Source organism: Roseibium sp., assembly GCF_051016195.1.
Lineage (GTDB): Bacteria > Pseudomonadota > Alphaproteobacteria > Rhizobiales > Stappiaceae > Roseibium.
Genome location: NZ_CP134616.1, coordinates 5,830,738 through 6,292,110, shown reverse-complemented (window position 1 = coordinate 6,292,110; position 461,373 = coordinate 5,830,738). Strand labels below are relative to the sequence as shown.

The following is a 461,373-nucleotide window of genomic DNA, read 5'->3' as shown; positions in this document are numbered from 1 at the left end:
GATTGCTGCCAGGCATTATTCGGAATGCGGTAGCACTCTTGGCAGTCAGGCGATGGAAGACGCGTTGCGCGTACTGGATGCCCGGGCTGTCAACGAGGGCGAACAACACACTGTTTTTGTGCGCTCAGGACAAACCGAAGGAACGATCTGGATCGACCTCTGCGACAGGGATTGGCGAGCAGTCAAGATCACTCCCGGCGAATGGAGTGTTGTTGAACAGGCGTCTTGCAAGTTTCACCGCTGCCAGGCAATGCTCCCGTTTCCAGAACCCGACAAGGGTGGTTTTATTGAAGAATTGCGTAACTTCATTCGGGTTTCGAAAGAAGAAGACTTTTTGCTGATTGTCGCCTGGCTTGTCATGTCGCTACGGCCATACGGCCCTTATCCCATCATGCTGGTCAACGGAGAACATGGCAGCGCCAAGTCCACTACGAGCAAGATGTTGCGCAAACTTGCAGACCCTGCCCGCGCCCCATTGAGATCCGCGCCGAAGGATGATCAGAACGTCGCAGTGGAAGCGGCAAATGCTTGGGTGATTGCGATCGACAATTTGAGTGGGATGCCGAATTGGCTTTCGGACGCACTCTGCAAGGTTGCTACGGGTTCAGGGTTGACGACACGCAGACTTCACACGGACCGGGAGCAAGAGGTCTTTGACGCGGCGCGTCCGATTGTTCTCAACGGGATCAACGACCTGGCTGAGAGAGGTGACCTGGCTTCGCGCGGAATTGCGATCAATTTACCTGCCATTCCGGACAGTGAACGACGATCCGAGGATGAAATTTGGGCGGACTTCGATGAGGCCTGGCCACGTTTGCTTGGGGCGTTGTTCGTCGGTTTGTCCCGTGCAATGCAGCGCAAAAGTTCGGTTCAGTTGAGCCGACTTCCGCGCATGGCTGACTTTGCCAAATGGGCAGAAGCTGCAGCGCCCGCATTTGGCTGGGAAGAAGGTCAATTTCTAGCTGCGTATGAAACAAATTTGAAAGGTGTAACAGAAAGCAAATTCGAGAACGACGCTCTTGCCGTCGCAATACGAGACAAGCTTTTTGAAGAATTTCCGGAAGGGTTCACCGGAACGCCAACCTCGTTGTTCAATACAATAATGCAATACGCTCCCGATGCCAGGGAACAGCGACGCGGTTGGCCAACAAATCCCGCGACTCTCGGGAAGCAACTTCGGCGAATCGCCCCCATGTTGCGGACGGTCGGGATCGAGTTTGAAAGCGGCCATTCGGGAGATCGGATGTGCCGATTGTGGAGAAATCGAAAATAGTGGAAAACGTGACAGACTTGTTACGGTGACCTTTGTGACCTCCAAAGACACCTTCTTGGCTAACAAAAAGCCGTTTTGGGGCCGGAGAACGAACCCGCTGCGCGGGAGGTCGCGCGTGGCAAGGACACGGCAAATCCTTGACGGCTGTGTTTTGATTGAGCGTCGGCGGTCCTGAGCGGACCATTTGGTTCCTTTCAACCAGAAGGAACCAAACAATGACCGAAGTTACATCCATTTCCCCCGTCAGTCGGTTGCGGCAGCGACTGATCGAAGATATGAACCTGCGCCACTTCTCCATGGAGACGCAGCGCAACTACACGCGCGATGTCGGACGTTTCGCGACTTATCTCGGTCGACCTCCCGATACGGCTACAGCCGAAGACCTGCATCGATTCCAGATCGAGCAGCGCGAAGCCGGTGTCCCGGTGCCGACGATGAACAGCATCGTGTCGGCGCTGCGCTTCTTCTTCACCAACACGGTCGACCGGCCGGATCTAGCGCGCAAGCTGGTTCGAGTGAAGAGCATGCGCAAGCTCCCTGTTGTTCTGAGCCGGGACGAAGTGACCCGTCTGCTCAACGCGACCACCTGCCTCAAGCACCAGGCGGCCCTGTCGGTCGGCTACGGCGCAGGCCTTCGTGTCGCGGAGATATCGATGCTCAAGGTCCGCGACATCGATAGCGAGCGTATGCTGATCCGGGTTGAGCGCGGCAAGGGCGGACAATATCGCAATGCCATGCTGTCCAAAGACCTGCTCACCCTGCTGCGGCACTGGTGGAAGGTCGGCCACCAGCAGGGCGTGATGCATCGCGACGGCTGGCTGTTTCCGGGACAGCATTACTCTAAGCCGATCAGCACGCGTCAGCTCCACCGCATCGTCGTCGAAGCGGCACGGGCCGCCGACATCGGCAAGCGGGTCTGCCCGCACACTTTGCGCCACAGCTTCGCCACCCATCTGCTGGAGGACGGCATCGATATCCGGGTGATCCAGGTCCTGCTCGGGCATGCCAAGCTGGAGAACACCGCCTTTTATACCAAGGTCGCGACCCGTACGGTGCGCACTGTCATCAGTCCGCTCGACAAGCTCGGTATCTTCTCTGTCGCAGACACCGCGCCCGATGGCTGAGGCGTGTCCGCCTCACTTGAGGTCGCCGACATCTTCCGCGCTGCCGGGCCCGCCTACCGGGCTTCTCATGCCGGACACCTGAGCCTCGCCCAGCTCAGGGTGATGTCGGCGGTCGAACACTGCCGCACAGCTGCATTGGGCGGCCACGTCGAAGCCTGCGAGGACTGCGGCCACTGGCGCATCGCCTATAACAGCTGCCGCAACCGACACTGCCCCAAGTGTCAGGGCGCTGCCGCGCGCGCCTGGTTGGCCGAGCGGGAAGCTGACCTCTTGCCGGTCGGCTACTTCCATGTCGTCTTCACGCTGCCCGCCGAGGCCGCCGCCATCGCCTTCCAGAACAAGGCTCTGGTCTACGATCTGTTGTTCCGCGCCGCGTCGGAGACGATGCTGATGATCGCTGCCGACCCGAAGCACCTTGGCGCCCGCATCGGCATCACAGCCGTGCTGCATACTTGGGGATCGGCGATGACCCACCACCCCCATGTGCACATGATCGTGCCGGGCGGCGGCATCTCGCTCGATGGGACGCGCTGGATATCGTCGCGCCCCGCATTCCTCTTGCCAGTGCGGGTGCTGGGCAAACTGTTCCGCCGCCTGTTTCTGACCCGGCTGATCGCGCTTCACGATAAAGGACAGCTCGCCTTCTTCGGATCGATGGCCCCATTGGCCGAGCGGCGCGCCTTTCTGAAGCATCTATCACCGGTGCACAAAAAGCGGTGGGCCGTCTATGCCAAGGCCCCCTTCGCCGGACCGGAGGCGGTTCTTGCCTATCTCGCTCGCTACACGCACAGGGTCGCCATCTCCAATCGCCGTCTCATCGGCTTCGACGAGAACGAGGTCACCTTCCGTTACAAGGACTACCGCCGCACTGGTGCCGACCAGCGGCAGGTCATGACCCTCTCCACCGACGAGTTCATCCGCCGCTTCCTGCTCCATGTCCTGCCGCGCGGCTTCCACCGTATTCGCCACTACGGCCTTCTTGCCGGCAGCTCTCGCAAGACCAGCCTCGATCGCGCTCGAGAATTGCTGAGCGTTGTCCCACAGCCCGAGGATGACGAACCAGAGGTGTCCGATGCACGGCCGCCATGTCCTTGCTGCGGTGGGCACATGATCATCATTGAGACCTTCGCCCGCTGGCAACAGCCCCGGGCACCACCGCACTGCGCCGCGTCAAACCGGGAGACTGGGCCATGACCCGGCATCGACAGACTGGACACCATCCCGGAGCCTTTGCGCTCCGGCGAAGGCTCCGCTGTGCCCAAGCCGCCATTCCAACCGTTGCGATGATCATCAGCACCGCTCGGCCACATCACTGGCAACACACGAAACCGGTTGTTGGCGGTGCAAACGTATCAGACGATACGCTCCCTCAAGCGACCAACGTAGGGAACAAGACCAGCCGGAAATAGAAATCCCCATAACACAGTATCTGCGGCACGCGGGTTCGGTCCTCGGGGACTTTCGTACGCCTGACGGCACCCGAAACTCTTCACGGAAGCGGACTGGCGGGTTATTGTAGTAGAAACGTAAAGCGGACATGACAGCTGCGCCCGGATGCGGACATTAACGGCCCGGAGCGGACGTTGGTGTGAACCCCAGCGAAGGACCGGAACGAGCCCAAGGTGGTCAATGGAAATTTATGCTGCGGGCGCAAGCAGGAATTCTCTTGGATTTCGAACGGGCTTTCTATATCAGCTCGCCATCAACCTCGCGGCAACCTCCGAGTAGACCATTAGATCCGCATATTTCTGATCCATGTCGAATAGGTTGGCATCATGCGGTCCGATGGCCCGGTCACCTACGCAGTCTGTGACAACAATCGGTCTGAAATTGTAGCTCACCGCGTCCACCACACTTGCCCGAACACAGCCGCTTGTCGTGCAGCCAGCCACAATGACCGTATCGACCTGCCTAGCGATCAGATTGCCGGCTAAGCCGGTATCAAAGAATGCGGATGCCTGTCGCTTTCGCACGATGAGTTCACCGGATCTCGGGGTCAGTTGATCGACAATTTGGCCGGCTGGAGCCTGTTCTGTAAACTGCGGAAGTCCGGTCGCTTTCAAACAGAACATGCCAACATCGGAGCCATCTATCGCATAAACCATCCGCGTGAAAACCACTGGGATGCCAACACGGCGGGCCACGTCGAGCAGCTTTACCGATTGCGCGGCAGCCGCTGCAATATTACCGCCGCCGAACTGATCGGGATCGATGAATCCATTGACAAAATCGACAATAAGCAGCGCTGGTGATGTGCCAAAGCCGACGGAACCTCCGTAGCCTTGTCGCTGATAAATATCCGGACCGTTCATGGCAATCTCTGATCCATGGTTGCAACCCGTGGATCATACCAGCAAACCCTGCAGTTCCACTACCTCAACTTTGCGGTCGACAAAGCGAAAAAGCCAATTCTCCGCACAGCAAATTGGGCGCGTCAGCTTTGTCCGCACTACCGCCAATTGTTCCAGGCGCATCAAACGTCAGCTCCCCGCCCATCCTGTGAAATTGCTTCGCCTCAAATGGATGTTTGCTTTTGGGCGCAGGCTTCATGAGGCGAACGTCCGGAATGGCTAAGGTTTTCGGGTGCCGTTAGGCGTACGAAAACCTCTCATGCAGGAACCCGCGGTCCGCGCATTGCAGGCTATGGGGTTTTGTTTTTTTCGGCAGGTCTGGGGCAGTTACGATCAGCAACAATTGGTGGGCAGATCGGGGTGCGCAATGGCCTTTCCGGCGTTAGAGCAGCGCTTGTCGCATTGGCCTGTTGCGGGTTTGCGCGGCTGAGAGCCGTCCTGTTTTCGCAGAGCGCAAGCCGTCTCATCGGCTGATGCCGTTGCAGGGCGGCCGGTTGATCGAACAGGCCATGCCGGGTCATGGCGCAGTCTCCCGGGTTGACGCGGCACAGTGCGGGGGTGCGCGGGGCTGTTGCCAGCGGGCGAAGGTCTCGATGATGATCATGCGTCCACCACAGCAAGGGCATGGTGGCCGAGTATCGGACACCTCTGGCGCGTCGTCTTCGGGTACTGTAGCGACGCTCAGCAATGCGCGTGCACGATCGAGACTGGCCTTGCGAGAGGTGCCGGCAAGGAGGCCGTAATGGCGAATACGGTGGAAGCCGCGCGGCAGGACATGGAGCAGGAAGCGTCGGATGAACTCGTCGGTGGCGAGGGTCATGACCTGCTGCCGGTCGGTGCCGCCACGGCGGTAATCCTTGTAGCGGAAGGTGACCTTGTTCTCGTCGAAGCCGATGAGGCGGCGGTTCGAGATGGCGACCCTGTGGGTGTAGCGCGCCAGATAGGCGAGTACCGCTTCCGGTCCGGCGAAGGGCGGCTTGGCGTAGACGATCCAGCGTTTGCTGCGCACAGGCTTCAGGTGACGCAGAAAGACGCCGCGGTCCGCCAAATGGGCCATAGATCCGAAGAAGGCGAGCCGGCCGGCATCGTGGAGCGCGATCAGCCGGGTCAGGAACAGGCGACGGAACAACTTGCCCAGGGCGCGCACCGGCAGGAGGAATGCGGGGCGTGACGATATCCAGCGCGTTCCGTCGAGGGAGATGCCGCCGCCCGGCACAATCATGTGCACATGGGGATGGTGGGTCATCGCCGATCCCCAAGTGTGGAGCACCGCTGTGATGCCGATGCGGGCGCTGAGGTGCTTCGGGTCGGCGGCGATTGTCAGCATCGTCTCTGAGGCAGCCCGGAACAACAGGTCGTAGACCAACGCCTTGTTCTGGAAGGCGATGGAGGCGATCTCGGCGGGCAACGTGAAGACGACGTGGAAGTAGCCGACCGGCAAGAGGTCGGCCTCCCGCTCGGCGAGCCAAGCGCGCGCGGTGGCACCCTGGCACTTGGGGCAGTGCCGGTTGCGGCAGCTGTTATAGGCGATGCGCCAATGCCCGCAGTCCTCGCAGGCCTCGACATGTCCGCCCAAGGCAGCTGTGCGGCACTGTTCGACCGCCGACATCACCTTGAGCTGGGCAAGGCTCAGGTGTCCTTCATGGGTTGCCCGGTAGGCGGGACCGGCAGCGCGGAAGATGTCAGCGACCTCGATTGAGGTGCGCACTTGTTCACTCGGGCGGCGTCTTGCCTTCCATCAGCGCCATCAGCCGATCGAGAGGCCCCGCAACCGCGTGGATCGTTCGGGTCGAGACCTTGGCGTAAAGGGCGGTTGTCTCAAGCTTGCTGTGTCCAAGCAGAACCTGGATGACCCTGATATCGGTGCCGTCCTCCAGAAGGTGTGTGGCGAAGCTGTGCCGTAATGTATGCGGGCTGACACGTTTGCGGAGGCCGGCGACCTCGGCCGCTTCCTGCACTGCGCGATGCAATTGCCGTGACGAGATCGGATCGGTGCAACTGCGTCCCGGAAACAGCCAGCCATGGGGCAGCATCACGCCGCGCCGCTTTCCTTCGCGCCACCATACACGCAAAAGCTCCAGGAGTTGCGGTGAGAGCATGGCGTTGCGGTCCTTGCGTCCCTTGCCCTGTTCGACGCGGATCAGCATGCGGGTCGAGTCGATATCGTCGACCTTGAGATGCGCGACCTCGGAGACGCGCAGGCCCGCGCCATAGGCAACACCGAGCGCTGCCTTGTATTTGATGCCCGGTGCCGCCTCGAGCAGTTGAGCGGCTTCCTCCACACTCAACACCTCGGGCAGCTTGCGCGGGTTGCGGGTGATCACCAGAGTTCGCGACAGATCCCGTCGGTTCAGCGTTACTGTGAACAGGAAGCGCAGCGCCGAAACCGTGCTGTTGATCGTCGCCGGACCTACGCCGGTCTCATGCTGGTGCAACTGGTAGTGCCGGATGTCCTCCGTGGTCGCGGTGTCGGGAGGACGCCCGAGGAAAGCGGCGAAGTTCCGGACGTGGCGAACGTAATCCTGCTGTGTATGGGAGCCCAGGCCCCGCATCACCATGTCTTGCTGCATGCGCTGGCGTAGCTGTGTGATCGGGGCTTCGGTCTGAAAGGTCGTCATGTTGAGTTCCTCCGGTTGAAAGGAACTCCATGCTCGGACCTTTGCCTCTACCTGCCCAGAGCCTCAGAGAAATCCACCAAACCGCGCCACGTGCACCCTCCCGCGAAGCGGGTTCGTGCATGGGGGCGCAAAGCGGACTGGCAGTTCACAAGTTCAGCCCGTCTATTCTGGGACCGGATACTGACTGGCCAGTTGCGTCCGAAAAGTCATTTAAGCGGTCGTTCACGCTGAGCTAGTTCGCGGTTGGTTTTGGCCTGAGGCGGACGTTCAAGGACGAAAATCACACTCTGGAACACGTTTGCAGATAGCGAGCAGAACGGTTGAAAAACAGTCAATCAGCCTTCACCCTACCTTAGGTTACCAATGTGTCAGGGAATGCCACCATTCATTTTGTGAAGACGAATTCAAAAGACTGTTCTACTTTCGTGCATTCGCTCTTTGAAAGTTCCAGTTGTTTTGTAGCGACGATATTCTGTTGTGCAAGTAACGCAAGCATTTGGGTCAGCGCCATGAAAGTATGACTTGTTCCAGTTCCTGATTGAACCTCGTTGGTCGATTGTTGCTAGCGCATGCTGCGGGTATGCTGTAGCCTTGAGTAATTAAAGGGTGGTGACTGGAGAGGTTACCCATACCCGGCAGAACTACTTTCCTGATATGCGATGAGCGGCTGAACTCTCAGGGCGTCCAATTTTTCCCCTTCCATGGCTTCGACGCATTGCAACTATTTGGAGCAGTCTGTCGAGTTGTGTTGATGCCTAAGCAGCAATACGATCATGCGCCACGTTTAACAGACAAATGAAAATTCGTTCGAGCAAACCATGTCACCATCCAGCAGCAATTCAATAAAGATAGCCAGCTTGTTCTCCAGAACCGGTGTCACCGCGATCACTGAGAAGAGTTTGGGCAATGCCGTTGCTTTGGCGGTGAAGGAAATTAATCAAAACGGTGGTGTGAACGGCAGATTGCTTGATCTCGAGGAGTGCGATCCAAAATGTGATATCAGGCTGTACAGATCCGAAACGCAGCGCCTCATAGACAGCGGCGTTTCCACGATTTTCGGCTGCTACATGTCATCAACCCGGAAGGTCACGCTACCGATCATCGAACAGCAAGACAAACTGCTGTTCTACCCGACTTTTTACGAGGGATTCGAATTTTCCCCGAACTGCATCTACTCTGGCGCAGTTCCCAACCAGAACTCCATCTGGCTCGCAAATTACCTGCTCGAAAATTATGGCGACACGTTCATTCTTGTCGGTTCGAACTATGTTTTCCCTTATGAATCCAACCGTGTGGTGCGCGATTTTATTGCCAACCGCAATGGCTCAGTACTTGACGAAATCTATATTCCTTTGAGCCCCACTCAAGCCGAGATCGACAAGGTAATAGACAGGATCAAATCAGCCGGTCCCGTTGTGGTAATTTCCACGATCGTAGGCGAAGGCCTTGTGTCGTTCTATCAGTCCTATCAAAAGGCCGGCATTGATACATCCATAAGTCCAATCGGTAGCGTAATAACCGGTGAAGTTGAGTTCGAGGAGGTGGGGCTTGAGGCATCCATCGGGCACGTTACGTCCGCGCCTTACTTCAGTTCCATCAAAAGCACTCAAAATGCCAGATTTGTCGCGCTCTACCGTGAAAGTTTCGGTGCCGGGAGCCCAATCTCCGCGGCAACGGAAGCGGCCTATATGCAGGTGCACCTGTTTGCCGAGGCTGCCCGCTGCGCGGGTTCTAGCGATCGTGAGAGCATTCTCCGAGTGCTTCCGACTTTCAGCCTGGATGCGCCACAGGGTTCGGTTCGGGTCAGCCGAGAAAATCATCACACCTATCTGTGGCCAAAAGTGGCGGTTGTGAATGGCAAGGGCGAATTCGATATCGTGCAGAATGCACAGACGTCGATTCGACCCGATCCCTACCTGATTGATTTCGACCAGACCTTTGGCCAGGAATTTTCTTCGTCTCTGCCGCTACGCTCGGGCATTCCTAGCTGATGGCGTTCAAGCTCAAAGACCTTCGTGACCTTTCTGTCGTCGTTTTTCATCCGCCAGACAGGGATGGACAGGCTCTCCTGGACCAGCTCACGCGGATCGGTTGCCGTGCAGAAATACTCTGGCCACCGTCAAGGCCTCTTCCTGCGAGCACCGAAATCGTTTTTGCAGGCGTTTTTTTTGATACGCAGCGGGAACTAAAGTCAGTTCTCAGGAAATTCAAGGGCTCTCCGCCAACCATAATTGCCATTGTAAATTATGAAAATCCGGCGATGTTGCAGATTGTGCTTGAGCTTGATGCCTACGCGGTCATTTCCAAGCCGATCAAGGAATTCGGCATGCTGACCAACCTTGTGTTGGCCCGCTCGAAGTGGGAACAAGTCCGGCAACTTTCAAACAAAAACAATCGCTTGGAAAAAAAGTTACTGGCTCAGAAGAAGATAGCTGATGCCAAGCGGATCATCATGGATGCGCATGCTGTCAACGAGCAGGAAGCCTATAGCATCCTGCGCAGTGAGGCGATGACAAAGCGGGTTTCGATCGAAGAGATGGCCATTACCTTCATCAACGCAAATAATCTCTTGTCAAAGCGTAAAACTAATATATAGTTTAAGTATTGGCGGGCCAACGACGCCCCGCAAAACTCTCACAGAAAAACTGACTGATACTATTGCGATTAATGCGCCTAAAGAATAGGCATATTATTTGTAAAATAGGAAAGCTAGACTTTGGAAGCGCGAAGCCATCGCATTCGTGAGCAGTAATTCTGTGACTTTTGCTAAACTTTAAGTGATGAATACATGTGCTGCGATGCACAAATATAGATCATCACGCTCAGCAAGTTCCGCACGCTTGCCGCAAGCCTCAACTGAAAAATTTGTCTCATCAAATCAACCCCTTGCGACAAGAAACATCGCAATCGTTGGCGGTGACGGGCTCGAACAGGCTGAGGAAAAAAATTTCACTGTGATGAAAAATCAGGCTGGAGAAAGTCCGTACGACCACCCTGTATCCCGGTGACTGAGATTGATCGCAAACTGAGAGGACTAGCAGATATGTCTATCACTCGACGCAAGTTGCTGAAAACATCCGCGCTCGGCGCAACGGCCCTGGCAGCCCCACATGTATGGCTGCCCGGCTCGAAAGAGGCGTGGGGTGCAACGCTCAAGGACGGCGAACCGATCAAGGTGGGGTTGCTGTTCTCTCTCACCGGCGCTCTTGCGGTACCCGAAGAAGATTCCACCCTGGTCATGCAATACGCGATTGACGAAATCAACGCAGCAGGCGGTGTCGCCGGCCATCCGATCGAGCCGGTGATCGTCGATGCAAAATCCGATTTCAAAGTCTATTCCGAAAAGACGCGCGAGCTTATCCTGCGCGATAAGGTCATCTCGATTTTTGGTTGTTACACCTCTGCAAGCCGGAAAGCCATCCTGCCGATCGTGATGCAAAGAGACAACCTGCTTTTCTATCCGACTTGTTACGAGGGCGCGGAGTGCACGCAAAATACAATTTGCACAGGGCCGCTCGCCAACCAGCACTCGTTTGACCTGATACCTTACATGGTCAAGGAATTCGGACCCCGCGTTTTCTTTGTGGGCTCCAACTATGTCTGGCCGAAAGAATCCAACAAGAATGCGAAGGTCTGGCTGGAGCGTGCCGAAGGTGAGCTTCTTGGTGAAGAGTATATCCCACTTGGTTCTTCTGAATTCGGGCCGGTGCTTGAGAAGATCCGGGCCGCCAAACCCGATTTCATTTTCTCCACCGTTGTGGGTGCGTCCGACATTGCCTTCCATCGCCAATTCAAGCAGGCAGGCCTAGATGCCGAAACGATGCCGATTGCTTCGCTGACGACCGGTGAAATTGAAACCAAGGCGATGGGCGCTGAGTTTGGGGCCGGTCATTTCCTGTCCGCTCCATATTTCCAGAACATGATCAATCCAACGAACGAGAAGTTCGTCGAAGGGTTCCTCTCCAGCCCCTACGGAAAAAACGGCACGACTCATTACAATATGGAAGAAACCTACATCTCGGCATACGTGTTCAAATATGCGCTTGAAAAGGCAATTGCCGAAGTCGGTATCGATGACGTTACGCCGCCCAAAATTCGGGACTCCGCAGCCGGTGTGCGAGTGGAGGCGGATGTCTCCCCGGAAGGTCTTATCTGGATCGACGAAAACAACTTCAATACCTGGTTGGTGCCAAAGATTGGCCAGTGCCAATCCGACGGTAGCTTCAAGATTGTAAAGGAAGCCCCCGAGCACGTCGCACCGGATCCATATTCGATCTATCCGGATATCGGGACGTGTACTGCCGAGGGGCTCAAGGCGCCCGACGGCACAATAAAAACAGACGTTATCTAAGTTCCAAGACCGCAGGCGGGCTAAACCCTCCCTTGCCCGCCTGCAACCCGTTTGATCTGACTGAAAGCAAGAGGGATCCTGATGGATATCGGCGCGATTTTGAGTGCTTTGGTTCTTGGATTGAGCATTGGCAGCGTGTTCTTGATCGCTGCCCTAGGACTAGCGATCATCTACGGCACAGCTGGCGTGATCAACATGGCGCATGGCGAATTTATCATGCTCGGGGCGTACAGCACCTATACGCTGCAGACCTATATCGGATTGCCGTTCTTTCTTTGCATACCCCTGTCCTTTGTCACTGTTGCCATCATCGGGCTGATTATCGAAAAATTACTCATAAGCTATCTCTACAACCGTCCGCTTGACACTTTGCTGGCAACCTGGGGCGTATCTCTCGTGCTGATGCAGGGGGTGCGGCTGATATTCGGCAGTGACCCGAAATATGTTCAAATGCCCGCGTTCCTTTCGACTAATCTCGACTTTGGACTTGTCAACGTTTCGACGTTCCGAGTGTTCGTTCTATTCGTCTGCTTGCTGCTGGTTGCTGCAACCTGGTTCGTCTTTTACCGCACCACATTCGGAGTAAAGGTCAGGGCCGTCACGCAAAACAAAGAGATGGCAGCCTCGTTCGGAATAAACTCGAGCCGAGTCTACACCATGACATTCGCGATCGGAGCGGGTCTTGCCGGTATGGCAGGCTCGCTGTTCGGTGCAATGAACATCGTGCTACCGACGATGGGTACGAGCTACGTCGTTGAAGCTTTCCTCATGGTGGTCGCAGGTGGGGGCGGTCTTCTTGGCAGCATTCTGGCGAGCGGTCTAACCGGTCAGATCCAGTCCATCTTTGCCTTTGTCTACAACGACACGTTCGCGAGATTTCTCGTTTTCATTCTGATTGTCGTGTTCCTGAGGTTCCGGCCGCACGGAATGATCAGTACCGGAGCCACCCGGCGCTAAGCAGGCGTTCGCCGCAGGACATATGCACCGCAAAGCCGGTTTTACGGAGTTATAGAAATCGTGAGACAGAATCCATTTCACAACGCGAAACTGCAATGGGGGAGTTATGCTGTTTTCTTCGCGTTGTTGGCAATGATACCCACGCTGCTGGACGACGATTTCCTGCTGAATCAGCTGTCCACATATGGCGTCTACGGCATATTGGCACTGTCGCTCAGCCTCTGTTGGGGGTTTGGCGGGATCCTCAACCTGGGGCAGGGCATTTCTTTCGGGCTCGGTGCCTACGGCATGGCAATGACCATGCAGATGCAATCGCAAGACGAAGCGGATCCCATACCGCCTTTCATGCTTAATAACGGACTCGATGAACTGCCGACTATCTGGGAACCGTTTTCCCACACTGGTACCGGTATTTTTCTAGCGCTTCTGGTTCCGACGCTCTACTGCGTCGTGTTTGGCGCGTTGATGTTCCAAGCACGCGTCTCGGGGCCATTTTTCGCCATTATGACCCTCGCAATGTTGAGTGCGATCTACACGGTCTTTATTGATCTGCAGCCATACACAAACGGTGTCAATGGAATAACGCCACCGCAAATACTTGAGCTTGGATCATTGTCGGTTGATCCTTACTCGAAAACGTCTTTTTGGATGGTTTATCTCACTCTGCTCGTCTGCACGGTCGTGGCGAAACTGATCACACAGAGCAAGTTCGGACTGATTGTTCGAGCGCAGAAGAACGATGCTGAGCGTGTCCGTTTTCTTGGTTACAACGTCGCGGTCTACGAAACCTTCATCTATGCCATATCTGGCCTGATGGCAGCTCTCGCCGGATGCTGTTTTGCAGTTTTGACGCAATACGTCTCGCCCGGTCAATTTGACGTAAGTTTCAGCATCTCCATGGTGATCTGGGCAGCTATTGGCGGGCGTGGGTCCCTGCTCTGGGCAATTCTCGGTGCCTTCATCGTGCAGGGAGCACAAAGCTACCTCGGTGACGAGTTTCTCAATACCTGGATCCTCATCCTTGGCTTCTTTTTCATCCTAGTCGTGCGCTTTCTGCCCGGTGGCCTGGCGGGGCTCGTCGAGCTGATCCTTGGACGGTTGGCTTCTATAGGGCTAACCAGGCCCGGGGATGTCGGCCAAAGCGTCAAGTCTGCAGAATAAAAGGGCTGAACATGGTTGGTGTACTGGAAATCAGAAATCTGCAGAAAAACTTTGACGCAGCAAAAGTCATTAACGACTTCAGCATGTCCGTTATCGAGGGCACCCTTTGCTGTCTGGTCGGACCGAACGGAGCCGGAAAAACCACAACCATGGACCTGATAACGGGACGGCTGAAGCCGACTTCCGGCAACATTGTTTTCCGCGGCGCTGCGATCACGGGTGACAGCGAGCATCTTATCGCGCGCAGAGGCTTGGGGCGAAAGTTCCAAATTCCGTCGATCTTTAAGGAACTGACGGTCGCACAGAACCTTGAAGTCGCTTTTTGCCAAGAAGTCAGTGCGTTGCAAAATCTTTTCAGCTTTTCACGAAAGCAAAGCGATGAGCGAATGCATGCGGTGGCCAATATGGTTGGTCTCTCGGAGCGGTTGGCAGTGATTGCCGGTACGTTGTCGCACGGTGAGACCCAATGGCTCGAAATTGGCATGGTGCTGATGCAAGACCCGGCTCTTTTGCTGTTGGATGAACCTGTTGCTGGAATGACCGAACACGAAATCGCCAAAACAGTGGAGATCCTGAACGAACTGAAAAAGACCAAGACGCTGATTGTCGTCGAACATGACATGGGTTTCGTCAGGGAGATCGCCGATGAAGTGATCGTCATGCACATGGGGTCCCTGCTGGCACGGGGAACGATCCAGGACATCGAAAAGGATGAACGGGTCAGAGATGTTTATCTCGGAACGGAGGATCATTGATGCTTCTGGATCTAAGAAATGTCTCCTCCTACTACGGCGAAACCCGCATTCTGCGAAATGTCTCGCTTGGCGTTGCGAAAGGTAGTTGCTTGTGCGTGCTCGGCCGAAACGGTGTTGGTAAGACGACGCTGGTCAGAACGATCATGGGACTGACGGACAAAACAGAAGGTGCGATCGGTTTGTCCGGGACCGACATCGCGCAACAGCGGACAGACGAGCGTGCCAAATGCGGCATTGGCTACATTCCTCAGGGGCGGCAAATCCTCGGGAAGTTTACGGTTCGCGAAAACATCCTGCTGGGAACTTTTGCGCGTAGGGAAACGACTGAGAAGATACCTGACATATGCTTGGATCTCTTTCCCTATCTCCGGGAAAACCTGGGCCGTCGCGCAGGTTTGCTGTCCGGTGGCCAGCAGCAACAACTGGCCATTGCCCGCGCCCTTGCCGTCGATCCGCAGATCCTCCTCCTGGACGAGCCCACCGAAGGCATTCAACCGAACATCGTGGCAGAGATCGGCGAGACGCTGCAGATGCTCAACAAGGAGCTCGGTATCTCGCTCATTTTGACCGAGCAACACATCAAGGTTGCCCGGAATCTCGGTGATGCCTTTGTCATGATCGACAACGGGCGCGTGGTGGAATCCGGAGGTATTTCCGAACTGACCGACGATGTCGTGGAGCGTCATATGACGGTCTGACCGGCATCAGGCAATAAGCAAACTCAAGAGAGAGGGGAAGACGACATGATCAAGATACCGCCCAAAGGCAGCCCTGAACGGGATGCCCTGATCGCCGAGCACCGGGCCTGCATTGATTCCATGAAGGGTGTTGCCGGCTGTTCGATCCTCAAGTGTGGCACACCCGGAGACACGACCGAGATCAGCGGCGGTGTCCATGAAAGCCCTTTGCTGAAACGTGTCCTGATGCGAATGCGAGGCGAAAACACACCCGGCAAACTCATCGTCATCTGTACGAAGGTCGAAGAAGAATGGAAGATCGCGCGTCTATCCGGCATACGCGGTGTCCCACCCGAGTTCATTGACGACAAGGTCTATACGGACGAGCAAGAAATCCAGCACGAAATATTTCTTATGCGTCTGGACGAGTTGCCGGAGTCTGCAGGTATGCCGGAAGACTATCACGAAGGCTGGAAACGCCGGAACGACAACTGGCCAGCGACCTGAGCTTAGCTGTAGCTGCGGCCTGACCTGAAGGGCTGCATTTTTAACATTCTGCAAGAACGGCAACGCGCTTCGGCGCGAACGGGGAAGTTATGCCCGGTCGCAGGAAGCGGCCCCGTTCAGAGTTGGGAGAGTTTTTATGACTGCAATGAAACTGACGGGCTATGCCGACAAGTTCGGTGTGAACCCCGGTGGAACCATCAAGTTTTACGTCAATTGCGACGGGCCTACGAAGTATAAGGCCGAGATCGTTCAGATGATCAATGGCGACACCAACCCGAGAGGGCCGGGCTTCATTGAAAAGCCCGTACCGGGCGGTCTGGCTGAAACTTTTGCAGGCAAGAAGCAGATCATTCACAGCGGTTCCTACGGCTTTGTCGAGGACACGAAGGCGCTGAACGTCGAGAGCTTCACATTGCAGTGCTACGTTTGGCCGACAACGCCAATCACGCACCCGAAATACTGGAAACACGGCGCTCAGGGTCTCGTCACCAAATGGGCAGGCGGCAAAGGATACGGTCTTTTCATCAACGATAAAGGCCACGCTGAAGCGCGTGTCAATGGGGAGAAGGTTGAGAGTCCGACACCGCTGCGGGACCACGCCTGGCACTTCCTTGCAGCGACTTTCGATGCGGCGACCGGCAAACTGACGCTTATCCACGAACCCCAGATCCAGTATGCGCTCGATCCAGTGATTGAACCCATTGAAAAGACACTGTCGGGCGGGATCGAAAACACATCCCTTCCTCTGGCACTTGCAGCCTATACCGTGGAGGCGACCGATGATCCCTTGGCAAAGTCCTCGCTGCCGGCCGGCGTCGTGTTCGCTGGAAAATACAACGGCAAAATCGACTCCCCGCGTCTTTGTTCCAGGGCTCTGACTCGCACGGAAATCGAAATGATGAAACTCGGCGCACAGCCGGGTCTAACGGAACGGCGCAACAGCGGGCCTACCGGAGCACTTTCGGAGGTCACCGTCGGGGCCTGGGACTTCTCGGTCGGTATCGACAGTATCATGGCGACCGACTGTGGCCCTTATCGACTCGATGCAACACTCGTCAATTGTCCAACGCGCGCGATGACCGGCTACAATTGGTCGGGTACGGTGTTCGATTGGAAACAAGCACCCGAGCAATACGGCGCCATTCACTTCCACGACGATGATGTCGACAATGCGCGCTGGGATGTCGACTTTGAATGGACCGTTCCCGAGGATTGCTCGAGCAAGTTCTACGCTGCGAAGCTGACGACCGAAGATGGTGACGAGGACTACATCCCGTTCTGGGTAGTACCGGAAGTCGGCAAGGAACAGTCCAAGATTGCCTTCATGGTGCCGACGATCAGCTATATGGCTTACGCAAACGAGCATGTCGCGTGCAATGCCGGTGGCGCGGAACTGTTCATCTATCGGGTGCCAATCATGCAGCACCAGAACATGTTTCTGTCCGAACATAGGGAATATGGCGGCTCGATCTACGACACTCACACGGACGGGTCAGGCATCTGCCTGTCGTCGCGCCTTCGGCCGATCCTGAGCATCAGGCCTAAGTACGATCACTTCCTCGCGCAGGCACCGTGGCAGTATCCCGCTGATCTCCACCTGATCTACTGGCTCGAAACAATGGGCTATGAGTACGATGTCTTCACGGATGAGGACTTGACCTACGACGGTGTCGCCCGGATTGAAAACTACAATGTGATCATCACGGGCTCGCATCCGGAACACAACTCGGGCACCCAGCTCGATGCGCTTCACAACTACACGCAGCGAGGCGGACGGCTCATGTATATGGGCGCTGATGCCTGGTACTGGATCCATTCCTTCCACCCGGCCTACGAAGATCTCGGCCGGGGCGTGATCACAGAAATGCGGCGATGTGAGTCCGGCATACGAACATGGCGCGCCGATCCAGGTGAGTACTATCACCAAGGCACCGGCGAACTGGGCGGCATGTGGCGCTATCGCGGCCGGTACCTGCATTCCGTTGCCGGTGTAGGCATGTCGTCCGAAGGTTTTGATATCTCCTCCTACTTCTCCCGTACGCCAGAGAGCAACGACGAGCGTGTCAGTTGGGCATTCGAAGGTATCGAGTACGACGAGAAACTCGGCAATTTCGGTCTGGTCGGCGGCGGCGCAGCCGGTCTTGAACTCGATATTGTCGACACCATGCTCGGTTCGCCCCCGCACACGCTCACGGTCGCGACGTCTGCGGGGCGGCACACGGAAGCCTATCTGCTCGTGATGGAAGACTTCGGCTTCAACCAACAGGGGCTCGATGGAACGACACATCCGCGCGTCAGAGGTGACATTGCCTATCACGAAACGCCTAACGGTGGCGCGTGCTTCTCGTTCTCGTCGATTGCCTACTGCGGCTCTCTGCCCTGGAACAATTGCGAAAACAACATTTCGAAGCTGACGGCGAATGTTCTCGATCGCTTCATGGTGTCCGGACCGCTGCCGCCGCCGCCAGCGGACGCGATCAAGTATCGCGGTCGCGCTGACCACTGACCGTGCGATCTAAACCGCAGAGTCGCGGCGCATTTGTGATGCCGCGACCCCGCCAGGTCGTGCACAGACAGGAGACAGGAAATGGCGAGAAGACCAGACCTCGGCTTTTTCGAGGGTGATATCGACTTACAAAAAGCGTCCACATGGCAGGCAGCAAGCGGACCTTTTGAGGAAGCGCGGAAGATCGATCCTTTGATCTATCGCTCCCTCACGTTTTCGCTTCTGGAGAATGAAGCCATATGGACGCGAGACTGGATTTTTGTGGGGACCACCGACGACATTCCCGAAGCCGGAGACCTGCTCCCCTATACGATCGGAAATCACGGGATCCACATCCAGCGGATGCCCGACGGATCGCTGGAAGGCCGGTTCAACAATGCCCAACATGGCGGTTGCCGCTTCGTCCCATTGCAGTGCCAACAAGGCAGCAAAACGAAGTGTTCCTTCACCTCTTGCGGCTATAGCCGCGACAGGGGGGCGATTTCTGCGGCGCAGGGTGAAGCTTCCGAAACGTTGATGTACCAGTATGTCGGGTTGAGGCCCGAACGTCTTCTGCGCATTTCCGTGGCCCGACAAGACAAACTCCTGTTTGTCAATCTCAACGGCCCGAACGAGCGGTTTGAAGTTGCGCAACTTGCCGGGAGCGACATCTTGCAGGCTTGCCGCTTCTCTGAGCGGATTGGCGCAACGACAAAAGAATACAGATGTAACTGGAAGACATTGGCAAATGCCCTCTTTGCCCACGTCGAAAGTTGTTGTCGCGACGGTCTGGTGTCGCTCTCAGCAGACATCGCGGTTGAAGACGGCACTGGGGTACAAGAGCAGGTATCCGCAACCTGGTTTTACCCGAACCTGATCCTGCTGCAAGCCGGCAACTACGTTGCAACGCTTGGCCTTCAACCGACAGCGCTGGAAAAGACCTTGTGCCGCATCCAGCTCTTTGCCAGCGGCACCATGACGAGCACCAACCAGCGCGAAACCGCTGAACGTCTGATTGAAATCGTGGGCACAACCGCCGAGGCAGTTCAGTCAAAATCCACTGCCTCTAGCCCGTTGCCGATGGATGATGCCGAGACACGAGAAAACCTTTCGCTGCAGGCGCACTGGGCACAATCCGTGCTGATCAGCCGGGTCCTGGCCATGCCGGAAGTGGAAGCACATGACCCCATGTTTCAGCCGCTCAAGAACTATCTGATCTAGCTGTTTCCGGAGGAACGCTTCATGACTGACATGCCGACAGCACCGACCATTGCCGATGGCATCGCCCATTACGTCGAGGGTGCATTTGATGCGGCGGCGGATATTTTCTGCAGGCTTTCGAACGAAGGTGACGCCGAGGCCATGATGTGGCTGGGGTCGTGCTACGCCAACGGAGAAGGCAAGCCGAACTCCGTGAAGGATGCATTCAAGTACTATCTTCTTGCGGCTGAAGCCGGTCAGGCACAGGCAATGACCAACGTGGGCGCGATGCTCGTCAATGGGCAGGGTTGTAAACGGGATCTCGACGAGGGAATAAAATGGCTGGAAGCTGCTGCCAATCTGAATGACGCTGGTGCACAGTTCAACCTCGCCACACTTTTCTCCGCCGGCAAGGACGTGGACATCGAGATAGACCGGGCTGCGGGCTGGTACAAGAGAGCGGCCGAACAGGGGCATTACCCGTCGCAGGCACGTCTTGGATATTGCTATCAGCATGGCGCGGGTGTCGAGAAGAGCCGTGTAAACGCTTATCTCTGGTATGCGCTTGCCGCGCAACACGGAGTCGGCACCGCGCTCAGTTCCCTTGAACGCATCATGGGCGAAATGTCCGCGGAGGAAAAACGGGAGGGTGCAGCCCTCATCCAGTCCTGGCGGCGCAAGACGGCAGCAGTCTCCAGCCAGGCTGTCCTTGATCCGACATTGCAGTGAGGATCGAGATGGAGCAGACCTACAGCGTTCAGCAGATCAAATTCGAGCTTCTAACCTATCTGCGTGAATTCGGCAGCAATGGTCCTGACTGGACCATCCAGTTGGCAACCGGCACCGACGACGATGCTGTGCAGGCCCTTGAGGAAGGGGGGGCGGAACGCACGATCTGGATTTGCAAACCGACCCTCAGTCCCAAGGCCGCTGGCATTATTCGGGATCACATGGTGTCCCGTTTCGGAATGAAGTCTCCAGACGCGGCGCAACCCATGGAAACACCGGGCCCCGAGCACAAATGGATTTTGATGTACCGGGAGGCGACACCCGATGCCTTTGCCTGATGCTCGTCCCGGTTCACTTCGGCGCACTGCTCTGACTGTTGCCGCGTTGCAGGGAGGCGATCATGCTGCTTGTTGACCGCATCATCGGAGACAGATCCGACGCGTCGTTGAGCCATCAGCTTCACCAACTTGAACATGCCCATGCAGTCGACTTTCTGGTGCTGCCCAGGAATGAGCTGTCTCGCCGTAGGTTTCGTGCGCGCTCCGAAGACGGGCTGGACGTTGCCATAACCCTGCCACGCGAGGAAAAGCTGTTCGACGGTGCGATACTTGCGCTCGATACGAGCTCGGCGCTTGTCGTGAAGGTGGAGGCAGACAACTGGCTACGTCTTCGGCCTGCGGACATGGCTGCGGCATTGCAGGTCGGCTTTCATGCCGGCAATCTTCATTGGCGGGTACGCTTCGACGGCGACGATCTGCTTATCGCCGTTGAACAGGAGCTCAAATCCTACCTTGATCGTCTCGAAGACCTGATAAAAAACGGCACCGTGATGCCGATAGAAAGCGGGGAAGACGGATGACGTCTCCGCTGACATTGCTGCGGCTTCTGCAGTGCAACGACAGTTCGTTTCCTTCGGGTGCTTTCGCTTTCTCCAGCGGCCTCGAAACGCTTGTCCAGGAAAAGCGCGTCAGTGGCCGTGCGGACCTCGAACGCATCATTGCAACGCAGATTCTTCCGCGCTGGCTGGCGTTCGACCGTTTTTTTCTAAACCAGGCTTTCGATAGTGCGTCCTCCTGTGCAGATACTTCTCCCGAGGACTGGAAAACACTTTCGGCTGTGGATGCTGAATGCCACATACATAATACAATCGACGCATTGGCTGTGGCCTCACGCCGTATCGGGCGCTCGCTCCTAAATGTGCACGCCCGGATAGGCACACCAGGAGCGACAGGCTACAAAGACTACATCATCGCAGAGGCGGCCGGACACAGTGCCGGCTATGAGCCGGTCGTTCTCGGGCTGATCTCAAGCGCCCTGCAGTTCGACAGGTGTCACGCGGAAGCGGTGGCTCTCAACAATTGCCTGCTCGGCGTGACATCTGCTGCCATTCGCCTTGGACAGATCGGTGCGATTGAAGCCCAAGCTTTGCTCGCTGAAGTTTCTGGCCTGGCAGCGGAGGCGCTAACGCAGCCGGCGCCGGCTTTCCCTAGCAGTTTTTCCCCCCTGGGCGACATTGCCATCATGCGCAAGGCGCAAAGCGGCGCAAACCTTTTTGCAACATGAGTACCGGAAAAAATCATGCTTCTGACGCCGACCGAACTTGAGAGACTTACCATCTTTTCCGCCGCCGAACTGGCGCGCAAAAGGCGCGCGCGCGGTAGACTGTTGAACGCTCCGGAAGCTGTTGCGATCATCTGTGACGAGATCCTTGAAGGCGCCCGTGACGGCCGCTCTGTCGCCGAGCTCATTTCGTTCGGTTCGACTATCCTCTCGCAGGATGACGTGATGCCAGGAGTGGTTGACCTCATTCCGATGCTACAGGTCGAAGCGACCTTTCCGGATGGAACGAAACTCGTAACTGTTCATGATCCCGTCCGTCCGGGCAAAAACGAGCCAGACGTTTCTGTCGGCATACCGGGTGAAATCCGCGCTGCGGCGGGCACGATCGATCTGAATGCAGGCCGCGAAACAACGAAGCTCCATGTCGTTAACAACGCCGACCGACCAGTCCAGATCGGAAGTCACTTTCACTTCTTCGAGGTCAACAGGGCCCTGGAGTTTGACCGCGAGAAAAGCTTCGGATTCCGCCTCGACATTCCGGCGGGCACGGCGGTTCGGTTCGAACCGGGCCAAAGCCGCGAAGTCGCGTTGGTGCGCTTCGGCGGGGCGCAGAAGATCGGTGGTCTCAACGCATTGACCAATGGACCTACCACTGACGCTGAAAAACAGGCCGCGCTGGAAAAGGCGCGGGCCGCCGGTTTCAAGGGAGCATAGTCGATGGTTGAAATCTCAAGATCTGATTATGCAGCGATGTTCGGTCCCACCAAGGGTGACGCGATCCGCCTCGGCGATACGGAGCTCTGGGCTGAGATCGAGTTCGACCATGCGGTCTATGGCGATGAATGCATGCACGGGGGCGGCAAGACCCTGCGGGACGGTCTGGGTCTTGTGCCGGGCAAGACAAGTGCGGAAGGCGTTCTGGACATGCTCATCTGCAACGTCGTCGTGATCGACGCCGTTGTCGGAATCGTGAAGGGCGACCTCGGCATCAAGGACGGAAAGATCGTCGGGATCGGCAAGGCCGGCAATCCGGATGTTATGGACGGGGTTGATCCGAGATTGCTTGTTGGAGCGTCCACAACGGTTCGGGACGCGGAAGGGCTGATCGCGACTGCCGGTGCGATTGACGTTCATGTGCATTTCGACAGTGCTCAGCTTGTCCAGCATGCGATGTCCAGTGGCATTACTACCATGCTGGGGGGGTCTCTCGGCCCGATCACGGTGGGGATCGATTCCGGCGGACCTTTCAACGTCGGCAAGATGCTGCAGGCCGCCGAAAACTGGCCAATGAACTTTGGCTTTCTGGGACGCGGCAACGCCCACAAACCGGAGGCTATGGTTGAGCAGATCAACACAGGTTGTCTGGGGCTGAAAATCCATGAGGACTGGGGCGCCATGCCGGCCGCCATCGACTGCTGCCTGAGCGTGGCCGATGAGCTTGACTTTCAGGTTCAACTCCACACCGACACTCTAAATGAAAGCGGGTTTCTGGAAGATACGCTCGCCGCCATAGGCGACCGGACGATCCATATGTACCACACGGAGGGGGCAGGCGGCGGCCACGCACCAGACATCATCCGCGTCGCAGGTGTCGCCAACTGCCTTCCGTCCTCGACCAACCCGACGAACCCATTCACGGTCAATACGTTTGATGAACACCTGGACATGACCATGGTTTGTCATCACCTCAATCCGTCCATTCCTGAGGACGTTGCCTTTGCAGAAAGCCGCATTCGAGCCCAGACGATTGCGGCTGAGGACATTCTGCATGACATCGGCGCGATATCCATGTTGGGGTCCGACAGCCAGGGGATGGGCCGCATCAACGAGGTAATCACCCGCACATGGCAACTCGCGTCAAAAATGAAGGTCCAGCGCGGCGCACTTCCGGAAGAACAGCTCGCGGGCGCCGACAATGAGCGCATCAAGCGCTACATCGCAAAGTACACGATCAACGCAGCCAGGAGTTTCGGGATCGATGCCCATATCGGCTCGCTCGAAGACGGGAAGATGGCTGATATCGTGCTGTGGCGGCCCGCCTATTTCGGCAGCAAGCCGGAGCTGATCGTCAAGGGTGGTTTCATCGCCTGGGGGGCAATGGGTGATTCCGCCGCCAGCCTCATGACCTGTGAACCTCTTCTTTTGCGTCCGCAATGGGGTGCTTTCGGACGGGCCGCGCAGGATTTGAGCGCGTGTTTTGTCAATCCGCGCGCCATCGAGAACGGTCTGGACCAAACGCTCGACCTGAAAAAGGCTCTCTTGCCAGCGTCCGGAACAAGAGTGCTTGGCAAGTCCGACATGCTGCATAACGACGCCTGTCCGCAGATCGACGTTGATCCGTCGACCTTCGACGTCTTCGTCGATGGCGAGCTGGCGACCTGCGAGCCTGCAACCGAACTGCCACTGGCCCAGAGGTACATGCTGAGATGAATATGCGTGACAGAATCTCCGGCCTTGGCGAGGCCTCGGTGACGAAGCCAATGAAAAGCCAGTATGCGGCTCGTATTGGCATTGGCGGGCCGGTCGGATCCGGAAAAACGGCTCTGATCGAGGCCCTGATTCCCTTGTTTTTGGAACGGGGAACAGATCTGGCGGTGATCACGAACGATCTGGTGACCAAGGAAGATGCGCGTCGCTTGCAGGCAAGCGGCCTCATCGACCCCGAGCGTGTTGTGGCGGTGGAGGCTGGTGCTTGTCCTCACACCGTCATTCGGGAGGATCCGACACTCAACATCGCGGCAGCGGATGATCTTGCGGCGACGTTTTCAGATCTCGATCTCATTTTGATCGAGAGTGGCGGTGACAACCTCGCCTCAACGTTCTCCCTTGATCTTGTCGATTGGTGGATGTTCGTGATCGATGTTGCGCAAGGGGACGACATTCCGCGCAAACGCGGTCCTGGAACGCTGCAATGCGATCTTCTCGTAATCAACAAGCTGGACCTCGCACCGCATGTATTGGTTGATGCCGAAGCCATACTTGCCGAAGCGTCAACCATTCGCGGCGAAAGACCGACGATCGGATGCGTATGCAAAGGCAGCGCGGTGCCAACCGGGTTGGATGACATCGTCGACCTGATTTGCGACCAGGTTCTTTTCACGGAAGCGGAGACCGTCGGATGAACGCTCCGCTTCCGGCGAAAACGTTGCGGACCATTCGAACGCCGGGAAGAAAACCGGTGGCGGCAAGCCTTTGCTTCCGCAGATCGCGAGGCAAGACGCATCTGTCACACCAGCTTGCGCCACATCCCTTTCACATTACCAGACCGTTTTACATGCATGGCGATCCGGAAGGCATGGCCACGCTCTACCTGCAATCAAGCGCCGGCGGTCTCTACAACGACGACGATCACAGCCTGGCAATCCGTGTCGAGAACCAGGCAAAGGCGCACGTCACCAGCCAGGCCTCGACAATCGTGCACGCCGGACACAATGGCGAAACCCGTCTCAGTGTGGACCTTGATGTCGGCACCGGCGGTTGCCTGGAATTCTGTCCCGATCCCGCAATCCTGTTTCCCACGGCCCGCCTGAAAAGTTCCGTCAACGCGAGGGTTGGCCGCGACAGTGTGCTGATGGTCTGCGATGCGCAACTCGCGCATGACCCGGAAGAACGCGGATCAGGATTTGATTATCTGGACAACGAGATCCGCCTCTCAGACACACAGGGAAATGCGTTCTTTGCAGATCGCACGTATGTTACTGGCGAAAACTGGATCAACGCAACTGGCGGCTATGCATGTGCCGGCACGTTTCTCTTTTGCGGCAGCGAGCAAAGCACAGCCGTTTCGATAGCCCTGGAGGCCTGTATTGCCGGATTTGACCCGTCAAGCATCTATGCCGGGCAAACGTTTGACCGGCACCGTTCCGTAGCGCTGGTGCGTCTCCTCGCCGCAACGGGAGCGGATCTCACGCGTGCGCTGCAAACGCTCTGGATGACAGCACGCGTTGCCTCAACAGGAGAGCTCCCCGTCCACCGCAAGAAGTAACACCGGTCCAACGACCCGCGAATGGCGTCAACCTGAAAGGAATGGAAGATGTACCACGGAGATATTTCGAGCAGCAACGACACCGTCGGCGTTGCCGTCGTCAATTACAAGATGCCCCGGATGCACACCAAGGCCGAGGTCATAGACAACTGCCACCAGATCGCAAACATGCTGAAGGGAATGAAGGTTGGTCTGCCAGGCCTGGATCTCGTTATCTTCCCGGAGTACTCGACGCACGGCATCATGTATGACGAGCGCGAAATGTATGAAACAGCCTCCGCTATTCCAGGTGAAGAAACGGCGATTTTCGCCGCAGCGTGCAAGGAAGCCAATGTCTGGGGGGTTTTCTCGCTCACGGGTGAGCGACACGAGGAGCATCCGAAAAAGGCACCCTACAACACGCTGATCCTCATGAACAATGAGGGTGAGATCGTGCAGAAGTACCGCAAGATAATGCCTTGGGTTCCGATCGAAGGCTGGTATCCGGGCGACTGCACCTATGTTGCTGAGGGGCCGAAGGGCTTGAAAATCAGCCTGATTATCTGCGATGACGGCAACTACCCGGAAATCTGGCGGGACTGTGCGATGAAGGGTGCCGAACTCATTGTGCGTTGCCAGGGTTACATGTATCCGGCGAAGGATCAGCAAGTGGTCATGTCCAAGGCAATGGCCTGGGCGAACAACGTCTATGTCGCCGTCGCCAATGCTGCCGGCTTCGACGGCGTCTATTCCTATTTCGGCCATTCCGCCCTAATCGGTTTCGATGGCCGGACCCTGGGCGAGTGCGGCGAAGAGGAGATGGGCATTCAGTACGCGCAGCTTTCCGTTTCTGCGATCCGTGATGCCCGTGCAAACGGCCAGTCGCAGAACCATCTCTTCAAACTGGTGCACCGTGGCTACACGGGCATGATCAATTCCGGCGACGGCGACAAGGGCGTCGCCGCCTGCCCTTATGAATTCTATACAAAGTGGGCGGAGGACCCGGAAGGTACTCGGGAAATGGTCGAAGCCATGACGCGCACGACCGTCGGAACCGAAGAATGCCCGATGGACAATATTCCCAACCAGAAGACTGCGGTGCACCGCTAACAGGCACACCGGCCCGGACAGCGTTTACTTGACCACACCGTTCGGGCCGCTCTTTCGTTTCAAAATCTCAACAGGTTGGTGAGCGTGCTGAAACAGGATTACATGATCCGGGCCGAACCGCCCTACTATCCGAGCGGCGACGAGGTTCACCTGTACAAGGCCGCTTACGCGGCCCGAATACCGGTTCTGCTTAAGGGCCCAACCGGCTGCGGAAAAACGCGCTTCGTGGAGCATGTCGCGTGGTCTCTTGGCAAGCCACTGATCACCGTTTCGTGCCATGAAGACATGACGGCGTCGGATCTGCTTGGTCGTTTCCTGCTTGGCCCCGAGGGCACTTACTGGCAGGACGGCCCCCTTACGCATGCCGTCCGCCTCGGAGCCATATGCTATCTGGATGAGGTGGTTGAAGCCCGTCCGGACACGATCGTTGCAACACATTCGCTGAGCGACGACCGCCGGGTCCTGGCGCTTGAAAAGAAAGGCGAGCTGGTTGAGGCACATCAGGACTTCCAGCTCGTCATTTCATACAATCCCGGCTACCAGAATATCTTGAAAGATCTGAAGGAATCCACGCGGCAAAGGTTCTGCGCGCTCGATTTCAGTTATCCGGAGGGAGAAAAGGAGGCCGAAATAGTCGCGAAGGAGGGCGGTGTTACGCAGCAAATGGCGCGTCAGATCGTCCAGCTTGGCGTAAAATCGCGGGCCATGCGCGGCAAAGGGCTCGCAGAAGGCGCCTCGACCCGCATGCTGGTTCATATCGCGCGGCTGACACGGCACGGAATGCCTTTGCCAAAGGCGACGCAAATGGCACTTATCACACCGCTGACCGACGACCCCGATATGCGCAACGCTTTGAGCGCTGTCGCAGATGCGTGTCTTTGAGGTACCGGCGGCCATGGAAACCCTTTCAAGGCGAACATGGCAACCAACCGGCCCATCAGCGGCAACAGATTCCCAAATCGCAAATCTCACGAACCTGTTTCCGGGACCCTACTTGGAGACCTGGACACAAGCTCTCACCCGTCTGAAAGGGGCAGGCTACGGCGAGCGCATTGCAAGGTGCTACCGTGAGGCCTCACTGAAGGTTGCCGAAGAGATTGGCCCGCAAGGTGCCATAGACCTGGCGAACACACTTTCGTTCATGACGATCAAGACGGGTAGCAACACCTCGGAAACCTTCTTGAAAGCCACATGCCTCGTCGCAACGCGCTGCGCTGACGCACAAGGCTTTGCAAAGTGGCTCACGCTGATGGCGGACTGCGCGCGGTCCGCCCCAAGGGCGATCCCTGCGGTGCTGGACCGGATGGAAATGCTCGCCGGCAGGCTGGACGTAGATGCGCTCGATGCCTGGATCCGCTCCGGCCTTCGGAGCGCAGAGGCTGATCCCGTGCGGCAACTGGCCTATTTCCGGCTGCAGACGCCAGAATCCGTGCGTGCGCTGGCACAGGAAGCGGGCGACGGGTCTTACGACACATTCGAGAGGGAAATGCGCGCTTTCCTGATTGGGCTGTACGGTCTGGATCTTCAGATCAGGGAGTTTCTGCCTGCAAATGTTCAGCCCGCCGATCAGAGGGCAACATTCGCGGACGGGGCAATCGCGGTGCCGGTGTCTTTTCCGGGCTACAAGGAAGATGAACTTCGTATGCTCTACAGGGCCAGCCTGGCCCATATCGGAGCACATTTTGCCTACACAAAGGTGCGTTTTCAAAAAGGTGGTCTTCGGCCTGCTCAGATTGCAACCGCTTCGCTGGTGGAGGATGCCCGTGTTGAGCACCTGGCCATGCGCGACATGCCTGGCCTCAGACGCCTGTGGGCGCCGTTCCACGCTGCAACGCCGTCACCGCTCATCACGGCACCAAATCTTCTCGAGTGCCTTGCCCGCGCTCTTTTCGATCCGGATTTTGTTCCCGTTCACGGCTGGATACGCAAGGGCAGAGAGATGTTTTTTTCTGCGCGCGACCAATGGGACGACCCTTCTCTCAGCCGACACATCGGCAACCTCCTCGGCAATGACCTTGGGCAGATGCGCGTGCAACTCAATGCCAAGGGCTATGTCGTCAAACCTGTTTACAGGGACGACAACACCGGCCTCTGGGACTTTGGAGATCGCCCCGAAAGAGCCGGCGAGCAAGATCTGGAACTGCAGATTGACAGCGCCCGGCTTCGGCCGCCTGACGAGCAGCATGTGTCGCCGGCACAAAGCAAAGCAAAAGCAGCTACGGAAAATGTTGAACGCGTCCGTGCCGTTTCAGCTGAAGACACAGCAGGCCGTGTGGTTGGGCGTTATCCGGAGTTTGACGGCAGGCTGAACACGGAGCGCAGCGACTGGACCACCATACGTCATTATCCGGCCAAGGCCGGCGACCCGGGCCGCTATGATGCGCTCCTGGAAGCGCGTCAGCCGCTGATCGACCGGCTGACAACGTTGCTCAGTGGTGCGGAACTTGGCGAGGCCCGAAAGGCCAGGCGGCAGTTGAACGGGGAGGCACTTGATCTCGAAGCGGCAGTCGATGCCTTGATAGAACACCATAGCGGTAAGCCGCCCGATCCGAGGGTTTTTGAACGGCGCATCGCGCGGCCGCGCAACCTCGCCGTCAGCATTCTGCTGGATACATCGCAGTCGACAGCCGATCCGGTCGGCAACACAGGCAAATCGGTTCTTGAACTTGCCGTTGAGGCGTCGATTGTCCTGGCTGTCGCGTTGAAGTCGTCGAGAGACGCGGTTGCCATTGATACGTTCTGTTCGGCAGGCCGCCAGGATGTGCGGTTTACGCCTATCCTGAGTTTCCAGGATCCTCTGACCGCGGAAACCGGAGCGTTGCTGACCGGCCTGAGCGCCGGTTACTCCACTCGTCTCGGCGCGGCGCTGCGACATGCCGGAAGTGCTCTTGCCGCCGTCGCCGCCCACAGGCGCCTGATCCTGCTCCTTAGTGACGGTGAGCCTTCCGACATAGATTGCGCGGACCCGAACTATCTCTTCCTCGATACCAAACACGCCATTCGCTCCCTGTCGCAGTCTGCCATAGACGTTTTCTGTGTCGGGCTCGGGGAGGGGCCAACCGAAAAACAGGCAGCATTATTTGGCCGCAGCCGCTTTGCGCAGGTTGGCAACCTGCAACTGCTGCCGGAAAAACTGGCGGCCCTTTATGTGAGCCTGTCCCGATGAAAAGACGGATGCATCGTCAGAAACCTGCTGCGACTTCCCAGAAAAGGAAAAGACATGATGACCGGTACGATTGATCTTGAAACGCTTTCTGTGACAAAAATCGCCGACGGGCTGTCGGACGGAACATTCACCGCGGAGGCCTTGACCGAAGCAAGTCTGGCGCAGGTCGCGAAGCTCAACGGCACCTACAAGGCAATCATATTCGAAAATCCGGAAGCACTCGAAACGGCGCGGCAAATCGACAGACGGCGCGCCGCTGGCGAAAGGCTCGGGCCACTCGCCGGGGTTCCAGTCGTGGTGAAGGATCCGATGGACATGAAGGGGTTTCCCACGACCGCTGGCTGGCATCTCCTTTACAGCAAAACCGGGGGCACCGATCTCATGCCTGGAACCGACTCACCCGTCGTTGCCAGACTGCGGGCAGCTGATGCCGTCATTCTTGGCAAAACAAACGTGCCGGTGCTCAGCCACACGGGGACGCACGCAAATGACAGCTGGGCCGGGCCGACGATCAATGTCGTGCTTGAAGACCGGGTGCCTGGTGGCAGCAGTGCAGGGACGGCCTCGGCGGTCGCCTGCAACATGTGTGTGGTCGGTCTCGCCGAAGAAACCGGCGGCTCGATCCAGAACCCCGCCTCCGCGCACGGCCTGGTTGGCATCAAGCCGACAATTGGTCTTGTACCGAATGCCGGGGTTGTGCCGCTTTCCGACAACAGGGACGTTGTCGGTCCGATTGCCCGAACGGTTACGGATGCTGCGCTGTGTCTGGATGTTTTGGCAGGCTGGACCGCCGAAGACCCGAAGACGCTGGCTGGCGTCGGCAAGGTTCCTAAAGGTGGCTACACGTCAAGCTTGGCCAGGGACGCGCTCAACGGCAAGCGGCTCGGCCTCTACGGGCCGGGATGGCGGCCCGACGTCCTTTCGGATGAAACGCTAGCGCTCTATGAGCGCGCCAAAACCGAACTGGAAGCCGCCGGTGCGATTCTGGTTGCGGATCCATTCGCGGGAACGGAGTTTGCCGAATTGCGAAAGCCGACACCGCCAACATCACACTTCGACGGCAGGGGTCTGGAATCCATAGCCTACGATGTCGACTGCTACCTGAAACGCCTCGGCCCCGACGCGGCGCTGAAAAGCTGGCCGGAATTTGTCGAGGCAGTCAGCGAGGAAGACCCGTTCTCCGAGGGCGGTGTCCTCAGTTTCCTGCCGTCGCTTGCAGACTTTCGCAAGGCGATGGAAGCGCCACTTTCTCCGCCGGAGATGCCCGAATTCATGGCGCTGAAAGCGAGCTATCTCACCCTTTTGGACAAGGTGTTCAAACACCATTCACTGGATGCACTTGTGTATCCGCAAATGCAATATGAGCTGCCGGGATTGCACTCTGGCGAGGTGATCCTGGAAACGACCGTTGGAGAACTCAACATCGCCGGGACACCGGGTGTTACAGTGCCCGCTGGTTATTATTCGTCCGGCGCTCCGTTCGAGCTGATCTTTCTTGGGCGTCAATGGACCGAGGCCGAACTGATCGCAATGGCCTTCGCCTATGAACAGTGGACGCTCCATAGGAAACCTGCCGTGTAGTGAAGTTTGGGGTCCTACGTATCCAAGTCTGCGCAACCTCTGCCGAGCACCCGAAGCTTATTTTCATCCGCAACACAAGTAATGGCTGCCTCCTGCCCTAAACGGCTGAGCATGCGTTCGCCTGAGACCATTTTGCTACGGACGGCAATCAAACACCCGAGAGTGCATGACCGATCCTCCCCAAATTGGTGTGTTGGTGCTGTTTGGCATCGCCGGTGACGTGGCACAGTCGGGTTCCGACGAACGCGAGGTGCTAGGGAACTCGCCAGCCACAAGGCGGACATCAGTTCAAAAACACTCAGCGGTGACCACAATACTACACGGATATCTGACGGTTCGAGTTTCAGTTTTTGGTCGGTTGATTGGCAAAGTCCCTTTGCCTTTCCATTTCCCTCCCCCATTCCAATCCAAAGAGCAAGCCGTCTGAAAGTCGTTATGCTTGGACGCAGATGTTGGACAGTATGGACAATATTGGACAGCAAGTACGCCAACCGAACATCTTTGCAATTCTATCTATCTGAACGGCTCGGACAGCATGGACGGGAGATTTTTTGATAAGTCTGACAGGGGATGTCTCTTGTTTAATGGGTAGTTGAGAAGCTCTCTCGTGCTTCCCTATTGCTTCCCCAACACTAAGGAAATTCAGGTTTATCTGGATAAGTGATTGAAAAGTATGGAGCGGGTGAAGGGAATCGAACCCTCGTCTTAAGCTTGGGAAGCTCCTGCTCTACCATTGAGCTACACCCGCGCAGCCATACCCGATTACTGATCCGACAAAACAAAAGTGTCAAGCTCGGAACTTTGCGACTCCGGCGGTCCGGCATCTTGCGCTGCGGTGCAAAAATCGCCATGTTCGCGCCGGCGCGCAAGCGCTTCGGTTCACGGACAAACTCCAGGTCGGATACATGCGAAATCAGGTCAAGGCGCTGGTCAGCTCGCGCAATTGGGAATTCTGCATCATCGGGATCATCATGCTGAACGCGGTGACGCTCGGCTTGGAAACAAGCCCGTGGATGATGGACAGGTTCGGCACGATGCTCATGACGATCGATCGCATCATCCTCGGCATTTTCGTGGTCGAGTTGATGCTGCGTCTTTATGCGCATGGCCTGAAATTCTTCAAGGACCCGTGGAGCCTGTTCGATTTCGCCATTGTCGGGATTGCCCTCGTCCCCTCGACCGGTCCGATGTCAGTGCTTCGGTCCCTGCGTATTTTGCGTGTCCTGCGCCTGATATCGGTGGTTCCCTCGCTCCGGCGCGTGATCGGCGGCCTGATCGCCGCGCTTCCGGGCATGGGCTCGATCGTCGTTCTGATGGCACTGGTCTTCTACGTGTTCGCCGTCATGGCGACGAAACTGTTCGGCGAGACCTTCCCGGACTGGTTCGGCGACCTCGGGGCCTCGCTCTATACGCTGTTCCAGATCATGACGCTCGAGAGCTGGTCCATGGGCATCGTGCGCCCGGTCATGGAGGTCTATCCGCTCTCCTGGCTGTTCTTCGTGCCCTTCATCCTGTGCACCGCATTCACCGTGCTGAACCTCTTCATCGGTATCATCGTGTCCGCCATGCAGGAGGAGCACGAAGCGGAAGCCGACGCCAACCGGCAGGCGATTCACGACGACACCGGCCTGATCCTGGAAGAAGTGAAGGCACTGCGCGCGGAACTGAAGGAACTGCGCACGAAGGTGGCGGGTTGAGCGGCTGGACGCACGGCCCCCGTCAGGCTTGCGTTTCCAGCGGTCGCATGATTTGACCGTGATATGTCAGTCAGCTCGAACGACACTCCGAAAGGCAGCATCGCAGCCGGTCATCAGCTGACCGCGGAAGCCGGAGCACAAATGCTTCGCAACGGCGGCAATGCCATCGATGCCGCCATTGCCGCGCTCGCCATGTCCTGCGTGTGCGAACCGGTTCTCGCCTCTCCTGGCGGCGGTGGATTTGCCATGATCCGCAGCGGAGCAAGCGGCGAGACGATTTTGCTCGATTTCTTTCCGCAAACGCCAAGGCAAAAACGCGACCGCTCTTCCGAAGGTTTTCAGAGCATCACCGCCGACTTCGGCTCGGCGACACAGGTGTTTCACATCGGCCCGGCCACTGTCGCAGCACCGGGGTTCCTGGCCGGGCTGGCGGCCCTCCATGCCCAAGGCGGCACATTTTTCGTCGCCGATCTGTTCGCACCTGCTATCGAGGCCGCCAGAACCGGTCACATCATCACCGCGTATCAGCATTACCTGTCGACCGTAGTGCGCCCGATCCTGACAGCGACTGAGGCCGCCCGGGCCCTTTATGCGCCGGCAGGCGAGCTGCCCGCGGCCGGCTCGCTGTTCTGCAATCCGGGCCTTGGCGACATGTATGAGGAGTTGGCAGACGGCGACTGGCTCCAGACAGCGATCGCGGGCCAGATCCTGAAAGAGCAGGAGCTTGGTGGCCATCTGACACGCGCTGACCTCACCGGCTACCGGGTGGAACCACGTGCGCCATTGTCAATCAATCTCGGCGAAGCCACCGTTCATCTCAACCCGCCCCCTGCCGCCGGAGGTGCGCTGATCCGATATGCGCTGATGCATCTTGAAGGCAGGGACCGGACCGCCTTTGCCGGCGCGCTGGACGCGGCGGACCGGGCAAGACTGGCGGCGAAGGGGGATCTCAAGCTCCTTCTTGACCGTCCAATGCGCCAGCAAGGAACAACTCACATCTCGACAGTTGACGCTAACGGCAATGCCTGTTCGGTTACCGTGTCCAACGGCACCGGCAACGGCGAAATTGTCGGCGGTTACGGCTTCATGCTGAACAACATCCTCGGCGAAGCGGACGTCAACCCGCATGGATCGGCCGATTGGTCGATGAACCGGCGACTTGCATCCATGATGTGTCCTGCTCTGATCGACATGCCGGATGGGCGCCTCATTGCGTTGGGCTCAGGCGGATCCAGCCGCATTCGCTCGGCGGTCTTCCAGGTGGTTGCGCGCCTGTGCCTGGAAGAGGCGACGCTTGAGGACGCCGTGCGCACGTCGCGGCTTCACGTTGAAGATGGGCACCTTGATCTGGAATTGCCTGGCGCCGAAGCCGACATATCCGCATTGAAAGGCCTCTTCCCGGACCATCGTATCTGGCCGGAAGAGAACATGTTCTTCGGCGGCGTCCACGCGGTGAGCGCAGATGGTAAAGGCGTTTTCTCCGGCATCGGCGACAGCCGCAGGGAAGGCGCCGCGATGATCGTGGAATGAAGCCGGGCCGGGTACGCTGTGATTGTTCGATACAAAGGATCATGATGCTTTCGCTTTGAAATCGACGTCAGCCTTTCCATCGTCATACCGGCCAAGCGTCAGCGCGAGCCGGGATCGGGGAGGCTCGGTTCCGGCGTTATCGCAGTGCCATATCGAAAGACTTCGGCTCACCGGTCCCGGATCTCACTGCGTTCGTCCGGGACGACGAAGGCGGGGTGGCGTGCACTGGCGGATCACTGTCGAACAAGAGCCCTTCTTCACAAGAGACCTCATCCTGAGGAAGCGCGGAGCGCTGTCTCGAGGGACGGGCGGCATGTTCAAAGCTCAAGGCCCCTCACTTCGAGGCGCACGCAAGCGCGCTCCACAGGATGAGGGGGGGGGGGGGGCGGCCCCGGGCGGACGCGAAACACCGGACGCGCATGCCAACCACGTTCAAAGAGCCGCAAGAACCTCTTCCGGTCCCTCGACGATGAGTTCAACGCCCGCCTCTGTGTAATCCCGTGCCACGACGGTCACGCCCAGTGTCTCGATCTGGCGTTCAAGCTCCGAGCTTGAGGCGAAATCGGCGCTGACGGTCTTTGTCACCATCTTCTGAAAAGGCACCAGGTTGGCATGGCCGATCGCGTCCTGTGCTGCACCGGAATAGGCCCGGGCGAGCCCACCGCCGCCGAGCTTGGTGCCGCCGAAGTAACGCACGACAAGCACAGCGCAGTTGATCAGGTCAGCGCCCTGAAGGACCCGCAAGGTCGGCATGCCGGACGTGCCGGCCGGTTCTCCGTCGTCCTTGCCGCTTTCCTCGATCCGGCCGTCATCGAGCAGGCGGCGGTGCGCGGTCACGATGTGATTGGCTTTTCTGTGTTCCTTGCGCAGCTCTTCAAGACGCCGGTCGAACCGGTCGAACGGAACGAGATGGGCGAGGAAACGCGACTTGCGATCTTCCAGAAAGCCTTCGTATTCGCGGGTGACGGTCTTGAAGTTCATCGTGGCTGAACAGGTGGTGTCTCGATCCCGCCGTGACGGGCTCTAGCCGGAGGCCTTGAAGTGTTTCGACAGTTTGAGTGCCTGCCCCTGGTAATTCGAGCCGATGCCCTCGCCGTAGAGCGTTTCGGGCCGCTCGGCCATGTGTTCGTAGACAAGGCGGCCAATGGTCTGGCCGTGTTCCACGATGAAAGGCACGTCATGTGAGCGGACTTCCAGAACGGCTCTGGAGCCGACGCCTCCAGCGCCTGCATGGCCGAAGCCCGGATCGAAAAAGCCGGCGTAATGCACCCGGAATTCCCCGACCAGCGGATCGAACGGTACCATCTCTGCGGCATAGTCGGGCGGCACGTGCACCGCCTCCTGGCTGACGAGGATATAGAACGCGTCCGGATCGAGGATCAGTTCACCCTTGTTGCGCCGGTAGATCGGTTCCCAGAAATCCAGCGGGTCCTGAGCACCGACCACATCGACGTCGATCAGACCTGAATGGTGCTTAGCGCGGTAGCCGATCAGGCTGCCTGGGCCGTCGCCTTCGAGGTCGATCGACAACTGGACGCCACCGCCGATGCGCTCGTTTCCGCCGCTCATCAGCGTGTGGTCGCGATGAACGCCCTGAAGCACGTCATCGGCAATGAGGGCCTGCCCGCGCCGGAAGCGGATCTGGCTTAGCCGCGAGCCGCTGCGCACGAGGATCGGAAAGGTGAGCGGTGAAATCTCGGCGTAAAGCGGCCCGCTGTAGCCTGCCGGCACGGTATCGAAAGCAAGCCCGTTGTCGGTAATGACCCGGGTAAACACATCCAGGCGACCGGTGGAACTCTTCGGATTGGCTGTCGCCGAAATGTCAGGGGCGAGTGCGAGGCTTTCCTGCAGCGGCACGATATAGACGCAGCCTGTCTCGAGAACCGCACCGTCCTTGATGTGCACGGTATGAAGCTTGAGTTCTTCCAGCCGATCGGCGACACGGATGTCCGGACCGGGCAGAAAGCTTGCCCGCACGCGGTAGGCGAGGGGGCCGAGACGAAGATCGAGGCTGGCCGGCTGGATTTGCCCGCTGACGGGGCGCGCGTCAGCTGCGATTTCACCTGCGGCAAACATTGCGCGGATGACCCGCTCCGGCAAAATTCCGTTCGCTGCAACTGTCGCGCTTCCGGCCAAGGCCTGCCCCGTTGTCCCGTTCATGAAGAATTCCCGTCGTTTTTCCTTCTTGGAATCCTTAAAGGATTGGCTGGCCTGCGCCAACCGGGTTTGTTCGTTCACGGGAACTTTCGCCAAAGATGATTGACCCCCGCAGCATAATCGCATAGGACAGGTCCACTTCGTGGTGATTTGGGCCGGCCGGCTTGCAGCCACGTTAAACAAGTCGCTAAAAAAGGCCGGAGGTGCGAACCCCGGTCTTGAGGCTGGGGTTTTTTGCGTTTGGAGCGAATAGAAATGACTGAGTCCACCAACAAGAGCTGGCGTCCTGCAACCTCCCTGGTTCACGGCGGTACCATGCGGTCCCCCTTTGGTGAAACCTCGGAAGCCATGTACCTGACGCAAGGCTTTGTCTACGACAACGCCGAGGCGGCGGAAGCCCGCTTCAATGGCGAAGACCCGGGCTTCGTTTATTCGCGCTATGCCAATCCGACCGTTTCCATGTTCGAGGACCGCATCAAGACGCTGGAAGGCGCTGAAGCTGCGCGAGGCACGGCGAGCGGCATGGCCGCCGTCAATCTCGCGCTGATGGCATCGGTCAAGGCCGGGGATCACGTGATTGCGGCCAAGGCCCTGTTCGGCTCCTGCCGCTATATCTGCGAAACCCTGCTGCCGCGCTACGGCGTGGAAAGCACGCTGGTCGACGGCACGGACATAGACCAGTGGAAGGCGGCCGCACGCCCGAACACGCGCGCGCTTTTTCTGGAAAGCCCGACCAACCCGACGCTGGAGATCATCGACATTCCGGCGGTTGCGGGGATCGCCAAATCCGTTGGCGCGCGCCTGATCGTCGACAACGTGTTCGCAACCCCGCTTTACCAGTCGCCGCTTCAACTCGGTGCCGACGTGGTCGTCTATTCCGCGACGAAACACATTGACGGGCAGGGGCGATGCCTCGGCGGTGTTGTCCTGTCGGATGAAGAATGGATCACTGAAGAGGTGATGCCGTTCGTCAAGCATACCGGCCCGCACATGAGCCCGTTCAACGCCTGGGTTCTGATGAAGGGGCTGGAAACGCTGCCGATCCGTGTTGCCCGCCAGACGGAGAGCGCCAGCCAGATCGCTGACTTTCTTGCCGGGCAAGCCAAGGTCAGCCGCCTGATTTATCCGGGCCGGGACGACCATCCGCAGGCCGGGCTTGCCCGCAAGCAGATGAGCGGCGGTTCAACAATGGTCGCACTGGAGATCGAGGGCGGCAAGGAAGCGGCCTTCCGCTTCACCAATGCGCTGGATATCATCCGGATCTCCAACAACCTCGGCGACGCCAAAAGCCTGATCACGCACCCGGCAACGACGACGCACCAGTCCATCGGCGAGGAAGCGCGCGCCGAACTGGGCATCAGCGACGGCATTCTGCGCCTTTCCGTCGGTCTGGAAGATCCGTTGGACCTTCTGGAAGACGTGGAAAAGGCGCTTGCCGCTGTTTGAACTGCTGGCGCGCGGTCAGCCTGTCTGATGTTTTGAAAACGTCTTCAAAACAGGACAAGCCGACCGCGCGCTTCTTGTGGCCGTTTTGCCGGAAAACGGCAATATGAAACAGTGTTGCAAGCATGGACCGCGTTCGGCGGTTTTCCGGTTGCCTGGCAAGACCTAAGGTGTTTTCGATTCCCAGCGCGGTGAAGCGCCGATCTCGTCGAGCAGCTGAAAGAGCGACTCGCACCACTGGCTTTTGACCTTTCGCGCGATTTGGGACAGGGGCCTGTGGATGGGAGAGAGGATCGCATAATCGTATCTCAGACCACAGTCCAGTCGATGAAACGCAACCTCACCCCGGCTGCTCCTGAGTTCCATCTCGTTGACAACACTCAAAGGGTCCACGAGAGCAAAGCAACCGCCTTTCCGGACAAATTGCAGCAACGGCATAAATGTCTGGCTTTCAATCACTTTCCTGTAGGCTGCATCCTTTTCTGCGAACAGGGCGAGCGTTCGCTTTTGATGCATGTGCCCGGGCTGCAGACCACCCATGGGCACGCCGTCAAGATTTTCGATTCTTGTCGGATCCAGCTCGGCCGTGTCATGTGAAAACGGGACGGCGACAAAGCAGTCGGCGCTTATGATCTCGGAGTCAAATTGTGCGTTTTCCCGCTTCTTGACCGGTGCATCGCAAAAACCGAAGTCAATGCTCTGTGAGCGGGCGAGCTCCTCGATTTGCTGAGAACTGCGCGAGGTAATCGACAGATTGACCTTTTCGAGGTCGTCGATGACTGAGGCGACAAATCTGGGAAAAAGCAACGCTGCGGGACCGGGCATTGCGGTGACGTTCAAGTCGCCGGCATTGCCGCCGGCGAGGCTGCGCATGGTCCGGGTAACGCTTGAGAGACGATCCAGAATTTCCTGGGATTCCGCGTGGAGATAGTGCGCCTCGGGCACGGGCACCAGCTGGCGTCCTCTTCGTTCAAACAGGGCAAAACCGAGCGAGTCCTCCAAGGATCTGATCGCAAGGCTGACGGCAGGTTGCGTCCGGCCCAGTTTGCGGGCCGCTTCGGAAATCGAAGAAGACGTCATGACGGCACGAAACGCGGAAATCTGGCTGATATTCATACCGGCTATAATAAGGCAGACTTTGAAAAACTAAAGAATTTCAAATTTGTTTTTATCAGTCGAGTTCGTATCCTTCGAGGACCAAAACCGGCTTGGGCCAAGAAAGCTCCGGCAAATCGAGGGGAATCGACATGAAAAGACTGACGAAGTTTGGGGGCGCACTTGCGCTTGCAGCACTGTTTGCGGGGCAGGCCATGGCGCAGGACCCGACATTCTTCCGGATAGGAACTGGCAGCGCCGGAGGAACCTATTTCCCGATTGGCGGCACAATCGCAAATGGTATTTCTTCACCGCCGGGCTCACGGCCATGCGAGGAAGGTGGTCAATGCGGTGTCCCCGGCCTGATCGCGATCGCACAATCCACCACGGCGTCGGTGTTCAACAACACAGCCGTTCAGAACGGGGAACTCGAAGCCGGCCTTGCCGCCGCCGACGTAACCCGCTCGATGTTTCTGGGAGAGGGAAAGTTCGATGGCAAACCGCATGAAAAACTTCGGATCGTGGCCAACCTCTACCCGGAAGATCTGCATCTCGTGCTGCCTGATGGTGCTTCGATCGAAAGTCTTTCGGATCTGAAAGACAAGCGGGTTGGTATCGCACAGGCCGGATCCGGTACACAGGTTGCGGTATTGCAGATGCTCGATGCCTGGGGTGTGAACCGGGACAACATGAGCGAAGCCGAACTGAACAACAGCCAGTCCGCGGAACGCCTGGCTGACGGCCAGTTGGACGCCTATTTCTACGCAGCGGGCTGGCCGGTTTCCGCAATGGTCCAATTGGCCACGACCAAAGGAATGGAACTGCACAGTTTCAGTGAAGATGATCTTGCAAAGATCAACGAAATCATCCCGGCCTATATCCCGTCCAGCATTCCTGCCGGCGTGTATGAAGGGATCGACTACGAGGTGAAGACACCGGCTGTCTCCGCGCTGCTCGTCGTCTCGTCCGACCTGTCGGAGGATCTCGTGTACGGCATCACCAAGGCGATGTGGAATGACAACACGCGCAAATTGCTCGACAACGGCCACGCGAAGGGCAAACAGATCACCGCTGACACGGCGCTGGACGGCATCCAGGCACTTGGTGTTCCGCTACATCCGGGTGCGGAGAAATTCTATAAGGAAGAAGGGCTCCTCTAGGTCCTTGATCCGCCCTTTCTCCAGCCCTTCAAGGGGGCGGCGGTTGTTCCCGCCGCCGCCCTCATCCCTCACGTACCAATACCGGAGGCCGTCATGAGTGATCCGCAAACGCAACAAGTGCGCGAACTCAGCAACGAAGAACTGGCCGACATCGAAAAGAAATACGATGAAGGGGCGGCGGTGCGTGAATTGACCCCGGCATTCTCGGCGTTCCTGAGGGTCGTGGCCTTGGCATTTGCCATTTACCATTACCTGACCGCGGGCTTCGGACTTCCGCCGGATTACTGGCACATGGGGATCCATCTGTCCGGGCTGTTCATCTTGATCTACTCACTTTATCCGCATCACAAATCCGATACCGCGTTTGATCTGAACACTGGTGCGCTCAGGCTTGGCGGCGTGCCCTACCTTGACGTATTGCTGATGATACTGGGTGTGGCATCGGCGCTCTATCTCGGTTTCGCCTGGCACGGTATCCCATTCCTCGGGATCGAAGAGCAGACGTTCCGGATGGGCAATCCGAACGGCTATGATTTGCTTTTCGGTGGTATCCTGATTGTTCTGGTTCTGGACATAGCGCGCAGGACGCTGGGCTGGATCCTGCCGCTCATCATCTGTATTTTCATATCATATGCGCTGTTCGGTCCTTACTTTCCGGGCATTCTGCAGCACCCGGGCGTGAAGTTTAATACCTTTGTGTCCTCCATGTATTTTCCGCAGGAAGGCATTTTCGGCGTCACTCTCTGGGTGGTCTCGACCATTGTTTTCCACTTCGTGCTTTTCGGCGTCATCGCTCAGCGCACGGGGCTGGGACAGCTCTTCATCGACAACGCCACCATTCTCGCGGGCCGTTACACGGGCGGACCTGCAAAGGTGTCCGTGGTTTCCTCGGCGTTTTTCGGAACGATCTCCGGATCTTCTGTCGCAAACACCGTATCGACCGGGGCACTCACGATCCCCAACATGAAGCGGCTTGGCTATCCGGGGCATTTCGCCGGCGGTGTGGAAGCGGCGGCATCGGCAGGCGGTCAGATCACGCCACCCATCATGGGCGCCGCGGCGTTCATCATGGCTGAATTCCTCGAAGTGCCCTACACAACAATCGTGATTGCAGCGATTTTCCCCGCACTTCTCCATTATGTCGGGGTTTTCGCCGTGGTTCACCTGATGGCGCGCAAGCTGGGCCTCAAGGGGCTTGCCAGGGAAGCATTGCCGAAATTCGGAGCCGTCTGGCGCGAAGGCTGGGCCAACATCGTACCGCTTGTTGGATTGTTGACCGTCCTGTTTTCCGGCTACACGCCGTACATGTCTGCGTTTTGCGGTATCTCGCTGACCATCATTGCGGGCATGTCCCGCATGAAGGAGCCCGCCACACTCATCTACGCTGCCGCATTTATCGCCTTTGTCGTGTGGAAATTCGTCGGCGGCGGTTTCGACCTGACAATGACCATCACACTTGCCGGAGGTGCAATTCTTGCCACATTCAACCCGCAGCGCAGGGTCTCCATCCAGGAAATGGCGGATACGTTCGAGACCGGTGTAAAGTATGCCTTGGCGGTCGGCGCAGCCGCAGCTGCCGTTGGCATCGTGATAGGAGTGATCAACACAACTGGTGTCGGTTTTCGCATTGGTTTCATGGTCACCCAGGCAGCTTCCAACCTCGGCAACGATTTGAGTTGGCTGTTCACGATCGGCTCTTACGAACTCTTTTCGACCGAAGACCTGACGCTGTTCATCAGTCTCGTGTTCATCGCGCTGGCCTGTATTCTGATGGGCGCCGGTGTTCCGACGACGGCCCTCTACATCATGCTCGTGTCTGTTGCGCAGCCGGCTCTCGCACAACTCGGAATTCCGCCGATCGCAAGTCATATGTTCGTTCTATACTATGGCGTTGTTGCCGAGATCACGCCACCGGTGTGCACATCTGCATACGCTGCCGCCGCCATTGCCAATTCCAACCCGTTTCGCACCGGTATTGCGGCGTTTACGCTCGGCTTGGGAAAAGTTGTCGCTCCCATGGCATTTGTCTATGCGCCGGTCCTGCTGTTTGTGTCGTCCACGGGCTTCAATTTCGTGGAATTCAGTTATACGGCGCTGAGCTGTATCGTCGGGGTGGTCGCCTTGTCCGCTTCCGTTGTTGGCTACTGGCTTACTCCGATGGGTGTGATCCATCGATGGCTGATGGCGATCGCAGGCATTGTTTTCATCGCACCTTCGCCGCAGGCGGACCTGGTCGCGCTGCTCATAGCAGCGCCTGCCGTGGTTAGCCAGTTGCTGGCCCGGCGCAGCCTGACCGAAAGCAATGGCCTGGTTCAATGACAAAGGACGTGATCGTTCTCGGCGCTGGTATCGTCGGGATTTGTACCGCCCTGTCATTGCTGGAACGGGGAGCAAGGGTAACAGTTGTGGACCGGGGAGAGCCGGCTCAAGAAACGTCCTACGGCAACGCCGGCATCATCTCACCCTGGTCAATTATCCCCCAATCGCTGCCGGGTGTCTGGCGTCAGGTGCCCAGACTCATGCTGTCTCGGGACGCAGCGCTGTCAGTACGTGCGGGCGCGTGGACGAAAATGCTCAAGTGGGGCTGGGACTTTCTGAAACGCGGCAGACCTGACACCGTCGAAGAAACAGCCGACGCGATGGAAATCCTGTGTACGCCGTCGATCGAGCTTTACCGCAGACATCTGCGGGGCAGCGGAGCGGAAGATCTTGTCAGGGACAGCTACTACGTGCATGCCTTCCGCGACGCCCAAAAAGCCCATCTGGACGCAATCGACTACCGTATCCGGCGCGAGCGGGGGGCGGATCTTGCCCTGGCTTCCCGGGGCGATCTCAAACACCTTGAGCCCGCCTTGAGCGATGAGTTTGAAGCCGCCGTGCTGATCCGCGGTCAGGCACGGGCTGTTTCTCCCGGACGGATCGGAGAAGTTCTCGCAGGAAAAGTCAAAAAACTGGGCGGCGAGTTCATGCGCGGGGACATCAAGGCATTGAGAAAGACGGACACGGGCTGGACGATCGAATACGGGGCCAGGCGCATGACGTCGGAAACAATTGTGGTGTCCCTGGGAGCCTGGAGCCCGCAACTCCTGGAACCTCTTGGTATCCGCGTGCCGCTGATGGCTGAACGCGGATATCATGTCGAGTTTCCCCAGCCGGGCATTGAAGTGAACCACTCTGTCATGGATGTGGAACGCAAGGTCGTCGCAAGCAGCATGGAAGATGGGCTGCGGGTGGCGGGACTGGCGGAGTTTGCTCCGGTGGATGCCAAGCCGGACATACGAAAATATGCGCAGATGGAGCGGCATGCACAGGCCATGTTTCCCGATCTGGATTCGTCTGCGCCCCAACACTGGATGGGAAGACGTCCTTCCTTTCCTGACAGCCTGCCGGCCATCGGAAACTGGCCGTCTTTGGAAGGGCTGTTTCTGAACTTCGGTCATTCCCACTACGGATTGATGATGGCGCCCATGTCCGGTGAGATTGCAGCCGACATGATATTTGGCGTGCCGCAGAACAGAAACACGACGGCTCTTTCACCGGATAGGTTCGTCTCCTGAGATGTTCCCCGGTGCTGAGGCCCGAACGCAGGTTTGGGCCAGGTGGCCGGCGCTGCGCGGCATCGGGGAGGTTTCCGGCCTACCGGTCTGGATCGGCCCCCATGCAGCGGACACCGGATTGTGCATCTGATTCGGGCCAAAGGCACGGATCATTTGATCAACCACATCACGGTCTGGTACGTCGCTGATCTTCGAACAGCCGTTTGCGGGAAACGGCATCGATCAACGCGAGGGATAAATGATCATTCGTTGGTGGCGGGCGTTTGCAGGATCGGAAGAGGTCCTGCAGCAATATGCGGAGCATCTGGAAAGAACGACATTCGTGGAAATGGCGGAGCTTCCCGGGCATCTGGGGGCATCACTGGCCGTCAAGGTCAAGGGCGAGCATCAGGAACTGGTGGTGATGAGCCTCTGGTCGGACCTGGCCTCGGCAGGGCATTTCGAAAAGGGCGCGTTTGACGACGCGGTCGTCAAGCCGAGCACGCACAAGCTCCTGAAGTCCTTCGACGTTAAGGTGGAGTATTTCGAAACCCTCGTCGCTACGGGCAAGCTTTCCGATAGTTAAGGGTGCTCAAGCCGCAAGGACCCTGGTAGGGCCTCAAAAAGAGGCGTCCAGCATCTGGCGGTAGTCCTCTGCCGTTGCCTCGATCGGGTTGGTCTTGTGGCTGTGATCGGCAAGTGCTCCGGTGATGATCCTGTCGAAGAGATCCTTCGAAACACCCAACTCCGACAGGCTGACTGGCAAACCGATCGCCGCGGTCATGTCCCTTATCGCGGTTCTGACCTCGACGCCTTCAGGCAGACTCATGGCGTCTGCCATGCGCGCGTACTTGTCTTCCCCATTCCAGACGGGGGCGTCCCGGTTGAAATCCAGAACCGCCGGCATGAACACCGCGTTGAGCGTGCCGTGATGCAGCTTCGGGTTCAGCCCGCCGAGCGCGTGGCTCAGGCTGTGAACGCATCCGAGCCCTTTCTGGAACGCCATGGCGCCCATGGTCGCGGCAATCGCCATATTGGCGCGCGCATCCCGGTCCTGCGGGTATTCCGTCGCCCGGGCGATGTTGGTCCATGCGCGCCGCAATCCCTCGAGGGCAATCCCGTCTGCCGGCGGATTGAACGAGGGCGCAAGGTAAGTCTCGATACAATGCGAGATCGCGTCCACGCCGGTTGCAGCTGTCAGCATCGGCGGCAACGTCAGGGTCAATTCCGGATCAACGATGGCTGCCCGAGGGATAAGGTGAGGGGACAAAAGGCCAACCTTGCGGCCGTCTTCCAGAATGACGATCGCCCCGCGACCCACCTCACTGCCGGTGCCGGACGTGGTCGGGATCGCGATCGTGGGCCAGGTTTTGGCCGTTATCTTCTCAAGTCCGCCTTCAATGACGGCATAGGTTTTGAGCGCGCCGCCATGGGCCGCCAGAATGGCGACGGCCTTGGCAAGGTCGAGGGCTGATCCGCCGCCGATCGCAATGATCCCGTCAGCGTCAACGTCCTTGAAAAGCGCGGTTGCGGTTCGGACTGCGGCTTCGTTTGGATTGCCGGGGGTGTCGTCAAATATCCCCGCCGGGGCTTCGCCGAGAGCCGCCTCGATCCTGTCGAGAAAACCAAGCTGGCGAACGCCCTTGTCGGTCACAACCATCGGACGGGAAATCCCGGCCAGTTCCAGTTCCGCCTTCAAGCTGGCGAGTTCGCCAAACCCGAACCGGACGCGGGTCACATAGTTGATCAGAGCCATGGCATTCCCTTTTGAGTTTCTCAAGTAGAAATCGATTAGCCCGGTTTGGACCGCCCGAGCAAAGGTTTTTCGTTGGCCGGAAGAATGGTGCCGAATGACATCGGTGTAGACCCGTCGCAGATGCGCGAACACCGGGCCCTGGATTGCAGAGACGCTGACATGATCGGTTGTGGTCGCATCCTATTGTTGCCCAAAATTGAAACAGATTCTCAAATTCGAAAGCCAGTCTAAGTCGCTTGATGTTCATGAAAACTTTAAATAATTGAAAAATATAAAGAAAAAGGAACAAGAGAAGTTGGCACGTTCCTTGTGACGTCTACCCCAGTGCAAACAGAAAAGGGGTAAAGACATGACCAATCGTTTCTCGGACAACCAGACAGCGACCATTCCGACGCTCGAAGACATCATTGCGCGCAATGTGCGCCGGAGTGCGGACGCAGAAAGCCGGCCCCGGTTACACAAGGAATACGGCGACGTCGGCATTGCGGCCCTTTCCGCAGCGACGCTCTGCATGAAGTACGGTTCCAAATCGCGGAAGAACTGCACCAAACGACATCGTGTTGCCGCCTGAGCGACGCGCGGTTTCATGGAAAGTGACACATTTCCTTCTTGCTCCCGGGATATGATGTTGCTTCAAAGGCGGACTGTCGTCTCTCGATGATGACAGTCCGTTTTCCTTGAATACGGCCGTGAACCTTTCCCCTTTGATCAATGGCTGGGAGAAGGAGAAATGCAGACAGCATCCTCTCAATGAAAACGATACATGACACCGCAGAACGACCCTGACTACCGGGCCTATGTCATTTGCACATCACCGCACAGCGGCAGCACCTTGCTTTGCAAACTCCTCGCAGCGACAGGGCAGGCAGGGAAGCCGAAGTCCTACTTCCACGAGCCTGACCTGGATGCGTGGCAAACCTATCTGGATCTGGAGAAAACGCGTTTCGCGACAGACAAGGACCGGTTGACGGCTCTGTTCGCCGCCGCGCGCGAAAAAGGGTCTTCAGGCACCGGGATCTTCGGCTTGCGGCTGCAAAGGCACAGCTTCGACTTCCTTTTCCAGCAACTCGAAACACTGCACCCGGGCGAGATGCCTTTGGCCGCGAAATTCGAAGCGGTCTTCGGCAAGACGCTTTTCATTCACCTCACGCGCGCCGACAAAGTCACCCAGGCAGTGTCTTTTGTGAAAGCAAGCCAGACCGGTCTTTGGCACAAGGCGCCGGACGGCACCGAACTGGAAAGGCTGGCACCCACTGGCGAACCTGTCTACGACGCGGAACAGATCCGCGCGCAGGTTGATCGGATGACCCAGTTTGATGATGCATGGGCCGGCTGGTTCGCGGCAGAGCGTATCGACCCGCTGCGCATCACCTATTCGGAGCTGACCAGATGTCCCAAAAGACGACTGGGGACATTCTGGAGAAACTCGGCCGGGACGCTGTGCAGGCAAGAAGCCTGGAAGTTCCCGTTGCCAGACTGTCAGACGGTTTGAACGCGGCATGGATTGAACGCTTTCGCGATAGGCGCCGGGACTGACGACGCCTGCCATTTCGGTTCATTTGCCCCACCTCGCGAGACCAAGACATGCAACTGCGCAGCTTTGGTTTGCCCGAAAACCCGGGACGGCAAGGTATTGCGCCGCGGAGCAGTTCTGGCGTTTCTGCTGCCGCTACCCGATTGGCTAAATCGCGTTAGTCGCCGTTGCCGTTGTGGTCGAGAGACTTCACGCCGATCAAAACGCGTGCGCCCGCCGAGACGAAACAGACGGCGGCAAAACCCCAGGCCAGCACGGCAAACCAGTCCGGCAGAAGCGCCATCAGCAGGAACAGGACGATGGTTTCCGTGCCCTCTGCAAGTCCGCCGATATAGTAGAGAGACTTCGAGCCCTGGTGGTCGGTCGTAAGCCCGCGCCGCTCCGCCATGATCGCAAAGGCGAGAAAAGCCGAGCCGTTGGCGTAGAAACTGCAGAGCAGAGCCGCCGCCGGAAGCGCATTGTTGGCCGGGTCCTGGATGGCGAAGGCAAGCGGGATCGCGCCATAGAAGAAGAAGTCTAGCGAGATGTCGAGATATCCGCCCAGATCGGTTTTCTTGGTCACTCTCGCGATCGCTCCGTCCAGGCCGTCAGCGATCCGGTTGAGCGCAATCAGCACGAAACCTGCGAAATAATGGCCCGTTGCAATCGCGATGGCTGCGCCGATGCCAAGGGCGAATCCGATCAGTGTAACGCCGTTTGCACCGATGCCGGTCGCGGCCAGACGTGCTCCCAGGCGGTTCAGAACCGGGTCGATCACAGTGCGGATGCGGGCGTCAAACACTTGAAAAGCCACCTGACTTGGAGGAAACAGCGCTGTAAATGCAAAATCCTTCAGGAAATCACAAGTAAGACTCTTTCACGCTTATGTCATTCGCCCTATAAGCCCTTCCTGAAGTCGTGGGCGATTGCCCGGAAGTGAAGGAACAACCGTGTCAGGTAGTTACAGCGCCATTACGCAGGGGATCGAGGTCTCTGTGGAACCGTTTTATCTGGACGATGAATCGAAACCGGAAGAGAGCGAGTTCATCTGGGCCTACATGGTGGAGATCCACAATGGCGGTCCCGAGCCGGTGCAGCTGAAGACGCGCTACTGGCAGATCACGGATGCACTGGGCCGCCAGGAGGAAGTGAGTGGCGACGGTGTTGTCGGCGAACAACCGGTCATCGAGCCGGGAGAAACCTATGAGTATTCCTCTCACTGCCCTTTATCGACCGACAGCGGTATCATGGCCGGATCCTACGCGATGGAGCGGCCGGACGGAACGAGGTTTCATGTCGCCATCCCTCCGTTTTCACTCGACTTGCCGGATGCGATCCGGAGCCTGAACTGAGGGCACGCGAAACGCGGCGCTTTTTGTCAGCGCCGCAGATTTCCAGTCCAAAGCCGGTATTGCAGGTTCATACGGTCCGGTGACGGGCGATTGCGCCGCGCTCGATGGCGGCGACCGTCAATTTGTCCAGGCTGAACCGGTCGCGCAGCATTTGAAGGATGCGGAGTTCTTCTTGTTCCACGTGCAGATCGGCAGCGGCAACCTCGACAGCCAGTGCGTACGCCGTGTCGTAGAGCTTGTGCGGCAGGACATCGCCGACCAGTTCCAGAACCAGCGACAGGCCGTTTTCTTCCTGGAGAATATCGCCGCACCGCTGAGCCGCCGGAATGATCCGGTTGCCGTCATACTCGGCGAACACCGGCAACATCTTGATCATGTCACCGATCGTGGCCAGTTCCTTGTCGGTCATCGCATTGTCTGATGCGGACACAATCACCATCACGTAGATGAGGGCTTCCTGAACGCTGATCGGTTCATTGATAGACACTATTCATTCTCCAGTGCGCCGGTGGTGGGGCAAAAAACGCGGTCAGAAAGGTTCTGATTTGCGACCGGTGGTATAAAGGGTTGGCGGGAAAGCTTCAAGTCAGCGAGATGCGACATTTGATTGACCTTTGGCCCACGCTTTTCTAGTGTCGCGCCGCAACATGCGGCTGGCTGCAAGCTTCGCTGCCGGAAATTGCATCTTATCCATCAAATTGAACAGAATGAAACCCGAACATGACCGATCAATCCCTGCCCACGCTTGACCTTTCGCAAGACTTTGTCGAGGCGGCCGCCAAGTCGAAAGCCTGGCCGTTCGAAGAAGCGCGCAAACTGGTCAAACGCATCGGCAAGCGGGATCCGGAAAAACCGGTTCTGTTCGAAACCGGCTATGGCCCTTCCGGGCTGCCGCATATCGGCACGTTCGGGGAAGTCCTGCGCACGACGATGGTGCGCACCGCCTTCCGCCTGCTCACAGAAGACAGGCTTCCGACGCGCCTGTTGTGTTTCTCGGACGACATGGACGGAATGCGCAAGATTCCGGAAAACGTCCCCGATCGCGCTGCTCTGGAACCTTATCTTCAGATGCCGCTGAGTGCCGTGCCCAACCCGTTCGGCGGCGACTACGACAGCTTCGCCGCACATAACAACGCGATGCTGCGCCGGTTCCTGGATACGTTCGGTTTCGAGTACGAATTCGCGAGCGCAACCGAGTACTACAGGTCCGGAAAGTTCGATGAAGTCCTGGTTCGTGCGACGGAAAAGTACCAGAAGATCATGGACGTGATGCTGCCGACCCTGGGGGCGGAACGCCAGGCGACCTATTCGCCGTTCCTGCCGATCTCGCCCACATCCGGCCGTGTTCTTTACGTGCCCATGAAGGACGTCAATCCGACCGACGCAACGATCACCTTCGACGACGAGACGGGCGAGGAAATCACGCTGTCCGTCACCGGGGGCAACGTGAAGCTGCAGTGGAAGCCGGACTTCGGCATGCGCTGGGCAGCGCTCGATGTCGATTTCGAGATGTTCGGCAAGGACCACCAGACCAACGCGCCGATCTACGACAAGATCTGCAACATCCTTGGTGGCAAGGCACCGGAGCATTTCGTCTATGAACTCTTCCTGGACGACAAGGGCGAGAAGATCTCAAAGTCCAAGGGCAACGGTCTGACAATCGATGACTGGCTGACCTATGCCTCTCCGGAAAGCCTGGCGCTTTACAACTACCAGAAGCCGAAAACGGCTAAGAAACTCTATTTCGACGTCATCCCGAAGGCCGTGGACGAGTACTACACCTTTGTCCAGAAATACCAGCAGATGCCGGTTGAGCAGAAGCTGCAGAACCCGGCCTGGCATATTCACTCCGGAAATATTCCGGCAATCGACATGCCCGTGCCCTTCGCGATGCTTCTGAACCTGGTGTCCGCGTCCAACGCGGACAACAAGGACGTTTTGTGGGCTTTTATCTCCCGGTATGCGCCGGGCGTGACGGCTGCATCGCATCCGGAGCTGGATGCGCTCGTCGGCTATGCGATCCGTTACTTCGATGATTTCGTCAAACCGACAAAGTCCTTCAAGCAGCCGGACGATGTCGAAATCACTGCCCTGCAGCAACTCGACGCCCAGCTGGCAGCGCTGCCGGCCGACGCGGACGGTGCTGCCATTCAGGACGCAGTTCTTGATGTCGCGCGTGCGATCGAACGCTATCAGGACCCGAACAAGAAGGGTCCCGACGGCGGGCCGGGTGTATCCGTTGCCTGGTTCTCGGCACTCTACCAGTTGCTGCTTGGCCAGGAAAAAGGCCCGCGCTTCGGGTCGTTCGTGGCGCTCTACGGAATTTCCGAAACCCGGGACATGATCCGCAAGGCGCTCGCAGGCGAACTGGCTGCCTGAGATCTTGAAAAGGATGCAGCGTGAAGGCGGGAACCGTGTTTCCGTCTTTTTCGGGTGTCTCGAGACCCGACTGCAGTCACACACCTACGCGTGGGTAAATCGTGCTTGTGAGCACATGTTCTGCAAACGGCGAGGAAGCCTGAAAGGCAATCGTCACTGCTGAGGTAATGTGCCGGGTATCTCCGGTTCGGTTCCGAAGAACGGCTGGGTAGCCGGGTCGCTGTCGGTGCTCTGGCTCCATTCGACAATTTCCGGGGCAAGGTCCTCAAGGCCGGGCAGCGGTGCATCCGGGTCTGCCTCCCAGTTGGATCGCGGCGCTGCGACCTGCCACTCGTCCTTCCATTTGCCAAGCTTCCGCTGTTTCGCGAGGAGGGCGAAGTCGTCAAACCCCTCGGGTGCGCCGGGCGCCGGGTCGGCCCAGCCGTAGCGGACCATACGCGTGCTGAGATCGATCTTGCCGCGCCTGCAGGTGGCAACGATCTGCTGCGGACCGGTGTCGGCCAGTTTCTCGCACGTGACCTTGAACTGGCGGATCAGTCCGCGCAGGAAGGTGCGCGCGCGCGCACCGCAAGGCCACAGACCGCCTTGCCGTGCAACGCAGGTTTCATCAAGCTGGATCGGCTCGATATGGGCCAGGGTGACGACGAGCTCGCCGGATTTGATCCGTCCGCCATCCAGAACCTGAACGCGCCGGAGTTCCAGTGGTCCGTCCGGGACCGGTTCGACCGGAGGATTGATGAGCTCCTGATAGCGATCGGAAGGTTCGATCCGCGTCAGACCCCCGTCCACATCCGGTGCGGACACACCGTCCGGAGATACGTCGCGAATGTTGTCCGGAAGAGGGGCCGCGTTATCGCTTGCGGTGGGCGCGGTCCGAGCGGCCTGCCCGTCGACGGGCTTTTCGACGATGGCGTCAGCCGTGTCGCTGATCCCGGGTCTGAGCGCTCCTGCAAGCTGTTCTTCCGGAGGGGCCGGGGGGTCCACCAGAAACAGCCATCCGACGAGACCCGCAAATGCGGTCACCAGCAGCACAGGCACCAGTAAAGGCCGAAGCTTCATTGCGAGTCACTTGTTCCTTCTGTCACCGCATCATAGGACTGTTGCGATCGATTTCCGAGAACCTTACGCGGCGCTATTGTGCATTTTCCCTGTGAATTTGTCATGCATGCAGAAAGTCCGTGCACCCGGCTTGTTTGCGGGTCGGCCTGTGAGTAGTGTCCGCGCGGACATCGCACCTGCGGGAACTTCTCAACGGAACTCGGCAAATGACTCTGATATTCAAAATCGTTCCAAAGGCCATGTGGCAGACAGCGGAGGCCGCAGGAGTTTTCAAGGGCGCGCCGGTCGACCTGGCCGATGGCTACATTCACTTTTCAACCGCCGACCAGGCGCGCGAAACAGCCGCCAAGCATTTCAAGGGGCAGGATGACCTGCTCCTGGCCGCCTTTGAAAGCGAGCCTTTCGGCGAAACGCTCAAATGGGAACCTTCGCGCGGCGGTGCCCTGTTTCCGCATCTTTACGCGGACCTGAAGCCCGGCGATGCGATCTGGGTCAAGGCGCTGCCCCTGTCCGCAGATGGCGTGCATGTTTTTCCGGAGATGAGCGCGTGACAACCGGGCCGCTTCAAAGCCTCGCGTTGAAAGGCCTGCATCTGCTGGATGCGGAAAAAGCCCACAGGCTGACGGTACTCGCGCTGAAATCCGGCTTGCTTTCGGCAAAAGCCGCACCGCGTGATCCGCGTCTCAAGGTCACGCACTGGGATCTTGAGTTCCCCAACCCGCTCGGGATGGCGGCGGGTTTCGACAAGAACGCGGATGTGCCCGATGCCGTTTTGAACCTTGGCTTCGGATTTGCCGAAGTCGGCTCCGTAACGCCATTGGCGCAGCCGGGCAACCCGCGTCCGCGCGTCTTTCGTCTGGCCGCCGATGAAGGCGTGATCAATCGCTACGGCTTCAACAACGAAGGCCACAAGGCGATGCGGGAACGCCTGCTGGCGAGGAAGGTGAAAGACGGGATCGTCGGTATCAATGTCGGAGCCAACAAGAATGCGACGGACCGGATTGCGGACTATGTGTCCGGGATAAACGAGTTCGCGGATCTGGCGTCCTACTTCACCGTCAATATTTCTTCACCCAATACGCCGGGCCTCAGGGATCTGCAGGCGCGCTCCGCGCTCGCCGATCTTCTGCAAGGCGTGGTTGCGGCACGCGACGCGCGGGCCGAAGAGACGGGACGGCGCGTGCCTCTCTTGCTCAAGATCGCGCCCGACGTCGTCGAAGAAGACCTGAAAGATATTGTCGAGGAAGTCCAGGACAAGGCCGTTGACGGACTGATCGTCTCGAACACGACGGTCGACCGGACGGGACTGAGCGGCGAGGGCCCGCATCAGGAAGCGGGCGGGCTGTCGGGCAGGCCGCTTTTTCGAAAATCCACGATTGCGCTTGCACGGGCGCGCAAGCTGGCCGGACCCGATCTCCTTATTGTCGGGGTTGGGGGCATCGACAGTGCCGAGACCGCCTGGACCAAGATCGCAGCCGGAGCCGACCTGCTTCAGGTCTATTCCTCGCTGGTTTTCAAGGGTCCCGGTCTTGTCGGTGAAATCCTGACGGGTCTCGCCGACAGGCTGGACAAGCACGGCTTTGCATCCCTGCGCGAAGCCCGCGATGCCAATGTCGATGCTTGGGCGTCCGAAGAGCTCTAGGTGGCGCCTCGAACCTGTGTGCCTTCGAAGCCTCTGCTAGGTTTTCGGGAACGTCCTGTCGGCCCGGCGTTTGCAGACGGACAGCAGCGTCAGTCCACGCAGTCCCAGGAAAAGCGACATCGCGAGCCAGAGCCCGTGGTTGCCCAGGACCGGGAACAGCGCGTAGTACGCTGCGACGTAAAAAGCGAGCGAGAGGAGCATCATGTTCCGCATCGTGTCGGACCATGTCGCACCGATGTAAATTCCGTCCATCTGGAAGGCGAGAACGCCCAGCAAAGGCGCCAAGACGGCCCAGATAAGATACGTGTTGCCCAGGGAGCGAACCTCCGGCGAGGTGGTCATGAAATCGATCATCGCGGAACCGAACAACAGGAAAATCAGGGAGAGGATCCCTGCCATGGCGAAACTCCACACCGCGGTCAGTTTCACGGTTCTGTCGAAGGCTTGCCTGTACCTGGCTCCGACCGCGCGGCCCGCCAGCTGTTCTGCAGCCGTTGCCAGCCCGTCCAGAAAGTAGCCCGACACCAGGATGAATTTTTCGAGGACGGCATTTGCGGCAAGGACCGCATCGCCCTGGTCGGCTGATCTCGCCATGAAGAACGCGTAGGCGTAAAGCAGCGCGAAGGAGCGGATCATGATGTCGCGGTTCAGTGCCATCATGCGCATCAAAAGCCGTCTGTCGAAGACAACATGCATTGCTGGCCAGGTCCCACGCGGCGCACTTTTCAGAACAAGTGCGAGCCCGAGCAGCGTTGTTGAAATCTCGCTCAGGACGGTCGCAAGCGCGACCCCTTCCACGCTCCACCCCAATCCGACGACGAACCAGACACTGAGCGCAATGTTCAGACCGTTCAGGAAAAGCTGCAGCAACAGGCCGGTTCCTGCGCGCCCAAGGCCGATGAACCAGCCGAGGATTGCGTAGTTCGCGAGCAGGAACGGGGCACTGAGAATGCGGACATCGAAATACCGCGCTGTCACCGCTTGCACATCCGGACTGCCACCCAGGAACCACTGCCCGGCAAAGAGCAGGGGGGACTGCAGGATGATCACGAGGAGGCCGCCAAGCGCGGCAATGACAAGTGCCCGCGCGAGCGTTGCCTTTACCTCTTCGTTGTTCTGCCCTCCAACCGCCTGTGCGGTCAGACCTGTTGTGCCGGCGCGCAGGAAATTGAATGTTGTGAAGACGAGGTCGAAGATGATCCCGCCGAGCGCAATCCCGCCGAGAAGCGCAGCATCACCGAGGCGCCCGATAACGGCCATGTCGACAACACCGAGGATGGGCGTCGACAGATAGCCGAGCGTCATCGGAATGGCGATTGCCAGGACCGATCGGTGCGTTACGGAGAAAGGGCGGCGTGCGGGCTCGCCCGCTGCGCTGGAAGGTGCCATGAAAAGTCCGGTTTGACGTCAGCGTCTTTCTGTCTGCAGACCGGTCATTCGTCAATCGCTTTTGTCGGCACTTCCCGGGTCAGGGTATTGCGTTCCCCATTCGTACATTGCCTCCAGCACGGGGCCGAACCGGCGGCCCATTTCGGTCAGGACGTATTCCGCCCTTGGCGGATGACTGGAATACAGCTTCCGTTCCAGCACGCCAGAGGTTTCAAGGTGTTTCAGACGATTGGACAGGGTGTTCGGAGACAGGCCAAGCTCGTTCTGCAAGTCCTGGAAACGGCGTGTTTCGCCTTCCAGAAAGAATTCGCGAAGGATCAGGAACGACCACTGGTCCGTGAGGATGTCTGTTGCCCGGCGGATCGGGCAATGGGCGCGTGACATGATTTTCATGACGGGAAATGTAGGCAGTCCCTTGCAATTTGTGAAGTCACTACGAAGTAAGTAGTCACTTTCATTGAAGGAGTAAGGAGATACTACATGTTTTCGACGTTTCTTGAGTTCTACGTCCGGGCCTTCGCAACGCTGCTGCCAGTGCTCGCCGTGGCGGCTATCGCGGTGGCGGCGCATCGCGCCGGTTTGACCCGGGCTTCGACCGTTGTCGCTTTGGCAGTGCCCGGTCTTGTCCTCGGCCTCTGGTATGCCCTCGCGGCGCGTCTCGGCGAACTAGGGATCCTCGCGCCCCCCGAAACGGCTTCAGGGGTTCCCTACATCCTGTTTTTCCTGTTTGGCGGAACCGCCCTGCTCGTCCTGCTCGCCCTGGCGACTGCAACGGGGCGGAAACTGCTCGCAGCAGCCGACCAGCGCGAGATCATCGTCTTTCAGGCACCGCGCGTGATGGGGGTGGTATTTCTCATTGGGTGGGCCGTTGGAGACATTCCGTGGCAATTTGCGTTGCCCGCGGGTCTCGGCGATATCTGGGCGGGCATTGCCGGTTGGCAGGCCTTCAGGGCGCTCGAAGCGGGGCGGGCAGATGCCACCGCGCTCGTCTGGCGGGCAAACATCATTGGCCTGCTGGACTTCACGGTCGCGGTGCTGACGGGGCTCATGACGTCGGTCGGTTTCCTGCATGTCATGGCGCTGGAAAATCCCAACATCATCAACGAATTCCCGCTGGTTCTGTTTCCCGCGTTCTTCGTTCCGATCTTTCTTGCCGCGCATGTCTTTTCGATCATGAAGCTCCGCAGTCAGGCGCGGTTGGCGTCAGCAGGTGCCTGAAGGGATTGCCGCCGGCGCATGTCGCCCGGCGGCACTTCCGGTCACTGGCAAGAGCCTTTTGCCGCGCTATAGTGCATGTAATGCCTCTGCCGATCGTCCATCATCCAGCTTATTGCGCCGATCTTCCTGCAAATCACAGGTTTCCGATGGACAAGTTCCGTGCCGTTGCCGACTTGATCAGGACAGAAGACCTGCTTGATGGCGGATCATTCTATCGGCCCCGGCCGGCCCCGTTCGAATGGGTCGCGCTTGCTCATGATCCGGCTTATGTGGACCAGGTCTTCAACGGCAAGGTTCCCGAAAAAGTCGCGAGAGAAATCGGTTTTCCCATGCGGGAAGACATTGCACTGCGCGCCAGATGCGCCACGGGCGGAACGGTGCTCACCGGCTACCTTGCGCTCGAACACGGCATTGCCTGCAACACGGCCGGCGGCAGCCACCACGCGCGGAGACTGCACGGGGCCGGGTTCTGTGTGTTCAACGACGTTGCCGTTGCGATCCGGGTGCTGCAGGCCGACGGAGCCATCCGGAAGGCGCTGGTGATCGATCTGGACGTGCATCAGGGCGACGGCACTGCGGATATTTTTCCGGGTGATCCCGACATCTTCACGTTCTCGATGCATTCCCAGAAGAACTATCCCGTGCGCAAGGTGCCCTCCCATCTCGACGTCGGTTTGCCCGACGCAACGGGAGACGAAGACTATCTGGTGGCGCTGGAAGAAGTCCTGCCGGGCCTGCTTGCACGCGAACCGTGGGATCTCGTCATCTACAATGCCGGCGTTGATCCGTATCGACACGACCGGTTGGGTCGGCTGAAACTGTCACGCGAAGGTCTTGAGAGACGGGACAGGTATGTCATCGAAACGGTCAGGCACGCGGGACTGCCGCTCGCCGGTGTTCTGGGCGGAGGCTATTCAAAGGACATGGACGAACTGGCCGACCGCCATCTCATTCTTCACAGAACCGCAAGGAAGGTGTTGGCTGGAAAAAGCTCTAGCGGGACTTGCCCATCGCCAGAAGGCGCATGACAAGCCAGATGGGAATGACCACGATCGCGCCCACGACGAGATAATTTCCAAGTCTGCCAATGGCGTGGAAGCCCATATCCCATAGCCGCTCAACGAAATTGACGGCCATGTGGACCAGGTCGAGCGGGTCGAGGTTGAGCGCAGACAGGATGATGCCGACAACGAATGACAGAAACACAAGTCGCAAGAGAACCTGGGCGGGGGATCCGCCAAGAAATCGGCTCAGGCCGCTATCGGACATGTGTTCCTCCGGATGTGGTCTCTGTCATGGTTCCTGTTAGTTAGGATCAATTGCGGACAAATACAACGTATCGTGCAAACAAGTCAGTTTGTTATGTAATATCAGAACTTTGTCTGTTTTGCTGAATTCGTATGCAAAATGTCGCGAAAAGCCAAGAGCTGGTGCTCTCATGTTAATGACAATTAACTTTAGGTGGCATATTTAAATGGCATGGGTGTATGAAAAGCATGCCGAAGTGGGAACGCCCACTTCCCATAAAGGCATCGATACCCCCAACCTGTGGCGAAAGAAAACGCCGAACCGGAACCCCCCGGTCGTCGCAAAAAAGAGCACGCTGCAGGCCGGTCCAGGACCGGAAGGGATACCTCTTGCAGCTTGAGGGGGTCGCTTCCGCAAAAGAGTCGCTGCATCCGCTTGGAGTGACGGCTGCAGACAGGACCTCGGATTTATCTCAGGCACGGCGGTGGTTCAGCCCGGATTCACCACCGTGCCGGAATTCTTCGATCTCCGGATTTCCTGATAACTCGTGGAACTTGCGATCAGTCTGCGCGCACGCGGGACTTTCGTGGCAATGACTTCACGCGGCGTCCGGCCGGATGCGGGACATTCATCAGCCGGACGGACTCCGGTTTCTTGCGTGTATTTGCGCCGGCCCCCGCGTGTCTGTGCGATCCCTCCCTGTATTTTCGGGGAGACATGCCGAACCACGATTTGACGGCCCTGGAAAACGTACTGAGTTCCGAAAAGCCGATAAGATACGCGATCTCTTTCATGGGCAGATCCGTGCCGCGCAGATACCTGTCCGCGGCGGAACGCCGGATTTCTTCGCTCAGTTTGCGGAAACTTGTGCCTTCCCGTTCCAGCAGCCGCTGGACTGCGCGTTGTGACATGCCGAGTTTCGCCGAGATATGGGGCAGCGTGCACGCGCCGTGCGCAAGATTGGACGCGACTTCGTTGGCGATCCTGGTCAAAGGTGATTCCAGTTGCCCGAACGTGTCCAGTTCCTCCATAGCCGATTTCAGAATGATCTCGTAGAGGTGGTTGTCACTCTGGCGAAGCGGACGCGTCAGCAGCGCTTTCGGTATGAAAATGCGGTTGTGAGAAGCTCCGAACTTGAGACGCCCCTGATATTTCTTCTGGAACGCCGACTTTTTCTTGGGAGGTGAGGTCGCCAGCTCGATCAGGATTGGCGGAACCTGTTGTTCCAGCGCGCGCTCCAGCTGTTGGGTTGCCCAGCCGACCCGGGCGAACATGTTCTGCCGCCATTCACCGCGCCCCTCGAGGATCGGCCAATCGACATACCCGCCGGTTTCATCCTCTTCAAACACGATTCGATATGCGTTTGTCCGAATAGGTATGAACTTGACCCAGGCAAGACAGGCGTCCCTCAGGGTGGGGGCGCAGGAAAACACATAGTCGAACAGCGAAAAGCTGCCGATGTCGACACTGTTGAAGAGGTCGAACATGGCGGCGTCGTTGTCGAGGGCTTTGGCAACCTCTTCGAACACGCCGTGCCATGCGGGGATCGGCACGACACCCTGAGGGTCTTCAATGGACGCCAGGTCAAAGTCATAGCGTTCCGCGATTTGCGGCCAGTTCAAATCACACTTTGAACTGATGTCTCGCAAGACCCGGAACACGTCTGCGCGTGCCCATTCGCCTTCAAGCGGCATTCCTGTCTCCGGCTAACTCGTGCACAATTCACCGGAGAACTGTGCATGACTGAGCGTCAAGGATCAAGATTCGGTACGCATTTCGTGCGTCTTTCCAAATGAAACGAACCATCTCACCAAGTGAGATGGTTCACGAGAGTGCTAAGCCGCCTCCTTGGCCGTATCTCCGGCCTTGGGCGGAAACTTTCCATAAAAAGTCTCGTTTGCCTTGGCCATGTCACGCAGAAGCTTGTTCGGCTTGAATCTTGGTCCCCATTTGCGGGTGAACTTCTTGCAGATGTCGACGAAGGCAGGGGTGCCCATCATGTCGATATAGCTGAGCGTCCCGCCCGTGTAGGGCGCGAAGCCGAAGCCGAGTATGGAGCCGACATCGGCCTCTCGAACGTCGGTCAGGCACTGTTCTTCAAAGATACGCGCCGTCTCGAGTGCCTGCATCACCAGAAGGCGTTGCTTGAGTTCCTCGATATTGAAGCTGTCTGCCGGCTTGGGTTGGCCGGTCACGTCGGTCAGGCCGGGCCAGAGTTTCTTGTCCTTGCCCTTGTAGTCGTAGAAGCCCTTTCCGTTCTTGCGGCCAAAGCGCTCGCGCTTGACGACCATGTCCTCAAGAATGTTGTCGAGCGGGCCCTCGACATACTTCACGCCAAGGTCCTTGCGCGTCGCCGAGACGATTTTCCATGCAAGGTCGAGTGCGACTTCGTCTCCGAGGGAAAGTGGCCCGACAGGCATGCCCGCCATCTTTCCTGCATTTTCGATCATCGCCGCAGGGACACCATCGCCCAGCATCATCAGACCTTCGCGGATATAGGTCATGACAACGCGGGAGGTGTAGAAGCCGCGGCTGTCATTGACGACAATAGGTGTTTTCTTGATTGCCTTGATGTAGTCGAGTGCCATCGCCAGCGCGCGGTCCGACGTGCGTTTGCCGAGGATCACTTCGACCAGCATCATCTTGTCGACAGGTGAAAAGAAGTGAATTCCGACGAAATTCTTCGGCCGCTTTGAGGCCTGCGCCAGGGAGGTAATCGGGAGCGTCGACGTGTTTGACGCGAAAATGGCGCGCGACTTCATGACCGCTTCGGCGGCCTGAGTTACCGTGCGCTTGATTTCCCGGTCTTCGAACACGGCTTCGATCACGAGGTCGCAGTCGGCAAGCGCTTCGTAATCCGTTGTCGGGGTGATCCGCGCGAGCAGCTTGTTCTTCTGGTCCTCAATTGCCCGTCCCCGCTTGATGGCCTTGCTCATCAGCTCGTCGGAATGGGCCTTGCCCTTGTCCGCAGCTTCCTGGTCGCGGTCGATGAGCACGACGTCGATGCCCGCATTGGCAGATACATATGCGATCCCGGCACCCATGAAGCCGGCCCCGAGGATGCCGACCTTTTTGATCTTGTTGGGTCTCTGGTCAACCGGACGGCGGGCAAGCTTGTTCAATTCCTGCATGGAAACGAACAGCGAGCGGATCATGTTGGCCGCTTCCGGCGTCTGCAGCACCTTGGCGAAATACCGGCTTTCCACCTGGAGCGCGAGATCCATCGGCAACTGAAGGCCTTCAACGACGGCGCTCAAGAGATAGCGGGCGCCGGGATAATTATCGTAGGTCTCACGGCGGTAAATGGCGTTCGCGGCGGGCCAGAACTGGAAACCGGCCGGGGAATAGATCTTTCCATTCGGCAATTTGTAACCCTTCTTGTCCCAGTCCTTGACCGGGTCGACGCCGCTTTTGAGCAGCTTCTTTGCAGCTCCAACCAGCTTCCTGGTGCCGGTGACCTCGTTGACGAGTTTCATCTGCAATGCCTGGGGGGCGCGCAGGGTCCGTCCTTGCAGAAGGAACTGCATGCCCTGCTGACCGTCGGTCATGCGCATGACGCGTTGTGTTCCACCGGCCCCCGGGAAAAGCCCGACCTTGACCTCCGGAAGGCCCATTTTCAGGCCTTCGTCTGCAACGCGGGCATGGCAGGCGAGGGCCAGTTCCGTGCCCCCGCCCATGCAGGTTCCGGCGATAGCGGCGACAAACGGTTTGCCGCATGTTTCCAGTTTGCGGTAAATCAGCGTCAGCCGGCGGGAGCCTTCGTAGAGCATCTTGGCTGCCCCTTCCGGGTCGGCTCCGCGCTTCACATGAAAGTCTTTCAGGAGGCCTTCCATCATTGTCAGGTCCGCACCGCCCGAGAAGGCAGACTTGCCGGAATGGATAACGGCGCCCGTAACGGTGTCGTCCTGGGCAACCTGGTCGATGATCGCGTCAAGTTCATCCATCACCGTCAGGTCAATGACGTTCAGGGATTTCTCGGGCATGTCCCACGTGATCACGGCAATGCCGTCTCCGTCGGTTTCGAGTGTGAAATTCTTGTAGCTCATGGGAATACCTCCTCGGATCCGGCGCCGTTTGACTGCATTGTTTCGGTCTGCAGGTGGGCGCGCTGCTGCGCGGCCGACTTGGTGCCTTCGACGATGACCTCGCCTGTGTGTTTGGTTTCTGCGGGTTCGAAAAGCATGACCCAGCACTCGTCTTCCACGACCGGATTGTGCTGGACGCCCTTTGGAACGACGTGCAGGTCACCGGCACTCAGGACGGCGTCGTCCCGATCGCGATACCGGATTGTCAGTCCGCCCCTGACCACGTAGAACAGTTCGTCTTCATTCGCGTGGTCGTGCCAGACGAATTCGCCATTCAGCTTCGCAAGCTTCACGCATTGGCCGTTGACATCCGCGACCACACGCGGCGACCAGTAATCGGAAATAGCCTCGAATTCCTGTTCGATATTGCGGATCATCGGTCAGACGCGCTCAATGATGGTGGCCGTGCCCATGCCGGCACCGATGCAAAGCGTGACCAGCGCGGTGTTCAGATCGCGGCGCTCCAGTTCGTCGAGAACCGTTCCCAGGATCATCGCGCCCGTCGCCCCCAGCGGGTGACCCATGGCGATCGCGCCGCCATTGACGTTGACGATGCCCGGATCAAGGTCGAACGCCTGCTGATAGCGCAGAACCACGGAAGCGAAGGCTTCGTTGATTTCGACAAGATCGAGGTCCTTCATCTCCATCTTGGCGTTCTTGAGAAGTTTCTCCGTGACATCCACGGGTCCGGTCAGCATCAGGGCAGGTTCCGAACCGATATTGGCAAAGGCCTTTATGCGGGCGCGGGGTTTCAGGCCCGAAGACCGGCCGGCCGTGCTCGAGCCGATCAGAACCGCGGCGGCGCCGTCAACGATACCGGAGGAGTTGCCCGCGTGGTGCACATGCTTGATCGCCTCGATTTCCGGATGCGCCTGGACGCCGACCGCATCGAACCCGCCCATGGCCCCCATCAGCTCAAACGAAGGATTGAGCGAGGCAAGGGACTGCATGTCGGTCTCCGGGCGCATATGTTCGTCCCGGTCAAGGATGGTGATGCCGTTGATGTCTTTCACCGGCACCACCGATTTCGAAAACCGTCCGTCGTTCCAGGATTTTGCGGCGCGTTTCTGGCTTTCGACCGCATAGCCGTCGCAATCGTCACGGCTGAAGCCGTATTTTGTCGCAATCAGGTCCGCGGAGACGCCCTGTGGCATGAAATAGGAGGGAATGGCCACCTGCGGTTCGATCGGCCATGCGCCGCCCGAAGCACCGATACCGACCCGGCTCATGCTCTCCACGCCGCCGGCAATGACCAATTTGTGCTGTCCTGACATCACCTGGGCCGACGCCATGTTGACAGCGTCGAGACCCGATGCGCAGAAGCGGTTGATCTGCATGCCGGGGACCGACGTGTCGTATCCGGCGGCAAAAACCGCGGCACGGGCGATATCGCCGCCCGCTTCGCCAACCGGGTCAACGCATCCCAGGACCACGTCGTCAACTCTGGCCGTGTCGAGCCCGTTGCGGTCGCGAACCGCCTCCAGGGCCGTCGCCGCCAGGCGTACCGACGGCACTTCATGAAGCGCGCCGTCCTTCTTGCCTCGTCCCCGCGGGGTTCTGACGTGATCGAAGATATAGGCTTCAGCCATCTGGTCCTCCTTCGGACGGTGTCTAGTCGGCACCCGGTAACGGGTGTCCGGGCATCAGATCATAGGGGTGTTTCCAGCCGGGCAGCGCCTTGATCCGCTCCAGCCAGGCGGCAACGTTCGGGTAGGGAGTGAAATCCGTTCCGATCTCGTCGCGCACGAATAGGTAGCCACACAGGGAAAAGTCGGCGGTCGTAGGCTTGTCGCCGATTGCATAAGCGTTGGCCGCGAAGTGTTTTTCCAGGATCGCGAGCGCGCTCTTGAACCTGCCTTCGAGCCACTTCGTGACGTCTGTCTCGCCGGTTTTTGCATAGATGCGCAGAAATCTCAGCGGCCCGGCCACGCCTGAAATCTTCTGGTTGTCGAAGATGGTCCAGCGCAGGATTTCGCGGCGCTCGTCATTGTCTGCACCGCCGAACTTGTCAAACTTTTCAACCAGATAATCGAGAATGGTTCCCGATTGGGTCAGTGTCCTGTTACCGTGCACGAGGACCGGCACCTCACCCATTTCATTGAGCGAACTGCGGAACTCTTCGGACCGGGTCTCGCCGTTGAAGAAGTCCACCCATTTGGGCTCCCAGCCGGCATCGCACAGCTCCAGCATCAGTGCCACCTTGTACGAATGCCCCGACTGGGCCATGCAATAAAGAACGTAGTCGGCCATACCTGTTTCGTCTCCCTGGCTGGTTGCGTAGGCTGAGAACCTACACCGGCCAATGCGGATTCGCGCGGCTTAATCTCTCTCCGGTGAACCCGGGTCAGAACGCATCCGCGTCAAGCGACATCAGTGTTTCGGAACCGGCGGATATCCGCGCAAGGTGTGCGGCGGTCTCCGGCAACGTGCGTTCCATGAAAAACATGCCGAAGGCCAGCTTGGTCTTCAGCCAATCCGCTTTCTCACCCGCGTCACCGGCAAGTTGTTCCTGGATGGTCTTGGCCATTTTGGTCCACATGTAACCAAGCGCAACGAGCCCGAAGAGGTGCATGTAGTCGGTCGATCCCGCTCCGGCGTTGTCCGGGTTTTTCATGGCGTTGTTCATGAACCACATGGTCGCGCCCTGAAGATCGTCCATGCCTTTCTTGAGCGGACCGGTAAACGCCACCAGATCCTCGTTGTCCTTGTGTTCCTTCAGGAATGTGTTCACTTCGTTGAAGAAGCTCATGACGGCGCGGCCACCGTTGGCCGGCAGCTTGCGGCCGACAAGGTCGAGGGCCTGAATGCCGTTCGCGCCTTCATAGATCATAGCAATACGGGCATCACGCACAAACTGTTCCATGCCCCATTCGGCGATGTAGCCATGACCGCCATACATCTGCTGTGCGTTGACGGCATTGGCGAACCCTGTATCGGTCAGAACACCTTTCAGCACAGGCGTCATCAGTCCCATCATGTCATCGGAATACTGCCGGTCCTTTTCGTCGTCCGAGCGGTGCGAAACGTCGCCGTGAAGAGCAGTCCAGATGATCAGGGCGCGCGCTGCTTCGTTGAAGGCGCGGACGGACATCAGCGTGCGGCGGACATCCGGGTGCACGATGATAGGGTCCGCCGCCTTGTCCGGGCTCTTCGGACCGGTCAGGGCACGGCCCTGGAGGCGGTCCTTCGCGTAAGTGACCGCGTTCTGATAGGCAACCTCCGACTGCGATAGCCCCTGAACGGCAACGCCGAGGCGGGCTTCGTTCATCATGACGAACATTGCCTTGAGGCCCTTGTTCTCTCCGCCCACCAGCCAGCCGGTCGCATCGTCGTAGTTCATCACGCAGGTGGCGTTGCCGTGAATTCCCATCTTGTGCTCGATCGACCCGCAGGACACACCGTTGTTGTCACCGACGGATCCGTCCTCGCCGACACTGTTCCTGGGAACAACGAAAAGCGAAATGCCCTTGACCCCATCCGGGGCGCCCTCGATACGGGCGAGCACCAGATGGATGATGTTTTCGGACATGTCGTGCTCGCCGGCCGAGATGAAAATCTTCGTGCCGGAAATCTTGTACGAGCCATCAGCCTGGGGAACGGCCTTCGTGCGGATCAGCCCGAGATCGGTTCCGCAGTGCGGCTCGGTCAGGTTCATGGTTCCGGTCCAGGTGCCGGAGATCATGTTGGGAAGGTAGGTGTCTTTCTGGTCGTCCGTTCCGTGAATGGTCAATGCCGCCACAGCGCCCGCGGTCAGCCCCGGATACATGGAAAAGGCCATGTTCGCGGACGAAGCATATTCGTTGAAGATCGTTGCAAGCGTGTGCGGCAGGCCCTGACCGCCATGGTCCGGGTCGGTGGACAAGGTGCCCCAACCGTTTTCGCAGAAGGCCTGATACGCCTCGGCAAATCCTTTCGGCGTGGTGACAGACCCGTCTTCGTTCCGCGTGCAGCCCTCCTGGTCTCCGACCTGGTTCAGCGGCTGCAGCACCTCTTCGGCAAACTTGCCGCCCTCGCGCAGGATCGCTTCGACGAGGTCGAGCGGCGCATCGGAAAATCCCGGAAGGTTGGAATAGCGGTCATAGCCGAAAACATCTTTCAGCAGGAAAAGCGTGTCTTCGACGGGCGCAGTATAGCTTGGCATGCACATCCTCCCAGATCTGCCGATCGGTTCTAGGTTTACGTTTCCGTAAACGTCATCTGACGCTTATATACGCGCCTTGATTTCATGCGGCAAGTGGTGTCCCAACGGAAGGGATTGCAAAAAAATGTGCCCAAAACACGCAAATTGGAAGCGTTTTCGCGAATGCTCGCATCAAATTCATGTTGTGATGACGTTTTTTTGAGGGTTTTTGGTTCCGGCACATGCATGAAAATAGCCGCTCGAATTCCGACCGAGGGTCCCCAGACACAAAAACACCGGCTCGAAGGCCGGTGTTTCCTCTTAAGTCTGCGAAAGGAAAGATCAGCCTTCCTCCGCTTCCTTGTGCTTGAGCATACCTGATACGATCTCGACCGTGCGTGACAGTTCCTCGATCGCCTGTTCGATGTCTTTTCTCTGGTCTTCGAGAACGGCGATCTGCTCGTTGAACTTGGACAGGGCGACCCGGAGCTGCGTGACCTGACCGTCGCGCAGGTCATAAAGGTCCAGCATGTCGCGAATTTCCGTCAGCGAGAAACCGACCCGCTTACCCATGAGAACAAGCTTCAGCCGGGCGCGGTCGCGGCGGTTGTAGACACGGTTCAGGCCATCACGCTTGGGGTTCAATAGACCCTTGTCTTCGTAAAAGCGAAGTGTCCTCAGTGTGCAGCCGAATTCCTTGGCAAGGTCGCCGATCGTGAACTGGGTTTTCTTGGTGCTGTCGTCGGATGCGGATACGACATCGACAAGATCGTCTTCGTTGAGGATGGAAAGCGCTTCGCTCATGATGGTCTCTACTCGATTCTCTGCCGTTTTCCGGCAGTGTTGGTTTTTGTTGCTCTTTTTGTCTGCGCGGACGGGCAGACGGTTACCGTCTTGCATTTGCTGCAAAAACAGGTCTGCGCACCGGTGATTGGCGATTGTTTAGCTTACGTGCGCGTAAAGGTCTAGAGGGCTATGCAAAACGTTAAGAAAAATTAAGGTTTCTCCGGCGGTTCCCGGCGCGAAACGACATATAAACAGGTCATTTTCCGCAAAAAAGCTTGATTTTCGCATTTAGCAACGATGGTTAACTACCTGTTTACCCTAAGTCGACAAAGTTCGTTGAAACGCTGCCAGTCGTCCGTTTATTGACGGAAACGAATGGTAGTCCGCTCAAACCGCGGTCACGGTGACCGTCAGTCCAGGGTTGAGATATGCCGGCTTGGAATAAACACGAGGCAGGACGCCGCGGCCGTGATGCGTATGAAAGCGACGACTACTACAGAACGACGGGCAGGGAGCCAGCGCACGAGCGCATCGAGCGACTGACGCAGACCGCGACAGCTCTTGGCGGGGGGCATCCTTCCCGCGGCCGTGACGACGATCTGAACGCGGTCGCCGACGAACTTGACCGCATGTTGTCCGAGCGCGGCGGCGCCGGTGCCGGCCGTTCTAAACGCGCTGCAAGGCCGCAGAGGCCCGCTTCTTCAAGAAATGCTGCCCCTCACGCATCCGGCATGGACGACGTCATGGGCGCGCTCGATCGCCTTGACGAGCAGGTTCAGGGGCTCGCGAACGCGTCGCATGCGCAGGACTATGGCGAACTGCCGTCTTCGCGCGCCTATCCACAGGCGGGACGCTACGCCATGGACGCGTTGGAAGATCACGACTACCACAACAGCCTGACAGGATATCAGGCTCCGGAGCCTTCCCCGGACTTCGACGACGATGCTTTTGCTTCTCGACTTTCCAGGAGTCAGTCGTCTTACGCGCACAACGATGCTTCGCTTCACATCTACAAGGACCTTGGCCGGCGTATCGATGCGCTTCGCGCTCCGCAGGAAAAGGCGTTCAATCAGGTCCGGGAAGAGCTTGGATCTCTGCGTGAGGCTCTTGGCGGCATTTCTCGGGGGACCAGCGAAACTGTTGGCCGGCAGAATGCGGAACTGCGCCGGCTGGCGGATATGGTGGAGCGTTTGCGTGCAGACAAGCGCGGGGAACAGTTCGCCGTTGAAATCCGCAAGGAGGTCGCGGATCTGAAGTCCATGGTCGGGCGCACAAACGTGGAAGGTGCGCTGCAGACGCTTGAACATGGCTATTCCCACATTCTGCAGCGTCTCGACGAATTGTCCCGCGCGTCACTGGACCCGCGCGTCCTCAGGGGCGTAACGGCGCGATTGAATGAAATCGAGGACGCATTTTCCACGCTGCCGCAGTCAGAGCACCTCATGGTGCTGGAAGACAGGATAGCGAACATTGCAGAGCGTCTGGAGGAGCTCCTTCAGCGAGAGCCGCAGGTCGAAATTGAACCTCTGCGCGCCGAACTGCGGGAAGTCCGCGGCTACGTCGAGCAGATCGACATCAAGGGTCTCGTGGAAGGCATAGACGACCGGATGAAGTTTGTCTCCGGCCGACTGGATGACCTGGAAGTGCTGGCACGCGAGCAGCGCGGCCTTGACGCACGGCTGTCGGCGATGGAAGAGCGCATGCCGCAGCCGGAGACGATTGCCAGGCTGCAGGGCCGCCTTGAAGACATCGCCGGAATGATGGCGGACGACAAGGCAACTGCCCCGGATCTCGAACATCTGTCGCAGGTCGACAAACGTCTGGACGAAATCGTCGACAGACTGGAACGGATGGAACAGTCCGCACCATTGCCCTCCGCAGACAGCGGCGCTTTCCAGGCTCTTGAAGAGCGTCTGGAAAATATCGCCGGAAAGATCGACGCGATCGAAACGGAAGCCTCACGGCCCGCACCGGCCTTTGATCCGGAAGCGCTTCGGGCACTTGCCGGGCCGGATACGGAGTTTCTGGCGCAATTGCAGGAGCGGCTGACTGACCTGTCGGCGCGTCTCGACGAACCCAAGGACACGGTCACGTCGTCAGATCTGGACAAATTGCGCGAAGAAATCGGTTCGATGCGCGAAAGCGTATCATTGCCGTCGTCCACGGAATCTCTTGAAGCCAGGATTGCGGATCTTGCGCAACTCGTCTCGAAGAATGCGGACGTGACCGACGATGATCGCTTTGAACTGCTGGGTGAAAAAGTCGCGGCGCTTGCGGCGCAGATCGAGACCAGTTCTTCCGAAGCCCCGGGCCTTGACCAGGTCGCCCCCGTGCTTGAACGAATTGAACGCGGACTGGAGCAGACCCGATCGGATGTCACGGACATCGCCCGAAAGGCGGCTTTCGACGCAGTGGCAAACGCGCCCCAGCCGCAGGTCCCCCAGTATGACGAGACCATCTCTGCGCTCCAGGGAGACCTGAAACGCTTGGTCGATGCCGCCGAAGGCGGTGAGCAGCGCAACAGGAAGACCTTCGAAAGCGTCAAGTCAGTTCTGGGCTCACTGACCGACCGGCTCGACAGTCTGGAGCGCTCGGAAGCACGCGCGCCCGTTGCCGACGTGCCTGCCGGTACGCCCGTCATGCCTGGCATCACGCGGCCCGTGGCGCCGGCCATGAGCGAACACGAAACGTTCCCGTTCACCCAGGCTGCACGTATCAGCAAGGAGACGCCCGAAGTCGGCGCGGGCGAGGAGCGCTCAGTTGATACACAGCCGGAAGACAGGACAAGGGACCGTAAAGCCGACTTCATCGCCGCTGCGCGCAGGGCAGCGCAGGCCGCGTCGGCCGAAGCGGCCAAGCTTGAGAAGTCGAAATCCGCTAATTCCGGTGTTGAGGCAGCAGATGAGGGACGCGGCAAGGCACGCGTCGGTTGGCTGCGTAACGTCCTCAAACGTGACACCGCGTCCAAGGCCGAGGACGATGCACACGAGACGGCGGATGACCTGGAACTCAGCGAGGACGATTTCACCAGCGGCCACTCCGAGACCGATCAGCCGCCCGTGTTGCCGGGCGACCGCCCTGCGCCGGAAATCAAGGAACGCGGCGGTAGCCGGCGCAAGGCTATTTTGCTTGCCGCCGTCGCCGTGGTTCTTGCGCTCGGAACCTTGACAGCCTACCGCTTTGTCTCCGGTTCGCCTGAACAGGAAAATGTCGCTTCCGCCGGGCCGGAAACAACCAGTGTTGCCGAAACCGCACCGGTTGCCTCCGCGACGCAAAATCCGCCGGTGCAAAAAGCAGACGTTGCTGCAGTCTTGCCTGAGGAGGCACCCTCTCCACCTGCCGAGGCCATACCGGCTGAGGCCGGCGTCGTTGCAAACGCGCCCGGTGGAAAAACTGACGAAATCCCTGTGGTTGCCGAGGCAGCTCCCGCAAAGTCACCGGAACCGGTTCGTCAGAGCGAGCCGCTCGTCGCGTCGCAAAGCGTGCAGGCGACTCCCGCTACGGCTGAGGACGTGCCGGAAGCTGCGGCCGCCTTCGCCCCTCCTGCAGGTGTTACAAGCAGCTTTGGTGACAACCCGGTCTCCGATCCGGCAGAACGTGCGCCGGGGTCCGGGACGCAAACTCTCGATTCGTCTTCTCTTCTTGCCAACCTGCCGCCGGAAGCTGTCGGCCCGATGGCGCTGCGCAGCGCTGCGGCGAGTGGCAACCCGGCTGCCGAGTTCCTTGTCGGCGTAAAATATACCGAAGGCGATGGTATACCGCCCGATCTGGAAAAAGCAGCCGTCTGGTATCAGAAGGCGGCCAACAAGGGCCTTCCGCCCGCCCAGTACCGGCTCGCCAGCCTCTATGAAAAAGGGCGCGGCGTTGAAAAGGACATGGCCAAGGCAAGAGCCTGGTATTCGCAGGCAGCCCAAGCCGGCAACGCCAAGGCAATGCACAATCTCGCGGTTCTCTATGCGGAGGGCGGCGGCGAAGAGCCTGACTATGCCAAGGCGGCGATGTGGTTTGAATCCGCGGCCAATTACGGTGTTAAGGACAGCCTCTTCAACCTTGGCATTCTCTATGCCGGTGGCATTGGTGTCGATAAGGATCTGGTGGCAAGCTACAAGTGGTTCGCAATTGCCGCCGACAAGGGAGACCCGGAGGCTGCGAAGCGCCGCGATGATGTTGCCAACATGATGGATCAGCAGACGCTGGCGAATGCGCGCCTCGCTGTGGAAAGCTTCAAGCTCAAGGACGCGGATCCGGCGGCGAACAAGGTGACACTGGAGCCGTCATGGGCGGAACAGTCCTCCTTGCCTGCCGCAAACGTATCTGCTCCGGCGCAGACCGGGGATGTCGACATGATCCGCGAAGCCCAGGACAAGCTGAATTATCTCGGCTTCGACACGGGCACACCGGACGGACAGATGGGCCCGCGCACGCGCAGCGCCATCCGGGCATTCCAGCGCAGCATCGGCATGCCGGAAACCGGCGAGGTCGACGCCAAGCTGATTGATGAGCTCAAAAGTCAGGCAATCTGACGATTTTCGGGATTTCCGAACCAAAGTGAGATGCTGGTTGGTTGACACATCGACCGGCACGGGTTTTTAACCAGTTTAGTCTATTGTTCCTGCAGCCCCGTCTGCATCCTGTTCCGGCGTAACCCAGTGCAACTATATCTGCCCATAGCCGAAATTCCGGTCAATATCTTCGTGATATTTGCCATGGGCGGTGCCGTGGGTTTTCTGTCAGGACTGTTCGGGATTGGCGGCGGATTTCTGCTGACGCCCTTGCTGATCTTTTCCGGCATTCCTCCGGCGGTCTCCGTTGCGACCGTCACGACGCAGGTTGTCGCCTCGTCCGCGTCCGCCGTGGTGACCTACTGGCGGCGAAAGGCGATTGACCTGAAGCTTGCATCGATATTGTTGGCGGGCGGTGTCTTCGGATCGCTCATAGGCGTCATATTGTTCGACGTGCTGCAATCGGTCGGGCAGCTGGACCTTGTGATTTCCCTGTCCTATGTCACCTTTCTGGGCGCAATCGGCGGGCTGATGCTGGTCGAGTCCATCCGGGCGATCCGGCGGCGGAAATCGGGCGCGGCGCCTTCTGCACGCAAACCGGGTCAGCATAACTGGATCCACGGCTTGCCGCTCAAGGTGCGGTTCAGGCAGTCCAAGCTCTATGTCAGCGTCATCCCCGTGGTCGGGCTGGGCGCGATTATCGGTTTTCTGGGCACGATTCTGGGGATTGGCGGCGGCTTCATGATGGTTCCCGCGCTGATCTATCTTCTCCGGGTACCGACAAATATCGTCATTGGAACATCCCTGTTCCAGATTCTGTTCACGATGGCGGCGGCGACGATTTTCCACGCCATGGGCACCAAGACCGTCGATATCGTTCTGGCGATGACCCTGATGATCGGTGGTGTGATCGGAGCCCAGTTCGGGGCGCGCATGGGGCAGAACCTGCGCGGCGATCAGCTGCGCCTGTTGCTGGCGCTTCTGGTGCTCGGTGTCGGGCTGCGCTTTGCCGTCGATCTGCTGCTTATTCCCGATGATCTATACTCGATCGCCATTCGCAAGGGAGCGGGAGTATGATCCGGTCTCTGCTTGCCATCCTGTTCGCTTTCGCCGGTCTCTCGGCAGGCCTCGCGCAGGAGGATGACCGCTCGAAGGACCTTGTCACGGCGCTTTCCTCCGACATGGTGTCGATCCAGTCAAACTTCACCGGAACCGAGATCGTCATCTTCGGCCAGGCGAGCCATATTCGGGACAGCTCCGGAGAAGCGGACGATTTTCAGCTCGCGATCGTGGTTGAAGGTCCGCCGCAGGACATAACCACCCGGCGCAAGGGACGGTTTCTGGGCGTCTGGGTCAACCGGGAAGCAGAGCGCTTCCAGAACGTTCCTTCGTTCTATGCCGTCGCGAGCACCGCCGACATAGGCGAAATCGCGCACCGGAATGTGCTCGATGAGTACAGTATAGGTCTCAACCACATCAATCTGGCGGTTTCGGGCGTCTCGAACGTGGCGTTGTCGGATCGCGACGACTTCCGCCGGGCGTTTGTGCGCTTGCGTCAGGAAACGGGTCTTTACTCGGAACGGGAAACGTCGATCGAGTTCCTGACCGATACCATGTTCCGCACGAAAATACCGCTGCCGGCAAACATACCGGTCGGCGACTACACCGTGAAAAGCTACCTCTTCAACCAGGGAGAGCTTGTCTCGGAGACGCAGCAGATCCTCGCGGTGGCGAAAATCGGTTTCGAACAGGTGACCTTCGAACTTGCGCAGAATTACCCGCTTGTCTACGGCGTTCTGGCCGTGATCCTGGCGATATTCACCGGCTGGCTCGCGGGCGTGATCTTCAGGAAGGACTGATTGCCGGCTGCGGATGCATGACCGGTGGGCCGTCGCGCCATGTCCATGCCGGAACTGCGCCTGCAGGTATTATCATCTGGTGCTCGCACACCCTGCCGTTATTGTGATGAAGTGGCACGACCATGGAATCACAAGGTGGGGCATCATGACTGATCAGTCTTCTCCCGAACCGGCGGGCGGCAAAGCAGGCACGCGCGAGCCGACCCTCGATGCGAAGGTGATTGATATCGCCATTCGCCTGGGCGTTCTCGGCCTTTTTGCCTATTTCTCGCTGCAGCTCATCGCGCCGTTCTTTCTGTTCCTGCTCTGGGCGGTCGTTCTGACCGTGGCGCTTTACCCGGCCCATGACTGGCTTTCCGGGAAGCTGGGTGGGCGCAAGGTGATTTCCGCGATCCTGATTACCTTGCTGTGCCTTGCGATCGTCATCGGCCCGGTTGCGGTGCTCGTCGTCAGTCTGGTCGAAACGCTCAGCGGCTGGTTCCACGGCATTACCGGGGAGGGGCTCACCCTGCCGCCGCTGCCGGACAAACTGGCGGCGCTCCCCGTCATCGGTGACCGCATCGCCGAACTCTGGGGCCTTGCCAGCCGAAGCTTGGAGTTGTTTTTCACCAAAATCGGGCCGATGCTTGTGCCGGCTGGCGGGCGGATCCTGTCCATGCTCGCATCGCTGAGCGGGAGCGTTCTGTTCTTCATTGTCTCCATCATTCTCGCCGGTTGCCTGTTCGTGCCGGGTCCCGCGCTCGGCAGGGGCGCCAAGCGTTTCGCGGACCGGATCATGGCTCCCCGCGGCTCCGAGTTCGTCGACCTCGCCGGCGCGACCATCCGCAACGTCTCGCGCGGCGTAATCGGCGTTGCGGTGATCCAGGGTCTTCTGACCGGTATCCTGCTGATTGCGTTCAACGTACCCCTCGCAGGCGTCCTGACCTTCATCGCCCTCATCCTGTGCATCATCCAGATTGGCCCGGCGCTGGTGATCATCCCGACCATCATCTGGGCGTGGAGCTCCTGGGAATTCGTTCCCGCACTCGCCTTCACGATCCTGATCGTGCCGGTGATGCTGGTCGACAACGTCCTGCGCCCGATCCTGATGTCCCGCGGCCTCGACGTCCCGATGCTGGTCATCCTCATCGGTGTCCTCGGCGGCACCATCACCCACGGCCTGCTTGGCCTGTTCCTCGGCCCGGTTGTGCTGGCGGTATTCTATGAACTGGTCACCGCATGGGTGAAGGTGGGCGAGGAAGACTAGGCGACAGCTTTCCCAAGCACCTGTCGCCCTGCGACGCAAGGTTACCTCTCTCCCGGGGAGAGGTCGGAGCGCAGCTCCGGGTGAGGGGGCAGAACAGCGAACGATGGATTCTCGTCACGTGCACGGTCAGTGCGTACAGTCCGGGTGACCGCTTGTAAATGCGAACAGAACCACCACCTCAAATCGTGACCGGTGTTGCATCGCGACACCTTGCGGGATCTTGACGCGGGCAGGAACGGCGCTTGAGTGTGAACAGGAAGCTGAACCGTCTGATGTGGATGGAACGCGCACGGACGGCGCTGCTGATTGCGATGGTCGGCATACCGCTGGCCGTCGGAATAAGCACGATCATGGTGTCGCAGAGCGGTGTCGGCAATCATGGCGGCGAACCCATCACCGGTGTGCTTCTGCATCATTCCAGCGACTATCGGGACGACGGGTCCATCCGCACGACCTTGCGTGTTCAACTGGAGGACGGCAAGGAGGTCACGGTGCGGACACGGAACAAGGGGTTTCCTGCCGTTGGTGAGGAAATCGTTTTGATGAAGCGCCTGCGTGAGAACGGCCGGGCGTTCTACTACCTGCCCCTGGTGAACACGGCCGACGAATGACGGGTTGTGCCGTCAACGCCTGCGGCAGCCTTGGTGAACTGCCGGGTTAGTCCCCGACCAGGCGGCTTGCCGTGAAAGGATAGAGCCGGTCGTTGCCCAGCATGAACACCGAAAACTGGCGCCGGGTGAAGAGCGTTGAATAGGCGCGGTCGGCGACGTTGAGACCACCTGTCAGCGCACCGAAGGCCGGAAGCACCAGGCGGGTTCCATCGGTGATGAAGCAGGCGCGGCGGATGGACCGTCCGAAACGGCGCACTCGCGCGACCGGGTGAAGGTGCCCGCAGATCTCTCCGGCCGTACCATCCGTGCCGATTTCCTCGACCGGTTCGTGCCGGAATTTGAGCGGCCCGACGGATATTTCATCCACCGTCTCCCCGCAAAGACGCACGGGCGCGACCGGATCATGGTTGCCCGTCACCCAGATCCACTCGCGGCCGAGCTGGAGCGTCGTGAGCATGGCCCGGTAGGGAGCGGGCAATCTGTCGGACCCGTCCGCATCGTGGAAACTGTCGCCAAGACAGATGATGCGGGCCGGATCGAACGCGTCCATGACCCCTGCGAGCTTTTCCAGTGTCGCGCCGGTATCATAGGGCGGCAGCATGACGCCGCGGCGCGCATAACTGGAGCCTTTCTCAAGATGAAGGTCGGCAACGACCAGGAGAGATTCCTCCGGCCACCACAGAACACCGCTGTCATGCAGGCCGACCAGTTGCCCGTTGACCTGGATGTCATGACACACCGGCGCAGTCTCGTATTTGCGCAGATGGGATGTCAGAACATTCATGCCATTGCCTCCTGAACGAGATCATCCGCCGCGTCTTCAAGCAGCGAGTCTATCGCCTCGCCATAGACCGGTTCCTTGCCTATTTCCAGGAGGATCGGCACCGCAAGTGGAGAAACGCGCGTGAGGACACTATGCGTGATTCTGCCACGAACGCGTGCAAGAAGTTCACCCAGCCGCGAGATATCCAGAAGTCCTTCTGCGGCGTCTGCCCAAGTGGCCTTGAGCAGGATGTGATCCGGTTCATGCGTGCGCAGAACGTCGTAGATCAGGTCCGAGGAAACCGTAACCTGACGCCCGGTTTTTTCCTGGCCCGGGTGCCGGCGCTCTATCAGCCCGGCGATGACGGCACAGTTCCGGAACGTGCGCTTCATCAGGCTGGATTCCGCCAGCCAGGCATCAAGATCGTCGCCCAGAATGTCTTCTTCGAAGAGTGCGTCCAGCGATATGCGTCCGCTCGAGAACAGCAATGACAGATCGCCGAGTCCCCAGACCGACAGCGCATAGTCGGTGGCAACAAATCCCATCGGCCGTGCGCCAAGACGCTCCAGACGCTTGGTGAGCAGCATGCCGAGTGTCTGGTGCGCCAGGCGCCCTTCGAAGGGATAGCAGACCATATAGTGCTTGTTGGACCGCGGAAATGTCTCGACGAGCAGACCGTCGCGCGCGGGCAGCACCGATTTCGCCTTCTGGATTTCCAGCCAATCCCGGACCTGGACCGGTAGGTGTTTCCAGCTTTTGGGATTGGCGAGCATCGCGCGCACACCGTCTGCAAGGTATGTGGAAAGTGGAAACTTTCCGCCCATGTAGGACGGGATCATCGGGTTGTCGGTCTTGGCCCTCGAGACATAGGTTTCGTTCTCGCGGATGGCCTCGAAACGGACGACCTCGCCGCCAAAGAGGAACGTGTCGCCAGGCACCATCTGGTCGACGAAGTATTCTTCGATTTCTCCCAGGATGCGGCCGCCGCGCCCAACCGGGGTGCGCCGCCCGTCCGCCTTGGACCGGACCAGACGCACCTTGAGTTTCGGGGCTTCCACGATCGTGCCGACATTCAGCCGGTACTGCTGGGCGAGCTTGGGATGCGAGATCCGCCAGAGACCGTCCTTGCCCTTTTTCAGTTTGGCGTACTGGTCATAGCTCTTCAGCGCATATCCGCCCGTCGCGACGAAGTCGACGACGCGCTCGAAGGTTTCCCAGTCGAGATACCTGTAGGTTTCGCTGGAGCGGATTTCATCGAAAGTCGCTGTCAGATCGAGCGGCTCGGCGCAGGCAAGGCCCATGACATGCTGCGCCAGCACGTCAAGCGCACCCTTGCGCAGCGGCGGGGTGTCCTGATCGCCGCGTTTTGAGGCGGCAAGTGCCGCCTGGCATTCCAGCACTTCGAACCTGTTGGAGGGGATCAGGACGGCCTTGGAGGGCTCGTCCATGCGGTGATTGGCCCGGCCGATCCGCTGCGCCAGCCGGCTCGCTCCTTTGGGTGCGCCGATATTGACGACAAGATCGATATCGCCCCAGTCGATCCCCATGTCGAGAGAGGAGGTCGCAACGACGGCGCGCAGCGAACCGGATGACATTGCCGCCTCCACCTTGCGCCGTTGTCCGACATCGAGCGAACCGTGGTGAAGGGCGATCGGCAGCGTGTCCTCGTTGATGCGCCAGAGTTCCTGAAACACCATTTCCGCCTGACTGCGCGTGTTCACGAAGAGAAGCGAGACGTTGTGCGCCTTGATCAGCTCATAGATGTCACCGATCGCGTAGCGGGAGGAATGACCGGACCATGGCAGCCTCTGCTCGGAATCGAGAATGGAAATCTCCGGCATGGCACCGCCGGAGACTTCAACCACGTGCGACAGCGTTTTCCTGGTGACGTCAGGCTGGTCGACCAGATAGGCGCGCAGGTCGTCCGGTTTGGCGACGGTCGCAGACAGTCCGATGGTTCTGAGCCGCGGCGCGATGCGGCGCAGGCGCGCAAGGCCAAGGGACAGCAGGTCACCGCGCTTGGAGGTAACCAATGCATGAAGCTCGTCCAGGATCACAGTTTTCAGAGAAGCGAACAACCGCGTTGACGCAGGATCGGACAACAGCAGCGCAATCTGCTCGGGCGTCGTCAGCAGAATATCCGGCGGGTTGAGTTTCTGCCGCTGCCGTTTGTGCGACGGCGTGTCGCCGGTGCGGGTTTCCAGCCTGATCGGAAGCCCCATTTCGGCGACAGGAGCTTCCAGGTTCCGGGCGATATCGACGGCCAGGGCCTTCAAGGGGGAAATATAAAGCGTGTGCACGCCCCCGCCGGCCTGGCCGGGTTTCACCTTGCCCCGCAGCTCGAGTTCCACGAGGCTGGGCAGGAACCCGGCCAGCGTCTTGCCGGCACCGGTCGGCGCGATCAGCAGTGTCGAATGTCCCTGCGCCAAGTGATCGATCAGCTGCAGCTGATGTGGCCTCGGGGCCCAGCCCCGGGAAGCAAACCAGCTCTGAAATCGATTGGGTAGCAGCGCAACGTCCATGAGGCAGTTTTAGGATAGCGGCCCGGAAAAGGCGAGAGGGAGCGGTCAAAAATGTTCACTTTGTGTTCTTTGGTGTCCCAGCCACTTGAATATGCGGCCAATCCGCGAACTAATGCCCTAATGTCAGAACTCCTCACGATAACGCCCGAAGGCCTCTATTCGCCCGCAGCCGGTGCCCATATCGACCCGGTCCGGCCGGTCGAAAAGGCCATCGTCACCCACGGACACGCCGACCACGCCCGCGCGGGGCACGGTGCGGTTCTGGCAACACGGCAAACGCTCGACATCATGTCTATCCGCTACGGAGAAAACTTCTGCGGCACCGCTCAGGCCATCGGCTGCGGCGAGATTATCAAGGTGGGCAGTGCCGATGTATCCCTGCATCCGGCCGGTCATGTTCTCGGCTCGGCACAGATTCTCCTGGAGAAATCCGGCCGCAGAACAGTGGTGTCGGGCGACTACAAACGCCAGGACGATCCGACCTGTGCGTCCTTTGAACTGGTCAAATGCGACACCTTCGTTACGGAGGCAACCTTCGGGCTTCCCGTTTTCCGCCATCCGCCGGCCGGCCAGGAAATTGCGAAACTTCTGTCATCGGTGGATCTTTTTCCCGAGCAGACGCATCTCGTCGGCGCTTACGCGCTGGGGAAAGCGCAGCGCGTCATCGGCGAATTGCGCGCAGCCGGCTACGGCAGGGTGATCTATCTCCATGGCGCATTGGAGAGGCTCTCGGCCTACTATCAGTCCGAGGGTGTCGACCTTGGAGCTCTGGAGCTGGTCGGCAAACGCGGCAAGGAACTGAAAGGCGAAATTGTTCTGTGTCCGCCGGGGCAATTGAACGACAGGTGGGCGCGGCGTTTCGGCGATCCGGTCGCGGCCATGGCATCCGGCTGGATGCGGGTACGCGCGCGGGCGCGCCAGCGCGGTGCGGAACTGCCGCTCATTCTGTCGGATCACGCCGATTGGGACGATCTATGCCGGACGATACTTGAGACGGAGGCCGAGCAGATCTGGGTCACGCACGGAGCAGAGGAAGCACTCGTGCACTGGTGCGAATTGAATGGACGAAAGGCACGTCCGCTCAATATGATAGGGTATGACGATGGCGAGGATGCCGACGGCGTCGAGGTCTCAGGGGCAAACTGACCTCGGAGTAACCGTCCGGATCCTGAGGGAGGCGGTCATATGGACAACGGTGGTGTGGAAAACGCCGGCAACGGTCATGCAAACGGGGCAGGTTCGAACGAGGGCGCGGAAGAGGCGATTGCCCAGCTCTTCGACGACTACCAGGCCGGTTTCAACGATTATGACATCGACCGGATCTGCGACTGTTTCGCCTTGCCCGCCGTTATCTGGCAGCATGAAAAAGGTCATGTCTTCGCCGATGATGAAGAACTGATCGAGAATGTGGAAGCGCTCCTGAAAGCACTGGAAAAGGAAGGCGTCACCCACTCAGACTTTCAAGTCGTTTCAAGCCATGTCAGCGGATCTTCCGCGCTCGTGACCCTCGACTGGTCGCAGGAAAGCGCGGACGGCGAGACGGTGCTCGAATTCACATGTCATTATCAGCTGATCCAGGACGGCGTCGACTGGGTCATTGCGGCGATCGTCAATGAGTGAACATCGAACTGTGAAGCGTCAGGACAGCAACGCCTTGCAAAACGGGTAGGTGGTCATGCGCTCCACACCGTCATCCGCGATCAGGAACTGATCTTCGAGCTTCACACCTTCCTGCGCCGCTTCTTCTCCGATGTAACTCTCGATGCAGATCACCATGCCCGGTTCGAACTGTCCCTCGAAGGCGTAGGGGACATCGTCGAAAAAGTGGGGGATGTAGGGAAATTCACCGCATAGTCCGAGGCCGTGCCCCAGGCAGTAATAGCCATATCCGCGATTTTCGGCCGGGACCGGCCAGGCCGCGCGGGCGAAGTCTTCGTAGCTGACGCCCGGTCCCAGGAGCGCGGCATTGTGCGAGAGTTGCTCGTGGGCGAGGCGGTAGAGGTCACGTTGTTTCCCGGCGGCGGGCAGGTCTCCACACAGGAAAGTGCGGGAAAAGTCCACTGCATAGTGCAGATATCCGAGGGCGTCGGTGTCGAAACAGACGAGATCGCCGGTCTCCATGCGCCGGGCCCCGGCTTCCTGGAAATAGGGAAAGGTTCTGGAGCCCGACTGAAACAGCCGCGTGGAGATGTATTCCCCCTCCGTCGCGATCAGGTGACGGTGAAATTCGGACCAGACCTCAACCTCGCTGGCGCCCGGAGCAATCGCCGCTTCCAGCGAGCCTGCCGCGGCCTGGACGCGATCAACCGCTTCGCGCATGACAGCAACTTCCGTCGGTTGCTTGATGAGCCGGGCAGCGGAAAATACGTCTGTTCCATCGAGCAGTTCAAGTCCGGCACTGCGCATTCGGTCCGTGACAGGAACTCCAAACCCCTCGATCGCCAGAACGCGCTCGCTGCCGATGATGGAGATCAGATCCCCGACAAAACGCGTAATTTCTGGCACATATCCTCTGCCGGCAAGGGCGGTTATGCCGGGGGCCGGTCGGATTTCGGTCACAACGGGATTGTTTTGCTGCAGGTGCTCGCAGCCGGCGAACTCCCACAGGTAAGTTGCACCGCACGCCAGGACCAGCACAAAGCGGAAGGGCCCCATATGGCTGAAGACCGTCATGTTCCGGGCGCCGGTCGCGTAAAGGATATTGATCGGATCGGACGTCAGGAGAGCCGGAACGTCGCGTGCCTTCATCACTCTCAACAGGCGCTGGTGCGTTTGCCTGACAAGGGCGGCGCGATCGAATTCCACGGCAGTAGCCTCCCTTCCCAGGGGTACGGCAAGAGGATATTTCTCTTAATTCTTCGCCTTTGCCGCTTTCCTGGCCGCGCGCGAGGGTTTGTTTTTCTTCGCGCTCTTCTTCTTCGCACCTGTATCTTTCGACGCGGCACGGGACTTCGGCTTGCGACGGTCATCGCCGTCTTTGGCGGATCGCCGTTGCGGAGCGGCGCCGTCGTCCGCATTTCCGGCAAGAGCCTTCATGTCGAGAGGCTCATAGGCTGGATGGTGCGGTGCGGCCTCGTCATTGCCGCGGCGGCGCTTTTTCCCGCGCGGTGCGTCGAAGTCTTTTTTTGGCCCCGGCCGTGAGCGGCCGGGCTTCCTCGTGTCCTCGCGCCCCATGCTTTCGTAGTCGGGTGCGTCCGCTCCGCGTGGCCGTCGCTTGGGCGCCCCACCCCGGTCCTTCCGGTAGCCGTCTTCCTTTGGAGCTGCCGGAACCTTGCCGCCGCGGGCATCAAGAAGCGTGATCGTGACATTGTCTTCACCCGACCCGTCGCGCTTGATGACATCGGCAAAACGTTGGCCGTGACTTCCGGCGATCTCGAAGTAGAGCTGGTTCTGAAAGATCTTGATCGCACCGACTTCCTTTTTGGTCACATGCCCGGCGCGGCAGATCAGCGGAAGGATCCAGCGCGGCTCCGCCCGCTGACGATGTCCGAGTGACAGCGAAAACCAGACGCCATCTTCAAACTTTCCGGTGATCTCGGCATTGCGGCCGCCGCGCGATCCGGCGTCACGTCCCTTCAGCGAGGTTTCATCCAGCGCCGTGATGTCCTCGGGCGCCGGCATGCGGGATTGCCGCAATTTGACGAAAGCTGCTGCCAGTTGCTCGGGACTGTGAAGGGCAAGGAGTTCCATCGCCATCGCGCGCTCCTCGTCTTCGAGTTCCACCGACAGCGCGGGGTCCGCCAACAGGCGTTCCTTGTCCTTGGCACGGATCTGGTCGGCGGTTGGTGCGCCAAGCCATGTCGCCTTGATGCCTGCGAAATGAAGCACCCGCTCGGCCTGACGGCGGCGGGGAAAGGGAACCATCAGAACGCAGGTGCCCTTGCGTCCTGCGCGTCCGGTCCGCCCGGACCTGTGCAGAAGGGCCGCCTTGCCGGTGGGAAGATCGGCGTGGATGACAAGATCCAGGTTCGGAAGATCGATCCCGCGTGCAGCAACGTCGGTTGCGACACAGACCCGCGCACGGCCGTCCTTCATGGCCGCAAGCGCGCTGGAGCGCTGCTCCTGGCTGAGTTCACCGGACAGGGAAACGATCGAGAAGCCCCGGTTGGCGAGGCGCGAGGTCAACCGGCTGACGGCTTCACGCGTCGAACAGAAGACAATCGCCTTTTCCGCTTCGTGCAGCCTGAGCACATTGATGAGTGCGTTTTCGCGCTCGTTGGGCGCAACGGGATGGGCGACATAGTCGATATCGCCATGCTGCTCCCGGGCGTTGACGGTGGACAGACGCACCGCGTCCTTCTGGAACCTTTTGGCGAGTTCCGCGATCGGCTTCGGCACGGTCGCGGAGAACATCAGCGTGCGCCGCTCGCGCGGGGCAGCGTCGAGAATGAATTCCAGATCTTCGCGGAAGCCCATGTCGAGCATCTCGTCCGCTTCGTCCAGCACAACGGCCCGGATTTCAGACAGGTCGAGCGCGCCACGTTCAATGTGGTCCCTGAGGCGGCCGGGGGTGCCGACAACGATATGCGCGCCGCGCTCCAGCTGCCTGCGCTCCATGCGCGGATCCATGCCGCCGACACAGGAGGCGGTGACGGCACCGGCTTCTTCGTATAACCAGGCCAGTTCTTCCTTCACCTGAAGCGCAAGCTCACGCGTCGGAGCGATGGCCAGCGCGATCGGCGCGGCTGCCTTTCCAAGATGGGATTCGTCCTGCAGGAGCGTTGGCGCAAGAGCAAGGCCGAAGGCCACGGTCTTGCCTGATCCGGTCTGTGCCGAGACAAGCAGATCAGCATCTGGAGGGGCATCGTTCAGGACGCTTTCCTGGACGGGGGTGAGGCTTTCATAGCCCCGCTTCGCCAGCGCGGCCGACAGGGCCGGGGCGAGTGACATCAATTCAGTCATAGAGATCTTTCAACTGCTCCGGATCATCTGCGTCCCAATCAGCAGTCTACCGGATCGGCCCGGACATGCGCCGGGCAAGGGTTCGCGCGGCTTATATAGACAAAACGTTGCGCAGTCCACATCAGGACAATGAAGTATTTTTTGGCACACTTGAAAGGTGTGACAATGGCTGCGATTGCAACCGGAATGACTGACCGGACAAAATTACCGATGATGCGTGTAACATATTTTTTTTCAGCTTTTGGTTTGTAAATTTGTTAACCCGGTCTCCCTCAAATGTGTGCGAGTTGTTGTGATGGGAGTGTTCGATGCTGAAATCGATTCGCATGCAGATTGCCCTCCTGGCGATCGTGCCGCTGTTGGCTTACGTCGTGGCGACGTTCATTGCGCTCAACGAAGCCTACACCGAAAGCAAGATCGCCTCCGAAATCTATCCGACCGCGCTCGTTGCCGAAAAGTCGGAAGCGGTGCTCCACGAGTTGCAGAAGGAGCGCGGCCGGACGGCGGTGTTGCTCGCGTCGGGATATGCCGACGCGCCAAGACAGATGTTGGCAAAGCAGCGCGGCGCGACGGACACGGCGCTGGAAGAGCTTCGGCGCACGGTTGCAGGTTTCCGGGTCAGCAATACCAAGCTTGAGGACGAGGTGCACGCGGCCGTGAAAGCGCTCGACAAAGTCGCCGCCCACAGGTCCGGCATCGACGGCTCCACGTTGGGCGGCAAGCAAAACCTCGCGTTCTATTCGGGCAAGATCCGGGACCTGATCAAGATCGTTCAGGAAGCCCAGCATGCGAGTGCCGATCCTGAATACGCCGGACAGATGACCCCGTTCCTTCTCTTGACGGAGGCCATCGAAGCGGGGGGACTTGAGCGCGCCATCGGTGCACAGTTGTTCACCATGGTCGGCAAAACGGGCAAAGTGCCGAATGACCGGTTCCTGGCCTATTTCGATCGCCTTTCGGTCGAAGGAGCATTTCTGAACAATTTCAGAAGCGTCGCTAAGCCTGAGGAAATCGCAGCCTTTGACGAACTTGTGTCCGGACCTGTGGTCGATCAGGTCATGGAGTGGCGCACCGTGCTGCGAACCATGCCCGAAACGAAGGATGGGCAGGGAATCGAAGGGTCGGTGTGGTTCGGCAAGGCAACCGAACGTCTGAACCTGATCCGCCAGGCGTCGATCGGCATGTTGAAAGCGGCAGAGACACGTGCACAGGAACTGGCCGGCGCCGCGAACAGCCATCTCCAGTATGTCATGGCGGAAACGGTCGGCGTTGTACTCGTCACGCTCATCATCTGCATCTGGCAACTGCGCAGCGTCAATGGTCTTCTGGCCAGCCTGACGGCAAACCTGGTCAGGATTTCCAAGGGGGACGCAGATTTCAAGATGCCATACGCCGACCGCCGAGACGCCATTGGCGATCTCGCGCGTGCTGGCGGGATCTTCCAGGAAAATGCACGCGTCCGACAGGTGCTGGAGTCTGAGGCTGCCAAGGAACGTGACCGCGAACGCATGCGCCAAAACCATGTCGAAGAGCTGATCAACAAGTTCAAGGCGTTGATGGAAAGTGTCACGGGAGAGGTCCACGACAAGACCACATCCATGACCGACATTGCTTCCCGCGTCCGGTCGATTTCGCAGGATGCGTCATCGGCCGCAGGCCAGGCTCGCGATGCATCCACTTCGTCCTCCAACAACGTGCAGACGGTCGCCGCAGCGGCCGAGGAGATGTCGGCAGCGATCCAGGAGATCATGAACCAGGCGGAGAGGGCAAATGGTGTCATTGAGAATGCAACCGCGATTGCGAGCAGAACGGACAGCAACGTTTCAAGTCTTGCCGAAGCTGTCGAAAAGATCGGTACGGTCGTCGAGATGATCCGCGCGATCGCAGAGCAAACCAACCTCCTCGCGCTCAATGCAACGATCGAAGCCGCAAGAGCCGGGGAAGCCGGCAAGGGTTTTGCCGTCGTTGCGGCGGAGGTCAAGGAGCTCTCGACACAGACCGCGAAGGCCACGGAGGAGATTTCCAACCAGATCTCCTCTGTTCAGGGTCTGACGGATGAAGCTGTCGACTCGATCCGCAGGATATCCGGGTCAATCGAGATGATCAGCGAGGTCACCGGTGCGATATCGACAGCGGTCGGGGAGCAGAGCGTTGCGACCCGGGAAATCTCGCAAAGCATAACGATGGCGGCGACGGAAACAGGCAATGCGGTCGACAGCGCCGAGACTGTCGACAGTGCGATCCAGGCGACGGCGAACGAGGCGGAAACGGTCGACACCATTGCCGGCGACGTGAAGAGCGTTGCCGACACGATGGCGCAGGGTATCGAAGGTTTCCTTGAGGAAATGACACAGGATGTCGAGGAGCGGCGCCGGGCCTCGCGCAAACAGGAAACCGGTCAGAGCGTGACGCTCGTGACCGATGATGGCCGAAAGTTCGAGACTTCTCTGGTCAACAGCTCTGACGGTGGCATCGGCGTCACGGCGTTTGCAGGCGCGACGATAGGCCTGGCTGTCACGTATATTGACGACAATGGAGACGCGTTCCCGATGGAGGTCAGGTGGGTGCGGGGCGACACGCTGGGCCTTCAGTATCGCGCCGTCGAAAACCAGCATGACGTTGCGGCCTGACGGGGGCCGGTTTCGCGAAACAGGCCAGACCCATATCCGGTCCACTGCTGTCCGGTTCAATCCGAAGCCGACCTCAAGAGGCAATCACCAGTCATTGATCTTGTCATTCCGGCTGAAGCGCAGCGGAAGGCCGGAACCCAGTAACCACCTGTTTTCCTCCTTCTTCTAGTTTCAGCCACACAGCGTACGAGTTCCCGGTCTTGCCGCGCGTGCGACAAGCCGGGACGACAAATCGGGGAAACAATCCTGTATCCCGATTTGGCATCGCAAGGAATTATGCTGCTTTCTCAACTGCATAAGTTTGATAGTACTTTCCAAACCGGTCCGCAGTGTATCCGGTCCGGGAAAGACCTGCCCTTGAGGTCTTTCCCGGTATGTCTGGCGTATGCATGCTTTTTCCCAATTGCTGGACAGGCTTTCCCTCGAACCGCGCGGGCTAGCCATACTTCAATGTCTCATCTGCCTGCAGACGTAACAATTTTGTCGGTTAGGTCGACCGACGGTTTAGAGCCCCTAATGACGGTTGGTGCGTTTGGCATGAATGTCTGCTTCGTGCCCCAAGCACGAACCCGCTTCGCGGGAGGGTGCACGTGGCGCGGTTTGGTGGATTTCTCTGAGGCTCTGGGCAGGTAGAGGCAAAGGTCCGAGCATGGAGTTCCTTTCAACCGGAGGAACTCAACATGACGACCTTTCAGACCGAAGCCCCGATCACACAGCTACGCCAGCGCATGCAGCAAGACATGGTGATGCGGGGCCTGGGCTCCCATACACAGCAGGATTACGTTCGCCACGTCCGGAACTTCGCCGCTTTCCTCGGGCGTCCTCCCGACACCGCGACCACGGAGGACATCCGGCACTACCAGTTGCACCAGCATGAGACCGGCGTAGGTCCGGCGACGATCAACAGCACGGTTTCGGCGCTGCGCTTCCTGTTCACAGTAACGCTGAACCGACGGGATCTGTCGCGAACTCTGGTGATCACCCGCAACCCGCGCAAGCTGCCCGAGGTGTTGAGTGTGGAGGAAGCCGCTCAACTGCTCGAGGCGGCACCGGGCATCAAATACAAGGCAGCGCTCGGTGTTGCCTATGGCGCGGGCCTGCGCGTCTCCGAGGTCGCGCATCTCAAGGTCGACGATATCGACTCGACCCGCATGCTGATCCGCGTCGAACAGGGCAAGGGACGCAAGGACCGCAACGCCATGCTCTCACCGCAACTCCTGGAGCTTTTGCGTGTATGGTGGCGCGAAGGAAAGCGGCGCGGCGTGATGCTGCCCCATGGCTGGCTGTTTCCGGGACGCAGTTGCACCGATCCGATCTCGTCACGGCAATTGCATCGCGCAGTGCAGGAAGCGGCCGAGGTCGCCGGCCTCCGCAAACGTGTCAGCCCGCATACATTACGGCACAGCTTCGCCACACACCTTCTGGAGGACGGCACCGATATCAGGGTCATCCAGGTTCTGCTTGGACACAGCAAGCTTGAGACAACCGCCCTTTACGCCAAGGTCTCGACCCGAACGATCCACGCGGTTGCGGGGCCTCTCGATCGGCTGATGGCGCTGATGGAAGGCAAGACGCCGCCCGAGTGAACAAGTGCGCACCTCAATCGAGGTCGCTGACATCTTCCGCGCTGCCGGTCCCGCCTACCGGGCAACCCATGAAGGACACCTGAGCCTTGCCCAGCTCAAGGTGATGTCGGCGGTCGAACAGTGCCGCACAGCTGCCTTGGGCGGACATGTCGAGGCCTGCGAGGACTGCGGGCATTGGCGCATCGCCTATAACAGCTGCCGCAACCGGCACTGCCCCAAGTGCCAGGGTGCCACCGCGCGCGCTTGGCTCGCCGAGCGGGAGGCCGACCTCTTGCCGGTCGGCTACTTCCACGTCGTCTTCACGTTGCCCGCCGAGATCGCCTCCATCGCCTTCCAGAACAAGGCGTTGGTCTACGACCTGTTGTTCCGGGCTGCCTCAGAGACGATGCTGACAATCGCCGCCGACCCGAAGCACCTCAGCGCCCGCATCGGCATCACAGCGGTGCTCCACACTTGGGGATCGGCGATGACCCACCATCCCCATGTGCACATGATTGTGCCGGGCGGCGGCATCTCCCTCGACGGAACGCGCTGGATATCGTCACGCCCCGCATTCCTCCTGCCGGTGCGCGCCCTGGGCAAGTTGTTCCGTCGCCTGTTCCTGACCCGGCTGATCGCGCTCCACGATGCCGGCCGGCTCGCCTTCTTCGGATCTATGGCCCATTTGGCGGACCGCGGCGTCTTTCTGCGTCACCTGAAGCCTGTGCGCAGCAAACGCTGGATCGTCTACGCCAAGCCGCCCTTCGCCGGACCGGAAGCGGTACTCGCCTATCTGGCGCGCTACACCCACAGGGTCGCCATCTCGAACCGCCGCCTCATCGGCTTCGACGAGAACAAGGTCACCTTCCGCTACAAGGATTACCGCCGTGGCGGCACCGACCGGCAGCAGGTCATGACCCTCGCCACCGACGAGTTCATCCGACGCTTCCTGCTCCATGTCCTGCCGCGCGGCTTCCACCGTATTCGCCATTACGGCCTCCTTGCCGGCACCTCTCGCAAGGCCAGTCTCGATCGTGCACGCGCATTGCTGAGCGTCGCTACAGTACCCGAAGACGACGCGCCAGAGGTGTCCGATACTCGGCCACCATGCCCTTGCTGTGGTGGACGCATGATCATCATCGAGACCTTCGCCCGCTGGCAACAGCCCCGCGCACCCCCGCACTGTGCCGCGTCAACCCGGGAGACTGCGCCATGACCCGGCATGGCCTGTTCGATCAACCGGCCGCCCTGCAACGGCATCAGCCGATGAGACGGCTTGCGCTCTGCGAAAACAGGACGGCTCTCAGCCGCGCAAACCCGCAACAGGCCAATGCGACAAGCGCTGCTCTAACGCCGGAAAGGCCATTGCGCACCCCGATCTGCCCACCAATTGTTGCTGATCGTAACTGCCCCAGACCTGCCGAAAAAAACAAAACCCCATAGCCTGCAATGCGCGGACCGCGGGTTCCTGCATGAGAGGTTTTCGTACGCCTAACGGCACCCGAAAACCTTAGCCGAAGAGGACGTTGACCGCATTGACGCCTACGCCCGAAAGCAGACGTTCATTTGAGGCGCAGCAAATTCACAGGATGGGCGGGAAGCAGTCATTCGCTGCACTTTGTGCCAAGGTCCGGTTTACAGATTTGGTAGTTATCCAATCCCGGCCCATAGCGGTGCGAGTGGATCCCTCGTACTGCGGCACGTGGCAGCATGGTCAATCAAAGGTGACACCCGACATATGACAGTGTGTTTCAAAAGCTTTGTCGTCGGTTCAATGTCTCGTTCGGCAATTCACCGAAGATTTCTTTGTAATAGCCCGCCATTCGTCCAAGCTCATAGAAACCGTGCATATGGGCTATTTCCGCAACCAGCATCTCTTCGCGCTCGGCAGCTTTCAGGCTAGCTCGCAAAGCGTGGAGCCTCTTCAGGCGATGAAACGCCACCGGGCCAATGCCCAGACTTTCCCGAAATGCTTGATAGAGACTTCTGCGTGACGCACCAAGTTCACGACAGAGATTTTCGATTTCCAGTCTGGCCTCCGGGTCCCAGTCATTCATGATCGCTTCTGCGCGTGAGATTATCAGCTCGCGGTTTAGAGTTGTCGCATCTGATGCAAAAGCGGAAAAAACTGCCGCTTCTAGTACTCCACTAACTGCATGGAGAACCTGTTCTGGCGTCACAGAATTTTGCATTTCCTCTTTTCCGGACGCCATAAACGCCTTTTGCAACAAAGCGCTCAACTGGTCATGTGCCGCTCTTGCGGGATTCAGAAATGCAACGAAATCGCTGGGGAGCCCCGCATCGTCGACCAGTCTTTCACTTAGTACGATTTCGAAAGATTCAAAGTCTGGTTCCGAGACCGAGGCCACAGTGCCAGGGCCAGCGCGGCAGAATACATTTGAGGCGGTGTAAGACTGCCCATTTACGGTGGCCCCGGAGCGTGTATTTTTTGACGGAACAACAAGATGAACAGAGCGGTCGTTTCCTGTGTCGATCCATCGGTGCCGCGAACTGAATTTGGTTCTTAAAATCCTTATGTCAGCGAACTCAAGCAGGGTGGCATTGCACTTTGCTTGACCGGCGGAAAGCTGAAGAACATCAACCTCATGGCTTTGCGAACTGACAACCATATCAGTTATTTGTTCCAATCCGTGGACTGTTGCATGGGTCAGCATCATTGATATCGCTCAGAATAAATGCACGCGTTTCTTACCCCTAATTTTGCACAAACTGCATAAAAGAAAAGGCCGACGCATGATTTAGTTTGAACCTTGACAGTGGTGCTTTTCCTAATGGAGGCCGAATTGAAATTTTCCGTTTCTCTGATAGCTCTGACCGTCGCCGCTCTTGTAGCAGTTCCCGGTAACATCCACGCACAAGAGAACAGCGTCAACGGCATCCCATTCGAGTGGGCGCCCTGGAAAGATCCGAACAACCCGAATGTCTTGATTTACAAAGACAGTAAGGACGATCTGTTTGCTCGGCGTGACACGTCGGATGACCCCGAGCGCCAGCCGGGCTTGTTCTATCCTAACCGCTACGTGACCGGCCCGTTGTGGAATTCGATCCCGACTTTCATGGGTGCGCCCATTGCCATGTCTCCCGAAGATTTGGTAGCGGGAGAGGTGGATGTTGCATTGGTCGGCCTCTCGATTGGCGACCAGATGCTGCCGGGTGGTCGGTTTGCTGCGATGAAGATGCGGTCGCTTACCGATTATCTGTTTTACCCGTTCCAAGGCACAGATCAGGCACTTGGTGTCGATATTTCCAAGCTCGTGGTGGCCGACTACGGAACGATTGCTGCAAACTGGATGGTTGACAACCAGACCAATCTCGATGAAGTGCATAAAGTGCTCTCCGAGATAATCAATGCCGGGGCGGTTCCTATCGGGATTGGTGGAACCCACATCCAAAGCTACGCTTTCATGACAGCCCTCGGACAGAAACACGGCCCAGGCGAGGTTGCGGTCCTGCATATCGACGCGCATTACGACGCCTACAGCAAAGAAGCCGGTAACTTTGTTCATAACGGATCGTTTTTCAAACTGGCGGTTGATAGCGGCTTGCTGGATGGTGCAAAGCTTCACCACATCGGCCTTCGCGGATCCACGCCGGATTACAAAGACCTGAAATGGATGCGCGAAAACAAGCTGCGGTTCCACTTCCAGACAGAGATCGAAAAGGATGGATGGGACGCGGTGCTGGCCCGGTTGCTTGGCGAACTGAAGGGCATGAAGCTTTATGTCTCGTTCGACATGGACGGTGTTGATCCGGCCTATGCGCCGGGTGTTGGCACGTCGGAGCCCGGCGGTTTGACTGCTGAACAAGCCATTCAGTTGATGCGTGCGGTAGGGATACAGAATGAAATCGTTGCAGCCGAGTTCAACGAGTACAACCCGTTTCTGGACGACGCCCACCAATCCACGGGTATATTAATGGATCGACTTGCACGTTCGCTGATGGCTGGTATGCAGGGGCGGCGTGAAGGCATCGAAGATCCGCTGTATTTTGATCCCGAGCGTATCCTGCACAACGGCGGTGACAACTAGAGCACCAAACTGCCGGCTTTCCCTTGGCTGAGATGTGGACTGTTTAAGTTGAAAACTAAAGCGTCTTTCTGGCGCGAGCCCTTGTTTCATTTCCTAATCTTGGGGGGGCTCGTTTTTGCCGCCGACGCTTTTTTCGCGTCGGCGCGCAAAGAACAAATCATCGTCGACCAGAGCACCATCGACTACCTCGTGGCGCGGCAGGAAAATATTGAGCTGAGGGATATCCCCCCACAGGAGGTGGAAGACCTGATTACTGCGCATGTTGAAGACGAAATTCTCTATCGCGAGGCCTATAAGCGTGGCCTCAATGAGGGTGACAGTCGTATGCGCCGCAATATGATCCTGAAAATGAGAGGTCTCCTGGTCGCCGAACTGGACACGCCGACTGACCAACAGCTCAAAGACTTCTACCAGAGATCCCGAGAACGCTATACATCGGAAGAGCAGTTTCAAGTCGATCATGTCTTTTTTCGTGACGAAGCATCTGTCCCGGATAGCCTGCTGGAGCAATTGGACCAAGGTGCGGATTTCCGGTCTGTTTCCGAGCGCTATACGCCAACCTTTGGCCGGTCATCGGTACAGGCTACTCGCAGCGAACTCGCAGAAATCTTTGGCAAGGAAGCCGGCTTGACCGTTGTCAACGCTAAGTCTGACGCATGGATGGGGCCGTTTTCGTCTTCAAATGGTATTCATTTTGTGCGCCGAACCGGGCTGACCCCACCGCAACTTGCGAAATTTGAAGAGGTGGAGCCCTATCTCCTCATGGATTGGCAGTCAGAAGAAGCGCGCAAACTCATTGAAGTTGAATTGGAAACTGTCCGAAACGACTATGACGTTGTGGTGGAACGGGAATGATCAGAGGAATTCCTTCCGCAAAAGAGTGCAAGCGACTCGAAGAAAAGATCTGGAAACCCCGGTTCAAGTTTAAGTATTTGAAAGCGATGTGTGCGTTAGCGCTGCGCCATCAATTCCTGTTGGTGAGATGCCCAAAATCCGCGGCTGGAATTCTTGCTTTCACAGCGATGTACTTTTTTTGTGGAATTGCTCTTGCGCACGACATCGGAGTTTCAAAAACGGAACTTCATGAACTGTCGGGCAAAAAGTATACTTTGAGGGTTCTTACTGGAGCTCTTCCGGAGGCGACGTTCCCGGCACCAGAGTTGCCTGAAGGGTTTTGGTTTACAGCCAATCCACGCGGTACCCAGGCTGGACCATGGAAACTCTTTGAATTTACTGGCGAGCGCACCTTGACGGCGGAAGACACCCTTCGTCTTCCGTGGCGCCGAGATGGGGTCATGATCAATGTCGTCTGGGCAGATGGCAGTGAAGTGCGCGGTCTCTTTAAGAATGAATCCGGGTTCATCGATCTGCCGATGAATGAGCTCAGGGCGGGCTCTGGCTCTTGGTGGGCGGCGTCCGAGCGCTATCTATTTCTTGGCTTTGAACACATCTTGGAGGGCTTTGACCACCTACTTTTCGTTTTGGCGCTCATGATCCTGGTAAGAAACGGCTGGATGCTCGTCAAAACTATCTCAGCTTTCACCGTGGCACACTCCATTACACTTGGTCTTGCCACTTTCGGCTATGTGAAACTGCCCGCGGGGCCGGTCGAGACAGCTATCGCACTTTCGATCGTCTTTTTATGTGTCGAGATAGTTCATGCAGAACAAGGGCGCGTCAGTCTTACCTACCGGTTTCCTTGGATCATCGCATTTGCGTTCGGGTTGCTGCACGGTCTCGGTTTTGCTGGTGCTCTGTCAGAGATCGGTTTGGCTCCGGGAGAAATTCCGATCGCTTTGTTGTTCTTCAACATCGGCGTCGAACTGGGGCAGCTCACATTCGTATTCGCCATTTTGACCGCGATCAAGATGGTCGACGTACTTGGGGTGCGGATTCCACGCAGAGCCGAGCTGGTTCCGACTTACCTCGTTGGCACTTTGGCCATGTACTGGACACTTGAGCGCTCTGCGGCGATTGTCGGCCTTTAGCAGTCACTCGGACACTCCGGTAACTTCCGCGCAGTCTTGGGCAGGCGATTGACTAAGGATGGAGTAGAGCTTTGCGGAGGTTTTTTTCCGACTTTTGGGCCGAAACGAAATCGGACCCTGAAGACTATGGTCCAACGAAGCCGACTGACCTGATGCGCCGGATGAAACACGCCGCAAAACCGACTGTGGCGTTTTTCATAATGTTGTCTTTGAGCGCCATCCTGGCAACGTTGGGCCTCATCTCAAACAGCATTGCAACTGTTATTGGCGCGATGATTATCGCGCCTCTGATGTCACCCATAATGAGCGTGGCCTTTGGTGTTGCCGATTTCGATTTCCGGGTGATCTTAATTGCATCCCTGACCGTTGTGGTCGGCGTTTTCAGCGTCATCGGCATCGGATTTCTTGGTACGATACTGATCGGCGCTTATGTTGTGGGCTCAGAAATTCTCTCACGCACAAGCCCGTCGCTTCTTGATCTTGTCGTGGCGCTCGCTGCGGGCTGTGCGGGTGCGTACGCACAGACGCGACCCAAGATTGCCGACTCTATTGCTGGTGTCGCCATTGCCGTTGCGCTTGTTCCACCCCTTGCGGTAACAGGTATCGGATTGGCGTTAGGGGCAGATCTGGGTTTTGACGTCGGCGTCGGCTTTGACGGATTTGGACTGCAAAATGGAGGCTTTGATATAGCTGCGGGAGGGTTTCTGCTCTTCCTGACGAATTTCGTCGGTATCATTTTTGTTTCGACAATTGTGTTCGTTGTTCAAGGTTATGGACAATGGAAAAAGGGGTTGGCCGTCCTGTCCGCCCTTGTCCTTGGAAGTTATGTTTTGCTGCCACCGCTCCAGGACGCGTTTTACAAGATTTACGTCAAGAACCGTGTCATCAGGCTGATAGACAAAAATCTGGATAGGGATCGGTTCACTGCCATAAAGCGCAAGGGCTTGTTAATTCACACGATGGGTGTTGATTATCGTGAGGGTACGATTTTTATTGCCCTTGCGATTACAGCAGGCCGAGACGGTCTCGAATCTGCACAGGAGGATTTGGACCAATTCGCCTCTCAAATCGCGCGCGATGTAAAGGAGCCGGTTCGCATTAAAGTTGATGTCGGTGCCGTGGACATTCTCACCTTCGAGGCAATAGATAGTCCAAACTAATTGCCAATTCTTACAATTTATACCGGACGGTTTTTTGGATACTGGTACTTTTTGTGCACGATCTCAACTTGTGTTGCAGTTCTGCTAAACAGCAATTTAAAGAAGTGACCCCAAGTCCTATCAAAGAAAGTCTGCCAATGATCGACCTGCTCGCTTATATCGGTGGCCTTTTTGCGATGATCAGTTTTTTCCCGCAAATCCTAAAGGCGCTGGTCACAAAGTCGACCGACGACATATCATGGATGATGCTGGCGACAACACTCATTAGCGTTGTAGCATATGAATTCTATGCAATCGCTCTGGGACTTTTACCCGTTGTGATCATGAACGCTATCTTCTTCGTGACAGTGGTCATCATGATGATACTAAAGTACAGATTTGATAGTCTTCGGCCTAAACTAGCCTTTCAAAATGTGGCTGGCGAATGACCGCTCGGGGCCGAAACCAACCCCGAACTCTTTCTACTTGAACGTCTGCTTCCATGACTTTTTGGAGGTAACCGGACAGTCAGTAATTGGCCCCAAAACTGCCATTCATAAGGAACGCAAATAAGTGCTTTCCGTCCGCAATGCTGGCCTGCGCGTTTGATTGTTGTCTTCGGAGGTTCCGCCAAAGGCAGTCATTTGTGCGCGCTCGTTTATGAGTGCGCGCCCAAAACATGCCAGACCCATATCCGGTTCGGGAAGGACTTGCCCTTGAGGTCTTTCCCGGTATGTCTAGCGTATGCATGCTTTTTCCCAATTGCTGGACAGGCTTTCCCTCGAGCCGCGCCGGCTTGCCAAAGAGGCGCTGCTGGTCAGGTACTTCCGGGAGACGGCAGATCCCGATCGCGGCTATGCCCTGGCGGCTTTGACCGGCGGACTCAACTTCAAGAATGCAAAACCGGCGCTCTTGCGTGCGCTGATCAGCGAGCGCGCCGATCCGCAGCTGTTCGCGCTGTCCTATGACTTTGTCGGAGACATGTCGGAAACCATCGCCCTGATGTGGCCGGGCGCAGGTGAGCCTGACGGTGCCGAAAAGCCGGATATGCTGTCGCTGCGCGATGTTGTCGAGACGCTTGAAACGGCCGGCAAGACCGACGTTCCACGTTTGCTGACGGGTTGGCTGGACCGTTTGGATGAAACCGGAAGATGGGCGCTCCTCAAACTCGTCACAGGCGGACTGCGCGTTGGCGTGTCGGCACGGCTTGCAAAGACCGCCATTGCCCGCCTCGGCGAGCTGGAGGTCGCCCAGGTCGAGGAAGTCTGGCATGGGCTCAAGCCCCCGTACGAAACACTGTTTGCCTGGGCGGAAGGCAGAAGCGGCAAGCCGGAAAACCTGGATCCGGCACCTTTCAGGCCCGTCATGCTGGCGCATCCGCTGGACGCGGAACGCGAAATACCTCAACTGAATGCTTCGGAATTTGCCGTGGAGTGGAAATGGGACGGCATAAGGGTGCAGGCGGCAGCGGGACAAACCGGCTCGGGCGAAGTGGTCCGGCGCCTCTATAGCCGGACAGGCGAAGACATTTCGAAAGCTTTTCCTGACGTCATCGCATTGCTGAATTTCAATGCATGCATCGACGGTGAGCTCCTTGTGGTGAGCGATGGGATCGTGCGTCCGTTTTCCGATCTTCAAAAGCGGCTGAACCGGAAAACGGCCGGGCCGAAACTGATGCGCGACTATCCGGCCGCGATCAGGGCTTACGATCTGCTTGAGCTTGAAGGCGAGGACCTGCGCGGTCTTCCCTTTGAAACGCGCCGTGAAAAACTTGCGTCCTTTATTGAAGCCCTGTCCTTGCCGGCCATCGAGCTGTCGCCAATGCTGGAGGTCAATGACTGGGATCAGATCGCGGTGGCCCGTTCGGACCCTCATTCCATTCTGGACACCGGAAACGCCGATGCCGTCGAAGGGCTGATGCTGAAGCGCCGGGGTGCGCTTTATGTCAGCGGCAGACCGAAAGGCCTTTGGTTCAAGTGGAAACGGGAACCGCATCTCATCGATGCCGTGTTGATGTATGCCCAACGGGGGCACGGCAAGCGGTCTTCGTTCTACTCCGACTATACGTTTGGTGTGTGGCGAGGGGGAGAGGACGGAGATGAACTTGTGCCTGTCGGAAAGGCCTATTTCGGTTTCACCGATGACGAACTTCGCGAAATCGACCGGTTCGTGCGCAACAACACGCTCAACCGCTTCGGCCCGGTAAGGGAAGTGAAGCATGGCAAAACGGAAGGACTTGTCCTGGAAGTCGCCTTCGAGGGGCTGAACCGATCGAAACGGCACAAATCGGGGGTCGCCATGCGCTTTCCCAGGATATCGAGGTTGAGATGGGACAAGCCGCCGGACGAAGCCGATCGTATCGAGACGCTGGAAGCGCTCCTCCCGAACTCCGAAGAGCCGGTGCGGTGAGGTCTCCCGGCAAAAAGGCCGTCGTCGATTTGGCCGTGCTTTGGCCATGGATCTGTGGCACCTCTTGATCACGGAAGCATTGAGGCGTCTGGTCCTGCGGACCGCTGCCGGTATCGGAGAGATCCCATGACGAAGCCAATTTTCAAACATCTGTTCCTGTCTGCCGCTGCCGCGGTTTTCCTGGTTCAGATCGGCCCGGCGTCGGCGCAATCGGGGCTCACTGACGACGCCAAGGAGGCCGTTACGGAAGGGGACGCGAGCCGGTTTTCGCTGGTGGAGGCGGATGGCGACATTCTGAGGGTCGACAGGCAAACCGGAACGATTTCGATCTGTCTGAAACAGAATGAGTCCTGGCGTTGCAACCCCGTGCCCCTGGCCGAAGAGGCCTATCTTGCGGAAATCAACGAATTGGCCGCGGAAGTGGACCGCCTGACTGCGCGTCTTGAAGACCTGGACGCGGACGGCGGGTCTTCAAAGGCTCCGGATCTCTCGCAAAGGCGACCGAAACCGGACAGTGACGGCGACTCGCCCTGGACCGAGGACGAAGAAGAACTGGAGCGCGTCCTGACATTTACCGAAAGCGCCATGCGCCGGTTTTTCGGCATGGTGCGGGAGTTGCAGAAAGACTTCGAAGGCGAAGGCAACTAGAGCCTTGTCCGCAGCGACCTGCGCGGATCAGGTGTTCGTGCATGTTTCCAGAAGATAGGTGCGTCAGTCGATCAGCATCTTGGAAATTGCGGCATGCGCGCTATCGGGCAGCTCAACGGATTTGCGTGCAGACAAGTCCATCGGGAGAGCAACCACATCCAGCGTTGCGGCCAAACGCGAGGTCCGGCTTTCGAACAGGTGGTGCCGCATGGAAAATGTCCGTGCGCCCACGCTTGTAAAGCCGGTTGCCACAACAACGGCATCGCCGGTCTTCAGTGGCGTTGACCAGGTCAGCTTCATTTCGACGGCCACGCGGCCATACCCGTTTTCTGCAAGATAGGCCTGGTTCATGGGGCTCCGTTGCCAGACATGGGCGACCCCATCGGTGCAGCAGGCGAGCGCGTACTGATCGTCCGCCTTGCCGTCCGGACCGACGTCGCGCGGCATGACGGTTCCCCGGAAGCAGATGTCCGCACCCTGGCCCAGAAGCGACTGCAGGGTTCCACGCATTCCTGACGGTCCCGACTTGATCCCGCGCGGCGCGGCCTCGGCAATCATCGGCGTCTGGAAGTCCTTGAATCTTTGCCGCAGCGTCTTTGCCGAGTTCGGGTTGGGCTCGTATCCGTCCAGAGCAGTGGCAGCAAGTACCCCGGTGGCACCATCACGCATCTCATGCACCACGGTCAGCATGTGCGGGCCGTCAAAGGCAACACTGGAATGAATTGTGACAAGATCGCCTGTTCGCAGTTCCTTGTGGTAGCGCACATGCCGGACGCGCCGCGCACCTACGATTGTTTCGCTCAATCCGCAAATCAATCGAAATTGACGGTCCGCTTCTTCAAATCGGCTGAAATAAAACTGGACGTTCAGATGATCGTTTTCATCGCATTCCCAGCGATTAACAAATGAAAAAAGGGTTGATTGAATTGTCATTCTAAAACTTCGTGCAAGTGTTTAAAAACTAGATATTCGGGGTTCACCGTAAGTTCCTTTGTTGCCTCCTTTCCGGAAATTATCAATAGAAATGTAGACTGTGGAAAAAATATTTTTATTTCGATGGTTTATATTCTTAGGATTTGCCAGGATGCTGCGTAGAGCGTGATTTAAACCTCTGGTTGTGATGGTTTAGATGTAATTTTTCAAAGGATATACTTTTTCTTGTGTGGTAAATCCTGAAAAATTACTCTTTCAAGCGACCACAAGCCCGATTGATGTCGAGCGCACTGGCCAAATGGATTGTTTGACTTGCACCTGACCGGTGTTGCAAACATACTTCAACGCGGTAGCTCTATCAGATCAGAAGCCTAATAAAGGCCTAGAAGCGCTCGGCAACGGCCTGAGCGCTCGGCAAGCAAAGGATTGGTACAGCTACGAAAAGACCGTTGAGGGAGGAAAAACAACGTGTCGGCAACCTCGTATCGCTTTATCATCGCAGATGACCACCCACTGTTTCGGGGTGCTCTGCGCCAGACTCTCGAAAAACAATACCCGGACGCCTCGATCGAAGAGGCAGGCGCGCTCGAAGACGTAACTGCGCGTCTGGAGCAGGATGGCGACGCAGATCTCATTCTTCTCGACCTGACCATGCCGGGCATGCGCGGTTTCTCCGGCCTCATGTATTTGCGTGCCCAGTTCTCCGGCGTCCCGGTTGTCGTCGTGTCTGCAAATGAGGAACCGCAGGCAATCCGGCGGGCAATCGAATTCGGCGCGTCCGGTTTCATTCCCAAGTCGCACGGAATAGAGGTGATCCGGCAGGCGATATCGGACGTTATGTCGGGGAACGTCTGGACACCACCCGATGTCGACCTGAAGGCGGAAGACGGCAGCGACGATCTGGTTCAGCGGCTTTCAACGCTGACCCCGCAACAGGTACGCGTTTTGATGATGTTGTCGGAAGGGCTCCTGAACAAGCAGATCGCTTATGAACTGTCGGTTTCCGAAGCAACGGTGAAAGCGCATGTCTCTGCCATTCTGCAGAAACTGGGTGTTGAGAGCCGGACACAGGCGGTCATTGCTGCTTCCAAGATCGAGGCGGGCCAGTGGCAACTCGGTGGCGAGGAGCAGGAAGCCGCCGGGGCTTGAAGCGCTCAACAAACGATCGTTGCTTTGCCGTCTCACATCCGGCGGCGCTTTTCCTTCATTGCTCCTGCAATTTGACGATCGGGCGGCCCTGGTCAGGATTGGATAGTTCGTTAAGGTAAACGGGAGTTAGCGCTAAATTCTTCGAAAGACTCGCGAAACTCCGAAAATTTCACAAGGCTCTTTACCGGAACTTCAGGGAATTAAGGATACATCTGCGTCACAGGGAGCTGTGCCAAACACAGCGACAAGAAAGTGATGCGGAGAAGAAATGCGGCCCGGCGCCAATTGGAAATTGGTCCTTCAAACGATATTGCTGGCGCTTGTTTCACCCGGCTCCCGGGTGAAACACGCAGCGATGCGGCCGGATGGACACATGGATGCCAGCCCGGCGCGTGCGCTGTTGCTTGCGTTCGGTCATCCTGTCGTGGACCAGTATCTTGCCTGTCGCGTGCGCGCCGCGCAAATCGCCAGCATTGCGCGGCTGACGCCGCTCACGGTGTTTGCGAATATCGTCAACGTGGTCGTGGTCATCCCGGTCCTGGCGCAAGCTCTGCCGTTTGTTTATGTGATCGCATGGATCGTCGCGGCGATGAGCCTGATGGCTCTGACGACAATCAAATGGTTTCTGTCGTCTCGCTCCCCGATCGAACTGGCATCGCACCGGGCACTCAATGCGGCCGTCCGTCACGCGACGCTCCTGAGCCTCCTGTGGGCGGTCATTCCCGTCGCTGCGTTCATCAGCGGGAACATCAATGCCATCTGGATCGCATCGTGTGTGACGACCGGAATGATATGCGGCGGTGGTTTCGCGCTCGCGACTGTACCGCAGGCAGCATTTCGCTGGGTCCTTATCTTGTACGTTGCCACCGTTGTGGCTCTGGTGATCGATCAGAGCGTCATGATGTGGCCGCTTCTTTTCCTGCTGACGAGTTATGCCTTCGTCGTTATCGGAAGCACGACCGCCGCAGGATGGCTGTTCGCGTCCCATTTCCTGGCCGAAGCGGAACTTGAGAAGAACGGCGACCTGATCGCATTGCTGCTCAATGAATTCGAGGAAACATCCAGTGACTGGATCTGGGAAACCAGCAGCACGGGAAATTTCCGGAATGTTTCGGACCGGTTCCTCCATGCCAGCGGCCGGACCCGGCCGGAGCTTCATTCCATGCGCATGGTCGATCTTGCCTATTCGCTGGACAGCGAGGATGCCAGATCGCAGGTTGCCGATCTGGAAGAGGCCATGAATCTTCAGAAGTCGTTCCGCGAAACCGTTGTCGGGCTGACGGCAAACGGTGAAGAGCGCTGGTGGTCGCTCGCCGCGCGCCCCGTTTACGATGATCACGGCTCGTTCACCGGCTATCGCGGAGTTGCCTCCGATATCACCGAGGCCAGACGAGCGAGCAGGCTTGTGACACATCTTGCCGAGCATGATTCCCTGACCGGCATCGGAAACCGCAGCTGGTTCTTGCAACAGGCCGAAGACCTGCTTGCCGAGCAGGTCAAGTGTGGACAAAACTCCCTGACATTGTTCCTGATCGATCTCGACAACTTCAAGGTCGTCAACGACACCAGTGGCCACCCTGCAGGCGATGAATTGCTCAAACAGGTTGCCGACAGGTTCACGGCAATCAGCGAAGGCCGGACGTCACTGGCACGCTTTGGCGGCGACGAGTTTGCCGCGCTCGGACGGTTTGTCAGCGATCAGGCGGCGAGCGCCTTCGCAGAAGAACTCGTCAACGTTGCCCGGAAGCCGTTCAGAATTGGAAACCGCGACTTTGCGATCGGTGCCACTGTCGGCTTTACACGGCTGAGAGGGGCCGGCGACACGGTCGACGACCTGATGCGAAACGCGGACATTGCGCTTTACAAGGCCAAGGAAAGCGGGCGCGGACGCGCTCTGGCATTCGAGGCCGCCATGGAGCGCGAAGTCCGGGAAAGACGCGAGTTGGAAGCCGATTTGCGCGAGGCGTTCGAGTTCGGCAAGCTCAGTGTCGAGTTTCAGCCAATCGTCGATGCGCGTTCGGGCAAGGTTGTTTCGAGCGAAGTGCTGGTGCGGTGGTTTCATCCGACCCGGGGAGAAGTCACGCCTGATACGTTCCTGCCGATTGCCGAGCATGCCGGGCTCATTCTGCCGCTGGGCAACTGGGTTCTGAGAAAGGCCTGCGCAGCGGCGGCACAATGCCCGGATCTTGAAAGCGTCGCCGTCAATCTTTCGGCGGTTCAGTTCATGGATCCCAATCTCGTTAGCCAGATAACGACCGTGCTGGACGAAACGGGGTTCCCGCCCGAAAGACTGGTTCTGGAAATCACTGAATCCGTGTTCCTGCGCGATTCGGGAGCAGCGCCCGAAAAACTGAAGAAATTGCGCAATCTGGGCATCCAGATTTCGCTCGATGATTTCGGGACCGGTTACTCGTCCCTGTCCTATCTGCGCAAGTACAAGTTCGACAAGATCAAGATCGACAAGACCTTTGTCGACGAAATCGGCGAGCGCAGCGACGGGCTTGCCATTATTTCGGCCGTCATTGCCCTGGCCCATAATCTGGGCCTCGAAGTCACGGCCGAAGGTGTTGAACGCCGCTTCCAGGTGGACGCGCTGAGGACGCTGGGTTGTGATACCTTGCAGGGATACTTCTTCGGCAAACCAAGTTCGAACCCGATGCACATCATGCAGGCCGCGTCCGAGGAGTGGGACGAGCAGGCAGATGAACAGGTCCCGGACGGCCCGGAGGACGTGCAGAAGACCTCTGCGGTGATATCCTTAAACTGAAACCCGGTCGCTACTCGGCCGCCTGACCCGCGTGGCAGCGGGCTAACTGTGCCCGCAGCGCGGCCGGTTTGACGGGCTTGTTGAAGAAAGCGATGTCCTTTTCCCCTGCCTCGGACCGCACCGGCCGGCTGCGGTCGGCGGTAATCAGGATTGCCGGGATGTGGCGGCCGAACTTCCAGCGCAATTTTACGATGGCTTCAATTCCGGTGCCGTTGTCCAGATGATAGTCGGCCAGGATGACGTCGGGTGTCAGACCGGCCTTGTTCAGCTGCGCGGCCGCTTCATGCTCGTTGCCTGCTGTGACGACGAGGCAATCCCAGCTCGCAAGCAGGTGATGCATCCCGCTCAGGATGTCGGGCTCGTTGTCGATCGCAACCACGCACAGGCCGTCGAGATTGCCGATCGCGGCCGGGGCCTGTTTTGCGGGAAGCGTATCGGGAACGGCCGCGGCGCGTGGCAGTTCAACCGAAAAGCAGGATCCCTTTTCCAGCGCCGACCTGAGCGCCACCGGGTGATCGAGAACATGACTGATCCGCTCGACGATGGAGAGCCCCAGTCCGAGCCCCTTGGCGACACGCATGCCGTCGTCGAGCCTGTGGAATTCCTGAAAGATCGCCTTCTGTTTGCTTTCCGGGATCCCCATGCCCGTGTCATGGATTTCCACGATCACGCGGTTTCCCCTCCGGCGGCAGCCGACAAGCACGCGGCCATGCTGCGTGTATTTGAGCGCATTTGAAACAAGGTTCTGAAGCAGCCGGCGCAGCAGCCTGCGATCCGTGCGCACGGACATCGTCGTGGGTACGATGCGCAGTTCGAGATCCTTTTCCTTGGCCACTGGAAGGAAATCAAGCGCAAGCCCGCGCAGGATCTCGTCCAGCCGGAAAACGGTTGGTTCCGGTTTCAGCGCACCGGTGTCCAATCGCGAAATATCCAGAACGGCGCCCAGGATGTCCTCAACGGACTCCAGTGCGGATTCCACGTTGCGCACAAGTTCTCCGTCCTCTCCGGCCTTGAGCTTCTCGACCAGCACGGACGCGTAGAGACGCGCCGCATTGAGCGGCTGCAGAATATCGTGCCCGGCTGCCGCGAGGAAACGCGTTTTCCCGATATTCGCTTCTTCAGCGGCATGGGTCGCTTCCTGCAGGCGCTCGTTTACGTGGGTAAGCTCTTCTGTTCTTTCCCTGACGCGCCGTTCAAGGGTTTCATTGGCACGGGCGAGAGCTTCTTCGGCCATCACGCGTTCGGTAATGTCGGTGTAGGTGGTCACGATGCCGCCGTCCGGCATGGGACTGATCCGGACCTCGAAGACCGCCCCGCTCGATTCAAGACGCTCCTGAAACGTTTCCTGAACGACGACGAGTTTTTCGATGCGGTCTGCGACGATGCTTTCAACCGGCCCCGGTCCGTACTCGCCTCTTTGCGTGTTGTACCGCAGGATCGCATCAAGCGTGGTTCCGACCTGCCCGTATTCTGCCGGCAGACCCAGCAGATCGCGGAACTGGCGGTTCCAGCAGATCAGGCGAAGGTCGCGATCGAACACGCCGATACCTTGCCGGACCTGGTTGAGGGCTGTCTGCAACAGGTCCCTGTTGTACTGAATGGCGATGGAGGCATCGTCAAGAAGCTTCACCGCACCCTTGGTCGAGGGATCGTGCCGCTTGAGCATCAAGGTCAGCACAAGGCGCGACGAGGCCGCGCCGATGGCGCTTGCCAGAAGCTGTTCGGAAAAACGAAGCAGGTTGGCATCGGCAAGCGTGTTCGGATCGAGCGGAATGCCACGCTCGCTCGCAAAGCGGTGGAACGACCGCTCGGTGCGCTCTTCGCCGAGATAGCGCGCGACTGTCGATTGCAGGTCTGCAGCCGTTACCGACGTGCGCCAGTAGCGCAGGCTCGGCGACGGGGTCAGTTCCGCTGGCACGAAAACATTGGCCTGAAGGGTTTCCGCCGGAAGCGGTTTCCTGACAAATGACACGCCGACGAACAGCAGGATGTTGACACAAAGGCTCCAGAGCGTTCCGTGGATGAACGGGTCCATTTGCAGGCCGAAGAGCGATTGCGGGTTGAGAAAACTCAACCCGAAGGGCCCCGTTTCCAGGAAGTCGGTGGACAGCAGCCCGGATTGGGCGAAGGTGGGCAGCAGCAGCGTGTACCCCCAAATCAGAAAGCCGCTGCTGAGACCGGCGAGTGCGCCGACCGATGTTGCGCGTCTCCAGAACAGGGCACCGATGAACGCGGGCGCGAATTGTGCGATCGCGGCAAAGGACAGCAGGCCGATGGAAACAAGGGCAGCCGTGTCCCCGGCCGCTTTGTAATAGGCATAGGCCAGGAGAAGGATCCCGAAGATCGCCAGGCGTCTGATCGTCAGCAACTGGCGGCTCATGTCCCGTCCGCCGGATTTCATCAGGTCTGCTTCGCCCTGCCGGCGTAACAGAAGGGGAACCACGATGTCGTTGGAGATCATGATGGCGAGCGCGACGGTGGCGACGATCACCATCGCGGTGGCCGCGGACAGACCGCCGATAAAGGCAAACAGCGCAAGCCACTCCTGACCGGCATCGATCGGCAGCGCCAGGACGTAGGTGTCTGGGTTGACGTCCTGACCGAAGCGCAGCATGCCCGCAGCGGCAATCGGGATGACAAAGAGATTGATCAGGACCAGGTAGACCGGGAACATCCACGTCGCGCATTTGAGCTCCGAATCCGAGTTGTTTTCCGTGACCGTCACGTGGAACTGGCGCGGCAGCATCAGGACGGCAAAACCGGACAGGATCGACAGGATGAGCCAGTTGCCGACATTGATCGGCTGTTCGAATACCTCGGCGACTTCCGGTGCTTCGGAAATGGCGCGCACAAGGTCGAAAGGACCGTCGAACAGCCAGTAAGTTACCCAGAAGCCCACGGCAAGGAAGGCCAGAAGTTTGACGATCGCTTCCGCAGCGATGGCCAGCATCAGGCCTTCCTGGTGTTCCGTGGCGTCGATATGCCGGGTGCCGAATGCCCAGCTGAAGATGGCCATGCCGAGCGCGATCAGCAATGTGATGTCGTTGAAGAACGGCGCAAAACTGAAACCCGGGGTGATGAGGGGCCCGACCATGGTCGTGACGGAGAAAGAAACGGCCTTCAGCTGCAGCGCGATGTAGGGAATGACGCCGATGACTGCAATCAGGGTTGCGAGCGCCGCGACGGATTGGCTCTTGCCGTAGCGCGCGCCGATGAAGTCGGCAATCGAGGTGATGCTCTCGGTTTTCGAGATCTGGATGATCCGGCGCAGCAACGGGTAACCGAGCGCAAAGACCAGCAGAGGCCCGATATAGATCGTCAGGAACTCCGCACCGTTGCGTGTCGCGTTGCCGACGGATCCGAAAAAGGTCCAGGAGGTGCAATAGACCGAGAGGGACAGCGCGTAGATGAACGGGCGACCGCCCGCTCTGGATGGCGAATTGCGCGTCATCCTGTCGCCGAAACTTGCAATGGCAAAGAGCAGCAGGATATAGGCCGTTGCGACCAGTATCACGATCCAACCGTGCAGCATGTTGCTGTTACCGTCCTCCCGACCGGTTTGCAGACACCCGATCTGCCGCTTTTTTGCAATCCGACCACAGTGCCGGGCGCATGTCCATTCGCCTTGCGAACTAGGTGTGACTTCGATTATGGACCGGATTGCAACGGGTTGAAACCAATCAACTTTGGTGAAGTCTTGTTCACATCGTTTCATGCAACAACGCTCAGCAATCAGGGTATGGTGCGCCGGATTTGAGTTGAGAGGAAGAAACGGTGTCCGACTTGATGAAGCGCCTGAGCACGGGCGCACGGAACACGCCCGAAAGCGGGATCATTGAGATCTTCAATGCTGCCTCAGGCCACGAGGCGCTGATCCCGCTCTGGGCGGGGGAAGGGGACTTGCCCACGCCCAAATTCATCAACCGGGCCGTCAAGGCATCCCTGGACAGGGGGGAAACCTTCTATACTTATCAGCGCGGCATTCCGGAACTTCGCGAAGCGCTGGCCGAGTATCACGGGGACATCTATGGCCGGGCGTTTTCACCTGAAAGATTCTTTGTCACCGGGTCCGGCATGCAGGCGATCCAGCTTGCCGTCCAGGCGATTGCGGATGCCGGGCAGGAAATCATCGTGCCGTCGCCGTCATGGCCCAACATTTCCGCATCCGTGGAAATTCACGGCGCAAAGACGGTTTTCGTACCCATGCGCGAAGCGGACAGAGGCTGGACGCTGCACCTGGACGATGTTGAAGCTGCGATCACGCCGGAAACAGCCGCGATTTTCCTGAATTCACCGAGCAATCCGACCGGTTGGGTCGCGGAGGAGGGGCTTTTGAAGGACTGTCTTGCCCTTGCCCGCAAGCACGGTCTGTGGATTATTGCCGATGAAATCTACGCGCTTTATTTTTTCGGGGGTGCGGCCAGATCACCGTCCTTCTATGACGTTGCCGAAGATGACGACCAGATTATCTTCGTGAACTCCTTTTCCAAGAACTGGGCCATGACGGGCTGGCGGGTCGGCTGGATGTCCGCGCCACCTGCAATCGGGCAAGTGATTGAAAACCTTGTGCAGTACTCGACGTCCGGCGTGCCTCAGTTTCTGCAGCACGGCGCTCTTGCAGCGCTGCGCGAGGGCGAGGATTTTCTCGCGTCCCAGATCGAGCGCGCGCGCGATGGAAGACGCGTTGTCGTCAGCGGACTGCGGGAGAGCGGCCGGATCAGGGTCGCACCTCCCGAGGGCGCGTTTTACCTTTTCTTCTCGGTAGACGGTGTTGACGACACACGCGCCTTCGCGCTTGACCTCGTGCGCCAGACGGGTGTCGGTCTGGCCCCTGGAACCGCGTTCGGTCCCGGCGGCGAGACATTCCTGCGCTTGTGCTACGCGCGCGAGCGTGAGCACCTGGAAGAAGCGGTCCGGCGAATTAACGCTTGGCTTCCAGCGTTATAGAAACGCAACGGGTTGCTGGTCTACGTGAAACCCCTTAAACCTTGAATGGACGTGATTTCCATGTGGGTTGAGGGATGGCAGACGAGTTTCTAATTGATCGTGATGCGGAAACCGCTGCTGTGTCGGATGCACGGCTGTCGAGCGTCTTCGACACGGCGGTCGACGGTATCATCGTGATCAATGAAAGGGGTCTGGTTCTCGCTTACAACAAGGCGTGCGAACGTCTCTTCGGATACGAGGCGGCCGACCTCCTCGGGCGTAATGTCCACAAGATCATGCCGCGGGATTATGCGGATGCGCATGATCAATACGTCCGCAATTACATCGAGACGGGCGAAAAGAAAATCATCGGTATCGGCCGGGAAGTGAAAGCCCAGCACAAGGACGGGACCGTGTTTCCGATCGAGTTGTCCGTTGGCGAGGCTGATACGCCCTATGGGCGCCAGTTCATCGGCATCCTCCGGGATCTGAGGTCCCGGAAGGTTATCGAGGAGCGGTTGGCCAAGGCTCAGGCGCAACTGCTGCACATGACCCGCCTCAGCGCGCTGGATGAGATGGGGGCCGCGATCGCGCATGAACTCAATCAGCCCCTGACAGCGGTTCTGCTTTATCTTCAGTCGGTCTCCCGGAAGGCCCGGAACGACGGCTCAATGGATCCACAGTTTCTTGCAGTGATTGAAAAGGCCGAGCGGGAGGCGGAACGGGCGGGCGAAATCATTCAGCGCATGCGCCAGCTGGTAGAGAAAAAAGCGCCGGAACGTCAAACCCTCGACGTCGAGGAAGTCGTTCAATCCTGTCTGGAAATGGCGGAACTCGGCAACGGCGAACCGCAGAGCTATTTGTCGGCCAGCATTCAACCCGGTCTGCCGCCTCTGCAGGCTGATCCGGTGCAGATCCGGCAGATCCTGATAAATCTGCTCCGCAATGCGCGCGAAGCCGTCACCGATCAGGACGAGAAGCGTGTGCACCTGGCAGTCAACCTGAACGGAGACCTGCTCGAATTCAGGGTCTCCGACAACGGACCGGGCGTGCCCGCCGAGCTTGTGGACGGTCTTTTTCGAGCGTTCACCGGCGCGAAGCACAAGGGAGTCGGTCTCGGATTGGCGATATCGCGTTCGATTGCGCAAAACCACGGCGGTGACCTCAAGCTGGAGACCTTATCAGACGAAAGTGGGGCTTCGTTTCTGTTGACCTTGCCGGTTCACCCGCGCGAAGAAGCAACGGACAAAGATCTTTAACTGGCGAAAAGACCAAAGAACCAAGGACGGAAACAAATGGAAGCTGGCGCAGAGGCCGTTTACATCGTTGATGATGACCCCGCGGTGCGTGACGCGCTGTCCGTTCTGTTCAACATGGAAGGCTACGTGGTCGAGACTTTCTCGGACGGGGATACGTTCGTACAGTCTGCCAGTAAGTCCGTTCCCGCTTGCGTCATGCTTGACGTCCACATGCCCGGACGTTCCGGCATCGAGATATTGAAGGCATTGAACGCCGAACACTATCCGGCCCCCATTTTCATCATTTCCGGCCAGGGCGACATACCCATGGCCGTCGAGGCCATTCGCAACGGCGCCTTTGATTTCATCGAGAAACCGTTCTCGGCCGAGACGGTTCTCGAACGTGTCAAGGAAGCTGTCGCCGCCATGAAGCAGCGGCAGGAGATCGATACATCCCAGTCCTTCGAGGGAGCGGATCTCCTCACGCGCCGGGAACTGGAAGTCCTGAAGGAAATCACCGAAGGGGCATCGAACAAGGAGGCCGGCAGAACGCTTGGCATCAGCCCCAGAACTGTCGAGGTTCACCGCGCACGGATCATGGAAAAGCTCAGTGCGCGCAATGCGGCCGACCTGGTGCGTATCGTCTTGGGTCATCCGACGGCCGGTTAATCGCGGGCTCGCTCGGAAAGTGTTCCGTCCGTTCACGCAAGATTTTATCGATGAACGTATTTCTGCGTACATTCGCGGCACTAATTGTCGCGTATGTTTATTGTTGGTTTTGGCAATGTCGCCGGAGCCACCGGAAACACGTCTTTGGTTGTTCACATTATCGAGGATGATGAAGCTGTTGCCGATGCGCTGACGATCGCGCTCGAACTCCTGAATCATTGCGCCCGGACTTATTTTGACGGTGAAACCTTTATGGCGGAAGCGGACTTGTCTTCCGGCCACTGGGTTATTGTGGACCTTGGACTGCCCGGAATCAGCGGTGCTGATATCGTAAGGAAACTGAAAAGTCTGGCGGCGCCGCCGCGGATCATTGCGATTTCCGGAAAGTCGCGGACAAAGATCGTCCGGCAGGTCAGCGAGTTCGAAGGGCTAAAGGTTCTGCGCAAGCCCCTGTCCATCGACATGCTCACCGCGGCGATGGCCTGACAACCTGCCCGCATACGCATTTTCCTTCACTAAACACAATGCACGTTCGGGCTGCGGCCTTTTGCCATATGTAGTTCCTCTTACGCAGTCGACCGAATTCCTTCAATAGATTCCTCGTTTTAGAGTTAAGCCTGCAAGTTGCAAAACGTCGGACGGGGCGTTTTGGCGGCAGGGGGATTTTCTTGTTTCATCTGTCTTGGGGACGATCTGGTCCTCGGTGAAGCGGGACCTGCCGGGGTTGGCCTAGGCCGCGCAAGGAAGCGCGTAGGAGGGAAAGATGGCATATTTCGAAGCAGGTGTTGCAGGTCACGGTGCTGGAGCTCGCTCGGGTGTCGCGACGACTATGAAACCCGCTCAGGCAGGTTTTGCCGACGTGGGCGGCAAGGCAAGCGAGTACGACACGCATGCCGTCGTCTACTATGAGGGCGATCCGGCGAGACGTCTTTACGAACTGGTTCGCGGATCCCTGATGCTCTACAAGCTCCTGCCGGACGGACGCAGACAGGTGGTCGAGGTTCTGCGCCCCGGAGATATTTTCGGGCTCGCCAACGGTGACGAACACGACTGCACTGCCGAGACACTGACCAAATCGCTCGTTCAGGAAATCGATCTCAGGAAAGTCGAGCGTTCCGATGAACTGCAGAAAAGCCTGACAAAGTGTCTGACCAAACAGATGCGTGCCCTGCACGAGCACGCCGTGTTGCTTGGCCGCAAGTCGGCGGTTGAGCGCGTCGCCAGTTTCCTGATGCATATGGTCCCTGACCGCGGGGGTGTTGGCTGCGTCGGGCCAGTCGACGAGGACGATGACGGTTTTGACCTTCAGCTTCACATGACCCGGCAGGAAATTGCCGATTATCTCGGTCTGACAATCGAGACCGTCAGCCGTGTGGTTTCGGAACTGAAGCGGCGCGGCGTCATTCGAGTCGACAAGGCGGACAAGATCCACCTCAACAAGGTCTGCGGCCTGTGCCGCATGACGGGCATGCACTGATACCTACCACCTCCCGAAACTCAAGAGCCGCGCACATGCGCGGCCTTTTTTTGTCTTTTCTGGGCAAAGTCGCAAACAGCAGGGAAAGTTCTCGTTAGGGATGTTTGCGGTTTCAAGCTGTCCGGACGGCGCTTTCTGCGGAAACCCGTTTCTTTTTTAAGGTGGAAAGCTGCATAAAAACGCCGGTTTCAAGTTCCGGGCGCAATTGAGATGCAAATCCACTCCCTTCGCTTTGTTCACGACGCCAATCCCGTTGGCGGCGCCGACAAGCAATACACCGTGCTTGCCGACGAAAATGCATTTGTCCGCTGCGATCTGACAAAGCGGACGATCGCGAAACCGATCGAGCTTATCAATCTGACCGACGGGTCCCGGCGCACCCTTTCGCCGGAAAAAAAACTCCTGAACCGGCGCTGGCATCTTTCCGGCAACGATCCGCTTGAAAACGGAGAAATATCCGCCGAAGGTTCCGAAGCCTGGCTGGCCCGGGATGCGTCCCACGATGATTTGTTCCGGGTTGTAGATCCGCGCAAGTGTTCCACGAAGGCGCTGGAAACCGCCATGGGAAGCTGGCCAAACAGCTATGCCCTTGTCGCACGGGATGAATGCGTCGGCGTCGTCAGGCGCGCCTTGCGGCCCGGCGAGGAAGAACCGGCAACGAAGCTCCAGAAACTGGCCGGCCTCATGAAACCGCGTGACTGGGCGCTCGAACTGAACCAGCCTGTTCCGGCGCAGGCCGCCTATCGGATGATCGCCTCCGTCCTTCTTCTGGTCGAAGTGACCGTACGGGGCGCACGCGCCGGCTGAAAGACGGTGAACCGCATCTAGACGGCGGCGGAGTGCCGGGCTTTTCCGCTCGCCTGGCTATCGGCAAGGTAGGCATCGAAGGCCGCGGCTGCCAATCTTACATAGGGCCGTCCCGCATCGGTCACGCTGACCCGCGCTTGCTCGTCACCTTCGAGATCCAGCGTCACCAGTCCGTCGGATACAAGATCCTCCAAACCGTTGAAGGCGTCGCGCACGTGTCCGATCGACAGTCCGTGGCTTGCGCAGACCGGGCCGAGATCGCACGCATAGTTGGTCATCAGCTCCTCGATGATCCGTCCGCGCAACCTATCGTCCGCCGTCAGCGCCAGTCCTTTTGAGACCGGCAGCTTGCCGGCGAGTATGCTCCGGCGCCAGCTGCCGACATCGGGCATGTTCTGTATGAACCCGCCGGTCAGTTTGCCGATCGAGGAGACGCCTAACCCGATGAGCTGCTCTCCCTGATCGGTTGTGTAACCCTGGAAGTTCCGTTTCAGCGATCCGTCCGAAAGAGCGATTGCCATGCTGTCGTCCGCACGCGCAAAGTGATCAATACCGATTGCAACATAACCGGCCTTCAGCAAGGCGCCTCTCGCCAGATTGGCCAGTTCGAGCCGCTCCGCTGCAGATGGCAGGCGTGTTTCGTCGATCAGTCGCTGGTGTTTGCGCATCCACGGCACATGAGCGTAGCCAAACAGCGCGATCCGGCCCGGCGCAAGCGCCAGCGTTTTTTCGATCGTGTCGCGGATTGTCTCCGGCGACTGTTCCGGCAGTCCGTACATGAGATCGAAATTAAGGGCGTCCAGCCCCGCGGACTTCAGGTAATCCGATGCCCGCGCGACCGTTTCATAGGGCTGAACGCGGCCGATCGCCTTCTGCACGGCTGGGTCGAAATCCTGAACACCAAGGCTGGCGCGGTTGATCCCGATCATCGCAAGTGTTTCGGCCAGTTCCGCGGTCACGAGCCGCGGATCGAGTTCGATCGCGTGTTCAAGATCGGGTGAAAGGTCAAACAGGACGCGCATCAGGCCCGTCAGGTCAACAAGGCTTTCACGCGAAAGCAGGCTCGGCGTGCCGCCGCCCCAGTGAATGTGGCGAACCGGACCCGCGTTCTTCAGGTGTTCGGCGACAAGACCGATCTCCTGTCCCAATGTCGCAGCATAGACTTTCAAAGGCGCATCCTTGCGAGTGGCCTTCGTGTGGCAGCCGCAATAGTGGCAGAGTTCCCGGCAAAAGGGCGCATGCAGATAAAGCGACAGGCTGTCGTGCGGTGTTACCGCTGACAGCCAGTCGGCGTAGGTGCCTTCATTCACACCGCTGTGGAAATGCGGAGCTGTCGGATAGCTGGTGTAACGGGGTACGTTGCGCAGCGCGTAGGAAAGCGGGTCATTGGTCATGGGCCCATGATTCCGGCTAATCTCGGCATCGGCCTTGATATTGCTCAAGCCGGCAGTCTGATTCTGGAGAAGCAAAGTGATTGAGAGCGCTACAGGGACAGCTGGTGTTGCCGGAGGAGGCATCTACAGACTTCATGGTGCCCCCGACAATGCCAATTTCGTTGTCCGGATGGTCCTGGAGGAGCTTGGCGAAAGCTACGAATTCGTTTCCGTCGACAGAGCGGCGGGTGAGCAGAAGTCGGAGCAATACCGAAGGCTCAACCCGCAGGGCCTGATTCCCGTTTTGGAAGTGCCGGGACAGGACGCGGTGACTTTTGAAACCGGGGCCATCCTCCTGATGCTTTCAGAGCGGCATCGTTCTCTCGCTCCCAAACTGGATTCGCCCGGTCGAGGCAGGTTTCTCAAGTGGCTGTTCTTTCTCTCCAACACGCTGCATGCGGATTTGCGTATCTCCTTCAAACCGCACCGCTACATGCCCGACAAGGCGTGCATGCCCACGTTCAATGCCGCTCTTAGGAGCCGGATCGATGCCAGTTTTTCCCTGCTGGAACAGGAGCTTGAAGCGCGAAAGGGCCTCTTCCTGCTGGGCGCGGATCCCAGCTGCCTGGATTTCTACCTGGCGGCCTGCGCGCGCTGGGCACAGATTTACGGCACCTGCGGCCGTTGGCCTGCGGACCGGTGCCCCCGGCTGTTGAAACTCCTTGCGGAACTGGAAACCCGGCCATCAGTTCGAAAGGCGTGTGAGCTGGAGCTGATCGAGGGTGCCCCTTTCACGGCACCGGCTCCGGTTGCGGTCGCACGCGAGAAATAGGAATTTAATATTGATCCATGCAATCAACCATGACGACCATAATCAAGTAATATATTAGCCTCTACCGTACTGGCTTGAAACGCATACGGATCCTATGATTGAAGGAATGACAAACTCGACAGCAGCAAAACTCTTGTTGACGATCCTGCTCGCAGCAGGCGGCGGCCTTACCTTCTATTTGCTCGGATTGCCCGCGGCCTGGTTGTCCGGAGCCATGGTCTTTGTCGCGGTCGCGACGCTCGCGGGCGCTCCGACCGTGATGCCGAACCGGCTGCGGGATGCCTTGTTCGTGGTGATCGGCGTATCGATGGGCGGCGGTGTCCGGCCGGACGTGGTGGAACGGATTGGAGACTGGCCGGTTTCCATGGCGCTTCTGCTCGTCGTTGTCGTTTGCGTGACATTTGCCGGATACGCCGTCCTTCATTTCGGAGCCAAGTGGTCGCGGGAAACAGCCTTTTTCGGAGCGATACCGGGAGCGCTCAACTATGTGATCGCGCTGGCGACCGATCGCGGCGCGGATCTTCCAAGGATTGCGTCGAGCCAGTCTCTCCGGCTCTTCGTGCTCGTGGCAATCCTGCCTTTCGCGGTGGTCTCGTCCAGTGGAACGCTCGAGGGGGATGAGGGTGCGATCGTGGTCTCCACCTGGTTTGAAATCGTCATTGGTCTGCCGCTTTGCCTGCTTGCCAGCCTGATCGCGCAGAAGCTCAATGTGCCGGGCGGTTTGATGACGGGTGCCTTTTTCATGAGTGCCGGGCTGAACGCGTCCGGGGCCTGGACGCTGGTTCTTCCCGCCTATCTTGTCGTTCCGTGCTTTGTTCTGATGGGTGCAATGATCGGGTGCCGTTTCGCCAACATGACGATCCGCCAGTTTGTCAGCGTTCTCGGTGCCTCGATCGCGGCCTTCAGCGCCGCCTTTCTGATGTCCATCCTGGGCGCCTGGATCATCTCCACTCTGGTGGACATTCCCTTCGGACAGGCGCTTCTCGCCTATGCGCCGGGCGGTCTTGAAGTCATGACGCTGCTCGCGTTCATGCTCGATCTGGATCCGGCATTCGTTGCCGCTCACCAGATTGCGAGATTTACAGGGATGGTGCTGTTGCTACCGTTGATCACGGCGCTGGTGCTTGGAAGGAAAAAGGCAGAATAGCAATCGGGAAACCTCCAGGTTTCCCGATTGATTTCAGCGTTGCCGCTCAGGCTGCAGGTGCCAGAACGCGTTCTTCGAGCTGTATCCTCAGATCGGCGATATGATCCAGGTTCAGCGGGAACTGCAGCGTGGTGGTGTCACCCTCACTGACCGCGACCCGTGCCTCGATAGGCTTGGAGAGCTCGTCGCAGGCGAAGGTAACGCGTGTGCCGGGCATGACGTCGATCCGTGCACTGACGACGCAGTTGGCCGATGAAATCTTCACCGTTTTTGCCTGGACCTGCTTGTCCCCGATCGTGAGTATCGCAGGCCAGTTGACCTCGTAGATCCGGTAGGTCTCGTCGTCGCCGCGGTTGCCGATCGCATCAAGGAAGGTTTCCACCTCGTCGCCCAGAAGCACCGCCTCGTCATAGACAACCGAGCTGCCGTCCTTCACCAGCTTGGACGAATTGGCGGTATCCTCCGAGTTCTGGCGCATGACCGAGACACTGTCGCGCACACGCGCCGCGCTGCTGGACACCGTCTCCATGCTGCGGGCGATTTCGGACGTTGCGCTTTCCTGCTGGGTGACGGAGGAGGCGATGCTTGTGGCGACATCGTTGATCTCGCGGACTGTGCCGTAGATCTCGCCGATGGATTGCTCGGCGCTCTGCGCCGTGCGCTGAACCGCACCGACCTGGTTGCTGATCTCACCGGTCGCCCGGGAGGTCTGCGCCGCCAGTTCCTTCACTTCCGAGGCGACCACCGCGAAGCCCTTGCCGGCTTCACCGGCGCGTGCCGCCTCGATCGTCGCGTTCAGCGCCAGCAGGTTGGTCTGGTCCGCGATTTCGCGGATCAGGTCGACAACGCTCGTGATCTGATCGGAAGCCGTCACGAGTTCGGTGAAGTTCGACTTCGTCTCTTCCGCGCGGTCCGAAGCCCTGGCCGCGATTTCCGCCGAATGGTCCGCATTGCGCCGGATTTCCTGAATGGAGGAAATCAGTTCTTCCGCCGCCGAGGAAACGGTTGCCACCATCGAGGAGGTGTCGCTGGCTTCCTTGTCGAGAACTGTCGCCTGATTGGTTGAATTGTCAGATGTCTGCGTCAGCGTTTCCGCAGTCTCCGACATTTCCGTTGAGGAGTGGGACATGCGCTGGAAGATGCCGCGAATGGTATTGCCGAAGATACCGATCATCTGATCCAGTTCGTCGCGCCGCCGGTTTGAGGTTTCGCGGTTTTTCTCCTGCTGCTCGCGCATCGCCTGGCGTTCGACAAGGCCCTCGCGGAACACCACGACCGCGCGGGTCATCTCAGCGATTTCGTCCTTGCCATTGATAGCTGCGATCTCGGTTTCCAGACGATTGTGGGACAGATCCTCCATCGTGCGTGCAAGTCCGTTGATCGGCCGGCTGATCATCCGTCCCAGCATGATGGCTGCGGCAAGACCGATGACAAATCCGATCACGGTTCCACCGATTGAAAACAGAATCGAATTAGCGGTTTGCGCGTGAACCTTGGCCTCCAGCTTGTGTTCGGCAACGATCGCAAATTGCTTGATCGCGGCAAGGTCGTCGGCGATGATCTTGGCTTCAGCGAACATGACGTCATGTTCCAGGTGCCGAATGTCCTTTTCAAGCGTCCGGAATTCGTTGAGAGCGCTTACATAGACCTCGATCTGCTTGAGCGCATCGTCGACCAGTTGCTTGTCTTCGCCATCGAGCTTGGCCATTGCGTCGCTGGTCAGATCCTTTTTGACCCTGTCGATCTCGGAAAGCGCATACTCGAGCTCACTTTCCATTCCGGAATAGATGAACCGGTTGGCATGGTCCCGGGCGATCAGAAGATGGATCATGGCGTCTGTCACAAGCGCGACGGTTTCCGTCGGCTTGCCGTTTTTTGAGTCCTGTTCCTGCTTGTGCTTGAAGACTGTCACGATCTCGTATTGAAGCTTGTCGCCGGCCTTGTGCAGGCTGTTGTCGACAATGTCCTTTTGAAGCGCGCGCTCATGCGCGACCTTCTGGAAGTTCTTCCAGTAGATTTCAACATGTTTGCGAGCGTCTTCGAGGCGCTCGATCTCTTCCGGCACATGCAGCTTCTTGATCTTGACGTCGATCAACTCAAGTACATTCGTATGGGCAGCATCGACCGCTTGCAGCTTGTCATCCGACGAGTTCTCAACGTATTCGATCGCCTTGATCTCCATATGGGAGAAGGCTTGGGTGACGTCTGTCGCTGCGGCAAGCGCGTTGCCATGTTCGGTGAATTCAGTGAACTCTTGATCCAGTGTGTGGAACATCATCGCTGACTTTCCGCCGAGGAAAGCCATAATCAAGAGTAATGCACCGAAGGCAAGCAGAAGCTTCTGCGTCAGCCGCATATTGTAAAACCAGGCCACGATATCCCCTCCGAAAACGTGGTTGAATGGAAAGTCAGTAAGAGGTGAGTTCGCTCACGGTCTCGATCAGGACATCGTTCGTGAAGGGTTTCTTCAGAACCGCGTCCGCCTGGGTCGAGGAAAGCTGCAAGGCATTGTCAGCCGGGATGCCGGCACCGCCGCCCGACATTGCAATCACCTTTGGAGCCGCCGTTTTCGTCTTGAGCTCGAACACGACATCGGTTCCGTCCGAAGCCGGCATCATGATGTCGGTGATGACAAGATCGAATTGCCGCGACGCGGCAATTTCCAGTCCCTTGTTTCCGTCATCCGCTTCGACGACGTCGTGACCGGCCTTGCGGAGCGTTGCTGCAATGGCATGCCGGACCGGCTGCATATCGTCAATCAGTAGAATGTGGCACATAGTTCGGTATCTCCCAGATCTACCGAACTACAACCCTACGTAATTGTCGGTATATCTATAGTAAACATACAACCTCGTCCGTCACCATTAGGTTGTAAAAGGCCCTCTGCAACTATTATTTGTCCATCAACTTTATTAATAATTTGCAAAGCGACGGAAAGGCCAAGGCCAGTGCCATTTTTACTGATGCTTTTGGAGTAAAACGGATCAAATACTTTTTGCCGCAGGTCAAATGGAATGCCTGGTCCATTATCGGCAATCGAGATTTGTGTCCGGGAACCTTCGAGTTCTGCGAGTTCTATACGTATTGTCCCTGAATGCTTGGTCGCCTGGGAGGCGTTTGTGACGATATTGATGATTACTTGCGCAAACATGGTTTCACTGATCGGAATATTCATGTCGTTTGGAACGTTCCTGAAACCGGTTTCAATGATCACTGTCGGCGGCAGCATGAGGCGCACAAGTTCAACTGCGCGAATGAGGGCATCGGGCAAGGTTGTTACGCCTGATTCCTCTTCGAATCGGCCTCTTGAAAGGCCCAGCAGGTTGTTTGACAGTTCCGCGGCCTGAGTTGCACTGTAATGCGCCATCTCCAGGTCGGTCCGGATGCCCGGGTCGGAAATGTCGGGCAGGTGCAGTGAGATCAGGCTCGTGACAGGATGCAGCAGGTTGTTGAGCTGATGGGCAAGCGCACCGGACGCCGTACCGAGCGCTTCCAGACGGTTGCGTGCGATCTCGCTCTCGGCCCTGAAACGTTCCTCGGTGATATCCCGCTGTATACCCAGATAGGCGGACAGATCCCCCCGAGAATCGAAGATCGGCGCCATGCGCAGTGAATTGAGGAACGGTTCGCCTGTTTTCCGGTAGTTCAGCAGCACCACATCTATGGGTTCGCGGTTGTCGATCGCCTTCCGGATCCGGGCGACATCGTCGGCGCTTGTCTCGTCACCTTGCAGGAACCGGCAGTTCCGGCCCAGGACTTCCTCCGAGGCATACCCGGTGGTTCTTTGGAAGGACGGATTGACGTATGTGAGGGGCAGGTCCGGCTGACTGGCGTCCGAAACGCTGACCGTGTCGGGTGAGCCTTCAAGCAAGGACTTCAGGAGATCGGGCGATGTCCCGGCGATCTTTTCAAGGGCGGCGTAACCCTGATCCATGCGGTCTTGCATTTCAGTCTCCCCCACGAAGCGCTGACAAGCTCACTTGTGCAAGGTTAGGCGGAGAAGCGAAAAAACGGAAGAGCGCAGAGCTTGTGTTTCCCACAGGAAACAACGCCCGTTTGTTTCTTCCGAAATCCGCGGAGACGGGTATCGGCGTGCACAAAGCGGCGCAGTCAGGGCCTGATAAAGTGCAGTGTTCTGAATTCCTGCCGCCATGAGGACACTCTCTCTGCCAACGCCCCGGGGTCGTTGGCACGCAGGGCGTCCGCAATCAGACCGGCAAGGCGCGGCATGTCCTTTGACGTCATGCCCCAGCGAACCAGTTCAGGTGTGCCGATGCGCAATCCGTTCATGTCACCGTCGACCGGTGCGCAGGGCAGACCGATGCCACAGGCGAGGAACCCGGCCTTGCGCAATTTCTTCGAAGCGGCCTGACCTCCACCGTAGGCGGCCGCCTCCACCGCGAACTGATGCGATGCGGTCATTCCCTTCGACGTCTCGAACACAGGGATGCCCTCCTCTGCGAGGGCGCGGGCAAGCGCCTGCGCACTTGCAGCCATTTCTTGGGCGTAGCCAGCGCCGAAGTCGCGCCAGTCCAGCAGCGAAACGGCAAGCGCGGCGGACTTGGCGACGTCGAAATTGGCCGTCAGACCGGGAAAGGCAATGGCATCGAGCCTGTGCGCCAGATCCTGGTCGTTGGTGACGATCAGGCCGCCGGCGGGCCCGCCGAGGCTTTTGTATGTGCTCATGGTCATGAGGTGCGCACCGTCGGCGAGCGGGTCGGAAAAAACACCGCCCGCGATCATGCCGCATTGATGGGCCGCATCGAAAAGAACGAATGCCCCGGCCTCGTCCGCGATCGCCCGGATGTCTGAAACCGGATGCGGGAAGAGATTGAGGCTCATCCCGATGGTGATCAGCTTCGGTTTGAGACGGTGCGCCATCTCGCGAAGGCCCCCCAGATCGATCGTGTAGCCGTCGGCATCGACGGGAGCCTCGTGGATCTCAAGACCGTAGAGACCGGCACAGCCCGGCCCGTGATGGGTGACGTGACCACCAACGGAAGCGGGCGGAGCGATGATGACATCACCTGGCTTCGTCGTCGCCATGAACGCATAGAGGTTGGCCATCGCTCCGGAGGCCACCCGGATTTCGGCATGGTGTGCGTTGAAGATCTCGCAGGCGAGATCCGCCGCAATGACCTCGATTTCCTCGATGGCTTCAAGACCCATCTCGTATTTGTCGCCCGGATAGCCGAGAGAGGGGCGCGATCCCAGTCCGCTGGCCAGGAGCGCTTCGGCCCTCGGGTTCATGACGTTGGTCGCCGGATTGAGGTTGAAGCAGTCCCGTTCATGTATCTTGCGGTTTTCGTCCACCAACTGGTCGATCCGCTCCGCAATCAGATCCGAGGTCAGCGTCCGCATGTTTTCGCTGATCCCGTCGATCCGCGCCGCGACCGTCTGAGGCAGCCAGGGCCGAAGTTCATGTACTGACATTGAAAGTCCTCCAAAGCGTGTTGGCCCCAAGGTGAACCCGCGCTTGAAAAATCTCAAATCAGTTTTTAGAAAAGTAAGGGCTAGAAAAACTAGGTCTCATGATGCCCGTATCTCCACCGCCCCCCCGAATTCCTTCGCTCAACGCCCTGCGTGCCTTCGAAGCTGCGGCCCGCCTTGGCGGCTTCGCACGAGCAGCCGATGAACTCGGTGTGACACCGGGCGCAGTTGCCGCACAGATCAAGTCGCTTGAGGAAGACGTTGGTGCTGCCCTGTTCGCCCGCAATTCCAGGGGTGTGCAGCTCACATCCATCGGACAAAGGTCATTGCGGGCATTTGTGGAGGCATTTGATCTGCTGGGCGGGGCAGTGCGTGATCTCAGGCAGGACGCTGCACCCGGAAAGGTGCACATTGCCGCGCTGCCCGCCCTTGCACAGCTTTGGCTCGCACCGCGCCTGCCCTTGCTGCGCCAAAATATGCCGGGGGTGGACGTCTCAGTGACGGCGCTGGAAACGCCGCCCAACCTCAAGCGGGTGCCGTTTGACATCTGTCTTTTCTATGGTGACGACACTCAAAGCGGGAATGTCTGGACACAAAGCGACGAGCTGCTTCCGGTCTGCGCGCCCGAACTCGCAGAAATGCTCACTCATCCGCGGGATCTGAAATCCACGGTGTGCTTGACGGATGTCTCATGGGAAACGGACTGGACGCTCTGGGCCGCCAAGGCGATGCCCGGTGATGCGTTTGTGCCGAACGGTCCATCCTATTCGCTCTACGCGGTCGCAGTCGAGGAAGCGCTGAACGGGGCAGGGGTCCTGATGGCGCACAGGTCGCTTGTCGAGAGGCATCTGCGAAGCGGGCGTCTGGTGGCGCCGTTCACGCAGTCGGTGCCGCTGTCTCAAAGGATCTCGATGTGGATTCAGCCGGGCACCCGCAGGCCCGAGGTCATCGAAAACGTCATTGATAACCTCACAAAAGTGCTTCGTTAAAAACGCCCGGGCCGATGCCTGAACTCCGGCGCGCTGTGCCGGTGGCCGTCCTCGAACCGCCTTCTACGCAAAACTACGATTGCGACAACGTGCCTGCGCCGTGCGACATTGTGCGGGCAATTTTCACATCTTCGAATGCCGTAAGACCCCTCTTGATATGAATCAACGCGGCTCGTGGGGAGTCGTGCGCATGGTCGTCCCATCGTTGGCACCTTGCATGGATTCTAATAACTGGGGCGCTGAAATGGCACAAAAAAAGACCGGTTTGGTCTCGCTGGAGGAGGGTGGATTCGCCATCTTCCTCGTTTTGCTTGCATTCACTTGCATCATAATTGCGGGCAAAACCTTTGATCAGGTCATGGCTTTCCACGCTGGCTTGGGCGCGTTGCTCGCCGCTGTCAGTGTCTTCCTGATCTTCAAGAACTTCTTCGACGACGGCGGCGAGCCTATCCCGGCCGAAATCGACGGAAAACCGAATTACAACATGGGGCCGGTGAAATTCGGAACCATCGCCGCCATGTTCTGGGGCCTGGCCGGGTTCACGGTCGGTCTCGTGATCGCGCTTCAACTGGCCTGGCCGGCATTGAACTTCGATCTTCCCTGGACGAATTTCGGCCGCCTGCGTCCCCTGCACACCTCCGCGGTGATCTTTGCCTTCGGCGGCAACGTGCTGCTGGCGACGTCCATGTATGTGGTTCAGCGGACCTGCCGCGTGCGCATGCCGGGCAAGATCCTGCCCTGGTTTGTGATCCTCGGCTACAACGTGTTCATCCTTATCGCCGGAACGGGCTACCTGCTCGGCGTTACCCAGAGCAAGGAATACGCGGAGCCCGAATGGTATGCCGATCTATGGCTGACCATCGTCTGGGTGATGTATCTGCTCTTGTTCCTGGGAACGCTCTGGAAGCGCAAGGAACCGCACATCTACGTGGCCAACTGGTTCTACCTGGCGTTCATCGTCACCATCGCCATGCTGCACATCACCAACAACCTGACGATCCCGGTCTCGATCTATTCGACGAAGTCCTACATCGTCTGGTCGGGTGTTCAGGACGCAATGGTGCAATGGTGGTATGGCCACAATGCAGTGGGCTTCTTCCTGACCGCAGGCTTCCTTGCGATCATGTACTACTTCATTCCGAAGCAGGCCGATCGTCCGGTTTATTCCTACCGCCTGTCGATCGTCCACTTCTGGGCCCTGATCTTCATCTACATCTGGGCCGGACCGCACCATCTCCACTATACGGCGCTGCCGCAATGGGCTTCGACGCTCGGCGCGACCTTCTCCATCATCCTGTGGATGCCGTCCTGGGGTGGCATGATCAACGGGCTGATGACGTTGTCCGGTGCCTGGGACAAGCTCAGGACGGATCCGGTTCTGCGCATGATGGTCGTCTCCGTCGCCTTCTACGGCATGTCCACCTTTGAGGGCCCGCTGATGAGCCTGCGCTCCGTCAATTCGCTGTCGCACTACACGGACTGGACCATCGGTCACGTGCATTCCGGTGCGCTCGGCTGGGTCGGATACATCTCCTTCGGCGCGATCTACTGCCTCGTTCCGTGGCTGTGGAACAAACGGGGCCTCTACTCCCTGAAACTGGTGAACTGGCACTTCTGGCTGTCAACGCTGGGGATCGTGCTCTACATCACCGCGATGTGGGTGTCCGGCATCATGCAGGGCCTGATGTGGCGCGCCTACGACAGCCTCGGCTTCCTGGAGTACTCCTTCGTGGAAACCGTGGAGGCGATGCATCCCTTCTACATCATCCGTGCTCTCGGCGGTGCGCTCTTCGTCGTTGGCGCCGTGATCATGGCCTACAATCTCTGGATGACTGTCCGTCATGGTGAGGCTGAAGAAGCCGACACCACGCCGGTCGGCTCCCTGGCTCCGGCCGAATAAGGGAGGGATACTGAATGTCTGCATGGAAAAAACATGAAATCTTCGAGAAGAACTCCTTCGTTCTTCTCGTCGGAATCCTGGTCGCGGTCGCCATTGGCGGCCTGGTCGAAATCGCGCCTCTTTTTTATCTGAAGAGCACGATTGAGAAGACCGAAGGCATGCGTCCCTATACGCCTCTGGAACTGGCCGGACGCGACGTCTACATCCGTGAGGGCTGTTATCTGTGTCATTCGCAGATGATCCGTCCGATGCGCGATGAACTGGAGCGGTACGGTCACTTCTCGCTCGCCGCGGAAAGCATGTATGACCACCCGTTCCAGTGGGGATCGAAGCGGACCGGACCGGATCTGGCGCGCGTCGGCGGGAAATATTCCGACGACTGGCACGTCGAGCATCTGGTCAATCCGCGCTCGCTGGTGCCTGCCTCGATCATGCCGGGCTATCCGTTCCTGGCGGAAAATCGTGTGAATGCTCGGGACATCAAGGCTCACCTGTCGGCCAACGCGATCGTTGGTGTTCCCTATACCGAGGAGCAGATCGAGAACGCCATGTCTGACCTTCTCGGCCAGGCCATGCCGGACTCCGACGCGGCCTACGCGTTCGAGGAACGCTGGCCGAGTGCCAAGGTCCGCGACTTTGACGGCAATCCCAGGGAAGTCACCGAGATGGATGCACTGGTCGCCTATCTTCAGGTGCTCGGCACCATGGTCGATTTCTCCATCTACGATGACGCAGCAAACGCGAGGTAAGAGCGATGAACGAGACCTATAGCGCCTTCGCCGGCTTCGCACAGACCTGGGGTCTTATCTATTTCATGATCCTGTTTGGCATCGTCCTGGCCTACGCATTGTGGCCGAAGAACCGGAAAAAGTTCGACGATGCTGCTCAGATCCCGTTCCGTGAGGACTGATTCATGGCAGACACACATAACAAGGAAGTCGACCAGATCTCCGGGGTCGAGACCACCGGCCACGAGTGGGACGGCCTGAAGGAACTGAACAACCCGTTGCCGAAATGGTGGCTCTACATCTTCTACGCGACGGTGGTCTGGGCTGTGATCTACTGGGTGCTTTATCCCTCATGGCCGCTGGTCTCCAGCTATACCAAGGGAGTCCTAGGCGCAAACCAGCGTCAGGAAGCGATCGCCGCTTTTGACAAGGGCGTCGCGGACCGGTCCCAGTTCGCCGACAAGATCGTTGCCACGTCCCTGGAAGACATCACCAAGGATCAGGAACTGCTGCAATTCGCGCTGGCCAACGGCCAGGCGGCCTTTGGCGACAATTGTGCCCCGTGCCACGGGGCCGGCGGCACCGGATCGGAAGGTTATCCGAACCTGCAGGACGACACCTGGATCTGGGGCGGCACGCTCGACAATATCCACACGACGCTGCTCTACGGCATTCGTTCCGACAATGATGATGCGCGCTTCGGCGACATGCCGGCCTTCGGTGCCGACGAGCTGCTGAGCAAGGAGGAAATCGATCAGGTCGCCAACTTCGTTGCCTCGCGTGCGGGCGTTGAAACGGACGAGGGGATCGATCTTGCTGCCGGTCAGGTGCTCTACGAGGATAATTGTGCCGCCTGCCACGGCGACAACCTTGAAGGCATCCAGGACGTTGGAGCGCCCAGTCTCATGTCGGCCAACTACCTTTACGGAAACTCGCTGGACGAGATCAAGGCGCAGATTGCAAATCCGCGCAACGGCGTGATGCCGGGCTGGGTCGAGCGCCTTGACCCGGCGACCATCAAGTCGCTGACCGTTTACGTGCACTCCTTCGGGGGCGGGCAATGATGGCAGCTTGAAGATGCGGCATTTTCGCCGGATCACGCAGAACCTTTGATCCGGCGCAAGGTGTGACGCTTTGCGCCGGATTATCTTCAGGACGTGCCGGTTAAGGTCGGCACTCCGGAGCGGAAACACCGCTCTTTCTTTGACCAGGATCCTATTGGGGCAGGATCGCGTTTGAGAGGACGGACGGTATGTCTGCGGACACCGAAACGCATGAGGGCGAGCATTCAGAAGAGTGGTTTGCGTCGGCCAAGAAAATCTACCCCATGGCGACCCATGGCCTGTTTCGCAGGATCAAGTGGACGCTGCTTTTCATCACGCTTGGAATCTATTACTTCCTGCCATTCATCCGCTTTGACCGCGGGCCGAACGCCCCGGACCAGGCTGTTCTCGTCGATATGGAGCATCGCCGGGCCTATTTTTTCTTCATCGAGATCTGGCCGCAGGAAGTCTATTACCTGACGGGGCTGCTGATCATCGCCGCCGTCGCGCTCTTTCTGATGAACGCGGTCGCAGGCCGGATCTGGTGCGGGTACCTGTGTCCGCAGACGGTCTGGACCGACCTGTTTTTGTGGGTCGAGCGCCAGATCGAGGGCGACCGCCGCGAACGTATTGCACTCGACAAGGACCCGTGGACGTTCGACAAGGTCCGCAAACGCGCCACGAAACACTTCTTCTGGCTCATGATCGCCTGGTGGACCGGCGGTGCATGGGTTCTCTATTTCAACGACGCACCGACGCTGGTCTGGCAGCTTCTGACGTTCCAGGCGCCGATGGCTGCCTATGTCTGGATCGGCATCCTGACGGCGACCACGTATCTGCTCGCCGGTTTCATGCGTGAACAGGTTTGCATCTACATGTGTCCCTGGCCGCGCATTCAGGCAGCCCTGACCGATGAGAAAGCACTCAACGTCACCTATCGCTGGGACCGGGGCGAGCCGAGAGGCTCCCTCAAGCACAACAAGCAGCTGGAAGCCCAGGGCTTGCCTGCAGGTGACTGCATCGATTGCTACCAGTGCTTCCAGGTCTGTCCGACCGGTGTCGATATCAGAAAGGGCATCCAGCTGGATTGCATCCAGTGCGGTCTTTGCATCGACGCCTGCGACAACATCATGAAGAAGGTCGGCAAGCCGACGGGTCTGATCGCCTATGACACGGATGAGAACATCGAGCGGCGCCTTGAAGGCAAGGAACCGGTCTACGAAATCGTCCGCACGCGCACGGTCATCTATGCGGCCGTCATTGCGTTGGTCGGAGCGATCATGCTGTTTGCGCTGCTCAATCGGGACTTCGCCGATATCAGCGTGCTTCACGACCGGAATCCGGTTTTTGTCGAGCAATCGGACGGTTCCGTCAGAAACGGCTACACGGTGCGCCTGTCGAACAAGCGCCGTCACCCGAGGGCATTCATGCTGCATGTGGAAGGCATGCCGCCGAACACCTTGGTCGAGGCGGTCGGTGCCGATTCCACCTTTGCCGGCCGGCCGATCGTCGAGGTCGGACCCGACACCACGCGCGAAGTGCGCGTCCTTGTGAGTTCACCCCCCGACGCGGACATGCCGCATTCGACGCCTGTCGTCTTCCGCATCACCGAGAGTGTGATGGGCGAAGTCGTGACGGCAAAAGACACGTTCAAAGCGCCGGACAGGCCCTGAGGAGAACGAAATGACGATGGCTCAATCGAACATGAAGGATCCCAAGGCGATTACCGGCAAGACCGTGCTGGCCTGGCTTTTGTGCTTCTTCGGCGTGGTGTTCACGGCAAATGGCATTTTCCTCTATCTTGCGCTCGGATCCTTTCCGGGCGTGGTGGTCGACAGTTCCTACGAGGCCGGGCAGGCCTATAATCAGGAAATCGCCGCCGCCAAGGTGCAGGCAGGGCTTGGCTGGCAGGTGTCGGGCGAAATCATGCGCACATCAGCGGAAGGTGCGAAAGTCGTCGTGACAGCCATGGATGCGCAAAGTGTTCCCCTTTACGGCATCGCCATTAAGGCGGCGCTTCGGCACCCGGCACAGGAAAGCGAGGATGTGACCGCGGTGCTGCGCGCGGACGGCGGTGGCCGCTACGTCGGTGAGGTCGAGGCCCTGGCACCGGGCAACTGGACGCTTGTTCTGGAGATCGAGCAGGACGGCACCCGCCGGTTCAAATCCGAAAACCGTTTGTTCATCGGCGATTGAGGCGTGCATCGTGACGGTACATCAGCGTGACTGGCAGGCTTTCGTAACACCGGCGGATGACGGCGCGGTCCACATGGATCTGGCTGTCGAGGGGATCACCTGTGCCGCCTGCATGGGAGACATTGAGCGCGGTCTGAAGCGTTTGCCCGGTATCCGCAGTGCGCGCGTCAACCTGACCAGCCAGCGTCTGGCGGTGGATTGGGTGGAGGACCAGACGGGAGCGGAGGAGATCGTCCGGGAACTCTCCAGGCTCGGCTACACGGCGCATCCGTTTGATCCGGCCAGTCAGAAGGACCGCCAGGACAGGACCGGAAAACAGCTTCTGAGATGTCTTGCGGTCTCGGGCTTTGCCGGCATGAACATCATGCTTCTGTCGGTCTCCGTCTGGTCGGGCAACGCCACCGACATCACGCCCGAAACACGCGATTTCTTTCACTGGCTGTCTGCCCTCATCGCGTTGCCGACGGTTGCCTATGCCGGACGTCCTTTCGTGAAAAGCGCCTTCGGCGCGCTTTCCGCCGGCCGGCTCAATATGGACGTTCCGATCGTGATCGGTGTTTTTCTTGCCGTTGCGCTTTCCGTCGTGCAAACGCTTCAGCACCACCACCACGCCTATTTTGAATCCGCGGTCATGCTGCTGTTCTTTCTCCTGGTCGGCCGCTATCTGGATCACAACATGCGCGGGCGCACCCGGTCGTTCGCTGAAAACATTGCCGCCCTCAAGGCCGAAGTTGCCGCAAGACTCGGCCCGGACGGCAAGGTCCGCGAGGTTCCGTTATCGAAAATCGCCGCGGGGGATCTCGTTCTTGTCTCCGGCGGCGAACGGGTTCCGGTTGACGGTGTCGTCGAAACCGGAAGATCGGAAATCGATCAAAGCCTTGTCACCGGTGAAAGTGTTCTGGTGCCTGTCAAACCGGGACAGAGAATTTACGCCGGAACAATGAACGGCGCAGGGGTTTTGCAGGTCCGCGTCGAGGCGGCATCGGGGGCAACCTTGCTCGACGAGGTCAACCGGCTGCTGGAGACCGCGTCGCAGGCAAAATCCGCCTATGTGCGCATCGCCGACAGGGCGGCGCGTCTCTACGCGCCTCTGGTACACGGCGCCGCCGCGCTAACATTCCTCGGCTGGCTCCTGGCCGGAATGAGCTGGCAGCCGGCACTTGTCATTTCGATTTCCGTTCTGATCATCACCTGTCCCTGCGCCCTGGGCCTTGCCGTCCCCGCGGTTCAGGTGGTGGCGTCGGGGCAACTGTTCCGCAGCGGAGTCCTGCTCAATTCCGGCGATGCCATCGAACGTCTTGCCGAGGTGGATACGATCCTGTTTGACAAGACCGGCACCCTGACGCGGGCAGAGCCCGAGCTTTGCGCCGACATAGATCCTGCAGACGAAACACTCACACTCGGCGGACGCCTTGCGCTTGCAAGCCGGCACCCGCTGTCCGAGGCTCTGGTGAAGGCAACCGGCGCTCTGGTGCCGTTGCCGGACGTGGAAGAGATATCGGGAGCCGGACTGGAAACCACATACGAGGGGGCGAGACTGCGTCTTGGCAGTCCGCAATTCTGTGGCGCGTCCGATCTCGAAATCGAAGCAGCGCTTGCGCGCGTTCCGGGCGCATCCCTGCTGGCGATCCGTTATGAAGGCCGCCCTGTACGCCTGCTGACGTTCCGGCAGAGCCTGAGGTCGGATGCCAAAGAGGTCATCGATCGTCTCGGGAAGCTCGGCTACAAACTGGAAATCCTGTCCGGTGACACCCGCCCGGCTGTCTCCGATTGTGCCCGGACCCTTGAGATTGCCGAATGGAAGTCCGGCATGAAACCGGCTGAAAAAATAGCCCGACTGGAGGAACTGCAGTCAAAGGGGCACAAGGTTCTCATGGTCGGAGATGGTCTCAATGATGCGCCGGCACTTGCCGGTGCGCATGTGTCGCTTTCGCCCGTCTCCGCGGTTCATCTGAGCCAGGCTGCCGCCGATGCCGTTTTCCTGGGAGACAGGCTCATGCCGGTTGTCGAAGCCCTGCGCCTTTCCAGAAGCGCCCGTGCGGCAATTGAACAGAATCTCTGGATTTCCGCTCTCTACAACGTCGTGGCTGTTCCGATCGCAGTGGCGGGGTTCGTGACGCCGCTCATGGCGGCTGTCGCAATGTCCGCATCTTCGATCGCGGTCACGGCCAATGCTCTCAAACTCAGGTGGCGCGGGGAGGGTCGTCGCAGTCCGGCGGAAGCAAGTGCGGTCAATCTGCCGCGGCCGATGAGGAGTAACAGCTGATGGACGTTCTCATCTACCTGATTCCGATTGCGCTTCTTCTCGGGGGGCTTGGACTTGCCGCTTTTCTCTGGTCATTGAAAAGCGGCCAGTACGATGACCTCGAAGGTGCCAAATGGCGCATTCTGGACGACGATGATTTGCCCGGTAAAGGACACTAGGCTCAGAACCCAGAAATGAGGTCAATTTGGTTTGGATCGTTTGACCAACTGCGAGAAGCGAAAGCGCAGGACATGGCTTCCGCTTGTGACGTTCCACGCGCGGTTGGATTTCAGGCGAAGATGTTTGAAAGAGCCATGGCCACGGCCAGTAGCACCAGACCTACACCGGAGAACAGCAGCAAGTTCTCGCGCGAACCATTGGAGTCCGGCGCGGAAGGTTCATGACTTCCCGCGAGCTGTTCGTCCTGTGTGCTCTTGTCCGGATCTGTCGTCATAAGGCTCGTGATCATCGAAGGATTATGTCTCGTTTTTTTGATTGCAAGCCTAGGATGATCGACAGCTCTGAAAAGCACGTTAATCCGTTGCGTGCAAAAGAGTTAACTGCGAGCATCATTACCAAGAGATGAACCCGGCAGCTACCATTCCCGGCTGCATCTTCACGAATGCCGTTCCGCTTCATTCCAGCGTCTGAATTGATCGAAAAGGGATCAGGAGCTGCTCCTCCTGAGATGGGGCGAAGCGTCTGACAGCTAACCCAATCTTCAGAATTTCGTGTCAAGACGGGGTGAAACAGGAGGGTTTGGTGAGTCTCGATCTTGCCTCTTTGACGTTTTTGCTGGTCGAAGACAGCGCTTACATGCGCACGATCCTGCGCACGATGCTGCAGGGCTTTGGCGCGCGCCGTATTGTCGAAGCCGAAGACGGTGCATCCGGTCTCGAAGCGATGGATCGTGCCAACCCGGATATTCTGATCCTGGACTGGGTCATGCCGATTCTTGACGGTGCCGACATGGTGCGCATGATCCGCAGCCCCAACAATCCCTTCGCCTACATACCGATCATCATGGTGACAGCGCATACCGAACGGAGCCGGATCGTTGAAGCGCGCCGTCTGGGCGTCCACGAGCTGCTTTCCAAACCGATCTCGGCAAAGTCTCTTTATCAGCGTGTTTCAAGCGTGATCCTGCATCCAAGGGACTTCATCAAGACCGCGACCTACTTTGGTCCGGCGCCAAGAGAAATCCGGAATAGGCAGAAAATCTGGCAGGGCGGGCCTCCGGGCCAGCCTCAGGGGCAAGCTCCTGGCGGAGCTGAAGAAAACGTGACGGCGATCGGGTAAGTCAGAACCCACGCTGTTTCAGGCAGCCGATTGCGCTGCGGCGGAAGCGCCTTCCGGAATCGCCGCAGGTTCACTTGCCCGCACTTCCAGAGCATGCGCAAACTGCGCCAGAACGTCCAGATCAACCGTGTAGTTGTCGAGCAAGAACTGTGACAGTGTTTCGATTGGAAGGTGCTGGTATCCATCGATCGCTTCCATGAGCGCTTCCAGAGAGTCCAGTCTTTCACGCAGCTTTATCATGATTTTCCGTCGGATTGTGTTGCTGCCACCATGTATAATCATGGTTAATAGTACGTAAATACAACCGGTGCAAGACTCCATCCGCCAGGGGTGTGCGGCGGCGCAAATCGTCCACAGCCCTGTGGGGAAAATGCCCGGAATTGCTGGAAAAATGCAATAAAGGCACATCTAACGGGAACGATATCAAGGGACCCAAATGTCTAAAGTCGTCTATATTTTGAACGGACCTAATCTCAACCTGCTCGGGAAGAGGGAGCCGGAGATTTACGGTCATCAAACATTGGATGATGTCAATGGGATGTGCGCGGCACTGGCCGCGGAACTCGGGCTTGAGATCGACTTCCGCCAGAGCAACGCGGAACACGATCTGATCGACTGGGTGCAGGAGGCCCGGGAGGCGGCTCAGGCGATCATCATCAACCCGGCAGCGTACTCACACACCTCCATCGGGATCCTGGACGCCTTGAGCGCCTGTCAGTTCCCGGTTCTGGAAGTGCATGTGTCCAACATACACAAACGGGAGGCCTTCCGGCACTTCTCCTACGTCTCACAACGCGCGGACGCAGTGATCGCCGGGTGCGGCGTTGAGGGATACCTGCTCGCTCTTAGGCGTGCGGCGACGCTGCTTGAGGACGCTTAGGCGTTTTCAGTCTCATTTATGGGTCCGTCACCTAGGTACGGACCCATAAATGAAGCCGATTTGATAAAGCAGAATACAAAATTGAGACGAAATCCTGCTTGATCAAATCGGATACTCTAATAGCCGTTCCCGTGAAAGAATTCGCAGAAGATTGTCTGCGCGATAATCTTGAGGTCGAGCAGCAAGGATTGCTTTTCCAGGTACTCCAGGTCGAATTCGAGGCGCTTTCGCGCAGACAACGGATCCGCGGTCTCGCCGCGGCAGCCGTTGACCTGTGCAAGCCCGGTAATTCCAGGACGGACCCTGTGGCGGCACATGTACCTGGAATCGAATTCCTCATAGGCTCGGCCGGCTGCGAGCATGCCCGGGACATGAGGACGCGGACCGACAAGCGACATCTCGCCCTTGAGCACGTTCACGAGTTGCGGCAATTCGTCCAGATTGCTTCTGCGCAGGAATGCCCCGACCCTTGTGATGCGGGGATCGCCGCACACCGTCTGCGCAACCCCGGATCCATCTCCCAGATCAGTGTACATGGTCCTGAACTTGTAAATCGTGAAGACATCACCGTTCAGGCCATGCCTTTCCTGCCGGAAAATGACGGACCCGCGACTCGTGGCCTTGACCGCAACGGCAGTGGCCAGCAAAAGCGGCATCAAGAGAAACAGGCCAATGCATGCGCCGAAAATATCGAGGGCTCTTTTCAGTTTGCCGTAACCGGGTGAGGCAGACGTCGCAAACGGTGACGGCACATTGTCCTGATCGAAAACAGAACTGTTGATCGTGTAGTCAGAGCCTGTATCAGGGGGGCTGAGAGTTGCGCGCTGGTCGTATTGGAGTGATTTGTTTGCCAACCTTCGCAATCTCCACGCTATAATAAACGGACTGTGCGGAGCGTCTTCGAAATCGGTGAAGTCCACGCCGCCGGCGGTTTCGCTAACACAAGCCCAACGAAATGCTTAAAATTTTAGTCTTCAGTGTGGTGCCTAGCAGGTCGTCCGGTACGCTGCAACATCATCACGGAAGACGTGAACTGATTTCCTGTAAATACTGCGAGAGCGCTGCCGGTCTTGGAAGCGACCGGCAGCGATGTCTGACTTCGGGAAGGAATTCCCTGGCCGGCGTCAGTAACTGCGTCCGACACTGGTATATTCAAACCCCCGTGTGAGCATGTAGTCCGGTGTGTAGATGTTCCGGAGATCGACCACCTTCGGTGCTTTGACCAGCGTCTTTACACGCTCGAGGTCAAGCGCCCGAAACTGGTCCCACTCCGTGACAATCACGACGGCGTCGGCGTTTTCCAATGCATGGTAGGGCCCGTCGCAGAAAAGGACGTCGGACATCAGATGACTGGCTTCTTCCATGCTTGCCGGATCGTAGGCCCTGATGCTGGCGCCGGCCGACTGCAGCTTCTCGACGATATCGAGGCTGGGAGCCTCACGCATGTCATCGGTATTCGGCTTGAAGGCAAGGCCGAGCAGCGCAATTGTCTTTCCGTTCACATCTCCGCCCAGGAAATCGATGACCTTGTCTGCCATCTTCTTCTTGCGTTCAGCGTTGACGTCGATCACCGCGTCGACAATTTTCAGGTCGGACTTGGCGTCTGCGGCGATTTTCGAAAGCGCGAGCGTATCCTTGGGAAAGCACGATCCGCCGTAGCCGGGACCGGCATGCAGGAACTTGGATCCGATCCGGTTGTCGAGCCCGATGCCGCGTGACACTTCCTGGACATTCGCACCAACGCTTTCGCAGAGGTCCGCGATTTCGTTGATAAAGGTGATCTTGACGGCCAGGAAGGCATTTGCCGCGTATTTGATAAGTTCGGACGTGCGCCGCTTGGTGACGATGATCGGCGTTTCGTTGAGATAGAGCGGCCGGTAAAGCTCACGCATGACGTCCGCGGCTTCTTCGCTGTCGGTGCCCACAACAACCCGGTCCGGCCGCTTGAAGTCGCTGATGGCGGCCCCTTCGCGCAGAAATTCGGGATTGGAAACAACAGCGAACTTTGCGTCGGGGTTGGTCTTGCGGATGATGTCCTCCACCTCGTCGCCGGTTCCGACGGGAACTGTCGACTTGGTGACCACCACCGTGAAGCCCTCGATCAACCGGGCGATCTCTTCTGCGGCGGCATAAACGTAGGACAGGTCCGCATGCCCGTCACCGCGCCTTGTCGGCGTTCCTACAGCTATGAAGACGGCATCGGCGGACCGGATCGCTTCCGACGGGTCCGTTGTGAAATAGAGCCGTTCTTCTGCAACATTCTTGGCGACCAGGTCTTGAAGGCCTGGCTCATAGATCGGTATCTGCCCAGAATTCAGGGCATCAATCTTGGTAGAATCTTTATCAATACAGGTCACCACGTGACCAAAATCGGCAAAACAAGTGCCAGATACGAGGCCGACATAGCCTGTTCCAATCATTGCAACGCGCATGGCAAATTTCCAGTTCAAAATTCAAAAGCCCACCCCATGTGGACTGCGGGTACACGGATCCGTGCATCATCGTCAAAGCTGCACAGCCCCTAACACGACTGCGGACGTGATTTCCACCCATAAAGGGTAGAAGTGGGCCAATGATCGGTGCTTTATCTTAATTGGCTTTTCTGGCGGCTAGACCGTCAGATAGCGGCGCACCTCGCTTTCCGAAAGGTCCGCGCCCGACCCGGAGAGGACCACTTCACCGCGATCCATGACAGCATACGTGTCCGCGAGGTCGCGGGCGAACTCGAAATACTGCTCGACGAGCACAATGGCCATCGTTCCCTGGTCGCGGAGCCAGGCAATGGCACGGCCGATATCCTTGATGATCGAGGGCTGAATTCCTTCCGTCGGTTCATCGAGAACCAGCAGCTTCGGCCGAGTTACAAGTGCACGCGCAATGGCAAGCTGCTGCTGTTGACCTCCGGAAAGATCACCACCCCGCCGGTTCAGCATGTCCTTCAGAACGGGAAACAGCTCAAAGATCGTGTCGGGTATGTGCCTGTCCCTGCGTTTCAACGGAGCAAAACCTGTTTCAAGATTTTCTTTCACAGACAACAGCGGGAAAATCTCGCGGCCCTGCGGAACCAGGGCGATCCCGGCACGCGCCCGCGCGTGGGCCGGCAGATTGGAAATGTCGTGCCCATCCCAAACGATCTTGCCCGATGCAATGCCCTGCTGGCCGGCAATCGCCCGCAGCGTTGAGGTCTTGCCGACACCGTTCCGGCCCATCACGCATGTGACTTTTCCCGTCTCTGCCGACAGCGAGACACCTTTCAGCGCCTGTGCCGCACCGTAGAAGAGGTCGATATTGTCAACGTTCAGCATGGATCAGCGCCCCAGGTAGACTTCAACAACCCGCTCGTCGGCGGAGACATGATCAAGAGATCCCTCGGCGAGCACCGAGCCTTCGTGCAGGACAGTCACCTTGACACCGAGTGAGCGCACGAAATCCATATCGTGCTCGACGACAACAACCGAATGATCCTTGGCGATATCCTTCAAAAGGTCCGCGGTTTCTGCGGTTTCCGCATCGGTCATGCCCGCCGCCGGTTCATCAACCAGAAGCAGTTTCGGGTCCTGGGCGAGCAGCATCCCGATCTCAAGCCACTGTTTCTGGCCGTGACTGAGATTGGCGGCGAGTTCATCCCGTTTGTCGCCAAGCCTGATCAGTTCCAGCAACTGTTCGATCCGGCTCTTTTCGCCACCCGTGATGACATGAAAGAGCGTGTTGAACGGTCCCCTTGGTGCCTTGAGCGCCAGTTCCAGGTTGTCCCACACCGTGTGGCTTTCAAAGACCGTCGGCTTCTGGAATTTCCGCCCGACCCCAAGTTCGGCAATCGAGGCTTCGTCCTCGCCGGTCAGATCGATCGTTCCGTTGAAAAACACTTCACCGGTATCCGGCCGCGTCTTGCCAGTGATCACGTCCATCATGGTGGTCTTGCCGGCGCCGTTCGGACCGATGATTGCGCGCATCTCGCCGGGCGCGATCATGAGCGAAAGTTCATTGAGCGCCTTGAAACCGTCGAAGGACACCGAAACTCCGTCAAGATAAAGCAGGCTTGTGGTCCGGGTCATGCTTCACTCCGCAGGTTGAGGGTGCGCCGCCCCGGCGCGCGAGATGGATGAGGCCGGCTTTTCGACGTTTGCCTGCGCACCTGGCGATTGGGGCGGTTGCGTCGGCGGATCGCCGGATCCTTCGCCGAAATCGGAGGAGATCTTGCGCTGGCGCAGGGCGGTCCAGCCCTGGCTGACGGTGCCGACAATCCCTTTCGGCAGGAACAGGGTTACGAAGACAAACAGACCGCCAAGGGCGAATAGCCAGATATCCGGGAGCGCGGCCGTGAACCAGGTCTTTGCGAAGTTCACCAGAACCGCACCAAGCACGGCTCCGACAAGCGTGCCTCTGCCGCCGACCGCGACCCAGATGACGACCTCGATCGAATTCGCAGGCGCAAATTCGCCCGGGTTGATGATGCCGACCTGTGGCACGTAAAGCGCGCCGGCAATGCCTGCCATCATGGCCGACAGCGTCCAGACGAAGAGCTTGTAGTGTTCCACCCGGTAACCCAGGAACCGCGTCCGGCTTTCCGCATCGCGCACCGCGACAAGGACCTTTCCGAGCTTCGAGCGCGTGATGGACCGGCAGATCAGGAAGCAGATGACCAGGGCTATTCCTGATGCCGCAAACAGACCGGCGCGTGTTGTGTCTGCCTGGATGTCAAACCCCAGAATGTCCTTGAAATCAGTCAGGCCGTTATTGCCGCCAAATCCCATGTCATTGCGGAAGAAGGCCAGCAGAAGCGCATAGGTGAGTGCCTGGGTGATGATCGACAGGTAGACACCGGTGACCCGCGAGCGGAAGGCGAACCAGCCGAATACAAAGGCCAGCACGCCCGGCACAAGCAGAACCATCAGGGCCGCGAACCAGAACATGTCGAAGCCGTGCCAGTACCAGGGCAACTCCTGCCAGTTCAGGAATACCATGAAATCCGGCAGGATCGGATCGCCGTAAACGCCGCGGGTTCCGATCTGCCGCATGAGATACATGCCCATGGCATATCCGCCGAGCGCGAAGAAGGCGGCATGACCAAGGGAAAGAATGCCGCAATACCCCCAGACAAGGTCGACCGCGAGCGCAAGCAGGGCATAGGTCAGGTACTTGCCCATCAGCGTGACGGCATAGGTCGGTACGTGGAAAGGGGAACTTTCCGGCACGAAGAGATTGCAGGCAGGGACAAGAATGATCACCGCCGCCATGATGGCCAGGAATATACCGGCCCGCGCATCCATGGCCCGGAAGAGAAACGACGACATCATGCTTCAACTGCCCGGCCCTTGAGGGCGAACAGCCCCCGCGGACGCTTCTGAATGAACAGGATGATAAAGACAAGAACGAAGATCTTGCCGAGAACCGCCCCGGCGTAAGGCTCCAGGAACTTGTTGACCACGCCGAGCGTCATGGCGCCAACCAGCGTGCCCCAGAGGTTCCCGACGCCGCCGAACACCACGACCATGAAGCTGTCGATGATGTAGCCCTGACCAAGGTTTGGCGACACGTTGTCGATCTGCGACAGGGCAACCCCGGCAATGCCCGCAATACCTGATCCGAGGCCGAAGGTCAGCGCGTCGATCCAGGGTGTGCGGATACCCATGGACGCAGCCATCCGGCGGTTCTGTGTCACGGCTCTGGTATAAAGCCCGAAGGGTGTTTTCTTCAAAACCAGCATCAGCCCTGCAAAGACCAGCAGCGCAAACACGACGATCCACATGCGGTTATACGTGATCGTCATCTGCCCGAGCTCGAACGCACCGGACATCCAGTCCGGGTTGCCGACCTCGCGGTTCGTCGGCCCGAAGATGGAGCGGACCGCCTGCTGCAGCATGAGCGAGATGCCCCAGGTGGCGAGCAGCGTTTCCAGGGGACGACCGTAAAGCCAGCGGATGACGCCGCGCTCGATCGCGATCCCGATCAGCCCGGCGGTCAGGAAGGCGAGGGGAAGCGCGATGAAGAGGGAATAGTCGAAAAGGCCGGGCGCCGACGTCCGGATGATTTCCTGAACAACGAAGGTCGTGTAGGCCCCGATCATGACCATTTCGCCATGCGCCATGTTGATGACACCCATGACGCCGAAGGTAATGGCGAGCCCGATGGCGGCAAGCAACAGCACCGATCCGAGCGAAATGCCGTACCAGATGTTCTGTGCTGCATCCCACGCTGCGATGGATTTTTCGATTTTCGTGACAGCCGCTGCCGCGGCAGTTTGAACCGCGCCCTCGGTGCTCGACCTGACGCCGATCAGAAGTGAGAGAGCTTCGCGGTTGCCCATGTCGGAAAGGGTCTCGACGGCTGAGATCTTTTCGGCGTCGTCCAGGTCTGAATTCAGGACGGCAGCCGCGAGCGCCTGTTCCATGACGCGGAGCACATTTGCGTCCTGTTCCGCGGCAATCGCGGTGTTCAGGGCATCGATGCTTTCAGGATCTTTTGCCTTGAAGACAGCTTCGGCAGCCGCGATGCGAATTCTCGGGTCGGATGCCATCAGAGTAAGGGAACCGAGCGCAGACCGGATAACCCGTCGCAGCTTGTTGTTCACCTTGATCTTCTTGACCTCGCGCCTGCCGGCTTCGCCTTGCGCTTCCAGCGTCAGCGGGTCTGTCAGTTTGAACTGTTTTCCGTCTTTCTCTGCGATGAAGACCTGACCGTCGGACTTGCGAAAGTAGAGGTCGCCCGCCCCCAGTGCTTCAAGAGCGGGAGCAACCGCGGGGTCACCCGTCGCTGCCAGCGTGCCGATCTGCTGCTCCGTTTCGGCATACTTTCCCTTGGCGAGTTCATTGATCAGCGAACGGAGCGTTTCCGGATCTGATTGGGCGAGTGCCGGGCTGGCCAGCAGGCAAAGGATGAGCAAAAACGATTTCAAGAAGGACATAGGTCCACCGGCGCTGTGAATTGGAAAAACGCTTCATCCCGGGGAGCCGTTCAGACGGACCCGAAGGTCCTCCTCAGGATAAGTTCTGGGTCTCCCCTTTTCCCCGCCCTGCAAATTTGTGTCCGGGAGAACGGTGGAGACCGAAACGGACGGAGCGGGCCCGAAAGGCCCGCCCCGCTGGTTCCTCCCTTAGGACCCGGAACCGCCGCACTTGCCGGTGGCGGTGTTGAAGTTGCCGCAGGAAAGCGGCGCACGCCAATCAGCGATCAGATCCTTGGAGCCTTCCAGGTAGTCGGACCAGGCATCGCCAACAACGGTGCCGGAGGTCTCCCAGACGGTTTCGAACTGGCCGTCATCCTGGATTTCGCCGATCAGGACCGGTTTGGTGATGTGGTGGTTCGGCATCATGGCCGAGTAGCCGCCGGTCAGGTTCGGCACGGTGACGCCGACGATCGAGTCGATAACCGCATCCGGATCGGTCGTTCCGGCCTTTTCGACCGCTTCGACCCACATGTTGAAGCCGATGAAGTGCGCTTCCATCGGATCGTTGGTCACGCGATCTTCGTCACCGATGAAGGCGTGCCATGCATCGATGAATTCAGCGTTGATGTCGGTGTCGGCAGACTGGAAGTAGTTCCATGCAGCCAGATGGCCAACGAGCGGTTCGGTGTCGAGGCCGGCGAGTTCCTCTTCACCAACGGAAAAGGCGACAACCGGAATGTCTTCGGCCTTGATACCTGCGTTTGCCAGTTCCTTGTAGAAGGGTACGTTTGCGTCACCGTTGATCGTGGAGACCACGGCGGTTTTCTTACCGCCCGATCCAAACGTCTTGATGTCCGAAACGATCGTCTGCCAGTCGGAGTGACCGAACGGCGTGTAGTTGATCATGATGTCTTCTTCAGCGACACCCTTGGACTTCAGGTAGGCTTCGAGGATCTTGTTGGTCGTGCGCGGATAGACATAGTCGGTACCGGCAAGAACCCAACGCTCGACGCCTTCCTCGTTCATGAGGTAGTCAACGGCTGGTACGGCCTGCTGGTTCGGAGCCGCACCAGTGTAGAACACGTTGCGCTGGGACTCTTCGCCTTCGTACTGAACCGGGTAGAACAGAAGCGAGTTCAGTTCTTCAAATACCGGCAGCACGGACTTGCGCGAAACGGATGTCCAGCAGCCGAAAACGGCATCGACGCCGTTCACTTCGATCAGCTCACGCGCCTTTTCGGCAAAGAGCGGCCAGTCGGAAGCCGGATCGACGACGACGGCTTCAAGCTTCTTGCCGAGAAGACCGCCCTTTTTGTTCTGCTCCTCGATGAGCATCAGCATGGCGTCTTTCAGCGTTGTTTCCGAGATCGCCATTGTGCCCGAAAGCGAGTGCAGGATACCGACCTTGATCGTGTCGTCATCGGCAGCTGCGCCGCCGATCATGGTGGAGGCCATCAGGCCGGCGAGGGCGAATTTGGTGAATGTGTTTTTCATGTAAGTCCCCTTAATACGATGCGCCGGTTCCCTGCCGGCGCAGGACGGCTGGAAGGATTGCCGCCATCGGGGACGGATCGTGCGCCGGATCGACTGCACCGCAACATACGTCAATTGACGTAAGTGCCGGTTCGGAGGATGCGGTATTGCCGGCGGCGGTCGGCACGAATTGTGCTGTGTGAGTCGCCTTGGTCTGAAAACAGTGAAAGATGGGGTAATGCAGACGGCTTTCTGCCGAAAAAATAGGCATATGGCCAAAAGCAGGGCAGGTCGCCGACATTGACCGCCCGCCAGCGCATTCTGCCCATTCGACGCCAGTACAACAAATGGGTCAACAACCAGACGCTTGAGGACTATGCCCTTCGGTTCACGGCCAAGGGCGCGCGCCGGTTTTCTTCCCGCGCCATTTCCCAGACCGCGATCGGGGCGATCTCCTTTCTGGCGCTGGAAGCGATCGGCGGTGCCATCACGTTGTCGCACGGGACCGCGAATGCCTTCGTCGCCATTATGGTGGGCAGCCTTGTCCTCCTGATCGTCGGACTGCCGATCAGCCGCTACGCCATGCGTTACGGCGTAGACATCGACCTGCTGACGCGCGGTGCGGGTTTCGGGTACATCGGATCGACGATAACGTCGCTCATCTATGCGAGCTTTACCTTCATTCTGTTCGCCATCGAAGCCTCGATCATGTCGAGCGCGCTCGAATTTGCCTTCGGCGTGCCGCTTTGGCTCGGTTACATCATCAGCGCCGTCGCTGTCATTCCGCTGGTGACCCATGGCATCACCTGGATCAGCCGGTTCCAGCTGGCCACACAGCCCTTCTGGATCGTCCTGAACATTCTGCCCTTCGTGTTCATTGCTTTCACGGACTGGCAGGCCGTCGGACAGTGGTTGACATTTTCCGGGATCGATCCGGCGACCCAGGCACCCAGAACGGAGCCCGGCGGCTGGGAAAGCGTCAACCTGATCAGCTTCGGTGCTGCGACGGCGGTCATCCTCGCCCTGATGGCGCAGATCGGAGAACAGGTCGACTTTCTCCGCTTTCTGCCCGCGGAGGACTTTGCGCGCAGGCGGCACAGGCTGGCCCTTTTCCTTGCCGGACCGGGCTGGGTGGTTCTTGGTGCTCCGAAAATGATTGCAGGATCTTTCCTGGCCGTCCTGGTGCTGTCGCATGGCGTGCCTGTCGAGCACGCCGACGAGCCGGCGCGAATGTATACCGTCGCCTTCGGCTACATGATCCCCAACGAGACCGTCGTTCTTCTGCTGATGGCGGCCTTCGTCGTTGTCGCCCAGCTCAAGATCAATGTGATGAACGCCTATGCCGGGTCTCTTGCTTGGTCGAATTTCTTTTCCAGGCTGACACATTCACATCCCGGGCGCGTGGTCTGGCTGGTGTTCAATGTCGGCATCGCCCTGCTGCTCATGGAGCTTGGCATCTACGCGCTGCTTGAGGAGACGCTCGGAGTCTTTTCCATTGTCGCGATGGCCTGGCTCTCGGCGATATCGGCGGACCTGTTCATCAACAAGCCGCTTGGATTGTCTCCGCCCGGCATCGAATTCAAGCGCGCCCACCTTTACGACATCAATCCCGTCGGGACGGGCGCAATGCTGCTGGCGGCAGGGCTCTCGATTGCAGCGCATTTCGGTCAGTTCGGCGAGATACCTGCAGCGCTCGCGACTTTCCTGGCAATGGCGATCGCCTTCGTGGCGGCACCCCTGATCGCCTACGCAACCAAGGGGAAATACTATCTGGCGCGCAAACCGCGTGCGAGTTGGAAGGACAAGACGAGCATTGCGTGCTCGATTTGCGAAAATCCGTTCGAGCCGGAGGACATGGCCTATTGTCCCGCATACCAGGCACCGATCTGCTCGCTATGCTGCTCTCTCGACGCAAGATGTCATGATTCCTGCAAGCCGAACGCCCGGCTTTCGCATCAGGTCGGAAGCGTGGCTTCCGTGGTGCTGCCGGAAAGAGTGTTCGACTACCTGAATTCGCGTCTGGGCCGCTATGCCCTGGCGTCAGCAATATCCATCACGGGCATCGGTCTCGTCCTGTGGGTGATCTACGCTCAGGCAGTCGGCCGGTTCGGTGACCCGACCGGGATCATTGCGCAGACGGTCACACTGATATTCTTCGTTTTCACCATTGTCGCCGGAATCGCCTGCTGGTTCCTTGTTCTCGCCCACGACACGCGCCGGGTCGCCGAGGAGGAATCCGCACGCCAGAATGCGCTTCTGCAGAAAGAAATCGATGCGCATGGTGTAACCGACGCAGCGCTGCAGAAAGCGAAGGAAGACGCCGAGGCCGCAAACCTTGCCAAGAGCCGTTACGTGGTCGGCCTCAGTCACGAACTCAGGACGCCGCTGAACGCGGTACTTGGCTACGCACAGGTGCTGGAACGCGATGAAACCCTGCCGACGGCCCGCAAACCCGCGGTCAGCACGATCCGGCGCAGCGCCGAGCACCTCTCCGGGCTCATTGACGGGCTTCTGGACATATCGCGAATCGAGGCGGGACGTCTTCAGATCTATTCCAACGAGATCAACATTCACGATTTCCTCGACCAGATCGTCGACATGTTCGAAATGCAGGCAAGCGCCAAAGGGCTCGAGTTCAAATTCAAAGCCGCGCCCAACCTGCCGGTCTTTGTCAGAACGGACGAGAAACGGCTGCGGCAGATCCTTGTCAACCTTCTCACCAACGCGATCAAGTTCACCGAAAGCGGCGAGGTCTCGCTCAGCGTCGGCTACCGGTCCCAGGTCGCAAGCTTTGTCATCAAGGACACCGGGCCCGGCATTGATCTTGGCGAGCAGGTCAAGATCTTTGAACCGTTCGGCCGCAGTAAGGCACCTGCGAGCCGCGCGGCGCCCGGTCTCGGGCTTGGATTGACCATTACCAAGCTTTTGACGGAAACCATGGGCGGGGCCATCGCGCTTGCAAGCGAGCCGGGAAAGGGCGCCGCCTTCGAAGTCCGGCTCATGCTGGCCGCCGTCGACCGCCCGGTCGATATCGTTCGGCTCGAACACCAGGTGAGGGGCTATCTTGGCGCGCGTCGAACGATCGCCGTGGTGGATGACAATCCAGATCACCGCGCACTGGTGAACGCAATCCTGAAGCCGATCGGTTTCACGGTTCTGGAGGCGGGAAATGGAACCGAGTGCCTGTCAACACTGGTTGATCTGAAACCGGATCTTTATCTCATCGACATTCTGATGCCGGGCATGAACGGGTGGGAACTGGCGGACGCACTGCGCGAGAAAGATGATCACATGCCGATCGTGATGCTGTCGGCAAATATCGGCGACCAGTCTCTTCGCCCCGACGGCCCGTCGCGCCACGATGCGACACTGGCCAAGCCATTTGATATCGGCCAACTGCTCGATCTGTTGCAAAAACATCTCGGGCTGACATGGACTGAAACCGTTCAGCCTGACCAGCCGGAACCTGCCAGGAAGGTGCGGTTGCGGTCGCCGGGTGAGAAACACGTTGCCGACCTTATATCTCTTGCGGAAATCGGATATGTGGAGGGCATTGAGGCAAAGCTTGCCGAACTTGCCGTCACACCCGAGTATAAGCCTCTTGTCGAAACGCTTCATGGTCATCTTAACCGGTTTGATTTTGACGCCTACAATGACGTTCTGAGCGAACTGGAAACCAATGACGGATGACCGCCGCGATACAGTCCTTGTGGTGGACGACAGCCCGGAAACCCTGGGGTTTGTAACCGAGGCCCTGAAAAAGACCGGTGTCGCGGTTCTGGTCGCAACCAGCGGAGAGGCTGCCCTTTCGATTTGCGACAGGGTGACACCGGACACGATCCTGATGGACGCGGTCATGCCGGGGCTGGACGGATTCGAGACTTGCCGGAAGATCAAGGACAACCCGGCACTGAAGCATGTGCCCGTAATCTTCATGACGGGGCTTTCGGAGACCGAGCATATCGTGAAGGCGTTGGAATCGGGCGGCGTCGACTTCCTGACCAAGCCGATCGACGTCGACGAACTGAAGGCGCGCATCAAGGTTCACCTCAAGAATGCACGCTCGGTGCAGAGTGCTCATGTCGCGCTGGATGCGGCCGGACGTCATCTCGTCGCGGTGAATTCCGCCGGCAAAATTCTTTGGTCGACGCCGCAGATCCAGTCTCTTCTTGAGCAGGCCGGAAATGCCGAGACGAGTTTGCTGCAACTTGGGAAAGCGCTTGGCGACTGGCTCGAAAGCGCCGAACCGTCAGGCGCTTATCACAAGAGCTTCATGCTGGGCCTCTCCGGCACGCTTGCCGTCCAGTTGCATCCACTCGGGCGGGTGGGCCCCGACGAAAACCTTTTCCGTGTCACCGCCGAGGACGAGGCGGGTCAGGTCCGGGCTCTGCAGGAGCGGTTCGAACTGACCCAGCGCGAAGCGGAAGTGCTTATCTGGATCGCCAAGGGCAAGTCCAACAAGGACATCGGCGAGATTCTCGGGCTTTCACCGCGCACGGTCAACAAGCATCTGGAGCAGATCTTCGTCAAACTCGGCGTGGAAAACAGGGCGTCGGCGGCCGTGAGAGCGGCGGAAGTCATCTTCGCTTTGTAAAGGTGGTCGTCCTTCCTGTCTGAAGTCCCGGTCTTTTCTTTCGTCTGCAGAACGCTAGCTCCTCCATTGTTGCCGATCTTTAATGAGAATAATTCGCAACTGGCTTGATATTGCAAATGATTTGCAATATCAATTGCAGGAATGATGCGAAATCCCAGTTTGGAGTCCGGAATGATCAAAGCTTCTTTCATTGCCGTTTCGTTGACGTCGCTCGCCTTGCTCATGTCGCCATTTGCGCAGGCGGCCGACAAGATGAAGGTCGCAACCACCTTTACCGTGATCGCCGACATCGCCGGCAACGTGGCAGGCGAGGCCGCCGAAGTCGTGTCGATCACGAAGCCGGGCGCGGAAATCCATGGGTACCAGCCGACGCCCCAGGACATCGTGCGGGCGTCGGACGCGGATCTGATCCTCTGGAACGGCATGAACCTCGAACTCTGGTTCGAGCAGTTTCTGTCCAACCTTGGCGATATCCCGTCGGCGACGCTGACGGATGGCATTGACCCGATCGCCATCAGGTCGGGAGCTTATGAGGGCAAGCCGAACCCGCATGCCTGGATGGGTCTGGACAACGCCCTGGTTTATATCGACAACATCGTTGCAGCCTTTTCTGCCCAGGATCCCGTCAATGCGGCGACCTACGAAAAGAATGCGGAGGCCTATAAGGCCCAGCTCCGGGCAACCATTGAGCCCCTGCGTGAGGCGGTGGCTGAAATTCCCGAGGCGCAGCGCTGGCTGGTTACCTGCGAAGGCGCATTCAGCTATCTTGCCCGGGACTTCGGCATGAAGGAACTCTATCTGTGGCCGATGAACGCCGACCAGGTCGGCACGCCTCAGCAGGTCAGGTCCGTGATCGATGGTGTCCGGGAAAACGAGATTCCGGTTGTGTTCTGCGAAAGCACGGTAAACACCGCTCCGGCGAAACAGGTCGCGCGCGAGACCGGTGCCAGCTACGGCGGTGAGCTCTACGTGGATTCCTTGAGCGAAGCCGGCGGACCGGTGCCGACTTATCTCGATCTGTTGAAAGTGACCGCAACGACCGTTGCCGAAGGCTTGAAGTCGGCGTCGAACTGATCGCCGGCAAGCGGGCCGCCACCCGATTGTTATGTTGTGAAGAGTACTCTTTAATGGGGTGACCCGTGCTGCAAATCGTCAAGGACCCCGAAATGGATGCGACCGTGCCAACGGACGCCGGTGGACTTTCCGCAAAAGATGTGACCGTTACCTATCGTAACGGTCACACCGCGTTGTGGAATGCGAGCTTTTCCATACCCAAAGGCACGGTGACGGCACTGGTTGGCGTAAACGGGGCCGGTAAATCGACTTTGTTCAAGGCGATCATGGGATTTGTTCCCGCTGCCCGGGGTGAGATCCGCATTCTCGATCTGCCGGTGCGCGAGGCACTGAAACGCAACCTTGTCGCCTACGTGCCGCAATCGGAGGAAGTCGACTGGTCCTTCCCGGTGCTGGTCGAAGACGTCGTCATGATGGGCCGGTATGGCCACATGGGTTTTTTGCGCCGTCCGAAACCGGCCGATCACGCAGCGGTCGACCAGGCGCTTCACAGGGTCAACATGCAGGATTTTCGCCATCGCCAGATCGGCGAATTGTCCGGCGGGCAGCGCAAGCGTGTCTTTCTCGCGCGCGCACTTGCGCAGGACGGTCAGGTGATCCTGCTGGACGAGCCGTTTACCGGCGTGGACGTCAAGACCGAAGAGCAGATCGTCGCTCTCTTGAAGGAACTCCGGGACGAAGGACGGGTGATGCTTGTTTCCACCCACAATCTCGGCTCGGTTCCCGAATTCTGCGACCGGACGGTGCTGGTGAAAGGCACCGTTCTGGCCTACGGCGCGACGCAAACGACGTTCACGCGCGAAAATCTGGAACAGGCCTTCGGTGGCGTGTTGCGCCATTTCACCATTTCCGACGAAACGCTGCATACCGATGGCGACCAGCGCAAGGTGACGATCCTGACGGATGATGAACGCCCCTTCGTGCAATATGGCGACGAAGTCCAGACCACGGACGGCAGGCAATAATGGCGATACTGCTGGAACCTTTTTCCTACAACTACATGGTCAATGCCATGTGGGTCTCGGCCCTGGTCGGCGGCGTTTGTGCCTTTCTATCCGCTTATCTGATGCTGAAAGGCTGGTCCCTGATCGGTGACGCGCTGTCCCACTCGGTCGTTCCTGGCGTCGCCGGCGCCTACGTTCTCGGTCTGCCGTTTTCGCTGGGCGCCTTTTTGGCGGGCGGACTGGCCGCCGGAGCCATGCTGTTCCTTTCAGAGCGATCCGGACTGAAGGCGGACGTGATCATCGGACTGATCTTCACATCCTTTTTCGGGCTTGGCCTTTTCATCGTGTCCGTGAACCCGATGTCTGTGTCCATCCAGACGATCACGATGGGCAACATCCTGGCGATCACGCCCGAAGATACGCTTCAGCTTGCGATTATCGGTTTTGTCTCGTTGGCGATCCTGCTGGCGAAGTGGAAAGACCTGATGGTGACCTTCTTCGATGAGAACCATGCGCGCTCCATAGGTTTGAACCCGGGTGTGTTGAAAGCCATCTTCTTCGTTCTTCTGTCCGCCTCCGTCGTCGCCGCGATGCAGACCGTTGGCGCTTTTCTGGTCATCGCCATGGTCGTGACCCCCGGTGCCACCGCCTACCTCCTGTGCGATCGCTTCCCCAGGCTGATTGCGCTTTCGGTCGCGATCGGCGCTCTGACGAGCTTTACCGGAGCGTATGTCAGCTACTTCCTGGACGGGGCGACCGGTGGCATCATCGTGACACTGCAGACCCTCATCTTTCTGGCCGTCTTCCTGCTTGCGCCCAAACACGGCCTGCTGGCAGCGCGGCGCAAGGCAGCAGCAGCCTTGCGCGAAAGGCCGGCGGACACGGCGCCGGTCAACAGCGGCGAGGCAGTCTGATGGATCTCGACACGCTTTTGTTGCCGTTCCGCTTCCCGTTCATGCAGAACGCTTTTCTGATCTGCATAATCGTCTCGGTGCCGACGGCGCTTCTCTCGTGCTTTCTGGTCATGAAGGGCTGGGCGCTGATGGGCGATGCGGTCAGCCATGCCATCCTGCCCGGGATCGTGGTCGCCTACATCATCGGTATCCCGCTTCTGATCGGTGCGTTCGCAGCCGGAATGATCTGTGCCCTGGCAACCGGATATCTGGCGGGCAACAGCCGCGTAAAGCAGGACACCGTGATGGGTGTCGTGTTCTCGGGCATGTTCGGCCTCGGCATCGTGCTTTACGTCGCGGTCGAAACGAATGCGCACCTCGATCACATTCTCTTCGGCAACATGCTCGGCGTTGGAACGTCGGATCTCATCACCGCCGGCATCATCGCGATCGTTGTGAGCACCGCGCTCGTTCTGAAATGGAAAGACCTTGTCCTGCAAAGTTTCGACGCCGCACAGGCGAAGGCGTCCGGTCTGCCGGTCAATCTGCTGCATTACGGGCTTCTGGCGGCACTCTCGCTGACCATCGTTGCCACGCTTTCGGCAGCGGGCCTTATCCTTGCCATAGGCCTTCTGATCGCGCCGGGGGCAATTGCCTTCCTGCTTGTGAGAAGGTTTGGGACCATGCTCTGGGTGTCCGCATTCGTCTGCATGTCGGCCATGCTGGCCGGCACCTACGCCAGCTTCTTTCTCGATAGCGCGCCAGCGCCGACCATCATTCTGATCCTGACCTTTATGTTCGTCGTCGCCTTCGCACGGCGGCTCTTGCTGACGCGTGCGGCCTCTGCGGCAAAAGCGGCTTGAGCCGTTCGCGGGATTTGGCCACTGGCACCTGATGATCGATCAACCGGGCGACGGGATGTGAGCCGTGAAAACCGCAGACGGCAAAATATGCTCGCATCGAAAGCTCCAAAAACAGACTGTGCGTTATATCACCCGCACTCTCCGAGATAGTTGGCAACGCCTCCCTGACGCATGCTAGGCGCATTGCCGTAGACGCAATTGGCGGTCGCAATTGACACCAGTTCCGGCCTCGCATGCGATCAAAAGCGGCTGAGTATTCGTTGGGAGGAACGGATGAAGAAGCATCTCCTGGCCGCTGTCTCCGCGGCTGCATTTCTTTCAACCGGCGCAGCTTTTGCGGCGGATGGTCCCTTGAAAGTCGGCGTCCTTGCGACGCTTGAAGGCACATACACGGTTCTCGGAGAGGACGGTGTGCGCGGTCTCAAGACGGCCATGGCCGTCAGGGGTCCCAAAGCCGGTGGCCGTGATATCGAACTGATCATTCAGTCAACGGACGCATCGCCGGATAGCGCGGTACGCGGTGCACGCAAGCTGGTCGAGCAGGACAAGGTCGACATTGTGATCGGACCGCTTTCCGGATCCGAGGGCATCGCCATCCGGGATTATTCGAAAACACAGCCGCAGGTCACATTCCTGAACGGGATCTCCGGTGCGCAGGAAACAACCTACGTGACGCCGTCCGAGAACTTCTTCCGCTTCAACACGGACGGAGCGCAGTGGTCCGCGGGCCTGGGCGACTATGTGTTCAACGAAAAGGGCTGGGAAACCGTCGCGACGATCGGGGAAGACTATTCCTTCATCTATACGCAGGTTTTCGGCTTTGCCCTGGAATACTGCCAGGCTGGTGGTGAAATCACCGAACGTTTCTGGGTTCCGCTCGGAACAAAGGATTTCGGCTCGATCATTGCCTCGCTTCCTGACGATGTGGACGCGATCTATCTCGGTCTTGGCGGCGGCGACGCTGTCAACTTCCTGAACCAGTATCAGCAGGCCGGTGGCGATGCCAACCTGATTGGCGGTTCCATCATGGTTGACGGCACGGTCCTGAACTCCAAGGGCGACGCCAAGAACGCGCTTATCGGAACGCCGTCCGCAGGCCCGCAAGCCGACACCTGGGATGATGCAAACTGGAAGACATATGTGAAGGCCTACCAGGACGCATTCCCGCCGGACCAGCGCTTCCCGAGCCCATCGCTCCTTGCAACGGGCTACTACAACGCGACGACGGCCGCGATGACCTGTCTCGATGAGGTCGGCGGCGATCTGTCCGACGGGCAGGCAAAGTTCCGCGGCTGCCTTGCCAACCTGGAACTCGAAGCGCCGAACGGCAAGATCACGCTCGACGGCAACCGCCAGGCAATCGGTGCGAATTTCGTGTCCGAGGTCGCCGAGCAGGATGACGGCACGCTCGTGACCAAGCTGGTCGCGATCAAGGAAAACGTGCCGCAGACCCTCGGCATCGATCCTGAAGTCTTTGCAAAGATCGGCCTCCCAAGCCGTGAGACGCCTGAGTGCAAGTCGTCTTACTGACCGCAAAGCGCCGGGCGGCACACGCCGCCCGGTTCTCCTACCGGGCCGCCGCATCCAGCAGCTTCTTGTCGAGATCTGGCAATGACTCTCATTACCTACGTTACGCGAGTTCATTTTGCCGATGGCGTTTTGGAAGAGGCGCTATGGTCGGAAGTGGAAGTCAATCGCAAGAAACGGCCGCTGATTGTCACTGATGATGCGCACCTGAACAGCGAACTCTACGAACGGCTTCTTGCGGGGCTGCCCGTGCGGACCTCGGTCGAGGTCGTCAGCGACGTACCCGACATACCCAACGAGAGCGCCGCCCGCCGTATCGCAGACATCTACGAGCGAACGGACCGCGACCTCCTGATCGCGTTTGGACGCAACACCGCGATCGATCTTGCAAAAATCTCGAGAATATCGATCGCGCATGAGGAACCGCTCGAAACCTTCTCCTATGCCACGGGCGGCTCCCGGCGGATCGGCAACAATCTTCCCGATCTTTATGCCGTTCCGGGTATTCAGGGGTTTGGATCTGCGGTAAGCGCCCATGCGCCGGTCGTCCTGCAGGACGGCGAGCGGACGCGACTCATGTGCAAGAAGCTGGTTCCCGCCGTGACGATCTGCGACCCGACACTGACGCTGGGCGCAACGCCGGTCGAGAGTGCCAGCGCCGGGGCCGATGCGCTCGGGCGCTGCGTTGAAGCCTATCTGTCTCCCGGTTACAACCCGCCCGCCGACGGTATCGCGCTTGACGGTCTTGGTCGCGTGATTGCCAATCTGCACAAGGTGCTGGAGCACGACAGCGTCACGGCCCGAAGGGAGCTGATGGCTGCCAGCCTGAACGGAGCGCTTGCGCTGCAGAAAGGTCTCGGAACAATCCACGCCATCGGGTGCGCGCTCGAGACCGTCGTCGATCGCCGTCTCGACCCGGGTGCCTTGAGCCGGTTGCTGTTGCCCTCGGTCCTGCAGTTCAATGCCGGTGCTGCGCGCGAAAAGTTCAGCACTTTACAAGCTCTTTTTGACCCGCAGGGTGACCACGACCCGGCACAGTCCGTCACGGAATTTCTTCACAACCTGCCTTTGCCTGAAAGCCTCAATGACATGGGCATCGCCGAGGAGGAGCTGCGAACGGCCGCCGATCTGGCCGCGTCCGATCTGGCCGCCGTGCGCAGTCCGCGTGCGCTGTCCAGCTCAAGTCTCTATTCGATCATGAAGTCGGTGCACTTGGAAAGAACCCGGGTGGCCTGATGAGACCTCTGCTGATCAACGGGGAATGGGTGTCGACCGCCGATGCCGCGGAGAACCGCAACCCATCCGACCTTTCCGATGTCATAGATCTTTATGCGCATGCCGGTGTTGCCGAAACGCAGGCGGCGATCGAGGCGGCTGCCGAAGCCGCGCCGGGTTGGGCCGCTGCGTCGCCTCAACACCGGTTTGAAATCCTGAACAGGGCCGCCGACGAACTGGCCGCCCGGAAACAGGAAATCGGCACGCTTTTGTCACGTGAGGAAGGCAAGACGCTCCGTGAAGGCCTCCTGGAGGCGGAGCGGGCGGCGAATATCTTCCGGTTCTTTGCCGGTGAATGCGTGCGGCAGTCCGGAGATCTGGTGCCCTCCGTCCGCCCCGGTATCGATGTCGAGGTGACACGCGAACCGCTCGGCGTCGTCGGGATCATCACACCCTGGAATTTTCCCATCGCGATCCCCGCGTGGAAAATCGCCCCGGCGCTCTGTTACGGCAACACGGTCGTGTTCAAGCCCGCCGAACTGGTGCCCGGCTGCGCCTGGGTTCTCGCGGACATTCTGCAGAGAGCCGGTGTTCCGGATGGTGTTTTCAATCTCGTCACGGGAAAAGGCTCTGTTGTCGGCCAGGCCATGCTCGACGATCCCCGGATCGACGGGATTACCTTCACCGGATCGCAGACTGTGGGACACAGGGTTGCGGAGGCCTGTCTGAAAAGGCTGCGCAAGGTTCAGCTTGAAATGGGCGGGAAGAACCCGCTTGTCGTGTTGAATGACGCGGAACTGGATCAGGCCGTCGAAGTTGCGGTGGACGGAGCCTTTTTTGCGACCGGTCAAAGATGCACCGCGTCATCGCGCCTGATCGTGACCGAGGACATATGCAGCCGGTTCGTCGAGAAACTGGTCGAACGTTGCAAGGCGCTCGTGGTCGGCAATGCATTGAAGGAGGGAACTGAGATCGGACCGGTCGCCAGTGCAGACCAGCTCGAGACCGATCTGAAATATATTGAGATCGGCCGCGCCCAGGGCGGAAACCTGCGCTGCGGCGGCGAGCGCCTGCGCGGGGAGACCGACGGATACTTTCTGCGGCCCGCGATTTTCACCGACACCACCAACGACATGCGCATCAATACCGAAGAGGTGTTCGGCCCGGTCGCCTCGGTCATTCGTGTCAAGGACTATGACGAGGCGCTGTCGGTCGCCAACAAGACCGAGTTCGGCCTGTGTGCAGGAATCTGCACCACGAGCCTCAGGCATGCCAGCCACTTCCGCAAGAATTCGAAGGCCGGCATGGTGATGGTCAATCTGCCGACGGCGGGCGTTGACTATCATGTTCCCTTCGGCGGCAGGAAAGGATCGAGCTTCGGCCCACGCGAACAGGGCCGGTACGCGGCGGAGTTCTTCACGACAGTCAAGACGGGTTATATTCGCGCCTGAATACTGCGCCGCAGCATGAATTTCAGTCTGATTTCGTAACTCTGAGTCTCTTTGTGAGGCCGTTTGTCTTGCAAATCGGTATTTTTGCGAGGTTTACTTCATGAAACAAAAAAATAGACGATCGCGATAATCCTCGGGAGGAGGGGACTATGAGCGAAGCGATATCCGTTCACCACGGTGAATTCGGGCGCGCGGCTCTCTACAAGCTGGATAAGCCTATCATTACGCATGCCCACCGGGAGGGGCATCTGATCTTTTACCTTGGCGGTGCCGAGGCGAAAGTCAGTGTCTCCGGCAAGTGGGTTGCCGCAGACCGCAATACCGGCGTCGCCGTCAGTCCCTGGGAGCAGCACAGCTTCCATCTGAAGGAGAAGAACCCGGTTGAGTCCTGCATGTGCCTGGTGCTTTACATCAAGCCGATCTGGTTTCTTGAGAACAGCCAATCCGCTGAATTCGCACTGAATTTCGGCAGATCCTTCATCTCGATGACACCGGACGTCTCCAATTGGGTGAAACGACTGACGTCCCTGTTGCTGGACGGTGGCAACGATCATCTGTTCGATGGCTATCTCTATCGCACGACCCTGCAGTGTTTCGAGCAATCCTGGCGCCATGCGGATCGCAATTCCGTCCTCAGCGACAGCCGCCACAGGTTCACGGACTACCGTGTGCGTCGGTCTCTCCGGCTCATGCAGGAAAACTACACCGAGGAAGTCGAAGTGGAGTGGCTGGCACGCGAGGTCGGTCTGTCCCGTCCGCATTTCTTCAAGCTTTTCAAGAAGCAGATGGGAATTACGCCAAATCTCTATCTCAACACGTTGCGCGCGGAGCAGGCAATTTCCGACCTGATGACCACCGACAAGTCGGTGACTGAAATCAGCTACGATCTCGGGTTTTCCTCGCAGGCAAGTTTCACCCGTTTCTTCTCGTCCAACGTCGGGATCCCGCCGAGCGACTATCGCCGCGTGGCGCACGTCACTTAAGCGGTGCACCAGGTCGGCGGTGGAAATCAATTATGCCGATGATGGGCCAACAGAGAAGACTATCGGGTACGTCGATTCCGGAGCTTCGGACTTAGCCTTTTCCTGAGCCAGCGACCTCAATGTCGGAAGAGCTTAGGGAGGACGTCGCGTGTTGCGGCAAAAATACATCGGTTCGCGCACCGTTGCCGGAAGGAGTTTCCGATGAGAGAATTCGCATCGAAACATCCGGTCTGGACGGTCATCATCCTCTTGGCGGTTGCGGTGTTCATATGGCTGATCTTTGCCATGTGGCCGAAGGGGCTCGTTGACGTAATCGGGCGCAAGAAGGTTTTCCTGAACGCGGTCTTCAACGGCATCACGCTTGGCGGTCTCTATTTCCTCGTGGCAAGCGGCTTCACCCTGATTTTCGGCCTGATGCGCAACGTCAATCTGGCGCATGGATCTCTGTATCTCCTGGGTGGCTACATCGGCTATTTCGTCGCCAGTTCCACGGGCTACTGGCTGCTTGCGTTCCCGGTTGCCTTCATTCTTGTCGCCTTCGTCGGCATTCTCATGCAGATCTTCATCTTCCGCAGGATGGAGGGACAGGATCTCAGGCAAACGCTCGTCACGATCGGGATTTCCATCGTCATGGCGGACCTGATGCTCTGGGGCTTCGGAGGAGATTTCTACAACATTTCTCCGCCGAGCTGGCTGAGCGGACCGATGGAAACCCTGTTCGTGACGGGCGTAAAACGCTCTTCCGGTGAACTGATCTACCTGAAATACCCGGTGGTGCGCGTCGTCATTTTCCTCGCATCGGTCGTGATCGGGGTTGCCATGTGGCTAATCCTGAACCGGACGCAGATCGGAATGATGATCCGCGCCGGTGTCGATGACCGGGACATGCTGTCGGCAACAGGGGCACGTATTCAGCTTGTCTTCGTCGGTGTGTTCGCGTTCGGCGCAGGGCTCGCCGGTATCGCAGGCGTCGTCGGCGGTACCTTCCAGTCCGTTGCGCCCGGGGAAGACATCCGGTTTCTGCTGGCTTCCCTCGTGGTCGTCATCGTCGGCGGTATGGGATCCATAACGGGTGCTGCACTCGGAGCGCTTCTGATCGGGCTCGCGGAACAGTTCGGTTCCGTCTACTTCCCGACCTATGCCGTTGTTCTCACGTTCCTGATCATGGTGCTCGTGCTGGCCTTCCGCCCGCAGGGCCTGATGGGAAGGTCGTGATCCATGGCGCTGGCTGAAGGCAATCCCGCAACCAAGGTTCACGACGCGCGCGAGCGGGTCTGGTTCGAGCGCATTCCCGCGAGCTACTGGATCGTTTCGATCGCACTTCTGATCATGCCTGCCTTCGCAAGCGATTTCACGCTCTACCAGGTGTTCGGATGGTCGTTCATCCTTGGGATGATCTCGCTCAGCCTCATGTTCCTCGGAGGCTACGGCGGCATGGTGAGCCTGGTTCAGATGTCGGTTGCCGGGCTGGCCGGATACATGGTTGCCATCTTCGGCGACAGCGCCATCACCGATATCAGCCTGGGATGGCCGTGGTACATCGCCATTCCGCTCGCCCTCATCGTCGCGATGGCATTCGGCACGGTCGTGGGGTCTCTCGCCGTCCGCACCGAGGGAATCTACACCATCATGATCACGCTGGCGGTGGCGGCTGCGTTCTTCTACTTCGCCCGCCAGAATTACGTCGTCTTCAACGGGTTCTCCGGATTCAACGGTGTATTGCCGCCCAACCTTTTCGGCGTCGACTGGCGGCAGAGCATTCCTTTCTACTACCTGACCCTGTTCTGGGCAGCCGTCGCCTATTTTTCGGTGCTGTACGTTTCGCGGGCACCGTTCGGCCTCGCCTTGCAGGGTGTGCGTGACAATCCGCGCCGCATGGCCGCTCTCGGCTACAGCGTGAACGCGCACCGGATCGCGGCCTACGCCTTCGCCGCGCTGATTGCCGGAACCGGGGGCATTCTTCTGACTTGGCAGTCCGCACAGATCTCACCGGGTACTGCAGGCATCGGCCCGGCAATCGACATTCTCGTGATCGCGGTGATCGGTGGCATGAGCCGTCCCATCGGTCCGTTCATCGGTGCGTTCATCTACGTGCTCCTCAAGACCTTCGCAATCGACGTGCTTCTGTCACTCGGTTTGAGTGGAGAGCGCTTTCAGCTGCTCATCGGCCTCGGCTTTCTCGCCATCGTCTTCTTTTCGCCCGACGGTCTCCTTGGTCTCTGGGACCGTTGGCAGGAGTACCGCAAGCGTGATCCTCTGCTCGATCGCGGGGAGGACAGGCTGTGACGCTCGTTGAAGCTGCAGGCACCTCCGTATCCGATCGCCTGAGCGTCACCGGAACCGCGAACGCGCTGGAATTGCGTGGGGTCAGCAAACTCTTCGGGGCCCTGGCAGCGCTGACCGATATCGACCTGATCGTAAAACCGGGAGAGCGGCGCGCCGTCCTCGGATCCAACGGCGCAGGTAAGACCACCCTGTTCAACTGCATCACCGGCGATTTCGCGCCGACAACGGGCTCGATCAGGTTTTTCGGGGAAGAGGTGGCCGCGTTTCCAGCGCAGGAACGCATCCGGCGCGGATTGCGCAGAACCTACCAGATCTCGCTGCTGTTCGCCGGCCTGTCGGTCCTGGACAATGTCTACCTGGCCTGTTGCGGTGTGTCGCGCGGCCGGTTTTCCTTTGTCCGCCCGCGCCGCAACGATGCCCTGATGGCCAGCGCGGAAAATCTGGTGCATGTCGTTCATCTCGATGACGTCCGGGACACCAAGGTGTCGGATCTGTCCTATGGACAGCAACGTCAGCTGGAAATTGCGATGGCGCTTTCGGGTGCCCCGAGATTCATCCTGTTTGACGAGCCGGCAGCCGGTCTCTCCCCGACGGAGCGGCAGGAGCTCATCGAGATCCTCACCGGACTGCCGAGCCATATGGGCTACATCATCATCGAGCACGACATGGACGTCGCCCTGCGTGTCGCCGAGTCGGTCACGATGATGCATAACGGCCGGATCTTCAAGGAAGGCAAACCGGCCGAAATTGAAGAGGATGAAGAGGTTCAGGCGCTTTATCTCGGTGGTGATGAGGGGCTGGGCCATGGCTGAACGCACCACTGCTGCACTCGAGATCAAGGATCTCAATGTCTATTACGGCCAGTCCCATGCCCTGCAAGGGGTCAATCTGACACTGGATCACGGTGTCCTGTCCGTCGTTGGCCGCAATGGCATGGGCAAGACAACGACCTGCAAGGCGATCATGGGCCTGGTGCCTGTTGCCTCGGGCACCATCAGCCTCTTCGGGCAAAACCTGGCAGGACTTGGACCCGCGGAAATCGCGCGTCTGGGGATCGGCTACGTCCCCCAGGGACGGCGCCTGTGGAGATCGCTTACGGTCGACGAGCACCTGCAGCTGGTCTCGAGTAGGGGTGGGGCCTGGACACCGGAACGGGTCTATTCCGTCTTCCCGAGACTTGCGGAACGGCGCAGCAATGGCGGGGCGCAGTTGTCGGGTGGTGAGCAGCAGATGCTGGCCATCGGCCGGGCCCTTTTGCTCAATCCGAAGCTCCTTGTCATGGACGAGCCGACCGAAGGCCTTGCGCCGGTCATCGTCAATCAGGTCGCCGAGATGCTGGTGCGTCTCGGCCAGGAAGGCGACATCGACGTCCTGGTGATCGAACAGAATATCGGTGTGGCGTGCGCGGTTGCGGATCAGGTCGCGATCATGGTCAACGGCCGGATCAACCGGATCCTGCCCTCCAACCAGCTGGCTGCCGACAGGGACCTGCAGCAGGCGCTCCTCGGCGTCGGCCGTCATGCGCATGACGAAACACCCGCCCCGGCGCTCGAACCCGAAACCGATCACGCCGCGCCGGCAGCGCCGCATGTCCGGCGTGTTTATCTGTCAAATCCGAAAACACCGACCCGCTGGTCCCGGCCCGTTCCTGTCCGCGTGATTGAAAACACCGCGCGCACGAGCACAGCGGTCGCGGCATCGGCTGCAACGCCCGTCACGCCGCTCTTCGCACAGCGATCCGGAGGCGGCGCAACCGTCTATGTCGCCGGAACGCTCGACACGAAAGGCGAGGAGCTGCGCTATATCCGGGATATCCTTAAAGCGGAGGAGCTGACGGTCCGGCTTGTCGACCTGTCGACGAGCGGCAAGCCTTCCGGAGCGGAAGTCCCGCCGCATGCAATCGCGGCCTTTCACCCACGCGGTGCGAACGGTGTCTTTACCGGAGACCGGGGCACCGCGGTGGCCGGAATGACACTGGCATTCGAACGCTGGATGCAGGCGCAGACGGATGTTGCGGGTGTCATATCGGCCGGCGGATCGGGCGGAACGGCCCTTGTCAGCCCTGCGATGCGAACACTTCCGGTCGGCATCCCGAAGGTGATTGTCTCCACGGTCGCCAGCGGCAATGTCGAGCAATATGTCGGCCCGTCCGACATCATGATGCTCTATTCGGTCGCCGATGTTCAGGGCCTGAACTCGATCACGCGCGAAGTTCTCGGCAATGGGGCGGGCGCGCTTGCGGGTGCGGTCAGGGCCCGGTCGAAACGCAAGCCGGTCCGCAACGCCAAGCCCGCCGTCGGCTTCACCATGTTCGGTGTGACGACGCCTTGCGTGCAACAGGTGACGGCGGCTCTTGACGACGACTTCGACTGCCTGGTGTTCCACGCCACGGGCGTCGGCGGCAGGTCCATGGAAAAGCTCCTGGACAGCGGCATGCTGGCCGCCGTGGTCGATCTCACCACCACGGAAATCTGCGACATGGTCGCCGGGGGCGTGTTCGCGGCCAACGAGGACAGGTTCGGCGCATCGATCCGCGCGGGACTGCCCTATATCGGCGCCTGCGGCGCACTCGACATGGTCAATTTCAACGCACCCGAGACGGTCCCCGAGCGTTATCGCGGCCGTCTGTTCTACGAGCACAATCCGCAAATCACGCTGATGCGGACCACCGTCGATGAAAACATCGAAATGGGACGCTGGATCGGCAACCGCCTGAACGAGATGACCTCACCGGTCCGGTTCTTCCTGCCCGAGGGTGGTGTCTCGCTTCTGGACGCCCCAGGCATGGCCTTTCATGACCCGGCTGCGGACGAAGCGCTTTTCAGATCCCTTGAGGAAACCGTGCGCCAGACCAGCGAACGCAGGCTGATCCGTGTTCCCCACAATATCAACGACCCGGAATTCGCCGAGATCATCGTCGAAACCTTCCGCGGCTTCCATTCCAGCCGGCGCAGCCGTGCAGCAGGAGACTGACGATGTTCGAACGCAAGCAACTTGTCGAAAAATACCGGGCGATGATTGCCCGCGGTGAACCGATCATCGGCGGCGGCGCCGGGACGGGTCTGTCCGCCAAGGGAGAGGAAGCCGGGGGTATCGACCTGATCGTCATCTACAATTCCGGCCGCTACCGGATGGCCGGGCGGGGAAGCCTCGCGGGCCTGATGCCCTATGGCGATGCCAACAGCGTTGTCATGGAAATGGCGGGTGAAGTTCTGCCTGTCGTGAAGAACACGCCGGTCCTTGCGGGCGTCTGCGCTTCGGACCCGTTCCGGCTGATGGACAAGTTCCTGGACGAGGTCAAATCCGCCGGGTTTTCCGGTGTTCAGAACTTTCCGACCGTCGGACTCATCGACGGAAACTTCCGGGCCAATCTGGAAGAGACCGGCATGTCCTATCAGCTGGAAGTCGACATGATCGCGATGGCGCACCGGAAAGACATGCTCACGACGCCGTACGTGTTTTCGACGGAAGACGCGACAGCGATGGCAAGTGCGGGCGCCGACATCATCGTGTGCCACCTCGGTCTGACCACAGGCGGCAGCATCGGCGCGGAAACCTCGCTGCAGCTGGCGGACTGTCCGGCAATCGTCGACGAGTGGTCCGCGGCGGCCCTTGCGGTCAACCCCGACGCCGTCGTCCTTGTGCATGGCGGCCCTGTGGCGATGCCGGATGACGCCGAATTCGTCCTGAAGAACACGCGCAACTGTCACGGCTTTTACGGCGCCTCCTCCATGGAGCGCCTGCCGACCGAGGTCGCGCTCGTCGAACAAACCAGAAAATTCAAGGAAATCCGCGGCTCTTGAGCCGGGGGGGAGGAACGAACATGGCTGGTCAGCTCATCGGGCAATTGGTGCTTTGGCTCATACTCGCGGTCATCGTCGTCTTCATCCTCTATTGGGTGATGCACTGGCTATACCGGCGCTCGACCAAGGAAGTCGCCTTCGTGCGAACGGGTTTCCTGGGCGAGAAGGTCGTGATCGACGGCGGCGCGTTCGTCTGGCCGATCATCCACGACATCACGCCCGTCAACATGAACTCGCTGCAAATGGCGCTGACCCGGGAAAAGGAAGACGCGCTGATCACCAAGGACCGTCTCAGGGTCGACGTGGACGCGGAATTCTATGTGCGGGTCGGCCAGACGAAGACGGCGGTCAGCCTGGCGGCATCGACCCTCGGGCGGCGCACGCTTGAACCTGAACGCATTCATTCGCTGCTGTCGGGCAAGTTCGTCTCTGCGCTCAGAACCGTCGCCTCGGAAATGACCATGGAGGAACTTCACGAAAGCCGCCACGTCTATGTTGATCGTGTGCTTGAGGCCGCGCAGGTGGGGCTGGACAAGAACGGGCTGGAGCTTGAAAGCGTTGCGATCACCGATATCGACCAGACCGGCATCGAATACTTCAACCCATCCAACAGGTTCGACGCCGAGGGTCTGACCACCGTCATCCGCGAGATCGAGGACAGACGCAAGCTGCGGAACGATATCGAACAGGATTCCATGATCCGCATCCGCTCGCGCAACCTGGAAGCCGAAAAGCAGGTTCTGGACATCGAACGCGAAAGCGAAAACGCGCGCCTGGAACAGGAGCGCGAAATCGAGTTCCGGCGCGCCCAGCAGCACACGGATCTTGTCCGCGAACGGGCGGAGCGGGAGAAAGAAGCCGAACAGGCGTCTCTTCTGAGCCGGGAGGCGATCGAGACTGCCCGGATTGAAAACGAGCGGCTGATCTCCGAGGCGCGCATCGCCTCTGAGAAGGAGGTCCGCCAAAAGGAAATCGACCGCCAGCGTGTGATTGACGAAGCCGAGATCGTGACCCGCGAAGCGGTGGAAAAAGCCCGGATCGGACAGGAAAAGAACCTGACCGAGGAGCGGATCAAGACACAGCAGATGACCGAGGCGGCCGACATTGCCGCCAAGGAAGCGGTTGAAAAGGCCCGGATCGCGCAGGAACGTTCGCTGTCCGAGGCGCGTATCGCCAAGGACCGGGAAACCGAAGCGCTTGAGATCGAGCGCCGGAAAACCATTGAGGAAACCGACATTGCCGCACGCGAACTGATCGAAAAGGCGAAGATCGCGCAGGAAGAAGCGGTGACCGAAGCCCGGATCACCTTCGAGCGCTCGACCCGCGAACGGGAGATTGCCCGCAATCTTGCTGTCGAACAGGCCGAGATCGCATCCCGCGAAGCGGCTGAAAAGCTGCGTGTTGCCCAGGAGCAGACCGTGAATGCCTCGCGCATCGAGGCGGATCGCGAAACCCGGCGGCTTGAGATCGAGCGTCAGAAGATCCTGGAAGAGGCAGAAATTGCCAGTCAGAAAGCAACGGAAGCGGCAAGGATCGCCCGAGAAAAGGCTCTGTCTGCCGAGCGCATCGCGTCCGAGCAGGCAACGCGCGCGCTAGAGATCGAGCGTCAGCAGCAGATCGACATTGCCCAGATCGCTGCCCGCGAGGAAACCAACAAGACGCGCATTGCCCAGGAAGAGCGCATCAGGAACCTGGAAATTGCCTCCAACAAGGCAATCGACGAGGCCGAGATCGCAGCGCGCGAGGCGGTCGAAAAGGCACGCATCGCCCAGGACAAGCAGCTCTCGTTCGAACGCATCGCGGCACAGGAGGCGACCGACGAGCGTGATGTTGCCCGTCAGGCAGCCCTCGACGCGGCCAATATCGCCGCCAAGGAGGCAACCGAAGCCAAGCGCATCGCCCAGGAGAAGGTGATCGCAGCAGAACGCATTTCCTTCGAACAGGAAACACGCGGGCTGGAAATCGAGCGCAACAAGGCGGTCGAGGAAGCGGAGATCGCGGCGCGCGAAGCTGTCGACGCGGCCCGGATTGCACAGGAAGCCAAGATCACGCTGCAGCGGATCGAGAGTGAGGAGGCAACGCGGGAACGCGACGTCGCCCGCACCAAGGCGATCGAGGCTGCCGAAATCGCCAAACTGGAGGCAACGGAAGCGGCGCGCATCGCGAAGGAAAAGAAGGTCGCCGCGGAACGCATCGCCTACGAGCAGGATCTGCGCGAACGCGAGATTGCCCGCAACCGGGCGGTCGATGTCGCCAACATTTCCGCGCAGGAGCTTGTCGAGGCCGCGCGTATCGCGCAGGAGAACAAGGTGCGTACGGCGGAGATCGCAAAGGATGCCGATATCCGCACCCGCGAAATCGAGAAGACCGAGGCGATCGAAACGGCCGAGGTTGCCTCAAGACGCAGCGTCGAGCAGGCACGTATCGCGCAGGAACAGAAGACAACGGCCGAGAAGATCGCCAGGGACGAAAAGATCAGGTCGCTGGAGATCGCCCGCAACAAGGCCATCGACGAGGCACAGGTTGCCGCAGACCAGGCGGTCGAGGCGGCCAGGGTTGCCAAGGCAAAGTCCATCGATGCGGAAAAGATCCTTGCGGAACAGGAACTCGACGCGAAGAAGCTGGAACGCAAGAAGGTACTCGAGCAGCTCGAGATCGCCCGCGTCCAGGCGTTGCGCGAAGCCGAGATCGTCAGCCAGGAAGAGATCGAGCGCGCGCAGATCGCCTCCGAACGTGGTCTGGACGATGCCCGTATCGGACATCAGACGGAACGCAGGCGTCTGGAGATCGAACGCGAGAAATCGGTCGAGAGCGCCCAGATGGACAAGGCCATCGAACTTTACAAGAAGTCACTTGACGAAAGCGCTGCCGCAGTCGAAGCGGAAGCCGCACGGGCGCGCGCCACCGAGGCAGCGGAAAGAGTCAAGACGGCACAGGAGACGGAAGTCGCCACCCGCCGCAAGTCCGTCGATGTGGTTCTGGCCGAAAAGGAAGCAGAGGAAAAGCGCATCGCTGCAGAAGCCGAACGCATCCGCAGGGCCGTGGAAGCAGAGGCGCAGAAGCTCATCAACGAGGCGGAAAACGTGCTCACGGACGGTGCCCGTCATTCCCTGTTCAAGCGCAAGATGCTGGAGCATGTCGAAGGCATCGTCGCCGCATCCGTCAAGCCGCTTGAGAAGATCAACGATATCAAGATCATGCAACTGGGCGGCAATGGCTCGGGCGGTCTCGGCTGGGCTGACGGCAACGGCGGTGCGGCCGGCGGTGGCGGTGGCGGTGGCGGCGGCAGCCCGACCGACGAGGTCATCAACTCGGCCCTGCGATACCGGGTCCAAGCCCCGATGGTCGACAGCCTACTAAGCGATATCGGCATCGACGGGTCCAATCTGGCCAAGTCCGATGTCATGCGCACAGCCAATGACATGACCCGCGCGGCAAACGAGATGAAGCGTCTCAAGGCGGATGACAAGCCCAAGGGTTCCGGCTCCTCGAAGGAGAGCAAGTAATGGCCCGGGTCTACACGTCCTCCGTGATCAACGCGCCGGCGGCCAAGGTTTGGGAGCGGATCCGGGATTTCAACGGCCTGCCCAAGTGGCACCCGAGGATAAGGGAGAGCCGCATCGAGGATGCGCTGCCCGCGGACAAGGTTGGGTGTATCCGGAACTTCAATCTGCAGAACGGCGACAATATCCGCGAACAGCTGCTGGGCCTGTCCGACTACGACCTTTTCTACAGCTATTCGATGCTGGAAGGGCCGATGCCGCTCAGCGAGTACATCGCGACCCTTCGTTTGACCCCGGTCACCGAAGGAGACCGCACCTTCATCGAATGGTCTGCGGAGTTCGAATGCGATCCGGAAAACGAGGACGATCTCGTTAGCGGGATCGGGACGAATGTCTTCCAGGGCGGTTTCGATGCGCTGAAGAGGCATTTCGGGGGGTGAGTGCAAGGTTTCGTTGTCAAAAATGGAGGATGGACAATGACATACCGGACTATTTTGGGTGCAGTTGGACTTGGTTTTCTGGCTTCGGCCGCCATGGCGCAGGATCTGCCGCCGCTCGTGGTTCAGCCAAATGCCGAACTCGTCACTTTCGAACATATCGAGGCGCTGAACGCCTGTGACTGGAACCGGCTGATGGCCCAGTACCCAGAAGAGGTTCTGTTCATCCTGCCGAACGGGGTTTGGATCGAGGGCCGGAAAAACATTGGTGATGTCTTTGCGGGCTTCTGCAAACCGCGCGAAGAGGGCGGATTCAAGGGCGCGACTTTCATAGCCGAGAAAGTCAAGACGATCGGCGACACCGTCAACGTGTCGTGGCGCGTGGAAGCTGACTTCCTCGCCGAGCCTTACAAGGGTGCCGATGCCTACGTAACGCGGGACGGCCTGATGTATGCCCAGGTCACCACGTTCGATCCCAACGACATGAAATTCAAGTAATCGAAAGAGAAGCGGTCGTGGTCAAGGTTGTTCGCAGCACAGTTCTGAAGGCACCGGTCGATGCCGTGTGGGATGTCCTGCGTGACTTCAACGGCCACGACCGCTGGCACCCGGCCGTTGCCACCAGCCAGATGGAGCGGGGAGAAAGCTCCGACAGGGTTGGGGCAGTGCGCCGGTTCAGGCTGCAGGACGGATCGGAACTGCGCGAGCAACTGCTGACCATGTCCGATCTGGAACAGAGTTTTTCCTATTGCCTGCTGGATACGCCGATCCCGCTCTTCAACTACGTCGCGCATGTGCGCCTTTTTCCCGTGACCGACGGGGACTGGACGATGTGGGAATGGGAAAGCCGGTTCGACACGCCCAGGGGGCGGGACAAGGAACTGGCAGAGCTGGTCGGCAATGACATCTACGTCGCCGGCTTCAAGGCAATTGCTGAACAAATCGGGGTGGAGGCGTAACACATGGTGACGGTAACGACGGTCGATACGCTTCAGGAAGCGGCCGCGAGCAGCGCCGGTCAGGCGGTGTTTCTGGGAGGCGGAACGCTCGTGATGCGCAGTGTCAACTACGGCGAATTGTCGGCCCCGCAAATCGTCCGGCTGCGCAGCGTCACGGCGTTGCGCAACATCAGAGCGGACGGCGCGCGTGTCATTATCGGCGCGGCTGCGACGATGGGCGACGTCCTTCGTTCCTCCGACGTCTCCTTCCTGCATCCCGTCGCGCGGCAGGTTGGCGGTCCGGCCATCCGGAACATGGCGACTGTCGGGGGCAACATCTTCGCGCCGCACCCCTATGGCGACTTCGCGGTTGCGCTGCTGGCGCTCGACGGAAAGCTTCGCATGTCCGACGGCAGTGAGACCGATCTGGAAAGTCTGCTGGCCGCACGAGACACCGAAAGACGGCTCGTTGAATCCGTCTCGATCGCCAGACCCGCAGGTGATGATTTCAGGTTTCGAAAGGTCAGCCGGGTGAAGCCCAAGGGCGTTTCGGTGATGAGCCTTGCCGCCTGGCTGCCGCGCTCCGCCGGCCGCATCTCCGGCGCGCGCATCGCTTTCGGAGCCATGGCGCCAACACCCGTCAGGGCCAGGTCAGCGGAAGCAGCGCTTGAAGGCGCATCGCTTGATGAAAACGGGATCTCCGGTGCCCTTTCCGCGGCAACACAAGGACTAAGCCCGCCCGATGACGGGTTGGCGTCGGGCTGGTATCGCAGCCAGGTTGCGCCGGTCCATCTGAAACGTCTCTTGCTGGGCGAGGGGAGCCGATCATGACCAAGAAGCCGGTCCAGTTTCAATTGAACGGTTCACCCGCTGCTGTTTTTGCGGAGGAGGGGCAGAACCTGCTCGACCTTTTGCGTCGCGGCGTCGGCGACCTGTCACCCAAATACGGCTGCGGTCAGGGAACCTGCGGCAGTTGCACCGTGCTGATCGACGGGGAGCCGCACCTGAGCTGCCTGACACTTGCCGAATCGGTCGAGGGGCAGCAGATCGAGACCACCAACGGTCTTGGCAACGGCCCTAATCTCCACGCGTTGCAGGAAGCCTTCATGGAGAATTTCTCGGCGCAGTGCGGCTATTGCACGCCCGGCATGCTGATGGCCGCAAAGGCCCTGCTTGACCGGACACCGCGCCCGAGCCGGGAGGAAATTGTCGAGGCGATCTCCGGCAACATCTGCCGCTGCACGGGCTATGAGCCGATCATCGACGCCATTCTGGCCGCGAGCGGTCAGCCGACACGGAGGACCGGCTGATGTCATCGGTTGAATTCAGAAAAGACCTCTTCGCGGACGAACGCGATGACAACCTGCAGGAAATCGGCAAGCCGACGCGGCGCCAGGACATCCTGGGCCATGTGACCGGACGCTCGCCCTATTACGACGATCACCTGTTCGACGGTTTGCTGCACATGCGCTGCGTGCGCTCACCACATCACCATGCGCGCATCCGGTCCATCGATACCAGTCAGGCGGAACGCATGCCCGGGGTTGTGCGTGTCGTGCTGGCGCGAGACGTACCGAACAATCTCAACACGCTCCTCTCACTGATCAATTTCGGCAAGGACGAGGAGAAACTGATCCAGGACACGAAGGTCGCCTACGCCGGTGAGCCTGTTGCCGCGATCGTTGCCGAAACCGAAGCCCAGGCGCGCGATGCCTGCGCCGCCGTCAGGGTCGATTACGAGGTGTTGCCGCACGTTCTCGATCCCGAAGCATCGTTGAAGCCGGACGCGCCGGTCGTCAACGAGGTCTATCCGAACAACACCTTCGACTATCACGATCTCTACGACCACCAGAAGCTGCGGTTCGGGGATGTTGAGAAAGGCTTTTCCGAAGCCGATCACATCGTGGAAGGCGAATATCAGATGTCGCCGATCGAGCAGGCACCGATCGAAACCTGCGGCGCGATCGCCGCACCGGAAACCAACGACCGCTTCGTCTGCTACACCTCGACACAGGCACTGTTCTTTTCGCTGGGTACGACCGCCAAGCTTTTGAACATGCCGTCATCCCGCCTGCATTTTGTCGGTGGAACCGTCGGAGGCGGTTTTGGCGGCAAGGTCGACAGTATCGTCGAACCCCTGTCTGTCCTTGGCGCGGTTCTGACCGGGCGGCCCGTCAAGTTCATGTGGGATCGTGCGGAGGAAATGCAGGTTGGCGCGCCGCGCGGTGCGGAGCGCTGGCGCATCAAGGACGGTGTTGCGCGAGACGGCCGCATTCTGGCCCGGGCGTTCACCGGTTTCTTTGATGCAGGCGCTTACACGCGGCTTTCGTCCTACGCCATTATCAAGTGTACCGGCCATATTCCGGGACCTTATTCGATCCCGAATGTCGCCTCGAACGTCTATTGCGTCTTCACCAACCGGACACCGGCGACCGCCATGCGCGGTTTCGGCATCACCGGTGTCGATTTCGCCATCGAGTGTCACATGGACAAGGTTGCGGAAGCCGTCGGCCTGAACCCGATCGAACTCAGGATCCTGAACGCCTACCGGGACGGCGACATGAAGCCGCATCGCCGGCTGGCGAAGAACACGGCGCTGATCGAATGCTGCCAGGTCGCCAGCCAGAAATCCGGATGGGCGATCAGTGCCGACGCGGCGCGTCAGTCCAGTCTGACCGGCGGCGGCGGCACGCGGGCGGAGATCCCTGAAAGCATCACCGACAGCGTTGGCCGGATCGGCGAACGCAGACGCGCTGATATTCCGACGGAGCCCGGAGTGGGCGCCGCTTCCAAAGGCCGCGTTGCAGCCGGGACGCAGGGCATACCGATCGTCGCGGCGGCCCCTCAGGACGAGGACATGATCACGGACCCGGGGCGCATGGGCTTCCGGCACGCTCCGGCGGCATCGCCGCAACCGCGTACCACACCGTCGGCCCCGGTTCCGGCGGCCCCGGTTCCGCCGGCAGCGGCTCCGGCTGCTGCGCCCGTGCCGCCACAGCATGCTGTCGCACCACAGCCCTCCGCTGCGCAACCCGTGGCACCCCAGCCTCCGCAGGCGGCTCCAGATCCGGCTCCGGCACCCTACAAACCCGAGCAACCGTTCTCGCGCGGGGTCAAGCGGCCCGGCGTCTCCCGTTTCCTGTCCGGCTCAAGGAGGCGCTGATCATGGCCATTCACAAGGGACGCGGCTTTGCCTGCATCAACTACCCGATCGGCATGAACCTCGGTGGTGATCCGAGCCAGGCTCTGGTGCATTCAACCCCGGACGGCAAGTTCATGGTGTCGCTCTCCTCGATCGACCTGGGGCAGGGCATGAAATCGGTCACGCGCCAGATTGCGGCGGAAACGCTCGGGGTTCCGGTGTCGGACGTCTATGTCGACACGGCGGACAGCGACACCGGGCCTCACTGCATGGGCTCCTTTGCCTCGCGCGGAACGCACCGCGTCGGCAATGCCGTGATCCGTGCGGCGACCGAGGCGCGCAAAGCGCTGCTTGAGGCCGCGGCCGAAGAGCTGGAAGTCAATGCGACGGATCTCGAAACGGACGGCCAGGGCAATATCCAGGTCAAGGGGGCGCCCGGCCGCACGATCACCGTCGCCGATACGGCCATCGCAGCGCAGTTCAAGCAGGGTCGGACCCTTTCCGGGCGCGGTATCTTCCTGATCCCGCCCTCCGATGTTGATCCGGATACCGGTGAGATGACGCCGGTGTCCTGTTTCGCGCATGCCGCGCTGGTCGTCGATCTTGAAGTTGACGATGAAACCGGCGAGGTCTCGGTCACCGAGATCAATTCCGCCTATGAAGTGGGGCGGGCCTTGAACCCGCGTCTTGTCGAGCAGCAGCTGATCGGCGGTGCCTGGATGGGTGTCTCGCACGCCCTTTATGAAACCACCGAACCCTATTACCCGGACCGGAGCCACGGTCCTGTGGACTTCAACACCTATCTGATGCCCGGGCCGGGCGAGGTTGTGAACCACAACATCGCCGTTCTGGAAAGACCCGCCGAGGACGCGCCCTTCGGGGGCAAGGGGCCGGGTGAGATGTGCGCCAATCCCGTTCTTCCGGCGATTGCCAACGCCGTCTACAACGCCGTCGGCGTCAGATGCGATACGCTGCCCATCACGCCGGAAAAGGTCTTGCGGGGCATCCTCGCCAATGGCGGCGCACGTCCGCAGGGAGCGCGCTGACCCATGCCCGTCAAGCCGTCCATCGTCGGGATCGACAGTCCGGATCGCCTCCGGGATGCGCTCAATGCCGCGCAGTACATCGCGGGAGACGATCTGTCGACGGCTGCCTATCTCGCCCTGGCCCTTGGAAAACCGCTGCTTCTGGAAGGCGCGCCGGGTGTCGGCAAGACGGAAGCGGCAAAGGCCATCTCCTCGGTGCTCGGCAGGCGCGTTGTCCGGCTGCAGTGCTTCGAAGGGATTGATGCAGCGTCCGCGCTGTATGAATGGAACTACACGAGGCAGATGCTTGCGATCCGGCAGGCCGGGGATGATTACGTCAACATCTATGAGGACCAGTTCCTGCTCCAGCGTCCGATGCTGGAAGCGTTACGCTCTCCCGATGACTGCGTGCTCCTGATCGATGAGATCGACCGGTCGGATCAGGAGTTTGAGGCCTTTCTGCTAGAGTTCCTGTCCGACTTCGCGATTTCCATTCCGGAGACCGGAACGGTGCGCGCTGCGCGTCCGCCTGTCGTTGTTCTGACCTCCAACCGTACCCGCGACCTTCACGAGGCGCTTCGGCGGCGCTGCGTCTATCACTGGATCGACTACCCGGACATTCATCTTGAGGCCCGGATTGTCATGGCACGGGCGAGTACCGTAGCCGAGGCAACAGCAAACGCGGTCGCGGGCGCGGTCGCCAGGCTCAGGACGGAACCGCTCGCCAAGCCGCCCGGCGTTGCCGAAACGGTGGAGTGGGCGGAAGCGGCAACGCTGCTGCACAATCAGGGCGCGGCCTGGCCCGAGGCGTTCCGCCGCGCGATCGGCGTTGCGCTCAAGGACCACGATGACCTGACCTTTCTTGAAGGACGGCTCGACGGTTTCATGCCGCAGGAGGCCGCATGACCCTTCCCCGCGTCAGCAGACCCTTTGTCGAGTTCCCGGCAATTCTGCGGGCGCATGGCTTTGCCGTTGCGCCTGATCAGACCATCGACTTCCTGCAGTCGATCAGCCTCCTGGGCCCTCGCGACATCACCGATATCCGGCGCGCTGCTCTTGCCACCCTGGCGATCCCGCGCGAGCGTCACGTGGAATTCGATGCGCTGTTCCAGGCCTTTTTCCTCGGGCAGGCGCTGGCTGCACCGATCGAGGACGAGGACGGCGAAGAAGGCGTGGAGGCATTCGAACCGTCCTCTGAGACGATAGAGGTCGACCAGGACGAAAGCGAGGAAGAACCGGGCGAACTGGCAACGTCCGCCGAACTCCTGGGGCGCCGGCAGTTTGCTGAAATCGCCGATCCCGATGCGCTCAGGGATCTGGCCAGGCGCGCCCGGAAGGAATTGCCGCGCAGGCAGTCCTACAGGCGCTTCCTCGACAACCGCGGAACGCGCATAGATCTGCGCCGCGCCTTGCGGCAGGCCCTCCGGCGCGACGGCGAGGTCTTCGATCTGCCGAAGACAAGGCGCAAGACGAAGCAGCGCCGCATTCTTCTCCTGATCGATGTGTCCGGGTCGATGAAGGACCAGAGCGACCGCGCGCTTCGCTTTGCCCATGCACTGGTCCAGTCGGCGGACAGTGTCGAGGTCTTCAGCCTCGGAACGCGGCTGACGCGTATTACTGCGCCTCTCAGGATCAAGGATGCCGACCGCGCGCTCGATGGTGTCGGGGCGGCGGTCGCCGATTTCGACGGCGGCACGCGTATCGGCGAGGCCCTTGGGGCCTTTCTGGCCGTTCCGCGATTCGCCGCTTACGCGCGCGGGGCCGCGACGCTGGTGCTCTCCGATGGCCTTGAGCGCGGCTCTCCGGAAGCACTGATTTCGGCCGTACAACGGTTGTCGCGGGTGTCCTGGCGGCTCGACTGGCTGTCGCCGCTGGCCGCTGATCCTCTCTACGAACCGCGCACGGAAGCGCTGTCTGCGTGCCTTCCCCATCTCGATGCACTCGTGCCCGGCGACCGGATCGACGCCATGTGCACCCACGTTCTTTCCCTTGCGAGGCCCGCATGATCGACGCACACCATCATATCTGGCTTCAAAAGGACCTGCCCTGGCTCCTGGGCCCCGAACAGCCGCGTATCTTCGGCCCCTACGCTGCGATCAAGCGGGACTACCTGATCGACGAATTCCTGGCCGACCTGGATGGAACCGGGATCGGGAAGTCGGTCTATGTCCAGGCCAACTGGGCACCGAATTGGTTCGAGGACGAAGTCGCCTGGGTTCAGTCCGTCGCCGACCAGTCCGGCTGGCCGCACGGGATCGTCGGCTTCGCCGACTTTACGGTGAACGATGTGCGCCCTCAGCTGGACAGGCTGAAGAAATACCCGCTGATGCGCGGCATTCGCCAGCAACTGCACTGGCATGAAAACCCGCTCTACCGGTTTGCCCCGCATCCGGGCCTGCCGGCCGACCCGCTCGTGCGCCAGAACATCGCTCACCTAGCCGACTACGGCTGGTCGTTCGATCTTCAGGTTTTCGCGTCGCAGATGGAAGACGCCGCCGGCCTCGCCGAGAGCTGCCCGGATGTCCCGTTTATCCTGATGCATGCGGGCATGCTGGAGGACACGTCTCCTGAAGGTGTCAAGGCCTGGCGCAAGGGCATGCGCAGGCTCGCGGACTGCTCGAACGTCTACACCAAGCTGTCGGCCTTCGGCACCTTCATTCACAAGAACGATCCGGACTTCATTGCCTTCATGATCAAGCAGAGCATTGACCTCTTTGGAGCCGAGCGCTGCATGTTCGGGTCGAACTTTCCGATCGAAAAGCTCTGGACCACCTACGCAGATCTTTTCGCAGCCTTCCGGCAGGGCGCGAAGGGACTTTCGAAAAGCAAACAACAAGCGATTTTTCACGACACGGCTGAACGGATCTACCGGCTCTAGCCGCCGGTCAGCCTGCTTGCCTTTCATCTACGGGAGAAACACAAATGGCCCTTACCATCCATGTTCTGGACTACGGAGATATCGAGCTCGAGACTTCCTTTCTCGTGCTCGGCCACGAATGCGGCCGCATCCGGCGGGTTCCGGTCTACGGCTTCCTGATCCTGGGCGGCACGCACCCCGTTCTGGTCGACACCGGCTATCGCGACAACGCGATCATGGAAAGCCTCGGCATGCGCGGCCTGCAATTCCACGACAACATGATCGAAAACCAGCTTGCCAAGCACGGTCTTAAACTGGGCGACATCCGCTACATCCTGCACACGCACCTGCACATCGATCACGCGGGCAAGGACGACAAGTTCCCGATGAACACGACCGTTGTCCTGAACCGCAAGGAGATGGAGTTCTCGGTCTCCGGCATCATGTATCCGCAATATCCGAAACCGGACATCATGCACCTTGTCGAGCGGATCTACGAGCCGGAGGCCATGCGCTTCCTCGATCTGGAAATCACCGGCGCGGAGGAGATCATTCCGGGCGTCTGGTGCGAGGCGGCCGGCGCGCATACCGAGGGATCCATGAACGTGATCGTGGAAACGGCGGAAGGACTGGCCTGCATCTGCGGCGACGTCATCTACGATTTCAACGACCAGATCGTCAATCACGTCCACACCAACAACTGGATGGAACCGCGCGTCACCGGGAACCATGCCGGTTCCAAGCGCGAGGAAAAAGGCGCGATCAAGAAGCTCCTCAACAACTACACCTTCCTGCTGCCGGTCCATGACCGTCCGGCGAAAATCCAAAACCAGCAGGTCGTCGGACGCCTGTCCATGACCGTTCCGGGACCGATGACGGAGACCGTGCCAGAGCGGCAATGGTTCCCGATGTAACCGGCAGCATCAAAAGAAGCGTTTGCTTCTTCGGAAAGAAAAGACTGGGAGGGATCTGTGGCACATACCGTTGTCGACCCGAAATTCTTGGACCTGATGGACCAGCACGCCGCTGTTGAACGGATCGGCACCGGTTTCGTTTTCACCGAAGGGCCCATCTGGCATCCGGTGGAGCATCATCTCCTGTTCTCCGACATGCCCGGCGATGTCAGGCGCAAGTGGACGCGGCAGGAAGGGGTGAGCGAATATCTGCGCCCGTCGAACAAGGGCAATGGCATGACCTACGACGCGGAGCTAAACCTCCTCGTCTGTGAACATGCCACGAGTTCGGTGGCCAGGTTCCGCCCTGATGGAACACGGGAGCTTCTCGCCTCGCATTTCGAGGGCAGGGAACTCAATTCCCCAAATGATATTGTCGTAAGGTCGGACGGAGCGATCTTTTTCACTGATCCGACCTATGGCCGCATGGAGCATTTCGGTGTCCCTCGCGCGCTTCAGCAGGGCTTTCAGGGGGTCTACATGCTGCCTCCCGGCCACAGGCCGGGCGACGAGGCGGTCCTTGTGTCGGACCGCTACATGTTCACCCAGCCGAACGGGCTTTGCTTTTCACCGTGTGAACGCTGGATGTGGGTCAACGACACCGAACAGGCAAACATCCGCATGTTCGACGTCGGCGAAGACGGCAGGCTCAAGAACGGACGCATCTTTGCGTCCGGCATCAAGGACGCGGTGAAGGCCGGTGTCCCGGACGGCATGAAGGCGGATGCCAACGGCAACGTCTGGGTGACAGCGCCCGGCGGTGTCTGGGTCTATTCGTTCGAGGGGCTGCTGATCGGCAAGATCGAAGTCCCGGAAATGGTCGCCAACCTGCATTGGGGCGGCGAGGACTGGCAGACCCTTTTCATGTGCGCCTGCACATCCGTTTACACCGTGAAGACGAAAGTCCGGCCGCGGCTCGAGCCTTTCATGTCCGCGAAACCGGTCAGCCATTCCGCGGCCGACGGCGCTGTCCCGGCCGCCGCTGCTTCTCCCAAGGGATTGCAGTTGTCCGAGTGTCCCGCAATCGATCCGAAGAAAACAGCTCTTCTGATCCAGGATCTGCAAAATGACGTCATGATAGACGGAGGCGCTTTCGAGGGAACCGGTTCCCCCCAGCATGCGCGCGAACAGAATGTGGTCGCCAACGCGATTTCTCTTGCAGACGCGGCTCGGCGGCACGGAATTCCCGTCATTCACATCTGGATGGTCTGCGAGCCCGGCCACCCGTTGCTGGCCCAGCACGCACCATTGTTCCAAGGGCTCAAAGGGGAAAATGCCCTGGTGCGAGGCACATGGGGCGTTGCACCGGTGCCCGGACTGGAACCGAAACCGGGAGATCTCGTCTGCGAGAAGATGTCCATGAGTGGCTGGGAGACATCTCGGCTTGAAAGCTACCTGCGGCACGCGGGCATCGATACCATCATCAACACCGGGTCCTGGACCAACATGAGTGTGGAACACACGGCGCGCACGGCTGCGGACAAGGGCTTCAGGGTTGTTGTGCCGGAAGACGCCTGCTCTACAATGAACGCGGACTGGCACCGCGCGTCGATCAATTACGCCATGCAGAATGTGGCCCATGTCACGTCGGTTGCCTCTGTCATGTCCGCGCTTGGATAGGAGGCATTGAATGAGCAGGATCGCAATCGTTACCGGAGGTGCCCAGGGCATCGGCTTTGCCTGTGCGAAGAGATTGAAAAACGACGGTGCGCGTCTTGTTCTTTGGGATATGGATGAGGAAGTCCTTGGATCAGCCGCCGCGGAACTGGACGCAACGGCCATCAAGGTCGATCTTTCGGACTGGAACGCGGTTTCGGAAGCCTACGAGCGCACCAGGTCACTTGTCGGTGCCGCATCCATCGTCGTGAATTCGGCCGGGATTGCCGGCCCGAACGCGCCTGTCGAGGAGTATCCCGTCGCCGACTGGGCACGGATCATGGACATCAACGCAAACGGGTCGTTCCATGTGCTCAAGGCCGTTCTGCCGGACATGAAACAGGACAATTACGGCCGCGTGGTTCTGATCGCGTCGGTTGCCGGCAAGGAGGGCAACCCCAACGCCTCGGCCTACAGCGCCTCGAAAGCCGCTGTCATGGCGCTCGCCAAGAGCGCCGGCAAGGAATGCGCAGGCTATGACATTGCCATCAACGCCGTAACACCCGCCGCCGCGCGGACGCGCATTTTCGATCAGATGAGCCAGGAGCACATTGACTACATGCTGTCGAAGATTCCGAGAAACCGCTTTCTCGAAGTATCCGAAGCGGCGGACATGATCGCCTGGCTCTGCAGCCCTGAAAACAGTTTCACGACAGGTGCGGTCTTCGATTTGTCCGGTGGCCGGGCAACATACTGAGCTGCAGGGCTCGGCACCTGCGCCACCACTTTGATTTCCTGAGGTTGAGACCGTTGGCATACCGGTTTTGCGATCCGCACGGATTTCGCAGAACGGAAATCATTGTTTGCAGAACTGTAAACAGCTGTTGTTTTTTCGGAAGCAGTAAATCCTTCTGAAAAATAGTTAACATGTAAGTTGTTGAAAAATATAATAAAAAACTTCAGAAAAGTTACCTGGTTAATGGCCTCTTAACTGCAAAGCTCCGGCTGAAATTGCGCGTCTGCGCGTTATCAGAAGGAGTGCAGTAACATGCCTAGCTTACCCGCAACACGTCCCGTCATCGGGACAAATGAAGACGATGTTTTGAATGGCTCGAAACACTCCGACGTAATGTCCGGACGTTTCGGCGACGATCTCCTGACCGGCAAGAACGGGAATGACGAAATCTGGGGCGGAACCGGAGACGACACGCTCTATGGCGACAACGGCAACGACATTCTGTATGGATCGGGTGGCCCGAGCCTCGTGCAGGTGACGTCTGTCGAGATCGCCGACGACTACCCGGTCTCTGTGGTGTTCGAAGGCGAGACCGCAGGATATCGCAATACGTTCGGCTACTACAAGATCGCCGAAGACGGCACCATCAAGGATGTCGAATTCATCTGGCCGAACGCCTCGCTGCAAGGCAGCGGCGGTAGCCTGATTGCGGGCGAGTCCCGTGAATTCCTCGATGTCAGCGCCGGCGACCGTGTTGCCTTCTTCATCGTCTCCAACGGCTATGGCCGGAACGGTGGCTATTCGCATCTCGACATGGAGAACGGCACGCTGGAGTTCCAGAACTCCGATGGAAGCCAGGCAACGCTCAACAGCGACAGCCCGCGTCTGTATCACATCGCGCCTGACGGCACGAAGACGCTCATCAAGTACGACCCCTATCATACGTCCGCGTATGGCGACACGGTCAACCTGAACCCGGACAACATCCTGCATACAACCGGTGTCCTGAAGACCGATGCCGGCACCCTGACCCTCGGTTTCGAGGATCTCTTCAACGGCGGTGACCGCGACTTTGACGACAGTGTCTTTACGGTCGATATCGGCCTCGCCAATGCCTTGCTCCTGAATGCTCACTACAATCAGGGTGGTGGCGGCACCGATCCCGATCCCGGAAACGGTGGTGACACACCGGTTATCGTGGAGCGGTCCGACAACGACCACCTGCATGGGGGAACCGGTGCCGATGAACTCCACGGCCGTTCCGGAGACGACTGGCTCTACGGCAACAACGGCGATGACGACCTGCATGGCGGCAGCGGCAATGACAACCTCTATGGAGGGTCTGGCGAGGACAAGCTCTATGGCAATTCCGGCAATGATATCCTCTATGGCGGCCAGCAGAATGACGAGCTGAACGGCAACAACGGTGACGACACGCTTTACGGCGAATCCGGAAACGACACGCTCAACGGCGGCTCCGGAAACGACACCCTTGATGGCGGTAATGAGAATGACACGCTCAACGGCGGTTCCGGCGATGACGTTATGCAGGGCGGTTATGGCGACGATTCGCTCAATGGCGGCACCGGCGACGACACGATGGACGGCGGCAACGGCGTCGATATGCTCATCGGCGGTTCCGGCAATGACATCATGCAGGGCGGTTACGGCGAAGACATCCTCAAGGGTGGCGCCGGCAACGACGAACTGCGCGGTGGTCACAACAACGACAAGCTCTACGGCGGTCACGACGACGACACGTTCTATGGAGATGCCGGTAACGACTACATGCATGGCGGCCGTGGCAACGACACCGTCGACTATTCCGCCTTTGGTGTCGATCTGTCGATCCTGCTCCATAACAAGAAGGCGCACGGCCTGGAGATCGGAACGGACACGTTGCACTTCATCGACAACATCAAGTCCGGCTCCGGCAACGACATTCTGAAAGGAACCTCCGGTGTTAACGTGATCGACGGCGGTGCGGGCAACGACGAGATCCGGAGCCTTGGCGGCAGCGACACGCTGACCGGTGGCACTGGCATCGACACGTTCATCTTCCGCAGCTACGACCTGAGCGGGGTGGATCTCATCACCGACTTCGCTATCGGTACGGACTTGCTGGACTTCAGCCATCTTGCCGGAAGCGATGATGACCAGACCTTCCTCGGGAAGCTTCAGGCGACCGGATCAGACGGCGACACGCTGCTCTCCGTCGACCTTTCCGGCGACGGAAACTACAACGACATCTGCACCTTGAACGGTGTCGGAGAGCAGTCGCTGCAGTTCCTGTTTGACAATGATTGCTTTGTCTTCTGAGGACTGAACTCTGAAAATCCAACAGGCTGCGGACCTCGTTTTGCGGCCTGTTTCTGCTTCGATCGCCTCCGAAATCTTTGCAAAATTGGAAAACCCTCGGGCCGCTCTGGCTTCCGGGGGTTTTTCATTTTGCAAAACCGAAATATCGCATTTGCAGGCGGGGATTAATAAAAATTCAAAAAATCAATGAGTTAATCAGGTTTGGCCGCATGCCCGAACAGGCGTTAACCACGCGTCGTTGTTGGCATCCCAGTTGCAGAAGGTTCGCTGTCGACGCAACAATGGGAAGCAGAACTTGGAAATCATTCACGAAAGACCCAGCCAAAGGCTGCACTATCGGGTAACCGCGCCGATGCGCGTTGCCGTGGGAGAGCAGTCTTTCGACGCTGTCGATTGGGGTCTTGGCGGCTGCCGGATCGCAGGCGTCTTTCGTGATCTGCCCGAAGTCGGCACCAGCCACGAATTGCTTTGCACCCTCCCGTTCCAGGGTTTCAACATCACGCTGAAGGCAGACGCCAAAGTCATTCGTCTCGACGAAGAAAAAGGCGAGGTCGCCTACAGGTTCGTGCAGCTCGGCGAACGCGAAACCGCCCTGATGCAGCATTTCGTCGAAGATCTCGTGCGCGGCAAGATGACTGATGTCGCCGATACGATCGTCCGCATCGACACTCCTGTCACACCTGTCCCGACGAAACCCGATCCGAACCCGGTCGAAGCGATGCCGGTGCGTCGCTGGCCGGTTAGACAGATCGTCATGACGCTTTTCTATTTCGCTCTCGGCGCGGTGGTTTTTGGTTATGTTGGCCTTTACGTGTTCGCGACGTTGTTCCGCCTGGAAGTCACTTCTGCGGTCGTGACGTCGGAGCGGCAGGCAATCACCGCACCGGCGAACGGCCGGGTCCTGAGCGCGCAGCACGGCATCGGCGACATCGTCGCAGCCGGACAGGTTCTTCTCGTCATGGAAGACGGGCGGCATGAAGAAACGTTGCGCCGGGCGCAGACGGCGCTGGCATCGACCCGGGCAGAGCTTGCCGAAACGGAAGCCCTGCTTGCCGAGGAGAACCGGAAGGCCGAGGGTTACGCGCTTGTTGCACGCAACAACGTGCGCCAGGCCGGATCTCAGGTCGAAGGGCTTGAGCTTGCCAGGGAAAACGCGCTCCTCAAGGTCGAGCGCATGCGCTCCCTTGCGAAAAAGGGTCTTGCCCTTGCCGATGACGTCGAGGCTGCGGAGCTTGAACTCAAGTCGGTCATCTCGGACCTCGAACGAAAGCAGATCCATATCCGGGAACTTGAGGAACTGATTGCCGGCGGCGACAGCGTCCGCCTGTTTACGGGCAACGCCTTCGCCGGACGTCTTGAGGAGATGAAGGCAAGGGTCGCCCGGCTGAAGTCCCAGGAAACATTCCAGGCCTCCATGGTCGAGGATCTGATGGACAAGGAAACCCGGCTGAAAGTCGCGGCTCCTTTCGCGGGCCTTGTCAGGGAAAGAGACATACTGGAGGGCACGGCAGCCAAACAGGGGGAACCGCTGCTGGTGCTCGAAAAGTCAGGATCGGAAGAAGTGAGCGCGTATCTCACGCAGGATGAGGTGCTTCACATTCGCCTGGGCACGACGGCCAATATTTTTGTTCCGTCCGAAAATCGCTGGGTGACCGGCACTGTCGATCACATCGACCGGACGGACGGATTTGTCGACGAAGTCTCCGAAACCTTCCGTTTCAGGGCACCGGATGCGCGCTCCGCGAAAGTCACACTGATACCCGATGGCAGTGCATTTCCGGCCAGTGGAACACCCATTACGGTCTATTTCGAACGCCATCGGAACAATCTCGTCTTCCGGACAGCGCAGCAACTGGTGAGTGGGCGGTGATGGCACAGAACAGATCATCACTTCCCTACAAGGTCGACGAGATCATGCATCAGCCGCGAGGCTGGGCGAAGTGGACCCCCTGGGCGCTGTTCCAGATCGCGCTTTACTTCGGCTGCTGTTTCATCGGGCTCACGATCTTCGAGAACGTGTTCTTCAGCCCGTCCACGAAAGAGATTACCTTCGTGATCGGCCTCCTGGGCATCTGGCGCTACGGCTGGTGGTTCACCCATGCCGTGCGGGCGTGGATCTATGGCAAGTTCGTCTATCCGTCCATGCGCGATGCGGGCAAGAAGGTCTGGGACGACGGCTGGCGCCCGCGGCATTTGCATTTCATGATGACGACCTACAAGGAACACCGCGACATCACCGAGAAAGTCATCCGCTCGATCTGCCGCGAGATCAGGGATGCAGGTGTTCCCGGCACGATCTGGCTCGGCTCTGGCGACAGGTCCGACGAGGAGCTCATTTCCAATCTGCTCGTTCGCGAATGGTCGGATCTGGATGTCACGCTACATGTCGTGCGGCAGAATCAGCCGGGCAAACGGCTTGCCATCGGCCTGGTCCTTCGCGCGATGAGCCGCGGCAATGTTGAGGATGACGACCTCATCATTTTCATGGACGGCGACTTCATTCTGGCGCCCAACGCAGTTGGTGCCTGCCTGCCGCTGTTCAAGCTTTATCCCGATCTCCAGGCCTGCACGACAGACGAGGAAGTGCTCTGCATCGGACCCAGATGGGTCGGCAACTGGCTGACCATGCGCTTTGCCCAGAGGCGTCTTGCCATGCAGTCCCACTCCCTGTCCGGCCGGGTTCTGACGCTGACGGGCCGCATGTCCGTGTTTCGCGCCAACCACCTTGTCAAACTGAAGTTCATCCGTTTGCTGGAGGCCGATCACCTGGAGCATTGGCTCTGGGGCAAGTTCCGCTTCCTGTCCGGAGACGACAAGAGCACCTGGTACTACATGCTCCAGTCCGGCTGCCGCATGCTCTATGTCCCCGATGCCATGGGCTACACGGTCGAGGTGATCGAAGGTTCCGGCATGGACCGGATGGTGCAGAATTTCCGCCGCTGGTCCGGAAACATGCTCCGCAACGGCACCCGGGCGCTTGCCCTTGGGCCGCACCGCATGCCGTTCTTCATCTGGTGGTGCCTGCTCGACCAGCGGGTTTCCATGTGGACCATGCTCGTGAGCCCCGTGCTCGCGGTCTGTACGTCGTTCCTGTACGACCCGCACTATATCTTCGGCTACATTGTCTTTATCTGCATTACGCGCATGCTCTTGTCACTGTTCCTTTTCCAGTACGCACGCAAAGTGGATCTCAGCTACCCGTTCATTCTCTATTTCAACCAGCTCATCAATGCGTCCGTGAAAGTCTACTGCATCTTCCGGCTGTCAAAGCAGCGCTGGTCCAATAGAGGTGACCAGCGTGCGGGCGAGGGCGATGGCCTCATTGCAACGCTCCAGAACTGGATGGCGAGCTATCTGACGTTTCTCTATGTGACGCTGCTCTTCCTGGGCGTTTGCCTGATGGCCGGTCTCATCGATCCGCCAAGCAGCGGCATGATCACCTATCTGCTCGGGTGGACGGCCTCGGTCTGAATGCCGGAGCGGTTTTCGATTTTGCAAAACCTTCCTTTTCAATATTGGATAGTTGTCGACTTCCCAAAATCGGAAAAACGTCACAAGTAATTGTATTTATTGATTTTTATTTGATAAGTATGCGGTGGCCCGGTTCTTGTTTCTAAAGGCGCAGAAACAATTTCAGGGGCTTTGCCATGAGACCGACACCAAGATTCTACACTGCCGCCATGGCCATCACCGCGATGATCGCGCTGGCACCGGTCGCGTTCAATGTCGTGGTCGATGCATTCGATCACAACCAACTGGTTGACCTTGACCTGAACAAGAAGGAAACCAGCGTCAAGGCGCACTATCCGCTTTACAAGATGATCGAGTATCCGCGGATCAAGGCACCGACCGTAATCCTGGGAGACAGCCGTGCACGGGCGCTGCAGGACAGGTACTGGCAGGAACTCGGCCGCGACGACGTCTACAATTTCGCCTACGGCGGTGCGACCGTTTACGAGATCTACGACACCTTCAAATACCTGCGCGACACGGTCGACCTCGACACCCTGATCGTGAGCCTGCCGCTGAGAAGCATGGACGCCCGCTTCAAGGGCGGCATGAACCGCGTCCCGGAGGCGATTTCGCTCGCGGACAATCCGTTCGGTTACTACACCAACTGGTTCGTTACCAAGACGGGCTGGCGCCTTCTCGAGGAACGTTACCCGGCCCTGACAGGCTCCTTTGATGACGTGTCCTTCTGGCCGGTTCAGGAGGCCAAGGCGGCGGATTTCGACGCGATCGGAAAACTGTCCGTCGAGGCGCTGCTCGACCCGTCCCTTTGCGACGAATGCGCCCTGAGCGCATCGGTTTCCGCGCTGCGGCTTCCGGCGATCTATCACGGTCACGGATTCGGTCTGGGACGCTGGGCGGGGTACTGGCCCGAGATCACGATTGAACGCGATCTGCCGCAGCTTTTTGCGAAGCAGGTCGGCACAAATGGTGCGGCCGACTGGCGCCGCTTCAAGCAGTCGGATGAGCTGTGGGCGATGGTTGAAGAAATCGCGTCCTGGTCGGCCCAAAACGATGTCGAGCTCATTTTCCTGATCCCGCCGACCATTTCCGAGATGCAGCGCAGGATTTCCGATTTCGGTCTGACGGCCGCCAACCACAAGTTCCGCGAGCGGCTGTCAACGCTGGCTCCAGTTGTGGATCTGGATTTCGACACACCCTTTACCCGTGAGCTGGAGAACTTCACCGACGCCTACCACTTCGGTTCCAATCCCGCGCGCCGGATCGTCGGCGAACTGCTGATGCTGATCGACAGTGATCCGGAGCATGTTGCCTCGGCAACCAAGCGCCGCAAGGACCTGGTCTGCCCGCTCACACCTGCCGAAACGGCAAAGTCCCACAAGGAAGGCACGCTGGAACTCTTGGAAGGCGTTTCCTGCAGGATCTGGAGGCAGAACAATGGCTAAACCTTTCTTTCCATTCGAGGAAATCATTGTTGGCGCGACCAGATTGATCATGGGCGCCATCGCGGCAGCCGGGGTCCGGGAGACGCAGAACCGCTCACCCGAAACACCTGCCGAACTTGAATGTTCCTGCAACGAAAATCGTCAGCGTCTGAACAACTTTGACACTGGCCGGCTGGATACCGAACTCACCCTGGAGGTGTTGCTATGACCCGGATGAACAAGAAATCGCTGCTTTGGAAAGGGCTCTTGCTCGGAGCCGTGTTTGGTGTGGCCGGAGCGGTGGCGCTTTCTTCCGACACCACGCCTGTAAAGGCCAAGTCCGAGCGGATAGACCCGACCATCGAGGAGATGATCAAGCAGGCGCGCGGTCTGCAGAAAGTCGGCCGCTGGGAAGCAGCCGCGGATATCCTGACCCAGCTTGCCAATGACGGTCATCCGGTTGCGCTCTTTCATCTAGGCAGGGCCTACAAGAACGGCTGGGGCGTTGACACCGACCTGGACCAGTCCCGACTGATCTTCATGGAGGCGGTCAGGTACTCCTTTGCGTTTCGCGGTGAGACCGCTTACGAACTCGGCCGGCTGTTTCAGCGCTCGTCTGGAGACAAATGCGCCGAGATTGCTCTGCAGTGGTTCATGAAGGCGCTTGAGTGGGATTATCCCAAGGCGCATGTGCAGCTTGCCAAGCACTATGAGCGCGGCATCGGCACCGGGCGTGACCTGAACGCGGCCTTTGACCACTATGAACAGGCGGCCATCGCAGGTTACCCCTCGTCGACCATCAACTATGCGCGCATCCTGCTGACGGGGCGCTATGGCCTGACACCGGATCCCGACCGCGCCCGTTTCTGGGCGGAGCGTGCGATTGCCGGTCTGGAACAAAAGGCCCGGGACGGGTCGGCAAGTTCAGCAAAGACCCTCGGCCGGATTTACCGGGACGGTGAATTCATGGCCGCGGACCGGTCCCTTGCGGAAGACTGGTTCCTGCGCTCGGCAAATCTTGGCGACGCAGGCGCGATGCATGATCTCGCATTGATGCTCCTGGTCGGCTCTCCGGATGCAAAGGCGACCGCAGATGCTCTGAAGTGGCTGCGTCTTGCCGCCACTGCCGAACATGGCGGCGCTCTGACGGCGCTCGCCCGTCTTCACCTCAAACAGAAACACGGGCTTGAGCCGGAAAACGCGGTTGACCTGCTCGAGCGTGGCGTCGCCGTCGGCCATCCCGGTGCGATGCAGGAACTCGCGCGGCTCTTCGCAGCCGGCGATCTCGTGCTCCAGGACCGCCAGAAGGCGATCGAACTTGCTCAGAAGGGGGCCGATCGCGGCCACCAGGGCAGCACCAGCCTCTTGAAGGAGCTCCTTCAGGAGGACGAGGCGAACCTCACGATCATCGAGAAATCCGTTCAACCCGTTGCTGACAAGAAGGAGGGCTGAGTCATGGTCTTCAGTTCATTGGAATTTATCTACCTGTTCCTGCCCCCGGTTCTGCTGGGATACCTGATCCTCCGCCACTACGGCTGGGAAAACGGGATTATATGGTGGCTGATCCTGGCCTCGCTTGTCTTCTATGGCTGGTGGACACCGATCTATCTGCCATTGCTTCTGGGTTCGGTTGTTGTCAACTACGGTTTTCACCGTGTCCTGCGCGCTGTGAAGGACAAGTTCATCCTTGTCAGCGGAATTGTCTTCAACCTCGGACTGATCGCGGTGTTCAAGTATGCCGACTTCTTCATCGGCAATGCCAACTTCATTGCCGGGGCGGACATCCCGCTGTTGCACCTTGTGCTTCCTCTGGCGATTTCGTTCTTCACGTTCCAGCAGATCTCTTTCCTGATCGACACCTGGAAGGGCGAAGTGACGGAGTGCGACTTCCCGCGCTACATGCTGTTCGTCGTCTTCTTTCCGCAGCTTATTGCCGGACCGATCGTGATGCAGAAGGAGACCATTCCGCAGTTCAAATTGCCGGTTTTCAAGAACAAGCTGGTTCTCAATCTTGCTGTCGGCAGCACGCTCTTCGCCATCGGTCTGTTCAAGAAGATTGTTCTGGCTGACGGCATCGCGCCTTATGCGAACTCGGTCTTCAACATGGCCGAGACCACGTCGGGCGTTCCGTTCGAGGCAGCCTGGATTGGCGCACTCGCCTATACGTTTCAGCTGTATTTCGACTTCTCCGGCTATTGCGACATGGCGCTGGGTCTTGCAAGGCTCTTCGGCATCCGCCTGCCGGTAAACTTCAACTCGCCCTACAAGGCGACCAGCATCTCCGATTTCTGGCGTCGCTGGCACATTACGCTGTCGCACTTCCTGCGGGACTATCTCTATATCCCGCTCGGCGGTAACCGCAGCGGTCCCGTCCGCCGCTATTCCAACCTGATGATCACGATGCTGCTTGGCGGCTTGTGGCACGGGGCCAGCTGGACATTCGTCTTCTGGGGCGGTCTGCATGGCGCCTACCTTGCCATCAACCATGGCTGGTCGGCCCTGGTCTCTGCCGGATACGTTCCTTCGATCTTGCCGAAGCCGGTCGGCAATGTCCTCAGCCGTGGCATTACTCTGCTGGCTGTTGTTGTTGCCTGGGTCTATTTCCGCGCCGAGAGCTTTGAAGGTGCCAACAACATCATTCTCGGCATGACAGGTCTCTCGACGGTCTATGAACCTGCGCTCTGGTCAGCGATGGTCACCGGGACGGCACCGGTCTGGGCGGCAATGATCTGCCTTGCGGCAATCGTCTTCCTGTTGCCGAACTCGATCGAGTTTACCGAAAACTACAACCCGATCCTGGGCCTGAAGAAATTCGTGTCCCAACGGCGTTCGGACGGTTTCCTGCCGGTGCGCTGGAAGCCGACGGCGGGCTGGGCAGCAGCTGTCTCCGTTCTCTTCGGCGTTGCTCTCATCCAGACCTATCGCCTGGCCGAACTCACCGAGTTCATCTACTTCAACTTCTAGCCGGAAGGTCGCAATGCGATATCTGCTTCAGATACTTGGTCTCTCCGCTGCCCTGTGTGGCCCAATCGCCCAGGCAGCGGGGAGAGATGCAGAAGGCAGCACTCTCTCGCTGCCGGTTCAGAAGATGTCGGTCGATCTTGAGACCGGCATCGTCTCGCGCAAGGGAGAACGTGGGCTGTGCCTGGAAACAGTCTCCCAGGCCGGGCCTCACAAACTGGTCGTTCGGAAAAACCCGGGCGACGATCGTCCCACGGTCACGGTCAACGGGATCGAACAGGATTGGATCGTGGCGGCTTCCGGTCCGGCCCGCATGGGAGCGCTGCGGCTCGCACGCGATGGCTCCCTGGCCGCTCTGCGCACGTGGAAGACCGGGGAAAAGCAGACGGAACTCCTTCTGGACGGGCAGATTGCAAAGAGCTGGTCGCGCAACACGGCCGTGAAGCTGCTGCGCTACACGACTGATGCGGTGCTGCTTCTGGAAAAAAAGGCCGGGCATGCCTGGCATCTCAACAGGTATCCGATATCGCCGGACGCACGGATCATGACAGAGGCAGAAACGCTCGTCGATTTCAGTAGCTGTGAACCCGGTCGCATGCGGATTGCCGGCGATGTGCTCTGGGCCCAACTCGATTGCGGCACATCTGACACAAAGGGCATACACAGGATTGATCTCAAAACGGGTGCCATCGGCGAACCTGTGTTGGTTTCGCGACAGGCCGAATTGACGAAACTTCCAAAGTCATTCGAACTTTCGGGCGGACAGACCGTGATCGACGTATCCGGCACGCCCGCCGCCCTTCGGTTCTTTTATGCCGTTTCGGGCCTCTTCCTGTCTCAGACGGGCGAGGTTCGTGCGTGCTCTTCCGATGCCGAGGGCCTGCAAAGCTGGAACCAGAGTTACCGGCTGCGGGCACTCTCTTCCCTCTACCAGGAAACCGGCGCCGACGTCTTTGCGCGGCTGGCGCTGAAATCGATGCGTCTGACGCTTGCCGGAAACGACGCCTTGCAACACCGGGCGGACGCGAAAGGTCCGCAATGCGGATGGAGTTCGACGATCTACGGGACCAATCCCGGCGAACGGCTTTCGCTCATGATCAACCAGGCGATGATCGCGAACGCATTGACGCGATCCTGCAGGGCCCTTGGAAGCTTGTGCCCGCACGACCTGGCGGAAGAAATCGCTGAAACGAATGCCTGTCTTGCCGGGGCCTATGAGCGTGACTTCGATGCCGATCGCGGCCTTTACCGCATCAACACGGATATCGACTTTCGCTTCGCCGGCAAACTTGCCCCCTGGAATTGGCAGATTGCCTTTGCCGGGGTTCTGGATGCTCTGCCTGATACCGGTCTGCAGGAAAGAGCTCAGAACATGGTGCGGATCTTCCTGAGCGAATGGGACCGGGATGAACACGGCGGTCTTTGGCGCTATTGGCCCACGGGATACTATCTGGAGAAGGGCCTGGCGGCGGAAAGTCTTGCTGAGCAGAGATATGAGGATACGGGCCACGCGGGCATCACGCTTCTGACGCTCAGTGACTTTGCGTCCGGCTCCAGCGCGAGCATTTCCAGGGCAGTGCGGGATCGGCTCGATTTTCTGCTGACGTTCGGCAGCGAAATGCCCCGGGATCTGGATGGACATGGGCCCAGGGGAGAGCGCTGGTTCCCGGCGAGTGGCTGGAGCCACTACGCAACACCGATGTTCGGGGACATTTATTCGTCACCGGTTCCCGGACAGACCTCCGCCGATACGCTTTATGCCTATGCGCACCTGTTTGATGCATCGGACCCGTTCCGGTTGACGATCGATATCTACAGCTGCGACGTCAGTTGCACCCGGGAGAAACAGCTCTCCTTTGGAAGCCTGCAGGCCTTCATGAGCGGCAATCCGTTTTTCCGGGTTTCGTCGGAAACTCCGGCAAACTAAAGACCCGGGGAGCGGTATTTCTCTGCGTTAAATCGAAAATTCATAACCCATGGGAAAGGATGGTCCAAAGTGCGTGACCAAGGGGGGCGGATCCGGCAAAGGGAACCGAGGGTACGAAGAATGCGCAAGTGGATCCAGGAACTGACATACGACGCCACTTTCTGGCTGGTCCTGGTCTTCATTTCGGCTTCGGCGATCGCAGCTTACGTGATTGCCGTTGATTTCGGACAAAAGGCGAGAACGGCCGATCTCTCAGCGGCGGCCCGTGCGCAGTCGGAACTGCTGACGGCTGCGCGATCATTCTATTCGCGCGAGGTCGTGGACAAGCTCTATTCCTCGCAGGATGTCTCGGTCAGCCATGACTATCATGACAAGGACCTGACGATACCTGCGCCGGTGTCGATGACACTCGCGCTCGAAGACGAGTTGAAGGCGCAGGGCGCGAGCAGCGCGATCCGGATGCTGTCGACGCACCCGTGGCCATGGCGGCAGGACCGGCAGCTCGACGACTTTGAAGCGGCTGCCCTTGCTGCGATCGAGAAGGATCCCGACAAGCCGTTTCAGCGGCTTGAACAGCGCGACGAGGGAACATTTTTCCGCAGTGCGACGGCTGTGCGCATGGAAGAAAGCTGCGTCGCCTGTCACAACACTCATCCTGAATCGCCGCGCACTGTTTGGGAGGTCGGTGATGTGAGGGGACTGCAGGAGGTCATAATTCCTGCAAGCGCGCTCTACGGGACCGGGTTCACTTCGATCGACAACCTGATTTTCATGCTCGCGATTGCGTTCGCCGCAGCGCTTGCCTTGACCTTCGTGCTGTCGCTTCAACGCCAGCGCGCCATGCGGCGCCTCGCGGGTCTTGCCGAGGCGGAGCGGGAAAAGAACGATGCGCTCGTGAAGGCCACGTTGCGCGCCGAAACGGGCGAGGCGCAGGTCAGCGCAATTCTGGACACGATGCTTGACGGTGTCCTGACCCTCTCGCCTTCGGGTGAAGTCCTGAGCGCCAACAGGCGGGCTCTCGCCATGTTCGGCGCGTCCGAAAGCGGCGAACTGGTCGGCCGGCCGATCAGCGATTTTCTGCCCGACACGGGCGGCGAAGAACTTCCTTTCGAATGCTGTCCCGGCACGGCGACCTGCATTGAGACCTCCGGCAAACGGCTGGAAGCAACAGGCAGGCGGCTGGACGGCGGCGAATATCCGGTAGAGATGTCCCTTTCGGAAGTGGTCATCGACGGATCGGCCACCTTCACGGCGATCTTCAGGGATTTGACGGACAGGAAAGCGGCCGCAGCCAAGGTGAAGCAGGCGGAAACCCGTCTTGTCGATGCGATCGAATCTCTGCCGGACGGTTTCGTGCTCTACGACGCCGAGGACCGCCTTGTTCTCTGCAACAGCAAGTACAGGGAGTTCTACAGTTCCAGCGCGGATCTCATACAGCCGGGTGCGAAATTCGAGGACATCATCAGAAAAGGCGCCATGCGCGGTCAGTATCAGGTCTCGGAAGACATCCTGGAAGACTGGGTCGCCATGCGCATGGAACGTCACCAGAACCCGGGTGCGCCGATGGAGCAGCACCTGGATGACGGCCGCTGGTTGCGGGTCATCGAGACCCGCACGAGCGAGGGCGGAATGGTCGGGTTCCGCGTCGACATCACGGAACTCAAGAACCGCGAAGCCGAACTCAGGCGCAACGAAGACCTGCTGCGCAACGTCGTCGATGCATCCTTTGACGGCGTCATCGTCATGAACGGGGACGGCGTCGTCCTGGATTTCAGCCCTGCTGCCGAAGATGTTTTTGGCTGGACCGCGACCGAGCTCATCGGCAGAAAGATGTCCGACTACATTATTCCGGACCAGCACCGAAAGGCGCATGACGACGGCCTGGTCCGGTTTCTGAAAACTGGCGATGGTCCGGTCCTCGGGAAACGGATCGAAATCGAAGGGCTCCACAGGGACGGGCACGAAATCATTGTCGAACTGGCAATCCGTCATACCAAGGGGGCCGAAGGTCCGCTGTTTCTGGGTTATGTCCGGGACATCACCGAACGCAAGGCCGCCGATGCTGCACTCAGGGACGCCAAGGAAAGGGCCGAAGCTGCGAACGAGGCCAAGGCCAAGTTCCTCGCAATGATGAGCCACGAAATCCGCACGCCGATGAACGGCGTGCTCGGTATTTTAAGCCTGCTGCGTGACACCGAGCTGGACCCGGCGCAGGCCGACTACGTCAAGACGGCGCGTGAGTCGGGTCGTTCGCTCCTGGAGCTGATCAACGACATTCTCGACTTTTCCAAGCTCGAAGCGGGCCGCATGGAGCTCGACATAGCACCCTTCCGGCTCAAGACGGTGGTCAACAGCGTGGTCGACCTGTTCAAGCCGATTGCCCAGGACAAGGGGCTGCAGCTTGTGATGAAGTATCCGACAGAGCTGCCGCACACGGTTGTGGGTGACTCGGGCCGTCTGAGGCAGGTTGTCCTGAACCTTGTCTCGAACGCCATCAAGTTCACCGAGATCGGCTTCGTCGAAATTGCCGTCGATATCAAGAAGGACGACCCGGTGGAGCCGACGTTCAGATTCTCGGTGCGGGACTCCGGTATTGGAATTCCGGAAGACAAGCACGAAGCGCTTTTCGGAGACTTCGTCACGGTCGACACGAGCTATACGAAGAAACAGGGAGGAACCGGGCTCGGCCTTGCGATCTGCAGGCAGATAGCGCACCTGATGGGTGGCGAAGTCTTCGTCGAAAGCGAAGAGGATGTCGGCAGCACGTTCGAGTTTGTCGTTCCGATCCGGCTCGCGGACGATCAGACCGTTGTTCCGGAAGAAGATCACACGGAGGAACAGGCCGCACTTCCCGACAACCTGACGGTTTTGCTTGCCGAGGACAATGCAACCAACCAGATCGTGGTCAGTCACGCCCTGCAAAGTGCCGGCTGCGACGTCGATATTGCGAACAACGGCAGAGAGGCTGTCCAGGCCGCATCAAAACGGGACTACGACTGCATTTTGATGGATATTTCGATGCCCGAAATGGACGGGATCGAGGCAACGCGCCGCATAAGGCAAGGGCAGCGCAACCTGGAGACGCCCATCGTCGCGCTCACGGCCTATTCGCTGCGCGGCGACCGGGAACGGTTCCTTGATTCTGGCATGTCGGATTTCCTCGCAAAGCCGGTCGAAAAGGAAGATCTTCTGGCATGCATTTCCCGGAATGTTTCCACCAGTGTCGCCAGCACTCCCGAAACCGTAGCCTCCGGAACCACGGCATCGCTGGAGGCGGCCCGGGAAATCCTTGGAACCATGCCGGACGAGCTCAAGCAGAAGCTGCTGCAGCAGTTTGTCGATGATACTCTCAAACGCCGGACGTCGGCGCTCGACGCGGCCGAGGCAAACGAACCGGACAAGCTCGAACGGGCCACGCACGCCCTGAAAAGCGTGGCCGGAACTTTCGGTGCCATTGAACTTGCAACCATCGCGACCACGGTCAACACGCTGGTCCGTGACGGCAAGGAGACGGCAGCCATGGGTAAAATGGACGATCTCTCAGAGATCTGTGACCGTACACTAACGGAAGTTAAAGCATTGGCGGACGAAATAGGTGTAAAGATATCTCTAGAAACCTGATCGATGATCTGCGCTGCGGAAGGAGCACGAGGTGAAAGTTCTGATCGTTGAAGACGCTCTGCCGCTTGCGACAGTGTACTCTCATCAGTTGTCGCGCGCGGGTCTCGACACGCTTCATGTGGAAACGGGCACGGACGCCCTGTCGCGCCTGCGCAAGGGCGGCATCAGTGTCGTGTTGCTTGATCTGCAGTTGCCGGACATGAGCGGAATGGACGTTCTGGCGGCCATCCGCGAAGAGCAGCTCCCGGTAACCGTGGTGGTCGTCACCAGTTCCGGCTCCATCAAGACAGCGGTCGACGCCATGCAGGCCGGGGCGTACGATTTCATCGTCAAACCGGTTGCGGAAGAACGTCTCGTCACCACGACGCGCAACGCGCTTGAACGCGAAACCCTCACCGAAGTTGTCGAAGAAGTGCGCAAACCTGCTGCCGGCAAGCTGCAGCACGGTTTTGTCGGCTCGTCCCTGCCGATGACGGCCGTCTACAAGATGATCGAGAGTGTCGCCCGTTCAAACGCGTCCGTTTTCATCACGGGGGAGAGCGGCACGGGCAAAGAAGTCTGTGCCGAGGCGATTCACCGCTCCAGCCCGCGCGCCAAGAAACCCTTTGTTCCCTTGAACTGCGCCGCGATCCCGAAGGACCTGATCGAGTCCGAGATTTTCGGACACATCAAGGGTGCGTTCACCGGGGCGACGTCGGACCGGGACGGCGCCGCCGCGCGTGCGGACGGCGGGACGCTGTTCCTTGATGAAATCTGCGAACTGGAACTTGCCCTTCAGGCGAAACTTCTGCGTTTTTTGCAAAGCGGCACGGTTCAGAAGGTCGGCAGCGATGCGCTCAAGAAGGTGGATGTGCGCATTGTCTGCGCCACTAACAGGGACCCGCTCGGAGAAGTCGAAGCAGGAAGGTTTCGCGAGGACCTTTTCTACCGGCTTCACGTTTTGCCGATCGGATTGCCTCCCCTGAGGTCCAGGGGCGTCGACGTCCTGGAACTTGCGAAGCACTTTCTGACGCAGTTCGCCGGTGAGGAAGGCAAGACTTTCGAGGGATTTTCCGTCGAAGCGGAAGAGGCTCTGTTGTCCCATTCCTGGCCCGGCAATGTGCGCGAAATGCAGAACACGATCCGCAACCTTGTGGTCCTTAATGAGGGTCCGTTCGTGGAAGCTGACATGCTGACGACGCTGCAGGGGCGGGCGCCTGTGCCCAAGACCCAGGCCGAGCCGGTTTCGATCCAGAGCACAGCCGCTCGATCCATGCCCGCTGATGGGGGTGCCGCGGCGGTTTCGGGCGCATGGCCGGCAATCACGGTCACCTTGGGACAGCCCTTCGAACAGCTCGAACGCCAGATTATCGAGGCGACAATCAACGCTTGTGGCGGCAGCCTGCCCAAAACGGCGCGTACCCTGCAGGTCAGCCCTTCGACCCTTTATCGGAAGAAGGAAATCTGGGCGGAACAGGACATGGAAACAAACCCCGGCGACGACGCTCTCTCGGCGGAAAGCGCCTGACAGCCCCGCCCAAGCCCGTCCGTCTGATTATCCCTTGGTTGCCGCAAACAGCGCTTCGGCAATGCCGATCGTTGCAACATGCGACGTAACGGGAAGTTCCCCCCTCAGGATCGCTTTGCGCAGATAAGCGCGCTGCCGGGTGACCAGAACCGCATCCTCAAGATCATCCAAACAGGGTTCACCAAGCTTGATGACATGGCTAGCGACAAACACGTGCGCCCGCGCGATGCCCTGGTTGCCGTGCAGGACGAGCGCTGGACCGGCAATCCAGCGCCCGCCGCCATAGCCGGTCTCTTCGAGCAGTTCGCGACGCGCGGAAAATTCCGGATCTTCTCCCGGATCGACCTGGCCGCCCGGGAGTGTCAGACACACCTGACCGGCGCCGTGCTTGTATTGCTGTAACAGCAGCACCTCGTTTTCTTCTGTCACCGCGTAGACCGAGGAGAATGACGGAAGGTCGATCCGGAAGTAATCGTCGATGATCCGGCTGTCGGGCAACTGCACGGTCTGGCGCACAACCCGCAGGTGCTTGCCGGAATCGTAGACCGTGTCGCTCTGAAGCACCGACCAGTGCGGATCATCCAGGACGATCGAAGAGGCTTTCATTGCCAGGCTCCCTGAAACAGGCGGACGGGTGCTGCCGCCTTTGGCTTGATTGCGTTCATCGACCGTTTTTCGTAGCTCAGCAGCTGGCTGATATCGTTTGGGCCCGCAACGGTTGAAAGAACGTTCTGGCTCAGCAGCGCGTCGCACATCGGTTTGGCGTATCCGCTTGCCGCCGTCTTGCCGAGATAGGCGACGATGCGTGCCGCTTTGTGACGCCGCAGCATCTGGTTTTGCACCTGAGCCGTTGAAAACGAATTCGGTGCGATCAGCAGGCTGGTCTCGGTATCCTTGCAGATGACGTGATCCGGAAAACGGCGCGAGAACGACGACATGAAGCTATCGAGTTCCCGGTGTTCGTTCTCCCAGGTGAGGTAGGTCCGCTTTGCCGTTCTTCCGACACGCGTTCCGGCGAGACAGATACGCAGTGTCGCTGAGCCGCTGTCGATCAGCGGCGCCTGCTTTTGCGGATACGCGCTGTGGAGCACCATCCGGGCGACATACTCATACACTTCGTCGGAAAAATCGTGCTCGTGACGAACCAATAGTTCAGTTCCCCGCCAGAATTCCGTGCCGGCGGACGCGAAAATGCCGGCAAACCGTCTGCGCAAGCTTGACGGGATGCGCGAAGACGTCTCCGAATAGTTCAGGTTGGACAGGAGGTAGCAGGACCGCTGTTCCGCGAACTCCGCCAGGTAGTCCGCGAAAGTGTGATCCATGTCTCCATGGTTGGTGTCGAACAGAACGTTGGCATCAAAAAGAAAAACGTTCACTTGCTGCTTGTCCTGCGGAATGCCGTAAGGAACTGTCACCTTGCCGACCGTGTCGAAGTTTGTGTTCGAATACATTGCTTTGCCTCCTGGAATTTCGACTTGCAGAGGTCATTGCAATTCAGCGGCCAGATATCGAAAATAAAAATTATTATAAAAATCAGATATTTATTTCTGTCTTGGCACAGGAGTTCGCAGCCAGTGCGGGAAAGTTTTGCGAAATGGCAAAATGGAGTTTTTGATTTCGAAAATACCCTTCCCTGAACTGTCGTTCGCCAGGACGCTTTATATATAAGGGCTCGGTCAGCGGTCCTTATTTTGGTGTCGACCGGGACTTTGACCCTGTCTGGCTGGCATGGGATTTCTGAGCCTGAAACAGGTTTGCCGATTTGCAATCGGAAAATCGAAAACGGGAACTTTCTGTTGCCAAATTTGAAAACCGCAACAAAGTGCCAAAATTTGCAAAAATCATAAAGTATTGAAAAATATATAAAAAATGCGTGCAAACATGTTTGGCACGGAGATTGTTCTTGTAGTTCCCAGATACGATCACACGGGAGCAATGTCATGAACATGTTTGTTGGAAACTTCGAAACGGCACGCGAGATCGACGGAATTGAACTGAAGTTTGCGGACGAGAAAAAGGCGATCAGCGTTGTCGGACTGGGATATGTCGGCGCCGTGTCGCTTGCCTGCCTGAGCGACCTCGGCCACCGCGTTGTCGGCACCGACATCGACGATCAGAAGGTCGAGTCCATCTCCTGGGGCGAAAGCCCGATCCACGAAGACCGTCTCGGAGAACTGCTGACGCAGGGCGTCGCTGAGGATCTGCTGAGCGCAACCACCGACCTGAAGAAGGCGGTCATGGAGACGGACGTTACCTTCGTCTCGGTCGGCACCCCTACCAGTGAAGACGGCGGCTGCGACACACGCGCTATTGAAGCCGTTGCACGCGGCATCGGCGAGGCCCTTGCAGAGAAGGACGGGTTTCACATTGTCGTTCTTCGTTGTTCCGTTCCTCCGGGAACAACCCTCGACATCATGAAGCCAGTCCTGGAGCAGTATTCCGGAAAGAACGCGGGACGGGGCTTTGGCATCTGCTTTAATCCGGAGTTTCTGCGTGAAGGCACGGCAATTGCTGACTTCCACGAACCGCCGAAGACCGTAATCGGCGTCTCCGACCCGAGGACTGCGGCTGTGCTTGCTGAGATCTATGCACCGGTCGATGAAAACCCGATCGTCACGACGGTCGAGGTCGCCGAACTGGTGAAATATGTCGACAACGTCTGGCACGCAACCAAGGTTGTTTTCGCCAACGAAGTCGGGCGTCTGTGCAAGCCGATGGGCATCGACAGCCATGCGGTGATGGACATCTTCGTCCAGGACACCAAACTCAACCTGTCGCCCTATTACCTGAAGCCTGGCTTTGCCTTTGGTGGATCCTGCCTGCCTAAGGAAGTGCGCGCGGTGAACCACCTTGCGGAAAAGCTCGGCGTGGCAACCCCGCTGATGGACTCATTGACGCCCTCGAACGAAAAGCAGGTCGAACAGGCTGTCGATCTGGTCCGCGAAACCGGTGCGAAGAAGGTTGCTGTTCTCGGTGTGGCCTTCAAGCCCGGTACAGACGACCTGCGTGAGAGCCCGGCTCTTGAGCTGATCGCACAGTTGCAGGCAGAGGGCGCGGAGATTGTCGCCTACGATCCGGCGATCCAGCCCGGCCCGCATATCACGAAGCAGTTCGACTACATGCGTTATGCGGCTCCGCATCTCAAGAACGTGGTCGACGGTCTTGCGGACTTCATGCAGGAGACACCGGAAGACGCCGCACGCGACGCCGACGTCATCGTCGTTACCCAGAAACTGCCAGAGCTCCGGAGCGTGCTCAGGTCCAAGAAGGAAGAGGCACCGGTGGTGGATCTAGTCCGCATCTCCGACGAAGCCCGCAACTCTTCCCACACTATCGGCATCGGCTGGTAGACCTCACGCTCCCGTCCGCTCCCTCCCTCTTTGCCCCCATCGACACCCCACGGGAGGGAGCGGACACCTTCAAGATCACGGGCCGGTCAGGTGCATCGCAAACAACCTGACTGGCCCGATGTGCATCTGGGAGACTGCGTTCATGCGGCGAGTTTCCCGGAAATTTTCTCTAGTTTATTGGCAAATCCAAAGTATTGCTGATCGCAAATCAGATTATTTTGTTGAGTAAATTATTCAATTATAGATTGAAATGAGGTTGTATTTGCGAATAGATGAATTCATGGTCCTATTTTTAGAAAAAATATTTGAAGAGAAATAGTATTGTTTAGAAACATATTTCCAGGATTGCACAACCTGCTTCCATGCAATTTGCAACCATTGGAAGAAACTCGTACTTGACTTTACGTTAAGTAAGGCGTCACCCTCCGGACGTTTAGTTTTTTTATTTTCCATTTTCGGAGGCACCATGACTGGCACCCACCATGGCCTGACAAGGCTGGATCAACTCGTCAAAACCTGCATTCACGGTGAGGGCCCGTCGCGCCCTTTCGCTCAGACATTCGGGCGACTGTTCTCGGCAAACCCGGTGAAGATCAAGAACATCACGCACAAGGACGTTATTCACGCGCTCGATCATCTGGCGTCGGACATGGCTGCGACGGAAAACACGGACGGTCCGGCGGATGCCGGCATGACCTTCCTCGGCCAGTTTGTCGACCACGACATCACCCTCGACGCAACCTCCGCCTTGGGAACGCGCATCGATCCGGCAACGATTGCAAACATAAGAACGCCAAGCCTGGATCTGGATTGCGTCTATGGGTCCGGACCAGAAGCCTCTCCGCACCTCTACGGCTCAGGTGACGCGGAACACTTTCTGGTCTTCGGGCGAAAGGACAATCCGAGAGATCTTGCTCGGACATGCGCGGGCAAGGCCCTGATCGGTGATCCCCGCAACGATGAAAACATTGTCGTCGCCCAGGTTCAGGGTATCTTCATCGAGCTGCACAACCTCCTGATGAGCAAGCACGTTGAGAACGGGAGCACCGCGAACGATATCGTCGCCTGCGCGCATCACGGCATGAGCGACGACATCTGGCACGCGCATGTGCATCCGAAGCTGAGCGGGTTCGAAGAGGTGCGTCGCTTCATTCGCTTGCACTATCAATGGGTTGTGTGGAAAGAGTTGCTTCCGGCTTTCGTCGACCAGGCCTGTCTGGACTGGGCGTTGAAGGAAGAGGCGTTTGGCTGGAACGCACCTGTGATGCCGGTCGAGTTTTCCGGTGCGTGCTACCGGTTCGGCCACGCAACGACGCAGTTCAAGTATGCCTTGCATAAAGGTGGTGAGCCCAAGGGCCTGTTTGCACTGCCTGGTTTCGGCCCACGGCCCGTTGACGGAAACATCGAGCTGGGAATGTATTTCCAGCTGAATGGCGGCCCGGCCTCGCAAAAGGCACGTCCCGTTGGTCCCAAGATGGGAGCGCCGCTTCTGAACCTTCCGTTCGTGCACAACGAGATCGAGCTGGCCGATATTGAAGAGACCTTGACTGTCGATCAGGCGAGAAACCTCGCATTGCGCAACATGATCCGGGATCGATACACGTATCAGCTAGCAAGCGGCCAACACGTTGCGGCCAAGCTCGGAACACCCACGGTGCCGGTGCCGGAGCAACTCGCGGCGAAGGGCTTCACCCGGACACCGCTCTGGTTCTACGCTTTGCAGGAAGCCGAAACGCATGGCGGCGGCAAGCTGACAGGAGCGGGTGGCCGTATCGTGGCCTCCGTCTTCGCAAATCTGCTGAAGCGTGATTCAACCACGTTCCTGCATATCCCCCACTTCAAGCCCTGGTCCGGATTCGACGGACAGCCAAGCGTCTTTGCCGGCATGATCGACTATATCGAAGCCAATCGGGCGCACATGAAGCACACCGACGCACTCCAGTGCGGATGAGTTGAATAGTCTCTCTTGAGTGCCATCCAGGCCGGTATCCACCGGCCTGGATTTTTTGACCTTTCGGCCTTTACATGTCGCCCGAACGGCAAAATCCAGGAGATTTCAGGCTCTCCTCAGATATTCCCCACAGACCCCTCAGGCAATCTTCAAGCGCTCGGTGGCCGTCAGTGCGATCAATGCTCCGTCAACATGAACCCGAACGGAGCACAGTGATGAACGTTCTCAATCAGCCAGCCTTTGAAGGCCCGGATCTCAAGGCAGTCAAGCAGCGCCAGCAGACCGTCTGGTCAACCGGGGACTATCCCGCCGTCGGCACAACTCTCCAGATTGTCGGTGAGACACTTGCCGAGGAACTGGATCTCGCGCCAGGCGAGCGCGTGCTTGATGTCGCCGCCGGAAACGGCAACGCGACGCTGGCTGCGGCCCGCCGTTTTTGCGATGTCGTTTCCACCGACTATGTTGAAGCCTGGCTGCGGGCCGGCATGGAGCGCGCAAAGGCGGAAGGTCTGGCAGTCGCATTCCGCGAAGCGGATGCGGAGGATCTGCCTTTTGATGACGCAACGTTCGATGTCGTCACATCGACATTCGGCGTCATGTTTACCGCCGATCAGGAGGCGGCCGCACGATCGATGCTGAGGGTACTGAAGCCGGGTGGCCGCATCGGCATGGCAAACTGGACACCGGCCGGTTTCATCGGTCAGGTCTTCAAGACAATCGGCCGCCACATGCCCCCGCCCGCCGGTGTGCGTTCGCCACTGGAATGGGCATCGGAAGATCGCCTGCGCGAACTTTTCGCACGCGAGGCGGCATCCATCTCGGTCTCGTCGCGGAAGTTCGTTTTCCGCTACCGGTCGGCTCGCGAGTGGGTCGAGACGTGGCGCGAGATTTACGGTCCGATGAACAAGGCGTTCCAGGCGGTCGGCGAAAAAGGCGCCGAGGCGCTCGAAGCCGATCTGGTTGCGGTCGCTGAAGCGGCTTCGGTTGGAGGTGAGCGAGCGATGATCGTTCCAGCTGAATATGCGCAAGTGATCATTCACAAAGGCTGAAAGCCCGAAAATCGCAACACCCAAGAATGCGCGGGCGCCCCAGGCCCGCGCGTCTCCCTCTCCTCTCACGCACAGACACCGGCAACGGAGCAATCAAATGACTGGCAGCAAGCAGACACTTTACGAGAAATACGGCGGCTTTCCGGGCGTTCGGCAAGTCGTGACGGAGTTTTACGAGCGTGCACTCGACAATGATGTCGTCGGCCACTTTTTCGAACACGTCAACATGGCCCGGCTGATAGATCACCAGACGAAGATGATCGCCGGGCTGCTTGGCGGGCCGGTCGAGATTTCGGATGCGCGTCTGGCAACGGCGCATGCGCATCTGGAAGTTGAGCACCACCATTTCGACGAGATCGCGCTCATCCTGAATGAAACCCTCACCGACGCCGGCTTCGAGAAGCAGGACCGGGTCAAGGCGATTGCGGCCGTCGAAGCACGGCGCTCGGTAGTCGTCAGAAGGAGCAGGGCGGCATGAATATCGACACGATCAGCATGCGCATGCTGTCCAACATCGGGGTCGGTGTCGCGCTGGCCGATCCGGAGGATCTGACGATCCGTTACCGGAACCCGGCCTTTGCTGACTGGTTCGGTGTTGAGGAAAACGCGACGCTGGACGATGCATTTGAAAATGTGACACGCGAGGAACTGCTGGAGCGCCTTCAAGGGCAGGATGCGGTCAGGCTCGACGTCGCGTTAAAACGCCGGCGCCAGCTTCTGACAATCGAAACGGTGATCCGGCACGCCGAAAGTGATGGCCGGAAGATACTCGTTGTTGAGTGCCAGAACATTTCCAGGTTGCGTGAAACCGAAGCCATGATCGACAGCTATGCCCGCATTGCCGAGCGCAAGGCGCGTGAACTGGAACTGGAAAAGAACCGTGTCGAAAAGCTGCTGCTCAATGTCATGCCGCGCTCGGTCTACGAGGAATACACGGCCTTTGGAACGGTTACGCCGAAACTCTACGAGCCGGTTTCCGTTCTCATGCTGGATTTCGTCGGCTTCACGCAGATGGCCGCGGCTGCCGATCCGACCGTTACGGTCACCGAATTGAACGACATTTTTACCGCGTTTGACCGCATCGCGGAGATGCATGGCTGCGAGCGGATCAAGACGATTGGCGATGCCTATCTTGCCGTCGCTGGACTGCCGACGCCCGATCCGGATCACGCCTCAGCGGTCGCGCAATGTGCGTTCAAGATGATCCGCTATCTGGAAAGGCGCAACCAGAGCCATACACACAAGTGGAAGGCCAGGATCGGCGTGGCATCCGGATCGGTCGTCGGGTCCGTGGTCGGCGTGCAAAAATATGTCTACGACGTTTTCGGTCCTGCGGTGAACCTTGCGTCCCGCCTCCAGGCCCTGTCCAACCCGATGGAGGTAACGGCCACAGCCGAGTTCTGCGCCGATGGCCCGGAAGGGCTCGTCGCGGCCGACCCAAGGACGGTCGATATCCGGGGATTTGGCGACACGTCCGTTGCAACACTGCGGTCACGCGGCGCGCTCACGCTTGCCGCGTGAGGCGCCGCCGGCCATTTCCGCTTGATCGTGTCAGGCCCTATCCAGCGTGTCTTTCGTCTGCGACGACCAGTTCTATGCACACACCAAGAAAACTCTTGATCAGACGCAGGTCGTTCTTGTCCTTCGGTATGACGACACAGTCGCGGTAGTTTTCCGGCATCTCCAGAACCGGTATGGCGACAAGGTTCTGTGAAGGAAAAAGGCTGTTTTCCAGCAGCAGGCCAACACCCAGATTGTGCAGCAGGGCTTCCTTGACCATTGGAAATGTGGTCGTTTTCAAGATGCGCGAAAATGTCAGCCCGTGCTTGCGGATCTTGGACGTTGCCACCCGCTGCGTCAGCGACCCGTCTCCGGGCAGAACCAGCGTCTCGCTTTGCAGTTCCCTGAGCGACACCACGTCCTTTCTGGCCAGCGGGTGATCGCACCTCATGTAGGCCATGTACCGGGAGCGGCGCAGCTCATGCGTGACGAAAGTGGCACTGTCCGGAGGGTCCGTGATGATCGCCATATCAACCTGCCGCTCGTTGAGGAGAGACATTGCCGACGTCCAGTCATAAAGGGTGAAGTCGATCTGGACCTGCGGGTAGCGCTTTCCGTATTCGGCAATAATCGGCATGGCAGGGCGCGGCGCATTCGCGATTAGCTTGATATGTCCGTCGGTGAGAGCGCTGAAATCGCTGATCTTTTCGTTGACGAGTTGCTCGAGGGTCGTAAGACGGTCTGAAATCGCGAAGAGTTCCTTGCCCGCCCGGGTCAGTTCCAGTCCGCCCCGGCGGCGAATGAAAAGCTGGGTCCCCATCACCGTCTCGAGTTTCCCGACATGTTGTGTGACGGAGGACTGGGTAACACCGAGAACTTTCGCAGCAAGCGAGAAGCTGCCTTCGCGCGCAACATGCGTAAACGCTTTGATCTGATAGGGGCTTGGCGGGGTGTTCATGACAGTTCCGTGTTACCAGCGCTGCCAAACCTTAGGTGCCATTAGCAACACTAATATTACGTCACATCCGGTTCAATCAGTCTGAGTAGGTTGCCCGCGTAACCGGGGGCGACACATGACCGCGATATCCTTGTCGGCGATAAAGAAAAGCTTTGGAACCACGTCGGTTCTGAACGGGATCAATCTTGATATCACCGATGGAGAATTCCTGACACTCGTTGGACCTTCCGGCTGCGGCAAGTCAACCCTTCTTCGCATTCTTGCCGGACTGGAAGCACCGTCATCAGGAGAGGTCGTGATCGGCGGTCAGACCGTGAATGCCGTCCGCCCGGCCAGGCGGAACCTGGCCATGGTGTTCCAATCTTACGCGCTTTATCCGCACCTGACCGTTCTCCAGAACATGATGACGCCACTGAAGCTGAGAGACCTCTCGCTTGCCGGCCGTCTGCCGCTGCTGGGGCCCGTGCTTGCCCGCGGCCAATACAGGGCAATTGTCGAACAGGTGCGCGAAACGGCGGAGATCCTGAAGATCGACCACCTGCTGGATCGCAAACCCGGACAGCTGTCGGGCGGACAACGGCAACGGGCCGCGCTCGGCCGTGCCATGGTCCGGAAACCCGTGGCGTTCCTGATGGACGAACCTCTTTCCAACCTGGATGCAGCGCTGCGCATTCACATGCGCTCGGAACTCGCCGAACTGCACCGGTCGCTGAAGACGACATTTGTCTACGTGACCCACGATCAGGCGGAAGCACTGACCATGTCGGACCGGATGGCGGTCATGATGGACGGCGAAATCCTCCAGCTCGGCGCACCGCATACCGTCTACAACGATCCGCAGGATATCCGCGTCGCAGAATTTGTCGGTGCGCCCAGGATCAATCTCCTTCCCGGATCCCTCGACAACAACGGGTGTGCCCGCTGCGGCGAAATCGTTTTGTCACGCACGGCTGCAAAGGGTGTTGTCGGGTCGGTGTCGATAGGCCTGCGCCCGGAGCATCTCTCCCTGTGTGACAAAGGAACGCCAGAGGCGCTGTCAGGGCAGGTGGTGCACAAGGAAAACCTGGGTGCCGACATCTACCTGCATGTATCGGTTCTGAACGGGTCTCAGCGGCTTGTGGTGCGTGTGTCGCCGCATGAAGGGCAGGGGGCGTCCTTTGGGCAAACCGTCCATATCGTGCGCGAACACGGGCAGGCGCTCGTCTTCGGCAAGGACGGCAAGAGACTGGATCTCAAAAATGCCGATGACGGCAAAGTTGCCGAGGTGGCGTGATGCAGTCCACCAAGGCGCATTGGTGGTTCGTCGGCCCCGCCCTGTTTCTCATGGTCGTCATTCTGCTGATGCCGATCGCCATTGCAGGTGCGCTCAGTTTCACGAACTACAGTCTCGGAAATCCGGGGGCCGAATTTGTCGGCCTGGACAACTACGAGAAAATCTTCACGCGCTCGACTTACGAAAAGATGTTTGGGGCGACATTCCGCTATGTCTTCGTGGTCGTGCCGCTATCCGTCGGTCTTGGTCTTGGAGCAGCGCTCCTGATCAATTCCACCAGGCGCTTCGGCGATCTCTACAAGACGATCTATTTCCTGCCCGTCATGGCGGCCCTGATCGCAATGGCGATCGTCTGGGAGTTCGCCTTTCACCCAACGATTGGCATCGTCAATTCCACGCTTGAGCGGGGCTGCGGTTCGTTTCTGGAAAGCTGGTCCTGGTATGCGCGAGGGTGCGAACGGGGCTTTCCGCTCTGGCTGACGGACCGCGACTATGCGATCTGGACGGTGGCGTTCATCGGCGTGTGGCAGGGCTTCGGCTTCAACATGGTGCTCTACCTCGCCGGGCTGACAAGCGTGCCGAGGGAACTTTATCACGCTGCCGAGATGGATGGAGCCGAGAGCGCCTGGGACCGGTTCCGGCTGGTCACCTGGCCCATGCTTGGCCCGACAACCGTCTTTGTCGTCACGATCTCCTTCATCCGCTCCTTCCAGGTCTTCGACACGGTCGAGGCGTTCTACCCGCAGGGGGGAGGGCCGTCGAAGTCGGTCTACGTGATGATGTTCGCAATCTATGAAAAGGCGATCCAGCAGAACCTGATGGGCATCGGGGCCGCGATTACCGTGGTCTTTCTGGCCTTCGTCATGTTCCTCACGCTGATGCAGCGCTGGTTCGTTGAAAGAAGGGTGCATTACACATGAGCGAGGCGAGCCTTCCGGCCACAAGCACTGTTTCCCTTCCCGCTTTCCGGTTCTCGGCGGCAGAGACGATCAAGCATGTCGTCCTGCTCCTGGGAAGCCTGATCGTGCTGCTGCCGTTCTACGTGATGCTGAGTTACAGCTTCAAAAGCCCGGCCGAGATCATGCAGAACACGGGCGGCTTTTTCGGAGCGCAGGAGCTGTTCCGGGACGACTACTGCATCAAGCTCGGCAGGGACGTTGCCGACTGCATGGTGACGCCGTACATCTACAACTACACCACGGCCTTCGAAAAGGCGCCGCTTGTCCGCTACCTCTTCAACGGCGTTGTGGTGACGGCATCGATCTTCTTCATTCAGGTACTTGTTGCACTGCCCTGCGCCTACGCGCTTGCCAAGTTGCGGTTCTGGGGCCGGGAAGCGGTTTTCGGCCTGGTTCTGTTCTGCCTGCTCATCCCCGTCCATGCCATCGCACTGCCGCTCTACATCATGCTGGCAAAGCTCGGTCTGACCAACACCTATGCCGCGCTTGTCATTCCCTGGACGATCTCGGTCTTCGGCATATTCCTCATGCGGCAGTTCTTCATGACGGTTCCTGACGATCTGATCGATGCGGCACGCATGGACGGCATGAGCGAATTTTCCATCATCTGGAACGTGATGCTGCCGACCGCGATCCCCGCGCTTCTGGCCTTTGCGATCTTCTCGGTCGTGGCGCACTGGAACGACTATTTCTGGCCGCGCATCGTCGTCACCGGCGACCGGTCCCTGTTCACGCCGCCGCTTGGTCTTCGTGAATTCAAGGGCGATGCGGACGGCGACAATTTCGGGCCGATGATGGCCACGGCGACCATCATCGTCGCACCCCTGATCGTGGCATTCATGATCGCGCAGCGGCGCTTCATCGAAGGCATCACCCTGTCGGGGATGAAATGACCCGGCCGATTTGCGGGACCGCCCTCGGGCGGTCCCATCACCGAAATCCCGCTGAAGGGATCACAAGGGAACGGGCGAGTTTGGCGACCTGCCGTTCCCCCGGCAACAGACGGAGAGTTCCATGAAAAAGACCCTCACCGCAATAGCAATGCTGTTCGCGGCTTCCGCCGCACAGGCAGAAGACACCATCACCATCGAGTTCGCTTATCCTTACAGCCACTTGTTCGATGTGACCTATGAAAAGATCCTGCCCAAGTTCAAGGAGCAGCATCCGAACATCGACGTGAAGATCCGTGCAACCTACGAATCCTACGAAGATGGCACCAACACCATCCTGCGCGAGGCCGTCGCCGGCACGTTGCCCGACGTCACCATGCAGGGTCTCAACCGTCAGGCAATCCTCGTTGAAAAGGGCATTGCCAAGTCGCTTGAGCCGTTCATCCTGAAAGAGGAAGACTTCGCCAAGGACGGCTATCACGATGCCATGCTGACGCTCGGCACGTTCAACGACGACATCTACGGTCTGCCGTTCTCCGTTTCCCTTCCGGTCGGCTACTACAACATGGACGTGATGGCGAAAGCCGGCATCACCTCCGCCGATCAGCTTCCGAAAACCTGGGACGAAGTCGTCGAGGTCTGTGGAACGCTGCGCGAGGCCGGCGTGAGGAACCCGATGTTCTGGGGCTGGAACATCACCGGCAACTGGTTCCTGCAGGCGCTGATGTGGTCACAGGACAAGGCGACCATGGAAGGCAACGATATCCAGATTGCATCGCCGGAAGGCCTGAAGGCTCTTGAGACCATGAAGGGTCTCTTCCGCGGCTGCGACATGCAGAACATCGAATGGAAGGCAGCGCTTGCGTCCTTCTCAGCCGGTGAGATCGGCATGATGTTCTGGTCGACCTCCGCGCTTGGGGCGGTCGAGCGTGCCAAGGGCGATTTTGAACTGAAGACCAACGAGTACCCGGGTCTGGTTTCAAGCGGTCCCCTCGGTCTGCCGGCAGGCGGCAATGCCGCGATGCTGGTTTCCGGCAGCGACGATCCGAAGGTTCTGGATGCGTCCTGGAAATGGCTGAAATTCATCACCTCGGGTGAAGGTGCTGCCGACGTTGCCCGCACCACCGGCTACATGCCGCCGAACAAGTCCGCGAACGAAGTCATCCTTGCCGATTTCTACAAGCAGAACCCGAACAAGGAAACGGCCGTGCGCCAACTGCCGCTGCTGCGCGACTGGCAGGCTTACCCGGGCGACAATGGCCTGGCGATCACCCAGGTGATCTATGACGGTATCGAGGGCATCGTCACCGGTGAATTCGAGGACATGGGTGAACTGCAGGAAGAACTGACCGAAGAAGTTCAGGACCTGCTGCCTTCCAACTGATGATGCTTCATTGAAAAACGCTGCTGCCCGCGTGCGCGGGCGGCAGTGCAATCAGAACAACAATCGGAGGAAGACGTGAAACTCCTTCAACTGACCGATATCCATCTGACCACGCCCGGCGAAACAATCGGCGGACGCGAACCAAATTACAATTTCAAGAAGGCGCTCGATCATGCGATCGCCCACCATCGGGATGCGGACGCGCTGATCATCACGGGCGACCTGTCCGACTGGGGCGACCGTGCCGACTACGTGCGGCTCAAGGATCTGATGGCAACCTCGCCGATCCCGGTGTCGCTCTGCATCGGCAATCACGACGAACGCGATGTTTTCGCGTCGGTCTTCCCGGAACGGGTCGATGAAAACGGTTTTGTGCAGTCGGTTCTGGATCTTCCCGGAGGTCGCGCTCTCCTTCTCGACACATGGGGTCCGAATTCGCACGCCGGATACTATTGCGAAAAGCGCCTGCGCTGGCTCGATGCTGAGTTGAGCGTTTCACCGGACCCTGTCTTTCTTTTCATGCATCACAATCCGGTCCCGACGGGAATCACGCCGATGGACAAGATCATGCTACAGGATGCCGACGCATTCGGAGCTGTCGTCAGGAAGCACAAGTCCAGGATCCGGCATATTTTTCACGGACACTGTCATCTGCCGCTGAGCGGATCGTTCCACGGGGTGCCCTTCAGCGCTCCGCGGGGAACAAATCACGCCGGATGGGCAGACTTCGGCAATGAGGCCAAGCTCAGCGCGTCCGATCTTCACGAGAGCTATGCCGTCATTCTGGCCGGCGACACCTCGGTGATGGTGCATATGGTGGAGTACGGCTATCAGGGTGAAATCCGCCGTGAGGGCTCACCTGACTATGCCGACTGGAACCGGCTGACCATGGTGCGGTAAAAGGGTCCGCTCCGAACGCGATACAGCTGTCGGAGACAAAACTGTCGGGATGTCACAGTCTCTTCCCCAAACCGTCACAATAAGTAGCGTGTTTGGGAGTAGAAGGCCTCTTTCCTGAATCAACACGGCACGAATCGTAACTTGCGGGTCGGCTGTCACACCGGAGTGCGCCATGACCTTTGCCGACAAGACCCTGCCGACCGGAAGCGAGCTGAGCGTTCTGAAGAACGCAAGAATCGTCCTCGCCGACGAGGTGGTTCAGGGGCACGTCGCGATCTCGGACGGGCAGATCGTCTCGATAGACACAGGTCTTGCCCCCCAGGCTGGTCACGACCTTGAGGGAGACTATCTGATCCCCGGCCTTGTCGACATTCACACCGACCATTTCGAGAAACATGTCTATCCGCGTGCCCATGTGAAATGGGACCCGCTGCGCGCAGCCCTTGCGCATGACGCGCAGATCATCGGCAGCGGCATCACGACTGTGTTCGACAGCCTTTGCGTCGGCGCGACGGTGACGAAGCCTGAGCGCCGCGAAGTGCTCGGACCCATGGTTGACGCCATCGAGGCGGCTCGGGAAGCCGGGCTCTTCCGTGCCGAGCACCTTGTGCATCTTCGGTGCGAGATCACCGACGCGGAGACGGCACGCCTGACGGAGGAGAACATCGCCAAGCCGATTGTGCGCATGGTTTCCGTCATGGAGCATTTGCCGGGCCGCCGCCAGAGCAAGGACATCGAGGCCTATATGCAGCGGCGCATGGCCGACACCGGTGAAACACGCGCCGAAGTGGAGCGGACCACGCAGGAACTCTTGAATTTCTCCGATGAAATCAGCGCGACGGTGCGCCCGTCGGTCGTTGCCATGGCCCGCGATCGCGGCTTGCCCCTGCTAAGCCACGACGACACCGAATTGCACCATGTCGACGAGGCGCTTGCCGAGGGCGTTACGGTTTCCGAGTTCCCGTGCACACTGGCGGCGGCGCGCAAGGCCAAGAGCCACGGCATGTTTGTGGTTGGCGGTGCGCCCAATGTGCTGCGTGGCGGCTCGCAGTCCGGCAACGTCGCCGTCAAGGACCTTATGGCGGAGGGGTTGGTTGACATTCTCGCCTCCGACTATGTTCCGCGGTCCATGCTGGATGCGGCCTTCATGATCGCCTCCAGTGAGGACTTCAACGACGATCTTCCGAAAGCGATCCGAACGGTGACAAAGACACCTGCAGACGTGTCCGGCCTGGCGGACAGGGGCGAGATCGCGGTCGGGAAACGGGCTGACCTTCTGCAGGTCGGCCTCCACGCCGGTCATCCTGTCGTCAAACGGGCGTGGCTGAAGGCGCAGCGCGTTTTCTGAGACCGCCATTTGAGGAGCGGGCCCCGGCCCTGTTCTCTGGAAAGGTCTGTCAGCGAATTTTCTGCTTGATCTCAAGTTAACCTGAGGCCCTAGAACCAGCGGCTGTGGGCAAGATCGGCCAGCGGGCAATTGGTCTTGGCACGTGTTTTACGACCGACAGTCAAGACCGGAGATTGCCTGTGCACATACTGACCGTTCTGGATCATCCCAACCCCAAGTCCTTCTCTGCGGCCGTTGCCGGATCCTTCATGGAAGGGGCGCAGTCCGTGGGACATTCGGTCGAACTCGCGGATCTGCATGCCGAGGCGTTCGATCCGCGTTGGACCATGGCTGACATTGAAGCGGACGGCGATGCCGGCGCGATGGAAGACGTAGTTCAGGAACAGGCCAGAATCGGCAGAGCGGATGCGATCTGCCTTGTTTTTCCTCTGTTCTGGTGGGGCATGCCATCGATGACCAAGGGATGGATCGATCGCGTCTGGTGCTGGGGCTGGGCCTACGATCAGCTTGATGATCCGGAAGGATCGCTTCAGCGCAAACGCCCGGGCGTTCTGCTTGTGCCCGCAGGCGCACGTTCAGACGAGGTGGAAGAGAAGGGCTATCGTCAGGCGCTGGAAACCGCGTGGATAGACGGCACCTTCGGATATTTCGGAGTTGCGCCGCGCAAACTCGAACTGCTCTGCGGGTCTGACGGCTCAAGGGAAAGACGGGACGAGCTGCTCAAGAGAAGTTTCCAATCGGGCAGGGACCTGTGTCCCGTTCTCTAGACGCAGTTGCGTGTCAACAGGATTTCCAGAGCCGCAATCGAAGAAAGTGTTTTACGTCAATATATTGGCGGCATCGTTGCGAATATTTTGGACGTGTGTTCAGTGGCAGGTGGAATACCTTCCGCCGATCGGGTCCACGTCCGACTGAAATCTTGGGCTTTCAGATGACTGTTCGACTAAATTTTTGTGATTTTTTGTGTCGTTGAGTAAAAATTATTCTGCCGGAAAACAAATAAGTTCAAGAAAAAGATAAAAACAGAAGATGAGACGGTTTCTCTTGCTCTATCCCAAAGATTAAGATTAGTAAATTTCGTAAATTTTACATATTTGCTTCACATTCAGAGCCCTCCTCCTCGATAGGCTCACCCCGCTTTGCCGGTATCGACACGGCTTCTTGGGGAGTTCCTGATATGCGTTTCTTGAAATCCGCTGCGCTCGCGGCTGCTGCACTTGCGCTTTCTTTTTCATCCACTCTGGCTGACACCTACAGACTGGCGGTGACAGACGTCGAGGGGCTGGAGCGTCTGCAGCTTGAATGGGGCCCGTTCAAGGAGGCCCTGGAAAATGCGACCGACCACACATTCGAATTTTTTCCGGTTACAAGCCGCACGGCCGCTGCTGAAGCATTGCGCGCCGAGAGGGTCGACTTCGTGGTCACCGGGCCGGCTGAATACATCGTCATCAACAAGCTGACCGACGCCACGCCGCTCATCGGACTTGGCCGTCCGGACTATTATTGCGCAATCGTTGTCCGCGCCGACAGCGGCATAACGCGCCCGGCGGATCTGAAGGGCAAGAAAGTCGCGTTCGGCGATATCGGGTCCACCTCGAACATGCTTTGCCCGATGCAGCTCATGGCTGACTACGGCATCGACCCGGTCAACGATGTCGACAAGCTGCATACGTCCCGCAACATTGCGCATGAAGCCCTGAAAAAGGGCGATATCGACGGCATGGGCACCAACCACAATTCGTGGATCCGGGTCCGCAACAAGGACGAGAGCGTCCCCAACGGCTTCTTCCGTGTGATCGCCCGCTCCGGTGACCTGCCGAACGACATGCTCATGGTAGCCTCACATGTCGACGCGGCAGCGGCCGATGGTGTTCGCACAGCGATCCTTGACAACAAGGACGTCATCATCACCGCGATCCTGCAGCATGAAGAAAACGACAAGTATGGCGGCATGGATCTGGTTGCCATCGAGGACGGCGCTTATGACCTTGTGCGGTCCATGTATTCGACCGCCGGTTTCCCGCAATACGACAAGTTCATCGGTGAATGATGGCGCAAGCCCAGCAAAAGATCGCCGGCGCGCCAGCGCCGGCGGCATTTCCCGGAGCAATCGCTGAAAACAGCCGCTGCGACCTGTCGGTCGATGGTCTTTGCAAGTCATTCGGCAAGGACAAGAAGGTCTTGCGCGGTGTCTCTTTTTCGGTACGGAGCCAGGAAGCCGTTGCGCTGATCGGCTCCAATGGAGCTGGAAAGTCGACGGCCCTTCGCTGCGCCCTGCGTCTGATCGAACCGGACGAAGGATCGATGCAGCTTTTCGGCGACGATGTCACGTCCTTGCGCCTGAGCAGGTTGCGCAAGCTCCGCGCCGAGGTCGGCTTCGTCTTTCAAAAGCACAATCTCGTGCCGCGCGTTTCGGCGCTGACCAACGTGATCCATGGCAGCCTGGGCCGTTCCGGCGGCATAAGCGGATGGTCGCAGTTGTTCGCGCCCGCTGAACTCCGCGAAAAGGCAATGGACTGTCTGGAGCGCGTCGGCCTTGCGGACAAGGCCCTGCAGCGCGCGGACCAGTTGTCCGGCGGTCAGTCGCAGCGTGTCGCCATCGCAAGGGCGCTCATGCAGGAACCGAAGATGGTCGTTGCGGATGAACCTGTTGCAAGCCTCGACCCCGTCGCAGGACACGAGGTCATGGAACTCTTCCACCAGCTCATGCGCGAACAGGGGATCACCCTGCTATTCACGTCGCACAATGTCGAACAGGCCTTGAGCTATTCCAGCCGGTTGCTTGCGATCCGGCGCGGCGAGATCGTCCTTGACGCGGCAAGCAGTACGCTTTCGCCAACCGATCTGGGCAGGCACTATGGCTGACATCGAGCTCAAGAGAGGGAGGCTGCTTCCGGGCCGCTTCGAACGCCCAGGTGCACTTCAGTTCACCGTCTACGTGGCGATTGCAGCCTTCGTCATCTGGTCGTTTCAGGGTGCGGGTTTCTCGCTGTCGGCTCTGTTTTCCGGCGGTCCGGCAATGGCCGATTTCCTGTCACGCGCCTGGCCGCCCTCCGGCGAACGGCTGCCGCAGCTGTCGCTGGCCCTGCTTGAAACCTTCCAGATGGCGCTTGCCGGAACCATCATCGGGAGCATCGTCAGCCTGCCGCTCGCCGTTCTTGCAGCCAGGGGGCTTGCGCGGCAAACGATTGTCTCAAGAGTTTTCTACACCTCGTCGCGTTTGCTGATTGCATTGTTCAGAACGGTTCCCGATCTCGTCTGGGCGCTTGTGTTCGTGATTACGGTAGGATTGGGCCCCTTCGCCGGAACCTTGGCCATCGCGGTGGACACGATCGGGTTCTGCGGACGCTTCTTTGCAGAATCCATGGAAGATGTCGAAAAGGGTCCCAGCGAGGCGTTGACGGCGGCCGGAGCCGGAAAGGTCGACACGATCTTCTGTGCGGTCGTTCCCGCTGCGATGCCGTCATTCATCACGACTTCCCTTTTCGCCCTTGAAAAGGCAACGCGTTCCTCGGTCGTTCTCGGTCTTGTCGGGGCGGGGGGCATCGGCATCGAACTCAAGGTCGCGATGGATTTCTTCGATTACCAACTCGCCATGACGATTATCCTGATGATTTTCGTCCTGGTGCTTTTTGTCGAACGGCTGGGCAGCATTGCCCGCAACAAGATACTGGAAGGATCGCCCCGATGAGCATCACGCAAACGTTGGAAAAGACCGACACCGCCCACCTTGCCTGGGACAAGCGCTGGCAAACGGAAGAGGGGCGTGCCGACTGGCTGCGGCCCGCCGACGATGTTTCTGCACTGATTGCAAAGCTGGCCGAGAAGGGCCCGGTAACAGCTCTGGACCTTGGCTGCGGCGTTGGCCGTCACGCGCTGGCCTTTGCCAGGGCCGGCTTTGACACCCACGCCATGGATCTGTCCGAGGCCGGTCTGCAGGAGCTTCAGGAAAGCGCAAGCGCGGAGGATCTCAAGATTGCGACCCATCTTGCGTCGATGACCGAATTGCCGTTCGAGGACGACAGCTTCGATTATGTTCTGTCCTTCAACGTGATTTATCACGGCGACCCGGAGATTGTCCGCACCTGCGTCTCTGAAATCGCCCGTGTTCTGAAGCCGGGCGGGCTGTATCAGGGCACGATGCTGTCCAAGCGGAACGCCAATTTCGGCATCGGCACCGAAGTCGCACCCGATACCTGGGTGCGGGAAGGCGACGACGACAAGAACCACCCCCACTACTATTGCAGCGCGGGTGAACTTGTTGACCTCTTTGGCCGGTTTGAACTGAGCTACCTGGAAGACAAGGTGCACAGCAAACCGGGGTCGTGGCACTGGCATCTGGTCGCTGAACTGAATGGATAGTGCTCATGGTCTGCGCGGCCGGACCGGATCCTGGCAGCGCGCAGGATGACGTCCTGCTACCGCGCCAGAACCTCGCGGGATTTCTCCAGGGCCAGGGCGGCCTCGTCCGTCCGGCCCATGGTTTGAAGAATGCCGCCGTAGTTTTTCCAGGTCCAGCTGGAGTGAACCTTGTCCCCCAGCCTGTCGGCAAAAAGCGCCCGCGCCTTCAGGGCATCCTGGCTGGCCTTGGCGGCATCCAGCATGATCATCATGAAGACGTCGCGCTGTGCGGCACTTCCACCGATCCGGTTGAGGCTGTAGCGCACGGGTTCCATGCGGGCAACGGCGGCGGCGAAATCGCCGTCGCGGGCTCGTTGCAGGCCGTCGGCAATCGCAAGTCCGACATCGGCGCAAATCCGCGCCTGTGTTCCGTCCAGGCCGGACCATTCCCGCAGGCCGTCCTGAAGCTGATGCGCCGCGGCCCTGTCGCCATTGGCCACCAGGGCCATGAGATAATGCAGGGAGACAAAGATCAGGTCCTTGTCGCCAAGATGCTTCTGCGCAACCGACGACAGGTCTCTCCAGCGGTCACCGACGTCAATCCCGAACATCTCAAGCCGCCAGAGCAGGGATGAACAGTTGCAGATGTCCAGATAGAAGTCGGATTCGATATCCGAGGCCACCTGCTCGTCGTAGATCTTCAGGACCAGATCGAACTCGCCGCGTTCCAGGTGGTAGAGGCATTTGTGCCAGTAAAGGTGAAAGCGGAAATTGTTGACGGTCGACCAGTCCTTCTCAAGGCCGGCGACCCAGGCGATCCCCTCTTCGTGGCGTTCCGTCATTTCCAGCACATGCGCGATCGAGTGCACCGACCAGGCGTCCTGCGGATTGCGCGCCACCGCCGCGCGTCCGTAGTCTTCTGCCTTTGCGTATTCTCCCGATTCCTCAAGGCCGAACGCATACATGCCCTGGACAAAGCCATAGTCCGGATGATCCTCGGACCAGAGCGGCAGCACGCGCGCCAGCGAGTCGCGCATCTGTCTGCCGTTGCCGGAATAAAAATGCGTGAAATGAGCCAGCCGCAGTGCCAGGCCGTCGGTCGGATGCAGGAGCAGGATGTCTTCCCAGATGCGGGTGGTCTTTTCCAGGTCCCCGTCGCACCAGGCAGAGAGGGCCGCCGCATGCAGCTTCTCGCGTCCATTTGCGCCGGTTCTGGCAAGGTGATCGTTCAGGCTGTCGGAAACCTTCACAGCGCGCGCCGAATGGTTTGAGCTGCCCATCAGTTTTGCGAAATTGCCCTTGGCGCAGAGCGCCATGGGCATGTCCGGATCGTTTTCCAGAATGCCGTTCAGGATCTCGCCGGTCTCGCGGCGAAATCCCAGGTAGGCGGAAGTGAGTTTCGAAAACTCAAGGGCGCTTTCGGGCGAACTTGCGGTGTAGCTCAGCCCATTCGCATCATCATAGCTGCTCAGTCCCATGCGGATCGGTCTCCCCATCGCCGGAACTTCGCGTGCTGTGCCTCAAGTTCCCTGGCGCGTTTGCGGTGTCTTTATTCCCAGAACGGACCCGGCGACCTGTGTCTTCAGGATCTGCGCGGTTCCGCCGCCGATCGTGAACATGCGTACATCGCGGTACATGCGTTCAAGCGGCTCCAGGTCACCATAGCCGCGTGCGCCGAACATCTGAAGAGCGTCATTCACCACCTTGATGGCATTTTCCGATGCAAAGGCCTTCGCCTGTGCAGCCTTCGTGACGTCGGGAAAACCGGTGGCGGTAAAAACCGCCGAATGGGCGGCGTCGAACAGCATCAGCCTGGAGGCGTGTACAAGGGCTTCCATGTCGGCAATCATCCACTGAAGGCCCTGGAACTCGGCCAGTGGCCGGCCGAACTGCTCCCGCGTCCTGATATAGTCTTTGGCACGATCCAGCGCTCCGGCGGCAACCCCCATTGCAATGGTGCCGGCGCCGACCCGCTGGCTGTTATAGGCTGTCATCAGGTCCTTGAAGCCCTGTTCGAACCCGGACGGTGTGCGCAGGACCATGTCGTCGGGCACTTCAAGATCCTTGAAGCTGAGTTCCGCTTCCGGCATGCCGCACAGGCCCATGGTGCGTTCCAGGCGCACGACGTCAAAGCCGTCCGGCTCGATGCCTTTTGCCGGGTCAACGTGAACGAGAAAACCGCCAATCCCGAGTTCGGTTCCGTCTTCGTCAAAGGCGCGGGCAAAAATCAGATAGAGCTTGGAAACACCGCCGCCCGTGATCCAGTGCTTGCGGCCGTTGAGGACCCAGCGGTCGCCCCGGCGGTCTGCGCGGGTGGTCATTTGTGTCGCTGCGCTGCCTGCATCCGGTTCGGTAATGCAGATGGCCGGCTTGTCACCCGCCAGAACGAGGGGCGCCGCGAATGCGCGTTGCTTATCCGTGCCATAGGCCATCACGGCGCTGATGCCGCCCATGTTGGCCTCGACCAGGACTCGCGCTGTCAGCGTACAGTGGCGCGCAGCTTCCTCGATCACTTCGGCCACCTGGAGGTAGGATGCCCCGCCACCACCAAAACGCCGCGGGATCGACATGCCCATCAGCCCTGCCTCGGAGAGCTCGGCGATGTTCTGCCAGCAATAGCTTCTCTCCCGGTCCCAACGGGCAGCGCGATCTGAAATCGCGGGCGAGAGATCGCGCATCCGGTCGAGCCATGGATTGGCCGTCCGGTCTCTGGTGAAGAAGGCGGCGTGGGTGTTCATGGCATGCCTTTCCGTGGCCGGATATTTCGGGCCCGCCACACCCGCTGTCTTGCCCCCTGGAAGACGCGGAAACAGGATAATCGTTACAAAACCAATGGAAAAGCGATAAAAACTAAGATATAAAGTTAGAAAATCTAACACTAAAGCTTCAGATGAATCTTCGCTTTCTCAAAACCGTGATCGCGGTGTCTCAGCACAGTTCGCTGAATGCAGCCGCGCGAAGCCTTGGCTTGAGCCACTCCGCGGTCAGCCTTCAGATCAAGGCGCTTGAGCAAGAACTCGAGTTTCAGATCCTGGACCGCTCCAAACGTCCTCCGGTCCTGACGGCCGAAGGCCTGGCACTGGTGGAACATGCCAGGCGCATGGACGATATCTCCAGCGACATCGAGGCCTTGGCAGACAGGCGCAGGCTGCATGGCCGGGTGACACTCGGCGCCGTTCCGTCCACCATCTCCAACATCACCGCACCGGCCTTGGCCGCCATTCATGCAGAGCATCCCGATCTCAAGGTGGAGCTCATGGTTGCTCTCTCTCAGAGGCTGATCGATCTGGTGAGCGACGGCACCGTTCACGCTGCGCTGGTGACCGACCCGAAGATGGACGACCCAAATCTGGCGCTGGCCGGGATCTGCAATGAACCCTTTCACGTCATTACCTCTCTGTCAGAGCCGCTCGAATCGCTGGAGGAACTGCTCAAGCAACGCTCTTTCATCTGGTTTGATCGCCGGAGCCGCCTGTCGCAGCAGGTCGAGGCCTATCTGCTGGCCAACGGGCTGCGTCCGAAAACGGCAATGGAGGTCGACTCCTTCGAGGCGGTCGAAGCCCTGGTGCGATACGATCTGGGTGTTTCCATTCTCCCCAAGCGCGCATTGACGGAAGTGCCCGGCGGCATCCGCAGCTGGCCGCTCGATGAAGGCGCTTTCGCGCGCCGCGTGGTACTGGCCAGCCGGCGCAACGCGCCGCGAAGCAGGCTGATCTCCAAGATCGCCGAGGCCATGCGTTTGCCCTTCGGCTGAGGGTGTCAACGTTTGCCGGCTCTGCTTGGTGCTGGTTTCGAAGCAGCCTTCAATTCGGTTGAAACTTTTCGCTTAATTTGTTCGGGCGAAAATCCTATAAGGTTCGTGTTCTACCCGAGTTTTGGCACCTTCATGAAATTCAGACCCAGTCTTGGCGGCACGGGGCAAGGCATCTTGCTCATGATCGCGACGATGTTTTTGTTCAGCGTGATGGACGCGATGGCCAAGGAGGTCGCGCACCGTACCGACACCGTCATCGCGATCTGGGCGCGCTATACCGGGCAGACGGTGGTGGTGGCCCTGCTTGCTCTGCCGCGCATGAAACATGTCCTCAAGACCCGGTATCCGGACCTCCAACTGCTGCGGTCGATCCTCCTGCTCTTGGCGACGACCTTCTTCTTTTTCGGCTTCGTGACCATCGGTCTCGCAAACGCTGCAGCCATCATGTCACTCAACCCGGTGCTCATTACCGTCGGCGCGGCGGTGATCCTTGGCGAACGCTTCGGACCCCGGCGGGCTTTCGGTGTCGGCGCGGCGCTGGTTGGCGCCCTGATCATCATCCGCCCGGGCTCGGACGTGTTTTCAAGTGCCGCGCTGCTGCCGCTCTGCGCCGCCTTTGCCTATTCCGGCTATGCACTCACGACACGCTTTGTCGGCCGCAACGAGGATGCCTGGACATCACTGCTCTATACGGCCGCCTTCGGCACGATCGTGTTCAGCGTGATCGTTCCGTTCTACTGGGTGACCCCCGATCCGACGGCAACGATGCTGATGCTGGTCATGGGCGCCGTCGGCGCGCTCGGCCATTTCTGCGTGATCCGGGCGCTCATGGTTGCCGAGGCCAGTGCGATCGCACCGTTCACCTATGTCGGACTGCTCTTCGCGATCATCTGGGGCATGGTTTTCTTTGCAGACTTCCCGGATACCTTCACCTATGTCGGTGCTGCCGTGATCGTCTCCGCCGGTGTCTATGTCTGGCACCGCGAAACGCAGCGCGCACGCATAGCGCCGTAGCGTTGAGGGGGAGGGTTGGCGCAAATTGTGACGGTCCGGGACACGGAACAGGGGATTGGCGTCAGCCCGCCCCCCTCTCGGGCGCGGAGCCTTTGGGTGGCCTGCAGGGTCACGCCTTTTTGGCAACAAGCGGAGAACCCGTAGGCGCCACGCACGGACAGGCCCGAGCGTCCAGCACGCGACAGGACGCGCTTGCCCTACGCGATCACCTCAAGTCATGACACATTGTTTTCTCCCTGAGGACGTCACGCGTATTTTGCAGATTGGCACCATCCAGGAGGTCCTTGGGAACGGAAGATATGTGGCCAGTCATGCGTGACAGGCTGTTATGAAAGTGGGCCAGCAATTGTTCGCGCTTCTTTTTCAGAGCGGATCTGCCGAAAAAGGGGAGTTCTTCAGTCTCCAGGCATTTCAACGTGGAAGCAAATCCGTTGGCGGCTTTCAGCATCTCCGCCAACGACCTGTCGATATCCCCGCCGACACCCGATTTGGTGGTATCATCCTTGATCGCGTCGTATTTCTTGAAGTTGACGGAAAACGCGGTTCCATAGCCCTGAAGAATCTCGATGTACTGATCAATCATGCTTTCAGTTAGAGCCATGACATCCGCGCCTTCTAGGTGATGGACCCATAAATGAGGCCGTAATGGTTTGAGGCGGCTTGCTTCTCATCAAGGCGCGGAAGCGCAGGAAATGTGGCTCATTTTCAAGCCTTTCGCAACGCCGAGGAGGAGCAAGCCGGTCAAATCCGAAGGACATGGAAATGGCTTCACCCCGTGGCGTCAGCGTGCTTGACCGGGCAAAAAGCCCGCTCCGCACACCCTTCCTAACGGGATTTCGCCATTTCGCATGCCATTTCAGTCTCATTTATGGGTCCATCACCTAGTCTTCAATGCTCTTCACTCCAGCCACGATCAGGATGAGCTTGGAGATAATCAGCACGAGAATGACCGGAACGTGCCAACCGAAAACGAACGTGATCCAGCTGACCAACGCGAGGCAGAAGATCACCAGTGCAATGGCCGTCGCCAGAAGAGTCCCCGCGCGAATCCACTTCTTGCCGAGCTCCTGCTTTTCCCTCACGCGCCGGTCCTTGTCCGTTTCCGGGTAAGGAACCCACGCCTCAAGTTTGGTCTTTGCCATCCTTCAGTGCGCTCTCATGTCTGAGCCTTGTGCCCTGCCTGATTTGCCCTGGCAGGTCTTTCCTGATCGCAGGAGCTGAGTGAGCTCGCCGAGCGCCTGGGAATGCGGAGTGAGAGGGATGAGGTCCGGGACCGATGCAGGGTCGGTGCACAGGGGAAGCTTGCCCATCGCTTCACCTGGCAGGCCCCATATCGGGGTCTGGCTGCACTTGGGGACACCATCATATGCTGATCTGGCATATGCTGATCTGTCGCATCACCTTGTTCGCCTGGACCATGTGCGGCCGGTCTCCTTGTTCAGCTCGCGCACCAGCTGAACGAGATTGGCTCTCTTCATTCCAAAGGCCATGAAACAACCCCTTTGCCTGATTGAAGTTGCATCAACCTAGACTTGCAATTTGGGGCGGCGTTAGTCGGCTAGCGCAACATGTTGCAGGCTGTCCACAACCGGGGGCAGGTGCACGGTCGCCGTCTCAAGACTCGGGGAACTGGTAACTTTCAGGGAGAAAACGCAATGGTGTGCGGGGCGGGCAGAGCAAATACCGAAAGGGGGGCCTGAAACGGCCGCTCACTTTTTCGTCGAAGCAGGTGCATTGCCCCGATCACCTGTCTAGTGCGGCGAATTTGAAGTTCGCATCATTGCTTTTGCAGTCTCCGGAGCGAACTTCAGATTCAGGTGACCAGGTGATGGACCCGTAAATGAGGCCATCACCTAAGGGTACGGAACTGCGGCCCTTTCGTTCAGCGCGGCAGCCAGTTGGTTCGCGAACCTTGCAGAGGCAACGGAAAGCGTTCGTCCCTTCATCTGCATCAAGGTCAGGTTGCCATACGTAACATCACTCTTGGGCAGAGGGCGGAATACGAGGCGCTCATCCCCCTGCAGATTCAGCCCGATTGGAAACTGAAAACCGACGGCTTGTTCGTGCTGAACGTAGTGGCGCATGAATTCAAAGGAATCGGCTTCGGCAATCGGTTCCAGTTTCTGGGACATCCGGCTCACGGCAAGATCCAGAAGAAAGCGGATGCCGATCCGTTTCGGAGGCACGACATGCGCGAAACTGAGACAGTCCCGGAGCCGCAGATTTCGCTTTCCGACCAGCGGGTGATCCTTTGCCATCACGGCGAATACAGGTTGCTCCACCGAGAGCAGGACATCGAAGTCACCGAGGTGCACGGGTTCGAAAACGAGAGCAAGATCACTCTGGAATGCGCGCAGGTCTTCTTCGGCGGCCTCCCTGTCGCGGACCTGGACGGAGAAGGAAACGCCCGGATGCTCTGCCCTGTAGTCCGCGATCTGGACCGGCATGAAATAGGGCTGAAGAGCCTGGGAACACGCGATGCTGACATGCCCCCGGCGCAGGCCGGACAGGTCGGCGACCTGACTGCGCACGCGTTCGAGATCCGCCATTTGACCACGGATATGCTCGATCAGGAGTTCGCCCGCCGGATTGAGACGGACACCGCCATGCAGGCGCTCGAAGATCGGAGCGCCGAATTCCTCCTCGAATCCCAGGATGCGCCGGTTGAGTGCCGATGACGTGATGTGCATGTCCTCGGCGGCCTTCCGGATTGACCCGGCCTTGTTCACTGCGTCGATCAGCTTGAGTGTCTGAAGGTGCTTCATTTTCAGAGCCTTACGAGTTGCGCTGCAAAATTTGAAGCACAAAGATGCAAAAATAGCAATAGAAGTACGCACTGGTTCCGCGCATCGTGTCGACAAGCGGGGAGGGCGTATCGCCCCTTCCTTGCAAGAGGGGATTGACATGACCAATGAAACTTCACGCCGCGGGTTCCTGAAGGGTGCCGGCGCAACTGTGCTTGGAGCGTCTGTTTTACCGTTCCTGAAAGTGCTGCCGGCAACGGCTGCCGGCAATGACGTTGTTGTGGCCGTCACCGGTCAGACCATCAACAGTCTGGACATCCATCGCACGGGAACGAACCGGCCGAGCTATCAGGTGGCCGTGAATGTCTATGACCGTCTCGTCAGTTTCGGCACCAAGACGCTCGAAGACGGCAGCCTGTCCTACGACTACTCGGTGATCGAACCGGAAATCGCGGAAAGCTGGGAGTTTGCTGACGACGGCATGGCGATCGTCTTCAAACTGCGCCCGGACGGGAAGTTCCAGGACGGATCTCCGATCACGGCGGATGACGTGAAGTGGTCATTCGACCGGGCCGTCAGTGTCGGCGGATTTCCCACCGTGCAGATGAAGGCCGGTTCGCTCGAGAAACCGGAGCAGTTCGAAGTCGTCGACGACATGACCTTCAAGATCAATCTGCTGCGCAAGTCCAAGCTGACCCTTCCCGATCTTGCCGTGCCGGTGCCCATGATCATCAACGCCAAGGTCGCGCGCGAACACGCGACGGATGACGATCCCTGGGCAATGGAATACCTGCACAAGAATCCGGCCGGGTCCGGAGCCTTCAAGGTGGCATCGTGGAAACCGGGAGAACAGCTTGTCTACGAGCGCAACGACGGCTGGACTTCCGGCCCGGTTCCTTCCGTCAAGCGGGTCGTCCTGCGTGAAGTGCCGAGCCCGGCAACGCGCCGCGCGCTGCTGGAGCGCGGCGACGTCAACATGTCGTTCAACATGCCGAACAAGGACGCCAAGGAACTGTCCGGCGGAGACGACATCACCATCGCAACGACGCCGATTGAAAATGCCATCTACTGTCTTTGCCCGAACCTTTCTTTCGAGCCGTTCAAGGACAAGAAGGTGCGCCAGGCCATTGCCTGGTCGGTCCCGTACGAAGAGGTATTCCAGACCGCCGCATACGGAAGGGGAGCACCCATGTGGGGTGGTGATGCCGCCACGCCGGCCGATATCGCCTGGCCGCAGAAATTCCCCTACTCAACCGACCTCGACAAGGGCAAGGCATTGTTGGAAGAGGCGGGATACGGCTCCGGTTTCGAAGTGCCGCTGTCCATCTCGCTCAGCCAATCCGACTGGATGGAGCCCGCAGCTCTGCTGATCCAGGAGAACCTCGCAAAGATCGGGATCAAGGCAACCATCGAAAAGATCCCCGGAGCGAACTGGCGGACGGCATCCCTGGTCGAAAAGCGCCTGCCTCTGCACCTTGAAACCTTTGGCGGATGGCTGAACTACCCCTGCTATTATTTCTTCTGGGCCTATCTCGAAGGCCATCTCTTCAACTCGTCCAATTACCGCAATGAAGAGATCGAGACGCTCACCTCCGAGACGCTGCACATGAATGTCGATGATCCGGACTATGCGCCGAAGATCAAGCGGATGATCGAGATTGCCTGGGACGAGGTGCCCCGCATTGCGCTTTGGCAACCGGCACTGAATGTGGGTACCCGCAGCCTGGATGGTTACGAGTACTGGTTCCACCGTCAGCTTGACGTTCGCGGTCTGAAGAAGGTCTGAACTTGATGGCCGGGCGCTTGTCCACAATCGGGGTCAGGATCACACACGCCATTCCCGTGATCCTGGGGGTTGTCGTGGTCAGCTTCTTGCTGACCCGCGCCCTCCCGGGTGATCCGGCTGTCTATTTCGCCGGTGCGGCCGCAGATCAGGAATCGATTGCGGAAATCAGGGCAGCGCTCGGACTGGACAAGCCTCTTTACGAGCAGTTCATTATCTACGCGGGCGACGTCGCCACCGGTGATCTCGGGAATTCCCTTTCCACCGGACAACCGGTTTTGGAAGACCTGGCAAACCGGCTTCCCGCCTCGCTCGAACTCACACTGACAGCGCTGCTTATTTCGTGCTTGATCGCAATCCCGCTTGGCGTGCTTGCAGCCACACGCCCGGGGTCGGCAGTCGATCACCTGTGCCGCGTGCTTGTCACAGCCGGGGTATCGCTGCCGACATTTTTCACCGGCGTCGTTCTGATTTACGTCTTTTACTATCTGCTCGGGATTGCGCCATCTCCTCTCGGAAGGCTTGATTTCATCTACATAGAGCCTGATCACGTGACCGGTTTCTATCTGGTCGACGCTGCGATTGCCGGGGACTGGGAAACCTGGTTGGGGGCGCTCAAGCAGCTTGTCCTGCCTGCCGTGACGCTCGCTCTTTTTACGCTTGCACCGCTCGCACGGATGACGCGGGCCGCGATGCTCAGCGCTCTTTCCTCGGATTACATCCGCACGGCGCGCGCCGCCGGTCTGACGGAAGACAAGGTACTGTTCACCTACGCATTCCGGAACGCCCTGCTTCCGGTCATCACGACACTCGGAATGGTGTTTTCCTTCACCCTCGGTGCCAACGTTCTGGTCGAGAAGGTCTTTGCCTGGCCGGGGATCGGGTCCTATGCGGTCGAGGCGTTGGTCGTGTCGGACTATGCCGCTGTCCAGGGCTTCGTTCTGGCAATGGCGCTCCTGTTCGTCGCCCTCAACCTGGTGATCGATCTCACCTATACGCTCATCGACCCGCGCATCGGATTTGAAACCAAATGAGTGATCTGGCAAGTGCACCCGGCACGGTGAAGGACACCGACAGCACGTTCGCACATATCGTCTACGTGTTACGGTCCAACCCGGTGACGCTGCTCGCCTTCGCGATGTTCGCAGTCCTGATCCTCACGGCTGTTCTGGGGCCGGCGCTGGTGCCGTACGATCCGCTGGAATCCAATGCCGCGCGTGCGCTTCAGGCGCCGTCGTTCGATCACTGGTTCGGCACCGACAATCTCGGCCGCGACGTTTTCAGCCGGGTCGTGATCGCAACGCGGCTCGATCTTGCAATCTCCGTCGCGGCGGTTGCGCTCTCCTTCGTGATCGGGTCTGTTCTCGGCAGCGTCGCGGGCTATTGCGGCGGCTGGGTCGACGCCGTGCTGAACCGTCTGTTCGACACGATCATGGCGTTTCCGCTGTTTGTTCTCGCGATGGGGATCGTGGCAGCGCTCGGCAACACCGTTGAAAACATCGTTTACGCGACCGCGGTCATCAACATTCCCTTTTATGCGCGCCTCGTCAGGGCCGAGGTCAATATCCGGCGCGATGCCGGTTTTGCGCAGGCCGCGAAGCTGGCCGGCAACTCGGATATCCGCGTTCTTGCCCTGCACATCTTCCCGAACGCGCTGCCGCCGATGATGGTGCAGGTGTCTCTCAATCTTGGCTGGGCGATCCTGAACGCGGCGGGTCTGAGCTTCATCGGGCTTGGAGTGCGTCCGCCCACGGCAGAGTGGGGGATCATGGTGGCCGAAGGTGCGAACTTTATCGTTTCCGGGGAATGGTGGCTTGCCATCTTCCCGGGCCTGGCGCTCATGTTCGCCGTGTTCACCTTCAATCTTCTGGGAGACGGGCTGCGCGACATTGTCGACCCCCGGCAACGCTCATGAGTCTCCTTTCCATAAAGGATCTGAAGGTTGCCTTCAGCACGCGCCGCGGCAGCGTCGAAGCCGTCAGGGGTGTCTCTCTTGGGGTCGACAAAGGTGAGATTCTTGGCGTCGTCGGCGAATCCGGATCGGGCAAATCCGTCACCTCCTATGCCCTGATGCGCTTGCTGGACAAGAACGGGAGTATCACCGGAGGTGCGCTCAGCTACGGCGGCATCGACCTGAAAACCGTGCGCGAGAGTGACATGCGGGATCTGCGCGGCCGTGAGATCTCGATGATCTTTCAGAACCCGCGCGCCGCGCTCAACCCGATCCGGAAGGTCGGGCACCAGATCGAAGACGTTCTTCGCCGTCATTCCAGGGCAACACGGTCCAATGCGAGGGCGGAAGCGATCAAGGCGCTCGAGGCAGTCAAGATCCGGGACGCGCAAACACGCTACGATGCCTATCCGTTCGAACTGTCCGGCGGCATGTGCCAGCGCGTCGTTATTGCTCTTGCCCTGGCCTGCGACCCGAAACTGTTGATCGCAGACGAACCGACGACGGGTCTCGACATCACGACACAGAAGGCCGTGATGGATCTCATTGCGGAACTGATATCCGAGCGCGACATGAGTGCCATGGTGATCACGCACGATCTCGGCCTTGCTGCGCAATATTGCGACCGGATCGTGGTGATGAAGGACGGCGAAGTGGTCGAAGAGGGCAGCGCGGAACGCTTGTTCACGGCGCCGCAGCATGCCTACACCCGCAAGCTCGTCGACGCGACGCCAAGGGCCGGCGCGAGCATCCGCACACTCCTGCCGAAAGAGCAAAGAACACCTGAACCGGTCCTTCCGATATCGGACGTTCCGCTGCTGGAAGTCAGGGATCTGGTCAAGACCTATCAGGGGAAATCGGGCGCGGTACACGCGGTGAAGGGTGTTTCCTTTGCCGTCATGAAAGGTCAGAGCGTTGGGCTGGTCGGTGAATCGGGCTGCGGTAAATCAACGACATCGTCGATCCTCGTGCGCCTTGCCGATCCCACATCCGGCGAAATTCTCTTTGATGGTCAGGACCTGGCAAAGGCACCCGCAAAGACCTTTGCCCGGGATCCGCGCAGAGCGAAAATCCAGATGGTCTTCCAGGATGCGACGGACAGCTTCAATCCGAGACACACGGCGCGGCATTCCATCGAGGAACCCTTGGCCCGTCTCGGTGGACTGCCGCGCCGGGACCGCAAGGAAAGGGTTGGCGAACTTGCTGATCTCGTGGGGCTGCCGAGAGCATTGCTGGACAGGTTCCCGCATCAGCTTTCAGGCGGGCAAAAGGCGCGTGTCGGTATCGCGCGGGCCATTGCGCTTGACCCTGAATTCCTCGTTCTGGACGAGCCGACAGCAGCGCTTGATGTCTCGATCCAGGCAATTGTTCTGAACCTGCTGGTCGACCTGCGGGCAAAACTTGGCATCAGCTATCTTTTTGTCAGCCATGATCTCCATGTGGTTCGGCTTCTGTGCGATCATGTCATCGTTATGCGGGATGGAGAAATCGTCGAGGAAGGGCCGACGGCAAAGGTGATGCAAAACCCGTCCCACCCCTACACGCAGGAACTGCTGGCCGCAGCGCCGGTTCCGCCTGCTGTGCAAGAACCGGCCAGTTCTGCGGCCGAATGAGAATTGAAAGATTTTGAGGATTAAGATGTTCGACCTTCCTTTCACGCTTGCTTCGCTGAAGACCGCTTATTCAGATGGCATTAGCCCGACGAAGGTCGTCGAAGAAGTCTACCGCCGGATCGAGGCCGTGGATGATCCGGGAATTTTCATTCATCTGTGCGACAAGCAGGACGTGTTGCAGGACGCCGGCGCGCTGGGGTCCTACGACGCTGAAAAGCCGTTGTGGGGCGTGCCGTTTGTCATCAAGGACAATATCGACGCAGCCGGAAAACCGACCACGGCAGCTTGCCCGGCTTACGCCTACGAAGCAGACAACGATGCATTCGTCTTGAAACAGCTCCGCGACGCCGGCGCGCTGCTGATCGGCAAGACCAATCTTGATCAGTTTGCGACCGGCCTTGTCGGTGTCCGCTCTCCGTTTCAGCCGCCGAAGAACGCGGTGGATCCCGCGATCGTTCCGGGCGGATCTTCTGCCGGATCCGCTGTTGCGGTCGGACACGGCATCGTCAGCTTTTCCCTTGGAACCGACACGGCGGGATCAGGGCGCGTGCCGGCAGCCCTCAACAACATTGTGGGATTGAAACCGACGCTCGGGTCCCTGTCCGCAACCGGTGTTGTTCCGGCCTGCCGGACGCTCGATACGATCTCGATTTTCGCCCTGACGGTCGAGGACGCCTACACGGTGTTCAAGGCTGCCGCCAGCTTTGACGAAGAGGATGCCTATTCCAGGAAAATCGCCGTACCGGACCTTGCAGCATCACCGTCTCACCTGAAAATCGGCGTTCCGGATGCTGCATCAATCGAATTTTACGGCGACGGCATCCAGGAAAAATCCTTCCACGACACCGTGGCGCTTCTCAAGGAAAGCGGTGCCGATATCATCGAAGTCGATTTCACGCCCTTTTATGATGTTGCACACATGCTTTACGAAGGTGCCTGGGTTGCCGAGCGGCACACCGTGATCGAGGACCTGATGCGTGACAACCCGGAGGCTGTCCATCCCGTGACACGGAAAATCGTCGGTGCGGCCCTCGGTCTCAGCGCGACCGACGCGTTCCGGGGCATCTACCGGCTCAAGGAACTTGCGCGAAAGACGGAACCTGTTCTGGCAGCGCTCGATCTTCTTTGTGTGCCGACTATTCCGACCTTCTACAGCGTGGCTGATCTTGAAGCGGATCCCGTCGGACCGAATTCGCGCAACGGCACCTACACAAATTTCGTCAATCTCCTCGATATGTGCGGTCTCGCTCTGCCGGTCTGTGCGCGCTCGGACGGCCGTCCCGGCAGCGTCACCCTGCTGGCATCGGCGGGGCGGGACGGACTGATCGCATCGCTCGGCATCGAACTGGAGAAGATGGCGCCTCATTCGCTCGGCGCGACGGGCTGGATTGCACCGGAGCCTGCAGAGTTCTCAGCCTCTGAAGCACCGGACGAGATTGCCGTTGCGGTGTGTGGAGCGCACATGTCCGGAATGGCCCTGAATGGCGAGTTGACCGGTCGCGGCGGACGGTTCTTGCGGAGCGCCGCGACCAGTGATGCCTACGCGCTCTATGCCCTGGCAGGAGGTCCACCGAAACGTCCGGGACTTGTCCGCAGCGCACCGGGTTCCGGCCGGCAGATAGAGCTGGAAATCTGGACCCTGCCGAAGTCTGAGGTCGGCGGATTTCTTGCAGGCATTCCCGCTCCGCTCGGGCTTGGAACCGTTGAACTGGTTGATGGCAGCAAGGTCACCGGCTTTGTCTGCGAAACCGTTGGAACGGAAGGGGCGGAGGATATCTCTCATCTCGGCAGCTGGCGAACCTACATGGACGGTTTGAAACCGGCGCAGCCCGCGGCCGCTGAATGATCAAGGCGGGCAGGTGAAAAGATGACAGACCATGATCTTCCCGTAATCGATCTGGCACCTCTGGCAGCGGGGACGCAGGAAGGTTTGATGGCGGTTGCCGCCGAGATCGGTCACGCAGCACGTGAGATCGGTTTCTTCTACGTCCGTAACCATGGTGTCGATGCCGCATTGATCGAACGGGTGTTCAAGGCGTCACACCAACTCTTTGGCCAGCCACTCGATGCAAAGATGGCGCTCACCAGGGATTTCTTCAGAACCAATCGCGGCTATGTACCGATGAAGGGAGAAAACCTAGACCCGTCGAAACCCTCCGACCTGAAAGAGGCCTTCAACATCGGACTGGATCTTGCGCCGGATGACCCGAGAATACTCGCCGGGGAACCGTTCCGGGCGGTGAACCAGTGGCCGGAACTGCCCGGCTGGAAGGAGACCCTGCTAAGCTACTTCGATGAAGTCTGGGCGCTTGGCCGCAGACTTCACCAAGCCATTTCGGTCGATCTCGGCATTGACCGCAATTTCTTCGAGAACAAGCTCGACGCGCCGATGGCAACGCTCCGCCTGTTGCATTATCCGCCGCAGCCTGCGAGTGCGGAAGCCGGCCAGATCGGTGCTGGCACACATACCGACTACGGCAACATCACCATTTTGCTGCCCGATGAGGTTGGTGGCCTGGAAGTGCAACGGCGCGACTGCGCATGGCTGAAAGCTCCCACGATCGAGGGTGCCTTCGTCTGCAACATCGGTGATTGCCTGATGCGGTGGACCAATGATGTTTATGTTTCCACGCCGCATCGCGTCGTCAATACGAGTGGCCGGGAACGGTATTCGATCGCGTTCTTTCTCGATCCCAACCCGGACGCGGAAGTCGCCTGCCTGCCCGGTTGCGTTGGAGAGGGGGAGACACCGAAATATCCCGCTATTTCCGGTGCCGACTATCTGAAGACAAGGCTGGATGCGAGTTACGAACCGGTCAAACATGCCCGAGATTCGAACAGTTGAATGATTAAAAATTAGCCAAAAAAATAAAGCGGCTAACAAATAGTCAGAAACGTGAAGTCACGAGACTCCACGCGATCGAGACGTGCGCTCTCAGCTTTGCTGAAGAACTCAATAAAAATTATAAAAATCAATAAGTTAAATTAAAAAACTTGAAGTGACTTATCTTGCGGGGAAATGGCACAGGGATTGCAAAATCACGTCGAAGAAAAACGGAGCGGGCGATGACGCATGGCTTCGTCATAAAACGGAGGACGTAATGTCAAAGTTTGAACTCTCACGCCGCACAATCCTGAAATCATCTGCGGCCGGTCTTGCCGCTCTCTCCGCAGCTGGTCTGTCACGGCTCGCGCATGCCTCGGACCTCACGGTCGGGATCGTCTATGTCGGACCGCGCGACGACTTCGGCTGGAACCAGGCCCACGCCGTCGCCGCGGCGGCCCTGAAAGACGTGCCGGGGGTAACCGTCGTCGAGGAAGAAAATGTGCCCGAGACGGTCGCGGTCGAGAAGTCCATGGAATCCATGATCAATCTCGATGGCGCCAAGCTGATCTTCGCGACATCTTTCGGCTACTACAAACCCTTCGTTCTGGATCTCGCCGGCAAATACACCGACGTGGAATTCCGGCACGCGGCACCGCTGTGGACCGACGCCGACCCGAAGAATGCAGGCAGCTATTTCGGCTACCTTGACCAGGCGCACTACGTCAACGGCGTCGCCGCCGGCCTGTCGACCACCAGCAACAAGCTCGGCTTTGTCGCCGCCAAACCGATCGGCACCGTTCTGCGCAACATCAACTCCTTCCTCCTCGGCGCGCGAAAAGTAAATCCGGAAGCCACGGTCCAGGTGATCTTCACAGGCGAATGGTCGATGCCGGTGCGTGAGGCTGAAGCTGCAAACGCACTCGTTGACGCCGGATGCGATGTTCTGACCTGTCATGTCGATGGCCCGAAGGTCGTGATCGAAACGGCGGAGTCGCGCGGCATCAAGTGTTGCGGCCACAACGCCTCCCAGGCTCCGTTGGCGCCGAATGGCTTCATCACCGGGGCGGAATACAAGTGGGAAACCATCTACAAGATGTTCGCCGCCAATCTCGCCGAAGGCCAGCCCTTGCCGAACTTCACCGGCGGTGGGTTTGACGTCGACTTCGTCCGCTCCACACCCTATGGCGCCGGAGCCTCGGAAGCGGCGATCGCATCTGCCGATGCGGCGCGTGCGGATGTCAAGGCCGACAAGCCGATCTTCGTCGGACCCATCAACAAGCAGGACGGTTCGCCGTTGCTCGCCGCCGGCGCAAGTTTCGACAACTATGAACCGTCCCTCGATCAGACGGACTACCTGATCGAAGGCGTTGTCGGCTCGATCACCTGAGGACCAATCGACCCTTGCAACGGCGGTCTGCCTCACGAGGCAGGCTGCCGTTGCAGTGAACATTCCGGCGTGGCCGTAGTCGCTCGCGTTTGCGGCCACCCAAGTCTCAGGGAAACGGTATGGCAGATACCACGGAAACGCCCGGCATGGCCGTCCAGTCCGGCGTGTCGAACGATCTATTGGACAGGCTCAGACGCTCGTCCGAATATGTGGTCATTCCACTCCTGGCGCTTGTCTTTTCCGGAGCGCTGTTTTCTGTCTTTCTGTTCGCGCTCGGCAAGTCGCCGGTAGAGTTCTTTTCACTGGTCTGGCGCGGCGGCTTCGGAACCAGCTTTTCCTGGCAGAACACGCTCGTCCGTGCCGCTCCACTGATTTTCACAGCCCTTTGCGTCGCCATTCCGGCGCGCCTGGGTCTCGTCATAATCGGTGGGGAGGGGGCTTTGGTGCTTGGCGGGTTTGCCTCGGCCGCGATTGCAATACCGATGATCGGCTGGATGCCGGGATACCTGATGCTTGCCATCATGGCACTTGCGGGCATGGTGGCCGGAGGGATCTGGATCGGCTGCGTCGGGGCCCTGCGGCACTATCGCGGCGTGAACGAGACCATCGCCTCGCTGCTGATGTTCTATATCGCGGTTTCAATCCTCAATTTCTTTGTCGAAGGCGCCCTCAGGGACCCGTCCGACCCGAACAAGCCGTCCACGAAGCCGATCGGATCGGAAAACATGATCGGCGAGATTCCGGGAACGGATGTGCATTGGGGGCTTCTGATCGGTGTCCTGCTGTGCGGCGTGCTGTATCTGCTCATGAACCGGACCACGTTCGGCTTTGCAGCGCAGATTGCCGGCGGCAACCTGAGAGCCGCGCAGGCGCAGGGGCTCCCCGTCGGACGTCTCATGGTGATTTCCTGCGCGATTGCCGGTGCCTGTGCCGGTCTTGCCGGTTTCTTCGAGGTCGCCGCGATCCATGGCAAGGCCAACGCCTCGCTGATCGCCGGCTATGGCTTTACCGGGATCCTTGTATCGTTTCTTGCCCGTCACAACCCGCTCGTGATCGTGCCGGTCGCCATCTTTCTCGGCGGTATTGCAGCCTCCGGTGGTCTCGTGCAGCGGCGCATGGACCTCCCGGACGCAACGGTCCTTGTGCTGCAGGGGCTTTTGTTCCTCGTCATCCTCGTGTCGGAAACCTTCTACGGCCGGCTGTCCATATTCAAGTCGAAGGGAGCTGCGCAGTGACCGACGATGCGGGCCTTATGACCGTGCTGCTTGCAATGTTCGCAGGCGCGATCCGGGTGTCGACACCCTTCCTGTTCGTGAGCCTCGGCGAAATGCTCACCGAAAAATCCGGTCGCATCAATCTTGGTCTGGAAGGTACGCTGGTTTTTGGCGCCATGTCCGGCTACGCCATCTCCTATCACACGGGCTCGCCATGGTTCGGTGTTCTCGTCGCCGGTCTCTGCGGATCGTGCTTTGGCGCGTTGCATGGCTATCTTTGCAAGCTGCCGAAGGTCAACGATATCGCAATCGGCATCGCGCTGATGCTGTTCGGAACCGGTCTGGCGTTCTTCTTCGGAAAAGCCTACATCCAGCCGTCCGCGCCCCGCCTGCCCGCCATGTCCTTTGGCACGTGGAGCGATCATCCCGGCGTGCGCCAGGCGCTGGAGATCAACCCCCTGTTCCTGCTGGGGATCGTCCTGGCGGTCTTTCTGTGGTGGGCGCTCAGGAACACGCGCTACGGCCTGATCATCCGGACAACGGGCGACAGTGCGCCGGCTGCCCTGGCGCTGGGGATCAATGTCGACCGTGTCCGGCTTCTGTCAACGATGGCGGGCGGGTTTTTCGCCGGCATCGGCGGGTCGTTCCTGTCGCTCTACTATCCGGGAAGCTGGACCGAAGGCCTTTCGTCCGGGCAGGGGCTGATGGCGGTCGCACTTGTGATTTTCGCCCGCTGGAACCCGCTCTACTGCTTCTGGGCAGCCCTTCTTTTCGGTGCGGCGGGAGCGCTTGGACCGGCGCTTCAATCCATCGGAATTTCACGCGGCTACCACTTCTTCAACGCTGCGCCCTACATCCTGACACTCTTGATCATGATCGCGAGCACATCGCCGCGGCGCTCCCTGAAGGGGGCCCCGGGCGAATTGTCGATCACCAAATAAGGAGCCATGCAATGAACGGACTTGGAGGATTGAACAAAGCCCCGAACGGTGTGGTTCTGGGCATGGTGCAGCTGCAATTGCCGACCGTCGTGACCGAAATCGATCTGGCGAACCAGACGGAAGTCATCGTGAACATGGTGGCAAAAGCGCGCCGCAACATGCCGACGATGGACATGGTGGTATTCCCCGAGTACGCGCTTCACGGCCTCTCCATGGACATCAATCCGGACATCATGTGCTCGCTCGACGGCCCGGAAGTGGCCGCCTTCAAGAAGGCCTGTGTCGACAACGACATATGGGGCTGCTTCTCGATCATGGAACTCAACCCGGGAGGCATGCCCTTCAATTCCGGCCTGATCATCGACAACAAGGGCGAGCTCAAGCTCTATTACCGCAAGATGCATCCCTGGGTGCCGGTCGAGCCGTGGGAGCCGGGCGACCAGGGCATTCCGGTGATTGACGGCCCGAACGGCTGCAAGATGGCGCTGATCATCTGCCATGACGGCATGTTCCCGGAAATGGCCCGCGAATGCGCCTACAAGGGCGCCGAAATCATGATCCGCACCGCGGGCTACACGGCTCCGATCAGGGAAAGTTGGAAGTTCACCAATCAGTCCAACGCTTTCTGCAATCTGATGGTGACGGCGAATGTCTGCATGTGCGGCACGGATGGCACCTTCGACAGCATGGGCGAAGGCATGATCGTCAACTTCGACGGCACAATCCTGGCTCACGGAACCAGCGGGCGCGCCAACGAGATCATCACGGCCGAGGTGAGGCCGGATCTGGTGCGCGAAGCGCGCATCAACTGGGGTGTTGAGAACAACATCTACCAGTTCGGCCATCGCGGCTACGTCGCCGTGAAGGGTGGCGCTCAGGATTGCCCCTACACCTACATGACGGACCTGGCAGCCGGAAACTATCGCCTGCCCTGGGAAGACGAAGTCATTCACACGGACGGCACCTCCTGCGGGTTCGACGCACCGGTGCGCCGCTTCGGCGACAAGGTCCTGAGCGATGCAGCGGAGTGAACCTCATGAGCCTGGCTGACACACTTCCCGCCGACCTCAACAGTCCCGTTGCCGCTGATCCTTACCCGTGGCCTTACAATGGCGATCTGCGACCGGAGAATACGGCGCTGGTCATCATCGACATGCAGACCGATTTCTGCGGCAAGGGTGGGTATGTCGACAGCATGGGCTACGACATCAGCCTGACACGCGCGCCGATAGAACCGATCAGGACCGTCCTCGCCGAGATGCGTGCAGGCGGGTACCACATCATTCACACGCGGGAAGGGCATCGGCCCGACCTTGCCGACCTGCCCGCAAACAAGCGCTGGCGCTCGCAGAGGATCGGAGCCGGTATCGGCGACCCGGGCCCCTGCGGCAAGATCCTCGTCAGAGGCGAACCGGGTTGGGAGATCATTCCCGAACTCGCGCCTCTGCCCGGCGAGCCGGTCATCGACAAACCGGGCAAGGGATCGTTTTGTGCAACGGACCTGGAATTGCTGCTGCGGACCAGGGGCATCGACAACCTCGTCCTGACCGGGATCACGACGGATGTCTGCGTCCACACGACCATGCGCGAGGCCAATGATCGCGGATTTGAATGCCTCGTGCTGTCCGATTGCTGCGGCGCGACCGACCAGGGTAATCACGATGCTGCCCTGAAAATGGTAACCATGCAGGGCGGGGTCTTCGGCGCTGTTGCGGACAGCACGACCCTGCTTGCCGGTTTGAGGCAGGCGGCGGGAGCCGTGGGCTCATGAGCATTGCTGCGCAGACGGTCTCGCCCTCCCGCGCAATTGGTGTCGAAACCGTCGGCATGTCCAAGGCCTTCGGAAACCTGGTCGCATTGGATGACGTTTCGATCCGGGTGACGCCCGGATCCTTTCACGCTCTGCTCGGCGAAAACGGCGCCGGCAAGTCGACACTCGTCAAGTGCATGATGGGGTTCTACCAGCCGACGAGCGGGGCGATGCTGGTGAATGATGACGAAGCCGACGTGCCCAACCCGCGCGCCGCGCACGCCCTCGGCATCGGCATGGTGTACCAGCATTTCACGCTGGTGCCGTCCCTGACAGCGGCTGAAAACCTCGTTATTGCGCGTGCGGACGCACCGCGCGTGATCGACTGGAAGGCGGAGCGCAAGGCACTGAGCGCCTTTCTGGAAACAACCCCCTTCAAGGTGCCGCTCGACGTGCCCGTGTCCGGGCTTTCCGCGGGTGAAAAGCAAAAGCTGGAAATTCTCAAACAGCTCTACCTGGATCAGCGTTTCCTGATCCTCGATGAACCGACGTCGGTGCTGACGCCGGACGAGGCAGACGAAGTGCTCGGACTGCTGAGGGCGATGACCAAGGCCGGTGACCTGACAATCCTGATGATCACGCACAAATTCCGGGAAGTCACAGCCTATGCGGACGACGTCACGGTGCTGAGACGCGGACGGGTGGTCGGAAGCGGCCGGGTTGGTGATCTTTCCGTCGACGACATGAGCCGCATGATGATCGGCGAAACGGAAATCCGGGAAAGTGCTGCGCGAACAACGCACCAGCGGGCAGAGCTCAAGCTGGAACTTGCCGGACTGTTCGCCGATGATGACGAGGAACTGCCCGCCATCGAGGCCGTCAATCTGAAGGTTCACGCCGGTGAAATTCTCGGGATCGCGGGGGTCTCCGGCAACGGCCAGTCGGAGTTGATCGAAGTGCTGTCCGGTCAGCGGATGCTCAAGGATGGCCGGATATTCATCGAAAACAAGCCCTATGAGCCAGAACGTGGCCAGATGGACGCATTCAAGGTCTTCGGGTTCTCCGAGGAACCCCTCAAGAATGTGGCGGTGCCCCGCATGAGCGTTGCGGAAAACATGGCGTTCCGCACCTTTGACAAGGCGCCGATCTCGCCCTTCAGGGGCTGGTTGTCGCCACCGCCGATGCGCCGTCAGGCACGGGACCTGATCGCGGCCTACAGGGTCAAGACGCCGTCGACGGAAGAACCGATCGAGAACCTCTCCGGCGGCAACGTTCAGCGCGCGATCCTTGCACGGGAGCTGTCGGGAGATGTCGATATCCTGATCGTCGCAAATCCCTGTTTCGGGCTGGACTTTGCTTCTGTCGCAGAAATCAGGGCGCAGATCATGGATCAGCGCAACAACGGGGCCGCGATCCTGCTCGTGTCGGAAGACCTGGACGAGATCCTGGAACTTGCCGACACGGTCGCCGTGATGTCCGAAGGGCGGATCACTTACCAGTCTCCGATGGCCGAAACGGACAGGGCAACCATCGGCCATGCGATGGCGGGGCACCACTGATGCATAAGGTCGAGGCCGATCCTTTCACCTTCTCTTTCGATCCGGCGTGCACGGCACTCATTGTGATCGACATGCAGCGCGACTTCATCGAACAGGGCGGCTTCGGGGAAACGCTCGGCAACGACGTGTCGCACATGCAGCGGGCGATCTCGCCGACACAGGACCTGCTGCGCCTGTTTCGGCAGAAGGGATGGCCCGTCATTCACACGCGCGAGTGCCATGCCGCGGACCTGAGCGATTGTCCGCCGGCCAAACGGGATCGCGGCAACCCGTCGATGCGCATTGGAGATGACGGACCGATGGGCCGCATTCTCGTGCGAGGCGAGCCCGGGGCCGAGATCGTTTCCGAATGTGCGCCCGTTGAGGGCGAAATCGTCATCGACAAGCCCGGGAAGGGCGCGTTTTACGCGACATCCCTTGGCGAGGACCTTGAACGGCTGAAGGTCCGGAGCCTCGTTTTTGCCGGGGTTACAACGGAAGTTTGCGTGCAGACGACGATGCGCGAGGCCAATGACCGCGGCTTCGAATGCCTCCTTATCGAGGAGGCGACCGAGAGTTATTTTCCGGAATTCAAGGCGGCGACGCTCGACATGATCAGGGCGCAGGGCGGCATCGTCGGCTGGACCGCGCCGCTGAAATCATTTGCCGCCGCAATCAACGAATAGGACTAGGATCACATGAGCGAAGAGTTCGACGCCAGGTCCCATGTCGCGCACATGGAAAAGGTCATGAACCTTGCGATCGAGGAGGATTGGCGTCCTGTTGTCGAGGCGCACATTGCCGCCATTGAAAAGGCTGCCGCGCTTGTCCAGAGCTTTCCCTTGAACGAAGAGGTTGAAGCCGCACCGGTGTTTGAAGCATGAGTGGAGCCGACGTTACCGGGATGACTGCCGTCGGGATCGCGGACGCTGTCGGCAGCGGTATGCTGTCGGCAAAGGACGTCGCCCAGGCGTCGCTGACGCAGATCGAACAGCGCAACCCGAAGATCAATGCCTTCACTAATGTGACAGCAGATGCCGCTTTGGCGGACGCGCAGAAAATTGACGGCGCTGTCTCCGCCGGCACGAGACTGCCGCTCGCCGGCGTACCATTCGCGGTGAAGAACCTGTTCGATATAGAAGGTGTCATCACGCGGGCCGGGTCGAAGATCAATCGCGGCAACGCGCCTGCCACCGCCGATGCAACACTCGTTCAACACTTGCGCCGCGCTGGTGCCATCCTGATGGGCGGGCTGAACATGGGCGAATATGCCTATGATTTCACGGGCGAAAACATCCACGACGGAAACTGCCTGAACCCCCATGACCCGAGCCGTATGAGCGGCGGGTCGTCCTCGGGTTCCGGGGCAGCGGTCGCCTCCGGCATGGTGCCGGTCAGCCTCGGCTCGGACACCAACGGATCAATCCGTGTGCCGTCGTCCTTCTGCGGCCTCTTCGGTCTCAAACCGACCTATGGGCGTCTGTCACGCCATGGCACCTATCCGTTTGTCGGCAGCCTTGATCACCTCGGACCAATGACAAGGTCGGCCGCCGATCTCTCGCTTGTCTTCGATGTGCTGCAGGGAGCCGATCCGAACGACCCGGCGCAGGCTGCAAGACCTGCGCTCGCAACGCATGAACTGATTGGTCAGGGTGCGGACAGATTGCGCATCGCGATTGCCGGCGGCTACTTCCGGGAAAAAGCCGAGCCCGAAGCTCTTGCGGCCGTTGACACGGTCGCGCGTGCACTCGGGGCCTCAGCTGAAATCGACATTCCCGAAGCTGCCCGCGCCCGCGCGGCGGCCTACGTCATCACCAGTGCGGAAGGGGCGAACCTTCATTTCGACAGGATCGCGACGCGACCCACTGACTACGACCCTGACACGCGCGACAGGTTCCTCGCCGGAACCATGGTGCCGGCGGTCTGGGTACAGCAGGCGCAGCGCTTTCGCAGTTGGTTCCGTGACACGATGCGCAAGATATTTGAAGAGGTCGACATTCTGCTGGCGCCAGCCACGCCCTTTTCCGCACTGCCCTCCGGAACGAAGACCATCACGCTGGACGGTGTCACGATGCCGGCGCGTCCGAATATCGGCCTGTTCACCCAGCCTGTATCCTTCATCGGACTTCCCGTGGTCGCGGTTCCGGTCTGGCTTGAAGGAGCGGCACTGCCGATCGGCGTCCAGGTGATTGCACCGGCCTGGCGCGAAGACCTTGCGCTCAGAACCGCCTTCGAACTTGAGCGTGCGGGCATCTGCAGGGCACCTGTCGCTGCCTGAAAAACTTTTTGAGGGGATGAACATGGACGACGCACGCTGGTCGGGGAGGAACCGGGACAAGGACCGGATCAGGCATCGTGTCTGGTCCGGCCTGGAGACAAGCGGCACCAGCATTGGCCCGGCCCGGAGCTGCATCCCGAATTTCGCAGGCGCGGACCTTGCCGCGCGCAACCTCGCGCGTCTGCCGCAATGGCAGGCGGCAAGGGTGGTGAAGTGCAATCCCGATCCGCCGCAAATTCCGGTCAGGCTGCGGGCGCTTTATGAAGGCAAGATCGTTTACGCCCCAGTGCCGGAACTCCTGAAACCGTTTCCCTTCGTCCGCCTCGACCCCGAAAAGCTGGCAGACAAAGGCATTCAGTTCGAACTGGCCGCCACCTCCCAGGGCTTTGTCGAACACGGCGACCCGGTCGAATTCGAGGACATGGAGCCGCTGGATTTCGTGGTGGTCGGATGTGTTGCCGTCAGCCGCGCCGGTGCGCGGACCGGCAAGGGCGGCGGCTTTGCCGATCTCGAACTCGGCATTTTCCGCGAACTGGACAAACTGAAACCGGGTGCGCCGATCACCACGACGGTTCATTCCTCGCAGGTTGTCGGCAACGATCAGCTTGTCATGATGGACCATGACAGCGCGCTGGATGCGATCGCGACGGAAACCGGACTGATCGAAACCGGTACGACATTCCCGCAGCCGGAGGGTGTCGCCTGGAACGCCGTTCAGCCGGACCAGTTCCGGGACATCCCGTTTCTTGAAACGCTGCGCGACCGCCTGAACGGCACGGGAAGGGGAGACTGATGGAGATCAACATCGCGTCCGTGAAGGCGGAGGTCGAGGCGGTTTTTGCCGAATATGAAACAGCGCTTGTGACCAACGATGTCGCGACGCTCGACCGTCTTTTTCTCGATGCACCGACAACGATCAGGTATGGCGGTGGAGAAAATCTCTACGGCTATGACGAGATCGCAGCCTTCAGGTCGGCACGGAACGACGGCAATCTTCAAAGGCGATTGGAGAGGACGGTGATCACCACCTACGGCACGGCCTTCGCCACGGCCTCAACCCTGTTTTACCGTGACACGGCCCCCGGAAAGGTCGGCCGCCAGATGCAGACCTGGATGAAAACCGAGGACGGCTGGAAGGTGGTCGCCGCCCATGTCAGCGTAATCGCAGAGTAAAGCTCTTTGGGGCTTGCGCACATATTCTGTCGGGAAACAATGGTGCGGCCGGAGAGATTTGAACTTAAGACCGTTCCCATACCAGGGGACCGGAAATCTCCTTGACTATCGCCGGTATCGCAAAGCTCTCCCTGAAGACGGCCAGGTGGTCTGCAATCACGTTGTGCTTGAAATTTTCGCCGGCGCGAATTCACCAAAAAATTAACTGTTTTTTAACTGAACATATTAACAAAGAGCTAACTTGATGTTAAAGAGACAGCTAAATTTGTACAGGATTGATTCAATGAAGTTTCTAAAGACAACTTTGGTAGCTGCCGCTATTGCCGTCGCGCCGACCGCTGCATCTGCTGCAAGCATCATGCTGGATTTCTTCAGCAGCAGCCAGCTAAGCGAAGCGCGTGACGCCAAGAGTGCGTTTGACCACAGCGTAAGCACCGCGAGCGAAGATTTTGAAGGTTTTGCCGTCGGGACATCCACGCTGAACGGGTTGGACACGGGCATTGGCACCATTACGACGGTCGCAGGCAACAATCCGGGCGCTTCCGCGATTGGCATAACGTCGGAATCGATTGTCCGCGACTCAACGGCTTTTGGTCGATACAACACGACGTTCAGTGGAGAAAAGTGGCTAGACAGCAACGACAACGCCGACGTGATACTCGACATCGGCGATACGGGCGATGCAAACCGTTTGTCGCTGTTCATCACGGACGTTGACGATGTTGGTGCAATAGCCTTCGAAATTCTGTCCACAAACGGCGTTATGGACTTTGTTTTCAACGGAACTCAGAAACTCGCCAACGGCAACCTGATCCTCGCCATGTTCGACTTCGGTGCTTCGCTGGCGAGCGAGTATACGATTACGCTGTCGATCGATGCAGGTGACGGCTTCGGTATCGACGACGTGAACGCAACGGTTGTACCGCTACCGGCTGGTGGTCTTTTACTTCTGACCGCGATTGGTGGTTTGGCCGTATTCCGTCGCCGGAAAGCCTGAACGACAAAACCACAGGGGCCAACCGGCTCCTTTGAGCAACTCTGCAAACCCGGTGGTGTCAGATAACCTGGCCCATCGGGTTTGTTTTTTGTCGTGTTGATTAATGGGCACCACCGTGCCAGCGATCACGAGTGAGACGCAAACCTGCAGTCTCGCCGTCCTATCGTGCGATGGGATGTTTGAGTGGCACGGGACCAAAACGGCTTTGTTGTTTCCGATTGATAATGTCAAGCGGCACAACGCGTGGGTTATGATTCTCGCCTCGGCCGTGTTGGAGCAGAGATTTCCAATTGAACGCGCATTTCGAAGGAGCCCGATAAGGCTTTCCACGAAGGGGTGCTGCATTGGTTTTCCCGGTGCGATGTGATGCTATTCGATGCCGGTATGCTGACACCAAGTCAATACGGCATCGCAGGTCAATCCCGTTCCGTAGTACGTTGGGGAAACGGGTTGAAGATGGGTAATGGCCGCCAGAAGCAGACCTGGATGAAAACACCGGACGGCTAGAAGGTGGTCGCCGCTCATGTCAGCGTAATCGCGGAGTGAAGCCTTCGGAGATCAGTCGCTGGTTGCTATTGAGGATTCAGACCTGCTTTACTGCTTGGAGCGCATGCAACCTTGAGCTTTTTGACGTAGAGGAAATAGTGTTAGAAGCGCATATTAATGCCTGTTGGAAATAGATATCAGGGCAGAATGCTCTGAAGTATTTCAATCATAATGTGATTTAGGAAATTATTTTGCGTCTGAGGTTGGAAATTAGAGGTGCGGTACTTGGTGCGCTGATTGCCAAAGCAGTCTAAACACCATATCTTTTCCAGTAGACTTGAATTTTTAGGGTGATTTTGATTTGGAATTTTTTGATGTTCGACAAGATCAGAGCAACTCTCGCAGCGGGATTTGTCGTGATGGCAACCACCTCACATGCCGGAACCCTGGAACCTGCACGCCTTGCTGACGCACTGAGAGCTCAGCCTGACGCCCGGTATCTATTCGTCACCACCACGGAGGATGCAGCTGTCGCGCAGGCGTTGCTCGAGAAGCACGCCAGCTCTCTGGAAGGCGCGGTCGTACTTCCCGTTTTTGGTGGCTTCGCGGCAACGATGTCAGTCGCGCATGCCGTTGAATTGACGAATGAAAATGGCGTGCGAACGGTCTGGTACATGCACCCGGACGAGGCCCCCCTGACACACAGGGTGTTGCAGGCCCTGGAGGCGGTGGTTGCAAACGGTGCGTTGATCAGCAATTTGTCATTGGGGCCGCCCGCCAGTTTTTTCGTGACCAAGGCCGCCCCTGCCGCGCCCGTACCTCGTGCGCTCCAGGCCGTGGCAAGTCACGGCCCGCTTTCTGTCGTGGCGATTGGCAATGAGGGCAGCCGTGCACCGGGCTACGTCAATCCGTGGAGCGCGCTACCGTGGGTCATGTCGGTCGGCGCATGGGACCATCGCGACAATACGGTCTGGGCACACTCCTCCACCGGCACGCCCGAGGAGCCGGACACCTGGCCGGACGTGGTCGCGCATGGGGTCGATGTGATCGGCCCAATGACCGGTGGACGGCCAAAGACGCCCGCAGAGAAAGCCTATGACGAAGGGCATCCCCGTTTCCAGGAGGTTGTGGCGCCCGACAAACGGGATCAGTACACCATGAAGTCGGGGTCCAGCATGGCCGCGGCCCAGGTCAGCAACGCTGCTGCCCAGGTGGCGCATTTTCTCACGGGCCTGATAAATGAAGTTCAACCTGTCGAAGGCGCGTTCATGTTTGCGATCGAGGTCGGGCCGGAGCGGATCAGTGCGCATGATGAAGCTGCAAAACGGTTGACCGGAACGGCAAAGCCGCTGGAGGGTGGAGGAGTGGAGTATGCCTACACGCTTGACCTGCCATGGAAAATGATCAAGCAGATCCTGATCGATACGGCTATCCCGGTACCCGACGCTCCGCCTTGGGCGGCAGGAGCAGGAATTGTGGACCCGCAATACATTCGCGCGCAATTCGGAAAGTACGGCACCGTTGATACGCAGATACTGCCACTTAGAGTAACCGAGTAAGCTGAGGGTCTGATGTCACAAATCGTCTTTTCACTAGCCGTCGCGGCGGTGGCGTTTTGGGCCGCTTACGAACTCGCCTATCCCCGCCTGTTCCCCGAACCCGTTTCGGATGTTTCAGCTGTGTCCCTCGAAGAAACCATTGCGGACCTCAAGAACGAGCTTGTGGATTTAGGGGACATACCCGGCCCGAGCCTCGGACTGGAACTTGATGATATCAAGATCGAGTTGACCACCCAGCGGGACCAGAGTGAAAGCTCCAGTGCCGGTCTTGCCGTGCCGGTGTTCAAGTCGGCCACCCTGTCATCGGAGACCGTTGGAAAGGTCACGCAGGGATCGAAAGTCGCGGTGGTCTTTGCGCCTCCGAAGGGCGGCGTGGTTCTGGCAGGCGAAAGCACCGAGGGGCTGGACCTTTCTGAACTGGTGCTGGCCGCGCGTTCTGCAATCATTGCCACGTCGGCACAGCCGCCGGAATTGACGCCTAAGAAGATCGATATCGAGTTGAACTTCGTGCTGGTCCGGTCCAGCAAGACTGCCGGCAAGATCGAAGCTCATGTAATCGAACTGGGAGGCGGCTCGGAGGCCGTGAGCAACAACGGCAACAAGCTGCTGTTGAGTTTCGCCAATCCCGCGTTCAAGAAGGACGAGGCAAAGCCGGTGGCACCAAGGTGAGATCCGCCTTCGTGCCGGCTGTGCATTCCACCGCGTGCTGTGTCCGCGTTTCAGAAGCAAGCGGTCTTGCGTCAAACCTGAGATTGCGTGGCCTGGCAAGGAATGGAGCGCCGGGTGGCGACGTTCAGCGTTTCCTCGGTGTCAGGCTTTGCCAGGACAGGAACATCTCGTCCAGTTCCGCCTTCACTATCTGCCTCGCTTCATTTCGTTCAAGCGTGTGCCGCTTGAGCAACGCTTCATAGTCCGTCAGCCTGTGCCGAATGTAGTTGTGAGAGCAAATCCCCACCGCCTTGCCGAGACTGCAGTTCCGCCATTTTCGGGTGACGACTCGCCCGATTATTCTCTCCCGGTGGTCTCGGGGACAGTTCGGCATCTTTTCCCTCATGAAAGCTCGGACTTGACTTGCCGAAAATCTGCAGGTTTTGATTTTTGCCGCGGGTGCGTGTTCTGCTTGAGCCTGTTTTCCAGCCTCAGAAAGCTGCGCACCTACCGCTGGCAACAATGAGCCAGGCCGCGGGGGAGGCGGCTGCGCTCCTGTCCAGAACGAGATGGCTCCCAGAACCCAGTGCATGTCATCCTCTCATCGATCCCTGAGGCAATTGCCCCAGGAAGCGTCACCTTGGAGCCGGCGCGGTAAGCCGTGTTATGCGCTTGGCGCAGGAGGGCGGGAAAGATGCACAGAATTGCGCACTGCCTTCACATGAAAGGAGAGCATTTTGTAAATGGACAATGGGCGCGCCAGATGATTTCAATCAGCCTCCGTTTGTCAACGGCTGAAATCTCCAGGCGTCAGTTTCGTCGGGAAACGATGGTGCTGCCGGAGAGATTTGAACTCTCGACCTCTCCCTTACCAAGGGAGTGCTCTACCCCTGAGCTACGGCAGCGTTTGGGCAGTTTTGAAAGTGCCCGGCGTCAGGCTGGCTTTTGAGAAAGCTGCGGTTTCAGACGCAAGTCGCTGTTCCGGTCGGCAGCGCCGTCCGGAATGAGGGCGCTTTTGCCACAAGAGCCCCGGGGACGCAAGCTGTGTTTTGGTTTTTTTTGGTGGACACTGGCGGAGTTTCTGAAGAAGCTTCAGGAGCGCTTGCAGGGGCTTGATCTCGACCTGGATTTCAGCTGAAAGACCGGGTCCGGTGAAAAAGCCCGGACGCTGGAAGACCGATCCTATTGTCCGGTTGTCGACCGACCATGAGAGCGGTGCTGCGCGTGCATCGAAACGAGACGTCAGATAGGGCTTTCGACCGGAAAATGCGTGGAAAAGACAATAAAAACCGGGATGCTGGCGACCGGGCCCAAAAGACTGACACATCCGTCAATGCTGCCGCCAAAGACAAGCCTGCTGCTTCGAAAGAAGAGCGTCTTGCCGAAGCCTTGCGCGCAAATCTGCGCCGCCGGAAGGCCGCCGTGAAAGCCAGGAAGAGCGACTGACGGTTCCGGCGACACGCCGGGCGCTTTATTCCCATGCCACGAAATGGCCCGATCACGGACGTAGCGCTGCCTTGCATGGGCCGCAACTTGTGTGTAGACCGCAGGTTTGTGCATGTCTTCAAATGGGACGGCCGCTTGCAAAGGGCGGCCGGATGCGGGGTTTCATATGGATAGCATCAAGGTCGTCGGTGGCGCTGAGCTGAACGGTATCATTCCGATCTCGGGAGCGAAGAATGCAACGCTCCCCCTGATGATTGCCTCGCTCCTGACGGACGAAACGCTGACGCTGTCCAATGTTCCGAGGCTGCGCGACGTGGCGCAACTCATGCAGATCCTCTCCAATCACGGTGTCGACTATTCCGTCAACGGCAAGCGCAGCGGCCAGAACGATCTCTCCGGTCAGACATTGAACCTGACCGCCCGCGAGATCGTCGACACGACCGCGCCCTACGAACTCGTTTCGAAGATGCGCGCAAGCTTCTGGGTGATCGGACCGCTGGTCGCCCGCATGCGCGAGGCGCGCGTCTCGCTGCCTGGAGGCTGCGCCATCGGAACGCGTCCGGTCGATTTCTTCATCGACGGGCTGGCGGCGCTGGGTGCGGATATCGAGATTGAGGGCGGCTACGTGGTCGTCAGCGCGCCGGGCGGTCTGAAGGGCGCCCGTGTTGAGTTCCCCAAAGTTTCCGTGGGCGCGACCCACACCATCATGATGGCGGCGACGCTGGCAGACGGCGAGACCGAGCTGGTCAACGCCGCGCGCGAGCCGGAAGTGGTCGATCTCGCAAATTGTCTGAAAGCCATGGGCGCGAGGATCGAGGGGGCGGGGACATCCACCATCCGGATCCAGGGCGTTCCCCGGCTGCACGGCGCGCACCATGCCGTCGTGCCCGACAGGATCGAAACCGGCACCTACGCCATGGCCGTCGCGATGACAGGCGGCGACGTTCTGCTGCAGGGTGCACGCACCGATCTTCTGGAGAGCGCACTCGATACGCTGCGGCAGGCCGGCGCGGACATCACCCAGACCGATGAGGGCATCAAGGTCTATCGCAACGGCAACGGCATTCAGCCGGTTGATATCACCACGGAACCGTTCCCGGGCTTTCCGACAGATCTTCAGGCCCAGTTCATGGCGCTAATGACCAAGGCGGGCGGCCAGAGCCGGGTCACGGAAACAATCTTCGAAAACCGCTTCATGCACGTACAGGAGCTGGCCCGGCTGGGCGCGCAGATCCAGGTCGACGGCCGCACGGCCCTGATCGATGGCGTTTCGGAACTGCGCGGTGCTCCGGTCATGGCGACGGATCTCAGGGCGTCGGTCTCGCTGGTCATTGCCGGCCTGGCTGCCGAAGGCGAGACGACCGTCAACAGGGTCTATCACCTGGATCGCGGCTTCGAGCGGCTGGAAGACAAGCTGACGCGCTGCGGTGCTCAGATCGAGCGGATCTCGGGCTAGGTGACGCACCCGTAAATGAGACCGAAATGGCATGCTAAATGGCGAAACCACGTCAGGAAGGGTGTGCCGTGCCCGGACGGCTTGTCGCGGTGAGTGGTTCACTCCGCGTGGCGGCGTTCGATCACCCTGCCTCTGGTCGTAAAGGACGGCCCCGGTCCGCCGCTGCCGCTTGTCATGATTGCCTCCGCGATCGGGCTGAGCGCGGGCGCATCTGAACTCCACTCGACAATGAAGTTCGCACCGACACCGCCACTGGTGTCGTTTATGGGGATAAGAACCGTTTTTGACTGGAATGGTGCCAGCTCCAGCGGTTGTTCAAGCAGGCTGCGCAGCACCTTGCCGTCCTCGCCGTGATAGTCGACCCGCGTGAGAGTGATGGCTGTCTCGGGGTCGACATTGTGAACGGCAAGGGTCGCAGCAAGCAGGTCCGAGCGCTGCGGGTAGGAGAAGATCCTGGAATAGGCCGGCACATAGATGCTTTCGCCAAGGACCTTCTTGCTCATGTCCTGAGCCTGTCCGGCCGGTGCCAGAAGGATAGAAAGCGCTAGATAGAGGACCGGGAGCCTGAAATGCATTTGTATCCGCTGTGGTGTTGGAGAGCAAAGACCCGGTCACTGTCCAAGATGCCGCGCGTGATTGCAAGCTTGACCGCACAAAAGTGCAGGATGGAAACTCCGCTCCGGTGACTGCTGGATCGAGCATGGCAAAGGCAAGGGAAGCAACGTGATGGGTGCACAGACAATCCGGTTTCTGATCCAGGTATGCTTCGCCTTGGCCGGCATGCTGGCCGTTGTTTTCGTGCCGCCACCCTTCGGACCGACGGTCGGGTTGTTCCTGCTTGTCTTCGGGCTCTGGCTGGGCCGGCGCATGTTCAAGCGGCTCGCGACGTTGCAGGAAACAAAGGACGATCTGCGGCAACGCGTTGATGAAGGGCCTTGAGACCAAAATCCGCCGTCATTCGTGCGTTGCAAAATTCTCCAATCCGCTTTAGGTCAACACTCTTGGGATGCGGCAGGCTCCACCCTATATGCGGACTGCCCTAAAACGTACGAACGGATCAGAATTCGGACCGCCATGGCTCAACTGAAACTTGCCGCCCTCGACCAGGAAGATCTTGAGGTTCTTTCCGCACACATCCAGGATGCAGTCCTGACGGTCGCCGACATCCGCTTTCTTCCCAAGGAGAATAAGGCGGTGTTCGTGATGAACCGGTTCGTCTGGGACAAGAGGGCGGACAAGCGGAGCAAGGAACACGAACGGCGCAGATCCGCGCTTGCGTTTACCCAGGTCACCAACATGAAGGCGCAGAACATCCGCCAGGATGCAAAGGGTCTGGTCCTGGAATTGCTTGCAGTCACGTTCGAGAAGGGCGAGGAGCCGTCCGGCACGATCCAGCTGGCATTTGCAGGCGGCTCCAGCATTGCCCTGGAAGTCGAGTGTATCGAAGCACAGCTGTCGGATCTGGGCGCTGCGTGGGCAACTCCCAATCTGCCGCAACACGATCTGAGTTGACCGGCATCGCCGGTCGCGGCCGGCGCTTTGTTTCGCCAGCACGCCACAAACAAACTCTGAAACCATTATGGAGCCGCGCGTGGTCCATCGCCTGAACAAAACTGAAGCCGGCTTTGAAGCGCGGTTCGAGGCGCTTTTGTCGTCCAAACGCGAAGTGTCGGAAGACGTTGACCTTGTCGTGCGGGACATCATCGAGGCAGTCCGCAAAAACGGCGACCGGGCGGTTCTGGACTTTACCGCGAAATTCGACAGGCTCGACGCGGCTGACATGGCGGCCCTGACCGTTTCCGAAGAGGAAGTAGACCGGGCGGTCGGCGAGGTTCCGGCTCAAACGCTGGAAGCCTTGCAACTCGCGCATGACCGGATCAGCGCACACCATGCGCGCCAGATGCCGCAGGACGACCGCTATGAGGATGCGCTTGGCGTGGAACTCGGGTCGCTCTGGACTGCGATCGAGGCGGTCGGCGTCTATGTGCCGGGAGGTCTTGCGAGCTATCCGAGTTCAGTACTCATGAATGTCGTTCCGGCCCGTGTTGCGGGCGTGGAGCGCATCGTTATGGTCGTGCCCAGCCCTGACGGGGTTCTGAACCCGCTCGTTCTTGCGGCCGCCAAGGTTGCCGGTGTTACCGAAATCTACCGCATCGGCGGTGCGCAGGCGATTGCCGCGCTGGCCTTCGGCACCGAAACTATTGCCCCGGTCGCCAAGATCGTCGGCCCGGGAAATGCCTATGTTGCCGCCGCCAAGCGCCGCGTTTTCGGCACTGTCGGCATAGACATGATCGCCGGACCCTCCGAGGTACTGGTCGTCGCGGACGCTGAGAACAACCCGGACTGGATCGCTGCCGATTTGCTCGCCCAGGCCGAACACGACACGGCGGCCCAGTCGATCCTGATCACCGACAGCGCGGATCTGGCGCGAGAAGTCGAAAAAGCCGTCGAGGCTCAACTGAAGACCCTGCCGCGCGAAGAGGTTGCGCGGGCAAGCTGGGACGAATTCGGCGCCATTATCGTGGTCGAAGATCTGGATGCGGCCATGCCGCTCGCCAACCGGATTGCTCCCGAACACCTGGAACTGGCGGTTGCCGACCCCGAAGACCTGTTGAAAAAGGTCCGCAACGCCGGGGCGGTGTTCCTTGGGCACTATACGCCCGAGGCGATCGGGGACTATGTCGGCGGATCCAATCACGTGCTGCCGACGGCGCGCTCTGCGCGGTTTTCCTCAGGTCTTTCCGTTCTGGAATTTGTCAAACGCACCTCGATCCTGAAGTGTAATGCGGATAACCTGCGGGCACTTGGCCCGGCAGCGATAACGCTGGGCGAATCTGAGGGCTTGTCGGCGCATGCGCGCTCTGTTTCCATCAGGTTGAACATGTAATCGGGAGTTAAGAGGTTTCTCGCACATGAGCGATTCGCAACCGGACACCAGTTCGCAATCCGCCGGAGGGCGGTTGGTTGACGTTGTTCTGGACGAAGCCTCGATCGCGCGTTCGACACCGGAAGTGGAGCACGATCGCGCCGTCGCGATCTACGATCTCATCGAGGAAAATAGCTTCCAGCCCGTGGGGCATCCGGCGACAAAATACGTTCTCAACCTCGCTGTTGTCGAAAAGCGGCTCGTTTTTCGAATCAAGACGGAAAATGAGCAGGATGTCGTTACGCACGTCCTGTCGCTCACGCCGCTGCGCAAGATCGTCAAGGATTACGACCTGATCTGCGAGAGCTACTACGAGGCGATCCGCCATGCCACGCCCAGCCAGATCGAGGCGATCGACATGGGGCGCAGGGGTGTTCACAACGAAGGTTCCACGATCCTGATGGAGCGCCTGGAAGGAAAGATCGAAGTGGACATGCAAACGGCTAGGCGATTGTTCACACTCGTTTATGCCCTCCACTGGAAAGGCTGACACAGGTGACCGGGCCGGGCCTCCGTCCGACTGCGGTTCTTTTTGCCTGCGGGATGAATTCCGTTCGCTCCCCCATGGCCGAAGCCCTGACGCACAAGCTGTTCCCCGGCAGGATCTATGTCCGGTCGGCAGGCGTGCGCGAGGGCAAGACCGACCCCTTCGTGGATGCGGTGATGTCGGAAATCGGTATCGACATGAGCCGGCATCAGCCAAAGACGTTCGAGGGTCTGGACGAGTCCGGCTTTGACCTGATTGTGTCGCTTGCGCCCGAAGCCCACCACAAGGCCCTTGAGATGACCCGCACCGAGGCCGTGGACGTGGAATACTGGCCGACACTCGACCCGACGCTGGCAACCGGAAGCCGCGAGCAGATCCTGAATGAATACCGCGCCGTACGCGATCAACTGATGATGCGCATCAAGAAACGCCTCGACTGGTCACCGACCGCGGCAGACTGAATTTCTTTTTTGTAAGGAACCGAAAGAAAGGTTCACTTTCGCCTGCTAATCCGTTAGTTTCCCCGGCACCCGCGGGCAGGGCCCGCTTTAATCAGGATATCAAATGGCCAAAGAAGAAGCTCTGGAGTTTCCGGGCGTCGTAACGGAGCTGTTGCCCAATGCAACGTTCCGCGTAAAACTGGAAAACGATCACGAGATTATCGCCCACACCGCCGGGCGCATGCGCAAGAACCGTATCCGCGTGCTGGCGGGCGACAAGGTTCTTGTTGAAATGACCCCTTATGACCTCACCAAGGGGCGGATCACCTACCGCTTCAAATAGCGGGTCCGCGGTGTGATGCCGGCTGCAAGGTTCCTTCTCACATGACCGATGCTCCTCAGCTCATTCTGGCTTCTGCATCTCCGCGCCGCCTTGCGCTGCTGCAGCAGATCGGCCTTGAACCCGATCATCTCATGCCGGCGGACATCGATGAAACACCCAGGAAGCACGAAACGCCGCGGTCTCTCGCGCTGAGACTCGCAAGGACGAAGGCGGAAACCGTGCGCCAGTCCGCCGATGCCCTGGATGAGACGCAGGGCGGCCTCGTGCTCGCCGCCGATACGGTCGTGGCGGTTGGCAGGCGCGCCTTGCCCAAAGCGGAACTGACCGAGCAGGCACTCATGTGCCTCTCAATGCTTTCCGGCAGGGGCCATCGTGTTTTCACCGGCGTCGCCGTTGCCGAAGCAAACGGCAAGGTGCGGTCCAAGCTGGTTGAAACACGCATTCGTTTCAAACGCCTGTCGCGCAAGGATGTCGATGATTACATTGCATCCGGAGAATGGCGCGGCAAGGCTGGCGGTTATGCGATCCAGGGGCTGGCAGGCAGTTTCGTGGTCAAGCTCGTGGGATCTTATCCCTCCGTGGTCGGCTTGCCGTTGGTCGAGACCGTCAATCTCTTGACTGCGGCCGGGTACCCGGTGCACCAGGGCTGGGCCACCGCCGCAGCCTGACGTTTGCCCCGGTGACGGGGCCAGAACGAGGCACAAATCCGTGAGTGACAACAAGACATCAGAACGCCGCATGCGCCCGTGTCCGATCTGTTCGAAGCTGTCCACGCGGGAGGACTATCCCTTCTGCTCGGACCGGTGTGCGAAGATCGACCTGAACCGCTGGTTTACCGAAGGCTATACGATCCCTGTCGTGGAAACCGACGATATCGATGAAAGCAACTTTCCGGAAGAGTGACCTTGCGTGCCGGGACCCCTTCAGGTGACCCGGCCGTCGTTCAGAAAGCGCGGCACCGCCCGCTGAAGCAGTGCGCACTATGCCTTTCATTCTGCTGCAGAAATTATCTGGCTAAATTTATTTCCCACATTCCGGCAAGACCGCTTGCGGTTGCAGGAAATCTGTTCGAAGATTTGCCTTCACCGGCCAGTCGGTCCCCAACTCCCGGTCATCGCAGAGATTGCACGCAAGGAAGGCGTGGTTGCGATACGGCGTCGGGTCGCGGGACCGTGAGGCGCAGGTGCCTCTGAGCAAACAAACAGAATCAAGGGCGAGGGTCCGATGAAGAACCGTTTTCTGATCGCTTCGGCGCTGTGTCTGTCGACAGGACTGTCGACGGCGGCATACGCCGACTATTCACTTTCCATTTTGCATCTGAACGATCTGCATTCACGCATTGAATCGATCAACAAGTACGATTCCACCTGTGGTGCCGAGGACGAGGCAGAAGGCAAGTGTTTCGGCGGCATTGCCCGGATCAAGACCATGCTCGACCAGCGACGCGCGGAGCTTGAAGCCGAGGGCAGGAATGTGGTCGTTGTCGATGCCGGCGACCAGTTCCAGGGCTCGCTCTTCTACACCACCTACAAGGGCGACGCCGCAGTGGAATTTGCCAACGGCCTTGGTCTCGATGCCATGGTGGTCGGCAATCACGAGTTTGATGATGGTCCCGAAGTCCTGGCGAAATTCATCGACAAGGCCGAGTTTCCGGTCATTTCGGGCAACATCGATGTGAGCGCCGATCCGGCCTTGAAGGGCAAGGTTCCGGGGATCGTCATCCTGGAGCGGGGCGGCGAGAAGATCGGCATTGTCTCCGCGCTTGCCGAGGACACGTCCGAAACGTCCTCGCCGGGCGAGAATGTCCGCTTCATCCAGGCCGAAGACTACCTGAAGGGCGCTGTTGAGGGCCTGGAGGCCGCCGGCATTAACAAGATTATCGCGCTGACCCATATGGGCCTGTCCCGCGACATGGAAATCGCGGCAGCGGTTCCCGGCATCGACGTGATCGTTGGCGGACATTCGCACACACTTCTCTCCAATACCCAGGAACGCGCGTCCGGGCCTTATCCGGTCATGGTGACGAACCCTGACGGCAACGAAGTGCCGATTGTCCAGGCCTATGCTTACGGCAAGTTCCTGGGCGAGCTGGACGTGACCTGGGACGATTACGGAAATCTCCTGAAGGCTGAAGGCGAGCCCATTCTGCTGGATGCCTCCGTGACGCCGGATGAAGGCTTTGCGGCGCGTGTTGCCGAACTTGCAGCGCCGATCGAGGAACTGAAGGCCAAGGTCATCGGCTCAAGTGAAGGCGCGATCGACGGCGACAGGGGCTCTTGCCGCGCCGGAGAATGCCAGATGGGCAATCTCGTGGCCGATGCGATGCTTGACCGCGTGAAAGACCAGGGCGTCCAGATCGCGATCCAGAACGGCGGCGGTCTGCGCGCCTCCATTGACGGTGGCGAAGTCACCATGGGTGAAGTGCTGACCGTGCTGCCGTTCCAGAACACGCTGTCCACCTTCCAGCTGAAGGGATCGGACGTTGTGGCCGCGCTGGAAAACGGTGTCTCCCAGGTCGAGGAGGGCGCAGGGCGCTTCCCGCAGGTTTCCGGCATCAAATATTCCTGGACCCGCAAGAAGGACCCCGGCGCAGGCCGTGTCCTGCTGGTGGAGGTCATGGAAGACGGCAACTGGGTTCCGCTTGATCCTGACAAGGTTTATGGCGTTGTGTCCAACAACTACATGCGTGGCGGTGGTGACGGCTACAAGGTCTTCGCCGAAAACGGCATGAACGCTTATGACTTTGGCCCGGGCCTGGAAGTCGTCGTGGCGGATTACATTGCCGCAAAGGGCGGCTATGCGCCCTTCACCGACGGCCGGATCACCGAGCAGTAAACAACCCGGTCTTTGCCGGATAACGAAAGCGCGCCGCACGACGACGCGCTTTTTTTGCAGTGCCGGTTTCCTGCGATTGGCCTGGCCAGGGTGCCGGTTCGTCGCGCCGATGTGTCGTTGATCTGATGCATTGGCAAAGGACTGGACTCCGTGTTCTCAAATCTGGAGGGTTCACCTCTCCATCGTCATCCCGGGCGCCGCAGAGTGCGAACCGGGATCGGAGAGGCACAGGCCGCCGGTTCCTGAAAGTCTGTCCCGGCACTTCGGGTCCTCTGGCCCCGGTTCTCCGCCCGGCGCTCGTCCGGGTTTTTCTCGGGTGGCCGTTAGTCTTTGAAAGTCAAAGGCATGGCTTGCCTGATCAAGTCTGGATTTGACTGAGCGGGGGCGAATTTGCGGTCCCTGTTCCCCACGCGGCTTCATCCTGAGGAAGCGCGCGCGCTGTCTCGAAGGATTGGCAGCAAGACCTGAACGGGCGGTCTATCCTTCAAGCCCGCGCGGTGTTCTGCACTTCGTGACGCGGCGGTGTGAGCGAGAAACCGGCCCAGCCCGGCGCGAGCCGGGGGCAGGGTGGCATTGACGCTCGTGCGGTGTCAGAATCCTGCTTTGCGAGACGCCCCGATAAGTCGCGGAAAGGTCATGTTTTTCAGCGTCTTGAGGCCTTCGGCGGGCGATGCCATCCACATCGCTCATCAAGCTCAAAAAACTTTGCCGGAATGCTGGACAAGGTCTGAGCGAGCCTCTATAAGGACCGGGCTTTCAACGAACGGAGCACCGCTCCATTCATCTGCAAGCGCGCCCAGATAGCTCAGTTGGTAGAGCAGCGGATTGAAAATCCGCGTGTCGGTGGTTCGATTCCGCCTCTGGGCACCATTTACCCTCTACATACCTTCTCATAGCACACACCGAACTTATAAAATTCAATGAGTTAGAGGATTCTGCTGCTCATAGCGACACACTGATCCTCCCCCTTTGAATGGGAACAGACTAACCTCAAAACGAGGAACATTCAGGGGAGCAGGTCACTGCGGATCCCCTCACGGCCCCATAATTTCCGGACTGGTCTTGGAATGTGCGGCCAGTCCGCATTGCGCCGCCATTTGGGTCGTTCGACTATTGTCCTGTTGTTCCCAAAAGCAGCCGTTCGTTGGGATCAGAGCAAATGACCGGGATGCGGGACGAAGTTGCCATTCATCGCGAATAACCAAGGGTCAGCTTCGGTGAAGTGAGCTATCTAGTCGGCAAGGACCCTTTCGAAAGCTGGTCGATCTTCGGAGAGCTTCACGTAGCTTTTACATGCCGGAGAGCTAGCGAGGTCATCAATGCGGTTGATCACCCGAAGCACAACAACAATCATGGTGTCCGCAGCTTAGAACCAGAGTCGTATCAATCGCGGACAATATGGTTGTGCATTTCATTGACATATTGGTGACCTACCAAGAAAGTGTTAGCGAACGGATCACTTCGCCGAAACGGCGAGTCGCGCGCACCTTGTGTGAATCATTGTTGATTGCCACCGGGTGATACATGTATTTCGGGTAAGAGTATGAAAGCATTAAATCTTCGGCGGCACCACCGACTTCTTCTCTGGTTGTTCTTCGGCACAATCTTGGTCGTGAATTCAGCGATTGCGCAGGAAACCACTCCGGAGCGTTCGGACTACACAATACCGGATGATCTGCTCTCCGTAAGTGAGGGACGAGAAGGCTTTTCTGCTGAGCAGAGCCAAAGCTACCGGCAAGCCTACGACGGGGAAACTCTGACGACGTCGCACAATGCCGGTAATTATGCAGCGTCTCGCCTGAGTGAAAACCTTCCCACCGCTATTGTGCATCGATACGGACCCGTCTCGGAACTCGAGTACCAGCTGATGCCCGAAATTGGCGATGTCAGGGCCACCACTATTCTTGGCACGATGACTTTGAATGAGATGATGCAGGATGAAAGGTCCCGGTTAAAAGCAATTGCGGTCATTCACGAGGGAAAAATCGTTTTCGAAGAGTACATCGGTATCCGCGATTGGGACAATCATCTTTGGGCATCCGCCACCAAGATTCTGGTCGGCACGCTCGCGTTCATGGCAAGCAAGGAGGGCCTCATCGACCTTGACGCACCTGTTTCTCAATACGTGCCGGAGCTTGGAGACACACCGTGGGCCAACATCAAAGTTGCCGATGTCCTGCATCAGCGATCTGGTCTCGACATAAGTGAAAGTCGACTGGGCAGCTCACCAGATCATCCAGTCAGTCTTTTTTACGCAATTGGCTTTGGGGATCCGAATATTCCCGATGGTCTGTCACTTATGGATGCGCTGAAAAGTGTAGAGACTAATGTGGAGCCTGGCAGTCGGTTTGAATACGCATCGCTCAATACCTACGTCACGACGCTGATCCTGCAAAGCGTGACCGGGAAACCTTTCGAAGACCTGGTCACCGAGCGTATCTGGAGCAAGGCGGGCATGGAGGGGGTTGGTGTTTTGGGTCTCACCGTCGGCGGTGAGCCCTCTTCGCCGGGCGCTTTCGCTGCACGACTTCGGGATCTGGCACGATTCGGAATGCTCTTCACACCTAGCTGGGACGTGGTTGCGGGGGAGCGTGTGGTTTCAAAAGACTACTTCGCAAAAGCCAAAGCCGCCGCTGAACCCGAAATCTATGGTGAGGATTACATGAGCAAGCGCCTCCTCAACGACTTTGGCGAAGGTGGCTTTGGCGCCTCCTACCAGTGGGATGCCGTGTTCCCGGATGGAGATCTGTACAAGTCGGGACGGACGGGTCAGTGCCTCTATGTATCACCGGAAACCGATACAGTGGTGGTCTACTACTCCTCGTCTTACCAAGCAGAAGTTTGGGTCCACGCCTACGCTCGCGAGATCGTCAAGCAGTTGTTCCGCTGAATAGGTCTTGCAGGGATTTAAAGCGCACGTCACAGCTGGCTCGTCCAGTGATGCGCAGTGCGATGGTGGAAACCGACGTTCGTTGCAGAGCAGCAAGTTGGCAAGGTTGGGCTCGTTCCGGTCCTTCGCTGAGGTTCACACCAACGTCCGCTCCAGGCCGAAAATGACCATGTTGGGAAACGGTCCCGGGGCTCACTGGTAAACGCCTGCGATCCACTCACGGCGCACCGCAGCACCGCCCTGGCCCTCCCCAATCAAATCGAATGATGCTCGGCAGCCGTCGCGTTGCTTTGCCGCAACCACGCGGACACATCGTCATCCGTGCGCCCTACACTAAGCTGTTCAGTCGATCATCTCGGGTTACGGTCCAATACAAATGCCAAATAGTCCGGATCTGTATCGGTAATCGGCAGCGCCTTAATAGCCGCAACCTCGAAAGGATGCATTTTCTTCGCCAACTCAAACAAAGGCGCTTTGCTCGCTTCTTCGATTTTAAAGAGCAGTTGGTACTCGACATTTTCCGTGTACTGTCCTTGCCACAGGTAGCCAGTTTTCATGGGCGCGGAGATATTGAAAGCCTTGGCCAGGCCACTCTCGATTGCTGCCCTGCCAATCTGCAGGGCGACGTCTTCGCTTGGGCAATTGACAATCACGAAGAAAAGCCGGCTTTCACTCATAAGTGCCTCCTTCCAAGGCGTTGGCTGCAGGCGCAGACAGATCGGTTAGGTCAATCCCAATGACTGGTTAGGTCTTGCCGGTCTCTGCGGTGGCGCACCTGTCGATGATGGACGTCCGCTTTGCACTACCGTCTTAGACATTCTACGGCTCCCGATCGGTGTGCAAGACCGAACTGTCGTTACAATTGAGTCAGATAGCCGATTTTGTGAACCTGTCGGACCTTTGATCGAAGGGTAGTCACGGCGCATAGCGGGCATTGTTCTTGTCTACGACGAACGTCCGCTTAGGTCCGTAATGCCCGATTTCGTCCACGCCCTGTCCTCGGCCGGACGCCTTCGTTGCGGCTCCCAGCGAACGTTTGCCGCAGGTCGACAAAGAAGCCGTGCATCGGATGGAAGATGCGATGATTTCGTGCACATCCGAAATCAACATGACCCTGCAGAATTTGTCGTTGGGGATATGCCGCTTGATGTCTACACTTCACTTGAGGTGTATCGAGATGAGGAATGGCATAGTCAAAGCGCTGTATTTTGTCACCGGCATGGTTTTCCTGCTCGTTTCGCCAAGTGTTGGACTTGCGTGTGACATCTGCGGCAAATCTGTTGATTTTGTTTTTGACTCAGCGGTTACCGTTTGCACGGACCAGTGCGCAACGAACGAGTATTCAGGTCTTTTCAGAAAATTCTATATTTCGAAAGATGGATTAAAGATCTTTGTCTTCACCGCGCCGAAGAAGGTAAAAGCTCGTTTATTTGGGCAATGGAATGAAAATGGATCCGCTGGCATGGAGAAATACACGCTCTCGGAAAACAGGGTGATACTAGATACCCAGGTCGAAAATCTAAATATTCGCGAAATAATTGCGGTGACGGGAGATTCTTGTGATTATTCTGTAATTACAACAATAATGAAAGAATCTGAGATAAAAGACGTTGGAACAAGAATAAAGAACGAAAACTGCAAGGTCAGCGATGGATACGTGTTTCCCGGATGAATTCGAGAAACTGAATGATCGAGCTTTTGGTTGCGCGAGAGAGTAAATTGAAAAATTCAGGTTTTTTGAAGATGCACTTCGGTTTCCGCTGCAACCCCGACTTGGATGCTTGGTGATATCGGTCACGTGGCCGCAAGTTGTGGCGACAGTCATCGGAAAGGATCGCCTGAACAGCCGCATTGTCGATCCACCGGACACGCACTCAGACCGCAGCAAATGTCTTCATTCCGCCCTCTCTTCGCTTTCGCTGCATTCTGAATGAATGTCGGTTTTCGGGTTCTTGTCCTAACTTGCTGAACTTCCGAAATGTGGGCGCAAAGCGGAAGTTCGTCGGCGGAGGATACAACGTCCGCTCCGGACCGTTTTCGACCAGGTCACGTTTGGGCAGGAAGCAGTCGTCCGCTGCGTTCGAGGTGAACGGAAGCTACGCAGGCGGGCCAAACTGCCATATGGTTAGGCGGTCTGATTGACCGCTTTTAGTTTTTCTGTTCTGCAGGGAGGTGGGCAGGCACATGACGCTTTCAGGGCCCAGTTGGCGGATAGGAAGAAGGCGGTTCGCCGAATCGCACCGAAACCCTGTAACGATCCCATTCAAAGGTTGGTACTTTCGTCCCGACTCACGGAGCCGAAATTCAAACGCCCGCCGAGTCCCGCCACCATGACGCCGCAGCCCAAAGGCTTTTACCTTCTCTTCCTCGTTGAACTGTGTGAGCGCTACGGCTTTTATACGGCCGTATTTCTCCTTGTTCCCTATGCCGTCAGCAGGATTGGCTTTTCCGAGGTCGAAGCGTCGCTGCTGTATGGCACCTATACGGCGCTGATCTATTCGACGACCTTTGCCGGCGGCATCATCGCTGACCGCTTGCTCGGTTTCCGCGCGGCAACACTCATCGGTCTTGCCATCATGGCCAGCGGCAGCCTGCTTCTCGCCACCGGCGTGAAGGCAGCTGCGTTTGTCGGCCTGGCCGCGCTGCTGGTCGGCAATGGCTATTACAAGCCCAGCGTCTCCAGCCTTTTGGGCCTGCTTTACGAAAAGGACGATCCCCGGCGCGACAGCGGCTACACGCTTTTGTACATGGGCATCAATATCGGTGCCGGCGGCGCGGCACTTGGCGCGGGGCTTCTGTCGCGCGACTTCGGCTACCACACAGCCTTCCTCGTCGCCGGGCTCGGTAAATTGCTCGCTTTTGCTGCGCTGCTGGCGGGTGGTCGCGTGTTTCACAATCTCGGTGCCGCACCTGCTGACCGGCCGCTGATGCGGGCAGACTTTGCCGGGCTCCCAAACCTTTTGTGGCTTGCGGTCGGTACAATCGCTCTGGTCGTGCTCAGCAACTTACTCCTGTTTCATGCCTTTGCCGCCGGCGAGACCATCGCTGTCGTCTGCGCCGCGGTTTTTGGTTTTTTCCTTTTTGCGGTTCTGCGCCTGGATGCAAAAAGCCGGCAGCGTGCGCTTGTCATGCTGATGCTCTTTGCCTTCGGTGTCATTTTCTGGGCGGTCTACAACCAGGATGCCGATACGATCCTGCTCTTCATCGCTCAGGGAGTCGATCGGACTGTCATGGGCTTCGAGATCCCGTCGAGTTCTTTCCTGTCGCTCAATTCGCTCGTCATCATCATCGGTGCGCCACTGATGTCGATCTTGTGGTTCCGGCTCGCGGGGCGTGACATAACGCCGTCCGAAAGCGTCAGGTTCGCCTTCGGACTTCTGCTGCTCGGTGCGGCCTATTGCTCGCTTGCGTTGGCGCCTGCGGGTGCTGGCGGGCTGGTATCACCCCTGTGGCTGATAGTTTTCTTTTTGCTGTTCAGTGTCGCGGAGCTTTTGGTTGAGCCAATCGGACTCTCCATGGTAAGTCGCCTCGCCACCCGTGAGTTGATGGGCTTTGCCATGGGCATGTGGTTCATGACTCACGCGCTTGGAAACTACGGCAGTGGCCTACTTGCGAAGCTCGCGGCGGTTCCCGAGGATACCGAGCCGGCCGGCAAAGTGACGACAAGCCAGGCGGCGTTTCTCGACTATGGCCTGCTCGCCCTGGCCACCGGTCTATTGCTGATTGCACTGCTGCCGGTGATTGCCCGATGGCGCGATGCAACGGACGACACCAAAGGGGACACGTGAGGAGGCTTTTGGCCGATCACGCGGTGGCTTTGCGACGAAAATCCACGCCAGAGCAGACGGTCAAGGAGGCCCTCTCGGGTTTGTCCTGACAGGCAGCGAGATCTCGGAGGAGAGTGCCCCGCCTTTCTGGAGATGCCTTGCAGCAAGCCCCGACTGTTTCTTGCCGACATGGGATACGATCGCGATGCCGCGCGTCAAATGAAACTCACGCCCGCACGACCATCACCGAGCATTTCGCGTATTTGGCAAGTTTTCCGCCGTTTGACGGCCAGATATGGTCAATGACATTCGGCACGTGGCTTGCCATGATGACGAGATCGGAGCCGGTTTTGCTGATGGCCCGCATCAGCGCATCGTCGATCTCAAGCGTCGGATCATGCGCGATCGTGGCATATGCCGACGTCTCTATGCCGTGCCGGGTTGCTTCTGCCGCGGCAAACGCGCCGAGTTTGTGTGCGAACTCGTCAGGATTATGCGCCACTTCACTGGGCTGGGATGACGTGACACCCACGTAGACAACGGGAACGCCGTAGTGTTTTGCAAGATCAGCGGCGCAGTCCAGCGCGGCACCCAGTTTTTCGACATGCGCCAGATCAACCGGCGCCATGATATGCTTGAACATCGTTTTTGTCCCTGGTTACAGGTCTGCATAGGCGCTTTGCGCACACCGCCGAAGCAAGGAACCTGAGCCTGCAGATCGGGCCGGATCATTCCGCCCGCAGCATTCCGGAAAGGGTAATCACGTCCAGTCGCCGGAAGCAAATCTCTTGGCTGTAGCAGGCCTCAGAATCGGTCCTCGGCCACACGAGCATGTTCCGGGGCTCTTTGATCCATCCACGCCGATTGGCATTGCTGGGGTACAGGCTCATTTATGGGTCCGTACCCTCGTCCGACGAGCGGGTCGCATCGGGCGATCGGGTCTTGGTTCGATGCGATAGAGCGCGCTGAAACCCACAAGAAACCATAGCGGACCACTCAGCGGGACAGGGCCGTCTTTCGGCGCCGGTATTAGAATTGCAGAATTGCAGAATGGCAGCACGAAAGATCAGCTGCCGTGCAGGGAAACTTCCCGGTCGATCGCAGGCGCTGTCTCCGAAAGGGGAAGCCGGACGACCAGGCTCAATATGCCGTCCTGCATCTCGGCGCGAACCGAGCCGTTGCTGCCAAGACAGAGCTGCTTCACGATGGAAAGGCCAAGCCCGCTGGAATGGGTGTTGCGTCCCCGCGTCCGGCTGTGCGACACGCGAAAAAAACGGTCAAACAGGAAAGGAACATCCTGGGCGGGCAAGTTCCGAGCGCCATTTCTGAATGAGATCTCTATCCATTGCGGCGCATGTTTTGAAAAAGCGATGCAGCATTCCGCGTCCGGGTCGGCGTATCGCAGCATGTTCGACATCAGGTTATCGACAATGTGGCGCAAGGATTGCCCAGATAGGGCAAGCGATCTGTCGGCCAGCGCATCGTTGACCTGCACACTCAGCTGAAGGCCCTTTGCCTGAAACTGGGTCTCCCAACGACGCCGCAGATCTTCCAGAACAAACTGCACGCTGACGTCCTGGCACGAGGCGTTTTCATCCTCTGGCGAGAGGTCCAAGGCCTCAATGGAATGGGTCAGTGTCGTCAGGTGATTGAGCTCATCCGACATGAGCGAAAAGAACTTCGCGTCGGCTTGAAACACACCGTCCTCCAAGCCCTCGGTGTAGCCGCGCAGGCTGGTGATCGGCGTCCGCAATTCGTGTCCGAGATCAGCGAGATAACGTGCGCGGCGCTCTTCTTCCTGCTGCAGTGCCGCGGCAAGCGCGTTGACCGTGTCTGCCAGCCTCCCGACCTCTCCGGACTGGGTCTTTGCGCGAACGCTGTAATCACCTTGCCTCAACCGTTCCGTGGTTCGGGCAAGCACGCCAAGCGGGCGGACAATCAGCAGCGTCACTCCAACGGACGCGGCGACAGCGAACACCAGTCCGACAGAGATGCTTGTCCAGAGTTGACGTTCGACTTCGTCCACGAACATGGCATGAACCTGGCCGGGCTCGATGTTGAATGTTGACATCAGGCGATCGGAGTAGGTTGTGCTTTGGCCAAGGAAAAGCCAGTACCAGGCAACGCCGAGCATGAGAACAATCGCAGTGTTCGCCGCAATCATCTGAAGCGTCAACCAGGGCAACCGGTCCAGGCGGTGTCTCACGATATCATGCGCTCCAGGTCCGCTGTGGCCGCGAACCGGTAGCCAAAACCGCGCACCGTTTCGATCATCGAGCCGGTTTCGTCTCCAAGTTTGGTGCGCAGATTGTGGACGTGAACATCTATTGCCTTCGGCCCGACGGCGGCATCATTCCCATAAAGAAGCGCGATGAGCTGGCCTCGCGACAAGACGCGGCTCGGTTGCTCCAGAAGGCGCCGCAGAATTTTGTGCTCGTATGGGGTCAGCGCGATCGTCCGGCCACACAGGCTGCAGGTCGGCTGATCGAGGTCCAGTTTCAGCGGTCCGACTTCGACCACATCATCCCGGCACGCCGTGGGCATTTGACTGCGGCGCAGGATTGCCTGAATGCGGACAACCAGTTCGCGTGGGGAGAAGGGTTTGACGACATAGTCATCCACCCCGGCTGCAAAGCCCTGGAGCACATTGCTTTCCGCGCCGAGTGCCGTCAGCAACAGGACAGGTGTCTGGATGCCTTGCGAGCGCATTGCCTCGACAATCTCAGTCCCGGATCTGTGCGGCAGCATGACATCGAAGATACAGAAGTCGAATGTATCGGTCAGGGCCGCCTTGTAGCCTGTCAAACCATCCTGGTGCTCGACGACTTCGTGGCCTGCACTTTCAAGATAGGCGCTCAGAAGATTGAGAATGTTCTCATCGTCTTCGACCACAAGAATTTTTGCCTTGGCAGCGATGTCACCCACCTTCCCGGATGCGTTCTTGGACAGGAAGCAGGGTGCAATTGTTTGCATGGTGCGTCCAATAACGTTCCGGAGACAACAAGTTGATTGGGGATGCGCCGGCATCAACCGGACGCCGGCGCACGCGGCAAAACCCTATTGTTCCAGAAGCGCTTCGCGGGAGGTGGCGAATATCACTTTCCAGTTTGACTCGCCTTTTGAGATAACGGTCTCGGTGTCGGCGAGGAAGAGCTTGTTATGGGCCGCCGGGCTGCTGTTGAGATAAAGCTGGCCGTCGACGATGGCCCATAGATCGGGTTGGGTCGGCACTTTCTTGCCCTTGCTGGCTCCCGCCGAGCACCATCCTCCATAGGCCGGTGCATATTTCGCGGGGTCAGCATCAAAAAGCGCCTTGTTCTCCGCGGAAGCAAAATGCCAGGTCGCGCCCTGATACTCAGACGCAAATTCCGCAGACCCGGGCGTTGGCGCTCCAACAGTGTGATAGGCGACGACATCGGTCCCTCCGACAACGGCATCACCATCGACGTAATGCTCGTCAACGGCGAGCGCCTGATTTGCCATAAAGCTCATGGCCATTGCCATGGAAACCGCCGCGATGTTCTTTCCGTAGGTCTTCATTGGTTACGTCCTTGGATCTGTGTTTTGACAAACTCTGAACGAGAAGTGCTTCCGTGCGTCTTCCCAGGACATCGGGTATAATTCAGCGGGGTTTTGGGGCGGTTTGTGATGGGTTAGCTTTCGGTTAGGATCAGCCGGCAATCCCGTTTGTGCGGCTTCACACTGCAAGCGAGCCTTTGGCTTTGCGTGTGGCGAATTTGCGATTCTGGGCGGCAAAGGGCGTTCGCCGATCCGCCTGGTTTCCCGTAAACAATCCCCCGGGATTTGAACCAGCAGCAATCCTGGCCAACGCGAAGATTGGCGCATTTGTTGAAGAACGGCTCCATGGCACGCCTATCTTTCCAGGTGCACACAGTATCTGGCGCTTGCAATGAACATCATTTTGAATGGCGAAGCTGCCAAGGTCCCGGAGCACTGGGCGGATGAAACCCTTCTGCACGTTATTCGAGAGTATTTCGAACTGGTTGGCGCGGTTTCCGGGGCGACGCTGGACCACATTCCGAACCCTGTTCTTGTGGAACTCGTTCCTCCCGATCCGAAGGACCCCAAGACGCCGCAGGGAGACCTGTCTTCCGTCCGTGAAAAGATCGCGGACAAGCAGCGTCAACAGGAAGATGCAGCCAAGAGAAAGACGGGAGGCGTTTAGATGCCCGGTCGTCCGCGCGGCGCCTCCGGTACAGGAGCACCGCCTCCTCCGAAACCTGCATTGATCTTGCGTTTCTGCACATTGGTGCTGGTTGGAAACGCCGTCAGGCCCTCGTGGAACGGAGACTTGATGCAGGCAGGATCGGTTTCAGTGGCATCGCCTGTGACGGCGAACGCCTGGCAGCGGCATCCTCCGAAATCGATGTCCCTGCGCGGGCACGCCTTGCAGCGGTCTGACATCCAGTCCATTCCCCGGTAGGCATTGAAACTGTCGGACTCTTCCCATATGGCCTGAAGTGATCTGTCGCGCACGTTCTCGAAGCTAAGGCTCGTGATCGATTGCGCCGCGTGGCATGGCAGCATCATGCCGTCAGGCGCGATCATGAAGGCGTCCTTGGCCCAACCACCCATGCAGGGCTTGGGATAATCGGCGTAATAGTCCGGCGGAACGAAGTCGATGTTCAGGACACCTGTCAGCTCTTCCCGGGCCCGGGTTACGAAGTCGATCTGCTCGGCAACCTGCTCGCGGTCGGGCAAAAGGGCCGCCTTGTTGAGCTCCGCCCAGCCGTAATACTGCACATTTGCGATCTCCAGACGTTCTGCATCCAGCTCCAGCGCAAGGTCGACGAATGCCGGGACTTCCGCGATGTTGATCCTGTGGATCGGCGCATTGATCGTCAGCGGAAGGCCAAGCATACGCGCCTGATGGGCGGCTTCGCGTTTTTTCTCAAAAGCGTTCTTGTAGTGACCGATCCTGAACGTTGTCTCGTCGCTCGCACCCTGAAAACTGATCTGGATATGATCCAGTCCGGCATCCTTGAGAGCCTGCAATCGGTCTGCCGTAAGCGTGACAGCGGCCGTGATCAGGTTGGTGTAAACGCCGTCGGCCGCGAGGCAAGCGATGATGTCTTCAAGATCCGGCCTCAGTGTCGGCTCACCTCCCGAAAGATGCACCTGCAGGATGCCGAGGTCGGCGGCCTGTCTGAACACGTCGAGCCAGGTGGCCGTGTCCAGTTCCCGGTCGGCTTTGAGAAGTTCAAGCGGATTGGAGCAATAACCGCATTGCAATGGACACCTGTGTGTGAGTTCCGCAAGCAGCCCGAGCGGGGTTTCGGCTTTGCCGCTCATGGCATATCTCCGGTCTGGTCGGCGAGCCTGATCAGCAGCCTGTCGCTCCAGTCCTGGAGAAACTCCAGGACATCGCCCAGGATTTCTGAACGGGGCGCATTGAATTCCTTCGATAGCGCACCGGCAATCTCCCCAATGGAGCTGCCTCCGTTGCAGTTCTGCAGGATCAGCACACTGATATCGTCCGGCCAGAGAACTTTTTCAGGTGCGAGCACCACCCAGCTGTCGCGTTTTTCATTGAAAACGAGGCGCACGTGTGCGGGCAGTACCGGAATACTGTCTGTTGTCAGGATTGTCCGTTCGCGTGCCGCCGTCACTGCCTGCCGCCACCTTTATTGTCTCGTGTCTTCCTCGCGCGGGCAGAACGCACCGGGCGGAATGCTGCCGGGTGAAACGTAGGCGTGCTGGAGCGCGTCCAGCATCGCCCACAACAGGTCGCACTTGGCAAGGAGGGCGTCGACCGCATCGGCCTGCTTGTCCGGCGTGTCCGCCCAAGCAATCACGAGTGAAAGCGCGTGTTCCGCATCCCGTGGAGCCTGTTTCAGCCGTGGTGTGAAATAGGCCAGCGTGTCCTCGGTGATATAGTCGTATCGGGCGAGCATCGCGGGCACGCGTTCACCGATTGCGACCGGCGAGAACAGCTCTGTCAGGGAAGAGGCGACGGCAACTAGCAGCGACGAATTTGAAACAAGATCGAGATAGGCGCCGACGGCGTATCGCGTTGCAGGCAGGGCGTATCTGCGCGAGCGCACCATACCGGTATCGAGGCCCAGCCCTTCCGCGAGCTTGAGCCATCGCTTTATGCCGCCATCCTGTTCAAGGCTGTCACTGCCGTCGTGATCGACGATACGCTTGATCCATTCACGCCGGAACGCAGGGTCGTCAGAGCGTGACAGGATGATGCTGTCTTTCTTGGGTATGGCGTCCTGGTAGCAGAAGCGGTTGAGGGCCCAGGCCTGCATCTGAGCCTTGCTGAGTTCACCCGCATTCATCATTTTATGGAACGGATGATGGATATGGTAGCGGTCGAAACCCGCCGTTCGCAAAACGTCGGTCAATTCGGCCGGCGAGAGCAGCTTGCCATGCGCCCTGATGGTATCCGCTGCCGTCTCCGGGACACCGCTGCCGATCGTCTGCGAAGGAGCAGCGGGATGAGAAAGGGCAAGATCAGTCATAACTCCAGCTCCATTCCGTCATGGGCGATTTCCCAGCCGGCGGCCCGGACCGCAGATGCTTCGCCGGACTGCGGGTCGAGGACAGGGTTGGTGTTGTTGATATGGATGAAGACACGTCGCTTCAGATCGACGTCGGCCAGGCCCGCCAGGCTGCCCTCCGGCCCGCTCATGGCAAGATGACCCATGCGTGCACCGGTTTTCGAGCCAACACCGGTGCGGGCCATTTCATCGTTTTCGAACACGGTCCCGTCGAACATCAGGCACCCTCCGCCGGAGATCCGTCGTTTGAACGCGTCTTCGATTGCCGCACAGCCCGGCACATAGAACAGTGTTTTGTGAGGCTGGCCGGCTTGTGCGTTTTGGCGGATCGCGAGGCCGATCGTGTCTCCGCCGGATGTGCCGAAATCCTTCTTGTCCGGGTCCTCGAGAAACAGTGCGACCTTTCCCGGAACGCTGAAAGTCTCAATGGTAAGTCCGATCGAACCATCTGGGCCGTGAAGGTCGGTTATACCCTCAAGCGCCAGCTCGCGGCGTTCGACATAATCCGGATTGAGCACCTGAAAGATGCTGTTGGATGCCAGTGTATCGAGAACCCGTCGCGTTGCGTAGAGCGTGAACGGCTCCCGCTCGCGCAAGGACAGCAGACCCGCGATGTGATCGACGTCCGCGTTCGTGAGAACGACGACCTTGATCGGGGTCGACCGCAACGGTGCATCGGCGGAGGGCTGCAGTTCCGGCGTTGCGGCGATCTGCTGTCGGATGTCCGGAGATGCATTGAAAACGGCCCAGTTCCGGCCATCGGCACTCGCAGCGATGCTGGACTGCGTTCTGGCTAGGAACCCGGGCCGGTTTTCACGAACCGCGCGGCTGAGAGGCGCATTACAATTCCACTGCGGGAAGCCGCCTCCGGCTGCCGCACCCAGAACCCTGATTTTCATCGTGGCTCTTGCTTAGCCGCGAATTACTTGCGCTTGCAGGTGCCGATTTCGGCGGGCATGTAGCGCGTGACTTCGAAACCGGCTTCGGTTGCTTTCGTGGACGGCTTTTTCCAGGTTTTCATGTTTTTCCTCCTCTAAGCGATTTTCGCGCTCAAAATCTAACATGTGCGCCCGGATATGTAACCGGTACTTTGGTGCCGGTATCGCTGCAGGCCCGGCGGGCTTGGCAAGGCGCGGCTGCACGTTCCCGGAAATTGAAAGTAGGAGTTGAAAAACGAGGCGACGTCTGGTTGCATGGCGGTTGCGGGGACCTTCCAGATACGGAGACACAAGTGAAACTTGTCTGGTACACCGCGCTGGCAGTGATCGCGCTGCTTTTCACCGGAACTCTTTACGTCACCAATCAGCTCTCTGAACGGATCGCCAGACTGGAACTGGCGGCCGAAGATAACCTTGCCAGTCGGATCGAAAGGCTGGAACTTGTCAAGCAGACCGAGGTTGCTGCGTTCGTCAAGGGCCTGTCTGTCCTGTGCGGTCATCAGGAGCCCAAAAAAGACCTTTTTGATTTTGATGCCGAACAGGGGGCTGATCTTTACACCGCCAATCTGAACGGTGTCATTCTGGTGACGCGGCTCAAGGACTACGGATTGAGGCCGGAAAAGTCCTTTTGTGACACCGAACTCGGTCAGTTCATCTCGCAGAACGGTCTCTAGGTGATGGAAAGGGGGTAGAAGTTCTCCGGCTTCCCGGCCGCGTCGCCCCAATCGCGTCGCCCCAGTCGCGTTGGAACCGCCTCTGCAACTGGATACGGCAGAGGCGGTCGCAGTTACCGGCACCGTTGGCGCGGTCACGGTCAGACGAACAGGTCGTCTCTTATCTGGTCCGCATCGATTTGTTCGTCCAGAACCGCGAAGTCTGAAATGACACCGTCGAATTGGTTGCCGGTCCAGCCGATTTCACCGGTCGGGCTGCTCCAGCCGTTTGCGCCGATCATCAGATATTCCTCGTTCCCGAGCCAGTTGGATTCGAAATCATCATCCCGAGCAACGGCAACTCCGTCGACATAAAGGATCGCGCCGTCGTCGCCGAACGTGAAGGCGAAGTCGTGTTCCTTGCCGACTTCGAAGACATCTTCCGCCTTGAGCCAGAGCGAACTGGTTTCATCCTGAAAGCGCACTTTGATGTCGCCGTCCTCGGTCACAAAGGCCGTGAGATGGCCGCCGGTGACGTAACCGCTCGCATCTTTGGAGAACAGCGCGTCCCAGCCGCTGATTGTATCGGCCTTGAACGAAAACGCGATCGTGCCCTCCGCGATTTCCAAATCCTGTGAATGTTCGACGGCAATCTGGCCATCGCGTGTGCCATCGAATTTCATGTCGCCCGCGATTGCAAAGACGGGTGTCATGCCTTCTGGGAGGGGGAGGTCGTCCTGAGTGGGGATGTCACTGGGCGGTGCGATCTCGCCGCGGTCTGTTCCCATCTCGATGGGTTTGATGGCCTCGTCGATATCTGCGATGGACCTGACGATGCCGTAGGCCGGTTTTGCTGTTGTGGAGATATCGGAGAGGGTGATCAGGTCGCCATAGACGGTGATGGTTCCCAGGTCGTCATTTGCGTGTGCGCCGCCGCCCGATCCCTGGTCGGAATAAAGGGCGATGACGGAGTGATCGACGATACCGTCATTGTTGGTGTCGCCATAGGTGATGGATCTGATCTTTGTGGTGTGGCCCTCGATCAGGATGCTGTCGCCTTCCGCGCGGCTGAAGTCGGTGATGATGTCGTCGCCGATGACGTCGACCCAGTGATTGTGGATGTCGTCGTTCTCGCCGGCGACGCCATGCCACCTGATGGTGCCGTCATCCTGTGTGTGTTCCTCGATGAAGCGGGCCTTGGCGTTGATGAGTGTCTGGAAGTAGAAGGTGTCTGCTCCCAGTCCGCCGGTCATGACGTCGTCGGCGGGGATCGGCTGGTCGGGATAGAGCTTTCCGTCGGTGAGTTCATTGTCCGGATCGCCCTCGTCGCGGTCCGGATCGTAGGCAACGGGTCCCTCGCGTCCGTCGGACTGGGAGATGAGCAGGTCGTTGCCCGCGCCGCCGTTGAGAATGTCCTCGCCGTGGCCGCCGTCGATGACGTCGTTGCCGTCGCCTCCGTTGAGAATGTCGTTGCCGTAAGAGCCCTGGAGGATGTCGTTGCCATCGTTGCCGTTGACGGTGTCGTCGCCGAGCCCGGCATTGATGGCATCGGCCCCGTCGGTTCCCTCGATGGTCTCGCCCTGGTCGGTTCCCTCCTGATAGGCGGCGTTGGCGGTCATCTCGCCCATGTGGTTGAAGCCGTAGGCCATGGCGAGCGCCTTGGCCTCGTCCGAGCCGTGATGGAGCTGCTGGAAGGCAGGCATCAGGTCGTCCTGGGCAAGGGCGGCCAGGGCATCGGCCTCAAATGCCGGGTCGACCTCGCCTGCCAGCGCTGCCATGGCCTCGCCCCCGACCTGTTCGTCGAAGACCATGACGTCTGAGATGGTGCCCTTGAACTGCTGGCTGGCGGTCTTGCTGTCGCTGGAGCGCCAGGCACCGGAGGCGCCGACCAGGAAGGAGCGCTCGTTCATGTCCATGCCCTGCTTCATCTCCGGCTCTGCCGCAAAGAGCTGTCCGTTGACATAGACATTGAGGCCGTCCTCGCCAAAGGAGACGGCGAAGTGATAGTCGGTGCCTTTTTCGATGGTCAGGTCCGGGACCTTGAGATACTCGGTGCTGTCGTCGCTCTGCTGGCGGACGATGATGCGCCCGTCCTTGAGCCAGACGGTCAGGTGCCCGCCATCGTCATAGCCGCTGCCGTCCTTGGAAAAGAGGGCCTGGCTGCCCCACACATGATCGGCATTGAAGGTCAGCGCGATGGTGCCCGCCTCAAGCGACAGCGCTGCCGCGTTGCCCGCATCAAGGTAGTCGCCCCTGTCCCCGGAAAACTCCGTCGCCCCCGCAATTGCAAAGACGGGTGTCATGCCTTCTGGGAGGGGGAGGTCGTCCTGAGTGGGGATGTCACTGGGCGGTGCGATCTCGCCGCGGTCTGTTCCCATCTCGATGGGTTTGATGGCCTCGTCGATATCTGCGATGGACCTGACGATGCCGTAGGCCGGTTTTGCTGTTGTGGAGATATCGGAGAGGGTGATCAGGTCGCCATAGACGGTGATGGTTCCCAGGTCGTCATTTGCGTGTGCGCCGCCGCCCGATCCCTGGTCGGAATAAAGGGCGATGACGGAGTGATCGACGATACCGTCATTGTTGGTGTCGCCATAGGTGATGGATCTGATCTTTGTGGTGTGGCCCTCGATCAGGATGCTGTCGCCTTCCGCGCGGCTGAAGTCGGTGATGATGTCGTCGCCGATGACGTCGACCCAGTGATTGTGGATGTCGTCGTTCTCGCCGGCGACGCCATGCCACCTGATGGTGCCGTCATCCTGTGTGTGTTCCTCGATGAAGCGGGCCTTGGCGTTGATGAGTGTCTGGAAGTAGAAGGTGTCTGCTCCCAGTCCGCCGGTCATGACGTCGTCGGCGGGGATCGGCTGGTCGGGATAGAGCTTTCCGTCGGTGAGTTCATTGTCCGGATCGCCCTCGTCGCGGTCCGGATCGTAGGCAACGGGTCCCTCGCGTCCGTCGGACTGGGAGATGAGCAGGTCGTTGCCCGCGCCGCCGTTGAGAATGTCCTCGCCGTGGCCGCCGTCGATGACGTCGTTGCCGTCGCCTCCGTTGAGAATGTCGTTGCCGTAAGAGCCCTGGAGGATGTCGTTGCCATCGTTGCCGTTGACGGTGTCGTCGCCGAGCCCGGCATTGATGGCATCGGCCCCGTCGGTTCCCTCGATGGTCTCGCCCTGGTCGGTTCCCTCCTGATAGGCGGCGTTGGCGGTCATCTCGCCCATGTGGTTGAAGCCGTAGGCCATGGCGAGCGCCTTGGCCTCGTCCGAGCCGTGATGGAGCTGCTGGAAGGCAGGCATCAGGTCGTCCTGGGCAAGGGCGGCCAGGGCATCGGCCTCAAATGCCGGGTCGACCTCGCCTGCCAGCGCTGCCATGGCCTCGCCCCCGACCTGTTCGTCGAAGACCATGACGTCTGAGATGGTGCCCTTGAACTGCTGGCTGGCGGTCTTGCTGTCGCTGGAGCGCCAGGCACCGGAGGCGCCGACCAGGAAGGAGCGCTCGTTCATGTCCATGCCCTGCTTCATCTCCGGCTCTGCCGCAAAGAGCTGTCCGTTGACATAGACATTGAGGCCGTCCTCGCCAAAGGAGACGGCGAAGTGATAGTCGGTGCCTTTTTCGATGGTCAGGTCCGGAACCTTGAGATACTCGGTGCTGTCGTCGCTCTGCTGGCGGACGATGATGCGCCCGTCCTTGAGCCAGACGGTCAGGTGCCCGCCATCGTCATAGCCGCTGCCGTCCTTGGAAAAGAGGGCTTGGCTGCCCCACACATGATCGGCATTGAAGGTCAGCGCGATGGTGCCCGCCTCAAGCGACAGCGCTGCCGCGTTGCCCGCATCAAGGTAGTCGCCCCTGTCCCCGGAAAACTCCGTCGCCCCCGCGATTGCAAAGACGGGTGTCATGCCTTCTGGGAGGGGGAGGTCGTCCTGAGTGGGGATGTCACTGGGCGGTGCGATCTCGCCGCGGTCTGTTCCCATCTCGATGGGTTTGATGGCCTCGTCGATATCTGCGATGGACCTGACGATGCCGTAGGCCGGTTTTGCTGTTGTGGAGATATCGGAGAGGGTGATCAGGTCGCCATAGACGGTGATGGTTCCCAGGTCGTCATTTGCGTGTGCGCCGCCGCCCGATCCCTGGTCGGAATAAAGGGCGATGACGGAGTGATCGACGATACCGTCATTGTTGGTGTCGCCATAGGTGATGGATCTGATCTTTGTGGTGTGGCCCTCGATCAGGATGCTGTCGCCTTCCGCGCGGCTGAAGTCGGTGATGATGTCGTCGCCGATGACGTCGACCCAGTGATTGTGGATGTCGTCGTTCTCGCCGGCGACGCCATGCCACCTGATGGTGCCGTCATCCTGTGTGTGTTCCTCGATGAAGCGGGCCTTGGCGTTGATGAGTGTCTGGAAGTAGAAGGTGTCTGCTCCCAGTCCGCCGGTCATGACGTCGTCGGCGGGGATCGGCTGGTCGGGATAGAGCTTTCCGTCGGTGAGTTCATTGTCCGGATCGCCCTCGTCGCGGTCCGGATCGTAGGCAACGGGTCCCTCGCGTCCGTCGGACTGGGAGATGAGCAGGTCGTTGCCCGCGCCGCCGTTGAGAATGTCCTCGCCGTGGCCGCCGTCGATGACGTCGTTGCCGTCGCCTCCGTTGAGAATGTCGTTGCCGTAAGAGCCCTGGAGGATGTCGTTGCCATCGTTGCCGTTGACGGTGTCGTCGCCGAGCCCGGCATTGATGGCATCGGCCCCGTCGGTTCCCTCGATGGTCTCGCCCTGGTCGGTTCCCTCCTGATAGGCGGCGTTGGCGGTCATCTCGCCCATGTGGTTGAAGCCGTAGGCCATGGCGAGCGCCTTGGCCTCGTCCGAGCCGTGATGGAGCTGCTGGAAGGCAGGCATCAGGTCGTCCTGGGCAAGGGCGGCCAGGGCATCGGCCTCAAATGCCGGGTCGACCTCGCCTGCCAGCGCTGCCATGGCCTCGCCCCCGACCTGTTCGTCGAAGACCATGACGTCTGAGATGGTGCCCTTGAACTGCTGGCTGGCGGTCTTGCTGTCGCTGGAGCGCCAGGCACCGGAGGCGCCGACCAGGAAGGAGCGCTCGTTCATGTCCATGCCCTGCTTCATCTCCGGCTCTGCCGCAAAGAGCTGTCCGTTGACATAGACATTGAGGCCGTCCTCGCCAAAGGAGACGGCGAAGTGATAGTCGGTGCCTTTTTCGATGGTCAGGTCCGGGACCTTGAGATACTCGGTGCTGTCGTCGCTCTGCTGGCGGACGATGATGCGCCCGTCCTTGAGCCAGACGGTCAGGTGCCCGCCATCGTCATAGCCGCTGCCGTCCTTGGAAAAGAGGGCCTGGCTGCCCCACACATGATCGGCATTGAAGGTCAGCGCGATGGTGCCCGCCTCAAGCGACAGCGCTGCCGCGTTGCCCGCATCAAGGTAGTCGCCCCTGTCCCCGGAAAACTCCGTCGCCCCCGCAATGGCAAAGACTGTGGCCGGAACGGTGGTCGATCTTATCGTTGGCATGCTTGGCTCCCCTAAGCGGGCAAATAAGGCCCATTCCGCCGAAGTACGCTTCGGCATTTTTAGCGATTGTGTCCAAGCGATTTGGTGGGTGATTTGTTCTTGTGCGCTTAATGTATTCGCGACAATTTGACAAAAAATCAGGTCAAATAAGGCAAAAAAGATGCAATAATTTGAAAAAAATCTGTCTCAAGTAACGCAAGTAAAAATGACGATTCGCCAAAAATCATGAAGACCTTGGAATTAATGTGAAAAATGACGAGGAGTGGTCATCCTCGTTGCTGTCGGATGGGCGATTATTACTTAATTTTGGCTTAAACTTCAGGCCGCCCGAACAGGATGTTCAGTAAGTCTTTTTTCAGGCTCTTTTCTATTAAATTTATCAATTGAATTTTAGCTTGGTTGCATGCGGGTTGCATTTTGCCATGCGTTACAGAGGGTACATTTCAGGCGTGCGGCGAAACACCAAATACAACCGGGAAACGAGCCGCATCGCGCATTACCAACAAAATGAAGCGTGTGGTTCATGCTGTCTGACATGCGACGGCCTGCAAAACGAACCGTATCCGATTCTGTTTCGCAGGCCGCGGATTCATTGCCCATGCTGCATCAATGGCGGGTGCTTCAGCTTTCCAGTTTCACCCAGGCGGCATTCCTCGCAGAAGATCGGACGCAGGCGTCGACGAACTGGACACCGGCGAGACCGTCGCTGATGCCCGGCACAAGCGAGTCCATCTTCTTGCCTGCCTGCTGCGCCCGGATCACATCGGCCGCATCATTGTAGAGATTGGCAAAGCCCTCCAGATAGCCTTCCGGATGGCCCGGAGGAATACGGGTTGCCGGGGCGACACTGTCCAGCATGCCGGCACCTGCGCGCGTGATGATGCGTTTGGGTTCTCCGAAGGGCGTGACATGGAGGTAGTTCGGGTTCTCCTGATGCCACTCGAGACCGCCTTTGTCTCCATAGACGCGGATCTTGAGATTGTTTTCGTTTCCCGGTGCGACCTGGGAACACCAGAGCATGCCGCGCGCACCACTCGCATAGCGCAGCATGACGTGGCCGTTATCGTCGACCTGGCGTCCGGACACGAAGGATTGAAGGTCCGCGGCGAGGCTTTCGGCGGCCTGGCCGGTGATGAAACAGGCGAGATTATAGGCATGTGTGCCGATATCGCCTGTCGATCCGCCCGCACCGGAACGGGCCGGGTCGGTGCGCCAGTCCGCCTGCTTGTTGCTCTGTTCTATGGTCAGCCAGTCCTGCGGATATTCAACCTGAACCACCCGGATAGTGCCCAGATCGCCGCTTTGAACCATCTCGCGCGCCTGCCGTACCATCGGGTAGCCTGTGTAATTGTGCGTCAGGAAGAAGAGAGCATCGGAACTCTCGGCCGCTTTGACCAGTTTCTTGGCATCTGCCAGCGTTGACGTCAGAGGTTTGTCGCAGATCACGTGGATGCCGCGCTTCAGAAATGCCTTTGCCGCCGGATAGTGGACGTGGTTGGGCGTGACGATGGCGACGGCTTCGATGCCATCCTTCAGGCGCGCCTCGCGCTTGGCCATTTCCTCAAAGTCCGCGTAGATCCGGTCCTGTTTCAGGCCGAGCGCATGGCCCGATTCCACGGCCTTTTCCGGCGTCGAAGAGAGCGCGCCTGCAACCAGTTCGTAGCGTCCATCGATCCTGGACGCGATGCGGTGAACCGCACCGATAAAGGCATCCTTGCCGCCACCGACCATGCCGAGACGGATTGGTCTCGACTGCGGATTGTCTTTTCCTTCTATGGACATTCTGCTCCTCCAGTTTGCCCTTCGTGTGCGCGGGCAAGTGTTCTGTAATCGATTACATTTCTACATAAGAACCTCTTCCGGAGCAATTGCTCGAGAGGCTGTGTAAAAGCGCGGCCTGTCGGGAGAGGCCGCTGCGTTTCTTGTTTCCGGTCTTTAGAGGCGTCAAGCCTGCACCCTGTTGCCCTGGGGGGCATGGCCTAGCCTATGCCCAGCATCTGCCTGTTCGCCGCATCATCGGTACCGCCATCCGCGAAATCGTCAAAGGCTTTTTCAGTCACCCTGATAATGTGATCCCTGACGAAAGCCGCTCCCTCGCGCGCGCCATCCTCCGGATGTTTCAGGCAGCATTCCCACTCGACCACGGCCCAGCCATCGAAGTCGTTCGCAGCCATCTTCGAGAAAACCGCGCCGAAATCGACCTGTCCGTCTCCGAGAGAACGGAACCGGCCGGCACGGTCAACCCAGGACGCGTACCCGCCGTAGACACCCTGGCGGCCTGTCGGATTGAACTCGGCATCCTTGACGTGGAACATGCCGATCCTCTCCTCGTAGATATCCAGATTGTCGAGATAGTCCAGGCACTGAAGAACATAGTGGGACGGATCGTAGAGCATCTTGCAGCGCGGGTGCGCATCCACGCGGTCAAGGAACATCTCGAAAGTTATCCCGTCGTGCAGATCTTCCCCCGGATGGATCTCGTAGCAGACGTCCACACCCATTTCGTCTGCAAAGTCGAGGATCGGCCGCCAGCGTTTGGCCAGTTCGTCAAACGCCGTTTCAATGAGGCCCGCCGGCCGTTGCGGCCAGGGATAAAGATAAGGCCAGGCGAGGGCTCCGGAGAAGGTTGCATGCGCGCCGATGCCGAGGTTTCGGCTTGCGGCCAGCGCCAGTTTGACCTGGTCCACGGCCCAGGCTTGCCGGGCGAACGGATTGCCCCGGACTTCGGGAGCGGCAAAACCATCAAACGCCGCGTCATAGGCCGGATGAACGGCTACCAGCTGGCCCTGGAGGTGGGTCGACAGTTCGGTGATCTCGACGCCGTTCTCTCTTGCTGTGCCTGCAAGCTCTTCGCAATAGGACTTGGAACTGGCGGCTTTGGAGAGATCGATCAGGCGTGTGTCCCAACTCGGTATCTGAACACCGGCATAGCCGCAGTCGGCGGCCCATTTCGTGATGCTGTCCCAGGAATCGAAAGGGGCTTCTTCACCGGCGAACTGAGCAAGGAACAGGGCAGGGCCCTTGATGGTTTTCATGATGGTCTCCCCACGGCGGCAGGCTGATTGAAAAAGGGCCGGGATCCCATCGCAGAAGACCCCGGCCAGGTTGGTGACGGTGCTTAGAACGGAGAGTCCGGGAAGTAGTAGCTCTCGGCGTTGTCGCGGGTGATCAGGGTCGCGCCTAGAATGTAGCGGCCCGCGACGGGTCCGTTCGACTTCACTGCATTCACTGTTGCGTCCATGGCGGTGGCGATCATGGCAGGCGGGTAAAGCACGTTGACCGGGATCAGTTCATCGCCGTCCATGATGCCCTTGATGATCTCCTTCATGCCGGCGCCGCCGACAACGAACATGCCGTTGCCGTCCCGGCCGGCCTGCTTGAGAGCGGCCACGACACCGATCGCGATGTCATCGTCCTGCGCCCACACGGCATCGATGTCGGGAAAGCGCGAGAGGAAATCCTGCATGACCTCGAAGCCGTCGTCACGGTTCCAGTTGGCATGCTTGTGATCCAGCACGTTGATTCCCGAACCTTCGATTTCGGCCATGAACGCGTCGAAGCGTTCATTGTCGATGACAGTCGGAATGCCGCGCAGTACGACGATGTTGTCCCCGTCCTTGAGGCGGCCCTTCATGTACTGCGCCGATACGCGGCCGAGTTCCGGATTGTTGCCGGCAACATAAAGATCTTCGATGCCGGGCTGGCTGAGGCCTCTGTCGACAACGGTGATCCAGGCTCCCGATTTCTTCACGTTGAGAACGGGATCGGTCAGAGGCTCCGACTCGAACGGCAGAACCACAAGGGCGTCGATCTGGTGAACGGACACGAGATCCTCAAGGGCGCTCGCCTGTGCGCCTGGATCGGGCGAGTTGACCAGGATCAGATCCACATCCGGGTGGAGCGCCTCAAGGCGTTTTTCGGCCTGTTCCGCGTGCCAGTTCATGCCGGCTGCCCAGGCGTGGGTCGGTGTCGGATAGCTGACGCCGATCTTGATCTTGTCTTCGGCGGTTGCCGGGCCGGCAAAGGCCAGCATGCTTGTAACCGCCATCATTCCAAGTGTTGTTTTCCAGAGCATTGTTTCCTCCTCAATTGCTTCCGTTCGAACGCACCTCTCCCGTCCGGTGCGAACCGGTTCCTTGCAGGGGACGGGCCCCAATGGGTAGAAATCAGACCGTCAGGATTTGGGTTTCTTGCCGAATTTCCAGTCACTTCGCTGCAGGAGCACCGCGACAATAATGATCAAGCCCTGCATCGTTCCGTTGAGATAGTTCGAGATCATGTCGGTGAAGTTCAAAATGTTGCCGATCGTCGTCAGGATGAGAGCACCCAGGATCGTGCCCCCGATCCGGCCGTAGCCGCCTTTCAGAACGGTCCCGCCAATGATCACGGCCGCAATTGCCTCCAGTTCCCACAGAACGCCGGTGGATGCGGAGGCCGATCCGAGCCGGGGGACGTAGATGATCGTGGCGAAGGAGACGCACAGGCCCTGGATGATGTAGGTCAGCGTCTTCACGCGATCGACATTGATGGCCGAGTATTTCGCGACGGCTTCGTTGGATCCGATAGCGGTGCAGTAGCGTCCGAACGCGGTCCGGTTCAGCAGCAGCCAGCCGCAGATGGCGACGCCTATGAACACCCAGACAGGGAAGGGCAGCCCCAGGAAACTGTCGTAATAGACCGGGCGGTAGGTTCCGCGGATGTCAAAATCGAGCGACAAGGTCCCGCCATCGGCGAAATAGGTCACCAGCGAACGGTAGATGCCCATTGTGCCGAGCGTGACGATAAAGGCCTCGATCTTGCCCTTTGTTGTCAGCGCGCCGTTGATCCAGCCGGCGCCGATCCCGAGCAGGATCGCAAGCCCGCATCCGAGCAGGACCGTCGGAACGCCTGTTCCCAGCGTCTCTACCGCGTTGTTCATGACGATGATCATGACGCCCGAAATGGCCGCCGCCATCGATCCGACGGACAGGTCGATGCCGCCCGCGGTAATGACGAAGGTCGCGCCGACCGCGATGATGCCGATGAAGGCGGAACGGGTCAGCAGATTGGTGAGGTTGCCTTCGCTCGCAAAGGCCGGATTGAGCAGGTATCCGATCACGCAAAGCAGCAACAGGGCGAGGGCGGGGCCAAGTGTCTTGAAATCGACGGCGATCTTCTTGGTGGCTTTTGCCTCTCCGTCTTCAGATGCGGTCATCATGGTCAATGGAGTTCCTCCCGTTTCAGCCCGGCGGCGTAGCGCATGATTTCGTTTTCATTGATGTGGTCGCCGGTCAGAACACCGGTAATCTGGCCCTCGCGCATCACGGCCACCCGGTGGCAGATGCCGATGATTTCCGGCATTTCCGATGAGATCACGACGACGGAGAAACCTTCGGCGGCGAGCGCGGCGATGAAGTGGTAGATCTGCTGCTTGGTACCGACATCAATGCCCCGTGTCGGCTCGTCGATGATGACGATCTTCGGATCGCATTCCATGATCTTGGCGAGCAGCAGCTTCTGCTGGTTACCGCCCGAGAGCTTGCCCACGGTCACATTGGGATCGCGGGCGCGCACATCAAAGCGGCGAATGGCGCGTTCAAGCGCCTTTTCCTCAGCCCTCTGGTTCACTGCAAGATTTTTCACGAATTTCGGCAAGGCGAACAGTGTCAGGTTCGGCTGCATTTGCTTGTCTAGAAGCAGCCCTTTTTCCTTCCTGTCCTTGGTCAGGTAGGCGAGACCGGAGTCGCGCGCCTGTGCAACGGTCATGGCACCGACCTTGTGTCCGAAAAGGCTAACGGTGCCGTTCTCGACCGGTGCGAGCCCGCAAATGGCTTCAAAGACGGCTGTGCGCCCGGAACCGATCAGGCCGGAAAACCCCAGAATTTCACCCTTGCGCAAGCCGAAGCTGACATCATGGACACCGGGGGCCCTGAGGTTCTCGACTTCAAGGACGAGATCAGCGTCGACATCAGCCTCGTGCATGGGAGGATAAAGATCGGACAGTTCCCGCCCCACCATCATCTGGGCCATCGTGTCCGGGGTCAGATCGCTGGATGGGCGCGTGTCGATCCACTGACCGTCCCTCAGGATCGTGATCCGGTCGGCAATCGCCTTCACCTCGTTGAGCTTGTGTGAAACGAAGACGATGCCGACACCGCCGGCTTTCAGCTTTTCCACTTGCCGGAAGAACACGTCGGTTTCTTCCTCGGTCAGCACAGCGGTCGGCTCATCCATGATCAGGATACGTGCATTCCGGCTGACCGCCTTCACGATTTCGACCATCTGCTTCTGGGCAATCGTCAGGTCTGAAATCCGGTCTGCGGGCGAGATGTCGAGACCGATCTCGTCGAGATACTTTTGCACGGTCCGGCGCATGCCGGCCCGGTCCAGAAAACCGCGTGAACGGGTTTCCCGTCCGAGGAACACGTTTTCCTCAACGGTCATCTGCTCGGCGAGGTTGAGTTCCTGGTGAATGAGAACGATGCCGAGTTGTTCTGCGCCTCCATTCGGCGGCAATTCGGTCGTCTTGCCGTCGAGGCGGATCTGACCGGATGTCGGATCGTGGAAACCGGAAAGGATCTTCATCAGTGTGGATTTTCCGGCGCCGTTCTCGCCGATCAGCGCGTGCACCTCACCGGCGCGAACATCCATGCTCACGCTGAACAGAACCGGCACAGGTCCGAATGATTTGCTGATATTGACAGCTTCAATCACCGCCGCCGAAGCGGACGCCGCGATCTCCATCCGCAGTTCCTCCCATGCGCCTTTGGTCTTGTTTCACAGTGACGCGATGATTTTCATGTAAACGTTTTCATGAGCGATGTAAACCTTTACATTTCTGTTTGTAAACCTTTTCATGAATCAATTCTGGCTATATACAGCAATGAGTATGTTGAATTTCATGCACTTAACGACGCGCAAGGCACAGCGCAACAGGGATCGTTAAATGAGCGAACCGGTGGACCGTCCGGCGACAATCGAAGATGTTGCAAAGCTGGCGGGCGTCTCCATCGCCACGGTGAGTCGGGCGCTCCGGTCACCGGAGAAGGTCGCCGAGAGCACGCGCAAGAAAGTCACGGCTGCCATTGCGCGCACCGGCTATACCGCTAACGCCATGGCGCAGAACCTGCGCATGCAGCGGTCCAAGATGGTCCTGGTGCTTGCGTCCTCGATCGCCGATCCGAACTTCGCAGGTATCCTGACCGGGCTGGAAAAGGCGGCCAATGACCGGGGCTACGGCGTCCTGATCGGCAATACGGAGGGAACGACGGGCCTGGAGCAGAACTACCTGCGCTTTCTGTCGACGGGCATGGCCGACGGGCTTTTGCTCCTGACCGGGCACATCCCCGTTGCCGGCGAACCGAAAACGCCTTTGACCAACCTGCCGCCGATTGTCGCCACGGAACGGCCGGTCAATACGTCCGAAATCAGCTATGTCGGCGTGGACGATGTCGCCGCTTCCAAGATGGCAACGGAGTACCTGATCTCGCTCGGCCATCGAAGAATCACCTTTATCTCCGGCGGACGCGCCGATATCCGCAGTGACCTCAGGCACGAGGGCTATTGCCAGGGATTGCAGGAATCGCCCGAAGCTTTGCGCGACTGGCGCGTCGACGGCGACGGCACCAGCGAGAGCGGCCGAGCAGCTGTTGAAAGGCTGTTCATCAAGGATGACCTGCCGACCGCGTTCTACTGCTTCAACGACAACACGGCCATCGGTGTGATCTCGGCCCTGCAGCTGCGCGGTTACCGGGTGCCGGAAGATTTCTCCGTGCTCGGGTTCGATGACATTCCCTTTGCCAGCAATTTTTCCCCGGCGCTGACGACCATTCGACAGCCGCGGCAGCGGATCGGTGAAAAGGCCATGAACATTCTTCTCGACCGGCTGGCAAACCGGTCGCTGGAGACGCAGTCGCATCTTCTGCACGGGGACCTGATCGTCCGTGAAAGCTGCGCGGGTGTTGTCCGAAAGCGTGTTTGAGCGTGCGATCAGGCGCTGACACTGCTTTGTGCGCGGGATGAATCCTGAATTGTTGCAAGTATCTGCTCCGTCACCGCGCGTGTGCCCATGTCGCCGCCAAACTCCATCGGTCTAAGGGCCTTTTGCGCAAAGCCCGTGTCCACGGCCGCGTTTATCAGGTCTGCCGCGTCAGCAAGGCCGGGTTCATCGAGCTTCTCCGATAAGTAGTCGAGCATCAGCGCGCCGCTGAGAATGGCAGCCAGCGGATTGGCCTTGTCCTGGCCCATGATGTCGGGTGCGCTGCCGTGGGCCGGCTGGAAGAGGCCAACCTGATCGCCGATCTCCGCACAGGCGGCCATGCCCATGCCGCCGACCAGTCCGCCGGCAAGGTCCGACAGGATGTCGCCGAACATGTTTTCGGTGACCAGCACATCGAACTCCCAGGGCTTGCGCACAAGATCGAGCGCCTGGGCGTCCACATAATTGTAACCCACTTCAATGTCCGGATATTTCTCCCTGACCTCGTCAAAAAGCTGCCTGAAGAAGGCGAGGGAGGTGAACACATTGGCCTTGTCGACGCAGGTCAGTTTGCCTGAACTTCCGCGCTCGCGCCGCTTGCGGGCAAGATTAAAGGCGAATTCGTGCAGCTTGGTTGTTGTCTTGCGGGTGATCCTGAGAATGTCCTGAACCTCGTCGTCGTTGACGACAAGACTGCGATTGTGGGTCGCCGCGGAATAAAACAGCCCCTCCGTCGACTCCCTCAAGATGACGAGATCGATTTCGGCAGCGCGCGGATCCGCCAGCCTTTGAGGCGCGTTGGGATAGGCCTTGACCGGTCTGACGCCCGCATAAAGACCGAAGGCATCGCGCAGTCTCAGATGCGGCGATATCTCCGTTCCGTCCGCGTGCCGGATCGAAGGCAGGCCGATCGCGCCCAGAAAGATCGCGTCCGCCGCTTCGGCCCGTTTTTCGCCGTCCGTTTCGATATCGCGGCCCGTGTCCCTGAAGTAACCGGCACCTGCATGAATTTCGTCATAAGACGGGTTGGCGTGTCCTGTTTTGTGAAGCGCGGACTCGACCACGGCCATGGTTGCTTCGGAAACATCCACTCCGATGCCGTCGCCTTTGATCAGGGCAATTCTCATTCTTTAAGTCCTCAAGTCCACTCAACGTCAAACCGGGTTACAACCTGATTGATCTGGTCCCCATTCAGGGCGGTAGCATTTGCGCCGCGTAACAGCAACGCGAGTTTAGCACTGGCTTCAAGCTCTTCCATTGCATTTACGGCCGCTTCCAGTGTCTTGCCGGCGACCACCGGCCCGTGATTGGCAAGCAGCACGGCCGAGCGCTTTCCGGCCAGTCCGCGCACTGCGTCGCCCATTGCAGGGTCTCCTGGTACGAAAAACGGAAGCAGGCGGACCTTTCCAAGAAGCATTATTCCGTACGCGGTCAGGGGAGGGAGCACATTGTCCGGGTCGATTTCCGGGAGGAGAGAAAGAGCGACCGAGTGGCAGGAATGCAAATGCACGACCGCGCCTGTCTGGTGCCGCGTTTCGTAGAACGCCGCATGAAGCGGAATTTCCTTGGTCGGCTTGTCTCCGGAAAGGAACTCGCCCTTCTCCGAGAGATGGCTGATACGGGCGGGATCAAGAAACCCCATCGAAGAACCGGTTGGTGTCACCAGAAGGCTGCCATCGGAAAGTCTTGCCGATATGTTGCCTGTCGAGCCGTGGGTCAGACCCCGGTCGAACATCGATTTCGCGTATGACGAGATCTGTTCGCGTGTTCTTGCGATTTCGCTCATGAACGCCCCCCAAGAACCGAAAGCGCTTCGCCGAAGAAATCCGGCCCTCCGAAATTGCCGGATTTGAGCGCGAGCACAAGCTCGTTTTCGGCAACCTTGAGCGCGGGCACGCCCGCCGCGATGCGCGGGCCGATTTCCAGCGTTTCCGCAGACACTCCGGAGACGACGGCACCGGAGGTTTCTCCTCCCGCGACGACAATCCGCGTCACACCGGACTGCGACAGAGCAGCAGCAAGACTTGCAAACAGCCGTTCAACCGCTTCAGAACTTTCCTCTTTGCCGTATTTTTGCTGCGCAGCAGCGACGGTTTCCGGCTCCGCGGATGAATAGAGCAGAGGCGCCTGTTCCTGCTGCAGGGTCCATTCGACAAGCTCCTGAAGGGACAGTCTGTTTTCCATGATGTCGGAGGCGGCAAGCTCCCGGCTTGGGGCCTTGGCCCTGAAGGTTTCGACCTGTTCGCGTGTGGCGATCGAGCAGGAACCGGAAAGCACGACAGCCTTGCCGTCATGTCCCTGCCACCCGGTCGCACCAGGCTCCGCTCCGAAGTTTTCGGGCAGGCCGAGTGCGATGCCCGACCCGCCGACAACCAGCTTCCTTTCTTTCGCGGCGCGTCCGATCGCGAAGAGGTCGTCATTCGTGATCGCGTCGGCAATGACCATCGATCTTCCCGCCAAGACGTCGAGTGCAGTGTTTGGATTTGTTCGAAGGCCGGTCACCGACAGGTGCGAAACGGGCCAGTCCGTCTGCCTGGACAGAACCCGGCGCAGATCGGGATCACGCATCGGCGTGAGCGGATGGTTCTGCATCCCGCTTTCATTGAGCAGCTTGTCCTTGACGAACAGATGCCCCTGGTAGACCGTCCGCCCGTTCTCCGGAAAGGCCGGGCAGACCAGAACGCGGGTCTCACCGAGACGCTCGGCCAGCGCGGCAGCGACCGGGCCGATATTGCCTTCGTCGGTCGAATCGAAGGTCGAGCAGACCTTGAATACCACCTGTGAACAGCCCTGAGCGATAAGCCAGTCACACGCGGCAAGCGAAGCCTCCACCGCCTCGGCAGCCTTGATGGTTCTCGATTTCAGGCCGACGACGCCGGCCTCTATGTCACGATCGGGCGTGCGCTTCGGAATGCCGACAAACTGGGCCGTCCGCATGCCGCCATCTGACAGCGTCAAAGCAATATCGGACGCGCCGGTAAAATCGTCTGCGATGACACCAAGCTTCATGACTTGATCCATTTTTGCGGACCGACGTCGAGACGGATGACATGATCCGGCCCATGCGCGGGGAAGAGGTCGCGCACCAGCGGGTCATGCCCCGGCACGACGAGCTTGTCGGAACTTGCCAGCTTTCGAATGGTCTGGAAGCCCTGCAGCATGTCGTGCAGGTCGACCACGATCGGGAACGGTTTCTCTTCCAGAAAGTTCTCGTAATAGTGCGACGTATCCGACGCCAGGCACATCCAGCCGGACTGCGTCAGAACGCGCACCGCCTGCAATCCCTTGCTGTGGCCGCCCGTATGATGAACGGTAACGCCTTCCCGAACCTCTCCTTCGCCTTCATGAAAGACAACACGGCCCGAATAGAGCCGCTGGACCGCCTCGCAGATATGGTCCGCGGTGAAGGGTGCCTTGAGGGTGCCATGGCACATGCAGGGGCCGGTCGCGTAGGCCATTTCGGCCGCCTGCAGATGGATGGTGGCGTTGGGAAAGTGTTTCAGCCCGCCGGCATGGTCATAGTGAAGATGAGTTACAATGATGGTGGTGACCGCTTCCGGGTCGATCCCGAGCGGAGCGAGTGCCTCGACCGGATTCAGCCTGACAGGACGTCCGCGCCGGTCTCCTTCGTCCTGATCGTAGCCGGTGTCCACGAGCAAAATCTCGTCATCCCGCCTGAGCACCCAGATGAAATAGTCCATGTCGTGCTGCAGGTGATGGTCGTCATCAAAGAGAAAACTGTCCTTCCGCGTCCGTTCGTTCCGGTCAGCGTATTTGACGGCAAAAACTTCCCACGGTGTCATGAACTCACCTTCGAATATGTCGCGACTGACTTTTCCGCGATCATGGCTGAAACTTGCGCATCGAAGCTGAGAAAATGTGGCGTCTTCAAATGTAACTGAAAGGCCTCGGCGTCGTCGTAGATCTCGTAGAGAAATACCTCGCCGGGTTTGCCCGGATCTGAACAGACATCGAATCGATGGCATCCCGCTTCTTCATTCAGCGAGGCCCTGGCATTTTCAATCATCAGGGGCATGAACGTTTCGAACATCCCGTCCCTGATCTGAAATCGAACTGTAACTGCGAACACCTATCTTTCCTCCCTATCGGAACAAGTAGACCATACCCATCGATACGAAGGGAAGGTAGGTGACAGCGAGAAGGGCAGCGATCGCCGCGAGATAAAGGTGTGCCATGTTGCGGGCGATCGACAGGACGCCGACACCCGAGATCCGCGAGGCGACGTAGAGCGTTGCACCGACGGGCGGCGTGAACAGGCCGACGGCCACATTGCAGGTCATGATGACACCGAGATGAACCGGATCGACACCGAAGGCCTTGGCAGTCGGCAGAAACAGCGGCGCGGTCAGGAGAATGGCGGGCACCGGGTCGAGCACAAGCCCGAGCACGAGCAGGACGATATTGACCAGGAGCAGGAACATCCAGGGACCGCTGGAAAAGTCCTGAACGAAACCCACCAGGATCTGCGGCATCTGCTCCAGCGTGATCAGCCAGCCAAGAACGGTGGTTGCGCCTATCACGACCATGACGACGGAACTGGTCACGAAGGAGTCGACGAGGAGCCGTGGCAGGTCTTTCAGCTTGAAGTCCCGGTAGACGACTGTGGTGACGAAAAGACCATAGACAACGGCAAGGGCTGCGGCCTCGGTCGGCGTGACCCAGCCTGTGAAGATGCCTCCCAGGATAAGGACCGGCATGAAAAGGGCCGGAGCCGTGCCGATAAACGAGCTTGTCAGCTCCTGCAGGGTGGTTGTGCGTCCGCCCGGATCGCATTTGCTGGTCTTGCCGACATAGTAGCAGACCGCCATGAACATGGCGCCGAACAGGATGCCGGGGACCATGCCGGCCAGAAACAGGTCCGCGACCGAGACATTGCCGACAAAACCGTAGATCAACATCGGGATCGAAGGTGGGATAATGATACCGATGGTGCCGGCTGCCGCGACAAGCCCGGCCGCGAATGCGGTGTTGTAGCCTTCCCGGGACATGTTCTTGATCATGACCGAACCGATCGCGGCGCTATCGGCGATGGCCGATCCGGATATCCCGCCGAAAATCATGGACGCGCCGACGACGACCATCCCGAGCCCTCCGGCCATGAAACCGAAGGCGGCCCGGGCAAATCCGATGATGCGCAGTCCGACACCGCCGCGGCTCATCATTTCGCCGGCGACGATAAAGAGCGGGATGGCGAGGAAGTGGTTCGGTTCGACCCCGCCGATGAAATTCAGGAACAGCGCCTGCAGCGGATATCCGAGGTCGAAAACGATGATCGGCAGGACGGCCGTGATCAGGATCGCCCAGACCAGGGGAATTCCGAGAAAGACCGTTGTCAGGAAAACAGCAACGACAAAAAGCAGGATCATAGCAGCGCCTCGCCACCGTCAGAATGGGTCGCATGGGGTACGACGGGATTGCGGATGTCGAACACCATGTTGAAGAGATGGAAAATCAAGGTGAGCGTCATGCCGACGGGCATGGAGGCGTACAAAAGACCGACCGGCCAATAAAGGACCGTCGTCTTCTGCGCCCAGGTATGAACCGAGATGTTGTATCCGTTGTAGATCAGGCTCATGAGCAGGATGGCGATGATGACGTCGATGGCGATCGAAAGCACGCGCTGGCCGGTATGGGGCATCAGTCGCTCAACGATCTCCGTCACGCGCATGTGCGCCCCCCGGGCAACGGCTGCGGCACAGCCGATAAACGTGCTCCAGAGCAGGAGGAAGCTGGTGACTTCCAGCGACCAGGCCAGGTCGAAACCTGCAAAACCGCGCAGCGAGGCGTTGCAGAACACCAGGGTGACGATCGAAAAACCTCCAATCATGAGGCACACGTCGACCAGATGGCTGAGCCAGCGCAGCACAGCCGGATAATGATCTCGGTAATCCAAGGGACTTCTCTTTTTTTGAAAAGTGCCGGAACCAATCTGGTTCCGGCCAGTCAATCCTTAAGGTCAAATCTCCGCGGGACTCTGTGGCCTCGTTGAGAAGAGTTGACCGTCTGCCCGATCAGTTCTGCGCCGGAAGCGCTTCCCTGATGGCCGCAGCGTCGGAAAGGATGTTTTCGACGGCTTCCGCGCCATAGACGTCTTTCGCCTTTGCATAGACCGGCTGCACGGCATCGCGGAACGGACCGATCTCCGGAACGCTGACCTTGGCGCCTTCCTCGGTCATTTGCGTCAGCTGGCTGTCGACCGAGCTTTTGACGAGGTCACGGCTGAATGTTGCGGATTCCGCTGCGGCTTTCAGAACGGCTTCCTTGTCTTCATCGGAGAAGGACTGCCATGTCTTTTCCGCGATGGTCAGCGGCAGCGGGCTATAGACGTGCCGTGTCAGCGTGATGTTCGGTGCGACCTCGTAGAACCTCAGGGAGTTGATCGTATCAACGGGGTTTTCCTGGCCGTTGACGATGCCCTGCTGGATCGAGAGATAAACGTCGGTGATCGGCATGACGACCGTCTGGAAACCGATCGCTTCCATGGACCAGCGGATCATGTCATTCGGAAAGACGCGCATTTTCATCGATTCCGCATCGGTCGGAGAGGCGAGCGGCTCGTTGGTGGTGAAGCTGCGAAAGCCGGCTTCCCAGGTCGACAGAACACGGAACCCCTTTTCCGGCAGCTTTTCGAACTCGCCCTGCAGCCAGGCTGAGTTGTCGTAAAGCTCCCAGCCCTGCTCGTAGGTGTCGACCAGGAACGGCATGGCGGTGAGGTTCAGGGACGGCAGGTGCGTTGCATAGCTGCCGGTTGCGGACACCGTGAAGTCGATGCCGCCAAGCTGCAGCAGTTCGATTGCCTTCGGGTCGTTGGCGAGCTGTCCGGACGGGAAAATCTGCACTTCGTAGCGTCCGTCGGTGTATTCGGCGACCTTCTCGGCAAACAGTTCCGCAGCCGCCTGGCGCGATCCGCCGGGGTTGTCGGTGTGGCTGAATCGCAGCGTTTCAACAGCAAGGGCGCTGCCTGCACCGGCGACGACGAGCGCCGCGCTCAAAAACAGGCGGCTCAGGGATTTCTTATCAAGCATTTGGTCTCCTCCCACGATCGGATTTCAGATTGTATCAATTTGCACATTTGTTTGCGTATACGCAATTCAATCCCTTGTCAACTCGACCCGGCTCCCGTATCACGAAAGGCAATCCGCCGACGCCTCAGGTGCAGGCAGCGGCTCTAAAGACCTGCTAAAAGGACTTGTCTGAAGGGGGAGGAAACCGATGGTCGAAGGCACGGACACCTTGCGCGTCGCCTGTATGGGAGCCGGCTATTTTGCCCGGTTTCACTATGAAGCCTGGCGAAAACTGCAAAGGGTGAGGCTTGTCGGTGCATGTGATCAGGACCCGGAAAAGGCAAAAGCGACGGGCCTCTCCGCGTTCGACGATCTGGATACCATGCTCAAGATGGCCAGCCCTGATCTGCTGGACATCATCACGCCACCGCCAACGCACCTGCCGGCGATCGAGGCGGCGATTGATAAGGGTGTTCGGGCGATCATCTGCCAGAAACCCTTTTGCACGTCGCTCTTGGAAGCGCGCGAAGCGGCAGATCTGGCGCAAAAGGCGGGCGTTGTTCTGGTCGTCCACGAAAACTTCCGCTTCCAGCCGTGGTATCGTGCGATCAAGCAGGCGCTGAACGAAGACCTGATCGGTGACCTGCTGCAGCTCACCTTCCGGCTGCGCACGGGCGACGGACAGGGACCGGAGGCCTATCTCGACCGGCAGCCATACTTTCAGACCATGCCGAAACTTCTGATCCACGAGACCGGTGTGCACTGGGTCGACACATTCCGCTATCTTCTGGGAGAGCCCGAGGCCGTCTATGCAGACCTCAGAAAACTCAATCCGGTGATCGCCGGCGAAGATGCCGGCTACTTCGTCTTCGACTACGCCAATGGAGTGCGCGCGCTCTTCGATGGCAACCGGCTTCTGGATCATGCGGCTGAAAACTGCCGGACGACCCTGGGCGAAGCCCTCGTCGAGGGCACGCGCGGTACGCTGACGCTTGCCGGAGACGGGTCAGTCCATCTTCGCCATTTCGGCTCCATCGAGGACAGCGTCCTGCTTCCCGCACGGGACTGGGATGGCTTTGGCGGTGATTGTGTCAAAAATCTCATCAGCCATGTCGTCGACGGAGTGCTCGACGGCAAACCATTGGAAAATGAGGCAAGTGACTATCTGAAGGTAATTGAGATAGAACAGGCGATCTATGAGTCTGACCGGCTGGGTCAGAAGATCCGGGAGTTTGCCAGTGCTTGACGCACCGAAGCCGAAGACGATCACGACACAGGCGATGGAGCAGATCCGTCAGTTGATCTTCGACGGTGAACTTGCGGCCGGATCCGATCACCTGGAAAGCGAGCTTGCCGACCGTCTCGGCATGTCGCGTACGCCCGTTCGGGAGGCGACCCTGATGCTGGCCCAGCAGGGGCTCCTGGAAGTCCGCCCGAGAAAGGGCGTCCGGATTGCAACCCTGTCCCTCAAGGACATGGAAGAAATTTATGCGGTTCTGACCGAGCTGGAGAGCCTCGCCGCGGAAGAGGCGGCTGAAAAGAACTACTCCGAAAGCGCGCTCGCAACGTTGAAGCAGTCCATCGAGGCGATGGAAACCGCGCTTGAGCAACAGGACCGGGAATCCTGGGCCATAGCGGACAACGCCTTTCACGAGGAACTTGTCCGGCTTGGCGGCAACTCCCGTGTGGAGACCATCGTCGCTATGATGGCAAACCAGGTACGGCGCGCGCGCGCCATGACGCTGTTCATCCGCCCGTTGCCCGTCAAGTCGAACGAAGACCACCGCGCCGTCTATGACGCGATCCGGCAGGGCAACCCGGCACTGGCACGCGAACGCCACCGCAACCACCGCCGCGATGCGCGCGAGGTGCTGATAGAGTTGCTCAAGAAACACAAGTTGTTTCAGCTCTAGGTGATGGACATGGTCGCGCGCGATTTACGGCAGCGTCTGACCGGTGATCTGCAAGGAGTTCTGTTCCTGTAAAGCAGTGAGTCAGATAAAGTGTCGAAGCGTCAAATACTTATTCATTGATTTTAAACAGAAAAATAGCTTCGATTTTGCTACACGTGAAATCGGATTTTGTTCCAAAAATTTAATGTAATAATTTTTGAAGTAATACTTTTTTGCGCCTTATTCTCACGCAAACGTGATCGATGATTGTTGAAAAGCCGAAAAAAAGGGCAGTAATCATGACCGTATCACCTGCACGCCAGACCGGCATTCTCTGGATCATGCTAACGATCGGAGCATCCGGAACGAGCCTTGCCGAAGTGCCTGAAAAACTCGATCAGGCGGTCCTGAACGAGAAGGTCAAGGAGGACCCCGGGCAAGCCTTTCTTGATGCCTTCGACGCGGGCGACGAACTGACGGAGGCGTCCTTCACGGTGGAGCGGGGGGTTGGTGCGAAGGTTTCGCAGGACGGCCGTCGTTTCACGCGTATGCCACGGGCGGATCTCGAAGCCTTTGGCGAGTGGACCAACCATTTGCCCAAGAGGGAGGCAGGGCCGGTCGCCCAGTCGTGCATTTCCTGCCACTCGGCGCCCTACGCCAACGGGGCCGGTCCCAATCCGCTCAATGCCATAGTCGATCCGTTGCATTCGGGTGACCCCGCCAAGTATCTCCATCGCAATACACCGCACCTTTTTGCGCTCGGAGCCGTTCAGCGCATTGCCGAAGAAATGACGGCTGAGCTGAAAGCCACCGAGGCGAAACTTGAAGAGGAAGCCTGCAAGCTCTACGACCGCGTGTCGGTGCAGCTTGCCGCCAAGAGCGTTGAATTCGGCACTCTTGCGGCGAAACCGATGCTCGATCGTGAGACCGGAACATGTGTCGCGGATTATGACCGCAGCGGTATCGAGGGGATCGATGAAGACCTCGTTGTCAGAATGTTCGGCTGGAAGGGGTCACACGCAACCCTGCGCGCCTTTACGCGCCATGCGGCTCACAACGAACTCGGCATGCAGGCAGAAGAGCTTGTGGGCAGTCACGATGGTGACCACGACGGTGTGACGGGCGAGTTGTCTGTTGGTGACCTAACGGCACTGACTGTCTATATGGCCGCGCTGGAACGCCCGGTCTCCAAGCTCGAACTTCATCGCCACGGGGTTCTGCAGCTCGAGCCGGACGAAAAGGCGCGGATCGAGCTGGGTGAAAAGAAACTCGCCGAGGCAAAATGCACGGGTTGCCATGTGCCCGTGATGAAAGTCTCTACCCCTATCTTCAGCGAGCCGAGCTTGCAGGACGGCTTTCGGGAAGAGGTGTTTCCGTCCGGACAGAAAACCGCGGATGCAGGCCTTTCTGCCGATACGGCGATCTGGTTCGATCTGACAAGCGACACGCCGAACAACCACGTCGAACTTCCCGGCGGCAAGATCGTCAATCTGGGAGCGTTCCCGAAGGCGGAAGACGGGTCCGCGCTGGTTGCCTGGTATTCAGACTTCAAGCGTCACGACATGGGCGAAAGGCTCACCGACCCGGTCGACGTTCACGGCTTTGGAGCCACGGTCTGGCCGACGGCATCGCTCGCAGGTGTCGGTTCGACCGGTCCCTGGCTGCACGACGGAAATGCAACGACGCTGGAAGACGCCATCCTGGCCCATGGCGGCGAGGCCGAGGAAAGCCGTATGGCCTACGAAGCCCTGCCGGAAAACGACCGTGCAGCACTCATTGCTTTCCTGGAAAACCTGATCCTGATCGATCTCGACCCGGAAGAAGAAGAGGAAGAACATTCCTCGCGGAAAGCCCCGCCGAGCATTGTCCGCAAGGCCGCGCTGGAAGTGAATGTGATCCCGCCGGTCAAGCCGGTCGCGCACCTGCGCTGACTTGGATTTGGCGGCCAGGCCTGCGTGTCCGGCCGCCCTTCGCGTTCGCTTCGCTCATACAGATTTCTGGGTTCCAGATCAGCGTCCGGCATCGCCTCACGTGTCTGGAATGACGATTGGAGAATGTCACATCTCCACCCATACGGCGTGCGAAAAACACCCTCATCCTGAGGAAGGCCGGAGGCCTGTCTCGAAGGATGGGCCGCACGCGCTCCGATCTCGCCGCCCATCCTTCGAGACAGCGCTTCGCGCTTCCTCAGGACGAAGAAACGGCATCGGTAAGCTCTGCGGTCAATGCATTCCGCACTATCCGCCCTGCCAGGTCCTGATCGCCTCGATCGGATAAAGCAGCATAATCACATTGAGGGTCAGGTTGTCCCGGATGACCCAGAGGGCGAGCAACTCGAAGACGACGGCAACGAGGATCGTGACCCAGACCGGCACGCGCCAGGCGAAGAAGAAACCGGCCAGCATCCAGATGATGTCGAAGACGGAGTTGAGCACGCTGTCGCCGGTATAGCCGACGGCAATGGTCGCTTCCCGATACCGGTCGATGATCCAGGGACTGTTTTCGGCAACCTCCCAGGCCGCTTCGAGAAAAATCGCCCCGAGCGCGCGCTCGCTCACCGTGTTGCGGCGGAACAGCAGCCAGAGCACCCAGTAGAAAATGAAGCCATGGATGATGTGGGAGAAGGTGTACCAATCCGCGATATGCTGGGACGAGCCCGCAAGATCGTCAGCGGGCGTCCAGAAAAGGACATAACCGCAGTCGCAGATCGGAATGCGGCCCATGGCCAGCAGGATGACGGCCGTCGCGGCGATCATCAGGAGGCCGATGATCAGGCATTTCTTGTGGCTCAAACGTTTCTCCCGTGATCGCTGGAGCATGAAGCGATTCTTTGCTGGAAAATCACCGCCATTCCCTCTATGACCTTGCGCCAACGAAACATCAATCCGTCCGGTCTTGAAGAGTGTTGTTGCGCACCGGTTTCAACCGTCGCGATTGCGCAGCCGCCACCGGCTTTGCGGACCAGGAGACTTTCATGTCGGGCCTCAATGGTGCGGCGCCGTTTCAAGCGCGGCGCACATTTGCAATCATTTCCCACCCGGATGCCGGCAAGACCACCTTGACCGAAAAGCTGCTTCTGTCCGGCGGCGCGATCCGGGCGGCCGGGCAGGTGAGGGCGCGTGGTGAACGCCGCCGCGCCCGCTCCGACTGGATGAAGATCGAACAGGAACGCGGCATCTCCGTCTCGTCCTCTGTCATGACTTTCGAGCGCAAGGGCATTGTCTACAATTTGCTCGATACACCGGGCCACGAGGACTTCTCCGAAGACACCTACCGCACGCTGACCGCCGTCGACGCGGCGATCATGGTGATCGACGCCGCCAAGGGCATCGAGACCCAGACCCGCAAGCTGTTCGAAGTCTGCCGCCTGCGCGATATTCCGATCATCACCTTCGTCAACAAGATCGACCGCGAAGGCCGCCACGCATTGGAGATCCTGGACGAGGTTCAGGAAGCGCTGGCGCTTGACGTCTCACCGCAGACCTGGCCGGTCGGCATGGGTTCCGATTTCTTCGGTGTCTATGACTGGCAGCAGAAAAAGTTCCACACCTCCGAGGGCGAGCGCGGCGGACCTTATGCCGAAACAAAGGACGTTTCCGGTCTCGAGGATGAGATACTGACCGGCACCGTCTTTGATCGGATCATGGAAGAACTCACCGAGAACGTGGAACTCGGTGCGGAAGGCTATGCCGAGTTCGACAAGGAGAGCTTTCTCGAAGGTCACCTGACCCCTGTCTTCTTCGGCTCTGCACTGCGCGACTACGGCATCGAGGAAGTGCTCGATTTCATCGCCGACAATGCCCCTGCACCCCATTCCCAGCCGGCCACCGGCGGACGCACGATCATGCCGGAAGAAGACAAGGTCACCGGCTTCGTGTTCAAGGTGCAGGCCAACATGGATCCGAAACACCGCGATCGTATTGCTTTCGTGCGCCTGTGTTCGGGTACGTTCAAGCGCGGCATGAAGCTGAAACACGTGCGTGCGAACAAGCAGATCGCGGTGTCCGCGCCGATCTTCTTCTTTGCCGAGGAACGCGAGATTGCCGACCTGGCCTATCCGGGCGACGTCATCGGCGTGCCGAACCATGGCCAGTTGCGTGTCGGCGACACATTGACCGAAGGCGAGAACATCCACGTGACCGGTCTTCCGGCCTTCGCGCCGGAAATCCTGCGCCGCGTGCGCCTGTCCGACACCATGCGCGTCAAGCAGATGCGCCAGGGCCTGCAGGATCTAGCCGAGGAGGGGCTTGTCCAGATCTTCAAGCCCGATCTCGGCTCCAACTGGATCGTCGGCGTGGTCGGCGCGCTTCAGCTCGATGTCGTCGTCGACCGGCTGAAGGCCGAATACGGCACCGAGATCGGTTTCGAAGCGGTGCCTTACAACACCGCCCGCTGGATCGAGACGGACAGCCAGACGCTTCAGAAGATCATCGAGGGGCACCGCATGTCGGTTGCCAATGACCGGGATGACAAGCCGGTATTCCTGTTCAAGAACGCCTGGGAAGTCGGTCATGTCACTGAGAAATTTCCCGATGTGACCTTCCGCGAAACACGCGAGATCGTCTACGAGGCGTAACTTTGCCAGCCTGCCGATGACCTCCCAACTCAGACCCCTCACGCTGCATGACCTGGACCTGATCTGCCGCCAGCGCAACGACATGTTCCGCACGATGGACATGCCGGAGGACCTGATTGCCCGAATGGCCCCTGCCTTCCGTGCATGGCTTCAGGACCGGCTTTCCGATGAGACCTACTTCGGGTTCATGGCCGAATTGGGCGGCCAGCCGGTTGGCGGCATTGGTCTGATGGAGATCGAATTTCCGCCGCATCCGGCCCATCCGGATACCAGCAGGCGCGGCCGCATTCTGAACCTGTTCGTCGAGCCAGAGGCGCGGGGGCAGGGCATTGCCAGACAGCTGGTGGAAGCATCGGAAAGCGAATTCAGGACGCGCGGTCTGACTTACGCCGTTCTTCATGCAATGGACATGTCACGCCCGCTTTACGAAAAGGACGGCTGGCGGGGCACGGCAGAAATGGAAAAGGTTCTGATCCCGGACCGGTCGCCTGCTACTGGCCATCTGGTTATTGCTCAGCCAGATGGCCACCCAAATCACTACACCAACTGGCAGAAACAATCCCGGACTTGATCCGGGATCCATGCCGTTGTGTTTCCATCTGACAGGGTGTGCGCCGCAAATGCAGGCGGTATCCGTCCTGTTGTCCTGCGCTCGCGGACGCACACAAAGATCGAATTTGATTTCGCGCGCCATTCGCAGGAAACTCCGGGAGGGTGCCGGCAAGCCTGTGCCGGACTTGCGGACACGAAAAACAAGAGCCCCTGCCAACGACGTTGACAGGACGGGCCGAGTTGCATTCGACGGGGAGCTTCCATGGCAGACTATGACAAGAATCCCTCGCCGTATCTGCAGCAGTCGGTCTCCGACAATCCCTACCGGTTGCTGGAATGGACAACATTCTTGGACGTGCTCGGCTCCGTTGAGGGCAAGCGTAACCTGGATCTTGCCTGTGGCGATGGCCGTCTGACACGTGTCCTGGCTCACGGCGGGGCGGCGGAGGTTCTCGGTCTCGATGTCTCGGAAGAAATGCTTGAACGCGCCCGTGAGCAGAACGCGGAAGGGCAGCCGGAAGCCTTTTCCGACAGGGTGACCTACGCCGGCATCAGCGCGGCGGACGAGACCTTCCAGATGACACCGCCGGCGGACACTATCACGGCGATGTATCTATTCCACTATGCGCACAGTGTTGAAGAACTTGACCGCATGGCAGACCTGATCGGACGCAACCTGGCTCCGGGAGGGCGGTTCGTCACCTACACCATCAATCCGGACTACGACTTCACCAGCGCGCCGGACGACATGGAAGCCCGCATCGGCTTCCGCTATCGGATCATCGAACCGCCGGCCCATGCCCTCGTGATCAAGGATTTCGAGGTGCCCATCTGGCAGTGGAGCCGCGACCAGCACGAGGAGGCCCTGCAACGCGCCGGGCTGATCAATATCCGGTGGCATGCGCTGAAGTTCCCGCCCGACCAGGAGCATCATCTCGTGGGCTGGGCCTGGTATCTCGACAACCCCAGCTGCATCGTGCTGTCTGCTGAAAAGGCAGCATAGGCGACGAGGCTCCCTTCGAGACAAGCGCGCTGTTCATCCGCCGCTTGATCGCTCCCGACAACGACACTCGCGACAAAAGTCAGCCGCACGATTCATCTCAATGGCTTGTTTCCCGTTTTCGTCATTGTTCAGGAAATGATTCAACTTCGGAAAGAAACACTCTAAGCTTGTCAAAAGACTCATCTAATCCGGTCCCGGGCGCTCTTCATCCAGAACTTTAACGCCGCCACTATAGTTAGCGTGTCGCCGGTGCGCGCAGCGGTTCCGGGTGCCGATGCCGCCGCAGCGTAGAGCTGAAATCTGATTTGCCGGCTTGCATTGCTTGCGGATGTAACGGCTCGAAAGCGTCGTCAAAGAAGGAATGACATGTCCGAAACGAAGACTAAACTGACCCCCAGGGCAATCGTCGCTGCATCCAGCGGCAACGTTCTGGAGTGGTATGACTTCACGGTGTACGGTTTTCTTGCCCCGACGCTGGCAACGCTGTTTTTCCCGTCCGAGGACAAACTGGCCTCTCTCCTGTCCGCATTTGCCGTTCTCGCGGTCGGTTATGCGGCTCGGCCGGTCGGCAGCGTCATATTCGGGCATATCGGCGATCGGGTCGGCCGCAAGGCGGCTCTGATGATCTCCGTGCTCTTGATGGGCGGCGGATCATTTTCGATTGCTGCGCTTCCGACATATGACCAGGTCGGCCTGACGGCTGCGTTCCTGCTCGTGGCAATCCGTGTCGTGCAGGGTATTTCCGTTGCCGGGGAATACACCGCGTCGGGCGTGCTGCTGGTGGAGCAGGCGGGCGAAGGACGCAAGGCAATGACCGGCGCCTGGGTTGCCTTCGCCATGATGTGGGGCTGTGTGCTCGGTTCGGCCGTTCCGGCCGGGCTCAGTTCAATCCTCAGCTCCGAACAGATGACGGACTGGGGCTGGCGGATACCGTTTGCACTTGGCGGCCTGGTAGCCATCTTCAGCGCGATCCTGCGTCTCAGCCTTACCGAGTCGAAGCGCGACACGGGGGCGGACGAAGTTACCTCTCCGGTCATCCAGAGCCTGCGGGATCATTCGGCCCTCATCGGACAAATGGTGCTGCTGCTGATCCCGACGGCCGTGATCTATTTCGTCATCTACGTTTATGCCGTGTCCTATCTGAGTTCCGAATCCGGCTTTTCGTCGTCGGCAGCGCTCGACATCACCACCATCAACCTCGTCGTCATGGCGCTGTTCGTTCCGGTCTGCGGGCTCGCAGCGGACCGGTTCGGGCTGCGTCCCGTGTTCATGGCAGGTGCCATAGCGACGCTGATCCTCGCCGGGCCGTGCTGGTGGCTGATGCATCGCACGGATACGGTCTCCGTTTTCGCAGGCCAGTTCGGCCTGACGCTCGCGAGCACCGCGGGATGGGCGCTGTCGGTCACCGCTCTGACGCTCACGGCACCTGCGCACCTGCGCTGCAGCGTGGTGGCGCTCGGCTACAATATCTGCATGGCCGTCTTTGGCGGGACGACGCCGATGGTTGCGACCTATCTGATCAACAGGACGGGCGATGATTATGCGCCGGTCTACTACGTGATTGCCGCGACGCTTGTTGCAATCCCGGTCATTTGGCGATTGCCGAAGCTGATCACCGGGGCAGGGCAACTCCCAACCGCCGGTGCGTCAAGGTCCGGGGCTTGAGCCTTCAAAAGAAAAAGACCGGCCTTCCGGCCGGTCTCTCTTTTTGGTTCGGGGAACTGCTTTCAGGAGGCCTTGGCGGCGGGAAGCTCGATATCGATGCCGAGCGTGGTGACGTCGCCCGACCGATCCATCTCCAGGCGCACGGAGTCCGGGTCTATTTCGACGCGTTTGGCCACCACCGCGAGGATATCCTCCCGAAGGCTCGAAATCAGCACGGCATCCGAGCCGTCGTCGGCACGCTCATGTGCCAGCAGAATTTGAAGCCGGTTCTTGGCAACCGAGGCGCTTTCGCCTCTTTTGCCAAAGAGGCTCAGAATGTTCATGCCGCCCTCCCTTTGAAGAGTTTGCCGAACAGGCTTTTCTTTTCCTCGGGAATCGTAACGGGAGTGTTTTCCCCCAGCAGCCGGCGTGTTGCCTCCATGTAGGCCTTGGCCGGCGGCGAGTTTTCGTCCGAAAGCGTCACGGGAAGTCCGACGTTCGATGCTTTCAGAACGTCCTTGCTTTCAGGGACCACGCCGATCAGCGGAACGGACAGGATGTCGACGACATCGTCGGTCGCCAGCATGTCGCCCGTCTTCGCCCGGTCGGTGTCGTAGCGCGTGATCATCAGGTGTTTCGGCATCCGTCCGCCGTCTTCCGCGATCTTGGTCTTGGCGTCGAGAAGGCCGATGATGCGGTCGCAGTCGCGCACGGAAGACACTTCCGGATTTGAAACGATGATGGCTTCGTCCGCATGGCGCATGGCAAGTGTCGCGCCGCGCTCGATCCCGGCTGGACTGTCGCAGATCACGTAGTCGAAATAGCCGCGCAATTCGTTGATGACGGTCTCGACGCCTTCTTCGGTGAGGGCGTCCTTGTCGCGCGTCTGCGAAGCCGGGAGCAGGTAGAGATTGTTGAGCTTCTTGTCGCGAACCAGGGCCTGCTTGATGGAAGCCTCGCCGCGGACCACATTCACCAGGTCGAACACCACCCTGCGTTCCGCACCCATGATCAGGTCGAGATTGCGGAGACCGACGTCGAAATCGATCGCGCAGACCTGATAGCCTTCCTTGGCAAGCGCCGAGGCAATCGCGGCGGTTGTTGTCGTCTTGCCGACACCGCCCTTGCCCGACGTGACCACAACGACAGTTGCGTTGCTCATGGTGTCCGTCCTGTGTGCTCCGGACCGGCTGACCTCCAGCCGGTCCCTGTTAGTTCAGTCCTTCAAAGACCAGCGTTTCGTTTTCAAAGCGGATTTGCGCAGGCGAATTGCGCAAGGTTCCGTCGAAATCGTCTGCGACCTTGTAAAGTCCGTTGATGGAGACAAGCTCGGCATCGAGCTTGGTGCAGAAAATCCTGGCACTGTCCTTGCCGGAGACGCCTGCAAGTGCACGGCCGCGCAAGGCGCCGTAGATGTGGATCGAACCGCCGGCAATGATTTCGGCCCCGGAGCTCACGGAACCGATCACGGTGACATCACCCTCGGGGTGAAGAATGCTCTGGCCGGAGCGAACGTGGTCGGAAATGACGATCGACGAATCTCCCTGCTTCGCGCTTTCGCGCTCAAGCTCTTCCAGAGAATTGGCGAAAGAATGGCCATTGGTTTCGGACGCGTTTTCCGCTTCGCCGGATGGCTCGTCCTTCGCGTTGCTTTGAGGCTTTTTGTTGCCGGCCGCCTCGTCAGGTTGGCTGGTATGCGCATCCGGTTCCGGCACGTCCACCTCTGCGGTCAGCCGTCCGCCGCCAAAGCTTGGCGGCATGCCTTCCTTCAGCCGTGTACCGGAAATCCCGTCAATGCCCATGACGCGGATTGAGCGCTCTCCCAAACCGTCAAGAACCCGTTCCAGGTCATCGATCGGAATATTGCTTCCGCGCACGTCGAGAATGATCGGGCGATCGATAAAGAACCCGGGCGAGCGTTCGATAATCCGGTCGAGCTCCTTGAACCAGTCGTCGAAGGGCTGCTCCGGCGCTAGTACGATGGCAATAAAGGATTTTCCCTTGAACTTCATTGAAGAGGTCCGGCGGCATTGTCTGGTCAGGTGATTTGGTCGAATAAACCTAGCATTAACCGGACCTTGCATGCCGGGAGCGGCCCGTTTTCCACCGATATCGTTTTTTTCAAACAATTTCAGTCAATTGACGGTTCAACCAATCCGGATCGCGGATCGGTGCCGGCAGGGGTCGCCATAACTACCGAGCTTCACAGGCAGAATCAGCGCCGGAGTCCGGCGTAAATTTCCTTAGCCTGAACATCACTTAACGAAATTCTCGTAAAGTGCTGGATTTTCGCCATATTGCAGCGCACTATAAGGAGTAAGTATTTTTCCGGCGTGCGGCGCTTGGGGTAAAAAATGAGTAATTTCAGTGATATAATTCGATATATTGGATTGTCTGCCGATGAGGCTGCTGCTGCTCTTGACGTGTCGAGGGATGAGATTGTTCGCTGGTGCGAAACAAGCGATGCACCGCCTCTGCATATTTGGCAGGGATTGCTGCGCATGTTCGACGAGATCCGGGTTGCCGCCGAAGAAGCTGCAAAATCGGCTGATCTTGATCACCTGGAAGCCGATGATCTCAACAGCATCAGCCTGACCGTCCCCGGACAGGCAGCCGCCGAATTCGACGGCCCGAAACGTGCCGCGACCGCTCTCGCCGTGGCAACCCTGGCGCGGGTGTTTGTTTGAGCCGGTGACGTGGGCGCGGTGCGGATCGCTGTTTCCGGTGAAAATTTCCGAACGGTCCGCACTCGAACTTTTGCAGATGCCCATTTTCTGGTATTGATGACTTTCTGAGCGTTTTTCCCGAAGCACCCCGCGGCCTGAAGCGAGCGTCGCGCTGGTGAGATCCCGGTCTCCGGGTTTGCGCAACAAGCAACACGATCAGCACGATCCAGCAGGGCTCTGGCAATGACAGCTACGCTCAAGGGACTTTTTGCCGCGCTCGGGGCATTCGCCCTGTTCTCGACGCACGATGCGGTGATCAAGTCGCTCGGTGCGACTTACGAAGTCTTTCAGATCATTTTCTTCTCGATGCTGTTCGCCTTCGTGCCCATGTCGATCATCATGCTGGCCGACAAGGCCATCGACAATTTCCGCCCGCATTACCCGGTGCTGGTTCTGTGCCGCGCCGGTCTCTCGATTGTTGCCATGTCCTGCGCGTTTTACGCCTTCACGGTGTTGCCTCTCGCCGAGGTCTATGCCCTGCTCTTCGCAACGCCTCTCCTTGTCACAGCTCTGTCGGTTCCACTCCTCGGCGAAACGGTCCGCATGCAGCGCTGGGGCGCCGTCGTCGTCGGCCTCATAGGCGTGCTGATCGTCTTGCGGCCGGGGCTCACCGAGCTGACCGCCGGCCATTTCGCGGGCCTCATCGCTGCAGCGGCAAGCGCCATGTCCTCCATTCTCGCCCGCAAACTCGGCGGCAAGGAGCGCCCGGCGGTCCTGATCCTGTTCCCGATGCTTCTGTCGATGCTGGTGATGTCGATGACATTGCCGGTCGTCTATGTGCCGGTGACGCTGCCTGACCTTGGTCTGATGGCGGTCGTCGGGTTTCTGTCCGTGCTTGCGCAGCTCTGTATCCTGGGCGCTTACCGCGCAGCGCCCGCCGCTTTCGTCGCGCCGCTGCAATACAGCCAGATCCTGTGGGCGACCCTGTTCGGTGCGCTGTTCTTTGCAGAGACGCCGGACCGTTACGTTGCCATCGGCTCGTCGGTGATCATCCTGTCCGGCATGTTCGTCGTCTGGCGCGAAAGCCGCGAAAACGTCTCGGAAAAGACACCGGTTCTCCGCACCGCCAACCCACGCGTCGACACCGGCCCGCAGCCGAAGTAGGAGCGCTAAGTTGGTTGCGCTTGTCAGCCTGGACACTTCGGGTGCCGCCCTCGCTTTTCCCTCGGGTGTCATCCCCGACTTTATTTGGGATCCATGCCGATCCACGGCCCGGTGATTGTGCAGAAACAATGGCATGGATTGCAGGGTCGAGCCCTGCAATGACCGGGGAGTGCGAGCGCTAGGCTGTTAACCCGCCTCACGCGGTCATGCCATGACCTGATCATGGCATCCATGCCGATACGCTGGCCCGGTCATTGAGGAGAGCAATAGTCTGGGTGTCCTGGTCAAGCCCACAGCTTTCCGGTTTAACTTGAAGAGGGTCTGGCGAGGCCGTCACCGCTTGGTGATCCTGTCACTCCGGCTGAAGCCTAGCGAAAGGCCGGAACCTAGTAACCGAGTGGGTCCTCCGTCTGTTTTTCAGCGGCTCGCCACAAGGGTTACTGGTTCCCGGTCTTGCCGCGTTGGCGGCAAACCGGGATGACAAATCCGGTAAGAAAACTGGGTTCCAGCACGGCATTGGGCTGAATCTCATTAAGTTTCCAACGGCATACGTCAAACTGCGTTTTCCGAACCGGACAGTTGTGGGTTAAACCGTGGCATGACCTGGAAAAGGGAAGCTTGCCAGCGGGAGGCCGCCAACCGTGATCCCGGCCAAGCGCAGCGCGAGCCGGGACCGGGGAGGCACAGACCCGGCGATCAGCACGCTGACTTTTGGCTAGAAAACCTCAGTCCAGCCGCTTCTTGAAGCGCAGGGCGGCGATGATCATGCCGAGGACGAAGAAACCACACATCCAGATCACGTCGCGGTGCAGGTCGATCAGGTCGGCGTCTCTCAGGACGAAGCCGCGGATCATGCGCATGAAATGGGTCGCGGGGAAGGCTTCGGCGATGTATTGGGCGATCAGCGGCATACCCTCGTAGGGGAACATGAAACCGGAGAGCAGGATCGACGGCAGCAGCACGAAGACCGTCATCTGCGTTGCCTGAAGCTGGCTTTGTGCAATGGTTGACAGGACCAGTCCAAGCGACAGGCTCGCGCCGATGAACAAGAGCGTGCCTATGAAGAGATCAAAGGTGCGGTCACCGAACGGCACGTTGAAGAGCACATGTCCAAGCCCGAGAATGATCACCGTCTGCAGAAGGCCGATGAAGATGTAGGGGATGATCTTGCCGATCATCAGTTCGAGAGGGCGCACCGGCGTATTGATCAGCATTTCCATGTTGCCGCGTTCACGTTCCCGCACGATTGCAGCGGACGTGAACATGATCATTGTCATCGTGAGAATGATCCCGACCAGACCGGGAACGATGTTGATGGCCGTTCTCTGTTCCGGGTTGAAGAAGAGGGCGACTTCAAAGGTCGGCGTCGAGCGGTTGGGCGCTTGCCGGTTAAGTTCGGAAAGTGGCATCGATCGCAGCGCCTTGATGGCCCCGGCGATCATCGTGTCAGAGCCGTCGACGATCCATTGTGCGACCGGACGGCTTGTTTCTTCATCCGTTGACGGCGGCGTGCCGAGCCCGACGGCAGGAGAGCGCGCGATGCGCTGGGGGAGATCCTCCGGCAGGATGAAAGCGGCGCGCACCCGCGCGGCCTTGATCGCGGCTTCCGCCTCTTCCGGCGTGCTGAAGCGCTCGGTCACCTTGACCACCCGTGTCGCCTCAACCATCTGGATCAGGATGCGGCTGAGCCCGGTCTGGCTCTGGTCGACGACGGCAACCGGAATGTCGCGGATATTCGTGTTGATGGCATAGCCGAACAGGATCAGCTGGATCAGCGGGATCATGATCACCATGCCGAAGGTCATGCGGTCCCGCCTGAGCTGGGCCAGCTCCTTGAAGAAGATTGCAGAGATGCGCGACAGCGGTCTCATTGGCGGCCCTCTCCGGTTGCGGTCACGAAGACGTCCTCCAGATTGGGCCGGACACGCTCAATTAGCGTCGCCCCGTCCGTTTCCGGCTTGTCCTTCAGGAATGTCTCCGGGTCGGGAACATCGTCCTTGACCAGGACACGCAGACGCGCACCAAGCTGGGCTGCGGCCATGATGCCCTCCGATCCGAGCAGGTGCCGACGGATATCGCGCAGGTTCGGTCCTTCGATCTCCACCACATTCGCGCCCATGGCGGCCATCAGCTCCTTTGGTGCGCCATCAGCCCGCTTCTGTCCGGCCTCCAGAATGGCGATCTTGTGGCAGCGTTCGGCTTCGTCCATGAAGTGGGTCGTCACGATGATCGACGTGCCGCCTTCCACGAGATCGAACAGCTGTTCCCAGAAGTGCCGGCGGGATTCCGGATCGACCGCCGAGGTCGGCTCGTCCAGAAACAGGAGTTGCGGTTCGTGCAGGACGGCCGTTGCCAACGCCAGGCGCTGACGCTGGCCACCGGACATCTTTCCGGCAAACCGTCCCTTGAGATCGGTGAGATCATAACGCTCCATGACTTCGCCGATCCGCTGCTTTCGCTGTTGCCCCGCAAGGCCGTAGATCGTCGCCATGAAGTTGAGATTTTCCTGCACGGTGAGATCGCCGTAGAGCGAGAAGGTCTGCGTCATGTAGCCGATCTTGTATTTCAGCGTTTCGGCATCCTTGGGCACCGACAGCCCCAGGACTTCAACGGTGCCTTCCGTTGGCGTCAGCAGTCCGGTCAGCATGCGCATCGCCGTCGTCTTGCCGCAGCCGTTCGGGCCCAGAAAGCCGTAGATCATGCCGCGTTCGATGACCAGATCGAGCCCGTCGACGGCTCGGAAATCCTTGAATTTCTTGACGAGCCCGGTCGCCCTGACAACGATGTCGCGGTCCGGGTCGCTCACGGCAGGACAACCTGCGCCGGCACGCCGTTGGGAAGATCGGACGCACTGTCCGGCAACTGGATTTCGGCGACATACATCAGCCGGGCGCGCTCCGACTGGTTGAGCGCATAGTAAGGTGTGAAGGACGGGTCCGAGCTGATCCAGCGCACTTCGCCTTCAATGGAAGTGTCGAGGCCGTCAATGTGCACCTCGAGACTGTCGCCTTCCTTCACTTTCACGCGGTAGGGTTCAGGCACATAGACACGGGCATAAGGTGCTGACCCCGCCAGCATGACCGCGACCGGGCTTCCGATTGTCACGCGCTCACCGAGGTTCCAGGGCAGGCTGTCCAGCACGCCATTGCGGGAAGCGGTGATCGTCAGGTCCGAGAGGATCGTTTCCTGGGTTTCCAGATTGGCCTCGGCAGCCGCAAGCTCGGCGCGTGCAATCTGGATGTCTTCCTCCCGTGAGCCGATTTCAAGCTCCTTCAGGTTCTCTCTTGCTCCGTCGAGGCTGGCGGCCGCCGCGTCCCGGCTGGCGCGGGCGCCGTCCAGCTGAGCCTGGCTGGTGGTGCCCCGCGTCGTGAGGTCGTCATAGCGTTCGAACGAGGCTTCCGCGTTGAGAAGGTTGGCTCTCGCGCTGGCGACACTGGCACGGGCTTGGGCAATTTCCTCCGGCCGCGATCCGTTGATGAGCTTGTCGAGATTTGCCTTGCTCTTCTGCATCTCGGCCCGCGCCTGATTGACGACAGCCTGCTGCTGGGTCGGGTCCAGCTGCGCAAGGATGGTGCCGGCCTCGACAAACGTTCCCTGTGCGACGGGGAGATCAACCAGGATCTCGTTGGCGGTGGCTGTCAGGGCGACCCGGTCCCTCTCGATCGTTCCGAGTGCAACACTGCTGTCTTCGCCGAAGCAGCCGGTCAGCAGAAAACCGGCGCCGAAGAGGGGGGCAGCGCGAAAGAGCAACGAAAACATGAGGTCCTCCAGTCAATCAGCAGCGTGTCGCGAGTCGTCTCATTGCATGAGTCCGTACCCTAGCGTTGCTTCCGCCTGGAAACCAAGTGATGAAAATGGCGATGATCCGGCCGGGACCGTAAGGGCACAAAACCGGGCAAAGAAAAAGCCGGGTGCGCACCCGGCTTGTTGCTGTCGCGAAGCCTCGATCAGCTGGCGCGCCTGAAGATGTTGTACCACCGTCTTTGCGGAACCTTGATAGCCCGTTCCAGGATCTCGGCGGCGTAGAGAGCCGCGTTTTCCCTTGCCTTGGCAACTCCAGAGACAACTTTCGGGTCGAGACCGGCAAGTCCGCCGCCGAACTCGAAAAGATCCCGGAACGCGGCCCGTTCGACAATCGGTGTCATCAGCACGTCGATGTTCTGGGCTGCCAGAAAGTCCTGCACCGCCTTCATGGCGCGGGTCGTCACGGCAGCGTTGGTGCGGGTCAGCACGACACAGTGGTTGATGTCCTGCCGGACGATCTTTTCCAGTTTCCGGATCAGGGTCAGGATCTTGGCGCCGCCGCGCGCATCCATCGATGATCCCTGGATCGGAACGACGACAAGGTCGGAGACGGAGAGAGCGTTGGCCACGATCAGGTTTTCCGTGCCTTCCAGATCGACGATGACGTAATCGGACGTCTCGCTTGCTTGAGTGATCTGTTCGGTGATCGAGGCCGGGGACATTTCACTGACGACCGAGATGCCGGGGCAGTGCTCGGGCAGGTCGTGCCACTTGGAGATCCATTTCTGCGGGTCGGCGTCAAAGATGGTCACGCGTTTGCCCCGCGCCGCGACTTCTGTCGCAAGCAGCAAGGCGGCCGTGGTTTTTCCGGCGCCGCCTTTTGCATTTGCAAAGGAAATGACTGGCATCTGGGTTCTCCTGAACTAGCCTTGCATTGTCTTGCGGTTGGGTCTCTTGCGGACCTTCGTCTCGTGCAGTCTTGGTTTTTATGGTTACCAATTCCTTAAATTCGCAATTTGCGAGCAAGTTATTCAAAACACGCTCTAAGATGTGGATAACCTTAAGGAATTCCTCAGTATTAATTGCAGTGACAGATCGTGAATGCCGGTCTTTTGATGTGAAGGTCCCGCGATCCGCTTTCGCTCGGGGCCTCGTACCGGAAATCCGGCCTGCCTGATCTTCAAATTCTTCGGCGGGGATGAACGCCCGCTTTTCCCGCCTCCGCAATTGCGCTGATCCGGGGCGGCGCGTAGTCTGACCCGCAAATCGCACGAACGCGCTGCCCGAATGAAGGACCCAGAATGCTGCACCGGTTGAAGTCAGTCGTCCCGGCCCGAGTGGCCCGGGCCATTGTTCTGGGAACCCTCGTTGCATGGGCGGGAGCCGCGCAGGCAGATACTCTGAAGCCCTACAAGGATCGTCTCTTCAAATACAAGAAGATCACCGAGACCCTTTACGATGGTGACTTCATTGTCGTCGAATACTCCAAGCAGCGCGATTTGCGCGATCGCGACGAAGTCGACGAACGCAAGGTCTTCGGCAATTACGTTTCGTACAAGCCCAAGCGCGGCAGGGGCAGTGCGGAGCTCCAGGCCAATGGCCGGACCGTCACCTACATGGGAACCGGCAAATGGAAAGGCGGTGCCCGGATGGTCGTGATCTATATTCACGGCCAGGGCGGAAACCGGTTCCAGGGCATGAACGATGTGTCCTTCGGCGGCAACTTCAATCGCATCCAGAACCTGATGGTGCGCAACGGGGGCGCTTATCTGACGGTCGACATCAAGAACTTCGACAAGCGCGGCACGGCGGATGTCGCGGCGCTCATCCAGTATCAGAAACAGATCTCGCCCGGCGCGAAGGTGGTTGTCGCCTGCGGCTCGATGGGAGGCATCATCTGCTGGAATCTCCTGCGCAATGGCAACTACTCGAAGCTGCTGAGCGGCATCATGCTGCTTGGCTCGCCCAAGGACCCGAACATTTTCGGCTCGGGCGCGCTGTCGCGAAACGTCCCCGTCTATATGGGCCAGGGCACGTTGGACCGGGTCTACAACTGGGAAACCCAGGCGAATTTCTTCAAGCAGATCAAATCGCGCGCGCCGAACTATCCCATCAAGTTCACGCTGTTCGACACCGGAACGCATGGAACGCCCATCCGCATGACCGACTGGCGGCTCGTGCTCAACTGGATGCTGCGGTGACGGCGGTAGGGGTTTGAAGGGACGTCTTGCAGCCAGCGGACAAAACGATGAGCGAAGCCGGATACGAACTTAATGACCCACGCCCGATCAAGCGTGAAGCGCCCTATACGTTTTACCTTCCCGCAGACGAGCAGCTTGCCGAAGTTGCTCCCGGCGTCCTGGTGCAGCTCATCTTCAGGGCTGTTCCCCAGACCGAGACCTATGACGCGGAGCGCATGTGGGTGGAAGTCAAACACCGGGACGGCGACGCCCTGTCTGGAGTTCTCGACAATGAGCCGGTCGACATACCGGGCCTCGCGCACGGGGACACTGTCGCGTTCCGCCTTCATCACATCATAGACATCGATTGGGAAGATCCTGCGACAAAGGAACGCTTCAGCACGGACTTCAACAAATGGTTTGCACGCTGTTTCGCGGACAAGGCGGTTTTGGAAGGCCGCGCGCGCGCCGGTTTTGTCTACCGCGAGCGGCCGGAGCACAATGACGGCGATCGTTATCCTGATACCGGCTGGCGCATCCGGGCGGATGTCGACGAACTCAGTGATGAAGAATACAATGCAAACCCAAGTCCGTCATACGTCGCCATAGGTGCGGTTCTGAACAAGGATGACAGTTTCGTCGACCTTTTGTCAGCGCCGGCGGGCAGTGCGTTTCTGCGCGGTGAGGGCGACGACTATGAACCGACTGATCTTGAGCTGGACGAAAACGAAGGCTGAACAGGACACAGCTGTGACGGTGGGCAGCTGATGGCGGGCGTTCTGAAAACAGGCGAGGCTGGTTCGTGCTGCTGTGTGGATTGTGACCAATGTGGGGAGGAAGAATGATGCGATCACTTCTGGTAGCCGGGACGGTCTTCGTATCGAGCGCATTGACATTCGCCGGACCGGTTCCGGCTCAGGAAGATGCGGGGGTCATCCTTGAGGCCGTCAAAAGTGATCCCGGGACCGTCACGATCACGGGAAAGATCCTGACGAACACGTCCCCGCACTGTGCGGACTATGCCAGTGCCTATTCGTCTGAAATTACCGATGTTCAGCAAAAAAGATCGCTCGCCGGAGCGGTGATCGTAACGGCTCAGAACGATACCTGCACGATCCAGTCGAACGGCATCCCCAACCATGATGTCGGCGGCGATGCAAGGCGCGACTTTGCATCCGAGGTTGCCGCGATCGGACACACGTTCTTCATTGCCCGCAAGCCGGAATTCACCGGGAAGATTTCCGAACTCGGACACACGACGTTCGACGCGGTGCTCCTGAACGGGGCCGTGGTCGACATCCAGTCGGCTGGCTGCTATCGGCCATCGAGCCCCCAGGCAGATGCCGGCGGCAATGTCCTGGCGGGGTGCCGGGCTGACGATCCCTGGTTGCTCGACCCGATGTCGCCCCTGGCGACCTTTGCCGAGGACAACCACCATGCGCACACCCAGCCGGACGGCCGCTATCACTACCACGGCAATCCGAACGCGCTCTTCGACGACAACCCCGGTCCCGACGGCTCGCCTCTCATCGGCTTCGCGGCGGACGGGTTTCCGGTTTACGGCTCATACTTCAAGGATGAAAGCGGGACCGTCAGAAAGGCCGTTCCCGGATACACGTTGAAAGCCGGAAACCGTCCGTCGGGCAACGGAAATCCGGGAGGCGCATATAATGGGCTGTATCGCTCGGACTATGAATTCACGGGTGCCGGAGATCTCGATGAATGCAATGGCATGACGGTCAACGGCCAGTACGCCTATTACGTGACCGACGCCTATCCCTGGATCGTTGCCTGTTTGCGCGGCACGCCGGACGCCTCGTTTGACAAGCCGCGGTAAGGCCCGTCAAAACGTGTTCTTATTTCCCGGACCTGGCTAAATGGAGTGCGAGATCGGACAGGATCGCCTTGGATTGTGCACATTCTGCAGTCCCTGGCCGGCAGACAAAATGCAGATCGTGTGTGTTCAGCGTGCAAGTAACGACAACAAGCGTGAGGTCTCGATACGGCCCGCCGCCTGATCTGATCAGACAATCCAGTTCATTGCTGAAAAGCATATCGATATCTGAAGTTTCAACACATTCGCGCACATGGCGGTGCAGGTCCTCATTGTGATGTGGCCAGTTCGCCGGGAGAAGACTTCGCACGGACATGCAAAGGCCAACCCGGAATTTCCGGCTGTTGATTTCAGGCGCTATCTGCTCGGTTGCGAGGGTCAGGTCTTCAAAAATCTGCGTGATCGCAGGCAAATAGATTTCACCTTCACTTGTCAGCAAAAGTCCGTTCGGCAGACGGCGGAACAGCATCACGCAAAGTGAATGTTCGAGCTTCTTCACCTGCTGGCTCACGGCACCGGCAGTGACGCCCAGTTCGTCTGCGGCGGTCTTGAAACTGAGATGCCTGGCAGCCGCTTCGAAGGCGCGCAACGTATTCAGAGATGGTAGCCTGTAAGTCATGCGTTTTCTCCGGCGTCGTTTATCATAGAGCACCCTGCATCAAGCCCGAGAATTTCTATCCCTCCACGAGAGATTGTCTGAGTTGAAGGTTCCCGCTCGGCACGGCAACGTCGCTCTCGTGAACGAGGGAGTTTGGAACATGAATGACCGTAGTGGACTACAGGCAATCCGCAGCATCGATTACGTAATCGTGCTCTGCGATGATCTGAAAAAGATGAGAGCTTTCTTCATCGACATTTTCAACTTCGACATCGAAGAAGAGGAGGAGGGGCATTTCGTCGCCTTCCGGGTTGGCACCCTGTTTCTGGCGCTTCGCCCGCATGGCCGCTCCTACGACGGTCCGCAGAAACCGGCCGCTTCTGCCGGCATCCAGATCAGCTTCAGGGTTCCGCCTGCCGACGTTGATCTTGCCTTTCAAGCGCTGACGGAAAAGGGTGCCGATATCATCGAGCCGCCAACAAATCAGGACTTCCCGCATCGTACCCTGTTCTTTCGCGACCCGGAGAACAACGTGATCGAGATTTTCGCGGAAATTCACCCGCGCAATACCTTGCCAACATCCTCGGGCGTTCATCGCGTCAAAGCTGGCGCTTGAGATCGAAACCGCATCCCGGCAACGCGTCACGCCACTCTTTCAGTAAACCTTCGGCAAGGTGGTCGAACACGGTACGGATCCTGAGGCTGGTGTGCAATTCGCGGTGGGTCACGAGCCAGATCGGAAAGCTGAGAGGCGATACATCCTCGAATGCGGGGGCAATTTCCGGGCAGCGGGCCGCGATCTCGTCCGCGCCGACCCCGAGACCGAAGCCCAACCGGACATATTCCCAGGCGACAAGCAGGTTCGGCGAACTGATCTTGATATTGGCCTGGGAGACTTCCAGACCAAGAGCGCGCAGATAGCCGATCAATTGCTCGTTGTCCTCGTACCCGAGGAAATCGAGCTTTGGCGCGTCGGCCTTTGTCAGCTTTCGTCCGAACCGTTCGAGATAGGAGCGCGCGGCGAAAATCCGGCCCTTCGCGTCCCGCAGCTTTCGCGCATAAAGCTCAGGGTGATCCGGTGCGACATGGCGGATGGCGATGTCGGCTTCGCGGCGGCGCAAGTCGCTCAGGCTGTTCGTGGAGACGACCCTGATTTCGATACCGGGCGCTTTCGTACGCAGATCCTGCAAGATGTCAGGCAGGATATAGGCGGCCATCACGTCGGTCGTGGAAATGGTAACCAGCCCTTCGATCTGCTGCGACTGGCCGGAGGCGGCGAGGGACACCCGGCTCGCCGCGTCGCCCATGGCGCGCACGTGTTCGGCAAGTTCAACCCCGGCTTCCGTCAGGATCAGGCTCTTGTTGACCCGCTCGAACAGCGTCACGCCGAGCGTTTCTTCGAGCGCGGCCACCTGCCGGCTCAGGGTCGGTTGGGTCAGGCCGAGCGCCCGGGCGGCAGCGGAGAGTGAGCCTTCCTCTGCAGTGACCAGGAATGCACGCGCCTGATTCCAGTCAAATGTGATGCTCTGCCAGTTCATGCAAATTTGTATATCACCTAACGAGATTTCGGCAATTTCTATTCATTCACGTTGGGGGTAACAAGCGCTCGAAAGGAGTTCCCCATGTGTCCGCATTCGTTCGCCGTGGTGTTTTTGAAAATCTGTCTTGCCTGCCTTGAATTCCTGGCCTCGCCAGGTGGCGGCCGGACGATCGGCCGCGATATCCTCAGCCGGATCGGTCTGCGTGGCGGACGCGGGGAGTGACCATGACGCTTGAACATCATGCACCGCAGATCCCGGTATTCGAACGCCGCCTCGGTTCCTGGCAGATTGCCGTCAGCCGCGACGGCTTCGGAACCGACCAGTTGCGCGCGGCTTATGACGCCTGTGCCCCGCGCTGGGACCGCAAGATCGGAAGGCTCGGGTTTCCTTCGGCGTACCGCGAGGTGCTGCGCCACGCGGCATCCGGCTTGAACGCTCACGATCACGCAACCGCTAAGGTACTCGATTGCGGTGTAGGAACCGGCGCCATGTCGATGGCCCTGGCAGGAGAAATGGCAAATGCGTTCGACCTGTCGGCTGTGGACATATCACCGGCCATGCTGAAAGAGGCATCCGCCAATCTCCAGCGTGCCGGGATCGGCTGCCGGACGGATCTGGCTGACATCTCGGCCCTGCCTTACGCGTGTGAAAGCTTCGATTTCGTGATGTGCGCACATGCGCTTGAACATCTCGCAAAACCCGAAACGGCGCTTGCGGAAATGTGCAGGGTTCTGAAACCCGGCGGCAGGCTTCTCCTGGTGACAACGCGCAAGTCACTCTTCGGAGCGTTCGTGCAGTTGAAGTGGCGAACCCACAGGTTCGATGCGGCGATGGTGCGACGACACCTGAAGCAGCGCGGCCTCGATGAACTAACGACATTGCAGGTAGGTGCGGGACGCTGGACCCGGTTCTGGAGCACGGCCGTTGTCGGCCGGAAGCCTGCCTTAACAGAAAATGGAGCGCCCGGCATCGCTGTAGCCGCAGCCTGACGCCCGACGTGATAGAAAAGAAAGACCATGACGATCACCTGGACCAATGACATGACGCCCTCGACCCGGTTCTGGGACAAAATTTCCGAAAAATATGCAGCATCGCCGATCAAGGACCAGGATGCCTATGAAAAGACGCTTGCACGCACGGTGGAACATCTGGGACCGGCGGATGACGTCCTGGAACTCGGCTGCGGAACGGGCTCGACAGCGCTTCTTCTTGCCGGCAACGTGTCGTCTTATCTCGCGACGGATTTTGCACCGGGCATGATCCGCATCGCGGATGAAAAACTTGTCGCTGCTGCAGGGGAAAGCAGAGTTCCGGACGGGCTCCGCTTTGCGGTGGCCAGCGCATTCAGCGAGGAAGTCGACAACGCCGAAGGCTATGACGCCATCCTTGGCTTCAACTTTCTGCATCTGGTGGAAAACCCCGAAGACCTGCTCGCCCGTGTCCATGGCCTTTTGAAGCCCGGTGGTTTCTTCATCTCGAAAACGGTCTGCCTCGGCGACAAGGCATGGCTGTTCGTACCGATGATCAAGGTGATGCAGCTTTTCGGCAAGGCCCCGTTCGTGCGTTCTTATACTTTCGCGGCGGTCGAAGAGATGATCGGCAAGGCGGGCTTCGACATCATCGAAACCGGAACCTACCCCGAGCCGCGCAGCCGTTTTGTGGTCGCGCGGAAGATCTAGGCAGGGATCTGTCTCCGGTGCCACGCGCCGCCGTCACCCCGGGCGAACGACGTGAGACCCGGGGCCGGGGAGCTCAAATGTGACGAAAGGGGCACCGCGCAACCGCCGGGTCTGTGCCTCCCCGATCCCGGCTCGCGCTGCGCTTGGCCGGGATGACGAATGAGAGAAAACCTCATCCTGAGGAAGCGCTGTGCGCTGTCACGAAGGACGGGCCGCTTGCTCCGTGGGTCTTCGCCCATCCATCGAGACGCACGCAAGCGTGCTCCTCAGGATTAAGAGGAGGGTCGGTGTGGCCGTGGTCAGTTTGCATGCGTTTCGGGTTTGCTGCGGTGACGCAGGTCTCTGGTTTCCGAGGCAGCGTTCTGCCTTGCCCCACATGTCCGCAATGACAAACGTGGAAATGCGCCTTCACCGCTTCCATCGTCACCCCGGGCGAACGACGTGAGACCCGGGGCCGGGGAGCTCAAATGTGACGAAAGGGGCACCGTGCAACCGCCGGGGCGGCGGTGCCTCCCCGATCCCGGCTCGCGCTGCGCTTGGCCGGGATGACGAAGGAGAGAAAACCTCATCCTGAGGAAGCGCTGTGCGCTGTCTCGAAGGATGGGCCGCATGCTCGGAGTGCGTGCCCCATCTTTTGAGATGCACGCAAGCACGTACCTCCGAGTGAGGTGCAAGTGCGAGAAGCTCCAGGGCACGTCCAACCTGCTCAACTCAGTGAATTGACGACGAAGGCAACTTGAAAAACCGTCATTCCGAAGAGACGAAACAACTGCTGGCCTCGGGGAACGGACGGCTCGCGTGCATGACGAGATGGAACACATTGCAGGATTGTAGTTCCGGCGATACCGTTCTCTCCTTTTATTGCAGCCGTCCGGGATTGTGGAGGCCACATCATGTTCAGAGCTTTTTCATTTGCAATTGGAATGACGTTTTCGGCAACCGCAATGTCAGCGGAACTCCTGCCTCCCGACAAGGACTTCCTGAAGCAGGCGGCGGAGTTCGGCATCACGCAGGAAAACTGGGACAGCGGAGAATTCGCCGCGGTCACGTTCCCGCAGGCCTACCGGTTCACCCGGCACTACGAAATCAGTGCAGGTGACACGGTTGCTCCCGAAGAATGGCGGGACGAGACCGGGGCGCTTGATCTTGCGGCCCTGTCTGCCAGAGACGCCGATGGCGTTCATGATCTGCGGACAATCCTGCGGGACAGATTGTTGAACCACTCGATGGTCGTGCTGAAAGGCAACCGTTTGCTGCATCAGCATTTCTGGGACGGAATGACGCCGGTCTCGACCCATCTCGACATGTCCGTGACCAAGTCGTTTACGGCAACGCTTGCGGGCATCGCGGCGGCAGAAGGCCTGCTCGACATGAGCAAGCCCGTGGAACATTACCTCCCCGAATATGAGGCGACCGCGTTCGGCGGCGTGTCGGTTCAGGATGTTGCTGACATGAATTCCGGCCTGGACATCCCGACGCCGCCGTTCATGTCCTGGGATCCGAAATTCACACAGTCCCAGGAATGGAACGGGCCGAATGACAGCGGGCTCACCGGCATCAATGAGTATCTGCTGACGCTTTCAGAGCGGAAGTACGAGCCGGGAACACATTACCAGTATCAGGATCCGAATACGGAATTGCTCGGCCTTATCACCGAAAAGGTGACGGGTATCGGCCTTGCCGCGTTCATGCAGGAGCGTTTGTGGTCCAAGCTCGGAGCCGAGGGCGACGCCTACTGGATGGCCGATCCGCGCGGTTACACGGTGGCCTCCGGCGGGCTCAACATGCGAACGCGCGACCTGGCCCGTATCGGACGCCTGTTCCTGAACGACGGCAAGAACCATCTCGGTGAACAGGTCGTGCCGAAGGCGTTCCTGGATGCGATCTGGGAGGGCAACGACCGGGTCAGGGCCGCCTGGGCCGTCGGCAAGGAGGCCGCCCTTGCATCGGACGGCTGGTACAAGGATCAGATCAGGATCCTCAACATCAAAGGCCACACGATGATGGTCTTTGTCGGTATCCACGGGCAGGTCCTTGTCATGGAAAAGGAAACCGGAACCGTCATCGCCATGAACGGCGGTTACCCGCAGACAGAGACCGTTCGGATGAACACGCTTCTTTTTCTCGAAGTCGTCCCTGCAATTCTGGACGCGACCAGCGGCCTGTGACCGAACTAGCAGCACGTCCTGACGACGTCCGCGATTTCACCAAGCTGTCCGGCGAGCGGGCTGGACTTGCGCCAGACCATGCCAACCGTTCTGCTGGGTTCGGGATCCTCGAAGCGGCAAACGGAGACGGCTGCCGAACGGGTTTCGACCGGAACGGCCATTTCCGGGATCAGCGTGACACCCATGCCGGCGCTGACCATCTGAACCAGGGTGGAGAGTGAACTGGCATCGAGCACTTCGCGCGGTGGTCCGGAAGGCAGGTTGCAGAAGGACAGCGCCTGATCGCGAAAGCAATGGCCTTCTTCAAGCAGCAGAAGCCGCATTTCCCGCAACCTGTCCGCGCTGGGCATTGGCGCGTCTGCATCACCGGCTGAGCGGACCAGCATGAACGTTTCGCTGAACAGGGGCGTTTCGGTGAGAGATCCTTCCGAAACGGGCAGGGCGACGATTGCCGTGTCCAGCTTGCCCTCGCCGAGTTCCTGAATGAGCTTTGGTGTGACCGTCTCGCGTACGTGGATCTCAAGCTCCGGATGCTGTTCTGACAGCGCCCCGATGACGCGCGGCAGCAGGTAGGGCGCAATGGTCGGAATGACACCGATGCGCAGCCGCCCGACCAGCCGGTCGCGCGAGGCGCGGGCGAGGTCCCCGAGTTCTTCCGCCGCGCGCAGGATATCCCGGGCCCGTTCCACGGCGACCTCCCCGAAATGTGTCAGTCTGACCTGGCGCGGCCCGCGTTCGATCAGGGACGCACCAAGCGCTTCCTCCATTTCCTTGATCTGCATGGACAGGGCCGGCTGTGAAATTGCGCAGGCATCCGCCGCTTTTCCGAAATGGCCATGACGGGCGAGGGCCTCGAAATACCGGAGTTGTTTCAGCGTGATATTTATCATAAGAAAAAACTATCAAAGCGATCAGGAAATTCAACTTCTTCTGATGATGAAGCTTTGCTAATTTAGAATCACACCAGACTGTAACCGCGCGGTCCACACCTTACATGTGGTCACACGGAACGGTTTAGGAACGATCTACGGAGTTCTCCGGCCTTCAATCAGCAGACGGACAGATTGCGCGGTCATGCGGACGCAACTTGTCAAAAAACTGTCAACGGGACGGAGTTGAGTAAGCTCGGTGCATGGCACCGGAACTTGAAATGGAGAGGATTATGGACGCTAAGGTGGACAAGTCGGGTGGATGCCCGGTCATGCATGGCGGTAACACGTCGATGGACAACCCGGTTACGAAATGGTGGCCAAACGAACTTAACCTCGACATTCTTCATCAGCATGGTGCTCGGACCAACCCGATGGACGCGGATTTCGATTTCCGCGACGCCGTCAAGGGTCTGGATCACGAAGCGGTCAAGGCAGATGTCCGCGCCCTCATGACCGAAAGCCAGGACTGGTGGCCGGCCGACTGGGGCCACTACGGTGGTCTCATGATCCGCCTGGCGTGGCACTCCGCGGGCTCTTACCGCATGCAGGATGGACGCGGCGGTGCCGGTTCCGGCAATATCCGTTTCGCTCCGCTCAACTCCTGGCCGGACAATGCCAGCCTCGACAAGGCGCGCCGTCTGCTCTGGCCGGTGAAGAAGAAATACGGCAACGCGCTGTCCTGGGCCGATCTCATCATCCTGGCCGGCAACATGGCCTACGAATCCATGGGCTTCAAGACGTTCGGCTTCGGCTTCGGCCGCGAAGATATCTGGGGTCCTGAAACCGACGTCTACTGGGGCGCGGAAAAAGAATGGCTCGCTCCCGCAGAGAACCGTTACGAGAGCACGGACGATGCGGCCACCCTGGAAAACCCGCTGGCTGCCGTTCACATGGGTCTCATTTACGTCAATCCGGAAGGCGTCGACGGTCAACCTGATCCCATCAAGACCGGCGCGCATGTCCGTGAGACCTTCAAGCGCATGGCCATGGACGACGTGGAAACCGCAGCCTTGACATGCGGTGGTCACACAGTCGGCAAGGCACACGGAAACGGCGCAGGCGATCACATCGGTGCGGAACCCGAAGCAGCCGGACTGGAGGCGCAGGGTCTCGGCTGGCTCAATCCGGACCAGCACGGCAAGGCTGCAAATGCCTTCACCTCCGGCATAGAAGGCGCCTGGACCAAGGAACCGACCAAGTTCGACATGGGCTATTTCGACTATCTCTTCAACTATGAGTGGGAGCTGACGAAATCACCGGCCGGTGCATGGCAGTGGAAGCCGGTGGACATGCCGGAAGACCAGAAACCTGTGGACGCGAGCGATCCGTCCATCCGTCATGACCCGATGATGACCGATGCCGACATGGCCATGAAAATGGACCCGGTCTACAACGAGATCTGCCGCAAGTTCATGGAAGATGAGGCCTACTTCCGCGATGCCTTTGCACGTGCGTGGTTCAAGCTGACCCACCGCGACATGGGCCCGCGCGCCAACTACCTTGGCCCGGACGTTCCGGCGGAAGACCTGATCTGGCAGGACCCTGTCCCGGCTGGGTCGACTTCCTACGACGTGGATGCGGTCAAGGCGAAGATTGCTGCAAGCGGTTTCTCAGCTGCCGACATGATCGCCACAGCCTGGGACAGCGCACGCACGTTCCGCGGCTCCGACAAGCGCGGCGGCGCAAATGGTGCCCGGATCCGTCTTGCGCCGCAGAAGGACTGGGAAGGCAACGAGCCGGCACGTCTTGCCAAGGTCCTCGCTGCTCTCGAGCCGATTGCGGCCGAAACCGGTGCTTCACTCGCCGACGTCATCGTTCTGGCCGGCAATGTCGGTATCGAGCAGGCCATCAAGGCAGCCGGATATGACACAGCCGTTCCGTTCAACCCGGGTCGCGGTGATGCGTCCGATGCGCAGACCGATGCGGAAAGCTTCGAGGTTCTGGAACCTCTCGCCGACGGTTTCCGTAACTGGGAAAAGGAAGACTACGCGGTCAGCCCTGAAGAAATGATGCTCGACCGGGCACAGCTTCTGGGTCTGACGGCGCAGGAAATGACCGTTCTGCTCGGCGGCCTGCGCGTTATCGGCGCCAACCACGGTGGCTCCAAGCACGGTGTCTTCACCGACCGCGAAGGTGCGCTGACGACGGATTTCTTCGTCAACCTGACCGACATGTCCAACAGCTGGCTGCCGGCGTCCGACGGAACCTATGAAATCCGCGACCGCAAGCTGAACACTCTGAAATGGACGGCGACCAGTGCCGACCTTGTCTTCGGCTCCAACTCGATCCTGCGTGCCTACGCTGAAGTCTATGCCCAGGACGATAACCAGGCCAAGTTCGTGAAGGACTTCGTCGCCGCCTGGACCAAGGTCATGAACGCGGACCGCTTCGATCTGGCGTAAGCCCTTGAAGCGGATTGATTGAAAAATGAAGGCCGGCCCTGCTCATGCGGGGCCGGCTTTTTCAGTTTCCGGGCCCGGTCGCGGACGTTGCTTCCTCGGTGCCCTCCACCAGTATGGTCCCGGCGGGAATGCTGTTGATCCGGAACAGCGTGTTGAGAAAGTCCGACATCTTGGTATCGGGAAAATGCCCGGCAAACAGGCGCTCGATCGTGCCGTCCTGAAACATGCTGTAAAGGGCGAGATCGATCTTTTCGGGCAAGCCCGGATGCGATCTGGATGAGATGACGAAGGCGTAGGGTTCGTAGCGCCCGGCGCCGGCTGGTGCCGGGTCCATCGCACATTCTGTCCGTGTCTGGTTTCGCTGGTCCGCCAGGGAGGCCTGCACGATGTCGAGATCGCCGTAGTAGCGTGACAATTCCCCGCTGCAGAAAGCCCGCGCAGCCGTTGTGTGCGAAGTGTAGCTGCGCGAGCAGACAATCTTGGCACCGATCTGGTTTTCGGGCGGTTTGCTCAAAAGGGCATTGAGCGCGTCACCTATCGTGGATCCTTCGACATAACCCCAGACTTCATAATCCTTCGGGGTCTCGGTCTTGACCTGTTGGGGTGTTGCCGGAACGAACTGAAACTCGATCTTGAACCGGTCCCAGAAACTCGCCTGCTGGTTTTGAGGTGTGCCCTCTTCGCCGGAAACCTCTCCGTCTTCCACATTTTCTGCCTGTGCCGGTTCCTTCTCGGGCCACCAGGCATCCTGGCATGAATGAGGCGGCGAGGGGTCACCGCGCGCGGCGGCACCGAGATGATCGATCCAGGGCAAAATGCACGCGCAGGTCGGTTCAGGGCCGTCTTCGGGCAATTTGCCTTCGTTCTTGGTGATATCCTTCCCCGGTTTGGACTTCACGAAGGAACTGTTGGCCACGAAGACAATCTGGGAAAAGTGAAGAACGGGTGTTCCGTCTTCGACGGGAAAGCTGCGCATGCGCTGAAGGGTGATTGTGGTCGGGTCGCACAGAAAATCGATTTCGGTAGTTTCAGGTTGAGACGGACGGTTTGCAGGCGGTTCACCAGTCAGAGAGGCAATCCTTGCAGGTGCCTGCCCGTTGCCCTTTGTGGTCATTCGGCCTGTGCCGAGAATGGATTTGCGCTCGGCCGACCCGATCTCGACAGTCTCCAACTGGTAGCCGGCCCGGTAGATCGCTTCGGTGCAGATGTCCCAGTAGAACCCCAGAAATTCGTCCGAGGCCGTGTTCTTCCAGATAAAAGGCCGGGTGTCCGTTCGAACCGCCATCTTGACCGGCGCAGCGTGTTCGTCCGCATACGCCGTCCAGGCAGCGGCGAATGCCTGCAGGAAGACAAGGGAGAGGGTGACCAGCCACTTCATCACGACGCCGCCGTTCGGGATTTTGTTGATGTTTCACCAACCAGAGTGCCTGATTTCGTGTTGACCCCGGATTGCCGCCGCCGCTGGTTCTGGAGCGCTTCGGCGATGCAGAAGACCACCAGGAACCCGAGTATCGCGGAATAGATGGCCGCATAGGCGATCAGGCCGTGGTCGATCGCGTCGAGTTGCGGTTGCTCCGCGGACCGGTTGAGCGCGGACGCCCACGAGGTGAGGAAACGTGTGGCGCCTCCGCAAAGCCCCATGAGGATCGCCGCGCGGATCGCCCAGCCACGGCTCCACGCCATTGTCTTTTGCGCGACTTCAGCCCTTGTCAGCGTGGACGCGGAGTCCAGCAGGACGACGAGGATCAGGGCCAGGACAGCGCCTCTCAATGGGGTTGGGGCATTGTATTCGAACGAAGCCTGCAGCGTCGCCCACACAGTGCGCTGATTTTCCGCCCAGCCGCCCGACTCGATGGCGGAGCGCCACAGGACCAGCCCGATGATGAACAGGGTCGCGACAGCCCAGGAAACGAAGACCAGCACGGCGGCCTGAGGCAGCCTCTTTGTCCAGTGCGCCTGGGCCATGTTCCGCCAACGGTGGGTCTGGCGCGCACCGTCACGCAGCGCGAGGGCAATGATGATCGGAACACAGAAACTGTTGAAGGAGGTGGTGGCATATCCAAGTGCGCGCCAGTAAGGATTTCCGGCGCTGCCGCTCTGGAGGGCTGATTCATACGGACCGGGAAAGACGCTCCAGGCTATCGCGAGCGAGATTGTGATTCCAACCGACCAGAGGATCGTGAGCATCGCGTGCGATCGCGTATGGACGGGCCCTGCACGCTCGTTGAACAGATCGCTCAAAAATGTTTCGAGCTTCTGCTTGGCAAGGATCTGCTGCCGCACCGAACTGGAAGCGTTCCTTTCCGGCCGTTGGCTGCTGCTGTCCGGGACGATGATTTCGTGTTCAACGTAAAGCGCCAGCAGGATGCAGAGGTCGTCGGCGAGATGGTCGGCTTCTTCGGCAAGGCGTTCCCAGCTGGCCCGTTTCTTTTCGTTGGCGGCGGACTTGTCGCCCGAACCGTTTCCGTCCGCCGCTCCTTCGGGCGCAGCTGTTGCCTCGGACGGTTCGGCAACCACCGTTGCCTCACCAGCCTGGTAGCTTGATTTCTCATCGAGTTCCAGAAGGAGAACGTCACGGCGTCGTGTCAGTGCGGCTTCGAGCTTGTCGAACTCTTCGCGCTGGCCTGCATTCGCCAGTTTAACCTTTCGATCCAGGATCCAGGACGAAATGGAGAAGATGAGGTCGAGATCCTCGTGAAAATCCTGAGGATCGGCCAGTTGTCCCTCGGCGGCCTGTGAATAATGCCGGATGCGTTCCCAATGGCCGCGCGGGATCAGAAGACTGTTCCTGGGTATGTCGCCGTCATTGTCGTCATCATCGCGCAGCTGGATCGAGTTGCGTTGAAGATCTTCACCCGCTCCTATGACACGGGTCGGAATGCCGGCCAGACGGTGAGCCGCACTGCGCATCCAGTCTTCGAAACGCTGCAGCACCGGGAACGTCGGCGCGAGGCCGACGATGATGAGAGCGATTGTAAGCGAGATCGACGGATCTATGCCGATGTCGAGAAAATTCCGTTTTTCGACCGGCCCGGTCTCGCTCGACAGCGGCTGTGCCCAAAAGACGCTCTCGCTGTTGTTGAGGGGAACGAAGCCGACCGTTGATCCGTCGGCCTCGTCTACCGGCGCGGTCGGCAATTGGCTCGCCCCCACAGTTTCCGCGAGAATATCCGGGCCGCCGAGATAGGGGATGACTTCCGCGTAGGCGCACAGAAAGAAATAGATGAGCAACATCGTCAGCGCGTAGAAAGTATACGCGTGAAAGACGGTCTTGCGCGCCCGGAGCTTGTCGGGGGTCAGCAGGTCGACCAGGCGCTCCAGTTGCCTGCGGCTTCCATAGGTCGCCTTGTTGAAACGCTCATAGGAAAAGACGCCGATGATCAGCGCGCCGAACAGCAGGGCGACGAGATCGGGCATGCCTGGATCCTGCCTAGATCTTGGATCTTACCGGCAATACTGCGTTGCTGGATTGCAAGCTGTTTGCGCAATGCCAGGGGCAACACTACCGGAGAGTAGCAGAAGGATAATCAAAACTTGCTTCATGGCGCGTCCCTTAAGTCTAATTATTTAAACTGTTGAATTTCTTTAGACTGTATTGAAATCATAACATAAACACAATTGGATATAAGACGATTTTTTCGAATAACAAGCTCAAGTTTGTTTTCAAACAAGGGTTGTGATCGGGTTGTATTGCTTAAACTAACCTAGAGTAAGTATTTTTGGCGATAAAAATGAATCCGCACAACCACCTACATTTCACAAAAGTCATTGTGTCGTCACACTGATCATGTTGCACTGCGAAGAGTTTCAGGCCGCGTCTGATGCGACGGGAGGCATTGTCCGGTTTCAAGCCGGTTCCAGTCTGTTTCAACGTCAGGGAGCTGACAGTTCATGTTTGATTTGACGGGCCTCAAGGCCCTTGTGGTTGGTGTCGCCAACGACCAGTCCATTGCGTATGGCTGTGCAAAGGCCTTCCGCGAGCAGGGTGCCGATCTCGCGATCACGTATCTCAATGAAAAAGCGGAGCCTTTCGTTCGTCCGCTCGCCGAAGAACTGGGTGCAGACATCATCGCGCCTCTCGACGTCCGCGACGAGGGCGAACTGGATGCTCTCTTCGCCTCGATCTCAGAAAGATGGGGCAGGCTCGACACGTTGCTGCATTCCATCGCCTTTTCGAAGAAGGAAGACCTGCACGGGCGTGTCGTTGATTGTTCGGCGGACGGGTTTTCCCTGGCGATGGACATATCGGTTCACTCCTTTCTGCGTCTCATCCGCAAGGCTGAGCCGCTGATGCCGCAAGGCGGAACCTGCATGACGGTTTCGTTCATGGGCGCGCAGAAGGTTGTGGAGAACTACGGTGTCATGGGGCCGGTGAAGGCGGCGCTTGAAGCCGCGACCCGCTACGCCGCGGCGGAAATGGGCCCAAAGGGAGTATCGGTGCATGCGCTTTCACCCGGGCCTCTGCGCACCAGGGCAGCCTCCGGGATTGCGGAGTTTGACGAACTGTTGAATGACGCTGCTGAACGCGCGCCCACACATCATCTTGCAACGATCGATGACGTGGGAGCGTATGCGGCGTTCCTTGCAAGCCGCGAAGCCTTTAATGTAACGGGCGGCATACACTTCATCGACGGCGGCTACAGCATTGTTGGATAGGAGGTCCTGATGAAGGACATTTTCGACGCGCTCGAAAAGGGCCACAACGAGTTTTTGCATTCGCTGGAAGATGCGACCGCCTGGTCGCCTTCGCAGCGGCTCACCGCATGGCAGGCCCAGGCCACGGAAATATCGAACATGGCGGCGCTCATGGGCCGCGGTCTCAGCAAGCATCTGACGACGATCACGGATGTGCACAAGCAGCGCTGGCAGGACAGTTTGTCGGCCTATGGCAAGGCGTTTGAAGATCTCGCTCAGGCGCAGGCGCAAGGGGCGCTTTACGGTGCCTTCGAGAGCTATTGGAAAGATGCGGCGCAGCGCGTTGTGCTCACAATTGATACGCTGCGCCAGCGAGGCGATAATTTTATCGAGCACGAGGAAGCCGGCTGTCCTCCGGTCCTCATCTATGACTACGATCTTGTTCTGGATGGCGCGGATTTGCCGCATCCCTGCTGCTATATGCTCTTGAAGATCAGGCCGCCGGAAAACTCCTCGTGCCGCGATCCAAAACCCTGGAAACGTCCTTATATCATCATCGATCCGCGCGCCGGACACGGTGCGGGCATCGGTGGGTTCAAGCCGGACAGCCAGGTCGGTGTCGCCCTGCGTGACGGCCACCCCGTCTATTTTGTTGCCTTCAAGCGCATGCCGGAAAAGGGCCAGACGCTTGCAGATGTCACGCGCGCGGAAGCGGCGTTCGTGCGCAAGGTTCGCGAGCTTCATCCCGAGGCACCCAATCCGGTTGTCACCGGCAACTGCCAGGGCGGCTGGGCAACACTTCTGCTTGCGGCAACCAACCCGGATCTCACCGGCCCGATCATCCTCAACGGCGCACCGGTTTCGACATGGGCAGGGCGCGTCGGTGAAAATCCGATGCGCTACAATGGCGGTATACTGGGCGGAACCAACAACGCCATGTTCTATTCGGACCTCGGTCACGGCGTATTTGACGGGGCGGACATTGTCCAGAACTTCGAGCTTCTCAATCCTGCCAGGAACTATTTCGGCAAGTATTACGACCTCTACGCCAAGGTCGACACGGAGCCGCATCGCTTTCTGGAATTCGAACGCTGGTGGGGCGGCTATTTCCTCCTGAACGAGGCGGAAATGAAATGGATTGTCGAGCAGCTCTTTGTCGGCAACCGCCTGTCCAAGAACGAGGCGCAGCTCGAACCGGGCCGGAATGTCGACATCAAGCAGATCCGTGCACCCATTATCGTTTTTGCCAGCTTCGGCGACAACATCACCCCGCCACAGCAGGCGCTGAACTGGATCCTCGACACCTACGCGGATGAGCGGGAAATCGCGATCCGAGGTCAACGGATCATCTACATGGTGCATGACCAGGTCGGTCACCTCGGAATTTTCGTATCCTCCAAGATCGCCAAGAAGGAACACACCGAGGTGACGTCGACCTTGAAGACCATCGAGGCGCTCCCGCCGGGTCTCTACGAAATGACGATCGATGACTACGAGGGTGAGCTTCTCGACCGCCAGTTCACGGTCAGCTTCCACGAGCGTGACATGGATGACCTGAGGGCGCTCGACGATGGCCGGGATGACGAGATCCCGTTTGCCGCGGTCGCAAGGGCGTCAGAGCAGCAGGCCGAGTTCTATGATGTGTGCGTTCGGCCGTTCGTTCAGGCGGGTGTCACCGAGCAGAGCGCCGATTTGCGGCGGCGCACTCATCCCCTGAGACTGCAGCGGGAGCTGTTTTCCAGCATGAACCCGTTTCTGAGCATGCTTCCAGGCTGGGCCGAAAAAGCCAGGACCGAGCGGGAGCCGGTTGCATCGGACAATCCGTTCGTGGAACTGGAACGGGTCAACGCAGCGATGATCGAGCAATCCATGGATCTCTTCCGTGACTTGCGCGACACCATGTATGAGAACCTGTTCTACACCATCTGGGGATCGCCCTACATGCGCTGGTTCGGACGGACGAAACAGCCGGGGCGTACGCTCAAGAATGCGGACGAACTGCGCAGCCTGCCACCCGTCCAGGCCGCCCTCATGCATATCGAGGAAGGCGGTTTCCGCGAGGCGATCGTGCGGATGCTGATCCTACTTGCAGAGAGCCGGGGCAATGTAAGGCGCGACAGGCTCGAGCGGTCCTCACGTGTGTTGACGCAGGACGAGCCCTTCAGGTCGCTCACGCCGGACGAGCGCAGTTTCATGCTCCAGGAACAGACGCTGATTGTCGAATTCGCTCCCGAGCGCGCCCTGTCTTCCCTGCCCAAGCTGCTCAAGTCGAAGGAAGAACGGGAGCTTGCCGCAAAGGTCGTGCGCTACATCCCGGGTGATATCGACGAGATGACACCGCATACGCTGGAGATGCTGCAAAGTTTCCATAAGGTGCTTGGGCTGCCGCCCGCGACCGGAAACATCGACGAGGATCCACTGGCGGAAAGCGCCGCGCCGGACAACACGGAGGCGCCGGCCAGGAAACCCGCGGCGGTCGCGGCAAAGACAGCGTCCGCACAGAAATCAACGCCGCGCAAACCGGCCACGCGGAAAGCCGCGCCACGCAAGACGTCCGCGTCCAAGCCGGCAAGCAGCCGGAAGCCGCGCACATCGCCGCGCAAGTCCCAGGAGCCTGCTGAATAGGCCAGTAGATAAAGGGCGTCCGGATCATCCGGACGCCTTCAGTCCTGACCTAAAATACTCGCTATGACCGGTTGCCGCGGTGAGCCCAGCCGGTCATGCGTACTTCCAGCCAAGCCATGATGGCATACATCACGATCCCGAGCACTGCGAGAGCAACAAGACCCGCCCACACAAGCGGGACGTTGAATTGCGATTGCGCCGCGAGCATCATGTGGCCGATACCGGAGTTGGCTGCCACCGTTTCCGAAATCACCGAGCCGACAAAGGCAAGCGTTATGGCCACTTTCAGCGAGCCGAAAAAGTAGGGCATCGATCTGGGGATGCCGACTTTCAGCATGATATCCAGCTTCTTGGCACCGAGCGCGCGCAAGACGTCTTCCATCTCCGGTTCGATCGTCGCCAGACCCGTTGCGACATTCACCACGATCGGGAAGAACGCGATCAGGAACGCGGTCAGGACTGCCGGGATCGTTCCGATGCCGAACCAGATCACCAGGATCGGAACAACGGCAACCTTCGGAATGGAGTTGAAGCCGATCATGAGCGGATAGAGACCGGCATAGATCGCGCGGCTCCAGCCGATGGCGAGGCCAAGCGCGAGGCCGCCGACGACGGCGAGCAGAAAGCCGGCGACAGTCGTAAACAGCGTCTGTACCGAATTCTTCCAGATCGGCGACCAGTATTTTACGATCGCGGCCCAGATATCCGTCGGCGCGGGCAGTATGAAGACCGGGAGATCGAAAATCTTGACCGACAACTCCCAGACCAGGAACAGGCCGATGGTCCAGAGCCAGGGGGCGAGGGCGATCCAGCGCGAAGATGTCATGCCGCCACCCTCGCTTCCGCGATCAGTGCTCTCAGGTCGTGCACGATGTCGTTGAACTCCGCCTCGTAGATCAGGTCGATCGACCGGGGTCGGGCAAAGGAGACTTCCCGGCGTTCGATGATTTTGCCCGGCCGCGCACTCATGACAAACACGGTGTCTGCAAGATAGACGGCCTCGCGAAGGTCGTGGGTCACCAGGATGACCGTGAAGTTTTTCTCCGCGTGCAGATCGCGCATGACCTGCCACAATTCCTCGCGCGTGAAGGCGTCCAGTGCGCCGAAAGGCTCATCGAGCATCAACAGTGCCGGATCGTGAATCAGGGCCCGGCACAGGTTGGCGCGTTGCTGCATGCCGCCCGAAAGCTGCCAGGGATACTTTTCTCCGAAACCGCCGAGACCCACCAGCTTGAGCAACTCTTCCGCCTTGGCCGTATAGGCCACCTTTTCGCGCCTCAGGTTGGCGCGGTGCGGCTGGACGATCTCCAGCGGCAGCATCACGTTGGAGATCGTGCTGCGCCAGGGCAGCATCGACGGGTTTTGAAAGGCCATGCCGGCAATGGAGACGGGCCCGGACACCTCCTGGTGGGCAACTTCAACGGTTCCTTCTTGCGGGTTGATCAGCCCGGTCGCGAGCTTCATCAGTGTTGATTTACCACAGCCCGAGGGGCCGACGACGGCCGCGAACTCGCCTTCCTGGATGCTCATGTCCAGTCCATCGAGGGCAAGGGTCGCATCGTCTGCCTGTCCGTAAGACAGACGTACGTTTCTAAGGTCTACAAATCCGGTCAAGGTCTGGTCCGAAGCAAGGCTCCCGCGGTCATTCGCAGACCGCAGGAACAATTGATCAAAGGGGTAGCGGAAGGGTTACTTGACCATCCGTTCTTCCTTGGGCGGAAGATAGCTGCTGTCGAAAACCTTCTCCGGGCTCGGCGGCGTGTCACTCACGCCCATCGATGTCTGGAGATACTCCATGGACTTGGCGAGTTTGTCCATGTCGACCCCGCCAAAGCCGTTTTCCTTGACGGCCGGTGTCGCGATGGAGCCTTCCACGGCCATGGTCAGACGATCCACTTCGACGGCTTCGTCAAGGACTTCGTTGCGTTTCATGACATAGGGAATGGCGGCTGCCGGATCTGCGATCGCATCAAGATAGCCTTTGGTCAGGGCCTTGACGAAACCTTTGACGGCGTCGGGATTTTCGGCGGCGAAGTCGGTGTTGGCGATAACCACATTGCCGTAAAGGTCAAGACCGTTTTCACCCATGAGGATCAGCGAAATGTCATCTTCCGGAACGCCTTGAGCCTTCAGGTTCAAAACAGACGAGAATGAAAATCCGAAGATCGCATCGACCTGGCCTTGCGCGAGCATCGGCTCACGAACCGGGAAGCCGACATTTTCAATCGTGATGCCGCTGGTATCGAGGCCGGCCACGTCGACAAAGGCGGACCATTGTCCGAAGGCTGCATCAGGCGGCGGTGCGCCCAGGGTCTTGCCTTCGAGCGACTTGGGATCTTCAGTGACGCCCTGGCTTTTGCGGCCGATCACGGCAAAGGGCGGTGTCTCATAGGCCATCATGACGGCCTTGACCTTGAGATCCGGCTGTTCGTCCATCAGCTTGATGAGCGCATTGATGTCGCCGAAACCCATATCGTAGGTCCCGGTTGCAACGCGCGGAAGGGATTCGCGCGAACCGGCGCCGCTGTCGATGGTCACGTTCAGACCTTCGTCCTTGAAGTAACCCTTGTCGAGGGCAATGAAGAAGGGCGCGGACGGGCCTTCAAACTTCCAGTCCAGTGTGAATTTGATATCGGTCTCGGCATACGCGCTGCCTCCACTGATCATCAAAGCAATCGCGAGGCTTTTCAAAAGACGCATGTTGTTCCCCTGTGTTTTCGGTTTTTCCGGCGAAGTGTGAAAGGTGCATGCACAAAAATCAAGCACGATATTTGTGTGCCTTCAATGTAATCAATCGCGTGTTGCAAATTCCGGCCGGAACAACGTGACGCGAAAGGTGCTGCAAACGCGGAAAACGCTGGAAACCATTGACGTTCCTGATGGAAAGTCGAGACTTTCAGAAACCTTGGGGCGCACCTCGCCTGCGACTTCTCGGCACGAAAATTCCAATCCGCCGACCCACTTTGTGAAATTTTCTTCTGCGGAAGCCGGATTTATCCCTGAGTTGGGCCTTATTGAATCGATAGGGTCTGCTATCACATCCGGGGTTCACGAAGTTAACGCAGGCGTTTCCGGCAGAAATTGATGTTCGACTGGGCTTACAGGAAGAGACTGAAGGACGATCTGGAAGACTGGGTGGCAAAGGGATGGGTGAGTTCCTCCGGCGCCGCCTCGATCCTGCGCGAACAGGAGCAGGAGGACGGGCGCTCGAGGCTGCCGATGGCACTTGCAGGGATCGGCATGATCTGCGTCGCCCTGGCATTGTTCGCCTTCATTGCCGCCAACTGGGCCGCCATTCCGAAAACCGCAAAGCTCATCGGGATCGCGGTCCTTCTCGTTGCCAGCCACCTGGTTGCGGCACGCGCCGCAGCAAAGGGCCGCAAGGGCATAGCAGACCTGCTCACCGGATTTGCAACTCTTGTTTTCGTGGGCGGCATGGCTCTTGTCGGGCAGATCTTCCATCTGCCGGAAGACTGGGCAGGGGGCGCATTTCTCGTCTGCATGGGCGCTCTGGCAGCTGCATGGCTTGCCGGGTCCAGGGCATCCCTGACCGTGGCCGCGATCGCGGCACTGACCTGGCAATTCAGCCGCGCCGACCTGGGAGAATCGACTGCCGTTCAGGATCTGATCGGTCTCGCGGTCCTGATCGCCGTGTTCATGCACGCAATTTTCGCGCCCGCGAGACTGTCGCGCTGGCTCGCCATCGCGCTGCTATGGGCAACATTCGGTAGATGGCTTGCCGAGACTGCGGACGTCAGATCAGCCGATGACGGGTTCGTGCTCGCCATGTCGCTCGCTGGCGCAGGTGGATTGGCGGCGCTCATGGTACTGATCGATCCGATCGCCGATCTTTGCGTGAAATGGAACAGCGAGTTGCCGGCGCGCTCGCATGGCCGCTGGCTGATGAGCCGGTCCCTGCAGGACGCCGGGTTCCTTGTGCTCAACGGACTCGTTGTGGCCGCGCTCATCGTGGTTCCTGAAATTGCGTCGGATATCGACGCCGCTGCGATCTGGACGATCCCTGCATTCGTGCCTCTTGCCGCCGCCGTCGTTCTTCTCGTCGCCGGGCTTCTGTTGTCCTACAAGACCGCGAAGGCACAGGCGTTGTTCGGCGCGACCGGTTTGGCGCTCTTCGCTGTCATGATGCCGGTCGTCACATCGAACACGCTCTTTCTGGCAGTGGCGTCCATGACGGCGTTGGTCGGGCTCTGCGCGCTCGCAACATGGTTCAACAACCGGTACTGGATGCTGTGCTCCTACTTGGGCCTGACGGCGGTGGCGCTCTGGCTGCTGCAGGTGACGATCGGAACGCTGCTCGGGCAATCCGTGTTCTTCCTCGTCGCGGGCCTGCTCCTGCTCGGCGTCGCGCTCTGGCTCGCGCGTGTTTTCAGAACCGGCAAAGCGTCCCCTCCGGTCGAACCTGACGAAAGGCGGGCCGCGTCATGAGTGTTGATACGCAAGACGCGGGCGCAGCGAGACCGACGAACATCCGGTTTGCCTACCTGAAGTGGGGCTTTCTTGCGCTGCTTCAGCTTGCCCTGATCTCCATTCCGCTGGTGGACCGGCTTGACGTGCAGATGACGGGAACGGTGGTACCCCTGGAGCTGGTTCCGGTCGATCCGAGGGATATCCTCAGGGGGGATTATGTCATCATAAATCTTGCGATCGGACGTATCCCGAGGACGATGGACGGGGCAGAAAGCCTGAAGGCCGGTCAAACCGTCTTTGTCGAACTCGAAACGGATGGCGAGGGGGCTGCGCGTCCCGTGTCCATCTCTTCGAGCCACCAGCAATCCGGCAACCTCGCCATTGCCGGTGCGGTCAGGTCCACCTCTGCCGAAACGGTCTGGATCGACTACGGCATCGATGCCTTTTTCCTTCCCGAAGGCGAAGGCCTTGAGATCGAACGGCTCGACACCAACCGCGTCCTGCTGGAAGTGGCCATTGCCGAGGATGGCCGCTCCCTGCCGCTGAACCTGCTGGTCGATGGCAAGGTCTTCAAGTCGGACGGTAGTTTTTGACGCACGGCAATGCTGGCTGTATGAGCCAGCAATGATCCGAAACATCTGTGAAAGTCCTTCATGTCCGATCCCGCGTTAGAAACGCTGATGCTGCCCCTGGAAACCGGGGCCGTCGACATCGAGCCGGGCGCACGCGCCCTGTTCCTGCGCGCGCGGGCGGGCCGCGCTCTGGAGGTGCTCAAGGATGCGGATCTGACCTGCGTGCAAAGCTTTGCACCCGATCGTGACGCGCTGGAAAAGTCTGGCTTCAAAGTCGCCGACGAAGCGCCGGACGGACCATACGGCACCGTTCTCGTTCTGCCCGCACGGCAGAGACAGGAAGCACGGGCGCAACTCGCCCAGGCTGTTGCCAGCGCTGCGGAAGGTGGTTTCGTCGTCGCCTGCGCACCCAACACGGAAGGCGCCAAGACCGTCGAAAAAGACCTGTCGGATCTTGTGGGGCGTGTCGACAAACTGACCAAGAACAAGTGCCGCGCGGTCTGGGGGCAGGTTCGCGGTGAAGCAGTCAACAAGACGCTGCTGGAAGAATGGTGTGCGCTCGATTCGCCGAGGAAGGTTCTGGACGGGACTTATCTCAGCAGGCCGGGTCTTTTCGCCTGGGACCGTATTGATCCGGCCTCGCAACTCCTGTCCGGCCTGCTCCCGGAGACCTTGAAAGGACGCGGTGCCGATCTCGGTGCCGGGTTTGGCTACCTGGCAAAATCGGTCCTTGAAAAGGCACCGAAGGTTGCCGCAATGGATCTGTATGAAGCCGAAAAGCGTGCACTTGATCTCGCGGAGGAAAATCTGTCAGCGTTCAAGGGCACGAAAGCGATGAGAGCCATCTGGTGCGATGTCACGAAGGGCATCGAGGGAACATACGACTTCATTGTTTCCAATCCGCCGTTTCACCAGGCAGGCAAGGCTGATCGCGCCGATGTCGGTCAAGGGTTCATCAGGGCCGCTGCCGGGGGACTGCGCTCCGGCGGTGAATTCTACATGGTTGCCAATCGCCATCTTCCTTATGAGAGAACACTGTCTGCAGTTTTCGCGGACGTCATCCAGTTGGCCGATGAGGGCGGCTACAAGGTGATCAGGGCCGTCAAGGCCAGGGGAGGACGCTGACATGCGGCTGGTGAAGCTTCTCGCCAATCTCGGGTATGGCAGCCGCAAGGAAATGCAGCTCGCGATCCGAAACGGCTGGGTCACCGACGGCTCCGGAAATCGCCTGAAAGCGGACAGCAAGACTGCGCATGAGGACATCCTCTTCGACGATGAACCTCTCGATCCGGCCCAGGGCGTGGTGATCCTGATGAACAAGCCTGTCGGTTTTACCTGCTCCGCCAAGGATCAGGGCCGCCTGGTCTACGATCTCCTGCCGGACCGGTTTCGCGTCCGTAAACCCGCGCTGTCGACGATCGGGCGTCTCGACAAGGAAACGTCAGGCGTGTTGCTGTTCACCGATGACGGTACATTTCTCCACAAGGTGATCTCGCCGAAATCGGAGGTGCCGAAGGTCTACGACGTGTCGCTGGACCGGCCTATGACTGGGTCGGAAGCCGGCTTGTTCGCATCCGGGGAAATGATGCTGGAAAGCGAGGAAAAGCCTCTGAAACCGGCCGAACTGGATGTCATCGACGAAACAACCGCGCGCCTGACCCTGCATGAGGGCCGCTATCACCAGGTCCGCCGCATGTTCGCGGCCACCGGCAACCATGTGACAGAGCTGAAGCGCAGCCGCATTGGTTCCCTTGGCCTGGACGGCGTTGAGGAGGGCAACTGGAAAACACTCTCCGAAGACGAAAAGGCCCTGATTTTCGCGTGAAGATTTGGATGTACTTGCCGCCTTGTTATGGCGCGCTATCGTGCGCGCGGTGCAGACGGCACGGAGAGTTGGCCCCGGGATTCCCGCAGGACACCCGGAGCCTCGGCGTTTTCTCACCTAGCGTTTGTTTCTGCTGAGAACACGAATGCGGCTGTCGAACTCGCCGCGGTCGACGTAGCAGCCGCGCAAGTGACGAAAGCCCGTGTTGGGGTTGAAGGCCGCGCGGCCGTGCATCACGCGGCGGTTGTCGAAGATCACCATCTCTCCCCCTTCGAGGCGCGTTGTCAGGACATATTTCTGCGACCGGGTCATCTGCATGAGTTTCCGGTAGGCCCTGTAGTACGGCTCCATCAGGGCAGCCGGCAGATCGAAAATACCGGCAAGATGCGCGTTGAAGTGCAGTTCCTGCATGTTTCCGAACGGATCCAGATCGATCACGGTGTGGTGGCGCCGGATGTCATAGTCCTGATCGTGGAACCGGAACGGCACCGGCGTCTCCGACAGGAGCCGGAACGCCTCCGGATCCTGCGCGCGCAGGTCGGCAGCAATGGCGAAGCCGTCACAGAAGGTCGATCCGCCGCCTTCGGCCTCGTTGGCAAGGCAATGCAGGAACTGAAAGCCCGGGGGCAGTTCCTGGTTGGCAAGGTCCGTGTGCAGCGGCAGGGCGTGGGACGTGTAGGCGAGATTGTTCGGGTTCGGTTTGGACACAACCTCGAACGTTGTGCCGAAATTCGTTTCCCTCAGAAAACCGATCCGCCGCGCCATAATCATGCCGGCATCCGGGTCGCCGGACATACCGTCGACAAAGGCGAGGCCGGTCTTCTTGGCCTCGATCAGGAACTCGAGCAGGGTGGTATTGTCCGCCATGAGCGAATTGGCGCTGGCGCGGGGGAGATCTTCCTGCCGGACGTCGCCATGCCAATGGATCGGTTCCACCTTTGCCGGGTCTTCAAGGCCGATGCCCGGACGATGGCTGAAGAGCCAGTCCGGATCGAAACAACTGGTATGAGCCTCGCCCTCCCAGGTGATGACGATAGTCCCCGCGTCCACGGAAACGCCGCTGGCAGTGAGATCGGGAGAGATGCTGGTGAGGTCGAACTGGCGTTCCTGTGTGTCAGGATGAAAGCCGCTCGGGCAGTTGTCGCGCAGCCACAAAAAGGGAAAGTCGGCGCTGGTGCCATTCGGCCAGACGACATTGAGCACGCGGTCATCACCGCGCAGGAGTGCAGTTGTCATGAAAAAGGTCCGTTGATTTTTGCAAGAATGTTCAGCGCATCCCGAGGATGCGGATCATCAACGGCGGGCGGGAGGCGGCCACCACCAGTAGGCTTTGTTATGCGGATTTCCGGGACTGCGCCCGAGAATTGACAGCATCCGATGATCGGCCGGTTGGAAGGCATCGCCTTCGAGGAAACGTTCGGCCGCAAGATGCCACCGATAAAAACGCCCGGCAACAGGAAATTGCCGGGCGTGGAGTGGAATTAAGTCCTTGCACTGGCCGGGTAATTTCAGCCCTTTGACGCTTTTGCCGCGAGCGCGATTGCGATGTAGCTCCAGCCGTTGACCAGAACTGAAATGCCCGCGATCAACCCGAGCGCCCAGGCAGCCGAGCCCGGCAGATCCATCCAGATCATGATCCCCGCCAGCAGCGAGACGATCCCGGCCACGAGGACCCAGACCCACCCCTCATGCGGCTTCAGTTTGAACGCCAGCAGGATCTGGCTCACGCCCTGGGCCACGAAGATCGCGGCGATCACGAGGGTCAGCGCAAAGGTTCCCGCCATCGGGTTCAAATAGATCACCACACCGCCGATCACCGCGATGATCCCCGTGATCAGGTTCCAGATGAAACTGGTCGTGCCCTGCGTCTTGAAAGCGTTGTAGATCTGGACGAGACCGCCAACGAACAGAACCGCCGCAATCAGGATCGTCACGGCTATGGATGTTGCGAGCGGTGCCGCGATCAGGATGATCCCGCCCAAAACCAGTGCCACGCCAAGCGCCAGGAACCAGCCCCAGTTCTCCTGGATTTTTGCTTTCATGTCTTCGACAGCCTGAACCGCATCTGCCATTTTGACCTCCTCACGTTCCGGTTGCTCCCGCACCGTAACCGCTTCGCAGGAAATCACAAAATCTTGATGACATTCCGGACGGTTAGCGCTGGGGATTACCGGGCTTGACAATTGGTGTGCATATGCACACAACGGGGCATGGAAGAAGACGACTTCTCTCTTTGCGTTCTCGACAATGCGCGCAAGGCGGCACGGGCGGTCAGCCGTCACTACGACCATCTTGCCCGCCAGGTTGGCATGACCGCGGGACAGTTTTCGGTTCTGGTGGCGATCAGGCAGGTTCGGGAACGGACCACCGCAGATCTGGCGGAAAGGCTGTCGATGGATCGCACGACCCTCGTTCGCAACGTTGCGCTTCTGGAACGTGACGGATTGGTCGTCTCGGCTCTGGCGAACGACGGCAAAGCCAAGTGCTACAGCGTTACCGACAAGGGCGAAGCCTCGTTGCAGGAAGCACTTCCGCTCTGGCGGAAGGCGCAAAAGGACGTTGAAGAGCTGCTTGGAACGGAAGAGTTCATAAACACAATCAATGCGTTGCAAAGACTTTCGCAACTATGAAACCCGCTCTTTGAATCAGTTTCTGAAGAGCCTTGAAATGCACCTGGACACGGAAAGCCGGCCCGGGTGCCGATAGCACCAGATAGAACGAGGTAGTTATGCGTCGGGTAGTCGTAACAGGTATGGGCATCGTTTCACCGCTGGGGACGGGGCTGGAAGGCTTCTGGCAGCGCGTGACCTCCGGCGCGAACGGGATCCGCAGGATCAGCCACTTCGATCCGGGCGAGCTTGCCTGCCAGGTCGCAGGCGAGGTGCCTTCCCGGGACGAGGACGAATTCGGGTTCGATGTCGACGCGGTTCTCGACCCGCGCGAGCAAAGACGCTCCGACCGGTTCATCCACTTCGCCATGGGCGCGGCGCAGGAAGCACTCGCGCAATCCGGCTGGCAGCCGGAAACGGCGGAACAGAAAGAGCGCACCGGCACGATCATCGCGACCGGTGTCGGCGGTTTTCCGGCAATGACCGCGGGAACCCGGCTGGTTGATGAAAAAGGTCCGCGTCGCGCGTCTCCGTTCCTGGTGCCCTCGTTTCTCGCCAACCTCGCCGCGGGACAGGTGTCCATCCGCTACGGTCTGAAGGGACCGATCGGTGCGCCGGTCACGGCCTGCGCCGCGAGCCTCCAGGCCCTCGGTGATGCCACCCGTCTGATCCGCTCCGCAGAAGCGGATGTGATGGTTGCCGGCGGAACCGAGGCGTGCATCGACAAGGTGTCCTATGCCGGGTTCTGCGCCGCCAAGGCGATGTCCTCCAAACGCAACGACGACCCCTCCCACGCCTCGAGACCGTTCGATCAGGACCGGGACGGTTTCATCATGGGCGAAGGGGCCGGCATCCTGATCCTGGAAGAACTGGAACACGCGAAAGCGCGCGGCGCGAACATCCTTGTTGAACTGAAGGGGTATGGCACCACCGCAGATGCCTTTCATGTCACCGCGTCCTCTCCGGACGGCGAGGGCGGGCTACGCGCCATGCGCAAGGCGCTCTCGACGGCCGGGCTGACGACCGCCGACATCGGCTATGTCAATGCGCACTCCACCTCCACACCGGTCGGCGATGCGGCGGAAATCGCAGCCTTGACGACGCTCTTTGAAGGGCGGGGAAAGGATCTGGCGGTTTCATCTTCCAAATCGATGTTCGGGCATCTGCTCGGGGCCGCAGGAGCGGTCGAGGCGGTTGCCTGCGTCATGGCGCTCACGAGTGGCCAGTTGCCGCCCTCGCGCAATCTGGAAATGCCGGATGAAGCCATGACCCGGTTTGAGATGGTCCCCGGCAGCGCAATCAACCGGCAGGTTGATCATGTACTGACCAACGGCTTCGGCTTTGGCGGCGTCAATGCCAGCGCGGTGTTTTCAAGGTTCTGAGATGTCGCGCCGCAAGGACATAGCCATTTCGCGGCTTCACGATTGGGTCGAGACAATGATGTCAAAGTCTCAAGGGTTTCCTGTAACTCGGCACCGAGTATCCGAAAATACTCAATGTGAGCGAACAACCTTTTTAGAACCCACACCTGGGCAGCCCCGGCCTTGAGCCGGGGCCTCTTTCTGGCGGGTTCAGGTCCCGGAGCAAGTCCGGGACGGCACAATTGTATTGATTAGCAGGTCTGATGAGTTGAATCATTGCTTTTTCCCATATATGAGATAGTTCTCGTTAATGGGATGAGCCATGGCCGATACAGAACAAAACATAAGCGGAAGAATATCCGCGCTGCGCAAGGCGCGGAACTGGCGTTTGGAGGAACTGGCGGAAAAGTCGGGCGTGAGCCGGGCGACGCTCTCCAGGATTGAGCGCGGCGAGACCAGCCCGACCGCTATCGTGCTTGGCCAGCTTGCACGCGCCTTCGGCATCACGATGGCGGATCTGTTCGGCTTTGGCGCGCCTGCAGGTGACGCCAGGATCGCCCGCGCTGATCAACTTCTCTGGGTCGACCCGGAAACCGGCTTCCGCCGACGCAGCGTGTCTCCGGCCGCAAGTGGCTTCCGCGGAAGCGTGGTCGAGGGCGAATTGCCGCCGGGTGCCACGATTTCCTACTCTGTTCCGCCTCTGCCAGACCTTGAACATCACCTCGTTTTGCTTGAGGGCACTCTCGTGATGACCATTGGCGACGAACGCCACGACCTCTTCCCCGGCGATTGCCTCCGCTTCCGTCTGAATGCACCCAATGCCTACCATGCCCCGGGCCCGGACCCAGCCCGGTACCTCCTCACGGTGATCACGTCATGACCGGCTTTCAACCTGACCCACCCGTCTTTCTTCTGTCTTCTGCCGAAGTTCGAACGTCTGTCGGCGCCCTCGGTTCCCTGCTCAAGGCCTGTGTCGAGGACGGCGCAGGCATCGGCTTCATCCTGCCGATCAGCCAGGAAAAGGCCGAGGCCTTCTGGCAGAAACAGGTCGCTGCGCTCGAAGACGGCAGAGCCTTCCTGATGGTCGCGCGGGACAGGAACACGATTGCCGGTGTGGTCATGCTGGCGCTGGCCCCACAGGACAATGGTGGCCACCGGGCCGAAGTCGCCAAACTGATGGTCCATCCGGATCATCGCAGAAAGGGGATTGCCAGGCAGCTGATGACCACCATCGACGGCCTTGCGCTTTCGCTCGACCGTTGGCTTCTGGTTCTCGACACGGTGACCGGTGACCGCGCCGAAAAACTCTATCCGACCTGCGGTTATCAGAAGTGCGGCATCATCCCTGACTACGCCTATGGCAGCCACGGCGCGCTCGACGCGACGACGGTGTTTTTCAAGGACCTGCGGTGAGGTGCGATGTTCTGGTGCTCTGAGATCCAAGCCCGACACACCGTTCTCGAAGTTGGCTTCCTTCCTTTCCGGTCATTCCATGGCTCGACCATGGCATCCATGCCGCTTCACCTCCATTGGATGGATGCGTGCGAGGTGAAACGGCACGGCTTGGATTGCCGGATCAGGTCCGGAAATGACGACCGGAAAGGTGATTGGCAATGGGGATGTGGCCCGTGTTTCGCAGGAACCCTCGTCACGGGAATGACCAAACGGCGCGTCTTGAAACCTGGTGGCGTCAGCGAAACAGGCAACGTCGTCATCCCGGCCAAGCGAGAGCGCGAGCCGGGATCGGGGAGCCACGGTGCTGAAGGTTGACGGTTGCCATATCGGCAGACCCCGGATCCCCGGCCCCGGATCTTCGCTCCGCTCGTCCGGGGTGACGCAGGAGAGAGAGGGCTTATACAAATCTCCCTCGGTAGTCATGCCATGGCTCGACCATGGCATCCATGCCGCTTCGTTTCCATGGAATGAGCGCTTCCAAGTTGAAACGGTACGGCATGGATTGCCGGATCAAGTCCGGCAATGACGACCGGGAAGGTGAATTGCGGGTTTGTGGTCCGTGCTTCGCTGGTCCGTTGTCATCAGGATGACCAAACGGCGCGTCTCGAAACTTGGCGGTGTCAGCGGAACCAGCAACGTCGTCATCCCGGCCAAGCGAGAGCGTGAGCCGGGATCGGGGAGCCACGGTGCTGAAGGTTGACGGTTGCCATATCGGCAGACCCCGGTTCCCCGGCCCCGGATCTCGCGCCGCTCGTCCTGGGTGACGCAGGAGAGAGAGGGCTCATACAAATCTCCCTCGGTAGTCATGCCATGGCTCGATCATGGCATCCATGCCGCTTCGTTTCCATGGAATGAGCGCTTCCAAGTTGAAACGGTACGGCATGGATTGCCGGATCAGGTCCGGCAATGACGATCGGGAAGGTGATTGCAATAGGGGTGTGGCCTGCGTTTCGCTGGTCCGTTGTCACGGGGATGACCAAGCGGGTTCAGCGAAACCAGCAACGTCGTCATCCTGGCCAAGCGAGAGCGCGAGCCGGGATCGGGGAGCCACGGTGCTGAAGGTTGACGGTTGCCATATCGGCAGACCCCGGTTCCCCGGTCCTCGTTGCGTTCGTCCGGGGTGAAGGGAATTGCGCCAACGCCCGTTCACTCGTTCAGCATCTCGAGTTCAAGCCACTGTTCTTCCGCTGCGTCTTTTTCCGCTGCAAGATCAGTGATTTGTTGCGAGAGTCTGGCAAACTTCTCCGGGTTCTTCGCGTAAAGCTGCGGGTCGTTCATTTCGCCCTGCAGTTTTTCGAGCTTAGCCTCAAGATGTTCGATCGTGTCCGGCAGGGTTTTCAGAAGGTGCTGCTGGGTGAAGGAAAGTTTCGACTTTGCTTTAGGTTTTTCCGCCGAACTGTTTGAAGGACTCTGCTTTTCCTTCTTTGCCGGCGCAGATTTTTCGGTCTTGCGCGCCGTGACGCCTTCGCCGCGCTGGGCGAGCATGTCCGTGTAGCCGCCGGCATATTCACGCCAGACGCCGTTTCCCTCCGAGACAATGACAGAGGTCGCTACCCGGTCGAGAAAGTCACGGTCGTGCGACACGATCAGGGCCGTGCCGCTGTAGTCGGCAAGAAGCTCCTGCAGCAGGTCGAGTGTTTCAAGGTCAAGGTCGTTGGTCGGCTCGTCGAGCACCATCATGTTGGATTTGTTCGCCAGCGCACGTGCCAGCATTGCCCGGGCCCGCTCGCCGCCGGACAGGACACCGACGGGCGTCCTTGCCTGTTCGGGGGAAAACAGGAAGTCCTTCATGTAGGACATGACGTGCTTGCTCTCGTCGCCAACCGTCACCATGTCCCCGCGTCCGCCGGTCAGAACCGCGGAGAGCGTGTCCGTGAGGTCGAGCTTTTCGCGCTTCTGATCGAGCGTGACCATTTCCAGGTTGGTGCCGAGACGGTTCGTGCCGGTGTCCGGCGCAAGTTCGCCGGTCAGCATTTTCAGGAGCGTCGTCTTGCCGGCCCCGTTCGGTCCGACAAAACCGATCCGGTCGCCGCGCTGGATGCGGGTGGAGAAGTCCTTGACGATGCTGCGTTCGCCATAGGACTTGGAAAGGTTCTTCGCCTCGATGACCAGTTTGCCGGAGACCTCCGCATCGCTGGCGTTGAGCTTGGCGGAGCCCTGTGGCCCACGATGATCGCGTTTTTGTTTCCTGAGCTCGGCGAGTTCGCGTACACGGCGCATGTTCCGTTTTCGACGGGCCGTGACACCATAGGTCATCCAGTGCTCCTCGCGCTTGATCTTCTGCGCGAGCTTGTGCTGGTCGATCTCCTCCTGCTCGAAAACTTCGTCACGCCAGGTCTCGAAATGGGCGAAGCCCTTGTCCATGCGGCGCGAAACACCGCGGTCGATCCAGACCGTCGCACGCGAGAGGTTTTCCAGGAAACGGCGGTCGTGCGAAATCAGAACGAGCGCTGACTTGAGCCCCTTCAGTTCCGTTTCAAGCCATTCGATCGCGGGCAGGTCCAGGTGGTTGGTGGGTTCGTCCAGGAGCAGGATGTCCGGTTCCGGTGCAAGCGTGCGGGCAAGCGCGGCACGCCTTGCCTCACCGCCGGAAAGTGACGCCGGATCTTCCTTTCCACTCAGACCGAGAACCTCGAGAAGATAGGCGCCGCGATAGGGATCGTCGCCTTCGGTCAGGCCTTCGTTGACATAGTCGATTGTCAAGGCATAGGCGGAAAGATCCGGGTCCTGCGGCAGGTAACGGATCGTGCGCCCGGGCTGGAAGAAACGTTCGCCCTTGTCCATCTCAACCTGGCCCGACGCGATCTTCAACAGCGTCGATTTGCCCGACCCGTTCCGGCCGACCAGACAGATGCGGTCACCCTCGGACACGGATAGTTCCGCGCCGGTCAGCAGCGGCGTGCCGCCAAAGGTCAATTGAACGTCGCGCAGGATGAGGAGGGGCGGGGCCATGGTTTGCCTTGGTCTTTGAAGAACGGCGCTTGGTTTACTGGTCATGCCCTGCCCGCGCAAGCGTCAACCCCCCGGACGCCCGTGCGTGAAGAGAGACTTCCGCGATTTTTGTTCGCATTCTGTCGGATTTTTGCTCGGAAATGCGCTATGCTTTCCGCGTGGTCAGGGGCCTATCGTCCATTTGCCGGCTGAAACGCCGGAAGGAGACTGAAGATGTTTTGTCTGATCAAGGGTCCCGAAAGGTCCGGGAGTTTCGCACGCAAACTGAGGTCGCTCGGTCTTGCGATCGCACTGTCATGCGCTGGCGCCGGGCTGACGGCCGCCGTCCAGCCGGGAGCCGCCAAGGCCGATTCGTTCTACATAGGTACCGGCGGTGTCGGCTTCGCTTTTGGCACACGCGGATATCGCGGCGGCGTGTTCTATGGCGGCTATCGTGGCGGATATGCCGGACCGCCGTTCCGGCCCTATGGCCCGCCCCACTACTACCATCCCTACGACCGGCGCGCCTATCCGTATCGCTCCCGGCGCTATGTTGCGCCACGCTACAGGCCGCCTCTCTATATTGCGCCCAGAGGGGTTTATGTCGCCCCGCGCGGAGGCTATGTCGGTCAGCCCCGGCGCGTGCCCTATACCAAGACGGGCCTCGCCCCGTTCACGCCTCAGTGGGTCGCTTACTGCTCCCGCAAGTTCAAGTCCTTCAATCCGAACACGGGCACTTATCTGGCCTATAGCGGAAAATATCGTTTTTGCCGCTAGAATTGTAATTAAATTTCGCACCCGTTTAGCGGTTGATATAACGATCCCGTGAAGGTGGAGAAAATTTTTCCTGCATCTTCGCGAAAACTGCAAAAACATCGCCTTTCTGTCCCGGTAGTTGAAATATGCCGTTGGGAGATGCTTGATTGCGCGCAAAGGGCGTGGAATCGTGTCGGCTATCGTTTCCAAGCTTCAACAAAAACCCAAGAGGGGAGAGCGATATGTTCAAGTCCATGCGTGTGACGGCGCTTGCGGCTGCACTGATGGCAGCCACGTCTCTGACCGCGTTCGCAGAGGTGGTCTTTCATCGCGGCAACACGGCAGATCCGGAAACACTGGATCAGCACAAGACGTCCACAACCTACGAGGCGCACATCCTGCGTGACCTTTACGAAGGCCTGGTGGCGTATGATGCCGCCGGCAAGGTAATTCCGGGTGTCGCGACCGACTGGACAATCTCCGACGACGGCACGGTGTACACCTTCACGCTGCGTGACGACGCGAAATGGTCGAACGGCGATCCGGTGGTCGCCGGCGATTTCGTCTTTTCCCTGCAGCGCATCATGACGCCGGAGACAGGCGCGAAATACGCCAACATCCTTTATCCGATCAAGAATGCGGAAAAGGTCAACAAGGGCGAACTCGCACCGGAAGAGATCGGTGTGAAGGCACTGGACGACAAGACGCTCGAGATATCGCTTGAAGCACCGACACCCTATTTCATCGAGCAGCTGACCCACCAGACCGGGCTGCCCGTTCACCCGGCAACCGTTGAAGCACACGGCACCGATTTCGTGAAGCCGGAAAACATTGTCACCAATGGTGCATATGTTCTCGCCGAGTTCATTCCGAACGCTCATGTGAAGGCGGTCAAGAACCCGAATTTCCACGACGCGGACAATGTCCAGATCGATACGGTCTTCTTCTATCCGACGGAAGATCGCGGTGCCGCCCTACGCCGGTTCCAGGCGGGTGAACTGCACACCAACAACGACGCGCCGACCGAACAGGTTGCCTTCATGAAAGAGAACCTGGGTGACCAGTTCCGCGTGGCTCCCTATCTCGGCACCTACTACTACGCGCTCAATCATGAAGACGATACGCTGAGCAATCCTGAAGTCCGTCAGGCGCTGTCGATGGCTGTCGATCGTGAGTTCCTGGCGGATGAAATCTGGGGATCCACCATGGTCGCCGGCTATTCGTTCGTTCCGCCCGGTATCGGCAACTACGGCGAACCGGCGTTTGCCGACTACATGGACATGTCCCAGATCGATCGCGAAGAAAAGGCGATGGAACTCCTGGAGACGGCTGGCTTCGGACCGGACAATCCGGTGAAGCTCACCATCAACTACAATACGTCTGAAAACCACAAGAACACGGCCGTTGCGATTGCCGACATGTGGAAGCCGCTCGGGGTTGAAGTGTCGATGGTCAACACCGATACCAAGACGCACTACGCGATGCTGCGTGATCGTCAGGATTTCGACATAGCCCGTGCCGGCTGGATCGGTGATTACTCCGACCCGCAGAACTTCCTGTTCATGGTCGAGAGCGACAACACCGGCTTCAACTATGCGCGCTACGAGAACCCTGAATACGATGCGCTGATGGACGAGGCCGCCGCGACGATCGATCTTGAAAAGCGCGCGGGTATCCTCAAGCAGGCCGAAGAAATGTTCATGCGGGATCTGCCCTTCATTCCGCTGATGTACTACGGTTCCATGAACATGGTGTCTGACAAGGTGTCCGGGTTCGAGGACAATCTCCTCAACGTTCACCCGACACGCTTCATGAGCATTTCCGAGTAACCGCAACAATCGAACCGGCAGGAAATTTCCTGCCGGTTTTTTTGCAAAGGCGGCACCTGAAGACCGCCGGCAGAACAACAGGGGCAGAACCTATGCACCGCTACGTGCTCGGTCGATTGCTCAGCGCAATCCCGACCCTCTTTCTGATCGTCACAATCTCCTTCTTCCTTATCCGGATCGCGCCGGGCGGACCTTTCGACCTCGAGCGTCCGCTTGAGGCCAAGGTGATGGAGAACCTGAACAAGATCTATCACCTCGACGAACCGCTCTGGAACCAGTACCTGCTCTACCTCAAGAGCATCGCGCAGCTGGACTTCGGGCCGAGCTTCTATTTCCGCGATTTTTCGATCAACGAGCTCTTCGCCCAAAGCCTGCCGATCTCCATCCAACTCGGCCTGTCGGCCCTGTGTCTGGCCCTGGTCGTCGGCGGAACGCTTGGCGTGATCGCTGCCCTGCGTCAGAACCAGGCGACGGATTACACCGTGATGGCGGCGGCCACTCTTGGCGTCACCATTCCGAACTTCGTCGTGGCTCCAATCCTCACACTTATCCTCGGGGTCTGGCTGGGCTGGCTGCCCGTGGGCGGATGGAACGGAGGCGCGTTCGTCAACGTCATCCTTCCGGTCGTCACGCTTGCCCTGCCGCAGGTGGCGGTGGTGGCCCGCCTGACCCGGGGATCGATGATCGAGGCGCTCCGCTCCAATCACGTCCGCACGGCACGCGCCTACGGCCTGACCGCATACATGGTGATCGTGGTCCATGCCCTGCGCGGGGCCATACTCCCAGTCGTTTCCTATCTCGGACCGGCAGCCGCTGCGCTCCTGACCGGCTCCGTCGTGATCGAGACCATATTCGGAATTCCGGGCATCGGCCGCTATTTCGTTCAGGGCGCGCTCAACCGGGACTACACACTGGTCATGGGGACGGTCGTTGTCGTCGCCTGTTTCGTCATTCTCTTCAACCTCATCGTGGATCTGCTTTACGCGCTGCTTGATCCGCGTGTGCGCTACGACTGAGGGGGCTGGCCATGACGATTACCGCAGACAACAACACGGTGCCCGAGAAGGGCCGTTCCCTCTGGGATGATGCCCGCGACCGCCTCCTGGCGAACCGGGCCGCCGTTGTGAGCATGGTCGTGCTCGCGGCGATTGCACTGCTATCGGTCCTCGGTCCGGCCCTGTCGCCGCACAAGTTCGATACGGTCTACCGGGACTATGTCAAGGTTCCCGCAAGCCTGGAGGCCTATCCGCGGCCGGAACAGGTCGAACCAGCCTTCATGTCGGTCGCCAAGCGCGCCCGCATGACCGTGGAAAGCTACGAGCGGGACGGAGATACGGTCATTGCGAATGTAACCTCGAAACGAGAGATCGACCCGCGTGCCACGCGCTACTTCGACCGGAGCAACCTGTTCAGGGACACGCAGCTCACCGATCTCGCCAGCGACGGTCTTTCGGCGACGATACGGGCCGAGATCAACTACCTGCACTTTTACTTCGGCACGGATGCCAACGGGCGCGACATGATGACGAGAACCTTCATTGCCGGCCGCGTCTCCCTGACCATCGGGCTGCTGGCCACCGTGGTTGCGATTTCGATTGGTGTCATCTACGGCGCCACGTCGGGCTACATGGGCGGGCGCGTCGACCAGATGATGATGCGTGTCGTCGACATTCTCTATTCGCTGCCCTTCATCTTCTTCGTGATCATGCTGGTGGTCTTCTTTGGCCGCAACTTCATCCTGATGTTCATTGCCGTCGGGGCGGTCGAATGGCTTGATATGGCTCGTATCGTGCGCGGCCAGACGCTGACGATCAAACGCCAGGAATACGTTCAGGCGGCAGAGGCCATGGGTATTGACGACGGCGGCATCTTGCGCAGGCATGTCATTCCCAACACGCTTGGCCCGGTGGTGGTCTATATGACGCTGCTCGTGCCCAAGGTGATCCTGCTGGAGAGTTTCCTGTCCTTCCTGGGCCTTGGTATCCAGGAACCCATGACCAGTTGGGGCGTGCTCATCTCCGAGGGCGCGCGCAACCTTCAAGGTGCGGCCTGGATGCTAATCTTCCCGTCCATCTTCCTGACATCGACCTTGTTCGCGCTGAATTTTATCGGCGACGGCCTGCGCGATGCGCTGGACCCGAAAGACCGGTGAGGAGAGTGGCATGAGCAACGAAACCAACAAAAGCGTTCTCTCCATCAGGGACCTGAAAGTCGATTTCGAAACCGCGACAGGGACCGTGAATGCCGTGCGCGGTGTCAACATCCACGTTGAGGCCGGCGAAACGGTCGCAATCGTTGGCGAGAGCGGCTCCGGCAAGAGCCAGACCATGATGGCGGCGATGGGTCTTCTTGCCTCGAACGGCAAAACGCAAGGCGAGGTGATTTACGAGGACCGCAACATCCTGGGCCTGGCGGTCGGGCAATTGAACAAGGTCCGGGGCGAGAAGATCACCATGATCTTCCAGGAACCGATGACTTCGCTCGATCCGCTTTACACCATCGGCCGCCAGCTGGCGGAGCCGATGGTCGTTCACGGAGGTCTCTCTTGGAAGGCGGCGCGCGCAAAGGCGCTAGAACTTTTGAAGCTGGTGAACATTCCGGAGCCGGAGCGCAAGATCAAGGCCTATCCCTACGAAATGTCGGGTGGTCAGCGCCAGCGCGTCATGATCGCCATGGCGCTTGCCAACGATCCGGATGTTCTGATCGCGGACGAGCCGACCACTGCGCTTGATGTGACGACCCAGGCGCAGATCCTCGATCTGCTTCGCGAGTTGCAGAAACGTCTGGGGATGGCCGTGATTTTCATCACCCACGATCTCGGCATCGTCCGCAGGATTTCGGACAGGGTCTATGTGATGAAGACGGGCGAAGTCGTTGAAAGCGGAGACACGCAGAAGATTTTCACGCAGCCCGAGCATCCTTACACCAAGATGTTGCTCGACGCGGAGCCGACCGGACACAAGCCGCCGGTGCCGGACAGCACCCAGGTCCTGCTGGAAGCGCAGAAGGTCGAAGTCGAATTTGAACTGGATTCCGGCTTTCTCCAGCCCAAACATGTGCTGCGTGCTGTCGACAACATCAGTTTCTCCCTGCGCAAGGGACAGACGCTCGGCATTGTCGGTGAGAGCGGTTCGGGCAAGTCGACGCTCGGGCGCGCGATCCTGAACCTGCTGCCGGCTGGCGGGCGTGTTGTCTTTCACGGCAAGCAGATTTCCGGTCTGGACCGGAACGCAATGCGCGGCCTGCGCAAGGACATGCAACTGATATTCCAGGATCCGTTCGGCTCACTCAGTCCCCGAATGACCGTCGGGCAGATCATCTCCGAAGGTTTGCTTGTACATGAACCTTCACTCAGCGCACAGGACCGGGACGCGCGCGCGTGTCAGGCGCTGGAGGAGGTCTCCCTTGATCCGGTTATGCGGAACCGGTATCCGCATGAATTCTCGGGCGGTCAGCGCCAGAGGATCGCAATTGCGCGGACAATGGTCCTGAAGCCGGAATTCGTTGTGCTGGACGAGCCGACCTCCGCGCTCGACCGCACGATCCAGAAACAGGTTGTCGAGCTATTGCGGGACCTGCAGAAGGCACACGGTCTGACATATCTGTTTATCTCCCACGACCTGGCTGTCGTGAGAGCGTTGTCGGATACGGTAATGGTCATGCAAAACGGAAAGGTGGTTGAAGCCGGTCCTGCCGATGCGATCTTTGAAGACCCGAAGCAGGATTACACGAAGGAACTTGTCGGCGCGGCCATGCTGACCCAACAGCATATGATGGAGACAGCTTGAACCGCACGGCGGCCTTAACTTCAAAACACCGATCAGTCGTCTGATCCCCAATCAGTGAACAACCTCACTGGCAAGACACCCATGTTTTCCTGTCAAAGGCGCGTCGGGCCGGCTTCAAGCTCGTGGAGTTCCTGCAGCCGGTCGGTATCCTGCCCGTAGAAATGCGGTGCGAGCAAAGTGGCGCTTGTGAAGACATGCGCCTTGAGCGCACGGACCGCTGCGTCGGTGTCTCTGGCGTCGAGCGCGTCAAGAATGCAATCGTGCTGGACGATGTTGGGATGGGTCCAGGAATCGTCCGGTCTCGGTGTCGCCAGGGTAATCCTCTGGAGCATCACAAGTGTCCTGACAAGCAGCGGTTCCAGGGCGGACATGCCCGCAAATCTGAATATCTGCAGATGAAAGTCGCGGTCGATCTCCGCACAGGCAAAGATATCTCTTTGGCTGCGGGCCTCGAGGAAACGGCAGTCAAGGTCGCGAAGTTCTGCTATCTGCGCAGATGTGATCGTCTTGGCAGCCTCGGTGATCCCGGCAACCTCGGTATTGACCCTGAGCCGCAAGAGCAAAAGCGCTTCGGCAAGCGACGGATCCGTCACGAATGTGCCCTGATATCCCTTTCGGACAACAAGTCCGCATTCCTGAAGAAGCATCAGGGCTTCGCGGATCGTACTTTGTGAACAGGCATATTCCTGCGCCAGAGACTGTTCGGTCATGGCGCTGTCTGACTTGAGCTCACCGGTCAGAATGCGACCCTTCAGGTCTTGAAAAACGGATTCTGATTTTCGCGCGCGCTTCTCGCCGAAAGCGTCTCTGTCATGCGAAAGGTTGTTCGCAATACTTCGAATGGTCACGTCGTTGCCCCCACACCGGCGTCGATTTCTTTTTATGCATTGCGTCGAAGCAAAACGCGGGAGTGTTTCGCGTGTCTCCCGCTCAGCCGAGTCTCTGCCACCTTTGCGCGCATGGTCAATGGGCCTTTATGGCCATATCCGTCCATTAAATGGACTTGCGCCGTCAATTCCGGTTCATTGGGACCTGTTTGTCGGCTTACCGTGTTTTTGTCGAGGTGTTCCTGCCGATCTCAACTGACAATTTCGCGAGCGGTAAAAATACTGATGAAAAATGCGCGGCAGCTGTTGTGTCACGCCTCTGATATGACCGCCCCTAAGTGCGCAGTCGGGCACTAAGAGGTTTCCGCTGCCTAAACCGCCGTTTTTTCCAGCATGGATATCCAGTTGCGGTAGGCGATTTTTTCCAGTGTTGCCGGGTCAAAACCTCTCTTGTGCAGAACGTCGAAGAGGGGCGGCAAGCCGGTCACGTCACTCAAGTCCTGAGGCGGCAGACAACCGTCGAAATCGGAGCCGAGGCCGACGTGATCTTCTCCCAGATGGTCGACAAGATAGACGACATGATCAGCAACGACATCAAGCGGTGTGTCCTTCTGGTGCTTTCCGTCCGGGCGCAGGAAGGCAACGTGGAAATTGACACCGACAAGTCCGCCGCTTTCCTTGATGGCGGCCAGTTGCTTGTCGGTCAGGTTCCGGCTGCTTTCGCAAATGGCATGCGCGTTCGAATGGCTGGCGATGATCGGCCTGTCCGTAATCCCGGCCAGGTCCCAGAAACCTTTTTCGTTCAGATGGGAAACGTCCAGCAGGATTCCGAGCCTGTTGCATTCCCGCACGAGCGCACGCCCGGCTGACGTCAGCCCCGGACCTTTGTCGGGGGATGCCGGAAAGGCCATGGGTACGCCGGAACCGTAGGCATTTTCCCGGCTCCACACCAGGCCGAGCGATCGAAGTCCGCGATTGTAGAGATCCTCCAGAGCCTGGAACCCGGTATCGATCGCTTCGGCACCTTCGATATGAAGGCTGATGGCCATTTTGCCCGCCTCGACAGCCGCCAGGCTTTCTGCCGCGGACCTGCAGATCACGATCTCGCCTTCTGACGAAGCCTCGATCTGTTCGGCGCGTTCCAGCATCCTCAGCGTGAAGTCGAGAGCCTGCTTCTGCGGAACTTCCTGAAAGTTGACGGGATCATTGGGATTGAAGGGCTTGGAAAAATCCTGGTCCGGGTTCGAGGGAACGAACATGGCAAACAGTCCGCCGGAAAACCCGGCCTCTTTCGCCCGCACGGCATCGACATGCCCCTTTTCCGAGCGGTCGAAGAAACTGCGCTCGGTTCCCTTGATCGCGTCTATCTCCAGTTTGAGCAGCGTATCGTTATGGCCGTCGAAAACCGGAAAACGGCGCGGTGAAGTCTCGTTCTGCACGAAATGTCCTTGAAGTTGCTGGTATGGCCGCAAGGCGGGAAGGAAACGGAAGGTACACAACCCAATCTAGTCAATCATGCGCAGATTGTAAGACTCTTGAGCGAATGTGACTTGAAACTCGTTGAAAGCTGGCCCAAGAAGGGGACCGGTTTTATCGGTTACACGACGCGCGCGCCGCTGTCGTTGCACGGGGATACGGATTTGGTGGAAAGACCAGTGTTTTCACGCCGCTCGATTCTGACGGGCAGCCTGATCCTGGCCGGTGGTGCGCTTGCCGGTTGTCAAACGGCAGTCGGTCTGCCCGATCAGGCGGAACTGCCCGACGAGGATTTCGACTACGCATCCGCCTACGCGGCACTGCCCGATGGCGATTACACGTGGCCGGCCATCAATTACAAGAATTTCGACGAGCAGTACCTGCGCCAGGTGGTGGAGTACAAGACCCGCGAAATGCCGGGAACGATCATCGTCGACCCGTATAACAATTATCTCTACTGGACGCTCGGCAACAGAAAGGCGCTGCGATACGGGATCGGTGTCGGACGCGCAGGCTTCGACTGGTCCGGCGAAGCGCTCGTCCGTGTCAAGCGTGAGCACCCGATCTGGCGCCCTCCACGCGAAATGATCGCGCGCAAACCGTCGCTTGAGCGTTACTGGGAGAAGGGTTATCCGCCCGGATTGAAGAATCCGCTCGGCGCGCGCGCGATGGATCTCTGGCAGGGGCCGGTTGATACGCTCTATCGTATCCACGGGACCAACCAGCCGTCTTCCATCGGCAAGAGCGTATCGTCGGGATGTATCCGCATGTGGCAGCAGGACGTGATCGACCTGTTCAACCGCGTGCCGCTCAGGACGAAGGTTGTTGTTCTCAGCGAGGATCCGAACGCGGAAGCAGCGTAGGCCGGCCTCTCAGGTCAGGGCGACATCGTGCATAACGGCGCTGAAGTGGCACACCGCTGCGGCGAGCACGAAGGCGTGCCAGATGGCATTCTGGAACGGCAGTCTTTTCCAGGCATAAAAGATCGTCCCGACCGTGTAGAGCAGCCCCCCGGCCAGGATCATGCACAGGCCGAACACGGACGCGCGTTCGATCAGGGGATTGGCTGCAAACACCACCACCCAACCAAGACCGAGATAGATTGGGACCGACAGCTTTTCTGCTCTTGAAAGGTGCACCAGCTTGAGGATTGCGCCCGCAACGGCGCCGGTCCAGACCGTCGCTAGAAGGATACCTCCCGTCCAGCCGCCGATGATAACAGCCGCGAGCGGCGTGTAGGTACCGGCAATCATCAGAAAGATCGCGGCGTGATCGAGGCGCCGGAGGATGCCGGACTTATGGTCCTTGGCGAGCATGTTGTAGAGCGCGGAGCAGATCAGCATTGCCATCAGGCAGGCGGCATAGATCATCACCGTGACCTGGCGGGTCGGGTCATCGTTGTTCCAGAGCGTAACGGTAAGGATGACGGTGGCGGTCAGACCGAGGCAGATGCCGATGACATGGATCGCACCGTCGGCGATCAGCTCTGCGAGGGTTTGCGGTCTGAACTCCGTCATCCGGGCTGTCTCCGATTACTTTGCATCATCGTGCTCAAGCGCGATCGAGCTGTAGGCGCAGGAGAGGGCGAGCAGCACACCCATGGTCACGAAGATCGAGGTGAAATCGGCTCCCATGGCAAGGAGAACGCTGCCGAGGGTCACGCCGAGCGTTCCGCCGACGAGGCGCGCCGTGATGATGAGCCCGCTCACCTCGCCCTGCTTGTCCCGTGGCACGGAATTAGCGGTGATGCGACCGGTCGGGATCATCGCAACCGGCAGGAAGATGCCCCACAGGAGCAGTGCCGGTGCGAGCAGCCAGTAGTTCTCCAGAAGCATCATGACGCCGATCAGAATGGTGGAAACCGCGAGCAGCGCCATGGCGACGAGCACCGGTTTGCGGGACCCGTACTTGTCGGAGAACTTTCCGGCAGGCGCGGCGAGGATCGGCATGGGCAGCACCGCGATGACCGTTCCGATGCCCGCCCAGAGCGCGCTGTAGGACATTTCGAGCTGCAGAAAGTGCGGCACGTAGATCGCAACGACGATCTTGCTCATCTGCGTGAGCAGGATAATCAGCGTGCTGGCGTGAAACGGCGGCAGCTTGAATAGCCGCACGTCGATCAGCGGCTTGTCGTCTTTCGCTTCGTAGAAGATGAAGACGCCGAGGCCCACCACGCCGCCAAGGATGGTGGCGATGATGATCGGCGAGATCCAGCCGAAGTCCGGCCCCTCCATCAACCCGAATATGAGCGCCGTCAGGCCGAAGAGCAGCAGCACAAGGCCAATGGGATCGACGACCGGTCTTGGCCGCGGCTTCTCCGGATTGCGCCACAGGATGCAGGCGAGGGCACTTCCGGCCGCAACGATCGGCACGTTGATCCAGAACACCCATCTCCAGGACAGGAAATCGGTCAGGATACCGCCGACCAGCGGACCGGCGGCAAGGAAAATGGTCGCCATCGCGGCAAGCGTGCCGATGGCCCGGCCGCGCTCGTTCTCATCGAAGGTCAGGGTCGCGGCGGCAAGCGTCATCGGAAACATCACGGCAGCGCACAGACCCTGGACGACGCGCATGGATATCAGCATTGCGACGCTGTCTGAAAAGCCGGCAACAAGACTGGCAATGGCAAAGATGACACTGCAGACGATCAGGGTCGACCTGAACCCGAACAGATCGATGGCCTTGCCACCGACCGCCGCAAAGCAGGTGAACGCCAGCATGTAGGCGTTGATGATCCAGTGGGTTGTTGTCGCCGAAAGATGAAAATGCTCGCGAATGGCGGGAAGCGAGACACCGAGAACCGTTTCGTCCAGCATCACCAGACCGCCGAGGCAGCCGACCGCCAGGACCAGGCCGCGCTTGCGCTCTTTTTCGGCTAGGGCCATGGAAAAATCGTCTCCCTGTCGTTGGCAATCGTCTTTTTCAAAAGCATTTCCTTCAGCTTAGGTCAGCAAGGTGACACGCGCAAAGCAGTTTCTTGGCGTCAGGGTCAGGCGGCCGGTGTGTTCGCACCAAAGCCGAGCGTTGACAGGGCCCGGTCGGATCGCCTGCTCCAGGACACGAGCGCGTCGGAAAGCCGCGCTGCCGGGCCATCGTCCGGGTCGGAGCTGCGCCTGACGCACCACCAGTCGAGCGAGATGCCTTCCTCTGCGATTGGACGGGCAACCACCGTGCCGTCGGCGAGTTCCGGTTCGATGGCCCACTGGCTGAAGATGGCAACGCCGAAATTCGCCCGCACAAGGTCGATCACGGCTTCAGGCGTCGGCATCGCGGTCATGCGCCGGAACGGTTCGACCGGTGCGCCCAGAAGGGCAGTCCAGTCAAAGCCGGGTTCCGCCGTCAGCGGATAGACGAAGAAGCGCTCATCGCCCATGTTGATGCTGTTGACCACGGGCTCGCCGGCGAGCGGGTGATTGGCCGACATGACGGCGACGATCGGATCGGGCCCGAGCTTCGCGGAAGTGAACTGGCCCTGTGCGGGGGGGCGCCCGAACACAAGCGACACATCGACGGAGCCGTCGATGAGGGAGGCAAGCGGCCGCGCCGTCGCATTTCCTGAAAGATCCACCGTGAGCCGCCGGTCTTCCTGTTCGAGATAGTCGAGAAAGGCCGGGAGCCAGTGGTAGCGGCTGTAGGTTGCCTGTCCCAGCCGGACCAGCAGGCGCTTTTCCTGCGCGGAGGCTTCGATGTCCTGTTCCAGCCGGAAAAGCTCGGCAAGAAAGCTTTCCCCCAGCCGCCTGAGTCGTTCCCCTTCCGGTGTCAGCTGAAGTCCCGCATCTCCCCGTTGAACGAGGGAAACCCCGATCCGGCGCTCGGCCTCGCGCAGCCTGTGGGAGGCCGCGGACTGGGTGATGCCAAGGCGCGATGCGGAAATGGTCATGCTGCCGGTTTCGCTGAGGGCGGCAAGAAGGGTCAGGTGATGGATGGCAAGTTTCGGTATCATTCGGACATGAAATCATTTCATGAAGAGAATGAAAACTAAGAATTTTATTTATGTGAGAAGGCGCGGTATCGAAGAGACATGTCAGTCTTTTCCTTGTCCCGTTTCGAGCTCAGTCCCGCCTCCGCCACGCTTGTCATTGTCGTGACCGCTGTCGGATTCGGTCTCGTGCCTGTTTTCGTGCGCGAACTTCAGGGTCTCGGAACCGGTCCGGCAACCATCGCGCTCTACAGATACGCCATCTCGGTGCTGGTCCTGCTGCCGTTCCTGCCGCGCGAACGCCACAAGCGCGGCAAGGCGCTGCTGCTTGCCGGTGCCGGAGCGGTGGTCGGTCTCAGCGTGATCGGTTACCTGGAGGCGATCAGCAAGGCACCGCTTGCCGCCGTTGGCGTTGTCTACATGTCCTATCCGGCCTTCGCTGCGCTCTTTGCACTTGTCCTCTTGCGGCAGGCGTTGAGCTGGCGGACCTTCGCGGCGATCGGGCTGGTGCTTGGAGCCGCGGCGCTTCTCCTCGATCCGGCAACGCTCTCGCCCGAGGCGCTTGCAGCGCTCGTCTGGGCCATTCCCGCGCCGATCGCCTTCGGGTTTCTCATCGTCGTCCTGAGCGGCATGGGCGGCGATCTCAATCCGCTCGAGCGCGCCGTCTGTACCCTGATCGGCGCCATCGCGGGCCTCTTGCCGCTGGCGCTTTATGAAGGCGGCGGCTCGGTCATGCCATCCTCCTTCAACGAACTCTGGCTGATCGTGCTGATGGGCCTCGTGACTGCTCTCATCCCGCAGATGATGTACACGATTGCCTGCCAGAAGATCGGGCCGATCCGAACCGCGGCCGCGGGCAGCTTTGAACTGCCGACCATGTTCCTGATCGGCTGGCTGGTCTTCGGCGAAGCCTTCGGCCTGGTTGAACTTGTCTGCGCGGTGCTTGTGCTCTCCGCGATCCTCGTCGCACCCGCGCCCGCTGCGGCCCCTGAGCCCGCAAGCCGCCGGCGGGCCGTTCAGGCAGGCTGATTTATCTCCAGAAGTGGTATCTTGATATCAAGATAAAGATGACTATCTCCTGTCGGACCGGGCCGGTAAAGCGTTTCGGGAACCCTTGAACCACGCTGTCGCTCTTGCGTTTGACGCGCAGCCGGGTGGCAGAAAGGCAATCCGGGCTTTCCCGAAATGCGATGGAAGCCCGGACGCGTTTTGGAGAAAAGACAGATGACTGCCCGCAATCCCGATCACCCCGTTCACGACCTCATTGTCAACCGCTGGTCACCCCGGTCCTTCGACCGGTCCGAGATGCCGGAAGCGGATCTGAAAACAATTCTTGAAGCCGCGCGCTGGGCGCCGTCCGCCTTCAACATCCAACCCTGGCGCTTTGTCTATGCCCGGCGCGGCACGGAGGGCTGGGACACGCTGGTCAACCTCTTGAACCCGTTCAATCAGGATTGGGCCCAGCATGCCTCCGCGCTGCTGTTCCTGTTCTCCGACACGGAAGTCGACGGCAAGGACGGTAAACCGGGTCGCAAGAGCGGCACCCATTCCTTCGACGCCGGCGCCGCCTGGGCAAACGCAGCTCTGCAGGCAACGGAAATGGGCTATCACACCCACGCCATGGCCGGGATCAAACGAGACGAAATCCACGAGACGCTCGGCGTGCCGCCCCGCTTCAAGGCGGAAATCGCCATCGCAATCGGCAAGCGCAGCAAGATCGAAGACCTGCCCGAGGATCTCCGCGCCCGCGAAGTGCCGAGCGCCCGCAAACCGGTTGATAAGATCGCGTTTGAGGGGATGTGGGGGTAATATGCGAGAGGTCGAGCGACGCGAATGGCAAAGGGCGAGACCGGCATCCGGTTCTCGCCCTCCTTGTTTTGTCACTCAAACGAAGCTCGATATGCTCCCCCGCTCAAGCCCCCGAGCTTGCCTCCACATCCGCGCCCTTTTCCACCGGCTTGCGCGCAAACTTCTCCCGTATCCGCTGAACCACCACGTAAAGAACCGGGATCATCAGGAGGCCGATGGTGCTGTCGAGGATCATGCCGGCGAAGACCGGCAGGCCGATGGAGACGCGGCTGGCGGAGCCCGCGCCGGAGGCGAACACCAGCGGCAGCACGCCGACGATGAAGCAGAGGCCGGTCATGGTCACCGGGCGGAACCGGGTATGGGCAGCGCTTATCGCCGCATCGACGATGCTCATGCCCTCGTCGCGGCAGTTGCGCGAGAACTCCACCAGCATGATTGCCTTCTTGGCAGCCAGGCCGATCAGGAGAACCATGCCGATCTGGGCGTAGATGTTGTTGTTCAGCACGTCGATCAGGTAGAGCGGGATCATCGCCCCGCAAACCGCGAAGACGGCGGACAGCATGACCGCAATCGGCAGGAGCCAGCTTTCGTACTGGGCCACCAGGCAGAGATAGGCGAACAGGAAGGCCAGCAGGAAAATGTAGATGACATAGGAGCCTGCCTCGATTTCCTGAAGCGACATGCCGGTCCACTCGATGGAATATCCATCCGGCAGAACCTCCGCGGCGGCCTTCTCGAAGGCCTTGATGCCGTCGCCGGTGCTGTGGCCGGTGCTGGTCAGGCCCTGAACGGCGGCCGAGCGGGCCATGTCGTAGCGCGTCACGCTCTGCGGCCCGACGACCGGCGTCAGGCTGACCAGCGTGCTGAGCGGGATCATGTCGCCGGAAGACCCGCGCACATAGATATTGCCGACATCGTCCAGCGTCTGGCGGTATTCGGAATCGGAAGCAAGGATCACCCAGAAGATCTTGCTGTCCAGAATGAAGTTGTTGACGTAGTAGGAGCCGAGATTGGCCTGCAGCGCGGTGAAGATATCGCTGATATTGACGCCGAGCGCTTCCGCCTTGTCCCGGTCGAGGTCGACTTCGTATTGCGGCGTGTTGGCCGAGAGCGAACTGAATACCTGCCGGAACACCGGATCGCGGTTGGCGGCGGACAGAACCGAGTTCGTCACCGCGCCGAGATCGACGACACTTGCCCCCGCATCATCCTGGATCTGGGCGGCGATGCCGCCGGATATGCCGAGACCGTCGATCGGCGGCAGCGGGAACACGAAGGAGATCGCGCCTTCGAATGCCGACAGCTTTTCATTCAGCGTTCCGAGGATGTTGTACCAGAGCGTCGCCTTGGTTTTTCGCTCGTCCCAGGGGGCAAGAATCGGGATCAGGGTGACATAGTTCGAGCCTTCGCCGGCAATGATGCTGAAGCCGGTGACCGAGATGACGTCCGTCACGCCGTCGACCTCGAGCATGGCCTTGGTCATTTCCTTTGCCAAGGCGTCGGAGCGCTGCAGGGAGGCCCCGTCCGGCAGCTGGACATTGGCAAAGAGCACGCCCTTGTCTTCAAGCGGAATGAAGCCGGTCGCCGTTTCGCGGAACATGAACACCGTGGCGGCAACCGCGGCAACGAGAATGAGCAGCGACAGCACGGCATGCCGGATCATGCGCCGGACGAGCCAGACATAGCCGTCGCGCACCTTGTCGACGAATCTGCCGAAGAAGCCCAGCAGACGCGGCGGTTTGGTGTCCGAGCGGCGCAGCAGCATGGAGCAGAGAACGGGTGACAGCGTCAGCGCGTTGACGGCCGACAGGCAGAACGCGACGGTGATGGTCAGGGCGAACTGCAGGTAGATCTGCCCGGTGATGCCGGGAAAGAAACAGACCGGAACGAACACCGCCAGCAGCACGAACGTGGTCGCGACGATCGGGCTGGTGACCTGGCTCATGGCCTTGAGGGTCGCCTCGCGCGGCTGAAGTCCCTCTTCGCTCATGATGCGTTCGGTGTTTTCAATGATGACGATGGCATCGTCGACCACCAGCGTGATCGCCAGAACGATGCCGAAGAGAGTGATGAGGTTCGCCGAAAACCCGATCAGGAAAAGGATCGCGAGCGTTCCCAGCAGCGAGACCGGAATGGCGATAGCCGGAATGATGATCGCGCGCCAGTTCATCAGGAACATGAAGACGACGAACACCACGAGCGCCGTGGTCATCGCCAGGGTCGTCAGGATTTCCTCGATCGAGGCCTTCACCGCCTTGGTGATATCGTAGAGAAGCTTGTAGTCGACGCCTTCCGGGAAGCCCGCCTTCATCTTCTCAAGTTCGGCGGCAACCGCGTTTGCCACGTCGAGCGCGTTTGCGCCCGGGCTCTGGTAGATGGCAATGGAAGTGGCCGGCTTGTTGTTGAGCGCAGAATAGGCGGAATAGGAGCTGGACCCGAGTTCCACGCGGGCAACGTCACGCAGCCGTACCAATTGTCCCGATGCATCACCGGAAACGACGATATCGCCGAACTGTTCGGTCGTCTCCAGAAGCCCTTGCGATTTGAGCGTGAACTGCAGGTCGGTGGGGCCTGCGAATGGCGCGCCGCCGATCTGCCCGGCCGTCGCCTCCGTGTTCTGGGCCTGGATCGCGTTGGAAAGATCGGCAGCGGTGAGGTTGAGGGCGGACATCTGGTCCGGGTTCATCCACACCCGCATGCTGTAATCCAGCGGACCGAACTGGGAGACGCTGCCGACGCCCGGCAGGCGCGACAGGCGGTCCTGCATGTTGATCGTTGCATAATTGCTCAGGAAGATGGCGTCGCGGCTCTCGTCCGGAGAGACGAGGTTGATCACCTGAAGCATGTTGGCGGACTGCTTCTGCGTGGCAACGCCGAGGGTCTTGACCGGCGCCGGCAGAGTGGGTTCTGCCAGTGCGACCCGGTTCTGGACGTTCACGGCGGCGATATCCGGGTCCGTGCCGACCTCGAACGTGATCGTGAGCTGGTACGTGCCGGCATTGGAGCTTGTCGAGGACATGTAGATCATGTCGTCGACGCCGTTGACCTGTTCCTCGATCGGAATCGCCACCGATTTCTCGATCAGTTCGGAATCGGCCCCCGGATACTGCGCATTCACCACCACCTGCGGCGGCGTGACGTCTGGGTATTCCGCGATCGGGATCAGGATGATGGCGATCACTCCGACGAGCGAGGCGATCAGGGAAAGCACCAGCGCGAAATTCGGACGGTCGATGAAGAATCTGGACAGCATGATCGATCGTCTCTTTTAGCTTTTGGCTTCGACGGGATCGACGGTCATGTCCGGACCGATCCGTTGCAGACCCTGGACCACGACCTGTTCGCCGTCCTTGAGCCCGGACGTGACCTCCCAGAGCGTGCCGGACTGGCGGCCCAGAACAACGTCCCGGCGCTCCACCTTGTTGTCCGCGCCCACGACATAGACATAATGGCCTTTGGAATCGAGCTGGATCGCGGGCTGCGGGATTGCCGTCACCGCCGTCTGGTTTTCGCTCTTGACCGAGACGTTGACGAACTGTCCGGGGATCAGGATGTTTTTCGGATTGTCGAAAGTGGCGCGCAGCTCGATGGAATCGCTGCCTTCCTCGACCGATGTTCCGACATAGGTGATTTTTCCGTCGCTGGGGTACTTGGTGCCGTCGGTCAGGGTCAGGCTGACCTGGAGTGTCGAGGAGTCGTTGCCGATGAGGCCGGCCTCACGGTCCTTGATGAGGTCCTTTTCGCCCATGTAGAAGCTGACATAGATGGGATCGACGCTCGTGACGGTCGCAAGCGTTCCGGTGTTGGAATCCACCAGGTTCCCGACATTCACGTTGGTCTTGCTGATGCGTCCGTCGATCGGGCTGTTGATGTCCGTGTAGCTGAGATTGATATCCGCGGTTTCAAGATTGGCCTGCGCCTCGTCGACATTGGCCTGATCGACATCCATTGTCGCCTTGGCGCTGTCATAGGTGGCCTGGGAAACATCACCCTTTGCGAGCAGTTGGCGCTGGCGTTCCAGCTCGATCTCGGAATTCTTGAGCGTTGCCTGCGCGCCTTCAAGCGTCGCCTTGGACTGGTCGACACTCGCCTGGTAGAGATCCTTCTCGATGAGGTAGAGCAGGTCTCCCTGTTTGACAAAACCGCCTTCGGTGAACTTGCGCTCCGTCAGGTAGCCTTCGACCCGCGCGACGATATTGACTGTCTTGGTAGCCTCGACCCGCCCGACATAGCGCGAACTGTTGTTCGGCGTGATCATCTGAACCTTTGCTACCGTGACTTTCTGCGCTGACGAACCGCTGTCCTGTGCAGCGGCCGGAAGCCCGCCGGCAAGGGCAACTGCCATACCCAACATCACTTTCGCGGCTTTCATGACGCCTCCTGCCGAAGTCTTTTGTTCCGTTATTTGGGGGCATCATAACCGGAAAGCGCAACGAGGCGATTGAAATAAGGTCAATTCTGCATGCGTCACCGGCGTGATCCACAATTTGAAGCTGTGCCGGGTTGAAACGCGCGTCTCCACAATCGCAACCGTGTTCGGAGCCGCGCCGGGTGTGTCAATCGGCGCGGCGAAATGCGGCGCCGGATCTGCTAGACCCGGCTCATTGACAGAAGTGGGGTATTCGTCATGAGCATGTCCGACAAGCTGCCGGCTGAAAGCAGCCTGAACACGTACTATTCTTCGCGAGACTTTATGGATGTCTATTCCGTGTCGCTCAAGGGGCGGCCGGATCTGATAGATGCTGATATGCGCATTCTGGCCGATCACATGCTGATGGCCGACATCGGCTGGATGAACACGCTGCTGTCGCTGCGCGACACACTCGTCAAGCCGCTCGGGCTGAAAACCACGACGACCCTGGCGCTCGAGCAGTCCGGCAAGCCCGTTGCGGAGCGCGAGCCGGGAGACCGGATCGGGTTCTTCAGGATCTACCAGGTGCGCGACAACGAGATCGTTCTCGGCGAAGATGACTGGCACCAGGATTTCAGGCTGTCGATTTTCCGAAGCGAGTGGCCGACACCGCGCGTCTATGCCTCGACTTGCTGCAAACGGCACAATTTCTTCGGTCATGCCTACCTCGCGTTGATCCTGCCGTTTCACAAGAAAATCGCCTCGTCGGTTCTGGACAACGCGGTTCGCCAGGAATTGTCCGAGGCGGCCTGAAGACCTTTGCGGGGTCGGATATTGCCATCCTCGATTGCCGGATTGAGGAAGTCTTGGAAAAAGACGGTTTTCGCCCCGGCGGACTTTGCAAAGATTTCGGAATCGTGCTGACTCGCGGTCAGTAGCTGAGCAGGATTGGAGTGGTCCCGGCGCGCCAGTGCGCTGATCATGAGTGTATGACGGTCGAGATCGATATCGGGGAAATGACGAGCGGCGCACGCGCCGGGCTCGACCTGGAAGAGTTGCTGGCAACGCGCCTTCTCGTGCAGGGCAATTCCGGATCCGGAAAATCGCATCTGCTCCGCCGCCTCCTCGAACAGTCCGCAAGCTGGGTCCAGCAGGCCATCATCGATCCGGAAGGCGATTTCGTGTCGCTGGCCGAGAAGTTCGGTCATGTCGTCGTTGACGCGGTCGGCACTGAAAAGGACCTGCAGATGATCGCGGGCAGGGTGCGCCAGCACCGGGTTTCGGTCGTTCTCAATCTGGAAGGCCTTGATGCGGACCGCCAGATGAAGGCGGCCGCGACCTTTCTCGACGGCCTGTTCGATGCCGACCGGGACCTGTGGTACCCGATGGTCGTCGTCGTGGACGAGGCGCAGTTGTTCGCCCCGGCAGCCGCCGGAGAGGTGACGGAAGAAGCGCGCCGCCGCTCGCTTGGGGCCATGACAAACCTCATGTGCCGTGGCCGCAAGCGCGGACTGGCCGGTATCATCGCCACGCAGCGCCTCGCCAAGCTTGCCAAGAACGTCGCCGCCGAAGCGTCCAACTTCCTGATGGGCAGAACCTTTCTCGATATCGACATGGCGCGCGCGGCCGATCTGCTTGGCATGGAGCGGCGGCAGGCTGAGAGTTTCCGCAATCTCGACCGGGGCAATTTCATCGCGCTCGGTCCTGCCCTGTCGCGACGTCCCGTGCCTATCAGGATCGGCCCGGTCGAGACCATGGGGCGCGGCGGAAGCCCGAAGCTGATGCCGTTGCCGGAGCAGCCGAAGGAAGAGGCCAAGGACCTGATCTTCACCCCCGCCGCGGGCGAAGCGACGCCGTCGCGGCCGCGCTTCCAGGAACCTGTCATTTCCACTGGCGAAGTTCTTGACCGGCTTTCCAGCGCGGAACAGGCAAACGAGGAAGAGGTGCCGCAGGCCAACAGCCTGCTCGACTTCGGAGAGCGGGAAGAGAGGATCGCCGAGATCATTGCCGGCATTCTGGAAGACGAGGACGCGGCTTTCCAGCCGATCGCAACGCTTTACCAGGACTTTCAGGTCCGCTGCCGGATTGCCAAGCTGGCAGGCGGTCCGCCGGATCTGCAGATTTTCCGCGAAAAACTCTCGGTCGCGCGCGCCGGCGTCGAAAAGGGTGAGATGGACGAAGGTGCATGGTCACAGGCGGAACTGATTGCAGGTGAACTGCCGGATGACATGCGCGGCGTCTATCTGCTTCTTGCCAAGGCCGCCCTGGCGAAGTCGCCGTGCCCGGGCAATATCGAAATCGCAACCGCCTACGGGACACGATCCCCGGGGAGGGCCCGCTGGCTCCTCAGCCACATGGAAGAACGCGGCTTTCTCGTTTGCGCGACGGATCTGCGCGGCAACCGGATCGTGACACTGACGGATCTCGGCTGGCAGACGGCCCCCGGCGACGAGGCGGCGGCCTAGTGCGGTGAATTTGAAGTTCGCATCATTGCTTCTGCAGACTCCGAAGCGAACTTCAAATTCGTAAACCGCACTAGATACATAGACTTGCTAGTCACCTTCTTGAATCTGAAGTTCGTTCGAAGACCTATGCAAAATGAGTCGAACTTCAGATTCAGGTGACTAGGTGATGGCCTCATAAATGAAGCCGTACCCTTGGCTGATCTCGAGACAGGCATGCAATAAACCCGAAACCACGAAAATGTCATTCAGCCGTGTGTTGAACGGGCCGCCGTGTTTCCCAGCTGAGTCACGTGTATTTGATCAAGAGGACCCAAGATGATCCGGCTGATTTTCCTTCTGTGCTCCCATGGCGCTGTGCTGGCCGTGGGATTCGCCCTCGGGGTTTACTTCCTGCCGTTCCTGACGGAGCCGCAGGGCCCGGGCGAAGCTGTGCTGGCAGAGGCAGCCGCCGGCGCGCAGTATCAGGTGGAACTGACACGGGACCTTGCGGGCAGCGATTTCCTCCATTGGGGCGAGGGAACGGTCAGCATCTCTCCTGCGCAGATCGTGCATACGGGAGAGCTGTCCCCCGGACCCGATTACAAGCTCTATCTCGTCAAGGAATTCGTTGAGGACGAGGCCGGGTTTCTCTCCATAAAGGACACGGCTGTTCAGCTCGGTGATGTCAAGACTTTCGACGGGTTCATTGTCGATGTGCCGGCGGATGTGAGTATCGACGACTATACGACCGTCCTTGTCTGGTGCGAGGCATTCGGCGAATTCATCACCGCTGCCAAGTACCGCTGACGCGGCTCCAGCCCCAAGTGGCGTGGCTTATATCGCCGGCCTCATGCGGCGCTTGGAATCGATGGACTGGTCCACGTCGACCGGTTTCAGCGCAAGCAGATACTCCAACTGCGAGAGCTCCAGGGTGATGCCGTCGATCGTCCGGCCCAGAACATTTTCCATGTAACTGCCCGCCGGTGCGCGGTCGCGGATTTCAACCGCCCGGTCCTTCGCCTTGCGCAGGTAGGCGATCATCTGCGTGACCTCCGACCGGGTCACATCGGTTGTCGGCGGCAGTTCACGACTGGCTGCCTCGGATCGCAGGATAGCGGAATACTGACCTTGCAAGGGGCTGACAAACTGCATCGCTGACCTCAAATGTTCTTGATTTGTTCTATTTAACTCAAATGCGAGTTTTGATCAAGACAGTCCACGCTGGATTCCGCAACGTTTTGGCCGGGTGAAGGGCCGGAAGGCTGGAAATCTCTGCAAAATCAGCGCTCTGAAAATTCATCTCCGATGGTTCTTGAACTCTCAAATCAAATTGGTTACATATGTAACTAATTTAGCCCGCACCGGGAGGACATCATGGATCAGAGAACGGACAGCGCGCAGGATTTGACCGGAAACGGACACAACTCCGGGGCCTTCGACTATATGCCGGGCTTTGGCAACGACTTTGAAACCGAAGCGCTGCCGGGGTCCTTGCCGCAGGGCATGAACAGCCCGCAAAAATGCGCCTATGGCCTGTACGGCGAGCAGCTTTCTGGAACCGCGTTCACGGCTCCCAGCCACCAGAATGAAAGGACGTGGTGCTACCGCATCCGCCCGTCGGTGAAGCACACCAGCCGCTTTGAAAAGATCGAGCTGCCCTATTGGAAAAGCGCGCCCAATATCAACGAGGACGTTATCTCGCTCGGCCAGTATCGTTGGGACCCGGTTCCGCATGCTGAGGAAGAGCTGTCCTGGCTGACGGGCATGCGCACCATGACCACGGCGGGTGATGTCAACACCCAGGTTGGCATGGCAAGCCATATCTATCTTGTCACGAAATCCATGGAAGACGAGTACTTCTTCTCCGCGGACAGCGAGCTTTTGGTCGTTCCGCAGGAGGGTGTTCTGCGCTTCTGCACGGAACTCGGCGTGATCGAGCTGGAACCCAAGGAAATCGCCATACTTCCGCGCGGTCTGGTTTACAGGGTCGAAGTCGTGAAAGGACCTGCGCGCGGCTTCGTGTGCGAGAACTACGGCCAGAAATTCGAGCTGCCGGGCAGGGGGCCGATCGGCGCCAACTGCATGGCCAACCGCCGGGACTTCAAGACGCCGGTCGCCTGTTTCGAGGACCGCGAGGTTCCCTCGGTCCTGACGGTGAAATGGTGCGGACAGTTTCATCAGACGAAAATCGGGCACTCGCCGCTCGACGTGGTCGCCTGGCACGGCAACTACGCGCCCTGCAAATATGATCTCAGGAACTACTGCCCGATCGGCGCGATCCTGTTCGATCATCCGGACCCGTCGATTTTCACTGTACTGACCGCCCCGTCGGGTGTTCCCGGCACGGCAAATATCGATTTCGTCCTGTTCCGCGAGCGCTGGATGGTGATGGAAGACACGTTCCGTCCACCCTGGTACCACAAGAACATCATGTCCGAGTTGATGGGCAACATCTACGGTCAGTATGATGCCAAGCCTCAGGGATTCGTCCCGGGCGGCATGAGCCTGCACAACATGATGCTCCCGCACGGGCCGGACAAGAATGCCTTTGAAGGCGCATCCAACGCCGATCTCAAGGCCGAAAAGCTCGACAACACCATGTCGTTCATGTTCGAAACGCGGTTCCCGCAACACCTGACGGAATTCGCCGCAAGCGAAGCACCGCTGCAGGACGACTACATTGACTGCTGGGACAGCCTGGAGAAAAAATTTGACGGGACCCCGGAAGGAACCTGGAACAAGGGCTGAGGCAATAACCCGGCCTTCGGTCGGGAAGAGGGCCCCGAAACACGCAGGCGGCGCAAAGCCACCAGGGCCCTTAAGGGCGAAAATTCTGTTGGCCGGAGGGGGCCGACACGCACAAGGAGCAGAAATTCATGAAACTGGCGACGCTCAACGATGGCAGCCGGGACGGCAAGCTGGTGGTGGTCAATGAACGGCTGACCTATTGCACGGACGCGAGCCACATAGCACCGACACTGCAGGCAGCACTCGATGACTGGGATGCCATTGCACCCAAGCTTGCGCTGCTCGCCGAAAGCCTGTCACATGATGCCGTGCCGACCATGCGGTTTCACGAGCACGATGCCCTGTCCCCATTGCCGCGCGCCTACCAGTGGGCGGACGGTTCCGCCTATGTCAATCACGTCGAATTAGTGCGCAAGGCCAGGGGCGCGCAAATGCCGGACAGTTTCTGGACCGACCCGCTGATGTATCAGGGCGGCTCCGACACGTTCCTGGCACCGCGCGATCCGATCCGCATGCGCGATGAGGCCTGGGGCATCGACATGGAGGGCGAGATTGCCGTCGTGACCGGCGACGTGCCGATGGGCTGCAGCCCCGAGGATGCATTGAACGCCATTCAACTGGTGATGATCGTCAACGATGTGTCGCTGCGTGGACTGATCCCGGCCGAACTCGGCAAGGGGTTCGGTTTCTTCCAGTCGAAACCGTCTTCCGCGTTTTCTCCCGTCGCCGTCACGCCCGATGAACTTGGCGATGCCTGGCAGGAGGGCAAGCTGCACCTGCCGCTGAATGTCGATCTGAACGGCACAGCGTTCGGCCGGGCTCAGTCCGGTGTCGACATGACCTTCGATTTCGGACAGCTGATCGCGCATGCCGCCAAGTCGCGCAACCTCGGTGCCGGGACGATCATCGGATCCGGAACGGTGTCCAACAAGCTCGACGGAGGCCCGGGCAAGCCGGTATCGGAGGGCGGTGTCGGCTATTCCTGTATTGCCGAGATCCGCATGATCGAAACCATCAATGATGGCCAGGCAACGACGCCCTTCATGAAGTTCGGCGACACGGTCCGCATCGAGATGCTCGACGCGGAAGGACACTCCATCTTCGGCGCGATCGAACAGACAGTCGAAAAAGGCTGAGGCAAGGCGCTCCGCTTCAAAATTCATTTGACGCACCTGCTGAATGCCGGTGTCGGACACAGACGAAAACCGGCCTTGGGAGGTCACATGAGCAAGCAATTCGCATCCGCCGGAGACATGGCGGAAAAGGAAATCTCCTTCACCGAAATCGGCCGCGATCTCTGGGCCTTCACCGCCGAAGGCGACCCGAATTCCGGCGTCATCATCGGCGATGACAGCGTCATGATCATCGAGGCACAGGCGACACCGCGCCTGGCCGAGAAGGTGATCGAGAAGGTGCGTTCCGTCACCGACAAGCCGATCACCCATCTGGTGCTGACCCACTATCACGCCGTGCGCGTCCTGGGCGCGTCCGCCTATGACGCCCAGACAATCATCATGAGCGAAAAGGCCCGTTCCATGGTGGCCGAACGAGGCAAGGAGGACTGGGCGAGTGAGTTCGAGCGCTTTCCGCGTCTCTTTCAGGGTCATGAGAGCATTCCCGGCCTGACGTGGCCATCGACGACCTTCAATGACCGCATGACGGTTTATCTCGGCAAGCGCCGGGTCGACCTGATGTTTCTTGGCCGTGCGCACACCGCAGGTGATATCGTTGCCTATGTGCCCGACGCCAATGTCATGTTCACCGGCGATATCGTGGAATATCACTCGGCCTGCTATTGCGGCGACGGTCACTTTGGTGACTGGCCGGGCACGCTGGAACAGATCCGGAAGTTTGACCTGGATGCCATCGCGCCGGGCAGGGGCGATGCGCTTGTCGGATCCGACATGGTCAATGCGGCGCTGGACTCCACGGCAGATTTCGTCCGCTCGACCTATGAACCGGTCGCAAAGGTCGCCAAACGGGGCGGGAGCCTGAAGGAAGCCTGGGACGCCTGCCGAGCCGCCTGCGATCCCAAGTTCAAGGATTACGCCATCTACGAGCATTGCCTGCCGTTCAATGTCGCCCGCGCCTATGACGAAGCGTTGGACATCGACACGCCGCGCATCTGGACGGCGGAACGGGACGCGAAAATGTGGGCGGACCTGCAGGGCTGAACCGTGAACGCGTTTCTTGAACATCTCAGGCTCATGGCCCGCAACAATGCCTATGCCAACGAACGGCTCAACGCCGCTTGCTGCAGCCTGACGCAAAGCGCGTTCGAGGCGGACCGGACGAACTTCTATCCGTCCATTCACGAGACCCTCAACCACATCTGGGAGGTCGATCGCTACTATCTCGATGCGCTTTGCGAGGAGGGCAAGGGATTGACGGTATACGAGACACCGCATCTGGCAACGGCAGAGGATCTCAAGGCGGCGCAGGCAATGCTGGACCGAAAACTGATCCGGTTTTGTGACGGGCTCTCGGACGCGGATCTGGAAAGAACGGTCTTGCACGAAAGAGGCGAAAACGGCGCACACCAGGAGACGATTGCCGCGACGCTGCTGCACCTTTTCCAGCACCAGGTTCATCATCGCGGTCAGGTGCATGCCATGTTGGCCGGGACGAGTGTGAAACCGCCGCAGCTTGATGACTTCTTTCTCGAGTTTGGCCGCCATCCGGTGGCGGAAAAACATATGTGACGCGTGAGCTGGGAGGTTCATCTGTGACCAAGCTTTTCGAAGTGCCGCTCTATCCCTACAGGCACAGTCCCGATCAGGATGCGCCTGCGCCCGTTCGCCATCCGGTCGTCATAATCGGTGCCGGACCCGTCGGGCTGGCCATGGCGATTGATCTTGCGCAGGCGGATGTCCCGGTCCTTGTCCTTGATGACAACGACAAGGTGAGCGTCGGCTCGCGGGCGATCTGTTTTGCCAAACGATCACTGGAAATCTTCGACCGGCTCGGCTGCGGCAACGAAATGGTCGAAAAAGGCGTCGTCTGGAACCTTGGCAAGGTCTACTTCGGAGACAGGCAGGTCTATAACTTCGACCTGCTCCCCGAAGCCGGACACAGGCGGCCAGCCTTCATCAATCTCCAGCAATATTACTGCGAGCTTTATCTCGTCGAACGCATCAGGGCGCTCCAGGCCGAAGGAAAGCCCGTGGAGATCCGCGGCGGCAACCGGGTCGAGAACCTGCACCGCTATGACGACCACACGCTTGTCACGATCGAGACGGCCGAGGGGGCATACAATCTCGAAGCCGACTGGCTGATCGCCTGTGACGGCGCAAATTCACCGGGACGCCGGATGCTTGATCTCGATTTCGTCGGACGGGTGTTCGAGGACAATTTCCTGATTGCCGACGTCGTCATGAAAGCAGACTTTCCGACCGAGCGCTGGTTCTGGTTCGATCCGCCGTTCAACAAGGACCAGTCAGCTCTGCTGCACAAGCAGCCGGATGGCGTCTGGCGTATCGATCTTCAGTTAGGCTGGGACATCGACAAGGAAAACGAAAAGAAGCCTGAAAACGTCATCCCGCGGCTGAAGCAGATGCTTGGTGAGGACGTCGAGTTCGATCTGGAGTGGGTGTCGATCTATACGTTCCAGTGCCGCCGCATGGAACAGTTCCGCCATGGCCGCGTCATCTTCGCCGGAGACAGTGCGCACCAGGTATCGCCTTTCGGCGCACGAGGTGCCAATTCCGGTTTCCAGGATGTCGACAATCTCGGCTGGAAGCTGAAGCTTGTTCTTGACGGCAAGGCGCCGGAGAAGCTGCTCGACAGCTACACAAGCGAGCGCGAGCACGGGGCTGACGAGAACATTCTGCAGAGCTCCCGCTCGACGGATTTCATTACGCCGAAATCGGAAATGAGCCGGATATTCAGGGACGCCGTTCTCGATCTTTCCGAGCACTACGAATTTGCGCGTCCGCTGGTCAACTCCGGGCGGCTGTCGGTTCCGTGTATCTACGACGGATCACCGCTGAACGGTCCCGACGCGGCCACGCTTCCCAAACGCACACGTCCCGGAAGTCCTGCCGCTGACGCGCCCCTGGGTGACGACTGGCTCCTGCAAAAGCTTGGCGGTTCGTTCGTTCTTCTGGGGATTGGTATCGATGTTCCGGAAATGCTGGAGGCGGGCGGGATTGTCATTGAAGGCGTTTCGATCCCGCAGGATGCGGTCGCTTCGGAACTGAAGGATCGTTATCTGGGCACATCTGAAAGGGCGGTCTACCTGATCCGTCCGGATCAGCATGTTGCCGCACGCTGGCTCGATTTTGCCGAAGAAGACGCTGTCAAGGCCCTGAAAACTGCTACGGGATGGTAAGGAAGATGATACCGGACATAACTGCACCGAAATTGGAAAGCCCGGACGCATTCTATGCGGATTTGCTCGCAGCACATGAAGACCTCAGCAAGGCGGAGAGCGATGCCTATAACGCGCGTCTCATTCTCCTGATGGCCAACCATATTGCGGATGCGGATGTCTTGGGAAAACTGCTCGACGCAGCGAAACGGAAGTAGCACATCGGCATCTGTTTTGATCCCGGCCTTTACTGATTGCCGAAAACGAATCGATCTACCAATGAGGGTGTGACGACTTGAGGCGGCAAGGCTGATTTCATCAACCCGGTTTTTGATGTTGCTATTTATTTTGGGCATAAATCTATTTGATATTTATACTGACTATCCATTTGCAACAAAATGAGGTTTCAGGCTCGATTTAATTTACCCTCGAAGCCCGTTGAGGAAATTCCTTTTCTTCATCAATTGTTTATCCGGCCCGGCGCTTACTTTGCGAAAGTGTTGGGGGATACGATGTCCAGGTTACTTACACCACTCAAGAACGCCCGCTTTGCGACCAAGGTCGGCGGCGGCTTTCTCACGATGATATTGGTTGCTGCCGCAGTGGGCGCCGTAGGGACGGTTGCGATCCTTGGTTTGCGGACCCAGTCCGACATCAGCGCGAAGGCGACCGCCGCAATGGCCGGATTGCAGCAGGTGGCCCAGGCACAGGAAGCGTATCTCACGGGTGGGAGCCAGGAACTGGCGGATGCGGCAAACGGCCAGATCGACAGTCTTCAAGCGTCCCTGCAGGTCTTGAACAGTGCTTACGGCGATGGATCGGCGCAAAACCCGACCACGCGGGCCATATCGCTGGTCGGCCGCCTTGGAACGGAATTTAAGGGGGTGGTGTCCGCCGTCGATAGTCGCAAGGTGCAGGTCGACAAGCTGTTGCACTCTGCGCTTGGTCTTGAAACGCTGGCTGTCAGTATTTCCGAACAGATGTCAAAGATCAAACGCGAGGCGGGAGCTTCATCCAAGAAAGCCTCCGGAACGCGCAACCGTGCCGACAAGGTCGGACGCATGTTGTCTCACATAGAAGACACCTCGACGGAGTTGAGCGCGTCCATCAAGAAGGCTGCACTCTTCGGTGACCTTCCGGAAAATGATGCCCGGATCGCACGCGAGGAAATTGCAGCGCTCGTCAAGACTGCGAAGAAATCGGCCAAACTCAAGGTGGACGGTGTCGATCCCGCCAGCCTGAAGGCGCTGTCCGCGGCCACGGGCGCGATCGCGGACCACGTGCCAGGTACGGACGGGGCCGGTGAAGCGGCAGGAGCGATCCCGAAGGACATCGCGAAAAAGATGGCGGCGGACCTCAAGACGCTTCATCTCCAGGCGTCTGAGCTCCGGAAAGTCGTCTATGACACGGCCGACGAGGCCAAGAAAACGGCCGCGACCGCTCAGTCGAAGCTTGGGATTGTTGACCTTGTGAATGCGAACGCTTCGAAGTTCATGAGCGCGTCCCTGGAAATCAGGTCCGCAACGATGGAGCTCTTCGCAGGGTTCGGATCGATGAGCGCCGACGAAGTCACCACGCGGATCGGCATCATCCGGAACCTCGCCAACACGCTGAAGGCCGACAGCGCGGCATTTCCAGAGATCGGGGACACGGTTGCCAGGATCGATCAGGAAGTTGACGCGTTCGAAACCGAGTTTGCGGGCATGGTCGCAGAGAAAGAAAGCTTCGATGTCAAGCGGGAAGCCCTGATCGCGATTTCCGCCGACGTCCGCAATGTCACTACCGGACTGGCCGAGGCGCAGTCATCAAGCGCATATGCAAGGGCGAACACCGCACTCTGGTTCATAGCCCTTGCCCTGGTGACAGCGGTGGCTGTCGGCGGAATGCTGGCCTATGTTGTCTCGCTCGTCATCACCAAGCCGACCCGCGCCTTGACGACTGCCGTGGCGCAGCTCGCAGATGGTGACACCGACGTCGTCATTCCTGCATCTGACCAGCGTGATGAAATCGGCGACATGAGCCGTACCGTGAAGATATTCCAGGAAAATGCGCGGGATCGCGTGCGTCTGGAACAGGAGACAAGGGCGCATCAGCAGGAGCAAGGCGCGCGCCAGTCGGAAATCGAAAACCTGATCGAAGGGTTCCGCCAGGAAGTCCAGAGCCTTCTGGGCGCCATGGACGAAACGGCTGCCGGCATGTCTGAAACAGCACAAGCGCTCGGCGGGATTGCCGAAGGCAGCGCCGAGCAGGCAAGCGATACGTCACGCATCAGTGATGACGCGTCCAACAGCGTTGAAAATGTCGCGAGCGCGGCAGAGGAATTGTCGGCCTCGATTGCCGAGATCGGCGATCAGGTGACCCGTTCTTCCGAGATCGTGACAAAGGCGACGGGTGCTGTTCATGAGACCAACGGCAAGGTGCAGAACCTCGCGGAAGCAGCGACGAAGATCGGCGAGGTGGTCAGCCTCATTCAGGCGATTGCCGAACAGACGAACCTGCTTGCGCTTAACGCAACGATCGAGGCCGCCAGGGCCGGTGAAGCAGGCAAGGGCTTTGCCGTTGTGGCAGCCGAGGTCAAGGAACTGGCAACACAGACCTCGAAGGCGACCGAGGAAATCTCGTCCCAGATCCAGACAATTCAGGAGTCCACAACGGATGCCGCCTCGGCGATTGCCTCCATTTCCGACACGATGGAAGAGGTCAACGGCTATACGCAGGGAATCTCGTCGTCCGTTTCCCAGCAGGGTGCCGCAACCAACGAGATCTCGGGCAACGTTCAGCGCGCTGCCGAAAGCACGCTGGCCGTGCGAAACAACATTTCCCGTCTTTCCGATGCGGTTGAGGAAACCAGACAGGTGTCCGGAAACGTTCTGGCTGCCTCCGGCGATCTCAGCAATCGCAGCAACGACTTGAAGAAGGGCATCGAAACCTTCCTGGAGCGCGTCGCCTCCGCGTGACGCGCGCCTCCAAAACAACTTGAGGCGGCCTCCGGGCCGTCTTTTTTTGTTCAGTCGAACCGGATGTCCACGGATCCGAACGCGCCGAAATCGGCGTGGATATCTGACCCGGCCGGGCACTCGACGGGTCTGACGAAGCTGCCGGAGAGGATCACGCGACCGGGTTCGATCTTCTGCCCGTATCCGGCCACGCGGCGGGCAAGCCAGGCGACGCTCTCAGCCGGATCGTTCAACACCCCGGCACCAAGCCCGGTTTCCTCGATCTCGCCATTGCGGAACACAAGCGCTCCGACCCAGCGCAGATCAAAGGCTTCCGGCAAGTGCCGTTCCTGTCCGAGAACGATACCCGCATTTGCCGCATTGTCGCTGATCGTGTCATGGACCGTTCGCACATTCCCGGTTTCGGGGTCTGAACGCAGAATGCGGGTATCAAGGATCTCAACGGCGGGGACAACATGACCGGTCGCTGCCAGGACATCGTTGCGGGTCACGTTTTCACCTCCAAGCTCCGACTTCATCACGAATGCGATTTCGGCCTCGATGCGCGGCTGGATGAACCGCCCGTCCGGTACCGTTGCACCGGTGTCGAATGCCATGTCGTCGAACAGGATCCCGCTGTCCGGGATATCTATCTTCAAGGCAGACTGCATGGCCTTGGAGGTCAGGCCGATCTTCCAGCCGATGACATGACGGCCTTCGGCAAGCTTCTGGGCATAGATGGCATTCTGGATCGCATAGGCGTCGTCCATGCCGATTTCAGGATGGCGCCGGGACAGGAGGCCGATCTGCCGTCCTGTCTTTTCCGCTTGCAGGAGATCGGCGGCGGCGCGGGCATGATCCTCAGGTGTCATGTCTCGTCCTCGACGCCGTTGCGCAAGATGCCGATCCCTTCCACCTCGATTTCGACGGTATCACCCGGTTCCAGGTATCGCGGCGGATCGAAGCGCGCACCGGCTCCGGTCGGCGTTCCCGTCACGATGATGTCTCCGGGTTGAAGCGTCATGAAGGTCGAGATGTAGGCGATTTCCTCGCGGATCGGGAACATCATGCGTTTCAGATAATCGTCCTGGCGAACCTCGCCGTTGACCCGGGTGACAATCCGCGCCTCGTCCAGTTGGGCTGCGTCGGCAAACGGGACCAGCCATGGGCCCATGGCACCGGACCTGTCCCAGTTCTTGCCCTGGGTGACGTTGAATTTGGCATGGCGCACCCAGTCGCGGATGGTGCCCTCGTTGCACAGCGTGAGCGCCGCTATGTGACCATAGGCGTCCTCGGCCCGGATCCGCCGGCCTTTCTTTCCGATCACGATCGCGACTTCGCCTTCATAGTCGAGCGTGTGGTTCTCCGGCGGGCGGATCAAAGGCTGGTCATGCCCGGTGAACCCGCTCGCGAAACGCGGAAAGAGGGACATGTATTTCGGCTGAGCGCTGCCATCCTTGTATTCGGCATTCCGGTCGGGAAAATTCACTCCGACGCAAAGGATACGGGGCGCGTTCGGCAGGACCATCTCGTAAGTGTAATCGGTATGGGTGACTGCGTGCTCGTTCGCTGCCTTCGCCAGTGACGCCAGTCCTCCGGCGGCAACGGCGTCATAAAGCGTTGGCCAGTTTGGGAAATGCGGCGAGAGCGCGATCATTCCCTCTGGGGCGACGGCTCCGTAGTAGGTCGTGCCGGCTGCCGAGTAAGTCGCAAAATTCACGCTATCTTCCTCCAGACATCTTTAATGACGTCCCCGGCCATCATGACATCTTCCCGTGTGGTATCGAACTGGCCGACCTGGAAGCGGATGACCTTGCGTCCGTCAAAAGCACCCTGGGTGATGTAGATGCGGCCGTCGTCGTTGAGGGCATCGACCAGCCGCTGCTGATCGCTGTCATCTCCGGGGCACCGGAACGAAAACAGGCTCAGGATCGGCTCCGTCACGATTTCGAACCCTTCCATGCCTCGAATGCACTCACAGAGTTCGCAGGACCACTTAACGTGATTGCGGATGCGGCGACGCAGCCCCTCGAGCCCGTAGGAGCGGATCAGGAACCAGATCTTCAAGGCCCGGAACCTGCGGCCGAGGGGAATGGTCCACTCGGAATAGTTGGTAACGGCATCGCCCGAGGTCTTGAGGTATTCGGGCTCGATCTTCAGCGTGTTCAGCTGCGGCTGCGGGTCGGCAAGGAACTGGATCGAACAGTCGAACTGGGCGCCGAGCCACTTGTGCGGATTGAAGACGATGCTGTCATAGCCGTCCACGCCCTGCCAGAAGTCCGCACGCAGCTCCGGGCAGATCATGGCCGCTCCGGCCCAGGCCGCATCGAGATGCGTGTAAAGATCGTGTTCGCGCGCCACGTCACGTACCGGACCGAGCTCGTCCGATGCGCCGACACCGGTGCCCCCGGTAATCGCGATGATGCCCGCAGGTTTATGGCCAGCCTTGAGATCGGCGGCGATGGCCGCACGCAAGGCATCCGCGTCAAGCGCAAAACGCGGACCGGTCGTTGGCAGCTTGACCAGGTTTTCCTGGCCGATACCGGCGACCCAGCAGGCACGGTCGATCGAGCTGTGCACCTGGTCGGAGCAGTAGATGCGCAGGTTACCCTTTGCCGACAATCCGTCCCTGTTGCCGGTGTATCCTGTCGCACGCTCCCGCATCGTGAGAACCGCAGACAGTGTCGCGGAGGATGCGCTGTCCTGGATGACGCCCGTATAACCATCCGGCAATCCAAGGGCCTGGCGCAGCCAGTCGACCATGACGCCTTCCATTTCCGTTGCCGCGGGCGACGTCTGCCAGAGCATGCATTGCGCGGCGATCGTCGTCACCAGCATTTCAGCAAGCATGGAAGGCGGGGCGGCATTTGCGGAGAAATAGGCGAAAAAGCGCGGGTGCTGCCAGTGGGTGATGCCAGGCATGACGATGCGTTCGAAATCGGACAGAACGTCCTCCATGGCCTCGGGGATCTCCGGCGGTGTTGCCGGAAGCTGGGCCGCGATCTCGCCGGGGGACGTCTGCGCGCGCACAGGGCGGTCCGGCAGGGTTTTGTGATAGTCCGCCGCCCAGTCCGAGATATGTTTGCCCCAGTGAGCGAACGCGTCCCAGTCCATGATTCCCTCCTCAACGCCCTGTGAATCGACCGGGCGATTATGACCCGAAATCAGGGCGCGACAATCGGCTGGGCGGCAAGACTGGACGCCTGCAGCGCAGCACCTTCGAAAACGGAGCCTTCCTCGAACCAGCTCTTCGGTGCCGGAGCGCCCCAAAGCGTCTGGCGCTGCGGGTCTTTCAGGTCCCACTTGATCGGTTCCAGATCCGGATCGACCGTCTGATAGTCGGAACAGTAGATTTCGATCCTGTGACCGTCGGGGTCGCGGATGTAGAGAAAGAAAGCATTCGAGATACCGTGCCGTCCCGGGCCACGCTCGATGTTGTCCACCCAGCCGGTTGTCGACATGAGATCCAGTAGATCGATGATGTTGAGAGGCGTCGGCACCCAGAACGCGGTGTGGTGCAGGCGTGGACCCTTGCCGTTGGTGAAGGCAATGTCATGCACGCCGCCCTTGCGGTGGGTCCAGGCCGCCCAGAGCCGGCCGGTTTCCTCGTCTTCCGTGTACTCCGTTACCCGGAACCCGAGTTCGTTGTAGAAGGCGACCGACTCGTCGACATTCGGAGAAAAGCAGTTGAAGTGATCGATGCGCAGCGGCTTCACGCCGCGGTAGAGCGCGTATTGCTGATGGATCGGGGGGAGGCGGTCCATCCTGGCGTAGAACTCCAGCGGAACGCCGTGCGGATCGCGGGTCCTGAATGTCCGGGACTGATAGGGCCGCTCCACCCATTCGACGGGTAGGCCCTTGCCCTGAAAGAAACCGGCGGCCTTGTCGAGACTGTCCTCGTCATAGACCTTGAACCCCAGATCGCGGGCGCAGGCTTCGGAAGACTTGCGCAGGACAATGCAGTGATGGCCGCGTTCTTCCATTGCGCGCAGATAGATTGCATCGGTGCTTTCGTCCGTGACCTGCAATCCGAGCGTATCGACATAGAAAGCCCGGCTCTTGGCAAGATCCGTGACCGCCAACTCTACGTGGCTGAGACGCACGATGTTGAAAGGCGGGTAAAGGTTCGGGGCTGGGATCGGCATGTTCCTGTCCTGTCGGGTATCGGGTTTTGGTCCACAGGGTTTGTTGGCTTGGGCGATGATTGCCTAGACGCCAAGACGCGGGATCTTGTGAGTGCCGGTGGCGAAAGCGACGTTCTTCTGTTCCATGTAGAACTCGAACGACCAGTCCCCACCATCGCGGCCGATGCCGCTTGCCTTGACGCCGCCGAACGGGGTCGGCAGGTGACGGACGTTTTCCGAGTTCACCCAGATCATGCCCGCTTCGAGGGCGTCGGTGAAGCGGAGCGCGCGTGTCAGGTCGTTCGTCCAGACATAGCCCGTCAGGCCGTATTGCACATCATTGGCGATCCTGAGCGCGTCGTCCTCGTCCTCGAAGCGGATGCTGGTCAGCACCGGTCCGAAGATCTCCTGCTGGGAAATATCCATTGCGTTGTCCGCATGCGTGAACAGGGTCGGCCGCACGAAATAGCCGGTGTCGCCAACCCGTGAACCACCGGCGGCGACTGTTGCGCCATTCTCCTGCGCGAGGTCGAAATAGCCGGTGACCTTGTCGAAATGGGTCTTGTGGATCAGCGGGCCGACCTCCGTTTGCGGGTCAAGCGGATGACCGACCCGGATCGCATTCACCCGCTCGATCAGTCTGGCCTCGAACGCGTCGGCGATGTTTTCCTGAACGAGGAGCCGGGACGACGACGTGCAGCGCTCGCCGTTGAGCGAATAGATCATGAAGATCACCGCATCGAGCGCACGGTCCAGATCGGCATCATCGAACACGACGACGGGGTTCTTGCCGCCGAGTTCGAAATGAACGCGCTTCAGGGTGTCCGCGCCCTGTTTCATGATCATCGACCCGGTGCGGCTTTCCCCGACAAAGGCGATGGCCTTGATATCCGGATGTTCGGTCAGGGCCTTTCCGGCGTCTTCCCCGAAGCCGTTGACGAGGTTCCAGACGCCTTTGGGCAATCCGGCCTCTTCCGCGATCTCCATCAGAATGCGCGCGGTCAACGGCGAGAATTCCGCCGGTTTGTGAACGACGGTGCATCCGGCGGCAAGCGCTGGCGCGATCTTCCAGGTCGACAGCATGAACGGTGTGTTCCAGGGCGTAATGACGCCGACCGGGCCGATGGGGACACGTGTCGTGACGTTCATGAGCGTCGGAGAGGGAAGGGACTGGCCATCCCGTGCGCTTGGAGCCTTGTCGGCGAAGAAACGGAAGTTTTCCGCACCGCGCAGAGCGGCCTTCGACATGAAGCGCAGCGCCTGGCCGGTATCCCAGCATTCGCTCAGCGCGATTTCTTCCGCCCGTTCGACAATCCTGTCGGCAATCCTGTGAAGGATCTTCCTGCGTTCACCGGCCGCCATGTCCCGCCAGGCCGGGAACGTCGCCTTGGCTGCCTTGGCAGCGGCATCGATATCGGCGGCACCGCCCTTGGCGACCGTGCAGATCAGGCTCTCATCGACGGGGGAATGTGTTTCGAAGGTTCCGCCGGAAAGGCTGGCACATGCGTCTCCGTTGATCTGGTTGAGGATGCCTGTCTCCCTGAAACGGGCAAGATATCCGTGCAGCTTGTTTATGTTGTTCTGCAGATCAGACATGGTTCACACAGCCCCCAAATGTTCACGTATGGTGCCCGTCTTGGGCGACAGATCCGGGTCGATGTCGCGCATTTCCAGGGAAAGCGCGAGTGAACTTGTTTCAAGCACCGGTTTCAGAAAATTCTTCGCAGCCTCGAACAACCGTTTCACCGCATTTTCTTTGACGTCTTGAGGCCTTCCGGCGCGAAGTCGGACCGAAATGTCGATGAAGGCATGTTTCGGATTGCCGTCGGCGATGCTGAAATGCTCAGCTTTCAATGCACGAACCCGAATACCCGGCGTCGGGAAAGCCTCGATACCGGCGGCCTCGGACCGCAAAACCTCACACAGGGCCTGAATATCGGTCCGCTGTTCCAGATTCGCGGAATATTCGACGGATATGTGCGGCATCAGATTTCCTTAACAAGACAATATTTGCGATGTTAAATATATATATGTGGTCGATAATGTCAAACTTTTTGTGTCAATTGAGACCAGGAATCGTTATGAGCCGGAAATGACCGACGACTTGGACAAAAAGGACGGCCGTGGACTGCCGTCGACGAAACGCTCCGTTCCGATTGCGCTCATTCGCGCGCGCGAAAAGGTCATGGGTCCCATTCGCGAGATGCTGTCAGATTCCGGCATCACCGAACAGCAGTGGCGGATTTTGCGCGTTCTGGAGGAATACGGTCCGCAGGATGCGTCCTCGCTGGCAGAACGCGCCTGCCTACTGCTTCCAAGCCAGACGCGCATCGTCCAGACCTTGCTTGAAAAAGGTCTCGTCACCCGGCAGGCGGATGAAAAGGACAGGCGCAAGCAAACCGTCGCAATCACTGAAGCCGGACGGAAGATCATCCTCGACAAGTTGGAAGAAGCGCAGGCGATCGCCGCCCGCATCGAGGACGTTATCGGCAAGGAGCGCCTGTCGGAGCTTCTGGATATTCTGGATGATTTCCAGAAGCTGTGACTGACTTTACCCCGCCGCCGCCAGTCCCCTGTCGAGCGCCGTCAGGATCGTCTCCACATGCGCCTCGCTCAGCACCAGGGGAGGCGACAGGATGATGTTGTTGCCCGAAACACGGATCATGGCGCCGTTGTCATAAGCGGTGCGGTGAACCTTGCCGATCGTGACCTTGTCGATCGGGGTCTTGGTTGACCGGTCGGAAACGAGTTCCAGGGCGCACATCAGCCCGTGGCCGCCACGAACGTCGCCGACAAGCTCGTGTTTCATGAACAGCTTCCGCAAGCCTTCGAACAGCTGCTTGCCACGCGCGGCGGCGTTGTCCTTCACGTTGAGCCGTTCAGTTTCCTTCAGGCAGGCGATCGCCGCTGCCGCGCCGACCGGGTGTCCGGAATAGGTATAACCGGAGCCGATCGCGCCCTTGCCGGATGCATCGCTTTCGAACGTCTCGGCCACGCTGTCCGTGACCATGACGGCACCGAACGGGAAATACCCGTTGGTAATCGCCTTGGCGCAGCAAAGCAGATCCGGCTCCACACCCCAGTGCCGCGCGCCCGTCCAGCTGCCCGTCCGCCCGAAGGCGGTGATGACCTCGTCGGAAATCAGAAGGATCCCGTGTTTTGAGCAGATCTCCCGAACGCCGGGCATGAAGCTCTCGTGCGGTGGGATGACCCCGCCGGCCCCGAGCACGGGTTCCATGATGAAGGCTGCAATGGTGCTTGGGTCCTGGAACTTGATTTCGTCTTCCAAGGCCGAAAGACAGAGCTGGGCAAGCTTTTCCGGATCCGTCTCGTTGAAAGGATTTCGGTACGTATAGGGCGAGGGGAGGTGATAGCAGCCGGGCATCAAGGGCTCATAGGCCGTGCGGAAATTGGCATTCCCGTTGACCGAAGCGCCCATCGTGTGGGTACCGTGATAACCCTTCTTGAGGCTGAGAAACTTGACTCGGCCGGCCTCGCCGCGAAGCTTGTGGTACTGGCGCGCCAGCCGCAGCGAGACCTCGACGCTGTCTGACCCGCCAGATGTGAAGAAGGCCCGGCTCAGGCCGTCGGGCTCGAAAAAGTCCTTCAGCATCATGCTGAGTTCGATCACCGCGTCATTAGTGGTGCCACGGAAAATCGAGTAGTAGGGAAGCTTGTCCAGCTGTGCGGAAATCGCCTGTTTCACCGGCGCGCAGGAATAGCCGAGATTGACGTTCCAGAGCCCGCCGACTGCGTCGACAACCTTGTTGCCGTCGACATCCGTGATCTCCACTCCATCGCCGCCGACAATGATGTCGGGCGGGTTCGCAAGGCTGTCGGCCGGATGCGCCATCGGGTGCCACAGGTGACGGGCGTTGTTTTCCTTCAGGAAGTTGGCTTCCTTCATTGCGGAGCTCCTTTAACTGGATGACGGGGCGAGCAGGCGCAGGGCGTCTGCGAAAGAGGTAGCTGGATCAAGCACGTCGAAATGCACGGTCTGCATGCCGGCGGCTTCAGCGCCGGCAATGTTGCGGCGCTGATCATCGACGAAGACACAGGCCCCTGCGGGAAGCTTCAGTTCTTCAAGACAGAGCGCGTAGGCGCGCGGGTCGGGCTTCAGGATCTTCGTATAGGTGGCATCCACGATCACGTCGAAATTTTTCAGAAAGGGAAGTCGGTCTCTGAATTCCGAGCCATAGAACAGGTCCAGTTCGTTGGACAGGATGGCGAGTTTCTTGCCTGCCTTTCGCGCTTGGTCGATGGCTGCCATGGCTTCCGGGCGCATGACCGCCTCCGGGTCGGCACCCCGGGCCGCCTTGACGAAATCCGACATCTCCGTCCAGGGCTTTCCGGTCAGCTTGGCAACGTCTTCGGTTCGCTTGCGCCAGTAATCGCGCTCGGAGATCTCGTCGGCCTGCATCGATCGCCAAAGCGGATCGCTCGCAGGATCGAAAGGCCCCCGCCAGGTGAGTGTGCCGCCCGGCAGATCAAGGGCTATTTCGGTCAGATCATGAGTCTCGAACAGGGTGCGCGTGACGACGCCGCCGAAATCGAGAACAAGGGCCTGGGCTTCATGCAGCATGTGCCCAGATCCTTTTCAGATGCGCCGGGACAACGCCGCCAAGCTTGTCGGTGACCTCGGCCGCCGTTCCGGGCAGCGCGTCCCCGATCCTTCGTTTCATGTCGTCTGTCATCCGCATAGTTGGAACGGCGACCGCAATCGTTCCGATCGCCTCCGGCTGATCTCCGAACAGCGGTGCAGCATAAGAGGAAACATCCGCCTCAAAGCCCTGATCGACAAAGGCAATGCCATGAACCCGCACGTCGTCGACAATCTCCGTAAGCCGTGCCGGGTCGGTGATCGTGTGTGCGGTTGAGGCCGGCAAACCGCCTTCCAAAACGTCGCGTAGCAGGTGTTCCGGACCGAAGGCCATCATGGCGTGGCCGGAGGCGGTTGCATGGAGCGGGAGCAGTTCCGCCTCGTCGAAATAGACACGTGTGCCGTGGATAAGGGCGTCGTGATGGATAAGCGGCGAGAGATGCAGTCCTTCCCTAAGTGAGACGTGCACCAGCTCACCGAGTTCCGATGCCAGTCTTTCCACGATTGGCGCGACGATTGACCGCGCGGGGAAAAGGCGCTCGCGTACCGCGGCCAACCGAAGGATTGCCGGGCCCAGACGGTAGCCGCGCGTGACCGGGTTCTGTTCCAGGAAACCGTTGGCCGCAAGTTCGATCAGGTGGCGATGAACGGTTGCCTTGTCCTGTCCGCTCAGCGTCCTGAATTCCGTCAGCCCGATCTCTGCCCGGCCCGGACAGAAGTGGTTCAGCAGGTTCAGCGCTTTGGTGATGGTTCCCATCGGTTTTTCGGCCTGTATCCAATGCTTGTTGGCATGCGTTTCTGACATGCCGACGGTGACGCGATGCAATTATCTTGACAGATAGTTACAAATGAAACAATAATTATTTTGCGACCGAAGGTTCATTATTTGAACCATTGGTCGGAGCGAGAATATCCCTGTTGCCGCGTGATTAGAGGTTGACATATATTTATTTAATATGACAACTTTTAACAAAGCAAATAAAAAATCATCGAGACCGGTCGGCAAGATCGGCGGAAAACACCAGATGAGGGACCAGCAAATGAGAAAGCATGCAATTGCCCTGACTGCGGCCAGCCTGATGAGCGTCACCGCTGCGTTGGCCGACTATCCGGAAAAGCCCGTTTCGTTCATCGTTCCCTGGCCTCCGGGCGATCTTGAGGACGTCCTGACCCGGCTGATTGCAGACGAGTTCCAGGAAATGTACGGCGTTCCGGCAGCTGTCGTGAACAAGCCGGGCGGCGGCGGTGGCCCGTTCCCGGGGGCTGTTGAGGTCGCAACGGCGCCGGCCGACGGTTACACCATCGGCTCCTTTGTCCCGGCCGTTCCGATTGCCGGTGAACTGATCGGAATTCCGGAACTGACGCCCAATCCGTTCGAACCGGTCGGCATCTTCATGACCTATCCCTTCGTGATTGCTGCCGGCAGCGACGCACCTTATTCCACGTGGGAAGAACTGGTCGCATACGCAAAGGAGAACGACGTTGCGCTGGGCCATTTCGGCTCGGTTCTGCCGCCCACGCGCATCACGCTGGCGCTCGCCGCTTCCTCCGAGTTCGATTTCGGCAGCGATGCCGCCTTCGACGAACTGAACTGCAACACGCTGGCCTCCGGCGATGTCGACGTGATCAACACGACACTGCAGCAGGTACTGCCGTGCAAGGATGATCTGAAAATCCTCGCAAGCATCGGCACGGAGCGCATTTCGATCATTCCGGACGTGCCGAGGGTCTCGGAGCTCAATTCGGATCTGGACGTCGCCCTCTGGAACGGTCTCTTTGTGCACAAGGACGTTCCGGCCGACGCACGCGCGAAAATCGAAACCGCCGCAAAAGCGGCGCTCGAAAAGCCGGAAGCGCAAAAGCTGATCGGCGAAACCGGCGTGTTGATCTACTGGCAGGATGCGGATGCATCCAACGCCCAGATTGCCTCCGACAAAGAGGTCAACGGCAAAATCGCCGAACTGCTCGGCGAATAAGCCACGCCTTCGTCCGGGCGGCGCATATGGCCGCCGTCCGGCAATTGCACGGCAAGGGGTAGGGATCGATGGCGCATATCAAGACACTTCAGGAGCTTTTCCGGCGGCACAGGCGCCCCGGGGACATTGTCTTTGCGATCGTTTTTCTGGCGTTTTCCATTTTTCTGCTGTCGCAGGTCTATGGTGAAACATCCTGGGTCAAGCGCACGAAATGGTTTGCACAGCCGCGTTTCTGGCCGGCCGTGTCTCTGGTCTTCATGGCCCTCTTTGCGCTGCTCCACTTCATTGGCTCCCTGTGTTCGCCGCGTATCCTCGGGCGATGGCTTGAGGTCGTCTTCTGGCTGCGGTCGCTGGAGTTCGTTCTCTATTTTCTGCTCTATGTCGCGATCGTGCCTCTGCTCGGCTACCTTCCGTCAACGGTGCTGTTTACCTGCTTCCTGACCGTACGCGTCGGATTGGCGACGCCCCGCTTTCTCATGGTGGCGAGTGCATTTGCCGTTTGTGTCGCCGTAATTTTCCGGGCGCTGCTTCAGGTCAAGATACCCGCCGGACAGCTTTACGAAGCATTCCCCGATCCGCTCAAAGCCTTCGCGCTGACCTACCTGTGAGGTGACAATGGAAACGCTTCTTTCAAGCCTCACCATCCTGTCCCAGTGGCAGGTCCTGGTCGCACTGCTTCTGGGATCGATCGGGGGTGTCATCATCGGCGCGCTTCCCGGTGTCGGCGCGGCGGTCGCCATCGCGATTCTTCTGCCGGCGACCTTCGCCTTCGAGCCGATCGTCGGACTGACGCTGATGCTCGGCGTGTACGGGTCGTCCATGTATGGCGGTGCCATTCCCGCGATCCTCATCAACACGCCCGGAACCGCCGTCAACGCCCTGACCACCTATGACGGCTACCCGATGACCAAGCGCGGCGAAGGCCACCGCGCGCTCTCGCTCGCCTATTCCGCCTCCTTCTTCGGCGGCATCTTTTCCGTTATCTGCCTCATCCTGCTGTCACCGCTTCTGGCGATGATCGCCCCGCATTTCGGCAGCCGCGAGATTTTCCTTGCAGCGCTTCTCGGGATCATTCTCGTGGTGCTGGCGCATCGCGGCCAGGTCTTTGCCGCCGGCATGCTGGCCTCGTTCGGCATTTTCCTGAGCACCATCGGGCTGGAACCGGTGAAATACACCAAGCGCTTTACTTTCGATATGACCTGGCTGACATCCGGCATCAACCTGATCGTCGTCGTGCTCGGCCTGTTCGCGATTTCGCAGGCACTGCTGCTCCTTGTCGACAAGGACCACAAGCCCGGCAAGGCCCATGTCGACGGCAATCTCTTTTCAGGACTGAGCGAACTGTTCCGCTTCAAGAGGATCGCGTCCGTCTCCTCGAGCCTTGGCGTGCTCATGGGCATGATCCCCGGTGTTGGTGAGTTCACGGCACAGTTCCTGTCCTACACCTATGCGCAGAAAACATCGAAGAAACCGGATGATTTCGGCAACGGTTCGCCCGAAGGACTGGTCGCCTCGGAAGCTGCCAACAACGCGGTGCCTGGCGCTGCCATGATCCCGCTTCTGGCCCTCGGCATTCCCGGGGAAGCACTGACCGCGATGATGCTTTCGGTTTTCTACGTCCACAATGTCATTCCGGGACCCCAGCTCTTTCAGGGACAGCTCGAATTCGTGATTGCAATCTACATTGCGTTGATCCTTCTCAACGTCATCGTTCTGGCCTTTCTGCTGTCATCGACAAACCTGCTTCTGAAGATCATTCAGATCCCGACGCGTTTCCTGGGTGTGATGATCCTGACACTCTCTTTTGTCGGTGTGTATTCGCTGCGCAATTCGATCACCGACTGCGCGGTCGCCTCTGCGTTCGGCGTCTTCGGTCTCATCCTGAAACGGCTCAACCTGCCGATCGTGCCGATCATCCTCGGCATGGTCCTCGGCGGCATCATGGAAGTGAAACTGCGCAGCGCCATGGCGCGTGTGAAGTCGCCGCTCGATTTTGTCGACCGCCCGATCGCCGCCATCCTGTTTTTGATGATCCTGCTCATCCTGATCCTGCATGTCAGGACGGTGATCAGGGAGCACAAGTCGCGGCGCGAACAGGAAACGTCAAAGAATTCTGAAGCGTCCACACAGCAAGGATAGGGTTCAATGCTGGATCAGAGCGCAATCGATTCCCTGCGGAACGCGGGCATCCCCGACCAGGGCCACCTCATTGACGGCCGGAAGGAGAGTGCGCAATCGGGCGAGACCATGGACGTCATTTCGCCGATCGATGGAAAGCGCATTTGCGGCCTCGCTGCCGGTTCCGCCGCCGACATGGACTGCGCCGTCAGCTCCGCACGGGCCGCTTTCGAGGATGGCCGCTGGTCGAAGACGGCACCGGCGCACCGCAAGAAAGTCCTTCACAGGCTTGCCGACCTGATTGAGAAAGACGCGCTCGCACTGACCGTGCTCGGCGTCCGGGACAACGGCACGGAAATCAACATGGCCTACAAGGCTGAGGCACTCTCTGCAGCCGCGACATTCCGCTATTATGCCGAGCTCGTCGACAAGGTTTACGGCGAGATCGCGCCGACTGCGGAAAACATTCTCGGGCTCGTGCATCACGCACCTGTCGGGGTGGTTGGGGTCATCGTTCCTTGGAACTTCCCGCTGATGATCGGCGCCTGGAAAATTGCGCCGGCGCTTGCTGCCGGAAATGCGGTCGTGCTGAAACCGGCGGAAACCGCGTCCCTGTCCTTGCTCAGGATCGCGGAGCTCGCACTGGAGGCGGGCCTGCCGGAAGGCGTCTTCAATGTGGTGACGGGTAAGGGAGCAGTAGTTGGTGAAGCGCTGGCCCTGTCGATGGATGTCGACGTGCTGGCCTTTACCGGGTCGGGTGCAACGGGCCGGCGGCTACTGACCTATTCGGCTCAGTCCAACTTGAAACGCTGCTACCTGGAACTTGGCGGCAAGTCTCCGAACATCGTCTTTAACGACGCGCCGGACATTGCAGAGGCGGCAAAAGTGTCCGCAGCCGGTATCTTCCGCAATTCCGGACAGGTCTGTGTCGCCGGCTCCCGGCTGCTCGTGCAGGAAGACATTCACGACGATTTTGTGGCTGAGATCTGCAGGCACGCCGAGGCGTTCCGCGTCGGCGACCCGCTCGACCTGGCCTCGCAGATCGGAGCCGTTCACAGCCTGCCGCAGCTGGAGGCCGATCTGGAGTTCGTCGCGACCGCGGAAGCGGAAGGGGGCGACCGGCGGACAGGCGGGGCAAGGATCCTTGAGGAAACCGGCGGCTATTACATGCAACCGACCGTGATGACCAATGTCGGACCCAAGGATACCCTTGCCACGAAGGAAGTCTTCGGCCCGGTCCTCGCGGTGACACCCTTCCGGGACGAGGCGGACGCCATTCGGATCGCCAACGGGACAGACTTCGGTCTGGCAGCCGGGGTCTGGACGCAGAATCTCGGCCGCGCCCACCGAATGATCTCGGCCATTCGCGCCGGTGTCGTCCATGTGAACACGTATGGCGGTGCGGACCTGACCGTTCCCCTCGGCGGCGTGAAGCAATCCGGCAACGGTCACGACAAGTCGCTGCATGCGCTCGACAAGTACTTCGATCTCAAGACAGCCTGGATACAGTTGTGAGGGACAGTCTCGCCATGAACGGAGATCACCCGCCGCGGACCGAAGACCTGCTTGATCGCCGCAGGCGACTTCTGGGGCCGAACGTGTCCACCTTCTACGAGGAACCGGTTCATGTCGTGAACGGGGAAGGCGTTTGGCTCTGGGATGCGGACGGCCGCAAGTACCTGGACTGTTACAACAACGTCCCGCATGTTGGACACTGCAATCCGCGTGTCGTCAACGCAATCGCCGAGCAGGCCGGAAGGCTGAACACCCACACCAGATATCCGCACGAGGGCATTCTCGATTATGCCGAGCGGCTGACCGGCACATTTGACGAAACCCTGTCGACGGCGATCCTGACCTGTTCCGGCTCCGAGGCGAATGACATCGCTCTCAGAATGGCGGAAGCCATGACCGGAAAACGGGGAATTGTTGCGACCGACGCGACCTATCACGGCAACACGACACTGGTCAGTCATCTTTCGCGCAGCAATGTACCTGGGGTCGGATTTGGCCTGGGTCAGTATCTTCGCCACGTCGAGGCGCCGGACTGCTACCGCATCAGCGACCCGGATGGACAGCACTTTGCGGCGCATGTTCAAAGGGCGATAGAGGATCTTGAAAGGGAAGGCATCGGCTTCGCGGCGCTGATCGTGTGTCCGCTGTTTCTCAATGAAGGCTTTCCGGACCAGAAGGAAGGCTGGCTTCGTCCTGCCGCCGAGGCAGTGCGGTGCGCGGGCGGTTTGCTGATCTGTGATGAAGTCCAGTCCGGTTTCGGCCGCTGCGGCAGTCATTTCTGGGCTCATCAGAAGCAGGGCGTGGTGCCCGACGTGGTCACCATGGGCAAACCCATGGGCAATGGCCATCCGGTCGCCGGCCTTGTCACTACGCCCACGATCATGGCCCGGTTTCGCAACGCGTTCCGCTATTTCAACACATTTGGCGGCAACCCTGTTTCCTGCGCGGCGGCCATGGCGGTCCTTGACGAGTTGGAAGATAGAGGATTGCAGGAGAACGCCGCCGCAATGGGTAAGCTGGCGCATGGCCGCCTGTCCGCGCTTTCTGAAAAATACGACGTTATCGGCGATGTCCGCCAAAGCGGGATGGTGTTCGGTGCGGAGTTCGTGCGCGATCGCGAAACGCGCGAGCCTTCAAGCGCGTTTGCCGACCAGGTCGTCAACGAGATGCGCCGCCGGGGCATCATCCTCAGCAAGCTTGGCCGGCACAAGAACACCCTCAAGATCCGCCCGCCGATGCCCTTTGTGGCCGAACACGTGGATCTGCTGATCGATACCCTGGACGATGTGCTTGCATCGATACCGCATCATGGATGAGGGCATTTCCAGACTGCTCGCGCTTTGGGGCATGGAGACGGCTGAATGCAGGCTTGTCGCCGCGCGCGAAAACCGTGTCTTCAAGGTGAAGGACGGGCCGCAATCCTATGCGTTGCGCCTGCACCGGCCGGGGCTTCGCAGCAACGAGGAACTCCGGTCGGAACTCGTCTGGATGGCGGAACTTGGCCGTCACGGCATAAGCGTGCCTCATCCCCTTGCCTCCGAGAACGGGGACTTCTTGAGGGAACAGAACGGCCAGCAGGCAAGCATGCTCTCCTGGATGTCCGGAGCGCCGCTGGGCAGGACCGGGCAACCTCTCAACCATCCGGATCGAAAGGGTATCTTCTTCAGGCTCGGCCGGCAGATGGCCAGGATGCATGCCGTTTCGGACAACTGGACGCCGCCGGACTGGTTCAAACGGGCCCGCTGGGACAGGAACGCCCTTGTCGGACCGGATCCGCTATGGGGCCGGTTCTGGGAACACCCGGACCTCGACGCCTCTGAGCGAACGTTGCTGCAACGGTTTCGGAGCGAGGCCGACGTCAGGTTGAAAGCAATGGATCACTTGCTGGACACGGGGTTGATCCATGCCGACCTCGTGCGCGAGAACATCATGGTTGACGGACCTGACCTTCATTTGATCGATTTCGACGACGCCGGGCATGGATACCGTTTGTTCGATGTAGCAACTGCGCTCGTCAAGAACCGGCAGGAACCGGACTATGGCAATCTCGAAGGGGCATTTCTTGCAGGCTATGACCAGAAGCGCAGTCTGAACACATCCGAACTCGATCTGTTTCTGGGATTGAGAGCGGTGAGTTATGTCGGCTGGATCATTACGCGTCTTGACGAAGACGGCGGCCGTGACCGCAGCAAACGCATGATATCGGACGCGACAGACCTTGCGGAAAGCTTCCTGACCTCATCCCGTCACACATCTTTCCAGCAAATGGAGGTGTCACCATGACAAAGACCATCCTGTCGATCGGAACCTACGACACCAAGAACGCGGAATTGGAGTTCATTCAATCCTGCATCGAAGAACAGGGCGGCAAGGTCCTGACGATGGATGTCAGCGTTCTGGGAGATCCGGAAAATCCGACGGACATCTCCAAGCACGACGTTGCACGGGCCGGCGGCATGACGATCGACGAGGTGATCGCGCTAGGGGACGAGAACAAGGCCTTCCGCATCATGTCTCAAGGGGCGGCCGGTCTTGTGGCGCAGGCCTGGCGGGACGGGCGCATCGACGGCATGATTGCGCTCGGCGGAACAATGGGAACCGATCTTGCACTCGACTGCGCGCAGGCACTGCCGCTAGGCGTGCCCAAGTTCATTGTCTCGACCGTCAGCTTTTCGCCGCTGATCCCGCCGGATCGGCTCGCGCCTGACATCCAGATGATCCTCTGGGCCGGGGGGCTTTACGGTCTCAACTCGATCTGCAAATCCTCTCTGGCCCAGGCTGCCGGAGCCGTTCTCGGAGCCGCGAAAGCGGCGCAGCCCCCGGACAATTCGAAACCGCTCGTCGGCATGACCTCGCTCGGTTCGAGTTGCCTGAAATACATGAAGACGCTGAAACCTGCGCTCGAACAACGAGGCTTCGAAGTCGCGGTGTTTCACTCCACGGGCATGGGCGGCATGGCGTTTGAGAAGTTGGCGAAGGAGGGAGCTTTCTGCTGCGTGATGGATTTCTGCCTGCAGGAGTTCGGCAATCTTCTGGCCGGATCGCTTGTCAGCAGCGGCGCGGATCGACTGACCAATGCGGGCAGTAACGGAACGCCCCAGATGGTTGCACCCGGAGCGCTCGACCTTGTCGACTTTGCCGGCTGGCAAGAGATCCCGCCGGACTACTCGGACCGGCCGTTTCATGAACACAACAGGCTGATCAAGAGCTCGGTCTTCAACGCAGATGAGCGCCGCCGTTGGGTGCACGACCTCGCGGCCCGGCTCGAAAAGACCAGGGGAGAAACGCGGTTCCTTCTGCCCCTTGGCGGCATCGAGGAATGGGATCGGCCAGGGCAGGAGGCCCACGATCCGGAAGGCCTCGCGGCCTTCATTGAGGAAGTGCGCTCCGTGCTTCCGGGGCGCGTTGGTCTCGTCGAGATCGACGCGCATATCAATGATGCCGATTTCTGCGAAACGGCGCTTGAGATTTTCGACGGGTGGCTGAATAGCGGCATCATTGAAAAGGGACGAATGCAAGCCGATACCTGAGCAGACCTGACAGGCGTTTTCTCCCGGAAATCCGGTCCGTCGAGCGGGTCTCGGATGTTCCGGTGTCCGTCTCAACGTATCGCGCGACCGAATTGATGAGTGAGCAGCTCCTCGCGTTCATTTGTTTCCAAAAACGGAAACTATATGGGCTCAGATCTTAATTTACATTCCGAAATCAATTAGTGAGAATGCTTTGAAGCGCTAACGCGACCGTGCGCGGTCGTGATACCTCCTGTCTGGTTGAAACGTCACACGAATTGCAAAAGCGACGCTCGTGAACGGGAGGCGCGGACCGGAACAAAAGGACAAGATGTCCGGTTGCACGACGCGGCAGAGTCAGGTGAGGGTCTGTCGCATGAAAAACGCGAGCAAGAGATTTCGGATCCGAAACCGGGTCCTGCGTGGAGGAGAAAACATGAGACATCTGAAGAACCTTGTTCTGGGTGCCGCCCTGCTGGCACTGGGTGCAACGCCCGGAGCGGCAGCGGACCACGAATTCAAGCTGCATCACTTCATTGGCGAAAAAGCGCCTGCGCATGCGCAGATGCTGGTGCCGTGGGCGAAGCGGGTGGAGGAAAATTCCGGTGGCAAGGTCTCGATCGAGATCTATCCGGCCATGACGCTCGGAGGGCGTCCGCCCGAACTGATCAACCAGGTTCGCGATGGTGTCGTCGATCTTGTCTGGACGGTGAACGGCTATACGCCGGGCCTGTTTCCGCGCTCGGAAGTGTTTGAATTGCCCGGCGTTCACAAGAACGACACGGCGGCTACAAACCTTGCCTTGAAGGAACTCTTCGAAAGCGACCTGAAGGACGACTACAAGGGTGTCGAGGTCATGTTCCTGCACGTTCATGCAGGCCAGGGTATTCACATGACGGAAAGCGAGGTCCGCAAGCCATCGGACCTTGAAGGCAAGAAGATCCGCATTCCGACACGTACGGGTGCCTGGGTGATCGAGGCGCTCGGCGCGTCTCCGGTCGCGATGCCGGTGCCGGAATTGCCGACGGCACTACAGAAAGGCGTCATCGACGGGGCCATGATCCCGTGGGAGATCATCCCGCCGCTCAAGATCCAGGAGCAGACGGAATACCAGATCGAGGGCGCGGACAAGGAGCGCTTCGGCACGACGGTGTTCCAGGTCTCCATGAACAAGGCGCGTTGGGATGCGTTGCCCGATGATGTGAAACAGGCGTTCCGCGACGCGTCCGACGAGGTCTGGGCCAAGGAAGTCGGTAACATCTGGGCAGGAGCCGACGATTTCGGCATTGGCCTGGCAACCAAGGCCGGCAACACGCATATCACGCTGTCGCCCGAAGAAACCGCTGCCTTCAACGAGGTGCTGGCACCGGTGGTGGATCGCTGGGTTGCGGAAGTCGGCGAGAAGGGCATCGACGGGTCCGCGCTGGTTGAAAAAGCCAGGGCGGCTGTCGCCAACAACGCGTCCAACTGATGACGGATGAAATGGAACAGGGCAGCTCCGAACTTCTCGGGGTTGCCAGCCGGCTGATCACGGCCTGGGCCCTGCTTGGTGGGTTGCTGCTTCTGGCCGTGGTTGGCGTGAACATGATCTCGATCATCGGATCGATGTTCGGCAGGCCATTTCCCGGAGACTTCGAACTCACCGAGATGGGTGTGGCTGTCGCGGTCTTCACCTTCCTGCCTTATTGCCAGCTCGTCGGGGCTAATGTGTCGGCCGACATCTTCACCTCCGGGGCCTCAAAAAGAACAATCGCGTTTTTCACGCTGCTAGGATCTCTTGTTGCGCTCTGCTTCGCGAGCCTGCTGATCTGGCGCATGTATTTCGGCATGCTCGACCAGAAAGAATACGACTACACGACCACAATTTTGCAGATCCCGCATTGGATTGCTTTCGTCCCGATCCTCGTCTCGCTTGCGCTGCTGGCCGTCGCGGCCATCGTGACCCTGCTGCGGGACGCAAGCGCTCTGGCGAAAGGATAATCACAGCATGACGGACGCACTTGTCCTCGGCCTCGGCGCGCTGGCCGTACTTGTCTTCCTGATTGCGATCCGGATACCGATCGCCTATGCGATGATCCTTGTCGGCGGTGTCGGCACGATGATGCTCAACGGTCCGGCCCTTGTTCTAAGCCAGCTCAAGACCTTGGCCTACGGTCAGTTTTCCATCTACGACCTGTCGGTTGTTCCCATGTTCGTCCTGATGGGAGCGATTGCGTCAAAGATCGGCCTCAGCCAGGCCCTCTTCAGGGGCGCGAATGCGTGGCTCGGGTGGATGCGCGGAGGCACCGCGATGGCCGCCATCGCAGGATGCGCCGGCTTCGGAGCCGTCTGCGGATCGTCACTTGCAACCGCTTCCACCATGGGCAAGGTCGCGCTTCCCGAACTCCGCCGCTACAACTACTCCGGCGCTCTTGCAACAGGGACACTCGCCGCCGGCGGTGTCCTGGGGATCCTCATTCCCCCTTCGGTCGTTTTGATCATTTACGCGGTTATCGTTGAGGCGAACATCGTCACCATGTTCATGGCCGCATTCCTGCCTGGCCTTCTGGCGGTTGTCCTGTTTCTTCTGACGATCGCGGTCTACGTCGCCATCAAACCGGCGTCGGGCCCGAAGGGAGGTGTTGCCAGCAGCGCCGAATTTGTCGAGGCGACCGTCGGCATGATCCCTGTGCTGGTCATTTTTGGCCTGGTGATCGGCGGCATCTATTTCGGCTTCTTCAATCCGACCCCGGCAGCGGCGGTCGGTGTCTTCCTGGTTCTTTTCTTCGGCCTCGTACAGCGCAAGCTGTCCCGCACGGATTTTGTCGCCGCACTCAAGGAAACAGCCGGCACATCAGGCATGATCTACTTGATCATTCTGGGCGCGGAACTCCTGAAGATCTTCATGTCCCGTGTGGGACTGCCGCAGGAAACGGCCGCCTGGATCGCGGGGTCCGGACTGGAGCCGATGACGGTTCTGATCATTCTGCTGATTGCGCTGATTTTCCTCGGCTGCCTGATGGACAGCCTTTCCATGATCCTGCTCGTGATCCCGTTCTTCTGGCCCGTGCTGGTCGAGATCAACGGCGGCATCTACCAGGGCGCGGACGGCGCAGGTTTCGGCATGAGCACCGAGGATCTGAAGATCTGGTTTGGCATTCTGGCCCTCATTGTCGTGGAACTCGGCCTGATAACGCCGCCTGTCGGCATGAACGTGTTTGTGATTTCCTCGCTGGCAAGGGACACGCCGATGATCGAGACTTTCAAGGGCGTTGTGCCGTTCTTCGGCGCGGAGGTTTTCCGGGTGATCCTGTTGGTCAGTTTCCCGGCGATCACGCTCTGGCTGCCGCAGGTCCTGCAATAGCCGGTCAGCCGTTTGAACGTTTCTCGAAAATCCTGCGGGACATCGCCTTGCAAGGCGCAATTGCGGTCGCTGGATCGAGTGCAGCGTTCCAGTCGATCCTGACCGTACTGAGACTTGCAAGGGCCTCGGGGAAGGGGGTGCTGGCAGCGGCAGCCTGTGCGACCAGATCCTTCGCCTCGGCCCGCGAAACACCTGCCTTGGCAAGCGCGAAGCTCGCAGCCTCCGCCATGATTTCCGGGTTGACGGCCAGTGTGGCATCCAGTTGCTCTTCGTCAGGCCGCAAGCTGTACGTCAGTTCCTGGGCGTGATTGAGTGCCGCCCCGGTTGCCACGAACGTCTGCGGCAGCATCATCCACTCCAGGGGCCACTTGGATCCGTCACGCTCTTCCAGAGGATCAGCAGCCGCCGCAAGAGCGCGGTGCGCATGATTGGCGACCTGCGCAAGCACCTGAATGGTTTCCGCCTGCACCGGGTTTGACTTCTGCGGCATCGTCGATGATCCGCCACCGGTGCCGCTGGCAAGTTCACGGATATCGGAGCGGCCCATCACAATCAGATCGCCGGCCATTTTGGAAAGCGCGATGCAAACGCGCTGCAGCCAGCCGGACTGGAGCAGGATCGGTGTCCGGTTGACATGCCAGGACGGCGCATCGGAAAGCCCGAGTTCGGAGGCCAGAGCCTCGGCAACGCGCGTTCCGTCCGGCGCAATCGCGCTGTTGACGCCTGATGCCCCGCCGAACTGGACCTTGTGGGCGTTTTGGCAGAGCGCAGCCAAATCGTTGCGGGCATCGATCAGGGGATGGGCCCACTGTGCGATCCGATATCCCAGTGTCACCGGTGTTGATACCTGGCTGCGGGTGCGCCCGGCCAGAAGCTGATCCTCGTGCCGGTTGCTTTGCGCTTCCAGCGTATCGATCAGGCGGTCGAGCCGGGTTTGCAGAATACCGAGCGCTGTCTTGGCCTGCAGCATCTGCGCTGTGTCCATCACATCCTGGCTGGTGGCGCCCCAATGGATCCATGTCCCGGCTTCATCTCCGGCTATCTTGCGCAATTCGGCGACGAGCGCGGGCACCGGAACGCCTGCAGTTATCGTTCCTGCGCGCAAACTGGCAGGATCAGGCTTGGCATCGCGGAGACTGTCGCCGATTTTCGTTGCCGCATCTGCTGGAATGATCCCAAGCCGCCCCTGAACCACGGCAAGGGCTCTTTCGAACCGGATCATGTGGGCAACGTCACCGTCATCGCCGAACAGGACTGCAAGCTCCTCGTCCGAAAAGAGCCCGGAATGGATTTGGCTGGAAAACAGGGAAACGGGCATGGCTCTCAACTACTGGGGTTCGCCCTCAATTGAGAGCCAGGCAGTGCGCAGCGTCAAGCCGCAGCCTTGAGCGGCAGGTCCAGGATCTCGCGGGCCTGCTGCCAGGTCGCGACCGGACGCTCGTATTTTTCGCAAAGATCTGCTGCACGCTTCACCAGTGCTGCGTTCGAAGGCGCAAGGATCTCCCTGTCCAGGCGCACATTGTCCTCAAGCCCGGTTCGGGTGTGTCCACCGGCTGCAATGCACCACTCATTGACGGTCAACTGGTTGCGCCCGATACCGGCGGCACACCAGTCCGCATCCGGAACGAGGCGTTCAACCGTCTTGATGTAGTAGTCGAAGACGTCGCGATCGACGGGCATGGCGTTTTTCACCCCCATCACGAATTGCACGTAGAGCCGGCCGGGTATCCTGCCATCCCTGTTCATCGCCGCCGCCTGATGGATATGGCTGAGATCGAAGGCCTCGATCTCAGGCTTGACGGTGTGGGTCCGCATCTCGCCCGCCAGCCAGTCAACCAGATCCGGCGGGTTCTCGTAGACACGCGTTGGGAAATTATTGGACCCAACGGACAGCGAAGCCATGTCCGGCTTGAGCGGCAGCATGCCGCCACGCGCCTCTCCCGCGCCGGAGCGGCCACCGGTCGAGAACTGGATGATCATGCCGGGACAGTGCTTTTCCAGTCCTTCTTTCAGCCGGGCGAACTTTTCCGGGTCCGAGGTCGGTGACTGATCGTCGTTCCGGACATGGGCGTGAACGATGGCGGCGCCCGCCTCGAAGGCCTCATGTGTGCTTTCCAGCTGTTCCACGACCGTGATCGGCACGGCGGGATTGTTTTCTTTTCTGGCCACCGATCCGGTGATGGCAACACAGATGATGCAGGGTTTTGTCATTGTTCTTAACTCAGACGTCGAAAAAGACCGTCTCGCCCTCTCCCTGGAGTTTGATGTCAAACCGGTAAACGATTTTGCCGTCTCGTTCACTCCTTTTCGCGATCAGCGTTGCCCGGCGGCGCTCCCATTCGATCAGGTTCAGCACCGGGTCCCTGGCGTTCGCGTCTGTCTCGTCGGCGAAATACATGCGCGTGTTCAGGCCGATATTGATCCCGCGTGACACCAGCCAGAGGCTCAGATGAGGTGCTTGCACATCTCCATTGCGGCCGGGGCAGGCGCCCGGCTTGATGGTGTCGAAGACCCACTCGCCGGTGTCGAAATCGGTAATGACGCGGCCCCAGCCACGGAACCCGTCTTCAACGGGACCGCCGCCTTCCGGATGGGCAAAATTGCCGTCCGCATTTGCCTGCCAGACTTCCAGCAGCACATCCTTGATCGGCGACCCCATGCCGTCGGTCACGACGCCTTCGACTCGAATACGTTCGCCTTTGGCGTTCGGTCCGGCGATGTCCCAGCCGAGTTCGTGTTCGTAGATGTCGAACCCCGCCGCACCCGGCGCGAGACCGATATGGACATAGGGACCCGCCGTTTGCGAGGCCGATTCCTTCAGATAGGAGAGATCCTGCGGCATGTCTCAGTTCCCTTCCAGACGGTTCTCGAACAGGGTGGACCGGCGCCCGCGCAGGACGATGTCAAACTTGTAGGCAATCGTGTCGAGCGGGATTGTCGCATTGAGATCCAGTTTTGCCGTGAGTTGCTCGATCGCGTCCGGGTCGGGGATCGTGTTGACGATCGGGCAAATCGGTATCAGCGGATCGCCCTCGAAATAGCACTGGGTGATGAGCCGCTGACAGAAAGCGGACCCGAATATCGACACGTGCACATGAGCCGGCCGCCAATTGTTCACCCGGTTGCGCCAGGGATAGGCCCCCGGTTTCACGGTCCGGAAATAGTAATAGCCGTTGTCGTCGGTCAGCGTCCGGCCGCAGCCGCCGAAATTCGGATCGATCGGGGCGAGATAGGTATCCTTCCGGTGACGGTAACGCCCGCCGGCATTGGCCTGCCAGATTTCCACCAGGGTATTGGGAACCGGCCGGGCATTCTCGTCGAGAACGCGTCCATGCAGGATGATCCGTTCCCCGATCGCGCTCTCGCCCGGCTTGGCGTAATTGTGCAGCAGATCCTTATCGAGCGCATCAATGTCGTTGTGGCCGAATACGGGGCCGGTGATTTCCGATACCGTGTTCTCCAGGCTGATCAGGGCATATTGTGGTGACCGCGAAACGGACGTCTTGTAGTCCGGCGTCAAGGCAGGCGGCTGACGGTCGCGGTCGCGCTGATGATATTCACCCGGTTTGAGCATCGGTTCCTCTCCTAAGATGCCGGCACGGCCTTACTCGGCTTCCATCTCGGCATATGTCTGTTTGGCAAGCTTCAAGGCCTGGTTGGCGCGCGGTACGCCGGCATAGATTGCCACGTGCTGAAAGGCCTCCAGGACATCCTGCTTGCTCGCTCCCGTGCGTTTCGTTGCCCGGATATGCATCGGAATTTCTTCGAAGTTACCGAGTGCAGCCAGCAGTGCAAGCGTGAGCATGGAGCGTTCGCGTGCGCTGATGCCTTCGGAGGACCAGACGGTGCCCCAGGCCGCTTCGGTAATCAGGGTCTGGAACGGCTGGTCCAGATCCGTCTTGCAGGTTTCCGCTCTGTCGACATGGTCGTCGCCGAGGACGGCACGGCGCACGTCCATGCCGCGTTCATACCGTTCCGACATGGAGATCCTCCTTCAGGAAAGTCATGAGATGGCCGGCGTAGATCTCTGGGCGCTCCACGCAGGGCAGATGTCCTGCAGCGGCGATCTCGACATACCGGCTGCCCGGAACGAGTTCCGTCGTGGCCCTGACGACGTCTGGCGGGCTGGCAAGGTCGTTTTCGCCGCCGATGCCGAGTACCGGAAGGGAGAGTTTTGATGTGGACGCGGTGAGGTCGCTCGCCGCGAGTGCCGCACTGCAGCCCATGTAGCCGTCCGCAGGGGTCCGGGTCAGCATGTTGCGCCACAAGATGGCGTCGTCCGACTGACGGAACGTGTCTCCGAACCAGCGCTCGAGGATTGCATCTGCCATCGACTCGATGCCACCGGTCCGGATGCGCTCGATGCGCTCCTCCCACATCTGCGTGGTTCCCATTTTGGCCGCGCTGTTCGAAAGAACGAGACCCTTGACGAGGTCCCGTCGGCGGCTGGTAATCAACTGCCCGATGCAGCCACCAATGGAAAGACCCACGAAAATACAATCCGTTACCCCGATCTGCTGCAAAAACTCTTCCACGTCTTCACAAAGTGCTTCCATCGAAAAAGGCGGCTGTGGGCAGGAGGACAGGCCATGACCTCGCTTGTCGAAACGGATCAGACGAAGCCCCGAAGCCGGCAACAAGGGGATGATTTTGTCCCAAAGGCGAAGATCGGTCCCGAGGGAATTGGCGAAGACGACCGCCATTCCATCCGGATCACCATCCTCCCGCCAGTGAAGGTCAACAGAGTTGAGACGCGCAATCTTCATCAGTAGGGCAGTCCAACATAGTTTTGCGCAAACCACCTCTGCGCGATTTCGTTGTAGTGAAGGGACTCGATTTCCGCTCTCTGCATCTTGAGATCAAACGGGGTCTGATCCGGGAAGCGGTGCAGAAGATTGGTCGTCGACCAACTGAAGCGCTCCGCCTTCCAGACACGCGCGAGCGCCTTTTCGGAGTAGCACTCGATGCCTTCGCTGTCCTTGTCCCGGTAGTGCTGAACGAGGGCCTCGTACAGATAGTGCACGTCGGACGCGGCGGTGTTCAGGCCCTTTGCGCCGGTCGGCGGCACGATATGGGCGGCATCGCCGCACAGGAACAGGCGTCCCCAGCGCATCGGTTCCGTCACAAACGAGCGAAGCGGTGCAATCGATTTCTCGATGGAGGGCCCGGTGACGAGCTTTTCCGCGATCGCGTCAGGCAAGCGGCGCTTGAGTTCGTCCCAAAAGGCCTCATCACTCCAGTTCTCGACCTTGTCGGCGAGGTCGCACTGGACGTAATAGCGCGACAGGTTTTCATTTCGCATGGAGCAGAGAGCAAATCCCCGTGTGGAGTTGGCGTAGATCAGTTCTTCGTGGACAGGCGGCGTTTCTGATAGAATTCCGAGCCAGCCGAACGGAAAGATCTTTTCATATTCCCGGCGCACCGTCTCCGGGATCGTCTTGCGGCTGACCCCGTGAAAGCCGTCACAACCAGCGACGAAGTCACAGTCCAGGCGCTGCTCGGCACCATCTGCGTGATACGTGACATACGGAGCGTCGCGGTCCGCGTCGCAAATTCGCACATTCTCGACTTCGAAAATCGTCTTCGCGCCGACCGCTTCCCTCGCATCGTAAAGATCGTGCGTCACCTCAGTCTGTCCGTAGACGATGACGTTCTGTCCGATCAGCTTCTGAAAGTTGATGTCGAACATCTCGTTTTCGTAGGAAATGCACGTTCCATGATGCACGAAACATTCACGGTCCATTCGCTCCGCCACGTCCGCTTCGCGCATCATGTTGACCAGGCCGGTTTCCAGGATGCCGGCCCGGATGCGCGCGAGGACGTAGTCCCGCGTTTTCCGCTCAAGAATGACCGTCTCGATGCCGTGCTTGTGGAGCAGCTGTCCGAGCAGCAGACCGGATGGTCCGCCGCCTACGATGACAACCTGAGTGCGCATGCGTTCCTCCTCTGTTGACTCCATATTGAATGTCCGAAATTGAGAAGTAAAATGAGATAACAAGCGTTTTTGTTTCTGGAATTGGAAACTAAATGATCGATCGCCGAATCAAATTCCGTCATATCCAGTGTTTCGTCGAGATTGCGCACGAGCGCAGCCTGAAGCTGGCCGCTGACAAGCTGTCGCTTACGCAACCGGCTATTTCAAAGACGCTGAAGGAGTTGGAGGAAATCATCGGGGCCTCGCTGATGACGCGGAACAGGGCCGGTATCGCCCTGACCAAGCAGGGGAAGGTGTTTCTACACTTCGCCCAGATTTCGCTCGCGAGCCTTCAGCAGGGGCTGGATGGTGTTGAGAAGGAGGGCGAGCACGCGCGTGCAACACTGAAGGTGGGGGCACTTCCGAGCGTTGCTGCAAGCTTCATTCCGCCCCTCATCCGGGAATTCACCGACCTTGCTCCGAATGTTTTGGTCAAGATCATGGACGGTCCACACGGGTTTCTCATCGAAAGACTGAAGCTGGGCGAGTTGGACCTTGTGATCGGACGCCTGGGCCGCCCGGAATCCATGGAAGGTGTCTCGTTCACGCAACTCTACTCTGAGCGGGTGGATCTGGTCGTACGCAAGGGACATCCGCTGCTCGCCAATCCGGATGTGAAACGCATCGTCGACTGGCCGGTGATCTATCCGCCCGAGGGCGCGGCGATCCGCCCTCTGGTCGAACGGTTCATGATCGCGAACGGAGTGGGTGAAATTCCACACCGGATCGAAAGCGTCTCAGGCGCGTTCGGGAGGCTCTACACCCGCCAGACCGACGCCGTCTGGATCATCTCGTCCGGTGTGGTTCAGACAGAAACGGAAGACGGTTCTCTCGTCCGCCTGCCGTTCGACAGCGACATCACGAAGGGGCCGGTCGGGTTGATGACCCGGCCGAACGCGCCTCAAACGCCGGAAGTTCAGATATTCATGCTCGCCGTTCAAACGGTCATCAAGGAGCTTGCGCTTTCGTCCTGAGCCGCCCTTTCAGAAGCTTTGGCTGCCGCTGAACCGGACGTCATATGAGAGCTGCGGGCACGGCACCGCCTCTTCACGAAACCGTGAGCCGGGTTGTCACGTGTTCCGGCGGGCCGATCTCGGAAATGGACACAATCGCACTATATGTGAGCAACAACGCGCCGCCGAAGGAAACCCGGCGGCAAACTCTCTTTCCGATAGGAGACGACAAATGACGAATGACCTGTTCACCCGCCGGAAGCTGCTTGCCGCAGGTAGCGCTGTTGCGGTGACCGGGATGTCCGGCCTTCTGGTTCCCGCCCGCGCCCAGGGGCTCGCGCCGACGCGTTCCATGCGCGGCGGGTCCAACAACTACCGACCGGGCGCACCCGTCGTTGACCGCATCGGCGGTGGCGGATTTTGGATGTCCGGAACGGTGCGCCGTGCCGGTGACGGTGTCTCGCTCGCCGGGCAACGCATCCAGATCTGGGCGCACACGACCGAGGGACATGAACGCGATGCACGCAGTCACGGTGCAACCCTGACTGATGAAAACGGCGTTTTCCGTCTCGAAATGCCCCAGATCGTGCCGGCCTTCGGACAGCCCCACGCCCATCTGGCCTATGACAGCGATGAGTTCGAGACCGTGTTTCTGAGGCCCGTGATGTCGAGCGCGAAGGACACCAGTCTCGAAGCACATTTCGTGCTTCAGCCAGCCTGATCGTCCGGGAATTCGAAGCTTGCTGCGGTTGCGCGCGATCCTCATCTGGGTTGCCCTTCTGGGGGTCGTGCTTGTTCCGATTGCCGCTGCCGCCAACAGTCCTTTGCTGCAATGGCGTCAACCGGTCTATATCGCGGCCGGGTTCGCGGGCATTGCCGCGCTTGTTCTTCTGGTCGTCCAACCGCTGCTGGCCGGCGGTTATCTGCCCGGGCTTTCGGTGATCCGTGGCCGTAACCTGCATCGCTGGACCGGCGCCGTCCTGGTTCTTGCGGTGATCGTTCACGTTCTCGGTCTGTGGATCACGAGCCCGCCGGATGTCGTCGACGCCTTGCTGTTCCGCTCACCGACGCCTTTTTCCGTGTGGGGCGTGCTTGCGATGTGGGCCGTGTTCCTGAGCGCGCTCCTTGCCCTGTTCCGCAGAAAGCTGCGGGTGCGACCGCGCACCTGGCGTCTTGCTCACACGGCCTTTGCGCTCGTGATCGTTGCGGGCACGGTGATCCACGCGTTGCTGATCGAGGGTACGATGGAGACAACGAGCAAGATCGCTCTGTGCTGCCTCGCTGTCTTGGCCTTCCTCAAGGTGGTTGCCGATCTCAAGCTTTTTCCGCTCCGTCTGAAACGCAACGCGTGAAAAATCTTGAGCGAAGGCGCTCCGCGCAGCCGGACGATCAGGGAAATCCGTCGCCCAGGTCCCAGAACAGGCCTGTCATCATTTCAAGACCTTCCTTCATCAGGTGCGGCAGGACATGTTCGTCGGGTGCGTGCTGGGAGCAACCGGTGTAGCTGTGAGGCACCCACAACGTCGGCATGCCGATGATGTTGAGAAAAACACCGTTGGGCAGGGAACCGCCTGCATTGGGAATGACCGTGACCGGCTTGCGGGTCGTGCGTTCCATGGATTTGACCGCCCAGCCGACGGCCGGGTGTTCCGGGTCCAGCCGTGACGCGCGCAGCATGAACATCCGGGCCGGTTCCACGGTGATGCCTTCAAACCCCTCGTCTTCGAGGTGTTTGCGGATCAGCGGCAGAAAGGTGTCCGGATCGGTGTCGACGACGAAGCGGATCTGACAGATGGCCTCCGCGAAGGGGGGGACCGCGTTTTGAGGGCTCTCGGGATCGCCCGTGATGAATGAAAGAACTTCGAACGTGTTCCAGCCGAAGACTTTCTCGGCGCCACTGAGCCCGGGTTCGCCCCACCACGGATCGATCTGAGGATCACTAGGGCCGGAACTGACCGTGATGTTGCCGAGCGCCTCACGGACGGAATTCTTGATCCGGTCCGGTTTCAGGCCGGGATGCAGGATCTGCCCGTTCCGGCTCACCAGGGTGGTGAGGGCATGCATGAGCACGATGGCCGGATTTGCCAGCAGTCCACCCCAGTTTCCGGAATGGTGGCCGCCCTCGCGATACTCCAGCCGAAAGCGAATGTTCAGTCCGCCGCGCGTGCCCAGCTTGATATCAGGGCCATCGGTAGAAAAGCGCGGCCCGTCGGACGCGATCAGGAGATCAGCCGCCAGCATGTCGCGGTTTTTCCGGCAGAAATCCGATAGTCCGGCAGATCCCATTTCCTCAGCCGTCTCGATCAGGAACGTGACGTTGTATCCGAGATGGCCGCGCGTTTCGATGACATGGCGCATGGCCTCCATGTTGATGGCATGTTGCGACTTGTTGTCGGCTGTGCCGCGGCCATACCATCGTTCCCCTGACGAGGTCTTTGCAACGGAGAGAGACCACGGATCGCGGTCCTCGCTCCAGCGCCCTTCCTCTCCGGGCACGGTGTCGCCGTGGCCATAGCAGAACAATGTGGTCAGTGCCGGATCCTCGATGCGCTTTGCCACCAGAAAGGGCGCACGTTCGAGAGCCGGATTGGGATGGATTTCAACGCCAAACCCCATCGCCTCGAAGCGCGCGCGCATGAGGTCGAGATAACGCAGGATATCGACCCGATGGTCTTCTTCACGGCTGGAGGTCGGGATCGCCACCTGCTCGGCCAAGTCGGTCTTGAACCCTCCCTCGTCGAAATAGGCCGCAGCTGCTTTGATCGCGGTCTCACGCGTGGACATCATCTGATCCCTTGTGGTGTCGTAGGTGTTTGATTGATCCTGCAGGCAGGAAGAGAGGGGGCGTTGAAACTGGGTCTACCGGACTATGGGATCACGGATCACGCCGTGCAAGTCTGACCGCCGTTTGCCCGCGCCATAACCGCTTTGACGGCATGACGAGCATGAGACCGTCCTCCGGGGTGGAGACAGGCTCGCCGCCATCATGTCCGAGCACAGTCCCCTTTTCGGCAATGATTTCGCCGCCAGAATACGGTCTTGCAAAAACGAACTCCTCGTTCTTGATGGTAACGGCCTCGATGACCGTGTAGGCCGACTGCCGACCTTCAGGTTCGGGAAACGCGCCCAGGAAATCCCTGGAAACAGTTCCGGTTGCCACAAGGAACCGAGCGGCGGACTCCCTGGCAAGCGCGCTGGCGGAAGCCTCCCAGTGCTGTCCGCATTCAATGAGCAGGGCGGTGTTCGGTGCATCGGGATCATCAAAGGCGCCGTAGTCCCGCATACGGCGGCCCGCTGCGTGTCCGGCATCGCCGACAACACGTTCAGGAACTCCGACGGATGCTGCCAGTGTCTTGGCCCTGGCGTGGCGGCCAGACATCATGAGAGGAGGTGCCAGGTGCTGCATGCTGTGGATGTCGAGCAGATAGTCGATGTCTTCCAGGACCGGGCGGACTTCACGCGCGCGGCGCAGTTCGACGCTGTCGCGGTCTCCGTCGAGCACGTCGGTATCCCATACGCGGTTGAAATCCTCGTCGATCCATCTTGTCGCATTGGGGTCCTCAGGATCGAAAGCCTCGTAGGCGGCAATGTTCATGAATGCAAAAGTCAGCGATCCAGCCACGGGTCGCGTGTCTTGCTGCAGCAACCAGTCGAGCGCAAGTGCGCCGCAGGGCTCGTTGCCATGGACGATTGCACTCAGCATCACGTTCGGGCCCGGGGCACCGCTCTCGAATCGCCAGATATAGGGAATGCCGGTGTTTCCGGTTCTGTAAGGGGACAGATCGGGCGGCGTCAGTTCAACCCTGTATTCGTTGGGAATGTTGATTTCGGCCATCGGATCGTGCTCCTTTTGCGATGATAACCATGCACGGAGGAATTTCGGTGAGGGAACCCAAGGTTGCGTTGCTGGGCATGATACTGGAATCGAACAGGTTTGCACGCCCGGCTGACGGGCATGATTTCCGATCCCTGACCTGGCTCGCTGGAAACGAGCTTCTCGGCGAAGCCCGGTCCGCCACACCGTCCCTGGCCACGGAGTTCGCCGCATTCGTACAGGCGATGGACGCGACCGGCCCCTGGCATCCGGTTCCCTGCACCCTGGCCGCAAGCCACCCTGCGGGGCCAGTCGCGCAGGATGTCTTCGAAATGATTGCAGAAGCGATCGAGACCCAGCTTGCCGCCGCCGGACCTCTCGACGCGGTCTATATCTGCAACCATGGTGCCATGGTCGCCGAACACTCACATGATCCCGATGGCGATCTGATGGCGCGCGTCCGGGCCGCTGTTGGCCCACAGACCCTCATCATCAGCACGCTGGATCTCCATGGCAACATCTCACCGAAAATGGTGGACGCCTGTGACCTGATAGTCGGCTACCGGACCAACCCTCATGTCGACATGATCGAGCGCGGCGAAGAGGCTGCGTTTTCCCTGAGGCGCTGTCTTGCCTCCGGCACGCGCCCGAAGATCGCGCTCGCGAAGCCGCCGATCGTGCCCGCGTCTGTTTCCCTTCTGACGGCTGAAGCCCCCTATGGCGCGTTGATCGACTACGGCCAGCGGCGCCAGGCCGAACTGGGGGGAGCCATTTTGAATGTCTCCGTTTTCGGCAATTTCATTTTCTCCGACACGCCTGACAACGGAGTGAGCGTGGTTGTCACCGCCAAGGACGATCCGGAGATTGCGCGCCAGCTGGCGGATGAGATCGCGGACCGCGCCTGGTTGCAGCGCGAAAGCTTCGTGAGGTCCTTGAGCACCGTAGACCAGGCCGTTTCGATGGCAAGTGAACCGGCGGGACCGCCGGTCATTTTTTCGGATGCGGGCGACAATCCGGGCGGCGGCGGATCGGGCAAGACCACCGAGCTGCTTGCAGCGCTTCATGCAGCTGAATCTGAGAACGTGCTGTACGGATCGTTCTTCGATCCGGCCCTTGCGGCCGAGGCCCATCATCTCGGGGTGGGAGCCGAGTTCACGGCGGTGTTCAATCGCAACAACGGCAGCGCCGACTGGGAGAAATGGGACCGCCGGTTCGAGGCTCCGGCCAGGATCCTGGCGCTGCACGACGGCAATGTGATCGGCGAACGCGGCATGACCAGCGGGCGGCAGATGCATCTCGGCCCCTGCGCCGCTCTTGAGCTTGGGGGGATCCGTGTTGTTGTCATTTCCGATCGGGCACAGACCGCCGACCCGGTTTTCTTCCATATGCTTGGCCTCGACGTCGAAGCCGCAACATGTGTTGTTGTAAAGTCCCGCGGCCACTTTCGCGCAGGGTTTTCCGGATGGTTCGCACCGGAACAGGTCTTTGAGATCGACACGGCGGGACTGACAAGTCCTGTCCTGGAGCGCTGGCCCTTCGAATTCATACCCCGGCCCAGTTTCCCCCTGGATCCAGACACGGTCTGGAAGGAAATCGTCCAAGGCTAGTGCGGTGAATTTGAAGTTCGCATTATTGCTTCTGCAGTCTCCGAAGCGAACTTCAAATTCGTAAACCGCACTAGAAACATAGACTTGCTAGTCACCTTCTTGAATCTGAAGTTCGTTCGAAGACCGCTGCAAAATGAGTCGAACTTCAGATTCAGGTGACTAGGGTCCTGACACTAGACAATCTCCGAATATTCATCCGGAGGAGTGGTCACCTTGACGTATTCCATGAATTGCTGGGCGAGTTCAGACGGCTGACGGCCGGAGGGCAACACGAAACTGGTGTTGTAGGTGATCGGTGCGTCGAACGGACGGACGGTGATGTTGGGCATGCCGCCCGACAGAACCGGAAACGGGTTCAGCAAGGTGACACCAAGACCCTCGCGCACGAGTTCGATCGCTGCCATGTTGGTCGCGGTTTCGGCCACCGTGCGTGGGCGCACGCCAGCACGCGCAAACACCTGCTCGGTAATCGCGCGGGTTCCGAGCCGGCGCAGGAATTCGATCAGCTCCACATCTTCCAGGTCCGACGGTCTTATGATGTCTTTCTTGGCCAGGGGATGACCGCTTGGCATCGCGCAGACGACCTGAGAGCGCCGCCACGGCACGAGTGTTACGCCGGAGCGCTGGATCATTGCGCTGGTCAGCCCGAGATCGTAGCGCAGGTCGAGAATGCCAGAGACCAGCACGTCGGTGGCCTGGATATCGAGTTGCAGGCTTTTGCCCGGATTTTGTTTGAGAAAGGCAGCGACCCTTTGAATGACGAAGTTGTGGGCGAGCGTAGGCGGGACGATCAAACGCAGCGGTTCTTCGTCCGCAGCCGCCCATTCAGCGCCTTCGATCCGCGCCAGTGTCTCGAAAAGCGGATCCAGCTGCGCATTCAGACGGAGGGCTGCAGCCAGGGGCTCGATCCGCCCGGACGTGCGCAGGAACAACTTCCGGCCGACCCGCTGTTCCAACTGGCCGAGGGCGCGGCTGACGGAAGATTGGGAGACGCCGAGCCTGCGTGCGGCGGCAAGTGTGGTGCCTGTCGTGACCAGCGCGCGCAAGGCTTCCATTTCGCGTAGTCTGTGACGGTGTCCTGCCATGAAGTGCGGTTCCGGATGTTGGAGGTCCTAAAGTTGAATTATCCTATGCAAAAATGGATACATTTTAATATTGGCAATGACTTTTTTGCAAGCTAACATCTTTTCCATTGTGCGGCAAAACATCCGGAAAAGGACACCGCACCTTCCGAGGGAGTTAGGAAACCATGAGAAGATTCAGGATTTTAGCTGCCGTTACGGTGAGTGCACTTGCGCTTGTGACCGGGGCAGCCCATGCAGAGAAACTGACCATCGGTCTGGCCTCGGAGCCGACATCGATGGACCCCCACTTTCACAATCTCGGACCGAACAATGCCATGTCGGTCCATATTTTTGACCGGCTCATCGCCCAGGACGAAAAACAGCGCCTGTCTCCGGGCCTTGCCGTTTCCTGGAAGCCGATCGATGACCTGACCTGGGAATTCAAGCTTCGAGAGGGCGTGAAGTTTCACGATGGCAGCGACTTTAACGCCGACGATGTCATCTGCACCATGGAGCGCGCGCCGGAAGTGCCCAACTCACCCTCGGGTTACGGCACTTATCTGAAGGGCAAGACCTTCAAGAAGATCGATGACTACACGGTTCATGCGATTACCGAAGCGCCCTATCCGCTGATGGCAAATGACATCTCCACGATACCGGTCATTTCCGACAGCGCCGGCTGCGGCGCCGCAACCGAAGACTTCAACGCCGGAACCGCCGCTGTTGGCACCGGCCCGTTCAAATTCTCCAACTACAAGCCCGGCGAGAGCATCACGCTCGTTCGCAACGACGACTACTGGGGTGATGCCCCGACCTGGAGCGAAGTCGAGTTCCGTCCGATCAAGTCGGGCCCCAGCCGTGTTGCTGCTCTTCTTGCCGGTGATGTCGACATGATCGCCGGTGTTCCGACGACCGACATTTCAACGCTTGAAGGCAAGGACGACATCCAGCTCAGCCAGGGTGTTTCCAACCGCGTCATCTATCTCCACATGGACCAGTTCCGCGAGGACTCGCCTTTCGTGAAAGGCAGTGACGGGAGCGATATCAAGAACCCGCTGATGGATCAGCGTGTCCGCCTGGCAATCTCCAAGGCCATCAACCGCGACGCCATTGTCGAGCGCGTCATGGAAGGCGTCGCGATCCCGGCCGGACAGCTGCTGCCGGAAGGCTTCTTCGGTGTTTCCGACAAGCTGCAGCCGGAAGGTTATGATCCGGAAGCCGCCAAGGCGCTGCTTGCCGAAGCCGGTTTTCCGGACGGGTTCCAGATGACCATTCACGGTCCGAATGACCGTTACATCAACGACGCCAAGATTGCCGAGGCAATCGGTCAGATGCTGACCCGTGTCGGTATCAAGACAGCGGTCGAGACAATGCCGAGGTCGGTGTATTTCGGGCGTGCGTCGCGCGGTGGTGCGGACGGGCTTCCGGAGTTCAGCTTCATCCTGGTTGGATGGGGGGCCGGGTCCGGTGAAGCATCGTCTCCGCTGAAATCCCTGATCCACACCTACGACAAGGACAAGGGGTTCGGGTCCTCGAACCGCGGCCGTCACTCCAATGCCGAGATTGATGCCCTGATCGAGGAAGCGCTCCGGACCGTTGACGACGAAAAACGTCAGGACCTGCTCGCAAAATCGACAGAAATGGCGATCGAGAACGTCGCGATCATCCCGACGCATTTCCAGGTCAACACATGGGCGGCCAAGAAGGGCCTGAAATATACGCCCAGGACCGACGAATACACCCTTGCCATGGGTGTCGTGAAGGAATGATTCCTCCCTGCCGGGTCGCCGTTATCGGCGGCCCGGTTCTTCTTCAAGTCGAGAAAATCCCATGACTGTTTTCGTCATCCGGCGACTGATGCAGGCGTTCTTTGTCGTCTTTCTGATGTCGGTGATTGTCTTCTTCGGCGTCAACATCGTCGGCGACCCGGTGTACATGCTGGTCAGCCCTGATGCCGATCAGGCCGATATCGAAGCCGCCATCCGCCGTCTCGGCTTGGACCGGCCGATATGGGAACAGTACCTCCTGTTTCTGAAGGGGGCGGTTCAGGGCAATCTCGGCGACAGCTTTGTCTTCGGCGAACCGGCGCTGAAATTGATCCTGCACCACATGCCGGCAACGCTGGAATTGGCCTTCAGCGCGCTCTTCCTTGCGATCGTGCTCGGTATTCCGCTCGGTCTGTATTCGGGCCTCTACCCGGACAATCCGGTGTCGAAAGGCATCATGGCGGGGTCCATCCTGGGATTTTCGCTGCCAACCTTCTGGGTCGGCCTGATGCTGATCCTGCTGTTTGCCGTCGAACTTGGCTGGCTGCCTTCCACGGGGAGGGGAGACACGGCCACCATATTCGGGATCGAGACCAGTCTGGCGACCTGGGACGGCATCCGGCACATCTTCCTTCCGGCCCTGAACCTCTCGCTCCTGAAAATCTCGTTGGCAATCCGCCTGACCCGTGCCGGTGTCCGTGAAGCCATGGGGCAGGACTACGTAAAATACGCCCGCGCCAAGGGCATTTCGACCAGCCGCATCATTTTTGTCCATGTCATGAAAAACATCATGATCCCGGTGATCACCGTGATGGGTCTCGAGTTCGGCAGCCTGATCGGTTTCTCGGTGGTGACGGAAACGATCTTTGCCTGGCCCGGCATGGGCAAGCTTCTGATCGACGCGATCCTGCAGCTCGACCGCCCCGTGGTCGTGGCCTACCTGATGATCATGGTTCTGTTCTTTGTCCTGATCAATCTGATCGTCGACATTCTCTATTCCATCCTGGACCCGCGGGTCCGCATTCAGGACCAGGGCGCATGACCGACACAGCACTCCAGTCCGCGGCCCCCGCTGCCGCCAAGGTCGAAACACCGTTTCAGCGCTTTCGGGCGGAGTTCTTCGAAAGCCGCATCGCCGCGACCGCCTTCGTCGTCCTGCTCGTCATCGTACTGCTGGCGATCCTCGCCCCCTGGATCACACCGCAGAACCCCTATGACCTTGCGCAGGTCGATGTCCTGGATGGCCGTCTGCCGCCGGGGTCGGAAGCCTTCGCCGGTTACACCATGTGGCTCGGTTCCGACGGAGCGGGGCGCGATCTCTATTCGGCGATTCTCTACGGCCTCAGGATTTCGATCTCCGTCGGCCTGGCGTCAGGGGTGATCGCGCTTGTCATCGGTATGTCGGTCGGTCTGATCGCCGCATATGCGGGCGGCCGCACCGAGGCGATCATCATGCGCGTCGTCGACCTGCAACTGTCATTCCCGGCGTCGCTCGTCGCCCTGATGCTCGTCGCAGCACTGGGCAAGGGGGTCGACAAGATCATCCTTGCCCTCGTTGTGGCGCAATGGGCCTATTATGCGCGCACCGTCCGGGCAACCGCGCTCGTGGAGCGCGGCAAGGAATATGTCGAGGCGGCCCAATGTCTTGGCCTGTCGCGTTTGCGGGTGGTCTTCCGGCACATCCTGCCGAATTGCCTGGCACCGCTGATCGTTGTCGGCACCGTGCAGACGGCACACGCGGTTTCCCTGGAAGCGACCCTGTCGTTCCTCGGGGTCGGCTTGCCGCAGACCGAACCCTCGCTGGGCGTGCTGATTGCCAACGGTTTTGAATACATGCTGTCGGGGAGGTACTGGATCTCGGTCTTTCCCGGAATTGCGCTGCTCTTGACAGTCGCCTCGATCAACCTTGTTGGCGACCAGCTGCGCGACGTGCTCAATCCGAGGCTGAAAAAATGACCCCTGTTCTGGAAGTCAGCGGGCTCAAAACGCATTTTTTCACCCATGCCGGTGTCGTCAAGGCGGTGGATGGTGTCGATTTTGCCGTGAACAAGGGCGAGGTCATGGGCCTTGTCGGGGAATCGGGATCGGGCAAGTCCATCACCGGGTTTTCCATTCTCGGGCTGATCGACCCTCCCGGGCGCATTGTCGAAGGCGAGATCCGGTTCAATGGCGAAAACATCGCCAATGCGCCTGAAGAGACGCTCAAGTCGATCCGTGGAAACCGGATTTCCATGATCTTTCAGGACCCGATGATGACGCTGAACCCGGTGTTACGCATCGATTCCCAGATGATGGAAGCGATCCTTGCCCACGAAAAGGTGCCCAAAAGGCAAGCCTGGGAACGGTGCCGGGACGCGCTCGGTCTTGTCGGGATACCGTCGCCCGAAGAACGCCTGCACGCCTATCCGCATCAGTTGTCCGGAGGCATGCGGCAGCGCGTGTCCATCGCCATCGCGTTCTTGAACAAGCCGGATCTCATCATTGCCGACGAACCGACGACGGCGCTCGATGTGACCATTCAGGCGCAGATCATTCACGAAGCCCAGAAGCTGACCCGGCAGACCGGCACCGCGATGATCTGGATCACCCACGATCTTGCAGTTGTCGCCGGTCTCGCCGACCGGATTTCGGTCATGTATGCGGGCCGGATCGTTGAACAGGGCCAGACCGACAACGTCATCGATCATCCGCTTCACCCCTATACCGTGGGATTGCTGGGGTCTGTGCCGACGGCCAACAAGCGGGGTGAACGCCTGTTCCAGATCGAAGGAATGACGCCCAACATGCTGTCCTTGCCTGAAGGATGCGCATTCGCACCGCGCTGCGGGTTCGCCACTCCGGCCTGCCAGGTTCCGCCTCCCGTCGAGCATGTGGCCGGCCGGGAACTGCGTTGTTATCACCCCCAGTCACAGGTGGCAGCGGAATGATGGCGCCTTTGGTGGAAATTCGCGATGTGTCGAAACGTTTTGCCAAGCGGCTCGACGTCGCCGGCAAGATCGCCCGGAAGCTGGGCGCCGGTGTGCGCGAAGAAGTGGTGCATGCGGTTGACGAGGTCAATCTCGAAGTCAAGGAAGGCGAGGTTCTCGGCCTCGTCGGTGAATCGGGCTGCGGCAAGTCCACGCTCGGCCGTGTCGTTGCCGGCATTCACGCGCCGACATCCGGACAGCTGCTCTACCAGGGCAACGACGTTGCCGCCATGTCGGGTGCCGACCGCCGGGCGGCGACCCTTGCCATCCAGATGATCTTCCAGGACCCGTTTGCGAGCCTGAATCCGAGGATGCGCGTTGAAGACATCATCGGAGAAGCTCCTCGGGTCCACGGCATCGTCTCCAGGTCGGACGCACCTGACTATGTCGATGACATCATGCGCAAGGTCGGCTTGGACCCATCGCTCAAGCGACGCTATGCGCACCAGTTTTCAGGCGGGCAACGGCAGCGCATCGGGATTGCCAGGGCGCTTGCCGTGAAGCCGAAGTTTCTCGTGTGCGATGAGGCGATCGCGGCGCTGGACGTATCGATCCAGGCGCAGGTCATCAACCTGTTCATGGATCTGCGTGAGGAATTCGGCCTGACCTATCTCTTCATCAGTCACGATCTGAGTGTGGTTGAGCATATCGCCGACCGGGTGGCCATCATGTATCTCGGCCGCATTGTGGAGAGCGCCTCAACCGAGGAGATCTTCAGCGCTCCGCGGCATCCCTATACGCGGGCGCTTCTGGCCGAAGCGCCGCGCCTTGATCAGCGCAAGCGCGACTTCGCGCCGATCGAAGGTGAAATCCCGTCACCTTTGAACCCGCCTGACGGATGTTTCTTCAATCCGCGCTGCCCGCATGCGCAAGACCTTTGCCGCTCCGATCAGCCGACGCTCGAAGCCATTGATACCGAACACACAGTCGCGTGCCACTACTGGAAAAACATTTGACCGCACCGATCGCTGCGTGCCCGCACAGGTGCCTGTGGCCATTGGCCCCGCGTTCGCCAAAACAAAAACGAATGAAGGGTACTCGAACGGTTTTCATCTGAAGCGTTCGAATGGCCTTGGACCGTTGCCGCAAGCATCGGCAGAATTTGGAGGAAACAATGAAAAACACGGATCGGGTCTGGGATTTGATCGATGCGCGCCGGGACGATTATGTCGGTCTTTCCGATCGTGTCTTCGATCAGCCGGAAATCGCCTATACCGAGTTCAAGTCGGTTGCCGAACACAAGAAAATGCTGGAACAGGAAGGTTTCCGGATCCGGGAAGGCGTCGCCGGAATACCGACTGCCATTGTCGGGGAAGCGGGCGATGAGGGACCGGTAATCGCCATCCTGGGAGAGTTCGATGCGCTTCCCGAACTCGGACAGGTGTCGGGCGTTGCCGAACATCAGCCGGTGGAAACCGGCGGGCCGGGCCATGGATGCGGACACAATCTGCTTGGTTCTGCAGCGCTTATGGCCGCATCTGCCGTCAAGGACTACCTTGCGGAGCAGGGAATCAAGGGGCGTGTGCGCTACTATGGCTGTCCGGCGGAAGAGGGCGGCGCCGCCAAGACCTTTATGGTGCGGGAGGGTGTCTTTGACGATGTCGATGCCGCGATCTCCTGGCATCCGGCAACGTTCACCGCCGTCAACGAGGCCCGGTCGCTGGCCAACACGCGTATTGATTTCACCTTTTACGGCCGGGCTGCACACGCTGCGGGAGCGCCCGAGCTTGGCCGCAGCGCGCTTGATGCCGTCGAACTGATGAATGTCGGCGTCAATTACATGCGCGAGCACATGCCGGATGAGGCGAGGGTGCACTACGCCTATCTGGATGCCGGCGGCATTGCGCCCAACGTGGTGCAATCCAAGGCGACCGTGCGCCAACTCGTCAGGGCGCGCGATCTTTCGGAGTTGCGGGGCCTCATCGAGCGCGTGCGCAAGATTGCGGAAGGCGCTGCGTTGATGACGGAAACCCGCGTCGAGGCCAATGTGGTCAGCGGGGTATCCAACCTGATCGGCAACCGGCCGCTGGAAGAGACCATGCAGCGGAACATGGAGCGGCTCGGGGCACCTGATTTTGACGATCAGGATCGAGCATTCGCCGAGAAGATCAGGGCGACGCTCAGCAAGGACAACATCACCGTCTCGTTCCGCCGCATCGGAGCGGAGGTAAACCCGGACCTCGCCCTTTGCGATTTTGTAGCGCCGCTCGACAGGCACAGCGAGGGTGGAGAAGGGTCCACCGACGTTGGCGATGTCAGCTGGGCGGTGCCGACTGTTCAGGCGCGCGTCGCCACCTGTGCTGTCGGAACTCCGTTCCATACCTGGCAGCTGACGGCCCAGGGCAAGGCTCCGGCCGCGCACAAGGGCATGACCCACGCAGCGAAGATCATGGCAGGCACCGCGATAGACCTGTTTGAGGATCAGGAGGTTCTGCAAAGTGCCATTGACGCGCATCACGCAAAGCTTGAGCGGGATCCCTATGCCTGTCCGATCCCGGACGACGTGTCGCCGCCGCTCAAGGCCATGAGCAACCAGTAGGGCGTCGTGGACAAGGAGGGCGGTCGGTTTTGAAGCCGTCGTGCCGGCTTTTCAATGACCCGTGCTCGCGCCGTCTTGGGAAGACAGCTCCATCAGCGCCGAACGGATCGACGGGATCAGTTCGGCGTTTCTTTCATGCAGGTAGTGGTAGAGACGAACGCTGAGGATCGGCTCTTCAATCACGCGGATACACCCGATCTCGTTGTCGGCCCCGTATGTCTCCAGAACCTGCCGGGCGCCGATGACCGCATCCAGACGCCCCAGTTTCAACATGTCAAAGAGCTCTTCGAAGGACTCTCCGGCCCAGACGTCCCGAAAGCCCTTTGTTATGTTCTCCTGGACGACGGCACCTGCAAGACGGCCGACGCGCTTGGAGGCAAGTGCTGCTCCGCGAAAGGATGACAGGTCTGCGCTGCAGGTGAACACCGTCATTTCGATTGTCATCAGGGGAACATCGACGCGCTTGAGAGATGGATACTTCGCTTCGATTGCCCTGCCAGCGACGACCTCTCCATCCACCTGTCCGGTCGAAGACAGGACCAGCGTCCGTGATCTTGGCGCACGAACGAGTTCGACGCGAATGTCGAGTGCGGCGTATGCGGCTTTCAGGATTTCCGCACTTTTCTCGACAGGCAGAACGTTTTCGGAAAGCGCGAGCACGATGGTTCTGTCTGCGCATGCCTGTGATGCGACCAGACAGGCAGAAAGCGCCAAGACCATCGTGCGGAATTGCCTGCACGCCCGGCAAAATGCGATGTACGCTGCACCTGACATTTCGGAAATCTAGCAGAAATGCGCCATTTGTTATTTACGTGCTAACACAACTGTAAGATATGACAACGGCGCGTTGAAACAGTCCAACGCCCGATGGCAGCTCACGGCAGCAACGCAAAGCACGCAGTCTTCACGCGAGGGCACCGATGAAGCTTGAACCGCTCTAGAATGACGGCGACAGTGCCGTCTTTGACCTGGGTATCCTGGCCAGCGCGTGATCCGTAACGACTGCGGAAAGCCAGATGCCGGCAAGCGTCAGCCAGGCGGTCACGGCAAAGAGGGACGCACCCGTGATACCGGCGCCGACAGCGCAGCCACCTGCAAGCATTCCACCGAACCCCATCAGCGCAGCACCGGTGAGGTAGCGGGCCATGGACGGGCCGCTTTCAAATCCTTGCAGCAGGAGTTGCCGGGTAAGAAGGGCCGCGAGGAACGAGCCGAGGAAAACGCCCGGCACAAGCCCGGAATTGAAGCCAAGGCTTTCGAAGGGAGCGGACAGGAACAGCATCAGCATGTCGGCAGACGGCCCCGTGAACGTGACGCCTTCCACCTGCACCGGATCGAAGGCCTGCCTCGTCATGGCGGTCGTGAACCAGAGCGCCAATGGCACTGTCAGTCCTGCCCCGACGGCGGCTGCCGTCTGCCAAATGGAGCTCCTGTTGCGCCATGCGAAGCCAAGACCCGCGAGAAGCCAAAGGCCGCCGAACACAAACACCGAGGCTTCGCTCATGCGCAAGAATGCCGTCAGATCATTGCCGCCCGTGTCGACCGTCGTCCACAAACCGGACAGCCAGTCGCGCAAGGGCCTCAGGGCACCGTAAAGGCTCGCCTGGGCGACGACGGCAAAGACCAGACCGGACAGCAGCGCCCTCAGGTTGCCCGTCGCCGACAACACCAGCAGACGACTCGCGCAACCGCGCGCCATGACCATGCCCGTACCGAACATCGCGCCCCCGACGAGCGCCCCGGATAGACTCTGCGGTGAGGCCAGCTGGCGGGTTTCGCCCGTGTCGACCTCTCCCAGGAGCGCAAGACACTGCGTCGCGATCAAGGCGCTGGAAAATGCGAGCAACCAGATCGGCAGGCGGTCGGAGGGTTTTCGCCGCGAAAATTCGAGCGCGGCAGCCCTCAGGCAGAACCGGCTCTGTTGAGCGAGTGCACCGAAGAGGACGCCAACCGTCAGCCCGCCGAGTACAAGCACGATTGGTTCCGGAAATCTGTCAAGAAGTGCGGTCAGGTCCATGAGCGATCCGGTTCAGCGCAACAAACGCCGCAATCAGTTCAAGATCCCGCCAGCTTGAAAGGTGGCGGTGCCGTACGCATTGACCGATCTCAAGGATAAATCAAGAAATGCGAAAATTTGAATATGAAAAGCAGCTCTCACGTATCTGTGGTGCTGGACGCTTGGTGCAGCGTGAGGCTATTCGGCAGGGGCAAATCCCGTGATGAGCTGTCTCAGTCCGAAGGCCGCTCCGGCAAAAATTGCAAGGAACGTCACCGGTGCGCTGTAGGCGAGCACCGAGAAAGCGGAAATGCCCTGTCCGACGCTGCAGCCGACGGCAAGGATCGCACCCGGACCCATGATCGCGGCGCCGGTGATCTGCCGCCTGAGTTCGCGTGGGTCCTCGCAGGCCTCCCAGCGGAAATGCCCCTTGGCAAGAGATCCGAGGAATGCGCCGATGATCACGCCGACGACCGATCCGACGCTGAAGGACAAAGTGTTTCCGGAGGCGGTCATGCCGTAGTAGATGGTGTCACCGATCGGCGCAGCGAATGTGTGCGTCTCGATCGGTTCCGCCTCGAAGCCAGTCATCGCCACCCAGTAGGTGCCGACCCAACCCGAAACGATCGCAAGCCCGACGACGCTGCCCCAGAAGAGATGCCTTGGCGACTTTCTGAACTCGGAACTTGCGAGGGTGAAGGCGATGATCAGGCCGCCGATGACAAGCCCGGTGATAATCGGCGCGATACCGAAGGTAGCATCGAAGAATTGGCTTACGCCTTGCGGCGCTTCAGCCCCGGTCTCGGCGGGGAAAAGCCAAACGCGCGCATGTGCAAGTGGTCCCGACATCACGAAATAGGCGGACAGTCCCATAACGATGACCATGACAAATGCCCGCAAATCCCCTCCGCCGAGGCGGGCAAGCGCGCCATAGCCGCAGTTTCCGCAAAGGGCCATCCCGTAGCCGAACATCAGCCCGCCGACGATCGACCCGAGCGGATTCCAGACCCTGTCAAGGTAAGCTGTACTGGATCCTTCAAGAAATCCGGAGGACATGGCGACATGCGAGCCGATGATCGCGACGCCAATCGCCAGGCCCCACATGCGCAGACGCCGGTCGTCCGCACCGTATAGAACGTCTTCGATGGCTCCAAGCGTGCAGAACCGTCCCACACGGGCCGCAAGTCCCAGAGCTATTCCCCCCAAAAGTCCTATCAGCGCAACCGTATTGGCCTCTCCAAGCGCCTCTAGCATGCCGGCTCCTCTCCAACCGGTCGCTAGCAGGACGTCCGGTTACTTCTCTCGGCAAAAAAGGTCATAAACCACTTCCATGATTTGCTTCGGCCGGTCGTCTGTCAAGCTGTAGTAGATCGCCTTGCCGTCGCGGCGCGGCGTGACAAGACCTTCCAGCCTGAGACGCGTCAATTGCTGCGAAACGGCCGCTTGCCGGGCGGACAGCAGGTTCTCCAGTTCGGCCACCGACTTTTCGCCCGAGGCAAGGTGGCACAGGATCATCAGGCGGCCTTCGTGGCTGATGGCCTTCAGGAAATTGGAGGCACGCTGAGCGTTCTTCATCATCCTGTCCATGTCTTCGGCACACATGTCGGCGTCGAACACCGGCAGGCGGGACGTGCTCTCTTTCGCACCCTCGGGCGTGCCTTGCGTATCAGCGCTCATCTTCGTTCAACCTGTCTGATCCAGAGGAATGTTTGCCTGGCTGAACATCATGTTGAGCAAGCTCCAAAAAAAATCCTCACCGGGATACCCCTCGATTCGACCGACTTCATCGCCATTGTGCACGAGAATGAAGGTCGGTGTGAAGCGGACCTTCCTTTCGAACGCCACATCGGGCGCTTCGCCATGCAGGTTATAGCGTCTCAGCGGAGCGGTTCTACCCTCTGCGGTTTTCGGATAGATATGTGCGATCTCTTCGTTCCACTTGGCGCACCAGTGACACCCGTCTTCCTCCGCCATGAGCAGGAACGTGTCGGCATTCGCCGCCGCCGGCGAAAGCGCGAGCATCAGAACGATCAGCGTCTTCAACAAAGTCAATTCGAAACCCCGATTGACGAGTGCACACACTTAATCATAATCTAATTTGTGAATATATCAAGCTGAGAAGCAGCTCATTCCATGTTCGAGATCACCTATTTCGGTGCGCTGGCCGCAGGGCTTCTGTCGTTCCTGTCGCCCTGCATCCTGCCGATTGTCCCCTTCTACTTGAGTTACCTGGCGGGCGTCGGGGTGAACCGGGTGGAAACGGAGACGACCGTTTCCGGTGCCGTGAAGCTGCGCGCTTTCCTGTCGGCCTGTTGTTTTGCACTCGGGGTGATCACCGTCTTCATGGGGCTCGGGGCCACGGCCAGTGCCTTTGGTCAAATGGTGCGTGAGTACTTCGACGTGCTGCGCTGGATTGCAGCCGCGATCATCATCGCGATGGGCCTTCACTTCCTGGGGCTGATCCGGATCGGCATTCTCTATCGGCAACTTCGGGTCGAAACCGGCAACACGCAGGGCGTCAGCCTGCTCGGCGCCTATGTCGTCGGGCTCGCATTTGCATTCGGCTGGACGCCGTGCGTCGGACCGGTACTTGCCGCCATCCTGTTCACGGCCGCGGGCCAGGAGACCGCGGGGCAGGGGGCGGTGCTGCTGTTCGTCTACGGCCTTGGGATGACACTTCCCTTTGTTTTTGCAGCCCTTTTCATCGGACCGTTCATGACCTGGATGGCCGGATTTCGAAAATATCTTGGTGTCGTCGAAAAGCTCATGGGCGCGTTCCTGATCCTGTTTGGGATCCTGATCGCGACGAATTCGATCAACGTCATCGCGCAATGGATGCTGGAAAACGTCCCCTGGTTCAGCGCCATTGGCTAGTAGAGGAGGAATGACAATGACACGTTTGCTTTGGGCACTTTGCGCGGTCTTTTTCTCGGTACAGGTTTTTGCGGCCGAGATCGGCGATGACGGCCTCCACAAGGCCTCCTGGATGCGCGATACCTTCAAGGACCTGTCCGAAGACCTCGAAGAGGCGAACGCGGAAGGCAAGCGCCTCATGGTCATCGTCGAACAGCGCGGCTGTATCTATTGCAAGCGGATGCACGAGGAAGTGTTCGTGGTCCCGGAGATCGCCCGCTACATCGAGGACAACTACTTCGTCGTCCAGATCAACATGTTCGGGGACGTAGAGGTCACCGATTTCGATGGCACGACGCTGCCTGAAAAAGACATGGTCAAACGATGGGGTGCGCTGTTCACGCCCAACATATTCTTCTTCCCGCGCGAAGTTGAGGACGGCGCTACCGCGACGCAGGCCGCTGTTGCCAATATGCCCGGGGCTTTCGGGCGGTGGACAACGCTCAATATGCTGACCTGGGTGGTGGAAGAAGGCTACAACAGTGACGAACCCTTCCAGAAATACCACGCACGCAAGTTCGAAAGTCAAAACAAGTAACTATCCATACTGCATTGCGACATTTTATTGCGTTTATGCTGCGCATGCGAACAGATAGATAAATTCATTTAATTGAATTTGTTATTGCGTAAACGCGAATATGTGCTGTATGGTCGCACGAAAGGTCGCCGGGAATCGGTTGAGGGAGGACCCATGAAACACGCAATAATCGGCCTAACCGCAATGCTTGCCGCGTCTTCGGCCTTCGCCGGGGCGGTCAAGCCGACGGATGTCGTCTTCGCCGACGGCGCTGTCGACGTTTCGCTCTCCGGTGTTGCCGGCGATCCCGCTGCAGGGGCTGAAATCATGAACAAGGGTGCCGGCAACTGCATCGCCTGTCATCAGGTCTCAGCCCTGAGCCACCTGGCGTTCCACGGCGAGATCGGTCCGCCGCTCGACGGTGTCGCGGACCGGTGGTCGGTCGCGGAGTTGCGCGGCATTGTCGCGAACGCAAAGGTGATGTTCGAAGACAGCCTGATGCCATCCTTTTACAAGGCCGAAGGGTTCGTCCGCCTCGGGGATGCCTACACGGGCGACGCCCACGGCAGCGGTAACGTGCAGCCGCTGCTGACCGCACAGCAGATCGAAGACGTCGTCGCCTTTCTCGTAACGCTCAAGGAAGAGTGACCTTCCTGATATGGAGATCAACATGGAAATGACACGGCGAAAGCTACTCGCATTCGGCTCCGGCACGTTCGCCATCGCGACCCTGTCGAGCCTGCCCGCATTTGCCACCCTGACGGATGATGCAATTGCGGATTTGACCGGTGGCGCGGAAATGGGCGAGGGCGCCATTACTCTGACGGCGCCGGAGATCGCCGAAAACGGCAACACCGTTCCGATCGCCTTTGATGCGCCCGGCGCGGCGGAAGTCACACTCTTCGCCGACGGAAATCCGGTTCCGAATGTCGCGACGTTCAAATTCGGTCCGCTCAGTGCATCCCGCAGCGCCTCGACGCGCATCCGCCTCGCCACGACCCAGAACGTGGTGGCGATCGCGAAGATGGAAGACGGGTCCTTCCAGATGGCCAAGGCCAACGTGAAAGTGACCATCGGCGGCTGCGGCGGCTGATCGGCAAGGCATTAGGAGACGAATCATGGCATCTGGTGTGAAACCACGGGTAAAAGTTCCCAAGAAGGCTGCGGCAGGTGAAACGATCACCATCAAGACGCTAATCAGCCACAAGATGGAAAGCGGACAGCGCAAAGACGACGACGGGAATGTCATCCCGCGCTCGATCATCAATCGCTTCACCGCTGACTTCAATGGTCAGAACGTGATCGACGTGGTGCTCGAGCCCGCAATCTCGACCAATCCCTACTTCCAGTTCGAAGCGGTCGTGCCCGAATCGGGTGAATTCAAGTTCACCTGGTACGACGACGACGGGTCTGTCTACGACACGACAAAAAAGATCACGGTCAGCTGACCGTCAAAGACAAGCGTCCGGTTGAGGGAGGAAGGCGTGAAGAAAACGACAATAGCAATCGGTTCCGCAGCTGCATTGGTGCTGATGCCGGGTCTGGCAATGTCCGATCCGGACGACGACAGCCTGACGATCAATGGCGACATTTCGATCGTTACGGAAACCGACGCGCCGGCGCACACGGAAAATCTCTCGACGATATATTCCGGCTGGCGGTTCCGCTCCGACGAGACCCAGGCCTTCCAGATGGACGATTTCGACAATCCGGGAATGATTGGCGTCGAAAACGCGATGGTCAACTGGGAAACGGTCGATGGTTCAGCGGGCAAATCATGCGCAAGTTGCCACGAGGGTCCCGAAACCATGGCCGGTGTCCGTGCCGTCTATCCGAAGTGGAACGACGAAAAAGGCAAGGTGACCACCATCGAAATGGAGATCAACGACTGCCGCACGACGCACATGGGTGCGGAGAAATGGAAATATACCGGCGGCGACATGACCGACATGGTTGCCCTGATTTCCTCCGTGTCGCGCGGTATGCCCGTGAATGTCGCGATAGACGGACCGGCCCAGGAAACCTGGGAAGAGGGCAAGGCGCTCTACTATACCCGCACCGGCCAGCTTGAGCTTTCCTGCGCGAACTGCCACGAAGACAGCTATGGCCTGATGATCCGCGCGGATCACCTGAGCCAGGGACACATCAACGGCTTCCCGACCTACAGGCTCAAGAATACCAAGCTCAATTCGGTGCATGCACGGTTCAAGGGGTGTGTGCGCGACACGCGCGCGGAAACCTACAAACCTGGTTCGCCCGAGTTTATCGCGCTGGAGCTTTATGTTGCCTCACGTGGAAACGGCTTGAGCGTTGAGGGCCCGTCCGTCCGCAACTGAAGCCATTCAGGGTCCCGGTTTCAGGTCGGGGCCCTTTTCTGCAAGCGTTATATTCACTTATGCGCATATGTTTTGAGGAGCGAATAGAAACATGATTTCGCGTCGCGATTTTCTGCAGGTTGGAATGGCAGCATCAGCGGTGGTCGGAGCTTCGGGCTTTGGCAACTGGGCACGCCTGGCTGCGCAGCAGGCGCTGACCCAGGACCAGCTTCTGGAATTCGACACGTTCGGAAACGTCTCTCTCATTCACGTCACTGACATCCATGCGCAGCTGAAACCGATCTATTTCCGGGAGCCGTCGGAAAACATCGGTGTCGGCGAAAACCGGGGCGCCGTCCCGCACGTGACCGGTGCGCAATTCCGAAAGCTTTACGGGATCGCCGATGGCAGCCCGAGCCACTACGCCTTGAGTTCCGGTGACTTTGCCTCGTTGGCCAAAGGGTACGGCCGTGTCGGCGGACTGGACCGGGTCGCAACGGTGATCAAGGCCATGCGTGCGGACCGGCCCGACGCGATCCTGCTGGACGGCGGCGACACCTGGCACGGTTCCTACACCTGCTACAAGACGGGGGGTCAGGACATGGTCAACGTCATGAACGCCCTCAATCCGGACGCGATGACGTTTCACTGGGAATTTACGCTTGGCAGCGATCGCGTCAACGAGATCGTTGAAAATCTGCCGTTCGCGGCGCTCGGTCAGAACATTTTCGACGTTGAATGGGACGAGCCCACGGAACTCTTCCCGCCCTACAAGATGTTTGAGCGCGGCGGCACCAAGGTCGCCGTCATCGGACAGGCGTTTCCTTATATGCCGATCGCCAATCCAGGCTGGATGTTCCCCGAATACGCCTTCGGCATCCGCGATGAAAACATGCAGGCGATGGTCGACGAGGTGCGGTCGGAAGGCGCCGAATGTGTTGTCGTTCTGAGCCACAACGGGTTCGATGTCGACAAGAAGATGGCGACCGTGGTCAGCGGCATCGATGTCATCCTGTCCGGCCATACCCATGATGCGCTTCCCGAACCTGTTTTGTCGGGCAAGACGATCATCGTTCCGTCGGGGTCGAACGGAAAATTCGTCAGCCGCGTCGATCTCGACATCCGCAACGCCCAACTCATGGGCTATCGCCACAAGCTCATTCCGGTCTTCTCCGACGTGATCGAGCCGGACGCGGAAGTTGCCGCACTCATCGACGAGCAGCGTGCGCCTTACCTTTCCGAGTTGTCGGAGGTCGTCGGCAAGACCGACAGCCTGCTCTACCGAAGGGGCAATTTCAACGGCACCTGGGACGATCTCATCTGCGATGCGCTGCTGTCCGAACGCGACGCCGAGATCGCGCTGAGCCCCGGTGTGCGCTGGGGCCCCTCGCTGATCCCGGGCCAGGAGATCACGCGCGAAGACATCTTCAACGTCACTTCGATGAGCTACGGCAAGGCCTATCGCACGGAAATGACCGGCGAATTCCTGAAGGTGGTCCTGGAAGACGTTGCAGACAACATTTTCAACCCGGATCCCTACTATCAGCAGGGCGGCGACATGGTGAGGACCGGCGGACTTGGATACCGGATCGATATTGCCCAGCCGCAGGGCAACCGCATCTCGAACATGACTCTCCTGAAAAGCGGCGAGGCCATCGACCCGTCGCGCTCATACGTGGTGGCCGGATGGGCCAGCGTGAACGAGGGCACGGAAGGACCGCAGATCTGGGATGTCGTGGAAAATCACATTCGCAAGCTCGGCACGGTCACAACGCAGCCGAGCCACAGCGTTGAAGTCATTGGTGCGTAGGTTTAGGCAGGGAGCCGTCTTTCATGGTCGTGAAAACCAGAACATCCCGAAGGTCCTTTCTCAAGGGGAGCGTTGCGATCGCCGGCGCGTCGGTCGCCGGCGCCGCGAGTGCAAGCGAAGCCGATCCCCTGATCACCGAAGTCCAGGACTGGGCATCGATCACCGGCGCCGGCGTGGATGAAACGCCCTATGGCATGCCGATCAGCTTCGAGAAGGACGTGGTTCGCCGCAACGTCGAATGGCTGACGGCGTCGCCGATTTCCTCGATCAACTTCACGCCGATCCACGCGCTGGACGGGACGATCACGCCGCAGGGCTGTGCGTTCGAGCGCCATCATTCCGGTGCGATCGAACTGCGCAAGGAAGACTACCGGCTGATGATCAACGGACTGGTCGACAAGCCCCTGGTCTTTCACTACGCGGATCTGGAGCGGTTCCCCAGAGAAAACCATGTCTATTTCTGCGAATGTGCCGCGAACACCGGCATGGAATGGGCCGGTGCCCAGCTGAACGGCGCGCAGTTCACGCACGGCATGATCCACAACATGGAATATACCGGCGTTTCCCTTCGCACGCTCCTGAACGAGGCAGGTCTGGGCGCGGCGGGAGAGTTGAAAGACAAGTGGGTCTACGTCGAAGGCGCGGATGCCTCCTCCAACGGCCGCTCGATCCCGATGGAAAAAGCCCTGGACGACGTGCTGGTGGCATTCAAGGCCAATGGTGAAGCCCTGCGCATGGAACACGGTTACCCGGTCCGCCTCGTGGTGCCCGGTTGGGAAGGCAACATGTGGGTGAAGTGGCTGCGCCGCATCGAAGTCACCGATATGGCAGTGGAGAGCCGCGAGGAAACCTCGAAATACACCGATGTCTACGAAGACGGCACGGCCCGGAAATGGACCTGGGTGATGGACGCGAAATCGGTCATTACCTCGCCAAGCCCGCAAATGCCGATTTCGCACGGGAAAGGTCCCCTGGTCATCTCGGGGCTTGCCTGGTCCGGCCATGGCAAGATCACGCGGGTCGACGTGTCGAGAGATGGCGGCATCACATGGGAAACGGCACGTCTGGGCAAACAGGGCGACACCAAGGCCCTGACCCGCTTCTACCTGGACATCGACTGGGACGGCAACCCGATGCTGCTGCAGTCGCGGGCCATGGACGAAACCGGATACGTCCAGCCAAACAAGGAACAGCTTCGCGCCATGCGCGGCGAAAACGCCGTCTATCACAACAACTGCATCCAGACCTGGTTCGTGGATGAAAACGGGATCGCCGAGAATGTCGAAGTCTCTTAACCAGATTGTTCTTCCCCTTGCCGGCGGGACGGCGCTCGCGCTTTCAGCAGCGCTCCTGTTCGCCAACATGGACTATGGACAAAAGAAGATCGGCGCTCTGAAACAACGGGTCGAACAGGTCTCCCTGCAGGCGGAAACGGCAAATCGGCGCGCTGATGAAGAGGCCGCGGCCGTCTCGGACTTGAAAGTGAAAATCGCCGAAATCCAGGCCGCTGCAGAAGAGCAAGCCGCGCGCGGGAGCGATTTGGCGGAACGCGTCCCGGAAAAAAGCGAGGTAAAATTCGGACTGGGCCGTGAGGCAAGGTCAGAAGAGATCGCCGCATGGGATGTCGATGTGCTGCCCGACGGGCGCGGTCTGCCTGAAGGCAAGGGCGACGCATACTGGGGCGAAGAGGTCTTCGCCGAAAAATGCGCCTCCTGTCACGGCGATTTCGCCGAGGGCGTAGACAACTGGCCCGTACTTGCCGGAGGGTTCGACACGCTTGGCGACAAGGATCCGGTGAAGACCGTTGGGTCCTACTGGCCCTACCTGTCGACGGTTTGGGACTATGTGCACCGCTCCATGCCATTCGGCGAAGCGCAGACGCTCACAGCGGACGAGACCTATGCGATCGTTGCCTATATTCTCTATTCGAACGATCTGGTGGATGACGATTTCGAACTCAGCCACGAGAATTTCGCCGCGTTCGAGATGCACAACAAGGACGGATTTGTTGTCGACGATCGTCCGGCGCTGGAATACGCCAAGTGGCGGGCCGAGCCCTGCATGGAAAACTGCAAGCCCAGTGTCGAGATCACCAAGCGCGCGACATTCCTCGATGTGACGCCGGAAGACGGTGGCGAGTCGGTCATTAACCATGCGACAGCAGACAACACGCCAACCTTCGTTGCCGCAGCGGCACCGGCGGAAGACGCCGCTGCCGAGGCTGCGCCGTCCGTGGCCACTTCATCTTTGGTTGATCCTGCGCTGGTGGCTTCGGGTGAGAAAGTCTTCAAGAAGTGCGGCGCCTGTCATGCGGTTGGCGCGGGCGCCAAGAACAAGTCCGGTCCGCACCTCAATGCTCTGATCGGCCGCCAGATGGGCTCCGTGGACGGTTTCAAGTATTCCAAGGTCTTCGTTGCCGCACAGGAAGAAGGCCGGGTCTGGGACGAGGCGGCTCTGGCGGAATTCCTGGCAAAGCCGAGATCTTTCATGAAAGGGACCAAGATGGCTTTCTCGGGGCTCAAGAAACAAGACGACCTCGATGCCATAACGGCCTATCTGAAGTCGGTCGGAGAGTGAGGGGAAATGCGCCTCACTCAACTCCTCACCGTTCTTGCAGGCTCGCTGCTGTGCTCGGCCGCCGCCGCCGATGACTTTGGCGATCCTGTTGCCGGCGAGGCAGTCTTCAAGAAGTGCAAGAGCTGCCACCAGGTCGGGGAGGGGGCGAAACACCGCATCGGACCCCATCTGAACGGCGTCTTCGGCCGGCAAGCGGGAACGCATGAAGACTTCCGTTATTCCAAAGCGCTCATTCGCGCCGGGACCGGCGGCCTCGAGTGGCATGCCGACACGCTGGACGCGTTCCTGGAAAAACCGCGGGCGCTTGCAAGTGGGACTCGCATGAGTTTCTCGGGTCTGAAAAAGCCCGAGGACCGGCTCGACCTGATAGCCTACTTGCGCACGTTCTCGGATGATCCCGCGAACATTCCCGAAGCGGACCCGACGGCGACCCCGACGGATCACGATCTTGATCCGGCCATTCTCGCGCTCAAGGGCGACCCGGAATACGGCGAATATCTCAGCAGTGAATGCACAACCTGCCACCAGGCAGATGGCGCGGATGACGGCATCCCGTCGATCGTGCTGTGGCCGGAAGAGGATTTCGTGGTCGCAATGCATGCCTACAAGAACAAGAAGCGCGCCCACCCGGTCATGCAAATGATGGCCGGGCGGCTGAACGCGGAGGAGATAGCGGCGCTGGCAGCCTATTTTGCCGCGCTTGAGCAATGACGGTGCATTTAGGGAGGAAGAAATGACACTGAACAGAAGACAATTCGTCGGCACCACCGCCGCCATGGCAACCGTCCTGGCCGCTCCCATGGTCAAGGCGCAGGGAACACCGCGCGTCGTGGTCGTCGGGGGTGGTGCCGGCGGGGCGACTGCGGCACGCTACCTTGCCAAGGACAGCAAGGGCGCGATCGACGTGACCCTGATTGAGCCGACGCGAACGTACTACACCTGCTTTTTCTCCAATCTTTATCTCGGTGGCTTCAAGGAAATCGAGGATATCGGCCACACCTATGGCGGTCTTGCCGCCGGTGGCGTCAATGTCGTCCACGATTGGGCCGTGGGTGTCGACCGCGATGCAAAGACCGTGGCCCTGGCAGGCGGTGGCTCGGTGCCCTATGACAAGCTGATCCTGAGCCCCGGCATCGACTTCGTCGAAGGGGCTGTCGAGGGCTGGGGGCTGAGCGCGCAAAACGCGATGCCGCATGCCTACAAGGCGGGCTCGCAATCGGAACTCCTGAAGGCACAACTGATGGCGATGCCGGAAGGCGGAACCTTTGCCATGGTTGCACCGCCGAACCCGTATCGCTGTCCACCAGGTCCTTATGAGCGCGTTTCGATGGTCGCGCATTTCCTGAAGCAGAACAATCCGACTGCAAAGATCATCGTGGCCGATCCGAAGCCGAAATTCTCCAAGATGGCGCTTTTCCAGGAAGGCTGGGCGAACCACTACGAAGGCATGGTCGACTGGATCGGAGAGGACTTCGGCGGCGGTAACGTGTCCGTCGATCCGGGTGCCATGACGGTGACCATCGATGGCGAGGAGACCAAGGTCGATGTCTGCAATGTCATCCCGGCCATGAAGGCCGGCCGCATTGCCGAGCTTGCCGGGGTAACGGATGGCAACTGGGCACCGGTGAACGCTGCGGACATGTCGACAAAGGCCGATGCCGACATCTACGTTCTCGGCGATGCCTCGAGCCAGGGCGACATGCCGAAATCCGGTTTTTCCGCCAACTCACAGGCCAAGGTCTGCGCCAATGCCGTGCGCGGTGCACTGACGGGTTCCAAGGTCTTCCCGGCGAAATTTTCCAACACCTGCTGGTCGCTGATCGCTCCAAACGACGGGGTCAAGGTCGGGGCCACCTACGAGGCAACACCGGAAAAAATCGCCAAGGTCGACGGCTTCATTTCGCAGACTGGCGAAAGCGCCGACCTGCGCAAGGCGACCTACGAGGAATCTGAGGGCTGGTACACAGGCATCACCACGGACATGCTCGGCTAAGTCCTTGCATTTGCTGCGTCCCGGGACTGATTTCGATCAATGACCGGGGCGCCGCCAAGGTCCAGAATTGCGTTGAAAAGTGGAGGATCAGACTATGAAAACTGTCGTTCTTGCAGCCGTTTGCGGCCTTGCCTTCAGCAGCGCGGCTCTGGCGGAAAAGCCGTTCACCTATTCTTTCGACGGCTCCTTCGAGGACGCGACTTTCGCCGTTGAAAGCGCGATCGTGGGGGAGGGGCTGGTGATCGACTCAGTCAGCCATGTCGGGGCGATGCTCAACCGCACGGGGGCCGATGTCGGCAGCGACGAAACAATCTTCAAGAATGCGGATATATTCCTGTTCTGCTCGGCCCTGATCTCGCGCCAGGTCATGGAAAAGGATCCGATGAACATTGTGCACTGTCCGTATGGAATATTCGTCATGGAAACGGATGAGGGCGTCACGATTGGCCACAAGGACTATCCGGACGGATCGATGCAGGCGGTCGAGAACCTGATGCAGCAGATCGTCGCCGAGGCGATCGGCAACTGAGCAACCTCTGAAATCAACTGCGCTACGCGCGCTCTCGTTTCACGGGAACGGAAGAGATTTGAGTGCGTCGGCGCACCGTGGCCTCGGGCACTTCGCACGACACGACAGGGCTATTCAAACTCCATCTGCTCGTAAACCCGGCCTGCATTCCTGGTGGCAAGTTCTTCGAACGTATCGAGATGGGCATAGGGAGACTGGTCGACATAGTAGGCGTCGGCCAGATCGCCGCCCTCTTCAAGATGTGCCCCGATTTTTTCGCGCAGGTAAAGCAGGTAGTCGCGAGTGTAGCGGCGCACCTGCGCCATGTTCGTCGGGTGACCGTGCCCCGGAATGACATATGTCGCGTTCAGGGCTTCAAAGCCGGTCTCCCAGGTCTCCAGCCAGTCCGCGACGATGGTGTCCTCGAAGATCGGCAGCATGCGCCCATGAAAGGCCATGTCTCCGGCAATCACGAGGCTTTGCCCGGGAAGCCAGACCTGCGTGTCGCCCGGCCCGTGCGCAGGCCCGAGATGAAGGACCTCGATGCGGAAATCGCCCATCTCGATGACATGCGTGTCTTCGAACGTTTGCGTCGGCGGCGCGACAAAGGTGCCTTCGGCCTTGTCCCTGTTGTAGCGTTTCATGGCCTGAAGGATCTGTTTGCCGCGCTCTTCGATTTCATGAGCGGCATCGACATGCGCCAGGATTGGAACCCCTTGCTCCGACCAGTAGGAGTTGCCCAGCATCGCGTGCCCCTGGCCGTTCTCGTCGATGACGAGTTGGACGGGCTGATCGGTAACCGCCCTGATTTCCTCGTGAAGCGCCTTTGCGAGGATATAGGCGGCACCGCCGTTGATCACGACAACGCCGTCCCCGGTCACAATGAAACTGAGGTTGTTGTTGTGGCCGGAGTTTTCGTATGTCGGCGGCGCTGTTGCGCCGATGGCCGACCAGACATGCGGAATGACCTCCACCGGCTTTGAATACAGCGCGGAGCCGGGATACTGGTCTGCGATGTCTTCGCTTGCCTGCACCGATGCCGCGAGACAAACGGAAAGGAACACGCCCGCAATACGCATCAGGACGCCTCCGGCAGGAAGCGGAAGGTGTCACCGGTGCGCTCGATTTGCCCGATGCCGCCGCCGGGAAGATGAAATCCGGCGACCTGGAGATTGTCGGCAACGATCCGGTCCAGAAGGGCAATCCGCGTGGAGGCGGCGACCTCGGCGTCCTGATCCGCACCGCTCGGCCATTCGGGCCGCATGAAGGCAATGTGATGGTTGCCGATGGCATCCCCGAGGATCAGCACGGCTTGTGAGCCGCTTCGGACCTCGAAACTCATGTGCCCGGGCGTATGCCCCGGGGTCGAGACGGCAAGGACACCCGGCAGGATTTCTTCACCGCCTGAGAAGAACTCGACCGCATCCTCGATGGCCTCAAGACGGCGTTTGGCGCCGACCGCCATGGCGGCGCGGGCGTCACCGATCGTGTTGACGGTCTCAGGGTTCCACCAGTAGTCCCATTCGGCTCGGCCGATCATGTGGGTCGCGTTGGAAAAGAGAGGATCGTCGAATTCATCGAGCAGTCCCCAGATATGATCCGGGTGGGCATGGGTGAACACCACATGCGTGACGTCTTCGGGGGCGATACCTGCCTGCTCAAGCTCTTCTGTCAGCTTTCCGGCAGAGGGCTGGAAGTCGGGTCCCGAGCCGGCATCGAAGAGCACCGTGTTGGGTCCATCCCGATAGAGCGAGACATTGCAATCCGGAGTCAGGGTCTCCTGTGAAATCCCCGCCTTTTCCAGCAAGGGAAGAAGTTGCTCTTGCGGCATCGGATCGAAAATGAAGCCGCCGGGAAGCGTCAGATGTCCGTCACTGATTGTCGTGAGTGTCGCCGGTCCGATCGAAATCTCGGCGAGGGCGAACCGGCTGAGCGGTGCTGCAAGCGGCACGGCGGCACACCCGGACAGAAGGGCACGGCGGGACAGGGACATTGCGCTTCCTCATATAAAATTCTTATATTTGAATATGTATGAAAAAGACCGGTTTCACAAGTCCGATTCAAGGCGATCCCGGTTGAGATTGTCGTTGGATGGCAGCTTGCATCGGCTTTGTTTCCAAACAGACTTCGTTCGTTGCCGGTCCGAAGCGGACGTTCGAGGTCAGCTTGAAAACGGCCCGCTTTGGGCGGGTGACACGTGACGGGTCAATGATATCATCGCAGTCCGCCGGCGCCCCGGACGCTCGGGCAGGTGATGCAAGAAAGATCCCCGGCCGGGACCGCGAACAGGTAGCGCGTTTTGTCCAAGCCCTGATCGATGCAGGTGTGCTGCACTGATTTTTCCCGAAGAATTTACAGAGCGACGCATATCGGTTTGAAGTCGACTTCCGTTGCGACGGAACAAAAGGTTGAGTTTAGCTTTGGGCCGTTTCGATCGTTCAGGGTCCATGCGGGCATAAGTGGGCTTGATACACTGTATGAAACAAGGGTGCGAAAGCAGAAATGGAGTGTCATCTGGCTGTCCGATCTGGGCGGCAAGTGTTAGAACAAAGGCCAGCATGGGATGCCCGCGAGCCGATCCGACTGCCAGGGTTTGACAGTCGCCTGCCGGCCCAATGCCGACGCAGGTGCTCTGCGCGGCGAAGGCCCAATCCGGGTGCCAATCTACAAATAGCGGTAATCAAATTGAATGCCTGTTAAGCTGGCCAAAACGGGGCGGTAATTCATGGATGCAAACAAGGCACAGGCGGATTATTGGGCTTCTCCTGCGGGCCTGAAATGGATTGAACACGAACATGCTCTGGACACCGCGATGGCCGGGATGTTGGACACGATGCTCGATGCAGCCAGCATTGCATCAACGGACCGCATTCTCGATATCGGCTGTGGAACCGGAGCCAGCACGCTCGAAGCCGCCCGGCGGGCTCCGAGCGGGCACGTTCTTGGAGTTGATATCTCTGATCCGCTTCTGCAACGCGCTGCCAACCGGGCGAAAACGGAAGGCGTTGCCAACGCATCCTTTCTGTTGGCAGATGCGCAGACCTGTGACTTTTCAGCCCAGCCCTTCGACCTGCTTGTCTCACGATTGGGTATGAGCTTTTTTTCCGACACCGTTGCGGCTCTGAAGAACCTTTCCAAAGCACTGAATGACAACGGCAAAATGATTTTTGTTTGCTGGGCTTCAGTGGCAAAGAACCCCTGGTTCGCGATCCCCGAACAAGCAGCAGTGAAGAGGCTGGGTGCGCTGGCAAAGGGAGACCCCAATGCGCCGGGTCCAACGGCCTTTGAAGACTGCAAGCGCGTCGCCGATCTGATGGCTCGGGCCGGCGTATCAAATATTGAAGCGCACGAGTTGGACATCGTGCTGACGCCTCCAGGTGGGATAGCCGGTGCTGCGCGTGCCGCAAGCAAGGTGGGCCCTGCAGCTCGCATCATGAAGGCTCACAATGGATCAACAGCTGACGCAACAGCAATTGAAAGTGCGGTAACGGTCGTCTTTGAGAAGTTCAAGGAAGGTGACGCCGCAAAGGTACCTGCCGTGGTCAACCTCTTCGCTTGTTCTCGATGATTGGCGAACCGAGCGATCCCGAAAATGCAAATACACCAGACGTTGGGTCCGTCCGCAAAACGGACCTTCGTTGAAACCGGAGCGAACGTCCTGTCTCCGTCTTCGCGCGGCAGAGCGGGCCTTTTGCCCGGTCAAGCGCGGTGATGCTGCGAGGTAAAGCCATTTTGCCGTCCTTTGTACTTGGCCGTTTTAGCCATCTGCCATGTCGCGAAAGGCTCGAAAATGAACCAGCCCAAGTTGCAGCTTTCAGCAAATTACTCCAATGTCTGCGATCAATTACTGGTTTTATTGCTTGTTCTTTCCGAGAGGTGAAGCAATTGAAGTTTCACAAACTGTATTGCGACTCCCAAGGTGAGAGCCACTGGGAAGATATTGAGGTTGAACTGCAAGAAGAGACCTTTGCGCCCCCCGCACAGGCAATCGAGATTTCTGCGCCCGAGATCGTGAAGAAAACTATGTTTTTGAGGTTGAAGTCGGGTTGGAACGAACCAGTTCATCCAACTCCTGTCGCCCAAAAGCTCATATGCCTCTCGGGTACTGTGCGCGTGACCGCCAGCGACGGAGAGTCCAGGGACATTGGCCCAGGTGATGTTTGGCATATGGAGGACAAGCACGGTAAAGGTCACCACACTGCCGTCACGAGCGAAGAGGATTTTCTTTCCGTAATCGTTCAATATGAGTGAGTGTCAGTGGCACCAAGCAGAAGTCTATTACCTACGTAGCCAGGCAGGCTTTCGCCATTTTCCAGATTAGCTTCGCTGTGTCCACCACTCGATCATTCATTCGATCGGCAGCGAACGTCCGCTTTCTGAAGTGAATTCGAGGTAGTCCGGCTTTCACGGAAAGTGTTTTCAGCCACGCAACCAAACCATGCGAGTGAACAACCTTTTTGGAATCCACGCCTAGGGACGCGACCCTGAGCTCAAATCGTTCAACGCGTGTCCCGCTCACTTCATCAAGATGCGCGCAGCCGCGTTTCGGGCGTGGGTCGCAACGCCCGGATCGCGCGTAATCAGCGCGGCAACGATGGCGCCGTCAATCAGAAGTGCAAGTTCATGGGTCAGACCTTCCGGGTCCTGCGGCCTGGCTTCCTTTGCAAGTTCGCGGATCTTGTCCAGCACGATCTTCTTGTGACGGAGCGCGATCTCACGCATCCGGTCGTCCTCCTTGTCGTGCTCACCGACGGCGTTTATGAACGGGCAGCCGAAGAAGCTCTCTTCGGCGAACCATTCGCGCAGGACATCGAAGAGATTGACCAGCTTGTTGGTGGCATCTCCCGGAATGGCGTCCACCTTGGCGACGAACCAGTCCCGCCACAGGCTTCCCTCGCGTTCGAGCACCGCTTCGACGAGCCCCTCTTTTGATCCGAAGGCCTTGTAAAGAGTCGTCTTGGCTGTTCCGGCAGCAGCGACCACCGCGTCGACGCCGGTGACATTGATACCCTGGCGGCAAAAGAGGTCGCAGGCAGCGAGCAACAACCGTTCCCGAGCGCCCGAGCGCTCCGGATCGGACAAAAACGAAGGAGACAGTGCGTCGGTCAAGGGGCACCTTCTTCAGAAAAAGCATACAGATCTGTAGCCTTCTTTATCCGACCAATGCGTCAAACTCAAGCTGTCACGACCACGTTTCAGGTGTACCCGGAGTACACCAGACTTAATTTTAGGCGCTGTTGATTGCTTGTGTTGCGGCTGAATTGGGCACTCTTTAAAGCGAGCTTTGCGTCTCTCCGCTCTAACTCTCTCGACTCGCTCGCAAATCAGCGCTTTGGGCAATTTGGCACGACTCGTGCTTACGAGGAAACAGACCTGTTTGTTTTCTTTGGCACGCGCCAGACGTTGAACACAGAGAGCCGGAGCTTTGCATGACCTTCAAGGGTGCGCATATCCAAGCGAGCGGAATAGGCCACACCTACAAGCGTGGCGGCATGAAAGCGCTGGACGGAATAGAGCTGGAGATCCAGCCGGGCGAGGCCATCGCCTTTGTCGGGCGCTCGGGCTGCGGAAAGTCGACGCTGCTGCACATTCTGTGCGGCCTGTCGCAACCGACCGCCGGCACTGTTTCCATCGACGGCGCAACCGTAACCGGGCCGAACCCGTCCTGGGTCATGATGTTTCAGGCGCCAAGCCTTTATCCCTGGATGAGCGTCGAGCAGAATGTGTCGCTCGGCCTTCGCTTCAACAACCGGATGAACGAAGCATCGCGGCGCGTGCCCGAACTTCTCGATTTGGTCGAACTCTCCGAATTCGCCAAGCGCAACGTGCAGGACCTTTCAGGTGGACAGCAGCAACGCGTTGCACTTGCCCGCTCGCTGATGCTGAGCCCGCGTGTGCTGCTTCTCGACGAGCCTCTGTCTGCGCTCGATGCCTTCACACGCCATGCGCTTCAGCGAGACATCAGGCGGATCGCCCGGTCCATGGGGATCACGTTGATCATCGTCACGCATGACATCAACGAAGCGGTGATGATGGCGGACCGTGCCTTTGTCATGCAGGCCGAACCCGGCCGGGTCCATTCGGTTGTCACGAACCCGATCGAGGGTGAGCGAACACCCTCCAGCGCGGAATTCGCTTCCGTGCGGAGCGAACTCGTTACCGCCTACGAACAGGCCGCAGGACTGGAAATGGCAGACGCTACCAGACATTCGGCTTCCATTCCGCTCGCGCAGACGGGAAGGGCGGCTATCCGGGCCGTTAATTGACTGCGGCGCGGCACGTTTCAACAAAGAGGGGACATCATGGTCAAGGACACGAACGGACGCGACAAAAACGACGATACCGATCTGGATTGGGATGACGACTACATTGCCTCGGACTTCTCCCGCCGCCAGACACTGGACATGTTTGCAGCTGGCGGCCTGATGGCCGCACTTGCGCCGCTGATCGGCGGGCTGTCATCACCTGCCTTTGCGAGTGCAGACGATGAAGTCGTCAAGATCGGTTATCTTCCGATCACCGACGCCACAGCTCTTCTGGTCGCGCATGGCATGGGCTACTTCGAGGAGGAAGGTCTCAAGGCCGACCGCCCGACACTGATCCGCGGCTGGTCGCCGCTTGTCGAAGGCTTCGTGTCCAACAAATTCAACCTTGTGCACTTCCTGAAACCGATCCCGGTCTGGATGCGTTACAACAACAAGATCCCGGTCAAGTTGATGGCCTGGGCACATACCAACGGGTCAGCGCTGGTCGTCGGCGGGCATACGGACATCACCGATTTCAGCCAGCTCGGAGGAAAACAGGTTGCCGTGCCGTTCTGGTACTCCATGCACAACATCGTGCTGCAATACGCCTTGCGCAAGTCCGGCGTCACGCCGGTCATCAAGGCTGAGGGTGAAGCCCTTGCTCCCAACGAGTGCAATCTGCAAATTCTGCCGCCACCCGAAATGCCGGCTTCGCTTGCCAGCCGCAAGATCGATGCGTTCATCGTTGCCGAGCCCTTCAACGCCATGGGCGAACTCAAGGCCGGCGGCCGGGTCCTGCGTTTCACCGGCGACATCTGGAAGAACCATCCCTGCTGCGTGATCTGCATGCATGAACAGGCAACCAGCGAAAAGCAGGAATGGACCCAGAAAGTCATGAACGCCGTCGTCAAGGCGCAGATTTTCGCATCTCAGAACAAGGCCGAGGCTGCCCGGCTGATGTCGAAGGACGGTGAAGGCTATCTGCCGATGCCGGCGCCGATCGTCGAGCGTGCCATGACGCTCTATCAGGATGACAGCGGTTACATTGACACCGGTGCGATCAAGCACGCGGAAAGCTGGGGGAATGGCCGGATCGACTTCCAGCCCTGGCCCTATCCCTCCGCAACGCGGCTGATCGTTGAGGAGATGAACAACACGGTTGTCGGAGGGGACACGACCTTCCTCAAGGATCTCGACCCGCAATTCGTGGCCGATGATCTCGTGGAATACAGCTACGTGAAGAACGCCCTGGAGAAGTTCCCCGAATGGAAAAACGATCCATCGGTCAACCCTGGTGATCCGTTCAACCGCGAGGAGATCCTCGAGCTGTGAGCCAGTCGTCTCTGATTGCGGACGAAGTATCGGCGGTCCCGGTCTCGGAAACGAGTCCCGAGGCTGCCGAGAAAGAAACACAGCGGTCCGGGCCGGGCTGGATCGTCCGTCAGTTGGAAGGGCTTGCCTACGCCATCGGTGGCATGCTGCTGCTGCTGGCCGTCTGGTGGATTGGCGGCTGGCTGGTTCAAAACAATCCGAGATTGTTTGCTTTCGCCGATTTCGCACCAGTCCCGGCCTTTGCAAGGCTCGGCGATATGCTCTGGAGCGGCGAAGCGTATCAGATGACCATGCCGAGCCTCTACAGGATCGGCGCCGGTCTTCTCTGGGCCATTGTCCTCGGGGTGCCGGTCGGCATCCTGATCGGCTGGTTCGCTCAGGCCAGGAAGCTGACCAACATCCCGTTCCAGTTCCTCAGGATGATCTCGCCGCTTTCCTGGATGCCGATTGCTGTCATGGCGTTCGCCACTTGGGACGGCGCGATCGTCTTCCTGATCTCGGTCGCTGCCATTTGGCCGATCCTGTTTTCAACGGCCGCCGGTCTTCGCCGGGTCGATCCTGCATGGTTCAAAGTGGCCCGCAATCTGGGAGCACGGCCATGGCACATGCTCTTCACAATTATTCTGCCGGCCATTTCGCAGGATATCCTGACCGGCATCCGGCTTGCGCTTGGCGTCGCCTGGATCGTGCTGGTCCCGGCGGAGTATCTCGGGGTCACCTCCGGGCTCGGCTACGCGATCAACGATGCACGCGACACGCTGGAATACGACCGGCTCGCCGCAACCGTGATCATTATCGGAACCATCGGATTTCTATTGGACTTCCTCTGTCAGCAGGCCATCGCGCGTCTCAGCTGGCACCGGGAAGACTAAACCAGGCTCTCAACACATGGGGCCAATGCAAAGGAGAGAGAAATGTCCAGTCAACCCGCAACCGTCCTGACCGGATGCCTTGCACCCATCGACAAGGATGGGCTTGAAGGCTTGATCGAAAAGGGCAAGGCCGACCCGAAAGCGGTCAAGACGCTCAAGTGCAAGACTGTCGCGGAAGGCAAGTTCAGGCATGCGAACTACATTCGCGATCTGGAACCTTACATCGTCGACGAACCGCCGGGCCTTCTTGGCGACGACACGGCTCCGAACCCGTCCGAGGCCTCCCTGGCGGCTCTTGGCTCCTGCATTGCCGTCGGCCTGCACGCCAATGCAATCCACCGCGGCATCACGATCAACTCCCTTGAGGTGGAACTTGAAGGCGATCTCAACATCACGGCTGTCTGGGGCACCGGCGACGTCAGCGAGAAGCCGGTCGGCTTCACCGATGTTCGCCTGATCGTTCACATGGACGCCGACGCTCCCCAGGAGACCATCGACGAGTTGATTGCACATGTGTGCCAGTGGTCGCCGGTGTTCAACACCTTCTCGCGTCCCGTCAACATGGTTGCGCAGTCTGCATGAAACACAGCGCCCGCCGTCTCTGGCGGCGGGTTTCGCCAGCGTTTGTGAATACCGATAGAAGGTGAGTGGTTCCATGAATATTCAGCCCATGCCCATTGCCGCATCAGCGATGGAAGAGCCGTCGATTGTTGACGAAGTCGCCAGCCTGGCCGCGTCTGATCTCGCGCCACTTGTTCTGGATATCGACCAGAAGGGGCACTATCCGGAAGCATTCATGCGGGCGATCGGCAGGCTCGGTGCGTATCGCCCCCACGCTTCAATGGATGGCGGTACGCCGGATCTGGAAACCTCGATCCGGGCAATGTCGGCGGTGAGCGAACACTGTACCTCGACGGCGTTTTGCGTCTGGTGTCAGGATGCGCTCGCCTGGTACATCGCCACCAGCGAAAACGACTACCTGAAACAGACGATCGGCAAGGACCTTACGAACGGCCAGGGGCTGGGAGGAACGGGTCTTTCGAACCCGATGAAGACGATTTTCGGTATCGAAAAGCTCAAGCTGAAGGCCGAGAAAGTCGATGGCGGGTATTCCGTGACCGGTACGTTGCCCTGGGTTTCGAACCTTGGGGACAGTCATCATTTCGCTATCGTTTTTGCAGTGCCCGGTGACACGCCCAGGATGGTCATGGCAGTTGCCGAATGTTTCGGCGAAGGCGTCAAGATCATCGCTAACGACGAGTTCGTTGCGATGGATGGCACCCGGACATTCGCAATTCAGTTCCGGAAGGCCTTTATTCCGGAAAAGCACATCCTCGCCGATCCGGTGACTGACTATATTCCGCGTATCCGGGCGGGTTTCATCCTGCTTCAATCCGGTATGGCGTTCGGCCTTATCAAGAACTGCATAGACCTGATGGAGCAGGCCGGTAGAACGCTGTCGCATGTGAATTGTTACCTGCCCGAACAGCCGGACTATTTCCGGAAGAGGCTCGCCGAGCTTGAAACGGAAGTGTTTGAACTGTCAAAAACGCCTTTCGAGAAAGACCCGGCCTATTTCATTCGTGTCATCAAGGCACGGCTGGCTGCGGGTGAATTGTCCGTCGCCGCGGCCAATGCCGCAATGCTCCATTGCGGCGCCCGGGGCTATGTCCGCCAGGGAGCCGCGCAACGCCGGCTCCGCGAAGCCTATTTCGTTGCAATCGTGACCCCGGCGACCAAGCAGCTCCGCAAGATGCTCGCGGATTTTGGCGCGGCCTGAAAGCCGCAATCCCCGGAAAGAACTCCAGAGAAGTTACAGAGTGAAAAGGAGAACCGTATGACTGACACTCCCTTGATCAGCCCCGCCGAAGTCGCGCAACTGATGGAGACGGAGCCCTGTGTCGTCATCGACACGCGGGACCCGGATTCTTACGCGGCCGGCCACATTCCGGGGGCTGTGAACGTGCATGACATTTTCACTTATCTGGCGACGTCTTCGCCGGAGGGGATCGCGGAACTCAAGGGCAAATTCGAAGAGGCCTTTGGTGCGGTCGGTCTTTCCGGTTCAGAGACGGCGATCATCTACGAGCAATCCATGAACTCCGGTTTCGGTCAGTCTTGCCGGGGCTATTTCCTGCTCCAGTATCTGGGCTATCCCAAGATCGCGGTTCTGCACGGCGGCTTCGAGGCCTGGACGGCCGCTGAAATGCCCGTCTCTTCCGATGCGGTGGCACCTGAACCCAAACCCTTCCCGTCCTCGGAGACCGGCATGGGCCTGATGATGGGGGTCGAGGACATGCTTGAGGCGGTGAAGGACGAAAGCGTCGTCAAACTCGACGTCCGCGACATTGACGAATGGATCGCAGAAAGTTCCTCGCCGTACGGTAAGGATTTCTGCCCGCGCAAGGGCCGTATCCCCGGCGCGAAATGGATCGAGTGGTATCGCATGATGAAACCGACACCGTCCGGCCCGATGATCAAGAGCAAGGAGGAGGTGCTGGCGGAATGCGCGACGGTCGGCATCATGCCGGATACGCCGGTTGCGCTCTACTGTTTCAAGGGTGCGCGCGCGTCCAACACCTATCTCGCGCTCAAGGAAGCCGGGGTAAAGGACGTGAAGATCTATTTCGGCTCCTGGAATGAATGGTCCCGCGACCCGGCTCTGCCGATCGAAGAAGGGTTGCCCTACTAAGCGCAGTCGTACACGGCGCGGGACTTTGGCCCGCGCCGTTTTCTTGCAGTCTTGCACTAAACCTTAGCAACAGCATCCGTCGCAGCTTCAGGCGGCGATGACGGGCAGCGCTCATGGAAACCATCACATACTTCTATGCTCCCATTTCCGGATACGCCTACCTCGGTGAAAAACGGCTGATGGGGATCGCGGCTGAAGCCGGTGCGAAGGTCGATTTTCAGCCCGTCGACATCCAGAAGGTGTTTGCGGCGGCGGGAGCCACCCCGCCACCCAAACAATCCCAGACGCGCCTCAATTATCGCTTCATGGATTTGCGGAGGAGCGCCGAACGGCTTGGCTTGCCGATCAATCCAAAGCCGAAACACTGGCCTGTTCCAGCAGAATTGCCTGCGCGCCTTGTTCACGCGGCGCAGGCGCTCGCGATGGAACCTCACATCGTTTCATTTGCCATGCTCGAGGCGGTCTATGCGCGGGAACTGAATCTGTCGGATCATGATGTGGTCGAGGAACTGGTTCACTCCTTGCCCCTCGATGGCGGAGCATTGTGGACGGAAGCAACGGGTGACGAAGCTGCGAAGCGATATGTGAGCGCCACCGAAGCGGCAATCGCACAGGGTGTTCCCGGCTCGCCGACCTATGTCCTTGAAGGCGAGATGTTCTTCGGGCAGGACAGGCTTGATATGCTGGCCTGGCGACTGGGTGTTACAGATCCGCCCGTCAGCGCGGTCTCGGCTTAAGTCAAAGGTTTCAAGATCGCCGGGAAACGGTGATCCTGGAAGACGCTGCTGTGGAGCGCACGCGCATCGGCATTCACAAATGCCTGAGTTCTACAATCCGAGGTCACTCAGACCGGGATGATCGTCGGGCCGGCGGCCTTGCGGCCAGTGAAACTTTCTTTCCTCTTCCGTGATCGGAACATCGTTGATGCTGGCATGCCGGACCGCCATATAGCCTTCTGCATCGAACTCCCAGTTCTCGTTTCCGTATGACCGGAACCAGTTCCCATCTGCGTCATGCCACTCATATGCAAAACGCACCGCGATCCGGTTTTCGGTGAACGCCCACAGTTCCTTGATCAGGCGGTATTCAAGTTCCTTTGCCCATTTGCGGGTCAGGAACGCTTCGATCTGCGCGCGGCCGACCGGGAACTCGGATCTGTTGCGCCAGCGGCTGTCCGGTGTGTAGGCCTGAGCAACCTTTGCCGGATCGCGGCCGTTCCAGCCGTCTTCCGCGGCACGTATCTTGGCAATCGCCGTTTCACGGGAAAAGGGCGGAAAGGGAGGTCGGCTCATGAGAATTTCTCCTGGGATTGGAACAAGACAGATTAGAGGCGTCTCACGAGACCGAGTACGAAGAGCGCACCGATCGACGTTGTGACGATGCCGATTGGCAGTTCCTGCGGACTGAGGATTGTCCGTGCGACGATGTCACTCGACAGCAGGATCGCGGCCCCCAAAATGGCAGACAGGATCACCAGATTGGCATGCAGCGGCCCGGTCAGGCTGCGGGCGAGATGCGGTACCATCAGCCCGACGAAGCCGATCACGCCCGTGATGGAAACAAAGGCGGCGGTGGCAAAGGCGCAGACAAGAAACGTCGCTCTGCGCAGCCATTCCACATCAACGCCAAGAGTGGCGGCAGTTTCGTCCCCTGCCAGCAAACTGTCGAACTGACGGTGACGCAGAAGCGCAAACACAAACACGGCAAGAAACCCGACCAGTGCGATCGGAAGCAGGTTCCACCGCGCCAGTCCCAGGCCGCCGAGCGTCCAGAACAGGACAGAATGCGCGGCACGCTGATCTCCTGCAAACACCATGTAGTTCGTCAGCGCCATGAACAGAAACGATACGGCGAGGCCCGCAAGGATGAGTCGCGCCGGTCCGCCCGGCAAAAGTTTCGACACCAGGACCAGAACAATGACCGACGCCATCATGCCACCCATGAAGGCTGCCAGCGGCAGCGTCCAGAAGCCGAGAACATCGCCTGTGACCGTGATTACCAGGACCGCACCGGCCGCTGCGCCCGACGACAGACCAAACAGGAAAGGGTCGGCAAGGTCGTTGCGGGTCACGGTTTGCAGCAGGCAGCCGACGACACCCAATCCGGCTCCGGCGAGGATCGCCAGGAGCGCGCGGGGAAGACGAAGATCAACAACGATGCGGTCGAGCGGTGAAATGCCCTGGGACGTCTGTCCTGTGACCGCGTTGACAAGAGCGTCGACCACCATGGGAATGCCCAGTGATACTGACCCGACGGCGATTGCGATGAGTGCAAGCCCAACGAGAAGCGCGAGCCCCATCAGGATCCAATAGGTTGGTTTCAATGCCAAAGCCGGGTCAGAAATTCATAGGTGTGCCAGGACCCTCAGAACGAGCCTGGATACATCGCCTCTGCGATCTTCGAAATGGCTGCAATATTGGAGGGTCCGGGCGTCAGTTCTTCATAGCGCAAAGGGACATAGCGCTCGTTTTGAACGGCGTCTGTCAGGGACATGATCGGATGTTCTTTCAGGAACTTCATCAGCCCTTCAGCACCGGAGCCATCCTGATAATCGAGCAGGACGAGAAACTGCGGATTGGCCGCAGCAACGGCTTCCCAGGACGTTGTGCCCCAGCTGGTTTCCATGTCGCTCATGACGTTCTTGCCGCCGGCTGCTTCGATCATTGCCGTGGTGATCGCATACCGCCCGGCCGTGAAGGGCTTGTCCGTGCCGCTATCATAAAGAAAGACCCGCAGTCTGTTTTCGTCCGGGATTGCGGTGTCGATTTCGAGCAGATCCGATTTCCAGCCTGCGACAAGCACTTCGGCCTCCTCTTTCTTGTCGAAGACTGTTCCGAGCCGCACCATGTCGTCGAAGAGAAGATCCATTGAAGCGACCGGGCGGTCTTCGTGAAGATGCACGCAGCTTTCCGTCAGAACGAGTGTCTGGATGCCCTGTGCTTCCAGCGTGTCCGGGGTGACTTCACCGCCTGGCCGCATTCCGTAGTACCAGCCTGCAACAAACAGGTCCGGTGAAGCGGCGATAAGGTTTTCCATGGTCGGATACTTCGGAGCAAGTTCCGGAATATCACCGCGTTGTTCGTCAAATTCCGGACTTGTCTTGTACCAGCCCGTGATGCCGGTGAGGCCGACAATCTTTTCCTGAAGACCAAGTGCAAAGGCCATTTCGGACATGTTGATGTCGTGGACGACAACTCGCTCCGGAACACCTGCGAATGTCAGTTCGGTGCCGCAATTGTCGACGGTGACCGGTTCGGCCAACGCGGAGGTTGCAAGAAGCGCCAGGGGGGCTGCCATCAAAAGTGCTTTCATTGGAAACGGCCTTTCGGGTTGGTTGGAAAGTCGGTGAGGCTCAAGTTGCGCGTCCGGACAATTGGAACGTCCAGAACCGGAATCGATGCTCCGCTTACGGGATTTGGCAGGCGATGCAGATCGACATCGAATACGGCACGGACGCGTTCGCTGGTGAGCGCTTCGATCGGTGTGCCAAGAGCGATCAGGCGGCCGTTTTCAAGAACCGCGACGTGATCGGCAAAATCATCCACGAGCGTGAGGTCGTGTAAGGATGCAACGACGGCGATCCCCAAAGACGCGACCAGACTCAGCAACTCTCCTCTGGCGCTCGGGTCAAGATGATTGGTCGGCTCATCCAGAACCAGAAGGGACGGGCGTTGGCAGAGTGCTCTTGCGAGCATCGTTCTCTGCCGCTCGCCGCCGGACAGGTTCTGCATTTTCCGGCTTGCGAAGCCCTCAAGGCCGACAATGCCAAGGGCCTCATCGACCCGTTCATCCTGAGTGCCCGGTTTCAGGCTGCCGTGCGGCATTAGACCCAGGGCAACATATTGTTTCACGCTGAGCCGCCCGTCGGGTTCGCTTGACTGACCCACATAGGCGATGTGGCGGGCACGCTCGTGGCAACTGAAGCCCTCCATGGGTGCGCCGTTCAGCTTGACGTCGCCGTGATCAGCGCGCGTCAGGCCGGCGATCATCCTGATCAGACTGGTTTTGCCGGCGCCGTTTCGGCCCACAAGCGCGAGAATTTCACCCGGCATGACGGACAGCGTGACCCTGTCGACGAGCCAGATTGCCTCGCTCTTTGACGACTTCGTGGTGTGAAAAGAGGCAGCGTTCAGTTCGAGGACGGGTGACAGGGGACAATATGCATTCATCACAAGTTACCTGCCATCCCGGGACGTTGAGGAAATCTTCTTCGGGTACTCACCCGCGCCGAACGCCGGTATCCGCGCAAGCGTCTTGTTGAGCAGGGCGATCGGGCGCTCTGTCGCATTGCACCAGCCCGTCTCAAGCTGGGCATACTGGTGAGCGAACCGGACAAGTGCGTCGAGACTGCCGTCAGGATCGATGTCTCCGAAAAGATATCCCGCCTTTCCATCGGCCTGGTAAGCGACCGTGCAGGGACGTTTGCACCCGGCCATGCATTCGACCCCGGAGAGTTCAAAGGTTCCGGAACACGGTTTCTCGTCGAGTGCCTTTTGCAGTCTGGAGATCAGACGTGCGCCGGGTGATGTAGTTACCTTACCGCTTGGTTCGCTCGTCGCGTCCGCTCGCTCGCGGCACCTGGTGCAGATATGGATCCTGTGCGTCGTGACTGTACTCAAGTCCCTGTGCTTTCCGTGATACGCGCTTCAATCGTTACCCGTCATGCGGGGAGGTTTTCGGCAGGTTTGCCAACCGCCAGGCGCTGCTATTGCACTTTCAGCTCTCCCACGGTGATGAGGTCGAGCGTTCCCGAGCGTGTCCCGGCGGCAAGCACCTCGCCGCCCTTGACCCAGTCCAGCGCCGAAATTTCCTGATCGTCCGCAATACGCGCGTACGCGGCTTCGCCCTTTTGAAGCCCGCCGATCAATACGGTTCCGGTGGTGTAACCGCCGGCAACGAGTCTGCGGTTTGGATGCGAAGCGACGCTGGTCACGCGGCCTGAATAGACATACCCGATCTCCACGGGAGGAAGCCGGCCAGGTCCCACATCACCGAATGGCCATGCAGTGATGACATCGGCGCCGGAACACACAAGTTTCGCCGGACCATTGTCGGGACCGGTCCATTCGAGCTCGTGTATTTTTGCCGGATAACCGCCCAGCCGATAATCTTTGCCGCTCACAAGGTCCCAGACATGAAGCTCGCGTTCCTGCGTCGCAGATACGACAAAGCGGCCGTCCGGCGACCATGACACGCCGATATGGTACCCCTTCCAGCGCAGGATTTCGCCATTGCCGGAACCGTCCAGCGGCCACAAGGTAATGCCGTCGTAGTGGCTGACGGCAAGCCGCCTTCCGTCCGGTGAAAATGCCAGCCCGGACAGGCTGCTCGGGTGCTCGGTAAACTGAAAGTCGCTTGCCCCGGCTTCACTGGCGCCGGTCGGCAACACGAAGGCCGTTTTGCCGGATACGAATGCGATGTATCCGGTTTTCGGCGCAGTTGTGAGTGACGAAAGCCACTGGCCGCTTGAAGAAAACAATAGGCTATTGGCACCCGAACTCAGGTCGTGCGCGTAGAGTTTGTTGTCCTGCGCGATGGAGTAGAGAGTGTTCTCCAGTCCCGCCAGACCTGTTACGGCCGCGCCATGGGCGGTCAGATCCGGGCCGGTAAGCCCATCACCGCCGAAAACGGCCAGACCGCCATTCCCAAGACCGACCGCGACACCGCAACCCGCCAGATCACATGGCAGTCCCTTGATCGCCGTGACATTTGCCGCAACACCCAGCCGTTGATGGGCGATGCCGTGGGCAACGCGGGTCGTGCCCTGGTCAACAGCGCCCGGGAGCGGCATCGGCATTTCGGTCTCCGGAACAGCCGAAAGGGTCATGCTGCCTCCCGGGCCACGGCACAGCCGGAAAACGCCTCGCTGAGCTCCGCTTCATCAAGATTGCGACCTATGAAAACAAGCCGGCTTACCGGCGCAGGTGTTTCCCAGGCTGCTCCCCATTCGGAATCCATGACCATGTGAACGCCCTGAAAGACGTAGCGGCGCTCATCGCCGGCGATTTTCAGGATGCCCTTGCTGCGGAAAATATCAGTGCCGCGCTCGCGGATCAGCGTTCGCATCCACTCGGAAAACCGTCTCGCATCGATGGGTTCATTGCAGGTGAGAGAAACGGAGGTGATGCTGTCGTCATGCTCGTGGTCTTCCGGGTCTTCTTCCAGAAAGCCCGGCTCCAGTTCGAGCAGCTTCTGCAGGTCGAATGATCCCTGATCGAGGATCTCGGCGAGATCAACGCCGGACTTGCTCGTCGTGAACAGGCGCGCATGCGGATTAATCTGGCGAACCTTTGACTTGACCGCTTCCAGCCCGGCCTCATCGATAAGGTCAAGCTTGTTGATGATCAGAACGTCGGCAAAGGCAACCTGTTCCTCGGCCTCGTGCTGACTGTCGACCTTGCTCAGGAAATGTTTGGCGTCGATCAGCGTGACGACGGTGTCGAGCGTGACGCGGTCCCGCAAATCGTCGTCGACGAAGAAGGTCTGGACGACCGGGCCGGGATCGGCCAGGCCCGTGGTCTCGACAAGGATTCCGTCGAAATCCTCCGCACGATCCATCAAGCCCGAGAGAATGCGGATCAGATCACCCCGAACCGTGCAGCAGATGCAGCCGTTGTTCATCTCGAAGATCTCTTCCTCGGCATCGAGCACCAGTTCGTTGTCGATCCCTTCTTCACCGAACTCGTTGACGACCACAGCATAGCGTTTGCCGTGCTTTTCCGTGAGAATGCGGTTCAACAGCGTTGTCTTGCCGGCTCCAAGGTAGCCCGTGAGAATTGTCACAGGTGTCTTGCCGGATGAGCCCTTGACGGGCACCGTGCGTGCATCGTCCTGGCATACGTCCTCCGCGCAAGTTGAACCACCGGATTCGTTGAGGATTTCTGACATGGCTTACGAGCTCCCTTGAAGTGATGATTGCCTGGTTCAGTACGTTTTGTAGGGGAGGAACTTGCCCGACATCGTAACCTTGACGCGGTCGCCCTTCGGATCCGGGATACGGCTGATATCCATATCGAAATCGATGGCGGACATGATGCCGTCTCCGAACTCTTCCTCGATCAGGCCCTTCATCGTGGTTCCGTAGATCATCACGATTTCATAAAGCCGGTAGATGAGAGGATCGGTCGGAACGGAACTTGGCAGCGAGCCGCGATAGGGCACGGTCATCAGCTGGGCAATCTCCTCTTCGGAGAAGTTGATCCCGATGGCCGCACCGGCTGCTTCGGCCTGTTCCTTGGAAAGTGAAATCTGGCCAAGCAGAGCTGCTGTCGTCCATTCCTTTGACTGGCCGACGGACTCTGCAATCTCGCTCCACTTCTTGCCGTTCAGGGTTTTGTAGGCGACAATTTTTTCGGTTAGTTCTTCACGCGAAATCATGATGCTTTCTTCTCCTGTGTCGCCGAAGCGTCGTTAGACGGTAAGGTTTGCTCGCCGCTGCTGCCTGATGCGGCCGCCGGGCGGGCGATGGGGGGATTGCGGGGATCGAAATCGGCAGCGGATATTTCCGCGGCGAAATTCTTCGACCGGTTGACCAGAAATTCGATCAGGTGATTGCGCATCGGATAGTAGTTTTCATGCGTGTGCATGTCGGATCGCGTGCGGCTCTTGGGCAGGGTGTTTTCAACGATCTCGCAAACCCGTGCTTCCGGACCATTCGTCATGAGCACGATCCTGTCTGCAAGCAGGATCGCCTCGTCGATATCGTGCGTGATCATGAAGGACGTCTGGTTGGTCGCCTTGCAGATCGTGACGAGTTCATCTTGAAGGCTGCCTCGCGTCAGGGCGTCAAGTGCCGAGAAAGGTTCGTCCATCAAGAGGATCTTCGGTTCGATGGAGAAAGCGCGCGCAATGCCGACGCGCTGTTTCATGCCGCCGGAAAGCTGCGCGGGTTTCTTGTCCTCGGATCCTGTCAGATGCACCATGTCGATGTATTTCTGGCATTGCTTGCGCACGTCGGCGCTGCTCCAGCTCGGCCAGCGGGATTCAACGGCAAAGGCAATGTTGGTCATGGCCGACATCCATGGCATCAGCGCATGCCCCTGAAATACGACGGCCCGGTCAAGGCTCGGTCCGGAGATCTCTTTGCCATCGACGATCACGTGACCGGAGGAGGGACCGTCGAGGCCCGCCAGAATGTTCAGGAGAGTGGTCTTGCCGCAGCCTGAGTGGCCTATGAGACACACGAACTCACCTTCGGCGACCGTGAAACTGACGTCTCCGAAAATCTGAGTTTCGCCCTTGTCTCCGGGATTGGGAAACCGACGTTCCAGCCCCTCGACCTGGATCATCTTGCGCGCAGGGGTGTCGGGCTTATCGGCCATTTCGGTTCCTTGGGAGACGGAGTTCGACTTGGGAGGCGTGAATTGGATCGGTGCTTCGGACATGGGGCGGCCTATTCCGCGTAGGCGACGAGTTTCGCCGCGTGCGCCAGAAGGATATCCAGGAACATGCCGACCAGGCCGATAAAGACGATCGCGGACACCACGCCCGTGATCGACAGGTTGTTCCACTCGTTCCAGACGAAGTATCCGATCCCCGTGCCGCCAACGAGCATCTCGGCGGCAACGATCACCAGCCAGGCGATACCGATCGAAATGCGCATGCCTGTGAGGATCGTCGGAGCCGCCGCCGGCAAAATGACGCGGAACGCCGTTCGAAGCGGACTGACTTCGAGCGTTTTTGCAACGTTCAGCCATTCCTTGCGCACATTGGCAACACCGAAGGCCGTGTTGATCAGCATCGGCCAGATCGAGCAAATGAAAATCACGAAGATCGCGGACAGGCTGGAGTCCTTGATCGTGTAGAGAGCCAACGGCATCCAGGCGAGCGGGGACACCGGTTTCAAAAGCTGGATGAAGGGATTTAGCGCCTGATAAATGACGGGGCTCATGCCGATCAGAAAGCCGAGCGGGACGGCAAGCAATGCGGCGAGACCGAACCCGGTCAGCACCCGGAACAGCGAATAGGCCAGCTGAATTCCGATGCCCTTGTCATTTGGACCGGCATCGTAGAACGGATCTGAAATATGCTGCCAGAGCTCTGCACCGACTTCGTGCGGTTTCGGCAAGGCGCTGTCGCCTTCGGTCGCCTGTTTGCCCAGCAGCGCGGCATATTCGGGATCCAGGCCTTCCGCGGCAGGCCCTTGCTGCGCCACCACGAGCATGTGCCAGCCGAAAAGAAACAGCAGCAGGATCACGATGGACAACAGTCCTGCCTTCAGTCCGAAATTGTTCGTCGTTGTCATGCCCGCTCTGCTCTTTCTCTTGGTCTGGTTTGACCGGGCGGCGACAGAGCCGCTGCCCGGATCAGGTTCTTGATCAGGTCCGCTTGATGGCGAAACTTTCGATGTAGGCGTCCGGTTCGGCCGGATCGAAGGTTTTGCCCATGATCGTGTGGGACTTGTAGGTGATGTCCGGCGGGGTCTGCCCCATCTCCTTCATGACGGCCTGCGCATCTGTCGCCAGGTAGACCTGTTCGGAGATGTCCTTGAAGTTGATATCCCCTTCGATGTAACCCCAGCGCTTCATCTGCGAGAGGATCCAGACCGAGAACGAGTGGTAGGGGAACGGATCGAAGTCGATCCGGGTCGGCTCGTTCCTCACCTTGCCGAGGCCATCTGCGAAACGGCCCGTGAGCACCTGCTGCACGACCGTTGTCGGCTGGTTCAGGTAGTTCTTCGGCGAGATCGCTTCGGAGATTTCAGGGCGGTTCGACAACTCCTGGGAATAGGCCGTTGCATCCAGGATCGACTTGAACAGCGCAAGGAACGTGTTCGGCGTCTCGTCGATGAACTTCTGGCTGGCAGCGAATGCGCAGCACGGATGACCGTCCCAGATCTCTTTCGTCAGCTTGTAGATGAAGCCGACACCGTCAAACACGGCGCGCTGGTTGAAGGGATCAGGAGAGAGATATCCGTCGAGGTTGCCCGCCGACAGGTTGGCGACCATCTCCGGCGGCGGCACCACGCGGATCTGGATGTCCTTGTCAGGGTCAAGCCCGGCTTCCGCGACATAGTAGCGAAGCAGGAAGTTGTGCATCGAGTACTCGAACGGGACCCCGAAGGTGAAACCTTTCCACTTCGTCGGGTCCTGCTTGTCGAGGTGCTTGTTTGCCAGGGTAATCGCCTGGCCGTTGATGTTCTCGACCGCCGGCATTGTCCACGGAACCGAGGTGGAACCAGCACCGACCGTAATTGCAAGCGGCATTGGCGTCAGCATGTGAGCCGCGTCGTACTCGCCCGACAACGACTTGTCACGGGACACTGCCCAGCCGGCCGTTTTGATCACGTCCACATCCAGGCCGTAACGTTCGTAAAAGCCGAGTGGCTTCGCCATGATGATCGGTGTGGCGCAGGTAATCGGGACAAACCCGACATTGAGCTTGGTTTTCTCAAGCGGCCCCTTGGCATCGATGATCGCCGCCTTCAGCGCATCAAGCGGCACGAACTGCGATACGGCGGCGAGCGCGGTTGCGCTTCCAACGCCGCGCAGGAATTTCCGGCGGTTCATGTCCGTGCCGAAGATCCCCTTCATGACCGCTGACTCGACGCAGCGCGCGAGTACGGCTTCCTGATCTTTCCAGTCCACGTCGGGGTCGGTATTTGCAATTTCCGGCTCGTCACGCATATCCGAGTGCGCAGCCTGCTGCTGCTGCACGGATTGCTCAACGGTTTCTGCCCCCGTCGTTTCAGAGGTGTAAAAACGCGATCCCGTCGCGGATTGCGACATCGCCAGCTGATGTTCGTACATCGTGGCGTGCATGCCGCATGGACAGCCGGTCCACAAAATTTCATTCGGGTCAAAAGGATTGCTTAGAGCACCCATGTGAATTCGTCCTTTGACAATCTGGGCAGGTCTGCCGGCTCTACCGAAGCCGAAACGCCTCCCGTTAGGCCCCCATCGGCCTTGCGCCGCCAAACCACCATCAGTTCAGCTTCGCGGTGAAAGCCTCCCGTCGAATTGGCCGCCTTTAGCCATGGGACGCTTGAACGGGTTTTTCTTTGCAGGAGCTGTGCCAGTTCTCGTAAAAATAAAAACAGAGAAAAATCAGTTATTTATGCCGGTTGAAAACAGGTTTTTCATTTTACGAAAATTCGTAAATTACGAAAATTCAGAAATTTTATTTACGAAATCTCAAAACATGACCTAGGCTTCTGGGATTAAGTCGTTGTTAAGTCGCTGGAAATTTCGCGTTATGAATGAGTCTTTGTTTCTTACACACGCAAAACGCGTAAGTCTTTCCGGTGGTTTGTTCGACAATGCAAATTATGCCGCGCTGGTCATCGACCCGATCGAAGACCGGGTCATGATGGCGGCCGAGCCATGTGCGCGATATTTCGGTGAAAACGCCGATTCAATTCTTCAGCGCAGACCCAGCGAGCTTTTCCGCTCGGTTTTGGCGGAACTGCATGTGCTGACAGAGGCTTGTCTGATCGGTCCGGGCAGCTGGCAATCGGAGTTTCTGCTGAAAACACCGAACGGCCGCACGTATGAAATCGACTGCCACACTGCCCTGTCGACGCCCGAAGGGCAATCCTACATCACGATGCTGCTGTTTGACGCGCGCCGGCAGCGCAAGCGTATGGCCAGAGCCGAATTTGCCGCTCTTCACAGGGGAGAGCCGGATGCAGTCCGCAGAGCCGACCAGATGTTCCGGGAATTGGAGCACGGCAACAAGCTTTTGCTCGACGCGGCGGGCGAGGGAATTTACGGCGTCAACAAGCTGGGAGAAACCACGTTCGTGAACCCGGCAGCCGAACGGATGCTCGGCTGGAAGGCGAATGAAATCGTGGGCAAGGTGGCGCATGACGTCATTCACCATTCGCATGCATGCGGTGATGACTATCCTATCCATCAGTGCCCGATCTATCTGGCCTTCAAGGATGGGGAGGTCCACGAAGTGCGCGGCGAAGTCTTCTGGCGCAAGGACGGAAGCAGTTTCCCGGTGGAATACACGTCAACGCCAATCGAGGACGACAACAAGCTGGTTGGCGCCGTCGTGGTTTTCCGCGATATCTCCAAGCAGCAGAAACAGGAGAACCAGCTTCGCAAGGCACTGGCAGAGGTAGAGCAGCTTCGAACGCGCCTTGAAATGGAAAAAGCCTATCTGCTGGACGAATTGGAGGAGCGTCACAACCGGCATGAGATTGTCGGCTCAAGTCCCGCGATCGCGCAGACCGTCGAACAGATCGACCTTGTTGCACCAACGGAGGCGACGGTCCTTATCACGGGTGAATCAGGAACCGGCAAGGAGTTGATCGCTCATGCGATCCACAACGCAAGCCCGCGCCGCGACCGGCCGCTCATCCGCGTGAATTGCGCGGCAATTCCGGCTGAACTGTTCGAAAGCGAGTTCTTCGGGCACGTCAAGGGAGCGTTCACCGGCGCTGTGTCTGCGCGGGCAGGGCGGTTTGAGCTTGCGGACGGAGGAACGCTGTTTCTTGATGAAGTCGGTGAACTGCCGTTGGAGCAACAGGGAAAACTGTTGCGGGTCCTCCAGGAGCAGCAGTTCGAGCGCGTGGGCGACACGCGCACCATGAAGGTTGATGTGCGTGTCATCGCCGCAACAAACCGGGAACTGCGTCACTCGATCATGGAAAAGAGTTTTCGCGAAGACCTCTATTTCCGGCTCGCCGTCTTTCCCATTCACTCGGCGCCTTTGCGGGAAAGGAGAGAAGACATCCCTCCGCTTGCGACACTGTTCATGAAGCGTGCGGTCGAGCGGTTGAACAGAACGACCGCCCCGCAATTGACCGTCGCTAACATAAACCAGCTGCAGGCCTATGACTGGCCGGGAAACATACGCGAACTGGAAAACGTCATCGAACGGGCGGTAATCCTGTCCAGGAGTGGCAAACTGGCGTTTGACCTTCCCAAACCGGGCGAAACAGACGCGCGGCCCGCTGCGTTTCCCAGTGAAAACCAGGAAACGGGTGAATTTGCTGATGCTCAGGCGGTGGCCGCGCAGTCCATGCAAATCATCACCAGTCGGTCGGATTTGCAGCGCGCGGAGATAGAGGCGATCCGGGCGGCGCTGATGGAGTGCGCCGGCAAGGTTTCCGGTCCGGGAGGGGCGGCCGAGCGCCTGGCGATGAAACCGACAACGCTCTATTCGCGGCTAAAGAAACTCAAGATCGACGCGAGAAGCTTCAAACCTTGAAATCAACCCAGGAGATCCTTTGCGGCGATGATCGAGCGCGCAATCTCTGCCAGCGGCGTGTTGCGTGACATCGACAGTTTCTGCATATACGCGAATGCGTCCGGCTCGCTCAGGGTGCGACTTTCCATGACGATCGCCTTGGCTCTGTCGATGAGTTTGCGTTCACTCAATCCCTGAACGGCCTGATCGCGCTCTTTCTGCAAGCTGTGAAGCCGTTTGTGAACCTCAATCGCGCCGACAACGCCCGACTGGAGCCTGTCGGCGTTGACGCCGAGTGGTTGGCAGAACGAAGCGCCCGCCGCGATGGCGTTCGCTACTACCTGCGGGTCGCTGCTTTCCGTAATGACGAGAAGGGGCTTGTCGATCGCACTCGTCAGCTCTCCGATATCCTTGACGTCCTTCGCCGAAAGATCCGTCGCGTAGAGAACCAGCAAGCTGATATCGTCTTCTTTGTCCGGGACATCGCCGCGCTGCGTGAGCGCTTCGGAGACCGATTTCGCAGTCGCCGTGACCTGGCAGCCTCGATCCGCCATGAAGGAGGCAAACAGATGCGCCCGTTCGAGCTGCGCATCAATCAGCATTGCCCTGTGAAGCACGGTCGGTTTCAGACGAATATTTACTGTCTCGGCCATGTGTTCAAACTGGCTTCCCGCCTAACATTTTGCAACCGGTAAAGTCCGGCGTGTTTTGTCGGCGGCGGAGGCAATGCGCCGACAGTTTCTCACGTCACGACGCCGTACCCCAGATGATGGACCGATAAATGAGACTGAAATGGCATGCGAAATGGCGAAATCCCTTCGGGAAGGGTGTGCGGAGCGGGCTTCCTGCCCGGTCAAGCACGCTGATGCCACGGGGTGACGCCATTTCCATGTCCTTCGGATTTGACCGGCTTGCTCCTCCTCGGCATTGTGAAAGGCTTGAAAATAAGGGGCATTTCCCGCACTTCCGCGCCTTGACGACAAGCAAGCCGCCTCAAACGATTACGGCCTCGTTTATGAGCCCATCACCTAAAGAGTATTTGCGGTGAAGCGCGTTTGAATGGGCATGATCGCGGCGCCGATTGCCAGAGCGTTGGGTCCGAACCTGCTCCCTGTCACCGATAGGTCGGTCGAGATCTCCGAACGGATGTGCAACACCAATTCATCGATAACAGCCATTGGAGCCGGTGCCGACAGGATCATGGCCGGAACACTCGCAAACGTCGCGAGATCCTGCACAAGATCTGTTGTCTTGGAAACGACGTGTTCGATCCATCGCTGCACACGCAGATCGTCCCATGTCGCAACACTCTCCAGGTTCTTGGCCGTGAGATTCCATGCTTGATTGTCGCAAATTGAAATTTGAGGATTCGAACCGGTATAGATCCGGCCTCCAAGGATCAGCCGCGGTACAAGATCCTTGGAGGCAAAGCAAAAGAGCAGGTCGTCCATACGCTTGGCTTGGCCATAAAGTGTTTCGGCGCTGGCGGCAGCAGTTACGTCATCTTGGATGACGACTTCCAGACCGGCATGTGCGCGCAGGTCCTGTTCAAAGTCGTAGGCCAACACGGCTTGTTCCTCTTCGGCTTCGAACCGCTGCGGGAAGGTGAGCCCGATCCCGGCCACAAGGGGCTTTTGCGCAGCCGTCAATTCACCGAGCAGCCCGTCAACCATGTCAATCAGTGCATCACGCACATTCTCGATGTCGAAGGTGGTGAGAGTGCTTCGCCTTTGAGTGACGGGTGACCCCACGAAGTTGACGATTGTCGCCTCGATTGCGTGACGGTCGACATGTAGCCCGATCGAAAACGCGCCATTGGGGTTCAGGCTGATGGGTGTGGTAGGAGGCCCGATCCGTCCCCGGACCGCTTCGCCCTTGCTGACCAGGTCGTCGCGCTCGAGTGCCCTGACAATGACGGAGATTGTTTGCGCGGACAGTCCGCTTTCCTGACCGAGCTGCAGCCGGGTCATGCCGTCGTGCTGCAGGAGCAGGGACATGATCAAACGTTCATTGAAGCTGCGCGCCAGAACCTGGTTCATGCCACCGGGGTGTTCTGCGACACGAACGGTTGGTGGCGGGGCAAAACGCATATCCGGCAAAAGTACAGCCTCCGGCTTTGAAATCAGAACTTGCGAAACGCACCTCAGGTTCGAGGAGGGGCTTCGTCTTATGGATTATCACGTTTGGACAGTTGGCGCGGGATGCGTCTTTCGCGTCCGGCCTTTTCTTCCCACGGTTTAAGCACTCTAGTCTGGCCAGCCAATCGCCGCGATCTCTTCGGCAATAGCGTGACCCAGGTCCTTGTGAGCCTGGACATCGAGGTGAAAGCCATCCTCATCGCTGGATTTCACGACAAGGCCTGCATTGAAAAAATGAACTTCGTGGGCTTCGGCAATCCGCTCATATTCACGGGCCAGCGCGCGAGACTTTTCCTGAGCCCCGAGAAACACATCCGACCATTCTTTCAGGTCAAGAGCGGTCGGCGGCGGCGCGACGATCAGAATTTCGGGGATCTTGCCGTCAACGCCGGCGGGCATGGCCTTAATGTCGGTCACAAGTACACCGACGCCCATGGCGATTTCACAAGGGGTTTTGTTGAAACGCACTTTCAGATCGTTGGTTCCGAGCATGATGATGATCAGATCGAGCGGTTTGTGGCTCATGATGCAGGGCCGAAGATAGGTGCGGCCATTCTTTTCGGCACCTTCTATCTCGTCGTTGCTGACGGTGGTTCTTCCGCTCAGACCCTCTTCGATTACAAGCCACTCGTTCCCGATCAGACCCCGCAGCACGCCAGGCCACCTCACGTCATGCGGGTATCGGTCGTCTGGCTTGTTGGCTGTGGTTTGCCCATAGGTGTTGGAATCTCCATAGCACAACACTGATCGCATACCGCCTCCAAAGACTTATTTTTTTCAATAGGATAGGCAGTCAAATCGTGAGTGCCAATTTCGCTCAGCCTAAAAGCGGATCTTCAATTGGTCAATAGTAATTCATCGTGAATAATTATTGACACACGTGTGATTTCCGTGCTCATCTTGATGAACAGACGCATGGATGCGGTCGAAAATTGCCCCGTCTGTGTCGTCGGATCACGGGAGGATCAGATGAAACTTTTCAAATCAGTCTTGGCAGCTGCCGCCGTTACAATCGGCCTCGGCGCTGCGTCACCCGCAGTGTCCAATGACGAAGGGCCGATACTGGTCGTGAGCGGTCCCTTGTCCTGGCCGTTTTTTGCCGCGGTGAAAAAGGGCTTTGACGACGCCGCCGAAATTTTCGACGTCGATTACCAGTATATTGCGGTCACGGACACCTCGAACATGACGAGCGACTACCCCAGGCTGCTGCAGCAGGCAATCAGCCGCGAGCCCAGAATGCTGCTTGTTGGCGAGTTCTTTCCCGATGGCATGGATCCGTTGATCAAGGAGGCCACCGCCGCCGGTACTCCTGTCCTCATTCACAATTCCGGTCAGACGCTTTGGGAAGGCAACGGATCGATCGGCTTTGTTGGCGAAGACCCTTATCAGATGGGCTACAAGGCAGGTCAGATCCAGGCTGACGCCGGGGTCACGACAGGACTGTGCTTCAATCAGGTTCCCGGAAATCCGACAGTTGAAGAGCGGTGCAATGGCTATGTCGCCGCCATGAAGGAAGCAGGAAAGGAAACGATCTACCAGACCATCGGGACAGGAGATGCAACCAACCCGCAGGCCATGACCCAGGCAATCAAGGGAAGCCTCCAGGCAAATCCGCAGATCGACGGCATTTATACGCTGAATGCGGTTCCTGCGATGTCGGCCTTGCGTGCCGTGGACGACGTCGGACGCAAAGGCGAGATCATGGTCGGAACGGCAGATCTGTCCAATGAAGCCCTTCTTGCAATCAAGAATGGCGACTTGGCCTTTGCCATGGATCAGCAGCCATATCTGCAAGGCTTCATGTCTATTCAGATCGCCCATCAGTACCTGAACTACGGTTTGCATCCGATCGGCCATGTCAAGACCGGTCCGTTGGTGATCGACAGTTCCAACGTGGATGAAACGTTGAAGGTCAACAAGGAACACGCGGGAGTTCGCGGCGCCTCCTAGGCGCCGCAAGGTCCGGCCTGGGCCGTTCGACATAGCTCACCTGGAGAAAGATGTGCTCAGGAATTACATGAAGCGGCCCGAGGCAGGGGCTTTTGCAGCGTTTCTCATCACTTACCTTTTCTTTGCGCTCGCAACGCCCGGAACGGGATTCGTGTCTGTGAATGGCACGGCCGGATGGCTCAATCTGGCCGCTGAACTGGGAATTGTCGCGATCCCGGTTGGCCTCTTGATGATCTCGGGTGAGTTCGACCTATCAATCGGGTCGACCGTCGGGGCTTCGTCGATGATCCTCGCGATTGGAACCAACCAATACGATTTACCGATCTGGCCGATGGTGTTTCTGGCTTTGGCTGCCGGAGGTCTGGTTGGGCTGGCGAATGGCCTCGCGGTCGTCAAGACCAAACTGCCGTCTTTCATCGTCACCCTGGCAACCAACTTCATCGTGATCGGTGCAACAATGGGTGTCTCGCGCCTGATCGCCAATGTCACCTCAAGTTCGATCGTGGCTTCCGACAGCGCAAAGTTCGTATTCGCGGCGCGTTGGGGCCAGGCCAATATCTCCATCCTCTGGTGGCTTCTCGTTGCATATATCGGTTACCGGGTCTTGAGCCGCAGTGTCTTTGGCAACTGGATCTATGCGACGGGCGGAAACCTGGACGCTGCCCGTGGGGCAGGTGTTCCGGTGCAGCGGGTCAAGATAAGTCTGTTCATCGCAACCGGACTTGCCGCGGCGCTGGTCGGGATCCTACAGGGTGTCCAATGGAATTCAGGCAACGCGACCTACGGCATGGGGTTCGTGTTCCAGGCACCGATTGTCGTTGTCATCGGCGGCGTTCTCCTGACCGGCGGCTATGGCAGCGTCACCGGCATCGTTCTGGGCACGGCGTTGTTCGGTGTCATATCCAGCGGCATCTTCTACACCGGCTGGAACACGGACTGGATCCAGTTGTTCCTTGGTCTTCTGCTTGCGGCAGCCGTTCTCGCCAACAACTATGTTCGCCGGCTGGCGCTCTCCAGCAAATAGGAACAGCAATGTCTCATCCTCTCATGGAATTGCGCGACGTCGACAAGTTTTTTGGCTCCACCGAGGCCTTGAGAAAAGTGTCAATGCAGATCGAGCCGGGCAAGATACTCTGCCTTCTGGGCGACAACGGTGCCGGCAAGTCGACCCTGATCAAGGTCCTCTCCGGCTATCACCAGCCAACGTCCGGAACACTGATGTTCGAAGGCAAGCCAACCAGATTTGCGACGCCCCGTGATGCACGCCAACGTGGTATCGCGACAGTCCATCAGGATGTCGGGTCGATTCCGCTCATGAGCGTTGGCCGCAACTTTTTTCTGGGAGCGGAACCTTTCAAGGGCCGTTGGCCGTTTCGAAGCATAGACACCCGGCTTGCCAACGAAGTCGCGGTGGATCAGATGCAGAAATTCGGCCTCACCCGGGTGACCAGCGGAGAACAACTCGTCGGAACCATGTCAGGTGGTGAACGCCAGGTGCTGGCTATTGGGCGCGCGATGTATTTCGGCGCCAAGATGCTGATCCTCGATGAGCCGACATCGGCCCTGGGTGTCAAGGAAGCTGCAATGGTGCTGAAAATGATGAGGATTGCGCGTCAAAACGGGGCGGGCATAGTCTTCATCACGCACAATGCCCGTCACGCCATGAGTGTCGGCGACGCCTTCGTCGTTCTGATTCAGGGAGAAGTCGCAGCGTCCTTCAATCGGGGAGAAAAATCTCGAGAGGAAGTTCTCAATCTCATGGCCGGCGGCGAGGACATGAGCGAACTGGAAGAAGATCTGGAACAGATCGATTGACCGTGCCGCACGTGGTGAACTGGCACTTCGTTTTTCCCGTTTGCGCCCATCGTGCGAGTTCGCCGTGACAAAGACAAAGGTCGGTTTTTCGTTGCGGACCGAAAACGGCTGAACATCAATGTCAGCCTTGCAAAGCGGTTATTCCTGAAAATCTTGGCGAAGGTCAGGTCGAACTGGTATCTGAAAATGCTCCGATTTGCCCGGACACGCGCAATTTTGAAGCTTTTCTCGCTTTCAGCGTCGCTTGGCCGGTGGAATACGCATCGACGAGACGTTCAGTCTCCCCCAATTCTCGATGGGCAACGCGGTTTCGGATAGGCTGTCATGCACGCGCCATGTCAAATCGTCCTTTTCCAACCGGACCGGATAGATTGGTTGCTCTGTCTTTGTTGCGAAACGAACGCGCACGATTGTTTCTGCTTGAACCGCCCGCGCCATCGCGCGGATACGTTTGTCGCCGACGGGTTCACGTTCATTCAAAATGAACCTTGCAGCCGTTGTCTTGGTTTGCAGCCTCGTCTTGTCTGGCAGGCTTTCAATCAGCTTTGCCTGCGCACGTTTGGCGGCGTTCTCAAGACCCAGAGCAGAGACCATCGGGTTTTCTGCCGAAAGGATGAGCGCTAGCGCGGCGGCTTCGTCTCTCGCAAGGCCGGTCAGCCGTGTGCGGTAGTTGAAGCCCAGCTCAATTCCGCCACTGTTTCCCTGATGAACAATGATCGGCAGACCTGCTTCCGTCATGGCGTCTACGTCGCGGAGAATTGTCCGGGGGACAACCTCCAATTCCTGAGCGAGCTTGACCGAGGTCTGACGACCGCGGTTTTGCAGAAGAAGGAGGATTTGCAGCAGTCGCGCAGCACGCATAAGGCTCAACCAAACATGACAGAAGGTGTCATGTTACCTCCGTTATCCCTGCCTTTGCAACGAAGGGACGGACATGAAGATCTACAGAACATCCATCGAAATCTCAGCCACGGTCGAACAGGTTTGGTCTGCCATGACCCGGGGCTTGCAAACCGATCCGATTCCATTTGGCATTCTGAAGATTGAGGGCACGCTTTCGTTGAACGGTCGGATCAAGCTTTGGTCGGAAGTTGATCCAGGGCGGGCATTTGTACTGTGTGTTAAGACGTTTCAAGCGCCACGAAAGATGGTCTGGCAAGGCGGACTGCCACTGGGATTTTTCAAAGGAACGCGGACATTCACGCTTTCGCCAATCGGGGACAAGACCACGTTTGATATGGAAGAGGTCTATGGCGGAGTCATGTCAGGGTTGATCACGAGGACCATTCCGGACCTGAACCCGAGTTTTGAAAAGTTTTCGAAGGCATTGAAAGAAAGGGCAGAGAGAAATGAATGATGTTGTCTACGGTTCTGGTATCGAAGAAGATCCCTGGCTTTTGAAAACTCCGCCGCTGACCTCTGAGTTTCAGGTTTGGAAGGACGTCACAAACGACCCGCCTGCATTGGTCGTTCAAGTGGGGAAGACAAGACTGTCCTACCAACTGCGAGCCATAGAGGATGCCCATGCAATGCTGAAGGACCACGGCGATTGGATGCCGCTTGGCAACGCAGACGAAGGCAAGCCCACGAAATCGGGGACGCTGGAGGACTGGGCGCGTTCGGAAGGGAACCCGGTCGGCGGTTACTATGGTTTGCGCAAGGGGTACAGGGGGCGCTTCGCTAACTATGTCGGACCGACGCTGGAGTTACTCGGGTTGGCAGAACTTGAACACAACGCCAGAAGCAATCGGATCCGGGCAATCTGAGTACAGCGATCGTTGATTTCGGTGTTCGATGGCAAGTTGGTCTGCATCTCGTTGTTGTTACCAAATCAAACGAGCGACCGACTTCGGGATGAAACCCTCGCTCGGCGAGATTTGAACCGGGTGCGCAAGGGGTCATTCGCTGGCAAGGCCCGGGAAGCCGGCATTGCTTTCAAACAACGAAACACCCGGGAGTGTTGGCCCAGCCATCGGCCCGAAAACAACGGTTGTCCGGCGCAGATCCCGCAAACCTGGAAAATGCCTTAAAGCAACGATCTGGAAGAGAAGAAAATGGTCGGAGTGAGAGGATTCGAACCTCCGACCCCCTCGTCCCGAACGAGGTGCGCTACCAGGCTGCGCTACACTCCGACACTTTTGTTGGGTTTCACAATAAACCCATCGGGAACAGCGCGACAAGGTCCCGCTGCGTGGAGGGTCGTTTAGCAAAGGTCGGCTGATCCCGCAAGCGATTTGAAATGGAGCGGAAGCTTTTTTTGCTGCAATGAATGCATGCGCCGGGGTGAGGCGTGCCGGTGGGGGAACAAGAGGCATGGCCGCGCCACCTCAGGCCATGCGCCAACCGTTCCGCGTTCGGTTCAAACCTGTTTTCAAGAGCTTGGGGAAAACCCGGGCACGGATCGGAAAGATCGGCAACCGGGAGGCTTGCGCTTCCGAAGTCTCCTCGCTATACAGCGTTTCCACGGCCTTGGGGTGTAGCCAAGCGGTAAGGCAGCGGTTTTTGGTACCGCCATGCGCTGGTTCGAATCCAGCCACCCCAGCCAGTTTTCTTCCAAATTCAGATGAAAGTCGAACCGTGCGACCGAGACGCGCGTGATTTCAGCGACGCCGTCCGAAGCCCTTTTCGCTGCTTGCAGCCTGACTTTCGCGTCTCGCCGGTGCATCAGGCTCATCCCGCCGCTTTTCGTCTTGCACCCGCTTGCGGGAAAAAAAGTTGTCCGGCGAGTCCCTGAGTTCGTCGATTTCTTCCGTCAAGGCATCGTCGGAGGACTTCAGCGTCTGCGAGCGCATCTGGCCGACAGAGCGCTTGCCGGATATGAACTCGACGCCACAGCGCAGTCCGTCTTCCCATCGCCTCTGGCAGGTCACCTCGAAGTCTTCCAGGTCGATCTGGAGAATGAATTCCTGCGGCAGAAGATAGGCCTGTTCGAATTCCAGCTTTGCGCCGCTTTCCGACAGGTTGCGGACGATGCAGGGGACTGAACGCAGGCCCCGGTTGAAGATCAGTTTCCCTTTTTTTAGGGCGCGTGATCGGCGGGCGCGCTCGTTCTGCTCGGTGTCCATGTCGTCGGAGGGCGATGTTGCAGCGTTTTCGGTGTCGGGCATGTCTGTTTCGCTTCTCGTGTTCTTAACGGGTGTACCGGCCACCCTGAAACATGCCGTTTTTACCAGGAAGTCCTTGTCATTCCGTGAATCCGGAGGCAGATGTCAGCGCCGTCGGCCGAAGGACGGTTTCCCGCTGCCCGGGACTGTTTCCGAAGCACCGGCTGCGTCGGTCGCGTCTTCGCTTCCGTCCTCGTGCTCCACAGCCTCCTGATGTGCGTGGAAGGCATCAAATCCGCTTTGCAATTCGGCATCCGATGGGCTCAGGGTCTGATATCGCTTCTGCGGAACGTGGCGTCTTTCGCTCGTGAACATCACGCCGCATTTCAGACCTGTCTCCCATCTGCGCTCGCAGGAGACCTCGTAGTCTTCAAGGTCGATATAGAGCTCGAAGTCCTTGGGCAGAATGTAAGGCTGATCGAATTCGAGCATGGCGCCGCCGCCAGAAATGTTCCGGACCACACAGGGAATGGATCTCAGGCCGTTTTGAAAGACCATCTTGCCTTTCTTGTAGACGCGTGCACGGCGCTCACGCGGCGTGAAGTCCTCGTCGTGTTTGTTGTCCGCGTCTTGCTGCGGTGCGGGATCGGCAGTCGACATGGTCATCTCGCATAGGCTT

410 protein-coding genes, 5 tRNA genes, 3 pseudogenes and 1 riboswitch (1 of these 419 only partly in view) are annotated in these 461,373 nt (G+C 59.2%); of the genes and pseudogenes, 267 read left to right on the top strand and 151 right to left on the bottom strand.

From position 1 onward, the window contains the following. The 3 genes from RDA78_RS28530 to RDA78_RS28520 all read left to right on the top strand — a co-directional run. A protein-coding gene (locus RDA78_RS28530; RefSeq protein ID WP_434053117.1) for a DUF6371 domain-containing protein crosses the window boundary here: on the top strand, positions 1–1,273 show its 3' portion. Its footprint begins 971 nt before the window's first position; the window shows 1,273 of its 2,244 coding nt (coding positions 972–2,244); its start codon lies beyond the left edge, outside the window; its stop codon occupies positions 1,271–1,273. A 215-nt stretch (positions 1,274–1,488) separates the two neighbouring features. Next, the gene (locus RDA78_RS28525; RefSeq protein ID WP_434053116.1) at positions 1,489–2,397 is read left to right on the top strand and encodes a tyrosine-type recombinase/integrase; all 909 of its coding nucleotides are present in this window, start codon (positions 1,489–1,491) and stop codon (positions 2,395–2,397) included. Between the two features lie 3 nt (positions 2,398–2,400). After that, on the top strand, positions 2,401–3,591 hold the full coding sequence (locus RDA78_RS28520) for an IS91 family transposase (protein ID WP_434053115.1): 1,191 nt from the start codon (positions 2,401–2,403) through the stop codon (positions 3,589–3,591). Positions 3,592–4,088: 497 nt separating this feature from the next. Here RDA78_RS28520 and RDA78_RS28515 read toward each other — a convergent pair whose 3' ends face one another. The 3 genes from RDA78_RS28515 to RDA78_RS28505 form a co-directional block, all read right to left on the bottom strand. Further along, positions 4,089–4,709, bottom strand: a complete 621-nt coding sequence (locus tag RDA78_RS28515) for an isochorismatase family protein (protein WP_434053114.1) — start codon at positions 4,707–4,709, stop codon at positions 4,089–4,091. Positions 4,710–5,265: 556 nt separating this feature from the next. Continuing rightward, positions 5,266–6,456, bottom strand: coding sequence for an IS91 family transposase (locus RDA78_RS28510; RefSeq protein ID WP_434053052.1), 1,191 nt, complete (start codon positions 6,454–6,456; stop codon positions 5,266–5,268). 4 nt (positions 6,457–6,460) lie between these two features. Further along, a complete protein-coding gene (locus tag RDA78_RS28505) occupies positions 6,461–7,366 on the bottom strand; it encodes a tyrosine-type recombinase/integrase (RefSeq protein WP_434053053.1) in 906 nt (301 codons plus the stop codon). A gap of 818 nt (positions 7,367–8,184) precedes the next feature. Here RDA78_RS28505 and RDA78_RS28500 point away from each other — a divergent pair. The 22 genes from RDA78_RS28500 (at position 8,185) to RDA78_RS28395 (ending at position 31,569) form a co-directional block, all read left to right on the top strand. After that, complete coding sequence (locus tag RDA78_RS28500; protein ID WP_434053113.1) at positions 8,185–9,357, top strand: transporter substrate-binding domain-containing protein; 1,173 nt, start codon at positions 8,185–8,187, stop codon at positions 9,355–9,357. Continuing rightward, the gene (locus tag RDA78_RS28495) at positions 9,357–9,962 is read left to right on the top strand and encodes an ANTAR domain-containing response regulator (protein ID WP_434053112.1); all 606 of its coding nucleotides are present in this window, start codon (positions 9,357–9,359) and stop codon (positions 9,960–9,962) included. The genes RDA78_RS28500 and RDA78_RS28495 overlap by 1 nt, the downstream gene beginning before the upstream one ends. A gap of 447 nt (positions 9,963–10,409) precedes the next feature. Then, positions 10,410–11,717 (top strand): transporter substrate-binding domain-containing protein, encoded by a 1,308-nt coding sequence (locus RDA78_RS28490; protein WP_434056230.1) that lies wholly within the window; start codon positions 10,410–10,412, stop codon positions 11,715–11,717. Between the two features lie 81 nt (positions 11,718–11,798). Next, entirely contained in the window at positions 11,799–12,674 is an 876-nt protein-coding gene (gene urtB, locus RDA78_RS28485; protein ID WP_434053111.1) for an urea ABC transporter permease subunit UrtB, read from the top strand. Between the two features lie 60 nt (positions 12,675–12,734). Continuing rightward, positions 12,735–13,835, top strand: coding sequence for an urea ABC transporter permease subunit UrtC (urtC, locus tag RDA78_RS28480; protein WP_434053110.1), 1,101 nt, complete (start codon positions 12,735–12,737; stop codon positions 13,833–13,835). An 11-nt stretch (positions 13,836–13,846) separates the two neighbouring features. Continuing rightward, on the top strand, positions 13,847–14,590 hold the full coding sequence (gene urtD, locus RDA78_RS28475) for an urea ABC transporter ATP-binding protein UrtD (RefSeq protein WP_434053109.1): 744 nt from the start codon (positions 13,847–13,849) through the stop codon (positions 14,588–14,590). Next, the gene (gene urtE / locus RDA78_RS28470) at positions 14,590–15,288 is read left to right on the top strand and encodes an urea ABC transporter ATP-binding subunit UrtE (RefSeq protein WP_434053108.1); all 699 of its coding nucleotides are present in this window, start codon (positions 14,590–14,592) and stop codon (positions 15,286–15,288) included. The genes urtD (RDA78_RS28475) and urtE (RDA78_RS28470) overlap by 1 nt, the downstream gene beginning before the upstream one ends. 45 nt (positions 15,289–15,333) lie before the next feature. Continuing rightward, complete coding sequence (locus RDA78_RS28465; RefSeq protein WP_434053107.1) at positions 15,334–15,774, top strand: N,N-dimethylformamidase, small subunit; 441 nt, start codon at positions 15,334–15,336, stop codon at positions 15,772–15,774. Between the two features lie 136 nt (positions 15,775–15,910). Further along, the gene (locus RDA78_RS28460) at positions 15,911–18,280 is read left to right on the top strand and encodes a N,N-dimethylformamidase beta subunit family domain-containing protein (protein ID WP_434053106.1); all 2,370 of its coding nucleotides are present in this window, start codon (positions 15,911–15,913) and stop codon (positions 18,278–18,280) included. Between the two features lie 81 nt (positions 18,281–18,361). Then, a complete protein-coding gene (locus tag RDA78_RS28455; RefSeq protein ID WP_434053105.1) occupies positions 18,362–19,480 on the top strand; it encodes a ring-hydroxylating oxygenase subunit alpha in 1,119 nt (372 codons plus the stop codon). Between the two features lie 21 nt (positions 19,481–19,501). After that, complete coding sequence (locus RDA78_RS28450; protein WP_434053104.1) at positions 19,502–20,188, top strand: tetratricopeptide repeat protein; 687 nt, start codon at positions 19,502–19,504, stop codon at positions 20,186–20,188. Between the two features lie 8 nt (positions 20,189–20,196). Then, entirely contained in the window at positions 20,197–20,526 is a 330-nt protein-coding gene (locus tag RDA78_RS28445; RefSeq protein WP_434053103.1) for a hypothetical protein, read from the top strand. A gap of 62 nt (positions 20,527–20,588) precedes the next feature. Next, positions 20,589–21,047 (top strand): urease accessory protein UreE, encoded by a 459-nt coding sequence (gene ureE / locus RDA78_RS28440; protein ID WP_434053102.1) that lies wholly within the window; start codon positions 20,589–20,591, stop codon positions 21,045–21,047. Next, positions 21,044–21,751: an urease accessory protein UreF gene (locus RDA78_RS28435; RefSeq protein WP_434053101.1), complete on the top strand. Its 708-nt coding sequence runs from the start codon at positions 21,044–21,046 to the stop codon at positions 21,749–21,751. The genes ureE and RDA78_RS28435 overlap by 4 nt, the downstream gene beginning before the upstream one ends. Positions 21,752–21,766: 15 nt before the next feature. Continuing rightward, positions 21,767–22,462 (top strand): urease subunit beta, encoded by a 696-nt coding sequence (locus RDA78_RS28430; RefSeq protein WP_434053100.1) that lies wholly within the window; start codon positions 21,767–21,769, stop codon positions 22,460–22,462. A gap of 3 nt (positions 22,463–22,465) precedes the next feature. Then, positions 22,466–24,178 carry an urease subunit alpha gene (gene ureC / locus RDA78_RS28425; protein ID WP_434053099.1) on the top strand — a complete coding sequence of 571 codons (1,713 nt, stop codon included), beginning with the start codon at positions 22,466–22,468 and terminating at the stop codon, positions 24,176–24,178. Between the two features lie 50 nt (positions 24,179–24,228). Then, positions 24,229–24,870 (top strand): urease accessory protein UreG, encoded by a 642-nt coding sequence (gene ureG / locus RDA78_RS28420; RefSeq protein WP_434056229.1) that lies wholly within the window; start codon positions 24,229–24,231, stop codon positions 24,868–24,870. Next, positions 24,867–25,733, top strand: coding sequence for an urease accessory protein UreD (locus RDA78_RS28415; protein ID WP_434053098.1), 867 nt, complete (start codon positions 24,867–24,869; stop codon positions 25,731–25,733). Before ureG ends, RDA78_RS28415 begins: the two co-directional genes overlap by 4 nt. Before the next feature lie 48 nt (positions 25,734–25,781). Continuing rightward, positions 25,782–26,822 carry an aliphatic amidase gene (locus tag RDA78_RS28410; protein WP_434053097.1) on the top strand — a complete coding sequence of 347 codons (1,041 nt, stop codon included), beginning with the start codon at positions 25,782–25,784 and terminating at the stop codon, positions 26,820–26,822. Between the two features lie 102 nt (positions 26,823–26,924). Beyond that, on the top strand, positions 26,925–27,704 hold the full coding sequence (locus RDA78_RS28405) for a CbbQ/NirQ/NorQ/GpvN family protein (protein WP_434056228.1): 780 nt from the start codon (positions 26,925–26,927) through the stop codon (positions 27,702–27,704). Between the two features lie 112 nt (positions 27,705–27,816). Next, positions 27,817–29,988 (top strand): nitric oxide reductase activation protein NorD, encoded by a 2,172-nt coding sequence (locus tag RDA78_RS28400; RefSeq protein ID WP_434053096.1) that lies wholly within the window; start codon positions 27,817–27,819, stop codon positions 29,986–29,988. A 57-nt stretch (positions 29,989–30,045) separates the two neighbouring features. Continuing rightward, positions 30,046–31,569 (top strand): amidase, encoded by a 1,524-nt coding sequence (locus RDA78_RS28395; RefSeq protein WP_434053095.1) that lies wholly within the window; start codon positions 30,046–30,048, stop codon positions 31,567–31,569. A 674-nt stretch (positions 31,570–32,243) separates the two neighbouring features. Here the strand turns inward: RDA78_RS28395 and RDA78_RS28390 are convergent. Then, positions 32,244–32,317 (bottom strand) — tRNA-Gly (locus RDA78_RS28390). A gap of 157 nt (positions 32,318–32,474) precedes the next feature. Here RDA78_RS28390 and RDA78_RS28385 point away from each other — a divergent pair. Then, the gene (locus RDA78_RS28385; protein WP_434053094.1) at positions 32,475–33,266 is read left to right on the top strand and encodes an ion transporter; all 792 of its coding nucleotides are present in this window, start codon (positions 32,475–32,477) and stop codon (positions 33,264–33,266) included. Between the two features lie 63 nt (positions 33,267–33,329). Continuing rightward, positions 33,330–34,796, top strand: coding sequence for a gamma-glutamyltransferase (locus tag RDA78_RS28380; protein WP_434053093.1), 1,467 nt, complete (start codon positions 33,330–33,332; stop codon positions 34,794–34,796). A 432-nt stretch (positions 34,797–35,228) separates the two neighbouring features. Here RDA78_RS28380 and RDA78_RS28375 read toward each other — a convergent pair whose 3' ends face one another. Next, complete coding sequence (locus tag RDA78_RS28375; RefSeq protein WP_434053092.1) at positions 35,229–35,777, bottom strand: IMPACT family protein; 549 nt, start codon at positions 35,775–35,777, stop codon at positions 35,229–35,231. A gap of 42 nt (positions 35,778–35,819) precedes the next feature. Beyond that, entirely contained in the window at positions 35,820–36,956 is a 1,137-nt protein-coding gene (locus tag RDA78_RS28370) for a 2'-deoxycytidine 5'-triphosphate deaminase (RefSeq protein WP_434053091.1), read from the bottom strand. Between the two features lie 129 nt (positions 36,957–37,085). Then, a riboswitch (SAM riboswitch) is annotated at positions 37,086–37,166 on the top strand. A 42-nt stretch (positions 37,167–37,208) separates the two neighbouring features. On the opposite strand from RDA78_RS28370, the gene RDA78_RS28365 reads away from it, so the two are divergent. Continuing rightward, the gene (locus tag RDA78_RS28365) at positions 37,209–38,399 is read left to right on the top strand and encodes an O-succinylhomoserine sulfhydrylase (protein WP_434053090.1); all 1,191 of its coding nucleotides are present in this window, start codon (positions 37,209–37,211) and stop codon (positions 38,397–38,399) included. A gap of 162 nt (positions 38,400–38,561) precedes the next feature. Here the strand turns inward: RDA78_RS28365 and RDA78_RS28360 are convergent, their stop codons facing one another. Further along, entirely contained in the window at positions 38,562–39,512 is a 951-nt protein-coding gene (locus RDA78_RS28360; RefSeq protein ID WP_434053089.1) for a LysR family transcriptional regulator, read from the bottom strand. 131 nt (positions 39,513–39,643) lie between these two features. On the opposite strand from RDA78_RS28360, the gene RDA78_RS28355 reads away from it, so the two are divergent. The 4 genes from RDA78_RS28355 to RDA78_RS28340 all read left to right on the top strand — a co-directional run bounded on the left by RDA78_RS28355 (position 39,644) and on the right by RDA78_RS28340 (position 44,773). Beyond that, the gene (locus RDA78_RS28355; RefSeq protein WP_434053088.1) at positions 39,644–40,651 is read left to right on the top strand and encodes a TAXI family TRAP transporter solute-binding subunit; all 1,008 of its coding nucleotides are present in this window, start codon (positions 39,644–39,646) and stop codon (positions 40,649–40,651) included. A 93-nt stretch (positions 40,652–40,744) separates the two neighbouring features. Continuing rightward, complete coding sequence (locus RDA78_RS28350) at positions 40,745–42,970, top strand: TRAP transporter permease (protein ID WP_434053087.1); 2,226 nt, start codon at positions 40,745–40,747, stop codon at positions 42,968–42,970. Next, positions 42,967–44,208, top strand: a complete 1,242-nt coding sequence (locus RDA78_RS28345) for an NAD(P)/FAD-dependent oxidoreductase (RefSeq protein ID WP_434053086.1) — start codon at positions 42,967–42,969, stop codon at positions 44,206–44,208. The genes RDA78_RS28350 and RDA78_RS28345 overlap by 4 nt, the downstream gene beginning before the upstream one ends. A gap of 238 nt (positions 44,209–44,446) precedes the next feature. Continuing rightward, a complete protein-coding gene (locus tag RDA78_RS28340) occupies positions 44,447–44,773 on the top strand; it encodes a hypothetical protein (protein ID WP_434053085.1) in 327 nt (108 codons plus the stop codon). A gap of 33 nt (positions 44,774–44,806) precedes the next feature. Here the strand turns inward: RDA78_RS28340 and RDA78_RS28335 are convergent, their stop codons facing one another. Then, positions 44,807–45,943, bottom strand: a complete 1,137-nt coding sequence (locus RDA78_RS28335) for an iron-containing alcohol dehydrogenase (RefSeq protein WP_434053084.1) — start codon at positions 45,941–45,943, stop codon at positions 44,807–44,809. Positions 45,944–46,292: 349 nt separating this feature from the next. Here RDA78_RS28335 and RDA78_RS28330 point away from each other — a divergent pair, with 349 nt between their 5' ends. Continuing rightward, positions 46,293–46,514, top strand: a complete 222-nt coding sequence (locus tag RDA78_RS28330) for a hypothetical protein (RefSeq protein WP_434053083.1) — start codon at positions 46,293–46,295, stop codon at positions 46,512–46,514. A gap of 192 nt (positions 46,515–46,706) precedes the next feature. Next, a pseudogene (locus tag RDA78_RS28325) lies at positions 46,707–47,479 on the top strand (Stf0 family sulfotransferase). Positions 47,480–47,634: 155 nt separating this feature from the next. Here the strand turns inward: RDA78_RS28325 and RDA78_RS28320 are convergent. Further along, the gene (locus RDA78_RS28320; protein WP_434053082.1) at positions 47,635–48,258 is read right to left on the bottom strand and encodes a CDP-alcohol phosphatidyltransferase family protein; all 624 of its coding nucleotides are present in this window, start codon (positions 48,256–48,258) and stop codon (positions 47,635–47,637) included. Positions 48,259–48,406: 148 nt separating this feature from the next. Between RDA78_RS28320 and apaG the strand changes: the two genes are divergently transcribed. Continuing rightward, positions 48,407–48,808, top strand: a complete 402-nt coding sequence (gene apaG, locus RDA78_RS28315; protein WP_434053081.1) for a Co2+/Mg2+ efflux protein ApaG — start codon at positions 48,407–48,409, stop codon at positions 48,806–48,808. A gap of 67 nt (positions 48,809–48,875) precedes the next feature. On the opposite strand, the gene RDA78_RS28310 is transcribed toward apaG, so the two are convergent. Next, complete coding sequence (locus tag RDA78_RS28310) at positions 48,876–49,289, bottom strand: tellurite resistance TerB family protein (RefSeq protein ID WP_434056227.1); 414 nt, start codon at positions 49,287–49,289, stop codon at positions 48,876–48,878. A 239-nt stretch (positions 49,290–49,528) separates the two neighbouring features. Here RDA78_RS28310 and RDA78_RS28305 point away from each other — a divergent pair, with 239 nt between their 5' ends. Further along, complete coding sequence (locus RDA78_RS28305) at positions 49,529–51,187, top strand: lysine--tRNA ligase (RefSeq protein WP_434053080.1); 1,659 nt, start codon at positions 49,529–49,531, stop codon at positions 51,185–51,187. A gap of 153 nt (positions 51,188–51,340) precedes the next feature. On the opposite strand, the gene RDA78_RS28300 is transcribed toward RDA78_RS28305, so the two are convergent. Continuing rightward, entirely contained in the window at positions 51,341–52,246 is a 906-nt protein-coding gene (locus tag RDA78_RS28300) for a thermonuclease family protein (RefSeq protein ID WP_434053079.1), read from the bottom strand. A gap of 206 nt (positions 52,247–52,452) precedes the next feature. Here RDA78_RS28300 and RDA78_RS28295 point away from each other — a divergent pair, with 206 nt between their 5' ends. Both RDA78_RS28295 and RDA78_RS28290 read left to right on the top strand, forming a co-directional pair. Then, positions 52,453–52,797, top strand: coding sequence for a DUF952 domain-containing protein (locus RDA78_RS28295; RefSeq protein ID WP_434053078.1), 345 nt, complete (start codon positions 52,453–52,455; stop codon positions 52,795–52,797). Then, positions 52,794–53,888, top strand: a complete 1,095-nt coding sequence (locus tag RDA78_RS28290) for a quinone-dependent dihydroorotate dehydrogenase (protein ID WP_434053077.1) — start codon at positions 52,794–52,796, stop codon at positions 53,886–53,888. The genes RDA78_RS28295 and RDA78_RS28290 overlap by 4 nt, the downstream gene beginning before the upstream one ends. Before the next feature lie 36 nt (positions 53,889–53,924). Here RDA78_RS28290 and RDA78_RS28285 read toward each other — a convergent pair whose 3' ends face one another. Both RDA78_RS28285 and RDA78_RS28280 read right to left on the bottom strand, forming a co-directional pair. Continuing rightward, positions 53,925–55,277: an MATE family efflux transporter gene (locus RDA78_RS28285; protein ID WP_434053076.1), complete on the bottom strand. Its 1,353-nt coding sequence runs from the start codon at positions 55,275–55,277 to the stop codon at positions 53,925–53,927. A gap of 51 nt (positions 55,278–55,328) precedes the next feature. Next, entirely contained in the window at positions 55,329–55,661 is a 333-nt protein-coding gene (locus tag RDA78_RS28280; protein ID WP_434053075.1) for a winged helix-turn-helix transcriptional regulator, read from the bottom strand. Between the two features lie 96 nt (positions 55,662–55,757). On the opposite strand from RDA78_RS28280, the gene RDA78_RS28275 reads away from it, so the two are divergent. Both RDA78_RS28275 and RDA78_RS28270 read left to right on the top strand, forming a co-directional pair. Then, on the top strand, positions 55,758–56,495 hold the full coding sequence (locus RDA78_RS28275; protein ID WP_434053074.1) for a hypothetical protein: 738 nt from the start codon (positions 55,758–55,760) through the stop codon (positions 56,493–56,495). Positions 56,496–56,575: 80 nt separating this feature from the next. Then, a complete protein-coding gene (locus RDA78_RS28270; protein ID WP_434053073.1) occupies positions 56,576–57,523 on the top strand; it encodes a histone deacetylase family protein in 948 nt (315 codons plus the stop codon). Here the strand turns inward: RDA78_RS28270 and RDA78_RS28265 are convergent. From RDA78_RS28265 to RDA78_RS28230, 8 genes are all read right to left on the bottom strand, one after another. Beyond that, positions 57,489–57,764, bottom strand: a complete 276-nt coding sequence (locus RDA78_RS28265; RefSeq protein ID WP_420336070.1) for a DUF6460 domain-containing protein — start codon at positions 57,762–57,764, stop codon at positions 57,489–57,491. The genes RDA78_RS28270 and RDA78_RS28265 overlap by 35 nt on opposite strands. A gap of 539 nt (positions 57,765–58,303) precedes the next feature. After that, positions 58,304–59,437 carry a helix-turn-helix domain-containing protein gene (locus tag RDA78_RS28260; protein WP_434053072.1) on the bottom strand — a complete coding sequence of 378 codons (1,134 nt, stop codon included), beginning with the start codon at positions 59,435–59,437 and terminating at the stop codon, positions 58,304–58,306. 141 nt (positions 59,438–59,578) lie between these two features. Continuing rightward, positions 59,579–61,789 carry a 3-hydroxyacyl-CoA dehydrogenase NAD-binding domain-containing protein gene (locus RDA78_RS28255; RefSeq protein WP_434053071.1) on the bottom strand — a complete coding sequence of 737 codons (2,211 nt, stop codon included), beginning with the start codon at positions 61,787–61,789 and terminating at the stop codon, positions 59,579–59,581. After that, positions 61,786–62,205, bottom strand: coding sequence for a cupin domain-containing protein (locus RDA78_RS28250; protein ID WP_434053070.1), 420 nt, complete (start codon positions 62,203–62,205; stop codon positions 61,786–61,788). The genes RDA78_RS28255 and RDA78_RS28250 overlap by 4 nt, the downstream gene beginning before the upstream one ends. Before the next feature lie 3 nt (positions 62,206–62,208). Continuing rightward, positions 62,209–63,417: an acetyl-CoA C-acetyltransferase gene (locus RDA78_RS28245; RefSeq protein WP_434053069.1), complete on the bottom strand. Its 1,209-nt coding sequence runs from the start codon at positions 63,415–63,417 to the stop codon at positions 62,209–62,211. 22 nt (positions 63,418–63,439) lie between these two features. Next, positions 63,440–64,078, bottom strand: coding sequence for a glutathione S-transferase family protein (locus RDA78_RS28240; RefSeq protein WP_434053068.1), 639 nt, complete (start codon positions 64,076–64,078; stop codon positions 63,440–63,442). Positions 64,079–64,172: 94 nt separating this feature from the next. Beyond that, positions 64,173–65,969 carry an acyl-CoA dehydrogenase C-terminal domain-containing protein gene (locus RDA78_RS28235; RefSeq protein WP_434053067.1) on the bottom strand — a complete coding sequence of 599 codons (1,797 nt, stop codon included), beginning with the start codon at positions 65,967–65,969 and terminating at the stop codon, positions 64,173–64,175. Positions 65,970–66,290: 321 nt separating this feature from the next. After that, entirely contained in the window at positions 66,291–66,752 is a 462-nt protein-coding gene (locus RDA78_RS28230; RefSeq protein ID WP_434053066.1) for a MerR family transcriptional regulator, read from the bottom strand. Positions 66,753–67,162: 410 nt separating this feature from the next. On the opposite strand from RDA78_RS28230, the gene RDA78_RS28225 reads away from it, so the two are divergent. The 5 genes from RDA78_RS28225 (at position 67,163) to RDA78_RS28205 (ending at position 74,952) form a co-directional block, all read left to right on the top strand. Next, positions 67,163–71,257 (top strand): peptidoglycan-binding protein, encoded by a 4,095-nt coding sequence (locus RDA78_RS28225; protein WP_434053065.1) that lies wholly within the window; start codon positions 67,163–67,165, stop codon positions 71,255–71,257. A gap of 126 nt (positions 71,258–71,383) precedes the next feature. After that, entirely contained in the window at positions 71,384–72,313 is a 930-nt protein-coding gene (locus tag RDA78_RS28220; RefSeq protein WP_434053064.1) for a sulfite exporter TauE/SafE family protein, read from the top strand. Next, on the top strand, positions 72,310–73,095 hold the full coding sequence (locus RDA78_RS28215) for a TIGR02186 family protein (protein WP_434053063.1): 786 nt from the start codon (positions 72,310–72,312) through the stop codon (positions 73,093–73,095). Before RDA78_RS28220 ends, RDA78_RS28215 begins: the two co-directional genes overlap by 4 nt. Positions 73,096–73,240: 145 nt before the next feature. Beyond that, positions 73,241–74,341 (top strand): AI-2E family transporter, encoded by a 1,101-nt coding sequence (locus RDA78_RS28210; protein ID WP_434053062.1) that lies wholly within the window; start codon positions 73,241–73,243, stop codon positions 74,339–74,341. 242 nt (positions 74,342–74,583) lie between these two features. Beyond that, positions 74,584–74,952 (top strand): hypothetical protein, encoded by a 369-nt coding sequence (locus RDA78_RS28205; protein ID WP_434053061.1) that lies wholly within the window; start codon positions 74,584–74,586, stop codon positions 74,950–74,952. A gap of 46 nt (positions 74,953–74,998) precedes the next feature. On the opposite strand, the gene pdeM is transcribed toward RDA78_RS28205, so the two are convergent. Both pdeM and RDA78_RS28195 read right to left on the bottom strand, forming a co-directional pair. Then, positions 74,999–75,736 (bottom strand): ligase-associated DNA damage response endonuclease PdeM, encoded by a 738-nt coding sequence (pdeM, locus tag RDA78_RS28200; protein ID WP_434053060.1) that lies wholly within the window; start codon positions 75,734–75,736, stop codon positions 74,999–75,001. After that, the gene (locus tag RDA78_RS28195) at positions 75,733–78,237 is read right to left on the bottom strand and encodes a ligase-associated DNA damage response DEXH box helicase (RefSeq protein ID WP_434053059.1); all 2,505 of its coding nucleotides are present in this window, start codon (positions 78,235–78,237) and stop codon (positions 75,733–75,735) included. Before RDA78_RS28195 ends, pdeM begins: the two co-directional genes overlap by 4 nt. Before the next feature lie 120 nt (positions 78,238–78,357). Between RDA78_RS28195 and RDA78_RS28190 the strand changes: the two genes are divergently transcribed. Beyond that, the gene (locus RDA78_RS28190) at positions 78,358–79,383 is read left to right on the top strand and encodes a ligase-associated DNA damage response exonuclease (protein WP_434053058.1); all 1,026 of its coding nucleotides are present in this window, start codon (positions 78,358–78,360) and stop codon (positions 79,381–79,383) included. A 39-nt stretch (positions 79,384–79,422) separates the two neighbouring features. Then, positions 79,423–79,857 carry a DUF4440 domain-containing protein gene (locus RDA78_RS28185; RefSeq protein WP_434053057.1) on the top strand — a complete coding sequence of 145 codons (435 nt, stop codon included), beginning with the start codon at positions 79,423–79,425 and terminating at the stop codon, positions 79,855–79,857. A gap of 18 nt (positions 79,858–79,875) precedes the next feature. On the opposite strand, the gene RDA78_RS28180 is transcribed toward RDA78_RS28185, so the two are convergent. Both RDA78_RS28180 and RDA78_RS28175 read right to left on the bottom strand, forming a co-directional pair. Beyond that, complete coding sequence (locus RDA78_RS28180) at positions 79,876–81,042, bottom strand: M24 family metallopeptidase (RefSeq protein ID WP_434053056.1); 1,167 nt, start codon at positions 81,040–81,042, stop codon at positions 79,876–79,878. Positions 81,043–81,087: 45 nt separating this feature from the next. Then, the gene (locus RDA78_RS28175) at positions 81,088–83,139 is read right to left on the bottom strand and encodes a DEAD/DEAH box helicase (RefSeq protein WP_434053055.1); all 2,052 of its coding nucleotides are present in this window, start codon (positions 83,137–83,139) and stop codon (positions 81,088–81,090) included. A gap of 308 nt (positions 83,140–83,447) precedes the next feature. Between RDA78_RS28175 and RDA78_RS28170 the strand changes: the two genes are divergently transcribed. The 3 genes from RDA78_RS28170 to RDA78_RS28160 all read left to right on the top strand — a co-directional run bounded on the left by RDA78_RS28170 (position 83,448) and on the right by RDA78_RS28160 (position 88,550). Next, complete coding sequence (locus RDA78_RS28170) at positions 83,448–85,769, top strand: methyl-accepting chemotaxis protein (protein WP_434053054.1); 2,322 nt, start codon at positions 83,448–83,450, stop codon at positions 85,767–85,769. 680 nt (positions 85,770–86,449) lie between these two features. Further along, positions 86,450–87,355: a tyrosine-type recombinase/integrase gene (locus RDA78_RS28165; RefSeq protein WP_434053053.1), complete on the top strand. Its 906-nt coding sequence runs from the start codon at positions 86,450–86,452 to the stop codon at positions 87,353–87,355. 4 nt (positions 87,356–87,359) lie between these two features. After that, positions 87,360–88,550 (top strand): IS91 family transposase, encoded by a 1,191-nt coding sequence (locus RDA78_RS28160; RefSeq protein WP_434053052.1) that lies wholly within the window; start codon positions 87,360–87,362, stop codon positions 88,548–88,550. A gap of 535 nt (positions 88,551–89,085) precedes the next feature. Here RDA78_RS28160 and RDA78_RS28155 read toward each other — a convergent pair. Further along, on the bottom strand, positions 89,086–90,012 hold the full coding sequence (locus RDA78_RS28155) for a helix-turn-helix domain-containing protein (protein ID WP_434053051.1): 927 nt from the start codon (positions 90,010–90,012) through the stop codon (positions 89,086–89,088). Positions 90,013–90,138: 126 nt separating this feature from the next. On the opposite strand from RDA78_RS28155, the gene RDA78_RS28150 reads away from it, so the two are divergent. From RDA78_RS28150 to RDA78_RS28120, 7 genes are all read left to right on the top strand, one after another. After that, complete coding sequence (locus RDA78_RS28150) at positions 90,139–91,383, top strand: arginase family protein (RefSeq protein ID WP_434053050.1); 1,245 nt, start codon at positions 90,139–90,141, stop codon at positions 91,381–91,383. Between the two features lie 48 nt (positions 91,384–91,431). Then, positions 91,432–92,238: a peptidyl-prolyl cis-trans isomerase gene (locus RDA78_RS28145; RefSeq protein ID WP_434053049.1), complete on the top strand. Its 807-nt coding sequence runs from the start codon at positions 91,432–91,434 to the stop codon at positions 92,236–92,238. After that, complete coding sequence (locus RDA78_RS28140; protein ID WP_434053048.1) at positions 92,235–93,371, top strand: HupE/UreJ family protein; 1,137 nt, start codon at positions 92,235–92,237, stop codon at positions 93,369–93,371. Before RDA78_RS28145 ends, RDA78_RS28140 begins: the two co-directional genes overlap by 4 nt. 161 nt (positions 93,372–93,532) lie before the next feature. Next, on the top strand, positions 93,533–94,531 hold the full coding sequence (locus tag RDA78_RS28135; RefSeq protein ID WP_434053047.1) for a DUF389 domain-containing protein: 999 nt from the start codon (positions 93,533–93,535) through the stop codon (positions 94,529–94,531). A gap of 137 nt (positions 94,532–94,668) precedes the next feature. Continuing rightward, positions 94,669–94,959, top strand: a complete 291-nt coding sequence (locus tag RDA78_RS28130; RefSeq protein WP_434053046.1) for a SemiSWEET family sugar transporter — start codon at positions 94,669–94,671, stop codon at positions 94,957–94,959. 295 nt (positions 94,960–95,254) lie between these two features. Further along, positions 95,255–96,919: a cisplatin damage response ATP-dependent DNA ligase gene (locus RDA78_RS28125; protein ID WP_434053045.1), complete on the top strand. Its 1,665-nt coding sequence runs from the start codon at positions 95,255–95,257 to the stop codon at positions 96,917–96,919. Positions 96,920–97,045: 126 nt separating this feature from the next. Beyond that, a complete protein-coding gene (locus RDA78_RS28120) occupies positions 97,046–97,567 on the top strand; it encodes a hypothetical protein (protein ID WP_434053044.1) in 522 nt (173 codons plus the stop codon). A 63-nt stretch (positions 97,568–97,630) separates the two neighbouring features. On the opposite strand, the gene RDA78_RS28115 is transcribed toward RDA78_RS28120, so the two are convergent. After that, positions 97,631–98,371 (bottom strand): acyl-CoA thioesterase, encoded by a 741-nt coding sequence (locus RDA78_RS28115; RefSeq protein WP_434053043.1) that lies wholly within the window; start codon positions 98,369–98,371, stop codon positions 97,631–97,633. Positions 98,372–98,968: 597 nt separating this feature from the next. Here RDA78_RS28115 and RDA78_RS28110 point away from each other — a divergent pair. Both RDA78_RS28110 and RDA78_RS28105 read left to right on the top strand, forming a co-directional pair. Then, positions 98,969–99,649 carry a response regulator transcription factor gene (locus RDA78_RS28110; protein ID WP_434053042.1) on the top strand — a complete coding sequence of 227 codons (681 nt, stop codon included), beginning with the start codon at positions 98,969–98,971 and terminating at the stop codon, positions 99,647–99,649. A 373-nt stretch (positions 99,650–100,022) separates the two neighbouring features. Beyond that, positions 100,023–102,416, top strand: coding sequence for a putative bifunctional diguanylate cyclase/phosphodiesterase (locus RDA78_RS28105; protein WP_434053041.1), 2,394 nt, complete (start codon positions 100,023–100,025; stop codon positions 102,414–102,416). Positions 102,417–102,426: 10 nt separating this feature from the next. On the opposite strand, the gene RDA78_RS28100 is transcribed toward RDA78_RS28105, so the two are convergent. Beyond that, on the bottom strand, positions 102,427–105,948 hold the full coding sequence (locus RDA78_RS28100) for a PAS domain-containing hybrid sensor histidine kinase/response regulator (protein WP_434053040.1): 3,522 nt from the start codon (positions 105,946–105,948) through the stop codon (positions 102,427–102,429). A gap of 254 nt (positions 105,949–106,202) precedes the next feature. Between RDA78_RS28100 and RDA78_RS28095 the strand changes: the two genes are divergently transcribed. The 6 genes from RDA78_RS28095 (at position 106,203) to RDA78_RS28070 (ending at position 111,533) form a co-directional block, all read left to right on the top strand. Continuing rightward, entirely contained in the window at positions 106,203–107,363 is a 1,161-nt protein-coding gene (locus RDA78_RS28095) for a pyridoxal phosphate-dependent aminotransferase (protein WP_434056226.1), read from the top strand. Positions 107,364–107,437: 74 nt separating this feature from the next. Then, a complete protein-coding gene (locus RDA78_RS28090) occupies positions 107,438–108,601 on the top strand; it encodes a two-component system sensor histidine kinase NtrB (protein ID WP_434053039.1) in 1,164 nt (387 codons plus the stop codon). A 36-nt stretch (positions 108,602–108,637) separates the two neighbouring features. Beyond that, a complete protein-coding gene (locus RDA78_RS28085; RefSeq protein ID WP_434053038.1) occupies positions 108,638–109,249 on the top strand; it encodes a response regulator transcription factor in 612 nt (203 codons plus the stop codon). Between the two features lie 144 nt (positions 109,250–109,393). Next, the gene (locus tag RDA78_RS28080; RefSeq protein WP_434053037.1) at positions 109,394–109,735 is read left to right on the top strand and encodes a response regulator; all 342 of its coding nucleotides are present in this window, start codon (positions 109,394–109,396) and stop codon (positions 109,733–109,735) included. A 277-nt stretch (positions 109,736–110,012) separates the two neighbouring features. Beyond that, on the top strand, positions 110,013–110,726 hold the full coding sequence (locus RDA78_RS28075; RefSeq protein WP_434053036.1) for a helix-turn-helix domain-containing protein: 714 nt from the start codon (positions 110,013–110,015) through the stop codon (positions 110,724–110,726). Between the two features lie 210 nt (positions 110,727–110,936). Then, positions 110,937–111,533 carry a hypothetical protein gene (locus tag RDA78_RS28070; protein ID WP_434053035.1) on the top strand — a complete coding sequence of 199 codons (597 nt, stop codon included), beginning with the start codon at positions 110,937–110,939 and terminating at the stop codon, positions 111,531–111,533. Positions 111,534–111,550: 17 nt separating this feature from the next. On the opposite strand, the gene hemN is transcribed toward RDA78_RS28070, so the two are convergent. Further along, positions 111,551–112,927 carry an oxygen-independent coproporphyrinogen III oxidase gene (gene hemN / locus RDA78_RS28065; protein ID WP_434053034.1) on the bottom strand — a complete coding sequence of 459 codons (1,377 nt, stop codon included), beginning with the start codon at positions 112,925–112,927 and terminating at the stop codon, positions 111,551–111,553. Between the two features lie 76 nt (positions 112,928–113,003). On the opposite strand from hemN, the gene RDA78_RS28060 reads away from it, so the two are divergent. Together RDA78_RS28060 and RDA78_RS28055 are read left to right on the top strand one after the other, a co-directional pair. Then, positions 113,004–113,738, top strand: coding sequence for a glutathione S-transferase family protein (locus RDA78_RS28060; protein ID WP_434053033.1), 735 nt, complete (start codon positions 113,004–113,006; stop codon positions 113,736–113,738). Positions 113,739–113,844: 106 nt separating this feature from the next. Continuing rightward, positions 113,845–114,885 (top strand): AbrB family transcriptional regulator, encoded by a 1,041-nt coding sequence (locus tag RDA78_RS28055; protein WP_434053032.1) that lies wholly within the window; start codon positions 113,845–113,847, stop codon positions 114,883–114,885. A 46-nt stretch (positions 114,886–114,931) separates the two neighbouring features. Here RDA78_RS28055 and RDA78_RS28050 read toward each other — a convergent pair whose 3' ends face one another. The 4 genes from RDA78_RS28050 to glyA all read right to left on the bottom strand — a co-directional run bounded on the left by RDA78_RS28050 (position 114,932) and on the right by glyA (position 120,318). Beyond that, positions 114,932–117,259, bottom strand: coding sequence for a methyl-accepting chemotaxis protein (locus RDA78_RS28050; protein ID WP_434053031.1), 2,328 nt, complete (start codon positions 117,257–117,259; stop codon positions 114,932–114,934). A 34-nt stretch (positions 117,260–117,293) separates the two neighbouring features. Continuing rightward, a complete protein-coding gene (locus RDA78_RS28045; protein WP_434053030.1) occupies positions 117,294–117,662 on the bottom strand; it encodes a response regulator in 369 nt (122 codons plus the stop codon). A 35-nt stretch (positions 117,663–117,697) separates the two neighbouring features. Continuing rightward, positions 117,698–118,831 carry a two-component system sensor histidine kinase NtrB gene (locus RDA78_RS28040; RefSeq protein ID WP_434053029.1) on the bottom strand — a complete coding sequence of 378 codons (1,134 nt, stop codon included), beginning with the start codon at positions 118,829–118,831 and terminating at the stop codon, positions 117,698–117,700. 164 nt (positions 118,832–118,995) lie between these two features. Next, a complete protein-coding gene (gene glyA / locus RDA78_RS28035) occupies positions 118,996–120,318 on the bottom strand; it encodes a serine hydroxymethyltransferase (RefSeq protein WP_434053028.1) in 1,323 nt (440 codons plus the stop codon). A gap of 98 nt (positions 120,319–120,416) precedes the next feature. Here glyA and RDA78_RS28030 point away from each other — a divergent pair, with 98 nt between their 5' ends. The 9 genes from RDA78_RS28030 (at position 120,417) to ccoS (ending at position 129,595) form a co-directional block, all read left to right on the top strand. Continuing rightward, on the top strand, positions 120,417–121,304 hold the full coding sequence (locus RDA78_RS28030) for a LysR family transcriptional regulator (RefSeq protein ID WP_434053027.1): 888 nt from the start codon (positions 120,417–120,419) through the stop codon (positions 121,302–121,304). Between the two features lie 244 nt (positions 121,305–121,548). Continuing rightward, entirely contained in the window at positions 121,549–123,204 is a 1,656-nt protein-coding gene (gene ccoN / locus RDA78_RS28025; RefSeq protein WP_434053026.1) for a cytochrome-c oxidase, cbb3-type subunit I, read from the top strand. Positions 123,205–123,218: 14 nt separating this feature from the next. Beyond that, the gene (ccoO, locus tag RDA78_RS28020) at positions 123,219–123,953 is read left to right on the top strand and encodes a cytochrome-c oxidase, cbb3-type subunit II (protein WP_434053025.1); all 735 of its coding nucleotides are present in this window, start codon (positions 123,219–123,221) and stop codon (positions 123,951–123,953) included. Positions 123,954–123,958: 5 nt separating this feature from the next. After that, a complete protein-coding gene (locus RDA78_RS28015) occupies positions 123,959–124,114 on the top strand; it encodes a cbb3-type cytochrome c oxidase subunit 3 (RefSeq protein ID WP_297578633.1) in 156 nt (51 codons plus the stop codon). 3 nt (positions 124,115–124,117) lie between these two features. Next, entirely contained in the window at positions 124,118–124,996 is an 879-nt protein-coding gene (gene ccoP, locus RDA78_RS28010) for a cytochrome-c oxidase, cbb3-type subunit III (RefSeq protein WP_434053024.1), read from the top strand. A 188-nt stretch (positions 124,997–125,184) separates the two neighbouring features. Next, positions 125,185–126,648 (top strand): cytochrome c oxidase accessory protein CcoG, encoded by a 1,464-nt coding sequence (gene ccoG / locus RDA78_RS28005; protein WP_434053023.1) that lies wholly within the window; start codon positions 125,185–125,187, stop codon positions 126,646–126,648. 10 nt (positions 126,649–126,658) lie between these two features. Then, entirely contained in the window at positions 126,659–127,171 is a 513-nt protein-coding gene (locus tag RDA78_RS28000; RefSeq protein WP_434053022.1) for a FixH family protein, read from the top strand. A 10-nt stretch (positions 127,172–127,181) separates the two neighbouring features. Next, positions 127,182–129,437: a cation-translocating P-type ATPase gene (locus RDA78_RS27995; RefSeq protein WP_434053021.1), complete on the top strand. Its 2,256-nt coding sequence runs from the start codon at positions 127,182–127,184 to the stop codon at positions 129,435–129,437. Beyond that, positions 129,437–129,595, top strand: a complete 159-nt coding sequence (gene ccoS, locus RDA78_RS27990) for a cbb3-type cytochrome oxidase assembly protein CcoS (RefSeq protein WP_434053020.1) — start codon at positions 129,437–129,439, stop codon at positions 129,593–129,595. The genes RDA78_RS27995 and ccoS overlap by 1 nt, the downstream gene beginning before the upstream one ends. Positions 129,596–129,705: 110 nt before the next feature. Here ccoS and RDA78_RS27985 read toward each other — a convergent pair whose 3' ends face one another. After that, positions 129,706–129,885 (bottom strand): hypothetical protein, encoded by a 180-nt coding sequence (locus tag RDA78_RS27985; RefSeq protein WP_434053019.1) that lies wholly within the window; start codon positions 129,883–129,885, stop codon positions 129,706–129,708. Between the two features lie 347 nt (positions 129,886–130,232). Between RDA78_RS27985 and RDA78_RS27980 the strand changes: the two genes are divergently transcribed. Then, the gene (locus RDA78_RS27980; protein WP_434056225.1) at positions 130,233–130,715 is read left to right on the top strand and encodes a response regulator; all 483 of its coding nucleotides are present in this window, start codon (positions 130,233–130,235) and stop codon (positions 130,713–130,715) included. A gap of 18 nt (positions 130,716–130,733) precedes the next feature. On the opposite strand, the gene RDA78_RS27975 is transcribed toward RDA78_RS27980, so the two are convergent. Beyond that, positions 130,734–130,955 (bottom strand): hypothetical protein, encoded by a 222-nt coding sequence (locus tag RDA78_RS27975; RefSeq protein WP_434053018.1) that lies wholly within the window; start codon positions 130,953–130,955, stop codon positions 130,734–130,736. A gap of 196 nt (positions 130,956–131,151) precedes the next feature. On the opposite strand from RDA78_RS27975, the gene aroQ reads away from it, so the two are divergent. Beyond that, positions 131,152–131,595 carry a type II 3-dehydroquinate dehydratase gene (gene aroQ, locus RDA78_RS27970; RefSeq protein ID WP_434053017.1) on the top strand — a complete coding sequence of 148 codons (444 nt, stop codon included), beginning with the start codon at positions 131,152–131,154 and terminating at the stop codon, positions 131,593–131,595. 116 nt (positions 131,596–131,711) lie between these two features. On the opposite strand, the gene RDA78_RS27965 is transcribed toward aroQ, so the two are convergent. The 7 genes from RDA78_RS27965 to urtA all read right to left on the bottom strand — a co-directional run bounded on the left by RDA78_RS27965 (position 131,712) and on the right by urtA (position 139,975). Further along, positions 131,712–132,449, bottom strand: coding sequence for a sugar transferase (locus RDA78_RS27965; RefSeq protein WP_434053016.1), 738 nt, complete (start codon positions 132,447–132,449; stop codon positions 131,712–131,714). A 270-nt stretch (positions 132,450–132,719) separates the two neighbouring features. Beyond that, on the bottom strand, positions 132,720–134,027 hold the full coding sequence (locus RDA78_RS27960; RefSeq protein WP_434053015.1) for a UDP-glucose dehydrogenase family protein: 1,308 nt from the start codon (positions 134,025–134,027) through the stop codon (positions 132,720–132,722). Positions 134,028–134,204: 177 nt separating this feature from the next. After that, a complete protein-coding gene (gene urtE / locus RDA78_RS27955) occupies positions 134,205–134,900 on the bottom strand; it encodes an urea ABC transporter ATP-binding subunit UrtE (protein WP_434053014.1) in 696 nt (231 codons plus the stop codon). A 3-nt stretch (positions 134,901–134,903) separates the two neighbouring features. Next, complete coding sequence (urtD, locus tag RDA78_RS27950; RefSeq protein ID WP_434053013.1) at positions 134,904–135,650, bottom strand: urea ABC transporter ATP-binding protein UrtD; 747 nt, start codon at positions 135,648–135,650, stop codon at positions 134,904–134,906. Positions 135,651–135,653: 3 nt separating this feature from the next. Beyond that, a complete protein-coding gene (gene urtC, locus RDA78_RS27945; protein ID WP_434053012.1) occupies positions 135,654–136,892 on the bottom strand; it encodes an urea ABC transporter permease subunit UrtC in 1,239 nt (412 codons plus the stop codon). Further along, positions 136,889–138,499: an urea ABC transporter permease subunit UrtB gene (urtB, locus tag RDA78_RS27940; protein ID WP_434053011.1), complete on the bottom strand. Its 1,611-nt coding sequence runs from the start codon at positions 138,497–138,499 to the stop codon at positions 136,889–136,891. Before urtB (RDA78_RS27940) ends, urtC (RDA78_RS27945) begins: the two co-directional genes overlap by 4 nt. 189 nt (positions 138,500–138,688) lie before the next feature. Then, positions 138,689–139,975, bottom strand: coding sequence for an urea ABC transporter substrate-binding protein (urtA, locus tag RDA78_RS27935; protein ID WP_434053010.1), 1,287 nt, complete (start codon positions 139,973–139,975; stop codon positions 138,689–138,691). 279 nt (positions 139,976–140,254) lie between these two features. On the opposite strand from urtA, the gene RDA78_RS27930 reads away from it, so the two are divergent. From RDA78_RS27930 to RDA78_RS27740, 39 genes are all read left to right on the top strand, one after another. Continuing rightward, positions 140,255–143,644, top strand: a complete 3,390-nt coding sequence (locus RDA78_RS27930; RefSeq protein WP_434053009.1) for a hybrid sensor histidine kinase/response regulator — start codon at positions 140,255–140,257, stop codon at positions 143,642–143,644. After that, on the top strand, positions 143,634–144,548 hold the full coding sequence (locus RDA78_RS27925; protein ID WP_434053008.1) for a response regulator: 915 nt from the start codon (positions 143,634–143,636) through the stop codon (positions 144,546–144,548). The genes RDA78_RS27930 and RDA78_RS27925 overlap by 11 nt, the downstream gene beginning before the upstream one ends. A 171-nt stretch (positions 144,549–144,719) precedes the next feature. Further along, positions 144,720–145,622: a metal ABC transporter substrate-binding protein gene (locus RDA78_RS27920; protein WP_434053007.1), complete on the top strand. Its 903-nt coding sequence runs from the start codon at positions 144,720–144,722 to the stop codon at positions 145,620–145,622. Between the two features lie 92 nt (positions 145,623–145,714). After that, on the top strand, positions 145,715–146,587 hold the full coding sequence (locus tag RDA78_RS27915) for a manganese/iron ABC transporter ATP-binding protein (protein ID WP_434056224.1): 873 nt from the start codon (positions 145,715–145,717) through the stop codon (positions 146,585–146,587). Next, positions 146,587–147,480 (top strand): metal ABC transporter permease, encoded by an 894-nt coding sequence (locus RDA78_RS27910; protein WP_434053006.1) that lies wholly within the window; start codon positions 146,587–146,589, stop codon positions 147,478–147,480. The genes RDA78_RS27915 and RDA78_RS27910 overlap by 1 nt, the downstream gene beginning before the upstream one ends. After that, a complete protein-coding gene (locus RDA78_RS27905; RefSeq protein WP_434053005.1) occupies positions 147,480–148,322 on the top strand; it encodes a metal ABC transporter permease in 843 nt (280 codons plus the stop codon). Before RDA78_RS27910 ends, RDA78_RS27905 begins: the two co-directional genes overlap by 1 nt. Before the next feature lie 273 nt (positions 148,323–148,595). Next, a complete protein-coding gene (locus RDA78_RS27900) occupies positions 148,596–149,852 on the top strand; it encodes an ABC transporter substrate-binding protein (RefSeq protein WP_434053004.1) in 1,257 nt (418 codons plus the stop codon). 81 nt (positions 149,853–149,933) lie between these two features. Beyond that, positions 149,934–151,085, top strand: a complete 1,152-nt coding sequence (locus tag RDA78_RS27895; protein ID WP_434053003.1) for an iron-containing alcohol dehydrogenase — start codon at positions 149,934–149,936, stop codon at positions 151,083–151,085. After that, positions 151,085–152,515, top strand: a complete 1,431-nt coding sequence (locus RDA78_RS27890; protein WP_434053002.1) for an aldehyde dehydrogenase family protein — start codon at positions 151,085–151,087, stop codon at positions 152,513–152,515. Before RDA78_RS27895 ends, RDA78_RS27890 begins: the two co-directional genes overlap by 1 nt. Positions 152,516–152,664: 149 nt before the next feature. Next, positions 152,665–153,498: a helix-turn-helix domain-containing protein gene (locus tag RDA78_RS27885; RefSeq protein WP_434053001.1), complete on the top strand. Its 834-nt coding sequence runs from the start codon at positions 152,665–152,667 to the stop codon at positions 153,496–153,498. A gap of 201 nt (positions 153,499–153,699) precedes the next feature. Next, positions 153,700–154,713: a branched-chain amino acid ABC transporter permease gene (locus RDA78_RS27880; protein ID WP_434053000.1), complete on the top strand. Its 1,014-nt coding sequence runs from the start codon at positions 153,700–153,702 to the stop codon at positions 154,711–154,713. A gap of 3 nt (positions 154,714–154,716) precedes the next feature. Continuing rightward, complete coding sequence (locus RDA78_RS27875) at positions 154,717–155,784, top strand: branched-chain amino acid ABC transporter permease (protein ID WP_434052999.1); 1,068 nt, start codon at positions 154,717–154,719, stop codon at positions 155,782–155,784. Beyond that, complete coding sequence (locus RDA78_RS27870; RefSeq protein ID WP_434052998.1) at positions 155,781–156,596, top strand: ABC transporter ATP-binding protein; 816 nt, start codon at positions 155,781–155,783, stop codon at positions 156,594–156,596. Before RDA78_RS27875 ends, RDA78_RS27870 begins: the two co-directional genes overlap by 4 nt. Beyond that, the gene (locus RDA78_RS27865) at positions 156,589–158,757 is read left to right on the top strand and encodes an ABC transporter permease (RefSeq protein ID WP_434052997.1); all 2,169 of its coding nucleotides are present in this window, start codon (positions 156,589–156,591) and stop codon (positions 158,755–158,757) included. The genes RDA78_RS27870 and RDA78_RS27865 overlap by 8 nt, the downstream gene beginning before the upstream one ends. A 2-nt stretch (positions 158,758–158,759) precedes the next feature. Beyond that, positions 158,760–159,587 (top strand): phosphoenolpyruvate hydrolase family protein, encoded by an 828-nt coding sequence (locus tag RDA78_RS27860; protein WP_434052996.1) that lies wholly within the window; start codon positions 158,760–158,762, stop codon positions 159,585–159,587. A 20-nt stretch (positions 159,588–159,607) separates the two neighbouring features. Further along, the gene (locus RDA78_RS27855) at positions 159,608–163,093 is read left to right on the top strand and encodes a flotillin domain-containing protein (protein WP_434052995.1); all 3,486 of its coding nucleotides are present in this window, start codon (positions 159,608–159,610) and stop codon (positions 163,091–163,093) included. Next, a complete protein-coding gene (locus RDA78_RS27850; protein WP_434052994.1) occupies positions 163,093–163,530 on the top strand; it encodes an SRPBCC family protein in 438 nt (145 codons plus the stop codon). The genes RDA78_RS27855 and RDA78_RS27850 overlap by 1 nt, the downstream gene beginning before the upstream one ends. A gap of 36 nt (positions 163,531–163,566) precedes the next feature. Continuing rightward, a complete protein-coding gene (locus tag RDA78_RS27845; RefSeq protein WP_434052993.1) occupies positions 163,567–164,025 on the top strand; it encodes a nuclear transport factor 2 family protein in 459 nt (152 codons plus the stop codon). Between the two features lie 17 nt (positions 164,026–164,042). Further along, positions 164,043–164,486, top strand: coding sequence for an SRPBCC family protein (locus RDA78_RS27840; protein WP_434052992.1), 444 nt, complete (start codon positions 164,043–164,045; stop codon positions 164,484–164,486). Positions 164,487–164,489: 3 nt separating this feature from the next. Continuing rightward, positions 164,490–165,296 (top strand): FAD binding domain-containing protein, encoded by an 807-nt coding sequence (locus tag RDA78_RS27835; RefSeq protein WP_434052991.1) that lies wholly within the window; start codon positions 164,490–164,492, stop codon positions 165,294–165,296. Next, positions 165,293–165,775, top strand: coding sequence for a (2Fe-2S)-binding protein (locus tag RDA78_RS27830; RefSeq protein WP_434052990.1), 483 nt, complete (start codon positions 165,293–165,295; stop codon positions 165,773–165,775). The genes RDA78_RS27835 and RDA78_RS27830 overlap by 4 nt, the downstream gene beginning before the upstream one ends. Beyond that, the gene (locus tag RDA78_RS27825) at positions 165,775–167,628 is read left to right on the top strand and encodes a xanthine dehydrogenase family protein molybdopterin-binding subunit (protein ID WP_434052989.1); all 1,854 of its coding nucleotides are present in this window, start codon (positions 165,775–165,777) and stop codon (positions 167,626–167,628) included. Before RDA78_RS27830 ends, RDA78_RS27825 begins: the two co-directional genes overlap by 1 nt. A 2-nt stretch (positions 167,629–167,630) precedes the next feature. Continuing rightward, a complete protein-coding gene (locus RDA78_RS27820) occupies positions 167,631–168,653 on the top strand; it encodes a xanthine dehydrogenase family protein molybdopterin-binding subunit (protein ID WP_305989022.1) in 1,023 nt (340 codons plus the stop codon). A 3-nt stretch (positions 168,654–168,656) separates the two neighbouring features. Beyond that, entirely contained in the window at positions 168,657–169,538 is an 882-nt protein-coding gene (locus tag RDA78_RS27815; protein WP_434052988.1) for an AAA family ATPase, read from the top strand. After that, positions 169,535–170,638, top strand: a complete 1,104-nt coding sequence (locus tag RDA78_RS27810; RefSeq protein ID WP_434052987.1) for a vWA domain-containing protein — start codon at positions 169,535–169,537, stop codon at positions 170,636–170,638. Before RDA78_RS27815 ends, RDA78_RS27810 begins: the two co-directional genes overlap by 4 nt. Continuing rightward, positions 170,635–171,510: an amidohydrolase family protein gene (locus tag RDA78_RS27805; RefSeq protein WP_434052986.1), complete on the top strand. Its 876-nt coding sequence runs from the start codon at positions 170,635–170,637 to the stop codon at positions 171,508–171,510. The genes RDA78_RS27810 and RDA78_RS27805 overlap by 4 nt, the downstream gene beginning before the upstream one ends. Positions 171,511–171,554: 44 nt before the next feature. Beyond that, complete coding sequence (locus tag RDA78_RS27800; RefSeq protein WP_299479461.1) at positions 171,555–172,403, top strand: N-acyl homoserine lactonase family protein; 849 nt, start codon at positions 171,555–171,557, stop codon at positions 172,401–172,403. Positions 172,404–172,460: 57 nt separating this feature from the next. Further along, entirely contained in the window at positions 172,461–174,062 is a 1,602-nt protein-coding gene (locus tag RDA78_RS27795) for an isochorismatase family protein (RefSeq protein WP_434052985.1), read from the top strand. A 10-nt stretch (positions 174,063–174,072) separates the two neighbouring features. Next, a complete protein-coding gene (locus RDA78_RS27790) occupies positions 174,073–174,795 on the top strand; it encodes an SDR family NAD(P)-dependent oxidoreductase (protein ID WP_434052984.1) in 723 nt (240 codons plus the stop codon). 291 nt (positions 174,796–175,086) lie between these two features. Next, positions 175,087–177,093 carry a DUF4114 domain-containing protein gene (locus tag RDA78_RS27785; protein ID WP_434052983.1) on the top strand — a complete coding sequence of 669 codons (2,007 nt, stop codon included), beginning with the start codon at positions 175,087–175,089 and terminating at the stop codon, positions 177,091–177,093. A 295-nt stretch (positions 177,094–177,388) separates the two neighbouring features. Further along, positions 177,389–178,963, top strand: a complete 1,575-nt coding sequence (locus RDA78_RS27780) for an HlyD family efflux transporter periplasmic adaptor subunit (RefSeq protein ID WP_434052982.1) — start codon at positions 177,389–177,391, stop codon at positions 178,961–178,963. Beyond that, entirely contained in the window at positions 178,963–180,564 is a 1,602-nt protein-coding gene (locus tag RDA78_RS27775; protein ID WP_434052981.1) for a glycosyltransferase, read from the top strand. Before RDA78_RS27780 ends, RDA78_RS27775 begins: the two co-directional genes overlap by 1 nt. A gap of 176 nt (positions 180,565–180,740) precedes the next feature. Next, complete coding sequence (locus RDA78_RS27770) at positions 180,741–182,009, top strand: hypothetical protein (protein ID WP_434052980.1); 1,269 nt, start codon at positions 180,741–180,743, stop codon at positions 182,007–182,009. After that, positions 182,002–182,217: a hypothetical protein gene (locus RDA78_RS27765; RefSeq protein ID WP_434052979.1), complete on the top strand. Its 216-nt coding sequence runs from the start codon at positions 182,002–182,004 to the stop codon at positions 182,215–182,217. Before RDA78_RS27770 ends, RDA78_RS27765 begins: the two co-directional genes overlap by 8 nt. Beyond that, a complete protein-coding gene (locus tag RDA78_RS27760; protein WP_434052978.1) occupies positions 182,214–183,440 on the top strand; it encodes a tetratricopeptide repeat protein in 1,227 nt (408 codons plus the stop codon). Before RDA78_RS27765 ends, RDA78_RS27760 begins: the two co-directional genes overlap by 4 nt. 3 nt (positions 183,441–183,443) lie before the next feature. Further along, complete coding sequence (locus tag RDA78_RS27755; protein WP_434052977.1) at positions 183,444–184,952, top strand: MBOAT family O-acyltransferase; 1,509 nt, start codon at positions 183,444–183,446, stop codon at positions 184,950–184,952. Positions 184,953–184,965: 13 nt separating this feature from the next. Beyond that, a complete protein-coding gene (locus RDA78_RS27750) occupies positions 184,966–186,876 on the top strand; it encodes a hypothetical protein (RefSeq protein ID WP_434052976.1) in 1,911 nt (636 codons plus the stop codon). A gap of 120 nt (positions 186,877–186,996) precedes the next feature. Continuing rightward, positions 186,997–190,497, top strand: coding sequence for a PAS domain S-box protein (locus RDA78_RS27745; protein WP_434052975.1), 3,501 nt, complete (start codon positions 186,997–186,999; stop codon positions 190,495–190,497). Between the two features lie 31 nt (positions 190,498–190,528). Beyond that, the gene (locus RDA78_RS27740) at positions 190,529–192,004 is read left to right on the top strand and encodes a sigma-54-dependent transcriptional regulator (protein WP_434052974.1); all 1,476 of its coding nucleotides are present in this window, start codon (positions 190,529–190,531) and stop codon (positions 192,002–192,004) included. A 27-nt stretch (positions 192,005–192,031) separates the two neighbouring features. On the opposite strand, the gene RDA78_RS27735 is transcribed toward RDA78_RS27740, so the two are convergent. Both RDA78_RS27735 and RDA78_RS27730 read right to left on the bottom strand, forming a co-directional pair. Next, positions 192,032–192,610 carry an NUDIX hydrolase gene (locus tag RDA78_RS27735; RefSeq protein WP_434052973.1) on the bottom strand — a complete coding sequence of 193 codons (579 nt, stop codon included), beginning with the start codon at positions 192,608–192,610 and terminating at the stop codon, positions 192,032–192,034. Next, entirely contained in the window at positions 192,607–193,455 is an 849-nt protein-coding gene (locus RDA78_RS27730; RefSeq protein ID WP_434052972.1) for a hypothetical protein, read from the bottom strand. The genes RDA78_RS27735 and RDA78_RS27730 overlap by 4 nt, the downstream gene beginning before the upstream one ends. A 489-nt stretch (positions 193,456–193,944) precedes the next feature. Here RDA78_RS27730 and RDA78_RS27725 point away from each other — a divergent pair, with 489 nt between their 5' ends. The 5 genes from RDA78_RS27725 (at position 193,945) to RDA78_RS27705 (ending at position 199,875) form a co-directional block, all read left to right on the top strand. Continuing rightward, complete coding sequence (locus tag RDA78_RS27725) at positions 193,945–195,354, top strand: UDP-glucose dehydrogenase family protein (protein WP_434052971.1); 1,410 nt, start codon at positions 193,945–193,947, stop codon at positions 195,352–195,354. 466 nt (positions 195,355–195,820) lie between these two features. Then, positions 195,821–197,305 carry a peroxidase family protein gene (locus RDA78_RS27720; RefSeq protein ID WP_434052970.1) on the top strand — a complete coding sequence of 495 codons (1,485 nt, stop codon included), beginning with the start codon at positions 195,821–195,823 and terminating at the stop codon, positions 197,303–197,305. 215 nt (positions 197,306–197,520) lie between these two features. Continuing rightward, positions 197,521–198,354: a class I SAM-dependent methyltransferase gene (locus RDA78_RS27715; protein ID WP_434052969.1), complete on the top strand. Its 834-nt coding sequence runs from the start codon at positions 197,521–197,523 to the stop codon at positions 198,352–198,354. Positions 198,355–198,451: 97 nt separating this feature from the next. After that, positions 198,452–198,832 carry a group I truncated hemoglobin gene (locus tag RDA78_RS27710; RefSeq protein ID WP_434052968.1) on the top strand — a complete coding sequence of 127 codons (381 nt, stop codon included), beginning with the start codon at positions 198,452–198,454 and terminating at the stop codon, positions 198,830–198,832. After that, entirely contained in the window at positions 198,829–199,875 is a 1,047-nt protein-coding gene (locus tag RDA78_RS27705) for an adenylate/guanylate cyclase domain-containing protein (protein ID WP_434052967.1), read from the top strand. The genes RDA78_RS27710 and RDA78_RS27705 overlap by 4 nt, the downstream gene beginning before the upstream one ends. 37 nt (positions 199,876–199,912) lie before the next feature. Here RDA78_RS27705 and RDA78_RS27700 read toward each other — a convergent pair whose 3' ends face one another. After that, positions 199,913–200,812, bottom strand: coding sequence for a LysR family transcriptional regulator (locus RDA78_RS27700; RefSeq protein WP_434052966.1), 900 nt, complete (start codon positions 200,810–200,812; stop codon positions 199,913–199,915). 115 nt (positions 200,813–200,927) lie between these two features. On the opposite strand from RDA78_RS27700, the gene RDA78_RS27695 reads away from it, so the two are divergent. The 11 genes from RDA78_RS27695 (at position 200,928) to RDA78_RS27645 (ending at position 211,928) form a co-directional block, all read left to right on the top strand. After that, complete coding sequence (locus tag RDA78_RS27695; protein WP_434052965.1) at positions 200,928–202,085, top strand: ABC transporter ATP-binding protein; 1,158 nt, start codon at positions 200,928–200,930, stop codon at positions 202,083–202,085. Further along, the gene (locus RDA78_RS27690) at positions 202,085–203,005 is read left to right on the top strand and encodes a carbohydrate ABC transporter permease (protein ID WP_434052964.1); all 921 of its coding nucleotides are present in this window, start codon (positions 202,085–202,087) and stop codon (positions 203,003–203,005) included. Before RDA78_RS27695 ends, RDA78_RS27690 begins: the two co-directional genes overlap by 1 nt. Continuing rightward, complete coding sequence (locus RDA78_RS27685; RefSeq protein ID WP_434052963.1) at positions 203,002–203,937, top strand: carbohydrate ABC transporter permease; 936 nt, start codon at positions 203,002–203,004, stop codon at positions 203,935–203,937. The genes RDA78_RS27690 and RDA78_RS27685 overlap by 4 nt, the downstream gene beginning before the upstream one ends. Before the next feature lie 121 nt (positions 203,938–204,058). Then, positions 204,059–205,318 (top strand): extracellular solute-binding protein, encoded by a 1,260-nt coding sequence (locus RDA78_RS27680; protein WP_434052962.1) that lies wholly within the window; start codon positions 204,059–204,061, stop codon positions 205,316–205,318. Between the two features lie 75 nt (positions 205,319–205,393). After that, positions 205,394–206,218 (top strand): phosphodiesterase, encoded by an 825-nt coding sequence (locus RDA78_RS27675; RefSeq protein ID WP_434052961.1) that lies wholly within the window; start codon positions 205,394–205,396, stop codon positions 206,216–206,218. A 172-nt stretch (positions 206,219–206,390) separates the two neighbouring features. Continuing rightward, positions 206,391–207,566, top strand: coding sequence for an alpha-D-ribose 1-methylphosphonate 5-triphosphate diphosphatase (locus RDA78_RS27670; RefSeq protein WP_434052960.1), 1,176 nt, complete (start codon positions 206,391–206,393; stop codon positions 207,564–207,566). Between the two features lie 179 nt (positions 207,567–207,745). Next, positions 207,746–208,333, top strand: a complete 588-nt coding sequence (locus RDA78_RS27665) for an NAD(P)H-dependent oxidoreductase (protein ID WP_434052959.1) — start codon at positions 207,746–207,748, stop codon at positions 208,331–208,333. Between the two features lie 410 nt (positions 208,334–208,743). Then, positions 208,744–209,616, top strand: a complete 873-nt coding sequence (locus RDA78_RS27660; protein WP_434052958.1) for a phosphate/phosphite/phosphonate ABC transporter substrate-binding protein — start codon at positions 208,744–208,746, stop codon at positions 209,614–209,616. Beyond that, positions 209,613–210,431, top strand: a complete 819-nt coding sequence (locus tag RDA78_RS27655) for a phosphonate ABC transporter ATP-binding protein (RefSeq protein WP_434052957.1) — start codon at positions 209,613–209,615, stop codon at positions 210,429–210,431. The genes RDA78_RS27660 and RDA78_RS27655 overlap by 4 nt, the downstream gene beginning before the upstream one ends. Continuing rightward, a complete protein-coding gene (phnE, locus tag RDA78_RS27650; protein WP_434052956.1) occupies positions 210,424–211,257 on the top strand; it encodes a phosphonate ABC transporter, permease protein PhnE in 834 nt (277 codons plus the stop codon). Before RDA78_RS27655 ends, phnE begins: the two co-directional genes overlap by 8 nt. Beyond that, the gene (locus tag RDA78_RS27645; protein ID WP_434052955.1) at positions 211,254–211,928 is read left to right on the top strand and encodes a class I SAM-dependent methyltransferase; all 675 of its coding nucleotides are present in this window, start codon (positions 211,254–211,256) and stop codon (positions 211,926–211,928) included. The genes phnE and RDA78_RS27645 overlap by 4 nt, the downstream gene beginning before the upstream one ends. 56 nt (positions 211,929–211,984) lie before the next feature. Here RDA78_RS27645 and RDA78_RS27640 read toward each other — a convergent pair whose 3' ends face one another. Together RDA78_RS27640 and acdA are read right to left on the bottom strand one after the other, a co-directional pair. Beyond that, complete coding sequence (locus tag RDA78_RS27640; protein WP_434052954.1) at positions 211,985–213,385, bottom strand: tetratricopeptide repeat protein; 1,401 nt, start codon at positions 213,383–213,385, stop codon at positions 211,985–211,987. A gap of 42 nt (positions 213,386–213,427) precedes the next feature. Next, positions 213,428–214,645: a 3-sulfinopropanoyl-CoA desulfinase gene (gene acdA / locus RDA78_RS27635; RefSeq protein WP_434052953.1), complete on the bottom strand. Its 1,218-nt coding sequence runs from the start codon at positions 214,643–214,645 to the stop codon at positions 213,428–213,430. A gap of 152 nt (positions 214,646–214,797) precedes the next feature. Here acdA and RDA78_RS27630 point away from each other — a divergent pair, with 152 nt between their 5' ends. Both RDA78_RS27630 and RDA78_RS27625 read left to right on the top strand, forming a co-directional pair. Continuing rightward, positions 214,798–215,661, top strand: coding sequence for a LysR family transcriptional regulator (locus RDA78_RS27630; RefSeq protein WP_434052952.1), 864 nt, complete (start codon positions 214,798–214,800; stop codon positions 215,659–215,661). Between the two features lie 132 nt (positions 215,662–215,793). Continuing rightward, entirely contained in the window at positions 215,794–216,675 is an 882-nt protein-coding gene (locus RDA78_RS27625) for a DMT family transporter (RefSeq protein WP_434052951.1), read from the top strand. A gap of 205 nt (positions 216,676–216,880) precedes the next feature. Here RDA78_RS27625 and RDA78_RS27620 read toward each other — a convergent pair whose 3' ends face one another. From RDA78_RS27620 to RDA78_RS27610, 3 genes are all read right to left on the bottom strand, one after another. Then, positions 216,881–217,276, bottom strand: a complete 396-nt coding sequence (locus RDA78_RS27620; RefSeq protein WP_434052950.1) for a hypothetical protein — start codon at positions 217,274–217,276, stop codon at positions 216,881–216,883. Between the two features lie 280 nt (positions 217,277–217,556). Then, positions 217,557–217,817 (bottom strand): hypothetical protein, encoded by a 261-nt coding sequence (locus RDA78_RS27615; RefSeq protein WP_434052949.1) that lies wholly within the window; start codon positions 217,815–217,817, stop codon positions 217,557–217,559. Positions 217,818–218,528: 711 nt separating this feature from the next. After that, positions 218,529–219,440 carry a LysR family transcriptional regulator gene (locus tag RDA78_RS27610; RefSeq protein ID WP_434052948.1) on the bottom strand — a complete coding sequence of 304 codons (912 nt, stop codon included), beginning with the start codon at positions 219,438–219,440 and terminating at the stop codon, positions 218,529–218,531. Positions 219,441–219,579: 139 nt separating this feature from the next. On the opposite strand from RDA78_RS27610, the gene RDA78_RS27605 reads away from it, so the two are divergent. The 20 genes from RDA78_RS27605 (at position 219,580) to RDA78_RS27510 (ending at position 241,585) form a co-directional block, all read left to right on the top strand. After that, a complete protein-coding gene (locus RDA78_RS27605; RefSeq protein WP_434052947.1) occupies positions 219,580–221,205 on the top strand; it encodes an ABC transporter substrate-binding protein in 1,626 nt (541 codons plus the stop codon). A gap of 5 nt (positions 221,206–221,210) precedes the next feature. After that, positions 221,211–222,236 (top strand): ABC transporter permease, encoded by a 1,026-nt coding sequence (locus tag RDA78_RS27600; protein WP_434052946.1) that lies wholly within the window; start codon positions 221,211–221,213, stop codon positions 222,234–222,236. Continuing rightward, positions 222,233–223,117 (top strand): ABC transporter permease, encoded by an 885-nt coding sequence (locus RDA78_RS27595; protein ID WP_434052945.1) that lies wholly within the window; start codon positions 222,233–222,235, stop codon positions 223,115–223,117. Before RDA78_RS27600 ends, RDA78_RS27595 begins: the two co-directional genes overlap by 4 nt. Next, the gene (locus RDA78_RS27590) at positions 223,114–224,766 is read left to right on the top strand and encodes a dipeptide ABC transporter ATP-binding protein (RefSeq protein WP_434052944.1); all 1,653 of its coding nucleotides are present in this window, start codon (positions 223,114–223,116) and stop codon (positions 224,764–224,766) included. The genes RDA78_RS27595 and RDA78_RS27590 overlap by 4 nt, the downstream gene beginning before the upstream one ends. 25 nt (positions 224,767–224,791) lie before the next feature. Next, positions 224,792–226,612: an allophanate hydrolase gene (gene atzF, locus RDA78_RS27585; RefSeq protein WP_434052943.1), complete on the top strand. Its 1,821-nt coding sequence runs from the start codon at positions 224,792–224,794 to the stop codon at positions 226,610–226,612. A gap of 21 nt (positions 226,613–226,633) precedes the next feature. Continuing rightward, complete coding sequence (locus RDA78_RS27580) at positions 226,634–227,611, top strand: isopenicillin N synthase family dioxygenase (RefSeq protein WP_434052942.1); 978 nt, start codon at positions 226,634–226,636, stop codon at positions 227,609–227,611. Between the two features lie 256 nt (positions 227,612–227,867). Next, entirely contained in the window at positions 227,868–228,980 is a 1,113-nt protein-coding gene (locus tag RDA78_RS27575; RefSeq protein WP_434052941.1) for a BMP family ABC transporter substrate-binding protein, read from the top strand. A 119-nt stretch (positions 228,981–229,099) separates the two neighbouring features. Next, positions 229,100–230,215 (top strand): ABC transporter permease, encoded by a 1,116-nt coding sequence (locus tag RDA78_RS27570; protein ID WP_434052940.1) that lies wholly within the window; start codon positions 229,100–229,102, stop codon positions 230,213–230,215. Positions 230,216–230,232: 17 nt separating this feature from the next. Continuing rightward, the gene (locus tag RDA78_RS27565) at positions 230,233–231,135 is read left to right on the top strand and encodes an ABC transporter permease (RefSeq protein WP_434056223.1); all 903 of its coding nucleotides are present in this window, start codon (positions 230,233–230,235) and stop codon (positions 231,133–231,135) included. 11 nt (positions 231,136–231,146) lie between these two features. Then, entirely contained in the window at positions 231,147–232,166 is a 1,020-nt protein-coding gene (locus RDA78_RS27560) for a formamidase (protein ID WP_434052939.1), read from the top strand. A 5-nt stretch (positions 232,167–232,171) separates the two neighbouring features. Continuing rightward, positions 232,172–232,906, top strand: coding sequence for a biuret amidohydrolase (gene biuH, locus RDA78_RS27555; protein WP_434052938.1), 735 nt, complete (start codon positions 232,172–232,174; stop codon positions 232,904–232,906). Beyond that, positions 232,903–234,444, top strand: a complete 1,542-nt coding sequence (locus RDA78_RS27550) for an ABC transporter ATP-binding protein (RefSeq protein ID WP_434052937.1) — start codon at positions 232,903–232,905, stop codon at positions 234,442–234,444. The genes biuH and RDA78_RS27550 overlap by 4 nt, the downstream gene beginning before the upstream one ends. Next, positions 234,444–235,109, top strand: coding sequence for a cysteine hydrolase family protein (locus RDA78_RS27545; protein ID WP_434052936.1), 666 nt, complete (start codon positions 234,444–234,446; stop codon positions 235,107–235,109). Before RDA78_RS27550 ends, RDA78_RS27545 begins: the two co-directional genes overlap by 1 nt. 12 nt (positions 235,110–235,121) lie before the next feature. Then, complete coding sequence (locus tag RDA78_RS27540; RefSeq protein ID WP_434052935.1) at positions 235,122–235,307, top strand: DUF4089 domain-containing protein; 186 nt, start codon at positions 235,122–235,124, stop codon at positions 235,305–235,307. Next, complete coding sequence (locus RDA78_RS27535) at positions 235,304–236,701, top strand: AtzE family amidohydrolase (RefSeq protein WP_434052934.1); 1,398 nt, start codon at positions 235,304–235,306, stop codon at positions 236,699–236,701. Before RDA78_RS27540 ends, RDA78_RS27535 begins: the two co-directional genes overlap by 4 nt. A 22-nt stretch (positions 236,702–236,723) precedes the next feature. Next, the gene (locus RDA78_RS27530; protein WP_434052933.1) at positions 236,724–237,494 is read left to right on the top strand and encodes a 5-formyltetrahydrofolate cyclo-ligase; all 771 of its coding nucleotides are present in this window, start codon (positions 236,724–236,726) and stop codon (positions 237,492–237,494) included. Further along, positions 237,494–237,874: an oxalurate catabolism protein HpxZ gene (hpxZ, locus tag RDA78_RS27525; protein ID WP_434052932.1), complete on the top strand. Its 381-nt coding sequence runs from the start codon at positions 237,494–237,496 to the stop codon at positions 237,872–237,874. Before RDA78_RS27530 ends, hpxZ begins: the two co-directional genes overlap by 1 nt. A gap of 283 nt (positions 237,875–238,157) precedes the next feature. Next, positions 238,158–238,871: a VPLPA-CTERM sorting domain-containing protein gene (locus tag RDA78_RS27520; RefSeq protein WP_434052931.1), complete on the top strand. Its 714-nt coding sequence runs from the start codon at positions 238,158–238,160 to the stop codon at positions 238,869–238,871. 860 nt (positions 238,872–239,731) lie between these two features. Continuing rightward, positions 239,732–240,916, top strand: coding sequence for a S8 family serine peptidase (locus tag RDA78_RS27515; RefSeq protein WP_434052930.1), 1,185 nt, complete (start codon positions 239,732–239,734; stop codon positions 240,914–240,916). Between the two features lie 12 nt (positions 240,917–240,928). Then, positions 240,929–241,585 (top strand): trypco2 family protein, encoded by a 657-nt coding sequence (locus RDA78_RS27510; protein ID WP_434052929.1) that lies wholly within the window; start codon positions 240,929–240,931, stop codon positions 241,583–241,585. Between the two features lie 124 nt (positions 241,586–241,709). On the opposite strand, the gene RDA78_RS27505 is transcribed toward RDA78_RS27510, so the two are convergent. Then, complete coding sequence (locus tag RDA78_RS27505; RefSeq protein WP_434052928.1) at positions 241,710–241,958, bottom strand: DUF2293 domain-containing protein; 249 nt, start codon at positions 241,956–241,958, stop codon at positions 241,710–241,712. Between the two features lie 436 nt (positions 241,959–242,394). Further along, positions 242,395–242,469, bottom strand: a tRNA-Thr gene (locus RDA78_RS27500). Positions 242,470–243,176: 707 nt separating this feature from the next. Between RDA78_RS27500 and murA the strand changes: the two genes are divergently transcribed. Continuing rightward, the gene (gene murA / locus RDA78_RS27495) at positions 243,177–244,466 is read left to right on the top strand and encodes a UDP-N-acetylglucosamine 1-carboxyvinyltransferase (RefSeq protein WP_434052927.1); all 1,290 of its coding nucleotides are present in this window, start codon (positions 243,177–243,179) and stop codon (positions 244,464–244,466) included. A gap of 98 nt (positions 244,467–244,564) precedes the next feature. Here murA and RDA78_RS27490 read toward each other — a convergent pair whose 3' ends face one another. Next, on the bottom strand, positions 244,565–244,969 hold the full coding sequence (locus RDA78_RS27490) for a DUF3124 domain-containing protein (protein ID WP_434052926.1): 405 nt from the start codon (positions 244,967–244,969) through the stop codon (positions 244,565–244,567). A 223-nt stretch (positions 244,970–245,192) separates the two neighbouring features. On the opposite strand from RDA78_RS27490, the gene RDA78_RS27485 reads away from it, so the two are divergent. The 11 genes from RDA78_RS27485 to RDA78_RS27435 all read left to right on the top strand — a co-directional run bounded on the left by RDA78_RS27485 (position 245,193) and on the right by RDA78_RS27435 (position 254,387). Continuing rightward, entirely contained in the window at positions 245,193–245,405 is a 213-nt protein-coding gene (locus RDA78_RS27485; RefSeq protein ID WP_434052925.1) for a hypothetical protein, read from the top strand. A gap of 135 nt (positions 245,406–245,540) precedes the next feature. Next, complete coding sequence (locus RDA78_RS27480; protein WP_434052924.1) at positions 245,541–245,978, top strand: DUF2948 family protein; 438 nt, start codon at positions 245,541–245,543, stop codon at positions 245,976–245,978. 79 nt (positions 245,979–246,057) lie between these two features. Further along, positions 246,058–247,353, top strand: coding sequence for a histidinol dehydrogenase (hisD, locus tag RDA78_RS27475; protein WP_434052923.1), 1,296 nt, complete (start codon positions 246,058–246,060; stop codon positions 247,351–247,353). Positions 247,354–247,378: 25 nt separating this feature from the next. Next, positions 247,379–247,882 carry a UPF0262 family protein gene (locus tag RDA78_RS27470; RefSeq protein WP_434052922.1) on the top strand — a complete coding sequence of 168 codons (504 nt, stop codon included), beginning with the start codon at positions 247,379–247,381 and terminating at the stop codon, positions 247,880–247,882. Between the two features lie 74 nt (positions 247,883–247,956). After that, on the top strand, positions 247,957–248,340 hold the full coding sequence (locus RDA78_RS27465) for a protein-tyrosine-phosphatase (RefSeq protein WP_434052921.1): 384 nt from the start codon (positions 247,957–247,959) through the stop codon (positions 248,338–248,340). A 103-nt stretch (positions 248,341–248,443) separates the two neighbouring features. Then, a complete protein-coding gene (infA, locus tag RDA78_RS27460) occupies positions 248,444–248,662 on the top strand; it encodes a translation initiation factor IF-1 (protein ID WP_006939340.1) in 219 nt (72 codons plus the stop codon). Between the two features lie 41 nt (positions 248,663–248,703). After that, positions 248,704–249,330 carry a Maf-like protein gene (locus RDA78_RS27455; RefSeq protein ID WP_434052920.1) on the top strand — a complete coding sequence of 209 codons (627 nt, stop codon included), beginning with the start codon at positions 248,704–248,706 and terminating at the stop codon, positions 249,328–249,330. Between the two features lie 40 nt (positions 249,331–249,370). Next, on the top strand, positions 249,371–249,565 hold the full coding sequence (yacG, locus tag RDA78_RS27450) for a DNA gyrase inhibitor YacG (RefSeq protein WP_434052919.1): 195 nt from the start codon (positions 249,371–249,373) through the stop codon (positions 249,563–249,565). A gap of 321 nt (positions 249,566–249,886) precedes the next feature. Beyond that, positions 249,887–251,497: a bifunctional metallophosphatase/5'-nucleotidase gene (locus tag RDA78_RS27445; RefSeq protein WP_434052918.1), complete on the top strand. Its 1,611-nt coding sequence runs from the start codon at positions 249,887–249,889 to the stop codon at positions 251,495–251,497. 794 nt (positions 251,498–252,291) lie between these two features. Beyond that, positions 252,292–252,367, top strand: a tRNA-Phe gene (locus RDA78_RS27440). Between the two features lie 673 nt (positions 252,368–253,040). Then, positions 253,041–254,387 (top strand): serine hydrolase domain-containing protein, encoded by a 1,347-nt coding sequence (locus RDA78_RS27435; RefSeq protein WP_434052917.1) that lies wholly within the window; start codon positions 253,041–253,043, stop codon positions 254,385–254,387. Between the two features lie 350 nt (positions 254,388–254,737). On the opposite strand, the gene cutA is transcribed toward RDA78_RS27435, so the two are convergent. Then, on the bottom strand, positions 254,738–255,064 hold the full coding sequence (gene cutA / locus RDA78_RS27430; protein WP_434052916.1) for a divalent-cation tolerance protein CutA: 327 nt from the start codon (positions 255,062–255,064) through the stop codon (positions 254,738–254,740). Positions 255,065–255,534: 470 nt separating this feature from the next. Here cutA and RDA78_RS27425 point away from each other — a divergent pair, with 470 nt between their 5' ends. The 3 genes and pseudogenes from RDA78_RS27425 to RDA78_RS27415 form a co-directional block, all read left to right on the top strand. After that, a complete protein-coding gene (locus RDA78_RS27425) occupies positions 255,535–256,059 on the top strand; it encodes a hypothetical protein (RefSeq protein WP_434052915.1) in 525 nt (174 codons plus the stop codon). Between the two features lie 658 nt (positions 256,060–256,717). Then, complete coding sequence (locus tag RDA78_RS27420) at positions 256,718–258,175, top strand: peptide MFS transporter (RefSeq protein ID WP_434052914.1); 1,458 nt, start codon at positions 256,718–256,720, stop codon at positions 258,173–258,175. Further along, positions 258,153–258,249 (top strand): annotated as a pseudogene (locus RDA78_RS27415) (IS5 family transposase); the annotation flags it as partial. The gene RDA78_RS27420 and the pseudogene RDA78_RS27415, both read left to right, overlap by 23 nt. Positions 258,250–258,380: 131 nt before the next feature. Here RDA78_RS27415 and RDA78_RS27410 read toward each other — a convergent pair. The 4 genes from RDA78_RS27410 to RDA78_RS27395 form a co-directional block, all read right to left on the bottom strand. Then, positions 258,381–258,797: a universal stress protein gene (locus RDA78_RS27410; RefSeq protein WP_434052913.1), complete on the bottom strand. Its 417-nt coding sequence runs from the start codon at positions 258,795–258,797 to the stop codon at positions 258,381–258,383. A 423-nt stretch (positions 258,798–259,220) separates the two neighbouring features. Further along, positions 259,221–260,360: a sensor histidine kinase gene (locus tag RDA78_RS27405; protein WP_434052912.1), complete on the bottom strand. Its 1,140-nt coding sequence runs from the start codon at positions 260,358–260,360 to the stop codon at positions 259,221–259,223. Beyond that, entirely contained in the window at positions 260,357–261,127 is a 771-nt protein-coding gene (locus RDA78_RS27400) for a response regulator transcription factor (RefSeq protein WP_434052911.1), read from the bottom strand. Before RDA78_RS27400 ends, RDA78_RS27405 begins: the two co-directional genes overlap by 4 nt. Before the next feature lie 84 nt (positions 261,128–261,211). Further along, positions 261,212–261,694 (bottom strand): YHS domain-containing (seleno)protein, encoded by a 483-nt coding sequence (locus tag RDA78_RS27395; protein ID WP_434052910.1) that lies wholly within the window; start codon positions 261,692–261,694, stop codon positions 261,212–261,214. Between the two features lie 370 nt (positions 261,695–262,064). On the opposite strand from RDA78_RS27395, the gene RDA78_RS27390 reads away from it, so the two are divergent. Further along, positions 262,065–262,340, top strand: a complete 276-nt coding sequence (locus RDA78_RS27390) for a hypothetical protein (RefSeq protein WP_434052909.1) — start codon at positions 262,065–262,067, stop codon at positions 262,338–262,340. Here the strand turns inward: RDA78_RS27390 and pqqE are convergent. From pqqE to RDA78_RS27365, 5 genes are read right to left on the bottom strand one after another with little or no spacing between them, the layout of a single operon-like run. Next, positions 262,337–263,467: a pyrroloquinoline quinone biosynthesis protein PqqE gene (gene pqqE, locus RDA78_RS27385; protein ID WP_434052908.1), complete on the bottom strand. Its 1,131-nt coding sequence runs from the start codon at positions 263,465–263,467 to the stop codon at positions 262,337–262,339. The genes RDA78_RS27390 and pqqE overlap by 4 nt on opposite strands. Then, positions 263,464–263,784, bottom strand: coding sequence for a pyrroloquinoline quinone biosynthesis peptide chaperone PqqD (gene pqqD / locus RDA78_RS27380; RefSeq protein ID WP_434052907.1), 321 nt, complete (start codon positions 263,782–263,784; stop codon positions 263,464–263,466). The genes pqqE and pqqD overlap by 4 nt, the downstream gene beginning before the upstream one ends. A gap of 15 nt (positions 263,785–263,799) precedes the next feature. Beyond that, entirely contained in the window at positions 263,800–264,642 is an 843-nt protein-coding gene (gene pqqC / locus RDA78_RS27375) for a pyrroloquinoline-quinone synthase PqqC (protein WP_434052906.1), read from the bottom strand. Continuing rightward, a complete protein-coding gene (gene pqqB / locus RDA78_RS27370; RefSeq protein WP_434052905.1) occupies positions 264,639–265,580 on the bottom strand; it encodes a pyrroloquinoline quinone biosynthesis protein PqqB in 942 nt (313 codons plus the stop codon). Before pqqB ends, pqqC begins: the two co-directional genes overlap by 4 nt. Positions 265,581–265,603: 23 nt before the next feature. Beyond that, the gene (locus tag RDA78_RS27365; protein WP_306140579.1) at positions 265,604–265,702 is read right to left on the bottom strand and encodes a pyrroloquinoline quinone precursor peptide PqqA; all 99 of its coding nucleotides are present in this window, start codon (positions 265,700–265,702) and stop codon (positions 265,604–265,606) included. 210 nt (positions 265,703–265,912) lie between these two features. Between RDA78_RS27365 and RDA78_RS27360 the strand changes: the two genes are divergently transcribed. Further along, on the top strand, positions 265,913–266,293 hold the full coding sequence (locus RDA78_RS27360) for a hypothetical protein (protein WP_434052904.1): 381 nt from the start codon (positions 265,913–265,915) through the stop codon (positions 266,291–266,293). 140 nt (positions 266,294–266,433) lie between these two features. Here the strand turns inward: RDA78_RS27360 and RDA78_RS27355 are convergent, their stop codons facing one another. From RDA78_RS27355 to RDA78_RS27330, 6 genes are all read right to left on the bottom strand, one after another. After that, complete coding sequence (locus RDA78_RS27355; RefSeq protein WP_434052903.1) at positions 266,434–271,782, bottom strand: LamG-like jellyroll fold domain-containing protein; 5,349 nt, start codon at positions 271,780–271,782, stop codon at positions 266,434–266,436. Between the two features lie 621 nt (positions 271,783–272,403). After that, complete coding sequence (locus RDA78_RS27350; RefSeq protein WP_434052902.1) at positions 272,404–273,564, bottom strand: Gfo/Idh/MocA family protein; 1,161 nt, start codon at positions 273,562–273,564, stop codon at positions 272,404–272,406. A 197-nt stretch (positions 273,565–273,761) separates the two neighbouring features. Then, a complete protein-coding gene (locus tag RDA78_RS27345) occupies positions 273,762–274,817 on the bottom strand; it encodes a sugar phosphate isomerase/epimerase family protein (RefSeq protein WP_434052901.1) in 1,056 nt (351 codons plus the stop codon). Positions 274,818–274,900: 83 nt separating this feature from the next. Then, positions 274,901–275,857 carry a substrate-binding domain-containing protein gene (locus tag RDA78_RS27340; RefSeq protein WP_434052900.1) on the bottom strand — a complete coding sequence of 319 codons (957 nt, stop codon included), beginning with the start codon at positions 275,855–275,857 and terminating at the stop codon, positions 274,901–274,903. 99 nt (positions 275,858–275,956) lie between these two features. Continuing rightward, positions 275,957–276,979, bottom strand: a complete 1,023-nt coding sequence (locus RDA78_RS27335) for an ABC transporter permease (protein ID WP_434056222.1) — start codon at positions 276,977–276,979, stop codon at positions 275,957–275,959. Between the two features lie 2 nt (positions 276,980–276,981). Then, positions 276,982–278,505 carry a sugar ABC transporter ATP-binding protein gene (locus RDA78_RS27330; RefSeq protein ID WP_434052899.1) on the bottom strand — a complete coding sequence of 508 codons (1,524 nt, stop codon included), beginning with the start codon at positions 278,503–278,505 and terminating at the stop codon, positions 276,982–276,984. A gap of 202 nt (positions 278,506–278,707) precedes the next feature. Here RDA78_RS27330 and RDA78_RS27325 point away from each other — a divergent pair, with 202 nt between their 5' ends. After that, positions 278,708–279,742 carry a LacI family DNA-binding transcriptional regulator gene (locus tag RDA78_RS27325; RefSeq protein WP_434052898.1) on the top strand — a complete coding sequence of 345 codons (1,035 nt, stop codon included), beginning with the start codon at positions 278,708–278,710 and terminating at the stop codon, positions 279,740–279,742. 8 nt (positions 279,743–279,750) lie between these two features. Here RDA78_RS27325 and RDA78_RS27320 read toward each other — a convergent pair whose 3' ends face one another. The 8 genes from RDA78_RS27320 to RDA78_RS27285 form a co-directional block, all read right to left on the bottom strand. Continuing rightward, on the bottom strand, positions 279,751–280,866 hold the full coding sequence (locus RDA78_RS27320) for an isocitrate/isopropylmalate dehydrogenase family protein (RefSeq protein ID WP_434052897.1): 1,116 nt from the start codon (positions 280,864–280,866) through the stop codon (positions 279,751–279,753). Positions 280,867–280,877: 11 nt separating this feature from the next. Further along, entirely contained in the window at positions 280,878–281,525 is a 648-nt protein-coding gene (gene otnC, locus RDA78_RS27315; RefSeq protein ID WP_434052896.1) for a 3-oxo-tetronate 4-phosphate decarboxylase, read from the bottom strand. Further along, complete coding sequence (gene otnK / locus RDA78_RS27310; protein WP_434052895.1) at positions 281,522–282,748, bottom strand: 3-oxo-tetronate kinase; 1,227 nt, start codon at positions 282,746–282,748, stop codon at positions 281,522–281,524. Before otnK ends, otnC begins: the two co-directional genes overlap by 4 nt. Then, complete coding sequence (locus RDA78_RS27305) at positions 282,745–283,542, bottom strand: N-acyl homoserine lactonase family protein (protein ID WP_434052894.1); 798 nt, start codon at positions 283,540–283,542, stop codon at positions 282,745–282,747. Before RDA78_RS27305 ends, otnK begins: the two co-directional genes overlap by 4 nt. Beyond that, a complete protein-coding gene (locus RDA78_RS27300; protein ID WP_434052893.1) occupies positions 283,539–283,829 on the bottom strand; it encodes a putative quinol monooxygenase in 291 nt (96 codons plus the stop codon). Before RDA78_RS27300 ends, RDA78_RS27305 begins: the two co-directional genes overlap by 4 nt. Before the next feature lie 13 nt (positions 283,830–283,842). Then, on the bottom strand, positions 283,843–285,126 hold the full coding sequence (locus RDA78_RS27295) for a TRAP transporter large permease (RefSeq protein WP_319386462.1): 1,284 nt from the start codon (positions 285,124–285,126) through the stop codon (positions 283,843–283,845). Next, a complete protein-coding gene (locus RDA78_RS27290; protein WP_434052892.1) occupies positions 285,123–285,653 on the bottom strand; it encodes a TRAP transporter small permease in 531 nt (176 codons plus the stop codon). Before RDA78_RS27290 ends, RDA78_RS27295 begins: the two co-directional genes overlap by 4 nt. Positions 285,654–285,771: 118 nt before the next feature. Beyond that, complete coding sequence (locus RDA78_RS27285; RefSeq protein WP_434052891.1) at positions 285,772–286,785, bottom strand: TRAP transporter substrate-binding protein; 1,014 nt, start codon at positions 286,783–286,785, stop codon at positions 285,772–285,774. Positions 286,786–286,972: 187 nt separating this feature from the next. Between RDA78_RS27285 and RDA78_RS27280 the strand changes: the two genes are divergently transcribed. From RDA78_RS27280 to RDA78_RS27270, 3 genes are all read left to right on the top strand, one after another. After that, positions 286,973–288,010, top strand: a complete 1,038-nt coding sequence (locus tag RDA78_RS27280) for a Gfo/Idh/MocA family protein (RefSeq protein WP_434052890.1) — start codon at positions 286,973–286,975, stop codon at positions 288,008–288,010. After that, entirely contained in the window at positions 288,003–288,677 is a 675-nt protein-coding gene (locus RDA78_RS27275; protein WP_434052889.1) for a GntR family transcriptional regulator, read from the top strand. Before RDA78_RS27280 ends, RDA78_RS27275 begins: the two co-directional genes overlap by 8 nt. A 278-nt stretch (positions 288,678–288,955) precedes the next feature. After that, the gene (locus RDA78_RS27270; RefSeq protein ID WP_434052888.1) at positions 288,956–290,587 is read left to right on the top strand and encodes a di-heme oxidoredictase family protein; all 1,632 of its coding nucleotides are present in this window, start codon (positions 288,956–288,958) and stop codon (positions 290,585–290,587) included. 306 nt (positions 290,588–290,893) lie between these two features. On the opposite strand, the gene RDA78_RS27265 is transcribed toward RDA78_RS27270, so the two are convergent. Continuing rightward, positions 290,894–291,475: a DUF2585 domain-containing protein gene (locus RDA78_RS27265; RefSeq protein WP_434052887.1), complete on the bottom strand. Its 582-nt coding sequence runs from the start codon at positions 291,473–291,475 to the stop codon at positions 290,894–290,896. Between the two features lie 155 nt (positions 291,476–291,630). Here RDA78_RS27265 and RDA78_RS27260 point away from each other — a divergent pair, with 155 nt between their 5' ends. The 4 genes from RDA78_RS27260 to RDA78_RS27245 all read left to right on the top strand — a co-directional run bounded on the left by RDA78_RS27260 (position 291,631) and on the right by RDA78_RS27245 (position 296,452). After that, complete coding sequence (locus RDA78_RS27260; protein ID WP_434052886.1) at positions 291,631–293,232, top strand: peptide chain release factor 3; 1,602 nt, start codon at positions 291,631–291,633, stop codon at positions 293,230–293,232. 16 nt (positions 293,233–293,248) lie between these two features. After that, positions 293,249–293,803: a GNAT family N-acetyltransferase gene (locus RDA78_RS27255; protein ID WP_434052885.1), complete on the top strand. Its 555-nt coding sequence runs from the start codon at positions 293,249–293,251 to the stop codon at positions 293,801–293,803. A gap of 243 nt (positions 293,804–294,046) precedes the next feature. After that, positions 294,047–294,787, top strand: a complete 741-nt coding sequence (locus RDA78_RS27250) for a class I SAM-dependent methyltransferase (protein WP_434052884.1) — start codon at positions 294,047–294,049, stop codon at positions 294,785–294,787. 366 nt (positions 294,788–295,153) lie between these two features. Then, positions 295,154–296,452: an MFS transporter gene (locus RDA78_RS27245; protein ID WP_434052883.1), complete on the top strand. Its 1,299-nt coding sequence runs from the start codon at positions 295,154–295,156 to the stop codon at positions 296,450–296,452. Positions 296,453–296,514: 62 nt separating this feature from the next. Here RDA78_RS27245 and minE read toward each other — a convergent pair whose 3' ends face one another. From minE to RDA78_RS27225, 4 genes are all read right to left on the bottom strand, one after another. Next, a complete protein-coding gene (minE, locus tag RDA78_RS27240) occupies positions 296,515–296,775 on the bottom strand; it encodes a cell division topological specificity factor MinE (protein ID WP_305986260.1) in 261 nt (86 codons plus the stop codon). Continuing rightward, entirely contained in the window at positions 296,772–297,593 is an 822-nt protein-coding gene (minD, locus tag RDA78_RS27235) for a septum site-determining protein MinD (protein WP_434052882.1), read from the bottom strand. Before minD ends, minE begins: the two co-directional genes overlap by 4 nt. A 49-nt stretch (positions 297,594–297,642) precedes the next feature. Beyond that, positions 297,643–298,443 carry a septum site-determining protein MinC gene (minC, locus tag RDA78_RS27230; protein WP_434052881.1) on the bottom strand — a complete coding sequence of 267 codons (801 nt, stop codon included), beginning with the start codon at positions 298,441–298,443 and terminating at the stop codon, positions 297,643–297,645. A 243-nt stretch (positions 298,444–298,686) separates the two neighbouring features. Continuing rightward, complete coding sequence (locus RDA78_RS27225) at positions 298,687–299,304, bottom strand: hypothetical protein (protein WP_434052880.1); 618 nt, start codon at positions 299,302–299,304, stop codon at positions 298,687–298,689. Between the two features lie 36 nt (positions 299,305–299,340). Here RDA78_RS27225 and RDA78_RS27220 point away from each other — a divergent pair, with 36 nt between their 5' ends. Then, positions 299,341–300,261 carry a DMT family transporter gene (locus RDA78_RS27220; RefSeq protein WP_434052879.1) on the top strand — a complete coding sequence of 307 codons (921 nt, stop codon included), beginning with the start codon at positions 299,341–299,343 and terminating at the stop codon, positions 300,259–300,261. Between the two features lie 725 nt (positions 300,262–300,986). Here RDA78_RS27220 and RDA78_RS27215 read toward each other — a convergent pair. The 4 genes from RDA78_RS27215 to RDA78_RS27200 form a co-directional block, all read right to left on the bottom strand. Further along, a complete protein-coding gene (locus RDA78_RS27215) occupies positions 300,987–302,132 on the bottom strand; it encodes an ABC transporter permease (RefSeq protein WP_434052878.1) in 1,146 nt (381 codons plus the stop codon). Continuing rightward, the gene (locus RDA78_RS27210; RefSeq protein WP_434052877.1) at positions 302,129–303,067 is read right to left on the bottom strand and encodes an ABC transporter ATP-binding protein; all 939 of its coding nucleotides are present in this window, start codon (positions 303,065–303,067) and stop codon (positions 302,129–302,131) included. The genes RDA78_RS27215 and RDA78_RS27210 overlap by 4 nt, the downstream gene beginning before the upstream one ends. Continuing rightward, positions 303,064–304,020 carry an HlyD family secretion protein gene (locus tag RDA78_RS27205; protein ID WP_434052876.1) on the bottom strand — a complete coding sequence of 319 codons (957 nt, stop codon included), beginning with the start codon at positions 304,018–304,020 and terminating at the stop codon, positions 303,064–303,066. Before RDA78_RS27205 ends, RDA78_RS27210 begins: the two co-directional genes overlap by 4 nt. Positions 304,021–304,208: 188 nt before the next feature. After that, on the bottom strand, positions 304,209–304,913 hold the full coding sequence (locus RDA78_RS27200; RefSeq protein ID WP_434052875.1) for an AAA family ATPase: 705 nt from the start codon (positions 304,911–304,913) through the stop codon (positions 304,209–304,211). A gap of 393 nt (positions 304,914–305,306) precedes the next feature. Between RDA78_RS27200 and RDA78_RS27195 the strand changes: the two genes are divergently transcribed. The 3 genes from RDA78_RS27195 to RDA78_RS27185 all read left to right on the top strand — a co-directional run bounded on the left by RDA78_RS27195 (position 305,307) and on the right by RDA78_RS27185 (position 308,022). Beyond that, positions 305,307–306,206, top strand: coding sequence for an alpha/beta hydrolase (locus tag RDA78_RS27195; RefSeq protein ID WP_434052874.1), 900 nt, complete (start codon positions 305,307–305,309; stop codon positions 306,204–306,206). Between the two features lie 47 nt (positions 306,207–306,253). Beyond that, complete coding sequence (locus RDA78_RS27190; RefSeq protein WP_434052873.1) at positions 306,254–306,922, top strand: immunity protein Imm33 domain-containing protein; 669 nt, start codon at positions 306,254–306,256, stop codon at positions 306,920–306,922. Positions 306,923–307,026: 104 nt separating this feature from the next. Then, positions 307,027–308,022 carry a YHYH protein gene (locus RDA78_RS27185; protein WP_434052872.1) on the top strand — a complete coding sequence of 332 codons (996 nt, stop codon included), beginning with the start codon at positions 307,027–307,029 and terminating at the stop codon, positions 308,020–308,022. Between the two features lie 19 nt (positions 308,023–308,041). On the opposite strand, the gene RDA78_RS27180 is transcribed toward RDA78_RS27185, so the two are convergent. Beyond that, complete coding sequence (locus RDA78_RS27180; protein WP_434052871.1) at positions 308,042–308,638, bottom strand: LysR family transcriptional regulator; 597 nt, start codon at positions 308,636–308,638, stop codon at positions 308,042–308,044. Between the two features lie 139 nt (positions 308,639–308,777). Between RDA78_RS27180 and RDA78_RS27175 the strand changes: the two genes are divergently transcribed. Further along, complete coding sequence (locus RDA78_RS27175) at positions 308,778–309,233, top strand: VOC family protein (protein WP_434052870.1); 456 nt, start codon at positions 308,778–308,780, stop codon at positions 309,231–309,233. Here the strand turns inward: RDA78_RS27175 and RDA78_RS27170 are convergent. Further along, positions 309,217–310,155: a LysR family transcriptional regulator gene (locus RDA78_RS27170; RefSeq protein ID WP_434052869.1), complete on the bottom strand. Its 939-nt coding sequence runs from the start codon at positions 310,153–310,155 to the stop codon at positions 309,217–309,219. The genes RDA78_RS27175 and RDA78_RS27170 overlap by 17 nt on opposite strands. Before the next feature lie 84 nt (positions 310,156–310,239). Here RDA78_RS27170 and RDA78_RS27165 point away from each other — a divergent pair, with 84 nt between their 5' ends. The 4 genes from RDA78_RS27165 (at position 310,240) to RDA78_RS27150 (ending at position 314,005) form a co-directional block, all read left to right on the top strand. Beyond that, entirely contained in the window at positions 310,240–310,380 is a 141-nt protein-coding gene (locus RDA78_RS27165) for a hypothetical protein (protein WP_434052868.1), read from the top strand. Between the two features lie 2 nt (positions 310,381–310,382). Then, positions 310,383–311,147: a class I SAM-dependent methyltransferase gene (locus RDA78_RS27160; RefSeq protein WP_434052867.1), complete on the top strand. Its 765-nt coding sequence runs from the start codon at positions 310,383–310,385 to the stop codon at positions 311,145–311,147. A gap of 27 nt (positions 311,148–311,174) precedes the next feature. Further along, complete coding sequence (locus RDA78_RS27155) at positions 311,175–311,837, top strand: class I SAM-dependent methyltransferase (protein WP_434052866.1); 663 nt, start codon at positions 311,175–311,177, stop codon at positions 311,835–311,837. A gap of 893 nt (positions 311,838–312,730) precedes the next feature. Continuing rightward, positions 312,731–314,005, top strand: coding sequence for a serine hydrolase domain-containing protein (locus RDA78_RS27150; protein ID WP_434052865.1), 1,275 nt, complete (start codon positions 312,731–312,733; stop codon positions 314,003–314,005). Between the two features lie 5 nt (positions 314,006–314,010). Here the strand turns inward: RDA78_RS27150 and RDA78_RS27145 are convergent, their stop codons facing one another. Beyond that, a complete protein-coding gene (locus RDA78_RS27145) occupies positions 314,011–314,895 on the bottom strand; it encodes a LysR substrate-binding domain-containing protein (protein ID WP_434052864.1) in 885 nt (294 codons plus the stop codon). Between the two features lie 272 nt (positions 314,896–315,167). Here RDA78_RS27145 and katG point away from each other — a divergent pair, with 272 nt between their 5' ends. Continuing rightward, positions 315,168–317,339, top strand: coding sequence for a catalase/peroxidase HPI (gene katG / locus RDA78_RS27140; protein WP_434052863.1), 2,172 nt, complete (start codon positions 315,168–315,170; stop codon positions 317,337–317,339). A gap of 61 nt (positions 317,340–317,400) precedes the next feature. Here katG and RDA78_RS27135 read toward each other — a convergent pair whose 3' ends face one another. After that, positions 317,401–318,717 (bottom strand): hypothetical protein, encoded by a 1,317-nt coding sequence (locus RDA78_RS27135; RefSeq protein WP_434052862.1) that lies wholly within the window; start codon positions 318,715–318,717, stop codon positions 317,401–317,403. Beyond that, the gene (locus RDA78_RS27130) at positions 318,717–320,756 is read right to left on the bottom strand and encodes a hypothetical protein (RefSeq protein ID WP_434052861.1); all 2,040 of its coding nucleotides are present in this window, start codon (positions 320,754–320,756) and stop codon (positions 318,717–318,719) included. Before RDA78_RS27130 ends, RDA78_RS27135 begins: the two co-directional genes overlap by 1 nt. 474 nt (positions 320,757–321,230) lie before the next feature. Here RDA78_RS27130 and fabI point away from each other — a divergent pair, with 474 nt between their 5' ends. Next, complete coding sequence (gene fabI, locus RDA78_RS27125; RefSeq protein ID WP_434052860.1) at positions 321,231–321,995, top strand: enoyl-ACP reductase FabI; 765 nt, start codon at positions 321,231–321,233, stop codon at positions 321,993–321,995. Between the two features lie 9 nt (positions 321,996–322,004). Then, positions 322,005–324,599, top strand: coding sequence for a DUF3141 domain-containing protein (locus RDA78_RS27120; RefSeq protein ID WP_434052859.1), 2,595 nt, complete (start codon positions 322,005–322,007; stop codon positions 324,597–324,599). 61 nt (positions 324,600–324,660) lie between these two features. On the opposite strand, the gene RDA78_RS27115 is transcribed toward RDA78_RS27120, so the two are convergent. The 3 genes from RDA78_RS27115 to RDA78_RS27105 form a co-directional block, all read right to left on the bottom strand. After that, positions 324,661–325,425: an ABC transporter permease gene (locus RDA78_RS27115; RefSeq protein ID WP_434052858.1), complete on the bottom strand. Its 765-nt coding sequence runs from the start codon at positions 325,423–325,425 to the stop codon at positions 324,661–324,663. Further along, complete coding sequence (locus RDA78_RS27110) at positions 325,422–326,213, bottom strand: ABC transporter ATP-binding protein (RefSeq protein WP_434052857.1); 792 nt, start codon at positions 326,211–326,213, stop codon at positions 325,422–325,424. The genes RDA78_RS27115 and RDA78_RS27110 overlap by 4 nt, the downstream gene beginning before the upstream one ends. Positions 326,214–326,288: 75 nt before the next feature. Further along, positions 326,289–327,299, bottom strand: a complete 1,011-nt coding sequence (locus RDA78_RS27105; protein WP_434052856.1) for an ABC transporter substrate-binding protein — start codon at positions 327,297–327,299, stop codon at positions 326,289–326,291. Positions 327,300–327,683: 384 nt separating this feature from the next. Here RDA78_RS27105 and RDA78_RS27100 point away from each other — a divergent pair, with 384 nt between their 5' ends. Genes RDA78_RS27100 through RDA78_RS27085 form a run of 4 tightly spaced genes read left to right on the top strand, consistent with a single transcriptional unit; the run spans position 327,684 to position 331,424 of the window. After that, a complete protein-coding gene (locus RDA78_RS27100; RefSeq protein ID WP_434052855.1) occupies positions 327,684–329,045 on the top strand; it encodes a DUF2157 domain-containing protein in 1,362 nt (453 codons plus the stop codon). Further along, positions 329,042–329,620 (top strand): GDYXXLXY domain-containing protein, encoded by a 579-nt coding sequence (locus RDA78_RS27095; protein WP_434052854.1) that lies wholly within the window; start codon positions 329,042–329,044, stop codon positions 329,618–329,620. The genes RDA78_RS27100 and RDA78_RS27095 overlap by 4 nt, the downstream gene beginning before the upstream one ends. Before the next feature lie 60 nt (positions 329,621–329,680). Beyond that, positions 329,681–330,724, top strand: coding sequence for a class I SAM-dependent methyltransferase (locus tag RDA78_RS27090; RefSeq protein WP_434052853.1), 1,044 nt, complete (start codon positions 329,681–329,683; stop codon positions 330,722–330,724). A 1-nt stretch (position 330,725) separates the two neighbouring features. Beyond that, positions 330,726–331,424: a pseudouridine synthase gene (locus RDA78_RS27085; protein WP_434052852.1), complete on the top strand. Its 699-nt coding sequence runs from the start codon at positions 330,726–330,728 to the stop codon at positions 331,422–331,424. A gap of 117 nt (positions 331,425–331,541) precedes the next feature. Here RDA78_RS27085 and RDA78_RS27080 read toward each other — a convergent pair whose 3' ends face one another. Continuing rightward, the gene (locus RDA78_RS27080) at positions 331,542–332,660 is read right to left on the bottom strand and encodes a TauD/TfdA family dioxygenase (RefSeq protein ID WP_434052851.1); all 1,119 of its coding nucleotides are present in this window, start codon (positions 332,658–332,660) and stop codon (positions 331,542–331,544) included. A 272-nt stretch (positions 332,661–332,932) separates the two neighbouring features. Continuing rightward, positions 332,933–333,496, bottom strand: a complete 564-nt coding sequence (locus tag RDA78_RS27075; RefSeq protein ID WP_434052850.1) for an HdeD family acid-resistance protein — start codon at positions 333,494–333,496, stop codon at positions 332,933–332,935. A gap of 138 nt (positions 333,497–333,634) precedes the next feature. Here RDA78_RS27075 and RDA78_RS27070 point away from each other — a divergent pair, with 138 nt between their 5' ends. From RDA78_RS27070 to RDA78_RS27055, 4 genes are all read left to right on the top strand, one after another. Next, the gene (locus RDA78_RS27070) at positions 333,635–334,054 is read left to right on the top strand and encodes a MarR family winged helix-turn-helix transcriptional regulator (RefSeq protein ID WP_434052849.1); all 420 of its coding nucleotides are present in this window, start codon (positions 333,635–333,637) and stop codon (positions 334,052–334,054) included. Positions 334,055–334,152: 98 nt separating this feature from the next. Further along, positions 334,153–335,415, top strand: a complete 1,263-nt coding sequence (fabF, locus tag RDA78_RS27065) for a beta-ketoacyl-ACP synthase II (protein ID WP_434052848.1) — start codon at positions 334,153–334,155, stop codon at positions 335,413–335,415. A 301-nt stretch (positions 335,416–335,716) separates the two neighbouring features. Then, positions 335,717–336,274, top strand: a complete 558-nt coding sequence (locus RDA78_RS27060) for a helix-turn-helix domain-containing protein (RefSeq protein ID WP_434052847.1) — start codon at positions 335,717–335,719, stop codon at positions 336,272–336,274. Then, positions 336,271–336,807 (top strand): N-acetyltransferase family protein, encoded by a 537-nt coding sequence (locus tag RDA78_RS27055; protein ID WP_434052846.1) that lies wholly within the window; start codon positions 336,271–336,273, stop codon positions 336,805–336,807. Before RDA78_RS27060 ends, RDA78_RS27055 begins: the two co-directional genes overlap by 4 nt. 1,188 nt (positions 336,808–337,995) lie before the next feature. Here the strand turns inward: RDA78_RS27055 and RDA78_RS27050 are convergent. After that, positions 337,996–339,801, bottom strand: a complete 1,806-nt coding sequence (locus RDA78_RS27050) for an ATP-binding cassette domain-containing protein (protein WP_434052845.1) — start codon at positions 339,799–339,801, stop codon at positions 337,996–337,998. A 213-nt stretch (positions 339,802–340,014) separates the two neighbouring features. On the opposite strand from RDA78_RS27050, the gene RDA78_RS27045 reads away from it, so the two are divergent. From RDA78_RS27045 to RDA78_RS27025, 5 genes are all read left to right on the top strand, one after another. Continuing rightward, the gene (locus RDA78_RS27045) at positions 340,015–340,557 is read left to right on the top strand and encodes a BA14K family protein (RefSeq protein ID WP_434052844.1); all 543 of its coding nucleotides are present in this window, start codon (positions 340,015–340,017) and stop codon (positions 340,555–340,557) included. Between the two features lie 221 nt (positions 340,558–340,778). Further along, the gene (locus RDA78_RS27040) at positions 340,779–342,365 is read left to right on the top strand and encodes a peptide ABC transporter substrate-binding protein (protein ID WP_434052843.1); all 1,587 of its coding nucleotides are present in this window, start codon (positions 340,779–340,781) and stop codon (positions 342,363–342,365) included. A gap of 92 nt (positions 342,366–342,457) precedes the next feature. Beyond that, on the top strand, positions 342,458–343,381 hold the full coding sequence (oppB, locus tag RDA78_RS27035) for an oligopeptide ABC transporter permease OppB (protein WP_434052842.1): 924 nt from the start codon (positions 342,458–342,460) through the stop codon (positions 343,379–343,381). An 11-nt stretch (positions 343,382–343,392) separates the two neighbouring features. Continuing rightward, positions 343,393–344,517, top strand: coding sequence for an ABC transporter permease subunit (locus tag RDA78_RS27030; RefSeq protein WP_434052841.1), 1,125 nt, complete (start codon positions 343,393–343,395; stop codon positions 344,515–344,517). A 10-nt stretch (positions 344,518–344,527) separates the two neighbouring features. Then, positions 344,528–346,153, top strand: coding sequence for an ABC transporter ATP-binding protein (locus tag RDA78_RS27025; RefSeq protein WP_434052840.1), 1,626 nt, complete (start codon positions 344,528–344,530; stop codon positions 346,151–346,153). Positions 346,154–346,245: 92 nt separating this feature from the next. On the opposite strand, the gene RDA78_RS27020 is transcribed toward RDA78_RS27025, so the two are convergent. Together RDA78_RS27020 and RDA78_RS27015 are read right to left on the bottom strand one after the other, a co-directional pair. Continuing rightward, positions 346,246–347,001, bottom strand: coding sequence for a GntR family transcriptional regulator (locus RDA78_RS27020; RefSeq protein ID WP_434052839.1), 756 nt, complete (start codon positions 346,999–347,001; stop codon positions 346,246–346,248). 350 nt (positions 347,002–347,351) lie between these two features. Beyond that, on the bottom strand, positions 347,352–348,419 hold the full coding sequence (locus RDA78_RS27015; RefSeq protein ID WP_434052838.1) for a dipeptidase: 1,068 nt from the start codon (positions 348,417–348,419) through the stop codon (positions 347,352–347,354). A gap of 216 nt (positions 348,420–348,635) precedes the next feature. On the opposite strand from RDA78_RS27015, the gene RDA78_RS27010 reads away from it, so the two are divergent. Continuing rightward, the gene (locus tag RDA78_RS27010; protein ID WP_434056221.1) at positions 348,636–349,319 is read left to right on the top strand and encodes a L,D-transpeptidase; all 684 of its coding nucleotides are present in this window, start codon (positions 348,636–348,638) and stop codon (positions 349,317–349,319) included. 9 nt (positions 349,320–349,328) lie between these two features. Here RDA78_RS27010 and trhA read toward each other — a convergent pair whose 3' ends face one another. The 3 genes from trhA to RDA78_RS26995 form a co-directional block, all read right to left on the bottom strand. After that, positions 349,329–349,973, bottom strand: a complete 645-nt coding sequence (gene trhA, locus RDA78_RS27005) for a PAQR family membrane homeostasis protein TrhA (RefSeq protein WP_434052837.1) — start codon at positions 349,971–349,973, stop codon at positions 349,329–349,331. A 15-nt stretch (positions 349,974–349,988) separates the two neighbouring features. Further along, the gene (locus tag RDA78_RS27000) at positions 349,989–351,341 is read right to left on the bottom strand and encodes an MFS transporter (RefSeq protein ID WP_434052836.1); all 1,353 of its coding nucleotides are present in this window, start codon (positions 351,339–351,341) and stop codon (positions 349,989–349,991) included. A 104-nt stretch (positions 351,342–351,445) separates the two neighbouring features. Beyond that, positions 351,446–352,399, bottom strand: coding sequence for a LysR family transcriptional regulator (locus tag RDA78_RS26995; protein WP_434052835.1), 954 nt, complete (start codon positions 352,397–352,399; stop codon positions 351,446–351,448). 78 nt (positions 352,400–352,477) lie between these two features. On the opposite strand from RDA78_RS26995, the gene RDA78_RS26990 reads away from it, so the two are divergent. Together RDA78_RS26990 and RDA78_RS26985 are read left to right on the top strand one after the other, a co-directional pair. After that, positions 352,478–353,404, top strand: a complete 927-nt coding sequence (locus tag RDA78_RS26990; protein ID WP_434052834.1) for a DMT family transporter — start codon at positions 352,478–352,480, stop codon at positions 353,402–353,404. 195 nt (positions 353,405–353,599) lie between these two features. Further along, a complete protein-coding gene (locus RDA78_RS26985; RefSeq protein ID WP_434052833.1) occupies positions 353,600–354,184 on the top strand; it encodes a nitroreductase family protein in 585 nt (194 codons plus the stop codon). Positions 354,185–354,287: 103 nt separating this feature from the next. Here the strand turns inward: RDA78_RS26985 and RDA78_RS26980 are convergent, their stop codons facing one another. Together RDA78_RS26980 and RDA78_RS26975 are read right to left on the bottom strand one after the other, a co-directional pair. Next, a complete protein-coding gene (locus tag RDA78_RS26980) occupies positions 354,288–357,437 on the bottom strand; it encodes an efflux RND transporter permease subunit (protein ID WP_434052832.1) in 3,150 nt (1,049 codons plus the stop codon). A gap of 15 nt (positions 357,438–357,452) precedes the next feature. Next, positions 357,453–358,556: an efflux RND transporter periplasmic adaptor subunit gene (locus RDA78_RS26975; RefSeq protein WP_434052831.1), complete on the bottom strand. Its 1,104-nt coding sequence runs from the start codon at positions 358,554–358,556 to the stop codon at positions 357,453–357,455. Between the two features lie 255 nt (positions 358,557–358,811). Between RDA78_RS26975 and RDA78_RS26970 the strand changes: the two genes are divergently transcribed. From RDA78_RS26970 to RDA78_RS26960, 3 genes are all read left to right on the top strand, one after another. Then, the gene (locus RDA78_RS26970) at positions 358,812–359,348 is read left to right on the top strand and encodes a DUF2867 domain-containing protein (RefSeq protein ID WP_434052830.1); all 537 of its coding nucleotides are present in this window, start codon (positions 358,812–358,814) and stop codon (positions 359,346–359,348) included. 176 nt (positions 359,349–359,524) lie between these two features. Further along, the gene (locus tag RDA78_RS26965; RefSeq protein WP_434052829.1) at positions 359,525–361,000 is read left to right on the top strand and encodes a helicase HerA domain-containing protein; all 1,476 of its coding nucleotides are present in this window, start codon (positions 359,525–359,527) and stop codon (positions 360,998–361,000) included. 315 nt (positions 361,001–361,315) lie between these two features. After that, positions 361,316–361,786 carry a DM13 domain-containing protein gene (locus RDA78_RS26960; protein WP_434052828.1) on the top strand — a complete coding sequence of 157 codons (471 nt, stop codon included), beginning with the start codon at positions 361,316–361,318 and terminating at the stop codon, positions 361,784–361,786. 27 nt (positions 361,787–361,813) lie between these two features. On the opposite strand, the gene RDA78_RS26955 is transcribed toward RDA78_RS26960, so the two are convergent. After that, entirely contained in the window at positions 361,814–362,131 is a 318-nt protein-coding gene (locus RDA78_RS26955; protein ID WP_434052827.1) for a hypothetical protein, read from the bottom strand. Between the two features lie 222 nt (positions 362,132–362,353). Here RDA78_RS26955 and hmgA point away from each other — a divergent pair, with 222 nt between their 5' ends. The 7 genes from hmgA (at position 362,354) to RDA78_RS26920 (ending at position 370,993) form a co-directional block, all read left to right on the top strand. After that, a complete protein-coding gene (gene hmgA / locus RDA78_RS26950) occupies positions 362,354–363,727 on the top strand; it encodes a homogentisate 1,2-dioxygenase (RefSeq protein ID WP_434052826.1) in 1,374 nt (457 codons plus the stop codon). Positions 363,728–363,855: 128 nt separating this feature from the next. Further along, complete coding sequence (locus tag RDA78_RS26945) at positions 363,856–364,863, top strand: fumarylacetoacetate hydrolase family protein (protein WP_434052825.1); 1,008 nt, start codon at positions 363,856–363,858, stop codon at positions 364,861–364,863. Between the two features lie 87 nt (positions 364,864–364,950). Next, on the top strand, positions 364,951–365,901 hold the full coding sequence (locus tag RDA78_RS26940) for an MBL fold metallo-hydrolase (protein ID WP_434052824.1): 951 nt from the start codon (positions 364,951–364,953) through the stop codon (positions 365,899–365,901). 3 nt (positions 365,902–365,904) lie between these two features. After that, on the top strand, positions 365,905–366,429 hold the full coding sequence (locus tag RDA78_RS26935; RefSeq protein WP_434052823.1) for a DinB family protein: 525 nt from the start codon (positions 365,905–365,907) through the stop codon (positions 366,427–366,429). Positions 366,430–366,452: 23 nt separating this feature from the next. Next, a complete protein-coding gene (locus tag RDA78_RS26930; RefSeq protein WP_434052822.1) occupies positions 366,453–368,057 on the top strand; it encodes an FAD-dependent oxidoreductase in 1,605 nt (534 codons plus the stop codon). Between the two features lie 5 nt (positions 368,058–368,062). Next, positions 368,063–368,254 carry a DUF2783 domain-containing protein gene (locus tag RDA78_RS26925; protein WP_434052821.1) on the top strand — a complete coding sequence of 64 codons (192 nt, stop codon included), beginning with the start codon at positions 368,063–368,065 and terminating at the stop codon, positions 368,252–368,254. A 294-nt stretch (positions 368,255–368,548) separates the two neighbouring features. Continuing rightward, entirely contained in the window at positions 368,549–370,993 is a 2,445-nt protein-coding gene (locus RDA78_RS26920) for a methyl-accepting chemotaxis protein (protein ID WP_434052820.1), read from the top strand. A gap of 50 nt (positions 370,994–371,043) precedes the next feature. Here RDA78_RS26920 and hpaH read toward each other — a convergent pair whose 3' ends face one another. The 6 genes from hpaH to RDA78_RS26890 all read right to left on the bottom strand — a co-directional run bounded on the left by hpaH (position 371,044) and on the right by RDA78_RS26890 (position 377,082). Continuing rightward, entirely contained in the window at positions 371,044–371,844 is an 801-nt protein-coding gene (gene hpaH, locus RDA78_RS26915) for a 2-oxo-hept-4-ene-1,7-dioate hydratase (RefSeq protein WP_434052819.1), read from the bottom strand. Then, the gene (locus RDA78_RS26910) at positions 371,841–372,692 is read right to left on the bottom strand and encodes a fumarylacetoacetate hydrolase family protein (RefSeq protein ID WP_434052818.1); all 852 of its coding nucleotides are present in this window, start codon (positions 372,690–372,692) and stop codon (positions 371,841–371,843) included. The genes hpaH and RDA78_RS26910 overlap by 4 nt, the downstream gene beginning before the upstream one ends. Beyond that, a complete protein-coding gene (locus tag RDA78_RS26905) occupies positions 372,689–374,086 on the bottom strand; it encodes a pyridoxal phosphate-dependent decarboxylase family protein (RefSeq protein ID WP_434052817.1) in 1,398 nt (465 codons plus the stop codon). Before RDA78_RS26905 ends, RDA78_RS26910 begins: the two co-directional genes overlap by 4 nt. A 50-nt stretch (positions 374,087–374,136) precedes the next feature. Further along, positions 374,137–375,117 (bottom strand): 3,4-dihydroxyphenylacetate 2,3-dioxygenase, encoded by a 981-nt coding sequence (hpaD, locus tag RDA78_RS26900; RefSeq protein WP_434052816.1) that lies wholly within the window; start codon positions 375,115–375,117, stop codon positions 374,137–374,139. Between the two features lie 63 nt (positions 375,118–375,180). Then, entirely contained in the window at positions 375,181–376,692 is a 1,512-nt protein-coding gene (gene hpaE, locus RDA78_RS26895) for a 5-carboxymethyl-2-hydroxymuconate semialdehyde dehydrogenase (protein ID WP_434052815.1), read from the bottom strand. Positions 376,693–376,695: 3 nt separating this feature from the next. Beyond that, on the bottom strand, positions 376,696–377,082 hold the full coding sequence (locus tag RDA78_RS26890) for a 5-carboxymethyl-2-hydroxymuconate Delta-isomerase (protein WP_434052814.1): 387 nt from the start codon (positions 377,080–377,082) through the stop codon (positions 376,696–376,698). 106 nt (positions 377,083–377,188) lie between these two features. On the opposite strand from RDA78_RS26890, the gene hpaR reads away from it, so the two are divergent. After that, the gene (gene hpaR, locus RDA78_RS26885; RefSeq protein ID WP_434052813.1) at positions 377,189–377,641 is read left to right on the top strand and encodes a homoprotocatechuate degradation operon regulator HpaR; all 453 of its coding nucleotides are present in this window, start codon (positions 377,189–377,191) and stop codon (positions 377,639–377,641) included. Between the two features lie 6 nt (positions 377,642–377,647). On the opposite strand, the gene RDA78_RS26880 is transcribed toward hpaR, so the two are convergent. From RDA78_RS26880 to RDA78_RS26870, 3 genes are read right to left on the bottom strand one after another with little or no spacing between them, the layout of a single operon-like run. Further along, the gene (locus tag RDA78_RS26880) at positions 377,648–379,003 is read right to left on the bottom strand and encodes an aspartate aminotransferase family protein (RefSeq protein ID WP_434052812.1); all 1,356 of its coding nucleotides are present in this window, start codon (positions 379,001–379,003) and stop codon (positions 377,648–377,650) included. Positions 379,004–379,015: 12 nt separating this feature from the next. Continuing rightward, entirely contained in the window at positions 379,016–379,678 is a 663-nt protein-coding gene (locus RDA78_RS26875) for an HAD-IA family hydrolase (RefSeq protein WP_434052811.1), read from the bottom strand. Beyond that, positions 379,668–380,501: an IclR family transcriptional regulator gene (locus RDA78_RS26870; RefSeq protein WP_434052810.1), complete on the bottom strand. Its 834-nt coding sequence runs from the start codon at positions 380,499–380,501 to the stop codon at positions 379,668–379,670. Before RDA78_RS26870 ends, RDA78_RS26875 begins: the two co-directional genes overlap by 11 nt. 235 nt (positions 380,502–380,736) lie before the next feature. Here RDA78_RS26870 and RDA78_RS26865 point away from each other — a divergent pair, with 235 nt between their 5' ends. The 10 genes from RDA78_RS26865 (at position 380,737) to RDA78_RS26820 (ending at position 392,157) form a co-directional block, all read left to right on the top strand. Next, on the top strand, positions 380,737–381,672 hold the full coding sequence (locus RDA78_RS26865) for a tripartite tricarboxylate transporter substrate binding protein (protein WP_434052809.1): 936 nt from the start codon (positions 380,737–380,739) through the stop codon (positions 381,670–381,672). Positions 381,673–381,740: 68 nt separating this feature from the next. Beyond that, on the top strand, positions 381,741–382,280 hold the full coding sequence (locus tag RDA78_RS26860; RefSeq protein ID WP_434052808.1) for a tripartite tricarboxylate transporter TctB family protein: 540 nt from the start codon (positions 381,741–381,743) through the stop codon (positions 382,278–382,280). Between the two features lie 7 nt (positions 382,281–382,287). Further along, entirely contained in the window at positions 382,288–383,811 is a 1,524-nt protein-coding gene (locus tag RDA78_RS26855; protein WP_434052807.1) for a tripartite tricarboxylate transporter permease, read from the top strand. Between the two features lie 6 nt (positions 383,812–383,817). Continuing rightward, positions 383,818–385,305, top strand: a complete 1,488-nt coding sequence (locus tag RDA78_RS26850) for an aldehyde dehydrogenase family protein (protein ID WP_434052806.1) — start codon at positions 383,818–383,820, stop codon at positions 385,303–385,305. Positions 385,306–385,319: 14 nt separating this feature from the next. Next, positions 385,320–386,621 carry an aspartate aminotransferase family protein gene (locus RDA78_RS26845; protein ID WP_434052805.1) on the top strand — a complete coding sequence of 434 codons (1,302 nt, stop codon included), beginning with the start codon at positions 385,320–385,322 and terminating at the stop codon, positions 386,619–386,621. Beyond that, on the top strand, positions 386,596–387,588 hold the full coding sequence (locus RDA78_RS26840; protein ID WP_434052804.1) for a phosphotransferase enzyme family protein: 993 nt from the start codon (positions 386,596–386,598) through the stop codon (positions 387,586–387,588). Before RDA78_RS26845 ends, RDA78_RS26840 begins: the two co-directional genes overlap by 26 nt. After that, a complete protein-coding gene (locus tag RDA78_RS26835) occupies positions 387,585–388,835 on the top strand; it encodes a Tm-1-like ATP-binding domain-containing protein (RefSeq protein WP_434052803.1) in 1,251 nt (416 codons plus the stop codon). The genes RDA78_RS26840 and RDA78_RS26835 overlap by 4 nt, the downstream gene beginning before the upstream one ends. A 415-nt stretch (positions 388,836–389,250) precedes the next feature. Further along, entirely contained in the window at positions 389,251–390,285 is a 1,035-nt protein-coding gene (locus RDA78_RS26830) for a TRAP transporter substrate-binding protein (RefSeq protein ID WP_434052802.1), read from the top strand. Then, complete coding sequence (locus tag RDA78_RS26825) at positions 390,285–390,794, top strand: TRAP transporter small permease (protein ID WP_434052801.1); 510 nt, start codon at positions 390,285–390,287, stop codon at positions 390,792–390,794. The genes RDA78_RS26830 and RDA78_RS26825 overlap by 1 nt, the downstream gene beginning before the upstream one ends. Before the next feature lie 7 nt (positions 390,795–390,801). Next, a complete protein-coding gene (locus RDA78_RS26820; RefSeq protein ID WP_434052800.1) occupies positions 390,802–392,157 on the top strand; it encodes a TRAP transporter large permease in 1,356 nt (451 codons plus the stop codon). 4 nt (positions 392,158–392,161) lie between these two features. Here the strand turns inward: RDA78_RS26820 and RDA78_RS26815 are convergent, their stop codons facing one another. The 7 genes from RDA78_RS26815 to pobA are packed head-to-tail and all read right to left on the bottom strand — an operon-like array spanning position 392,162 to position 398,092. Then, positions 392,162–393,475 carry a lyase family protein gene (locus RDA78_RS26815; protein WP_434052799.1) on the bottom strand — a complete coding sequence of 438 codons (1,314 nt, stop codon included), beginning with the start codon at positions 393,473–393,475 and terminating at the stop codon, positions 392,162–392,164. A gap of 53 nt (positions 393,476–393,528) precedes the next feature. Next, a complete protein-coding gene (locus RDA78_RS26810) occupies positions 393,529–394,368 on the bottom strand; it encodes a 3-keto-5-aminohexanoate cleavage protein (RefSeq protein WP_434052798.1) in 840 nt (279 codons plus the stop codon). A 10-nt stretch (positions 394,369–394,378) separates the two neighbouring features. Then, complete coding sequence (gene pcaG / locus RDA78_RS26805; protein WP_434052797.1) at positions 394,379–394,999, bottom strand: protocatechuate 3,4-dioxygenase subunit alpha; 621 nt, start codon at positions 394,997–394,999, stop codon at positions 394,379–394,381. Positions 395,000–395,002: 3 nt separating this feature from the next. Further along, complete coding sequence (gene pcaH, locus RDA78_RS26800) at positions 395,003–395,731, bottom strand: protocatechuate 3,4-dioxygenase subunit beta (RefSeq protein ID WP_434052796.1); 729 nt, start codon at positions 395,729–395,731, stop codon at positions 395,003–395,005. Positions 395,732–395,761: 30 nt separating this feature from the next. Further along, positions 395,762–396,139, bottom strand: coding sequence for a 4-carboxymuconolactone decarboxylase (gene pcaC, locus RDA78_RS26795; RefSeq protein WP_434052795.1), 378 nt, complete (start codon positions 396,137–396,139; stop codon positions 395,762–395,764). Beyond that, the gene (gene pcaD, locus RDA78_RS26790; RefSeq protein WP_434052794.1) at positions 396,123–396,923 is read right to left on the bottom strand and encodes a 3-oxoadipate enol-lactonase; all 801 of its coding nucleotides are present in this window, start codon (positions 396,921–396,923) and stop codon (positions 396,123–396,125) included. Before pcaD ends, pcaC begins: the two co-directional genes overlap by 17 nt. Next, entirely contained in the window at positions 396,923–398,092 is a 1,170-nt protein-coding gene (gene pobA / locus RDA78_RS26785) for a 4-hydroxybenzoate 3-monooxygenase (RefSeq protein ID WP_434052793.1), read from the bottom strand. The genes pcaD and pobA overlap by 1 nt, the downstream gene beginning before the upstream one ends. 92 nt (positions 398,093–398,184) lie before the next feature. Here pobA and pcaQ point away from each other — a divergent pair, with 92 nt between their 5' ends. The 3 genes from pcaQ to RDA78_RS26770 all read left to right on the top strand — a co-directional run bounded on the left by pcaQ (position 398,185) and on the right by RDA78_RS26770 (position 400,436). Then, positions 398,185–399,105: a pca operon transcription factor PcaQ gene (gene pcaQ / locus RDA78_RS26780; protein ID WP_434052792.1), complete on the top strand. Its 921-nt coding sequence runs from the start codon at positions 398,185–398,187 to the stop codon at positions 399,103–399,105. 211 nt (positions 399,106–399,316) lie between these two features. Next, on the top strand, positions 399,317–399,805 hold the full coding sequence (locus tag RDA78_RS26775; RefSeq protein ID WP_434052791.1) for a twin-arginine translocation pathway signal: 489 nt from the start codon (positions 399,317–399,319) through the stop codon (positions 399,803–399,805). A 19-nt stretch (positions 399,806–399,824) separates the two neighbouring features. Further along, a complete protein-coding gene (locus tag RDA78_RS26770; protein WP_434052790.1) occupies positions 399,825–400,436 on the top strand; it encodes a ferric reductase-like transmembrane domain-containing protein in 612 nt (203 codons plus the stop codon). 37 nt (positions 400,437–400,473) lie between these two features. On the opposite strand, the gene RDA78_RS26765 is transcribed toward RDA78_RS26770, so the two are convergent. Both RDA78_RS26765 and RDA78_RS26760 read right to left on the bottom strand, forming a co-directional pair. Next, positions 400,474–401,868, bottom strand: coding sequence for a M20 family metallopeptidase (locus tag RDA78_RS26765; protein ID WP_434052789.1), 1,395 nt, complete (start codon positions 401,866–401,868; stop codon positions 400,474–400,476). A 91-nt stretch (positions 401,869–401,959) separates the two neighbouring features. Beyond that, positions 401,960–402,919 (bottom strand): succinylglutamate desuccinylase, encoded by a 960-nt coding sequence (locus RDA78_RS26760; RefSeq protein ID WP_434052788.1) that lies wholly within the window; start codon positions 402,917–402,919, stop codon positions 401,960–401,962. Positions 402,920–402,966: 47 nt separating this feature from the next. On the opposite strand from RDA78_RS26760, the gene RDA78_RS26755 reads away from it, so the two are divergent. After that, positions 402,967–404,505 carry a M81 family metallopeptidase gene (locus RDA78_RS26755; RefSeq protein ID WP_434052787.1) on the top strand — a complete coding sequence of 513 codons (1,539 nt, stop codon included), beginning with the start codon at positions 402,967–402,969 and terminating at the stop codon, positions 404,503–404,505. Between the two features lie 173 nt (positions 404,506–404,678). On the opposite strand, the gene RDA78_RS26750 is transcribed toward RDA78_RS26755, so the two are convergent. Next, positions 404,679–405,590, bottom strand: coding sequence for a LysR family transcriptional regulator (locus RDA78_RS26750; RefSeq protein WP_434052786.1), 912 nt, complete (start codon positions 405,588–405,590; stop codon positions 404,679–404,681). Between the two features lie 164 nt (positions 405,591–405,754). Between RDA78_RS26750 and RDA78_RS26745 the strand changes: the two genes are divergently transcribed. From RDA78_RS26745 to RDA78_RS26720, 6 genes are all read left to right on the top strand, one after another. Then, a complete protein-coding gene (locus RDA78_RS26745; RefSeq protein WP_434052785.1) occupies positions 405,755–407,338 on the top strand; it encodes an ABC transporter substrate-binding protein in 1,584 nt (527 codons plus the stop codon). 61 nt (positions 407,339–407,399) lie between these two features. After that, entirely contained in the window at positions 407,400–408,377 is a 978-nt protein-coding gene (locus RDA78_RS26740) for an ABC transporter permease (protein ID WP_434052784.1), read from the top strand. Next, entirely contained in the window at positions 408,374–409,291 is a 918-nt protein-coding gene (locus tag RDA78_RS26735; RefSeq protein ID WP_434052783.1) for an ABC transporter permease, read from the top strand. Before RDA78_RS26740 ends, RDA78_RS26735 begins: the two co-directional genes overlap by 4 nt. Further along, positions 409,288–410,262: an ABC transporter ATP-binding protein gene (locus tag RDA78_RS26730; RefSeq protein WP_434052782.1), complete on the top strand. Its 975-nt coding sequence runs from the start codon at positions 409,288–409,290 to the stop codon at positions 410,260–410,262. The genes RDA78_RS26735 and RDA78_RS26730 overlap by 4 nt, the downstream gene beginning before the upstream one ends. Continuing rightward, positions 410,259–411,257: an ABC transporter ATP-binding protein gene (locus RDA78_RS26725; RefSeq protein ID WP_434052781.1), complete on the top strand. Its 999-nt coding sequence runs from the start codon at positions 410,259–410,261 to the stop codon at positions 411,255–411,257. The genes RDA78_RS26730 and RDA78_RS26725 overlap by 4 nt, the downstream gene beginning before the upstream one ends. Positions 411,258–411,415: 158 nt before the next feature. After that, positions 411,416–412,840: a M20 family metallopeptidase gene (locus RDA78_RS26720; RefSeq protein ID WP_434052780.1), complete on the top strand. Its 1,425-nt coding sequence runs from the start codon at positions 411,416–411,418 to the stop codon at positions 412,838–412,840. 51 nt (positions 412,841–412,891) lie between these two features. On the opposite strand, the gene RDA78_RS26715 is transcribed toward RDA78_RS26720, so the two are convergent. The 5 genes from RDA78_RS26715 to RDA78_RS26695 form a co-directional block, all read right to left on the bottom strand. After that, entirely contained in the window at positions 412,892–413,560 is a 669-nt protein-coding gene (locus tag RDA78_RS26715) for a substrate-binding periplasmic protein (protein ID WP_434052779.1), read from the bottom strand. Between the two features lie 217 nt (positions 413,561–413,777). After that, positions 413,778–414,857 carry a YeeE/YedE family protein gene (locus RDA78_RS26710; RefSeq protein WP_434052778.1) on the bottom strand — a complete coding sequence of 360 codons (1,080 nt, stop codon included), beginning with the start codon at positions 414,855–414,857 and terminating at the stop codon, positions 413,778–413,780. 177 nt (positions 414,858–415,034) lie between these two features. Then, positions 415,035–416,090, bottom strand: a complete 1,056-nt coding sequence (locus tag RDA78_RS26705; RefSeq protein ID WP_434052777.1) for a YeeE/YedE family protein — start codon at positions 416,088–416,090, stop codon at positions 415,035–415,037. A 39-nt stretch (positions 416,091–416,129) separates the two neighbouring features. Then, positions 416,130–416,438 carry an ArsR/SmtB family transcription factor gene (locus tag RDA78_RS26700; protein WP_434056220.1) on the bottom strand — a complete coding sequence of 103 codons (309 nt, stop codon included), beginning with the start codon at positions 416,436–416,438 and terminating at the stop codon, positions 416,130–416,132. Positions 416,439–416,519: 81 nt separating this feature from the next. Further along, positions 416,520–416,888 carry a hypothetical protein gene (locus RDA78_RS26695; protein WP_434052776.1) on the bottom strand — a complete coding sequence of 123 codons (369 nt, stop codon included), beginning with the start codon at positions 416,886–416,888 and terminating at the stop codon, positions 416,520–416,522. A gap of 81 nt (positions 416,889–416,969) precedes the next feature. Here RDA78_RS26695 and RDA78_RS26690 point away from each other — a divergent pair, with 81 nt between their 5' ends. The 12 genes from RDA78_RS26690 to RDA78_RS26635 all read left to right on the top strand — a co-directional run bounded on the left by RDA78_RS26690 (position 416,970) and on the right by RDA78_RS26635 (position 427,490). Continuing rightward, on the top strand, positions 416,970–417,710 hold the full coding sequence (locus RDA78_RS26690) for a cytochrome c biogenesis CcdA family protein (RefSeq protein ID WP_434052775.1): 741 nt from the start codon (positions 416,970–416,972) through the stop codon (positions 417,708–417,710). A 16-nt stretch (positions 417,711–417,726) separates the two neighbouring features. Further along, positions 417,727–418,287, top strand: coding sequence for a thioredoxin family protein (locus RDA78_RS26685; protein ID WP_434052774.1), 561 nt, complete (start codon positions 417,727–417,729; stop codon positions 418,285–418,287). Between the two features lie 153 nt (positions 418,288–418,440). Further along, positions 418,441–418,914, top strand: coding sequence for a sulfur oxidation c-type cytochrome SoxX (gene soxX / locus RDA78_RS26680; protein ID WP_434052773.1), 474 nt, complete (start codon positions 418,441–418,443; stop codon positions 418,912–418,914). A 22-nt stretch (positions 418,915–418,936) separates the two neighbouring features. Beyond that, positions 418,937–419,359, top strand: coding sequence for a thiosulfate oxidation carrier protein SoxY (gene soxY / locus RDA78_RS26675; RefSeq protein ID WP_434052772.1), 423 nt, complete (start codon positions 418,937–418,939; stop codon positions 419,357–419,359). Positions 419,360–419,384: 25 nt separating this feature from the next. Next, positions 419,385–419,714: a thiosulfate oxidation carrier complex protein SoxZ gene (gene soxZ / locus RDA78_RS26670; protein WP_319386595.1), complete on the top strand. Its 330-nt coding sequence runs from the start codon at positions 419,385–419,387 to the stop codon at positions 419,712–419,714. 36 nt (positions 419,715–419,750) lie between these two features. Next, positions 419,751–420,602, top strand: coding sequence for a sulfur oxidation c-type cytochrome SoxA (soxA, locus tag RDA78_RS26665; protein ID WP_434052771.1), 852 nt, complete (start codon positions 419,751–419,753; stop codon positions 420,600–420,602). A gap of 91 nt (positions 420,603–420,693) precedes the next feature. Next, positions 420,694–422,391 carry a thiosulfohydrolase SoxB gene (gene soxB / locus RDA78_RS26660; RefSeq protein WP_434052770.1) on the top strand — a complete coding sequence of 566 codons (1,698 nt, stop codon included), beginning with the start codon at positions 420,694–420,696 and terminating at the stop codon, positions 422,389–422,391. 23 nt (positions 422,392–422,414) lie between these two features. Next, entirely contained in the window at positions 422,415–423,686 is a 1,272-nt protein-coding gene (gene soxC / locus RDA78_RS26655; protein ID WP_434052769.1) for a sulfite dehydrogenase, read from the top strand. Then, a complete protein-coding gene (locus tag RDA78_RS26650; RefSeq protein ID WP_434052768.1) occupies positions 423,670–424,968 on the top strand; it encodes a c-type cytochrome in 1,299 nt (432 codons plus the stop codon). Before soxC ends, RDA78_RS26650 begins: the two co-directional genes overlap by 17 nt. A gap of 6 nt (positions 424,969–424,974) precedes the next feature. Then, complete coding sequence (locus tag RDA78_RS26645) at positions 424,975–425,679, top strand: c-type cytochrome (protein WP_434052767.1); 705 nt, start codon at positions 424,975–424,977, stop codon at positions 425,677–425,679. Between the two features lie 22 nt (positions 425,680–425,701). Then, entirely contained in the window at positions 425,702–426,961 is a 1,260-nt protein-coding gene (locus RDA78_RS26640; RefSeq protein ID WP_434052766.1) for an FCSD flavin-binding domain-containing protein, read from the top strand. A 94-nt stretch (positions 426,962–427,055) separates the two neighbouring features. Beyond that, positions 427,056–427,490, top strand: coding sequence for a DUF302 domain-containing protein (locus RDA78_RS26635; protein ID WP_434052765.1), 435 nt, complete (start codon positions 427,056–427,058; stop codon positions 427,488–427,490). Between the two features lie 110 nt (positions 427,491–427,600). Here RDA78_RS26635 and RDA78_RS26630 read toward each other — a convergent pair whose 3' ends face one another. Next, on the bottom strand, positions 427,601–428,548 hold the full coding sequence (locus RDA78_RS26630) for an MBL fold metallo-hydrolase (protein WP_434052764.1): 948 nt from the start codon (positions 428,546–428,548) through the stop codon (positions 427,601–427,603). Beyond that, positions 428,548–429,462: an MBL fold metallo-hydrolase gene (locus RDA78_RS26625; protein ID WP_434052763.1), complete on the bottom strand. Its 915-nt coding sequence runs from the start codon at positions 429,460–429,462 to the stop codon at positions 428,548–428,550. The genes RDA78_RS26630 and RDA78_RS26625 overlap by 1 nt, the downstream gene beginning before the upstream one ends. A gap of 732 nt (positions 429,463–430,194) precedes the next feature. On the opposite strand from RDA78_RS26625, the gene RDA78_RS26620 reads away from it, so the two are divergent. Together RDA78_RS26620 and RDA78_RS26615 are read left to right on the top strand one after the other, a co-directional pair. After that, positions 430,195–431,037, top strand: coding sequence for a class I SAM-dependent methyltransferase (locus tag RDA78_RS26620; protein ID WP_434052762.1), 843 nt, complete (start codon positions 430,195–430,197; stop codon positions 431,035–431,037). A gap of 143 nt (positions 431,038–431,180) precedes the next feature. Beyond that, positions 431,181–431,720 carry a hypothetical protein gene (locus RDA78_RS26615; RefSeq protein WP_434052761.1) on the top strand — a complete coding sequence of 180 codons (540 nt, stop codon included), beginning with the start codon at positions 431,181–431,183 and terminating at the stop codon, positions 431,718–431,720. 264 nt (positions 431,721–431,984) lie between these two features. On the opposite strand, the gene RDA78_RS26610 is transcribed toward RDA78_RS26615, so the two are convergent. Continuing rightward, positions 431,985–432,578, bottom strand: coding sequence for a TetR/AcrR family transcriptional regulator (locus RDA78_RS26610; protein ID WP_434052760.1), 594 nt, complete (start codon positions 432,576–432,578; stop codon positions 431,985–431,987). 320 nt (positions 432,579–432,898) lie between these two features. Between RDA78_RS26610 and RDA78_RS26605 the strand changes: the two genes are divergently transcribed. From RDA78_RS26605 to RDA78_RS26575, 7 genes are all read left to right on the top strand, one after another. Continuing rightward, a complete protein-coding gene (locus RDA78_RS26605; protein ID WP_434052759.1) occupies positions 432,899–433,735 on the top strand; it encodes an ABC transporter ATP-binding protein in 837 nt (278 codons plus the stop codon). Between the two features lie 36 nt (positions 433,736–433,771). Then, the gene (locus RDA78_RS26600) at positions 433,772–435,046 is read left to right on the top strand and encodes an ABC transporter substrate-binding protein (RefSeq protein ID WP_434052758.1); all 1,275 of its coding nucleotides are present in this window, start codon (positions 433,772–433,774) and stop codon (positions 435,044–435,046) included. After that, positions 435,043–435,918 carry an ABC transporter permease gene (locus tag RDA78_RS26595; RefSeq protein ID WP_434052757.1) on the top strand — a complete coding sequence of 292 codons (876 nt, stop codon included), beginning with the start codon at positions 435,043–435,045 and terminating at the stop codon, positions 435,916–435,918. The genes RDA78_RS26600 and RDA78_RS26595 overlap by 4 nt, the downstream gene beginning before the upstream one ends. A gap of 42 nt (positions 435,919–435,960) precedes the next feature. Further along, on the top strand, positions 435,961–436,500 hold the full coding sequence (locus tag RDA78_RS26590; protein WP_299482270.1) for an OsmC family protein: 540 nt from the start codon (positions 435,961–435,963) through the stop codon (positions 436,498–436,500). A 73-nt stretch (positions 436,501–436,573) separates the two neighbouring features. After that, positions 436,574–437,698, top strand: a complete 1,125-nt coding sequence (locus tag RDA78_RS26585; RefSeq protein ID WP_434052756.1) for an acyl-CoA dehydrogenase family protein — start codon at positions 436,574–436,576, stop codon at positions 437,696–437,698. Positions 437,699–437,755: 57 nt separating this feature from the next. Further along, the gene (locus tag RDA78_RS26580) at positions 437,756–438,610 is read left to right on the top strand and encodes a sulfurtransferase (RefSeq protein ID WP_434052755.1); all 855 of its coding nucleotides are present in this window, start codon (positions 437,756–437,758) and stop codon (positions 438,608–438,610) included. Between the two features lie 113 nt (positions 438,611–438,723). Further along, positions 438,724–439,347 carry a 2-hydroxychromene-2-carboxylate isomerase gene (locus tag RDA78_RS26575; protein ID WP_434052754.1) on the top strand — a complete coding sequence of 208 codons (624 nt, stop codon included), beginning with the start codon at positions 438,724–438,726 and terminating at the stop codon, positions 439,345–439,347. Between the two features lie 90 nt (positions 439,348–439,437). On the opposite strand, the gene RDA78_RS26570 is transcribed toward RDA78_RS26575, so the two are convergent. The 11 genes from RDA78_RS26570 to RDA78_RS26520 all read right to left on the bottom strand — a co-directional run bounded on the left by RDA78_RS26570 (position 439,438) and on the right by RDA78_RS26520 (position 449,433). Next, positions 439,438–439,902, bottom strand: a complete 465-nt coding sequence (locus tag RDA78_RS26570) for a DUF1348 family protein (RefSeq protein WP_434052753.1) — start codon at positions 439,900–439,902, stop codon at positions 439,438–439,440. A gap of 32 nt (positions 439,903–439,934) precedes the next feature. Beyond that, the gene (locus RDA78_RS26565) at positions 439,935–440,909 is read right to left on the bottom strand and encodes a FecCD family ABC transporter permease (protein ID WP_434056219.1); all 975 of its coding nucleotides are present in this window, start codon (positions 440,907–440,909) and stop codon (positions 439,935–439,937) included. Positions 440,910–440,974: 65 nt separating this feature from the next. Beyond that, on the bottom strand, positions 440,975–441,922 hold the full coding sequence (locus tag RDA78_RS26560) for an ABC transporter substrate-binding protein (protein ID WP_434052752.1): 948 nt from the start codon (positions 441,920–441,922) through the stop codon (positions 440,975–440,977). Then, positions 441,919–442,779, bottom strand: a complete 861-nt coding sequence (locus RDA78_RS26555) for an ABC transporter ATP-binding protein (RefSeq protein ID WP_434052751.1) — start codon at positions 442,777–442,779, stop codon at positions 441,919–441,921. Before RDA78_RS26555 ends, RDA78_RS26560 begins: the two co-directional genes overlap by 4 nt. Before the next feature lie 6 nt (positions 442,780–442,785). Then, entirely contained in the window at positions 442,786–443,229 is a 444-nt protein-coding gene (locus RDA78_RS26550) for a DUF1636 family protein (RefSeq protein WP_434052750.1), read from the bottom strand. An 86-nt stretch (positions 443,230–443,315) separates the two neighbouring features. After that, the gene (locus RDA78_RS26545; protein ID WP_434052749.1) at positions 443,316–444,437 is read right to left on the bottom strand and encodes a WD40 repeat domain-containing protein; all 1,122 of its coding nucleotides are present in this window, start codon (positions 444,435–444,437) and stop codon (positions 443,316–443,318) included. Then, positions 444,434–445,498 carry a CobW family GTP-binding protein gene (locus RDA78_RS26540; RefSeq protein ID WP_434052748.1) on the bottom strand — a complete coding sequence of 355 codons (1,065 nt, stop codon included), beginning with the start codon at positions 445,496–445,498 and terminating at the stop codon, positions 444,434–444,436. Before RDA78_RS26540 ends, RDA78_RS26545 begins: the two co-directional genes overlap by 4 nt. A gap of 36 nt (positions 445,499–445,534) precedes the next feature. Next, positions 445,535–445,984, bottom strand: coding sequence for a cyanase (cynS, locus tag RDA78_RS26535; protein WP_434056218.1), 450 nt, complete (start codon positions 445,982–445,984; stop codon positions 445,535–445,537). Continuing rightward, the gene (locus RDA78_RS26530) at positions 445,984–446,931 is read right to left on the bottom strand and encodes an ABC transporter ATP-binding protein (RefSeq protein ID WP_434052747.1); all 948 of its coding nucleotides are present in this window, start codon (positions 446,929–446,931) and stop codon (positions 445,984–445,986) included. The genes cynS and RDA78_RS26530 overlap by 1 nt, the downstream gene beginning before the upstream one ends. A 71-nt stretch (positions 446,932–447,002) precedes the next feature. Next, complete coding sequence (ntrB, locus tag RDA78_RS26525) at positions 447,003–447,854, bottom strand: nitrate ABC transporter permease (protein WP_299482300.1); 852 nt, start codon at positions 447,852–447,854, stop codon at positions 447,003–447,005. Between the two features lie 73 nt (positions 447,855–447,927). Continuing rightward, positions 447,928–449,433: a CmpA/NrtA family ABC transporter substrate-binding protein gene (locus RDA78_RS26520; protein WP_434052746.1), complete on the bottom strand. Its 1,506-nt coding sequence runs from the start codon at positions 449,431–449,433 to the stop codon at positions 447,928–447,930. A gap of 370 nt (positions 449,434–449,803) precedes the next feature. Here RDA78_RS26520 and RDA78_RS26515 point away from each other — a divergent pair, with 370 nt between their 5' ends. Continuing rightward, positions 449,804–451,768 carry a sigma 54-interacting transcriptional regulator gene (locus tag RDA78_RS26515; protein WP_434052745.1) on the top strand — a complete coding sequence of 655 codons (1,965 nt, stop codon included), beginning with the start codon at positions 449,804–449,806 and terminating at the stop codon, positions 451,766–451,768. Positions 451,769–451,770: 2 nt separating this feature from the next. Here the strand turns inward: RDA78_RS26515 and RDA78_RS26510 are convergent, their stop codons facing one another. The 3 genes from RDA78_RS26510 to RDA78_RS26500 all read right to left on the bottom strand — a co-directional run bounded on the left by RDA78_RS26510 (position 451,771) and on the right by RDA78_RS26500 (position 454,638). After that, a complete protein-coding gene (locus RDA78_RS26510; protein WP_434052744.1) occupies positions 451,771–452,400 on the bottom strand; it encodes an ANTAR domain-containing response regulator in 630 nt (209 codons plus the stop codon). Positions 452,401–452,775: 375 nt separating this feature from the next. Continuing rightward, a complete protein-coding gene (locus tag RDA78_RS26505; RefSeq protein WP_434056217.1) occupies positions 452,776–453,837 on the bottom strand; it encodes an ROK family transcriptional regulator in 1,062 nt (353 codons plus the stop codon). A 156-nt stretch (positions 453,838–453,993) separates the two neighbouring features. Then, on the bottom strand, positions 453,994–454,638 hold the full coding sequence (locus RDA78_RS26500) for an SGNH/GDSL hydrolase family protein (protein WP_434052743.1): 645 nt from the start codon (positions 454,636–454,638) through the stop codon (positions 453,994–453,996). 216 nt (positions 454,639–454,854) lie between these two features. Between RDA78_RS26500 and RDA78_RS26495 the strand changes: the two genes are divergently transcribed. From RDA78_RS26495 to RDA78_RS26485, 3 genes are read left to right on the top strand one after another with little or no spacing between them, the layout of a single operon-like run. Beyond that, complete coding sequence (locus tag RDA78_RS26495; protein WP_434052742.1) at positions 454,855–455,835, top strand: sugar ABC transporter substrate-binding protein; 981 nt, start codon at positions 454,855–454,857, stop codon at positions 455,833–455,835. Positions 455,836–455,887: 52 nt separating this feature from the next. After that, positions 455,888–456,859 (top strand): ABC transporter permease, encoded by a 972-nt coding sequence (locus RDA78_RS26490; protein WP_434052741.1) that lies wholly within the window; start codon positions 455,888–455,890, stop codon positions 456,857–456,859. Between the two features lie 8 nt (positions 456,860–456,867). Then, complete coding sequence (locus RDA78_RS26485) at positions 456,868–457,650, top strand: ATP-binding cassette domain-containing protein (RefSeq protein WP_434052740.1); 783 nt, start codon at positions 456,868–456,870, stop codon at positions 457,648–457,650. A 234-nt stretch (positions 457,651–457,884) separates the two neighbouring features. Here RDA78_RS26485 and RDA78_RS26480 read toward each other — a convergent pair whose 3' ends face one another. Continuing rightward, positions 457,885–458,388 carry a hypothetical protein gene (locus tag RDA78_RS26480; protein WP_434056240.1) on the bottom strand — a complete coding sequence of 168 codons (504 nt, stop codon included), beginning with the start codon at positions 458,386–458,388 and terminating at the stop codon, positions 457,885–457,887. An 18-nt stretch (positions 458,389–458,406) separates the two neighbouring features. Further along, positions 458,407–458,511 (bottom strand): annotated as a pseudogene (locus RDA78_RS26475) (hypothetical protein); the annotation flags it as partial. Between the two features lie 73 nt (positions 458,512–458,584). Between RDA78_RS26475 and RDA78_RS26470 the strand changes: the two are divergent. Together RDA78_RS26470 and RDA78_RS26465 are read left to right on the top strand one after the other, a co-directional pair. Then, a complete protein-coding gene (locus RDA78_RS26470) occupies positions 458,585–459,007 on the top strand; it encodes an SRPBCC family protein (RefSeq protein WP_434052739.1) in 423 nt (140 codons plus the stop codon). Then, complete coding sequence (locus RDA78_RS26465) at positions 459,000–459,416, top strand: DUF6855 family protein (RefSeq protein WP_434052738.1); 417 nt, start codon at positions 459,000–459,002, stop codon at positions 459,414–459,416. Before RDA78_RS26470 ends, RDA78_RS26465 begins: the two co-directional genes overlap by 8 nt. Positions 459,417–459,705: 289 nt before the next feature. On the opposite strand, the gene RDA78_RS26460 is transcribed toward RDA78_RS26465, so the two are convergent. After that, positions 459,706–459,782: transfer RNA gene (locus RDA78_RS26460), tRNA-Pro, on the bottom strand. A gap of 338 nt (positions 459,783–460,120) precedes the next feature. On the opposite strand from RDA78_RS26460, the gene RDA78_RS26455 reads away from it, so the two are divergent. Then, a tRNA-Gln gene (locus tag RDA78_RS26455) sits at positions 460,121–460,195 on the top strand. Between the two features lie 55 nt (positions 460,196–460,250). Here the strand turns inward: RDA78_RS26455 and RDA78_RS26450 are convergent. Both RDA78_RS26450 and RDA78_RS26445 read right to left on the bottom strand, forming a co-directional pair. Continuing rightward, positions 460,251–460,757: a PilZ domain-containing protein gene (locus RDA78_RS26450; protein ID WP_434052737.1), complete on the bottom strand. Its 507-nt coding sequence runs from the start codon at positions 460,755–460,757 to the stop codon at positions 460,251–460,253. A 102-nt stretch (positions 460,758–460,859) separates the two neighbouring features. Beyond that, on the bottom strand, positions 460,860–461,354 hold the full coding sequence (locus RDA78_RS26445; protein WP_434052736.1) for a PilZ domain-containing protein: 495 nt from the start codon (positions 461,352–461,354) through the stop codon (positions 460,860–460,862). Positions 461,355–461,373 lie beyond the last annotated feature (19 nt).

Excerpts from the sequence above, each read along its gene's own strand:
- RDA78_RS28525 (WP_434053116.1), top strand. The coding sequence starts at position 1,489 with ATGACCGAAGTTACATCCATTTCCCCCGTCAGTCGGTTGCGGCAGCGA.
- RDA78_RS28515 (WP_434053114.1), bottom strand. The coding sequence starts at position 4,709 with ATGAACGGTCCGGATATTTATCAGCGACAAGGCTACGGAGGTTCCGTC.
- RDA78_RS28505 (WP_434053053.1), bottom strand. The coding sequence starts at position 7,366 with ATGACGACCTTTCAGACCGAAGCCCCGATCACACAGCTACGCCAGCGC.
- RDA78_RS28500 (WP_434053113.1), top strand. The coding sequence starts at position 8,185 with ATGTCACCATCCAGCAGCAATTCAATAAAGATAGCCAGCTTGTTCTCC.
- RDA78_RS28495 (WP_434053112.1), top strand. The coding sequence starts at position 9,357 with ATGGCGTTCAAGCTCAAAGACCTTCGTGACCTTTCTGTCGTCGTTTTT.
- RDA78_RS28490 (WP_434056230.1), top strand. The coding sequence starts at position 10,410 with ATGTCTATCACTCGACGCAAGTTGCTGAAAACATCCGCGCTCGGCGCA.
- urtB (WP_434053111.1), top strand. The coding sequence starts at position 11,799 with ATGGATATCGGCGCGATTTTGAGTGCTTTGGTTCTTGGATTGAGCATT.
- urtD (WP_434053109.1), top strand. The coding sequence starts at position 13,847 with ATGGTTGGTGTACTGGAAATCAGAAATCTGCAGAAAAACTTTGACGCA.
- urtE (WP_434053108.1), top strand. The coding sequence starts at position 14,590 with ATGCTTCTGGATCTAAGAAATGTCTCCTCCTACTACGGCGAAACCCGC.
- RDA78_RS28465 (WP_434053107.1), top strand. The coding sequence starts at position 15,334 with ATGATCAAGATACCGCCCAAAGGCAGCCCTGAACGGGATGCCCTGATC.
- RDA78_RS28460 (WP_434053106.1), top strand. The coding sequence starts at position 15,911 with ATGACTGCAATGAAACTGACGGGCTATGCCGACAAGTTCGGTGTGAAC.
- RDA78_RS28455 (WP_434053105.1), top strand. The coding sequence starts at position 18,362 with ATGGCGAGAAGACCAGACCTCGGCTTTTTCGAGGGTGATATCGACTTA.
- RDA78_RS28450 (WP_434053104.1), top strand. The coding sequence starts at position 19,502 with ATGACTGACATGCCGACAGCACCGACCATTGCCGATGGCATCGCCCAT.
- RDA78_RS28445 (WP_434053103.1), top strand. The coding sequence starts at position 20,197 with ATGGAGCAGACCTACAGCGTTCAGCAGATCAAATTCGAGCTTCTAACC.
- ureE (WP_434053102.1), top strand. The coding sequence starts at position 20,589 with ATGCTGCTTGTTGACCGCATCATCGGAGACAGATCCGACGCGTCGTTG.
- RDA78_RS28435 (WP_434053101.1), top strand. The coding sequence starts at position 21,044 with ATGACGTCTCCGCTGACATTGCTGCGGCTTCTGCAGTGCAACGACAGT.
- RDA78_RS28430 (WP_434053100.1), top strand. The coding sequence starts at position 21,767 with ATGCTTCTGACGCCGACCGAACTTGAGAGACTTACCATCTTTTCCGCC.
- ureC (WP_434053099.1), top strand. The coding sequence starts at position 22,466 with ATGGTTGAAATCTCAAGATCTGATTATGCAGCGATGTTCGGTCCCACC.
- ureG (WP_434056229.1), top strand. The coding sequence starts at position 24,229 with ATGAAAAGCCAGTATGCGGCTCGTATTGGCATTGGCGGGCCGGTCGGA.
- RDA78_RS28415 (WP_434053098.1), top strand. The coding sequence starts at position 24,867 with ATGAACGCTCCGCTTCCGGCGAAAACGTTGCGGACCATTCGAACGCCG.
- RDA78_RS28410 (WP_434053097.1), top strand. The coding sequence starts at position 25,782 with ATGTACCACGGAGATATTTCGAGCAGCAACGACACCGTCGGCGTTGCC.
- RDA78_RS28405 (WP_434056228.1), top strand. The coding sequence starts at position 26,925 with ATGATCCGGGCCGAACCGCCCTACTATCCGAGCGGCGACGAGGTTCAC.
- RDA78_RS28395 (WP_434053095.1), top strand. The coding sequence starts at position 30,046 with ATGACCGGTACGATTGATCTTGAAACGCTTTCTGTGACAAAAATCGCC.
- RDA78_RS28385 (WP_434053094.1), top strand. The coding sequence starts at position 32,475 with ATGCGAAATCAGGTCAAGGCGCTGGTCAGCTCGCGCAATTGGGAATTC.
- RDA78_RS28380 (WP_434053093.1), top strand. The coding sequence starts at position 33,330 with ATGTCAGTCAGCTCGAACGACACTCCGAAAGGCAGCATCGCAGCCGGT.
- RDA78_RS28375 (WP_434053092.1), bottom strand. The coding sequence starts at position 35,777 with ATGAACTTCAAGACCGTCACCCGCGAATACGAAGGCTTTCTGGAAGAT.
- RDA78_RS28370 (WP_434053091.1), bottom strand. The coding sequence starts at position 36,956 with ATGAACGGGACAACGGGGCAGGCCTTGGCCGGAAGCGCGACAGTTGCA.
- RDA78_RS28365 (WP_434053090.1), top strand. The coding sequence starts at position 37,209 with ATGACTGAGTCCACCAACAAGAGCTGGCGTCCTGCAACCTCCCTGGTT.
- RDA78_RS28360 (WP_434053089.1), bottom strand. The coding sequence starts at position 39,512 with ATGAATATCAGCCAGATTTCCGCGTTTCGTGCCGTCATGACGTCTTCT.
- RDA78_RS28355 (WP_434053088.1), top strand. The coding sequence starts at position 39,644 with ATGAAAAGACTGACGAAGTTTGGGGGCGCACTTGCGCTTGCAGCACTG.
- RDA78_RS28350 (WP_434053087.1), top strand. The coding sequence starts at position 40,745 with ATGAGTGATCCGCAAACGCAACAAGTGCGCGAACTCAGCAACGAAGAA.
- RDA78_RS28345 (WP_434053086.1), top strand. The coding sequence starts at position 42,967 with ATGACAAAGGACGTGATCGTTCTCGGCGCTGGTATCGTCGGGATTTGT.
- RDA78_RS28340 (WP_434053085.1), top strand. The coding sequence starts at position 44,447 with ATGATCATTCGTTGGTGGCGGGCGTTTGCAGGATCGGAAGAGGTCCTG.
- RDA78_RS28335 (WP_434053084.1), bottom strand. The coding sequence starts at position 45,943 with ATGGCTCTGATCAACTATGTGACCCGCGTCCGGTTCGGGTTTGGCGAA.
- RDA78_RS28330 (WP_434053083.1), top strand. The coding sequence starts at position 46,293 with ATGACCAATCGTTTCTCGGACAACCAGACAGCGACCATTCCGACGCTC.
- RDA78_RS28305 (WP_434053080.1), top strand. The coding sequence starts at position 49,529 with ATGACCGATCAATCCCTGCCCACGCTTGACCTTTCGCAAGACTTTGTC.
- RDA78_RS28300 (WP_434053079.1), bottom strand. The coding sequence starts at position 52,246 with ATGAAGCTTCGGCCTTTACTGGTGCCTGTGCTGCTGGTGACCGCATTT.
- RDA78_RS28295 (WP_434053078.1), top strand. The coding sequence starts at position 52,453 with ATGACTCTGATATTCAAAATCGTTCCAAAGGCCATGTGGCAGACAGCG.
- RDA78_RS28285 (WP_434053076.1), bottom strand. The coding sequence starts at position 55,277 with ATGGCACCTTCCAGCGCAGCGGGCGAGCCCGCACGCCGCCCTTTCTCC.
- RDA78_RS28280 (WP_434053075.1), bottom strand. The coding sequence starts at position 55,661 with ATGTCACGCGCCCATTGCCCGATCCGCCGGGCAACAGACATCCTCACG.
- RDA78_RS28275 (WP_434053074.1), top strand. The coding sequence starts at position 55,758 with ATGTTTTCGACGTTTCTTGAGTTCTACGTCCGGGCCTTCGCAACGCTG.
- RDA78_RS28270 (WP_434053073.1), top strand. The coding sequence starts at position 56,576 with ATGCCTCTGCCGATCGTCCATCATCCAGCTTATTGCGCCGATCTTCCT.
- RDA78_RS28265 (WP_420336070.1), bottom strand. The coding sequence starts at position 57,764 with ATGTCCGATAGCGGCCTGAGCCGATTTCTTGGCGGATCCCCCGCCCAG.
- RDA78_RS28260 (WP_434053072.1), bottom strand. The coding sequence starts at position 59,437 with ATGCCGCTTGAAGGCGAATGGGCACGCGCAGACGTGTTCCGGGTCTTG.
- RDA78_RS28255 (WP_434053071.1), bottom strand. The coding sequence starts at position 61,789 with ATGAGCTACAAGAATTTCACACTCGAAACCGACGGAGACGGCATTGCC.
- RDA78_RS28250 (WP_434053070.1), bottom strand. The coding sequence starts at position 62,205 with ATGATCCGCAATATCGAACAGGAATTCGAGGCTATTTCCGATTACTGG.
- RDA78_RS28245 (WP_434053069.1), bottom strand. The coding sequence starts at position 63,417 with ATGGCTGAAGCCTATATCTTCGATCACGTCAGAACCCCGCGGGGACGA.
- RDA78_RS28240 (WP_434053068.1), bottom strand. The coding sequence starts at position 64,078 with ATGGCCGACTACGTTCTTTATTGCATGGCCCAGTCGGGGCATTCGTAC.
- RDA78_RS28235 (WP_434053067.1), bottom strand. The coding sequence starts at position 65,969 with ATGCCAAGCTATACTGCGCCCGTCGAAGACACGCTTTTCCTGCTGAAA.
- RDA78_RS28230 (WP_434053066.1), bottom strand. The coding sequence starts at position 66,752 with ATGAGCGAAGCGCTTTCCATCCTCAACGAAGACGATCTTGTCGATGTC.
- RDA78_RS28225 (WP_434053065.1), top strand. The coding sequence starts at position 67,163 with ATGCCGGCTTGGAATAAACACGAGGCAGGACGCCGCGGCCGTGATGCG.
- RDA78_RS28215 (WP_434053063.1), top strand. The coding sequence starts at position 72,310 with ATGATCCGGTCTCTGCTTGCCATCCTGTTCGCTTTCGCCGGTCTCTCG.
- RDA78_RS28210 (WP_434053062.1), top strand. The coding sequence starts at position 73,241 with ATGACTGATCAGTCTTCTCCCGAACCGGCGGGCGGCAAAGCAGGCACG.
- pdeM (WP_434053060.1), bottom strand. The coding sequence starts at position 75,736 with ATGAATGTTCTGACATCCCATCTGCGCAAATACGAGACTGCGCCGGTG.
- RDA78_RS28195 (WP_434053059.1), bottom strand. The coding sequence starts at position 78,237 with ATGGACGTTGCGCTGCTACCCAATCGATTTCAGAGCTGGTTTGCTTCC.
- RDA78_RS28190 (WP_434053058.1), top strand. The coding sequence starts at position 78,358 with ATGTCAGAACTCCTCACGATAACGCCCGAAGGCCTCTATTCGCCCGCA.
- RDA78_RS28185 (WP_434053057.1), top strand. The coding sequence starts at position 79,423 with ATGGACAACGGTGGTGTGGAAAACGCCGGCAACGGTCATGCAAACGGG.
- RDA78_RS28175 (WP_434053055.1), bottom strand. The coding sequence starts at position 83,139 with ATGACTGAATTGATGTCACTCGCCCCGGCCCTGTCGGCCGCGCTGGCG.
- RDA78_RS28170 (WP_434053054.1), top strand. The coding sequence starts at position 83,448 with ATGCTGAAATCGATTCGCATGCAGATTGCCCTCCTGGCGATCGTGCCG.
- RDA78_RS28165 (WP_434053053.1), top strand. The coding sequence starts at position 86,450 with ATGACGACCTTTCAGACCGAAGCCCCGATCACACAGCTACGCCAGCGC.
- RDA78_RS28155 (WP_434053051.1), bottom strand. The coding sequence starts at position 90,012 with ATGATGCTGACCCATGCAACAGTCCACGGATTGGAACAAATAACTGAT.
- RDA78_RS28140 (WP_434053048.1), top strand. The coding sequence starts at position 92,235 with ATGATCAGAGGAATTCCTTCCGCAAAAGAGTGCAAGCGACTCGAAGAA.
- RDA78_RS28135 (WP_434053047.1), top strand. The coding sequence starts at position 93,533 with ATGAAACACGCCGCAAAACCGACTGTGGCGTTTTTCATAATGTTGTCT.
- RDA78_RS28130 (WP_434053046.1), top strand. The coding sequence starts at position 94,669 with ATGATCGACCTGCTCGCTTATATCGGTGGCCTTTTTGCGATGATCAGT.
- RDA78_RS28125 (WP_434053045.1), top strand. The coding sequence starts at position 95,255 with ATGCATGCTTTTTCCCAATTGCTGGACAGGCTTTCCCTCGAGCCGCGC.
- RDA78_RS28120 (WP_434053044.1), top strand. The coding sequence starts at position 97,046 with ATGACGAAGCCAATTTTCAAACATCTGTTCCTGTCTGCCGCTGCCGCG.
- RDA78_RS28105 (WP_434053041.1), top strand. The coding sequence starts at position 100,023 with ATGGATGCCAGCCCGGCGCGTGCGCTGTTGCTTGCGTTCGGTCATCCT.
- RDA78_RS28100 (WP_434053040.1), bottom strand. The coding sequence starts at position 105,948 with ATGCTGCACGGTTGGATCGTGATACTGGTCGCAACGGCCTATATCCTG.
- RDA78_RS28095 (WP_434056226.1), top strand. The coding sequence starts at position 106,203 with ATGAAGCGCCTGAGCACGGGCGCACGGAACACGCCCGAAAGCGGGATC.
- RDA78_RS28090 (WP_434053039.1), top strand. The coding sequence starts at position 107,438 with ATGGCAGACGAGTTTCTAATTGATCGTGATGCGGAAACCGCTGCTGTG.
- RDA78_RS28085 (WP_434053038.1), top strand. The coding sequence starts at position 108,638 with ATGGAAGCTGGCGCAGAGGCCGTTTACATCGTTGATGATGACCCCGCG.
- RDA78_RS28075 (WP_434053036.1), top strand. The coding sequence starts at position 110,013 with ATGGCATATTTCGAAGCAGGTGTTGCAGGTCACGGTGCTGGAGCTCGC.
- RDA78_RS28070 (WP_434053035.1), top strand. The coding sequence starts at position 110,937 with ATGCAAATCCACTCCCTTCGCTTTGTTCACGACGCCAATCCCGTTGGC.
- hemN (WP_434053034.1), bottom strand. The coding sequence starts at position 112,927 with ATGACCAATGACCCGCTTTCCTACGCGCTGCGCAACGTACCCCGTTAC.
- RDA78_RS28055 (WP_434053032.1), top strand. The coding sequence starts at position 113,845 with ATGACAAACTCGACAGCAGCAAAACTCTTGTTGACGATCCTGCTCGCA.
- RDA78_RS28045 (WP_434053030.1), bottom strand. The coding sequence starts at position 117,662 with ATGTGCCACATTCTACTGATTGACGATATGCAGCCGGTCCGGCATGCC.
- RDA78_RS28040 (WP_434053029.1), bottom strand. The coding sequence starts at position 118,831 with ATGCAAGACCGCATGGATCAGGGTTACGCCGCCCTTGAAAAGATCGCC.
- glyA (WP_434053028.1), bottom strand. The coding sequence starts at position 120,318 with ATGTCAGTACATGAACTTCGGCCCTGGCTGCCTCAGACGGTCGCGGCG.
- RDA78_RS28030 (WP_434053027.1), top strand. The coding sequence starts at position 120,417 with ATGATGCCCGTATCTCCACCGCCCCCCCGAATTCCTTCGCTCAACGCC.
- ccoN (WP_434053026.1), top strand. The coding sequence starts at position 121,549 with ATGGCACAAAAAAAGACCGGTTTGGTCTCGCTGGAGGAGGGTGGATTC.
- ccoO (WP_434053025.1), top strand. The coding sequence starts at position 123,219 with ATGTCTGCATGGAAAAAACATGAAATCTTCGAGAAGAACTCCTTCGTT.
- RDA78_RS28015 (WP_297578633.1), top strand. The coding sequence starts at position 123,959 with ATGAACGAGACCTATAGCGCCTTCGCCGGCTTCGCACAGACCTGGGGT.
- ccoP (WP_434053024.1), top strand. The coding sequence starts at position 124,118 with ATGGCAGACACACATAACAAGGAAGTCGACCAGATCTCCGGGGTCGAG.
- ccoG (WP_434053023.1), top strand. The coding sequence starts at position 125,185 with ATGTCTGCGGACACCGAAACGCATGAGGGCGAGCATTCAGAAGAGTGG.
- RDA78_RS28000 (WP_434053022.1), top strand. The coding sequence starts at position 126,659 with ATGACGATGGCTCAATCGAACATGAAGGATCCCAAGGCGATTACCGGC.
- ccoS (WP_434053020.1), top strand. The coding sequence starts at position 129,437 with ATGGACGTTCTCATCTACCTGATTCCGATTGCGCTTCTTCTCGGGGGG.
- RDA78_RS27985 (WP_434053019.1), bottom strand. The coding sequence starts at position 129,885 with ATGATCACGAGCCTTATGACGACAGATCCGGACAAGAGCACACAGGAC.
- RDA78_RS27980 (WP_434056225.1), top strand. The coding sequence starts at position 130,233 with ATGCGCACGATCCTGCGCACGATGCTGCAGGGCTTTGGCGCGCGCCGT.
- RDA78_RS27975 (WP_434053018.1), bottom strand. The coding sequence starts at position 130,955 with ATGATAAAGCTGCGTGAAAGACTGGACTCTCTGGAAGCGCTCATGGAA.
- aroQ (WP_434053017.1), top strand. The coding sequence starts at position 131,152 with ATGTCTAAAGTCGTCTATATTTTGAACGGACCTAATCTCAACCTGCTC.
- RDA78_RS27960 (WP_434053015.1), bottom strand. The coding sequence starts at position 134,027 with ATGCGCGTTGCAATGATTGGAACAGGCTATGTCGGCCTCGTATCTGGC.
- urtE (WP_434053014.1), bottom strand. The coding sequence starts at position 134,900 with ATGCTGAACGTTGACAATATCGACCTCTTCTACGGTGCGGCACAGGCG.
- urtD (WP_434053013.1), bottom strand. The coding sequence starts at position 135,650 with ATGACCCGGACCACAAGCCTGCTTTATCTTGACGGAGTTTCGGTGTCC.
- urtC (WP_434053012.1), bottom strand. The coding sequence starts at position 136,892 with ATGATGTCGTCGTTTCTCTTCCGGGCCATGGATGCGCGGGCCGGTATA.
- urtB (WP_434053011.1), bottom strand. The coding sequence starts at position 138,499 with ATGTCCTTCTTGAAATCGTTTTTGCTCATCCTTTGCCTGCTGGCCAGC.
- urtA (WP_434053010.1), bottom strand. The coding sequence starts at position 139,975 with ATGAAAAACACATTCACCAAATTCGCCCTCGCCGGCCTGATGGCCTCC.
- RDA78_RS27925 (WP_434053008.1), top strand. The coding sequence starts at position 143,634 with ATGACGGATGACCGCCGCGATACAGTCCTTGTGGTGGACGACAGCCCG.
- RDA78_RS27920 (WP_434053007.1), top strand. The coding sequence starts at position 144,720 with ATGATCAAAGCTTCTTTCATTGCCGTTTCGTTGACGTCGCTCGCCTTG.
- RDA78_RS27915 (WP_434056224.1), top strand. The coding sequence starts at position 145,715 with ATGGATGCGACCGTGCCAACGGACGCCGGTGGACTTTCCGCAAAAGAT.
- RDA78_RS27910 (WP_434053006.1), top strand. The coding sequence starts at position 146,587 with ATGGCGATACTGCTGGAACCTTTTTCCTACAACTACATGGTCAATGCC.
- RDA78_RS27905 (WP_434053005.1), top strand. The coding sequence starts at position 147,480 with ATGGATCTCGACACGCTTTTGTTGCCGTTCCGCTTCCCGTTCATGCAG.
- RDA78_RS27900 (WP_434053004.1), top strand. The coding sequence starts at position 148,596 with ATGAAGAAGCATCTCCTGGCCGCTGTCTCCGCGGCTGCATTTCTTTCA.
- RDA78_RS27895 (WP_434053003.1), top strand. The coding sequence starts at position 149,934 with ATGACTCTCATTACCTACGTTACGCGAGTTCATTTTGCCGATGGCGTT.
- RDA78_RS27890 (WP_434053002.1), top strand. The coding sequence starts at position 151,085 with ATGAGACCTCTGCTGATCAACGGGGAATGGGTGTCGACCGCCGATGCC.
- RDA78_RS27885 (WP_434053001.1), top strand. The coding sequence starts at position 152,665 with ATGAGCGAAGCGATATCCGTTCACCACGGTGAATTCGGGCGCGCGGCT.
- RDA78_RS27880 (WP_434053000.1), top strand. The coding sequence starts at position 153,700 with ATGAGAGAATTCGCATCGAAACATCCGGTCTGGACGGTCATCATCCTC.
- RDA78_RS27875 (WP_434052999.1), top strand. The coding sequence starts at position 154,717 with ATGGCGCTGGCTGAAGGCAATCCCGCAACCAAGGTTCACGACGCGCGC.
- RDA78_RS27865 (WP_434052997.1), top strand. The coding sequence starts at position 156,589 with ATGGCTGAACGCACCACTGCTGCACTCGAGATCAAGGATCTCAATGTC.
- RDA78_RS27860 (WP_434052996.1), top strand. The coding sequence starts at position 158,760 with ATGTTCGAACGCAAGCAACTTGTCGAAAAATACCGGGCGATGATTGCC.
- RDA78_RS27855 (WP_434052995.1), top strand. The coding sequence starts at position 159,608 with ATGGCTGGTCAGCTCATCGGGCAATTGGTGCTTTGGCTCATACTCGCG.
- RDA78_RS27850 (WP_434052994.1), top strand. The coding sequence starts at position 163,093 with ATGGCCCGGGTCTACACGTCCTCCGTGATCAACGCGCCGGCGGCCAAG.
- RDA78_RS27845 (WP_434052993.1), top strand. The coding sequence starts at position 163,567 with ATGACATACCGGACTATTTTGGGTGCAGTTGGACTTGGTTTTCTGGCT.
- RDA78_RS27835 (WP_434052991.1), top strand. The coding sequence starts at position 164,490 with ATGGTGACGGTAACGACGGTCGATACGCTTCAGGAAGCGGCCGCGAGC.
- RDA78_RS27830 (WP_434052990.1), top strand. The coding sequence starts at position 165,293 with ATGACCAAGAAGCCGGTCCAGTTTCAATTGAACGGTTCACCCGCTGCT.
- RDA78_RS27825 (WP_434052989.1), top strand. The coding sequence starts at position 165,775 with ATGTCATCGGTTGAATTCAGAAAAGACCTCTTCGCGGACGAACGCGAT.
- RDA78_RS27820 (WP_305989022.1), top strand. The coding sequence starts at position 167,631 with ATGGCCATTCACAAGGGACGCGGCTTTGCCTGCATCAACTACCCGATC.
- RDA78_RS27815 (WP_434052988.1), top strand. The coding sequence starts at position 168,657 with ATGCCCGTCAAGCCGTCCATCGTCGGGATCGACAGTCCGGATCGCCTC.
- RDA78_RS27810 (WP_434052987.1), top strand. The coding sequence starts at position 169,535 with ATGACCCTTCCCCGCGTCAGCAGACCCTTTGTCGAGTTCCCGGCAATT.
- RDA78_RS27805 (WP_434052986.1), top strand. The coding sequence starts at position 170,635 with ATGATCGACGCACACCATCATATCTGGCTTCAAAAGGACCTGCCCTGG.
- RDA78_RS27800 (WP_299479461.1), top strand. The coding sequence starts at position 171,555 with ATGGCCCTTACCATCCATGTTCTGGACTACGGAGATATCGAGCTCGAG.
- RDA78_RS27790 (WP_434052984.1), top strand. The coding sequence starts at position 174,073 with ATGAGCAGGATCGCAATCGTTACCGGAGGTGCCCAGGGCATCGGCTTT.
- RDA78_RS27785 (WP_434052983.1), top strand. The coding sequence starts at position 175,087 with ATGCCTAGCTTACCCGCAACACGTCCCGTCATCGGGACAAATGAAGAC.
- RDA78_RS27775 (WP_434052981.1), top strand. The coding sequence starts at position 178,963 with ATGGCACAGAACAGATCATCACTTCCCTACAAGGTCGACGAGATCATG.
- RDA78_RS27770 (WP_434052980.1), top strand. The coding sequence starts at position 180,741 with ATGAGACCGACACCAAGATTCTACACTGCCGCCATGGCCATCACCGCG.
- RDA78_RS27765 (WP_434052979.1), top strand. The coding sequence starts at position 182,002 with ATGGCTAAACCTTTCTTTCCATTCGAGGAAATCATTGTTGGCGCGACC.
- RDA78_RS27760 (WP_434052978.1), top strand. The coding sequence starts at position 182,214 with ATGACCCGGATGAACAAGAAATCGCTGCTTTGGAAAGGGCTCTTGCTC.
- RDA78_RS27755 (WP_434052977.1), top strand. The coding sequence starts at position 183,444 with ATGGTCTTCAGTTCATTGGAATTTATCTACCTGTTCCTGCCCCCGGTT.
- RDA78_RS27750 (WP_434052976.1), top strand. The coding sequence starts at position 184,966 with ATGCGATATCTGCTTCAGATACTTGGTCTCTCCGCTGCCCTGTGTGGC.
- RDA78_RS27745 (WP_434052975.1), top strand. The coding sequence starts at position 186,997 with ATGCGCAAGTGGATCCAGGAACTGACATACGACGCCACTTTCTGGCTG.
- RDA78_RS27735 (WP_434052973.1), bottom strand. The coding sequence starts at position 192,610 with ATGAAAGCCTCTTCGATCGTCCTGGATGATCCGCACTGGTCGGTGCTT.
- RDA78_RS27730 (WP_434052972.1), bottom strand. The coding sequence starts at position 193,455 with ATGTATTCGAACACAAACTTCGACACGGTCGGCAAGGTGACAGTTCCT.
- RDA78_RS27725 (WP_434052971.1), top strand. The coding sequence starts at position 193,945 with ATGAACATGTTTGTTGGAAACTTCGAAACGGCACGCGAGATCGACGGA.
- RDA78_RS27720 (WP_434052970.1), top strand. The coding sequence starts at position 195,821 with ATGACTGGCACCCACCATGGCCTGACAAGGCTGGATCAACTCGTCAAA.
- RDA78_RS27715 (WP_434052969.1), top strand. The coding sequence starts at position 197,521 with ATGAACGTTCTCAATCAGCCAGCCTTTGAAGGCCCGGATCTCAAGGCA.
- RDA78_RS27710 (WP_434052968.1), top strand. The coding sequence starts at position 198,452 with ATGACTGGCAGCAAGCAGACACTTTACGAGAAATACGGCGGCTTTCCG.
- RDA78_RS27705 (WP_434052967.1), top strand. The coding sequence starts at position 198,829 with ATGAATATCGACACGATCAGCATGCGCATGCTGTCCAACATCGGGGTC.
- RDA78_RS27700 (WP_434052966.1), bottom strand. The coding sequence starts at position 200,812 with ATGAACACCCCGCCAAGCCCCTATCAGATCAAAGCGTTTACGCATGTT.
- RDA78_RS27695 (WP_434052965.1), top strand. The coding sequence starts at position 200,928 with ATGACCGCGATATCCTTGTCGGCGATAAAGAAAAGCTTTGGAACCACG.
- RDA78_RS27690 (WP_434052964.1), top strand. The coding sequence starts at position 202,085 with ATGCAGTCCACCAAGGCGCATTGGTGGTTCGTCGGCCCCGCCCTGTTT.
- RDA78_RS27685 (WP_434052963.1), top strand. The coding sequence starts at position 203,002 with ATGAGCGAGGCGAGCCTTCCGGCCACAAGCACTGTTTCCCTTCCCGCT.
- RDA78_RS27680 (WP_434052962.1), top strand. The coding sequence starts at position 204,059 with ATGAAAAAGACCCTCACCGCAATAGCAATGCTGTTCGCGGCTTCCGCC.
- RDA78_RS27670 (WP_434052960.1), top strand. The coding sequence starts at position 206,391 with ATGACCTTTGCCGACAAGACCCTGCCGACCGGAAGCGAGCTGAGCGTT.
- RDA78_RS27660 (WP_434052958.1), top strand. The coding sequence starts at position 208,744 with ATGCGTTTCTTGAAATCCGCTGCGCTCGCGGCTGCTGCACTTGCGCTT.
- RDA78_RS27655 (WP_434052957.1), top strand. The coding sequence starts at position 209,613 with ATGATGGCGCAAGCCCAGCAAAAGATCGCCGGCGCGCCAGCGCCGGCG.
- phnE (WP_434052956.1), top strand. The coding sequence starts at position 210,424 with ATGGCTGACATCGAGCTCAAGAGAGGGAGGCTGCTTCCGGGCCGCTTC.
- RDA78_RS27645 (WP_434052955.1), top strand. The coding sequence starts at position 211,254 with ATGAGCATCACGCAAACGTTGGAAAAGACCGACACCGCCCACCTTGCC.
- RDA78_RS27640 (WP_434052954.1), bottom strand. The coding sequence starts at position 213,385 with ATGGGACTGAGCAGCTATGATGATGCGAATGGGCTGAGCTACACCGCA.
- acdA (WP_434052953.1), bottom strand. The coding sequence starts at position 214,645 with ATGAACACCCACGCCGCCTTCTTCACCAGAGACCGGACGGCCAATCCA.
- RDA78_RS27630 (WP_434052952.1), top strand. The coding sequence starts at position 214,798 with ATGAATCTTCGCTTTCTCAAAACCGTGATCGCGGTGTCTCAGCACAGT.
- RDA78_RS27625 (WP_434052951.1), top strand. The coding sequence starts at position 215,794 with ATGAAATTCAGACCCAGTCTTGGCGGCACGGGGCAAGGCATCTTGCTC.
- RDA78_RS27620 (WP_434052950.1), bottom strand. The coding sequence starts at position 217,276 with ATGGCTCTAACTGAAAGCATGATTGATCAGTACATCGAGATTCTTCAG.
- RDA78_RS27615 (WP_434052949.1), bottom strand. The coding sequence starts at position 217,817 with ATGGCAAAGACCAAACTTGAGGCGTGGGTTCCTTACCCGGAAACGGAC.
- RDA78_RS27610 (WP_434052948.1), bottom strand. The coding sequence starts at position 219,440 with ATGAAGCACCTTCAGACACTCAAGCTGATCGACGCAGTGAACAAGGCC.
- RDA78_RS27605 (WP_434052947.1), top strand. The coding sequence starts at position 219,580 with ATGACCAATGAAACTTCACGCCGCGGGTTCCTGAAGGGTGCCGGCGCA.
- RDA78_RS27600 (WP_434052946.1), top strand. The coding sequence starts at position 221,211 with ATGGCCGGGCGCTTGTCCACAATCGGGGTCAGGATCACACACGCCATT.
- RDA78_RS27595 (WP_434052945.1), top strand. The coding sequence starts at position 222,233 with ATGAGTGATCTGGCAAGTGCACCCGGCACGGTGAAGGACACCGACAGC.
- RDA78_RS27590 (WP_434052944.1), top strand. The coding sequence starts at position 223,114 with ATGAGTCTCCTTTCCATAAAGGATCTGAAGGTTGCCTTCAGCACGCGC.
- atzF (WP_434052943.1), top strand. The coding sequence starts at position 224,792 with ATGTTCGACCTTCCTTTCACGCTTGCTTCGCTGAAGACCGCTTATTCA.
- RDA78_RS27580 (WP_434052942.1), top strand. The coding sequence starts at position 226,634 with ATGACAGACCATGATCTTCCCGTAATCGATCTGGCACCTCTGGCAGCG.
- RDA78_RS27575 (WP_434052941.1), top strand. The coding sequence starts at position 227,868 with ATGTCAAAGTTTGAACTCTCACGCCGCACAATCCTGAAATCATCTGCG.
- RDA78_RS27570 (WP_434052940.1), top strand. The coding sequence starts at position 229,100 with ATGGCAGATACCACGGAAACGCCCGGCATGGCCGTCCAGTCCGGCGTG.
- RDA78_RS27565 (WP_434056223.1), top strand. The coding sequence starts at position 230,233 with ATGACCGTGCTGCTTGCAATGTTCGCAGGCGCGATCCGGGTGTCGACA.
- RDA78_RS27560 (WP_434052939.1), top strand. The coding sequence starts at position 231,147 with ATGAACGGACTTGGAGGATTGAACAAAGCCCCGAACGGTGTGGTTCTG.
- biuH (WP_434052938.1), top strand. The coding sequence starts at position 232,172 with ATGAGCCTGGCTGACACACTTCCCGCCGACCTCAACAGTCCCGTTGCC.
- RDA78_RS27550 (WP_434052937.1), top strand. The coding sequence starts at position 232,903 with ATGAGCATTGCTGCGCAGACGGTCTCGCCCTCCCGCGCAATTGGTGTC.
- RDA78_RS27545 (WP_434052936.1), top strand. The coding sequence starts at position 234,444 with ATGCATAAGGTCGAGGCCGATCCTTTCACCTTCTCTTTCGATCCGGCG.
- RDA78_RS27540 (WP_434052935.1), top strand. The coding sequence starts at position 235,122 with ATGAGCGAAGAGTTCGACGCCAGGTCCCATGTCGCGCACATGGAAAAG.
- RDA78_RS27535 (WP_434052934.1), top strand. The coding sequence starts at position 235,304 with ATGAGTGGAGCCGACGTTACCGGGATGACTGCCGTCGGGATCGCGGAC.
- RDA78_RS27530 (WP_434052933.1), top strand. The coding sequence starts at position 236,724 with ATGGACGACGCACGCTGGTCGGGGAGGAACCGGGACAAGGACCGGATC.
- hpxZ (WP_434052932.1), top strand. The coding sequence starts at position 237,494 with ATGGAGATCAACATCGCGTCCGTGAAGGCGGAGGTCGAGGCGGTTTTT.
- RDA78_RS27520 (WP_434052931.1), top strand. The coding sequence starts at position 238,158 with ATGAAGTTTCTAAAGACAACTTTGGTAGCTGCCGCTATTGCCGTCGCG.
- RDA78_RS27515 (WP_434052930.1), top strand. The coding sequence starts at position 239,732 with ATGTTCGACAAGATCAGAGCAACTCTCGCAGCGGGATTTGTCGTGATG.
- RDA78_RS27510 (WP_434052929.1), top strand. The coding sequence starts at position 240,929 with ATGTCACAAATCGTCTTTTCACTAGCCGTCGCGGCGGTGGCGTTTTGG.
- RDA78_RS27505 (WP_434052928.1), bottom strand. The coding sequence starts at position 241,958 with ATGCCGAACTGTCCCCGAGACCACCGGGAGAGAATAATCGGGCGAGTC.
- murA (WP_434052927.1), top strand. The coding sequence starts at position 243,177 with ATGGATAGCATCAAGGTCGTCGGTGGCGCTGAGCTGAACGGTATCATT.
- RDA78_RS27490 (WP_434052926.1), bottom strand. The coding sequence starts at position 244,969 with ATGAGCAAGAAGGTCCTTGGCGAAAGCATCTATGTGCCGGCCTATTCC.
- RDA78_RS27485 (WP_434052925.1), top strand. The coding sequence starts at position 245,193 with ATGGGTGCACAGACAATCCGGTTTCTGATCCAGGTATGCTTCGCCTTG.
- RDA78_RS27480 (WP_434052924.1), top strand. The coding sequence starts at position 245,541 with ATGGCTCAACTGAAACTTGCCGCCCTCGACCAGGAAGATCTTGAGGTT.
- RDA78_RS27470 (WP_434052922.1), top strand. The coding sequence starts at position 247,379 with ATGAGCGATTCGCAACCGGACACCAGTTCGCAATCCGCCGGAGGGCGG.
- RDA78_RS27465 (WP_434052921.1), top strand. The coding sequence starts at position 247,957 with ATGGCCGAAGCCCTGACGCACAAGCTGTTCCCCGGCAGGATCTATGTC.
- infA (WP_006939340.1), top strand. The coding sequence starts at position 248,444 with ATGGCCAAAGAAGAAGCTCTGGAGTTTCCGGGCGTCGTAACGGAGCTG.
- RDA78_RS27455 (WP_434052920.1), top strand. The coding sequence starts at position 248,704 with ATGACCGATGCTCCTCAGCTCATTCTGGCTTCTGCATCTCCGCGCCGC.
- RDA78_RS27445 (WP_434052918.1), top strand. The coding sequence starts at position 249,887 with ATGAAGAACCGTTTTCTGATCGCTTCGGCGCTGTGTCTGTCGACAGGA.
- RDA78_RS27435 (WP_434052917.1), top strand. The coding sequence starts at position 253,041 with ATGAAAGCATTAAATCTTCGGCGGCACCACCGACTTCTTCTCTGGTTG.
- cutA (WP_434052916.1), bottom strand. The coding sequence starts at position 255,064 with ATGAGTGAAAGCCGGCTTTTCTTCGTGATTGTCAATTGCCCAAGCGAA.
- RDA78_RS27425 (WP_434052915.1), top strand. The coding sequence starts at position 255,535 with ATGTCTACACTTCACTTGAGGTGTATCGAGATGAGGAATGGCATAGTC.
- RDA78_RS27420 (WP_434052914.1), top strand. The coding sequence starts at position 256,718 with ATGACGCCGCAGCCCAAAGGCTTTTACCTTCTCTTCCTCGTTGAACTG.
- RDA78_RS27410 (WP_434052913.1), bottom strand. The coding sequence starts at position 258,797 with ATGTTCAAGCATATCATGGCGCCGGTTGATCTGGCGCATGTCGAAAAA.
- RDA78_RS27400 (WP_434052911.1), bottom strand. The coding sequence starts at position 261,127 with ATGCAAACAATTGCACCCTGCTTCCTGTCCAAGAACGCATCCGGGAAG.
- RDA78_RS27395 (WP_434052910.1), bottom strand. The coding sequence starts at position 261,694 with ATGAAGACCTACGGAAAGAACATCGCGGCGGTTTCCATGGCAATGGCC.
- RDA78_RS27390 (WP_434052909.1), top strand. The coding sequence starts at position 262,065 with ATGAACATCATTTTGAATGGCGAAGCTGCCAAGGTCCCGGAGCACTGG.
- pqqE (WP_434052908.1), bottom strand. The coding sequence starts at position 263,467 with ATGAGCGGCAAAGCCGAAACCCCGCTCGGGCTGCTTGCGGAACTCACA.
- pqqC (WP_434052906.1), bottom strand. The coding sequence starts at position 264,642 with ATGACTGATCTTGCCCTTTCTCATCCCGCTGCTCCTTCGCAGACGATC.
- pqqB (WP_434052905.1), bottom strand. The coding sequence starts at position 265,580 with ATGAAAATCAGGGTTCTGGGTGCGGCAGCCGGAGGCGGCTTCCCGCAG.
- RDA78_RS27365 (WP_306140579.1), bottom strand. The coding sequence starts at position 265,702 with ATGAAAACCTGGAAAAAGCCGTCCACGAAAGCAACCGAAGCCGGTTTC.
- RDA78_RS27355 (WP_434052903.1), bottom strand. The coding sequence starts at position 271,782 with ATGCCAACGATAAGATCGACCACCGTTCCGGCCACAGTCTTTGCCATT.
- RDA78_RS27350 (WP_434052902.1), bottom strand. The coding sequence starts at position 273,564 with ATGTCCATAGAAGGAAAAGACAATCCGCAGTCGAGACCAATCCGTCTC.
- RDA78_RS27345 (WP_434052901.1), bottom strand. The coding sequence starts at position 274,817 with ATGAAAACCATCAAGGGCCCTGCCCTGTTCCTTGCTCAGTTCGCCGGT.
- RDA78_RS27340 (WP_434052900.1), bottom strand. The coding sequence starts at position 275,857 with ATGCTCTGGAAAACAACACTTGGAATGATGGCGGTTACAAGCATGCTG.
- RDA78_RS27335 (WP_434056222.1), bottom strand. The coding sequence starts at position 276,979 with ATGATGACCGCATCTGAAGACGGAGAGGCAAAAGCCACCAAGAAGATC.
- RDA78_RS27330 (WP_434052899.1), bottom strand. The coding sequence starts at position 278,505 with ATGGAGATCGCGGCGTCCGCTTCGGCGGCGGTGATTGAAGCTGTCAAT.
- RDA78_RS27325 (WP_434052898.1), top strand. The coding sequence starts at position 278,708 with ATGAGCGAACCGGTGGACCGTCCGGCGACAATCGAAGATGTTGCAAAG.
- RDA78_RS27320 (WP_434052897.1), bottom strand. The coding sequence starts at position 280,866 with ATGAGAATTGCCCTGATCAAAGGCGACGGCATCGGAGTGGATGTTTCC.
- otnC (WP_434052896.1), bottom strand. The coding sequence starts at position 281,525 with ATGAGCGAAATCGCAAGAACACGCGAACAGATCTCGTCATACGCGAAA.
- otnK (WP_434052895.1), bottom strand. The coding sequence starts at position 282,748 with ATGAAGCTTGGTGTCATCGCAGACGATTTTACCGGCGCGTCCGATATT.
- RDA78_RS27305 (WP_434052894.1), bottom strand. The coding sequence starts at position 283,542 with ATGACACCGTGGGAAGTTTTTGCCGTCAAATACGCTGACCGGAACGAA.
- RDA78_RS27295 (WP_319386462.1), bottom strand. The coding sequence starts at position 285,126 with ATGATCCTGCTTTTTGTCGTTGCTGTTTTCCTGACAACGGTCTTTCTC.
- RDA78_RS27285 (WP_434052891.1), bottom strand. The coding sequence starts at position 286,785 with ATGCTTGATAAGAAATCCCTGAGCCGCCTGTTTTTGAGCGCGGCGCTC.
- RDA78_RS27280 (WP_434052890.1), top strand. The coding sequence starts at position 286,973 with ATGGTCGAAGGCACGGACACCTTGCGCGTCGCCTGTATGGGAGCCGGC.
- RDA78_RS27270 (WP_434052888.1), top strand. The coding sequence starts at position 288,956 with ATGACCGTATCACCTGCACGCCAGACCGGCATTCTCTGGATCATGCTA.
- RDA78_RS27265 (WP_434052887.1), bottom strand. The coding sequence starts at position 291,475 with ATGCTCCAGCGATCACGGGAGAAACGTTTGAGCCACAAGAAATGCCTG.
- RDA78_RS27260 (WP_434052886.1), top strand. The coding sequence starts at position 291,631 with ATGTCGGGCCTCAATGGTGCGGCGCCGTTTCAAGCGCGGCGCACATTT.
- RDA78_RS27255 (WP_434052885.1), top strand. The coding sequence starts at position 293,249 with ATGACCTCCCAACTCAGACCCCTCACGCTGCATGACCTGGACCTGATC.
- RDA78_RS27250 (WP_434052884.1), top strand. The coding sequence starts at position 294,047 with ATGGCAGACTATGACAAGAATCCCTCGCCGTATCTGCAGCAGTCGGTC.
- RDA78_RS27245 (WP_434052883.1), top strand. The coding sequence starts at position 295,154 with ATGTCCGAAACGAAGACTAAACTGACCCCCAGGGCAATCGTCGCTGCA.
- minE (WP_305986260.1), bottom strand. The coding sequence starts at position 296,775 with ATGAACATTCTGAGCCTCTTTGGCAAAAGAGGCGAAAGCGCCTCGGTT.
- minD (WP_434052882.1), bottom strand. The coding sequence starts at position 297,593 with ATGAGCAACGCAACTGTCGTTGTGGTCACGTCGGGCAAGGGCGGTGTC.
- minC (WP_434052881.1), bottom strand. The coding sequence starts at position 298,443 with ATGAAGTTCAAGGGAAAATCCTTTATTGCCATCGTACTAGCGCCGGAG.
- RDA78_RS27220 (WP_434052879.1), top strand. The coding sequence starts at position 299,341 with ATGACAGCTACGCTCAAGGGACTTTTTGCCGCGCTCGGGGCATTCGCC.
- RDA78_RS27215 (WP_434052878.1), bottom strand. The coding sequence starts at position 302,132 with ATGAGACCGCTGTCGCGCATCTCTGCAATCTTCTTCAAGGAGCTGGCC.
- RDA78_RS27205 (WP_434052876.1), bottom strand. The coding sequence starts at position 304,020 with ATGTTTTCGTTGCTCTTTCGCGCTGCCCCCCTCTTCGGCGCCGGTTTT.
- RDA78_RS27200 (WP_434052875.1), bottom strand. The coding sequence starts at position 304,913 with ATGCCAGTCATTTCCTTTGCAAATGCAAAAGGCGGCGCCGGAAAAACC.
- RDA78_RS27195 (WP_434052874.1), top strand. The coding sequence starts at position 305,307 with ATGCTGCACCGGTTGAAGTCAGTCGTCCCGGCCCGAGTGGCCCGGGCC.
- RDA78_RS27190 (WP_434052873.1), top strand. The coding sequence starts at position 306,254 with ATGAGCGAAGCCGGATACGAACTTAATGACCCACGCCCGATCAAGCGT.
- RDA78_RS27185 (WP_434052872.1), top strand. The coding sequence starts at position 307,027 with ATGATGCGATCACTTCTGGTAGCCGGGACGGTCTTCGTATCGAGCGCA.
- RDA78_RS27180 (WP_434052871.1), bottom strand. The coding sequence starts at position 308,638 with ATGACTTACAGGCTACCATCTCTGAATACGTTGCGCGCCTTCGAAGCG.
- RDA78_RS27175 (WP_434052870.1), top strand. The coding sequence starts at position 308,778 with ATGAATGACCGTAGTGGACTACAGGCAATCCGCAGCATCGATTACGTA.
- RDA78_RS27170 (WP_434052869.1), bottom strand. The coding sequence starts at position 310,155 with ATGAACTGGCAGAGCATCACATTTGACTGGAATCAGGCGCGTGCATTC.
- RDA78_RS27165 (WP_434052868.1), top strand. The coding sequence starts at position 310,240 with ATGTGTCCGCATTCGTTCGCCGTGGTGTTTTTGAAAATCTGTCTTGCC.
- RDA78_RS27160 (WP_434052867.1), top strand. The coding sequence starts at position 310,383 with ATGACGCTTGAACATCATGCACCGCAGATCCCGGTATTCGAACGCCGC.
- RDA78_RS27155 (WP_434052866.1), top strand. The coding sequence starts at position 311,175 with ATGACGATCACCTGGACCAATGACATGACGCCCTCGACCCGGTTCTGG.
- RDA78_RS27150 (WP_434052865.1), top strand. The coding sequence starts at position 312,731 with ATGTTCAGAGCTTTTTCATTTGCAATTGGAATGACGTTTTCGGCAACC.
- RDA78_RS27145 (WP_434052864.1), bottom strand. The coding sequence starts at position 314,895 with ATGATAAATATCACGCTGAAACAACTCCGGTATTTCGAGGCCCTCGCC.
- katG (WP_434052863.1), top strand. The coding sequence starts at position 315,168 with ATGGACGCTAAGGTGGACAAGTCGGGTGGATGCCCGGTCATGCATGGC.
- RDA78_RS27135 (WP_434052862.1), bottom strand. The coding sequence starts at position 318,717 with ATGAAGTGGCTGGTCACCCTCTCCCTTGTCTTCCTGCAGGCATTCGCC.
- RDA78_RS27130 (WP_434052861.1), bottom strand. The coding sequence starts at position 320,756 with ATGCCCGATCTCGTCGCCCTGCTGTTCGGCGCGCTGATCATCGGCGTC.
- fabI (WP_434052860.1), top strand. The coding sequence starts at position 321,231 with ATGTTTGATTTGACGGGCCTCAAGGCCCTTGTGGTTGGTGTCGCCAAC.
- RDA78_RS27120 (WP_434052859.1), top strand. The coding sequence starts at position 322,005 with ATGAAGGACATTTTCGACGCGCTCGAAAAGGGCCACAACGAGTTTTTG.
- RDA78_RS27115 (WP_434052858.1), bottom strand. The coding sequence starts at position 325,425 with ATGACATCTTCGCGCTGGATCGCCCTCGCCCCCTGGCTCTGGACCATC.
- RDA78_RS27105 (WP_434052856.1), bottom strand. The coding sequence starts at position 327,299 with ATGCGTCTTTTGAAAAGCCTCGCGATTGCTTTGATGATCAGTGGAGGC.
- RDA78_RS27100 (WP_434052855.1), top strand. The coding sequence starts at position 327,684 with ATGTTCGACTGGGCTTACAGGAAGAGACTGAAGGACGATCTGGAAGAC.
- RDA78_RS27095 (WP_434052854.1), top strand. The coding sequence starts at position 329,042 with ATGAGTGTTGATACGCAAGACGCGGGCGCAGCGAGACCGACGAACATC.
- RDA78_RS27090 (WP_434052853.1), top strand. The coding sequence starts at position 329,681 with ATGTCCGATCCCGCGTTAGAAACGCTGATGCTGCCCCTGGAAACCGGG.
- RDA78_RS27085 (WP_434052852.1), top strand. The coding sequence starts at position 330,726 with ATGCGGCTGGTGAAGCTTCTCGCCAATCTCGGGTATGGCAGCCGCAAG.
- RDA78_RS27080 (WP_434052851.1), bottom strand. The coding sequence starts at position 332,660 with ATGACAACTGCACTCCTGCGCGGTGATGACCGCGTGCTCAATGTCGTC.
- RDA78_RS27075 (WP_434052850.1), bottom strand. The coding sequence starts at position 333,496 with ATGGCAGATGCGGTTCAGGCTGTCGAAGACATGAAAGCAAAAATCCAG.
- RDA78_RS27070 (WP_434052849.1), top strand. The coding sequence starts at position 333,635 with ATGGAAGAAGACGACTTCTCTCTTTGCGTTCTCGACAATGCGCGCAAG.
- fabF (WP_434052848.1), top strand. The coding sequence starts at position 334,153 with ATGCGTCGGGTAGTCGTAACAGGTATGGGCATCGTTTCACCGCTGGGG.
- RDA78_RS27060 (WP_434052847.1), top strand. The coding sequence starts at position 335,717 with ATGGCCGATACAGAACAAAACATAAGCGGAAGAATATCCGCGCTGCGC.
- RDA78_RS27055 (WP_434052846.1), top strand. The coding sequence starts at position 336,271 with ATGACCGGCTTTCAACCTGACCCACCCGTCTTTCTTCTGTCTTCTGCC.
- RDA78_RS27050 (WP_434052845.1), bottom strand. The coding sequence starts at position 339,801 with ATGGCCCCGCCCCTCCTCATCCTGCGCGACGTTCAATTGACCTTTGGC.
- RDA78_RS27045 (WP_434052844.1), top strand. The coding sequence starts at position 340,015 with ATGTTTTGTCTGATCAAGGGTCCCGAAAGGTCCGGGAGTTTCGCACGC.
- RDA78_RS27040 (WP_434052843.1), top strand. The coding sequence starts at position 340,779 with ATGTTCAAGTCCATGCGTGTGACGGCGCTTGCGGCTGCACTGATGGCA.
- oppB (WP_434052842.1), top strand. The coding sequence starts at position 342,458 with ATGCACCGCTACGTGCTCGGTCGATTGCTCAGCGCAATCCCGACCCTC.
- RDA78_RS27030 (WP_434052841.1), top strand. The coding sequence starts at position 343,393 with ATGACGATTACCGCAGACAACAACACGGTGCCCGAGAAGGGCCGTTCC.
- RDA78_RS27025 (WP_434052840.1), top strand. The coding sequence starts at position 344,528 with ATGAGCAACGAAACCAACAAAAGCGTTCTCTCCATCAGGGACCTGAAA.
- trhA (WP_434052837.1), bottom strand. The coding sequence starts at position 349,973 with ATGACGGAGTTCAGACCGCAAACCCTCGCAGAGCTGATCGCCGACGGT.
- RDA78_RS27000 (WP_434052836.1), bottom strand. The coding sequence starts at position 351,341 with ATGGCCCTAGCCGAAAAAGAGCGCAAGCGCGGCCTGGTCCTGGCGGTC.
- RDA78_RS26995 (WP_434052835.1), bottom strand. The coding sequence starts at position 352,399 with ATGATACCGAAACTTGCCATCCATCACCTGACCCTTCTTGCCGCCCTC.
- RDA78_RS26990 (WP_434052834.1), top strand. The coding sequence starts at position 352,478 with ATGTCAGTCTTTTCCTTGTCCCGTTTCGAGCTCAGTCCCGCCTCCGCC.
- RDA78_RS26985 (WP_434052833.1), top strand. The coding sequence starts at position 353,600 with ATGACTGCCCGCAATCCCGATCACCCCGTTCACGACCTCATTGTCAAC.
- RDA78_RS26980 (WP_434052832.1), bottom strand. The coding sequence starts at position 357,437 with ATGCTGTCCAGATTCTTCATCGACCGTCCGAATTTCGCGCTGGTGCTT.
- RDA78_RS26975 (WP_434052831.1), bottom strand. The coding sequence starts at position 358,556 with ATGAAAGCCGCGAAAGTGATGTTGGGTATGGCAGTTGCCCTTGCCGGC.
- RDA78_RS26970 (WP_434052830.1), top strand. The coding sequence starts at position 358,812 with ATGAGCATGTCCGACAAGCTGCCGGCTGAAAGCAGCCTGAACACGTAC.
- RDA78_RS26965 (WP_434052829.1), top strand. The coding sequence starts at position 359,525 with ATGACGGTCGAGATCGATATCGGGGAAATGACGAGCGGCGCACGCGCC.
- RDA78_RS26960 (WP_434052828.1), top strand. The coding sequence starts at position 361,316 with ATGATCCGGCTGATTTTCCTTCTGTGCTCCCATGGCGCTGTGCTGGCC.
- RDA78_RS26955 (WP_434052827.1), bottom strand. The coding sequence starts at position 362,131 with ATGCAGTTTGTCAGCCCCTTGCAAGGTCAGTATTCCGCTATCCTGCGA.
- hmgA (WP_434052826.1), top strand. The coding sequence starts at position 362,354 with ATGGATCAGAGAACGGACAGCGCGCAGGATTTGACCGGAAACGGACAC.
- RDA78_RS26945 (WP_434052825.1), top strand. The coding sequence starts at position 363,856 with ATGAAACTGGCGACGCTCAACGATGGCAGCCGGGACGGCAAGCTGGTG.
- RDA78_RS26940 (WP_434052824.1), top strand. The coding sequence starts at position 364,951 with ATGAGCAAGCAATTCGCATCCGCCGGAGACATGGCGGAAAAGGAAATC.
- RDA78_RS26925 (WP_434052821.1), top strand. The coding sequence starts at position 368,063 with ATGATACCGGACATAACTGCACCGAAATTGGAAAGCCCGGACGCATTC.
- RDA78_RS26920 (WP_434052820.1), top strand. The coding sequence starts at position 368,549 with ATGTCCAGGTTACTTACACCACTCAAGAACGCCCGCTTTGCGACCAAG.
- hpaH (WP_434052819.1), bottom strand. The coding sequence starts at position 371,844 with ATGACACCTGAGGATCATGCCCGCGCCGCCGCCGATCTCCTGCAAGCG.
- RDA78_RS26905 (WP_434052817.1), bottom strand. The coding sequence starts at position 374,086 with ATGGACTGGGACGCGTTCGCTCACTGGGGCAAACATATCTCGGACTGG.
- hpaD (WP_434052816.1), bottom strand. The coding sequence starts at position 375,117 with ATGCCGATCCCAGCCCCGAACCTTTACCCGCCTTTCAACATCGTGCGT.
- hpaE (WP_434052815.1), bottom strand. The coding sequence starts at position 376,692 with ATGTCTGATCTGCAGAACAACATAAACAAGCTGCACGGATATCTTGCC.
- RDA78_RS26890 (WP_434052814.1), bottom strand. The coding sequence starts at position 377,082 with ATGCCGCACATATCCGTCGAATATTCCGCGAATCTGGAACAGCGGACC.
- hpaR (WP_434052813.1), top strand. The coding sequence starts at position 377,189 with ATGACCGACGACTTGGACAAAAAGGACGGCCGTGGACTGCCGTCGACG.
- RDA78_RS26880 (WP_434052812.1), bottom strand. The coding sequence starts at position 379,003 with ATGAAGGAAGCCAACTTCCTGAAGGAAAACAACGCCCGTCACCTGTGG.
- RDA78_RS26875 (WP_434052811.1), bottom strand. The coding sequence starts at position 379,678 with ATGCTGCATGAAGCCCAGGCCCTTGTTCTCGATTTCGGCGGCGTCGTC.
- RDA78_RS26870 (WP_434052810.1), bottom strand. The coding sequence starts at position 380,501 with ATGTCAGAAACGCATGCCAACAAGCATTGGATACAGGCCGAAAAACCG.
- RDA78_RS26865 (WP_434052809.1), top strand. The coding sequence starts at position 380,737 with ATGAGAAAGCATGCAATTGCCCTGACTGCGGCCAGCCTGATGAGCGTC.
- RDA78_RS26860 (WP_434052808.1), top strand. The coding sequence starts at position 381,741 with ATGGCGCATATCAAGACACTTCAGGAGCTTTTCCGGCGGCACAGGCGC.
- RDA78_RS26855 (WP_434052807.1), top strand. The coding sequence starts at position 382,288 with ATGGAAACGCTTCTTTCAAGCCTCACCATCCTGTCCCAGTGGCAGGTC.
- RDA78_RS26850 (WP_434052806.1), top strand. The coding sequence starts at position 383,818 with ATGCTGGATCAGAGCGCAATCGATTCCCTGCGGAACGCGGGCATCCCC.
- RDA78_RS26845 (WP_434052805.1), top strand. The coding sequence starts at position 385,320 with ATGAACGGAGATCACCCGCCGCGGACCGAAGACCTGCTTGATCGCCGC.
- RDA78_RS26835 (WP_434052803.1), top strand. The coding sequence starts at position 387,585 with ATGACAAAGACCATCCTGTCGATCGGAACCTACGACACCAAGAACGCG.
- RDA78_RS26830 (WP_434052802.1), top strand. The coding sequence starts at position 389,251 with ATGAGACATCTGAAGAACCTTGTTCTGGGTGCCGCCCTGCTGGCACTG.
- RDA78_RS26825 (WP_434052801.1), top strand. The coding sequence starts at position 390,285 with ATGACGGATGAAATGGAACAGGGCAGCTCCGAACTTCTCGGGGTTGCC.
- RDA78_RS26820 (WP_434052800.1), top strand. The coding sequence starts at position 390,802 with ATGACGGACGCACTTGTCCTCGGCCTCGGCGCGCTGGCCGTACTTGTC.
- RDA78_RS26815 (WP_434052799.1), bottom strand. The coding sequence starts at position 393,475 with ATGCCCGTTTCCCTGTTTTCCAGCCAAATCCATTCCGGGCTCTTTTCG.
- RDA78_RS26810 (WP_434052798.1), bottom strand. The coding sequence starts at position 394,368 with ATGACAAAACCCTGCATCATCTGTGTTGCCATCACCGGATCGGTGGCC.
- pcaG (WP_434052797.1), bottom strand. The coding sequence starts at position 394,999 with ATGCCGCAGGATCTCTCCTATCTGAAGGAATCGGCCTCGCAAACGGCG.
- pcaH (WP_434052796.1), bottom strand. The coding sequence starts at position 395,731 with ATGCTCAAACCGGGTGAATATCATCAGCGCGACCGCGACCGTCAGCCG.
- pcaC (WP_434052795.1), bottom strand. The coding sequence starts at position 396,139 with ATGTCGGAACGGTATGAACGCGGCATGGACGTGCGCCGTGCCGTCCTC.
- pcaD (WP_434052794.1), bottom strand. The coding sequence starts at position 396,923 with ATGAAGATTGCGCGTCTCAACTCTGTTGACCTTCACTGGCGGGAGGAT.
- pobA (WP_434052793.1), bottom strand. The coding sequence starts at position 398,092 with ATGCGCACTCAGGTTGTCATCGTAGGCGGCGGACCATCCGGTCTGCTG.
- pcaQ (WP_434052792.1), top strand. The coding sequence starts at position 398,185 with ATGATCGATCGCCGAATCAAATTCCGTCATATCCAGTGTTTCGTCGAG.
- RDA78_RS26775 (WP_434052791.1), top strand. The coding sequence starts at position 399,317 with ATGACGAATGACCTGTTCACCCGCCGGAAGCTGCTTGCCGCAGGTAGC.
- RDA78_RS26765 (WP_434052789.1), bottom strand. The coding sequence starts at position 401,868 with ATGTCCACGCGTGAGACCGCGATCAAAGCAGCTGCGGCCTATTTCGAC.
- RDA78_RS26760 (WP_434052788.1), bottom strand. The coding sequence starts at position 402,919 with ATGGCCGAAATCAACATTCCCAACGAATACAGGGTTGAACTGACGCCG.
- RDA78_RS26750 (WP_434052786.1), bottom strand. The coding sequence starts at position 405,590 with ATGGCAGGACACCGTCACAGACTACGCGAAATGGAAGCCTTGCGCGCG.
- RDA78_RS26745 (WP_434052785.1), top strand. The coding sequence starts at position 405,755 with ATGAGAAGATTCAGGATTTTAGCTGCCGTTACGGTGAGTGCACTTGCG.
- RDA78_RS26740 (WP_434052784.1), top strand. The coding sequence starts at position 407,400 with ATGACTGTTTTCGTCATCCGGCGACTGATGCAGGCGTTCTTTGTCGTC.
- RDA78_RS26735 (WP_434052783.1), top strand. The coding sequence starts at position 408,374 with ATGACCGACACAGCACTCCAGTCCGCGGCCCCCGCTGCCGCCAAGGTC.
- RDA78_RS26730 (WP_434052782.1), top strand. The coding sequence starts at position 409,288 with ATGACCCCTGTTCTGGAAGTCAGCGGGCTCAAAACGCATTTTTTCACC.
- RDA78_RS26725 (WP_434052781.1), top strand. The coding sequence starts at position 410,259 with ATGATGGCGCCTTTGGTGGAAATTCGCGATGTGTCGAAACGTTTTGCC.
- RDA78_RS26720 (WP_434052780.1), top strand. The coding sequence starts at position 411,416 with ATGAAAAACACGGATCGGGTCTGGGATTTGATCGATGCGCGCCGGGAC.
- RDA78_RS26715 (WP_434052779.1), bottom strand. The coding sequence starts at position 413,560 with ATGGTCTTGGCGCTTTCTGCCTGTCTGGTCGCATCACAGGCATGCGCA.
- RDA78_RS26710 (WP_434052778.1), bottom strand. The coding sequence starts at position 414,857 with ATGGACCTGACCGCACTTCTTGACAGATTTCCGGAACCAATCGTGCTT.
- RDA78_RS26705 (WP_434052777.1), bottom strand. The coding sequence starts at position 416,090 with ATGCTAGAGGCGCTTGGAGAGGCCAATACGGTTGCGCTGATAGGACTT.
- RDA78_RS26700 (WP_434056220.1), bottom strand. The coding sequence starts at position 416,438 with ATGTGTGCCGAAGACATGGACAGGATGATGAAGAACGCTCAGCGTGCC.
- RDA78_RS26690 (WP_434052775.1), top strand. The coding sequence starts at position 416,970 with ATGTTCGAGATCACCTATTTCGGTGCGCTGGCCGCAGGGCTTCTGTCG.
- RDA78_RS26685 (WP_434052774.1), top strand. The coding sequence starts at position 417,727 with ATGACACGTTTGCTTTGGGCACTTTGCGCGGTCTTTTTCTCGGTACAG.
- soxX (WP_434052773.1), top strand. The coding sequence starts at position 418,441 with ATGAAACACGCAATAATCGGCCTAACCGCAATGCTTGCCGCGTCTTCG.
- soxY (WP_434052772.1), top strand. The coding sequence starts at position 418,937 with ATGGAAATGACACGGCGAAAGCTACTCGCATTCGGCTCCGGCACGTTC.
- soxZ (WP_319386595.1), top strand. The coding sequence starts at position 419,385 with ATGGCATCTGGTGTGAAACCACGGGTAAAAGTTCCCAAGAAGGCTGCG.
- soxB (WP_434052770.1), top strand. The coding sequence starts at position 420,694 with ATGATTTCGCGTCGCGATTTTCTGCAGGTTGGAATGGCAGCATCAGCG.
- soxC (WP_434052769.1), top strand. The coding sequence starts at position 422,415 with ATGGTCGTGAAAACCAGAACATCCCGAAGGTCCTTTCTCAAGGGGAGC.
- RDA78_RS26650 (WP_434052768.1), top strand. The coding sequence starts at position 423,670 with ATGTCGAAGTCTCTTAACCAGATTGTTCTTCCCCTTGCCGGCGGGACG.
- RDA78_RS26645 (WP_434052767.1), top strand. The coding sequence starts at position 424,975 with ATGCGCCTCACTCAACTCCTCACCGTTCTTGCAGGCTCGCTGCTGTGC.
- RDA78_RS26640 (WP_434052766.1), top strand. The coding sequence starts at position 425,702 with ATGACACTGAACAGAAGACAATTCGTCGGCACCACCGCCGCCATGGCA.
- RDA78_RS26635 (WP_434052765.1), top strand. The coding sequence starts at position 427,056 with ATGAAAACTGTCGTTCTTGCAGCCGTTTGCGGCCTTGCCTTCAGCAGC.
- RDA78_RS26630 (WP_434052764.1), bottom strand. The coding sequence starts at position 428,548 with ATGCGTATTGCGGGCGTGTTCCTTTCCGTTTGTCTCGCGGCATCGGTG.
- RDA78_RS26625 (WP_434052763.1), bottom strand. The coding sequence starts at position 429,462 with ATGTCCCTGTCCCGCCGTGCCCTTCTGTCCGGGTGTGCCGCCGTGCCG.
- RDA78_RS26620 (WP_434052762.1), top strand. The coding sequence starts at position 430,195 with ATGGATGCAAACAAGGCACAGGCGGATTATTGGGCTTCTCCTGCGGGC.
- RDA78_RS26615 (WP_434052761.1), top strand. The coding sequence starts at position 431,181 with ATGCTGCGAGGTAAAGCCATTTTGCCGTCCTTTGTACTTGGCCGTTTT.
- RDA78_RS26605 (WP_434052759.1), top strand. The coding sequence starts at position 432,899 with ATGACCTTCAAGGGTGCGCATATCCAAGCGAGCGGAATAGGCCACACC.
- RDA78_RS26600 (WP_434052758.1), top strand. The coding sequence starts at position 433,772 with ATGGTCAAGGACACGAACGGACGCGACAAAAACGACGATACCGATCTG.
- RDA78_RS26590 (WP_299482270.1), top strand. The coding sequence starts at position 435,961 with ATGTCCAGTCAACCCGCAACCGTCCTGACCGGATGCCTTGCACCCATC.
- RDA78_RS26585 (WP_434052756.1), top strand. The coding sequence starts at position 436,574 with ATGAATATTCAGCCCATGCCCATTGCCGCATCAGCGATGGAAGAGCCG.
- RDA78_RS26580 (WP_434052755.1), top strand. The coding sequence starts at position 437,756 with ATGACTGACACTCCCTTGATCAGCCCCGCCGAAGTCGCGCAACTGATG.
- RDA78_RS26575 (WP_434052754.1), top strand. The coding sequence starts at position 438,724 with ATGGAAACCATCACATACTTCTATGCTCCCATTTCCGGATACGCCTAC.
- RDA78_RS26570 (WP_434052753.1), bottom strand. The coding sequence starts at position 439,902 with ATGAGCCGACCTCCCTTTCCGCCCTTTTCCCGTGAAACGGCGATTGCC.
- RDA78_RS26565 (WP_434056219.1), bottom strand. The coding sequence starts at position 440,909 with ATGGGGCTCGCGCTTCTCGTTGGGCTTGCACTCATCGCAATCGCCGTC.
- RDA78_RS26560 (WP_434052752.1), bottom strand. The coding sequence starts at position 441,922 with ATGAAAGCACTTTTGATGGCAGCCCCCCTGGCGCTTCTTGCAACCTCC.
- RDA78_RS26555 (WP_434052751.1), bottom strand. The coding sequence starts at position 442,779 with ATGAATGCATATTGTCCCCTGTCACCCGTCCTCGAACTGAACGCTGCC.
- RDA78_RS26545 (WP_434052749.1), bottom strand. The coding sequence starts at position 444,437 with ATGACCCTTTCGGCTGTTCCGGAGACCGAAATGCCGATGCCGCTCCCG.
- RDA78_RS26540 (WP_434052748.1), bottom strand. The coding sequence starts at position 445,498 with ATGTCAGAAATCCTCAACGAATCCGGTGGTTCAACTTGCGCGGAGGAC.
- RDA78_RS26530 (WP_434052747.1), bottom strand. The coding sequence starts at position 446,931 with ATGGCCGATAAGCCCGACACCCCTGCGCGCAAGATGATCCAGGTCGAG.
- ntrB (WP_299482300.1), bottom strand. The coding sequence starts at position 447,854 with ATGACAACGACGAACAATTTCGGACTGAAGGCAGGACTGTTGTCCATC.
- RDA78_RS26520 (WP_434052746.1), bottom strand. The coding sequence starts at position 449,433 with ATGGGTGCTCTAAGCAATCCTTTTGACCCGAATGAAATTTTGTGGACC.
- RDA78_RS26515 (WP_434052745.1), top strand. The coding sequence starts at position 449,804 with ATGAATGAGTCTTTGTTTCTTACACACGCAAAACGCGTAAGTCTTTCC.
- RDA78_RS26510 (WP_434052744.1), bottom strand. The coding sequence starts at position 452,400 with ATGGCCGAGACAGTAAATATTCGTCTGAAACCGACCGTGCTTCACAGG.
- RDA78_RS26505 (WP_434056217.1), bottom strand. The coding sequence starts at position 453,837 with ATGCGTTTTGCCCCGCCACCAACCGTTCGTGTCGCAGAACACCCCGGT.
- RDA78_RS26500 (WP_434052743.1), bottom strand. The coding sequence starts at position 454,638 with ATGCGATCAGTGTTGTGCTATGGAGATTCCAACACCTATGGGCAAACC.
- RDA78_RS26495 (WP_434052742.1), top strand. The coding sequence starts at position 454,855 with ATGAAACTTTTCAAATCAGTCTTGGCAGCTGCCGCCGTTACAATCGGC.
- RDA78_RS26485 (WP_434052740.1), top strand. The coding sequence starts at position 456,868 with ATGTCTCATCCTCTCATGGAATTGCGCGACGTCGACAAGTTTTTTGGC.
- RDA78_RS26480 (WP_434056240.1), bottom strand. The coding sequence starts at position 458,388 with ATGACGGAAGCAGGTCTGCCGATCATTGTTCATCAGGGAAACAGTGGC.
- RDA78_RS26470 (WP_434052739.1), top strand. The coding sequence starts at position 458,585 with ATGAAGATCTACAGAACATCCATCGAAATCTCAGCCACGGTCGAACAG.
- RDA78_RS26465 (WP_434052738.1), top strand. The coding sequence starts at position 459,000 with ATGAATGATGTTGTCTACGGTTCTGGTATCGAAGAAGATCCCTGGCTT.
- RDA78_RS26450 (WP_434052737.1), bottom strand. The coding sequence starts at position 460,757 with ATGCCCGACACCGAAAACGCTGCAACATCGCCCTCCGACGACATGGAC.
- RDA78_RS26445 (WP_434052736.1), bottom strand. The coding sequence starts at position 461,354 with ATGTCGACTGCCGATCCCGCACCGCAGCAAGACGCGGACAACAAACAC.